Source organism: Chryseobacterium sp. C39-AII1 (assembly GCF_039672645.1).
Lineage (GTDB): Bacteria > Bacteroidota > Bacteroidia > Flavobacteriales > Weeksellaceae > Chryseobacterium.
In genome coordinates, this window is sequence record NZ_JBDFPQ010000002.1 from 293,910 (window position 1) to 626,107 (window position 332,198).

The 332,198-nt window shown below is 34.7% G+C and carries 314 protein-coding genes, 5 tRNA genes and 2 pseudogenes (1 of these 321 only partly in view); 195 read left to right on the top strand and 126 right to left on the bottom strand.

Annotated elements, in window-relative coordinates:
• Positions 1-25 carry the beginning of a DUF87 domain-containing protein gene (locus tag ABEG63_RS04140; RefSeq protein ID WP_346583185.1) on the bottom strand. Its footprint begins 1,973 nt before the window's first position, so only the first 25 of its 1,998 coding nucleotides appear in the window; its start codon is at positions 23-25; its stop codon lies beyond the left edge, outside the window.
• 14 nt (positions 26-39) lie between these two features.
• Entirely contained in the window at positions 40-1,029 is a 990-nt protein-coding gene (locus ABEG63_RS04145) for a site-specific DNA-methyltransferase (protein WP_346583188.1), read from the bottom strand.
• 871 nt (positions 1,030-1,900) lie between these two features.
• On the opposite strand from ABEG63_RS04145, the gene ABEG63_RS04150 reads away from it, so the two are divergent.
• From ABEG63_RS04150 to ABEG63_RS04230, 17 genes are all read left to right on the top strand, one after another.
• Positions 1,901-3,376 carry a transglutaminase domain-containing protein gene (locus ABEG63_RS04150; RefSeq protein WP_267406697.1) on the top strand — a complete coding sequence of 492 codons (1,476 nt, stop codon included), beginning with the start codon at positions 1,901-1,903 and terminating at the stop codon, positions 3,374-3,376.
• Between the two features lie 114 nt (positions 3,377-3,490).
• Positions 3,491-3,787 (top strand): hypothetical protein, encoded by a 297-nt coding sequence (locus ABEG63_RS04155; protein WP_346583190.1) that lies wholly within the window; start codon positions 3,491-3,493, stop codon positions 3,785-3,787.
• A 22-nt stretch (positions 3,788-3,809) separates the two neighbouring features.
• A complete protein-coding gene (locus tag ABEG63_RS04160; protein ID WP_267406692.1) occupies positions 3,810-4,118 on the top strand; it encodes a hypothetical protein in 309 nt (102 codons plus the stop codon).
• Between the two features lie 21 nt (positions 4,119-4,139).
• Positions 4,140-4,418, top strand: coding sequence for a hypothetical protein (locus ABEG63_RS04165; protein WP_346583192.1), 279 nt, complete (start codon positions 4,140-4,142; stop codon positions 4,416-4,418).
• 10 nt (positions 4,419-4,428) lie between these two features.
• Positions 4,429-4,734 (top strand): hypothetical protein, encoded by a 306-nt coding sequence (locus tag ABEG63_RS04170; protein WP_267406690.1) that lies wholly within the window; start codon positions 4,429-4,431, stop codon positions 4,732-4,734.
• Positions 4,735-4,754: 20 nt separating this feature from the next.
• Positions 4,755-5,054 carry a hypothetical protein gene (locus ABEG63_RS04175; protein WP_312392149.1) on the top strand — a complete coding sequence of 100 codons (300 nt, stop codon included), beginning with the start codon at positions 4,755-4,757 and terminating at the stop codon, positions 5,052-5,054.
• Positions 5,055-5,076: 22 nt separating this feature from the next.
• Positions 5,077-5,370 carry a hypothetical protein gene (locus tag ABEG63_RS04180; protein ID WP_267406687.1) on the top strand — a complete coding sequence of 98 codons (294 nt, stop codon included), beginning with the start codon at positions 5,077-5,079 and terminating at the stop codon, positions 5,368-5,370.
• 20 nt (positions 5,371-5,390) lie between these two features.
• Positions 5,391-5,681: a hypothetical protein gene (locus tag ABEG63_RS04185; protein ID WP_346583196.1), complete on the top strand. Its 291-nt coding sequence runs from the start codon at positions 5,391-5,393 to the stop codon at positions 5,679-5,681.
• Positions 5,682-5,751: 70 nt separating this feature from the next.
• Positions 5,752-6,054 (top strand): hypothetical protein, encoded by a 303-nt coding sequence (locus tag ABEG63_RS04190; protein WP_267406683.1) that lies wholly within the window; start codon positions 5,752-5,754, stop codon positions 6,052-6,054.
• Positions 6,055-6,061: 7 nt separating this feature from the next.
• Entirely contained in the window at positions 6,062-6,445 is a 384-nt protein-coding gene (locus ABEG63_RS04195) for a hypothetical protein (protein WP_267406680.1), read from the top strand.
• Between the two features lie 3 nt (positions 6,446-6,448).
• Positions 6,449-6,811, top strand: coding sequence for a DCC1-like thiol-disulfide oxidoreductase family protein (locus ABEG63_RS04200; RefSeq protein WP_312392140.1), 363 nt, complete (start codon positions 6,449-6,451; stop codon positions 6,809-6,811).
• A gap of 26 nt (positions 6,812-6,837) precedes the next feature.
• Positions 6,838-7,479, top strand: a complete 642-nt coding sequence (locus tag ABEG63_RS04205) for a hypothetical protein (RefSeq protein ID WP_346583199.1) — start codon at positions 6,838-6,840, stop codon at positions 7,477-7,479.
• Positions 7,454-8,389, top strand: a complete 936-nt coding sequence (locus ABEG63_RS04210) for a hypothetical protein (protein ID WP_346583201.1) — start codon at positions 7,454-7,456, stop codon at positions 8,387-8,389. The genes ABEG63_RS04205 and ABEG63_RS04210 overlap by 26 nt, the downstream gene beginning before the upstream one ends.
• 6 nt (positions 8,390-8,395) lie before the next feature.
• A complete protein-coding gene (locus tag ABEG63_RS04215; RefSeq protein ID WP_346583203.1) occupies positions 8,396-10,534 on the top strand; it encodes an outer membrane beta-barrel protein in 2,139 nt (712 codons plus the stop codon).
• A gap of 105 nt (positions 10,535-10,639) precedes the next feature.
• On the top strand, positions 10,640-13,618 hold the full coding sequence (locus ABEG63_RS04220; protein ID WP_346583205.1) for a lantibiotic dehydratase: 2,979 nt from the start codon (positions 10,640-10,642) through the stop codon (positions 13,616-13,618).
• Between the two features lie 4 nt (positions 13,619-13,622).
• Positions 13,623-14,786 (top strand): sensor histidine kinase, encoded by a 1,164-nt coding sequence (locus ABEG63_RS04225; RefSeq protein WP_346583207.1) that lies wholly within the window; start codon positions 13,623-13,625, stop codon positions 14,784-14,786.
• Between the two features lies 1 nt (position 14,787).
• Complete coding sequence (locus ABEG63_RS04230; protein ID WP_267406670.1) at positions 14,788-15,510, top strand: LytTR family DNA-binding domain-containing protein; 723 nt, start codon at positions 14,788-14,790, stop codon at positions 15,508-15,510.
• Here the strand turns inward: ABEG63_RS04230 and ABEG63_RS04235 are convergent.
• The gene (locus tag ABEG63_RS04235) at positions 15,487-15,861 is read right to left on the bottom strand and encodes a hypothetical protein (protein WP_346583209.1); all 375 of its coding nucleotides are present in this window, start codon (positions 15,859-15,861) and stop codon (positions 15,487-15,489) included. The two genes, ABEG63_RS04230 and ABEG63_RS04235, sit on opposite strands and share 24 nt — an antisense overlap.
• 440 nt (positions 15,862-16,301) lie before the next feature.
• Between ABEG63_RS04235 and ABEG63_RS04240 the strand changes: the two genes are divergently transcribed.
• From ABEG63_RS04240 to ABEG63_RS04315, 16 genes are all read left to right on the top strand, one after another.
• Positions 16,302-16,685, top strand: coding sequence for a hypothetical protein (locus ABEG63_RS04240; RefSeq protein ID WP_346583211.1), 384 nt, complete (start codon positions 16,302-16,304; stop codon positions 16,683-16,685).
• 60 nt (positions 16,686-16,745) lie between these two features.
• Entirely contained in the window at positions 16,746-17,264 is a 519-nt protein-coding gene (locus ABEG63_RS04245) for a hypothetical protein (protein ID WP_267406663.1), read from the top strand.
• Between the two features lie 122 nt (positions 17,265-17,386).
• Entirely contained in the window at positions 17,387-17,887 is a 501-nt protein-coding gene (locus ABEG63_RS04250) for a M15 family metallopeptidase (protein ID WP_346583213.1), read from the top strand.
• Positions 17,888-18,076: 189 nt separating this feature from the next.
• Positions 18,077-19,114, top strand: coding sequence for a patatin-like phospholipase family protein (locus tag ABEG63_RS04255; protein WP_346583215.1), 1,038 nt, complete (start codon positions 18,077-18,079; stop codon positions 19,112-19,114).
• A gap of 365 nt (positions 19,115-19,479) precedes the next feature.
• Positions 19,480-20,043: a DUF2589 domain-containing protein gene (locus tag ABEG63_RS04260; RefSeq protein ID WP_267406658.1), complete on the top strand. Its 564-nt coding sequence runs from the start codon at positions 19,480-19,482 to the stop codon at positions 20,041-20,043.
• Between the two features lie 70 nt (positions 20,044-20,113).
• Positions 20,114-20,803, top strand: coding sequence for a hypothetical protein (locus ABEG63_RS04265; protein WP_346583217.1), 690 nt, complete (start codon positions 20,114-20,116; stop codon positions 20,801-20,803).
• 2 nt (positions 20,804-20,805) lie between these two features.
• Entirely contained in the window at positions 20,806-21,360 is a 555-nt protein-coding gene (locus ABEG63_RS04270) for a hypothetical protein (protein WP_346583219.1), read from the top strand.
• Between the two features lie 334 nt (positions 21,361-21,694).
• Entirely contained in the window at positions 21,695-21,865 is a 171-nt protein-coding gene (locus ABEG63_RS04275) for a hypothetical protein (RefSeq protein ID WP_267406654.1), read from the top strand.
• Positions 21,866-22,158: 293 nt separating this feature from the next.
• Positions 22,159-25,824 (top strand): hypothetical protein, encoded by a 3,666-nt coding sequence (locus tag ABEG63_RS04280; RefSeq protein ID WP_346583220.1) that lies wholly within the window; start codon positions 22,159-22,161, stop codon positions 25,822-25,824.
• A gap of 35 nt (positions 25,825-25,859) precedes the next feature.
• The gene (locus tag ABEG63_RS04285) at positions 25,860-28,277 is read left to right on the top strand and encodes a hypothetical protein (RefSeq protein WP_346583222.1); all 2,418 of its coding nucleotides are present in this window, start codon (positions 25,860-25,862) and stop codon (positions 28,275-28,277) included.
• Between the two features lie 231 nt (positions 28,278-28,508).
• Positions 28,509-30,863, top strand: coding sequence for a hypothetical protein (locus tag ABEG63_RS04290; protein WP_346583224.1), 2,355 nt, complete (start codon positions 28,509-28,511; stop codon positions 30,861-30,863).
• A gap of 11 nt (positions 30,864-30,874) precedes the next feature.
• Positions 30,875-31,252 carry a hypothetical protein gene (locus tag ABEG63_RS04295; protein ID WP_346583226.1) on the top strand — a complete coding sequence of 126 codons (378 nt, stop codon included), beginning with the start codon at positions 30,875-30,877 and terminating at the stop codon, positions 31,250-31,252.
• Between the two features lie 12 nt (positions 31,253-31,264).
• Positions 31,265-31,798 (top strand): hypothetical protein, encoded by a 534-nt coding sequence (locus ABEG63_RS04300; RefSeq protein ID WP_346583227.1) that lies wholly within the window; start codon positions 31,265-31,267, stop codon positions 31,796-31,798.
• Between the two features lie 75 nt (positions 31,799-31,873).
• Entirely contained in the window at positions 31,874-32,794 is a 921-nt protein-coding gene (locus ABEG63_RS04305) for a WYL domain-containing protein (RefSeq protein ID WP_267406644.1), read from the top strand.
• A gap of 128 nt (positions 32,795-32,922) precedes the next feature.
• A complete protein-coding gene (locus tag ABEG63_RS04310) occupies positions 32,923-33,480 on the top strand; it encodes a hypothetical protein (RefSeq protein WP_267406642.1) in 558 nt (185 codons plus the stop codon).
• Positions 33,481-33,912 carry a nucleoside deaminase gene (locus tag ABEG63_RS04315; RefSeq protein WP_346583230.1) on the top strand — a complete coding sequence of 144 codons (432 nt, stop codon included), beginning with the start codon at positions 33,481-33,483 and terminating at the stop codon, positions 33,910-33,912.
• Between the two features lie 139 nt (positions 33,913-34,051).
• Here the strand turns inward: ABEG63_RS04315 and ABEG63_RS04320 are convergent, their stop codons facing one another.
• From ABEG63_RS04320 to ABEG63_RS04335, 4 genes are all read right to left on the bottom strand, one after another.
• The gene (locus ABEG63_RS04320) at positions 34,052-34,585 is read right to left on the bottom strand and encodes a GNAT family N-acetyltransferase (RefSeq protein ID WP_346583232.1); all 534 of its coding nucleotides are present in this window, start codon (positions 34,583-34,585) and stop codon (positions 34,052-34,054) included.
• A gap of 82 nt (positions 34,586-34,667) precedes the next feature.
• Entirely contained in the window at positions 34,668-35,426 is a 759-nt protein-coding gene (locus tag ABEG63_RS04325) for a type III pantothenate kinase (protein WP_312392034.1), read from the bottom strand.
• A 545-nt stretch (positions 35,427-35,971) separates the two neighbouring features.
• Positions 35,972-37,810 (bottom strand): M1 family metallopeptidase, encoded by a 1,839-nt coding sequence (locus ABEG63_RS04330; RefSeq protein ID WP_346583234.1) that lies wholly within the window; start codon positions 37,808-37,810, stop codon positions 35,972-35,974.
• A 330-nt stretch (positions 37,811-38,140) separates the two neighbouring features.
• Positions 38,141-39,832 (bottom strand): hypothetical protein, encoded by a 1,692-nt coding sequence (locus ABEG63_RS04335; protein ID WP_312391976.1) that lies wholly within the window; start codon positions 39,830-39,832, stop codon positions 38,141-38,143.
• A gap of 314 nt (positions 39,833-40,146) precedes the next feature.
• Between ABEG63_RS04335 and ABEG63_RS04340 the strand changes: the two genes are divergently transcribed.
• Complete coding sequence (locus tag ABEG63_RS04340; protein WP_267403271.1) at positions 40,147-42,342, top strand: glutamine synthetase III; 2,196 nt, start codon at positions 40,147-40,149, stop codon at positions 42,340-42,342.
• 340 nt (positions 42,343-42,682) lie between these two features.
• Entirely contained in the window at positions 42,683-43,396 is a 714-nt protein-coding gene (locus tag ABEG63_RS04345) for a C40 family peptidase (protein ID WP_346583238.1), read from the top strand.
• 464 nt (positions 43,397-43,860) lie between these two features.
• Here the strand turns inward: ABEG63_RS04345 and ABEG63_RS04350 are convergent, their stop codons facing one another.
• From ABEG63_RS04350 to ABEG63_RS04375, 6 genes are all read right to left on the bottom strand, one after another.
• Positions 43,861-44,442 carry a pentapeptide repeat-containing protein gene (locus tag ABEG63_RS04350; protein WP_346583240.1) on the bottom strand — a complete coding sequence of 194 codons (582 nt, stop codon included), beginning with the start codon at positions 44,440-44,442 and terminating at the stop codon, positions 43,861-43,863.
• Between the two features lie 123 nt (positions 44,443-44,565).
• The gene (gene rodA, locus ABEG63_RS04355; RefSeq protein ID WP_346583241.1) at positions 44,566-45,795 is read right to left on the bottom strand and encodes a rod shape-determining protein RodA; all 1,230 of its coding nucleotides are present in this window, start codon (positions 45,793-45,795) and stop codon (positions 44,566-44,568) included.
• A complete protein-coding gene (locus tag ABEG63_RS04360) occupies positions 45,792-47,837 on the bottom strand; it encodes a penicillin-binding transpeptidase domain-containing protein (protein ID WP_346583244.1) in 2,046 nt (681 codons plus the stop codon). The genes rodA and ABEG63_RS04360 overlap by 4 nt, the downstream gene beginning before the upstream one ends.
• A gap of 10 nt (positions 47,838-47,847) precedes the next feature.
• Positions 47,848-48,354: a rod shape-determining protein MreD gene (locus tag ABEG63_RS04365; RefSeq protein ID WP_267403281.1), complete on the bottom strand. Its 507-nt coding sequence runs from the start codon at positions 48,352-48,354 to the stop codon at positions 47,848-47,850.
• A complete protein-coding gene (gene mreC, locus ABEG63_RS04370; protein ID WP_346583245.1) occupies positions 48,347-49,201 on the bottom strand; it encodes a rod shape-determining protein MreC in 855 nt (284 codons plus the stop codon). The genes ABEG63_RS04365 and mreC overlap by 8 nt, the downstream gene beginning before the upstream one ends.
• 27 nt (positions 49,202-49,228) lie before the next feature.
• Positions 49,229-50,254: a rod shape-determining protein gene (locus ABEG63_RS04375; protein WP_027381028.1), complete on the bottom strand. Its 1,026-nt coding sequence runs from the start codon at positions 50,252-50,254 to the stop codon at positions 49,229-49,231.
• Positions 50,255-50,648: 394 nt separating this feature from the next.
• Here ABEG63_RS04375 and hemA point away from each other — a divergent pair, with 394 nt between their 5' ends.
• Genes hemA through hemE form a run of 6 tightly spaced genes read left to right on the top strand, consistent with a single transcriptional unit; the run spans position 50,649 to position 55,859 of the window.
• Positions 50,649-51,923 (top strand): glutamyl-tRNA reductase, encoded by a 1,275-nt coding sequence (gene hemA / locus ABEG63_RS04380; protein ID WP_346583247.1) that lies wholly within the window; start codon positions 50,649-50,651, stop codon positions 51,921-51,923.
• On the top strand, positions 51,910-52,818 hold the full coding sequence (gene hemC, locus ABEG63_RS04385; protein ID WP_312391923.1) for a hydroxymethylbilane synthase: 909 nt from the start codon (positions 51,910-51,912) through the stop codon (positions 52,816-52,818). The genes hemA and hemC overlap by 14 nt, the downstream gene beginning before the upstream one ends.
• Before the next feature lie 27 nt (positions 52,819-52,845).
• A complete protein-coding gene (locus ABEG63_RS04390) occupies positions 52,846-53,427 on the top strand; it encodes a DUF1287 domain-containing protein (RefSeq protein ID WP_346583249.1) in 582 nt (193 codons plus the stop codon).
• Between the two features lie 12 nt (positions 53,428-53,439).
• The gene (locus ABEG63_RS04395; protein WP_346583251.1) at positions 53,440-54,096 is read left to right on the top strand and encodes a peptidoglycan recognition family protein; all 657 of its coding nucleotides are present in this window, start codon (positions 53,440-53,442) and stop codon (positions 54,094-54,096) included.
• Positions 54,096-54,767, top strand: coding sequence for a uroporphyrinogen-III synthase (locus ABEG63_RS04400; RefSeq protein ID WP_346583252.1), 672 nt, complete (start codon positions 54,096-54,098; stop codon positions 54,765-54,767). The genes ABEG63_RS04395 and ABEG63_RS04400 overlap by 1 nt, the downstream gene beginning before the upstream one ends.
• 54 nt (positions 54,768-54,821) lie before the next feature.
• Positions 54,822-55,859, top strand: a complete 1,038-nt coding sequence (hemE, locus tag ABEG63_RS04405; RefSeq protein ID WP_346583253.1) for a uroporphyrinogen decarboxylase — start codon at positions 54,822-54,824, stop codon at positions 55,857-55,859.
• A 105-nt stretch (positions 55,860-55,964) separates the two neighbouring features.
• Here the strand turns inward: hemE and ABEG63_RS04410 are convergent, their stop codons facing one another.
• The 6 genes from ABEG63_RS04410 to ABEG63_RS04435 all read right to left on the bottom strand — a co-directional run bounded on the left by ABEG63_RS04410 (position 55,965) and on the right by ABEG63_RS04435 (position 62,907).
• Positions 55,965-56,597 carry a nitroreductase family protein gene (locus ABEG63_RS04410; protein WP_346583255.1) on the bottom strand — a complete coding sequence of 211 codons (633 nt, stop codon included), beginning with the start codon at positions 56,595-56,597 and terminating at the stop codon, positions 55,965-55,967.
• Positions 56,598-56,762: 165 nt separating this feature from the next.
• Entirely contained in the window at positions 56,763-57,983 is a 1,221-nt protein-coding gene (locus ABEG63_RS04415) for a cysteine desulfurase (protein WP_346583257.1), read from the bottom strand.
• A 411-nt stretch (positions 57,984-58,394) separates the two neighbouring features.
• The gene (locus ABEG63_RS04420; protein WP_346583259.1) at positions 58,395-59,036 is read right to left on the bottom strand and encodes a 50S ribosomal protein L25/general stress protein Ctc; all 642 of its coding nucleotides are present in this window, start codon (positions 59,034-59,036) and stop codon (positions 58,395-58,397) included.
• Between the two features lie 56 nt (positions 59,037-59,092).
• Positions 59,093-60,031, bottom strand: coding sequence for a ribose-phosphate pyrophosphokinase (locus ABEG63_RS04425; RefSeq protein ID WP_267403319.1), 939 nt, complete (start codon positions 60,029-60,031; stop codon positions 59,093-59,095).
• A gap of 85 nt (positions 60,032-60,116) precedes the next feature.
• On the bottom strand, positions 60,117-61,661 hold the full coding sequence (locus tag ABEG63_RS04430; RefSeq protein ID WP_346583260.1) for a G-D-S-L family lipolytic protein: 1,545 nt from the start codon (positions 61,659-61,661) through the stop codon (positions 60,117-60,119).
• Between the two features lie 10 nt (positions 61,662-61,671).
• Positions 61,672-62,907 (bottom strand): outer membrane protein transport protein, encoded by a 1,236-nt coding sequence (locus tag ABEG63_RS04435; protein WP_267403321.1) that lies wholly within the window; start codon positions 62,905-62,907, stop codon positions 61,672-61,674.
• A gap of 274 nt (positions 62,908-63,181) precedes the next feature.
• Here ABEG63_RS04435 and ricT point away from each other — a divergent pair, with 274 nt between their 5' ends.
• The 6 genes from ricT (at position 63,182) to ABEG63_RS04465 (ending at position 71,412) form a co-directional block, all read left to right on the top strand.
• Positions 63,182-64,663 (top strand): regulatory iron-sulfur-containing complex subunit RicT, encoded by a 1,482-nt coding sequence (gene ricT / locus ABEG63_RS04440; protein ID WP_346583262.1) that lies wholly within the window; start codon positions 63,182-63,184, stop codon positions 64,661-64,663.
• Entirely contained in the window at positions 64,656-65,120 is a 465-nt protein-coding gene (locus ABEG63_RS04445) for a gliding motility lipoprotein GldH (RefSeq protein WP_312391848.1), read from the top strand. Before ricT ends, ABEG63_RS04445 begins: the two co-directional genes overlap by 8 nt.
• Before the next feature lie 6 nt (positions 65,121-65,126).
• The gene (locus tag ABEG63_RS04450; protein ID WP_346583264.1) at positions 65,127-67,505 is read left to right on the top strand and encodes a transglycosylase domain-containing protein; all 2,379 of its coding nucleotides are present in this window, start codon (positions 65,127-65,129) and stop codon (positions 67,503-67,505) included.
• 75 nt (positions 67,506-67,580) lie between these two features.
• A complete protein-coding gene (locus ABEG63_RS04455; protein ID WP_346583266.1) occupies positions 67,581-69,122 on the top strand; it encodes a protein adenylyltransferase SelO family protein in 1,542 nt (513 codons plus the stop codon).
• A gap of 84 nt (positions 69,123-69,206) precedes the next feature.
• Entirely contained in the window at positions 69,207-70,052 is an 846-nt protein-coding gene (locus tag ABEG63_RS04460; RefSeq protein ID WP_346583268.1) for a T9SS type A sorting domain-containing protein, read from the top strand.
• 76 nt (positions 70,053-70,128) lie between these two features.
• Entirely contained in the window at positions 70,129-71,412 is a 1,284-nt protein-coding gene (locus ABEG63_RS04465; protein WP_346583270.1) for a DUF6080 domain-containing protein, read from the top strand.
• A 57-nt stretch (positions 71,413-71,469) separates the two neighbouring features.
• Here the strand turns inward: ABEG63_RS04465 and ABEG63_RS04470 are convergent, their stop codons facing one another.
• Positions 71,470-72,009 carry an SPOR domain-containing protein gene (locus ABEG63_RS04470; protein WP_267403334.1) on the bottom strand — a complete coding sequence of 180 codons (540 nt, stop codon included), beginning with the start codon at positions 72,007-72,009 and terminating at the stop codon, positions 71,470-71,472.
• A gap of 185 nt (positions 72,010-72,194) precedes the next feature.
• On the opposite strand from ABEG63_RS04470, the gene ABEG63_RS04475 reads away from it, so the two are divergent.
• The 13 genes from ABEG63_RS04475 (at position 72,195) to ABEG63_RS04535 (ending at position 88,141) form a co-directional block, all read left to right on the top strand.
• The gene (locus tag ABEG63_RS04475) at positions 72,195-73,559 is read left to right on the top strand and encodes a c-type cytochrome (protein WP_346583272.1); all 1,365 of its coding nucleotides are present in this window, start codon (positions 72,195-72,197) and stop codon (positions 73,557-73,559) included.
• Between the two features lie 23 nt (positions 73,560-73,582).
• Positions 73,583-76,651: a TAT-variant-translocated molybdopterin oxidoreductase gene (locus tag ABEG63_RS04480; protein ID WP_346583275.1), complete on the top strand. Its 3,069-nt coding sequence runs from the start codon at positions 73,583-73,585 to the stop codon at positions 76,649-76,651.
• A 25-nt stretch (positions 76,652-76,676) separates the two neighbouring features.
• Complete coding sequence (gene nrfD, locus ABEG63_RS04485; protein ID WP_267403339.1) at positions 76,677-78,074, top strand: NrfD/PsrC family molybdoenzyme membrane anchor subunit; 1,398 nt, start codon at positions 76,677-76,679, stop codon at positions 78,072-78,074.
• On the top strand, positions 78,061-78,582 hold the full coding sequence (locus ABEG63_RS04490; RefSeq protein ID WP_267403341.1) for a DUF3341 domain-containing protein: 522 nt from the start codon (positions 78,061-78,063) through the stop codon (positions 78,580-78,582). Before nrfD ends, ABEG63_RS04490 begins: the two co-directional genes overlap by 14 nt.
• A complete protein-coding gene (locus ABEG63_RS04495; protein ID WP_267403343.1) occupies positions 78,575-79,264 on the top strand; it encodes a cytochrome c in 690 nt (229 codons plus the stop codon). Before ABEG63_RS04490 ends, ABEG63_RS04495 begins: the two co-directional genes overlap by 8 nt.
• 8 nt (positions 79,265-79,272) lie before the next feature.
• Positions 79,273-80,604 carry a quinol:cytochrome C oxidoreductase gene (locus tag ABEG63_RS04500; RefSeq protein ID WP_267403345.1) on the top strand — a complete coding sequence of 444 codons (1,332 nt, stop codon included), beginning with the start codon at positions 79,273-79,275 and terminating at the stop codon, positions 80,602-80,604.
• Between the two features lie 102 nt (positions 80,605-80,706).
• Positions 80,707-81,726, top strand: a complete 1,020-nt coding sequence (locus ABEG63_RS04505; protein WP_346583276.1) for a hypothetical protein — start codon at positions 80,707-80,709, stop codon at positions 81,724-81,726.
• A gap of 51 nt (positions 81,727-81,777) precedes the next feature.
• Positions 81,778-82,974 (top strand): hypothetical protein, encoded by a 1,197-nt coding sequence (locus ABEG63_RS04510; RefSeq protein ID WP_346583278.1) that lies wholly within the window; start codon positions 81,778-81,780, stop codon positions 82,972-82,974.
• Positions 82,974-83,510, top strand: a complete 537-nt coding sequence (locus ABEG63_RS04515; protein WP_346583279.1) for an adenine phosphoribosyltransferase — start codon at positions 82,974-82,976, stop codon at positions 83,508-83,510. The genes ABEG63_RS04510 and ABEG63_RS04515 overlap by 1 nt, the downstream gene beginning before the upstream one ends.
• Positions 83,511-83,751: 241 nt before the next feature.
• Positions 83,752-84,447: a tetratricopeptide repeat protein gene (locus ABEG63_RS04520; protein WP_267403352.1), complete on the top strand. Its 696-nt coding sequence runs from the start codon at positions 83,752-83,754 to the stop codon at positions 84,445-84,447.
• A gap of 3 nt (positions 84,448-84,450) precedes the next feature.
• Positions 84,451-84,966, top strand: coding sequence for a 6,7-dimethyl-8-ribityllumazine synthase (gene ribH, locus ABEG63_RS04525; RefSeq protein WP_346583280.1), 516 nt, complete (start codon positions 84,451-84,453; stop codon positions 84,964-84,966).
• A gap of 122 nt (positions 84,967-85,088) precedes the next feature.
• Positions 85,089-87,167, top strand: coding sequence for a sulfatase-like hydrolase/transferase (locus tag ABEG63_RS04530; protein WP_346583282.1), 2,079 nt, complete (start codon positions 85,089-85,091; stop codon positions 87,165-87,167).
• Between the two features lie 116 nt (positions 87,168-87,283).
• Complete coding sequence (locus tag ABEG63_RS04535; protein WP_267403356.1) at positions 87,284-88,141, top strand: neutral zinc metallopeptidase; 858 nt, start codon at positions 87,284-87,286, stop codon at positions 88,139-88,141.
• A gap of 58 nt (positions 88,142-88,199) precedes the next feature.
• Here ABEG63_RS04535 and ABEG63_RS04540 read toward each other — a convergent pair whose 3' ends face one another.
• Both ABEG63_RS04540 and ABEG63_RS04545 read right to left on the bottom strand, forming a co-directional pair.
• Positions 88,200-89,072, bottom strand: coding sequence for a GLPGLI family protein (locus tag ABEG63_RS04540; RefSeq protein WP_346583284.1), 873 nt, complete (start codon positions 89,070-89,072; stop codon positions 88,200-88,202).
• Between the two features lie 17 nt (positions 89,073-89,089).
• A complete protein-coding gene (locus tag ABEG63_RS04545) occupies positions 89,090-90,007 on the bottom strand; it encodes a GLPGLI family protein (protein WP_346583285.1) in 918 nt (305 codons plus the stop codon).
• 197 nt (positions 90,008-90,204) lie between these two features.
• On the opposite strand from ABEG63_RS04545, the gene ABEG63_RS04550 reads away from it, so the two are divergent.
• From ABEG63_RS04550 to sufD, 6 genes are all read left to right on the top strand, one after another.
• Entirely contained in the window at positions 90,205-90,534 is a 330-nt protein-coding gene (locus ABEG63_RS04550; protein WP_346583286.1) for an iron-sulfur cluster assembly accessory protein, read from the top strand.
• Positions 90,535-90,606: 72 nt separating this feature from the next.
• The gene (gene sufB / locus ABEG63_RS04555) at positions 90,607-92,055 is read left to right on the top strand and encodes a Fe-S cluster assembly protein SufB (protein WP_346583288.1); all 1,449 of its coding nucleotides are present in this window, start codon (positions 90,607-90,609) and stop codon (positions 92,053-92,055) included.
• Positions 92,056-92,075: 20 nt separating this feature from the next.
• Positions 92,076-92,489 carry a hydroxyisourate hydrolase gene (gene uraH / locus ABEG63_RS04560; protein WP_267403361.1) on the top strand — a complete coding sequence of 138 codons (414 nt, stop codon included), beginning with the start codon at positions 92,076-92,078 and terminating at the stop codon, positions 92,487-92,489.
• Between the two features lie 24 nt (positions 92,490-92,513).
• Positions 92,514-93,485 (top strand): S8 family serine peptidase, encoded by a 972-nt coding sequence (locus tag ABEG63_RS04565; protein WP_346583291.1) that lies wholly within the window; start codon positions 92,514-92,516, stop codon positions 93,483-93,485.
• A 66-nt stretch (positions 93,486-93,551) separates the two neighbouring features.
• A complete protein-coding gene (gene sufC / locus ABEG63_RS04570; RefSeq protein WP_267403363.1) occupies positions 93,552-94,295 on the top strand; it encodes a Fe-S cluster assembly ATPase SufC in 744 nt (247 codons plus the stop codon).
• Positions 94,296-94,424: 129 nt separating this feature from the next.
• The gene (sufD, locus tag ABEG63_RS04575; protein WP_346583660.1) at positions 94,425-95,732 is read left to right on the top strand and encodes a Fe-S cluster assembly protein SufD; all 1,308 of its coding nucleotides are present in this window, start codon (positions 94,425-94,427) and stop codon (positions 95,730-95,732) included.
• Positions 95,733-96,173: 441 nt separating this feature from the next.
• On the opposite strand, the gene ABEG63_RS04580 is transcribed toward sufD, so the two are convergent.
• Positions 96,174-97,103, bottom strand: a complete 930-nt coding sequence (locus tag ABEG63_RS04580; RefSeq protein WP_267403365.1) for a DUF3078 domain-containing protein — start codon at positions 97,101-97,103, stop codon at positions 96,174-96,176.
• A gap of 283 nt (positions 97,104-97,386) precedes the next feature.
• Here ABEG63_RS04580 and ABEG63_RS04585 point away from each other — a divergent pair, with 283 nt between their 5' ends.
• From ABEG63_RS04585 to ABEG63_RS04610, 6 genes are all read left to right on the top strand, one after another.
• Positions 97,387-98,154, top strand: coding sequence for a rhomboid family intramembrane serine protease (locus tag ABEG63_RS04585; protein WP_346583293.1), 768 nt, complete (start codon positions 97,387-97,389; stop codon positions 98,152-98,154).
• A 36-nt stretch (positions 98,155-98,190) separates the two neighbouring features.
• Positions 98,191-99,300 carry a DNA-processing protein DprA gene (dprA, locus tag ABEG63_RS04590; protein WP_346583295.1) on the top strand — a complete coding sequence of 370 codons (1,110 nt, stop codon included), beginning with the start codon at positions 98,191-98,193 and terminating at the stop codon, positions 99,298-99,300.
• 190 nt (positions 99,301-99,490) lie between these two features.
• Complete coding sequence (gene gdhA / locus ABEG63_RS04595; RefSeq protein ID WP_346583297.1) at positions 99,491-100,849, top strand: NADP-specific glutamate dehydrogenase; 1,359 nt, start codon at positions 99,491-99,493, stop codon at positions 100,847-100,849.
• A 320-nt stretch (positions 100,850-101,169) separates the two neighbouring features.
• Positions 101,170-102,705, top strand: a complete 1,536-nt coding sequence (locus ABEG63_RS04600; protein ID WP_346583299.1) for a YifB family Mg chelatase-like AAA ATPase — start codon at positions 101,170-101,172, stop codon at positions 102,703-102,705.
• Positions 102,706-103,126: 421 nt separating this feature from the next.
• Positions 103,127-106,219, top strand: coding sequence for an amino acid adenylation domain-containing protein (locus ABEG63_RS04605; protein WP_346583301.1), 3,093 nt, complete (start codon positions 103,127-103,129; stop codon positions 106,217-106,219).
• Between the two features lie 125 nt (positions 106,220-106,344).
• Entirely contained in the window at positions 106,345-106,650 is a 306-nt protein-coding gene (locus tag ABEG63_RS04610) for a hypothetical protein (protein WP_346583303.1), read from the top strand.
• A gap of 17 nt (positions 106,651-106,667) precedes the next feature.
• On the opposite strand, the gene ABEG63_RS04615 is transcribed toward ABEG63_RS04610, so the two are convergent.
• From ABEG63_RS04615 to ABEG63_RS04660, 10 genes are all read right to left on the bottom strand, one after another.
• A complete protein-coding gene (locus ABEG63_RS04615; protein WP_346583305.1) occupies positions 106,668-107,171 on the bottom strand; it encodes a YdeI/OmpD-associated family protein in 504 nt (167 codons plus the stop codon).
• A gap of 178 nt (positions 107,172-107,349) precedes the next feature.
• Positions 107,350-107,616, bottom strand: a complete 267-nt coding sequence (locus ABEG63_RS04620) for a hypothetical protein (protein ID WP_346583308.1) — start codon at positions 107,614-107,616, stop codon at positions 107,350-107,352.
• Positions 107,603-108,214 (bottom strand): hypothetical protein, encoded by a 612-nt coding sequence (locus ABEG63_RS04625; protein WP_346583312.1) that lies wholly within the window; start codon positions 108,212-108,214, stop codon positions 107,603-107,605. Before ABEG63_RS04625 ends, ABEG63_RS04620 begins: the two co-directional genes overlap by 14 nt.
• Position 108,215: 1 nt before the next feature.
• Positions 108,216-108,812, bottom strand: coding sequence for a hypothetical protein (locus tag ABEG63_RS04630; protein ID WP_346583314.1), 597 nt, complete (start codon positions 108,810-108,812; stop codon positions 108,216-108,218).
• Positions 108,813-108,958: 146 nt separating this feature from the next.
• Positions 108,959-110,218 carry a hypothetical protein gene (locus tag ABEG63_RS04635; RefSeq protein WP_346583316.1) on the bottom strand — a complete coding sequence of 420 codons (1,260 nt, stop codon included), beginning with the start codon at positions 110,216-110,218 and terminating at the stop codon, positions 108,959-108,961.
• A gap of 2 nt (positions 110,219-110,220) precedes the next feature.
• On the bottom strand, positions 110,221-110,589 hold the full coding sequence (locus ABEG63_RS04640) for a hypothetical protein (RefSeq protein ID WP_346583318.1): 369 nt from the start codon (positions 110,587-110,589) through the stop codon (positions 110,221-110,223).
• Between the two features lie 191 nt (positions 110,590-110,780).
• Positions 110,781-111,341 (bottom strand): hypothetical protein, encoded by a 561-nt coding sequence (locus ABEG63_RS04645; RefSeq protein WP_346583320.1) that lies wholly within the window; start codon positions 111,339-111,341, stop codon positions 110,781-110,783.
• 14 nt (positions 111,342-111,355) lie between these two features.
• Positions 111,356-112,123 (bottom strand): leucine-rich repeat domain-containing protein, encoded by a 768-nt coding sequence (locus tag ABEG63_RS04650; protein WP_346583322.1) that lies wholly within the window; start codon positions 112,121-112,123, stop codon positions 111,356-111,358.
• Positions 112,124-112,125: 2 nt separating this feature from the next.
• Positions 112,126-113,694, bottom strand: a complete 1,569-nt coding sequence (locus ABEG63_RS04655) for a hypothetical protein (protein ID WP_346583324.1) — start codon at positions 113,692-113,694, stop codon at positions 112,126-112,128.
• Positions 113,695-113,697: 3 nt separating this feature from the next.
• Positions 113,698-114,096 (bottom strand): hypothetical protein, encoded by a 399-nt coding sequence (locus ABEG63_RS04660; protein WP_346583326.1) that lies wholly within the window; start codon positions 114,094-114,096, stop codon positions 113,698-113,700.
• A 461-nt stretch (positions 114,097-114,557) separates the two neighbouring features.
• Between ABEG63_RS04660 and ABEG63_RS04665 the strand changes: the two genes are divergently transcribed.
• Positions 114,558-114,800 carry a hypothetical protein gene (locus tag ABEG63_RS04665; protein ID WP_346583328.1) on the top strand — a complete coding sequence of 81 codons (243 nt, stop codon included), beginning with the start codon at positions 114,558-114,560 and terminating at the stop codon, positions 114,798-114,800.
• A gap of 62 nt (positions 114,801-114,862) precedes the next feature.
• Here the strand turns inward: ABEG63_RS04665 and ABEG63_RS04670 are convergent, their stop codons facing one another.
• The 4 genes from ABEG63_RS04670 to ABEG63_RS04685 form a co-directional block, all read right to left on the bottom strand.
• Positions 114,863-115,966: a hypothetical protein gene (locus ABEG63_RS04670; protein ID WP_346583330.1), complete on the bottom strand. Its 1,104-nt coding sequence runs from the start codon at positions 115,964-115,966 to the stop codon at positions 114,863-114,865.
• 9 nt (positions 115,967-115,975) lie between these two features.
• Positions 115,976-117,925: a type VI secretion system tip protein VgrG gene (vgrG, locus tag ABEG63_RS04675; RefSeq protein WP_346583332.1), complete on the bottom strand. Its 1,950-nt coding sequence runs from the start codon at positions 117,923-117,925 to the stop codon at positions 115,976-115,978.
• Positions 117,926-117,956: 31 nt separating this feature from the next.
• Entirely contained in the window at positions 117,957-118,358 is a 402-nt protein-coding gene (locus ABEG63_RS04680; RefSeq protein WP_346583334.1) for a hypothetical protein, read from the bottom strand.
• Between the two features lie 343 nt (positions 118,359-118,701).
• Entirely contained in the window at positions 118,702-120,894 is a 2,193-nt protein-coding gene (locus ABEG63_RS04685) for a S46 family peptidase (protein ID WP_346583336.1), read from the bottom strand.
• A gap of 85 nt (positions 120,895-120,979) precedes the next feature.
• Here ABEG63_RS04685 and ABEG63_RS04690 point away from each other — a divergent pair, with 85 nt between their 5' ends.
• On the top strand, positions 120,980-121,435 hold the full coding sequence (locus ABEG63_RS04690; RefSeq protein WP_346583338.1) for an META domain-containing protein: 456 nt from the start codon (positions 120,980-120,982) through the stop codon (positions 121,433-121,435).
• Between the two features lie 103 nt (positions 121,436-121,538).
• On the opposite strand, the gene ABEG63_RS04695 is transcribed toward ABEG63_RS04690, so the two are convergent.
• From ABEG63_RS04695 to ABEG63_RS04710, 4 genes are all read right to left on the bottom strand, one after another.
• The gene (locus tag ABEG63_RS04695; protein WP_346583340.1) at positions 121,539-121,967 is read right to left on the bottom strand and encodes a hypothetical protein; all 429 of its coding nucleotides are present in this window, start codon (positions 121,965-121,967) and stop codon (positions 121,539-121,541) included.
• Between the two features lie 9 nt (positions 121,968-121,976).
• The gene (locus tag ABEG63_RS04700; protein WP_346583342.1) at positions 121,977-124,523 is read right to left on the bottom strand and encodes a collagen-like protein; all 2,547 of its coding nucleotides are present in this window, start codon (positions 124,521-124,523) and stop codon (positions 121,977-121,979) included.
• A gap of 5 nt (positions 124,524-124,528) precedes the next feature.
• Positions 124,529-125,011, bottom strand: coding sequence for a T9SS type A sorting domain-containing protein (locus ABEG63_RS04705; RefSeq protein WP_346583344.1), 483 nt, complete (start codon positions 125,009-125,011; stop codon positions 124,529-124,531).
• A gap of 189 nt (positions 125,012-125,200) precedes the next feature.
• Complete coding sequence (locus ABEG63_RS04710; protein WP_346583346.1) at positions 125,201-125,920, bottom strand: LytTR family DNA-binding domain-containing protein; 720 nt, start codon at positions 125,918-125,920, stop codon at positions 125,201-125,203.
• 196 nt (positions 125,921-126,116) lie between these two features.
• Between ABEG63_RS04710 and hflX the strand changes: the two genes are divergently transcribed.
• The 7 genes from hflX to ABEG63_RS04745 all read left to right on the top strand — a co-directional run bounded on the left by hflX (position 126,117) and on the right by ABEG63_RS04745 (position 132,137).
• Complete coding sequence (gene hflX / locus ABEG63_RS04715; RefSeq protein ID WP_267403408.1) at positions 126,117-127,343, top strand: GTPase HflX; 1,227 nt, start codon at positions 126,117-126,119, stop codon at positions 127,341-127,343.
• Positions 127,343-127,972, top strand: a complete 630-nt coding sequence (locus ABEG63_RS04720) for a DUF4919 domain-containing protein (protein WP_346583349.1) — start codon at positions 127,343-127,345, stop codon at positions 127,970-127,972. The genes hflX and ABEG63_RS04720 overlap by 1 nt, the downstream gene beginning before the upstream one ends.
• 22 nt (positions 127,973-127,994) lie before the next feature.
• Positions 127,995-129,275: a sodium:proton antiporter gene (locus ABEG63_RS04725; RefSeq protein WP_346583351.1), complete on the top strand. Its 1,281-nt coding sequence runs from the start codon at positions 127,995-127,997 to the stop codon at positions 129,273-129,275.
• A gap of 29 nt (positions 129,276-129,304) precedes the next feature.
• On the top strand, positions 129,305-129,952 hold the full coding sequence (locus ABEG63_RS04730) for a DUF4919 domain-containing protein (RefSeq protein ID WP_346583353.1): 648 nt from the start codon (positions 129,305-129,307) through the stop codon (positions 129,950-129,952).
• Positions 129,953-129,954: 2 nt separating this feature from the next.
• Positions 129,955-130,671, top strand: coding sequence for a DNA alkylation repair protein (locus ABEG63_RS04735; RefSeq protein ID WP_346583355.1), 717 nt, complete (start codon positions 129,955-129,957; stop codon positions 130,669-130,671).
• Positions 130,671-131,000 carry a DUF6122 family protein gene (locus ABEG63_RS04740; protein ID WP_267403414.1) on the top strand — a complete coding sequence of 110 codons (330 nt, stop codon included), beginning with the start codon at positions 130,671-130,673 and terminating at the stop codon, positions 130,998-131,000. Before ABEG63_RS04735 ends, ABEG63_RS04740 begins: the two co-directional genes overlap by 1 nt.
• A 66-nt stretch (positions 131,001-131,066) precedes the next feature.
• A complete protein-coding gene (locus tag ABEG63_RS04745; RefSeq protein ID WP_267403416.1) occupies positions 131,067-132,137 on the top strand; it encodes an ionic transporter y4hA in 1,071 nt (356 codons plus the stop codon).
• A gap of 37 nt (positions 132,138-132,174) precedes the next feature.
• Here the strand turns inward: ABEG63_RS04745 and ABEG63_RS04750 are convergent, their stop codons facing one another.
• Positions 132,175-132,555: a group III truncated hemoglobin gene (locus ABEG63_RS04750; protein ID WP_267403418.1), complete on the bottom strand. Its 381-nt coding sequence runs from the start codon at positions 132,553-132,555 to the stop codon at positions 132,175-132,177.
• A 166-nt stretch (positions 132,556-132,721) separates the two neighbouring features.
• Between ABEG63_RS04750 and ABEG63_RS04755 the strand changes: the two genes are divergently transcribed.
• The 4 genes from ABEG63_RS04755 (at position 132,722) to ABEG63_RS04770 (ending at position 136,895) form a co-directional block, all read left to right on the top strand.
• Positions 132,722-133,690, top strand: coding sequence for an ion channel (locus tag ABEG63_RS04755; protein ID WP_346583358.1), 969 nt, complete (start codon positions 132,722-132,724; stop codon positions 133,688-133,690).
• The gene (locus tag ABEG63_RS04760) at positions 133,690-134,178 is read left to right on the top strand and encodes a YkgJ family cysteine cluster protein (protein ID WP_267403420.1); all 489 of its coding nucleotides are present in this window, start codon (positions 133,690-133,692) and stop codon (positions 134,176-134,178) included. Before ABEG63_RS04755 ends, ABEG63_RS04760 begins: the two co-directional genes overlap by 1 nt.
• 114 nt (positions 134,179-134,292) lie before the next feature.
• Positions 134,293-134,592, top strand: coding sequence for a hypothetical protein (locus ABEG63_RS04765; protein ID WP_267403421.1), 300 nt, complete (start codon positions 134,293-134,295; stop codon positions 134,590-134,592).
• Positions 134,593-134,903: 311 nt separating this feature from the next.
• A complete protein-coding gene (locus ABEG63_RS04770; protein ID WP_346583364.1) occupies positions 134,904-136,895 on the top strand; it encodes a M4 family metallopeptidase in 1,992 nt (663 codons plus the stop codon).
• Positions 136,896-137,020: 125 nt separating this feature from the next.
• Here ABEG63_RS04770 and ABEG63_RS04775 read toward each other — a convergent pair whose 3' ends face one another.
• The 4 genes from ABEG63_RS04775 to ABEG63_RS04790 form a co-directional block, all read right to left on the bottom strand.
• Positions 137,021-137,989: a T9SS type A sorting domain-containing protein gene (locus ABEG63_RS04775; RefSeq protein WP_346583366.1), complete on the bottom strand. Its 969-nt coding sequence runs from the start codon at positions 137,987-137,989 to the stop codon at positions 137,021-137,023.
• A 118-nt stretch (positions 137,990-138,107) separates the two neighbouring features.
• Positions 138,108-139,490 (bottom strand): outer membrane beta-barrel protein, encoded by a 1,383-nt coding sequence (locus ABEG63_RS04780; RefSeq protein WP_346583368.1) that lies wholly within the window; start codon positions 139,488-139,490, stop codon positions 138,108-138,110.
• Positions 139,483-140,049 (bottom strand): sigma-70 family RNA polymerase sigma factor, encoded by a 567-nt coding sequence (locus ABEG63_RS04785; protein ID WP_346583370.1) that lies wholly within the window; start codon positions 140,047-140,049, stop codon positions 139,483-139,485. The genes ABEG63_RS04780 and ABEG63_RS04785 overlap by 8 nt, the downstream gene beginning before the upstream one ends.
• Before the next feature lie 106 nt (positions 140,050-140,155).
• Positions 140,156-140,731, bottom strand: coding sequence for a DUF4840 domain-containing protein (locus ABEG63_RS04790; protein ID WP_346583372.1), 576 nt, complete (start codon positions 140,729-140,731; stop codon positions 140,156-140,158).
• Between the two features lie 332 nt (positions 140,732-141,063).
• Here ABEG63_RS04790 and ABEG63_RS04795 point away from each other — a divergent pair, with 332 nt between their 5' ends.
• From ABEG63_RS04795 to ABEG63_RS04805, 3 genes are read left to right on the top strand one after another with little or no spacing between them, the layout of a single operon-like run.
• The gene (locus tag ABEG63_RS04795; RefSeq protein WP_267403433.1) at positions 141,064-141,411 is read left to right on the top strand and encodes a tRNA-binding protein; all 348 of its coding nucleotides are present in this window, start codon (positions 141,064-141,066) and stop codon (positions 141,409-141,411) included.
• Positions 141,412-141,427: 16 nt separating this feature from the next.
• Entirely contained in the window at positions 141,428-142,132 is a 705-nt protein-coding gene (locus tag ABEG63_RS04800; RefSeq protein ID WP_346583375.1) for a 3'-5' exonuclease, read from the top strand.
• A 3-nt stretch (positions 142,133-142,135) separates the two neighbouring features.
• Positions 142,136-142,462 carry an SUF system Fe-S cluster assembly protein gene (locus ABEG63_RS04805; RefSeq protein WP_267403437.1) on the top strand — a complete coding sequence of 109 codons (327 nt, stop codon included), beginning with the start codon at positions 142,136-142,138 and terminating at the stop codon, positions 142,460-142,462.
• Between the two features lie 217 nt (positions 142,463-142,679).
• Here ABEG63_RS04805 and ABEG63_RS04810 read toward each other — a convergent pair whose 3' ends face one another.
• From ABEG63_RS04810 to ABEG63_RS04820, 3 genes are all read right to left on the bottom strand, one after another.
• On the bottom strand, positions 142,680-143,516 hold the full coding sequence (locus tag ABEG63_RS04810; protein WP_346583377.1) for a sulfurtransferase: 837 nt from the start codon (positions 143,514-143,516) through the stop codon (positions 142,680-142,682).
• 75 nt (positions 143,517-143,591) lie between these two features.
• Positions 143,592-143,993, bottom strand: a complete 402-nt coding sequence (locus ABEG63_RS04815) for an OsmC family protein (protein ID WP_346583379.1) — start codon at positions 143,991-143,993, stop codon at positions 143,592-143,594.
• A 28-nt stretch (positions 143,994-144,021) separates the two neighbouring features.
• Positions 144,022-144,870, bottom strand: a complete 849-nt coding sequence (locus tag ABEG63_RS04820; RefSeq protein ID WP_346583381.1) for a hydroxymethylglutaryl-CoA lyase — start codon at positions 144,868-144,870, stop codon at positions 144,022-144,024.
• A gap of 320 nt (positions 144,871-145,190) precedes the next feature.
• On the opposite strand from ABEG63_RS04820, the gene ABEG63_RS04825 reads away from it, so the two are divergent.
• From ABEG63_RS04825 to ABEG63_RS04840, 4 genes are all read left to right on the top strand, one after another.
• Positions 145,191-145,412, top strand: coding sequence for a hypothetical protein (locus ABEG63_RS04825; protein ID WP_267403445.1), 222 nt, complete (start codon positions 145,191-145,193; stop codon positions 145,410-145,412).
• Positions 145,413-145,523: 111 nt separating this feature from the next.
• The gene (pepT, locus tag ABEG63_RS04830; protein ID WP_346583383.1) at positions 145,524-146,771 is read left to right on the top strand and encodes a peptidase T; all 1,248 of its coding nucleotides are present in this window, start codon (positions 145,524-145,526) and stop codon (positions 146,769-146,771) included.
• A gap of 180 nt (positions 146,772-146,951) precedes the next feature.
• Positions 146,952-147,239: a hypothetical protein gene (locus ABEG63_RS04835; RefSeq protein WP_346583386.1), complete on the top strand. Its 288-nt coding sequence runs from the start codon at positions 146,952-146,954 to the stop codon at positions 147,237-147,239.
• Positions 147,240-147,444: 205 nt separating this feature from the next.
• Entirely contained in the window at positions 147,445-148,995 is a 1,551-nt protein-coding gene (locus ABEG63_RS04840; protein WP_346583388.1) for a DUF3472 domain-containing protein, read from the top strand.
• Between the two features lie 67 nt (positions 148,996-149,062).
• Here the strand turns inward: ABEG63_RS04840 and thiL are convergent, their stop codons facing one another.
• Positions 149,063-150,124: a thiamine-phosphate kinase gene (gene thiL / locus ABEG63_RS04845; RefSeq protein ID WP_346583391.1), complete on the bottom strand. Its 1,062-nt coding sequence runs from the start codon at positions 150,122-150,124 to the stop codon at positions 149,063-149,065.
• A gap of 81 nt (positions 150,125-150,205) precedes the next feature.
• Positions 150,206-150,697 (bottom strand): acyl-CoA thioesterase, encoded by a 492-nt coding sequence (locus tag ABEG63_RS04850; protein WP_346583392.1) that lies wholly within the window; start codon positions 150,695-150,697, stop codon positions 150,206-150,208.
• Between the two features lie 137 nt (positions 150,698-150,834).
• On the opposite strand from ABEG63_RS04850, the gene ABEG63_RS04855 reads away from it, so the two are divergent.
• Genes ABEG63_RS04855 through ABEG63_RS04870 form a run of 4 tightly spaced genes read left to right on the top strand, consistent with a single transcriptional unit; the run spans position 150,835 to position 154,963 of the window.
• Positions 150,835-152,037 carry an NAD(P)/FAD-dependent oxidoreductase gene (locus ABEG63_RS04855; RefSeq protein WP_346583393.1) on the top strand — a complete coding sequence of 401 codons (1,203 nt, stop codon included), beginning with the start codon at positions 150,835-150,837 and terminating at the stop codon, positions 152,035-152,037.
• Positions 152,038-152,048: 11 nt separating this feature from the next.
• Positions 152,049-153,350 (top strand): alpha/beta hydrolase, encoded by a 1,302-nt coding sequence (locus ABEG63_RS04860; RefSeq protein WP_346583395.1) that lies wholly within the window; start codon positions 152,049-152,051, stop codon positions 153,348-153,350.
• 7 nt (positions 153,351-153,357) lie between these two features.
• Positions 153,358-153,996, top strand: a complete 639-nt coding sequence (locus ABEG63_RS04865; RefSeq protein ID WP_312392869.1) for a DUF2306 domain-containing protein — start codon at positions 153,358-153,360, stop codon at positions 153,994-153,996.
• Between the two features lie 49 nt (positions 153,997-154,045).
• Positions 154,046-154,963: a YARHG domain-containing protein gene (locus ABEG63_RS04870; protein WP_346583396.1), complete on the top strand. Its 918-nt coding sequence runs from the start codon at positions 154,046-154,048 to the stop codon at positions 154,961-154,963.
• Between the two features lie 3 nt (positions 154,964-154,966).
• Here ABEG63_RS04870 and ABEG63_RS04875 read toward each other — a convergent pair whose 3' ends face one another.
• The 3 genes from ABEG63_RS04875 to ABEG63_RS04885 form a co-directional block, all read right to left on the bottom strand.
• Positions 154,967-155,356, bottom strand: a complete 390-nt coding sequence (locus tag ABEG63_RS04875; RefSeq protein WP_346583397.1) for a DUF2809 domain-containing protein — start codon at positions 155,354-155,356, stop codon at positions 154,967-154,969.
• A gap of 75 nt (positions 155,357-155,431) precedes the next feature.
• Positions 155,432-156,088 carry a thioredoxin family protein gene (locus ABEG63_RS04880; protein WP_346583399.1) on the bottom strand — a complete coding sequence of 219 codons (657 nt, stop codon included), beginning with the start codon at positions 156,086-156,088 and terminating at the stop codon, positions 155,432-155,434.
• A gap of 10 nt (positions 156,089-156,098) precedes the next feature.
• Positions 156,099-156,584 (bottom strand): TlpA disulfide reductase family protein, encoded by a 486-nt coding sequence (locus ABEG63_RS04885; RefSeq protein WP_346583400.1) that lies wholly within the window; start codon positions 156,582-156,584, stop codon positions 156,099-156,101.
• Positions 156,585-156,700: 116 nt separating this feature from the next.
• On the opposite strand from ABEG63_RS04885, the gene ABEG63_RS04890 reads away from it, so the two are divergent.
• The gene (locus ABEG63_RS04890) at positions 156,701-157,150 is read left to right on the top strand and encodes a hypothetical protein (protein ID WP_346583401.1); all 450 of its coding nucleotides are present in this window, start codon (positions 156,701-156,703) and stop codon (positions 157,148-157,150) included.
• 7 nt (positions 157,151-157,157) lie between these two features.
• On the opposite strand, the gene mutS is transcribed toward ABEG63_RS04890, so the two are convergent.
• Together mutS and ABEG63_RS04900 are read right to left on the bottom strand one after the other, a co-directional pair.
• The gene (gene mutS / locus ABEG63_RS04895) at positions 157,158-159,749 is read right to left on the bottom strand and encodes a DNA mismatch repair protein MutS (protein ID WP_346583403.1); all 2,592 of its coding nucleotides are present in this window, start codon (positions 159,747-159,749) and stop codon (positions 157,158-157,160) included.
• Between the two features lie 164 nt (positions 159,750-159,913).
• Entirely contained in the window at positions 159,914-160,780 is an 867-nt protein-coding gene (locus ABEG63_RS04900) for a cupin-like domain-containing protein (RefSeq protein ID WP_346583405.1), read from the bottom strand.
• A gap of 305 nt (positions 160,781-161,085) precedes the next feature.
• Between ABEG63_RS04900 and ABEG63_RS04905 the strand changes: the two genes are divergently transcribed.
• Positions 161,086-161,985: a bestrophin family ion channel gene (locus ABEG63_RS04905; protein WP_346583407.1), complete on the top strand. Its 900-nt coding sequence runs from the start codon at positions 161,086-161,088 to the stop codon at positions 161,983-161,985.
• A gap of 11 nt (positions 161,986-161,996) precedes the next feature.
• On the opposite strand, the gene ABEG63_RS04910 is transcribed toward ABEG63_RS04905, so the two are convergent.
• On the bottom strand, positions 161,997-162,596 hold the full coding sequence (locus ABEG63_RS04910; RefSeq protein ID WP_346583409.1) for a hypothetical protein: 600 nt from the start codon (positions 162,594-162,596) through the stop codon (positions 161,997-161,999).
• Positions 162,597-162,743: 147 nt separating this feature from the next.
• Here ABEG63_RS04910 and ABEG63_RS04915 point away from each other — a divergent pair, with 147 nt between their 5' ends.
• From ABEG63_RS04915 to ABEG63_RS04955, 9 genes are all read left to right on the top strand, one after another.
• The gene (locus ABEG63_RS04915; protein WP_267403480.1) at positions 162,744-163,364 is read left to right on the top strand and encodes a toxin-antitoxin system YwqK family antitoxin; all 621 of its coding nucleotides are present in this window, start codon (positions 162,744-162,746) and stop codon (positions 163,362-163,364) included.
• Positions 163,365-163,368: 4 nt separating this feature from the next.
• Positions 163,369-163,899: an RNA methyltransferase gene (locus ABEG63_RS04920; RefSeq protein ID WP_346583411.1), complete on the top strand. Its 531-nt coding sequence runs from the start codon at positions 163,369-163,371 to the stop codon at positions 163,897-163,899.
• Between the two features lie 260 nt (positions 163,900-164,159).
• A complete protein-coding gene (locus tag ABEG63_RS04925) occupies positions 164,160-164,735 on the top strand; it encodes a CBS domain-containing protein (protein ID WP_267403484.1) in 576 nt (191 codons plus the stop codon).
• A 4-nt stretch (positions 164,736-164,739) separates the two neighbouring features.
• Entirely contained in the window at positions 164,740-165,606 is an 867-nt protein-coding gene (locus ABEG63_RS04930; RefSeq protein ID WP_312392894.1) for an NAD kinase, read from the top strand.
• 71 nt (positions 165,607-165,677) lie between these two features.
• Positions 165,678-166,748, top strand: coding sequence for a class II fructose-bisphosphate aldolase (gene fbaA / locus ABEG63_RS04935; protein ID WP_346583414.1), 1,071 nt, complete (start codon positions 165,678-165,680; stop codon positions 166,746-166,748).
• An 88-nt stretch (positions 166,749-166,836) separates the two neighbouring features.
• Entirely contained in the window at positions 166,837-167,691 is an 855-nt protein-coding gene (gene accD / locus ABEG63_RS04940) for an acetyl-CoA carboxylase, carboxyltransferase subunit beta (protein ID WP_267403490.1), read from the top strand.
• 54 nt (positions 167,692-167,745) lie between these two features.
• Positions 167,746-168,258: a hypothetical protein gene (locus ABEG63_RS04945; protein WP_346583415.1), complete on the top strand. Its 513-nt coding sequence runs from the start codon at positions 167,746-167,748 to the stop codon at positions 168,256-168,258.
• 299 nt (positions 168,259-168,557) lie between these two features.
• Positions 168,558-169,961: a nucleoside recognition domain-containing protein gene (locus ABEG63_RS04950; RefSeq protein ID WP_346583417.1), complete on the top strand. Its 1,404-nt coding sequence runs from the start codon at positions 168,558-168,560 to the stop codon at positions 169,959-169,961.
• A gap of 51 nt (positions 169,962-170,012) precedes the next feature.
• Positions 170,013-170,405: a hypothetical protein gene (locus tag ABEG63_RS04955; protein ID WP_346583419.1), complete on the top strand. Its 393-nt coding sequence runs from the start codon at positions 170,013-170,015 to the stop codon at positions 170,403-170,405.
• A 15-nt stretch (positions 170,406-170,420) separates the two neighbouring features.
• On the opposite strand, the gene ABEG63_RS04960 is transcribed toward ABEG63_RS04955, so the two are convergent.
• The 4 genes from ABEG63_RS04960 to ABEG63_RS04975 form a co-directional block, all read right to left on the bottom strand.
• On the bottom strand, positions 170,421-171,308 hold the full coding sequence (locus ABEG63_RS04960) for a ferric siderophore ABC transporter substrate-binding protein (protein WP_267403870.1): 888 nt from the start codon (positions 171,306-171,308) through the stop codon (positions 170,421-170,423).
• Positions 171,309-171,342: 34 nt separating this feature from the next.
• Complete coding sequence (locus ABEG63_RS04965; protein ID WP_267403500.1) at positions 171,343-171,741, bottom strand: biopolymer transporter ExbD; 399 nt, start codon at positions 171,739-171,741, stop codon at positions 171,343-171,345.
• An 8-nt stretch (positions 171,742-171,749) separates the two neighbouring features.
• Entirely contained in the window at positions 171,750-172,454 is a 705-nt protein-coding gene (locus tag ABEG63_RS04970) for a MotA/TolQ/ExbB proton channel family protein (RefSeq protein ID WP_267403502.1), read from the bottom strand.
• A 182-nt stretch (positions 172,455-172,636) separates the two neighbouring features.
• Positions 172,637-173,098 carry a hypothetical protein gene (locus ABEG63_RS04975; protein WP_267403504.1) on the bottom strand — a complete coding sequence of 154 codons (462 nt, stop codon included), beginning with the start codon at positions 173,096-173,098 and terminating at the stop codon, positions 172,637-172,639.
• Between the two features lie 171 nt (positions 173,099-173,269).
• Here ABEG63_RS04975 and ABEG63_RS04980 point away from each other — a divergent pair, with 171 nt between their 5' ends.
• A complete protein-coding gene (locus ABEG63_RS04980; RefSeq protein ID WP_346583422.1) occupies positions 173,270-175,066 on the top strand; it encodes a DUF885 domain-containing protein in 1,797 nt (598 codons plus the stop codon).
• An 83-nt stretch (positions 175,067-175,149) separates the two neighbouring features.
• Positions 175,150-175,599, top strand: a complete 450-nt coding sequence (locus ABEG63_RS04985; RefSeq protein ID WP_346583424.1) for a DinB family protein — start codon at positions 175,150-175,152, stop codon at positions 175,597-175,599.
• A 92-nt stretch (positions 175,600-175,691) separates the two neighbouring features.
• On the opposite strand, the gene nth is transcribed toward ABEG63_RS04985, so the two are convergent.
• Positions 175,692-176,312, bottom strand: coding sequence for an endonuclease III (gene nth, locus ABEG63_RS04990; protein WP_346583425.1), 621 nt, complete (start codon positions 176,310-176,312; stop codon positions 175,692-175,694).
• Between the two features lie 33 nt (positions 176,313-176,345).
• On the opposite strand from nth, the gene bcp reads away from it, so the two are divergent.
• Complete coding sequence (bcp, locus tag ABEG63_RS04995) at positions 176,346-176,795, top strand: thioredoxin-dependent thiol peroxidase (protein WP_267403513.1); 450 nt, start codon at positions 176,346-176,348, stop codon at positions 176,793-176,795.
• A gap of 95 nt (positions 176,796-176,890) precedes the next feature.
• Here bcp and ABEG63_RS05000 read toward each other — a convergent pair whose 3' ends face one another.
• The 5 genes from ABEG63_RS05000 to ABEG63_RS05020 are packed head-to-tail and all read right to left on the bottom strand — an operon-like array spanning position 176,891 to position 181,117.
• Positions 176,891-177,433: a GNAT family N-acetyltransferase gene (locus ABEG63_RS05000; RefSeq protein WP_346583428.1), complete on the bottom strand. Its 543-nt coding sequence runs from the start codon at positions 177,431-177,433 to the stop codon at positions 176,891-176,893.
• Positions 177,396-178,064, bottom strand: a complete 669-nt coding sequence (locus ABEG63_RS05005; protein ID WP_346583430.1) for a hypothetical protein — start codon at positions 178,062-178,064, stop codon at positions 177,396-177,398. Before ABEG63_RS05005 ends, ABEG63_RS05000 begins: the two co-directional genes overlap by 38 nt.
• 35 nt (positions 178,065-178,099) lie before the next feature.
• Positions 178,100-179,182: a mannose-1-phosphate guanylyltransferase gene (locus tag ABEG63_RS05010; protein WP_267403519.1), complete on the bottom strand. Its 1,083-nt coding sequence runs from the start codon at positions 179,180-179,182 to the stop codon at positions 178,100-178,102.
• Positions 179,183-179,184: 2 nt separating this feature from the next.
• Positions 179,185-179,775 (bottom strand): SprT-like domain-containing protein, encoded by a 591-nt coding sequence (locus ABEG63_RS05015; RefSeq protein WP_346583431.1) that lies wholly within the window; start codon positions 179,773-179,775, stop codon positions 179,185-179,187.
• Between the two features lies 1 nt (position 179,776).
• Complete coding sequence (locus tag ABEG63_RS05020; RefSeq protein ID WP_312392920.1) at positions 179,777-181,117, bottom strand: TolC family protein; 1,341 nt, start codon at positions 181,115-181,117, stop codon at positions 179,777-179,779.
• Between the two features lie 97 nt (positions 181,118-181,214).
• Here ABEG63_RS05020 and ABEG63_RS05025 point away from each other — a divergent pair, with 97 nt between their 5' ends.
• The 8 genes from ABEG63_RS05025 to ABEG63_RS05060 all read left to right on the top strand — a co-directional run bounded on the left by ABEG63_RS05025 (position 181,215) and on the right by ABEG63_RS05060 (position 188,838).
• The gene (locus ABEG63_RS05025; RefSeq protein ID WP_346583433.1) at positions 181,215-182,459 is read left to right on the top strand and encodes a folylpolyglutamate synthase/dihydrofolate synthase family protein; all 1,245 of its coding nucleotides are present in this window, start codon (positions 181,215-181,217) and stop codon (positions 182,457-182,459) included.
• Between the two features lie 48 nt (positions 182,460-182,507).
• Positions 182,508-182,582: transfer RNA gene (locus ABEG63_RS05030), tRNA-Val, on the top strand.
• Positions 182,583-182,615: 33 nt separating this feature from the next.
• A tRNA-Val gene (locus ABEG63_RS05035) sits at positions 182,616-182,690 on the top strand.
• 134 nt (positions 182,691-182,824) lie between these two features.
• On the top strand, positions 182,825-183,805 hold the full coding sequence (locus tag ABEG63_RS05040) for a hypothetical protein (protein WP_346583435.1): 981 nt from the start codon (positions 182,825-182,827) through the stop codon (positions 183,803-183,805).
• A gap of 55 nt (positions 183,806-183,860) precedes the next feature.
• Positions 183,861-184,337, top strand: coding sequence for a DUF4280 domain-containing protein (locus tag ABEG63_RS05045; protein ID WP_312392925.1), 477 nt, complete (start codon positions 183,861-183,863; stop codon positions 184,335-184,337).
• Between the two features lies 1 nt (position 184,338).
• Positions 184,339-187,368, top strand: coding sequence for a hypothetical protein (locus tag ABEG63_RS05050; protein WP_346583437.1), 3,030 nt, complete (start codon positions 184,339-184,341; stop codon positions 187,366-187,368).
• A complete protein-coding gene (locus tag ABEG63_RS05055; RefSeq protein ID WP_346583440.1) occupies positions 187,365-188,309 on the top strand; it encodes a hypothetical protein in 945 nt (314 codons plus the stop codon). Before ABEG63_RS05050 ends, ABEG63_RS05055 begins: the two co-directional genes overlap by 4 nt.
• Before the next feature lie 28 nt (positions 188,310-188,337).
• Complete coding sequence (locus ABEG63_RS05060) at positions 188,338-188,838, top strand: hypothetical protein (protein WP_346583441.1); 501 nt, start codon at positions 188,338-188,340, stop codon at positions 188,836-188,838.
• A 28-nt stretch (positions 188,839-188,866) separates the two neighbouring features.
• On the opposite strand, the gene ABEG63_RS05065 is transcribed toward ABEG63_RS05060, so the two are convergent.
• The 4 genes from ABEG63_RS05065 to ABEG63_RS05080 form a co-directional block, all read right to left on the bottom strand.
• Positions 188,867-189,832: a glycosyltransferase family 9 protein gene (locus tag ABEG63_RS05065; RefSeq protein WP_346583444.1), complete on the bottom strand. Its 966-nt coding sequence runs from the start codon at positions 189,830-189,832 to the stop codon at positions 188,867-188,869.
• A gap of 2 nt (positions 189,833-189,834) precedes the next feature.
• Positions 189,835-190,254, bottom strand: a complete 420-nt coding sequence (locus tag ABEG63_RS05070) for a SufE family protein (protein WP_225687539.1) — start codon at positions 190,252-190,254, stop codon at positions 189,835-189,837.
• A gap of 228 nt (positions 190,255-190,482) precedes the next feature.
• Positions 190,483-191,580: a glycosyltransferase gene (locus ABEG63_RS05075; RefSeq protein WP_346583446.1), complete on the bottom strand. Its 1,098-nt coding sequence runs from the start codon at positions 191,578-191,580 to the stop codon at positions 190,483-190,485.
• Positions 191,580-191,804, bottom strand: coding sequence for a uroporphyrinogen decarboxylase (locus ABEG63_RS05080; RefSeq protein ID WP_267403573.1), 225 nt, complete (start codon positions 191,802-191,804; stop codon positions 191,580-191,582). Before ABEG63_RS05080 ends, ABEG63_RS05075 begins: the two co-directional genes overlap by 1 nt.
• A gap of 152 nt (positions 191,805-191,956) precedes the next feature.
• On the opposite strand from ABEG63_RS05080, the gene ABEG63_RS05085 reads away from it, so the two are divergent.
• From ABEG63_RS05085 to ABEG63_RS05120, 8 genes are all read left to right on the top strand, one after another.
• Complete coding sequence (locus ABEG63_RS05085; protein ID WP_312392944.1) at positions 191,957-194,494, top strand: ATP-dependent Clp protease ATP-binding subunit; 2,538 nt, start codon at positions 191,957-191,959, stop codon at positions 194,492-194,494.
• A 154-nt stretch (positions 194,495-194,648) separates the two neighbouring features.
• The gene (locus tag ABEG63_RS05090; protein WP_346583449.1) at positions 194,649-195,026 is read left to right on the top strand and encodes a hypothetical protein; all 378 of its coding nucleotides are present in this window, start codon (positions 194,649-194,651) and stop codon (positions 195,024-195,026) included.
• 7 nt (positions 195,027-195,033) lie between these two features.
• On the top strand, positions 195,034-195,612 hold the full coding sequence (locus tag ABEG63_RS05095; RefSeq protein ID WP_346583451.1) for a hypothetical protein: 579 nt from the start codon (positions 195,034-195,036) through the stop codon (positions 195,610-195,612).
• A 79-nt stretch (positions 195,613-195,691) separates the two neighbouring features.
• Entirely contained in the window at positions 195,692-196,069 is a 378-nt protein-coding gene (locus ABEG63_RS05100; RefSeq protein ID WP_346583453.1) for a hypothetical protein, read from the top strand.
• A 7-nt stretch (positions 196,070-196,076) separates the two neighbouring features.
• Positions 196,077-196,637: a hypothetical protein gene (locus tag ABEG63_RS05105; RefSeq protein WP_346583454.1), complete on the top strand. Its 561-nt coding sequence runs from the start codon at positions 196,077-196,079 to the stop codon at positions 196,635-196,637.
• A gap of 80 nt (positions 196,638-196,717) precedes the next feature.
• Entirely contained in the window at positions 196,718-197,095 is a 378-nt protein-coding gene (locus ABEG63_RS05110; RefSeq protein WP_346583456.1) for a hypothetical protein, read from the top strand.
• A gap of 6 nt (positions 197,096-197,101) precedes the next feature.
• Positions 197,102-197,662 carry a hypothetical protein gene (locus ABEG63_RS05115; RefSeq protein WP_346583459.1) on the top strand — a complete coding sequence of 187 codons (561 nt, stop codon included), beginning with the start codon at positions 197,102-197,104 and terminating at the stop codon, positions 197,660-197,662.
• A 42-nt stretch (positions 197,663-197,704) separates the two neighbouring features.
• Positions 197,705-198,271 (top strand): hypothetical protein, encoded by a 567-nt coding sequence (locus tag ABEG63_RS05120; protein WP_346583461.1) that lies wholly within the window; start codon positions 197,705-197,707, stop codon positions 198,269-198,271.
• A 98-nt stretch (positions 198,272-198,369) separates the two neighbouring features.
• Here ABEG63_RS05120 and ABEG63_RS05125 read toward each other — a convergent pair whose 3' ends face one another.
• Positions 198,370-198,897, bottom strand: a complete 528-nt coding sequence (locus ABEG63_RS05125) for a hypothetical protein (protein WP_346583463.1) — start codon at positions 198,895-198,897, stop codon at positions 198,370-198,372.
• 116 nt (positions 198,898-199,013) lie between these two features.
• On the opposite strand from ABEG63_RS05125, the gene mnmA reads away from it, so the two are divergent.
• A complete protein-coding gene (mnmA, locus tag ABEG63_RS05130) occupies positions 199,014-200,201 on the top strand; it encodes a tRNA 2-thiouridine(34) synthase MnmA (RefSeq protein WP_346583465.1) in 1,188 nt (395 codons plus the stop codon).
• 117 nt (positions 200,202-200,318) lie between these two features.
• Here mnmA and surE read toward each other — a convergent pair whose 3' ends face one another.
• Together surE and ABEG63_RS05140 are read right to left on the bottom strand one after the other, a co-directional pair.
• Positions 200,319-201,089, bottom strand: coding sequence for a 5'/3'-nucleotidase SurE (surE, locus tag ABEG63_RS05135; protein WP_346583466.1), 771 nt, complete (start codon positions 201,087-201,089; stop codon positions 200,319-200,321).
• 106 nt (positions 201,090-201,195) lie between these two features.
• Entirely contained in the window at positions 201,196-201,423 is a 228-nt protein-coding gene (locus ABEG63_RS05140) for a hypothetical protein (protein WP_346583468.1), read from the bottom strand.
• 240 nt (positions 201,424-201,663) lie between these two features.
• Between ABEG63_RS05140 and ABEG63_RS05145 the strand changes: the two genes are divergently transcribed.
• Positions 201,664-203,793, top strand: coding sequence for a carboxy terminal-processing peptidase (locus tag ABEG63_RS05145; RefSeq protein ID WP_346583470.1), 2,130 nt, complete (start codon positions 201,664-201,666; stop codon positions 203,791-203,793).
• A gap of 65 nt (positions 203,794-203,858) precedes the next feature.
• Here ABEG63_RS05145 and ABEG63_RS05150 read toward each other — a convergent pair whose 3' ends face one another.
• Complete coding sequence (locus ABEG63_RS05150; protein WP_267403597.1) at positions 203,859-204,362, bottom strand: superoxide dismutase family protein; 504 nt, start codon at positions 204,360-204,362, stop codon at positions 203,859-203,861.
• 188 nt (positions 204,363-204,550) lie between these two features.
• On the opposite strand from ABEG63_RS05150, the gene ABEG63_RS05155 reads away from it, so the two are divergent.
• The 8 genes from ABEG63_RS05155 to ABEG63_RS05190 all read left to right on the top strand — a co-directional run bounded on the left by ABEG63_RS05155 (position 204,551) and on the right by ABEG63_RS05190 (position 211,327).
• A complete protein-coding gene (locus ABEG63_RS05155; protein WP_346583471.1) occupies positions 204,551-206,794 on the top strand; it encodes a TonB-dependent receptor in 2,244 nt (747 codons plus the stop codon).
• A gap of 70 nt (positions 206,795-206,864) precedes the next feature.
• Entirely contained in the window at positions 206,865-207,518 is a 654-nt protein-coding gene (locus ABEG63_RS05160) for a hypothetical protein (protein WP_346583473.1), read from the top strand.
• 133 nt (positions 207,519-207,651) lie between these two features.
• Positions 207,652-208,968 (top strand): 2TM domain-containing protein, encoded by a 1,317-nt coding sequence (locus tag ABEG63_RS05165; protein ID WP_346583474.1) that lies wholly within the window; start codon positions 207,652-207,654, stop codon positions 208,966-208,968.
• Positions 208,969-208,980: 12 nt separating this feature from the next.
• Positions 208,981-209,280 (top strand): 2TM domain-containing protein, encoded by a 300-nt coding sequence (locus tag ABEG63_RS05170; protein WP_346583475.1) that lies wholly within the window; start codon positions 208,981-208,983, stop codon positions 209,278-209,280.
• A gap of 302 nt (positions 209,281-209,582) precedes the next feature.
• Positions 209,583-209,876 carry a 2TM domain-containing protein gene (locus tag ABEG63_RS05175; protein WP_346583477.1) on the top strand — a complete coding sequence of 98 codons (294 nt, stop codon included), beginning with the start codon at positions 209,583-209,585 and terminating at the stop codon, positions 209,874-209,876.
• Positions 209,877-209,899: 23 nt separating this feature from the next.
• Positions 209,900-210,217: a 2TM domain-containing protein gene (locus ABEG63_RS05180; RefSeq protein WP_346583478.1), complete on the top strand. Its 318-nt coding sequence runs from the start codon at positions 209,900-209,902 to the stop codon at positions 210,215-210,217.
• A gap of 33 nt (positions 210,218-210,250) precedes the next feature.
• The gene (locus tag ABEG63_RS05185) at positions 210,251-210,526 is read left to right on the top strand and encodes a 2TM domain-containing protein (RefSeq protein ID WP_267403611.1); all 276 of its coding nucleotides are present in this window, start codon (positions 210,251-210,253) and stop codon (positions 210,524-210,526) included.
• 57 nt (positions 210,527-210,583) lie between these two features.
• Entirely contained in the window at positions 210,584-211,327 is a 744-nt protein-coding gene (locus tag ABEG63_RS05190; protein ID WP_267403613.1) for a LytTR family DNA-binding domain-containing protein, read from the top strand.
• Positions 211,328-211,405: 78 nt separating this feature from the next.
• Here the strand turns inward: ABEG63_RS05190 and ABEG63_RS05195 are convergent, their stop codons facing one another.
• A complete protein-coding gene (locus tag ABEG63_RS05195) occupies positions 211,406-212,302 on the bottom strand; it encodes a hypothetical protein (RefSeq protein ID WP_346583481.1) in 897 nt (298 codons plus the stop codon).
• A gap of 113 nt (positions 212,303-212,415) precedes the next feature.
• On the opposite strand from ABEG63_RS05195, the gene ABEG63_RS05200 reads away from it, so the two are divergent.
• The 3 genes from ABEG63_RS05200 to ABEG63_RS05210 all read left to right on the top strand — a co-directional run bounded on the left by ABEG63_RS05200 (position 212,416) and on the right by ABEG63_RS05210 (position 216,891).
• Entirely contained in the window at positions 212,416-213,153 is a 738-nt protein-coding gene (locus ABEG63_RS05200) for a hypothetical protein (RefSeq protein ID WP_346583483.1), read from the top strand.
• A gap of 637 nt (positions 213,154-213,790) precedes the next feature.
• Positions 213,791-216,085: a TonB-dependent receptor gene (locus ABEG63_RS05205; protein WP_346583485.1), complete on the top strand. Its 2,295-nt coding sequence runs from the start codon at positions 213,791-213,793 to the stop codon at positions 216,083-216,085.
• A gap of 11 nt (positions 216,086-216,096) precedes the next feature.
• Entirely contained in the window at positions 216,097-216,891 is a 795-nt protein-coding gene (locus tag ABEG63_RS05210; protein ID WP_346583487.1) for a DUF4249 domain-containing protein, read from the top strand.
• Between the two features lie 129 nt (positions 216,892-217,020).
• Here ABEG63_RS05210 and ABEG63_RS05215 read toward each other — a convergent pair whose 3' ends face one another.
• Both ABEG63_RS05215 and ABEG63_RS05220 read right to left on the bottom strand, forming a co-directional pair.
• Positions 217,021-217,218, bottom strand: coding sequence for a hypothetical protein (locus ABEG63_RS05215; RefSeq protein ID WP_346583489.1), 198 nt, complete (start codon positions 217,216-217,218; stop codon positions 217,021-217,023).
• Positions 217,219-217,334: 116 nt separating this feature from the next.
• Complete coding sequence (locus ABEG63_RS05220; protein ID WP_346583492.1) at positions 217,335-217,643, bottom strand: hypothetical protein; 309 nt, start codon at positions 217,641-217,643, stop codon at positions 217,335-217,337.
• A 279-nt stretch (positions 217,644-217,922) separates the two neighbouring features.
• Between ABEG63_RS05220 and ABEG63_RS05225 the strand changes: the two genes are divergently transcribed.
• Positions 217,923-218,960, top strand: a complete 1,038-nt coding sequence (locus ABEG63_RS05225) for a GMP reductase (protein WP_346583494.1) — start codon at positions 217,923-217,925, stop codon at positions 218,958-218,960.
• A gap of 150 nt (positions 218,961-219,110) precedes the next feature.
• Here ABEG63_RS05225 and fabG read toward each other — a convergent pair whose 3' ends face one another.
• The 4 genes from fabG to ABEG63_RS05245 all read right to left on the bottom strand — a co-directional run bounded on the left by fabG (position 219,111) and on the right by ABEG63_RS05245 (position 223,691).
• Complete coding sequence (fabG, locus tag ABEG63_RS05230; protein ID WP_267403625.1) at positions 219,111-219,857, bottom strand: 3-oxoacyl-[acyl-carrier-protein] reductase; 747 nt, start codon at positions 219,855-219,857, stop codon at positions 219,111-219,113.
• Positions 219,858-220,032: 175 nt separating this feature from the next.
• The gene (locus ABEG63_RS05235) at positions 220,033-221,529 is read right to left on the bottom strand and encodes a WG repeat-containing protein (RefSeq protein ID WP_346583497.1); all 1,497 of its coding nucleotides are present in this window, start codon (positions 221,527-221,529) and stop codon (positions 220,033-220,035) included.
• Positions 221,530-222,204 (bottom strand): 16S rRNA (cytidine(1402)-2'-O)-methyltransferase, encoded by a 675-nt coding sequence (gene rsmI / locus ABEG63_RS05240; RefSeq protein WP_267403629.1) that lies wholly within the window; start codon positions 222,202-222,204, stop codon positions 221,530-221,532.
• An 8-nt stretch (positions 222,205-222,212) separates the two neighbouring features.
• Positions 222,213-223,691 carry a hypothetical protein gene (locus ABEG63_RS05245; protein ID WP_346583499.1) on the bottom strand — a complete coding sequence of 493 codons (1,479 nt, stop codon included), beginning with the start codon at positions 223,689-223,691 and terminating at the stop codon, positions 222,213-222,215.
• Positions 223,692-223,751: 60 nt separating this feature from the next.
• Here ABEG63_RS05245 and ABEG63_RS05250 point away from each other — a divergent pair, with 60 nt between their 5' ends.
• The 8 genes from ABEG63_RS05250 to ABEG63_RS05285 all read left to right on the top strand — a co-directional run bounded on the left by ABEG63_RS05250 (position 223,752) and on the right by ABEG63_RS05285 (position 233,087).
• A complete protein-coding gene (locus ABEG63_RS05250) occupies positions 223,752-224,342 on the top strand; it encodes a thymidine kinase (protein ID WP_267403633.1) in 591 nt (196 codons plus the stop codon).
• Positions 224,343-224,396: 54 nt separating this feature from the next.
• Positions 224,397-224,717 carry a hypothetical protein gene (locus ABEG63_RS05255; protein WP_346583502.1) on the top strand — a complete coding sequence of 107 codons (321 nt, stop codon included), beginning with the start codon at positions 224,397-224,399 and terminating at the stop codon, positions 224,715-224,717.
• On the top strand, positions 224,698-225,000 hold the full coding sequence (locus tag ABEG63_RS05260; RefSeq protein ID WP_267403637.1) for a hypothetical protein: 303 nt from the start codon (positions 224,698-224,700) through the stop codon (positions 224,998-225,000). Before ABEG63_RS05255 ends, ABEG63_RS05260 begins: the two co-directional genes overlap by 20 nt.
• A complete protein-coding gene (locus ABEG63_RS05265; protein WP_346583506.1) occupies positions 225,001-227,448 on the top strand; it encodes a bifunctional UDP-N-acetylmuramoyl-tripeptide:D-alanyl-D-alanine ligase/alanine racemase in 2,448 nt (815 codons plus the stop codon).
• Between the two features lie 5 nt (positions 227,449-227,453).
• A complete protein-coding gene (locus ABEG63_RS05270) occupies positions 227,454-229,613 on the top strand; it encodes a patatin-like phospholipase family protein (protein ID WP_346583510.1) in 2,160 nt (719 codons plus the stop codon).
• 8 nt (positions 229,614-229,621) lie between these two features.
• Positions 229,622-230,029, top strand: coding sequence for an rRNA maturation RNase YbeY (ybeY, locus tag ABEG63_RS05275; protein ID WP_267403643.1), 408 nt, complete (start codon positions 229,622-229,624; stop codon positions 230,027-230,029).
• A 258-nt stretch (positions 230,030-230,287) separates the two neighbouring features.
• Positions 230,288-232,150, top strand: a complete 1,863-nt coding sequence (gene mnmG / locus ABEG63_RS05280) for a tRNA uridine-5-carboxymethylaminomethyl(34) synthesis enzyme MnmG (protein WP_346583513.1) — start codon at positions 230,288-230,290, stop codon at positions 232,148-232,150.
• Between the two features lie 115 nt (positions 232,151-232,265).
• Positions 232,266-233,087: a class I SAM-dependent methyltransferase gene (locus ABEG63_RS05285; RefSeq protein ID WP_312389640.1), complete on the top strand. Its 822-nt coding sequence runs from the start codon at positions 232,266-232,268 to the stop codon at positions 233,085-233,087.
• A 638-nt stretch (positions 233,088-233,725) separates the two neighbouring features.
• Here the strand turns inward: ABEG63_RS05285 and ABEG63_RS05290 are convergent.
• Complete coding sequence (locus ABEG63_RS05290) at positions 233,726-234,916, bottom strand: phosphoglycerate kinase (protein ID WP_346583516.1); 1,191 nt, start codon at positions 234,914-234,916, stop codon at positions 233,726-233,728.
• Between the two features lie 556 nt (positions 234,917-235,472).
• On the opposite strand from ABEG63_RS05290, the gene rpiB reads away from it, so the two are divergent.
• The 7 genes from rpiB to tsaB all read left to right on the top strand — a co-directional run bounded on the left by rpiB (position 235,473) and on the right by tsaB (position 242,144).
• Positions 235,473-235,907 (top strand): ribose 5-phosphate isomerase B, encoded by a 435-nt coding sequence (gene rpiB, locus ABEG63_RS05295; protein ID WP_267403651.1) that lies wholly within the window; start codon positions 235,473-235,475, stop codon positions 235,905-235,907.
• Positions 235,908-236,222: 315 nt separating this feature from the next.
• Positions 236,223-238,376, top strand: a complete 2,154-nt coding sequence (rnr, locus tag ABEG63_RS05300; protein WP_346583518.1) for a ribonuclease R — start codon at positions 236,223-236,225, stop codon at positions 238,374-238,376.
• 67 nt (positions 238,377-238,443) lie between these two features.
• The gene (locus ABEG63_RS05305) at positions 238,444-239,130 is read left to right on the top strand and encodes a LysE family transporter (protein ID WP_267403653.1); all 687 of its coding nucleotides are present in this window, start codon (positions 238,444-238,446) and stop codon (positions 239,128-239,130) included.
• Positions 239,127-240,074 (top strand): LD-carboxypeptidase, encoded by a 948-nt coding sequence (locus tag ABEG63_RS05310; RefSeq protein ID WP_346583521.1) that lies wholly within the window; start codon positions 239,127-239,129, stop codon positions 240,072-240,074. The genes ABEG63_RS05305 and ABEG63_RS05310 overlap by 4 nt, the downstream gene beginning before the upstream one ends.
• A 32-nt stretch (positions 240,075-240,106) precedes the next feature.
• Positions 240,107-240,478 (top strand): YraN family protein, encoded by a 372-nt coding sequence (locus tag ABEG63_RS05315; protein ID WP_346583523.1) that lies wholly within the window; start codon positions 240,107-240,109, stop codon positions 240,476-240,478.
• Between the two features lie 147 nt (positions 240,479-240,625).
• Positions 240,626-241,375: an SDR family NAD(P)-dependent oxidoreductase gene (locus ABEG63_RS05320; RefSeq protein WP_346583525.1), complete on the top strand. Its 750-nt coding sequence runs from the start codon at positions 240,626-240,628 to the stop codon at positions 241,373-241,375.
• A gap of 88 nt (positions 241,376-241,463) precedes the next feature.
• Positions 241,464-242,144 carry a tRNA (adenosine(37)-N6)-threonylcarbamoyltransferase complex dimerization subunit type 1 TsaB gene (tsaB, locus tag ABEG63_RS05325; RefSeq protein WP_346583527.1) on the top strand — a complete coding sequence of 227 codons (681 nt, stop codon included), beginning with the start codon at positions 241,464-241,466 and terminating at the stop codon, positions 242,142-242,144.
• A gap of 28 nt (positions 242,145-242,172) precedes the next feature.
• On the opposite strand, the gene ABEG63_RS05330 is transcribed toward tsaB, so the two are convergent.
• The 4 genes from ABEG63_RS05330 to ABEG63_RS05345 all read right to left on the bottom strand — a co-directional run bounded on the left by ABEG63_RS05330 (position 242,173) and on the right by ABEG63_RS05345 (position 246,685).
• Positions 242,173-244,776: a tetratricopeptide repeat protein gene (locus ABEG63_RS05330; RefSeq protein WP_346583529.1), complete on the bottom strand. Its 2,604-nt coding sequence runs from the start codon at positions 244,774-244,776 to the stop codon at positions 242,173-242,175.
• Between the two features lie 86 nt (positions 244,777-244,862).
• Positions 244,863-245,417: a Maf family nucleotide pyrophosphatase gene (locus ABEG63_RS05335; RefSeq protein ID WP_346583531.1), complete on the bottom strand. Its 555-nt coding sequence runs from the start codon at positions 245,415-245,417 to the stop codon at positions 244,863-244,865.
• Between the two features lie 10 nt (positions 245,418-245,427).
• Positions 245,428-245,946 carry an HAD family hydrolase gene (locus ABEG63_RS05340; protein ID WP_346583533.1) on the bottom strand — a complete coding sequence of 173 codons (519 nt, stop codon included), beginning with the start codon at positions 245,944-245,946 and terminating at the stop codon, positions 245,428-245,430.
• Positions 245,936-246,685: a DUF2520 domain-containing protein gene (locus ABEG63_RS05345; protein ID WP_346583535.1), complete on the bottom strand. Its 750-nt coding sequence runs from the start codon at positions 246,683-246,685 to the stop codon at positions 245,936-245,938. The genes ABEG63_RS05340 and ABEG63_RS05345 overlap by 11 nt, the downstream gene beginning before the upstream one ends.
• Before the next feature lie 487 nt (positions 246,686-247,172).
• Here ABEG63_RS05345 and ABEG63_RS05350 point away from each other — a divergent pair, with 487 nt between their 5' ends.
• The 4 genes from ABEG63_RS05350 (at position 247,173) to ABEG63_RS05365 (ending at position 250,020) form a co-directional block, all read left to right on the top strand.
• Positions 247,173-247,724 carry a sigma-70 family RNA polymerase sigma factor gene (locus ABEG63_RS05350; RefSeq protein ID WP_312389665.1) on the top strand — a complete coding sequence of 184 codons (552 nt, stop codon included), beginning with the start codon at positions 247,173-247,175 and terminating at the stop codon, positions 247,722-247,724.
• Between the two features lie 18 nt (positions 247,725-247,742).
• On the top strand, positions 247,743-248,375 hold the full coding sequence (locus ABEG63_RS05355; protein ID WP_346583537.1) for a hypothetical protein: 633 nt from the start codon (positions 247,743-247,745) through the stop codon (positions 248,373-248,375).
• Positions 248,376-248,384: 9 nt separating this feature from the next.
• A complete protein-coding gene (locus ABEG63_RS05360) occupies positions 248,385-248,885 on the top strand; it encodes a hypothetical protein (RefSeq protein WP_267403670.1) in 501 nt (166 codons plus the stop codon).
• A 109-nt stretch (positions 248,886-248,994) separates the two neighbouring features.
• On the top strand, positions 248,995-250,020 hold the full coding sequence (locus ABEG63_RS05365) for a hypothetical protein (protein ID WP_346583540.1): 1,026 nt from the start codon (positions 248,995-248,997) through the stop codon (positions 250,018-250,020).
• A 35-nt stretch (positions 250,021-250,055) separates the two neighbouring features.
• Here the strand turns inward: ABEG63_RS05365 and ABEG63_RS05370 are convergent, their stop codons facing one another.
• Positions 250,056-252,344: a GH92 family glycosyl hydrolase gene (locus tag ABEG63_RS05370; protein WP_346583543.1), complete on the bottom strand. Its 2,289-nt coding sequence runs from the start codon at positions 252,342-252,344 to the stop codon at positions 250,056-250,058.
• Positions 252,345-252,667: 323 nt separating this feature from the next.
• Here ABEG63_RS05370 and lepA point away from each other — a divergent pair, with 323 nt between their 5' ends.
• The 13 genes and pseudogenes from lepA to ABEG63_RS05435 all read left to right on the top strand — a co-directional run bounded on the left by lepA (position 252,668) and on the right by ABEG63_RS05435 (position 265,266).
• Entirely contained in the window at positions 252,668-254,464 is a 1,797-nt protein-coding gene (gene lepA / locus ABEG63_RS05375; protein WP_267403674.1) for a translation elongation factor 4, read from the top strand.
• Between the two features lie 139 nt (positions 254,465-254,603).
• On the top strand, positions 254,604-255,299 hold the full coding sequence (locus tag ABEG63_RS05380) for an NUDIX domain-containing protein (protein ID WP_267403676.1): 696 nt from the start codon (positions 254,604-254,606) through the stop codon (positions 255,297-255,299).
• A gap of 219 nt (positions 255,300-255,518) precedes the next feature.
• Entirely contained in the window at positions 255,519-256,061 is a 543-nt protein-coding gene (locus ABEG63_RS05385; protein ID WP_346583546.1) for an NADAR family protein, read from the top strand.
• Positions 256,062-256,184: 123 nt separating this feature from the next.
• Entirely contained in the window at positions 256,185-256,520 is a 336-nt protein-coding gene (locus ABEG63_RS05390) for a hypothetical protein (RefSeq protein WP_346583548.1), read from the top strand.
• A gap of 3 nt (positions 256,521-256,523) precedes the next feature.
• On the top strand, positions 256,524-257,375 hold the full coding sequence (locus ABEG63_RS05395; protein WP_346583550.1) for a hypothetical protein: 852 nt from the start codon (positions 256,524-256,526) through the stop codon (positions 257,373-257,375).
• Positions 257,376-257,377: 2 nt separating this feature from the next.
• The gene (locus ABEG63_RS05400) at positions 257,378-258,445 is read left to right on the top strand and encodes an adenylosuccinate synthetase (RefSeq protein WP_346583552.1); all 1,068 of its coding nucleotides are present in this window, start codon (positions 257,378-257,380) and stop codon (positions 258,443-258,445) included.
• A gap of 123 nt (positions 258,446-258,568) precedes the next feature.
• On the top strand, positions 258,569-258,922 hold the full coding sequence (locus ABEG63_RS05405) for an ADP-ribosylation/crystallin J1 (protein ID WP_346583554.1): 354 nt from the start codon (positions 258,569-258,571) through the stop codon (positions 258,920-258,922).
• 32 nt (positions 258,923-258,954) lie between these two features.
• Positions 258,955-259,767 carry a TIGR02452 family protein gene (locus ABEG63_RS05410; protein ID WP_346583556.1) on the top strand — a complete coding sequence of 271 codons (813 nt, stop codon included), beginning with the start codon at positions 258,955-258,957 and terminating at the stop codon, positions 259,765-259,767.
• 41 nt (positions 259,768-259,808) lie between these two features.
• Positions 259,809-262,316, top strand: a complete 2,508-nt coding sequence (locus ABEG63_RS05415; RefSeq protein ID WP_346583558.1) for a hypothetical protein — start codon at positions 259,809-259,811, stop codon at positions 262,314-262,316.
• 7 nt (positions 262,317-262,323) lie between these two features.
• The gene (locus ABEG63_RS05420; RefSeq protein ID WP_346583560.1) at positions 262,324-263,010 is read left to right on the top strand and encodes an NAD-dependent deacylase; all 687 of its coding nucleotides are present in this window, start codon (positions 262,324-262,326) and stop codon (positions 263,008-263,010) included.
• Positions 263,010-263,951: pseudogene (locus tag ABEG63_RS05425) on the top strand (ADP-ribosylglycohydrolase family protein). Before ABEG63_RS05420 ends, ABEG63_RS05425 begins: the two are co-directional and overlap by 1 nt.
• A gap of 13 nt (positions 263,952-263,964) precedes the next feature.
• Complete coding sequence (locus ABEG63_RS05430) at positions 263,965-264,510, top strand: RNA 2'-phosphotransferase (RefSeq protein ID WP_346583562.1); 546 nt, start codon at positions 263,965-263,967, stop codon at positions 264,508-264,510.
• Positions 264,511-265,266: a metallophosphoesterase family protein gene (locus tag ABEG63_RS05435; protein ID WP_346583565.1), complete on the top strand. Its 756-nt coding sequence runs from the start codon at positions 264,511-264,513 to the stop codon at positions 265,264-265,266.
• A 286-nt stretch (positions 265,267-265,552) separates the two neighbouring features.
• On the opposite strand, the gene ABEG63_RS05440 is transcribed toward ABEG63_RS05435, so the two are convergent.
• The 3 genes from ABEG63_RS05440 to ABEG63_RS05450 form a co-directional block, all read right to left on the bottom strand.
• Positions 265,553-265,634, bottom strand: a tRNA-Leu gene (locus ABEG63_RS05440).
• 6 nt (positions 265,635-265,640) lie between these two features.
• A tRNA-Gly gene (locus tag ABEG63_RS05445) sits at positions 265,641-265,716 on the bottom strand.
• Between the two features lie 6 nt (positions 265,717-265,722).
• Positions 265,723-265,804 (bottom strand) — tRNA-Leu (locus ABEG63_RS05450).
• 190 nt (positions 265,805-265,994) lie between these two features.
• Here ABEG63_RS05450 and ABEG63_RS05455 point away from each other — a divergent pair.
• From ABEG63_RS05455 to ABEG63_RS05470, 4 genes are read left to right on the top strand one after another with little or no spacing between them, the layout of a single operon-like run.
• Positions 265,995-266,372 carry a DUF3127 domain-containing protein gene (locus ABEG63_RS05455; RefSeq protein WP_267403698.1) on the top strand — a complete coding sequence of 126 codons (378 nt, stop codon included), beginning with the start codon at positions 265,995-265,997 and terminating at the stop codon, positions 266,370-266,372.
• Between the two features lie 60 nt (positions 266,373-266,432).
• Positions 266,433-267,086 (top strand): leucyl/phenylalanyl-tRNA--protein transferase, encoded by a 654-nt coding sequence (aat, locus tag ABEG63_RS05460; protein WP_346583567.1) that lies wholly within the window; start codon positions 266,433-266,435, stop codon positions 267,084-267,086.
• A complete protein-coding gene (locus tag ABEG63_RS05465) occupies positions 267,073-267,957 on the top strand; it encodes a DMT family transporter (RefSeq protein WP_267403702.1) in 885 nt (294 codons plus the stop codon). Before aat ends, ABEG63_RS05465 begins: the two co-directional genes overlap by 14 nt.
• A 49-nt stretch (positions 267,958-268,006) precedes the next feature.
• The gene (locus ABEG63_RS05470; protein WP_346583570.1) at positions 268,007-268,870 is read left to right on the top strand and encodes a hypothetical protein; all 864 of its coding nucleotides are present in this window, start codon (positions 268,007-268,009) and stop codon (positions 268,868-268,870) included.
• A gap of 45 nt (positions 268,871-268,915) precedes the next feature.
• Here ABEG63_RS05470 and ABEG63_RS05475 read toward each other — a convergent pair whose 3' ends face one another.
• From ABEG63_RS05475 to ABEG63_RS05500, 6 genes are all read right to left on the bottom strand, one after another.
• Positions 268,916-270,295, bottom strand: coding sequence for a tetratricopeptide repeat protein (locus ABEG63_RS05475; RefSeq protein ID WP_312389755.1), 1,380 nt, complete (start codon positions 270,293-270,295; stop codon positions 268,916-268,918).
• Positions 270,296-270,420: 125 nt separating this feature from the next.
• Positions 270,421-271,803 (bottom strand): phosphoglucosamine mutase, encoded by a 1,383-nt coding sequence (glmM, locus tag ABEG63_RS05480; RefSeq protein ID WP_346583574.1) that lies wholly within the window; start codon positions 271,801-271,803, stop codon positions 270,421-270,423.
• Between the two features lie 240 nt (positions 271,804-272,043).
• Positions 272,044-274,077, bottom strand: a complete 2,034-nt coding sequence (gene feoB / locus ABEG63_RS05485) for a ferrous iron transport protein B (protein ID WP_346583576.1) — start codon at positions 274,075-274,077, stop codon at positions 272,044-272,046.
• On the bottom strand, positions 274,077-274,331 hold the full coding sequence (locus ABEG63_RS05490) for a FeoA family protein (protein WP_267403712.1): 255 nt from the start codon (positions 274,329-274,331) through the stop codon (positions 274,077-274,079). The genes feoB and ABEG63_RS05490 overlap by 1 nt, the downstream gene beginning before the upstream one ends.
• A gap of 140 nt (positions 274,332-274,471) precedes the next feature.
• Positions 274,472-275,398 (bottom strand): GLPGLI family protein, encoded by a 927-nt coding sequence (locus tag ABEG63_RS05495; RefSeq protein WP_346583578.1) that lies wholly within the window; start codon positions 275,396-275,398, stop codon positions 274,472-274,474.
• Between the two features lie 206 nt (positions 275,399-275,604).
• Positions 275,605-278,382, bottom strand: coding sequence for a hypothetical protein (locus ABEG63_RS05500; protein WP_346583580.1), 2,778 nt, complete (start codon positions 278,380-278,382; stop codon positions 275,605-275,607).
• 156 nt (positions 278,383-278,538) lie between these two features.
• Between ABEG63_RS05500 and ABEG63_RS05505 the strand changes: the two genes are divergently transcribed.
• Positions 278,539-278,784, top strand: coding sequence for a hypothetical protein (locus ABEG63_RS05505; RefSeq protein ID WP_346583582.1), 246 nt, complete (start codon positions 278,539-278,541; stop codon positions 278,782-278,784).
• A gap of 181 nt (positions 278,785-278,965) precedes the next feature.
• The gene (locus tag ABEG63_RS05510) at positions 278,966-279,850 is read left to right on the top strand and encodes a cupin-like domain-containing protein (RefSeq protein WP_346583584.1); all 885 of its coding nucleotides are present in this window, start codon (positions 278,966-278,968) and stop codon (positions 279,848-279,850) included.
• Positions 279,851-279,890: 40 nt separating this feature from the next.
• On the opposite strand, the gene ABEG63_RS05515 is transcribed toward ABEG63_RS05510, so the two are convergent.
• Complete coding sequence (locus ABEG63_RS05515) at positions 279,891-281,615, bottom strand: hypothetical protein (RefSeq protein ID WP_346583586.1); 1,725 nt, start codon at positions 281,613-281,615, stop codon at positions 279,891-279,893.
• A gap of 185 nt (positions 281,616-281,800) precedes the next feature.
• Here ABEG63_RS05515 and ABEG63_RS05520 point away from each other — a divergent pair, with 185 nt between their 5' ends.
• The 10 genes from ABEG63_RS05520 to ABEG63_RS05565 all read left to right on the top strand — a co-directional run bounded on the left by ABEG63_RS05520 (position 281,801) and on the right by ABEG63_RS05565 (position 291,149).
• Complete coding sequence (locus ABEG63_RS05520; protein ID WP_267403723.1) at positions 281,801-282,511, top strand: response regulator transcription factor; 711 nt, start codon at positions 281,801-281,803, stop codon at positions 282,509-282,511.
• Positions 282,512-282,514: 3 nt separating this feature from the next.
• Positions 282,515-283,924, top strand: coding sequence for a HAMP domain-containing sensor histidine kinase (locus tag ABEG63_RS05525; RefSeq protein WP_312389771.1), 1,410 nt, complete (start codon positions 282,515-282,517; stop codon positions 283,922-283,924).
• A gap of 185 nt (positions 283,925-284,109) precedes the next feature.
• On the top strand, positions 284,110-284,604 hold the full coding sequence (locus ABEG63_RS05530; RefSeq protein WP_312389773.1) for a hypothetical protein: 495 nt from the start codon (positions 284,110-284,112) through the stop codon (positions 284,602-284,604).
• 30 nt (positions 284,605-284,634) lie between these two features.
• A complete protein-coding gene (locus ABEG63_RS05535) occupies positions 284,635-285,474 on the top strand; it encodes a YoaK family protein (RefSeq protein WP_346583589.1) in 840 nt (279 codons plus the stop codon).
• A gap of 280 nt (positions 285,475-285,754) precedes the next feature.
• Entirely contained in the window at positions 285,755-287,542 is a 1,788-nt protein-coding gene (mutL, locus tag ABEG63_RS05540; protein WP_346583591.1) for a DNA mismatch repair endonuclease MutL, read from the top strand.
• 4 nt (positions 287,543-287,546) lie between these two features.
• Positions 287,547-288,278, top strand: coding sequence for a rhomboid family intramembrane serine protease (locus ABEG63_RS05545; RefSeq protein WP_346583593.1), 732 nt, complete (start codon positions 287,547-287,549; stop codon positions 288,276-288,278).
• An 8-nt stretch (positions 288,279-288,286) separates the two neighbouring features.
• Positions 288,287-289,285, top strand: a complete 999-nt coding sequence (locus tag ABEG63_RS05550) for an endonuclease/exonuclease/phosphatase family protein (protein WP_346583595.1) — start codon at positions 288,287-288,289, stop codon at positions 289,283-289,285.
• Positions 289,286-289,510: 225 nt separating this feature from the next.
• Entirely contained in the window at positions 289,511-290,344 is an 834-nt protein-coding gene (locus ABEG63_RS05555) for an endonuclease/exonuclease/phosphatase family protein (protein ID WP_312389778.1), read from the top strand.
• Between the two features lie 4 nt (positions 290,345-290,348).
• On the top strand, positions 290,349-290,711 hold the full coding sequence (locus tag ABEG63_RS05560; protein WP_346583597.1) for a hypothetical protein: 363 nt from the start codon (positions 290,349-290,351) through the stop codon (positions 290,709-290,711).
• Between the two features lie 27 nt (positions 290,712-290,738).
• Complete coding sequence (locus ABEG63_RS05565) at positions 290,739-291,149, top strand: hypothetical protein (RefSeq protein ID WP_267403738.1); 411 nt, start codon at positions 290,739-290,741, stop codon at positions 291,147-291,149.
• A gap of 33 nt (positions 291,150-291,182) precedes the next feature.
• On the opposite strand, the gene ABEG63_RS05570 is transcribed toward ABEG63_RS05565, so the two are convergent.
• The 17 genes from ABEG63_RS05570 to mraZ form a co-directional block, all read right to left on the bottom strand.
• The gene (locus ABEG63_RS05570; protein ID WP_267403740.1) at positions 291,183-292,700 is read right to left on the bottom strand and encodes a GH3 auxin-responsive promoter family protein; all 1,518 of its coding nucleotides are present in this window, start codon (positions 292,698-292,700) and stop codon (positions 291,183-291,185) included.
• A gap of 104 nt (positions 292,701-292,804) precedes the next feature.
• The gene (locus ABEG63_RS05575; protein ID WP_267403742.1) at positions 292,805-293,215 is read right to left on the bottom strand and encodes a BrxA/BrxB family bacilliredoxin; all 411 of its coding nucleotides are present in this window, start codon (positions 293,213-293,215) and stop codon (positions 292,805-292,807) included.
• Between the two features lie 491 nt (positions 293,216-293,706).
• Positions 293,707-294,153, bottom strand: coding sequence for a GatB/YqeY domain-containing protein (locus ABEG63_RS05580; RefSeq protein WP_267403745.1), 447 nt, complete (start codon positions 294,151-294,153; stop codon positions 293,707-293,709).
• A 116-nt stretch (positions 294,154-294,269) separates the two neighbouring features.
• The gene (gene ftsZ, locus ABEG63_RS05585; protein WP_346583603.1) at positions 294,270-296,159 is read right to left on the bottom strand and encodes a cell division protein FtsZ; all 1,890 of its coding nucleotides are present in this window, start codon (positions 296,157-296,159) and stop codon (positions 294,270-294,272) included.
• Between the two features lie 85 nt (positions 296,160-296,244).
• A complete protein-coding gene (ftsA, locus tag ABEG63_RS05590) occupies positions 296,245-297,633 on the bottom strand; it encodes a cell division protein FtsA (RefSeq protein ID WP_346583605.1) in 1,389 nt (462 codons plus the stop codon).
• 97 nt (positions 297,634-297,730) lie between these two features.
• Positions 297,731-298,696: a cell division protein FtsQ gene (locus ABEG63_RS05595; RefSeq protein WP_346583607.1), complete on the bottom strand. Its 966-nt coding sequence runs from the start codon at positions 298,694-298,696 to the stop codon at positions 297,731-297,733.
• Positions 298,697-298,832: 136 nt separating this feature from the next.
• Positions 298,833-299,210 carry a GxxExxY protein gene (locus ABEG63_RS05600; RefSeq protein WP_312389794.1) on the bottom strand — a complete coding sequence of 126 codons (378 nt, stop codon included), beginning with the start codon at positions 299,208-299,210 and terminating at the stop codon, positions 298,833-298,835.
• A gap of 126 nt (positions 299,211-299,336) precedes the next feature.
• Positions 299,337-300,698, bottom strand: coding sequence for a UDP-N-acetylmuramate--L-alanine ligase (murC, locus tag ABEG63_RS05605; protein WP_346583609.1), 1,362 nt, complete (start codon positions 300,696-300,698; stop codon positions 299,337-299,339).
• 132 nt (positions 300,699-300,830) lie between these two features.
• Positions 300,831-301,958 carry an undecaprenyldiphospho-muramoylpentapeptide beta-N-acetylglucosaminyltransferase gene (gene murG, locus ABEG63_RS05610; protein ID WP_346583611.1) on the bottom strand — a complete coding sequence of 376 codons (1,128 nt, stop codon included), beginning with the start codon at positions 301,956-301,958 and terminating at the stop codon, positions 300,831-300,833.
• A 96-nt stretch (positions 301,959-302,054) separates the two neighbouring features.
• Positions 302,055-303,293, bottom strand: coding sequence for an FtsW/RodA/SpoVE family cell cycle protein (locus ABEG63_RS05615; RefSeq protein ID WP_346583615.1), 1,239 nt, complete (start codon positions 303,291-303,293; stop codon positions 302,055-302,057).
• Positions 303,294-303,315: 22 nt separating this feature from the next.
• The gene (gene murD / locus ABEG63_RS05620) at positions 303,316-304,653 is read right to left on the bottom strand and encodes a UDP-N-acetylmuramoyl-L-alanine--D-glutamate ligase (protein WP_346583618.1); all 1,338 of its coding nucleotides are present in this window, start codon (positions 304,651-304,653) and stop codon (positions 303,316-303,318) included.
• A 73-nt stretch (positions 304,654-304,726) separates the two neighbouring features.
• Positions 304,727-305,968, bottom strand: a complete 1,242-nt coding sequence (gene mraY / locus ABEG63_RS05625; protein ID WP_267403763.1) for a phospho-N-acetylmuramoyl-pentapeptide-transferase — start codon at positions 305,966-305,968, stop codon at positions 304,727-304,729.
• 83 nt (positions 305,969-306,051) lie between these two features.
• Positions 306,052-307,512 carry a UDP-N-acetylmuramoyl-L-alanyl-D-glutamate--2,6-diaminopimelate ligase gene (locus ABEG63_RS05630; protein ID WP_346583620.1) on the bottom strand — a complete coding sequence of 487 codons (1,461 nt, stop codon included), beginning with the start codon at positions 307,510-307,512 and terminating at the stop codon, positions 306,052-306,054.
• Positions 307,513-307,671: 159 nt separating this feature from the next.
• A complete protein-coding gene (locus ABEG63_RS05635; protein WP_267403768.1) occupies positions 307,672-309,663 on the bottom strand; it encodes a penicillin-binding transpeptidase domain-containing protein in 1,992 nt (663 codons plus the stop codon).
• The gene (locus ABEG63_RS05640) at positions 309,647-310,015 is read right to left on the bottom strand and encodes an FtsL-like putative cell division protein (protein ID WP_267403770.1); all 369 of its coding nucleotides are present in this window, start codon (positions 310,013-310,015) and stop codon (positions 309,647-309,649) included. Before ABEG63_RS05640 ends, ABEG63_RS05635 begins: the two co-directional genes overlap by 17 nt.
• 111 nt (positions 310,016-310,126) lie before the next feature.
• Complete coding sequence (gene rsmH / locus ABEG63_RS05645) at positions 310,127-311,023, bottom strand: 16S rRNA (cytosine(1402)-N(4))-methyltransferase RsmH (RefSeq protein ID WP_346583622.1); 897 nt, start codon at positions 311,021-311,023, stop codon at positions 310,127-310,129.
• A gap of 37 nt (positions 311,024-311,060) precedes the next feature.
• The gene (gene mraZ, locus ABEG63_RS05650) at positions 311,061-311,519 is read right to left on the bottom strand and encodes a division/cell wall cluster transcriptional repressor MraZ (protein ID WP_267403774.1); all 459 of its coding nucleotides are present in this window, start codon (positions 311,517-311,519) and stop codon (positions 311,061-311,063) included.
• A 273-nt stretch (positions 311,520-311,792) separates the two neighbouring features.
• Here mraZ and ABEG63_RS05655 point away from each other — a divergent pair, with 273 nt between their 5' ends.
• From ABEG63_RS05655 to ABEG63_RS05665, 3 genes are all read left to right on the top strand, one after another.
• A complete protein-coding gene (locus ABEG63_RS05655; protein ID WP_267403776.1) occupies positions 311,793-312,554 on the top strand; it encodes an alpha/beta hydrolase in 762 nt (253 codons plus the stop codon).
• 64 nt (positions 312,555-312,618) lie between these two features.
• Complete coding sequence (gene yihA / locus ABEG63_RS05660; RefSeq protein WP_312389813.1) at positions 312,619-313,245, top strand: ribosome biogenesis GTP-binding protein YihA/YsxC; 627 nt, start codon at positions 312,619-312,621, stop codon at positions 313,243-313,245.
• Positions 313,238-313,687, top strand: a complete 450-nt coding sequence (locus ABEG63_RS05665) for a GNAT family N-acetyltransferase (protein WP_312389837.1) — start codon at positions 313,238-313,240, stop codon at positions 313,685-313,687. The genes yihA and ABEG63_RS05665 overlap by 8 nt, the downstream gene beginning before the upstream one ends.
• Before the next feature lie 79 nt (positions 313,688-313,766).
• Here ABEG63_RS05665 and ABEG63_RS05670 read toward each other — a convergent pair whose 3' ends face one another.
• The 6 genes from ABEG63_RS05670 to ABEG63_RS05695 all read right to left on the bottom strand — a co-directional run bounded on the left by ABEG63_RS05670 (position 313,767) and on the right by ABEG63_RS05695 (position 318,499).
• Complete coding sequence (locus ABEG63_RS05670) at positions 313,767-314,060, bottom strand: hypothetical protein (RefSeq protein WP_346583626.1); 294 nt, start codon at positions 314,058-314,060, stop codon at positions 313,767-313,769.
• 13 nt (positions 314,061-314,073) lie between these two features.
• A complete protein-coding gene (locus tag ABEG63_RS05675; protein WP_346583628.1) occupies positions 314,074-315,144 on the bottom strand; it encodes a type I restriction endonuclease in 1,071 nt (356 codons plus the stop codon).
• A gap of 19 nt (positions 315,145-315,163) precedes the next feature.
• Positions 315,164-315,814: a hypothetical protein gene (locus ABEG63_RS05680; RefSeq protein ID WP_346583630.1), complete on the bottom strand. Its 651-nt coding sequence runs from the start codon at positions 315,812-315,814 to the stop codon at positions 315,164-315,166.
• Between the two features lie 121 nt (positions 315,815-315,935).
• The gene (locus ABEG63_RS05685) at positions 315,936-316,601 is read right to left on the bottom strand and encodes a response regulator (protein ID WP_346583634.1); all 666 of its coding nucleotides are present in this window, start codon (positions 316,599-316,601) and stop codon (positions 315,936-315,938) included.
• A gap of 13 nt (positions 316,602-316,614) precedes the next feature.
• Positions 316,615-318,267 carry an ATP-binding protein gene (locus ABEG63_RS05690; protein ID WP_346583637.1) on the bottom strand — a complete coding sequence of 551 codons (1,653 nt, stop codon included), beginning with the start codon at positions 318,265-318,267 and terminating at the stop codon, positions 316,615-316,617.
• A 64-nt stretch (positions 318,268-318,331) separates the two neighbouring features.
• The gene (locus ABEG63_RS05695) at positions 318,332-318,499 is read right to left on the bottom strand and encodes a hypothetical protein (protein ID WP_346583639.1); all 168 of its coding nucleotides are present in this window, start codon (positions 318,497-318,499) and stop codon (positions 318,332-318,334) included.
• A gap of 402 nt (positions 318,500-318,901) precedes the next feature.
• Between ABEG63_RS05695 and ABEG63_RS05700 the strand changes: the two genes are divergently transcribed.
• The gene (locus ABEG63_RS05700; protein ID WP_346583641.1) at positions 318,902-319,732 is read left to right on the top strand and encodes a hypothetical protein; all 831 of its coding nucleotides are present in this window, start codon (positions 318,902-318,904) and stop codon (positions 319,730-319,732) included.
• Positions 319,733-319,803: 71 nt separating this feature from the next.
• Entirely contained in the window at positions 319,804-321,591 is a 1,788-nt protein-coding gene (locus ABEG63_RS05705; protein ID WP_346583643.1) for a metallophosphoesterase, read from the top strand.
• 234 nt (positions 321,592-321,825) lie between these two features.
• On the opposite strand, the gene ABEG63_RS05710 is transcribed toward ABEG63_RS05705, so the two are convergent.
• On the bottom strand, positions 321,826-322,899 hold the full coding sequence (locus tag ABEG63_RS05710) for a phosphatidylinositol-specific phospholipase C1-like protein (protein ID WP_346583645.1): 1,074 nt from the start codon (positions 322,897-322,899) through the stop codon (positions 321,826-321,828).
• A 333-nt stretch (positions 322,900-323,232) separates the two neighbouring features.
• Here ABEG63_RS05710 and ABEG63_RS05715 point away from each other — a divergent pair, with 333 nt between their 5' ends.
• Together ABEG63_RS05715 and ABEG63_RS05720 are read left to right on the top strand one after the other, a co-directional pair.
• Positions 323,233-326,277, top strand: a complete 3,045-nt coding sequence (locus ABEG63_RS05715) for a SusC/RagA family TonB-linked outer membrane protein (RefSeq protein WP_346583647.1) — start codon at positions 323,233-323,235, stop codon at positions 326,275-326,277.
• Between the two features lie 19 nt (positions 326,278-326,296).
• Positions 326,297-328,060: a RagB/SusD family nutrient uptake outer membrane protein gene (locus ABEG63_RS05720; protein WP_346583649.1), complete on the top strand. Its 1,764-nt coding sequence runs from the start codon at positions 326,297-326,299 to the stop codon at positions 328,058-328,060.
• 331 nt (positions 328,061-328,391) lie between these two features.
• Here the strand turns inward: ABEG63_RS05720 and msrA are convergent, their stop codons facing one another.
• The 4 genes and pseudogenes from msrA to ABEG63_RS05740 all read right to left on the bottom strand — a co-directional run.
• Entirely contained in the window at positions 328,392-328,943 is a 552-nt protein-coding gene (gene msrA, locus ABEG63_RS05725) for a peptide-methionine (S)-S-oxide reductase MsrA (RefSeq protein WP_346583651.1), read from the bottom strand.
• Between the two features lie 572 nt (positions 328,944-329,515).
• Positions 329,516-330,484, bottom strand: a complete 969-nt coding sequence (locus ABEG63_RS05730) for an ROK family protein (RefSeq protein WP_267403802.1) — start codon at positions 330,482-330,484, stop codon at positions 329,516-329,518.
• Between the two features lie 85 nt (positions 330,485-330,569).
• Positions 330,570-331,781, bottom strand: coding sequence for a PepSY-associated TM helix domain-containing protein (locus ABEG63_RS05735; protein WP_346583654.1), 1,212 nt, complete (start codon positions 331,779-331,781; stop codon positions 330,570-330,572).
• A 166-nt stretch (positions 331,782-331,947) separates the two neighbouring features.
• A pseudogene (locus ABEG63_RS05740) lies at positions 331,948-332,198 on the bottom strand (hypothetical protein); the annotation flags it as partial.

Genomic DNA, 332,198 nt, shown 5'->3' on the forward strand with positions numbered 1-332,198 from the left:
CAAACTCATCTCTTAAGTTTTCCATGTTTATAGTAGTTTTTATTTTAATGGTGATTTTAAATCAGGATCACTAAACCTAATTATGGCTTGTTCAATATAATCTTCTTTAATTTCAAATGATATCCACTTACGGTTTAATTTTTCTGCACAATAACCTGTAGTGTTACTTCCAGAAAATGGATCAAGAACCAAATCTTCTTCATCTGTCAAAAATTGAATAAAGAAATTTACCAGTCCACCAGACATACGAGCGGGGTGTGGTGTAATTCCTTTCTCTCTACAAGTTTTTAGAAAATAGCCATTAGAATTGGTATTTGAAAAACTCAATACACTGTGAGGTAATCTAACTTCTCTATTTTCATCCAAAGCTTCCATTTCAAAGAAGTTATGGGAAATACTTCCCCCATTATCTTTTAGAAATCCTTTTTCACTTATTTGATGTTCTGATGGACGTTTACCTGCATTATAGGATTGTTTTTTTAGCAATTGTTCCATACTCTTACTGTAGGGACGTAATACTTTGCTATTATCTGCTTTTGGGAAATCATTTTTGGCAATCCACCAAACGTGTGTATAACTGTCAACTGTTCGTAATCTATTAACAGTTACCCATTGAGCTGGCGAAGGCAATTTCGACGGGTTATAGCAAATGAATTCCTGAATTAACCTAAGATCAGCTTCAGGATGCTTAACCATTCCTAAAAGACATTCTAGATGTAATAATGATTGAACAGGTCTCTCTGGTTCCCAAGCATTTCCAATTTCTATGACCAATGAACCATTATCAGCTAAAAGATCAGAAAATATTGGTGCTAATTTTATAAACCAATCTTTATATTCTTCCCCTTTTTCGTTTCCATATTGCTTTTTATTATTCAGAGGAAATGGGGGTGAAGTAACTATAAGATTCACTTTACCTTTCAATTTGGCTAATTTTTTATCATTTTTCAATAACTCAAGCGAATTACCTACTACAAGTTTACCAAGCTTGGATTTATATTTTTTATTTTTCTCTATTTCATCTAACATAAAAACCTATTTACAGTATATATTCTTAACTCTCTAAGGTATACTACTTCCTTAAAAAATTATTGATAATTAATTAAAATATTTAAACCTTCAAAATTAAGTATTATAACTTCCACATAATCTATATATTGATAATTGTGCTTAACTATCAAAAATACCTAAATCTTAAAAAAATTAAATACGGTTTTCCGTAAAATACAAATTATAGAAAAAGTTAGGAAAAATCACCTAAAAAAATATCCGTATAAATACGGATAATGTAAAATTTATGGATATTGAAAATTCATTTTAATTATTATAATCAAAACATTCTTATCACAATCAAGCTTATTAATCAGTTGATTAAACAAGAAATTTTAATCATCTATTGATAATAATTAACTTCCGATAACACGAAACAAAGAAATTATTGCAATCTACCAAAGCATACATGATGAGAAAATGAACATTTCAATACACAAAATTATATCTTTTGAATCAGAACAATGCAGTGAAATAAAATTTTAACATCATTAATAATTATTTGATTATCAAATTATTAATTATTTTAAATACGTCATGTTTTGTCGCATTTATAGGCTTTATTGCAAGGTTTATTTTTCTGCGATTTTCTTTTATTCTTTCAAAGAAAATGATCCTAATTAATTATAAGTTTATCCGAATAATTGAGTTTTTTATCAGACAAAATCCACATCTCGTCGATATTATTATTATTCTAAATAGCAACTTTATACTTTTGAGGAACATTAAAGCAAAGAATCACAAAATAAGAATTGGTTTGATTATAATTTTTCAACAATATTCTTTAAAAAGTGAATATAGAATGATAAAAACTAATGCTTATAAAAGATAAGTAAAAAAATAAAAACTAATGAAAACCTCAAAGCAAAAAATATTTAATAAGAAAAGCGTCTTGTATGTACTCATTGCTTCGGCGTTGGCATCATGTACGAATAAAAGTGACAGCTACGGTATTTTGAACAGTGATAGAAGCATTAATTATAAAACAGCTTTCGATTTTGTAAAGAAAAATGCGATTTTAAATTTCCATGTAAGTAATTCGGGAAACCAAGAGCAGGATTCGAAATTTATTAATGATAATGACATTACTGAAAATGTAGAGTTATCTTATGACAAGTCTAAAGAGCTCATTAATTCAAATGCAATATCAGATTATAGCTTTGTTAATTTTGTTCTTCCTTATAAAGTTAATTTCACCAATGATTTCAACTGGCGAAAAAACGTTTTGAAAAGCTATGAACTTCCTAAAACGTATGTTTTAAACTCTGAAAAATCTGTTATTGAAGCATCAAGCTATTTAAACAATAGAATAAAAAGTTTAAATATTCCTTATTCGGCTCCCTTTCCTCAGGAAGATTACTGGTCTTTCAGTCATTTATTAAAAGAAAAGAAAGGTTCTGATATTGCGTTGGTAAATCTTGCAAGTTTTATCAATAGAGCCAACGGAATTCCTGTAACCATAGATTATGCTCCGGTTTGGGGAAATGCCGATGGAGGAAAAGCATGGAATGCGTTGGTATTTGATCAAAAAAAATCGTTTGCATTTGCCGGCGGTACAGATAATATAGGAAATTTTGATCCTAAAAAAATTATTAACAGTATAAAAGACACTCTAAATAATTCTTATACCATTACAAAGGTATACCGAAGAGGTTTTGTTCCTGATACCGCTTCCGTTTATCTGAAATATTATAAGACATTGAGCAAAATGGGCTTTACTTCTACTTACTCAGATATCGATGTAACAGATCAGTATGCGAAAACTATAAAATACAATGTAAACGGGTTTTATAATGATAAAACAGAGATTGCCTTACTTTCTGTATTCAGTTTTAATAAATGGCTTCCGATTGCTGCCATAAGCCCTAAGCACAAACAGATGGTGTTTGATAAAATAGGAGTCGGCGCCTTATATCTTGTTCATTCACCAGATAATTATTCTAAAAAAGCATTATTTTATGTAGATAAAAGCGGAAAGCTGCTATTCTTTGATAAGTCTAAAACTTCTACAATCACGATTTCTCAAACAGAGTCTATCGCTACCCGACTAAAAAATATGGCTGCGGAAAATAGAAATGCAAATAATATAGCATCTCTTGCTCAAAATACAATTAATTCTAAACTGGAAAACGGAAAAGTGTATACATTGTACAAATTGAGCGACAGTAACTGGGAAAAACAAGAAACTAAGTCTGTGGCCAACAACAAATTATCATTTTCCGGGCAATATCAAGATGGAATTTATATGACTGCTCCTGAAAAAGAAGAAAAAATAAATTCAAAAAGACCTTTCATTGTTGCAGGCGGAAAGGTAGTCTTCATCTAAAACACCAAAAACTTCTCAATATATACTTCGTATTTCTCTTATTTAAATGAAGAGAAACAGGGAAAACTTTACCCAAAAATCCCTGAAAAAAATCCAAATCTCAAAATATTAATCATGAAAAATTACAGAAAATTACTTTTTGCGGCATTCGGGATTATTCCTTTAGCCCTTTCTTCCTGGACATCGGAAGATCCAATTAAGCAATATCAGGTTATCGACAACCAGAGCAAAGTTTCATCTGTTGGCACAATCGGAACGTCTGATTATCAAAGTGAAATCATTGTGCAAAGTAAAAAAGATGTTTTAGTCTTGGTAGACAGATATGACTATGTAGACAAGGTTGTAATCACTACAAAAATATTAGAACCTACAACCTCATCTGTGGAAGATATTATAAAAACGTATCAATAAAATTTTTAAATAAATAATAATCATGAAAAACAATAAGAAATTACTTCTTGCAGGAGTTGCTGTTGTTCCACTAGCGATTTCATCGTGGACGTCTGAAAACACCACTTCAAAAATTCAAAACATTGACGATCATTCTAAACTATCTTCTGTTGAATTAATCGGAACAACCGATGTAATGATAGATGTTTCTGAAAAAGATAAAAGAAGTGTCGTTGCCTTTATAGATAAAACCGACGCCCCAAGTAAAGTAGCTGTTTCGTCAAAAACATCAAAACCTTACGATCCGGATTTATCCATGTCCTTTGAAACGATCGTAGAAACCTATAAATAAATTTCCAAACAACTAATAAATATGAAAAACTACAAAAGGTTACTCATTGCAGGATTGGCAATAGTACCGCTAGCCCTTTCTTCGTGGGCATCGGGAGAACCTCCGGATAAAGACTATAAGAAAACCACCGATTATAGTACCGAAATCACAAAAGATAATATCGGAACAAGCTCTGTACAAGACGAATTATTTTATCCTCAAAGACAACAGATCTCTGTACAGCTTAGAAGTTCCGATAAAGTAACAAAAGCTCTCGAGCCTGTTCTTACGATGAACGAAATTTTAGAAAATTATAAATAAATATTTTATTATGCGAAACTACAAAAAGCTATTATTAGCGGGGCTTGCAATAGTTCCTTTGGCATTATCTTCCTGGACTTCGGAAGACCCTACAAAAAACATCAGAAACCTTCAGGATTATCCTACCTCTCAATTAAAAGAGATGGATCAGCAAGTTGGGGCAGGCTTCTTACAAAGCATTTTTACTGTAAAATCAAAGAAAACAGTAATTAATGTATCCAATATGGAAACTGTGGAAGTTGCCGAATCTAAGGTAACTACAACTATTGAAAACCCGGGATTTTCTTTAGACAAATTAGTAAAAGATTATCAATAAAATTTTAATATAAAATTACTATGAAAAACTACAAAAAGTTATTATTCGCCGGATTGGCAATCGTTCCAATGGCGCTTTCTTCTTGGACTTCTAATGATCAAAATGTAAACTTCCAAAACGGAGACGGAAGCAAGCTGGCCAACGAAGAACTTGTGGGAACCGTAGCAGCTACAAGCTCGGTAACTGTAAAAACTCAGAAAAAAGTAATCAGCGTATCTACTATACAGGAAGTAAGTGTTGCTGAAAAAACAGTAGCAACAGGTTCAGGATCTCTTGAACCGGTACTTTCTCTAGATAAAATCGTAAACGATTATAAATAATTATTAAAAACAATATTATATCATGAACAACTACAGAAAATTATTATTCGCAGGATTGGCAATCGTTCCAATGGCGCTTTCTTCTTGGACTTCTAATGGTCAAAATGCTAACTATGAAAACGGAGACGGAGCTAAATACTCTTCTATCGAGATCATTGGGGATACTGCAGCAAGCAGCGTAGTAACTACAAAAACAAAGAAAAACATCTTTTCTAAAGAAACAGTGGAAACAGTAGACAAAGTAGAGAGCAAGGTAGCAATCTCAGCTTTCGACAAAACTCTTTCTTTTGACAAAATCGTAAACGATTACAAATAATTATAAAACAATATTATATCATGAACAACTACAGAAAATTATTATTTGCAGGATTAGCAATCGTTCCAATGGCACTTTCTTCTTGGACTTCTAATGATCAAAATGTAAACTTCCAAAACGGAGACGGAAGCAAGGTGGCAACCGTAGAACTTATTGGTGATACTGCGGCAAGCAGTGTAGTAACTTCTAAAACTAAAAAAACAGTTTTTGAAAAATCAAGCATTCAGGAAACGAATGTCGTAGAAACAAAAGTGGCTACAAGTTTAGATCCAATATTAACGTTTGACCGCGTTTTAGAATCTTACAAATAATTTATTAATCCATAGCACATTCAGTTGAATGTATTCAACTGAATGTGCTTCTAAAAAACTTTTAAACCTTATGAAAAAATCTATTCTAATCTTACCAGCAGCTTTATTACTAACAGTTTCTCTATTATCATTCAACAAATCTGATAACGGAATTGAAACGGTAAAATACGACACTATTGGAAAAGTAGCATCTATGGATGATGAGCTTGGAGCTTTTATTAAAAGTACAGTTATTACAAACAAAAGCTTTAAGAAAGAATGCTCTGTAGACGTTTGCGTAAAAAGAGATGCGGTAAGCGTTTTTGAAACAAAAATTGTATCTGCTATGGATCCAAGTATGGATTTAGGTAGAATTGTTGCAACTTATAAATAATTATATTATGAAAAGCCTTTATTCTTACTCATTATCAATCATCTGTGCAGTTATTTTTCTTTGTTCATTCAATATCGAAAGAGGTAGGCATATCTACCGAAACGGATGGGCAATCCCTGCACAACAGAATCTGAAAATTAAAAATTCTTCCAAAGAAAATTTAGATGTTGTTTTATATAACCCTTCTACAACAGAAGATTTACAATACATCAACAGCAGTAACGAGTTGAAAACTTTACCTAAAAATGACTCTGTAACTACAAAAATAAATTTCAAAAATGAATTTTACGTTGTAAACAATTCTAACAACGAGAGCCTTTTCAAACTAAAGATATTGAATAATAGTGGCAGAATAAAGGCTTTCATACAAAAAAAGCTTCCAAAAAATTAGATCATGAAAAAACTAATAGTGTATTATGACGGTTGGTGCCCACGTTGTACCAAGTTCATGAAAACAGTAAAAAAGATAGATTGGTTGCAGCTTACAGATTTTCGCTCACTCAGAGAAAGAGATCCATCTATGAAAGGAATTGACTATGCACTGGCAGAAAAACAAATGGCCACTTATGACAATGCCTGGGTTTACGGATACGAATCCATTTTCAAAATCCTGATCAGATTGCCCCTGCTCTGGCTTTTCGTACCGGTTCTTTGGCTAATGCACATCACAAAAATCGGTCAGGCAATTTACATACAGCTGGCTGTTAACAGGAAAATAATCCCTCTTCACTGTGACAATGATGTTTGTAATATTTAATTATTAATTTTTTTATACTAATTACAATGAAATACCCAAAACTTTTTTTCATCTTCAGTATGGTGCACATTGCCCTGATACTGATCGTGTGTACCGCAAGTACCATCGATTCTTACGAGAAATCTACATCGTATGTGAAAAACGATTTCACAGATGCATTAAAAAACACAAAAGATCAAATTAAAGAATTCAACAGTGTAGCAGGAATTCAACAATATCAGGCATTCGCAGGTATTAACGCAGGATACGGATTCTTCGCTCCAAACGTTGCAAGCTCTTATATATTGAAAGTATCAGTATACGATAAAAATAAAAACCTGGTGAAGGAATCTTACTTCCCACCATTCAAATCTAAAGAAGGTCTAAACAGATATCATACACTATTAGGATATTTCCAAGATAGACTGACGATTCTAGAAAATAAAATGCAAAAGAAAAAATCTACAGAATTCAATGAATCTGATAAATACGGAGAATTCTTAGACATCTTCATAAAAAGTATAGGAAGATATTATTACAAAGATTACAATTCTGATAAATATAATATTTCATGTACCCTTTATCTACATCATCACCCGATGCTAAATGAAATAAAAACAGCCGACAAAACTAAACCAGTATTAATTAAACTCCTTGACATCGATGCAAAACCTCTTAAGAAAAACTAGTACCCTTCCTTACGAATTTTATAGATTCTTTAATGAATTTAAACTGGAAGACCGATTGTTCTTTGCATTTTTCAGAATCTCCATGGGATTATTCTTTTTGGTGCACTTTGTATCTACCCTTACAGATTTTGATCTTCTTTTCACCAATAAAGGGTTGATTCCTTTAGATGTGATAGAGTTTCTGGGCGCAGATAGAATGGTATCCTTCAATTTCATTATGAAATACCTTGGAACCATGAATATTTCAGAAGCATCTGTAATCATGGGCTATATTGTCGCTTATATCTTAGCATGTATTTCCTTAACAGTGGGATTCATGAGCAGGCTTTCCGCGTTGATTATCTTAATTCTTCATCTTATTATCTTTCAGTCTTCAAGTACTTTTATGTACGGAATTGATTTCTTCAAATCTATCGCCATGTTTTATTGCGTGATGTTTCCCTTAGGAAGTTTTTATTCTGTAGATTCAAAAATATTTAAACTAAAAGAGATCAATCCTACCCCATTCAGAAACCTTTTGAGAATTCACCTGTGTATCGTTTATTTCACTTCAGGTTTAGATAAAGCATTCGGAATCAACTGGTGGAACGGAGAATCTATCTGGAAAGCATTACACTTACCGGGATTCCAGTCTTATATTCTTGATAACACCAGCTATGATGTATTTGTAAGCTTTCCGATCATTCCAATTTTCATAGGAGTTTCTACCATTGCAGTAGAATTATTTTATCCTTACTTCATGTGGAAAAAAAGTACAAGAAAGTACTTTATCTGGATGGTAGTAGCATTACACGCAGGTATCATCATCGCAATGAATCTTTATTTCTTCGGAGCCTTAATGATCTTATTAAACCTAAGTGCCTACTTAAATCTTGAAGAATCTAAAAAACCAGTAGCACTAACAGCATAAAATACCATGAATTATTTCCAGAATAAAACCAGCAGAGCATTCATATTACTGTCTTCATCGATAGTAATATTAACCTCAGCTCAACAAAAAGATACGGTAAAAAATGAAAAGAAAATTGAAGAGGTGAAAATCACACGTTCGGCTGTAAAGTTTAAAAATGGAAAAATAATCATATCAGCAGAAAATACCCCGGTAAATGATTCTAAAAATACCTGGGAGTTTATAAAAAACTCGGGATACGCAGATGCTTCAGAAGATGGCATCATAAAAATCAAGCAAAAATATACCACCGTATACATCAACGACAGAAAACTTCGTCTTTCGGGTTTAGAGCTTAAAAATTATTTAGAATCTATCCCAAGTAAATTGATTAAAAACATTGAAGTTATCGGTACTCCGGATTCTTCCTACTCTGCAGAAGAACAATCGATTATCAGAATAAATTTAATCAACAGCAGCATTGAAGGATTAAAACTAGGAATAGGCTCCAGCCTTGGTTTTACCAAGAAGATGAATATGTCTCAAAATTTAAATGTAAACTATAAATCTAAAAAGTTTGAGTTTAATACGCTTGTAAGCAGCGTGCACAGCAATCTTCTTACAGATGTAAATTCACAGAGAGAATACAAAAACAATATTTGGGATATTACTCAGGAGCAAGATATTAAAAGATCTACCAATATTTATTCTTTCTTGGTAAACTATTTCGCCAATAAAAAAAATAAATTCAGTTTATATGCTGAATATAATCCATCTAATACAGCAAGTAAGCTAAATGCAGATAACGGCTTGCCAACAGCTGATAGAGTATCTAGAAAAGATTCTATATTTAAATACAATTCCAACTTTAAAGATAATGGGAGAAGTACCAACTTTCAGGCAAATTATAAGTTTGAGAATGATTCGGCAACCCAAAAGCTTAATATTCAGTTTGAATATTTGAATGCTAACAGAAAAACAAATAACAGTTTTAAGAATTATTATTTTCAGAATCCTGAATATTTGGATGGCAATCAAATAGACGATACATCATCAAGAAATATCAATATGTATATCGGAAATGCCAACTACACTTATCAAACGAAAAAGTTGGGAATCTGGTCAGCAGGAGGAAGGTTTTCTTATAGCGATATTAATAATCCTATCAATATTTCTGTAAACAATATGCCTTCTCAGGAAAGTTCTCAAAACTACAGCGAAGAGCAATATGCTTTGTTTTTAGAAGGCCAGAAAGAATTTGGAAAAACGTATGTAAGATTGGGAATGCGATATGAAAACAATGTCACCAATTTTTTTGATAACAATCTGAAATCGAATTCATTCAAAATTGATGGTTTTTATCCTAATGTTTTAGTTCAGCACAATTTTTCAGACAATTTTCAGATGGAGACGAGTTATAAAAAAACGTTGATAAGACCAGATTATTTTCTTCTGAATCAATTAAGACGAAAAAACAGTGACGACAGCATGTTGTATACATCAGGAAACATCAATATAAGGCCTCAAATAGAGCATGAAGTTGATCTTTCTTTTTATTACAAAAATCAAATGCTATCCGTAGGCATGAATTATTCTCCCAATTACATCAGTACGCTGATTATAAAAAGAGGAGACTATCTTGTTCAGGAATACAATAATTTCAAAATGATGACTTTATATGCGAGCTTAGCATTGAATAAAGTTTTCAAAGAGAAGTATGTGATCAAAAACTATATGAATGTGAACTATTTGCCAATTATGGAGTTTGAAGGGTTTGATAAAGGAAAAACCAATCTTGCCTTCAACAACAGAACAGTTGCCGGGATCATGTTTAAAAACGGATATGCAGCAGAAGCTTCTTATTCTTTTTCTACAAAATTTTATGATGGCTTTTTTAAACACGGGGCAACAAATAATCTTAGCTTAACCATTCAGAAAAAAATACCTCATCTTAATTTAACAACCTATGTTATTTTCAGTGATATATTAAAAGGGCAAAAAAATTATGACGAAGCCATGTATGATGTTACCTATAAAAATATGTCTTACAACGATTCCCGCAGTATCAGATTAGGATTGTACTGGACTTTTGGAAACCAAAAACTAAAAGAAATAAGAAAAGAAGGATCTCTAACCGATGATTTGAAATCCAGAAACAGAAAATAACTTAAAATTAATCATTAAAACTCATCAGAAGTTTCGTATTCAAACGATTATATGATATTTTTGCTGAAATTCTAATTTTATACCAAAACAGAATTTCTAAAAACCATGCAAAAATATGAGACCTACAACAAATATGTCATAAGAAAGCCTTTATTTTCTTATGACATATTGTTTAATAACAACGAGACAAAAAACATAGAAGAAGTTGTAAACGAAATGGTTAACAATGATGATTTCGTCACCTCTATCTATTGGAGTTCACCTGATCTTTATGAAACAATCTCAGCTTATAAACAAAAATTACTCAGCCAAGATAAAATCAACAGATTATTCCATACTTTAAAAAAATATGTCATCAGGATCAGCACCAGACCTACGCCTTACGGAACCATGGCAGGTGTTGTGTTAAAAGATCTACAATCAGAAGAAAAACCTGTTCTGAAAGCTCGTAAAGCTAGAATAGATATGGATTTTTTATCTGAATTAAAATCTCACATAGAAAATAACGAATTCATTAGACCTCATTTAAAGTATAAAGCTAATAATACATTAATTAAACTTCATGGCCAGTATAGATATCAAGAACCCACGCAAAAGGAAGGAGAAGAAAAATATCAGCTGACATCTCTAGAATCTAACGAATTTCTCGATCAGCTTTATGAGTTATCAGAATACGAAGAATATAATGAAATTAAAAATATATTTCCATCTAATTTTGAAAATGAAGAAATTTCAAGTTTTTTAGAGGAATTAATTGATATTAAATTTTTAGTTAGCGAACTTCAATCAACCCTTACCTCAGACACGGCGCAAAATATTAAAAACACTCTCCAAAAGCTATTCAATAAAGGTATTTCTGAAACTAAAATTTACTTGGATATTTTAAATAAGATAGAAAACTGTACTTGTATTTTAGAAAATACGCCTATTAATTATTTGCCGGAAGCCGAAATTAATGACATTAAAAATTTAGCAAAGGCTTTAGAAATTGAGAAAACACATATCTTTCATGTAGATTTGCAGCATAATCTGGAAAGCAATTTTGAACTGACCAATCAAAAGCTAAAAAATATCGCTCATGCCGTATCTATTCTACATCAATTTGGATCTTATAACTCGGCATATGGAGAGCTCGAAACGTTTAAACAAATCTTCAACAGTAAATATGAATCAAAAGAGGTTCCTCTTCTAGAAGTTTTAGATACAGAATTCGGAATAGGTTTTCCTGCCAATTCTCAAATCGGAAACATTCAAGGAAATAGTCTTATCGAAGGATTAGGAAAAACGAAAGACACCTCAGCAAAAAATCGAGAATCATCAAAGCTTGATCTTTTGTTAGATTTAATTGAGGAAAATAATTTCTCTAGAATTTCTCTAGAAGATCATGATTGGGGAACTTTAGAAACCGCCCCTATAAAATCACGTAATTTTCACATTGCCGGATTTCCTTATAAAGAAGGCTTCTTTTTACAAAATATTGGAACTTCAGGAGCGAATAATATTTTAGGAAGATTCGGTTTATTTGATGAAAAAATAAAAGAATTTTGTGATGAGATTCTACAACAGGAGCAAGAAAATAAAGACATTATTTTTGCCGAAGTAGTATTTGCTCCCGAAAAAAGAATCGCTAATATCGCAAGAAGACCCAAGCTTTCGGAATATGAAATCCCTATTTTTGCAGAAAACAATGATGAGACAAAAACCATTCTGCTTCAAGACATTATGGTTTCTGTTTATAGAGACAAAATTATCTTACGTTCTAAAAAACTTAATAAAAGAATAATTCCCAGGCTTTCAAACGCTCATAATTTTTATACTAGCGAAAATGCTATTTACCGCTTTCTTTCAACTTTACAATCTTCTGAGCATTATAATATTCATTTAAATTTTAATTATTCTACGCTCAAGAAAAGATTTATCCCAAGAATTGTTTTTAAAGATATTATTCTGCATCGCGCCAGCTGGATATTGCATGAAAATGATATAAAAAAAATAAAAACATCTGAAAACCCTTTACAAGCGTTGAAATTTTTTCTTCAAAAATGGAACGTTGAAAAATATATTGCTTTGATACAAAGTGATAACGAACTTTTTTTAGATACTTCGAATGATTCATATCTTCTTTTGCTACTCGAAGAATTAAAAAATAATAAACTCATTCAGTTATCCGAATGGCTTGGCGCAGTAAATGGTGAAACAAACTTTATTGAACAGATTTTATTGCCTTTAAAAAATGTAAACTTTTCATCAGAAACATCGGTACAAATTCAAAATAAAACTCTTATACAAAGAAGTTTTGCACCGGGAAGTGAATGGCTATATTTAAAAATATATTGCAATTCTAATATTTCAGATCATATATTATCTGATCTTATTTTCCCCGTTTTGAATGAATTGGTTGGAAGTAATCTCATGAAATCATCTTTTTTCATTCGTTATACAGATCCTCATTATCATATTAGATTAAGAATCGAGCTCTCCGATACAAAATATTATTCTGAAGTTCTTCAAAAATTATATACCGTATTAAATCCTTATTTTCAGGAACAAATGATCTGGAATCTGCAACTAGATTCTTATCAACGAGAGCTTGAAAGATATTTACCGGAACATATTGAAGCTACAGAAAGGGCCTTTTACTATGACAGCATCCTCATATTTCAATTGCTAAACCACGAAAGTTTCAGAGAAACTGAAGAAATGAGACTTTTTGCCGCTGTTAAAAATATTGATAAATGGCTTTCGGTTTTCAGATTTTCGTCAAAAGAGAAATTAGAGTTTTGTCAAGAAATAGAAGACTCTTTTTCAAAGGAATTCGGGTCAGAATTAAAACGACATATTGCTTTAAAATACAGAATTTTAAACGAAGAGCTTAATAATTTTCTTAAAGAATATATATTTGAAGAAAAATTTAATACAAGAGATAAAAATATAAGTCAATTAATACTTTGCAAGGAAAACTTGTCTAGCTATATTCATATGAGTATCAACAGGTGGTTTTCTTCAGAACAAAGAGCTTTAGAATTTATGTCTTATTCTTTTGCTGTAAAATATTATAAAAGAATCTTAAGCCAAGCAAAATAATACAATGGATACACACGGTAAAATTTCTCCCTTTTTAGAAAGAGTATCAAAATTAGATTTTGATGTTTTTTATACTCCGATCACTAGATTACTTTGCCATGTATTTATGTGGTTATTTTTCTTTTCGTTATTGTTTTTAAATTATTGGTTAGAACTGAATTTATCTTTTCAGTCTAGCTTTTTGCTTTGCGGAAGAAGTACAATAAACAACATTATTGTTTTTTACATATTTTTCTACATTATTGTTCCTATTGTTTTTAGAAGCAAGAAATGGGGAATATTTTTCATTATTCTCAGTATTCCGATTTCTATTTTTATTTGGTTATCTGCTAATTATGTTCAGTTTAATATTTTACATTATTTAGGAGTTGAGATTAATGACGGTCCTTTAAAAGATATTGTAAGCAAAAATGCACAACAACATTATTTACAAGCTGTATCTTTCCAAAATATTTTCGGAAATGCGATGATCGTTATTTACGCTTTTTCGCCGCCTTTTTTCGTTAAAATACTTTTTGATATTACCCGCCTTTTTAATCGAACTATTTTCTTTCAAAAACAAACTTCAAACTTAGAATTACAAAATCTTAATATCGAAAAAGATTTTTTAAAGGCTCAGCTTAATCCTCACTTTTTATTTAATACACTGAATAACCTTTACGGTTTGGTTATAAAAAAAGACCCCTCAGCTCCGGAAGTCATCATCAATATTTCAGACATGATGGCTTATACATTGTACGAATCTAATACTGAAAAAGTTCCGTTGCAAAAAGAGTTAGATTTTATTGCTAATTTCTTTGCATTAGAAAAGATGAGATATTCTCCAGATTATGATATTTTGTTAGAAACTTCGATTGATCAAAATATAGAAAATACTACAATTGCGCCATTATTAAGTTTTACATTCATAGAAAACGCATTTAAGTATGGATTAAAATCTACAAAAGACAATTTTTTAAAAATAAAAATCAAAATTTCAAATAATATTTTCTACCTTTCGATTGCTAATAACAAAGAGAAACAATCTTTGAAAAAAACTGTCTTAGGAGGAATTGGTGTAAAAAATGTAGAAAAAAGACTCAACCTTATTTATCCCAATCATCACGAATTAATTATTGAAGACCGAGAGACCAGTTTTTTTGTTTCCCTATCTATAAAACTAGACTGAGATGAATGAGAAATTAAGATGTATCGTTATTGATGATGAACCTATTGGTAAAGAATTAATTGTAGATTTTGTAAATACTATTCCTTTTTTAGATTTAAAAGCTTCTTTTGAAGATCCGGTAATGGCACTTACCTATTTACAATCAAATGATGTTGATATTATTTTCAGCGATATTCAGATGCCGAAAATTAATGGGATAGATCTTATTCGATCACTCACCAAACAACCTTCCATTATATTTATTACTGCACACAGAGACTTTGCTCTCGAAGGTTATGAAGACGGCGTTGTAGATTATCTACTGAAGCCTGTAGCCTACAACAGATTTTTAAAGGCGGTTAATAGAGCAAAAGAAAGATTTAGTGAATCTAATACTAAAGCATCTGCCATCACAAACCCTCCAAACAATATAATCGACAGGATTTTTATCAAAGTAAATGGTAAACTTGTAAAAGTTACATTAGAGGATATTCTTTATGTGGAGGCATTGGGAGATTATCTAAAAATTGTTACCAATACAGAATCTCACACTACTCTGGCCACATTAAAATCAATGGAAGATATCTTATCTGCTCCAGATTTTTTAAGAGTTCAGCGGTCTTTTATTGTAAAAATAACAGCGATAAAATCTGTTTCAGGAAACGTTGTAGAACTTACAAACGGAAAATCTATTACAATTGCCGCGGCAAAAAAGGATGAACTATTCAACCTTTTGGGAATCTAAGTCACATTTTCGATCAACTATTTTACTAATTTCTTCTACAAACTGCTGATATAAGATATTTGAATGTATTGCACCAATAGATTGTAAGAAATTCTCATCAAACCAATTGATAATAATTTCTTTGGAGAAAAGAGAATGTATAATAATGACAATTTTGCCATTATTAATACATTCTGCTATATAAAATTTGTCTAAATCTATAGAATCAATATCCCAAATGATGATTTGTATATCTTCATACGCGTCATTAGCTTCTTCGCATACAATGAAAAACGGCGTTTTTGTGATAAATTCTTTGAATTTATTATAAATAAGAAGATTGTCAGATATGATTTTACAATTTATCCACATTATAATGTCTTTTAAAAAAATGATGAACTTATAGAAGATATAGACGTTGGATTAGTTGAAAGAAAAGTATCGTCTCCTCCTTTTGATTTTGAGAAACTCTTAATTACTTTTTTTTTAACGACTAACTTGGATTCTTGTGTGTTTACTTGTTTTTTCATGATTGGTTAAATTTTCTGTAACAAATATGCTATAAAACAAAAAATAAATAAACTTTCATCGATAGAAAATTGCATAAAACCGTTGAAATATATGGTTTTCCCGATGAAAGACTTAGCCCATTCCACTTAAAATACTTCAATTGATAATTATCTTGTCTATTAATTATACATACAGCAGCCAAAACATTAATATAGAAGTTTTGTAAAGCAACAATTAAAATTCACTAAATATTGAAAAATATTTTATAATTTTATAAAATTCAAACAAAATCAAAAATAATTATGAAAAAACAAATTTTATCTTTATTACTATGTGGATTTTGCATTATCTCTTGTTCAACGGAAAATATGGCAGTGAACAGTATAGAAAATATGAAATCTGACGAAATGGTAAATTTCGACAAAGCCTTAAAGAGTCTTCTGGAACCCGAAAATCAATCGACACCAGAAGAAAAAGCAAAAAGCAAAAGCCCTGCAGCTCTTAATGACAGAAGTAAAGAAATTCTTTACATTGCTTCTAAAAAACTGATCCTTTCTAATGGAATTACAGAGCAGGAACTTAAATCCAAGACTTCCGAAAGCAAAGAAAAAACAATTTCCCTAGCTACAAAAATCTACTTCGAAAAGTATAATGACATTCAAAAAAGAATAAAATCTGAAAATTAATTATACTCCAAAATTTTCAATTTATACCAGAAAAAATTCAACCTCATTAAATTTATTTATATGAAAAAACTATTATACCTTATCGCCATATGTTTAGGTTTTACAAGCTTTGCACAAGGCTATTTACATATCTACAATTACTCAAGCTACGACCTTACGGGAAGGTTATATGCCAACGGAACAAACCCATCCTCTTGTCTTCCGGAAGTCTTTACTTCCTACAACGTTCCCGCTGGAGCTATGGTAGATATAAAATCTTTTAATACAAGTAATCTTGCAACTCCTCCAATTAACGGATGGGCGGTAAGAACAGCCCCTACTAGCGGCAGTGCAGTTAATGTTGCCGTTCCTTCAGGATTATTGATAACTATGGGAAATCTTACACGCTGGCATTTCTACTGGTTTCAAACAAGATATGCAGGAACTTCTACTCAAACGCCAGATCCCGATTTTCCTATGGGCGAGAATTTATGCGGCTGGAGCACCAATAGCACAGATGTATATGGTGTAGTGACACAGGCAAAATGGTACTACGATCCTGTAACCAACGAAACAACCCTTATCGTTAAAGATATTTAATTTTATTCGCATTCTTCTAAAGAATCTGCCTCTACATTGAGGCAGATTTTTTTATTAAAATACGTCAACTTTTGGCGTACTCCATCAATAGCTTTGTATATAAGAAATCATAAAATAATAGTATGGACAAAGTGACTTTACAAAGAATTGAAAAACTTCACCCTTACGTAAGAGAAGAGGTAAAACAGATTATCAAAGAATGTGACAAAGCGCTCACTGGAAGGGCAAAAATCAGAATTACACAAGGGTGGAGAAGCTTTGAAGAACAGGAAAAACTTTACGCGATCGGAAGAATTACTTCTGGTAAAAAAGTAACCAATGCCAAAGCTGGGCAAAGCATTCATAACTACGGATTTGCAGTAGATATGTGCTTGATTATTGATGGCAAAACAGCAAGCTGGGACACAGCAAAAGATTGGGATAACGACGGAATTGCCGATTGGTACGAATGCGTGAAAATTTTCGCAAAACATGGCTGGGATTGGGGCGGAAATTGGAAAACGTTTAAAGACCTTCCACACTTCGAGAAAAAGGAAATTAAAACAAAAAAAGGAGCGGTAAAAGCAACGTGGAGAAACTTAGCCAAAATGGCTAAAAACAACGATGGTTACGTGATTTTTTAATTCTCATTTATTTGAAAATATTTTTTAATACGACACGTTCTGTCGCCACCTCACACTATCTTTGTTTTATAAGAAAAGTACCAGAAATATCGACATAAAAAGCTAAAACCAATAGTCACTTCCGAGGAAAACTATTGGTTTTACTTGTCTAAAATTGTAACAAATTTCTTAAAAAATTAAATATAAAACATGAAAAAAACAACCATTCTTTCTTTGGACGGCGGCGGAATCAGAGGTATTATTACTTGCATCATTCTGCGCTACATAGAAGAGCAATTACAGATTCACGATAAGCCGAGCGCCAAGCTGGGAGATTATTTTGATCTGGTTGCGGGAAGCAGCACCGGCGGGCTGATTGCTTCCATTATTCTATGTCCCGATGAACACCGGAAAGCAAAATATTCGATCCAGAAAGGGCTTGAATTGTATGCTGAAAAAGGTGGTGATATCTTTCAGGTTTCTTTTTGGGAAAGACTCGTAAATCCTTTTGGATTATTAAATGAAAAGATCTCTCAGGAAGCTCTTGAAAAAAATTTGAATGATTTTTTCGGAAATTTAGAATTAAAAGAACTAATAAAACCATGTTTAATAACAAGTTATGACATCGAAAACAGAAGAGCAAAATTATTCAATTCTTGGAAAGCCAACCTCAGTACAGATAATTTTTATGTAAAAGACGTTTGTAGAGCAACTTCGGCGGCTCCCACGTATTTCAGTCCGGTTCAGATAAAATCGATGTACGGGCAGATTTTTAGTTTGATTGATGGCGGAATGTTTGCCAATAATCCTGCGCTTTGTGCGTATGCAGAAGCAAGAAAAATTCCTTTTGCTGAAGTCTTGAAAAATCATCAGAAAACTAATCATCCTGTGGTAAATGATATGATTTTTGTTTCTATTGGAACAGGAATTGAATCAAAATCATATTTTTTCAAAAAATTGGAAAAAGCCGGAAAAATTGGCTGGATTAATCCGATTATTGATATTTTGATGTCGGCAAATGCAGAAACCGTTGACTATCAACTTTGTCAAATGTTTCAAACATTAGGTCTAAGAAATCAGAAAAATTATTATCGACTAAATCCTTCGTTGAAGAACGCATCTCCAGCGATGGATAACGTAAAAAGATCGAATATAGAAAATTTAATCCAAGCCGGATTAAGCTATATCGACGACAACAGAGATATTCTGAACCAAATTGTTCAGAAATTAATTAAAAATAAAATCTAAGATTCAGGATTTTTACTATTCAACTAAACTTTTAAAATCAATTTAAAAAATTTAAAAACACGTCGAGTTTTGTCGCTTTCAGTAAATATCTTTGAATCAGAAAATTAAAAACAATAACCGTGAAAACTCACAATGATGAAAATGTTAATACAACAATAAATTTCTTTATTTCAATGCTTTTATAAATCGTAAAAAGCATTCGTTAATACAATTTATTTTCCTTAATCGATCTTGATTCAGTATCTCAATAAGGTCTTACAAAGATGCTGAACAAGAGAGATTATGCCCAATTAAGATTAGTTTGCTAGCACTAACTATATTTTTTTCAACTTAATAATTAACATTTTAAAAACCATTCACAAATTATGGCAAATTTAGTACAAGAATTAAACAGTTTAGATTTTAGCGTTTATATTGGTGGCCCGTTACAGGCTGCAGTAAAAGCTCAAAATGATGCCTCGATGGCGCAGGTAGAATTTATCAAAGAAGTGGGTTTCAACGGAAACAATCTGAGATATGTAGATTTCTCGTTCAAAAAAACTATTCCGGATGCAGTAACAGGAGTTCCGGCAGAGTCTCAGGTTACTCTACAGGTTCCGTTTTTAACGATGCTTACGCTCCCTGCAATAAGAATCGATGAAATGACCATTGATTTCAATGCAAGATTGAATTCTATCGAAACACAAAGTAAAGACGCTACATTCTCTGGTTCAGCATCATTAAGTGCAAAGTTCTGGAAAGTAAAACTGAACGCAAGTGCTTCTTATAAGAAAACTACTTCAAGCACATCAACAACCGAAAAAACATACACCTTGGGCGTACATGTAAGAGCGGTAAATGATGAATTGCCGGCGGGTCTTACCAGAGTTCTTGATATGTTGGAAGATTCTATCGCTGCAATCAACGGATTGCCTGTAGCTGCGAATTAATAACATTTTCGGATGGTTGCTCCCGCAGCCATCCTTTTCCTCTGATTTTTAACTTAAAAACAAATTTACCATGCCAACATTAAATGAATATCTCGGCGGAATTGTATCAGAAATTACCGCAGCCAGAAAAATGGCCGATATGCAAACTGTAGAAATTGCAAAAGAATATGCAAAAGATGATCTTTTAAAACATTTTTCTATACCGAGAATGAAGGTGGGAACGGTGGATCTTACGGTTCCTTTTGCCAAAGCGGCGCCCTCTCCCATCCTATCTTTTACAGAATTTGCTTATGCTGAAATTATCAAAGTTGCCCAAACAGATTATAATCCTTCCGACGCGAAAAGCGATAAAAGTCTTAAAGATTTTTTAGTAGATCTTCAGGTTTATTATAAAAATGGTTTGGAAAAGGCTAGAATCGACAAAGTAACCGTATTTACAGAAGCCCACATGGCTTATTTTGATGTTATTCCGGGCTATACGGCAGAATTTTGCGAAACCCTTCCTAATTTTTCATGGAAGCTGATAAAGCCTGAAACATTGAAAGAAAAAATGTATCAGCGTATTTTTAAAGAAGCTAAGAAAACCATCGAAAATAAACCCGATAACGACTACGAAGTAATTGTAGAAGCCAGTAAACTGATGGAGCTTGATCCTAAATGTTTAATTGTAGCTAAAATGAGCGTAACCGAATCTGGAATGGAATGGTCTAAATATGAAGACATCGACGGCAATATCATCGAAACTTTAATTCCTGAATAAATATGAAAAAATCACAATTTGTTCTCATTACACAGCTTAAAGAAAAATTGATGCTATTTCCCACCATAGTTTCTAAACTGGAAAAAAAAGACCCGTTTTTTGTAGAAACTATTGTAGAATGGCTGAAGTCTTCGGAAGATATATTTTCCACATATAATATTAGCGCTGTATCTGAATTGGCGGGATTTAGAAGCAAAATCATCGCTACCAGAACGAACGATACACGAAGAACCAATATCCGAAAAAACCAAACCAAAGTCGCCGCCAATATCTTGTATGATATTCAAAGTACTGTTTTGACTGTTTTAATGCCTTTTGAAAAGAAAATGGATGAATGCAGAGAGCTTGTAAAGCAGTTACTCGCCCTTCTTATTCAAAAAGGAACAGAAACTTATCACCCGGAAATTTCATTTGAAGCCTTTGTAAAAACAATCTGGTACACAATGCTTTCAGATCATGAACTAAAAATGGGAGCAATTAAACTCAAATCAATTCTTTCTGAAACAGATATTGTGATGCTTATTGGTGACGAAATTGAAATTGAGGAATTTTCTTAGTTCAAATTTCAATAAAATTAAAAAAATAACTCAGCGACATGAGTTATTTTTTTGTTTTTAGCCATTTAAACAATTAATAAGCTTTTTGGCTTATAATTAACCAATATAAGTTTAAAAGCTTATAAAAAAGAGACTGATATTTTTTTGAAAAATTTTTAATAAAGATTTTATACACGTCAAGTTTTGTCGCTATCGCCGAGTATCTTTGAAGTATAAATAAAGCACAAAATTAATCATCAAAAAAACTTTAAAAAGCCATTTGAATTCACTATCTAAAAATGTTGAACAGCCAAACCTATGTTCAAATTTTCACCAAGATCATCAAAACCAAAACATGGAAACACCAAATCACAATCCTGATAAAAATTTTGATGAAGACCTCTACACCATTGAGTGGAGCGACATTGAAAACGCAGAGATAGATTATGAAAACTACCTCAGCGACATCGAAAACTTTTTTAAAGAAGATTTTGAAAAAGATACGATTGAAGATGATATTTATTAATTAATTTCTCAAAAAGCGTCAAGTTCTGTCGCTGTCCGTTCTTACTTTTGGAGTATAAAATAAAAGCACAAAAACAATCATTTTAAACTTTAACCTCAACCTTTGAATTCACCATTCACAACATGTTGGACAGCCAGAACTGTGCTTAAAAACTAACCTTTAAAAACATACAAATGAAAAAGAAAATGTAACACAAAAAGTGGAAAAAAAAATTCACCAAATCACAAAAAACAAATGATCACAGTCTTTAATGAGACTTTAAATTAACACAAAACCAAACAAAAAATTACAAAATGGCAGAAAATGAAAATGGAGCTGCAAAACCAGCAGAAAACACACCAAGTCAAACTCTTTTTAGATTTGTAAGTCTTAGAAGTCCGCAATTGTCTGACGATAAAAACCAGGATAAGAAATTTGTATTAATGCCTCAAGAGGTAAAAGAAACGGGATATTTTTACTCTCCTGTCACCAACGGAACAGGCTCAAAAAAGAAACTTTTACTTACTGAAGCCACTAATTATGCGACATCATCAGACTGTATTGCAAAAGAAAAACCGTCTAACAATTTAGATACATTTAAAAGAACTTATAAGGTTATTTATGACTTTGCAGTTTGGCTGGCGAGAAATAAGAGCACATGTACTTTTGAAGAGTTTTCCCTTAAGAGAGACTCTATATTTGCTGCTACTTATTTTTTACCTGAGAAAAATACATTATGGGATAATTTTATTTTTCAGGTAGTTACTCAAAAAGACTTCTATATTAAAGAAGTGATGATGCAGATGATTTTGGCTTTGCATACCATTCAAAACCCGAATCAAAATGAAGATCAGGTAAAAACTTTACTAGCCGCTAGAATTGTACTTCCAAAAGAAATGATGATGGATGAAGATTCGTCTTCCACCTCACAAACTGTTTCAAGATTGGCTCCGCCAGAGATTAAAGAATCTTTCCCAACGGAAGAAATGCAGAAGCAGCAGAAGGTTGCTTCGGCTAAAACACAGCTTAGTAAATTTGAAGCATTAAAAAAGAACTTATTAACCACCGAGAAGCAATATAATAAAGCTTATCAATCTTCTTATGATACCGCCAAAGAAATTTATGAAAGAGAAATTGCTCCAACTATTACAAGATATAAAGAAGAAGTAGCTGCAGAAAAAGATAAATATTGTGGAGTAAGACCTCCGGGAACAATTTATGACCCCAAAGATCCTTGTATGCAGCCTAGGGAAATTCCTTACCCTGATTTACCTAAATTTGAATTTAGCTATAAAGATCAGGTAAGTGGAGACTCTATGGTGAGTTCTTTAAAATCTGAAAATTTAGATACTCTTCTTTCTCTTTTAGGTTATGAATTTAATGAAAAATCTGTTGCAGCAAAATCCAGCGGAGAGGATATCCGTACTATTGATTCATTATTAGAAGGCAGAAACACTTTTGCAGAAATTCATGATTTAATTAATGAATCCACTGAAAGAAACAATAATATCATTGTAGAAAATACTTCTGGAAATGAAGAAACATACGTGAGTATCGGTGGAGTTATTATGCCAATGGCAAGAACGGTGAGCGAAGCATTTACGTTTCAGTTATGCCCACGAGTGGCTTATAGATTACCGGTTTTTGATTTAGCATTAAATGTTCCAGATTCTTCGTGGGATGTTTCTTATGCAGACTATGTAATTACTTCAAGTAGCGGAAGCTTGGGAATGAATTATTATACAAAATCCCGAAGCGGAAATACCATTTTCTTAAAAGATCTTTTCAAAGATGGAATCGACTACAGCCTTGCTGAATATGCTACCATAAATTTTAAAATTTCTTTTACCAATGGTAACGTAGTCACATTTTCTGCCAGTACCTTAAATTACAAAACTTGTACTTCCGGAGCTTTTGAATTTGAGGTTGAAGAAGGAGAACCACCAGTAGCGATTAGTGATGAAGATACATTTATCCCTTCAGGTTTTGGCTTTAAACAAATTGGTATTGCTGATTATTTAAAAGTTGAGCAAACAACACATGCTTACGTAGAAGGAGAAGTTGCCCATATCGAAAACGTAATGGCACGAGAATATCGTGAAAAGTCTACAAGGAGATTAAGAAGAAGCGAAAATACAACTACTTCATCTTCAGATACGGAAAGAGAACAACTTTCTGATACTACAACGGCGAACCGTTTTGAAATGCAAAGCGAAATCTCAAAAATGCAACAGGAAGCTTCTGACAAGAGTACTCAATTTGGAATTAGTGCAGGATACAGCGGCGGCGGGTTTAATATTAATACAAGCCTCGGATTAAGTAATGCCCATCACAATTCGAAAGAGGAAAGCTCACGACAAGCAACCACCCAAGCTCAAGATATTACTTCTAGAGCTATGGATAGAATTGTAGCCAAGGTACACGAAGAAAGAATTGAAAAAATTATTGAAGAGTTTGAAGAAACAAATTCTCATGGTCTAGACAACAGGAAAGGTGACAAGCATGTAGTAGGCGTTTACAGATGGGTAGATAAATTGATGAAAAATCAAATCTATAACTATGGTAAACGTATGATGTTTGAATTTATGATTCCGGAACCTGCGAAACTTCATTTACTGGGAATGACTAACCAAAAAGTTGCTAATCAAACGAATCTAGTCAAGCCCGTTGATCCAAGAACTTCAAATACCTTACAAATGAAGGACTATTCTTCTTTATTTGATGAAAGCATTTTGAAATATTGGTCAAGTAAGTATAATGTAGAGTTGGATGAAAAACCAAGCGAAGTATTTTATATAAGTAAATCATTTAGCGAAAGAGACCCTGCATTTGGAGGAACCGATGATGGTAAAGTTCAAATTGTATCTGGATCTGGAGAATTAGAAATCCCCCAAGGTTATGAGGTGCAAGAAGTTGACTATAAATTCAACACTTACCCTCACGGTTTTAATGGAAGACATCAAGGTTTTATGACCATTGCAGGTAAAAGTACTTCTTGGATTGATGCAACTAACAATACTCAAGTAGGAGGAACATTAGACAATTTTAAAATTAAAGAAAAACTTGCTTATTCTTTTACAACCGGTGAAAGTCCTATTATTAATGGAAGTATAAGTGCTAAATGTTTCTTAACAGCAGAAACTAGAATTGCTTGGCAACAAAAAACCTTTAAAGCAATCATTGATGCTTACGAAGAAGCTCTAATCGAATACAATAATGCCATTTCAGAAGAGGAAAACAAAGCTGTAGTCATTAAAGATTCAAATCCTAATTTCTACAGACAAATTGAAAATACTGTTTTACGTAAAAATTGTATTTCATATATGGCAGACAGAGCCGCTGGCTCTACTCACGGATATGGCTTAGACGGATTAACAAGCGGAAGTAATTTTGAAGACTATGAAACCGTTCTTACTTCTAAATTAGATAAATACTCTGCCTTTGTTAAATTTATGGAACAGGCATTTGAATGGGAAAATATTTCTTACTTCCTGTATCCTTATTATTGGGGCAAAAAAACGAACTGGACTAGTCTTTATCAATCGGAAAACACAGATCCACTATTCAGAAACTTCCTGCAAAGTGGTATGGCAAGAGTGGTAGCAACTGTTCGCCCAGGCTTTGAAGATGCAGTACAATTCTATCTGGCCACCGGAAAAATCTGGAATGGCGGCGAAGTTCCTGTAATTGGAGACGAGCTTTACCTATCTATCGTTGATGAAATGAAAGAACCAAAAGGTTTAAAACAAGGAAAAGCCTGGTTAACAAGACTTCCGACTACCTTGAATATTCTTCAGGCAGAAAGCATTGGATTAAAAGTAGCTCACGCATTGCCTTTTACTACAGAAAATCCAGATGATTTTGAAGTTCCGTCTGAAGTGATTACGGAGGATAAATTTAATTTTGAGAAGAATGATCATCTTTTGGGAAATCAAACAAACTCCTCTACTGATACTATTATTTCAGGTGATTGGGTTTAACTACATATTTTTATTAACTTAAATACAAAATACAAATGTCCAATATTGGAAAAATTATAAGAGTAAATACATTGCCTCCTGAAGGAGAAAGAGAAAACAATGTTATTTATCAAGTAGCTGCACTAGGTGCAGCTACTTATACAGACTATGCTATTGATGCTAATGGCGATTTGAAAATACATACAAGTCCCCTTCCTTCCAACATTGCCACTGTTGATGCCTACCCATTGATTGGTAATGTTTACGATAAAGAACAAAGTGACGATTTATTTATTAACAAGGAGCTTTTTTTAACAAGTGAAGGTAAAATTAGAGCTGATAAATTAGATTCTTTGGGAATTACAGATCTTATTGTAGCAGAAGGCATTCATACAATCTATCATTTTGCGGCACAATATCAAAATTATGATGAGTTTCAGGATCGCGATTTCATTGCTATTCCAAATACAAGCGGAATTTATAGACTTTACCTTTACAAAGGAGGTTCAAAAGATTCTGTTGAAAACTATATTCCAACTGCATTGACTAATCTAACAATTGCCCAAGTTGATGGTTTATCTGTTGAGCTGGAGAAGAAAATTGATAAACCTACTGAAGATGGTGATTATTTCATTAAACGTTCAGGAGGGTTCACCAAACCAGAAATTTTGATAAGAGATACTCTACAGAATGTAATTGATCGTGGGAATACCTCTACAAAACCAATTATTTTTCAACCGCAAGCAGACGAAAGAGCCGGAGAACTGTATTTTAATCCAGTTACTTATTCCTATTCTTTCGGAAATATTAATCCAACACATACTGGTGTTTATAATTTAGGAATAGGGTTCAATACTTTAGCAGAATTAACCACGGGAACAAATAATACTGTTTTAGGCTCTAATTCTGGTGCAAAAATTACCACAGGAAAGTGGAATACACTAATTGGACAAGGAACTGCGAGAGTTCTTTCTACAGGTCAGTACAATACAAATATTGGAACGAATGCAGGAAGATTGTCTACAACAGGTAATGGAAACACAAATATAGGAAGCGAAGCAGGAAATTCAGCTACTTCTGCTTTTAAAAATACAAATGTTGGAACCTTAGCAGGATACGCAAATACAACAGGCAATTTCAATACTGTTCTGGGATATGGTGCAGGATCAAGTACGAATTTAGGAGATCTAAATGTTATCATTGGAGCTTATGCTGGGTATGGTTTGTCTGGAAGAAATAATGTTGTAATTGGTAATGGCGCAGGATTAAATGAAAGCAACTCTTTTAATAATAAACTGATTATCCATGGAAATCAAACATTAACTGGGTATACAAATGATTCAAATGGTGCATGGGGAAGCCCACAATTAGGACAGCTTAACAGAGCTTTAATTACCGCTGATTTCTTAGATCGATGGATACGTTTTAATGCAAGTAGCTTCATTGTTGGTACCCCAGCAAGTAGCACTAATGATATAAATATAAATCCCGATACAGGAATTGGAGCATCCAAGCTTTATCCGGCAAAAAGCGATTTCGATTACATTCAGCGAGGACATCTGTCTGATAAATATTATAGCAAGAACCAAATTGACTCAATGCTTAGCTCTGTATTTAGACCATTAGGATCTAAAGCAAATTTTGCTTCTCTCCCTTCTTCTGGTAATAGAGAAGGTGATGTTTGGAATCTTTTAGATAATGGTAAAAATTACGTCTATGTAAATAATCTGAACAATACCGGCTCACCAGGGTGGGATGATCTAAGTGGGACAATTGATTTAAGCAGCTACGCTACAAAAGAGTATGTGAGCAATAACTTTTTGAATTTAGGTGGTAATAATATTTTTCCGATTGGAGGAATGTTAAATTTTGACAATCTTCAAGGAATTAGAAATAGTAATGGATTTAGTCAAATTGACAGCTCACTTACCTTTCAGTCAGGTGGAATATCCATTGATTGTTATGATTCTTCAACATTAAATAATAATACTTCTTTATCTATTGAACCTGAAAAAATTACCATAAATTCATCTAACTCAAGTTCACCAGGTATTACTGGTCATACTGATTTTAGTGGCAATACTCAAGATCTCGATTTTACTCAAGCATCTTATGTTAAAAAAAGAATTAGAGAGGCTATTCCTTATAAGATCTATAGAGCAATATTACAATCATCAAGCTTCAATACACTTACGCCAATAGTTTTGGAAAATACATTAGGCTCCGATATTAACTGGGCAAAAAACAATACTGGTGAATTTCTCTGCAGCGCGCCAGGAAAATTTACAGCTAATAAAACCATTATCAATATAAAAGTGAATCAAGTATTTCCCGGATCTCATGTGGTGAATTGTGTTGCCAATAGAATTAATACAGACCAAGCAATGATTAACTTTTTCAATTGTGATGAAAATAGCTCCCCAAGAGATCTATCTGGAGATATTGGTTTAATTGAAATATTTGTTTATAACTAAACATACTATTGTGTATTATACAATAGTACAATTGTTACGTTGTTGATAACACATGGGCAATCTTAAAAAGATTTTGCTCTGGTATATAATGATTTACATTACATATATTTCAACTAACAGCTATATAAATAATGCACAATATTTAAAAATAATTTTTCCGGTGAATGAACTTGAAAAATAAAATCTAAGCAGAGCTTACCACTCTGATTTTTTAACCTTAAAAATCACAAAATGAGTTTAGAAATATTAAATAATCCTCTTATTGGAAATACATTCAATAAGATTTTAGAAGGAAATACTACAAGTTCAAAATTGTCGGGTAATAACAGCTCTTTTGATAGTTCTTCAAAAAAATCTACTCTTGAAAATAATACTACAGCAATATCAAATATTTCAGATTGGGAAACAGATGAATATATAAATTTAGAATTATTAATTATAAAAATAAAATCGTCCAATAGCGGTCTACATGACTACCAATTTTCCTATAATCAAAAAGATTTAAAAACCAATTTTTCTCAAAAATCTATTAAATATGATAAAGATGGCTTCATTCGTTTAAAGGTATATAGAAATCCTAAAATTGGTAATGTAAGTATAAAGTGGAATGATGTAAGAGTCACACAAGAAATAGATCTTAGTCAAAAGAAAATATTTTATAGATTACATTTTTATTATGCAAATACAACTGAGACAGCATTTGTTTTAGAAACAATTTATTATCAGGAATTTAGAAACTTAAATATTCTTTTAAACTACGGAGATATAGACAAATATGAAGCTGATTATAATTATTTTTTAAGCAATTTTGCTCATCTTTTACAAAATGAAAGCACGCCTCATCGTCTAAAATTTTTATATGAAAATATTCCGGATACCATAATTGTAAATCTCTCAAATTTTCTTGATAGCAATACAATTTTTGGACATATACAAAATTTAACAGACTTTGATGATGATAGTGGAATCTTTAGTGGATGGCGAGATGGAAGTTCAGCTTTAGTAAATGCATTGAAATGTTTAGATCATATTTATCTAATAAACCAATTTAAAAAAGATCCAAACCTTTGTAATCGTATTTACTTTAATCTAGATGGTGCAAGTGAAATGGATGGGAAAATGGAATCCAATAAAATCATTTTTGCCACAATTCTTATGCAATATTGCAATTTTTCTCATAATCGTCCAGATGAAAAGTCTGCAACGTTCAGAATAGGTAAGAATTATAATGTTAACACAAAGCTTACAGAATTGGGAGGTGATTTTCTCACTTTTGGAAAATCTGATGAAAATACTTTTTTTCTACAGCAACAACAAGAATATATTTTAGAAGAAGAAAATTATGAGACTGATGATTTGGGAATCTCCACTGGAGCAAAACAAAAAACAACGAAAAAAATAACGAAAAATCTTGATGAAGGAAATCAGTATTTTCCTTTAGACATGGTTTTCTTTATTGATGAGAACAATCCAACTATTGATAAAGAAACAGGACAAGAGCATGAAGCGCAACCTTTTGCAGTTCCTGCTATTTATATAAAAGCTCTTGCAGATGCGGAAAATTTGCAAAATCTCAGTAATACTATCCGCATAGTGGCAGATATGGTAGGAGTAATTTTAGGAGTAGGTACTTTATTATTTACAGGAAATCCATATATTGCATTAGCAGCAGCGGCTGATCTTTTTTTATCAGGAATGGACCTTACGATACAAACATTTCGTAGTGAAATTGCTAAGCTACCGGGAGGGGAACAGTTTTTAAAGGACTGGGATCTTATCTATGACAAAGGAGGATTAATTTTAGCAGCTCCGCAAATAATTGTAAGTTTTTATAAAGGTCTTTTATCTTTATTTACAAAAGCTTCTACAAAGGTGAAACAAGGATTACAAGCTCTTGCAATTAGTACTTTTATAGAATTTCATCCGGGAGCTTTTCAAAGAAAAGATCTACGTTTGTTTCAACCAACTGAATGGGTAATACCCAGCGCAGGGTTCTTTAAATCAACTAAGGAATGTGATGCCTTAATCCAAAATGGGGCATTTTTTATAGAAATGAAAGTAGCTACTATTACTGAAAATATTAATAAAGGTAAAAGTGTAAATCCATATATAATAGATGCTGTAAATCCAAACAAAACCTTTGCATTGATTTATAACGGGGAATTAGTGATTCAAGGAAAACAGTCTGATAAATTATATCGGAAAGCTTTAATGGAGTTAAAAAAAGCTAGTTTCGATATTGCAAAAGTAAAGGACGTTTTAGATCAATTGCTTAATAGTAAGATTTTTGATACAGCTAAAATTATTGCTAAAAATGACTTATTAGACTGTTCAGAAATAGCAGAAGAAATTCTGAGTGATTTTAAATATGGTAAAATATTAGAGCTTACACCCAAACAAGGAAGATGGATGAAAGGGTTCGAAAATGGAATTATAGACGAATGGGTTTATCATCAAATATTTGTTAATAACGATTTTGTTTTTGATCCATGGTTTTCGAACGCTCCGGTATCATTAAAAAAATATTTAGAAGAAATGGATAAAATAAACCCTAATGGATTAAATATTAAAGATGTCACACCATAAAATTATAGAAAATGAATACACTACTTTTTGAAACTTTAGAAAAAATAAAACCAATAGAATCTGCATTTGTTACAACCCACAATATAGATGAAAAATATGCTAAAATATTTAATCTAATTTTTAGATTTAAAAATACAGCAAAAGATGACATTGTGTATAAAAAATTAGTTGGAGTTGTAAATAGTTTCACTAAAAACATTAACTGGGTAATGGCAACTTCCGAAAATAGTAAAAATTATATTATCATTCCAGAATATTTCTATAAAAACAATATTTTCAAGAAATCTGAAAATGACATAAATAATATTGATAAAGAAATCATTGATAAAGCAATAGAAGATTTACCATTTTTAATTGAGCAAATTAAAATGAAATTTGCGCTTGATTAAATATCAATAAATATGAGGGTTACCATAGAAAAATTATCTATAAGTATTAAAGAGAAAGGCTGGGACTCTTACAAGTCTTTAAAAAAAGAATTATTAACATACAATACAAAAGATTTAATCGTAGAAATTCTGAACGCTAATAATTTCAGGAACTCAGATACCAGAAGCTTGCTTTTAATTATTCCTGAATTGTGGAAAGATTTCTCTTTGGAAGACTGGAAATACATAATAAGAAAAGTAAATCGTCCCTCTATTTATAGACTATATATTGATAATAGTTCTCAGTTTGAGGATATTCGTTTTCTTTATAATTGGATTGGAATTGATAGTGTTAGCCTTTACAAAAATGATTCATTAATAAGTAAAGAAAACAAACAAGCATTAGATAAAGTGTTTCCTGCATATTTAATTGACCCCATGAGAGACGGGGGTCTTTACAAAGAAGATTTTCAGGATGGGACCTTTGGAAACATTGATTATTTTAGAAAAATGAAACATAGATTAATAAGTCAAGGGGCAAAGCCGAACCCAATGGGAAATTTATAAATCTTCTCACAAAAAAATAAAACACGACACCTTTTGTCGCATTAAGCGCATATATTTGTGGTATAAAATTAGATCATGAAAAAAGATTTTTACCTTACAAGATATGCCTTAATAATAAAAAGATTAGAAAGTTCTCCGGCTACCTATTCGCAGCTGGAGGACTATCTACTCAACTCTTTCGAATTTCAGGACGCGGATATTAAAAGCTATTCTATTCGTACCTTGCAGAGGGATATTCGTGAGATTTCTGACCTTTTTAACCTTTCCATTCACAACAAAAAAAAAGGAGACAACCGTTATTATATCGAAAGTCGCCCCATCATGGAAGTGGATGAATACAACCAAAAACTACTGGAATCTTTCCAAGTAAGTAACGCGCTGAACAATCATCCTGACTTTGCCAATTATATCTTTTTTGAAAGCCGAAAACCTACAGGTGTTGAAAATTTTTATGATCTTTTCTTTGCCATCCGCAACAAAAGGGTTGCTACTTTCGAACATTATAATTATAAAAACAAGCTGATGACTTCACGAAAAGTTCATCCATTGGCGTTGAAAGAATCAAAAGACAGATGGTATCTTATCGCGATTGACACAAAAGATAAAGTATTGAAATCTTTCGGTTTAGACAGAATTAATTATCTGGATGTAAGCGACAAAAAATTCAAGGAAAAGTATAATTATAATTTCAAGGAACATTTTAAAAATGCTTTCGGCGTGATGAATCTGGCAGAACAAAAACCACAGAAAATTGTTCTGAAATGCAGTAAACATCAAGGCGAATACATCAAAAGTTTTCCGCTTCATCAGTCTCAGAAAGAAACAAAAGAAACTCAGACAGAGACTTTTTTCGAGTTTTTTCTGCATCCAACTTACGACTTTATGCAGGAAATTTTATCGTACGGAAAAGAAGTTCAGGTTCTGGAACCTAAAGTTTTAGTTGACGATATTCGCACGCATCTACAGGAATCACTGAACAATTATCTTGAGCAATAAAACCGTGTTTTTATAGATTTTTTTGATTATATTTACATAAATATATCAATTTGAGATCTCTATTTCTTTATTTGTTTTGCCTTATTTCTTCTTTTTGTTTTTCACAACAGACAGAAGAATTCAAGCATGTGAGAGGTTTTTACAATCAGCACCGAAACATGCTCACCAACGAGTTTAAAAAGAAATTTGATGCTGAAGCCAATACTTTCAGCAAAACATTGATTCGACAGGATTTTGTGCTTTTCATGAAGAAAATGGATAGTATTGAAAATGTAGCCTTGATTGGTGCTTTGCTAAAAGTGAGAAACTTAGAAGACCTCAAAAAAATCGGTCAGAAAAACGATAAAAAAGACACTGCTAATCATTTGGTTAAAACCCCTGCAAATATTGAGAAAAATGCAGATTATCCGGGAGGAATTAATGCTTTAAGAAAAGAAGTTTCCGATCTTTTTTATTCGCCGGGAGTATATTCTGAAAACAAAACCATTAAGACCAATGTTGCGTTTATTGTTGAAAAAGACGGCAGCATCACCAACGTTCATGCGCAGGGAGAAAATTTCACTTTCAACAGACAGGCAGAAATTGCGATGTATTCTGTCTCGGAGAAATTCAGTCCGGCAGTCGTCAATGGCGAATCGGTGAGATACCGTTTTAGTCTTCCTTTAACTATGAATATCGACAGATAAATGTTTACCGACGAATATTTTATGAAAATGGCTTTGCAGGAAGCCGAAATTGCCTTGGAAAAAGATGAGGTTCCCATCGGATGTGTGATTGTTTCCAACGACCGAGTGATTGCAAGATCGCACAATCTTACCGAAGCTTTAAATGATGTAACCGCTCATGCCGAAATGCAGGCGATTACTTCTGCTGCGAACTTTCTGGGCGGAAAATATCTTATCAACTGTACAATGTATGTAACGATGGAACCCTGTGTCATGTGTTCGGGAGCACTTTCCTGGTCGCAAATTACAAAGGTTGTGATTGGCGCGAGAGACGAACAGCGAGGATTTATCAATAAAAATTTATCACTTCATCCCAAAACAGAGATTGTTACAGGAATTATGGAAAGGGAATGCTCTTCTATTGTGAGAGAGTTTTTTAGATCGAAAAGATAATATTTTAATTTCGGATAAAGTATGATGAAAAATATCTCCCGAAATTTCATCAGACTCAGCTTCTCGATACAAAATTCTTTCAGAATTTCACTCGAAGTGACGGCGTTTATCAATGGAATACTTTTCCCTTTAAGATAAGTTAATCCTTATTTTTAAAAATAGAATACATTGGGATATCGTAATATTTCCCGTCTTTCTTCAGATGTTGTTTTAAAATTGCCTCCTGTTGCATTCCTATTTTCTGCATGATCTTTCCTGACGCCGGATTGTGAGGAAAATGAATCGCAAAGATCTTGTTAAAGTTCAATTCGTTAAATCCAAAATCTACAATGGCTTTGGCAGCTTCGGTTACATACCCTTTATTCCAGAAAGATTTTGCCATCCAGTAGCCCATTTCTGCTTTATCATGACCTTCATCGTGCAGACCAATCGCTCCGATAATTTTTCCGGATGTATCGCGGATCGCGAAGGTATATCCCTTCTTAGAAGCGAATGCCTCTCTCACCAGTTTCAGCCAGAAATCACCATCTTCTTTTCGGTAGGGATAAGGGATTGTAGATGTATAATCAGAATATTCTTTATCCTGCATATATTCTACAACCAAAGGAAGATCTTCTTCTTTTAATTCAGAAAGAATCAACCTTTCAGTTTTTATTGTGGGGAAATTTTTCATTGCTTTTTTTTTGAAATTCAAGCTAAGATTCAGGTAAATATGTTTTTACATTACTAAACCTCAGCCTAAACCTCAATCTTATTTATAAATCTTTTCCTAAAAAATACAATCCTTTTAAGGTATGAAGTCTGTCCATCACATGAATTTTATCCGTGAGCGGTTTGTAAACATGAGAAACTCCTCCCGTGGCAATTACGAAACAGTCATCATTTACCTCATCATTTATTCTATCGATAAAACCTTCTACCATTCCTAAAAATCCGTAAACCATACCACTTTGCATACAACTTACAGTATCCAGACCGAGAACTGTTTTAGGTTTTTTTAATTCAATTTCCGGAAGTTGTGCTGTATGGCTGATTAATGAATTTAAAGCGGTAATAATTCCCGGAGCAATAATCACTCCCAAAGATTCTCCCGTTTCCGAAATACAACTTGCCGTAAGCGCCGTTCCGAAATCTAAAACGATTTTCTTTTTCCCCGGATACAGCATGTGTGCAGCGACAAGATTAGCGAAAATATCAGTTCCTCGCGACTTCGATTTTGCCTGAACCACAGACGGTGTTGTACTGTCGACAATCACAGGAGCCACTTCATGAATCTTTCTGATAGCAGCACTGATAACCTTGGTAAGCTGAGGTACCACAGAGCCGATAATAACTTTATCGATCTCTTGGGGTTCAATTTTATAAGTTTGATACAGCATCAGCATCTGTACATACAGTTCGTCTGCCGTGCGGTAAGGTTTTGTATTGATGACCCACGAAATATCACAATTATCATCATCAAAAAGACCAAATCTGATATTACTGTTTCCTACGTTGATTACGATTGAATTCATTGACATATTTTTCAGAAGAATTTCATTACATAATATTGAAACTCTTGCTTTTATTTTGAGGGAATAAATTTAATGATTTTCATAAAAACTATCCCTTAATCTCTTATAAAATGCTCTTCTGTTTAAAAATATCATGGATTAGATGAAGTGAAAATTTATTCGTGCAATAAAAACCGGATTAAGACCAAATTATTTTTACGGAGGTTACAAACAAGGTTGTTTTAAACAAAATACTTGTTACATTTATTTAAAACAACCTTGTTTGTAATAAAATACAAAATGCGGGGAGTTAAAACAGGGGTGTTTGTAACAAAATACAAACTACTTTTGTTTCCCACATATTGTTTGAAATCAAATGATGATAATTATTTAATTAAGTAATGTTAATTCTTATTTAATAAATAATTTTTGAACATATAAAGTGTAGAATCTGCAAATAATATTTTTTTTAATCTGTCTTTTGCCGTAATTAAGTCAAAGAGAATTTAAAGAAACAAAAAAATCCCACAGCTCGCTGCAGGATTCTATATATTTCAAAAGATCAATTACTTCACTTCTACAAAATTATCTTCCATATTCACATCTGCCAATCGTTGGCTGAAATCAATGCCTAAAACAGATAATTGAGATTTTGTATAAGGAACCGTTACCGTATATTCCTTCTGAGTCCAAGGCCAATACGGCATCGTTTTAAACTCGCCATACATATCTTTTTCTTTCCAAGTATGCGTCATGTTTAAAGGAATCTGATACGTTACAATTTTCTTATCGGTAGTCATAATACTGAAATCAATCGGCATCGGAACCTGACCTTTATTAATTAAAGTAATCGTCGTAGATTTTGCATCATATTTCACATCTTTAATACCATAATCGATGGTTTTTGTGGTGTTGATCCAATAATTTTGGAACCACTTCAAATCCATCCCTGAAACTTTCTGAGCGATATGTAAAAAGTCTCTGTCAGACGGATGTTTCATTGCCCACTGATCGTAATATTGCTTTAAAGTTTCAGCTAAATTATGCTCACCCATAATGTAACCCAACTGCACCAAATACAATTCTCCTTTCACATAAGAAGCATACGTATAAGACGTTCCGTTGTCGTGGTGATCGCCTAACCAAACAGCCGGTTCTTCAATTCCTTTTTTGATGAAACTTCTGTAAGCATTCAATCTTTCCATAAAAGGATTCGGAAGCTCTTCTGGAAACAACTGGTACATCACATATCCTTCCGCATAACTTGTAAAGCCTTCATCCATCCACGGGCGCATCGATTCATTGGTGGCCAACATTTGTTGATACCAAGAGTGAGAACCTTCATGAGCCATCAATCCCATTAAATCTTTAATATTTTTAGATTCACCAAGGATCATGGTACACATTCCATACTCCATTCCGCCGTCTCCACCTTGGATAAACGCGTACGTTGGATAGACATATTTACCAAAATGAGAATTCATGATTTGGAAATATTTCGTCACATACGGTTGAGCTTCCTCCCAAACTTTTGTTTTATCATTGGGTTGATATACAAAGAAAACTTTCGGACCTTGTGGAACATCAAAACTTTTTACGATGTAATCTCTGTCGGCGCTCCAAGCGAAATCAAGAATGTTTTTCGCATTCCATTTCCATGTTGCTTTTTTATTTTTTTCGGCTTTGATCTTTGCATTCGCGTCATATCCTTTAACTTCTGTAGGATTTTCAAGAATTCCTCCAGCTCCCACAACATAATCTTTATTGATTTTAATCGTTACATCAAAATCTGAAAACGGTGCATGAAACTCTCTTCCCATATAATCGAAAGTCGCCCAACCATCATAATCATATTCCGCGATTTTCGGATACCATTGCGTCATCGTCATATCAACGCCTTCTCTGTTATTTCTTCCGCTTCTACGAATTTGCTGAGGAATCACTGCATCCCAATCCATCGTGAAAGTAGTGGTTGAATTTGGCTTGATAGGTTCCGCTAAATATACCTTCATAATGGTTTCCTGAACTTCAAATTTCAGGTCTTTGCCGTTTTGTTTGATCCAGTGAATATTTTGTGCTCCTTCCTGATCTTTCGGAATAGAAGATAATCTTGAAATTCCATCTTTTTGCAATCTCGAATCCCCATTTTTTCCCTGACTAGCAACTCTTTGATCCATCATCGAGTTTGGTTTAAATGCATTCCAATACAAATGGAAATAAACAACGTTAAGCTCGTCCGGAGAATTATTAGTATATTCTAAAGTCTGATTTCCTTGATAAGTAAATTTTTCAGCGTTCACATCAATATCCATCTTGTACTTCGCACTCTGCTGATAATAAGGGCCCTGCTGAGCCTGAAACTGAGAAATTATAAACGCAAACAGGATTGCAACCGATTTTTTCATTTAAAATTTTTTATTTTTCTAAAGGTAGTTAATTTAAACAAGAACCTCAAATGTGGAGTTATTGTTGAGGTTTGAATCTTTTTTAGATGAAATTTATCTTTGATTGTTAAATTTTTATCTCACTGATTTTGCAGATTTCGTTGATTTTTTTAACTCAAACATCTGTTAGATTTGCTTGATCTGCGAGAGATGAAATATAACAACAATATTTAGCACAAATAAAATTAGTGTAATCTTTTCAAAACATTTGAGCCATTAGTGTTTAAACAAAAAAATCCCTCAAAGCTTTAAAAACTTTGAAGGATTGTATTTTCTAATAAGAATTAAAAATTATTTCTTAGCAGCAACTTCTTTTTTTCCGCTTTGTAAGATCTTTTCTAAGATTCTTAGCGTGATCAGATAGGTTGGCTTTACACCTGTTAATCCCAAACCACCTGAAGAAAGTGTACTTCCCGTTTCCAAAGGATTATCCGAAGCATAATAAGCATACATCACAAAAAGATCCGGTGAGATATGATGTCTGATTTTAGACGCCACCTGAATTGCTTTTTGGTAGTGTGCCCCTTCCATTTCAAGTCCGATCGCTTTCCAAGAAGTATTCATGAAATAAGAAAGAATATCTCTGTTTTGAAGCGAAGTTCCCAAAACAGTAATCATCGGACCTTCAAAAGCTTTCAATTCATCATCATGGAAATCTTCTTTTTTCAAAGCGTTTTCAAAAGGATAATTATCGGCCGTTCCTTCAAAAATGTGTGAAGTCGGGATCATAATATCACCTTTTCCACCTTCCAGAATTCCTGCTTTACCCATGATGGAAACAGATTTTACTTTCATCATATAAACTTCTCCTTTATGCTCGTAAGGTCTTAATAATTCATCCATTACCTCATAAGCCTGTTCGCCAAAAGCGTAATCAAAAACCATAATTACATCGTCTCCACCAAATTTAATATCGTGAAAAGGCGTGTTTTTAAGGTTTGTTTTGTTTAAATCAATGATCTGAACATCAATATTACTTCCGCTTTTATCATTAATATAAATTAAACCTTCTTCCAAAGCGAATTTTGAAACTTTGTCGCGAAGTTCTTTTTTATCAGAAATTTCTCCGTAAAGCTTATAATCAACCTCTTTGTTATCTTTTTTCTTTAATGCATCGTTGGCGTACAGCATATTTTTCACCGAGTGCATGTTGGCAGAAATAATGTGCAACGGACGCATGTGAAGATTGTTTTCAAATAAAACTTCTTTCACTTTGTCTGCCCATTTTTCACCAAAATAATGGTGCCCTACTCTTTCCTTTAAAATAGCACTGAAATGAATCTCTCTTTCTCTCGTCTGTTTTGCATCTTCCAGACTTACTTTTCCTAAGTTGTAGATGATTTTAAATAAACGGTCAGGATTTGTATCATCACCGAAAGTATTATAAGCGGTTAATGTTTCATCAAAAGTTCTTCCGATTAAAGAAGACAAATGAATTAAAGCAACTTCTTTTTCTTTTCTGCTGAATTTCTTTTCGCCTTTTACTACTTCTTCAATAATTTTAAAAGCACGTGTCGGTTTCCAATTTTCATCTTGGATGAAAGCCAGATTTCTGATTTTATCGGCTTCTATAAATAAAAATGTAAGGTGAGTAAGAATATCATAAATTTCAGAACGTCCCAAAAGAACTTCAATATTCATTTGGTGTTCGTCGATTCTGTAACAGTTTCTTCTTCTCTTTTTGGGAACGATCGGCTCAAAGCTTCCTTTATCAAAACCTTCGTCTGAAGTTAAATGAATGAAAGCACATTCTTCAATACCTTCTGGAAGTCTGTCTAAAACATACATCAAACCATCCAATTCCAACTTGCTTGGAATGCTCATGGTACCGTAAATTTCCGGATTGATCGTCTTCAACAAACTTCTAATGCTTTCTCCTGAAACTCCGCTCGGCTTGAAAAAACCTCTATAAAACAAATGTCTCATAGATATGTATAGTCTTTCAATTGCTTCGGTAGTTTCTCTTGCTCTAGAATTTGTCATATATTAAAATTTTTATAAAAAGTCTGCTAAGTTACGAAAAATATATTTAATATTTTAAATCGTTAAAAATCAATTACATAATTCTTGACCATTAAATAATGATAGGTTTCTAAAAGTACTATATATTAAGGTATCGAGAAAGAAATTTAGAATAATTTTTCTTCACATTAGAAACAATAATTTCGTTTACCCCTATCAAAAATCAAATCATTGTTTAAAATTTAGTTAAAATTCAAAATACCCCTTAAATTTTGGGGGTAAAAATATTTTCAATTCATTTTTTTTGTAAATTTGCCCCGTAAAAATTAACCTATATGTCAACTTTAAGATTCAAAGCGTTAGAAACTTTACCATTTAAGGACTTTAGAAGAGATAACTCTGTGGAAGTTCCTGTAAAATTATCAGAATTATTCTGCCAAAATGTTTTCTCAGAAGAAACAATGAGAGAATATTTAACGAAAGAAGCATTCCAGTCTATTATGGATGCGGTAAAAAAAGGAACTAAAATCCAAAGACACATTGCAGATCAGGTAGCAGTAGCTATGAAAGACTGGGCAATGAGCAAAGGAGTAACTCACTACACACACTGGTTTCAACCTTTGACAGGGACAACTGCGGAAAAGCACGATTCTTTCTTCACGCCAATCGAAGGAGGAAGAGCGATTGAAAGATTCAGCGGAAACTTATTGATTCAGCAAGAACCAGATGCTTCTTCTTTCCCGAACGGAGGAATCAGAAACACTTTCGAAGCAAGAGGTTATACAGCTTGGGACCCTACTTCTCCGGCTTTCATTATGGGAACTACACTTTGTATTCCTTCAATTTTCATCTCTTATACAGGAGAAACTTTAGATTATAAAGCACCTCTTTTAAGAGCTTTGAACGCTGTAGACGAAGCTGCAACCAACGTAATGCAGTATTTCGACAAAAATGTAACAAAAGTAACTCCTACTTTAGGTTGGGAGCAAGAATATTTCCTGGTTGATTCAGCATTGTATCAATCTCGTCCGGACCTTGTATTAACAGGGAAAACTTTGTTAGGGCATTCTCCGGCAAAAGGACAGCAGTTAGATGACCACTATTTCGGTTCAATTCCTACAAGAGTAATGAACTTCATGAAAGAGTTGGAAATCGAATGTATGAAATTGGGTATTCCAGTTACTACGAGACACAACGAAGTGGCTCCAAACCAATTTGAGCTTGCTCCAATGTTTGAAGAAGTAAACGTTGCCGTAGACCACAACTCTTTGTTGATGGACGTTATGGCAAGAATTGCTCACAGACACCATTTCCACATTTTATTCCACGAAAAACCATTCGCAGGGGTAAACGGAAGCGGAAAACACAACAACTGGTCTTTAGCAACTGATACAGGTGAAAACCTTTTAAGCCCGGGAAAAAATCCTAAGAAAAACTTACAGTTCTTAACATTCTTCGTTAACACAATTAAAGCGGTTTACGAATATGCCGATCTTTTAAGAGCAAGCATCGCTTCTGCAAGCAACGACCACAGATTAGGTGCAAACGAAGCTCCACCAGCAATTATTTCTGTATTTATCGGAAGTCAATTGTTTAGAGTTTTGGAAGAGCTTGAAAAAGTAACAGAAGGAAAACTTTCACCAGACGAAAAAACAGATCTTAAATTAAATGTTGTTGGAAAAATTCCTGAAATTTTGTTGGATAATACTGACAGAAACAGAACTTCTCCATTTGCATTTACAGGAAATAAATTCGAGATCAGAGCGGTAGGTTCCGCAGCCAACTGTGCTGAATCTATGACGGTAATGAACACGATTGCTGCAAAACAATTAAGCGATTTCAAAAAAGAAGTGGATGCTTTAATTGAAACAGGTCTTAAGAAAGATGAAGCGATCTTCAATATTTTAAGAGAATACATCAAACAGTGTAAAAACATTATGTTTGAAGGGGACGGATACTCTGATGACTGGGCAAAAGAAGCTGAAAAAAGAGGTTTGAACAACTGGAAAACAACTCCTGAAGCACTTAAGCAGGAAATGAACCAAAAATTCCTTGATTTATATGAAGAAATCGGAGTTTTTAACCACAGAGAAGTTGAAGCCAGAAACGAGATTAAATTAGAAAAATATTCAACAGTTATCGATATTGAAGCAAGAGTTTTAAGTGATATCGCAAGAAACCACATCATTCCTTCTGCTTTAAACTATCAGAACAGATTAATTGAGAACGTAAAAGGTCTTAAAGAGATCTTCGGAGATAAAGAATTCAAATCATTGGCGAAAGAGCAAATGAGCTTAATTACAAGCATTTCTGAAAACGTTGCTACGATTAAACTGGGCGTTGAAGATTTAATTAAAGCAAGAGAAGCAGCAAAGGCTGTATCAGAAAGTCAGAAGCAGGCAGAAGAATATTGCAACAAAGTAAAACCTTTATTTGATGTGATCAGAGAAGCGTCTGATGCACTAGAAATGATGGTGGATGATGAACTTTGGCCAATGACGAAATATAGAGAAATGTTATTTACAAAGTAACATCTGTAAAGTTCCATATTAGTTAAGCTCCCCGGTATTTCCGGGGAGTTTTTTTATCTATTTTTAACAGTAGTGAAAATTAGAGTTTTATATCTTAAACCTCGATTTGTAGAAGAATATCTACAGGTTTTGTTAAAGAATCTTAATAAAAAAAACCGTACACTCACCTAAAATAGGCGGTTACGGTTTATTTTTCTTTAACATACTTAAATAATATGTTAAAATGTGTTAAAAACCAAACCTGACAATAATCATATCAAGGCTCTTTTGGCTGGAATACATACTTTTGTAATGCTTTTGAAAATAAATATTCCTTTTTAACACGGATAATCAAATATATATGAAGAAAAGAGTTTTGTTTTATTTAGTTGCTTTAGTTACTACAGTGTCTATGCAATCGTGTGCTACTAATTATGTAGTTTCAAAACCAGCAACTTACACAAAAGAATACAAAACAGATGCCAAACTTGCTTCTCTTGATACAAAGAAAGCTGAGCTTGATAAGCAAAGATTAATTGATTCTTTCCTTGCTGAAAAAGCAGCATCTATCGCCAACGCTAAAAACGCAGTTAAAAATTCTGAGATTGCAAAGGCAATCAAACATAATAAAACAATCGACAACATCCTTACGGAAGCAGCAACTTACCTTGGAACACCTTACAGATACGGAGGAATGACAAGAAACGGTATAGATTGTTCAGCTTTCGTTCTTTCTGTTTTCGGTGCAGCAGCAGGGCTTAGCTTACCAAGAGTAGCAGCTTCTCAGGCTCAGGAAGGTGAAAAGATTGAAAAATCTGAACTTCAGAAAGGAGATTTGATCTTCTTTTCTCACGGTAGAAGAATTTCTCACGTAGGAATTGTAGAAAGCGTAGAAGAAGATGGAGAAGTGAAGTTTATTCACGCAGCCACGTCGAAAGGAGTAATGGTTTCTTCACTGAATGATTCTTATTGGGGTCCAAAATACAGATTCGGAAAAAGAGTGATTAATGAAAACGGAGAATCTTTAAACAATCTGGCTGCAACAACTCCAGCATCAAACGGAACAAGTTTTTAATTTTAAATAATTGATTTAAATAATGAAACCATCAAAATTTTTGATGGTTTTTTTATTGTACATAATTTTTAACGCTACAGATCAATAAGATTTAGAATATTTTGGATTAAGCCCAAAACTTGGGGACTACCAAAAAGTTTATATCCGTTAAGTTTGTCATCCTGTAGGATCTAAGCATCATATTAGAAAAACAAGACTGAAACGATTGTTTATTTTTTTAACGCTATCGATCGCTAAAGCTTTGCATCTCATTTTAAATATTTTCGGTCGCAATGGCGTTCTACTCAGTAAATGATAGCAATACTTAGCTCGCTTAACTATAAAATTCAAAGTCATCGATTTTGAACACCAAGCTCACTAAGTTTTTTTGAATACTATTTGCTTTTAGTTTCACAAAGCCGTTTCAATTATAAAAGTTGAAAATAAATTGTATTTGAATTTTCGCCAACAACTAACAACCAAAATCACCCGTTCGTATCAATTTCAATATCGAATTTATATAACAGACCATAGATTTGAGAAAGTGAAAATTTGGCCTTTTTAAGCCTGTTTTGAGAAGGATCTATAGAATAGTTGACCGATGTTCTTAAATCTGCTTTTTCGAGGTTTGTTCTATCGAAAACAGCTCCGGAAAAATCACAGTTATTAAATACGGAATTTGATACATCACATTCAGCGAAATCAACTTCTATTAATTTTGAATCTTTAAATAAAGTTTTCTTGATTGAGGTTTGATAAAATATAGAATTGTTTAGCGAACATCCATCAAATCTGAAAGACATTCCAAACTCATTACAGTTATTGAACTGAAGTCCGAACATTTTGGATCCCTTAAAACTCACATCGCGAAAACCTGTAGAAACAAGTTTTACCATGCTTAGATTACAGCCGATAAATTCGCAGTCGTTAAAATTAAAACCGGAAAGGTCTTCATATTCAAAATTACAATTCAGAAAATTACAGTTTTCGTACTCCCCTTTTTCTAACGGATTTTGAGTAAAGTCTACATTTTCGAAAGTTTGATCCAGAACGTATGCTTCCTTCATAAGATTTTATGATTTAATTACAATTTTTCTCGCTGATTTTGCAGATTGCGCTGATTTTTGTCTAAAAACTTTAAAACAGAATGATTGTAAACATCCATCATCCCGTTTCCAACTTCAAGCCTTTTAAACCAAACTATTTTTATCCGAATAATTCAGTTTAAAGAAAATAAAAGTCATCATCGAGAAGGCAAGCAAAGAACTTCCACCATAACTAAAATACGGCAACGGAATACCAACGGTCGGGAAAAGCCCCATTACCATTCCTAAATTGATGGAAAAGTGCATGAGAAGGATCGAAGCAAAGCAATACCCAAAAACACGATTAAAAGCGGATTTCTGTTTTTCTGCGAGGTAATAAATTCTGCCAATGAAGACCATATAGCAAAGAATCAGAACAGCGCTTCCTACAAAACCCCATTCTTCACCCACGGTACAGAAAATATAATCGGTTTCCTGCTCAGGAACGAATTTCCCTTGTGTAACGGAACCTTCACGATATCCTTTACCTAGAAGTCCACCAGAACCGATCGCAGTTTTAGAATATAGTAAGTTATAACCAGAGGTGTCTCTAAAAGCCTTTTCCCCTTTATAAAGAACCTCAATTCTTTCTCTTTGGTGTTTAGGCAGTTTTTCCAAAATAAACGGTGAGCCGAAAGCCAAGCCACAAAGAATTAAAATAGAACCTGCAATACTTGAAATAGAAATAACATTCCAGGACATTTTATAATAATTCATCGCGATCCAACCGCCTGCAATCACTAAAATCGTAAGCACAACATAAATTGGAGGAACCGCCAAAGAAACAAGGAAAACGCCTGCAAAAAGGAATCCGATTCCAAATAGCAAACCATTTAATCCCTCTCGATATAAGGCGATAAAAAATGCAATGAAAACCAACATAGAACCCACATCGGGAATTGCCAATACAACCGCCGCCGGAATTCCTACAATAGCTAATGTTGTTAAAAGAGATTTGTTATTTTTCAGATTAAATTCCGGGCCTGAAACATAATTCGCCAACATTAAAGCCGTCCCGATTTTAGCAAACTCAACAGGCTGCATGGTAAAACTTCCGAATTTGTACCAGTTTTTCTGTCCGAGAATTTCTTTACCAAAAGGGAAAAGCCCAATCAGAAGCAGAACACCTCCGATATAAATAATTCCCGACATATTTTCGAAAAACTTACTTCTCCCGACAAAAATAATCAGTCCGACAAAAACAGAAATGCAAAAGAAAATCAATTGTTTTTCCCCTAATTTCTGGTCTACACTATAAATATTTGCAATCGCAAAAATGCAAAGCACGAAATAAAGACCGAGACCTAATTTATCTATTCCTTCCGTCCATTTCATTTCTTAGCAGGTTTTGTAGTGTTTTTTGTATTCTTAGTTTCCTCGTCTATTTTTTTCTGCAGTTTAGCTTTTTGTTCTTTGATGAATTTTAAGCTATCCTGTATTCTTTTCAGTTTAATAGAATCCGGTTTCGGATCTACATAAAGACCTTTACGTTTCAAATCGAAGATCCACTGCCTTTTGTATTCAGGCATGAAACTCGAAGTAATCATTTTCTTGTAAAGATTCTCACGTTTCAGATCTCCGGTAATATATTTTTCAGCAATTACTGTACACGCCGGACCTGCCCAAGTGGCTCCAAATCCCGCATGTTCCATCACGGCAACTACCACAATTTTCGGTTTTTCAGCAGGAGCAATCAATACAAAAATAGAGTTATCTTTTCCTTGCGGAACCTGTGCAGTACCCGTTTTTGCCAATTGAGTAAAGTCATTAGACTTCAATCCTCTTGCTGTTCCTCTTAACACTACAGCTTCCATACCTTTTAAAACAGGTTCAAAATATTTTGGATCTACCAGTGTTTGATGTTTAACTTTAAATCTCGGATCAGGATTTGGTTTTCCATCAATTGATTTTACGATGTGAGGGGTATAATACCAACCTCGGTTAGCAATTGCTCCAACATAATTGGCTAACTGAATAGGCGTTACCAAAACATCACCCTGCCCCATTCCGTTGTAAATAGCTCCGGTTGACATTTCGTCCCAGTCTTTAAAATCTTTTCTTTGCGATCCGCTCGCTTTCATGATGGCTTTAAACCTTTTCTCATAAAAATCACCCGAAGGAATTCTTCCTTTTGCTCCTACCGCGAAGTCGTTATTTAAAAACTCACCAACGCCAAAGCTGCTCATGATCTTTTTCCATTCATCTACCCCTTTGGAAGGATTTCCGGGATATTTTTTAATGATCGCGATAAATGCATAAGTGAAGAAACAATTACTGGAAACCTGAATCGAAGGAATCAGAGGATCTGCCCCCCCGTGACCTTTAATTCTTTTTCCTTTATAGAAAAATCCGCCGCCGCAAGGAAAAATAGTTTTATCGGTCATTACTCCCATTTGCATCGCCGCCAAAGCCGTCAGCAATTTGAAGGTAGATCCCGGAGGATAACCCGCCTGCAAAGAACGGTCGAAAGTAGGCTTATTCTCGTAAATGGTATCTTTTGATAAAGCGTATAGATTTTTTGATTTGTTAGGACCTGTGAAAAGATTAGGATCGATATCCGGACCGGTTGCTGCAACCAGAACTTCACCGTTATTAGGATCTAAAGCGACAATAGCGCCATGCTTATTCACCAACATTTCTTCAGCGGTTCTCTGAAGATCGTAATCAATGGTTAACGTAATATCTTTTCCGGTAATAACATCTTTATCTAATGTTCCGTTTTTATAAGGACCAACATTTCTAAGCTTGATATCTTTCTGAATATACTTTACTCCTTTTACCCCACGAAGGTCTTTTTCGTAAGCCTTTTCAATTCCCGTTTTACCGATGAGGTCACCCGGAAGATAATAGGTTGAATCTTTTTTAATTTCTCTTTCATTCACTTCACTCGTATATCCCAAAAGGTTACCAGAAGTTGAAACTTCATATTCCCTTTGCGGACGCTGAACGATGCTAAATGCCGGATATTTAAATATAATCTCTTGAACTCTGGCAATATCTTCTCTGCTTAAATCTTTTAGAAAAGTCATCGGAGTCAGTTTAGAATAATATTTTTCTTTTTTAATAAGATCGATTTTCTTAATAAAATCAGGTTTTGAGATTTTCATTAAACTACAGAAAGCCAATGTATCAAAATCAGGTTTCATCAAGGCCTGAGTGAAAGAAATTTCGTAAGCAGGCTGATTTCCAACCATAATTTTACCATTTCTGTCGAAAATAACTCCACGTTGCGGAATTACATATTCGGTTTTAATGGATGTATTGGCCGCGTTTAAGGCATATCGGTCTGTAAATAATTGTAAATACGCAAGCCTCGCCACAAAAATAAGGGCGATGACAACGAGAACGGAGAAAACTTTTAAATAACGTGTGTTCAAACTCTTCTTTTCAAACTTTTTGTTTGATCTTAAATATTAATGCGTAAATAATGATAAATATAAAGGAAATTATACTAGTCACCAACACATTAAGTAATATTTCAAAAAATCGGCTAAACTTGAAGAATTCGATGTACTGCACCAACAGCTGATGCAGGAAGATACTCGAAAAGAGGAACAGCAAAAACTGCGACCACTGTAAAGACTGAAATGAAAAGAAATCTGTAGAAGTATCTGTAGATGTTCTGAAGATCAATGTTCTGAAATAAGCAATAAGAGTTGTCGCAAATGCATTGATTCCCCATGAATAAAGGAATGAATCCACCGCTAAACCAATCAAAAAGCTTAATGCCAAAAATTGAAATTTGTTCCTGAAAAAAGGATAAAACATTACAAACACAGGATACAGCACCGGAGTATATTTTCCAAAAAGGGTAATCTTGTACAATACAAAAACTTGTAATGCCACCAAGAAAATCATGATCAATATGTCGGTAAATAATGTTCTACTAATCATTTTCCTTTTTTATTACAGCCTGCATTGTATCTTGAATCTTTTGAACCTCAGCTTTTTTAAGATTTTTAACAACGAAAACCTTGTTCAAAGCGCCCATTTTTTCACTCAATTCCACTGAAATATCCCAGAAACCTGTTTTATTATCAACGGAATATCCAGCAATTGTTCCAATCATTACACCTTTCGGGAAAATAGCAGATTTGCCGTCTGTTTCTACGGTATCTCCTACTTTCAAAGCCACATATTTAGGAATATCAGCCAAGTGCATTACTCTGGAATTATCTCCATTCCAGGTTAACGTTCCAAAATATCCGGAGTTTTTAAGCGCCGCATTAATTCTGATTTTATTTACACTTAAAACCGACTGAACCAAGGCGTAGCTATCGGTAGAATTAATAACGATACCCGCAATTCCTCGTGGTGCCATAACACCCATCTGAGGAAATACACCATCTCTCCTACCTCTGTTTATTGTAAAATAATTGTTTCTTCTATTGATACTGTTGAAAACAATCTCTCCATCTACAAATGTAAAAATTTGCCCTCCTCCTAATGTATCATGAACTTTTCTGAATTGAGGATCTGCAGCACCTTGCTTTCCGTAAAGCTTCACCATAAGATCTTTGTTTTGAGCAACAAGATCTTCGTTTATCTGCTTTAGCTTAAGGTACGAAACCCCCTCATCAATATATCCCGAAACCCATGAATTCACCGCAGCCGATTGGCCCGCAATCCATGATTTCTGCATAGAGTTTTTAGAGAATATCAGAACAAGAGCAATAATTTGCAGGAATATAAAGAAGACAAATAACGCATTCTTTGAAAATAATCTCAGCAAAAATCCCATTCAGATGTGTATTCGTAAAAGTTAGTATTATTTAATTAAGAAATTGAATTTATCCATATTCTTAAGTGCGATACCTGTTCCGCGAACTACAGCTCTCAACGGATCTTCTGCAACAAATACAGGAAGACCAGTTTTTTTGTGTAATCTATCCGCAAGACCTCTCAATAAAGCACCACCACCAGCAAGATAAATACCTGTTTTGTAAATATCGGCTGCCAATTCCGGAGGCGTAAGAGAAAGAGTTTCCATTACCGCATCTTCAATTCTGATGATCGATTTGTCTAATGCTCTTGCAATCTCTTTGTACCCGACCATGATTTCTTTTGGCTTCCCAGTGATAAGGTCTCTACCTTGTACCGGAATATCTTCGATATCTACATCAAGATCTTCAACAGCAGAACCTACTTCGATTTTAATTCTCTCAGCCGTTCTTTCTCCAATGTATAAGTTGTGATGAGTTCTCAAGTAATAAGCGATGTCATTTGTAAACACGTCACCTGCAATTTTCACAGATTTGTCACACACGATACCTCCCAAAGCTACCACAGCAATTTCTGTAGTACCACCACCTATGTCGATAATCATGTTCCCTTCAGGTTTCTGAACGTCGATACCAACTCCTATTGCCGCAGCCATTGGTTCGTAGATCAAACGCACTTCTTTAGCGTTTACTTTCTGAGCAGAATCTCTTACCGCTCTCTTTTCAACCTCAGTGATACCAGAAGGAATACAGATAACAATTCTCAACGCAGGTTGAATAAATTTACCTTTAATTCCAGGAATTTTTTTGATAAATTCTTTAATCATGTGCTCAGAAGCGTGGAAATCTGCAATTACCCCATCTTTCAACGGGCGAATCGTTTTAATATCCTCGTGAGTTTTACCCTGCATATGCTTCGCCTGCTCCCCGACGGCAATCGGCCTACCCGTAGAACGCTCAATTGCAACAATTGACGGCTGATCTATAACAATTTTATTATTATGGATAATTAGGGTGTTGGCAGTACCAAGGTCTATCGCAATTTCTTGCGTAAACATATCGAATAAACTCATATTTTCCTTCTGATTTTTTAAAGATTTACAAAGATATAAATTTAAGGCTACTAAAGAAATTCCACAAGCATATAATTTGGTTAAAATTTTATTAAAATTTCTAATATTCTATTAACTTTTACTTTAGATATTTACGAACTTTGATTTAAACTAAATTTAACATTCGCCCTGTAGAGAATTAAATCTGCTAAAAAGCAGGTAAATTTAATGATAAGATAACGCCTTTATCCTTAAATTTTTTAACAAAAACTAATAAAAATTGCGATGCTTAAATATCAAAAATGAAATTGCGCTTTCCGCTATTTAGAACCATCCCAAAATAGTTTTTTACGATAATTATCATATACAGTATCAGAAAATAATTTATTAAAAAAGATGTAAATTTGCCCCGCTTATGTTACAGTATTCCAACATACATCAAACGTCGAATTTTGCCGTACTTTCTATTAGCTACGAAAAAGCTGATGTAGAAACGAGAGGTAAATTTGCTTTCTTTGATGAAAACATCAAAAACTTTGTTACCCGAATTCATAATGAAGATTTAGGGGATGCATTCGTGGTTTCCACATGTAACAGAACCGAAATCTACACCACTTCTCCCAATTATCTTTTAGTTGCCGAAGAATATTGCAAAACCATTGGCGTAAATCTGATGGATTTTCTTCAGTTTGCCAATATTTTAACAAAAGAAGAAGCGCTCACCCATCTATTCAGAGTGGCGGCAGGTCTGGAAAGCCAGATTATTGGAGATTTCGAAATTATCGGACAGATAAAAAAAGCATACGCACGTTTCAAAAAAGAAAGAAAAAATTCTAATCCTTATTTGGAGCGATCTATCAATTCTGCGATTCAGATTTCAAAAAGAATAAAAAACGAAACGGGAATCTCCAACGGAGCAGCTTCTGTTTCTTACGCAGCTGTTCATTATATTTTAAATAGCCAGAAAAGAATTGCCGAGAAAAACATTCTTTTATTAGGCGTTGGGGAAATCGGACAAAATACGGTTGAAAATTTGGTAAAACATGTTTATCAGCCAAAAATTAAAATTGCCAACAGAACTCAGGAGACGGCGGCCAAGATTTCTGAAAAGTACAATATTCCGAATATTAATTATGCAGATTTTGATCAGGAATTAAAAAGCACCGATATTCTTATTGTAGCTACCGGAGCTAAACACCCGATTGTTAACAAATCTCACTTCCCGAACGGAAAAGAAACTTTGGTAATTGATCTTTCAATTCCGAATAACGTTGAAAAAAATGTGACGGAAAATGAAAATGTAACCTTGATTGATGTTGATGAACTTTCAAAACAAATTCAGGAAACCATTCAGCAAAGAGAAAAAGAAATTCCGAAAGCAGAGAAGATCATCAAGGAAATGACGAAAGACTTTCTGGAATGGGAGAAAAAAAGAAAGCTGGCACCAAATATTCATCATTTCAAAGCGGTTTTAAAGAATATGGAACGCAACGAAATGCACAATTTTTACAGAAAAAATAAATACATAAACATCACGGACATGGAACTTTCCGACAAAATGATTCAGAAAATCACCAACCGTTTTGCAAAATATATAATAGATAATCCGTTAAAAGCCGAAGAAATTAGTAAATTAATGCACGAAATATTAGTTGAACAACCAAACAACGAATTCAATGAAAAGCATTAGAATCGGAACCAGAAATTCCGCACTTGCCCTTTGGCAGGCGAGAGAAGTTGCGAGGCATCTTCAAAATAATAATTATTTAACGGAAATTGTTCCTATTGTATCTTCGGGTGATAAAAATCTTACTCAGCCGCTTTACTCTTTAGGAATCACGGGAGTTTTCACCAGAGATCTTGATATCGCATTACTGAATGACGAGATCGACATTGCTGTGCATTCTCTAAAAGACGTACCTACCGTACTTCCCGAAAAAATAGAACTGATTGCTTATCTGGAAAGAGATTTCCCTCAGGATGTTCTCATCAGAAAAGAATCTGCAAAAAATAAAGAATTCCACGAGCTTAAACTGGCAACAAGCAGCTTGAGAAGAAGGGCGTTTTGGCTAAAGAATTTTCCGAATGCTGAATTTTCTGATATCCGTGGAAATATACAGACGCGTCTTCAGAAGCTTGAAGATGGCGATTTTGATGCAACCATCTTATCTTTGGCGGGTATCAAAAGAATGAAAATGGACATTGATCATGAAATGCTTCCGTTTTTAATTCCGGCGCCTTCACAAGGAGTAATCGCAGTTGCAGGACATTCAGACAAACCTGAAATTAACGAAATCCTTAGCTCAATCAACCATAAGCCAACCCAAATTTGCGTAGAAATGGAAAGAAATTTCCTGAATACGCTGGAAGGCGGTTGTACAGCACCAATTGGGGCTTTTGCTGAGATCTTTGAAGATCAGATTCGCTTCAAGGCGGCACTTTGCTCATTAGACGGTAAAAACTGCATCGCGACTGATGAAAGTTTCGTTTATAATGAAGAAGAAAATTTCGGGAAAAAGTTTGCAAAAATTGTTCTTGAAAATGGCGGGAAAGAATTAATGGCTGAGATTAAAAGCCAGATTTAAAATCATTGACCTTAAATTTCGTGCATAATGAGAAAGTATTTCACTATTCTTATCATTATATATTGTGCTTTTACTGCTAAAGCGCAAAATCAGTTTGCTCAGAAATTATCTGCCGCAGCGTTAAGCTTAACAAAAGACAAGGTTTCATACGATCCTGCTTATTTCGTCATTAATTATCCGAACGGAGATGTTCCGAAAGATAAAGGCGTTTGCACCGATGTTGTGATTCGGGCATATCGAAAATTAGGAATTGATCTTCAGAAGGAAGTGCATGAAGATATGGCGAAAAATTTTTCAGCCTATCCGAAAACCTGGGGACTGAAAAAGCCGGATACGAACATCGATCATCGCCGAGTTCCGAATTTGAGAATTTTCTTTGCTAAATTTGGAAAATCAAAGTCAATAGAAACCAACCCTGAACTTTATGTTCCGGGAGACATTGTAACCTGGCTTTTACCCGGAAATTTAACCCACATCGGAATTGTGGTGAATAAAAAATCGGCAGACGGGAAAAGATATTTAATTGTACATAATATCGGCGCCGGACAGGTGATTGAAGATTGCCTTTTTAAATTCACTATTACCGGGCATTATCAATATCCTAAATAAGTTAATAAGTTTATGAAGAATATTATTTGCTTTTTATTTTTATCGATCGTAGGTTTTACATACGCTCAAAAAGGTGATCCCGAAATTATTAAAAAGCCAATAAATTATTCTTCCGAAAGGGTAAATTTAAGCATCGATTATCTTAAATCTCATTATAATATTACCCAAAATACAGCAACCATTTCGCCAAAAATGATCGTTCTTCATTATACAGCGGGCGGAACGGTGGAAACCAATTTTAAATATTTTAATAAAACCCATCTAGAAAGCGCCAGAAATACTTTGAAAAAACAAAGTACGCTGAATGTTTCCTCACAATATATTATCGACAGAGACGGAACGATTTATCAGCTGATGGAACCCAACATGTTTGCGAGACATACCATTGGTTTAAATTATTGCGCTATCGGGATTGAAAACATCGGAAGTAAAAAACAACCACTCACCGAACAGCAAATTACCGCCAATGCGCAATTGGTAAGATATTTAACCAAGAAATATAATATAGAATATCTCATCGGGCATTCGGAATACGGAGCTTTCAGAAATTCCAAGCTTTGGAAAGAGACAGATCCTAATTATTTCACCATAAAAGAAGATCCGGGAAAAGATTTTATGAATAAAGTAAGACTTTTAGTCTCCGATTTACATTTAAAAGACAAACCATAATGAAGATTTTATTTACCAAAAATATAGACCCAGCTGTTATCTCTAAATCTTTGGGAGAAGAAGTTTCGGTTGATTGTGTTGAGGTAATTAAAACCACTCCTATGCAAGTGGATTCATTTGATCTTAAGAACCATTCTCTAATCTTTACCAGTGTAAACGGCATTATTTCTTTTTTTAAAAACGGATTTCATCCCAATGAAGATTTTACGGCAAAAAATTACAATAAAATCTATTGCGTTGGCGAAAAAACAAAACGTGAACTCAGAAAACACGGTTTCGGAACTTTTAAAGTATTAAAAAACGCGGAAACACTTTCTAGATTTATCATCGGAAACTGCCAGCACGAAAGCTTTATTCATTTTTGCGGAAACTTAGCGATTAACGTGCTGGATAATGACCTTCCACTGCAAAACATTCAATATAAAAAAGTTACCGTTTACAATACCGAAGAAACCAATCCTATAATAACTGAAAAATATCATGCTGCTGTATTTTTTAGTCCGAGCGGAGTTCGTAGTTTTGCAAAACAAAATTCTCTACAGGATATGATGCTTTTTTCGATTGGCGAAACCACTTCCCAAGAGTTGAGAAAGCATACTTCAAAACCTGTTTTTACTTCAGAAGGAAACAATTTGACTTCCGTTCTGGATCTGATAAAAGGGAAATTGTAAACAAAAATTGATATATTTTAATTGTCATTCTTGGCAATATTAGTCTAATAAGTTATGATTAAAAACGACCTGTATTTAAAAGCACTTCGCGGAGAAACCGTAGAAAGACCACCCGTTTGGATGATGAGACAAGCCGGAAGATATTTGCCGGAATTCATTGCGCTGCGCGATAAATATGATTTCTTCACAAGATGTCAGACTCCGGAATTGGCTTCCGAAATCACGGTACAACCCATCAGAAGATACCCTTTGGATGCTGCGATTTTGTTCTCTGATATTTTGGTAGTTCCGCAAGCGATGGGGATTGATTTCAAGATGAAGGAAAACGTGGGTCCTTGGTTGGATAATCCGATCAGAACAATGGAAGATGTGCAAAATGTTGCAGTTCCGAATGTGAATGATACTTTAGGCTACGTTTTTGATGCGATTGAACTGACTTTACAGAAATTAGACAACGAAATTCCACTGATCGGTTTTGCAGGTTCACCTTGGACGATTCTTTGCTATTGCGTAGAAGGAAAAGGAAGTAAAGCTTTTGATATTGCTAAATCTTTTTGTTTCCAACAACCGGAAGCGGCACATTTGTTATTACAGAAAATTACAGATACTACAATTGCTTATTTGAAGAGAAAAGTTGAAAAAGGTGTTTCTGCCGTTCAGGTTTTCGATTCTTGGGGCGGAATGCTTTCTCCGGCTGATTATCAGGAATTCTCTTGGAAATATATCAACCAGATTGTTGAAGCTTTAAGCCCGTTGACACACGTTGTAGTTTTCGGAAAAGGATGTTGGTTTGCTTTGGAAGATATGGTACAATCTCCGGTTTCAGCTTTAGGTGTTGACTGGACGATTAAGCCGGAATTTGCAAGAACACTGACGAATCATACGATGACGCTTCAGGGAAATTTTGATCCTGCAAGATTGCATTCGACTCCTGAAACCATTAAAAAAATGGTGACGGAAATGATTAACCGTTTTGGAAAAGACCGATATATTGCAAATTTAGGACATGGAATTTTACCAAATATTCCTTTGGAAAATGCAGAAGCATTTATCCGAGCGGTGGTGGATTGGAAACCAACTACGCAGTTTTAATTCTCGCAGATTTTGCAGATGACGCAGATTTTTTTTTCTTACATAAAATACAACCACCCTTTCAGTAATTGAAAGGGTGGTTTCTATATGTAAATTAATTAATAATTAGTTGATTTCAGTAATGAAATCTTCTTTCGGTTTTCTCACTTTCGTAAGGTTTACCAGCCAGTCATTCGAAGCGTCTCTGTAACCAATTGGCAACAACAGAACACTTTTCAGACCTTTTTCTTTTAAGTTTAAAATAGCATCCACTTCTTCAGGGACGAATCCTTCCATTGGCGTTGTATCTACCTCTTCGAAAGCTGCTGCGATAATTGCTGCTCCAAAACCAATATAAGCTTGTTTTGCTGCGTGTGTGAAGTTTTCTTCAGCCGATCTTTGAGGATACATTCCCAATAACATTTGTCTGTAATTTTCCCAGCCTTCGTTTTTGAAACCTCTGATATCATTGGTTAAATCAAACATTTTATTGATTCTTTCTTCCGTATAATTATCCCAGGCGGCAAAAACCAAAAGATGCGAGCAATCCGTTATTTGTGGCTGATTCCAAGCGTGAGGTCTGATCTGCTCTTTAATCTCCTGATTCGTCACCACGATGATCTCGAAAGGTTGAAGACCGCTTGAAGTAGGCGCTAATCTAGCCGCTTCCAATATTTTATCCACTTTTTCCTGTGGTACTTTTTGACCGTTCATTGCTTTAGTGGCAAATCTCCAGTTTAGCTTTTCAATTAAATCCATATTTGATATTTAGACTGAACAAAATTAAATCAAGTCTTACAACTACAGAGAATAAATTTTCAAATTTTATTAATTGTTAATATCTATTATTTAAAATCAATCTAAACAACATATTAAAACAAAAAGCTCCTAAATATCAGGAGGTCAATTTATATAATCATTGTTTTATGATAACATTTTCTGAGCTTTTTTCACACCTTCCACCAGCAAATCAATTTCATTGAAAGTATTATAAACCGCAAAACTTGCTCTTACCGTTCCTGCAATATTAAAGAAATCCATAATTGGCTGTGTACAGTGATGTCCAGTTCTTACAGCGATACCTAGTTTATCTAAAATCATTCCGACGTCAGAAGCAATTCCGATGCCTTCAAGATTGAAAGAAACAACACCTGTTCTATTGGCTTTTTCACCGTAGATTTTAATTCCTTCAATTTCTAAAAGTTGTCTTTGGGCATATTCCAATAAAGCATTTTCATGATTTTGAATATTTTCCTGCCCTACTTTCTGAATGAAATCAATTGCAACTCCTAAAGCAATATTTCCACCTACATTTGGTGTTCCTGCTTCGAATTTGAAAGGAAGTCCTGCATACGTTGTTCCATCAAAAGAACACGTTGCAATCATCTCTCCTCCTCCATGGAAAGGCGGTAAATCTTCAAGAACCTCCTCTTTTCCGTATAATACACCAGTTCCCATCGGAGCGTACATTTTATGCCCTGAAAACACGAAGAAATCGCAATCCATTTTTTGAACATCAATCGTAAAGTGAGGGGCAGATTGTGCACCATCGATAACGATATATGCGCTTGTATTTTTTCTTGTTTTTGCAATGATTTCTTCGATCGGGTTTACAATTCCCAATGCATTTGAAACCTGATTAACAGAAACAATTTTAGTTTTTTCACTTAAAAATTCATCAAATTTATCTAATTGAAGAATTCCGTTTTTGTCGATTGGAATTACTCTTAGTTTCGCTCCGGTTCTTTCACAAAGCATTTGCCACGGAACGATATTCGAGTGATGTTCAAGATAAGAAATGATAATTTCATCGTCTTTTTTTAATTTTTGCGTTAAAATATAAGCGATGAGGTTTAATCCTTCTGTTGTTCCTTTCGTAAAAATGACTTCGAAATCATGTTTAGCATTAATGAATTTCTGAATCTTTCTTCTTGAAAGTTCCATTTCTTCGGTTGCCAATTGACTCAAAGTATGAATTCCTCTATGTACGTTGGCGTTAAGCTCTGTATAATATTGATTCCAAACTTCTAAAACGGAGTTCGGTTTTTGAGATGTTGCTGCATTGTCTAGGTAAACCAACGGCTTACCGTTCACCTTCTGATCTAATATAGAAAACTGACTTCTGATTTCCTGAATGTCAAACATTTATTACAATTTTAAATTAAAACGCTCTTATTTAGAACACTTCAAATTTACGGCTTTTTTTCGGATTGTAGTTGAGAGTTGCTTGTTGTAAGTTGATAGAAAGATTCGATGTGAAATATACTTTATATATTTAACGCTAAAGGTTGCTAGAAATGGATAATTTTATTGTGAATATTTACGTTCGCAAGGGCGTTTTACTTAGCGAATGATAGCTATGAATTTTTTTTAACTGAAATTGTTATTTTGAACACTAAGAGCACAAAGATTTTGATTACTTTATGTTTTTTGGTTCACAAAGGCGTTTCACTTATAAAAGGGTTCGTATTATTTTGAAGTGAAATATTTAATTTTTAATCATAAAAAAAACCTGCCAAAAAATTGACAGGTTTCATATTTTCAAATAAGTAATTCTTATTCTGCTGCAGTTTCTTCTGCTGCCGGAGCTTCTCCTTCAGCTGCAACTTCATCTTCATCCTCATCATCCTGAGCTGCTGCCCCACCTTTCATTGCATTTCTAGACATCTTAACAGCTACAACAACTGCATTGTCTGGGTGCATGAAAGAATATCCTTCAGTTTTGATACCTCCGATGTAAAGTTTGTTACCAATTCTTAATGGAGTAACATCTACAACTACCTCATCTGGCAAGTTTGCAGGAATAGCTTTTACTTTCAATTTTCTGAAAGACTGACGTAAAACACCACCAGCTACAACACCTTTAGAACGACCAGTGATTCTTACAGGAACTTCCATAACAACTGGCTTATCGTCAGCTAATTGATAGAAATCAACGTGAAGAATTTTGTCTGTAATTGGGTGGAACTGAATATCTTGAAGAACAGCAGGAATTACCTGTCCGTCGATTTCAATAGATACCGTGTGTGCTTCTGGAGTATATACCAAACCTTTGAAAGCTCTCTCTTCAGCAGAGAAGTTCAATGGTTCTGCACCTCCGTAAACAACACAAGGAACTAATTCAGCATCACGTAAAGCTTTTGTAGACTTTTTGCCCACGCTTTCTCTTTTTGTACCTTGAATTGTAATAGATTTCATTTATAAAAAATTTAAAAAATTGTTTCAATTTAAATTTGCAAACTTCTAAATATCAATTAAATAACAAATTTACTGCTAATTGATTGATGCTCATGAACCATCTTCATAACGTCCGCAAATAATGGGGCGCAAGATAGCACTTTTATTTTAGATGACAAATTATTTTTCACAGGAATTGAGTCAGTTACAATAACTTCCAATAATTTTGAGTTCTCAATATTATCGTAAGCCTTCCCTGAAAGCACTCCGTGAGTAGCCATTGCTCTTACCGATTTTGCCCCTTTTTCCATTAAGATATCTGCAGCTTTGCACAATGTACCCGCCGTATCAATCATATCATCAATAAGGATCACGTTCTTTCCAACTACATCACCAATAAGGAACATTTCTTCTACAACGTTTGCCTTTTTTCTTTCTTTGTAAGCAATTACTACATCTGCACCAAGGTGTCCCGCATAGTTTTTCGCTCTTTTTGCACCTCCCATATCCGGAGAAGCGATGGTAAGATTTTCAAGATTTAAATCTCTGATGTAGTCTACGAAAATTGTAGATGCATACAAATGATCTACCGGAATTTCGAAGAACCCTTGGATTTGGTCTGCGTGAAGATCCATCGTCATTACTCTTGTTGCACCTGCAGCAGTCAGAAGATTTGCCACCAATTTCGCTCCGATTGGGGCTCTTGGTTTGTCTTTTCTGTCTTGTCTTGCAAGTCCGAAGTAAGGAAGTACTACTGTGATGCTCTTAGCAGAAGCCCTTTTCGCAGCATCAATCATTAAAAGAAGTTCTAACAAATTGTCTGCTGGAGGGAATGTAGATCCGATTAGGAATACTCTTCCACCTCTTACAGATTCGTCTAAAACGGGTTCAAATTCACCGTCGCTGAACGTCTGAAAGTTGATTTTTCCTAATTCTTTCCCATAGTGATGGGCAATTTTTTCTGCCAAGTCCTTACTCGTTCTTGTGCAAAATAGATAACTTAACTGATCGGCCATTTTTACTTTTTAAAAGATTTTGCAAATTTAAAAAAAAACCACAAGAATCTATCCTGTGGTTTCTAAGTTTTTATTTTATCAATTATTACGGGAATTTTATACCTGAATAATTGTTCGCATTTACCTGTGGTAATGTAGATTTATAAGTCGCGTTGATTGATTTTATAAATTCATTGGCAATAATAGCATACCCTCTACCGGTAAGGTGAACTCCATCTAAAGAGAATGCACCACCAGTTACGAAACTAGCCGTATATTTCACACCATCCCAATAAACTCCAGATTTAGAACCAAGCTCGTTCATTTTCTTATTAGCATCCACAAAAGCATATCCTTTTGAAGCCGCTGCAGCCTTAATAGTCACATTATAAGCATCAATAGCTGTATTGATATCTGCAATTTCAGAAGGAATCAAAATGTATTTATCGGCAAACGGATAAGCAACTCCTTTTGCAGAAAGCGCAGCTAAAGCAGTAGGTTCAGCTTTTCCAATTTCTGCTTTTGTTGTTAAAGGAACCAAATCTCCAGCTTTTGCCTGTCTTGCCTGCCCGTAAGTATTCCCAAGATAAGTAGCCAAAGCCACCAACTGAGCATTTCCTGAAGCAGCCGCAGCAGCCGTAATCTGAACTTTAAGATCTGGCAACGTTTCATCTTTAATCAACAGAGGATTTGCCGCTGTTTTAGAAAGAGGTTTAATTCTGTCTCCAGCTCCAAATGCTGTTAAAATTTGATTTAAAGGCCCGTATAAACTTGCATTTAAATTATCAATATTCGCTTCTCCGGCCGCAACATTTCCGTTACCTAAAACTGCAGCAGTTAAAGGATTTGTAGGAATTGTAGTTAATGAAGGAATAGACGTCACACTAGGAATATTAGCAACAACTCCTTTCGCATTAGTAGTCGCAATTTCAGCAATCAAAGCATTATAATATTGAGCAAACATCGCCGGAGGAGTTAATGTTTCAACAGAAGGATCTGCTCCTGCTAAAGCATATAATAAAGCATCGTTATTCCCAATCCATAAAGAAAAGAATGTAGGACTTTGCTTCTTAAAATCAGCAATAACCGAAGTTGTTGGAGTGGAAGCAAATCTTACAAAATAAGGATTCGCAGTTTTCGCAATTACCCCCGTTACATTTCCGTATCCCGGAGCTAACAAATGCGCCACTTTCGCTCCCGGAACTCCCATATTATTGAAAGGCCCTGTAAGAACCGTATTCGTTAACGTAGTTGCAACATTATTATTAGCATTTTTTAAATCGGGCGAACCGTTAATAAAACTGTCAATATAAAGTTTAGTATTTGCAATCTGAAGATTGGTGCTTCCACCAACATTTAAAAGCAAACCTCCGTTATTATCCGGCATCATAGGCTGCTTGAAATCTCCACCGCCTACTAGTTTCATCTGCTGGGCAATCATGGAAGGGTAAGATTCATTCTGCCCGTCTGCATAGAGCGCTCCGTCTCTGTAACCTGACGTCAAAGAGTTTCCTAATGCTACATAGGTTTTAAAATCTGCTTCACCCTTACTTACAACAACATCTTTTACGTCTGTATCAAAATCATGCTCGCAACTCGTTGTGAATAGTAACGCAGAAACAGCGATTGTAGAAATTATAATTTTTTTCATAGTCTTTCAATTAAAAAGGGTTATAAGATAAACCTAAACCTACATAAAATGCAGTCGCTGTGGATTGTCCGTAAAATCCTAAGTTCGCATTTTTTACATCTCTTGCCTGAGGCATTGCATATCCTCCTGCTAAATCTACTCCGAATTGTTTCAATTTAAATCCAACACCACCAGTAATTACATAAGTATTATAAGAAGGTGTTTCAGGAATGAAATTCTCTTCGGTGTACGGAGCTTCATCATAATAAGCACCTAAACGACCATAGATCATATCTGTGAATGCATACTGCGTTCCTAATCTGAATGTTTTAGAATTCTTAAAGTTTTTAGGAGAAATAGACTTCGTAGGATCTGATGGTGAATTTCCAACAGGAGCCTGACCAAAATCTAACGTCAACTGACTGTATCTTTCCCAACCGTGGTAATTAAAATCTGCCGAAACCAACCATTTTGGTGTAATTTTATAGGTTAAACCTACCGTATATTCTTCTACCAAAGGCAAAGTTGCGGTAAAACTATCTTTCCCTGATGCATCTAAACCTAATAATGGATAAATTGTAGATGTCGGGAAGCTGAAGGTAGCCTTTCCGTCTTTAGCCTTCATATCAACTGGTGAACGGTAAGCAATACTTACATCCAATTTAGGATCTGGTCTGAAGTAGAAACCGAATCCATAACCGTGTCCGCTGGCTTTGCTGTCAAGATTTAGCTGTCCTCCGAATTGAGTAATAGCCTTATCCCATTTCACATCTCCTCTTGCATAGATATAGCTTGCCCCAAACGCAAACCATTCATTGAATCTATAAGAGATCATTGGCTGGAAGAAGAAACTTTTAAGCTCTAGCTTCTGCACCATTTCTTTTCCTTCCCAATCTGATGGATATTGTATTGTACTACCAAAAGGTGTAGAAAAACTAAAACCAACAGATAATTTGTCTACTGGTCTGTAGGCAATTGCAGCGTAAAGCGGAGTTCCGATAGGATTATCCGTTTCTGTACTTTGTAGCGTATTCGTATTTTGGAAAGTCACTTTGTTACCTGCCGCAAAACCTCCTACCGCTATACTAAACTTGGAAGGAATGAAAGACATACCCGCCGGGTTGAAGAATGCTACACTCGCATCCTCAGCATGCGCACTCGTGTGTGCCATTGCCAATTGCTTTACCCCTTGCAAAGATACCCTGAAGCCTCCCGCGTAAGATAAAACACCCGCCAATAATGCAGTTGATACTAAGATTTTTTTCATAGACTATTATTATATAACCCAAATATAAAATTATTTTAGTTACACCTGTTAATAAATCTTAAATTTTTAAACATTATAGCCAAAGAAAATTATGTTTAAAATAATATCTATGCTTGAATTACACCTAAAACAATCATTATTAAATATTTAATAAAAATTAAGTTAATACCCTTATCAATTGTTTAATATTAAACAATTGAGTTTCTTAATATTTGATTATTTTAGACCTCATAAAGATAAAAATCATAAATTTGCAAGATTAAATATATAATATATGAGTTGTGGATGTAAAACATCCGGCGATTCTGCACATTCTTGCGGTCCCAAGAAAACCGCGAATGGCTGTGAAAATGTAAATACCTGTGGTAATAGTTATAAATTAAGTGTTTTTGACTGGCTTTCTAACATCAACAATCCCGCATCGAACAGGTGTGATTTTGTGGAAGTTAGATTTAAAAATGACAGAAAATCGTTTTATAAAAATGTAAATAATATCCCATTACATATAGGTAGTGTAATAACAGTAGAATCTAGCCCCGGACATGATGTAGGTGTGGTAAGTCTCACCGGCGAATTGGTAAAGATTCAGATGAAAAAGAAGAAATTTTCTGAAGAATCTGCCCTTAAAATATACAGACAGGCCAACCAAAAAGATCTTGAGGTATGGCAGGAAGCAAGAAAAAAAGAAGACAACGTAAAGATCGACGCAAGAAAGATAGCTCACAGGCTGGGTCTTGAAATGAAGATCACAGATGTTGAATATCAAGGTGATGCCTCTAAAGTTACGTTTTATTATACCGCTGATAATCGTGTAGATTTCAGAATGTTGATTAAAGAATATGCGGGTGCCTTCCGTACGAAGATCGATATGAAACAGATCGGTTTCAGACAGGAAGCAGCGAAAGTAGGCGGAATCGGATCTTGCGGAAGAGAACTTTGCTGTTCTACATGGTTAACAGATTTCAGATCGGTAAATACCAATGTGGCAAGATATCAGCAATTGAGCATCAATCCTCAAAAATTGGCTGGGCAATGTGGTAAATTGAAATGTTGTCTAAACTACGAATTAGACAGCTATTTGGATGCTTTAAGCAACTTCCCGTCTTCATCCACTATGTTGGATACTGAGAAAGGAAGAGCTTTTTGTATTAAAATCGACGTTTTCAAAAAGAAAATGTGGTTTGCCTATGTAGATAGCTCTATGGCTTGGTATGACTTTGATATTGATTTGGTTAAAAAACTGATTGCTAAAAATAAAAGAGGCGAGAAAACGCTTCCTCTTGAAGATTTAAAGCAACCGGATATTCCTTTGGCAACCATCGATTTGATTCAGGAAAACAGTGTTGACCGATTCGAAAAGAAAAACAGAGGAAATAACAAAAATAGAAATCAAAACAGACCGAACAATAATCAGAATAATCAAGGTCAGCAGCAAGGTCAAAATAGAAATACAAGACCAAATAACCGACCTGAAAGACAAGAGCGTTCAGAAAGAACCGATCGTCCTGAGAGAGCTGAAAGACCAGAAAGATCTGACAGACCGGCGAAACAACCTCGTCCGGAAAGACAGGAGAAACAGGACAGACCGGACGCGAATGCTCAATCCAACAATCAGCCAAGACAGCAAAAGCCTCAACAGCCGAAAGCTCAAGTGGAAAAGGTAGAAACAGCGTCTTCTGATTCTGAGAAAAAACCAAATCCAAACAAGAAAAAATTCAAAAAGAAGTTTCCTCCAAAAAAAGATAATAATGCGTAAAATTTTAGGATTATTTACCCTTATCCTTTTCTTTAGCTGTAATTCTTCCTCAGAAGGAGAAGTAACGATGAATTCCGTTGATAATAAATGGGATAAGAAGAGTGAACAAAAATTTAATCTTGAAATTTCAGATCCGCAGAATCCTAAAAATATTATATTTGTTGTAAGAAATAACAATGAATATCCTTACAGCAATATAAGATTCATTGTCAATTTCACGAATCTTCAAACGAAGAAAAAAGAGACCGATACAATGAACTATGTTTTGGCTAAACCCAACGGAGAATGGCTTGGTACAGGATTTGGTGACACGAAGGAAACTCTTTTTCAGTATAAACTGAATTATAAATTTCCGGCAAAAGGAAAGTACGAGATTGGCTTGGTACAGGCCATGAGAAACGATAACCTTCCCGGAATTGAAGATATTGGAGTAAAAATAGAAACGGCTAAACCGTAACCCTACATGGAAGTAAACAAACAAAATGCCGGAAGCAAAGGAAAAAAATTTCCGCTTCCTCCTAAAAAAAAGAAAGACAGCTCCTGGAAAAAGTGGGTAAGGCTTGTATGGCTTGGGCTCATTGTTGTAGTTTTAGGAATTTCAGGACTTTTCTTTGCGGTTTCCCAAGGTTTTCTTGGAGAAATGCCCGATGTAAAGGAACTTGAAAATCCGGACATCTACGTTGCCTCGGAGATCTACTCTTCAGATGGTAAGCTTTTAGGTAAATTTGAGAAAGAAAAAACTCAGCCGATTACTTATAAAGAGCTTCCACCGTTTTTGGTTTATGCATTACAGGCAAAGGAAGATGAGCGTTTTAAGGAACATTCAGGAGTAGATTTACAATCTGTTGCCAGAGCCGTTGTTTATGGAGGTAAACGAGGTGGTGGTTCTACTATCACTCAGCAGTTGGCGAAATTGCTTTTCACTGGAGGAGCTTCTCAAAACAAATTCCAAAGAGCTTTCCAAAAGCTTAAAGAATGGGTTGTGGCTGTAAGCCTTGAGAAAAGATATACCAAAGAAGAAATCGTAACTTTGTATTTCAACAAGTTTGACTTTTTATACAATGCAAACGGGGTTGAAATGGCTTCAAAAATATACTTTAATAAAAAGACATCTGAACTTACTTTACCTGAAGCAGCCATGTTTGTGGCCATGCTTGAAAACCCGGTAAAGAACAACCCGATGAGAAACCCGGAAAGGGCAAAAACCAGAAGGGATGTTGTATTAGATCAAATGTTGAAAACAGGATATATCGATCAGGCTACTTTTGATAAAGCATCGGCTACGCCTATCGCATTAGATTATCACCCGATCAAAAATATCAGTGATGATTATTCTGCTTATTATAAGTTTTATCTAAGAAAAGAGATTGATAATTATCTTAAAGATTACGAAAAACAAACCGGTAAAAAATTAAACCTTTACAAAGACGGTTTAAAAATATATGTGACGCTTGATTCTAAAATGCAGAAGTATGCAGAAGAAGCAATCCGTGAACATTTAACAGATCTTCAAAAAAGATTTGATGCCGAACAAAGAGGCAGAAAAAACAGACCTTTCTATTACCTAACCAATAAACAGGTAAACGATGTAATGACTCAGGCGATGAAAAGAACCGGGCGTTACAAGCAGTTGAAAGCGGCAGGAGTTTCTGAAGATTCAATCTTATTGGAATTCCATAAGCCAATCAAAACATCTCGTTTCACTTGGGGTGGAGAAGAAGAGGTTGAAATGTCTCCTTGGGACTCTATCAGATATCACAAACAAATTGCTCAGGCAGGTTTGATGTCTATGGTTCCGGGAACTGGTGAAATTAAAGCTTGGGTTGGAGGTATCGACTGGCAACATTTTCAATACGATCACATCAAACAAGGAAAAAGACAGGTTGGTTCCACATTCAAACCTTTCGTATATGCTACAGCTATTATGAAACTAGGAATGACACCTTGTTCAGCAGTTTCCAACGCAACTTACGATCATAAAGGATGGCACGTTCCGGGAAGAGGGGGAATGTTAACTTTAAAAGATGGTTTAGCACACTCTCAAAACCCGATCGCAGCAAGGCTTATCGAAATGACAGGTGTTGATGCAGTAATTCAAACGGCAAGAGATTTAGGAGTAACGGAAGACATCCCTAGAAACAATACAATTGCATTAGGTTCGTCAGATATTACAATTTTTGAAATGCTTGGTGCTTACAGTACGTTTGCCAACTATGGTAACCACAATAAACCGGAAATGATCTGGAGAATTGAAGATGCCAATGGTAGAGTGATTAAAGAAGTAAATGTAGAACCGAAAGAAGTAATGAATCCGCTGTATGCTTACACGATGATCGAATTGATGAAGGGTGTGGCACAATACGGAACAGCTTCCGGAGAATTGGGAAGAAGAGGAATCTCAAAAGCAGTGGAAATTGCAGCAAAAACAGGTACTACACAGAACAACTCCGATGGTTGGTTTATGGGGATTACTCCAAAACTAGCAACAGGAGCTTGGGTAGGCTGGGAAGACAGAGCAACCCACTTCTTTGGAACCGGTGAAGGTCAGGGTGCGAAAATGGCATTACCAATCTGGGCGATCTATATGAAAAAAGTCTGGGCAGATAAAACACTAGGCGTTTCACCAGACGATAAATTCATCAAACCATCTGAATGGAAAGACGGCTGTTCAGGATTAAAAGGAATTGGCGGAGGTTATGGAGACGATGGAGGTCTTCAGACAATCGACGAGATCAAAAATCCGAGACCCGTAGATCCTATTCCGAAAAATAATTCAGGTAAAAAAGAAGACAACGTAAACGAGAATTTAAACACTTCTGAAGAAATAGATTTTAATAAATAAATTCTCTTTTAGAAATACATCAGACCTTTCAAACAAATTGAAAGGTCTTTTTTTATTATCACTATCTTTGAGATTATGAAAATTGAAAACATTCAACAACCCTTTATAAAAATATTTCCGGGAGATTTTTCGGGAAATACCCTGCAGAGAAACACGCCAAAAGTTTTATTTTCCACCGTTTCACCTGTTGGCTTTAATCATCCTAAACTGATTGCTTTTAACGAAAAACTTTCAGAAGAAATCGGATTGGGTCAATTTGAAGAAAAAGATCTTGATTTTTTAGTTGGAAACAATTTGCCTGAAAATATAAAAACCTATGCAACAGCCTATGCCGGACATCAGTTTGGAAACTGGGCAGGACAATTGGGCGACGGAAGAGCAATCTTAGCCGGAGAAATTACCAATAACCATGGCCAGAAAAACGAAATCCAATGGAAAGGCGCCGGAGCAACCCCTTACTCGCGACATGCTGACGGAAGAGCCGTGTTGAGGTCTTCTGTTCGCGAATACCTGATGAGTGAAGCCATGTTTCATTTAGGAATTCCGACCACGAGAGCATTAAGTTTATCATTCACGGGAGAAGATGTGGTAAGAGACATCATGTACAGCGGAGATCCAAAAGCGGAAAAAGGAGCCGTTGTTGTAAGAACCGCAGAAAGTTTTCTTCGTTTCGGACATTTTGAATTGATGTCTGCGCAAAGAGAGCTCAATACTTTGATCGATTTAGTTGATTTTACCATTGAAAATTACTTTAAAGAAATAACTTCCGAGGGAACTCAAAAATACAAAGACTTCTTTTCAGACATTTGTAAAAGAACCGCCGATCTTATGGTGGAATGGTATCGCGTAGGATTTGTACATGGCGTAATGAATACCGATAATATGTCAATTTTGGGATTATCGATCGATTACGGCCCATATTCAATGATGGATGAATATGATCTGAATTTTACTCCAAATACAACCGATCTGCCTGGCAGAAGATATGCTTTTGGAAAACAAGGCCAGATTGCACAGTGGAATCTTTGGCAGCTTGCCAATGCACTTCATCCAATTATTAAGGATGAACAGTTTTTAGAAAAAACATTAAACGATTTCGGAGATTATTTCTGGAATGCCCACGACCAGATGCTTTGTAAAAAATTTGGTTTTGATGAACTTTTAAAAGAGGATGAAGATTTCTTCACCAATTGGCAAGGCTTGATGCAGGAATTGCAGTTGGATTACACTTTATTTTTCACTCAACTGGAAAGATTTGATCATACAGCTGATTTAAAATCTCAGTTTGAAAATGTTTCTTATCTATTATTGGATGAGGAAAAACTTTCCAAGCTAGATCATTTTTTAACAGCCTATCAAAAACGTCTTGAAAAAAATTCAATCTCAAAGGAAGAGTCTCTTGAACTGATGAAAAAGACAAATCCGAAATTCATTCTGCGGAATTATTTACTTTTTGAATGTATTGAAGAAATTACTATCGGAAAAACAGAACTTTTAGAAAAGTTAACAAAAGCTTTAGAAAATCCATACGAAGAAATCTACCCTGAGTTTTCTAAAAAACGTCCTTCAAAATATGATGATGTTTCGGGATGCTCTATGCTTTCTTGTAGTTCATAGATCAAAAAATCAATTTTAACACTCTTTTTTCACCAAATCACAATATTAAATCAATATTTTTTATTAATTTTATAAAAAAATATTATGAAAAGAATTCTACTATCTTTAACATTACTATCTTCTTTCTTTGGTAGCGCACAAACATTGCTAAATGAAAATTTTGAAGGAACAACTTTTCCACCTACAGGATGGACTAGATCTTCAACAGTATCAACAAGACCATGGGACTTCACAACAGTTAACTTCAATGCAGCTGGTCAAGCAGAATATACAATTGCCGGAACCAAATCAGCATCTGTCAACTGGACAGCAGCATCTAATACTGCAGATTTAGTAAGCCCAGCATTTAGCTTAGTAGGAACAGCCAGCCCTGTTTTAAGATTTAAAGCAGTTGTGGGTTACTCTTATATGATTGCACAGGATGCCGGAGACCTATTAGCTCAGATTTCAACTGATGGAGGAACAACTTGGACTACCGTTTGGAATGAAGATGATGAAACAGGGTTTATAGATGATGGAGATGGAGATGAAGACACCGATCTTTACAACCTAAACATTGTACAAGTACAGGTAAGTCTTTCAGCATACAGTACACAGTCAAATGTAAGAGTTAGATTCCGTTATGTTGCTGCGGACGCTGATATTGTTTCTATTGATGATGTACAAGTTTTAGGTTCAGTTCTTGCTACCAACGAAATTTCAAAATCAAAATCAGAAGTTTCTGTTTATCCTAATCCAACAAGAGGAGAAGTAAATATTAAAACAGATAAAAAAGTTAAATCTTCTACAGTTGCTGATATGACAGGAAGATCTGTATTAAAATCAGATACTGCAAAAGCTGACTTATCTGCGCTTCCAAAAGGAACCTATTTATTACAGGTAGAATTTGCAGATGGAACGAAAACTTCCGAAAAAGTAATCAAGCAATAATTTCAATTATTATAATCTTACAAACTCACCAAAAATTGGTGAGTTTTTTATTTTACTTTTGTAAAAATTTTCGAAGGTGTTTATTCCGACTATAAAATCAAAATTCAACGGCTTTTTTAAGCTAATTCTTCCCGCTTCTTATTCGGAGCTCGGGGTATTCACGTTTTTTCTTATTACGTACGGAATTTTAGGCTGGTATATTGCGTTAGATTATCGAATTATTTATGACGAAAGAATTCCTTGGGACGCTTATTTCAGCTTTGATAATAAAGCGATTGTGATGACCGGCGGAAGCTTTGAAAGACACCCACTCTCCTATTATTTTTTTAATTGGATCCGAGAAATTGCTTTATATCTTTCTGACGGTAAAACAAACGCTGTTTTTAGACTCGCATTAGCCTGGATGAGCAATTTAATGGTTAGCTTAAGCATTTTACAGATTTTTAAATATTTAAAAAACATTATTAAACTCCCAAATGGCATCAGTCTCTTATTGATTATATTTTTCGGAGTTTTCTCGACGAATATTTTACTTTCATTTACTCCGGAAAACTTTACCTACACGTTTTTTTTATTAACATTGTTTAATCACTATGCTGCCTCGAAAATTAAAGCAGATAAAAAAATCCCTGCAATACCTTTAGTTTTCGCAGGCGTTACCATTGGCGGCTTGACTGTTACTAACATTGTAAAAGTTTTCATTCCTATACTATTCGAAAAAAAACTTTTTAAAAACTGGAAAAAACTTTTGAATGCAGCCGTAAGAGTGCTCATCACCTGCATTTGCTTTATTTTATTGTATCTGAATAGAATTGATTTTAAGTACAAAACAATTTTCAGCAAAACAAGTCAGCAGTACGAAAAATTTTCAAATGTAAAAAGCACTCCGACTTGGGATATGATTTCTTCTTACTTTTTTGGCGGAAATATTTTGTTTTCAGATTTCATTATCCGAAATAAGCACAACATGAAAGGTTTTCATTTTAAAGCCATACTTATGGATGTGTATTCATCATGGATTCCTTATATTTTCATTACCATTTTATTAGCATTAATAAGTTGGAGTTATTATAAAAACTTTAAGAATAAATTGGTGCAGATGTTAATGATTTCTTTTTTTGTAGACATCATTATACATTGCTTTATGAAATTCGGGCTTCACACCGCATTTATCTATGGCGGGCACTTTGTTTTTGTATATCCTTTATTGATTGGCTGGCTGTTCTACACCTATCGGTCATCCGCTAAAACCACTTCTATTTTAGTGACAATAACAGGAATATTATTTACCTATTTAGCCTTCAACAATTACTTTAGAATGACCGAATTTTTCTGGTTTTTAAATCAATATTATCAATAAAATAAAAAAGCTGAGAACATCGATTCCCAGCTTTATTTTTTTTATGTTTTGTTGAAACTATTTTGCCTCTGCGCAGAAAATTCTGTACTGAACAGCCACTGCAGATTTAAAATATTCTCGGATTCTTGATAAGTCTGAAGATGCACTTTGTTTCGTGAAATAACTTCCGGCCAAAATTTTATAATTCGGTCTCAAAGAAGCATCCGTCTCTACTTTCAGATTCGGAAATCTTTTTCTGAAATACGCCTTTACTTCATTGGCTTCATCATTACTTTTTACCGTCGTGATCTGAATTTTATATCCTAAAATTCTAGGATTTTTTCTACAAATTTCCGCATTCGTAAGTTCTCTGCTCGGAACGTAGATTTTAGTAGGTTTCGTATAGTCATTATCACTATCTGTATCTCTTGAAGGGGTACTCACGGCCACTCTGGAGCACTTATCTTCAATGCTTCCCAAGGCAGCATCTACCTTTGGATCCATCGAAATAATAAGCTCTGTTCCGCTTAAAGTATCTCTCTTTACAACCTGTTGTGCATCAATATGATAAAAACCTAATAATGATACTACTGAAAATATTTTGATTAAATTTTTCATTTAAACTTGTTTCCGCAAATTTATACAAATTAAAAAATTATACCAAACACAGTTATTTAGAATAATTACAAATTAAACAGAAATGACATATTCACCTTTCCATAAGCCGTTAAATTCCTGTTAAAAATATTATTTTTGCGGGATTGATTGAATGTTCAATATTTTACTAACATAAGATAATTTAAATGATTAGTTGGAGAAAGCATTATAGACAAACGTTGATCGCAATAGGCTTATTGCTATCAACCAGTGCTTCAATTTACGGGCAAGACGGCGATCCTAAGAATGGAGAGAAACTTTTCAAGGCAAATTGTACGGCATGTCACGCTTTAGACAAACAAGTTGTAGGACCACCTTTGAAAGGGGTTGTAGAGCGAGTGAAAACTGAAGGTGGCGTAGATACAGATTGGTTGCATAAGTGGATCAAAGACAACAAAGCTCTTAGAGCTTCTGGGGACAAATACGCCAATGAGATTTTTGAAAAGTATAACAAAACTGAGATGCAGGTGTTTCCTAACCTTACGGATAAGGACATCGATGATATCTTAGCTTTTACAACTAATCCGCCGGCTCCTGAAGAGCCTAAGAAGGATGCAACAACAGCAACTGCTACAGACGGAGCACAAGCTGCACCAGCAGACAAAACTACTACAAACGTAGTAATCATTTCACTTTTAGCAATCGCAGGTTTATTAGTTTGGATCTTGTTAAAACTAAGACAATTAGTAAAACTAGGACAATCTGAAGACTTAGCGGGATTAAACGAAACAAGAGTAAAATCTTTCAGCGAAATCTATGCTAAATACCACTATGTAGGTAAAGGATTAATCGCAATCTTAGCGCTTTTGGCAACGTACGGAATTTGGAACTGGATCATGTGGATCGGGGTTTACAAAGGATACAAGCCAGAGCAACCTATTTACTTCTCACACAAAATTCACGCTGGAGAACAGAAGATTGACTGTCAACTTTGTCACTCTAGTGCTAAATACGGTAAAGTATCTGAAATCCCATCAATGAACGTATGTATGAACTGTCACAGAACTATTTCTGAATACAACGCAGATCACTACATGGAGCCTGGAAAAGACAAGGCATTCTACGATGGAGAGATCCAGAAAATTTACGCAGCTACAGGTTGGGATCCTGCTAAACAACAGTACACAGGAAAAACACAACCGGTAGAATGGACAAGAATCCACAACATGCCAGACTTCGTGTACTTCAACCACTCTCAGCACGTTGTAGCAGGTGAGCAAGCGATCATCAGTTCTTTCAACAAAAAGAATCCAGATAACAAAATTGATGTTGTATGTAAAGCTTGTCACGGAAAAATTGACACAATGAATGTTGTTCAAATGGCTAATGACTTCACTATGGGATGGTGTATTGAGTGCCACAGAACTACTGAAGTTGATATGAACAACGGTTATAATAAAGAATACTTCAAGAATCTACATGACAAGCTTAAGAAGCAATACCCTAAAGATGGTGGTAAGATTACTGTAGACGCAATTGGAGGTCTTGAGTGTGGTAAATGTCATTATTAATAACTAAAAAATTAGAAGTATAAATGGCTTCAAACAAAATACAATTTAGAAGTATTCATGAACTTAAAGACCCAGCTTTAAACAATAAGCTGGCTCAGAAAGAGTTTCAGGAAGAAATTCCGGTAGAAGATTTCCTTGGAGATGCTGAACAGAACGGATCTAGTACTTCAAGAAGAGATTTCTTAAAATTATTAGGATTTTCTACAGCAGCGGTTACACTTGCTGCTTGTGAGGCTCCGGTAATTAAAACGATTCCTTACGTAGTAAAACCTCATGATATTATTCCTGGAGTTCCTAATTACTACGCTTCAACATATTTTGATGGATTCGACTTTGCTAGTGTTTTAGTAAAAACTAGAGAAGGTAGACCAATCAAAATTGATCCGAACCCAGCAGCTGGTGATTTAGGTAAAACTAACGCAAGAGCTCAGGCAGCAGTACTTTCTCTTTATGATAATGATAAAGTAAAGCAGCCTAAATTTGAAGGGAAAGACGAAACTTTCGATAAAGTAGATAGTTTTGTTATTAAAGGATTAGAAGAAGCTAAGGCAGGAAACAAAAGAATCGTTTTATTATCGCAATCTTTTGCTTCACCTACATTCAAAAAATTATTTGCTGATTTTAAAGCGAAATATCCTACAGCAGAATTAGTAACTTATGATGCTTATCCTCATGCAGCAGCATTGGATGCAGCTCAGGAAGTATTCGGAACAAGAGCATTACCTGTTTATGACCTGAAAGGGACAGAATTGGTAGTTTCTTTCCAGGCTGATTTCTTAGGAGATTACAACGCAGCAAGTTTAGAAACATCTTATGCTGAGGCTAGAAAACCGGGAGCAAACATGTTGAGACACATTCAAGTGGAATCTAACATGTCTTTAACGGGTGCTAACTCAGATTCAAGATACAGACTAAAACCAAGTGACGTAAACAAAGCTTTAGTAGATGTTTACAACGCAATCGTTACAGGAGCTGCTCCTACAAACAAAGCTGCTGCTGAAATCGTAAAAGAGTTACAAGCTAAAGGAAGCAAAGCGGTTGTATTCGCTGATGGTTCTAAAGGTGCTCAGGTTTTAGCTCACTTAATCAACCAAAAATTAGGTTCAGTTGCTTTCACTGGTAAAGCAAACTTCCTAAAAGAATTTGATAAAGCAAGATATCAGGAATTCTTAGGATGGGTAAATGCAGGACAAGTTGGCGTATTGATTACAAACAACGTAGACCCTATTTACTCTCACTACAAAGGAGCTGAGTTTGAAAAAGCTATTAAAAATGTTCCTTATGTAATTGCAGTTGCTGATAAGAAAAATGCAATGTATAAAGCAGCGAAAGCTGTAATTCCTGTAGCTAACTGGCTAGAATCTTGGGGAGATATGCAACCTCAGAGTGGAGTTTATGCATTAATGCAGCCTACAATCCAAAAGATCTATAAATCTAGACAGATTGAAGAGTCTTTATTGGTTTGGAAAAACGGTAAAAACAATTCTGCTAACAACTACTACGATTATTTAAAGGCAAATGCAGCTTCTCTTTTAGGAGGAACTTCATTCAACAAAGCTTTATATAATGGTATCGTAACTACTGAAGGTGGTTCTACTCTAGCTTACGCTGGTGGAAACGCTGCTCAGGCTGTTGCAGAATTAGGAAGTTTCAAAGCTTCTGATTTAGAATTGGTATTATACACTAAGACTTCTATTGGTGACGGAACACAGGCAAACAACCCTTGGTTACAAGAATTGCCGGATCCTATCACCAGAATGGCTTGGGATAATTATTTAACGATTTCTCCTAAAGATGCAGAAAGATTAGGTATTGAAAACGATCTTAACGCAAGAATGCAGTTAGACGGTTCTATCGTAAATCTTACTGTAAACGGAGTAACAATAAAAGATGTTCCTGTATTCATCCAGCCAGGTCAGGCAGACGGTTCTGTAGGTCTTGCACTTGGATATGGTAAAAAAGATTCTGGAGCTACTGCAGATACTGGTGTTAATGCTTATCCTTTATTTGACGGATCTAACCTTGTTGTTTCAGGGGCTAAGATCGAGAAAACAGGAGAAGATCACGAGTTTGCAGGTATTCAGCTTCAAAATACTTTGATGGGACGTTATGAGATCGCTAAAGAAGTTCCTTTGGCAGATTACTTAAACGTAGCATTCGATGATGAGCACAAAGGATGGAACAAGCCTTTGGAATATCACACGATCAGTGGAGCTCTTCCTGCAAGAAAAATTGACCTTTGGGATGCTTTCGATGATACGGATGGGCCTCACTTCAACTTATCAATCGACTTGAACTCTTGTACTGGTTGTGGAGCATGTATTATTGCTTGTCAGGCAGAAAACAACGTTCCTGTTGTAGGTAAAGAAGAGATCAGAATGTCAAGAGATATGTATTGGTTAAGAATTGACCGTTACTACTCTTCGACTCAAAAAGTAGAGGTTTACGAAGGATTAAAAGAAGGAATGGCAGTTCCTGAATTATACGGAACAGCATTTGGTGGTGAAGGAGCATTAAACAATCCTGCTGAAAACCCAGATGTGATCTTCCAACCGGTAATGTGTCAGCACTGTAACCATGCTCCTTGTGAAACTGTATGTCCGGTAGCGGCTACTTCACACGGTAAGCAAGGTCAAAACCACATGGCTTACAACAGATGTATCGGTACTAGATATTGTGCAAACAACTGTCCTTACAAAGTAAGACGTTTCAACTGGTTTACTTATAACCTAAACGACAAGTTCGATTTCAACATGAATAACGACCTTGGAAGAATGGTTCTAAACCCAGATGTAGTTGTAAGAACGAGAGGGGTAATGGAGAAATGCTCTATGTGTATCCAAGAAACTCAGGCTACAATCTTAGCTGCTAAGAGAGAAAACAGAAAAGTAACTGACAATGAATTCAAAAATTCTTGTGCTTGTGCTGCTGCTTGTTCTACCGGAGCAATGACGTTTGGAGACATGAATGACAAAGAATCTGAAGTAAGAGAATTATACTCTAGCAACAGAAGATATTATTTACTTGAAGAGATCGGAACAAAACCAAATGTGTTCTATCATGCTAAAGTAAGAAACAGAGTAGAAAAATAAAGTTTAAATAATAAATAGGTAAAAAATGTCAGGACATTACGAAGCTCCGATAAGGGAACCTCTAATTATTGGTCACAAAACTTATCACGATATTACGGAAGATATCGCACGACCTATCGAAGAAAGAGCAGGAAAATTATGGTGGGTATCACTATATGCAGCCTTAGTTCTATTCATCTATGGATTCGGGTGTATTGCCTATACTGTCGGAACAGGTATTGGAGCATGGGGGCTTAACAGAACTATTAACTGGGGTTGGGATATTACCAACTTCGTATGGTGGGTAGGTATCGGTCACGCCGGAACCTTAATCTCAGCGGTATTATTATTATTTAGACAGAGATGGAGAATGTCTGTAAACAGATCTGCAGAGGCGATGACGATCTTTGCGGTTGTACAGGCTGCAATCTTCCCTGTAATCCACATGGGTAGAGTTTGGGTAGGATATTGGGTATTCCCTCTTCCTAACCAGTTTGGTTCTCTTTGGGGGAACTTCAACTCTCCTCTACTTTGGGATGTATTTGCAATCTCTACGTATTTCTCAGTATCTACAGTATTCTGGTTCATGGGTCTTATCCCTGACTTTGCAATGATCAGAGATAGAGCAAAAACTCCTTGGACTAAGAAAATTTATACATTCCTTGCATTCGGTTGGGGTGGTAAAGCAAAACACTGGCAAAGATTCGAAGAACTTTCTTTGGTTCTTGCAGGTTTAGCAACTCCACTTGTATTCTCGGTACACACCACCGTATCTTTTGACTTCGCAACTTCGGTTATTAAAGGATGGCACTCTACAATCTACCCCCCTTACTTCGTTGCCGGTGCGATCTTCTCAGGATTTGCAATGGTACAGACTCTATTGTTAATCGCAAGAAAAGTTTGTCACCTAGAAGACTATATTACAATGTATCATATCGAAATTATGAACATCGTAATCATCTTAACAGGTGGTATGGTAACTGTAGCTTACGCAACTGAATATTTCATCGGATGGTATTCTGGATCTAGATTCGAAGACTTTACGTATCTTTCTCCGGGTGCTGCTGTTGGACCTTACTGGTGGGCTTTCTGGTCACTAATTATTTGTAACTTGGTAATCCCTGCATTATTCTGGTTCAAAAGAATTAGAACAAACATCATCGCAACATTTATCATTGCTTTGATCATCAACATCGGTATGTGGTTTGAGCGTTTTGATATCATCGTTATCAACCTTTCTAGAGACTACTTACCAGGATCTTGGACTATGTTTAAGCCAACGATCATTGATGTGGGTGTATACTTAGGAACAATCGGGTTCTTCTCTGTATTATTCTTATTATACGCAAGAACATTCCCTGTAATTGCACAGGCAGAATTAAAATCGATTTTGAAAATCTCAGGTGAAACTTATAAAGCAAAAGAAGGAGATGAGCACCACTAAAATTGTATACGGACTTTATGCTGATGACGACGATTTAATGAACGGCGTTAAAGCATTCAACGATAAAGGAATCGCTATAAACGAGGTTTATACTCCGTTTCCGGTTCACGGACTTGATAAAGCTTTAGGTTTAAAGAAAACTAGAATTTCTGATGCTGCTTTCATCTACGCTCTTTACGGTGTTACGATAGGTGCAACGGTAACTTGGTATGTGATGAATCACGACTGGCCTCAGAACATCGGTGGTAAACCAGCTTTCGACTGGGCACACAACATGCCGGCGTTCGTGGTACCAATGTTTGAGCTTATGGTATTCTGTGCTGCTCACATGATGTCATTAACTTTCTTAGTAAGAAACAAAATGTATCCTGGAGCTCCTGCACAAAATCCTGATCCTAGAACAACGGATGATAAGTTCCTAATGGAATTCGTAACTGAAGATGTAGAATCTGTAAAACAGTTGCTAATTGAAACTGGAGTTGAAGAAATAACTGTTAAAGATGCTTAAAATGAAAAAGAATGTATTAAGAATTACAGCAGTTTTAGGTTTAACTACAGTGTTACTTAATTCTTGCGGACCGAAAGAAAATGCACCATTGGTATATTTCCCAGATATGTATTTTCCGGTAGCTTATGATCCTTTGATGAAAGCTCAAGATGCTTATTCAGATCATGAGAACGAAATTCCTGCTTTTGTTAAAAATAGTTTTGCAACAGGTCTTTCTCCTGTAGAAGGATCAGTAGCTCAAAATAAAGACGGTATTTTTGAAGAAGGTTTACTTCCTAAAACTCCGGATGAGTACAATGCAGGTTATGATGCTTCTAAGAAGTTAACTGTTTCTCCTTTGAACCCTGCTAATGCTGAAAAAGATATTGAAAGAGGTAAAATGCTTTTCGATAAAACTTGTGCAGCATGCCACGGAACTGGAGGTGATGGACAAGGACCAATTGTACAAACCGGTGCTTTCTCTGGTGTACCAAACTATGCTGATAGAGAAATTACTGTAGGATCTGTTCATTATGTATTAACAAACGGTAGAAACGCGATGGGGTCTTATGCAGGACAACTGAACGCAGGAGATAGATGGAGAGTGGCAATGTATGTGATGAATGCCTTCAAAAAAGGAGCAGCAGCACCTGCAGCCGCAGCAGCGACAGCAACAACTGAGACTACCGAAACTAAAAAATAAGAAAAGAAATGTATAGTTTTTCACCAAAATTAAAATCAACTTCTATAATACTTCTTGTTGTAGGTTTAGTTCTATTTGCTATTGGTTTCTTTATGAACAAGGGAATTTCTAGCGAGAGAATAGAGCACATGATGGAAGCAGTACATTCTGCTGGTCATAATGCTCCTACACACTCAAGTGAAATGGTAGGACCTCAGGATCACGCTGCACATTTAGAACACGCTACTATGCAGGTTCATAATTCGCCGTTAGCATCAATACATTTTGTAGCTGTATTTTTCTTCGGAATCAGTTGTGCAGTATTGTTTTTCTACTGTATTCAGCATGCTGCTCACGCAGGATGGCCAATTATCATTACTAGAGTTATGGAAGCGATTGCTTCTTACATCCCTTACGGAGGGGTAATTTTAGTAATCATCATGTTATTAAATATCCTTCACCAAGGTCACCTTTTCCATTGGATGGATCCGGATCTTACAGATCCTAACTCTGCTCATTTTGATGTGATCTTGTTTGAAAAGAAAAGATTCTTAAATATTCCTTTCTATGCAATCAGAACTTTCATTTATGTAATTGGAGCTTCTTTCTTTGCTTGGAAACTGAAAGCACAATCTAAAAAAGTAGATGATACAAAATCTTTGGTAGAGTATCAATTCCTTTACAGATGGGCTGTTGGATATATCGCATTCTTCGGGTTTGCTTCTGCAGCTTGGGCTTGGGATTGGTTGATGTCTATTGACCCTCACTGGTATTCTACAATGTATATCTGGTATTCAATGGTTAGCTGCCTTTCAAGTGGTATAGCAGTAATCATCCTTTTAAGTGTTTACTTAAAGAAAAACGGATTCTTACCTCAGTTCAATGACAATCACTTGCATGATTTAGGAGTATTCCTTTTCGCTACAAGTATGCTTTGGACATATACATGGTTTGCTCAGTTTATGCTTTATTGGTATGCAAACGTACCTGAAGAGGTAAACTACTTCTTTGGAAGATTCCAACACTACGGTGTTACTTTCTTACCAATGTTAATCGTGAACTTCTTATTACCACTATTGGTATTAGTAAGTAGCAGCATCAAGAGAAACTATAAAGTGGTTACAACAATGGCTGTAGTAGTTATCTTAGGTCACCTTTTAGATTACTTCAACATGGTAATGCCGGGAACAGTAGGACCATTCTGGAACACTCCAGAAGTATTCATCTTAGTGCTTGGAGCTGTGTTATTCGTAGTGGGATTATTTATGTTTACAGTGCTTTCAGCATTATCTAAACTGAAATTGATTCCTACAGGTAACCCATTCTTACACGAATCTGAAATTTATGAGTATCCTTTCTAAGGACTTGTAACAAAATAATATTGAAAAAGACTGATTGTAATGATCAGTCTTTTTTGTTTTTAATGCAGATCAAAATATTTAAAACACATAAAAAAATTTACAATGAAAAAGAAACTTCTCATTTTAATCGTATTCTTATTAGGATTAAATTTTGCTTATTCCCAAGCCATCACGTTCGTTTCAGAAAAAACGAATAAACCTTTACCTAAAGTTTCTGTATTTGGCAAAGACGGAAACATTGTTGCTTTTTCAGACATTAATGGTAAAATTGATAGAAAAACTATAAAACCCGAACAGGAAAAATTCCAGTTGGTGTATGATAACTTTCCGGTGGCCACACTCTCCTATTCTGATTTTGATAAAGAAATCATTACAATCAATGATCGCGTAAAAGACATCGAAACAGTTGTCATTAAAAGTAAAAAACCAGCAAAATATGTTTTTATAAAAGGGAACTTCAACACGTATGTTACCGTGAACAACAAATTGAACTGTTATGCCGACGGAATTATTACTTATGTATTCGACAACAAATCAAAAAAATTAAAGAGAACTAAAGTGGAACAATACCGAATCTTCCGTTTAGAAAACCCTGAAATGGATCGAAAGAAAATGTCTTCCTGGGATTATGATCAGTTTTTAGAAATTCCAAAAATAAAAGATGTCGGAAATGTAGATGAATATAAAAAAAATAAAAACACTGTTTTCAAAGAATTAAAAGGAGATCGAAAAGATGAAGTGGAAGTAACCGGAGAATTTTTACAAAAACAGGAATTCGCTTTGTTCGGCTATCGATTTTTCGATTTTAGAACCATCTTAAATATTGCTTATGAACAGAACTCAAAAAAAACATTGCAAGATCTTTTAGAATACAATGAAATTGAATTTTTAAAAATGAAGCATAAAAGCGAAGCAGAGTTTAATTCCATCGCAACTTACAGTAATTTTTATCCTACAGAATTAGATTTAGGAAACGATGATTCGGTTGAAAAAGTACGATTCAATACCGATAACAGCAACTATACTTCAAAATATTGGGAAAGCAAGGACTTCCCGAATATGCAGCAGATTTTCAGTTCATTTTTTAAGGATGATCTAAAAGAACAACAAAATAAAAAATAAAAAACGGCTATTAATAAAGGTTTTATTAAATTTGTACCAAACAGAATAAAAATGAGAAAGTTATCTTTTCTTCTAGTTTTCAGCTTGTTGCTTTTCACCGCTTGTAAAAAAGACTCGGTGGATGCTACCAGTACCAAAACTTTACAGTCAAGTATCAACGATATGACGTCTAGTTTGCCAACCATTAAGCAGATCAAGTTTAATGAAGCGCTTTACATTCTAAAAACTTTTGGAGTGGAAGCCGATGGCGACGTTGCAGAATTAAAAGCACTCGGACAGCTTGTAAACGGGAAAAAAGTTCCTGAAATTATGGCAATGGCTGACGAAGTTGCACAAAAAAACGGAATTGAATGGGCAAGTACCGCTCCGCCTTCATTAGGTGAAATGAATATCTTCGGCGACGAAAAAGCCAAAGAAAGTGACCCGAATGATGTAAAAGCAAACTCGCTTTCTATTATCACAAGACCATCTGCAGACGACGGAAACGGCGCAACGGCAATTCAGATTATTCCAAGGCTTGTGGATAACGCTGGAAACCCTGTTTCGTTTACAGGTGCTGGTTTAGAAACAACATTAGAAGTTTTCAGTAATGGAGTGAAGCTTTCAACCGCTAAAAACTTAATGACGGATAACAATTTTAAAGGATTCAATTTAAAATTCTCTTCTATTCTTGCTGAAAAAGTGGTTGATAATAAAATTGACATCACTGTTTCGGTAAAAACTACAGCTAAAACTTTCAAAATGTCTAAAATCGGGTTGGATGTAAATCCTTCTGCATTGAAAGTTCCTGCTCCGCCAAAAGTAGATTCTACAGCGGTTATCCAGGATCCAAGTGCAGTAGATCCGAATAGTCCGGTAAATACAACAAATCCTTCTACATCTACAGATCCAAATGCTACAACAGCTCCTGCAACGCCAAAACAACCGGCTGCAGATCCAAAAGCTACGGTAAGCAAGTTTTTAAATAACGTAAGTTCTCAGAATTTAAAAGCGGCATTTGATGCATCCAACAATCCAAGCTGGGGAAGTTATGAATCTTTCTCTAACCCGACTTCAGGTTTTGGTTCTGTGAAAAATGTAAGTGTGAAAAACATCAACAGTAATGCAACAAATGCTAACAGCGCAAGTGTAAATGCAACATACGATGTAACAGATAAATCTGGAAAAACAACTTCTTTGAAGGTAACTTTCGGACTTAAAAATGTAAACGGAGACTGGAAAATTTCCAGCTATAAAATAAACCCTTAATGGCTTCACAAAAACTTATCAAAAAACTGCAGGAGACGATTGAAAATATCCCTGATTTTCCGATTCCGGGAATTCAGTTCAAAGACATCTCGCCTATTTTTCTTAATCCAAAATTATACGAAGAAGTAATCGAGGATCTGGTAGCTTTCAGCAAAGGAAAAGTAGATGCAGTTTGCGGAATCGAAAGCCGTGGCTATCTCTTCGGGATTGCCATTGCGGTTGCTTTGGAAGTTCCTTTTATCTTAATCAGAAAAGCAGGTAAACTTCCGCCACCGGTTATATCAGAAGAATACGATTTGGAATACGGAAGTGCCATCATCGAAACCCGTGAAGGACAGATAAAACCCGGACAAAGAATTCTTATTCATGATGATTTGTTAGCAACCGGAGGAACTACAGAAGCCGCTGCAAAATTGGTGAAAAAACAAGGTGCAACCGTTGTTCAGTTTAGTTTCTTAACCGCTTTAAAAGGATTGAATGGCGATGAAAAACTGAAGAAATTCAATGCGGAAATCTATCACATTTTAGAATATTAAACTAAAAATATAGATGCTTCGACAGGCTCAGCATGACACGTTTAACACAGTCTGTTTTATTTCATTGTAAAATGAAACAAATAGTATTAGAAATGTCATGTTGAGCGGAGTCGAAGCATGTTTTTTTAAGAAATTCATCATTCACGATTAATAATTCTCAATATTTCGTCAATAATACTCACAAAGTATTTTGTAAATCATTCAGAAACAATTAAATTTGCATTTCAATTTTTAAGAATTTATGGCAAAACTTACAAACGATCAAGAAGGTAAAGAAACAGTTGAGTTTTTTAAAGATCTTGACAGAGAGGCTTTAAACACAGAAAGATTCCTTGAAAAATATTCTAAGCAATTAGGGATAGTTTTCGGTGCTTTGGTATTGGGAGTTTTAGGCTTTTTCGCATATAAGCAATTCGTAGTGGCTCCTAAAAACGCCGAAGCGGTAAAAAGTTTCCTTGCAGCACAGAAAAATCTTACCGCTGGTAAAGATAAAGAAGCCCTTGGTGGAAATTCTGCTGCAAACCCAGGTTTTATCGGGACAGCTAACGAATATTCTTCTACTTCTATCGGTAAATTGTCTGCTTATAACGCAGGTTTATTGAAGTTTAAGGAAGGAAAATTCCAGGAGGCATTTGATCTTTTAGACAAGTTTTCATCTGACAACAAAACAATGATGGCAATGAAATACGGAGCTATGGCTGATGCTAAATCTGGTCTTAACAAAAACGATGAGGCTTTACAATTATTAGACAAAGCTTCTACCGCTTCTGATGATCCGTATACTACTTATTATTTTACAAGAAAAGCAGGTATTTTAGCTTTAGGTTTAAAGAAAAATGCAGATGCTAAGAAATATTTTGCTGCAATCAGCGAAAAATATCAGGACTACGATAACGGAATGTCTGATTCTTATATTGAAATGACTAAATATTATTAAAAAATGGCAACAGTTAATCTTTCAGATTACAAGCCACTGAATATAACGAATGCCGAAGATTTTTCTATCGGCATTGTTTTTTCTGAGTGGAATGATTTTGTAACCTACAATCTTCGCGACGCAGCTCTGGAAATCCTTGAAAAAGAAGGCGTAAAAAAGGAAAACATTAAACTTTTCCCGGTTCCCGGAGCATTTGAACTGAACTATGCAAGCATGCAACTTTGTAAAGAAAGAAAGTATGATGCAGTGATCTCAATCGGATGTGTGATTCGGGGAGAAACTCCTCACTTCGACTATGTTTGCTCTGCAGTAGCACAGGGAATCAAAGATTGCAATATCCTTACAGATACTCCGACGATCTTCTGTGTTTTAACAGACGATACAAAAGAGCAGTCAATTGCAAGAAGTGGCGGAGACCTTGGAAACAAAGGCGTGGAAGCTGCCGTAACGGCTCTAAGAATGATAGATTTTAAAAAGAATTTATCTGGAAAGAAAGGAAACATTGGTTTCGGACATTAAGAGCTGAACCCCAATAATACACAAAGAACGGTCTCAGGATTGTTCTTTTTTTGTTATTAAACATTTTTAAGCTGAAAGTAAATAAAAACTATCTTTGCAGAAATTAATATACAGTTAATAAAATGTTTACGCAAAAAATTAAACCTTTTCTATACTTAGGAATTTTCTATCTTATCATTTCGTTGTTGGTAAGAATTGTATTTTTCTTTCATCCGATCACCAATGTGAGCTTTGGATTCTTTGAAGTAATAAAAGTTTTATCTATCGGGCTTGTAAATGATATTTTCGTTTTCATTCTGGCAAGTTCTATTTTAGCACTTTACTTTTTATTTCTGTCAAACTCAAAATACAATAAACCTTACGGATACATCATTTTCGGGGTTCTTTTGCTATTTTTCCTGTATATTTTAGTGATTCCGAATAATATTTTCAAACAATACGGAGGCTCGGTTACCAAAATTGCCTTAATTTTTGTAGGATTAAAAACCCTTCTTTTTGGATTGATGCTTTTCCTTCCTTCAAAAAGAATAAAGATTCGTAACACCTTATATTTTATTACCATTTTTCTCTATGTTTTATCCATTGTTTTCAATGCAGTAAGTGAATATTTCTTCTATAATGAATTCGGATTGAGATACAATTTCATTGCGGTAGATTATCTTATTTACACCAATGAGGTTATTGGGAATATCATGGAAAGTTATCCTGTTGTTCCGTTATTCTTAGCCATTTTTGCCGTTACTTTTGGGATTACATGGTTTATCTTTAAAAAGACAAAAGAAGAGCTTTTAACGCTTCCAAATTTCAAACAGAAATTAATTTTATTAGGAACGTTTGCCGTTTTGGTTGGAGCAAGTTTATTGATGATTCCTGCGATGATGCAGATAAAATCATCCAATATTTTTGCCGAAGAAATTGAAGCCAATGGGGTTCCTAAATTCTATTGGGCATTTACTCATAATGAGCTTGATTTTTTCCAGTTCTATTCTCAAATCGCTCAAAATCAGGCAGAAAAAAACTTTTTAAGCCAGTATCCTCAGCAGACTTTGACCAGAAATATCGTTGCTGAGCAGCCCGAGCAAAAGAAAAATGTAGTTTTAATCTCTATTGAAAGTTTATCTGCAGATTTCCTTGAACATTACGGAAATACCCAGAAAATAACGCCGTTTTTGGATAGCTTAGCCGATAAATCAATGATGTTTACCAATCTTTATGCAACCGGAAACAGAACGGTTCGCGGACTGGAAGCTTTAACGCTTTGTATTCCGCCAACTGCCGGAGAAAGCATCATCAAAAGAGAGAATAATAAAAATAAATTCACTACAGGAAGCGTATTTAAATCAAAAGGTTACGATGTGAAATTCTTGTATGGGGGTTACAGTTATTTCGATAATATGCAGGATTTCTTTGCCGGAAACGGATATGGAATTGTAGACCGAAATAATTTTAAGCCCGAAGAAATTTCTTTCGCGAATGTTTGGGGTGTTGCCGATGAAGATATGGCTAAAAAAGCCATTCAAACCATGAATGCAGAAGCAAAATCTGGAAAACCATTCTTCAATCACTGGATGACGGTTTCCAACCACAGACCTTTCACGTATCCTGACGGAAGAATCGACATTCCTGGAGATGCAAAATCAAGAGAAGGTGGCGTAAAGTATACCGACTATTCCATCAAAAAGTTCTTCGAAATGGCTAAAAAACAGGACTGGTATAAAAATACAGTCTTTGTAATTGTTGCCGATCACTGTGCTTCAAGTGCCGGAGGAACAGAATTACCGATGGATAAATACAGAATTCCTGCGATGATTTTTTCTGAAGGTTTTGTAGAGCCACAGAAATTTGATAAGCTGATGTCGCAGATCGATTTAATGCCTACCCTTTTCGGATTGTTGAATTTTAGTTATCAGTCTAAATTTTTAGGTCAGGATGTTTTTAAAGAATATTTCCAGCCGAAAGCCTATATCGCCACTTATCAGGATTTAGGTTTTGTAAAAGACGATCATTTAACTATAATTTCACCCGTAAGAAAGGTTAAGCAATACACACTGAAGCAGCAGAAAAGCAAACTGGCTCCAGAATTTAATATTTACTTTGACGAAAATGCGGTAAAAACGCCACAACAAAATTTGGTAGATCAAACGATCTCAGCGTATCAATCGACTTCTTATTGGTTGAAAACGAATAAGCTTAATCGTTGATTAATAAATCATTTTTACAATAAGTTTTAAATTTTTATCAATTCACATTAAATTTTCAACCAAAAAATCAATTAGCTTTAATATTAATTTTAAATTTACTTACAAAATTTATTATTATGAAATGGACAGACGACAGAGGTGGTAATGTGGAAGACCGAAGAGGTTCTGGCGGTGGCGGAGGTGCCCTCGTTGGGGGTGGTTTGGGTACCCTTATTATTGCTGCGATTATATTTTTCTTAGGCGGAGATCCTTCTTCTATTCTTTCTTCAGGAGCTGGAAATAACGCTCCCAGAACGGAACAGAGACAACTGACTGCCAATGAGCAGAAAATTGGAGAAATGGTAGATATGATGGGAAAATGGAATATTGAAACCTGGGATAAAATCTTCCAACAAAACGGAATGACCTATAGAGCTCCTAAGATTATTCTTTTTGAAAATACCACCCAATCTGGCTGCGGTATTGCACAATCTGCCATGGGACCGTTTTACTGTCCGGCCGACCAAAGTGTATATATGGATATGAGCTTTTTTAATGAACTACAATCCAGATTTGGTGCAAAAGTTACGGAATTTACCATTGCTTATGTATTGGCGCATGAAGTTGGGCATCACGTTCAAACGCTGTTGGGAACTACGCAGGAAGTTGATAATATGAGAAGAAGCGGAAGGTTTTCTGAAGCAAAAATGAATCAGGTTTCTGTTGCGACAGAGCTTCAGGCAGATTTTTTTGCAGGAGTTTGGGCAAAACAAACCGATAGCCGAGAACATATTTTAGAGCCCGGAGACATTCAGTCGGCGATTGAAGCTGCAGAAGCTGTGGGTGATGATAATATTCAAAAAAGATCACAAGGCTATGTAAATCAGGAAAGCTTTACGCACGGATCTTCTGCCCAGCGTAAGGAATGGTTTATGAAAGGCTACAACACAGGAGACATCAAGCAAGGTGATACTTTTAATCAGCTTTTGAGATAATTTAAGTTATTTAAAAATCATATAGAAAAATCCCTGAAGAGCTGCTTCAGGGATTTTTTTAGTTTAATTCAATCGGATTGCTGTTATTTTTGGCTTCCTCTTTCACTCGGTCTTCCATTCTTTTTCTAAAATCACCACCATTACCGCCACGGTTTCCTCCGCCACCGCCGGATCTTGGAGGAGCAATTCCACCACCGCCACCGCCCATTCGGGTTTGGCTAAATCCACCTCCTTGATTACTCATAAATGAAACCGGATCTGATTTAAATTTTTCCTGCTGCTTTACAAAATCTGTTCTTTTTACTTTAATGGTATTTCCAAACTGATTCATTGAAGGAAAATCTGAAATTTTATAGTTTTTCATTAAATCAAAAGAATATTCTCCCTGAGCGTCTTCTACTTTTACGATCAGTCCCGGAAGTCCACCGAATTTATACGGACCGTCCTGATAAGGTAAATCTGTGGTAAACCAAGCCGTCCATTTTCTGCCACCGAAATCAGTTTCTGCTTTTTGTACTTTATAATCACCAATTTTCATCGTTTCAGATAAAATTTTCCAGCTGATCGGGCGATCTTCTTCATATTGATATACATCTCGACCCAATCTATCTTTAAAGAAGGTTTTCTGGTTTGCTTTATCTTTTTCAACCGTATAATTGATATTCGATCTTAGACTTTCCATTTGATCTCTGTTGAAACCTCTCGCTCCCCCACTTTGGAAATTCTGCTGCATGATAGAATCTCTTTTAATTCTGTTTTCAGAGTAAAAAAGTGATTTCTCTGCCGAAATATCTAAATATGCATTCTCCGTTTTCACGTCGTTTTTATCTGCTGCATTAGGTTTCATAGTTACCTGATACACAAATCTGTTCGTTTGTGCAAAAATGGTCTGCATGAACAGCCCCAAAACAATAATTCCTATTTTTTTCATTTTATGTATAAATCTTGTTATTTTAATTCAATGGGATTTTGGCTGATTTCATTATTGAAAGCCGCCTGAGCTCCTAAATTGGCATTTGGCATTTGGATCATTCCATCACCGTCATTTCCTGGGGGCATTCCCATTCCGCTAGGAGGCCCATTTCCTCTCATACCGCCACCTGGCATTCCGCCACCGCGTTTTCCTCCCCGATCACTTGAAGAGAAAGCTTTTCTGTTACTTTTTGCTTCCAACTCTAAAGCGGCTATATCTCCTTTAAAATCAATCCTTGTGCTTACTTTTGCATCAGAATTCACAGGCTCTTCAAAGGCGTTTTTAATCATGATTTTTTTAATTAAATCAAATTTATAATCTCCTTTATCATCTTCCAGTTTCACAATCAATCCCGGTAAACCAGAAAATTTATACGGGCCGTCAGAAATAGGAATATCTTTTGTAAACCAAGCCGTCCAGATTCTTCCTCCGAAATTTGCGGTTGCTTTTTGAGACTGATATCCGTTTTGCTTTTGAATATCATTCGTTACTTCCCATTTTATCGGTCTATCTTCCTGATAATAAATTTGTTTATTAAACACTTTCTCATGATAATACACTTTTTGATCTGATATATTTTTGGTAATATAATAATCAAAAAATGTGTGCTCCAAGTCTTTTTTAGCTCCTTGCTTTGAAAGTTCTTTCTTATCTTTTTTATTTTCTTTTTCTTCAGGTTTGAAAGAAGCAAAGAGAGAATCTTTAATTAATTTATTTTCACTAATAAATAATGATCGATTTTCTTTAACATCCAAAAATGTTTTTTCACTCTTCAAACTCACCAGATTAATCGAATCCGGATTAACCGAAGTCTCATAGACGAATCTTGTGGTTTGCCCATAAACCGCCGTCACCAAAAGCAATGCAAAAAAGAAATGTAGCTTTTTTTTCATTTATATTTTATAGATAAAAATTGTAATTCAAAGTTAAATCAAAAACAGAATCACAATATTTACAAAAAAGAATTTATAGAATTTTTAACACTCATAAACTTATCTGAACGTAAAATCGTTAAAATAGACATCATCGATTTGAGATTGCGGAAATTAGTTTGTATTTTTGCATCATTAAATCATTCTAAATAAATACAATGATAAAAGTATCAGATCAAGCAAAAGTAAAAGCAATCCAGCTGATGACAGAGGATGGCTTCAACGCTGCTGAAGATTATATAAGAGTTGGAGTAAAAAGCGGAGGATGTTCTGGTTTAGAATATGTTTTGGGATTTGACAATAAAAAGTCTGATGCAGATCAGATTTTTGAAGATAACGATATCAAAATTGTTGTAGATAAAAAATCCATCCTTTATTTAGCAGGAACAACTCTTGAATATTCAGGAGGTTTGAACGGAAAAGGGTTTGTTTTTAAAAATCCTAACGCATCCAGAACATGTGGGTGTGGAGAAAGTTTTTCTTTGTAAGAAAAAGACATTAGAAGCTAAATATCAGATGATAAACTTGGTATTTAGCTTCTGAAATCTTAAAAAAAAATAATGAGCAAATATACAGAGGACGATTTACGCGTCGACTTAGAAAATAAAAAATATGAATTCGGTTGGGAAACCAAAATCGATTACGAAGATTTCCCGACGGGTTTAAATGAAGATATCGTCCGTGCGATTTCTGCTAAAAAAGAAGAGCCGGAATGGATGACAGAATGGCGTTTGGAATCTTTCAGAATCTGGCTGAAAATGGTGGAGCCGGAATGGGCAAACATTAAATACGAAAAGCCAGATTTTCAAGCGATTAAATATTACGCTGCGCCAAAAGCAAAACCGGAACTGGAAAGTTTAGACGAGGTTGATCCTGAATTATTGAAAACCTTTGAGAAATTAGGAATCAATATAGAGGAACAGAAAAGACTTTCAGGAGTTGCGGTAGATATCGTAATAGATTCAGTTTCTGTAAAAACTACTTTTCAAGAAACCTTGATGGAAAAAGGAATTATTTTCTGTTCTATCTCTGAAGCGATTAAAAATCATCCTGATTTGGTAAGAAAATATCTTGGAAAAGTAGTTCCAAGAGGAGATAATTTTTATTCAGCATTGAATTCCGCAGTATTTTCTGACGGAAGTTTCTGTTATATTCCAAAAGGGGTAAAATGTCCAATGGAATTATCTACTTATTTCCGTATCAATCAAGCAGGAACAGGTCAGTTTGAAAGAACGCTTGTAATTGCAGATGAAGGAAGCTATGTTTCTTATTTGGAAGGTTGTACAGCACCATCAAGAGATGAAAACCAGCTTCACGCAGCAGTTGTTGAGTTGATCGCAATGGATAATGCTGAAATTAAATATTCAACCGTTCAGAACTGGTATCCTGGAAATGAAGAAGGAAAAGGTGGAGTTTTCAATTTCGTAACAAAAAGAGGACTTTGCGAAAGAAATGCAAAAATCTCGTGGACTCAGGTTGAAACAGGTTCTGCTGTAACTTGGAAATATCCGTCTTGTATCTTAAAAGGAGATAACTCAATCGGTGAGTTCTACTCTATTGCAGTGACGAACAATCACCAATATGCAGATACAGGAACAAAAATGATCCACATCGGAAAGAATACGAAATCTACGATTATTTCTAAAGGTATTTCTGCAGGAAAATCTCAGAATTCATACAGAGGTCTGGTAAAAGTAATGCCAACAGCAAAAGGAGCAAGAAACTTTTCTCAGTGCGACTCTTTGTTGATGGGTAACGAGTGTGGAGCACATACTTTCCCTTACATCGAGATCAAAGATCCGACTGCTCAATTGGAGCACGAAGCAACGACTTCAAAAATCGGAGAAGATCAGATTTTCTACTGTAATCAAAGAGGTATCGATACGGAAAGAGCAATTGCTTTGATCGTAAATGGTTTCAGTAAAGAAGTTTTAAATAAATTACCAATGGAATTTGCTATTGAAGCTCAAAAGTTATTGGAGATTTCTTTGGAAGGTTCTGTAGGATAAAATGAACAATGCATAACTCGATGAGAAAGTTTTTATTCATATTTTTTTGTGTTTTATGTTTGAGTCTTTCGGCTCAGGAGAAAAATGGTTTTCAGGTTTCCAGTCATATTTTAGATATTTCGCAGGGGCATCCCGCAGGAAATGTAGATGTTGCATTGGAAAAATTTAATGAAAATACCAAACAATGGATTCCTGTAAGTAAAAAACAAACGGACAGCAATGGCAGAATCAGCGATTTTTTACCTTATGCCAAAGGAACTGAAAACAACGGAAAATACAAATTGATTTTCTCAACAGGAGATTATTATAAAAGTAAAAAAATAGAGACCTTCTATCCGTATATTGAAATTATATTCCAGATTAAAGATAACGAGCATTATCATGTTCCGATTACTTTATCACCGTTTGGATATTCAACATACAGAGGAAGTTAGTATAAAAATTGGAAGTTTTTTTAAATGAATTACAAAAGCTTTTTCTTATTATTTGCTGTAAAGGGCAGCCTACTTTTATCACAAAAGGTAAAAGTGGGAATATGGGAAAGGTTTGATGTTAATTCACTTCGGAAAAATAGTGTTTATACAAACACAAAAGAAAGCATTAATGCTAAAGATGATGATGGAAACGGTTATGTAGACGATATTCACGGAATTGGCTTTAATGAGTTTGAAAAATTGGTTCCGGAAACATTTGTGGCCCACGAAGGAAATCAGGATGATTACGATCATGGAACGGCAATCGCCTCGGTAATTCTTCAACAAAACCCAAATGTAGAATTATACGGAGCAGGATTTGTTTACACAACGGAAAGACTTGAGAAATCGGGTTTATTAAAACTTTCCGCAGAAGAAAGAATAAAACAGTTGCCACATGAACTGGAAAGAATGGATCAGTTTATTCAACAGTCCATTGACTATTTTAGTAAAAATAAAGTACAGCTTGTGAACATCAGTTTTGGTCAGACCCTTGAAGGAATTATAGAAAAGAATCCTAATTTTGGAAAAAATTTGGAAGAGCGAACTCAAAATTCCCAAAAGTGGATCAACAGTTTCAAAAACTCTTTAGAAAAGAATTTTAAGAAACATCCCGAAATAACGTTTGTTGTAGCTTGCGGAAATGACGGAAAAAATATAGAAACATCTCAGGATGTGCCTGCCAATATTGTTCTGCCTAATGTAATTGTGGTCGGAGGTCTTGATAGAGATCTGAAACAAAGAGCAGACTTTTCCAACGAAGGAAAAAACATAGACGTCTATGCACCTTCTGAAGATATTGCCGTAACAATGGCGCTTAATAAAAAAGAAACGGTTTCCGGAGTGTCTGTAGCGGCACCTTATATTACCGGGAAACTTTCAAAACTTATTGTAAAAAATAAGGTAAATAAAGTGAATGTGAAGAAGATCCTTGAACAGGAAAATTCTGAGCATTAAAAATAATTGAAGTGAAACATAGACGCATTGAAGGTTTAGCTTTGCGATAATTTTATATAAATTAAAATGTTAGAGATAAAAAACTTGCACGCCAAAATTGAAGATGGCGCAGAAATTTTAAAAGGAATCAATCTTGAAATAAAACCGGGTGAAGTTCATGCGATCATGGGGCCGAACGGAGCCGGAAAATCTACTCTTTCTTCTGTAATCGCGGGGAAAGAAGATTATGAAGTAACAGACGGAGAAATCATTTTCAGAGGTGAAGATATCATCGAAGATGCTCCTGAAGACAGAGCGCACAAAGGTATTTTCTTATCTTTCCAGTATCCGGTAGAAATTCCGGGGGTTTCTGTAACTAACTTCATCAAAGCAGCGATGAACGAAAACAGAAAAGCAAACGGTTTGGAAGATATGCCTGCAAAAGAAATGTTGGCTTTAATCCGCGAAAAATCTGAGCAATTGGGTATTAAAAAAGATTTCCTTTCAAGATCATTGAACGAAGGGTTTTCGGGAGGTGAAAAGAAAAGAAACGAGATCTTCCAGATGATGATGCTTGATCCGAAATTGGCTATTCTTGATGAAACTGATTCTGGATTAGATATTGATGCATTGAGAATTGTTGCAGATGGTGTAAATGCTTTCAAAAATGAAGGAAATGCAGTTCTTTTGATTACTCACTATCAGAGATTGCTCAATTATATTCAACCTGACTTCGTTCACGTTTTAGCAAACGGAAAAATCATCAAAACTGGTGACAAATCTCTTGCTTTAGAGCTTGAAGAAAAAGGGTACGACTGGCTTCTTAATTAATCATAAAATTAAGATATTCAGAGATTTAGATATTATTTAAATTTCAACCTTGAAAATTTCGTTCTTCGGAATGATAGATTTCAGCCAAACAAAAAAGAAAAAATGGTGCAAACCACAGATATACCAGTAATGGCATTACAACAACAGATTATTGAAAATCACGGTGAATTTTTGGAGAGTCTTCGTCACAGATTTCTGGATGATGATAGAAAAGCTGCTCTTCAAAGGTTTGAAAACGTTGGTTTTCCTACCAAAAAAGACGAAGAATATAAATATACCAACTTAAAGGAGATTACTGAAAAAGGATATAATTTTTTCCCGAAAGAAAGTCATAACATCACCAAAGAGCAGTTGGATCAGTTGCACTTAGGCGAAGAAAATTTTGACTGGATTACTTTCGTGAACGGTAAACTTCATAAAGAATTATCAAAAGTTTCGATTGAAAATGTTGAATTTCTTTCATTTAATTATGCTTTAAATGACGAGAAGCACAGAGATGTTTTCGAAAAATATTTCAATACAATTGCTGCAGACAAATCGGCTTTCACGAATTTGAATCAGGCTTATTGCAAGTATGGTTTCTTTTTGAAAGTTCCTAAAAATGTTGTGATTGAAAAGCCAATCCACATCTTCTATATTTCTCAAAATCAGGAAGAAAACACGTTCTATAACACGAGAAATTTATTAATCGTAGAAGATGGAGCAAAAGTGGAAATCATTGAAAGTCACCACAATTTTGACAATACGTATGTGTTGACAAATTCTGTGACGGAAATTTTCACTTATCCAAACGCAAAAGCAGATTGGCATAAATTGCAGAACGATAACGATACTTCTTATTTAATTGATAATACTTTTGCGAAGCAGGAAAAAGACAGTTTAACGACTGTAAACACATTCTCTTTCGGAGGTAAATTGGTAAGAAACAACCTTGATTTTATTCAAAACGGATCGAATATCAATTCATTCATGAACGGAATCACGATCATCGGGAAAGATCAGTTGGTAGATCACCACACGGCGGTTCACCACAATCAGCCGAATTGTGAAAGTTATCAGAACTACAAAGGTATTTTCAGCGGAAAATCTCACGGGGTTTTCAACGGGAAAGTATTTGTAGATAAAATTGCTCAGAAAACGAATGCTTATCAGCAAAATAACAACGTTTTATTAAGCGAAGGCGCAACGATTGACACAAAACCTCAATTGGAGATTTTTGCTGACGATGTGAAGTGTTCTCACGGTTGTACGGTTGGGCAATTGAACGAAGATGCATTATTCTATTTAAGAGCAAGAGGTATTTCTAAAAAAGAAGCTCAGGCGTTACTTTTATATGCTTTCGCTAATGATGCGATGCAAAATATCGATATTGAGCCTTTAAAAGAGAAAATTTCAAAGCTTTTGGCGGAGAAACTTGAAGTAGATATAGAGTTCTAACAATATATAATTGATAATAAAAAAGCACTTCTTTTGAGGTGCTTTTTGTTTTTCGTGGTGTTTTCCATTTTTTGACGCTAAAGATTGCTAGGATTTTTTTGAAATGATTGAGAATATTTTTTGTTCGCAAGGGCGTTTTACTCAGCGAATGATAGCTGAAAATAGGATAATAAACTTAAGTTTTTGAACACAGAGGTCACTGAGTTTTTTTTACTGCTAAAATATTTTTGGTTTCACAAAGCCGTTTCACTTATGAAAGCGTGATAAAAATCAATCGTGTTATTAATTTAAATATTTGTGCTATTTGTGTTTAGAAAATATTTAAGTTTTGGCTAAAGCCGAGATTATTAATCATAAAAAAAGCGGACTAATGTCCGCTGCTATTGATATATTGATATTTCAATTTACTATTTAAAATTATTGAGCTTATAACTTAAATAATTACTTTTTCAACCACCACTGGCTGTCTTTTCTATCAGAACGTTTTACACCGTTATTCAAAGTATAGGCTAAACCAACGCCAAGCGTTTGTTTAAGCTGCGTTTTCTGGATCTGATTATGATCGTACAAAACATCCACCGTAATATTGGAAGAAATGAATCTGTTTACCTTTAAATTCAGAACCATTCCGTATGCCAGAACTAATCTATCAGGATGATCCAAATAATTAGAGAAAACAGAAGCCGTATTGGTCATGTTTACATTTTCCATGATCTTCAATTTATAAGAAGCCGTTCCCAAGAAACCGAACTGTAATAGAGAAGTATCTCCGTCAGCCTTTAAACCATAGCTTCCTGCTGTTTGAAGGTCTTTATCCAATACAAACGTCCATCTGGCGTTGGTAGGTCGTAAAGAGACGTTAATATTATCATTTGGTCTGTACGTAATACCGAGACCGAGATTCAAATATCCCGGAGCCATAAAATTAGATAGCTTTTTAGCAGCCGGATTGTTACCATCTTCATATCCTACCGCAAACTGGGACTGAAAACCAGCTCCTGCAGAAAGATACCAGCTTTTTGCAATTTTTCTACCGTAGTTGGTAGAAACGTTGATAACATCCTGAGTTTTTCTTACCCCAATTCCTTTCGTATCATTTTGACCATAATTTAAAAGGATAATATTTTCCCAAAGATCTTTGTCGTTTTCATAGGTGATATTATAATCAATCGCAGCAAGCCAACCCACGTTGTTTGCTCCACCCCCTACCCAATTCGAGAAGGCAGCCTGATTAATCATTACTGATTGTTTTCCTAAAACCGACCAATGTTTTATTGTATCAATTTTTACAGATCCGGTATCAATGATTACCACCTGAGCACTGGCAAAAATTCCCAACGCAAGGGAAAGAATAAATAAAAACTTCTTCATAAGACTAAAAGATTATCAATTACAAAAGTATAAATATAATTTTTGTTTGAAAGAAACAACAACTACTGTAAATATTAAATTATTAGTAAACTTTTCTTTAACCAGCTAAAAACAAGCCACTTTAGTCAATCTGAATGCCAAAATATTGATTAAAAATGTAAAACTAATGAAAATCATTACCTTTTGTCTGAAAATAAAATTTTGTAAAGGAAATTCATCGCCAAATTTTCCGAAATTTATCATTGGCTTTTGATTTGTGATCTTCTAAGCCAATATATAAACTATGTTTAAAAATATAATATCCAAAAAAGCGATCCTCAACCCGGTGCTTATGTTAGCAGCGATGTGGTTCGGGTATTTTCTGCAGACGCAGGGCTTTTTTGATAGTTGTTTCGGAGCCATCATTCCTTTAGTTCCTGAAGGCTTGCTGGGCATCGTCACTTCTCCCCTTTTACACGGAAATTTAGATCATATCATCGGAAATTCTATCCCGATTGCAGCGTTAATGTTTCTACTTTATCAGTTTTACCCTTTAGTGGCCAATAAGGTATTTATTCTCGGCTGGCTGGCAACAGGTTTATTGGTTTGGATGCTTCCGCCTATTGATATTCATACCGGAGAATATATGTACACGTGTACCATCGGAGCCAGTGGCGTGGTCTACGTTTTAGCCTTTTTCCTTTTTTTTAGTGGTGTTTTTAAATGGAATATGAAACTTCTTACCATTTCGTTACTTGTCGTTTTATATTACGGAAGTTTGGTTTGGGGAATGCTTCCTGAAGAACTTTTCTATAATTTACAGGAACCAAGTAAAATTTCATGGCAGGCTCACCTTTCGGGTGCAGTCGTGGGAAGTATTCTTGCTTTTATGTTTAAAAATGTAGGTGATAAAAAGAAAAAATACATCTGGGAATTTCCTAATTATTATAGCGAAAGAGACGATAAACTTTGGCAGGAATACAAGGAAAATCATCCGGAAGATTTTATGGAATTACCTTACAAAAAACGAGACGATATTTGGGATCATTTGGAAGAATTGAGAAGAAAATAAAACTAAATTGCTACATTTGTTAAAAACAGAACACAAATGTATTCCGAAGAACATCTTTATTCCATCGCCTTGCGAGAATGCAATCTTATTGGTGATATTAATTTCTATAAACTTCTAAACACCTTCAAAAGTGCAAAAGAAGTCTGGGATCATGCTAAAAAAGAATACAGCAAAGTAGACGGCATCGGCAGAAAAACCGTTTCCGATATCGGAAATCCTAAACATCTGAAATTTGCAGAAAAGGAATTAGAATTTTGCGAAAAGAATAATATCCAAATCAATCTTCGACACCTTGGAAATCTTCCGAATTTGCTTAAAGAATGCGATGATGCACCCGCAATTCTCTATCAAAAAGGAAATTTTGATGATACCGTAACCGCGGTAAGCATTGTAGGTACAAGAAATATTACGCCTTACGGAAAACAATTCATAGATGATTTTTTTGAAGAAACACAACATTCAAACTTCATATCTATAAGCGGTTTGGCATTGGGAGCCGACAAAGAGGTTCACGAACAATCTCTTCATTATCAAATTCCTACAACCGGAGTTTTAGCGCATGGCTTCCATACTTTTTATCCTTCAAAAAATAAAAAACTGGCAGAAAAAATGCTCGAAAACGGAGGTGCTTTATTCACCGAATTCAATTCATCTCAAAAACCGGATCGTGAAAATTTCATTCAACGAAATAGAATTGTGGCAGGCATTTCTCCGGCAACCATTGTTGTAGAAACTGCATTTGGAGGGGGTTCCATCAGCACAGCAACGTTTGCAAACAATTATAACAGAGAAGTTTTTGCCCTTCCCGGAAAAATAACGGATAAATATAGTCAAGGCTGCAATCAATTGATCTATCAAAATAAAGCGACTGCCATTTCAACGATCAAAGATTTAGTCGATTCTTTGGGATTTAATAAACCTAAAGATAAAATAGAAGAATTATTTCCTCGAAGCGAAATAACCATTCAATTCACTGAAAATCAAAAGTTAATATATACCACTATTGCATCTAATCCTCAGATCAGTTTAGACGATTTGGCGGAGAAAATTTCAATGCCTTCTCACAAAATTTTACCGATAATTTTGGAGTTGGAACTTTTGGGGAAAGTAAAATCATTTTCCGGGAGACAATTTGCGGCAATTTGACAATTAACGATTTCTTAATATTGCATTATTTGAGAGATAACTTTTAATTTTTAATAAAATTTGTATAAAAATTATCAATTTAACAATATTTCGAAACATTATTATTAAATTTTTAATAAAGTTTAAATAAGGTATTGTGAATTTTGAAAAAAAAATTAAATTTGTTGACAATAATATTCAACCCTAATATATGGAACAATATAATATTGACCAGAAAATACAAGAGTTTATTGCAAAAATTGAGGCAAAAAACCCGAACGAACCGGAATTTTTACAGGCCGTAAAAGAAGTTGCCGTTACCGTAATTCCGTTCGTCATGACAAGAAAGGAATATACCGGCATGAAGCTTCTTGAGAGAATGGCTGAAGCTGAAAGAATTATTATTTTCAGAGTTCCATGGGTTGACGATAAAGGAGAGATCCAGGTAAACAGAGGTTTCAGAATTCAGATGAACTCTGCCATTGGACCTTACAAAGGAGGAATTCGTTTCCATCCTACGGTAAACCTTTCAGTTCTTAAATTCTTAGCTTTCGAGCAGGTGTTTAAAAACTCGTTGACTACGCTACCGATGGGTGGTGGTAAAGGAGGTTCAGACTTCGATCCGCAAGGTAAATCTGATATGGAAGTAATGCGTTTTTGCCAGGCTTTTATGACGGAACTATGCAAGCACGTAGGTCCTGAAACAGACGTTCCTGCAGGAGATATCGGTGTTGGAGCAAGAGAAATCGGATATTTATTCGGGCAATACAAAAAAATCAGAAATGAATTTACGGGAGTTCTTACAGGAAAAGGATTGGCGTACGGAGGTTCATTAATTCGTCCTGAAGCTACTGGCTACGGAGTTGTTTACTTCGCTGAGCAGATGCTTAAAACAATCGGACAAACATTCAAAGATAAAACAGTAACTGTTTCAGGTTTCGGAAACGTAGCTTGGGGAGTTATTAAGAAAGTATCTGAGCTTGGCGGTAAAGTGGTAACACTTTCTGGACCAGACGGATATGTTTACGATAAAGATGGTATCGATGGTGAAAAAATCGATTATTTATTAGAGCTTAGAGCTTCTGGAAACAACAGAGCAGAAGATTATGCTAAAAAATATCCATCTGCAGAATTCCATGCTGGAAAACGCCCTTGGGAAGTGAAGTGTGATGTTGCCATCCCTTCTGCAACTCAAAATGAGCTTGATCTTGAAGATGCTAAAATCTTGGTAGAAAACGGATGTGTTTGTGTAACTGAAGCTGCAAATATGCCTTCAACTTTAGATGCCATCAACTATTTCCTAGACAACAAAGTATTGTTCTCTCCAGGAAAAGCGTCTAACGCAGGTGGTGTAGCTACTTCAGGTCTTGAAATGACACAAAACTCTATCCGTCTGAACTGGACTTCTGAGGAAGTTGATGCAAGATTGAAAGAGATCATGATCGGAATTCACAAAGCATGCAGAGACTACGGAAAAGAGGAAGATGGCTATGTAAACTACGTAAAAGGCGCCAATATCGCCGGATTCGTGAAAGTTGCAGAAGCAATGTTAGCTCAAGGAGTCGTATAAAAATACAAAGGTTGGGAAATCCCCGACCTTTTTTGATACAGCCTGTTCCCGGGATTTACAAATGGGATAAAAGTAAAAAGTGAAAGGAGAAAGCGTTGATTATTCAACGCTTTTTTATTTTTTAGCCTTTCGGAAAAGTTTAATCTAATCTGGAAAAACAAATTTTTTACGCCAATTATTTATTTCTAAATTATGTTTAAATGTTTCAAGCTTAAAATTGAAAATATTTTAAATTAAATTTTACCAATTTAAGATTATCAAACACTTATAAATTTAATTCAAATAAAAAAAATAAATTACATTTACATTAAAACACAATCATGTTAATAAAAATTTACGGAAGTGCCATCTTCGGAGTTTCAGCGCAAACGATCACGATTGAAGTAAATGTAGATACCGGCGGCGTAGGCTATCATCTCGTAGGCCTACCCGATAATGCCATTAAAGAAAGTAGCTACAGAATTTCTGCTGCACTAAAAAACGTAGGTTACAAAATCCCCGGAAAGAAAATTACCATTAATATGGCCCCCGCAGATTTGCGAAAAGAAGGAGCAGCTTATGACCTGAGCATTGCTATGGGAATTTTGGTAGCTTCTGACCAGATTATCGCGGAAAATATTAATGAATATATCATCATGGGCGAACTATCTCTTGATGGAAGTTTGCAGCCGATAAAAGGTGTTTTGCCGATTGCCATTCAGGCACGGGAAGAAGGATTCAAAGGTATTATTTTGCCCAAACAGAATACACGGGAAGCCGCTATTGTAAATAATCTTGACGTTTACGGAGTTGAAAACATTAAAGAAGTGATCGACTTTTTTAATGAAGGAAAACCATTACAAAAAACGATTTTAGACACAAGAAAAGAATTTCAGGAAAGAATTAATGATTTTCCGTTTGATTTTTCCGAAGTTAAAGGTCAGGAAACAGCAAAACGAGCGATGGAAGTAGCCGCAGCCGGAGGTCACAATATCATTTTGATTGGCCCGCCAGGCAGTGGAAAAACTATGCTTGCCAAAAGAGTTCCGAGTATTTTGCCTCCGTTGACATTGAAAGAGGCACTGGAAACCACCAAAATTCATTCGGTAGCGGGAAAAATGGGAACCAATACGTCACTCATGACCATAAGGCCTTTCAGAAATCCGCATCATACGATATCTGACGTAGCCTTAGTCGGCGGTGGGGGCTATCCACAACCTGGTGAAATTTCGCTTGCTCATAATGGGGTTTTATTTTTAGATGAAATGCCGGAATTTAAAAGAACCGTTCTCGAAGTGATGCGTCAACCGTTGGAAGATCGTGAAGTTACGATTTCAAGAGCGCGGTTTACGGTAAATTATCCTGCAAGTTTTATGCTCGTTGCCTCGATGAATCCTAGTCCGAGTGGTTATTTTCCAGACGATCCGAATAATACTTCATCAACTTTTGAAATGCAAAGGTATATGAATAAACTTTCTGGGCCACTACTCGACCGAATTGACATTCATATTGAAGTTCAGAAAGTTGAGTTTGAACAACTGGCAGAAAGAAGAAAAGGCGAAAAAAGTGAGGATATCAGAAATCGTGTTTTAAAGGCTCGCGACATTCAACAGGAACGATATAAAGATTTAAAAATCAGCTACAATGCTCAAATCGGGCCTAAAGAAATTGAGAAATATTGTAATTTAAATCAAGCTTCTTTTGATTTGATAAAAATGGCAATGGAAAAATTAAACCTCTCTGCAAGAGCCTACGACCGAATTTTAAAAGTTGCCAGAACTATTGCTGATTTGGAAGATTCTGAAAATATCCAGTCCGAGCATATTTCTGAGGCAATACAGTATCGAAGTCTGGATCGTGAGTTCTGGAATGTGTAAGAAGTATCTATGGGAATTAATAGTATAAGATTCTGAATTATATTGAAAATTTAAAAAATCTTTAATATAAATTCTTGTTTGTGTTATTTTATTATGTTAAATTTGAGATGCTGAATTGATTAATATTTAAAAATAAAATCATTATACTATTGACAGTTGTTTGTTTTCAGCTTTAATTTAATTAAAAACTAATAAAAATGCTTATTTATTAAATGTCATTTACTTGTGATAATTTAATAAAGTGCTTTACACAAAACTAAAACTAATATGAAAACACACATAGAAATCTCCCACACCTACCCTTGATTTAGATCTTTTTCTTTATAAAGAAAATCAAACTTTTTAGATCTTTTACTTTCGCTATTATTTGGTGAAAGACTATCTCTTATGACCATTTTTAACAATCAAAATATTAATTAAAATGCCAAACACAACTTCCTCAGAACTGTCATTTGGTTCTGCCATTTCGCTATCTCAGCAAGACAGAGAAAAACTATTACAAGAGTTTAATAATACTTCATGGAACTATCCTCATGAGAGTACATTGATTTCGCTTTTTTACGCACAGGTAGGTTTATATAAAACTAATGAAGCTGCCGTTTTTAAAGATCAGAAAATAACCTATCAGGAATTGGATGAAATTAGCAATCAGATTGCCAATGCTCTTATTTCCAAAGGTGTTCAGGAAGGTTCCTTTGTTCCGGTATGGCTGGATCGCTCGTTGGAGTGGATTGTTGCCATCGTTGGAATTTTGAAAACCGGAGCCGCCTATGTTCCGATAGATCCGGCTTATCCTGTAAAACGTGTGGAATTTATTCTTTCGGATACCCAGGCAGAACTTATTATTACGAATGAAAACTTAGGCCGACAATTATCGCCAGCTACTCCAAAGTTTTTTTTCAATACATTCGATGATGTAAAAGATTATTCAACGTTACGTCCGGAGCCGATTATTCATCATGATGCGTTGGCGTATATCATTTACACCTCAGGTTCTACGGGAAATCCGAAAGGGGTGATGGTCACCCATCATAGCGTTCAGCATTTGGTGACTTGGCATAATGATTATTTTAAGGTAAATCATCAATCAAAATTAACCTTAATCGCAGGTTTAGCATTCGATATTTCCGTTTGGGAAGTTTGGTCTGCCCTTACTTCGGGAGCAACACTTTTCATTGCAGACAGTGAAGAGCGCATTGAAGTAGCTGCTTTAATTAATTTTTATCGTAAAAACGAAATTACTCATGGTTTTGTGCCCACAGTTTTGGCGCCAGCTTTTGTGGAGGCAACCAGAAAATATGACGATCTTCCCTTGCAATATCTTTTCACTGCTGGAGAAAAATTAAAACCCGTTCTTACAGACGGATTAAGCTATGAATTAATCGATTATTACGGTCCTACCGAATGCACGGTTTATTCCACTTTCAAAAAAATAAAAGATGTAAACGGTGAATATGTTTCTACCATAGGAAAACCTATTGCGAATGCGCAAGCTTATATTTTAGGTGAAAAAATGGAACTTTTGCCTATTGGTGCTACGGGAGAATTGTTTATTGGAGGTACGTTGCTGGCTAAAGGCTATCTGAATAATGAAGAACTGACCTCTGCGAAATTTGTTGTCAATCCTTTTAACGAGAATGAAAAAATTTACCGCACAGGAGATTTGGTACGATGGTCTGCCAACGGAGATATTGAATTCTTGGGAAGAATCGACAATCAGGTGAAAATTAGAGGTTTCAGAGTTGAATTGGGTGAAGTGGAACGTACGATTTCTCAATTAAATGAAGTGAAAGACGCTGCGGTAATCACCAAAGATCATTCAGGAAATAAATACTTGGTGGCTTTTGTGGTGTTAAAAGAAAGGGTAGAAAAAGACATTACCATCATAAGAAATCAATTAAAAGAAGAACTGCCAGGATATATGATTCCTACACAAATTGTTTTCATTGAAAAAATTCCACTTACAGCGAACGGAAAAACAGACGTTCAGATGCTGAAAAATTTGGCAGATCAGCAAGCTAAAGAACTTGTTTCCCACGAACCTCCGACTAATGAAACCGAACGAATTATCGCTGATATTTGGGCTGAAGAACTGGAACGGCCTGTTATTAATATTTCAGATAATTTTTTTGATATTGACGGAAATTCATTGTATGTAGCCATTGTTGCCACTGCAATGCAGGAAAAGCTGGATGTAAAAGTTTATATGAGAGATATTTATCAATATCCTGTGCTTCAGCATTTATCTGATTTATTAATTGCCCGAGCAAAAGAAGAAAGAGAAGCGCTTCCTGTAGAAGATATGGAACCGTATGTAGAACTTCAAAATGATGTTTATCTGAATCCGGGAACGGTTTTCGCCGGAGGTTTTGATCCTGAACAGCTCGAAAATCCCAAAGTGATATTCTTAACGGGTGTTACAGGTTTTGTGGGAATTCATTTGGTTCAGGAGCTTTTAGATACTACCAGTGCAGATATTTACTGTTTGGTAAGAGCTCAGGATGAATTTCACGCATTAGAAAAAATTGAAAAATGCTACGTTCAATATAATATTGCTCAAAATCCTTCGCAAAAATCGAGAATCATTCCGGTGTTGGGAGATTTGTCATTGCCTTCTCTTGGATTTTCGAATGAACAGTTTAAAAATTTAGCCCAAACCATTGATCTCATTTATCATTCAGGAAGTTCTGTGAATTTTATTGAACCTTATTCTTATATGAAAGCTCCCAATGTGGAAGGATTACGTGAAATTATCCGTTTGGCAGGCGCTGAAAGAACAAAATGTTTAGCTCTGCTTTCCACGATTTCTGTTTATAGTTGGGGACATATTTTTACCGGTAAAAAGGTAATGCTGGAATCTGATGATATTGAACAAAATATTATCTCTGTGAGTAAAGATATTGGATATGTACGAAGTAAATATGTGATGGAAGCGATCGCCGATCTGGCAGCGAAAGAAGGATTACCGCTTATCACGTACCGCTTGGGCTATGCTATGTGCCACAGTAAAACGGGAGCCAGCGCGCCTTACCAATGGTGGTCTGGTTTGGTGAAAAACTGTATTGAGTTTAAATCTTATCCTGCTTTAACGGAGTTGAGAGAAGGTTTGATCACCGTAGATTATATGACAAAATCGATGGCACATATCACCAAAAATAAAGATGCTATTGGAAAGAAATTTAATTTAATTGCGAGTCCGGAAACGAATTTAACATTGGAAGAATTTTTTGCGTTGCTTAAGGAATATTATCCACATGAACTGCAGCCACTTTCGTACAAAGACTGGAGAAAACAATGGGAACACGACAGTAAAAACCGTTTGTATCCGCTTACGAGTTTGTTTAAAGATAATATGCATGAAGGATTGTCTACCGTTGAGCTTTATCAGCATACGTATGTCTGGGATTGCTCCAATGTTATTGAATTTTTGAAGGGTTCGGGAATTGAAGAACCTGTATTTGATAAAAACTTGCTGGATTCTTATTTGAAATATTTGGGTATTCCTATTTCTTAGCAGATTTTTTATTGAGGGGTTTCGGGGCAGCTTCGCTGCCCCGAAACTTTTTATTTTTAAATATTCCATTTTAATACGACGAGTTTTGTCGCATTAAAAAAAGATTTTTGTGAAAAACCACAGTCTTGAATACAATCAATACCAATCAGCCCATTCAGATTCTTAGAAAAACATTTGCTGCCCATGAAAGCTTTATCGTTAATATCGAGGAGTTTGACTTTAACAATACCCTAAAATCTCTAACGATCGAAAGCAGCACAGGATTAATCGCAGAATTTCTATGGCAAAGAAATGAGAGTTACGAATCTAAAGGATATTTTAAAGAGTCCCGAAATGATTTAGGCGCTACGATTGCTCATCACGACGGCATAATTGCCATTACAAATGGCGGCGTTCAGCAGGATCTTGAAGTAGATTTACGACTTTTATAAACAGCTATTTATTGTTTTTAAATTCCTTTTTTTCCATCCAAAATCATTTGGATCATTTTTGTTTTCCTATTTTCTCTGGTTTCAGGTTTTTTAGCTTCTTCAATCCAGCGGATATATTCTTTTCTGTGCGTGTAGCTCATTTTGTCGAATAGCGCTTTTGCTTCAGGATTTTCATTAAAAATAAATTGAATATCATCCGAAATTTCAACAATTCTTTCTTCTGTATCCTCAATAAGGCTTACCGAAACCTCATCACCAAATGTTTTTCCCAATTGCTTTCTGACATCCTGCGTTAAGCCTAAAATATGACATTCTGATTTCATTTTGGCTAAACTTCCACGATATTCAACCGTATTATCAAATAACGCTTTAATTCTTACCTGCCCTTTCTTCCCAAATAGTTCTTCCGTAGAAAAAGGAAATTCTACAAACGCAGCATTGATTTCTCTGTTTTGTTGGATGATGGCTTTGAAATTAGCTGGTTGAGGTTGCATATTTTTAATAGTGTTCAAATTCAACATTTTTTTACATTTTACTAATATACAATGATTTATGTGGTTTTTAGCACAAAATAAATTATTAAATATTATTGTAAGCCAACCCTCTAATCTTTCACCTGGTTGTATTTAAATTGTAGGATTTATTTTTTTAATATTTAAAAATTTCTCCACATGCTCATTAATACCTTATTAGTAAAACTTAAAAACTAAATACTCTAGCTGGAATAACTTTATCATACATTAATTGCTCTTCTTTTTGTTCTCTAGACATATTTTCTAATTTTAGGTCTGACATTCCTCTTGGAGAATAAAAATACCACTTCCAAGTAGGATAGCTTTTAATGAAAAAATATTTTTCGTTAAATTCATCATCTTCGTAGATTCCAGTCAATAATCTTACAAGAATAAAAGATGTTATTATTACACTAGAATATTTTAATAACTTTTTTATATTAATAGCTATCATAAGGAAACTCTTCTCTTTTGATCACCTTTCCTGTTTGTCCATCCAAGATAAGTTCTACTTCTTTTTCCTGTTTATTGAAAGAAATGAGATAAGAGATTTTCCAGACTTTTTTGCCATTGAGCTCGCTTTTATATACGCTCGTTTGATAGCCTTCGCTTTCATGATATCCTTTAGAAAGTTCAATATTATTCTTTTTACAATATTTTACAATATCTTCGGGAGTAAAAATGTAACCTTCGTCTGTATTTTCTTCTTTTATGAGCTTTCCTGATTCATCAAAGTAATACCAAATTCCGACTTGGGATCCCACATTAAATAGAACTCCTTTTTTTTCAATATTTCCATTATTAAAAAAAAACTTATTTGTTTTAAAAAAGGAATCTGAATTATAGTTTCGTTCTCTATAGCCTGGTGATTGAAAGTCCTGAAGAGATTTTTCACCGTTATTTTGTAATTCTAACATTCCTCTTACGGCATTCTTATTAAAGTTTTCAATGTTGAACTTTTCAAAAAATTTATCTGTTTGAGGAATTATTACTTTTTGTGTTTGGCACTGAATATTTATGCTTAGCCAAAGAAATATCAATATTTTGTTCATATTAATAACTATCGTAAGGAAACTCTTCTCTCTTAATTACCTTTCCCGTCTGCCCATCCAAAGTAAGCTTTACTTCTTTGTCCTGTTTATTGAAAGAAATGAGATAAGAGATTAGCCAAACTTTTTTGCCATCTAACTCATTCTTATAGACACTGGTTTGATAGCCGTCTCTTTCGTGATACCCTTTAGAAAGGTTAATTCCATTTTGTTCACAATATTTTATAATATTTTCGGGGGTAAAAGCATAACCTTCATCCGTATTTTCTTCTTTTATCAATTTTCCATCCTCATCAAAGTAATACCAAAGTCCTATAGGAGCTCCTTGATTAAAAGCCCATCCTTTATTTTCTATACCTTTTGAAGCATAAAAATTTTTCACATACATAAAATAACGATTTGTATCATAACCGACTTCACTATAACCAGTTTTGCCTCCCGTATAAATAATATGAATTAAGCCGTCAATTTTATCAACCCGACTTTTATCTAAATTTCTATCAAACACTTCAAATCTACTATCAATTATAGTATTCTTTATATTTTGTGTTTGACATTGTATAAATATACTTAACCAAATAAATATCACTATTTTTTTCATATTACTTTAGTATTGAATTATTAATTATTTTCCATTGCCAATAATAAAGTGAACGTCGTTTATTTTTAGATTCATATTCCGCATAGTCCATTAAATTATCTGTCATTTGATACATATAAGTAAATAATGCTTTAGGATCTGTATATTTATTGGTAAAAGTATGTGCTAATCCCATAGAATGCAAGCTCATGAGTGGCAGTCTGTTGGTCGGCTCCATTAAATACCACTACAAAATCAGCATCATCCGCAGAATAACCGCCTAGATTTTGAGCTCTTCCCCCATAGCCTCTTTCTCCAAAATAAAATAGTTTAAAATGATGATTATACTTATCACTATACTGTGTTTTTAATTTCGTCTTTAAATAAATTTCCAAATCTAGCCCATTTGATATTTTATCTCTGTCAATTTCACCATTTGTAGAAAAATCTTTTAAACTTTTATAATCATTAGCCAAATCGAGTTCTATAATATCTGAAACATCTGATAATTTGATATAGGCTTGTTCTAAATAATAATTTATCCTTTCTTTTTCGTCATTGATATTTGGTGTTACTCTAGGAGAATTTGCAGATAATCTTGTTGTAATTTTTACAAAAACCACATCTTTTTGCTTCTGTTTAGAAATATCATTAGCCCAAACACTTATATTTCCAGCTATGGCTTCCATGGTTTCTCCTTTAGCATTCTTTTTAAAAGCCTTTAACTCGATCGTCTGGTCATTTTCAAATTCTTTAATACACTTTATGATAATGTTTTCTTCATCTAAAGCTACACTTTTTTTGCCCTTAATATCTATTCTGTTGGGAGTAAAGGTAAAATAATCTGATGGAGAAAACTCTAAATAATCAGCCTCTTCCTTGATCTCCGCGATAAAAGTAATTTTCACCTCTTTATCTTTTAAAATGCTTAACCACGGAATGAAATATTCTTCGGCTTTTGCCTTTCCTGTCTTAGGATTTTTCGTGGTTTTCCATGGGATGGTATAGGGTTTATACAGTGCTTTCAGTTCATTCAGCATTTTTTCATCGGGCTTGAACTGTCCGCTATGCATATTCAGATTATCCGGTTTTGAATGATCTACAATTTTAGTGAATTCGTAATCACTATACTGATAAGCGACAATTCTTTCGAAAGCAACATCATGAAAAAGCATGGTATCTCCCAATCTAAACCAGTCAAAACCAAACTCTCCTTTCCAGTCTTTATGCGGTCTGAACTGTACGATAATCTTAATGGGCTGTTCAGACATGGGCGGAAACTCCGGCTCCCCATAGGTAATTCCTTCTTTCGCATTAAAAATAATCTCTTTCCCTGACGTTATTTCATAGCCCTCTTTGGCGAAAATCTTGTAAGACCCGCCTATTTCTTCAATCAGATCACCTCCGATGTATGTAATTTTACTCATGATTAATGGTTTTTAGATTGTTCGGCAGAATTATGCTGAATTTCTTTCTGAGAATGAAACTCATGGTTTTGCGATGATTGAGTACTCCCTTTACCATTGATTGTCGTCTGCTTGTCTTTCTCAACCTTACTTTCTTTATTTCCAGTGATATATTCAACCATTTTGCCCATTACGTTGGTGATAAAATCTGTTCCTATGGTCATCATACTCAACATCCCAACTCCCACCGATTTGTTCATTCCCACCGTTTCTGTAGAGTTCATTCCTACATTCGTATTCATATTCTGTCCCACATTAATGTTCATATTTTTTCCTGCGGTAAAAGTAATATTATTCGGTGCATTCACCTCAATATTTCCCTGTCCGTCCATCAGATAGGTATTGCCACTAGGGTCTTCAATAAAAACACTTCCTTCACCATCATTCAGGATAATTTTCGTTCCTGATCTTGTGTGAATTACCTTTTTATCATTCCCACTTGTATGATAAGAACTTACCTCCTTTCCATTATAATGCGTGCCTACTACAAAAGGTTTTTCTGCATTTTGAGATGAAGAATCAGCTATAAGTATCCATCGATAAACCTTAGATCAATAATAGATTGCTGTGGATTTTCTTCATTATAAAATAGAATTGTAGTTTTTTGAAATTTTAATAGAGAAATCGTACTCTGTTTCGAAAATGGAAACATTACCTTTTTGATATAAGTTTTTCCTAGTACTTTATATTTTAATTCGACTAAAGTAAATATTTCTTCACTCCTATTTCCAAACAGATATTCAATTGGCCAGAAATATTCTCGAAATATTCCAATATTTTCATTTTCTTGAAAATGTTTTTCTTCAATACTTTTTATTCCTTTTTCAAAATTAATAGTAACAGGAATACCTATTTCTAAAAGTTTTTCTGTCAAAATTTCATCATGAGCATTTTTCCTTTTTGTGATGCTTTTATCTTTAAAATATTCATAAATGACAACTAAAATATAAGGAAATAATAAGGGGATTGATATGTACAAAATTCTTATATTTTCTTCAATAAGGCTAAATAAAGACAGCCCCAATAGGAATAATATCAGGAAAAATAATTTTAAATAGATGTGTTTTTTAGAAAAATCTTTCATAATCGATGAAAATTTTACTCGTCGTAATAAAAAGTAATATTTTTCTTCTCACAAACATCTTTTACTTCTCTATAATTATTCAATTTTATTCCCATTGCATGAACTGTTTTTAGCTTTGGAGCCGATAAAATTTCAATAGGAAAATTTTTCACATGTGTTTTTGAAATATTAATCCTTTCAAGATTTTGCATATTTTTCAAACATTTTGGAAGCTCTGATATACTTGTATTATTAATTGGAAAACTAACTAAATCTGAAAGGTTGCATATCTCTTCAGGAATATTAAGTAAATTTTGATTATCTGAAAGTAAAATAATTTTTATTTTGTTTAAATTTCCTATTTCTGGATCAATATTTTTTAGATTATTATCACTTAGATTTAACCTTTCCAAATTTTTTAAATTATATAAAGATGGTGGTATTCTAGTGATATTATTATGTGGGAGTTCTATATGAGTTAGATTAATATTTTTTCCTATTTCATTCGGAATATTAATTATTTTTTTTCGTTCTGAAAATGATGTGATACTTTTTAATTGTTTGAAATTTGAGATCCAGATTGGAATAGAATCTGTATCTGCAAGATATATATTACGAGTGTTTTTAAGTCTTAAATAGGTGAGCGAATCTCTTTTTACCCACAAGCTGTCAAAAATAATTTCACTTGCAGAAAGAGGAAAAGCTCTTAACGTTTCTTCATTTTTATCATAGGACTGCTTATCATATTGCTGACACGATATTAATAGTGGAAATATAAAAAATAAGTATTGCAAAACCTTCATTGTTAAATTTTTAAATCTTTTACAAATATTGCATGAATATAATGAAAAGTTGTGATTCTATTAAACTTATCCAAACCTTCCATCGATTGAATTAACAATCCTGAGTCTCGGTTACCTTCTCCTATATTAGATAATGATTCTAACATTTTTGGGGAGTTAGAATTTGTTAGATCTTTAATAGCATCAATTTCTTTATTCAAAACTTTTGTCATGCCATCTTCTGACATATCAATAACTTTGAAACCTAGATTCTTGCTTCTATTAATATCATTATTTTCTAAAAAATCCTTAGTGAAATCTTTGCCCTCGATAATTGCTTTTTGCAGGTCTATATTCCAATGTTCAATTATAAACTCATCGTTTTCTTTCATCATTCGATTAACTTCCATTGCTATAAAAGGAGGAACAATAGAAGGCATTGGAATTTCATGATCTGCTACCCCACGAAGTAAGGCAGACAGATCTGAGAGTACTCCAAAAATACCAGCAATTTCACCTATTGTCTTTATAGTATTAGGTAAGCCGCGCTGAACTTGTGCTTCTATCTGGTTGATACCTTTAGAGGTCTCACCACGTACTCCGGTTCCTCTATTCACGCCCATCAATATTTTATCTTTATACTGCCCGTCAATATAAGTGACATTATACTCATAAAGACGTGAGGTCGTTCCTTTTTTTCCTGTATTAAAGATAAGATTTCCTTTTTCTAATTTTCTAATAGCAATCTTATAAGCATTTTTTTCAAAGAAAGTAAGTTCCTTTTTTAAATTGGGATTATCATATGGCTTAGTAAGTGTTTTGAACTTATTACCATACATAGCATTTGGTATTGGAGCTATATACCAAGGGTTTCCCTCTTTAGCAGAGTAAATAGCAGGTAATAAATGTTCATTTGAAGCATGAACGAAAATAATTGGTTCAACTACTGGTTTAGGTTTCACTTTAAGATAATTCCAAGTTTCCCAAGGTAGTTCTGCAATTTCGGGTAAATTGGTTTCATCATCTATATATCTACACCTAAAATAGAATTCCAAATCTCGTGCTTCATCATTAATAATCATTTTCAATAAAGACTCTTCATCCAAAAGTATATCTATCGTAATTTCTGAATTTTCGTTCAATGCCCAATCCGTTAATACTTTTCCATCAGCATTAGCACTTACAATATTGATCTTTTGATATTCATCCAAGCTTTTATGTCCTATTAATTCTTTATTAGCAAAACTTAAGAGATAAAGAAGTAAATTAAATTCATTCCATTCTCGGAGTTCTAGGTTAACCTTTTTTCCTTTGGGAGACTGAATATTTTTCATTTTTAAATGAAACTGAACTTTATCTCCAAGCCTTGCTTCTTTTATTTCTTTTCCATCTTTATCAGTCCACCAAGCTTTCTCAAAATAGGTATATGAACTGGGAGAATCTTTAGGTTCTCCCAGCATAATGCCTTTACTTGCGGTAAAATGACTAAATTCTCCTGCATAAGCTTTAAATTCATCAGTATATACTGTCCAACTTTCACACTCAATACTGTTTGTACCTCCAACTATTCTTGTAATTTTTCCTCCTGCCATAACTTAATGCATTTTAGAATTTTCACCACTATTATTATCAAAAGTACCTTTAGTATGAATTTCATTTTTCTTTTCAGAAATAACTTTCTTTTCCTGAGATTGATCTGTAACTTCTTTCGCTCTAGATTTTCGTTCACCCTGAGCAACTTCCATAATATTAGCCGCCATCAAAGAATAATCCGCCACCGCATTCTGAATCATCATACCACCCGCAAAACTACTATGGCTTGCCCCTGCAGTTTCAGAAATATTCATGCCTGCATTGGAAGTAATATTCATTCCGGCAGTTATACTCACATTCTCTACCGTCGAAATATTAATATTCTTCGGCGCCGTAATGTCAATATTTCCATCACCATAGAAAACTGCAATAGTCTGCCCTTTCTGACTTTCCAGGGTCACATCTCCCGTTTCATCATAATCAGACGGTTTCCGATGCGGGAATGAAACACTTTATAACGATTATCTGCCGTAGCATAACCGCTGACTTTCTTTCCATTATAATTTATTCCAATACAAAAGATTTTTCTGTATTTCGAGATTCGAAATTACTCCTCACTTCTTCACTAATTTCAGGAATAAAATATCTCCTTTCAATAGTAATAGTAAAAGGACTTTCCTAAAGTTTAATACTTTTATTATATTTTGTAATAGAAAATATAATATTAAATGCAAACATTAATGATATTAAAATATAAAATACATTTTCAATTGATGAATAATTTTGATTGTAGTAAAAAAGTTCTGAAATATTTGAAAGCTCAAATAAATAAATACATAATAAGAGTGTTATATTAAGTATAAGTAATGATTTAAACCTTTCATTACCCAAAATTTGAAAAGGTATTAATAAAAGAAAAAAATTGGAAACAAATAAAAATGGAACAGATGAACCAGAACCTAATTTAATAATGTTAAAAATTAATCCTACAAATAAAATATTTGCATTAAGATATCTGTTCTTAGCTATGAAGTTGAAAACTAAAATTAGAAATAGAGCAAATGACCAATTGAAAAAAATAATTGTCTTTGTAAGAGAGAAGCACTCTGTACTAGAATCACAAAATAAGCCTAAATCAAATTTTGAATTATATACAATTATATAGCTCAAGTAAATAACTAAACCTAAGAAGAAATAACCTAATAGTATTTTTTTTTGTTTCATATATTAACCTTTTGGTAAAGCCATTGTTTTGCATGGAATAATGACATCTTTGTTTTTTTGAAAAAGACACATACAATTTGGTGGACCTAAAGGAAAGTCACCAGCTTTAACATCATTATAAGCACCTTGTGGTTGCCAAGGGTATTTTCCATCTATTTGAATTTCAGACTTTTTATATTCTCTGAATTTATCTTCTTTAGTTGTATGGATATTTATTTTCTCCAAATTATCAGCAATTTTTAAATCTATTCTATCTGACTGGCTTCCCCAAGTATTCTCATAATTACTTCTTTTAAGAAAAGCATGAGTCTTACAATTTAGTCTATCTGATAACTTTTGTGCTAAACTTTCGTTCTCGCCCCATGTAAATCTTTCTATTTCTGTATCATTATCTATGCTTAATCCTGTTCTACACGCAAAAGACCATATTTCAGCGTCTTTTGAAAAACTACTTGGATTTAGCTTTGTGTAATTGCTTAAATTTAATTCGTTACCATTTGCATCCTCCGAAGATTTTATATTATTATTTTTTTTGTATAAATCCCAGTCAAGCATAAAAGTAATCCTACTTGGCATTCCATGGGAATATATATACAGATTATTAACTTTATACATGCTACCATTTTCATTAGGTATAGTTCTATAATCACCTTGAATATTGTTTGTATACCCTAAATTGATATAATTAATTAGTTCTGAGATATTTTTGATAGCAATAATTTTAATATTTTTCTTATAATTCCTAAGAGATTTTTCAAACTCAAATATCATATTGGACGAATATCCATGTGTAAAATATAAAACCGTTTGTACACTTGATATTCTAATTCGTCTAATTGCTTGAGCCATAAACATTAATTTATTTACAGATTTTTTATCATGCACTTCAGAAGCTACAATAACTATGTTTTCATAATATAATCTTATTATTGCACTATTATTTGGTAATATCATTTTTTCATAGTTACCAATCTCACTTCCTTGTTCCCCTTTCCATTGGTTTTTTTCTCCTGCAGTAAATTGTAAATTTCCATTAAAGGCATGAAATAATGTATTTTTTTTACTCGTAAGAATAATTTTTCCGTTGCAATATGTTTCTTTACTCATAATTGGAAATTAGGTATCATTAGACTTTTCACCACTATAACGAAGCATCCTTTCAGAAGCATTGGCTTGTATATCAGTTTCAGAAATTACTCCCATGCTTTTTGAATGTATTTTCCTTTCTTCTTCTGTGTGAGACTCTATACTTCCTTTCACATATTCAATCATTCTTCCTACAACATTCGTAATAAAATCTGTTCCTATCGTAATCATACTCATCATCCCAACTCCCACAGATTTATTCATTCCCACCGTTTCTGTAGAATTCATCCCGACATTGGTATTCATATTTTTTCCGGCGGTGATATTCACATCTTCTCCTGCCATTAAATTAATATTCTTCGGCGCCGTAATATCAATATTTCCATCACCATAGAAGACAGCAATCGTCTGTCCTTTCTGACTTTCCAAGGTCACATCTCCCGTTTCATCATCCATAATCAGACGGTTTCCGATACGGGAATGAAGCACTTTATAACGATTGTCCGCCGTCGCATAACCGCTGACTTCCTTTCCATTATACATCGCTCCCGAAACGTAAGGCTTTTCAGCATTGTTACTTTCAAAATTTACCAACACTTCATCGCCAATTTCCGGAATTTTATAATCACCTCGCGATGCCCCAGCATAAGATGTTTTTGTCCTTATCCAGGGCGATTTCTCACCCTTTCTTTCCTGCCACTGAAACTGCACCCTCACCCTTCCCATACCCGAAGGATCGTTATTATCAACCACTCTTGCCGACTGCTCCTCACCAAAAGGAACCGCGTCCGAATCCTGATACGGCGCATTTTCCAGATCCGGAATGCCCACAAATTCATTATAATATTCATTGCCGTCATGATAATGCTTAAGCTCAATGATGCGGTAGGTTTCCATCGGATTATCATTGATATCGATCAGCTTCGCCAAACCTCCAATTTTCAATAACGGATCCCGACTTTTCCCTTTAATCATAATTAAATTTTCACGATTTTCACGCTCCCTTCTCACCGAATCTTTCAGCTCTCTTGAGGTATTATTCGAAATTCCGGTATGATTGTAAAACATTTCGGATCTCTTTTTGTAAACGTTTTCCGAAGCATTAATTGCCACCGCTTGAAACGGATTTTCTTTATATTGATGTTGAACAGAATTCGACTGATAATCAATATTTTCACCCGCCTGAACATCATACGTCGAATAGCTGAAATTCTGTGGCTTGATATTCATTTGAAATTCAACTTCAATTAAATTTTTATTTTCTTCCAAATCCAACATATCCTGCACTTTATTGCCAAATAAAAGCTGCTGACCATTGTAATAAAAATATTCACCAAACCTCGTGGCAAGCCTTTTAATAAACTGATAATCTGACTCTTTGTACTGAACCGTGTATGGAAGCGAATACTCCGTATTGGGATGATGCACCAAAATATGGGCTTCATCGGGATATTCCGAAACGATTTCCTTGATGATCTGCTCCAGCGATTTTCCTTCAAAGCTGCGGCATTTTTTTCCGCTTTCCATCAGCACTGTCGGAGAATATCCGGTGATATAAAGCTCTCCATAACCATTTTCTTTTCTGTTTCGAATATTGGCGATAATACCAACAAAAACCTGACGGATATTGCCATACCGATGAATATTAATGGTGATGGTTTTGCCTAAAATATTCTTAGAATTTTCCATCACATAACCTTTGAAGCTGTCCAAAGCATCGTCGGGAACGGTGATCGTGAACGTGTCATGCTCGTTGGTAAACTGGTTCAGCTCAACGGAAAAGGATGATCTTTCCAAAAAAGGCTTTCCGTCCATGCTTAAGGTTGTATAGACAATCGGGTTGGTCGGGTCATTCAGAAAATCCTGAAAACTCCGCATCGAAAAGTATTTTTTTAGATCATCCGGATGATTCAGTCTCCCAAAATCGGAGTTGTAATATTTTTCGCTGTCTTCTTCGTGATTGTTGTTGTTTTCTTCCATGTGTGTTGTTTTTTATGGGTTAGTTAAATAGTTACCATTTTAGTAAAAGTAATTCGTCTTTGATGAAATCATAAAACCGAGGTTGATGAGGAAGAAAGAAGCACGCTTCGAGTAATTCTCTAAGGTCTTTTTCTTCCAACATCATGGCAATACTCCCATCATCATAATTAATTGAATCTCCTACATACCGTAAGGGATAGCGCTTCCCGGTCAGTTGACAGGTAGAATTCTGCCCTTTATTGGTGATTATATTAGAACCATCACAAAAAATGAGGTGCCTACTCTGCATATAATAGGAAAAGTGCTTGTTGGCGAAATGATTATTAATGAAAATTTGCGCACCATTATACGCCTGAATATTAATTTCAGGACCTTCATATAATTTGTTCTTTCTATTGGGATTGTGCCATTGAAATTCTTTATCGTCAGTCATCGTAAGTGTTTTTATAGGTAGTAAATAAGAAAGCTAAAGTCTGTGTGGTCTAAGAACTGACAACTGAAATCAGACTAATTAATTGATTGAATGTCATTTGGTTTTATCATTTGGTTAATATCCCAAATATAGGAAATACATTAATTGAAAATTTGCTTTACGTAAAACTTTTCGACATACATTCGCTTTTAAGTGCTTATTAATGAAATAAATATTAATAAACTGAATTTTGAATTATTATTTTATTGTAAACGATAAAACTTATTGAAATTATTTTACAACAACATGCAAAAAAACCGCGAAAGTAAACTTTCGCGGCTTTTGAAATATCAATAAAGATTTTTTATTTCTTTTTAGGCTCAGCTTTTGGAGCTTTAGATTTTGTATCAGCAGGAGTATTTTCATCTCTTACTAATTTCAGCTCATCAACGATTCTTCTTGCACCTGCATATTTATCGATTGTCCAAAGAACAAAACGAATATCTACGTTGATCGTTTTTTGCCATTCCGGTTCGAAAACGATATCACCGCTCAATGCTTCGCTGTTACCGTCGAATGCAATACCGATAAGGTTTCCGTCTCCATCGATTACCGGAGAACCAGAGTTACCTCCTGTAATATCGTTGTTTGAAAGGAAATTAACCGGCATATATCCTTTAGCATCAGCATACTGACCGAAATCTTTCATATTGTAAAGATCAATTACTCTTTGAGGAAGATCAAACTCTTCATCACCTTTCTTGTATTTTCCAACAAGACCAGTCATGTCTGTATAATAATTATCAGTAACTCCGAAGTAGTTTCTATCATTTCTGATTGGCAATTTATCTACCGTTCCGTACGTTAACCTCATCGTAGAGTTAGCATCCGGATAGAATTTTTTCTCAGGCATTGCTTTCATTAAACCAGCTAAGAAAAGACGGCTGTTTTTAGCAAAATTATCATCTATTTTTACAAATCTTTCGTTAGATCCTTTTTGATCGGCAACAATTCCGTTAGCGATTTTTAAAAGTGGATCAGCATCTAATTTTAAACGGTCTGGGTTTAAAATAAAGTTAGTAACCGAAGTTTTATTAGCGAAAATAGATGAGTAAGCTACGTTTGAAAGATTTTTAGCATCTAATCCCATAATTGTAGCAGAACCTACATCTTTAGCAACTTTAGACTGATAAAGACCAACCATAGAATTCATCATTTCACCTTCAAGGTTGGTATTGATGCTTTCATAAGCCGCTTTTACAGCTGCATCTACTTTTGGTTTCATAGCCAGTCTTCCAGCCATATCCTGCTCTGCATAAGATTTAAGAACCGAACCAACCTGTAATGCTAAAGAGAAATACTTAGAATTTCTCATCAATTGAGAATAATAGTTTCTTTCTACATTTCTGTCAGATGATTGCTTGTAATACGTTGCAATATCATCTAAAACCATCTCATACTGAGCAATATTTTCCGGTTGTACTGCCCAAGTTCTGAATTTGTCTTCAAGTTGCTGCTTATCCGTAATTGTTCCGTTTTTGATAACAGCATCAATCGTTCCCTGTCTGTTTTTCCAGTAGTTAGCTACTGAAGCGTATTGAGAAGCATAGTTCAATTGAGTTCCTTTGTCTTTATCCATATACTTCTTCATCACATCCATTGCTAATTTAGAAGCCTGAACCCAAGCTGGATAATCTTTACCTACCATTTGCTGAATTCCGTAAGAAGTCAAATAACGGTTTGTTCTTCCAGGATACCCCATGATCATAGAAAAATCACCAGGCTTGATTCCTTTTAAAGAAACAGGTAAGAAATGCTTAGGCTTTAATGGTTTGTTTGCAGGAGAATATTCTGCAGGATTTCCCGCTGCATCAGCATATACTCTGAAAACCGTGAAGTCTGCCGTATGTCTTGGCCACTCCCAGTTATCTGTATCACCACCGAATTTTCCTAATGATGAAGGCGGTGCACCTACCAATCTGATATCTTTATAATCTTGGTAAACGAAATAATAGAATTCGTTTCCGTTGAAGAAATCTCTTACTACTACTGTATATTTTCCGTTTTCAGAATTTTCTGTCTGGATAGCTTTCGATTCAGCCTCAATTACAGCTTTTCTCTCGTCAGCAGACATATTGTTGTTTAGTTTAGAATTGATTCTCTGCGTAGCATCATCCATTCTTACTAAAAATCTTACATAAAGATCTTTTGCGTTGAATTCGTCTTTTTGCTTCATTGCCCAGAAACCATTCTTCAAATAGTCTTTTTCAGGTGTAGAAGCCGCCGCCACAGCACCGTAACCACAGTGGTGATTGGTAAAGATTAATCCTTGGTCAGAAACGATCTCTCCCGTACAGAAACCACCGAAACTTACGATAGCATCTTTCATACTGGAGTTGTTTACGGAATAAATTTCCTCAGGCGTCAGGTGCAAACCTTCTTTTTGCATGTCGACACCGTTAAGTCTTTTGATGAGCATTAACAGCCACATCCCCTCATCCGCCCTCATCTGAGCGAAGCCCAATAGAAAAGTGAATAGTAGAAATAGTCTTTTCATTTTATAAAAAATTTTTGTGTCGCTAATTTACTAATTTTTACGATATTCTGTTTTCAAGTGGTACAAAAATGGAATACTGTGACTTATGAAAAAACTGCTTTTATCAATTTTTACGATTTTAGTTTTACAACTGTTGCTAAACTGCTCTTCGTTGATGAATGAAAACTCTGCAAGCACGGCAAAAAATCCTCATATTCAACGGGAATGGATGATGATTGCTTTCGAAAATTTTGCTAAGGCTGATTTAATTAAAATGAATGCTAAAATAAATTTAACCGAACCCGCGAAAGATGGAAAAATTAATGGAAAAGCATTGATGGGGTGTAATGAAATCTTTTTTAGTTCTGAATTTAAAAATAACGGAAAAGTGAAAATTTCAGAAATTAGCTCAACAGAAAAAGCTTGCCCGGATATGAAACTGGAAGATGATTTTTCAAAAACATTTAAAAACATCACAAATTTTAAAGTGGAAGGTCACTTTTTAACATTAACCGACAATCAGGGAAATTCAATGAAATTTATTGCTGCAGATTGGGATTAATTTAAGCTAAAAAATGTTTAGTCTTGGCTCAAATAATAAAACAAAAAAAGTCCGCGCTCTTGCAGACTTTCTTTTAATTGAAAAATCTAGTTTGTTTCGGTTATTAGTTTTTAGGAATTGTTCTTTTTATGTCTTGTATTGTTAATTCAGGAGTGGATACCAACCCCTGTGTTGTGCTTTGTGTGTTTTTAGAAATCGTGGCTTTACGTGATTTTCTTCCGGGAACTGTTGCTAAAATTTCATCAAGACTTGCGGTATTGGGAAGTAATTTTCCCAAATTAGTTGAGGCTTCCTGTTTGGGAGCTTGCTTTTGTTTTACCTCAAGACCTTGTTCTGAAGCCAACGTTACGGTAGAAGGCTTTTGCGTCGTTCTTTCCTGAGCTTCCTTCATCATTTTGGCTTCAAATTCTTTTGATTCTTTATAATTGATGGCTTCCTGTACGTTTTCTTTTGTTTCAGAAACTTTCTTGTCCTGCTGAGCATACACATTGATGCTTACTACTAAAAAAGCGATGATATATAATGATTTCATGGTTGTTTATTATTTAATGTTAACTAATACTTTAATCTTTCCGATTTCGTTTTGGTCATAATCCTGAAGCGCTTTTCCGATAACCTGACCAATTTTCACCTTTTTGATATTGGCTTTCATCGCAACTCCTGATTTTGATGAAGTCACCAAAAGATCACCTCTTTTAATTTTCCCTCCTTCTAGGCAAACTTTAGTAGGAATTACCCCGATTACTCCCATTGGCACTTTCCCGATTAATTCTGAATCTATATTTTCTTCCGTTAAAAGAACTCCTGGTTTTGTCGCGTAAACTCCAGCAACCAAATTAGAGTATGGTTTTGAAGATTTTTCTACTGTTCTGTCGGAATCAGTTGAAATAATTAAAATATCTCCAGGTTCGTATTCAGAAGTATTTCCTTCCACATCAAAAGCTTCCGCAACATCGGCTCCACTATTTTGAGTTCCACCATTGAAAAATCCTGTTCCAGATTTGTTAATTCTTGCCACATTAGTACTCGCACTTTGATAAACTGCAATGTTTCCTGATGGCCCTTGATGATTAACAAGCAAAGTAGACCCTGTTCCCGTAGTCGTTATATGAACCACAGGCTGACCATTAGAATTATTAAAGTTTCTGAAATACCCTGCTCTACCTGTTGCAAAATTCGGAATCCAACCGTAAATAGCAGATCCAGATCCGTCTACTGTTGCTTCTACCCCATCTCCTGACCCTCCGGCATTGGCTGTTATGGCATTTCCGTTTCCATCTGTAAGAGCAAGTAAAGCAGGCCCGTTTCCGCTGGCGTTACTGGAATAAAATAAACCTGCATATCCTCCCGTTCCAACAGATTCGCCATAGATACCCGCCGTTCCGAAATTGGCAAAAATAGAATTTACTTTACCATGTACTGCAGCAGATGTTCCGTTGGTATTATCGACAAAGAAATCTCCTGCCATACCGTTTCCGACTGTTTTTGCAGTGACGACCGTATTGGTATTTGATGTATTAAAATTTTGAAATTCAGCCGCTTTCCCTAAACTGAATGAAGGCGTCCAGCCATAAATCGCACGACCTGCTCCATCCACATTGGCTTCTACGGCATCTCCGTCTTTTCCGGCATTGGCAGTTATTGCATCACCATTACCGTCTGTTAAAGCTACCAAAGCGCGTCCGTTTCCTGAAGTATTTGATGAATAAAACAACCCTCCAAAACCACCTGTTCCGGAAGAAACTCCAAAAACGCCCGCCGCTCCAAAGTTTCCAAAAATGGTTTTTACTTCACCTCTTACGGCTGCACTTACGCTGCTTGTATTATTTGAAAGGAAAGATGAAACATTTCCTAACGTATTATCTGGAATATTTCCGTTTCCATTAGATTCTACTTCGAAAGTATTTCTATCATTTGATGCATTGAAGTTTTCAAAGCGTCCGGCTCTACCTTTACTATTGTTAATACCAACTTGCCCTAAAACACCCACAGAAGTTCCCGTTGTATTTGTTGCAACAAAACCTCTTACTCCGTAACCGCCGCCATCATTTCTACCAACAACAGCTCCGGCAATGTCACTTGTATTTCTTCCGACTATTGCTTCACCAGCTCCGTTATTGTCGCCAACTATTCCGGCAGAAGATTGTGAGCTTGTTACGCCTTGTACCCCAAATCCTCCTGCTGTAGAACTGAAAACACCAGCTCCGTTTCCTGTAGTGGAAACATTTATTACTGTTCCGTTTCCTACGGTGTTGGCATTGAGAACATTATTATTGTTAGAATTATTAAATATGGCAATATTTGCCGCAATACCATTGGTGCTGGTTGCGTTTAGCCCCGTTCCGGTATTACTGTTAGCATACACTCCATATCCGGCAGCTGATGCATTTCCGTAGACTCCAAGACCTGCAGGGGTAACTCCATAAACGCCCCAACCGCTTCCGTTTTGGCTTCCCCAGACACCGATACCTAATCCTCCGGTTCCATTGTTGACCCCTCTTACACCCGAAGAAAATCCTCCCGGAGCTGTGCTGTTTACAATACCTCTTACTGAAGCGATGCTTGATGTAGTTGTATTATTTATCCCTTCAATTGAAGTTCCGTCGCCGTCGTTTGTTAAAGAAAATAAATTTCCAGCATTATTTACGGTATTAGTATAAGGAATAGTAAAGTTTCCTCCTGTTCCGCCCGCTGATTTGGCATACATGGCAAAGGGAACGCTTAAAAGCTGGCTTGTTCCTGTAATCGTATAATTCGTTCCTCCCGAAGGATCTGTTTCTGTTTTTAAATAATAGTTTCCTGAGGCCCAGTTGATGGTATTGAATGTTCCTGAAAGTACGGTTCCGGCTCCTAGTTCTAAAGTAATCAACCCGTTGACATTTGTACTTCCTGTTAATCTTTCAGAATAAACAGACACTCCAGCCGGAGATCCCTGAAGAATACTTGCCCGTACTCCTACACTTTGATTAGCCAAAACTTGTCCGCCTGCATTTCGAACAATAGCCTGATAGCTCATTTTTTCAGGAACTTGTGCAAAGGCTGAAAATGTTCCCAGCAGAATTCCCATCGATAGTAATATTTTTTTCATGGTGATTATTTTTTAATGATTTTGAATGTTTTGATGTTTTCTCCTTTCTGATTAATTCGGATGATATACATCGCTGAAGGTAGATCTGAGAAGTTGAATTCCGATTTAGATTCTGTGATCTTGCCCGATTTTACTAATTTACCTTGCGAATCAAAGAGCTGATATTCAGAATTTCGATAGTCGTTGCTGGTAAAATCCAGATATAAAAAATCTTTGAACGGATTAGGATACAGTAAAATATCCTTTTGATTGTCAGCAGTTTCTTCAGTTGCAAGAACAACGGTAATTTCATAAGGTTGTTGTATTCCTTCCAGAATCTGGTTGCTTCCCTTCACAAGATAGGCGACTTGGCCTACGCTGTAAGAAACCGAGCCATTGCTTCCCGTGGCATTACCTCCGGAGGTCATTACAGCACTTTGGGCGTGCAGCAAACCGGGGACAAAACCGATCACAATAAGGAAGAAACATGGAATAGATCTTCTTTTCATGTCAAGTAATTTTGGGGTTATTAATTGGTGAATTCCCAACTGAATTTTCTTCTTTTTGGGAAGACTAAATTACCACAAATGCCAATCTGAAATTTTTAAAATAGATAAACGACAAAAAAAATCGACCAACGACAAAAAGTAGAGTTATTATGAAAATATGAATTGAAAATCCTTTGTTTTAAGATTAAATTATAGGTTAGGATTAGGATTAAAAAAATCTAAATTTTCTTTAAACGTTCGCCCAATGGGAAGCTTTATTTGATGAACAAGTTCCACTTCATGTGTATTTTTACTTCGGATAAGATGTCTCGGAACCGCATAGCTTTTATGAATTCTCACAAAAGATCTAAAGGAAGTTTTATGCAAAAGATTTCCAATAGAATCTAAAATACAGTGCCTTTTTTCGGAAGTGATGATTCGGGTGTAATCTTTCAAAGCTTCAAGATAAAGAATATTGGAGATTTTAATCTGATGAATATTGCCACCTTCTTTTATTTTGATGCTGTTTTCACCAAAAAGAGCATCAAACGACTCACATTTTTCTTTCATTTCAAAAAAATCTGAGAGTTTTTGCATCGAATAATGAAAACGTTCAGGCTTAAATGGTTTTTTAATGAAATCTAATGTATCTAATTCAAAAGCCTGAATCGCAAATTCGGGATGAGAACTCACAAAAATACAAGCCGGAATTTTATGGGCTAACTTCCTGTATTCCACACCGCTCATCTGAGGAAGATTGGCTTCGATGAATAAAAGATCAACAGGAAAATCAAGAAAAGGAATTGCTTTTTCCGCAGAATCAAAAGACGCCACGACCTCAATATTTTTATATTGTTTGATGTGATGATGAAGCACAAGCCTGTCGAGCTCATTATCATCGATAATCATACATTTTATATTAGCAATCATGGTGTATATTTTAAGCAAATTTTAAAATTTAAGACTTAAAACTTTGAAATTCACTGTATAAAGTTATTAATTTTCTATAAATAGAAACTATGATGAACTTAAATTAACATTAAAATATTTTGTTTCATAAAATTTGATTTTGATTTTTCTTTCTAAAATGTTAACTTGTAAAAATCACAAACATAGATAGAATTTAATGCTAGAAAAGAAAGAACATAATTACGAGAAAGCAGTCTTGGTAGGTGTTGTTACCCAGCATCAGGACGAAGACAAGCTTACCGAATATATGGATGAACTGGAGTTTTTGGCCTTCACGGCAGGAGCTACGGTAGACAGACGTTTTACTCAAAAATTAACTCAGCCAGATTCCAAGACGTTTATCGGGAGCGGAAAAGCTCAGGAAATAAAAGAATATGTAAAGGAGCATGCAATCGGAACGGTAATCTTCGATGATGAATTATCTCCTTCCCAGCTTAAAAATCTGGAGCGAGAAATGGAAGTGAAGATTCTCGACAGAACCAACCTTATCCTTGATATTTTTGCCCAAAGAGCAACGACTTCTTATGCAAGAACACAGGTAGAATTGGCTCAATATCAATACCTTTTACCTCGACTGACGAGAATGTGGACTCACTTGGAGCGTCAGAAAGGGGGAATCGGGATGAGAGGTCCCGGAGAAACGGAAATTGAAACGGATAGACGTATCATTCGTGACCGAATTACTTTATTGAAAGAAAAACTGAAAACCATCGATAAGCAAATGGCAACCCAGCGAAATAATCGCGGAAAAGTGGTACGTGCAGCTTTGGTGGGATATACCAACGTGGGAAAATCTACGTTGATGAATTCTCTTTCGAAATCGGAAGTTTTTGCTGAAAATAAATTGTTCGCTACACTTGATACAACCGTAAGAAAAGTGGTGATCGGAAATCTTCCGTTTTTGCTGACGGATACGGTAGGGTTTATCAGAAAATTGCCGACGCAATTGGTAGAATCATTTAAATCTACTTTAGATGAGGTTCGTGAGGCGGATTTGTTGATTCACGTGGTAGATATTTCTCATGAGAGTTTTGAAGATCATATAGATTCTGTGAATCAGATTTTAATGGAAATCAACGCGCATCAAAAACCGATGATCATGGTTTTCAACAAAATTGATGATTTTAGTTATGAGAAAAAGGATGAAGACGATCTTACGCCTTCTACCAAGAAAAATATTTCTCTTGAAGAATGGAAAAATACATGGATGGCAAAATCTAAGTACCCAACTGTATTTATTTCTGCTCTTACGAAAGAAAACTTCCCAGAAATGAAGAAAATGATCTACGATGAGGTAATGAAAATACATATTTCAAGATTTCCTTACAACGATTTCCTTTTCGAATATTTCGACAACGATGAGGAAGATAACAACAAAGAGTAATGAAAAAATACCTTTTCTTTTTGCTGCTTTTTATTTCGGTTTTGAGTTTTGCTCAGAAACTGAAGCCGGATTTTAAAAGTATAGAGAAAAATCTTACCAACAAGCAGTCTCCTTATAACTATGATAAGCTGATTTTCAAATACAAAGCGTATCCGAAATCTTTGGATAGTCTTGAAGCCCAATATCTGTATTACGGAAGAAACTTTCAGGAAAATAAAGTTTCAACCTTGGATGATGATTTCAAAAAACTGGCCGAAGCTTTCAAAGAAAAAAATGCTGATGAATGTGTGAAACTGGGAACTGCTTTGTATCAAAAAGATCCTACCAATCTCGATGTTTTACTCATTTTGCTTCGTGCCTATGATTCGAAGCAGGATGCAGGTAATTTTGCCCATCACGTGAGTCAGTTTCGATTGCTGACCGATGCTATTAAAAAATCTGGCGACGGAAAAAGTGATAAAACGCCTTATCAGGTAAATTCTGTAGGCGATGAGTATATTTTACTCAATATCTTACAAATTGGAGAAGATTTTACAAGAGTTTCAAAACCGCAGAAAGATGGGATGATGGACGTCTGGGAAAAAGACGGTAACAAAGTATATATCAAAGTCCTTTATTTGGATTTTTAACCATAAATTAAAAAACACTTTAGTGGAATTATATTATTCATTTTCAGCCTTAATCGTTTTAGCATCCATATTCGCCTATCTCAATTACAGATTTCTTAAGCTTCCGAGCACCATTGGGATTATGGTGATTGCCATTGTAGTTTCTATCATTTTGGTTTCTTTCGGAGAAACTTTTTTGCCAAGAACCTTCGGGCATCTTCATAATTTGATGAGCAGCATCGATTTTACAGAAGTTCTGATGGGCGCCATGCTTAATTTTCTTCTCTTTGCGGGAGGAATCCATATCAACATTGATGATCTCAAAGAACAGCTCAGACCTGTGGTTATTTTTTCCACGTTAGGAGTTGTTATTTCCACTTTTGTGGTCGGCTTCGGAATGTTTTATCTGTTGCCATTATTTGGGATTAAATTACCCTTTATTTACTGTCTTCTTTTCGGAGCTTTAATCTCACCAACCGATCCTGTTGCGGTTTTAAGTATTCTAAAACAGGCCAATGTTTCAAAATCATTAGAAACGAAAGTTGCTGGAGAATCTTTATTTAACGACGGTATGGCGGTTGTGGTTTTCTCGGTTGTTTTACAATTAGCCATCGGAAAAGAGATCGACCTTGGAATAGAAAATATCGGACTGTTATTATTGAAAGAAGCCGGTGGAGGATTATTTCTTGGAGTCATTTTGGGTTGGGTTACATCGAGATTGATGCGTGAAGTAGATGATTATATTATTTCAGTTTTAGTAACACTTTCTGTGGTAATGGGCGGTTACTTGATTGCCAGACAAATGCATATTTCAGGACCATTAACGATGGTGGCAGCGGGATTATTCATGGGAAATTTTAATGTTAAATTTAAAATGAAATCCATCACTCAGGATTATTTAATTAAATTCTGGGAATTGATCGATGAAATATTGAATGCAGTTTTATTCTTATTCATTGGTTTTGAACTATTAATGATTAAAGATCTAAAGCATTTTGTAGTTCCGGGATTGGCAGCGATCGTTATCGTTTTATTGGCGAGAGTAATTTCCATTTGGGGACCAACGAAATTTATGAGAACTACTTTCAGTCCGCAAACTGTAAAAGTTTTGGTTTGGGGGGGTATTCGTGGCGGTGTTTCCATTGCCTTGGCGATGTCGATTCCTAAAAGTGAATACAGCGAAATTATTTTAAGTATCACTTATTGTGTGGTTGTATTCTCAATTATTGTTCAAGGACTTACGATTGCGAAAGTAGCGAATCCTAATAAGATTGCAAAAGAAGAACAGGAGCTGGAAACGATTGCTTTAAATGAAGAGAAATAGTTGTTTTTAAATCAATAAAAAACATTTCAATGAAGAAAATATTTGTTTTACTACTTTTGGTGAACTCACTTTTAGTTTTTTCCCAGATTAATGTGGAAGAAATTAAAAAGAATGCTACGGAAAATCCTCAGACCTATTTTTATGATTATCTGAAAATTTTTAAAGAAGATCCTTCAAAGTTAACTCAGCAAGAAATGAATCAGCTGTATTATGGAAGTCGTTTTGTAAAAGAGGACTACAGTATGGCAGACTATAATAAAGACTATGATGAAATCTGGAAAATTGCTTCGAGAAAAGGACTTTCAAAGGGAAAGGCTCAAAAAATACTTTCGGCAGCTGAAGCGGCATACAATAAAAATCCTCTTGATAAAGGAATATTAGTTTCAATGGTAAATATCTATCATGCGACCGGAGAAAATGTGAAAAAAGAACTTTGCATATTGCAAAATAACGCAATCATCAAAATTATTGATGAAAGCGGAACAGGTCAAAACGAAAATTCGCCAATCTGTGTAGTTACAGCGGGTGATATGCTGAGCGTTGCAAAACCTATAATCATGATGGGGAGAGATTTCAAACAAAAAGATTTAAAAACAGACAAAGACTGTATGCTTACCCAATATTCCAATGGAGGAGTCAGCCTATTTGTTAAATGCGTCGGTTGTTTTAATTTTTAAACATGGAAATCCGAAACCAAATTTGTGAAGCACTCAATGATCTTTCAATTCCCGAAAAAGCCGCATTTTTCCCGAAATTTTTTAAAACTGGAAAAGGAGAATATGGTGAAGGCGATCTGTTTCTTGGCGTAAAAGTTCCGGATCAGAGATCTGTGGCTAAAGAATATTATGCTAAAATTTCATTAGAAGAATTGAGCAAACTGCTTTCTTCAAAATATCACGAACATCGTTTAACGGCTTTGTTTATTTTAATTTATAAGTTTGAAAAAACGAAAGACAAAGATGTAAAAGATGAAATTGTAGAATTTTATTTAAACCATTTGCATTATATAAATAATTGGGATTTAGTAGACTCCAGCTGTTACAAAATCTTGGGAAGATATGCTTTTGAAAATCAACGAGAAGATTTGCTTAAAAACTTATCAGATTCCGAAGAAATGTGGCATAAAAGAATTGCCGTGGTCGGAACGATGCATTACGTAAAGAAAAATTCATTCGATTTAACTAAAGAATTTGTGACGAAAAATTTAAAACATTCTCACGATTTGATGCACAAGGCAAACGGCTGGCTGTTGAGAGAAATGGGACAGAAAAACGAGGAAGAACTCATCAATTATTTAAATCAATATTACAAAGAAATGCCAAGAACATGTTTGCGATATGCGATTGAAAAGCTGGATGAAGAAGTGCGTCAGGATTATTTAAAAGGTAGAATATAATGGATTGTTTCTTCTGGAAAACCGTAACGCACTATTTTCTACATTTAGGGTTTCCTCTATTTATCGCATTGATTTTTTACCGTGAAAATTGGAAAAAAACGTATTTTATTCTTTTGGCAACGATGTTGGTAGATCTCGATCATTTATTTGCTAATCCTATTTTTGATCCGAATCGAGGAAGCATAGGTTTTCATTTTTTACATTCTTATTATGCCATTGCGGTGTATTTTTTGCTGCTCTTTTTTAAAGGAAATATCAGAATTATTGGCATCGGACTTTTGTTTCATATGTTGACGGATTTTCAGGATTTTCATCTTTGGTGTCATTAAAATATTATTAATATTTTCTTTTAAAAGTGTAAATCTCATAGATTTTTTGTATTTTAGAGACGCTTTATGAAATTAAAAGAATTCCTACATTACACGTACATTTTCCCCGTTCTGGCGGTAATTTATTACTTCTCCGGATTTATGGGAAATGGCGTAGTGTCTGATGTAATCGCAGGGCTTTTACTTACAGGAAGCGTACTTTCAGCAGTTCATCACGCGGAAGTAGTTGCCCATAAAGTAGGCGAACCGTTCGGAACAATCATTTTAGCATTATGTATCACGATCATTGAGGTCGCTTTAATTATCTCGCTGATGGTCGCCGGCGGTGATCAGGCAATCACGCTGGCCAGAGATACTGTTTTTGCAGCAGTAATGCTTATTCTCAACGGAATTTTAGGAATCTGTATTTTGGTAGGCGGAGTGAAATATTATGAGCAGTTTTTTGCACGAACTTCGGCTACAACTTATTTGGTGAGTATTGTTTCTATCCTGATACTAACGTTGGTTCTTCCCAATTTTACTTCAAGTGTAAATGGGCCTTTTTACAATCAGGCGCAGTTGATCTTTGTTTCGATTGCCTGTTTGGTGATTTACGGTGTATTTTTAATGGTTCAAACCATTCGACATAGAAATTATTTCATCGTTCCCGATGAGCATCCAGAGGAAAGTTATATTCCGAATATGACGAAAACATTCGTAAGCTTTGGTTTTCTGATCGTTTGTTTGGCAATCGTGGTGATGATGGCGAAAGGACTTTCAACAACCATCGAAAATATGGTTCAGAGTTTTGGAGCACCCAAATCTTTGGTTGGCGTCATTATTGCGGCGGTGGTACTTCTTCCTGAAGGGGTTGCAGCAATTCGCGCGGCGAGAAGCAATCAGATTCAATCGAGTTTAAATTTAGCCTTAGGTTCAGCCTTGGCAAGTATCGGATTGACGATTCCAGCTGTTTCCGTGGTGTGTATCATGTACGATATTCCGTTGGTGCTAGGTTTGGATAAGAAAGATATTATTCTGCTTTCGCTTTCGGTGTTTATCGTGATGCTTTCTTTAAGCCGTGGAAAAACAAATGTACTTTACGGAACTGTTTTATTGGTGAATCTTGCCGCTTATATTTTCACAGTTATCGTTCCGTAGTTAAAACTTTAAACATTAATTTCAGAACTTTAAACCATTAAAGTCTTCTTGCCAAATCCATTTTAAAAGCCATCAGTTTAGCAATGTTTTCGGCTTTATAAATGGCTAAATCTGCGTTTTCGCCCACGAAATTTTCTTCAACAGTTGAAGTCCACATTTCAAGCCATTTGTCAAAATGTTTCTGCTCCATTGCCTGTATTTCATTGATCGGGAAATGAACGCCCATCGGATTTCCTTTATACGTCATCTGTCCGAAAAGAATAGATTCCCAAAAAGAATACATTTTAGGCAAATGTTGGCTCCAGTCAACTTTGGCAATATCATTAAAGAAAAACCCAATCGTCTCATCTTTAATTACTTTGTCATAAAAGGCGTTGACAAGGGTTTCAATATCTTCTCGTGTTTCCAGCTTTTTCATATTTCAAATTTAGCTTAAAATCAATTTAAAAATTCAATAGCGAAGTTGATAAATTTCATGAAAACAATATTTTATCTTTGTATGTTTTTTTGAACATAAAAAAGAATATTCATACGTTTTGAATATTCTCAACATTTCATACGAAAACAAACAAATGAGATAAAAAATGGCAAGAGGTTTAAGAAAAAGAATTCGACAGAAAAATTCTGAAAACAGTGGCTTTGGAACGAATGCTTCCGGAAGATTCATTAAAAAAGATGGTCTTCCGAACGTTGAAAGAAAAGGGGTGAATATTTTTAATAGATTCAGTTGGTATCATACAATGCTGAATCTTTCTACTTTTCAGTTTCTTTCTTATTTAGTTACGGCTTATATTTTGGTGAATTTATTTTTTGCTTTAATTTATTATGTAATTGGTGTAGAACATCTTACAGGAATTGATAAAAGTGATCCTCTGAACGAATTTATTGATGTATTTTTCTTTAGTTCGCAGACTTTTACCACAGTTGGATACGGAAGAATCGCTCCGGTAGGCTTTATGGCAAGTTTGGTAGCGACTTTTGAAGCTTTTTTAGGATTGCTTACCTTTGCCATTGCAACAGGTTTGTTTTATGGGAGATTTTCCCGACCGCGAGCGTATCTTAAATTTTCAGACATCGCTGTAATTGCTCCTTTTCAGGATGTTACAGGATTGATGTTTAGGCTGGCTCCTTTTAAAAACAATGCATTAACCAATGCCGATGTTGTAGTTTCAACAGCGATTGAAGTAAGTGAAAATGGTGAGACGAAGACGAATTTTTATACTCTAAAAACTCACTTGAGCCATATTAATACATTAGCTTTAAACTGGACAGTTGTTCATAAGATTGATGAAAATTCGCCGTTTTTTGGTTTTACAAAAGATGATTTTTACAATACACCCATCGAAATTATTGTGCATGTGCGCGCTTTTGATGAAGTATTTTCAAATACCGTAGTGCAGAGAGCATCTTATGTTTCAAAGGAAATTGTTTACGGGGTGAAATTTGTTCCGATGTATTATCCTGCAAAGAATAAGGAGTTTACGCTGCTGGATTTAGATAAAATAAATGATTATATGGCTGTTGATATGCCAAATATAGTGGAGGAAGTATAATGAACTTAGAATCATACAAAAAACAGGCTTTACAAAAGCAAAAAGAGCATAAAAAATTTCTGGACGGATTGAAGAAAAAACCGCCCAAAAATCTCGATTATATTGTTCAGGAAACACATGATGAAGTTTTTGAGGAAATTGATTGCCTTCAATGCGCGAATTGCTGTAAAACGACAGGACCTTTATACACCGAAAAGGATATTGAGCGTATTTCTAAACATCTTCGCATGAAAGCCTCTGATTTTGAAGCGAAATTTCTTCGTGTAGATGAAGATAACGACAAAGTGTTGCAAAATCTTCCCTGCTACTTTTTGAATACAGATAATACATGTTCGATTTACGAGGTTCGCCCGAAAGCATGTAGAGAATATCCTCATACAGATCGAAAAAAAATCTATCAGATTAATAATTTGATGGTAAAAAATACCGTGATTTGTCCAGCAGCTTATGAATTTGTAGAGAAAATTATGAAGAATTTGGCAAAATAATTTACAATTCCAAAATCGTCTTAAAAGATTATAAAGTACGTTAAATTAGACATTTACATATACTATTCGATAAAGTGGCGGCGTTTTACTTAAACAACCATTTAAAATATTATCATGAAAAAGTTAATTTTCACAGCAGCGTTCTCATTAGTCGGAGTAATCGCGGTATCGGCGCAGACAACAACACAAAGTCCTGCAGAAACTACTAACCAGACCACTCAAAATCAAACTCAGAATCAACAGTTGCAGACAACAGACCCTAACGTTGTTTCAACACAGCAAAATACGCAGACTCTGGATCCTTCGGTGCAAAATCAAACCACTGTAACCACCACAGATCCTAATCAGGATGCCACAAAACCACAAGAAGTAACAAAAGAAGAGCGAAAATCTAAAAAGAAAAAATCGAATTAGAGAAAACTAATCTAAATGTTTAAAGTAGAAATGAGATCCTGAAAACGTTATGTTTCAGGATTTTTTTAAATAATTTAAATTATATTTCTTTTCAACAGAAACTCGTTTGCTTGTTATTTTTTTTCATTTAATAAGAAGTTTTAATTAATAAAACCAGATTTAATAAATATTAAAATAAAAAAATATCATCTTAAGAAAGTGGAAAACAACTATTTAACATAATAATTCGGCATCGTTTTTGATAATAATCTGAAAATTATTTAGCATGATAATCATGCGGATAATTGATTAAGATTAATTCAACACAAATTATGACAAAAAAAATTACTCTAAGCATTCTGCTTACAGCTGCTGTTAGTTTTTACTTTCAGCCGGCTCTTATTAAAGCACAAGAAAGAACTCCTAACGAACAGACATCTTCAACCAAAAATCTACCAAAATTCTCAACAGATTCTTCTCTGGGAACGTTCCACTTCGATTTTAACGGTAGAAATGTTACTCCTAACTATCTTGTTACTCATTTTAACGAATGGTTTGGGGCAGACAATGATCATTCTTTAAAATTAGTCAATGAAAATACTGATGAACTGGGAATAAAGCATTCTGTTTATCAACATTTTTATAAAAATACCAAAGTACAGGACGAACTTGTACTTCTGCATGAGAAAAATGGCTATCTCACTTCTGTAAATGGTGAATTTACAAATACCATTAATCTTACGCCTACACAATTGTCAGAAAGAGAAGCACAAAACGCGATTTCAAAAGATTTTCCAAAAAATACTCAGATTAAATTTTCAACTTTGGAAACTGTAGTGGCTAAAGTAAGAAAGGGAGATGAAGTAAAAACATACTATACTTCGAAAATTGGAGTAACCGCTATGAGCCCGATGAAAGCTGCAACTTATTATGTTGATAATTCTTCAAGAAAAATAGTTAAAAAACTTTCTAAAATTTATAAATCAGATACGCCTTCTACCAGTGCTACTCTTAATAGAGGAAACCAGCAAATAACCGTAGACTCTTATAATGGAGGCTATCGTTTAAGAGATAATACAAGAAAAATACAGACTTTCAACGGTACCAATATCAGCAGTGCTAATACGAATGCAGACGGAACCTTAGAAGGATACACAGAATATACAAATAGCAGCGCAAATTATACCTCTGATGCCACTAAGCCATCAGTAGAAGCACATTGGGGGATATCAAAAACGTATGATTACTATTTATCAAGACACAATCGTAACAGCTACGATAATAATGGCTCTGTTATCCGAAATTATTATAATGTAAATATGAATGCTCTAAGCGGAGATTCTGGCTATGACGGAACCAATGCCATGGCAATAGATGAAGATGGTCTTGTGGCAATGGTTTATGGAAACGGGAAATATAATAACACACAGATACTTAACCCTATCGTAATGCTTGATGTCGCAGGTCATGAATTTTCTCATTTAGTTATTGGCAGAAACTCCCATGGAGGTTTAAATTACGAAGGAGAATCTGGCGCATTAAACGAATCCATCGCTGATATGATGGGTACTTCAATAGAATTTTATACAGGATTAAACCCAAATTGGACATTGGGTGAAGGAGTATTTGTAACTCCCCCATCCAACGCTCCAAACTATTTTAGAAATATGGCAAATCCAAATTCGGCTTTCCAACCTCAACCAGACACTTATATGGGAACTTATTGGGCATCTACCAGTAATCCATCAGAATCAAACGATCAAGGAGGTGTACACACCAATAGTGGTGTAGGAAATTATTGGTTTTACTTACTATCACAAGGAGGATCTGGAACTAACGATATTGGAAATGCATATTCGGTAAGCGGAATCGGAATACAAAAAGCAGAGAAGATTATTTACAGAGCATTAATGAACTATTTCACACCCAACATGACGTATATGGATGCTTATAATGCTACTAAAACGGCTATTAATGATCTTTACGGAGCCAATAGTAATGAAGCTATTCAAAATGCAAAAGCATGGTATGCGGTAGGTTTCGGAAACGGAAATCTGGCAACCAGCGAAACTGTGAAAGCCTCAGAAAATGATTTCAGAGTATATCCAAACCCTGTTTCTCAAGGGTATTTCACGATAGAAACAAAAGCTAAAGGAGATTCTAAATATGAATTGTATGATCTTTCCGGAAAACTTTTAATTCCTTCTCAAAAATTGAATTCAGGAGTGAATAAAGTTCAGGTAAATGGCGTGCAAAGCGGAGTTTATTTACTGAAAATCAATTCAAACGGAGAGACACTTTCCAAAAAAATCATCATTAAATAATCAACTTTTCAATAAATTTTCTTGCAGTCCGTAATTCACTTTACGGGCTGTTTTTTATTAAAAAAAACCGGTACAGAAAAACATTCTGCACCGGCACTCCATATCAAATAACATTTATAATGCTATTATTTTTTAATCAATTTATTTTTATAAACTTTCCCGTCAACACTTTTAGAAACAATAAGATACGTTCCGGTTGTTAATCCACTCACATCAATGGCTTCTTTATATTGATGATCTTTCTTCTGAAGAACCAACTTTCCTGTCATATCAATAATAGAAACTTCTGCATATTTTTTATCAGCTTCTTTTCCGATATATAAAAACTGTGTGGTCGGATTTGGATAAATACTTAAACTATTATCCTTCGGTTTCGTTTCGCCTGTTCCCAATGTACAACTACTCCACTGTCCGAAATTCAGGGTTAAAAATGCATTAATACTTAACATTTCGCACATATCAGGGCAATATTCTGTGCAGGCATAGAAGCCATACGTTCCCGACTCACTCGCAATAAAAGTATCATCTGCCGCTCCCGGAATAATACAAGGATCGGTTGATGAAGGCGGATTGCTGCTCGGAAGACATTTAAACCAAGTATGCTCACCATAAACCAAAGGGAAACCATCGTCAAGCTTTACCGTTGCTCCTTCACAAACATTGTATTCGCCAGGACCGATCTCCTCAAAAGTTCCGGGTGTAAAATCAGCCATCATAAAAGGTAAACCATACGCGTAACCATCTGCCAAAATCGGAGTACTTTCAGCAGAACAATCTGCTTGCGTAACGGCAACTTTAAAATAATACAGCATATCATCTGTACCGTTGATCGTTAAAGTCGGTGACGTAGCATTTGGAATAGCAACCCAAAGATTTGTATTGGGAGTTTGCCAGTCCCACTCCTGTTTATACCACTGATAACTGTCATAAGTTTGTGTAGTAGAAAGCGTTTCAGTTTCTGAAGTACAAAAAACGATCTTGTCTTGAAACATCGTTCCCAATCTGGGACTCGTAATGGTGGGATTGCATTGTGCAGCAATTTTTAAAAGGTTTAAAAATAAATAGCACACTAAAAAAATTAGTTTTGTTTTCATATAAAATAATTATTTATTGGTTGTTTTGTAAGTTTTTATTTAAAAATTAGGACGTATTTATCCTGAAGACTGTTCTATAACCATCTCAAATGTTGATCTCTAATTAATATTTTAAGCTTTAATCAATCTGTACCCTGATCCCGAATTTTACGTTAAAATTGAATGGTTTTTCTTTATAAATCGTATTCAGCTGACTGTCATTTTTGAAATGATATGCAACTCCCGGTTCCGCATAAACTCCAATATTATTAATGATCTTAAATTGAACGCCAACCGCACTGTTCACCGAAAACTGCAATGGTTTTACATCAACATTTTCTGTAAACTCTTCTTTCACCTCGTTATTTACCACATATTGCGTTTTTTGCTTTCCTGAAACTGCTTTTTCCGCCAAAGCACCCGCGGTCACATATCCTGTAAGACGACCTTTCTTCACCACATTATAATTCACCTGAACCGGCACCCCGATATAATGAACCGACTGATCTGTTTTAATGAAATTATCATCACTTCCCGAATGAATTTCAGAAGATAATTTCGTGTAATTAACCCCCGTTCCGATGCCCCATCTTTTGCCTATATTGTAATACATAGACAAACCGAAACTCACCGGAGTTTTATGTCTCACTCTTGCTTCAACTTCTTTATTTTGATTCGCTAAAAGCACTTCCACAAAAGGATTCCCTTCCGAACTCTGATAAACTTCACTCACGCTCATCGGTTTTCCCATAGCCGTTGCATATCCCGGAAACTGTTCTGCGGCACCCGAAGAGGCATTCCCGGTTAACATACTCAGCATCCATTTTTTAGAAGGCTGTTTTTTAAGTTTCTTTTCAGCAATCGTTGAAGTACTTGAAAGTATTTGATTATCCGTAATAAGTTCCTGAATTTCCTCTTTTTCTTCAGAAGATTTTTTGTTTTCAGAAGTCATCTCTTCATTTTTCTGAGCAATAATTTGATTTTGATTGAATAAATTTGTCGTTTTAAACTCGTTTTGACCTTTAAAAAATATCTTGTCGTTGTTTTCTTCTCTTACTTTTTGACCTAAACTATTTTTTATTTCATTTTGAGTTAAAACACTATTAATCAATTGATTATTCACATCAAATAAACTTTCAGAATTTGCATTTTCATTAATTTCTGAAGGCGATTGATTTTCAGAAACTTGATCTCCAGATTTTACTTTATGATTAGAATATGTATTTTGATGGGAAGGTTTATTTTGTTCTGAATGATTGGTATTTAATAATTCTTTAGCCACAAAAAAGAATACAGCAATCGCTGCCGCAACTCCCACAGTACGGTAAATTTTCGTCTTAAAATTGATTGGGATTACTTTTTCCTGCGCCTTCGTTTCATTTCCCGAAACCAATCCCGAACTTTTATTTTCATCATCTCTACGGAATAATTCATCGCTGATGTCATCCCACAATCCGTCCGGAACATCCTCTGAGTGATCTTCCATCTTACTGCGCAGATTATTTAACCATTGATCATCCATATTGCGCTTTTTTTGACATTTTATATTCTTTTACTTTCTGAACGAGCATTGCCTTTGCTCTGTGAAATTGTGAGGCTGAAGAATTTTCAGCAATTCCTAAAGTCTCTGCAATTTCTTTATGACTTTTTCTTTCAAACACAAAAAGATTAAAAACCGTTCGATAGCCGTCCGGAAGCCCCCGAATCATATCCATAATTACAGATTTTGGGATTTCTTCAAGATTAGGTTCTTCTTCATTCACCAAATCCGGAATTTCCTCTACATCTGCAAAATTTCGGCTGTCTGTATTTTGTTTGATGTGTTTCAAAGATTCATTCACCACAATTCTTGTACTCCAAGCTTTCAAAGATCCTTCGCCACGATATTCAAAAGAGTCGATTGATTTGAACATTTTGATAAAGCTATTCTGAAGCACATCGTGCACATCTTCCCGATCGATAATATACCGCGAACAAACATAGGTAAGGTTACCCGAATAGGCTCCAAAAAGCTCTTTCCAAGCAGTTTCGTCCTTTTTCAAAAGACGGTTTACCAAAATTTGTTCTTTACTGATCTCCATGTATAACTTTCAGGAAACTATTTACTTAACGATTTTTATTTAATTAAAATACAAAAATAGGTTGCCTTTTTGCAAAGCACAACCTATTTGGGGCTATAAACATTAATTAATACTTTAAACTGTATGGAAAATCATATTTTATTTTTTCATAAGGAGTCAAATCCGTACCGTCTACCGTAATTTTATCTGCTACAAAACCAAATCTTAAAGACCAGTCTTGTCCTACAAAGTATCCTTTGTCTGCTGCTGCGAAAGTTACCACAGCATTTTTTGTTTGTCCGTCTACCGGGATCTGCAGCGCTAGTGTCTTTGGGGCAAATGTAAATTCAATCACATTTTGCTCAGGCATTAATTTGGGGGTAAAATTCAGTTTATATTCAATTTTTCCCATGGCTGTCATCGCGGCATCCGTTTTTGCGGCATCTTTCACCACCGATTTTACAATTTCTTTAATTGGAAACTCTTTGTAAGTAATCACAGAATCTTTCACGGTAAAATCCATTATTTTTTCTGTTCTACTATTGCCTTGTGTTGTAATCAGTTTTGTTCTGTAAGTTCCGTTTTCATCTCCTTTTTTTACAGGAATTGGTTCGTAGGTATCATTATTACAAGAATTTAACGACAATCCTAAAACGGTGATAAAAGCAACTACAAAAGCTTTAAGTACTGTTAATTTTTTCATTAGTTCAAATTCAATTCATTATACATTTAGTTATTGTGAGTACTCATTGATATAAATCCACTTTTTGCAGAATCTTGCATCAATTTTTAAAAATTTTTAACTAATTTTTTATAACTAATTGATTTTAAATGAGAAAAATTTCCAGCTCATAAAAGCATTTTGAAGTTTTTATTATTTTAATACATTTGTTACAACCTATTTTTAAATGAATTTTGAAGAAATCAATTGATACATCAAAAGCTTTTCAAATATTATCTTAAAACAGATAAATTTGAGTTTCAACAAAATATGTAAAGAAAAAAAGAATTAAAACAACTAATCATCACATTATCATGAATATAAAACCCGATATTTCCTGGGCAGATTTTGAAAAAATAGACATCCGATGCGGAACCATCATTTCAGTAAACGATTTTGAAAAGGCCAGAAACCCGTCTTATCAACTGGAAATCGATTTTGGAGATTTAGGAATCAGAAAATCTTCTGCACAAATTACTTCACTATACGAAAAAGAAGAATTAATCGGCAAGCAGATTATGGCAATCGTGAATTTTCCTAAAAAACAAATCGCCAACTTCTTCAGCGAATGTCTTGTTTTGGGAGTTTATGGCGAAGATAAAAAAGATGTAACGCTCTTAACGCCTTCATTACCAACAAAAAACGGAATGCAGGTTGGCTAACTTTTAATAAAAACACATGATACAAAATATTCCTTTAGAAAAAATTTTATTCATTGATATTGAGACGGTTCCGGGGTCAGAAAACTGGGACGATCTTACAGAAACAGAGCAAATGCTTTGGGATAAAAAAACAAGGTTTCAGCGAAAAGATGATTATTCTGCAGAAGAATTTTATCCCGAAAGAGCAGGAATTATGGCTGAATTCGGAAAAATTGTCTGCATCACCATAGGTATGCTCGAAAAAAATGAAACCCTGAAAATTAAAAGTTTTGCCCATCACGATGAAAAAAAATTATTGATGGAATTTGGCGAAATTTTCAATAGTCCGCGGCTTCGTGATGTTATCCTTTGTGCCCATAACGGAAAGGAGTTTGATTTTCCATGGATCGCCAGAAGATTTTTAATTAACGGAATTCAACCTCCCGTTCCTTTTCAGATGTTCGGAAAAAAACCCTGGGAAATTCCGCATATCGACACGATGGAACTTTGGAAATTCGGCGATTATAAAAGCTTTGTTTCACTCGAATTATTAGCTCATCTTTTCGGAATTCCGACTCCCAAAGACGATATCGATGGCTCAATGGTTTCATCAATCTACTACATAGAGAAAGACTTGCAAAGAATAGTTGACTATTGTGAAAAAGATGTCTTAACTTTGGCAAATGTTTTCCGACGTATGCGCCAGGAAAATTTGTTGAAAAGGTACATCAATTTAGATTAAAAAATGAAATTTACAGACGATCAGATCGCTGACATTGGTGAGGAAATCATCGGTGTCTTAAAAACCGTTTATGACCCTGAAATTCCGGTAGATATCTACGAATTGGGCTTGGTTTACGACGTACAGATTTCCGATGATGCGGATGTTAAAATCATCATGACACTTACCACACCCAACTGTCCCGTTGCCGAAACGCTTCCACAAGAAGTAAAAGACAAAGTTGCAGAGGTAGAAAATGTGAAAAGTGTAGATTTAGAGCTTACTTTCGAGCCAAGCTGGCACAAAGATATGATGAGTGAAGAAGCGAAATTTGAGCTGGGAATGCTTTAATATTCGGATTAAAAATAAATTAGGCTGTCAATTTTGGCAGCCTTTTATTTTGTTTTCAAGTACTATATTTATGAAAATTTTGAAATTTGCTTTAATTTAACCATTAAGGTCAATTAAGTTGTTAAGAATAGTAAGATTGTGTCATCTAAAGAATCAAATATTTACTTAAGTAAACTTAACTTCTTAAATCTTCCTTAATGGTTCAAAAATATTTCTATTAAATTTCTCTCGCCACCTCTTTTCCTTCTCTTCTACTCCATTCGCTCCATGAACCAACGTATAAAGTAGGAATTGGAAATCCAGCATAATGTAACGCTAAAATAGTATGGCAAGCCGTCACGCCAGAACCGCAATGAATAATTAAATTCTGAGGTTTATCTGCTAACAATTTTGAATATTTTTCTTTTAAAATTTCAGGTTTCAGGAAATTTCCATTTTCATCTAAATTTTCAGAGAAAGGAATATTAATCGCTCCCGGAATATGCCCTGCAACCAAATCGATGGGCTCAGACTCTCCGTTATATCGATAAGCATCTCTTACATCAATTAGCGTTGAAGAATAGTTTGTTAATTCATTTTCAACAGTTTCCAAAAGCGAAATTGGAAGAAGCCAGTTTTCTGTTTTAATTAATTCTGCTTTTTCAAAATTTTCTTGACCTGAAGAAAATTCTAAACCTTCATTTTCAGCATTTTGAAATCCGCCATCCAAAACCTGAACAGTTTTTAAACCAAAAGATTTCAGCATCCACCAAGCTCTTGCAGCAGCATTTGATCCGTTTTTATCATCATAAACAACGATGTGAGAATCTTCTGAAATTCCAAGATTAGAAAGGGTCTCAGCAAATTTTTCAATACTCGGAAGCGGATGTCTTCCTCCAAAAGCTGCATTTTCACCAACCTCCGCCAGATCTTTATCCAAATCGATAAATTTTGCACCTTTGATGTGCTTATTCAAATAATTTTGATAAACATCTTTTCCTACTCTTGCATCTAAGATGATTAAATTTTCTGTGGAAAGATTTTTTAATTCGGAAGGTGAGATTATTGGGGACATATTTAATTCAGTTAAATAATTTAGAAAAACTTAAACAAAATAAAACCTCAGAAAATTCTAAGGCTTTAAAATATTTTACTGATAAATGAAAATCATGGTCTGTACCAAATCCGGATGAAGACTTTTCGCTACCGGACAGTTATGCGCTGTTTCCTCAATAAAAGATTTTTCTTTGTCAGAATAAGAATCTGAAAACACAAAATTGCATACAATTTCACCAATTCTTCTTGGCTCACCTTTCATAATTTTTTGAAGATTACAGTAAGCTCCGTCAATATTAATATTTTTTTCTTTGCCTAAAATGGCAATCGTGGTAAGCGCACATTCGGCTAAAGAAGTTGCACAAAGATCTGTGGGAGAAAATTTCTCACCTTTCCCGTGATTATCTGTCGGAGCATCACTTTCAATAATAGTTCCTGATTGTAAATGTTCCGCTGAACATCTTAAATCGCCTATATAAGTTATTTTTGAAGTCATAATTATAAAAAATAAAAGAGACAAGGTCTTAAAAATGAAAAATATCCTTCGCTTTGTTATAAGAACTTTCGAAGTTTAATAAATTCAGTTTGTGGTCTACTTTTTCTACACTCATGAAGTTGATGACCTGTTCTGTCGGCATATTTCCAACAAGATCATCTTTTGCCATCGGACAACCTCCAATTCCTTTGATCGCACTGTCAAATCTTGTACAACCTTGGTCGTAAGCAGCCTTTAACTTTGAATAAGAATCTTCATAACGGTTATGAAAATGTGCTCCGAAATTAATTTCAGCATATTTTGAAGGTATCTTTTCAAATAAAAGAGAGATCGATTGTGGCGTTGCAACTCCCGTTGTATCAGACAGTAAAACATCTTTAACTCCGATTTCTGAAAAACGTTGCGCCCAAAAATCTACATCTTCCCATTTCCACATTTCGCCGTAAGGATTTCCAAAAGCCATTGAAAAGTAGATATTTAATTGTCGGCTTTCACTTTTTACCAATTCCAACATTCGAATAATTTCCTCAAAAGCCTCCTCTTGATTTTTATTGGTATTTCTATGCTGAAAAGTTTCAGAAATAGAAAACGGAAATCCGATAATATCCACCGATTGATGCTTCAATGCTTTTTCGGCACCTCTGTAATTGGCAACAATCGCAGAAACCTTGGTATTGGAGCGGGATTTATCTATATTTTTGGCAACCTCATCAGAGTCTGCCATTTGGGGAATTGCTTTTGGAGACACAAAACTCAGACAATCTAATACATCAAAACCAACATCCATCAAAGAGTTGATATAATCTATTTTTTTATCAGTGGGAATAAATTCTCCCCAACCCTGCATTGCATCACGCGGACATTCAGTAAGAAACATTTTACTTTTAGATTTTCTCAAATATAATAAAACTAAACAATTTGGAATATGGTATATACAAATCTAACATTATTTTGATTTTCAAAGGATTATATTCAATTTAAAATTTCAATAATAAATATTAAATAACAAATACTTGAAGTACTTTCCATCGATTTCTTTTTCATTAAAAATTAAATCATAACCTGATTCAAAAATTTAATATTAAATTTCATCACCTTTAACACCTTTTAATAAGGGAAAAATAAAAATGTGGTATATTTTTTATTCAAATTGGTAAACAAATTGTATATGCTTCATTACCAATAAAATTAATTACTATGAATATTTCTTACTACGACTTCAAAAATTTGCCGGATCAACAATCTCAATGCAATATGGTAATGACAAACGGACGGGTGATGAACGAAAGAACCGTAAACACGCTGAAATATGTTCTTTATGAAATTTCATGTTTTACTGTGGAGATCGTTTACAATACGTTTACCAACAAAATGGAAGGAATGACTGTTTTTCAGAATAAAGCGGCTTATGCAGTTTAATATTTACTTTATTTTGATTTTCAGTGAATTATGATTAATGATTTAATTCAAAGATAAATCAATTATTCTCCGCATCAAATTTGCTAACTTTGTTGGAAATTTAATCTAATAATGAGCGCAATAGAATTCAACCAATTGTGGAAAGAAAAGTTACTGAACCGTTTTCTTAGTTATGTAAAAATCTATTCAACCAGTGATGCCGAAAGCGAGGCAACCCCTTCCACAGAGAGACAGTGGGATATCGCCAATTATATCACGGAAGAATTGAAAACGATCGGTCTTGAGAATGTATCGATTGACGAAAATGGTTATATCATGGGTTATGTGCCATCAAACCTTGAAAATGATGATAAGCCGACCATTGGATTTATTTCACATTATGATACTTCACCAGATTTTAGTGGTGAAAATGTAAAGCCGCAGGTTTGGGAAAATTATGACGGAAATGATTTACTTTTAAATCAGTCGACAGGTTTTACCCTATCTCCTTCAAAATTTGAAAGTTTAAAGAAATATATTGGTCAAACGTTGATTACAACAGACGGAACTACGCTTCTTGGAGCTGATGACAAAGCAGGTTGTGCGGAAATCGTGACGGCTGCGGAATATCTGATTACTCATCCCGAAATTAAACATGGAAGAATTGCTGTAGGATTCACACCTGACGAAGAAATCGGAAGAGGTGCACATAAGTTTGATGTGGCAAAATTCGGAGCAGAATTCGCTTATACAATGGATGGCGGTGAAGTTGGAGAACTGGAATATGAAAACTTTAACGCGGCGGGAGCTGTGGTAAAAATCCATGGATTGAGCGTTCACCCAGGTTATGCTTACGGAAAAATGGTAAATGCTGTTCTTTTGGCTTCTGAATTCGCACAATCTCTCCCTGCTAACGAAACTCCGGCTACGACGAAAGGTTTTGACGGATTCTATCACTTAATGGATCTTAATGCTGATATCTCTGAGGCTAAATTGCAATACATCATCCGTGATCATGATGCTGAAAAATTTGAAGCTAGAAAGAAATTCATGGAAGAAAAAATTGCAGAGTTTAATCAAAAACACGGTGAAGGAACCGCTGAAATTGAGATTAAAAAGCAATACAGAAACATGAAACAGCAGTTTGAAGGGAAAATGCACATCGTAGATTTAGCTGCTGCTGCTATGAAAGAAGCAGGAATTGAGCCGAAAATCAAAGCCATCAGAGGAGGGACAGATGGTGCTCAGTTGTCTTATATGGGACTTCCTTGTCCGAATATTTTTGCGGGAGGAATTAATTTCCACGGACCTTACGAATATGTAGCGTTAGAAAGTATGCAAAAAGCAATGGAAGTAATTTTGAATATTGCTAAAGCGTAATTGCTATTTTTATATATACTAAAGACTGTCTTTGAGGCAGTCTTTTTCTATTCACTTTAGTTTTGCCTACATTTAATAATTATAAAACAATCAAAATCAACGCCTTATTGTTTTAGTTTTACTTTTGAAAATTAATGGTCTGATTTTTGAAAAATACCTTAAAAACAAAAAAATTTAAAAATGAAAAAGAGATTATTTTCAGCAGCCGTGATTCTTTTATTGGGAATCGGAGTATCTGCACAACAAAAAGAGACTGTAAAGCAAGAAGTTAAAAAAGATGCTAAAAAAGTAGGAACAGCTGTTAAAGATGGCGCAGAATGGACCGGAAAAACTGCTGAAAAAGGCTACAATGCCACCAAAAACGGTGTAAAAGACGCCGCAAAATGGACGAAGAAAACGGCACAAAAAGGAGCGAAAGCAGTAGATAAAACCTACCAAGAGGCAAAAGCCGATATTAAGAAAGATTAGAATTATAAATAAGTAAAGCCACTGTAAACGCAGTGGTTTTTTCTGTATGTGAATTATTAACATTTTAAATAATTACTTCTCAAATCAAGAATACAATTCACAAAAAAACATTCTTCAAAATAAATTTCAGCTAAAATTTTAAAAATTAAAAATATATCAGATTATTTGCATTAACAGAATCTATATTTGATTCAAAATTCAAATAATGAAAACAAAACTACTTTTTATTACGGTAATTTCATTTTTCTGCTGTAAGAATTTTAATGCAGCAAAAAAACCGAATTACAAATTAGATCAAGAAGTTCCATTGGCAGGAAATGCATTTGTAACATCTGCTCCACCTGGGGCTCCGGAAGTGATTACCAATAACGGATTGGGTAATTGGATCAATCCCAACACTGTCGTAAGCACCTACTTTAAAGTAGGTAATTCGGGAACTTTAAATTTAAGTTTAAAAGCAAAAGTACCTTCTGGAACCAGCACTATAAAAATAACGGTGAATGGAGTTTCTCAAAATATTTCTATTACAGGTTCTACTTATGCTATTCATCCTGTTGGTAATTTTTCGGTAACTGCGGGTTATGTAAAAGTAGATTTGCAAGGCATCACCAAAACTGGTGGATATTTTGCAGATGTTTCTCATTTTATTTATTCGGGAGACGCTTCTAATGGTAACAATCTTTTCTGCAACGACCCGAATTATTATTACTGGGCAAGAAGAGGTCCGTCGTGCCACTTGTCTTATGTTTTACCTTCTAACACAGACACTTCATACTATTATAATGAAGTTACGATTCCGACGGGTGAAGATAAAATAGGCTCATATTTTATGGCCAATGGTTTTGCGGAAGGTTACTTTGGGATTCAGGTAAATTCAGCTACAGAAAGAAGAATTTTGTTCTCGGTTTGGAGCCCTTTCCCGACAGACGATCCCAATAATATCCCTGAAGATCATAAAATAAAGCTTAATTGTAAAGGAGAAAATGTAACTACCGGAGAATTTGGAAATGAAGGTTCTGGCGGTCAAAGTTATCTGCAATACAATTGGCAGGCCGGCGTTACCTACAAATTTCTTTTGAAAGGCGAACCCGACGGAACAGGAAAAACAGATTACACGGCTTGGTTTTTCGCTCCCGAAGTGGGAACATGGAAATTGATTGCCAGCTGGAAAAGACCTTACACTACTACCTATTTGAAGAGTTTTTATAGCTTTGTTGAAAACTTCCTTCCGGATTATGGCTATTTAGGCAGAAAAGCAGAGTTCGGAAATCAATGGATCAGAACGAAACAAGGGGTATGGATGCCGCTTTCTCAGGCAAAATTCACGGCAGATGCTACCTATACCGCTAATCAAAGGATTGACGCTTTTGGTGGGACTAATAACAATAAGTTTTATCTAAAAAATGGAGGCTTCTTTAATGAATCATTACCATTGCATTCAACACTAACAGTTTCAGCACCTACAACGAGTCCTGCTATTAATTTGAATGACTTACCTGGTTGTAGCAGTTCTTTATCAACTTTTGATATTAAAAAATCAAATGCTGTGAAAATATTTCCAAATCCGGCGCATAATTCCATCAATATTAAAGGTTTAAATGAAAAAAATTCATCTTATAAAATATTTAATTCTGAAGGACGAATAATGATTGAAGGAAAAACAAAGGGGGAAAATATCTCAGTTTCACATTTATCAAAAGGAATTTATCTTTTAAGTATCAATAATAAAGAAAATTATAAATTCATTAAAAATTAAAATCATCATCAAACAAAAAACCACTGCTAAAAACAGTGGTTTTTATATTGATAAGAATTTGTATAATTTATTCCTGATTATTTCCTAAAAAAGCATCCCAACCCTGCGCTGTTAAAGCAATCAACTGATTAGAACCTCTCGCGACCATAAAGTTTCCTTCTTCTTTTTCAACGGCATGACCAATAATTGTGAAATCCGGATGGTTTTTGATTTTATCAAAATCGTTTGGAGAAATCGTGAACAACAATTCATAATCTTCACCGCCACTTAAAGCGGTTACAACTGGATTTAAGTTAAATTCATCTGCTGTTTCAATGGTTAGGGTATCCATCGGAACTTTCTCTTCATACAATCTGAAACCAACGTTAGACTGATCAGAAAGGTGAAGAATTTCAGAAGCTAAACCATCAGAAATATCGATCATAGAAGTCGGTTTGATATCCAATTGCTCTAAAATTCCTTTCACATCGGTTCTTGCTTCCGGCTTCAATTGTCTTTCCAAAATATAGTCGTAACCCTCCATTTCAGGTTGCATATTCGGATCAGCAAGGAAAACAGCATGCTCTCTTTCCAAAATTTGAAGTCCCATGTAAGCACCTCCCAAATCACCGGTTACAACAAGCAAATCGTTTGGTTTTGCAGTACTTCTTTTCACAATATTTTCTTCATTTTCAATTCCGACAGCGGTGATGCTCATCACCAAACCAGCATTAGAACTCGTTGTATCTCCGCCGATTAAATCAACTTTATATCTTCCACAAGCCGCCTGAATTCCAGAATAAATTTCTTCCAATGCTTCCACCGGAAAACGATTAGAAACTGCCAAAGAAACCAAAATCTGAGTCGGAGTTGCATTCATTGCCGCAATATCACTAAGATTCACAACAACAGCTTTATAACCCAAATGTTTCAACGGAACATATCCTAAGTTAAAATGAACGCCTTCTGCCAAAACATCCGTCGTTAAAACAACTTTTCTATTTTCAGGATTAATAACTGCAGCATCATCTCCCACTCCAAGCTCCGAAGAGGCATTCGCCAAAGGAAAATGCTCCGTTAAATGTTTAATTAATCCAAATTCTCCTAATTTCGAAATAGGCGTTAATTCCTGTTCTTTATCTTCAAACATATCTTTTAATTATAAGTAATGAGTAATTGGTAATGAGTAATGTTCGAACTTTAAACTCAAAACATTAAACTTAAAACCATTTTAATTAAATACTGCCGGATCTATATTTTCTGGACGGAAAGGTAATTTTTTGAAATCCTCTCTTGTCAAAACCGCAGTATTCGGGGTTTTATATTTATTGATTGCCTCAACCACATCATCCGGCGGAGTTGTCATTTTTCTCAACATTGTATCGATCCAAACACCTGTTGCTTCAGAAGTTGCACAATGCTCTCCTTCCGGCGTATAGAATTTGTGAACGAAACGGTAAATCGAACAATCATCTGCACAAGCATCAACCTCAAGACTTACAATCACCGTTTGATCTGCAAAAATTTCCTTGAAAAAAGAAAATCTTTCGTGCATAATCACAGGACCAATTCCCCAACGGCTCATTTGCGTAACGCCCATCTTTTCAAGCTTCATGAAGGCCATTCTCGTCTGAGCGCAATATTGAACATAAGATGAATTTGCTAAATGTTTGTTGGCATCCAAATCGCTCCAACGAACTTCGAATTTATGGTAGAATATCATTTAAATTTTGTTTTAAAATAGTTGATAATTTTCACTTTAACGATGAAAAATTATATTCTTCAAAATTACTCAAATAAGATGGTTTATAAAAATTGTAGTTTTGCAAAAATAATCTTGAGCATAAGATTAATAACATTATGAAACAAATTATCATTATCGGAGGCGGTGCAGCAGGCTTTTTCTGTGCATCCAATCTAGACGAAACCAAATATAAAATTACCATTCTCGAACAAAATTCGGACGTACTTCAGAAAGTGAAAATTTCAGGAGGCGGTCGTTGCAACGTGACTCATGCTTGCTTTGATCCAAGAGAATTGGTTCAGTTTTATCCTCGCGGAAATAAGGAATTATTGAGTGTTTTCACCAAATTTCAGCCGGGTGATACGATGGATTGGTTCGATCAGCGAAAAGTTTCATTAAAAATAGAAAACGATAACCGGGTTTTTCCGGAAAGCAATTCTTCACAGACGATTATCAATACTTTTTTGAATGAAATTCAAAAGAAAAATGTTGAAGTCAAAACAAAATGTTCGGTAAAAGAAATTGAAAAACTTGATGAAAAATATCTTGTGAAAACAAGTTTAGGAGATTTTGAAGCAGATTTTGTGATTTATACCACCGGAAGCTCTCCGAAATCGTTGAAGATGATTGAAAATTTAGGTCATAAAATTATTGATCTGGTTCCTTCTCTATTTACTTTTAATATAAAAGATGATTTGCTGAAAGATATTGCCGGAACAAGTTTTGAAATGGCAGAAACCTCAATTCCAAAACTAAAAACCGAAGAAAGCGGACCTATGATGATTACGCATTGGGGACTTTCCGGACCAGCGATTTTGAAGATTTCGGCTTGGGAAGCGATTAATTTGGCAAAAGTGAAATATAATTTTGAAATTGTGGTTAATTTTATTTCAAAAGACATGGATGATGCTGAAGAATTATTCCAGAATTTCAAACAATCGAATCCAAAGAAAACGATTGGGCAATCGAAAATTTTTGAGATCACGAATCGTTTTTGGCAGAGAATTTTAGACGTTTCAAAAGTAGATTTAAATAAACAAGTGGCGCAAATTTCCGGAAAAGAAATGCAAACAATTTTAGAAAATTTATGCAAAAAGAAATTCAACGTGACCGGAAAATCGACTTTCAAGGATGAATTTGTAACCGCAGGAGGTGTTGATTTAAAGGAAATTAACTTTAAAAACATGACTTCGAAAATTTTGCCTAACTTTTACGTTGCTGGAGAAGTTTTAAATATTGATGCGGTGACAGGTGGTTTTAATTTTCAGGCCTGCTGGAGTGAGGCTTGGTTAATAGCACAGGATTTAAATAATTTATAAAAACATATCAAATGAAAAAATTTATTTCACTTTCTCTTTTATTATTCTCTTTTCTTGTTTTTGCTCAAAATAAAGCTATAGTAGCCGAATGGACATCTTTTGTTCAATCTTTAAATGTAGAAAATATACAGAATCAAAAATTTAAAGTATCTGCAAAAATCAGAAAAGAAAATGATAATAATGCCAAATGTGCTATTTGGGCAAGAATAGACAATATAGATGATAGCACAGGATTTTTTGAAAATCAATCATATTCGAAGATAAAAGTAACCTCAGAGTGGAAAACCTTCACTATAGAAGGAACCATAGATTCGAAAGCGAAAACTTTAAACATTGGTGCATTTGCAGAAGACAATGGAGATTTTTATTTTGATGATTTTAAACTTGAGGTAAATGATGGCAAAACAAAAAAATGGAAAGAAATCCCATTAAAAAATAGCGGATTTGAAGAAGATTTGACTTTAGAACAAGACTGGACAGAAGGTATTGGTAGAAATAAGGTTACCCATGTGAAAAATTTTACAATTTCAGCTTCTGAAAATAAGCCCTTCAGTGGAAAAAAATCTTTACATATTAAAGGAGAAAACATTATCGGAAATATGTCTCATGGTAAATATGCTGATGTAAATGGCATTAAAATGTACTATGAAACTTATGGAGAAGGAGAACCTTTATTAATGCTTCATGGAAACGGGCAATCAATAAGCGCATTCATGAATCAGGTTGAAGATTTCTCTAAAAAATACAAAGTAATTATTGTGGATTGCAGAGAAAGAGGAAAATCTACCTATGATAAAACGAAAGAATTAACTTTTGATATTCAGGTTGAAGATTTAAAGCAGTTTTTGGATCAGCAAAATATCAAAAAAGTAAAAATTCTGGGATGGAGTGACGGAGGTATCTTAGCTATATTAATGGCAATAAAATACCCGGAATTAGTTGACAAAATAGCATCAACAGGAGCTAATATTTTTCCTGAAGGGCTAAAAGATGACGAACTTATAGAGTTGAAAAAAACATTGGCGAAACTGATCAAGGAAAATAAAAATGGAGTAAATGACGTTTATATAGATTTATATAATCTTGATTTAAAATATCCTAATCTGAAGTATGAAGATTTAAAAGCTATTCAGTGCCCTTCTTTAATCATGGCTGGCGATAAAGATGTTATAAAAACAGAGCATACAGTAAAGATTGCAGAATCAATTCCAAAAGGTCAGTTGACAATTATTCCCAATTCCTCACATTCTGTTATTGTCGAGAAACCTGAACTTTTCAATTCTTTAGTTATTGATTTTTTTGAAGGTAAATAACTATTGAATGCTTTCAGTCAAAAAAAATATTTTGAATATTCTTAAAATCCTTTTAATCATAGGATTCGGATATTTCTTTTGGCTGATGCTGAAAATTACTTTAGAGTATATTCCTTTAGATACAAACGTCAGTTTTTTAATGATCAAACAAACTGAAGTTATTGAAAGACCGGAATATCTCTACTTTTTTTACACTCACGTTTACACCAGTATTTTTGTTTTATTAAGTGGATTTTTAGCCATTCTCCGAAAAGATTTTAGATTAAAAAATTTCCATAAAAATATCGGAAAGATTTATATTTTTCTGATTCTACTTTTAGCAGCACCGTCGGGAATTTACATGGGAATTTTTGCGAATGGTGGAATTTTCGCTAAAATTTCTTTCGTGACATTAGGCTTTTTGTGGTGGTTTTCAACCTTTAAAGCGTATCAATTAGCTCGACAGAAAAATTTTGAAGAACACAAACAATGGATGTGGCGAAGCTTCGCTTTAACATTATCTGCCGTCACTTTGAGAATGTGGAAAGTAATTATTGTATATTTATTTCACCCAAACCCGATGGATGTTTATCAAATCATTGCATGGCTGGGCTGGATTCCAAATCTTTTATTAATTGAATGTTTAATTGCCAAAAAATATTTGTGAAATTATTATTTTGCCGTTAAATATCACCATAAAATCAAAAACAATAGATATGAAAATTTTAAAATTAACCTTGATCTCTTTATTTACAGTCACTTTAATCGGTTGTAAAAAAGATGGAAAGTCTAACAGCAATTCAAAAGACAGCCTTACTGCTAAAAAAGATTCAACGGTTGCGCCAGAAATCTATAAAGAGTATTACGGAATTTACACCGGAGATTTTGCAGGAAAAGGAATGATTATCTCTGAAGATGGCGAACAATACGAAGGTGAAATTTACAAAAAATTGTCTCTGAAGATCAACAGAATTACTAAAGACAGCGTTTACGGACAAAGTATTGTCGAAGGAAATCAGCGACCTTTTCGTGGAATTTTTAATGAAACTTCAAAGTCTTTTGTGCTTGATGAGCCGGGAAATGATAAAACAGATGGTCGATTTGAGGTAAAATTGAACAGCGACAGTTTAACCGGAAATTGGTCGGCTTTTAATAAATCTGCGGTAAAAGCGCCTGTAAAAACATTAAAACTGACTAAAAAAGAATTCGTTTATAATCCTAATTTCATGTTGAATAAAGACAACGACCTCATCGATTGGGAAAATCCGAAAAATTTTGTCGAAAAATATACGGATGAAGAAACCGGAAAAACGGAAACTTATACGGCTTCTAAAAACAGAATTGCTTCGGATGCGGTTTTCAGTTTAAATGCTTCAAAGCAGAAATTATCTGAAAAAGATTTAAAAAATCTAAGAAAACTGGATATGGAGATCATTAAAAATTCAGTTTTCGCAAGACACGGATATGCCTTTAAAAAAGCGACTTACAGAAACTTTTTTGAACAAACAGATTGGTATATTCCGGTTTCGAATAATGTAGATAAAGATCTTTCACCGATGGAAAAAGATAATGTGGCATTATTGAATCGTTTTATAAAATATGCCGAAGATAAATATGATAGTTTCGGAAGATAACTATTAAACAATTTTCTTCTTTTCTGTGATTTTAACGAAAATAGAAAGTAGCAAACATCCAGCTGCGTAGCACAAAATATCGATCCAGGAAAACGAATTTCCGATTACAATATACATTAGGCTTCCGGGTTGGAAGCCTAGTTTTTCTGCAATATTAAAATATTGCGCAAACTCAACCAAACATGAGAAGATAAAAATTCCAAAAATCAATTTTTGATCGCTCTTTATTTCAATAAAACTTTTAATAAAAGTGTAGATTAACATCACCACAATAACATCTCCTAAATAAGCTCTTACGAAGAAAATATCTTTGAGCTTGGTGGCAATTAATACTTCAATTAAGAAGATTAATATTGTTGAAACGAAATATTTTAAGCTAAACTTGAATTTCATATTTATTTTTGGCTAGATTTTTTCATTAAAAAAACGGACTAAAGCCCGTTTTTAATTGATATTTCTACAAATATATTATTTTTTCACCTTCACAGTACAACCGATTGCGACAGTTTTCGTCATTTTTATCGGCTCATTTTTAATCAAAGCATTCACTGCATCCTGAACATAATATTCGGAAACATCGTTCGGATTTTCGTAATTATTATCAATCGCACCAATGTATTTCACGATATTTTTACCATTTTCTTTTTGCAGAAGAAACACATGAGGCGTTTTTGTGGCTCCGTATTGAGGGAAAATTTTCTGCCCTTCATCTACTAAATACGGAAAAGTAAAACCTTTCTGCTTTGCCCTTTCGATCATCTGCTTATAACCATCTTCAGGCTGTACATTTGGATCATTGGGGTTGATGGCAATTACCGGATAACCCTGAGATTTATACTTTTTGTCTAACTCTACAATTCTGTCTTCATATTTTTTAGCATAAGGACAGTGATTACACGTAAAAACAACGATAAACCCTTTTGCTGATTTAAAATCTGCTAGAGAAACAATTTTTCCATCAACATTTTTCAGCTTAAAATCCGTAGCTTCATCACCAACTTCATAGCCTTTTATAGCAGATTTATTTTCATTATCATTTCCGTTTTTACCATGAGCTATTGTTGTAAAACTCAGTAAGCCAAGCATAACAATAAAAGCAGTTATTAATAATTTAAAATTTTTCATAAATATCTGTTTATAAGTTTTTTACAATTATATTTTCTAATTCATCTTTGCTCATTTCACCATCATTAAAATGCACTTTTTCGCCATTTTTATAGAAGATCGTCACCGGAATATTTCCATCCCAATCTTTTTCAAAACGGGGAATCCAGGTGTTCATTCTTTTGATATCATCCAATAAGATAACTTCTGCGGTAAGATTTTTATTTTTGATGAATTTCAACACCCTTTCTTTATCAACCAATCGATCCAAAGAAACCAAGATCATTTTAAATTTTGGGTTATCTGAATATTTTTTGTTGATTTCCATAAAATGCGGAAGTTCTTTCACACAAGGAGCACAGGTGGTCGACCAAAAATTGACTACCAAAAGTTGATCTTTTTCTTGCTGAATTCTACTTTCAAGCTCTTCATATTTTATAGATGGAACATCTTTTTGTTGAGCATTGAAAACTGAAATAGAAAAAAGAAATAAAAATAGATGGATTATTTTTTTCATATTCAAATTTAAAGAAAGGTTTCTTTTTCAACAATATTCATACGTTAAAATTATATAATAAGTCTGATTTAGGCTCTTTTTTTGCATTCACAACACATCCATCAAATCCGTTTAGTATGAAAAAAGCACTTCTTTCTTTAATGCTTTTCTTTGGTATTATTGCATTTTCTCAAGCCAAAGAAGATTATATTCCTGAATTTAGTAATGTGAAAAATATTCCGGATTATGGGATTTTACGAACTCGAATGAAGCTAAATGATGTCGTCACCACAGCCAATACTCTTCCTGAATTTCCCGGTGGTACCGAAACTTTTAAAAGACAATTTGCAGAAAAAATGGATGTCATTGATGTGAAATCAGACCAAATAAATACGCGAGTCTATTTCATTGTTGAAAAAAACGGGTATGTGAGATTCGTCACTGCTACCGGAGATGATAAAAAGCATTCGCAAGCCGCTGAAATAGCCGTAAGAAGACTATTTATAAGATGGAAACCCGCCACAAATAATGGTGAGCCTGTTCGTTTTTTATATACTTTCCCTTTGACGTTAAAGAAATATGATTAGTTAAAAATTATTTACCAATCATCTTTTTAATGGCATTCAGCTTCATGAGAGCCTCAATCGGTGTCAACGTATTAATATCAATTTTCGTCAATTCTTCACGAATATTTTCCAAAACAGGATCGTCTAACTGGAAGAAAGACAATTGCATATTTTCTTCTGTCACTCTTTTAATATTTTCAGAAGAACCACCACTTTGAGAACGGCTTGCTTCCAAAGTTTTCAGAATTTCATTAGCTCTGTTGACTACTTTTGCAGGCATTCCCGCTAATTTCGCTACGTGGATACCAAAACTGTGTTCGCTTCCTCCAGGAATTAGTTTTCTTAAAAAGATAATATTCCCTTTATTCTCCTGAATTGAAACGTGGAAATTTTTCACACGCTCAAAGTTCACCGTCATTTCATTTAATTCATGATAATGCGTTGCAAACAAAGTCTTTGCCTGAGTCGGATGCTGATGAAGATATTCCGCGATTGCCCAAGCAATGGAAACTCCATCGTAAGTAGAAGTTCCACGACCAATTTCATCTAAAAGAATTAAACTTCTTTCGGAAATATTATTTAAAATATTCGCCGCTTCGTTCATTTCAACCATAAAAGTTGATTCACCTGCAGAAATATTATCTGTTGCACCAACTCTCGTGAAAATCTTATCTAAAACTCCGATTTCAGCATGTTTCGCAGGCACAAAACTTCCGATTTGAGCTAAAAGACAAACAATCGCAGTCTGACGAAGAATCGCCGATTTACCCGCCATGTTTGGTCCGGTAACCATAATAATCTGCTGAGAATCTTTATCTAAAAAAATATCATTCGGGATATATTTTTCACCTAAAGGAAGTGCATTTTCGATAATTGGATGTCTTGCTTCTTTTAAATCGATGGCGAAACCGTCATTCAAAACGGGCTTCGTATAACTCTCAGAAACAGCAAGTTCGGACAAACCAACTGCAACATCCAATTGCGCAATGATTTTAGAATTTTCCTGAATCTGATCGATATAAATCATCGTTTCAGCGCAAACATCTCTGTATAATTTGTTTTCTAAAACTCCGATTTTCTCTTCCGCGCCAAGAATCTGACTTTCATATTCTTTCAGTTCTTCCGTGATGTAACGCTCAGCATTTACGAGCGTTTGTTTTCTCAACCAATCACTCGGAACTTTATCTTTATGTGTATTTCGGACTTCAATATAATATCCGAAAACATTGTTAAAATCAATTTTAAGACTTGTAATTCCGGTTCTTTCGATTTCTCTTTGGCACATTTCGTCTAAGAAACCGCGACCTTTCGACTGAAGTCCTCTCAATCGGTCAAGCTCTTCAGAAACTCCTTCTTTAATGACATTTCCTTTCGCTAAATTAACCGGAAGTTCTTCATTTAAATGATTTTGAAGACATTTGATCAATTCATCTTGATCGTACAAAGGTTCCAGCCAAGCCAAAATATCAGCATGAGGATGAAGCAACCCTTTAATTGTATGAATATTAATTAAACTCTGACGAAGATATCCCAATTCTTTTGGTGAAATTTTTTCTGCCGCCAGTTTTCCCATCAATCTGTCTAAATCGGAAATCGATTTTAATAATTGGGAAATATCATATTTAAGCTGATCGTTTTCGTTTAAAAAATCAATTAAAGAAAGCCTTCTGTTGATTTCTTCGACGGATTTTAAAGGTAAAATAATTCTTCGTCTCAACAATCTCCCTCCCATCGGAGTTGATGTTTTATCGATAATATCTAACAAAGATTTTCCTTGTGCATTACTTGGGTAAACAATTTCAAGATTTCTCAATGTGAAATTATCCATCATTAGAAAATCCTCCTGTGGAATCACCTGAATTTTTGTGATGTGAGACAGTAAATTGTGATGCGTATCTTCCACCAAATAAGCGAAAATCGCTCCTGCCGCCGTAATGGCCAATGGTTGATTTTCAACGCCAAAACCTTTTAATGAATTGGTTTTAAAATGACTCGTCAGTTTTTCGTAAGCGAAATTATATTGATACGCCCAATCTTCGAGCTTAAAAGCATTTTTATTTTTAATCTGTTCCGGAATCTGAACGCTGCGCTGATAAATAATTTCACTCGGATCAAATGTATTAACGATGTGAAGTAACTTTTCTAAATTTCCTTCACTCACCAAAAATTCACCTGTCGAAATATCAACCAACGCAATTCCGAATTTCTCTTTTTCTTTATGTAAAGAAAGTAGAAAATTATTCTTTTTTGAATTTAAAACCTGATCGTTGAACGTAACTCCGGGTGTTACCAATTCCGTCACTCCCCTTTTTACAATTCCTTTCACCATTTTTGGGTCTTCCAACTGATCGCAAATGGCAACTCTCATTCCTGCTCTCACCAATTTTGGTAGGTAAGAATCTACAGAATGATGCGGAAATCCGGCCAACTCGATATGACCTTCCCCGTTTGCTCTTTTCGTCAGAACAATTCCTAAAATCTGAGAAGTTCTAACCGCATCTTGCCCGAAAGTTTCATAAAAGTCACCCACCCTGAACAACAAAAGCGCATCAGGATATTTCGCCTTGATGGTATTGTACTGCGTCATTAACGGGGTTTCTTTCTTCGCTGCCTTTGCCATTACAATCGTTCTTAAAAATTAGGTCGGTAAAAGTATGAAATAAATAGGAATTAGGTTGCAGGAATCAGATCTCAGCTTAAAGTTTTCACCATACTTAATTTATTCCATCCTTGTCAATATCTAAAATCTTGACAAAGATTATTAAAAAACTATCAGCAGACAGTTTATTTGATCTTAGCCAATGCTTTCGAACTCTTTTTATACGCCCACTTCTGCTTGTAATCCACCCATTTAGCTTTAAAAAGTTTTCGCATTAATTTATCTGTATATCTCATAATGAAAACATGATACAACATATTGGCAAAAACATTCGGTTTATTCGGAAGCGCACGAAGCGACATCGAAAAACCAGGCTCCAAATATCGGTTAAAATGCCAAAAAGCCCCTGGAATAAAAAGCGCATCGCCATGTTCCATAAAAATTTCAAAACCTTTAGCATGTTTCAGCGCAGGAAACTTTTCATAATCTGGATTTTCATAATCCACATCATAAATGGTATGAACCGACAACGGAACTTTATATAAAAAGGCAGACTGCTTTTGATCAAACAGTAAAATTCTCTTTTTCCCTTCAAAATGAATATGTAAGAAATCACCCAAATCAACATCATAGTGCATCAAAACATGAGCTTCACTTCCACCGAAAAATAAGGTAGGTAGTCGCTTAAAAAATTTCATCCCTAAATCCGGATAAGTGAAATTTTTCAATAATTCAGGAAGACGATCTGTGATGATGTAAAAGAAAATTCGAAGATCAGAAGGATTACTTTTTATCGTATCAATATATTCCTTCATTTTCATTTTTGTAACAGGCGCATCGGTACTTTTATTCGCATCCGCAGGTTTGTTATCATATAAAGGAACTTCCTGTTCACCAGCTTTTTCACGGATAAAGTCGAAATTCCATTTGTCGAAAGCATCCCAGCGACTTGCGAAATTTTTTATCAAAAGAGGTTTATGCTTTTTGAAGTAATTTTTCTGGAAATCTTCTTTACTAATATCTGTGACAACATCTACGTTTTGGAGGATCATTTTGATTTGGTATTTAAAATGAGATCTAAAAATAGTGTTTTTTTGAATTTTGAAGAAATTTTGAGTGTAGATTTATCTTCTTCAGATTTCACAAATATTTTACACAATACAGCTCCGAACGGGATGAAAGTCCAATGAAGAATCTTTTTTTAACACAAAAGTCGCAAGGTTTTTATTTGAAAATTTTATGCATATTTTTCCGTTCGCAAAGGCATTTCATTCAGCAAATGATAGCATGAGCTTTAGTTTTAAACAAAATTTTAAGCTTTTTAATAAAGTTCGGATAAAGCGAAAATTTTATCTTTGTGAAACCAAGAGAATTTATGAGAGTTTACAACACCAAACATTTCCTGAAAATCCTTTTCAGTTTACATAAGAGCGATACATTGAAGATTTTATTTCCGAGCATGATCCTTGTGGGATTATATTCGTGGGGAATTGAATATCTGGAACTGGAATATTTTCATTTAACCTCAAAATCGGGGATTAGCAATGTGGGAATGATTCATTCTTTGTTGGGATTTGTGCTTTCTTTATTGTTGGTTTTCAGGACAAATACTGCTTATGACAGATGGTGGGAAGGGAGAAAACTTTGGGGAAAATTAGTCAATGACACGCGAAATTTTGCCATAAAAATCAATACCATTCTTGGAGATGACAGACAAACTGCTGAACAAATTGCAAGATATTTAAAATTCTTTCCTCATTTTTTAGCCAAACATTTATCGAAAGAATCTACAAGATTGGCGTTGGATGAAGATTATTCTGAAATTGAAAAAGAACTGAAAAACCACGGTCCGAGCGAGATTGTAATTTTAATGAGTCATAAATTAAATCAATTAAAAAAAGAAGGAAAAATTTCGGATATTGAAATGTTGTATTTAGACAGTCAATTATCCGGTTTTCTTGAAGTTTGCGGCGGTTGTGAGAGAATTAAAAACACTCCGATTCCGTATTCTTATTCTTCGTTTATCAAGAAATTTATTATTCTGTATGTTTTCGCCTTGCCGATTGCTTACGTGATCAATATCGGAAATTTTATAATTCCGTTAACGGTTTTTATTTATTACGTTTTGATGAGTCTTGAATTAATTGCTGAAGAAATTGAAGATCCTTTTAACAACGACGAAAACGATATTCCGATGGAAACTATTGCCCAAAATATTGAGAAAAATGTTCATCAGATCATGGGTTCAAGAAAATAAAAAATCAAGCCTTATAGCTTGATCTCTTTTATTTCGCCATCCTGTTTTATCTCTACAAACTTGCTTTCTCGGTTTCCTGCATTGTAGCCATAGAAAAACGTTTGATAGATTGGGGTAGAATACAAATATCCTCCGTAAGCGTTATAAGCATCCGATTGCCCGGTTTGTTTCTGATAACTTGCGGTTGCCGTAAAATTAATAATGGTTTCCAGATAATATTTTCCGGGTTTCAGTTTTTCAAATTTAAACCTTCCGCGGTCGTCTGTTAAAGCTTCAATTCTATATTTAAAGGCTTCTTCAGACATATAAACGGTTGTTTTTTTATTTTCATACTTCTTTCTCATGTCGTAAAATTCCTCAAAATAAGGAGTTACAGGAAAAAGCATGACCACGGTTCCTTTTTTGGCATAATGCTTTTCTGCCAGCAAAGGTTTGATTCCCCAGTTGTTTTTCTGCTTGGTGGAAGCCACGCCTTCAATGGTTGAGTTCCCGAAACCGATCATGTTTTGTGCTAATTTTTTATCGAAAAAAGCCTGCGGATAGTATGTATTTTGTGCTTTGGTAAAAGTAAAAGCTGATACCATGGTCATTAAAACGAGTACATTTTTCATAGCTGATATTTTAGCCAAATATAGGTATTTCACAAAAGAGAATAAATACCCAAATTTGGGGAGAGAAATGTTAAAATTTTTCATGTATTCATGAACATGAATTCACATTATTTCAACAAACATTAATTTTAAACAAAAAGAAAAATTATGAAATATCCATTATTAATTGCCATCTGTACATTCGGAATCATGTCTGCCCAAAAACCTTGCGGCTTCAAAGACGGATTACAGGAAGGAAGCTGCAAACAGTTTTACGAAAACGGACAGGTAAAAGAAATTGCAGAATGGAAAAAAGGAAAACTGGAAGGTGATGCTATTTTTTATTATGACAACGGAAAAGTGCAGGCCAAAGGAGAATATAAGAAAGATTATAAGGTGAAAGAATGGTCGTACTTCAATAAGGAAGGTATTTTAACCTCAAAAGAAGTTTTTAGAAACGGCGAAAAAAACATTTACGACAACAGTTTGGTAGCCACTTTTTATAATCCTTCCGGAATTATTACTGAAATTTCAAATTTTAAATTTGGTAAATTGCAGGGCGAAAGTAAACTTTTTTATGAAAACGGGAAATCTGTAAAGCAAATCGGATATTACGATAACGGAATTGCCACAGGAAAATGGAAAATGCTTTACCCGTCTGGAAAAATCCAAAGGGAAACAGAATTCGTAAATGATAAATGGAACGGAACCAGAGTTCATTACCGCGAAAACGGAAGCATAGAAAAAACAGAAGTTTACAAGGACGGAAAATTAATCTCAACAAAATAAGACATTGGTACACAAATTAAAACTGGAAGAACTCAACAGAATAGATGTAGAAACCTTTAAATCGGTTGAAAAAATTCCTTTGGTCGTGGTTTTAGACAACATCAGAAGTATGCATAATGTAGGTGCAACCTTCAGAACGGCAGATGCATTTTTGGTTCAGAAAATTATTCTTTGCGGAATTACGCCTCAACCGCCACACCGTGAAATTCACAAAGCCGCTTTGGGAGCAACGGAAAGTGTAGACTGGAGCCACGAGAGTGATATTAATACAACCATTGCTGATTTAAAATCGCAGGGTTTTGAAGTTGTGGGTATTGAGCAAACAACGAGCAGCCAGATGATTACTGATTTTACGATTGATAAATCGAAGAAATATGCAGTTATTTTAGGAAATGAAGTTGAAGGAATCAGCGATGAAGCGTTGCCGAATATCGATTCTTTTATTGAAATTCCTCAATTGGGAACCAAGCATTCTTTAAATGTAAGCGTTTGCGGTGGAATTGTAATGTGGGAATTTGCGAAAGCTTTAAAATAAAAAAACTGCATATGCCTAAGAGACAGTGCAGTTTGAAATAAATCTAATAAAAAGTAAAAATGAAAGGCGACAAAGGTACCTTTTTTTTCGACACGAACAAATTTTAATTTCAATTTTTTAAAATTTCAAGAAAAAAAGTTTCATTTTCAGAAACGGTTTTATTTAATTTTTTATAAATTAGCACAATGTTTATCAAGGACTATATCTCAAAAGACTTCCCATGCTTTAGCCTTACTGACTCGATAGAATCAGCAAGGAACATGTTAGAAGACTTTGGATATTCTCATATTTTCATTAAAAAATCTCACCACTTTTACGGAGCCCTTGCGCAGGATTTTCTTTACGAAGAAGAAGGAACACTCAAAGATTTGGAGCATCAAATCGAGCGTTTTGCTATTCCGGAAGACAATAATATTATGGACAGCATCCGGCTGTTTCATACCTTTAATGCCAACGTGGTTCCTGTGATTAATAAAGCGGAGAAGTATCTGGGCTACATCAGTTGTGAAGATATTTTCCAGGATTTATCGAAATATGCATTATTTTCAGAATCGGGAGCTATTCTTACAGTAGAAACCCCATCCAGAAAATATTCGATGACGGAGATCGCCAATATTGTGGAGAGCAACAACTCGAAATTTTATGGTGCGTTTATCAGTTTCATGTCCGACGAGGTGATTCATGTAACGATAAAGATCAGCAATGAAAATCTAAGCTCCATTGATGAAACATTCGACCGATATGATTACAGAATTGTAGAAAAATATTATTCTGATGAAAAATCGGATTTGTTGAATGACAGATTCGGATTTTTCCAGAAATTTATAGAAATATAAACTAATGAAGGCAGCCATATATTCTCAGAAAAAAGATCTTGATACTTTTTTATATTTAAGCAAATTTATTTCCGAATTGGAAAGCAGAGGCGTAAAATCTGTTTTGTACGATGAGATGGCTGAAGCCCTTCAGTTTTCAAAGATTTTCGAAACCTTTAACAACAAACAGGATCTTATCGATAAAGAGGTCGATCTTTTTTTCACTTTTGGTGGCGACGGAACGATTGTAAATTCTTTAACCTTTATTGAAGATCTTGAAATCCCGATTGTTGGTGTAAATACCGGAAGATTAGGATTTCTAGCGAGTTTCACCAAAGAAGAAGCCTTTAAAGAGCTTGATTCTATTTTGAAAGGTGATGTAAAAACCAGTCGCCGATCTGTTATTCAAGTGGTTTCGCCTGTTTTAGAAGATTTTTTCCCGTACGCTTTAAATGATGTTACCGTTTCCAGAAAAGAAACGACATCGATGGTAACGGTGGATTCTTATATTAATGATGAATTTTTAAATGTATTCTGGGGAGACGGTGTTATTGTTTCAACGCCTACCGGTTCTACGGCTTATTCGCTAAGTTGTGGCGGCCCGATTATTTCTCCAAATAACGAAAACTTCGTCATCACGCCTATCGCTCCGCACAATTTAAATGTAAGACCTTTGGTGGTGAACGATAGCGTAGAAATTAAATTCAGAGTTGAAAGCAGGGTTTCACAATATTCCCTATCGCTGGATTCACGACTGATACATATAGAAACCGATAAAGAAATTGTAATTAAAAAGGCAGATTTCCAGATTTTATTGGTGCAGCCGAACGATTTGAGTTTCTACGAAACCATCCGCCAGAAGCTACTTTGGGGAAGGGATAAAAGAAATTAAGAATATTTTTAAAAATTATTACCTTTACAGGAATTTTACAAACCCTAATAATTTATATTAAAACGTAAAACATGAGCAGAATTTTCCCGGCAGGAGTTGCCACAGGTCAGTTAGTTACTGATATTTTTCAGCACGCTAAAGAAAACAAATATGCATTGCCTGCAGTAAACGTAATTGGTTCTAGCAACACAAATGCAGTTTTGGAAACGGCAGCAAAATTAAACTCACCTGTTATTATTCAGTTCTCTAATGGTGGAGCTGCTTACAACGCAGGAAAAGGATTAAGCAATGATGGGCAAAAGTCTGCAATTTTAGGAGCTATTGCTGGTGCTAAACACATCCACACGCTTGCAGAAGCTTACGGAGCAACTGTAATTCTTCACACAGACCACGCGGCAAAAAAATTATTGCCTTGGATCGACGGATTGATGGATGCTAATGAAGAGTTCTTCCAACAAACAGGAAAATCTCTTTATTCTTCTCACATGTTGGATCTTTCTGAAGAATCTTTAGAAGAAAACTTAGAAATTTCTGCTAAATATTTCGAAAGAATGGCTAAAATCGGAATGACTCTTGAGGTAGAAATCGGAGTAACCGGAGGTGAAGAAGATGGTGTTGACAATTCTGATGTTGACAATTCAAAATTATATACTCAACCGGAAGATATCGCTTACACATACGAAAAGTTAAAAGCTATTTCTGATAACTTTACCATTGCTGCTGCTTTCGGAAACGTACACGGAGTTTACAAGCCAGGAAACGTGGTTCTTACACCAAAAATCCTTGATAATTCTCAGAAATATGTTCAGGAGAAATTCGGAACTGTTGAGAAGCCAATCAACTTCGTATTCCACGGAGGTTCTGGATCTACTTTAGAAGAAATCAGAGAAGCAATTGACTACGGTGTAATTAAAATGAACATTGATACTGACCTTCAGTTTGCTTACACAGAAGGTATCAGAGATTACATGGTAAACAATGTAGATTATTTAAGAACTCAGATCGGAAACCCTGAAGGTGAAGAAAAACCGAACAAAAAATTCTATGACCCAAGAGTTTGGGTAAGAAAAGGTGAGGAAACTTTCGCTGCAAGATTAGTTCAGGCATTTGAAGATTTAAATAACGTAAATACGCTTAAATAAATTATAATTGATAAGAGATGAATGATAGCTGATTTGTAAATCGCTTCTTTTATCTCTTATCATTTATCACACATCAATTATATACAATATGGCATTCGAGTGGTTTAAAAGAAAAGCACAAAATATTACGACATCTACTGATGAGAAAAAAGATGTTCCCAAAGGTCTTTGGCATCAGACTCCTTCAGGAAAAATTGTTGAGCATGACGAACTAAAGAGAAATAACTATGTTTCTCCGGAAGACGGATTTCATGTAAGAATAGGAAGTGCAGAGTTTTTTGATATCCTTTTTGATGAAGGTAAATTCACTGAATTGGATGCTAATGTTGAAAGTATTGACATCCTGAATTTCAAGGATACAAAACCTTACGCAGACCGTCTGAAAGAGGTAAAAGCAAAAACAAAACTGACAGATTCTATCAGAAATGCTGTTGGAACTGTAAAAGGAACTGAAATGGTAGTTTCTTGTATGGATTTCGCTTTTATCGGAGGTTCTTTAGGATCTGTAATGGGTGAAAAAATCAGAAGAGCGGTAGATTACTGTATCAAAAATAAACTTCCTTACATGATCATTTGCCAGTCTGGTGGAGCGAGAATGCAGGAAGCAACATATTCTTTGATGCAGTTGGCAAAAGTTCAGGCTAAATTGGCTCAGCTTTCAGAAGCAGGACTTTTATACATCGCTTACCTTTGTGACCCAACTTTTGGTGGAATTACCGCTTCTTTCGCAATGACAGCCGATATTATTATGGCTGAACCAAAAGCATTGATCGGTTTTGCAGGACCAAGAGTTATTCGTGAAACGATCGGTAGAGACTTACCGGAAGGTTTCCAGACTTCGGAATTCCTTCAGGAAAAAGGTTTTGTAGATTTCATCGTGAAAAGAACTGAAATACAGGAAACCGTTGCTAAAACAGTAAAATTATTAGCAGTAAATGCTTAATAATTTGTAACAAAATACTACAATCTCTCTCTAATTAGGGAGAGATTTTTATTGATGAGAACTTTTAAAATATTTTTTAATACGATCCGAAGCATGAGCTTTAAAAAGATTTGTCGTCTTTTAGGGCTTGTTCTCCCCCATCCTATTTTCGCCGTATTAAGTTTTCATGCTACCGTGCAGGCTTTTACCATTGCTCAGAAAAAGTTCCCGAAAACCGCTTCTAATAACGGAATAGGTAATGCTTTCAGACACGCACTCTGGTGCTGTTTTATTACGATGTACTGCTCAAAAGTTTCTTCTCCTGAGAAAGCTCTTGATTTCTGCAAAAAAATCACCGATATGCATGAAGAATTATTCCCCAACAAACCATTAGAAACCAAAATGGATCTTCATAACAATACATTCGGAATGAATTTTTACAGAGAATTACTACCCGGAATTCACCGTCAGTTTTTTGAAAAAAGTTTTTTCATTGATGGATTGGAAAAGAAAATGAAAGAAGCCAAAGTTTTGAAAAACCTGGATGATAATTTTGAAGGATTTTTGGTTTATCTTGATGAAAAATAATCGTTTTATTTACAAATTTCAATTTCTTTCTACATTTTCATTTTCACTCTAAACGAAGCGAAAGCGAAGTGAAGAATCTATTATTTTAAATTCATCTTCTTGAAGTTTGTCATCCTGAAAGGATCTAAACATCGTTAAAATAACCGCTGAGATGCTTCCAGCATGACAAAAATTCCGTTCAATTTAATTTTATATTGAAATTGCTTCGTCACCTCATTCCTCACAATGACTTAAAAATTCATCGTCTCTTTGTAATCTGAAGTTTTTTTGATAAGTTTAAACAATCTTAATTCAAACAAATGGTTCTCAGCAGAATTTGGTCGGCATTCATTATTATTGCCATTGCCATTGCCAGTATAAAATACGTCTCATCAAGTAACTACAAAACTATTTTCAATGATATGGTGGTAGGAAAAGGCGGCGATACAGTAAAAATTGCAACACAAAAAATGAATGTTGTTGCACCGATTGTGCGAGACAGTTTGATGAAAAAAAACAGTTTTGAGGACAACCGAATTCATTATAAAACCGATTCTTTAAAACAGGAAGTAAATGTGTACCGCGTTCAGGAAACCGACGGCGTGATCGGAACTTCCGAAACTGCAGTAAAAATCTGTCTGGGATTGATAGGAATTATGGCTTTGTTCATGGGTTTCATGAGCATTGCAGAAAAAGCAGGCGGAATCAATCTTTTAAGCCGATTAATTCAACCATTTTTTTCAAAATTATTCCCTGAAATTCCGAAAGATCATCCCGCTTTCGGGCATATGTTAATGAATTTCAGTGCTAATCTTTTGGGTTTGGATAATGCCGCAACTCCTTTTGGATTAAAAGCCATGGAAAGCCTTCAAAGTTTAAACCCGAATAAAGATACAGCGAGTAATTCGCAGATTATGTTTCTCTGTCTTCACGCCGGAGGAATGACGTTAATTCCGGTTTCGATTATCGCGTTGAGATCTTCTGCAGGTTCTAAAAACCCCACGGATATTTTCCTGTACTGCATGATCGCAACTTTTGCGGCAACTTTAGCTGCAATGATTATTGTTTCAATTTATCAAAAAATAAATCTTTTAAAACCTGTTCTTTTAGCCTATATCGGAGGAATTTCTGCATTGATTGGCCTTCTCGTTTGGTATTTAACCGGTTTGAGTAAGGAAGCGTTGGATATATTCAGTCAGGTTTTAAGTAACGGACTTATACTTTTTATTTTCGTAGCGATTGTATTGGGTGCAGTTTATAAAAAGATCAATGTTTTTGAGGCGTTTGCGGACGGTGCGAAAGAAGGTTTTACAACTAGCGTAAAGATTATTCCGTATTTAGTAGGAATGTTGATTGCGATTTCTCTTTTAAGAACTTCAGGCGTTTTTGAAGTCATTATTGACGGAATGAAATGGGTTGCCAATGCTTCCAATTTGGATGCAAGATTTGTGGATGGACTACCAACCGCTTTAATCAAACCATTATCCGGTTCTGGAGCACGTGGAATGATGATGGATACGATGGCGACTTTCGGTCCGGATAGTTTCCAAGGCAAGTTGGCAGCGGTTCTTCAGGGAAGCTCAGACACGACGTTTTACGTGATTGCCGTTTATTTTGGAGCCGTAGCCGTGAAGAATACGAGATATACGGTAATTGCTATGCTTTTGGCGGATTTAGTAGGTGTTATTACTGCTATTGTACTTGCACATCTTTTCTTTGCTTAAAAGTTGAGAATCAATTAATTTTAAACATACAACCTTAAACTTTAAACCAATATGATAACAGATAAAGAATTCACATTACGACTAATACGTCAGTTAACCCAAGCGTTAGAAAAACTGATTTTAGATAAACCTGAAGAAAGTTTAATGCAGAAAGAATTGGATTTCGAAACATTAATGAAAGATATCTTCAAATTTGATTTTACCACGCTTGCATCGAAATCAAAAAAAGAAATTATTGAAATAGTGAACGAAAGACAGGAAAGAGATCACAAAGATTATTATGAAATGTTGGGAAATCTTTTCTATTTTAATGGTAAAGCAAGCCAGAATAATGACTTTTTAGACAAAGCAAAAACGTTTTACGAACTATATCTTCAAACCAGCGGAATATTTGCACTTCCCGTTATCAACAGAATCAACGAAATAAAAAAAGCACTTGAATAAAGTGCTTTTGTATTTTTAGAAAGTAATTTTATAAGATCCGGTGGAAGAAACATTGGCTTTTTCAGCTTTTACATACTTCTTAACCCATGCCACCGCGTTTGATGAAATACAAGGGTCTGACGTTCCGCTTAACCTTCTTGCAGAAACTACATTTCCCGCTTTATCTACCGTGTAAGCAACGGTAATTGTTCCGCTTGCCGTACAGCTATTCGAAGGCTGTGCTCCACCTCTTCCCATTGTTCCGGGAATAAAACCGATCAATTTCCTGTCGATTCCCACTTTACTGTCTCCGTTTCCGTCGCCTCCTAAAGGATCTCCTGCATTTCCGACTCCCGTCCCGTCTCCTTGACTTCCCGCTTTTGTTCCTCTTCCTTTAATTAAATTTCCTATAGCCGCATTTCCTTTTCCGTCACCGCTTCCGGTTTTAGAATTGGCGGTTGTGGCGCCCGCTTTTTTAGTATTTTTAGATGCTGATGTGCTTGTTGATGCTTTATCAGCTTTTTTAGATTCCTCTTTTTTAGGTACGGAAACTTTAGAATTATTTCCTGTAAGGACTTTATCTTTCGGTTCAGATTTTTTGGCAACAGGTTCCGGTTTAGGTTCCGGCTTAATGACTGTTTTCGTTTCAGGAACAGGCGTTTCAATAGGTTCCGGAGTTACTTCTTCCGTTGCCGCGGCTAAACTTCCTTCCTGTTCGGCAGGCTCTTCAATTCCGTTACCATTTCTGTTGTCTCCGAAATTGACAAGCATCGTCGTTATAACCTCAGGATCTTTCTCGATTTCAGGCTTTAATTTATATAAAAAAACAAACAACAGGATGGCAGACCAAACCAGGATAGAAAGCAATGCACTTTTTATCCGATCTCTATTTTCCTCGTCTTTGTTTACAATATGGCTTCTCATCTTGAAATGATCCTTACCGGAAATTCCGGTTGTATTATTTATCTTTAACCGTTGCAATGGCGATATTAAATTTATTTTTTTCAGCAATTTCCATTACAAATACCACGTCTTTGTGCATCGTATTTTCATCAGCACGAATGGTAAAAGATTTGTTGGTCTGGTTGGCCAATTTACTTACCACCGTGGGTTCCAGCTGATCTCTTGACACCGGATTATCATCCACAAAATAAGATCCGTCTGGCTTCACGCTTACCACCAAAGGATTCGGAACATTATCTGCTGCCGTATCTGCTTTGGGTAATTTCACATCTATGGCACTCTGATTGGCCGCCGTAGAGGTAATCATAAAGAATATCAGCATCAGCAAGATAACGTCTGTCATCGCTGCTAAACTAAATTCGGGATTCGCTTTATTTCTTCTCTGAATCTTCATAAGAAAAATTATAAAGGTTTATTGATAAGATCTAAAAATTCGCCAGACATATTCTGTGCTTTCAGTACAAATTTATCAATTCTCGTTAATAAAATATTGTAGAAAAAGTTAGCCGGAATTGCTACTGCAAGACCTACCGCCGTTTGTCCTAACGCCGTATAAATACCCTCAGACAAAGTTTTTGGAGAGAAAGATCCCGTGGCATGAGATAAATTAAAGAACGCAATAATCATCCCGATTACCGTTCCCAATAGTCCCAACATTGGAGCGATACTCGGTACCACTGCCAAAAGATTCAGGTTTTTCTCCATATTGGCAACTTCCACCTGAGCTTGCGACTCCATTGCGCTTACAATATCTGAAACGGGGCGCCCTAGTCTTGAAATACCTTTCTCTAAAATCCTTCCTTCCGGAGAATTCTGTCTTTTGCAATAATCTGCTGCCGATTCTATTTTGCCTTCTTTAATGAAGTCTTCAATATTATCCATAAAATTGGAATCTGTTTTCGAAGTTAATCTTTTGATAAAGAAAAAACGTTCAAAAAACAGATATACGGAAAATATACCCAATGCGATCACGGTAACCATCACTATTTTAGCGAAAGCCCCACCGTGGAACATGATCTTCCAAAATGAAAATTCTAAATCTTCTGCAGCCACTGCAGGTGTCGCAACTTGTGCAAACAACATCGTAGTAAGTTCCGTTAACAGCATTAATGTGTATTTTTATAAAAGTTTTAACGACAAAAATAATGGAATATTATTAATTCATGTCTTAAAAATAGCTTAAAAACAACTTAAAAAATTGTTATTTCTCAAAAATAGCAAATTTCTCTCCAAAACAGGTTTGAAAAGAAATCTGATCTATAAAAAAATAGGGAGGATGAAAATTAGAATTAATCTTCGTCTACCTCAATATCATCTTGCTTAAATTCGCATTTTAATCTGAAAGGAATCGGCGTATCAGATCCCGTATAGAAATCGTCAATGGTTCCTTTCCAGATCACCTGCAGCTCTCCGTCTTCACTTTTTTCGAACAAAAGCTCATTATCATAGATAAAAGCCTCTTCGTCGTCAAAAAGATCTACTTCGGTGTAGGTATCTTCATCAGAATCGTTGATTGTGATTGTTTTTCCTTCTATTTCCGCGGAGTCGATAGGAAAATCGAAAACTTCCAGCGAAAGCTGAGGAAAATTGTACTGTAAAGAATCATCTTCTACGTGATCCAAACCGTCATCCGTAGTAATTTCAACCTCTAAAAAATGTTGCTGGTTGCTGTAAACTGCCTTACAATAAGTATTTCTAATATTGTACTTTAGCGTTTCGTCCGGATGGTAAATTTTTAAAATCCCTTTCATTATTTCTTAAAAAAGAACTGTAATAGTATGATTGTTAAACGTTAGCAACAAAGATAAAAAATAGATTGAACGTGAAAAATATTTTGAAAAGTATTTTTTAAAAATACGCTATAATTATTAATTCGGCATATTCCAATAATACTTAATTTTGTTTCACAAAGATTCTGAAAAATGAAAAACATTATATCGAAAAGTATTTTAGGTGTAGGACTTATTATTGGTCTTGCTTCCTGCAAAAAATCGGATTCACCTTTAACGAAAGTTACGCCCTCCAATCTAGATTCTATTGCTTCCAATTATTATGAGCAATATCTTAAATTATATCCCCTGGAAGCCACTTCTCAAGGTGATTTGAGGTATAATGACCAATTGCCCATCAATATCGATAAAGATTTTATTTCCGGAGAAGTAGCCTTTTACAATTCGGTTCAGAAACAGCTGGATAATGTGGATTACAAAAGTCTTTCGGATGAAGATAAAGTTGTCTATGATGTTCTGGATTTTACGTTGAAAGATAAAATTGAAGCTTACGCTTATCATCCTGAATATATTCCTTTCACGCAGTTTGGAGGTCTTCCTCTAAATTTTCCTTTGTACGGAAGCGGTGAAGGTAGTCAGCCTTTTAAAACAGAAAAAGATTACAGTGACTGGCTTCAGAGAATGGAAAAGTTTCCGGACTGGATGAATGCGGCTCAGGATAATTTTAAAGAAGGAATTACCAATAAAATGGTTTTACCTAAAAAATTGGTTATCAAAATGATTCCTCAGATGAGAGCGGAAGAAATTATTTCTACCGATCCTGATAAAAATATTTTCTACGGGCCAATTAAAAAGTTTCCGAAGAATTTTACTCAAGCTCAAAAAGATAAATTCTCAGCGCTTTACAAAGACGCCATCACTAAAAAAATCATTCCCGCTTACACTAAAATGGGTGATTTCTTAGAAAAAGAATACTTACCAAAAGGTCGTGATACCGATGGATACAACAGCCTTCCCAACGGAAAGGAAATCTATCAGTTTTATGCAAAAAGCTGGACGACCACTAATATTTCCACGGATGAGATCAATAAAATCGGACTTCAACAAGTGGCAATGCTACGTGCTGAAATGGAAAAAGTAAAACAACAGGTTGGCTTTACAGGAACGTTGGAAGAATTCATCAACTTCGTAAAAACGGATGAAAAAGCAATGCCTTATAAGACTTCAAAAGAAGTTTTAGCCGCATTTAATGGCGTTTTAACGAAGATTACTCCAAAACTGAAAACCATGTTTAGTGTAACTCCGAAAACAAAATTTGAGATCAGACAAACGGAAAAATTCAGAGAAGCAAGCGCGAGTGCCGAATATATTCAGGGAACTCCGGATGGCAAAAGACCCGGGATTTTCTATGTTCCGCTTCCTGATCCTTCGAAATTTAATGTCACTTCAGGAATGGAGTCTCTTTTCCTTCACGAGGCAATTCCGGGGCATCATTATCAGGTTTCTTTGCAGCAGGAAAATACAAAACTTCCTAAGTTTATGAGATTCGGTTGGTTTGGAGCGTATGGCGAAGGTTGGGCGCATTATTGTGAAACTTTAGGTCCGGAATTTGGCTTATACACAGACCCTTATCAGAAAATGGGGTATTTGAGCGATCAGATGTTGAGAGCCGTAAGATTGGTTGTAGACACCGGAATTCATTCAGGAAAAATGTCTAGAGAAGAGGCCATTAAATATTTTTTAAGCAATATTTCTTACGATGAAGCGGGCGCAACTGCCGAAGTGGAAAGGTATATGGCGATGCCGGGACAGGCTTTAGGCTACAAAATCGGTTCGTTGAGAATTCGTGAGCTGAGAGAGAAATACCAAAAACAGTTGGGTACAAAATTCAATTTGGCGAGTTTTCATGATGAAGTGTTGAGCCAGGGATGTCTTCCTTTGGATGTTTTGAACAGAAAAATGGAACTTTGGGCGAAAAAGCAGAAGTAATTTTAAATAAAATGAAGGTCACAAATTAATTTTTGTAACTTTTTACTTTAGATTTATAATTAAATTTTAATTAAACAAGAAAAATGATCACAGAAAGCCTACAATCTCTTTTCACGAGAGATTTAAATAAATTAAAAGAAGAAATTCAAGCCTATACAAACGAAGACGCTATCTGGAAAATAGATAAAAATATCTTGAATTCCGGAGGAAATTTATGTCTTCATCTGGTAGGAAATATTAATCATTTTATTGGTGCATATCTTGGTGATACGGGCTATATCCGAAACCGTGAACTTGAATTCTCATTAAAAGACGTTCCGCGTGAAGAATTGATCTCGCAAGTAGAAAAAACAATTGAAGCCGTAAATTCTTCCTTGGAAAAATTATCTTCTGAAGATCTTGAAAAAGAATATCCGCTGGAAGCTTTAGGTTACAAAATGACAACGGGATACTTTTTGATCCACCTTTTTGGGCATTTGGGCTATCATTTAGGGCAAATCAATTATCATAGAAGACTGTTGGATTTGGGATAATCTTTAAATTGTGATAACTAACCACCCCGTCAAAAATTCTGTCGAATTTTCGCCACCCCTCCATTGGAGGGGAATTTTATGCGTGCACATTTTTATTTCTCAAACAGCATTTTTGTAATAAAATCTTTCTCACCGTTCCCTCTTGCCGGAGAATATTCTCTTCCGTAAAAGATAATCTGAAGATGAAGTTTATTCCAAACCTCTTCTTTCCATATTTTTTTGGCATCTTTTTCTGTTTCTACCACGTTTTTTCCGGAGGTAAGCTTCCATTGTGTCATCAATCTATGAATATGTGTATCAACAGGAAAAGCAGGAAATCCGAAGCCCTGGCTCATCACCACAGAGGCCGTTTTGTGCCCCACTCCTGCCAATTCCTCAAGCTCTTCATAGGTTTGAGGTACAATTCCGTTATGTTTTTCCAAAAGTTGCTCTGCCATTTTTTTCAGATTCTTCGCTTTTGTATTTGAAAGCCCGATTTCTTTGATCAGTTCTTTGATCTGAAATTCTTCCAGTTTTGCCATTCTTTGAGGTGTTCCGGCAACGGCAAAAAGATCGGGCGTCACCTGATTTACCTTTTTATCCGTTGTTTGAGCAGACAACGCAACGGCTACCATCAGCGTATAAGCATCGGTATGATCTAACGGAATAGGAACTTCCGGATATAGTTTTTCTAATTCAAGCTGAACCAATTCTGCTCTTTGCTTTTTTGTCATGTAACCACTAAATTTGAACAAAATTAAATTATTATGTTGAAAGTTGGAGATAAATTACCTGAATTTGAAGGAATCAATCAGGATGGAAACACCATAGAATCATCAAAATTATTAGGTAAGAAACTGGTTGTTTTCTTTTATCCTCAGGCAAGTACACCGACTTGTACGGTGGAAGCCTGTAATTTAAGTGATAATTATTCAAAATTAGAAAAAGAAGGTTTTCAGTTGTTGGGAATAAGCGGTGATTCTGTAAAAAAGCAGAAAAATTTCCACAGTAAGCATGCTTTTCCTTATGACTTAATTGCGGATGAAAATCGTGATATTATTGAGAAATTCGGAGTATGGCAAGAGAAAAAAACGTTCGGAAAAACGTATATGGGTATCGTAAGAACCACTTTTATTTTTGATGAAAAAGGAGTTTGTACAAGAGTTATTGAGAAAGTGACCTCGAAAACTGCCGCCGAACAAATTTTGGAAGGATAGTTTTTCTTACACACTAGTTTCACAAATATTTTCACGAAAAACACGAATCATTATTGTGGTATTTGTGAAAATATTCGTGTGATTTGTGGTTTATTTTAGTCTAATGTTTCGTAATACATTAATTCTTCAGAATCTTCCGGAATCATAACCATTTTTTGAAACTTCAATCCTAATTTTTCGATTAATTTTTGAGAAGAATAGTTATTTTTTGAAGTAATCGCGGAAATTTTCTTTAATCCAAAATCATCCATTCCGATAGATTTAACCTTTAAAGCAGCTTCATAGGCATAACCTTTTCCTTCAAACTCATCCAATAAAGAAAACCCTATATCTACAATCTCCAAGCCTTCTCTTTCGAAGATGCCTACTCCACCAATTTTGTGATTTCCTTCTTTCGTTAAGATCAAATAATTTCCAAATCCCAGCTTTTCAAACTGAGGCATAAACCTATTTTTAATGTAATTTTCTGCATCAGCAACCGTTTTTATATTTCGATCACCAATATGCTGGATGAATTTCGGTCTGTTATACAAATCGAAAATAAACTCTCCATCTTCCAAAGACATCGGACGAAGGATTAATCGTTCGGTTTCGTAGAAATTACCGGCGGGTAGATCGGGTTGATTTTTTAGGCTCATTTTTTGGTTCTTCCTTTTTTTCGATTTTTAAAAGTCTAGGGTTATTCGGGCATTTTTTATTGTAAAGCTCAATATAAGTACCATTATCTTTTATATCTTTTATGGTTCCAGAGGCTTTATTAACGGTTAAAGTAAAATGTTTTTTCTGGTAAGGACATTCTTTGGAAGTCAATTTGCCGATTTCCAGATAATAATTCATTTTATCTTCCGAATAGCTGGCAGCGATATCTTTAAACTCATCATCGATAAGATAGCCGTCGATTGTTGCGATAATAGCTGCTTCTTCGGCATTATCTGTTTTCCCGACGAACTTTCTTAACCCATCAAAATCAGTCACATAATTGATATTCCCACCCGAAGAATATACGATGTAATAAAAGCTGTCTTCACTAGGAAATAAGTTAAATCCCGAAGATTGCGGAGTATAATCTTTCTTTTTTCCGGAAATTTTCACTTCATTATTTTTCCCGTATTCATTATGAACCAATACCCAAAAATCTATGCGCTCGTTGGGAATAATTCCGTTAAGAACGCTTGAAATATTAGCAAACTTTTTCTTTTCTTGAGCAAAAGATAAAACACTTACGATCAAGAATATAAACAGTGTAAATTTGGATATTATTTTTCTCATAGTGAAAAGACTTGGCAGAAATTATGCCAATTATTTTACATGAATTTATCTCCTTTTTTAAAGTTTTTCAGATCAAGAACATAATCTTTAATTATTTGATCGTGATCTCTTGGGCAAATCAAAAGTGCTTTATCCGTATCGACAATGATATAATCATTTAACCCATCGATGATTACCGCTTTATTATTGTTTTTTAAACGGATAATATTTCCTTTTGAATTATAGGTTAAAAGATGCTTTAAATTGGCTGCGTTTTCATTCTCATCTTTTTCACCATTTTCATACACCGAGGTCCATGTTCCCAAATCGCTCCAGCCCAAATCAGCAGGAATTACGTATACATTTTTAGCCTTTTCTAAAATTCCGTTATCGATAGAAATTTTCTGAACTTTAGGATAAATAAGTTCGATGCAGCTTTGCTCATTTCCCGCATTGTATTCACAAGCCGTAAAATGCTGTGTCATTTCAGGAAGATACGTTTCAAAAGCGTGATGAATACTTTTAACATTCCAGATAAAAATCCCTGCATTCCACAGAAAATCACCACTTTCTAGAAAGCTTTTGGCAATTTCAAGAATTGGTTTTTCGGTAAAAGTTTTTACTTTATAATAATCAGAATCGTGTTTATCAACAAACTGAATATATCCGTATCCTGTATCAGGACGCGTAGGAGTAATGCCCAACGTCACCAGATATTCATGTTCTGACGCTATTTTAAAGGCAATCTCAATTTTTTCTAAAAAAGTTTCCTCTTTTAAAATCAAGTGATCTGCAGGCAATACAACCATTGTTGCATTAGGATCAATTTCGGCAATTTTATTTGCCATATACAAATTGCAGGCAGCCGTATTTTTCATCAAAGGCTCTCCTACGATATTTTCCTGCGGAATTTCCGGTAACTGCTGATGAGAAAGCTCTACGTATTCCTTATTCGTAATCACGAATATATTTTCTTTAGGAATTAGCTTGCTGATTCTGTCATAAGTCTGCTGAATCATCGTACGCCCAACGCCTAAAATATCCTGAAATTGTTTTGGAAATTTCTGAGTACTCATTGGCCAGAATCTACTCCCGATTCCTCCCGCCATTATCACACAGTATTTATCTGATTTTGACATTCTTAAGTGCATTTTTCTACCCTAGCCAAAGGCTTGAAAGAATACTTCCTTCCGGTAGCCAGGTTCTGACAAAGATAGTTTTTTTTAATCAGACCTTCTAATAAATACTTTTCGTTGTGATAGATAAAATAATCTCCTTTCTTTAATGTCTCAATAAAAACTAAGTTATCGTCCTGTTTTTCAATATGAAAATACTTAACCAAGTCTGGGCTCGACATAAAGTTGGCTTTTGGAGATTTAGAAAACTTTATGATGATTGGTCTTAATTTTTCCTCATAAACATCAATACTTTGCAGTAACATTTGCCTGAAAGTATCTTTCCATTCATTACCGTGAGGAGAAATTCTTCTTCCATAATTTTCGAATGCGATAAGATGAGCCAATTCGTGGGTTAAAACAAAGAAAAAAAGCTGAGGCGCTAAGGTAGAATTTACAGTAATTTCATGGGAATTATCTGGGAGCTTTCGGTAATCTCCCAGTTTTGAATTCCTATTTCGTGTAACTTTTATATGAATATAATAGTCTGCAAACCAGATTTTTAAATATTGCAGTGTATTTTGTGGTAAATATTTTTCTAAAGACTGAATAGACATTTTACAAACTTAATGGAATTCCAGCATAGAAATTCAACAATTTAAGACTGAAAAGATAATTAAATTTAGCCTGAGCCACAGAACCTTGAGCATTCGCGTAGTTATTTCTCGCAACATTTACATCATAAATTGTAGAACGACCCGCGGCATAGCTTTTATCCGCAAATTCTAATGCCAGTTTTGTACTTTTTTCCGCTTCTACCGATGAAACATAAATTTCATAATTTGCATCAACATCAAATTGTGCCTTCTGAACATTCTGTCTCACCGTTTGTTTTTGTTGCTCTAAAGTAATTTTCGCAGCACTTTCATTAATTCTCGATTGCTCCACCTGAAGTTTTGTAATTCCTTTATTAAAAATCGGAATACTTAACGAAACAGCAGCCTGCTGACCAAAGTTATCTTTATACTGCGAGAAAAATCCTTTTTCAGGAATATACAATAATGCCGAACCTATATTATTCGTATTCAAAAGGTTATTATAAAAACTTCCGACCCCCGCACTTGCTGTAAGTGATGGATAAAAAGCGGTTTTATCAACTTCAATTTGAGCTTCTGCAGATCTGATTCTACTTTCTGCTGCTTTTATCTGTGGCTGTGTTTCATAAGCCGTGGTCAGAACCTCATCAACAGATTTCAATTCAGGAGTTAATTGATCCGGAACACTAACATCTTCCACATCAAACTCTTTATATTCTTTTAATTGTAACAACTGAGCCAATTCGAATAAGCTTCTTCCCACATTGATCTCTGCAGATTTTAAATTTTGCTTTTCTCTTGCCAAAGCCGCCTCTGCTTCCGCCAAAACCGTTTGAGCAGTTGTACCTACCTGAGTCGTAATTTTTGCTCTGTCGTATTGTTTTTTGGCATTTTCTACCGCCGCTTCAGAGATTTTTACAATTTCTTTATTCAATAATGTTGTTAAATACTGCTGAGCAATCTGAAGAGAGATATCATTTTTTATGGTCTGAATATCCCACTGGCTTGCCTCAACATCAAATTCAACTTTTCTGATGTTTTTTTCAAGCCTTCTGTTATTATAAATCAGGATATCGGCTCCGATATTGGAACTGTTGCTGAATCTGTCGTTTCTCAAACTTCCTGTTCCGAATGAGGTCTGCCCGAAACTCACGGTATTTCCTACACTTGCAGAAACAGAGGGAAGATAGTTTTTCTTTGCGATTTTTAGGTTATTATCCTGGATTTGTTTTGAATATTCATTCTGAATGACCTGTAGATTATGCTCTGCCGCATAGTCTACGCATTCTCTTAGAGACCACTTTTTCTGAGCACTTAGCCCCAGACAAGTTAATCCAAAAACAATAATCCAAACTTTTTTCATATTAAGCTTTTTCCGAATTAGACGAACCAAATATAAAAAAGTTACAGTTTCAAAAAATTAATATTTTATTTTCAAAAACTTTTGACAAATTTGCATCATGACAAACGAACAGTATAACGAAGCCGTAGAGTGGCTATTCGTGCAGGCTCCCAACTATCAGATCGACGGACAAAAGGCATATAAACCGGGGTTAGAAAATATCACCAAGCTGTGTGATTTTTTTGGTAATCCGCAGGAAAAAATCAAATGTATCCATATCGGAGGGACGAATGGAAAGGGCTCTTCGAGCAATATGTTAGCATCCGTTCTTCAGGAAGCGGGCTATAAAGTCGGTCTATACAACTCGCCCCACCTAATTGATTTTACTGAGCGTATTAAAGTTAACGGGAAAATGTGTGAGAAAGAATTTGTCTTTAATTTCATTCAAAAGCTTAAAAATTTACCTGAAGATATTCGCCCGTCATTTTTTGAATTTACTACGATTATGGCATTCGAATATTTTGCTCAGCAAAAGGTAGACTTTGCCATCATTGAAGTGGGATTAGGCGGCAGATTAGACGCGACCAATATCATCACCCCTCTGGTTTCAGCGATTACCAACGTTCAGCTGGATCATCAGAACATTTTGGGAGATACGATTGAAGAAATTGCAGGCGAAAAAGCAGGTATCATAAAACCTTATATTTCTATTATTTCAGGAGATGATAATGAAGTGGTGAAAAATATCATCCAACAAAAAGCAGAGAAAGAAAATGCTCCTCTTATTGATGCTACTTTATTAAAAACAGATTTAAAATCTGACTTAAAAGGAAATTATCAGTTAAAAAATATTCGAGTTGTCTTAGCTTTAATTGAAGAATTAAAAAAATTAAATCTAAACATCTCTGAAGAAAATATTGAAAACGGTTTGTCAAATGTTCATAAAAACACGGGATTTATCGGTCGTTGGTTTGAATTTTCACAAAATCCGCTTACCATTTGTGATACTGGGCACAATCAAGCAGGTTTGGAATATGTTTTTGACCAGCTAAAGGCAATTGATAAGCACAAACATATCATTTTGGGCTTCGTGAATGACAAAAAAATTGATGATGTCATGAAATTATTACCCGGAAATTCTGAGTTTTATTTTGCGAAACCAGCCATTAACAGAGGAAGACACCCAAAAGATTATGAGAATTTGCTAATTGATGCAAAAATTTCTTATAAAATTTTCGATTCTGTACAGGAAGCGTATCTTTCTGCAAAACAATCTTCTACAAATGAAGAAATGATTTTTATTGGCGGAAGTAACTTTGTTGTGGGAGAATTTTTAGAAAAAAATTTGGAGGTAATAAAATAAGTTGTATATTTGCACCACTCTAAACGAGGAAACAACAACAAGTCTAGAGGGTTCTTAGCTCAGTTGGTTCAGAGCATCTGGTTTACACCCAGAGGGTCGGGGGTTCGAATCCCTCAGGACCCACAGAAAAGGAAACGAAACCTTTCAAAAAAATTCGGGTTCTTAGCTCAGTTGGTTCAGAGCATCTGGTTTACACCCAGAGGGTCGGGGGTTCGAATCCCTCAGGACCCACAGAAATCTCTCTTTTTTAAGGGAGATTTTTTTTATATTATTTTTTTTATTTCAATTAAAATCAATAATCATTTCTCTACATTTTATTAAATTTGACGTACCAAATTATGTCGAAAGATTAAAATGATTGTACTATGGACATTCTAATGTCGAAAAAGGAAATACTAAGACGCCTGAATACTTTGCGAATAAAACCTGAAGAAATTCAGCAGAGGAAATATGGCGTTTCTGTGAAATATTTCACAAATGATGAGCAAATTCCTTCTAAAAGAGTCGATTATGACATCGTTGTTGATTTACAGATCGAAGGTCATAAAGGTTTTTTAATTCTCAATAAAGAAAATATTTTATACGATCAGCATCCGTCAGATAGCATGAGCGAAATTTTATCTGATGCCATTTCTCGATCGTTCTACCCTATTAAAACTCACATCAACGAAAAAGGAATTTCCAGCAACGAAATTATTAATCATGATGAAATAAAAGAAAGATGGATCAAAGAAAGATCTAAAATTCTGGAAAAATATTCCGGAGCATCTTTAACCGACTTCTTTCTTACTGTTGATAAAAAACTAGACAACAAAGCCAATCTGGAAAAAAATCTTCAACACGATTGGTTTTGGAATTTATTTTTTCATCCCAAATTCATTGATTATGGAGAAACTCGCAAAGCTGAAATACCACTTTATCTGTCTGTAATTCCTTACAAACCACCTTTAAAGTTTAACGGAACTCAAACCATTCATAAAATTCCTACCAATTATCATTCTTTTCAGATTGATTTTCAAAGCGACGAACAAACTGCTGCTGAATATTTCATTCCTAAAAATGGTTTAGCTCAACATTATTTTATGAGTTTGAAAGTGATATTTGATGTGGATCTTTATCATCATTTCCCAATGCATATTCAGGCTTATTTTGAAGTTTACGCTAAAGACTGGAACGGGAATAAAATTTTCGTAAAAAGAATAAATTACACCCAATTTCAAGAAAACACTGAACAATTTAAAGATAAAGAATTAGACAAAAACAGCCCTTTTATCACTGGCGGACTTGTTGTTTCCGAACCTAACAAATGGGGATTTTACAAAAATGAATATGAAAACGACTGGTAAATTTCAATTTGAATAAAAAACACTAATTTTACAACACCACACAAATTATATTAATATGTCTTTGAAAGAGAAAGTAGTACAGGGAGCCTTGTGCCAATGTCAGTTTGGGACTACTCCGGACAAATTAAAGGTACTCACACAGCAGAAATATTTCATCAACGACCTTAATGGAAGTCAAAAACTGGCAGCCACACACAAAGATATCGGAACCACTTTCGAGAAAAATACTTTCGGCTCCTGCAAGAAAAAAAATAACACGCCATGCACCGTTACAGTAACGGAATGGAGCGGTTTTTATGAAAAAGAAAAATATTCTCCACCAGACGGTTATATTTTACTACAAGACAGCAAAGCGACCTGCCCTGTCGGTGGAAAAGATTGTATTAGTATTATGAAAACCGGACAGATTGGAGAACCATCACAAAGTGTTATTCAAAATGCTGATGATGAGCTTCAGTCTCATGTAAACCCGATTATCGATATCAAAAATTATCCTCTCACTTATCCATACGATCATTTAAATGCAAGATAATATGGAAGAAATCAGAAAAGGGATAAGAGCCTGTTATCATGAAATTGACGGGACAAAAGCGTTTACCATCGTTCCGGATTCCGTTATTTATATTTTAAGTGGAAGAAAGCACCGTTTTATTTTAGAAAATGACGCCACAGTTTTAGGCGAAAAAACGACCAACCCAAAAACCACGGTTGCCGAGGCAAAATGGGCTTTTATCTTATCCTATTTATGGGCAGAAGCAAAGAAAACACCTCAAAAAGAAATGCTTCCTTTGTGGGCAGACCTCGGTGGCGGAAAAGACAGTGTAGAATTTTTAGGAATTGATAAACAGTACAAGCAAGGCTCAATATTAGAATTAAATCCGAGCTCTGATGATGTATGGTTGGGAAATTATCATCGAATGGAAGTTTTCAGTCACATCCCTGGAAAAGGTTTATTTTTTCATTTTCTGACGATTGATAAACCACACATTTATCTTGCGTATTTCGACAAACAGAAAGTAGATCCTGAAATCAAAGAATTTAGCCTGAAAGATGGTTATTATTCTTATGGTGAAGTGATTAAATTTCATGTGGCTACGCATATGCTTCCTCTGAAAATCAGCGATCAATATAAAAAACAATACGGAAAAATTGAAGAAGAACCTTCTTTTAAAGATCTTGAAGTAGAAATTCATATTACGGATGAAAATCATAAGGTTTTAAAAGAAGATCCGATTATAAAAGGCAAATTAATTGACTATTCTCCTGCTGTGAAAGATGCTGCCGGAGTTAATATAAGTTCGGGAACCGCCAATATCAGTTATGAATTTCCTATTTTTATAGACCCAAAATGGAAGGATGATATTCATACCAAAGATCAGAAAACCAAAGCTTATTCCGTCAATATTAAAATTACCAATACCAAAACAAAAAAAGAATATACAATAGATCTTAATCAAAACAAGATCAGAAAAGTAGCCCAATCAAAAAGAGATTTTGATGATGTAGACGTTTCCCCGGTTTTTTGGGTAAAATACGAGTCGATGGAAACCGTAATGACCAGAATGGAACAGAAAAAAGCCAATATGATACAATATATCGGTGACATTGATTACAGTATCAGAGAGAAAAATCCCTGCGCCTATTCTAAAATCACGATTAATGATGGTAAAAATGAGTACGAAATTTTTAATGAATATGCCAATCAAAACGGTTCGGTAAAAGATAAATCTCAAAACTGGATCACCGTTATTGCGGGCGATAAAGATGCCAAGGAAATAAAAATTACGGCAAAATATCTCAAAGATAAAGATGCCACACCGGAAAACGTGAGAACCGCGAAAAATGGTTATATGTGCCAAATGATTCTCAACGATGATAAACCTCACAATGGCATAAGAGACGTTTTTAAGATGGATTGGATCGTAGGGCAATACAAACCCTCACAAGATCCCAAATTATTCATGGAAAGGATTTTAAGTTTTGCGAAAGCTCCCGCTCCATCTTCTCCCATGGTTTTTCATCCGTCAAATTCAGACAAAGCTCCGAAACTGGCAGGAAATAAAGCTCCTACCGATCAGGAAATGAAAGGAACTCCGCAGCCTAAAGAAGTTCAGGAAGCCTTTAAAGGAGTTTCCGTTTCAGGAATTCAGGGTTTGCAGGAAGGAACCGATTTTACGATTAATGAAAGCGATGATTCCATTACCTTAAAACTTAAATATCAATACAATAAATCGTACGATGATAAGATTGCCAATTATCTTTACGGGGAACAGGATTATTTATCGAAAGGGCTTTTTAATGATAATTATAAGAATCTTTGGGTTATAAGATATTTAATTAAATTTTTCGGCAACGAGCAGCTTCATCAAACTTACTTTGTTCCCGTTACCACATGCAGATATCCTAATCAGATTGCGGGAATTCGCGTTTTTCCGGATATGAAGTGGGTTTTTAATTTTAATTATAATATTGAAACTCCGCTTTATTACAGCGCAACTACTCCACTTGAGGAATACTACAGTGGGTTCAGCGAAGGAAAAATAAATACCCAAAACAATACTACCCGAAAAGAAATAATGAACAAAACGGTAGATAATCGCCTTCAGCATTATGTGGGACGAAAAACTACCTTTGGAATTTATGTGGAATGTGAAGTAAGCGGCGAAGACGACGTTATAAAACTCGGAAAAGATTTCAACGAAAAATTTCGGAAAATGCTTCAGCCACTGTTTTGGATGGTCAATAAAATTGATGGCGATTTGGGCGTTACCGATGCCCGAAATGAAAACAACAGGCTGCAAAACGCTCCGGGAACTCAAAAAGGATTAATGGCAAGGCTTAAAGCTTTACCGATGAGTTTTGAGCTTAATCCACCAAACATCGGGCTTGGTTTAGCTATCGGACTTGCCGGTTCGGAAAGCGGAAGGCAAACCTACGAGCTTGAAGGAAGATTAATTGCAGACCCAATCATTGGTGCTAAAGTAAAATTGGATATTTTAGCATTGGGAAGTAAATTTAAACCTTGGGGCGCGATTATTGATGCGCTAGACTTGGTTTCATGGCTTGCTAACCTTTTCAGCGGAGGACGTGTGGAAGTGAATTACGAACTGTATTTCGAGCTCTCAGCCTCTATTAAACTGATTGGAGAAGGCTCTGGCGATGGTGAATCTAAACCCGCTAACATCAGATATAATTTTGAAGATCAATCGCTACAGGGCTCATTGGGATTACAGGGAGAATTGAAAGGTATTCTTCACGCAAGTTTTTCACTGAAAATTTATGTGAAAAATGAAAAAAACAAGTCGTTTGAAGCCGAAGAAAATAAAAAGAAATCTCTCGGATTGGGAATAGGAGCCGAAGCAAGCACAAGCGTTACCCTTACTTTGAGTAAAAATTTCGGTAAAAAAGATGATTGGGATGCCGATTTTTATTTTGCAGGAGTTACCTTAAAAGTTTGGGCTGAAGCCGGATATTCCGATAAAACCGATGCAAAATCTGTGAAAATTATACCGGATGCAAAAAGCACCATAAATATTTTTAAAAATAAAGGCGAAGTAAAATGATAAAGAATTTTTTATTAACGGTCGGCTCCTGCACCCTATTTTTTGTGTATTGTAGCAACGAGCAGAAAAACACCGCTGAAAATAATAAGAAAACTGAACAAACGACACCAAAAACAGGAGTAATGAAATCATATTTTTTAAACCACGAAATAAGAAATGTAGATTACGAAATATATATCAACGATTTATTAGTGGGTCAATCTCATGATAATAACGGAGTTCCGGGGCCGTATAAAATCAATCAATATCTTTTTTCAAACGGAAAACAGGAAGTCACTATAAAACTAACTGCCAATAAGCAATATCAAAAAGAAATAACTGCAGATCTTTTAAATGAAATCAGCAGAAATACAGGAATTTACCTTTTACAGAATAAAGATTACGGAAATATTCAGGAGGTAAAAAAACTGGAATTTCCTAAGCTTGAAAAAGGCGTTCCCACGTATGAATTTAAATGGAATTTTGACGCTGATGCAACCCACGGAATTACCAACCTCAACAATTCTGAAGATTTAGCTAAAATAGATAAAGATGAGCTTCTAAAGCAGGTTTCTAATAAATATGACCAATTGAGAAATATGCTTCATACGGGAAATACAGATCAATTCATGAAAGAAATTTCGAAGGCTAAAAATGATTTATTCATTGCCGACGGACTTCCCGAAAGTGAGCAACAGAAATACAATGAAAATCTTAAAAATTATTTCGCCTCACACAAAGACCTTCTCCCCGACTTTAGCAGCTTTACAATGAAAGTTTTAGGGCACGGACGAGCGGTGGTTTTAGAAAACATTGATCATAATAAAGGAATGGGTGTTTTAACGGCTGAAGACAAGCAACAAGGCCTATTAAATTCAAATTACATAATTTTGCATAAGCCAAAAGGTTCCACATCTTTTGAAGTTTTCAGATACAGCAGTTCGTTTTCTGAATTAAAATAAAACTTTAATTAATTATCATTAAATAAAAGTGAAACAACTATTTGCCTATTTAATTTTATGTTTGAGTTTCTCAACCATTCAAGCTCAAAAAGTAAAAAAAACAACCATACCGGAAGTCGTAAAACCTGTAAAAACAACAGACATTTATTTTGCAAATAATGCAACGTACAGCTATTATATTGATACCAAAAGCATCAATATTATTAAGCCCAAGCAAGTTTATTTAAAGATTTTGATTTTCGAAAGCAATGAAAAAGCTTTTCTCGAACTTTGCTCTCCGAATAAGCAGATAAAGTTGATTGATCAGGATATTAAAAAGTCTCATGTACAATATGATACAAAAGAAATAGAACTGGATTCTGAAATTAAAAACGGAGTAATTACCTTAACTAATCCGCTCGATAAAAAGAAAATAACATTAAAAATCAACAGATCCGGCGAATATATTAAACTCACAGACCTCAAAACAAAAGAAGTTTATATTGCTGAAGAAAAACAGAAAAATCTTCCGGCAAAAGCAATAAAGTAAAACCTTTCACAATTGAAAGGTTTTTTATTTAAATTTTATCGATAATCTTTTGAATATTAAGCTCTTCAAGACAGGCCCAATCATCACGATAGCATTCTTTATCTCCAAAAACAGAACATGGTCTGCATGTAAGATCTTTAACCTGAACGACGTCATTATCACTTTGTCCAAATCCTAAAAACCCGGCAAAAGGATGTGTTGCACCCCAAACAGAAACACATCGGGTTCCCACAAGACTCGCTAAGTGCATATTCGCAGAATCCATAGAAATCATCACTTCCAGTTCAGAAATGGTCTGAAGCTCTTCTTTAAGGCTTAATTTACCTGCTAAACTTTTCGTATTTGGGATCATATTTTCCCATTGTTCAAGCGTTTCTTTTTCAGCTTTACCACCACCAAAGAAATAAATAGATTGTTTTTGAGCCAGAATTTTTACCAGCTCGAAAGATTTATCCAAAGGCAACATTTTTCCTTTATGTTGGGCAAAAGGAGCAAAGCCAATTCCTGATTTTTCAACAGATTTTGGTCTTAATTGATGAGAAAGCTCAACTTTATAGCCCATTTCGCGAAAAACATCGGCATAACGTTCAACTGTTTTTTTTAACTGAACTTTATCCAGATTCCAAACATCAGTAAGTTTTTCTTTTTCTTCCTTTCCTTTATTGATTTTAAAAACCTTTAATCCTTTTCTTCTGTAAATTTTATCTAAAATTTTGGTTCGAATCACATCATGCAGATTAGCGATAAGATCGGGATTAAATTCTTTAATTAATTCATTAGACAATCTTCTTAATCCAAAGAAACCTTTATAATCATCAAGGTTGATTCCTTTGAATATAACATTCGGAATATCAGCGAATAAATCCTCAAAATTACTTCGGGAAACCATAATAATTTCCACGTCCGGATTTTGTTCTAAAAATTCACGAAATACAGGCGCCGTCATGGCAACATCGCCAAAAGCGGAAAATCGATATGCTAAAATTCTGGTCACGACTAAGACTTCAGCTGATAAGCAACTGCATAAAATTTAATTTGCTTGGTCATCGCCATCAAACCGTTGGCTCTGGAAGGAGAAAGAAACTCCTGCAATCCGATTTCGGCAATAAATTCGAAATCAGAATCTAAAATTTCCTGAGTAGAATGCCCGCTGTAAATACTTACCAGAAGAGAAACAATTCCCTTTGGCAATATACCGTCAGAATCTGCATCAAAAAATAATTTTCCATCTTTAAATTCAGCATCAATCCAAACTTTACTTTGGCATCCCTTGATCAGGTTTTCGTCTGTTTTCTTATCTTCCGAAAGGCCTTTCAGCTCTTTTCCAAGGTCGATAATATATTCATATTTCTGCTCCCAATCGTCAAGAAACGCAAATTCGTCGATAATTTCCTGCTGTTTTTCTTTAATGGTCATTTCTATACTTTCTTTGTGCAAAGATAACCAATTTAAAAAAGATAATTTAATTTAGATTTACTACGAAATATGGATTATCTTTCTTCTACTTTTTACCCTGTTAAATATATCCGCAGCAAGTGTCTTCCCGTAGGGATCTAAGCATAGTATTAGAAAAAAGAACGGAAAGATTCAAGCCTAGATGCTTTCAGCATGACAAACTTGATCAAATAATTTAAAAAAATTAAATTAAACAGAAGCTCGTTCAAAAACCTCAAGCAGCTTCACTTCTTCATTTTCCCAACAAAGTTGATTAGCCGCTTTTTCAAGTTCAGGCAGATAGTTTCTTCGTCCTTTATTTAAAACTTTCTTTATTGCTTCTGCTATATTTTCAGGTTGATGATCTTTTATCATTTCGCCAACATCAAACTGGTTTTTAATATTCTGCAATTCAGTAAGATTTGACAAAATCAACGGCACTCTGGACTGAATACAATCTAAAACTTTATTTGGCAAAGAATAAAAATAGCTTTCTCCCCCATTCTCTTCAATGCTCATACCGCAATCGGCTGAAGAGGTGATTTCGCGTAAATTTTCAGGTTTAAATTTTCCTATGAACTGAACTTTATCCTGAAGGTTTTCCTGAATAACTAATTCCTGATATTCTTCTTTTTTAGGCCCAAATCCAGCAATTTTAAATATTACATTATCTAAATGATGCATCGCCAAAATCGCCTTATCAATCCCCCGAAAAGGGTTGATTGCTCCCTGATATAAAAGAATTTTCGGATTGTTATCGCGAATTTCATCTTTGAATTCAAATCTGCGAGGCGCATTCTGAACCACAATTGGATCTACATGATACTTTTTTTTGAACCATTTTGCATAGCTTCCACTGGCCGTAATCATGAATTTCATGTCAGGAATGAGCTTTTTTTCCAGGTAACGCCACAATTTTTGTGACATTTTGCCCTGAATCGCAGGCATTTCCGAAAAAATTTCATGACTGTCGAAAACTAACGGAATATTCAGCTTTTTAGCAATCAAATAATTGGGAAGTAAAGCATCAATATCATTGGCATGAAGAATCGTGTTTTTATTTGCTTTTTTCTTTAATTCGTGGTATAATTTCCAGTTGAATTCGAAATAAGCAGTTTTTAAACTTTTGGAAATTAATTTAATTCTGGAAAAAGAATAGGGTCGCGACATTTCTTCGGCGCCATTCCAGTCATTTCCGATGAGATCAATCTCGTAGCCGTTTTCATGTAACGTTCTGCAAACCTTCTCTATACGCTGGTCTGTGTATAAATTGCTGAAAGCAGAGGTTATAATTTTTTTTCTTTGCATTATTTCTTTTTAGCCAACAAAAGGTGGTAAATCTGAATAAAGCAAATTAATCCGTTCGGAATAATGATCGGCCAAAGCATTCCGCTGAAAATACCATATATGACAAAACAGATACAACCCACCATATTCACAATCCTGATTTTTCTGATATCTTTCAATATGAAACTCAGTACAATGAAAAGTGAAGCGGAATATCCGACATAGGTAGCAATTTCGGGATTCATGAGAAATTTTTAAAAGACAACAAACTTAATCATTTTCAATAAGATAATAAAATTTTTTCTGCCATAAAGTCATTTATTGATTTTTGGTAAAATATTTGTAATTTAGATAATGAATAAATGGCAATGTTGCTTTTATTCTAATGAGATATATTATGGATTATAAGTTTTCACAAGGTTTGAGCCAAGTGTTCAAACAAAGCAAGAGCGAAGCGAAAAGGCTCAAAAGTGAATTTCTTAATACAGAACATCTACTTTTAGGTATTATAAAAACAGAAAACTCTGCAAAAGAAATCCTTCAAAACCTTAATGCGGATTTAACACAAATCAGAAGAAAAATTGAAACTTTAAATACAGCAAGTCTTAGTCCTATTTCTGAGGAGGTTACCAATATTTCTTTCACAAAAATGGCAGATCATGCTATTAAACGTGCAGAGTTAGAATGCAGACAATATAAAAGTAATGAAATTAATACCGTTCATTTGCTTTTAGGCATTCTTTATAAATATGAGGACCCTACTTCAAATATCTTAGGAGCTTACGACATCGATTATGAAGGAGTTTCAAGAGAATATCAAACAATGCTTAAAAACTCAGGAGAGTCGCCACAAATGAGCGCGTATGACGATGATGATGAAAGAGAGGAATTTGAGCAAATGAGAAAGCCTACAGGAAATTTAGGTTCTGCTAAAAGTAAAACGCCAACTTTGGATAACTTTGGTAGAGACTTAACTTCTTTGGCAAGAGATGGGAAATTAGACCCTGTAATTGGTCGTGAAAAAGAAATTGAAAGAGTTTCACAAATCTTATCACGTAGAAAGAAAAACAACCCTCTTCTTATTGGGGAGCCGGGAGTTGGTAAATCTGCGATCGCGGAAGGTTTGGCATTAAGAATTCAACAGAAAAAAGTGTCGAGAGTTCTTTACGGAAAACGTGTGATCACTTTGGATTTAGCAAGTTTAGTTGCCGGAACAAAGTACCGTGGTCAGTTTGAGGAAAGAATGAAGGCAATTATGACCGAGTTGGAGAAAAACAGAGATGTCATCTTGTTCATTGATGAGCTTCACACGATTGTTGGTGCAGGTAGTTCAACAGGAAGTTTAGATGCTTCGAATATGTTTAAACCTGCTTTGGCAAGAGGTGAAATTCAATGCATCGGAGCTACAACTTTGGACGAATACCGCCAATACATCGAGAAAGATGGTGCTTTGGAAAGAAGATTCCAGAAAGTAATGGTGGAACCGACTTCTATCGACGAAACGATTCAGATTTTAAATCAAATCAAAGATAAGTATGAAGAGCACCACAATGTAATTTACACTCCAGAGGCGATTGCAGCGTGTGTCAATTTGACATCAAGATATATTACAGACCGTTTCTTACCAGACAAAGCGATCGACGCGATGGATGAAGCCGGATCTCGTGTTTATATTAAAAACATGAAAGTTCCTACCGAAATCATTGATTTTGAAAAGAAAATCGAGGATATCAAGGAGTTGAAGCAGAAAGCAGTAAAAGCTCAGGATTATCTTGAAGCAAGAAAACTGAAAGATGAAGAGGAAAGACTTCAAATGGAATTGAATTCTGCTCAGGATAAATGGGACAAAGATGTGAAGGAGAAAAAAGAAACCGTTTCTGAAGAAAATGTAGCGGAAGTAGTTTCTATGATGAGTGGTGTTCCTGTAACGAAAGTTGGTAAAAATGAGCTTGATAAACTTGCCGGAATGGATAATAACCTGAACGGAAAAGTAATCGGTCAGGAAGATGCTGTGAAAAAAGTTGTTAAGGCAATTCAAAGGAACAGAGCGGGTCTTAAAGATCCGAACCGCCCGATTGGTACGTTTATCTTCTTGGGAACAACCGGAGTTGGTAAAACGGAGCTGGCTAAAGTAATGGCAAGAGAACTTTTCGAATCTGATGAATCTTTGATCAGAATCGATATGAGTGAATATATGGAGAAATTCGCAGTTTCTAGATTGGTTGGAGCGCCTCCGGGATACGTTGGATATGAGGAAGGCGGACAATTAACGGAGGCCGTAAGAAGAAAACCATATTCAGTTGTTCTTTTGGATGAAATTGAAAAAGCTCACCCAGATGTATTCAATATCTTATTGCAGATCTTGGATGAAGGGCACGTTACAGATAGTTTAGGAAGAAAAATTGATTTTAGAAATACAATCATTATCCTTACTTCAAACATCGGTACAAGAGATCTTAAAGATTTCGGAGACGGTGTAGGATTCGGAACGAACGCGAAAAAGACCAACACAGACTCTAGAGCAAGAAGCACCATCGAGAATGCCCTTAAAAAAGCATTTTCACCAGAATTCTTAAACAGAATTGATGATATTGTGATCTTCAACTCTCTTGAAAAAGAAGATATCAAGAAAATTATTGATCTTGAATTAAATAAGCTTTACAGCAGACTTGAAAAATTAGGATATAAAGTAGAATTGACTGACGAGGCGAAAGATTTTATTTCTGAAAAAGGCTGGGATAAAGATTTCGGAGCGAGACCATTGAAAAGAGCGATTCAGAAATATATTGAAGATTTATTGGCAGAAATGTTGGTAAACAAGCAATTAAATGAAGGAGAAACTGTAGTTCTTGATCTGAATGAAGCGAAAGATGCTTTGGCAGGAAAAACTTCAAAGCCGAAGAAATCAGCGGCTGAAAAGTCTTCTCAATCATAAAATAAATAATTTAAATCATAATAAGAAAGCATCGGGATTTTTTCTCGGTGCTTTTTCATTTTTAGCAGATATTTAATTTATTTTTTCACGAAATAATGATTAATTAAGAAAAATAATTAACTTTATTGAACATTAAATTAACAATATCATGAAAATGAAAAAAACAGTTTTACTTTTTAGTATTTCGGTACTAAGCATTATCTCTTGTGCAAATGAGTCTACTTTAGCCACCACGGCTACTCCACAGCTTACAAAGCCGGAAGCGGTTTCAAAATTCAACGCAGCTATTAAAAAGGTGGCAATGATAAAAGATCCTGCTCCTTCAATGCCAAAAACCTCAGCAGAATTAAGCGATGAGAAAAAAGATATGCTGATTCCTGCCGCAAAAGAATTAATTGCTTCTACAGGAGTTTCTTCCGCTGAAATTGAAAGACAAACGAACAACGACAGAGAAAAGATCTTAAAATGGGCTGTTCAGGTGTATGGTGAGTACAACAAAAAAATAAATCAAAACTATCAATCTGCAAATTAAGTATACCATGAAAAAATTATTTTTATCTCTTGCCGTAATTTTATCCTACAGTATTTCGGCACAAACCACTCTTCCTCCATCAGGATCACTTTATATTCAGAATTATACACCACATTATGTAGGATATGTAATCTGGAAATCTAATTTAGGAAGCCCTGCTACAGGGTGCACTCCAAATCTGGAAGCTAGAAATATATCCAACGATCTGATGATGTTGAAACCAACCATAAACGCAAGCACTCCGAGAGAAGCGAACTATGAGTCTAATATGAATACTGGCTTTACAACAAATCCTACTTTTCCGGATACTCCTTTAATTGAAAGAGTAAATATCAATGCTAATTTCAATCCTCCTTATAATACTGGGCCCACAACTATTATTGAGCTATTCAGCGGGGTAACTACTTGGGCGGGTATGAAAATTGGCATTACAAACACTTCCGGAGTTAATATCGGAGGATATTATTTTTTAGGTGCTAGCTGTGGAACTTCTACCATAGTGACCGATTTTTCTGCTTATACCAATCCTGCAGTAAATGCTTCTTATTTTGCATTTGGAGGAGCTGATTGGGCAGTATTTTTCTAAAAGTTTTTATTCAACAATAATTTAGGTAATGGTCGCAAACTATTACCTAAATATTTTAATCACAAAACAAATTAGTATCATGAAAAAAACAATTTTTCTTGTAGGTATTTCTTTACTTACTATTTTATCGTGTGCAAATGAGTCTACTTTAGCCACCACGGCTACTCCGCAGCTTACAAAGCCGGAAGCGGTTTCAAAATTTAACGCAGCTATCAAAAAGGTGGCAATGATAAAAGATCCTGCTCCTTCAATGCCAAAAACCTCAGCAGAATTAAGCGATGAGAAAAAAGATATGCTGATTCCTGCCGCAAAAGAATTAATTGCTTCTACAGGAGTTTCTTCCGCTGAAATTGAAAGACAAACGAACAACGACAGAGAAAAGATCTTAAAATGGGCTGTTCAGGTGTATGGTGAGTACAACAAAAAAATAAATCAAAACTATCAATCTGCAAACTAAGTATACCATGAAAAAATTATTTTTATCTCTTGCCGTAATTTTATCATACAGTATTTCGGCACAATCTAATATTTACTTTCAAAATTATACTCCGTACATCATGGAAATGAATATTTTTAAGACCAATCAAGCTAATGTTGCAGGAGGATGTACGCCAAATTGGGATGGCAGAAACAGCATTACCGGGTTATTACCTCTCAAAGAATCTCCGACAGGTGGCGCTACCTCAACGGATGCATTTTATGATTCGGATTTAAATTTATCAAATACTTTTAATCCTATGTATCCGCAAACGCCACTGATTGATAGATGGATTCTTAATGCAGATTATGCAAATCCTTACATTTTACCCGGTTCTACAATCCCTGCAAGCAGTTTAGCAGCAAAAGATTTGGGAATGAAATTTGGAGTAAAAGATCCGGTGACGGGAACAAATGTAGCAGGATATTTTCCTTTAGGATATGTTAACTGTGGAGCATTACCCCTCCTTAATACAGCAGCCTATACAACTCTTTTTAATAGCTCTTATTTCACTTTTGGAGGTGACGAATGGGTTATCTTTTTTTAAAAAATTTTTATTCAACAATAATTTAGGTAATGGTCGCAAACTATTACCTAAATATTTTAATCACAAAACAAATTAGTATCATGAAAAAAACAATTTTTCTTGTAGGTATTTCTTTACTTACTATTTTATCGTGTGCAAACGAATCTAATTTAGCAACAACCGCTACTCCACAACTCACAAAACCTGAGGCAGTTTCAAAATTTAATGCCGCGATTAAAAAGGTCGCGATGATAAAAGATCCGGCTCCTTCGATGCCAAAAACCTCAGCAGAATTAAGCGATGAGAAAAAAGATATGCTTATTCCTGCTGCAAAAGAATTGATTGCTTCAACGGGAGTTTCTTCTGCAGAAATCGAAAGACAAACCAATAATGACAGAGAAAAGATCTTAAAATGGGCTGTTCAGGTGTATGGTGATTATAATAAAAAAGTAAGTCAAAATTATAAATCTGAAAACTAATATATCATGAAAAAATTACTTTTATTAGCAGTTCTATTCATTTCTTATGGCTTATCTGCACAAACAAACCCTGGAGACTTATATATTCAAAACTACACCCCACATTATATTGAATATTTTATCTGGCGTTCAAATTTATCAAATACCGCAGGTGGCTGTGCTCCTAGATTAGAGCCAAGAGCCGCCACAGGAGGGCTAATGAGATTATCCTATTCTACAAACCCTGGATACACTTCAACCGACGCTCTGCATGAATTTAATGTAAATACTACATTTTTTCCAAGTACTGCGTTTCCGACAACACCCGTCATTGGAGCCTGGATTTTAAATAGTACAACTACTTATACTGCACCAACTCCTATCCTTAATACATTTAGTAATGTAACGTCTTATCACGGGGTAAAATTCGGAGTACAAGATGTAAACGGGGTGAATATTGGTGGATATTATTCTTTAGGACAAGAATGTGGAACGCCTATTATTCCCGATTTATCGTATAATCCGAGTGCAGTTATCTCAGGAACCTTTTTTGCTTTCGGAGGCGCCAATTGGATGATATTATATTAAAGTTTCATTGAGTTTTTAAAAATCCATTAAAAAATATTCAAAATGAAAAAAATATCTTTAATAGTAGCCTGCATATCGTCTTTATTTACATTGGCACAATCTACAGGAGATTTTTATATTCAGAATTATACTCCTCACTATATTGAGTTTTATCTTACTAAATCTAATTTAACGGATCCGGCAACCAATTGTTCACCTACGTTAGAAGCCAGAAGCCCTACAAATGGGTTGCTGCAGTTATCTTACTCCCCAAGCCCAAGTATAATATCTACTGATGCATTGTATACAGCAAATGTAAACAACACTTTCGCTACAAGTACAGCTTTTCCTACTACTCCGGTAGTTGGCAGCTGGATTGTTAATTCTAATTACGCAAGCCCTTATTACTCACCAAACCCAATTCTTAATACTTTTAGTAATGTAACAACTTATCACGGGATAAAGTTCGGAGTAAAAGATGTCTACGGAGTGAATATTGGTGGATATTATTTTATGGGAGAAGGCTGCAACCTGCCTACCATAACAACAGATCTGACCTATGACCCAGCAGCCGTAATTGAAGGATCTTATTTTAGCTTTGGAGGAGCAAAATGGGTTGTACTTTATTAATATTTAAATTTTGCTGGATCATTTTCTTCTAAGAAGAAAATCTTTAAACAACCCCGAAAAAAATATATTTCGGGGTCTTTATTTATCTATTTAAATAATTAAAGCCCAACTACAAACCCAATATTTGGAATCAATCCGCTAGATAAAAAACTTGAATTTTCTTTATACAATACATTATACATTACTCCTATCTGCATAAAAGAGTTATTGCCAATTCTTTGCATATAACCACCTCCGAGATATAAAGCCGTTTCTTGTTCATTAATCTTATAATCGTAATATTTATCTTTATAATTGATGAAATACTGCTGAAGATTCGCCCCTACATAAAAAGATCTTGCAAAGTAATAATTAACAAACGGCCCTACTCCAAACAAAGTAGAACGGTAATAATCAGAAGTTTGCCAAGAAACACTTCCCAAAACTCCGGCTTCCAGATCATTAGTCAACCTGTAACCTACTCTCGGTGACGCAGATAAATTAAAAGCACTGTTGCTTCCAAAACCTACCCCGATACCACCTCCGAAAGTCCAGCGATTGTTATTTTCAGGAGAAGCGCCAATAGCAACCTGAGAAAACACGGCTCCAGAAATCATTAAGAATAAAAGAATAATAAACTTTTTCATATTAAATTGTTTTTATCGATGTTTAAAATTATGGTTTTTTTACGAATTTAATTAATTGTATTTTTGCGGCGTCAAACTAAGAACTCCCGTTAAGAGTTTCGTAAAATTGAAATACAATGAAAGTAGTAGTAGGCCTCTCAGGAGGTGTAGACTCGAGTGTAACAGCCTATTTGTTACAGCAACAAGGTCATGAAGTTGTGGCTTTGTTTATGAGAAACTGGAATGATGCTTCGGTAACGTTAGAAGACGAATGCCCTTGGATTGAAGACAGTAATGATGCCTTAATGGTCGCTCAAAAGCTTGGAATCCCTTTTCAGGTGATCGATATGAGTGATCTTTACAAAGAAAAAATCGTAGATTATATGTTTGATGAATATCAGAAAGGAAGAACTCCGAATCCTGATGTTTTGTGCAACAGAGAAGTAAAATTCGATGTTTTTATGAAAACAGCAATGTCTTTGGGTGCAGATAAAGTGGCAACCGGGCATTATGCAAGAGTAGATTCAACGATTGATGAAAATGGTAAAGAAATTTTCCATCTGTTGGCAGGAAAGGATAATAATAAAGACCAGTCGTATTTTTTATGTCAATTAAGCCAAGATCAATTATCTAAAGCATTATTTCCGATTGGAGAATTAACAAAACCTCAGGTAAGAGAAATTGCAAAGGAAATCGGATTAGTAACGGCTGATAAAAAAGATTCTCAAGGGTTGTGTTTTATCGGAAAAGTAAGTCTTCCGCAATTTTTGCAACAACAATTAGTTCCTAAAGAAGGTGAAATTGTAGAAATTTTTAAAGATTCTCCCCTTTTTGCACAAGAAAAACCTGAATTTTCTTCAAAACAGGAAGAATTAGAATTTTTAAGTCAGAAAATCAATTATAAAAAGACGGACGGAAAAGTGATCGGAAAGCATCAAGGTGCTCAATTTTTTACGATCGGACAAAGTAAAGGATTAGGAATCGGCGGCCATAAAGAAAGCTGTTTTATCATCTCCAGAGATATGGAAAACAATATTCTTTTCGTAGGAGAAGGACATCAGTTTCCGGGATTATTAAAAAGAGCCTTGAAAATCGATAATTCTGAATTGCACTGGGTTCGCGAAGATTTAAGATTGAAAAATGGCGAATCGATGGAAGTAATGGCAAGATTCAGATACAGACAGCCTCTGCAGAAAGCGACTTTATATCAGTTTGAAGATGCTTTTTATGTAGAATTTGAAGATCCACAATCTGCCATCGCGGAAGGTCAGTTTGCTTCGTGGTACGATGGTGAAGAATTGTTGGGAAGTGGTGTTATCGCTTAGTTTTAGCATTATTTGTCATTTTTGATGACAAACTTTATAATTTAAACGTCATAGGTTTTTGAAACTTATGACGTTTTTTTTATATACTGTTGAAAATTTTCAGAATTAATATTCAAATTAATCAAAATTCATTACCTCTTCCAACGTCTTCATGTATTCGTAAGCTGTAAGGTCGAATTTCACAGGAACAATTGAGATATATCCATCTGCCAAAGCCGTTTCATCAGCATCCGGAGATTCATCCATATTGTTGAAATACCCTGTTAGCCAATAATATTTTTTACCGTGAGGGCTTAATCTTTCTTCAAAACTTTCTTCCCATTTGGCATGAGCCTGTTTGCAAACCTTAATGCCTTTAATCTCCTCTTTCGGAAGTTTAGGAATATTTACATTCAATACAATACCTTTAGGCATCGGTTTTTCCAAAGTTCTTCTAACGATCTTCTGAATATAGTCTTTTGCCTGAGTAAAGTCTGCTTCCCAGCTGAAATCCAATAAAGAAAACCCAATCGCCGGAAGGCTTTCAACACCAGCTTCTACCGCAGCAGACATCGTTCCTGAATAAATCACATTAATCGAAGAATTCGCTCCGTGATTAATTCCTGAAACTACAATATCCGGTCTTCTCGGTAAAATTTTATCCAAAGCCATTTTCACACAATCAACCGGGGTACCGCTGCATGAAAAATCGGTTTGGGGACCTTCTAACTGTACTTCTTCGTAACTTAAAGTAGAATTTATGGTAATGGCATGACCTTTTCCGCTTTGTGGAGAGTTGGGTGCTACCACTACTACGTCTCCGATTTCGTTCATAAAACTGATAAGATTTCTGATACCCGGTGCTGTAATTCCGTCGTCATTAGTAACCAGAATAAGTGGTCTTTCCATAGAAATAATTTAATTTTAACAAATATACAATTTTCGAATATATGCTTTAATATTTAAGTTTTAAAGTAACTTTTTTGAAAAAATGGAACATAATACAACAATATTATCATTCTTTTTCTTTTTGAAAGCTTACCACTTCATACTCATCATTTGAACTATATTTTTTACAACTTTCATCATTGAATAATTCTGGTTCTTTCAAAAAATCTTCGATATATTTTGCACTTTCTTCCGTCTTTATCGGAACAATGATCACATGGAAATTTTTTAAAACATATTCATCTGCGTTTTTCACGGCATCTTTTTTATACTTTTTTGCTTCTGTAAAGTTCATGATCTAAGTGTTTATAATTATTTTCGGTAATGAATAAATTATACCATTCACCTTGTTTTTACAAAAATTATAACAATTTTTCAGTTGAAAAAAGATATAAAAACTTCTATAATAAAAAATCTTAAAAGTACCTGATATTTATAAATAAGGTATTAAATTTGATAGTTTGTAACAGTAAATTAAAAATTACTACTAATTAAAATACTTTTAAGAAAAATAATAAAAATACATTACAGATTTATGTGGAAAAATTTTAAGCTAAATAAATTTTTACTCCTAATTCCATTAACAAGTCTAATGTTTTGTTTCAACTCGCCAAAGAATGATGACGAAAAGATGCAGACGATAATGGTGAGCGTAAAAAATACACTTTCTTATTTACATTATAGTCCGAAACCGATAAATGATGCCTATTCGAAAGACGTTTATAAGCATTATTTTGAGATGGTGGATCCCGCAAAAAGATACTTCCTTCAGTCTGATATGGACGAATTTGGTAAGCACGAAACCAAATTGGATGATTATCTGAATTTGGGAGATCTTACATTCTACAAACTGACAATCGACAGATTGTATCAGCGTGTGGATGAGATTGATAAGATCACTCAGGACATTTTCAGCAAGCCAATTAATTTGGAAGAAGATGAAACATTAACTCTTGAGCCAAAGCTGAAAAAAGTACCTGCCAACAAACAGGAGCAGTATAACGAGTGGAAAAAATTCATCAAATACAATATTCTTCAGGAAGTTGAATCGATGAACAGCAAGGAAGAAGCTCAGAAAATTAAGAAAGATTCGGTTCAGAAATTCAAATTAAAAGATACAATTAAATATCAGCCACTTTCTCCAGATCAGAAGATTAAAAAAGCAACTGACGAGGTGAAAGATCTTGTAAAAGAAACATTTACGAGATTCAAAAAGAGAAAGAAAATGGATTGGTTCACGGTGTATATGAACTCTTACACTGAAGTTTTTGATCCGCACACCAACTATTATTCTCCAAAAGACAAGGAAGATTTTGACACTCAATTCGTTGGGAAGGTAATTGGGATTGGTGCTATTATCCAGGAGAAAAAAGGAAATCTTTTCTTAGGTGCATTAACAATCGGAGCACCGGCTTGGAAATCGAAGCAGCTTTCGGAAGGTGATAAAATTTTAAAAGTAAAATCTAAACCAAAAGAAGACGCTGTAAATGTGGTAGGAATGCTTTCTGATGAAGCGGTACGTTTGATCAGAGGTGAAAAAGGAACACCTGTTACTTTAACAGTTCAGAAAAAAGACGGAACCATAAAAGACGTTACCATGATTCGTGAAGAAGTTGCTATCGAAGATACTTTCGCAAGAAGTATTGTAGTGAATTCTCCAAACGGTAAAAAATATGGTTTCATTAATTTACCAAGTTTCAACGCAGATTTTGAAAACCCTAACGGAAGAAATGCTTCCGATGATATTAAAAATGAGATCATTAAGCTTAAATCTCAAAATATTGAAGGGATTGTTTTAGACCTTAGAAATAATGGTGGGGGTTCACTAACGGAAGTTGGGGACATCATGGGATTATTCATGAATGCTGGACCGTATGTTCAGGTAAAAGACGGAAACGGAAAAATTCAAACCTTAAAGAATAAGCAGGAAACACCAATCTGGACTGGGCCTTTGGTAATTATGCAAAACGAACTTTCGGCTTCGGCTTCTGAAATCTTGGCTGGTGCAATGCAAGATTATGGTAGAGCAATGATTATCGGTTCGCCGCAGTCTTTCGGAAAAGGTACCGTTCAGACGTTTGTTGACTTAAACAGATTCTTAAATACAGAAGATGATTTCGGATCTTTAAAACTAACGATTCAGAAGTTCTATAGAGTGACGGGAGAATCTAATCAGAGAAAAGGTATCGTTTCTGACATTCAGATGAAAGACTTCTTTACGTATGCTGAAATCGGTGAAAGATATGATGATTTTGCATTGGCTTGGGATAAAATTCCTTCTTCAAAATTTGATAAATTAAATATTTTCAACGCAGTAGCTCTAGAAAAAGCAAGTGCTGCGAGAATGGCGAATAATAAAAATTATCAGTTATTGCTGGAGTCTGCCCAATGGAGAGAAAAACTGGACAAAGAAGAAAGCATTACTTTGAATATCAACAAATTCAATCAGGTAATGAAAGACAGAAAAGCGCAAATTGAAAAATTCAAACCGTTGACTAAATTTGAAAACGGACTTCAGTTTACGATGTATCCTGCCGAAGTTGAAAGAGAGAAAAAAGATGAAGCCTTCAAGAAAAAATCTGAAATCTGGGTAAAAGGTCTTAAGAAAGATCCTTACCTTCAGGAAGCGATGAATATCGTTGCAGACATGGGCGCAAAGTCTTAAAAACATAGAAAAACAAAAAAACCGCTGACATTATGTTAGCGGTTTTTTTATGAAAAATCGTCAGATTATTTAATCTCAACACATCCCACTCTTCCTCCTGCATTACCCGTAGGCTGCGTATGAAAATCGTCTGCTGCTGCGTGTACAATAAGACCTTTTCCGATGATGTTTTTAGATTCATCTGTACATCCAAGACACCATTTATTGGTTTTAAATGTCAAAGTAGCTACCCCATTTTGATCTGCCACAAGGTTTCCGATATCTCCCATGTGGAAATGTTCAGCACCCCATTTTCCGTGATCGTTTTTCGACGGATTCCAGTGTCCTCCGGTAGAAGTTCCGTCAGCTGCAGAGCAGTCTCCTTTTTCGTGAATGTGTACTGCATGAATTCCCGGTGTCAAATTCGTTACATCCAGTTTCATGATAACTTCATCTCCTTTTTGAGTAAACTTTGCCGTTCCTCCGGTCTGTGTGTCGCTTTTAGATAGCACCTGATATGTGTTTGTCGTTCCGCAAGAAACAGCAAAAAGCGCACATCCCGCCAATAATGCTAATGTTTTACCTTTCATTTTTAAATGATTTTAAAGTGATTTTAGGTTAAATTTAAAAAAGATTTTCCAAAGCGCTTTATGATTCGTGTCGTTTTTTTAGGAATAGTTCTAAATGGCAACCACTCAGAATGAAAAATCTACGGTTCAGCAAGAAATATTTAGCAGATGAAAACTTTAGGTATAATTTTGAATCGAAAATTAAACCCATGAAAACTCAAAGACAACAACTTCTGCTTCTTATCGCTTTCTTTATTTTTAGTTTGAATTTTGCGCAGACCAAAATTTCGGGGAAAGTCAGTTTTAGAAATAAAGGGATCAGTGAAGTCAATGTCACGTTGAAAGACACCTACGATGGCGCCACAACCGATGTTAACGGTAATTTCTCTTTTGAAACCTCAGAAAAAGGAAATCATCAGCTTATTTTTACGCATCCGAAATACATAGAAACAGAAAAATCAATTATCATTGAAAATCAGGAAGTTTCTGTAAATGCCGACCTGAAAGAACAAATAAATGAAATTGATGCGGTCGTGGTTTCAGCGGGTTCTATTGAAGCTAGCGATAAAAAGCGAGCAACGGCACTTTTAACGCCTATCGATATTTACACCACGGCTGGTGCAGACGGACAGATTTCTTCGGCTTTAAACTATCTTCCCGGCGTTCAGAAAGTCGGTGAAACGGAAGGTTTGTTCATTCGCGGAGGAACAGGTACCGAATCTAAAATTTTTATGGATGGCAGCTTAATCAATAATTATTTTTCTAATTCTATTCCCGGAATTGCGGGGCGAGACAGATTCAATACTTCACTTTTCAAAGGCAATATTTTTTCAAGTGGCGGCTATTCTGCCTTGTACGGTCAGGCACTTTCAGGTGCTTTGATGTTGGAAAGTCTAGATTTACCGGATCAAAGTTCTTACGATTTCGGGATTTCGCCTATCTTTTTAAGTGCCGGTTTTCAAAAACTGAGTGAAAATAAAAATCATTCTTACGGAGCGACTTTAGGATATTCTTTGTTGAGTTTGATGCAAAAGGTTATTCCTTTTAATACCGATTTTGTGGATGCTCCACAAGGTTTGAATGGTGATTTTAATTTCAGGATCAAAACAAAATCTGGTGGATTTTTCAAATATTACGGAATGTACAATTCCAACAAAATGGGTGTGAAAACGCCAAGTCTTGAAGAGGATAATGCATTTAATCTGATCAGGTTAAAAGGTAAAAATACCTATCATAATTTGTCTTTTAAGCAAAAATTCGGGAAATATTTATTCAATGCAGGAGCATCTTATTCTTACAATCAATCTGATTTGAATTTTTCCACAGAAAAAAATGAAACAGAAGGTGAAAAATCAAAACTGTTAAATGATGGTAATTATCTGAATTTCAAAGCGGTTTTAGAAAGAAAGATGAACAAGATTAGTGCGATTCGTGGTGGTTTTGAATTAAATAATTCAGATGAAAATCTTGATTTTCAGCAGGTCAATAAACATTATCAGGATTTGATTTCTGCCGTTTTCGTGGAAACAGATCTTGGGTTTAGCAATCGTTTTTCAGCAAAATTAGGCTTGAGAGCTGAACATTCTTCTTATCTCGATAAAAGCAATATTGCCCCTCGTTTTGCCTTGGCTTATCGCTTGGCGAAAGACTGGACGACTTCTTTTGCGTATGGATTATTTTATCAAAATCCTGAAAGTAAATATATTAACGAACCTTCCAATTTAGATTTTCAGCAATCTCAACATTATATTTTTCAGGTTCAGAGAAGTTCGGAAGGTAGAAGTTTGAGGCTGGAAGCATTTTATAAAAAATACGATCAGCTGATTAAAACATTCACCATCAATCCTCAGGAAAACCAACATCAGCAGGTTCAATCTGCGTTAAATAATGCCGGATTTGGTTATGCAAAAGGGCTTGAACTGTTCTGGAGAGACAAAAAAACATTTAAAAATATAGATTACTGGCTCAGCTATTCTTATTTGGATTCTAAGCGCGATTTTATGAATTATCCGATGAGTCTGCAGCCTAATTTTGCTTCTAATCATACGTTGTCTGCTGTTGCGAAACGTTTCATTCCTGAATGGAAATTAGGAGTAAATCTTTCTTATACCTATGCAAAAGGCCGACCTTATTATGATATAGCAACAAAAATGGAAGGAGATAAAATGATTAATTTCACTCGAAATGAAGGTTATTTAAAAGATTATAATGCCTTGAATTTCAGTCTGAATTATTTACCCAATTTAGGAAAAAAAGATGCTAAAGCGTTTACCATTTTTGTCTTGAGTATTTCCAATATTTTAGGTTCGAAAAATGTTTATGGCTACAATTTTTCTCAAAACGGAAGGAGAAGCGCTTCCGTAGTTCCGCCTGTGAATACTTTTGTCTTTATCGGCGCATTCATCAGCTTTGGAGTAGATAAAACCGAAGATGCCATCAATAATAATTTATAAAAAACGGATTCTATTCAACTAAAAATTTATCTTTATTTAACCCAATATCAACTTTAAAAAATTAGAAAAAATGAAAAAATACTTCTTAACTTTTGCTTTAGGTTTGATGAGTTTAACAGCTTTTGCTCAGTCTAATTACGAAAAAGTAATGGCTGAAAAAATGGCTAAACTGGAAGCGTGTAAAACCACCGATGAATTTCAGGCATTAGCCAACGATTTCGACCGAGTTGCTAAGAAAGAAACCACGCAATGGCTGCCTTCTTATTATGTCGCGTTTTCTTATATTCAGAAAGGCCGGCTTTTGATGAGGGAAGGCAAAATGACCGAACTTTCGGTTCAGGCAAATACTGCTTTCAATTATTTAGATCAGGCGGAGAAAATTGCCGGAAATAACAATTCTGAGATCCATTTGCTTAAAAAAATGGCATATTCTCTAAAAATGATGGAAAATCCTGCCGAAAGATACATGACGGATGGCGCGAAGGCAATTGAGGAATTAAAAACTGCCGAAAAGCTGGATCCGACCAATCCGAGAGTGTTTTTGATTAAAGCAGAAGACACCTATTTCACTCCTGAGCAATACGGGGGAAGCAAGACAAAAGGTCTGGAACAGTTTAAAACAGCGTTGGATAAATTCAATGCTTTTAAACCTAAAACATCGCTGGATCCCAATTGGGGAAAAGCGGAAGCAGAATATTTCCTGAGCCAGAATTCAACAAAATAATCATCAAATAATAACTAAACCTTCCAAAAGTGAAGGTTTTTTTGTACCATTCAGGCTTGAAAATTGACTGTTCGGTAAACATTTATTTTTAATACTTTTATTTTAAACTAATTTTGAATCAAGAAAATCAATCATGAAACGTAAGCCTATCATCGTATTACTTTGGGTATCACTGGGAACAAGTTTGTTCTTCTTCCTGTTTTTCAATAAAGAGAAAACGATCATAAATTTTCTCATAACATTTGCCCTTTCAGCAATGTATTCTTTTGTTTTGGGCTTAGGAAATTATTTTATCAATGATTTTTTAAACAGAAAATTTCCTTGGTCTGAAGAAACCAGAAAACGATCTATTTTAACGATTCTTTTCCTGGTGGTCGGAAATTTTATTATGGTCTATTTCTGTAATTATATGAATTATGTGGTGATTCAGAAAGTGGCAACGGCAAGCGAGTTTTTCTCCAGCAAATACAATACTACCAATTGGTTTATGCTGAATGTTACGTTACTTATTTCTGCTTTTCTTCACGCGAAAGGCTTTATGGAAGAACTGAAAAAGACCTCCAAAAAAGAAGTGGTAGAGCAGAAATTGATTGCAAAGTCTGCCAATGCACAATTTGAAAGCCTTAAAAATCAGCTAGATCCACATTTTCTTTTTAATTCGTTGAATGTTTTAAGTTCGTTAATTGATGAAAATCCGAAACAGGCGCAGAAGTTTACTGCCTCAATGTCAAAGATTTACCGATACGTTTTAGAACAGAAAGATAAAGAATTGGTAACGGTTGAAGATGAACTTGAATTTGCTAAAACCTATTGCGATTTGCTTAAAACAAGGTTTGAAGACAGTGTAGATTTTATTTTTGATGTCAGAAAAGAAGATTTTCGCGAGTTTGTAGTTCCGTTGTCATTACAATTGTTGCTGGAAAATTGTATCAAACATAATTTTGCGACTTCTTCAAAACCATTAATGATTAAAATTTATTCTGAAAATAATACACTTTGCATAGAGAATAATCTACAAGTTCGGGAGCAAATAAAAGAAAGCTCAGGAATCGGTTTGGCGAATATTGTTCAGCGCTACGCTCTGCTTACGAAAAGGAATGTTTTCATTGAAAAATCTGAAGATTATTTTAAAGTGAAACTTCCGATATTAGAAAGTAAACCCAATACTGTCAGCATAAAAGCTGAAGATCAAGATAAAGCTTATGAAAGAGCTCAGAAAAGAGTAAAAGAAATCAAAAGTTTCTACGGAAACCTTATATCGTACTGTATTGTTATTCCTTCTTTGATTATTATTAATCTTATTACAAGCCCCGGAAATATCTGGTTTGTCTTTCCGATGTTGGGTTGGGGAATTGGTCTTGCAGCGCATGGAATGAGTGTTTTTGCCATTGGAAAAAATTGGGAAGAAAAGAAAATCAGAGAAATATTAGAAAAACAAAACAGACAATAAAAATACATTAAAATGGAAAATACTAATGAAAATGAAATCCGCTACAAAGCAGCTGCTCGGAGAGTAAAAAAAATCAAGAACTTTTATGTTTTTACATTCGTTTATTTCGCTGTAAATCTTTTTATCCTTTATCTGAATTATTCTGGATTAAAAGAAGGAGAAAGCATATGGCAATTAAAATATTTCTCATTGCCATTCTTTTGGGGGATCGGTTTAATCGGCTACGGAATGAATGTTTTCTTTTCAGGGTTTATTCTGGGAAATAACTGGGAAGAAAAAAAGATAAAAGAACTGATGGAAAAAGATAAATAATATTCAAAATACTAAGAAAGTCAGGAAGAAGAAATTTTTCCTGACTTTTTTATTTTTAAAATATATAAACATTTGATATTGAGTGATCTGATGAATGAATATAAACCTCACAGGTTTCAAAAACCTGTGAGGTTTGAATATGTTTACGGATAAACAAAACATTCATCTTTTCATTGAAATAGGATTTTTACCATTCGGTAATCATATTCTACCGTTCGGTCATATAAAATTGATTTGAGGGTGTTTCTTGTCCTACATTTGTCTCAACAAAAACAAACAACTTAATCTTAAAAATAAAAATTATGGAAACGTATACAAACAAAGAATCAATGGCTTACGAAAAAGCAGCGAAAAGAGTAAAAGAAATCAAAGGATTTTATGGAAATCTTACTTCATATTGCCTTGTAATTCCTTTTTTGATTGTTTTAAATGTGATAACATCTCCGGGACATTTATGGTTCTTTTGGCCAATGTTAGGTTGGGGAATCGGATTGGCTGCACACGGAATCAATACTTTCGGAATCGGAAAAGATTGGGAAGAGAAGAAAATCAAGCAGCTGATGGAAGAAGAAAGAAAAAACGCTAAGTCAATTTAATTAAAAACTAAAAAATTACAATCATGGAAATTCTTCACAACAATAAAATGAACTATCGAGAAGCTCAAAAGCAGATGAAGCAAATCAAAGGATTTTACATTCATTTAACAGTGTATGTTTGCGTTAATCTTTTCATTATCGGTTTGCAGGCAATTGATTTAGATCAAAATGAACAATTCTGGAGCTGGGATCTGTTAGAACTTCCTGCCATTTGGGGAATCGGGCTTGGTATTCATTGGATGAGCGTTTTCTTACCCACTTTTGTTTTCGGAAGAAACTGGGAAAATAGAAAAATTCAGGAACTGATGAGTCAGGATATTAAAAATTCAAAATCACTTTAATCAATTATTATTAAACCATTAAAAATTAATACAATGAACTATTATCAAGCACAAGAAAGAGTACAGCAAATAAAGAAGTTTTACAAACATCTTCTTTGGTTCGGAATCGTTGCCGCGATCATCTACGGAAGAGATATTTTCAGACACGGAGAAATTAATCTTTCTTTATTTCATGGATCTTTCATTCTAACCATTTGGGCTATTATTTTAATTGTAAAAGCGGTAAAATTATTTGTTTTGAACTCAGCATGGGAATCGAAAATGATTCAGGATGAAATGAAAAAATCAAAAGATCCGATTCAATTTTAAAAATTGATCTATTTTACCTAATTTTATTCGAAATTTAAACTAAAAATCAGGAGCTCAATGATAAAAACGGTCATTATTGAAGACGAAAAACCGGCTTCAAGGAAATTAGAAAGAATGCTTAATGAATTTCCTGAAATAGAAGTGGTTGCGAAAATAGAATCTGTGGAAGAAGGCGTACAATGGTTTTCTGAAAATGAACATCCACAACTTATTTTTTCAGACATAGTTTTAGGCGATGGTTTGTCATTCGATATCTTTGAGAAAGTTCCTACCAAAGGTTTCATTATTTACACCACAGCTTTTGACCAATATACTTTAAAAGCATTTAAGCTAAACAGTATAGACTATCTTTTAAAACCAATTTTAGATGAAGATTTGGCGGGAGCTATTGAGAAATTCAAGTCTTTTTTGCCTTCAGATAATTCGGTGAGCTCGCAGGAAATTAAGCAGTTGATTAAGAAAGACAAATCTACACTTTCAAGAATTTTAGTTAAAATTGGATATAATCTTAAAATTGTTCAGACGCAAGAAGTAAGCTGTTTTTTTAGCGAAAACAAGATTGTTTATCTTCAAACTTCGGAAAGAACGTATCCTTCAGATTTCACATTGGATGAGTTGGAAGATGTTTTAGACGAGAAAAAGTTCTTTCGTGTGAACAGGCAATTCATCATTAATTCAGATTATATTAAAAATATTCATACTTCGCCTAATTATAAAGTCGATCTTAATTTTCAGCCGCAGGAAGAAATTACCGTCAGCCGAGATCGTGTGAAAGATTTTAAAGATTGGTTGGTAAGTTAATGTGAATAAAGATGATAGAGAAAAGATGAAAGACTTTAAAACCTTTCATCAAGTGTAAACTAAAAACCATCAACCAAATCACTTATAATCAATACGGTTAGCCTCTGTATCTTCAAGTTGTTTTAGAATAGATTTTGGAATTTCTTCGCTATCAATCGGAAAACTTAAAGAATCAGAAATAAACGTTTTTCGGTCTGCTTTCTGGAAGATTTCGAAAAGGGCAATCGGCTCTTGATTAAAACTAATACATGTACTTATAAAATGCAATTCATGGAGCTTATATTCTGGATTTTTCAGCTTTTCCTTGATGTCTTTTATCCTTGAAATAAAATGACGCTGGCGAATGAACGTGTTGCTGTTCATGATGATAAAAACATAGTCGGCATAAGAAGTTACTTTGCCAAAATACTTATGACGGTCGCCGCCACTTCTTTCGATGAAATATTCGCCTGAAGTTTCGGATTTGTAGATTTCCGTGGCAGAACGCCAGATACGGTCTTCTTTTGCCTGTAAAGGGTTTTCAGGAAGATTTCTGTTATAAGAATACCAACAGCCAACCAATTTATCCAGCAATTCTGTATTCTGTTTTACATTATTCATCTCAATTCTTAGATCATTAAAGTTGAATGATTCGGTATTTGAATTGATGAAATCGATGTAATTAGAATATCCTAAAACTTTGACGATCAGGCTTAATTTTGCCAAATTGGGTTTACTTAAAATAGCATTTTCGTTTTGATCATACTTTTTTAATTTATTGATAATCAAATGTTCATATAAATAGTTTGAACCTAATACGTCGGGTTCTTTTTTTATGTTCTTTTCTGAATTGTCGTTGATAATTAATTCGTTCAATTCTGCAACAATGTAAGACCACTCTGTTTTTGAAACATCTTCCCAATGGTGTTTTTTTAAGAAATGCTGACACAGAAAATTCATTAATTTTTCCAGATGCTGAATGTCTTCTTTTTTCATACTAAAATTTCATAAGACTAATTTAAGATTATTTTGAAACTAAAAAAGACTGTTGTAAGACTTTTATATTCTAAATTCAAAAGATATTTGAGTAGAAACTAAAAGTTAAAACAATGGAAACAAAAATCGTATTACAAAATGATCTGCTTTGGAAGAGACTTCAGGGGTTTTCTTTAGACAAAGCCAATATCAATTTTCCTTTCTCAAAAAAATTAGCAAAAGAAGAAAACTGGACTGAAGATTTTACCGCAAAAGCGATAGAAGAGTATAAAAAATTCGTTTATCTCTGCTGTATTTTACCAAATGGTGCTTCACCCAGCGAAATTGTAGATAAAGTTTGGCACATGCATCTCATCTATACTCAGAATTACTGGGAAGAATTTTGCCCCAATATTTTACAGCAAAAACTCCATCATCATCCTTCAAATGGTGGACAAAATGAAAATGAAAAACACAAAAACTGGTTTTCAGAAACGCTGACAAATTATGAACAGATCTTTCAGGAAATACCGCCTCACGAAGTTTGGCTCACTAAAAAAGAACAGCCAAAACGTAAAAAATTCTGGCTCAATAGCTTTAAAATCCTGTCAATTTTATCGGTCTTCTTTATTTTAAGTTCCTGTTCAGATGGAATAGATAATTTATTGACTGTGATTTCAATAGCCGGACCTTTTATTTTCGTGATTATATTTTTGATGTCTAAAATTTTTGGAGAGGATAATAATAAAGATCGTCATAAAAATGACAATGGTTCTTCCGGAAGTTGTGGCGGGAGCTCATCAAGTTGCAACAGTTCATCTTGCGGAAGCAGTTGCGGCGGAGGTTGTGGAGGATGCGGTGGCGGAGATTAATTCAAAAATAGAAATTATGAAAAAGATAATCATTCACAGTATTCCCGTTTTGATAAGTTTTCTGTGGCTTATTACAAACCATCATTCATTAAATCCGATTTCTTTAAAAGGTCCTTATTTTCTCAAGTTTTATTTACTCCTTATTCTCGGGTTTTATATTTCAATTTTAAGTTTAAAATTCTTTAAAGGGAAACCTTCAAAAACAACCTTTTATTTTATGATCTCGATTTTCATTTTGGGAATCATAAAGTTGATAAAAGGAATCTTTTTAGCAAAACCCGTAGGTTTTTTATCTATAATTATGATTTTTGAACTGTTTGTTCTAGTTATTTTTTTTATAATTAAGCCTAAAAACAGATAATTTAATCTGATAAATGAAAACTTTACAGATCGAGAATGTTAAATATTTATTAAAAAGAAAATATGTTTGTGAAAAATTAAAACTATAAATTAATTGAAAATTATTATTCAGTTTAATGTAACAGATTATTTCCTTATTTATTTTGAATATTAATCCTAAATTTAATATAAAATTTTCTATTTTGAATTAGTTTTTATTTGAACTAGTTCATATTTATTAGCTTATCAATGTTTCTATATTTGCAACGAAAACATAAGGTAATAAAAACAAACGCAAATGATACGTTTAACAACGATGGCAATTTTTTTGTCAGCTTTTTCCTACGCTCAGAGTACGTATTCTATCAACGGAATCGTAAAAGACAAAGATTCCGGAGAGCTTATTTCAGGAGCTGTGATTCGAATAAAGGAACGTCCTGAGATCAATGTTACAACCAACGAATATGGCTTTTATTCTATTTCTTTGCCTGAGAATGATTATACTTTAATCATTAATTATACAAAGCATCGTGAAGCTTCTAAAGAAGTTCATCTGAGTGAGGCAAAAAGAATGGATTGGGATCTTTACAGAGATGATAATGAGACGACCATTCAGGAAGTTGTTATTAATAATCAAAAAAAATCTAAAATGATTTCTTCCCGCAATAAAATGGGCGGTGAGGTGATGGATGTTCAGGCGATTTCTAAACTTCCGGTACTTTTTGGGGAGCGCGATATTATAAAAACATTGCAACTGATGCCGGGAATTACTTCAAGAGAAGGAAATTCTGGATTAAGCGTGAGAGGCGCCAACACCGATCAAAATCTTATTTTACTGGATGAAGCTCCGGTTCTTAATAATTCGCATTTAGCAGGTTTCATTAGTACTTTTAACAGCGATGTTTTGAAAGATGTAAGCATTTATAAAGGGAATATGCCGGCTCAATACGGAGGAAGACTTTCATCCATCATTGATGTGAAAATGAAAGACGGAAACAATCAAAAATTTGGTGTAAACGGAGGAATAAGCACAATTGGTGCGAGATTAAGCGTTGAAGGACCGATTCAAAAAGGGAAATCTTCTTTTTTAATTTCTGCAAGACGTTCTTTTTTTGAATTGCTGATGGGTGGTAAAGACGATAAAGATAAAGAAAATAGTTCTGATACTTCTTCAAATTCAGGTAATGAAAAATTGTACTTCTATGACCTGAATGCAAAGCTTAATTTTCAGATTAATAAGAATAACAGTATTCACTTATCAGGATACATGGGAAGAGATGTGATGAAATTTGATGATATGGAGACTAATTGGGGAAATAAAGTAGGATCTCTAAGCTGGAACAGCATTGTTTCGGATAAATTATTCTCTAAAACGTCTCTTATTTTCAGTAATTACGACTACAGATTTTTACTTAATGATAATGATGTAAAGTTTGATTTAAATCCCAACATCAGAAACTTAATGATGAAGCAGGATTTTACCCATTTTGTTAGCCCGAAACATTCATTAAAATATGGTTTTCAGATTTCTAATTATTATTTCAATACCCCTAAAATTTCAAAAGAACTTGAATCTGCTTTCCTGAAAACACCAAGATCGATGTGGGAAAATGCGGTTTATATTAATGATGATTTCAAGGTTTCAGATCAATTATCATTTAATTATGGTATAAGAGCATCTGCTTATAATTCTAAAAGTAAAGGTGAAGAAAAGTTTCAGGAAAGTGGTAAAACGAACATTTTTATAGAGCCTAGATTTATGGCTACTTATGATTTTAACAATTCAAACAGTGTAAATTTCAGCTATGCCAGAAATACTCAGGGTATACAAACTCTTACCTCTAGTAGCGGCCTTCAGCTGAATGATATCTGGATTAATTTAGCCAAACCTCAGGTTTCGGATCAGCTTAGTCTCGGTTATGCAAAGAAATTAAAGAAAGGATACGAAATCAATGCTGACATTTATTACCGAAAAATGAAAAACATTGTGGATTACAGAGACGGTTTGGATGTAAATGAAGCTTTGTTTGAAGGAGATTTTGAGAAAAACTTATTGTTTAACGGAATAGGAAGAGCGTATGGACTTGAGTTAATGGCTAAAAAAACGACAGGTAAATTCACAGGCTGGGTGTCGTACAGTTTGTCCAAATCTGAAAGAAAAATTGAGGGAATAAACAACGGAGACTGGTACAATGCCACGTATGATAAAACACATAATTTATCATTAGTAGGTAATTATGAATTAACTCCTCGATGGACGTTTTCGGGTGCCTTCGTGTACGCTACCGGAAATGCCACAACGTTCCCAATCTCAAAATATGCTTTAGGAGATCAGCTAATGCTGGAATATGGGGCGAGAAACAGTAACAGAATGCCAGCATATCATAGATTAGATATAAGCGCAACGTATGACTTTAAGAAAAAGGGAAGATTTGAAAAATCGTTGACTTTCAGTTTATATAATGTCTATGGAAGAAGAAACCCATATTATCTTTCTTACGAAGCAGATAATAAAAACCAAGGAGGTATTATTTCAAAACAAGTGGTACTTTTCAGATTGGTACCAAGCGTAGGTTTTAACTTTAAATTTTAAAAATAAATACGATGATTAATAAAAAAATATTGTTTTGCTGTTCGCTATTTATGCTGCTTTTTAGTTGTGATGTAGATGATAAAGTAGTAGATATTCCTATGAAAGATGGCAGCGGGAAAATTGTGATAGAAGGAGAAATTACCAACGAAGAAGGTCCTTACGAGATCAGAGTTTCAAGATCGGTGAAAGTCACGAGCAATGAGGAAATCCCTGTAGTAACGAATGCCAAAGTGATTCTTAGTGACAATCATGGCCAAACAGAAGAGTTGGTATATGATCCGAATGACGAGTCTTATAAAACAAAAAACTTTACCACAGCAGAAGGTGATACTTATACACTTTCTGTGACGGTAGACGGAAAGGTCTATCAATCTACAAGTACGATGAATAAATTGGTAGAAATTGAAAAACTGGAGCAGGAAAAAGATAAATTGGATAACAGTACTTTTGTTTCAGTATTTTTTACAGATCCGGCGGAGAAAGGAAATAAATATGTATTGAAAGGCCAGAAAGGAGAGCTAGGTGCAACACAATACAATGTTTATTCTGACGACCAACTTAATGGAGGTACCATTGGATATCCGTTATATGGAAAATTTAATCTAAATAAAAATGATACTGTTTTTGTAGAATTACAATCTGTAGATACTCCTGTTTATAATTATTTCAGAGTACTTTCGAATTTAGGATTAGGAGATTCCGGCGATATTGCAACACCAGCCAATCCTCCAAGTAATATCAGTAACGGTGCTTTAGGTTATTTTTCAGCACACTCTGTTTCGGGAGATTATATTATTATTCAATAATAAAGATACAAATGGTGGAAATAATTCAACCATATTTTATGTAGTTAGATTTTTTAAGTAGCCTGATATTACAGCAATATCAGGCTTTTTTTATTTAAAGTAATGCTTAAATTAAATGTAACTATCATTTTAGTTATCTTTACTTTTTCTAGTACCATATTTTTCAGTAACAATATAAGTCATTGCTACTAAAATAATACTCAAGATGAGATGTGAATTTTCTGGATGCACGATCGCCTGATACAAATTATATCCGAAAACAGCAGATACAACAGCGATTAAAATCTGGTTTGTAAAAGCATACTGGTTTTTTAAAGTAGTTTTCATAATGATGTTTTTTAAATTGTTATTTATCAGGTAAGTATCATCATTCAAAAAATGTTACAGATTTTTTTATTTTATCTAAAAAAAAATCCGAAAATATCATTCCGGATTTTATCATTCTATCTTCTGAAAGGTTTGCCCATCGCTACTTTTCTATCCTTCTCAAAACCATGTCTTTGATATTGCGCATATTGTTCTTTAGATAGAATTCTTCTTAATCTTGCGTCATATTCTCTTTCAGATAGTCGTTCTCTAGAGAGTTCAGCGATTTTTCTTTCCTGCTTATCTGTTAATTTCAATCCTGAAAAACCTCTGTAATTTTGTTGGTGAAATTCTTGTTTTTCATTTCTGAAACCTTCTTTTCTCCCTTGTTGTGCATTGGCAGTGAATGCGAAAAATATACTTAAAGCCAAAACTAATTTTTTCATAATAATTAAATTTTAAATTGATATTGAATTCGTCGTTCTTGCTTTAGATTAAACAATAGATATGCCTGAAAAGGCTTCAAATAATGGCTTATAGAAGTATGAGTTATTTTTATAGATGAATGATAAAATTTAATCGACTAATGGAAATTAAGTTTTATTTAAAACGATTTTACTTCATCATATTTTAGAATTGATTTGAATATATAAACGTGACGAGAAAATAAAAGTTTAATTATAAAATCATTTTTCCTAATTTTAAGTAAAATAATTTTCCAAATTATGCGAATAGAATATGATATAAAACTGGGATTTAAGGACGTAATGTTCCGTCCGAAACGTTCAACATTAAAATCTCGTTCAGAAGTGGATTTAGAAAGGGAATTTACTTTTAAGCACACCAAAAAAAAATGGAAAGGAACTCCGATAATTGCAGCCAATATGGATACGGTGGGAACTTTCGAAATGGCGATAGAATTAGCAAAAGATAAAATTATTACGGCCGTTCACAAACATTATACTCCTGAAGAATGGTCTTATTTTTTAAACAGTCAGCCAGAAGAAATCCATCAATATATTGCTTTAAGCACCGGAACCGGAAAAGCAGATGAGGAAAAGATTAAAACCATCCTCAAAAAACACCCAAAAATCGAGTTTCTCTGTATTGATGTTGCCAATGGTTATTCCGAGCATTTTGTAGAGTTTGTGAAGAACGCAAGAGCTAATTTTCCTGATAAAATTATCATCGCTGGCAATGTGGTAACAGGAGAAATGGTAGAAGAGCTTCTTTTGGTAGGTGCAGACATTATTAAGGTTGGTATTGGACCCGGTTCGGTTTGTACCACAAGGGTGAAAACAGGTGTTGGTTATCCTCAACTTTCCGCGATTATTGAATGTGCCGATGCAGCGCATGGTTTGGGTGGTCATATTATTGCCGATGGTGGCTGTAAAGTTCCCGGAGATGTTGCAAAAGCCTTTGGTGGTGGTGCCGATTTTGTAATGCTTGGCGGAATGTTTGCCGGACATGATGAAAGTGGCGGTGAAATGGTGGAAGAAAATGGTAAAAAGTTTAAACTTTTCTATGGAATGAGTTCTAAAACAGCAATGGATAAACATTCCGGTGGTGTGGCAGAATACAGGGCTTCTGAAGGTAAAACGGTGAAAGTTGCTTATAAAGGTTCGGTTTCAGAAACCGTGAAAGATATTTTGGGTGGCGTTCGTTCTACTTGTACCTATGTTGGGGCTGCAAAGTTGAAAGAACTATCTAAAAGAACTACTTTTATACGGGTTCAGGAACAGGAAAATCAGGTTTTTAACTAAAAGATGGAAGCTGGGAGATGGAGGTTGGAAGTTATGAAGAAAGCTCGTAAACACTTAATAATCAAATACTTCAACTCAATTTTATCAAGTATAAAAGCCGAATCATTGCGATTCGGCTTTCTTTTTTATCTTTAAATTTTAATTCAAAAATTAAGGCATTAACATTCCTCCGTCAACATTTATTGTCTGACCTGTGATATAAGTTGATAAATCGCTTCCTAAGAAAACACAGGCGTTAGCTACATCTTCAGGAGTACCTCCTCTCTTCATAGGGATTCCGTCTCTCCAATATTGTACAGTTTTTTCATCAAGAACTGCAGTCATTTCAGTTTCAATAAATCCAGGAGCAATCGCATTACAACGGATATTTCTTGAACCTAATTCTAATGCCACAGATTTAGTAAATCCTAAAACTCCGGCTTTAGTTGCTGCATAGTTTGCCTGTCCTGCATTTCCTTTCAATCCTACAACAGAGCTCATATTGATGATAGATCCCGATTTTGCCTTCATCATTGGCTTAATAACCGCTTTTGTAAGGTTGAATACAGAATCTAAATTTACTTTAATAATTGTATCCCAATCGTCTTTAGACATTCTCAACAACAGGTTGTCTTTAGTAATCCCTGCATTGTTTACCAAAATATCTATTTGACCAAACTCCGCCATTACATCGTCTACTAATTTTTGAGCCGCATCAAAGTCTGATGCATCAGATTGGTAACCTTTAATTTGAGTTACAGAACTTAAAGCCGCTTCTAATTCTTTCGCTTTGTCTACAGAACCAGCGTAAGTAAACGCCACTTTTGCCCCTTGCTGAGCAAAAATTTCAGCGATTCCTCTACCGATTCCTCTTGTAGCTCCCGTTATTAGCGCTACTTTTCCTTCTAATAGTTTCATATTTCTTGACAATTATTTTCTTTACAACTAACTAGCCTTTTGAAAGTTGGCTAATTTACACTATTTAATTTCTTCTAAAATTAAACGGTGCGCAAAGATATTATAAATTGTTATTCAATACATTTTAAACCATTATTTTAGCAAAACTTTATGACTGTTTTTTGTCATGTGAGGATTATTGAGGTACTTTTTCGCCCACAAGATCTGTAAAGAACAGATAATCTGTGGTTTGCCCAGCGGTAAGCTTTATACCTTGTTTATCAACAGAATATTTATCATAAATCACCTCTTTCAAAGGTTCATTTTCATAATTGGTAACGCCAAACTTGTCTCCTTTCTTCACAACAATTTCATTTTCAGAAACAAAAGTAAAAATATCATCATATTGAAAAGGAATAATTTCTTTTCCTTTTTCATCTAAAATACCAAAAAGACCGTTAGAATTTTGAGCAACAATTGCCGGATAGATGGTTTCCGTATAATAAAAAACACCGTTTTCTTTTAAAGAGACAATATTTTTCAGCTCTTCATATTTCTTATCTTTTACAGAATAGGTATAAAAAACGCCTTCTCTCATTAAAATTAAAGTATTGGGTAAAATTCTTTCGATCTGAAAACCAGGTTCTAGAACATCTTTTAAGTCTTTATCCAAAAACCTCTGCTCGCCACCTTTCGTTAAATACACAAAATTTTCTCCCGAAATTTTTATGCCTTCAATGCTATCATATTCTTTAGGAATTACAATTTCTCCGTTAATATTAATGACAGCAACTTTCGGACTTTTCAAGGTCTTCTGCGTCGTAAACATATTGTTGAACAACGACTTTACATAGCTGAATTCCGTGGGATAAAGCTGTTTGGTTTCTTTCGAAAAAATACTTAGTTTATCTTTTTTTATCAGATAAATATATTTGGTACCTAAGAAACTTTCATCATAAATTTCTTCGGTAATCGGGTTTTCTTCGGCATCAATAATTCCGTATTTATTGCCCTTACTTTTAGTGATTAAAAAAGGATAAGAACCTATATTATCTACTTCACTATGCGAAATCGTGTTTAAAACTTGTCCGTTATTATCTACAATTTCACCCTGTTTGGGCCCTGTACTGATGTAAACTCTATTTTTATAGAAATATAAATTTTTCTCAAATTTTTTATCAGAAACCTTCTTGCCATCGGCATCGTAAATATACCAACCATCTTCATTTTTCACAAAAAAACGGTTTTGTCCGGCAAATTTTATTTTTTCAGAGTAAGGAATAACCTGTTTTCCATTATAATCAAAGACACTCTCCTTCCCTTCTTTAGAAGCAATAATTCTTTCATTAATACTCCAGGAAACATCCAGTTTTTGATTATCTAAAGGAATTAATTCTTTTCCTTTTCCATCAATAAGCGCAATTTTATCCTTTCTTTCTCCGTCTTTTATTTTTAAAATAAATCTATTTTTGAATAAATGTGAAATTTCATTTTTCTCAGGCGAATCAAAGGTAATCACTCCTAAAGAGTCTACGATGCTGGTTTTCTCTGCCACAACATCAATAATAAGCCCGTAACCTTTGGAATAAGAACGTACTTCCTTACCCAGTTTTTTAGACAGCAGAATTTGTTTGTATTGATCTGTCTGTCCTAAACAAACCGACGAAATCAATACGAAAATTAACTTTTTCAATTAAATAGAATTATTTACAATGAGAACAATCTCGCCTTTTAAAGTTTTACTTTTTGAAAATTCAATTAACTCGTTGATTGTTCCGCGTTTAGTTTCTTCGAATTTTTTCGAAATTTCACGACTTAGGCTTACCTTTGTTTCTTCACCAAAGAATTCTTTGATCTGCTCCAACGTCGTATTGATCTTATGTGGACTTTCGTATAATACGATGGTCTTTTTCTCTTCTGCAAGCTGCTTCAGCTTCGTTTGTCTGCCTTTTTTCTGAGGTAAAAATCCTGCAAATAAAAATTCGTTATTCGGTAATCCTGAAACTACCAAAGCCGGAACAAAAGCTGTTGCTCCCGGCAGGCAAATCATTTCAATATTGTTAGCAGAACCCGCTTTTGAAAGCAAATAACCCGGATCTGAAATTCCGGGAGTTCCTGCATCGGTAATGATGGCGATATTCTGACCGTTTTTAAGGTCTGTGATCACCTTTTCCGTTGCCTGATGCTCATTGTGCAAATGATAAGATTTTAAAGGCTTAGAGATCTCGAAATGCTTCAAAAGAATTCCGGAAGTTCTCGTGTCTTCGCATAAAATATAGTCCACCTCTTTCAGTACATTCACCGCCCTGAAAGTCATATCTTCCAAGTTCCCGACCGGTGTGGGAACAAAATAAAGAATTCCGCTCAAAATTTAGTTTATAAAAATTTATTTTCTACCAATATCCAAAGTCTCTGCGCATATTCATCCACTTTATTCCACTTTCTTTCGTAGTAAAGATCGCTCAGATATTCTTTTGCTTCTTCAAGATTTTTAAACCTGTTCAAAACAGAAACAACATCGTTCAGATCAGACTGGCTGCCTCCGAACAACATTTTCGAAAACGCAATTCTGTCGTTAAGATCCAACTTAAATTCAGGTTTCGGTTTTGCCGCTTCCATAAATTGAGTCGGAATATTGGTCTTCAAAATACTTCCCGTTTCCTCTTTTATCACAGGTTCCTGCTTCTTCTCAACGGGAATTTCTCTTTCCAAAGGATCATCATCAAAAAGAGTCTGAACACCTTTCAATCCTTTGATATTGGCTAATTTTATTTTTCTCTCCTGATGATATTCGTCTGTATTTTCAAAACTTTCATCAGAAGGATGTTTTTCTTTCAATTCAGGCTCAGGTTTATCGATTTCTACTATTTTTCGTCTATCGATAACCTCAGAAATATGAGTTTCCTCCTGTTTTTCTTCTAACTGAGCTTCGTTTTTAATTTCACTCAAAATATTTTCAACATTCGATGTTTCAGAAGCCATTTCGCCCTGACTCATATTGATGTTGGAGGCTATAAATTGATCTTCCGTTTCTTCAATTAAAATTTCCTCTTCATCATCCAGAATTTCCGCATCAAAAATACTCGGAATTGTTTCCGTAATTACTGAAGAAGCTTCATTTGAAATCTTTTCCTCCGCTTTTATTTCTGGTTCAAAGCTAAGTTGAACCTGTTCTTCATCATCAATTTCATTCAGTTGATTATTAAAAATTGCTTCCTCTTCCGTTGTTTTTTGATTAAACATTTCTTCATGAATGTTTTCATCATTATCTGGTTCAGAATCAGCAAGAATTCTTTCTTCATCAACGAAATTTAAAGTTGTTTCAACATTTTCAGAAGGTTGATTTTCTTCAATTTCATTCAACTGATCATTAAAACTTTTTTCAGAGTTAGTATTTTGATTATCAACATCATTTCGAACAGTTTCAGTTGCCTGAAGCTCATTATTTTCTTCAACCAAACTTACAAAATTCTCATGAAATTCATTCTCAACAATTTCATTCAGCTGATTGTTAAAAATCGCTTCTTCTTCCTCATTTTCATCAATTTCGTTCAATTCATTATTGAAAATGGCTTCCTCCTCCGTTACTTCATTACTTTTTGAATCATGAGAATCAAAATCATGAGCAGCGAAAGAAACATTTTCCTGATTTTCAAAAACATGAGAAACGTTTTCCGGAATAAAATATTCGATATTTTTCTCTAGCAATCTCAAAAAAGAAATCCTGTTAGCAAGCTCATCTACAAGATCTTGCTTGGAAAGTAATTCGTCGACATTGCTTATTTTGTCCAGATTATCAATGATATTCTTGGATTCAAAAAAAATTTTTTCCTTTAAATCTTGGATATTCTGCATATAAGAATCTTGTTAAAATTGCTTACTTTTGATGATAGAAATATACGGCTAATTTAACAAATGTTTTTAGAAAATACAATTAATCATTCCAAACAAAGCGGTTGGATGGAAGTTATTTGTGGCTCAATGTTTTCCGGAAAAACGGAAGAGCTTATCAGAAGGCTCAGAAGAGCAGAAATGGCGGGACAAAATGTAGAGATTTTTAAACCCAAACTGGATATTCGATATTCGGAAGATGATGTGGTGTCTCATAATCAAAATAAGATCCGAAGTACGGCAGTAGAAAACCCGAACGAGATTCTTTTGCTGGCTTCCAACTGCGATGTGGTGGCGATTGATGAAGCTCAGTTTTTCGATGAAAGTATTGTAGATGTAGCCAATCAACTAGCAAATAGCGGAATTCGCGTGGTAATCGCAGGCTTAGATATGGACTTTCTGGGAAGACCTTTCGGACCGATGCCCAATCTGATGGCTACTGCAGAATATGTAACGAAAGTACATGCAATCTGCAGAAGAACCGGAAATCTTGCCAATTATTCGATGAGAACTTCGCAAAGCCAGGATCTTGTAGAGCTCGGAGAAACAGAATCTTACGATGCTGTAAGCCGAAGAGTTTTTGTAGATGAAGTTTTGAATAAAAAAGAACTTTAGTATCAGATTTATTTTTAAATTTGTTTAGAATTTAATAGTAAAAACTATCAAAAAATGATATTAGAAATCAAAAATTATATAAAGATCAGCAATTCTATTGATGAGATTTTGAAAAATTCGCCCTTCAAAATGAAATATATCATTGAGAAAAGCGGGATTTCTGAACCTACATTTTTTAGAAAGATGAAAGAGAAAAAATTTCTTCCTGAAGAATTGTTGAAGATTGCGGAGATTATTGAGCCGGAAAAATCTCTTTTAAATTCATTAGAAGAAGCTGAAAGCGATTTTGAGAATGACATTTATTATTCTCATAATGATGTTATGAAAATTTCTGAAGAACGTTTCTTAAAGAAATATGGAAATAAGGTGGTCTAAATTTGCACTCCAGGATTTGGAGCAAATAGAGGATTATATCGGGAATAGATTTACCTTTAGAGAATATCAAAACTTTATGAATATACTCAATCATAAAATAGGATTGATTCTCGACAAAAAAGTGGTATTTCAAAAGCTGGAAAAATTTCCTGATTATCACAAGCTTTTGATTACCGAACAAACCACTCTAATCTACCGATTAGAATCAAAATATCTGAAAATATTCCGTTTATATAATAATTATCAAGACGAAGACAAAAAATTTATAATAGACGATTTATAAATGAACTATACAGTAGAAGACATTGCCAGAATCACCAATGCGAAAATTATTGGTGACAAAGAATTAGTTATCAAAAATATCGCTTTTGACAGCCGGATTATTTATTCTACAAAAAATGCGGCTTTTATTGCCATTAATACCCATAAAAATTCGGGTGAAAAATTTATTGAAGCGGCAATTGACCGAGGTATAAATGTCATTATTTCAGAACATCATTTTCCTCAGTTTGAAAATACAACGTGGATTATTGTTGAGAATTCTGTAAAGTTTCTTCAAAAATTAGCTAAATATCATTTTGAAAATTCTCATTTAAAATCAATCGGAATTACAGGAAGTAACGGAAAAACGATTTTAAAAGAATGGTTGTACCAATGTCTTTGGAATGAATTTCCGACCGTGAAAAGTCCGAAAAGTTTCAATTCACAGATTGGTCTTCCCCTTTCTTTGCTTCAAATTAACGATTCTCATCAACTGGGAATTTTCGAAGTCGGAATTTCCGAGCCTAATGAAATGGAAAAACTGGAACATATTTTTCATCCTCAAATTGGTTTGCTGACTCACATCGGAACTGCTCACCTTGCCAACTTTAAATCGGAAGAAGAATTGATCGATGAAAAAATCAAACTGTTCAAAAATTCCGAAGTTGTTATTTATAATAGTGACAATTCTGTCGTTGACAAAAAAATAAAAAAACTGTACTCTGACAAGAAATTAATTTCTTACGGATTTGAAAATCACAATAACGTTTTCTTTAAAAATAATATTTCGAAAAACGAAGATGTTATTGTGCAATATTTTGATGAAGAAATCACTTTTCCGGTTCATCAGAGAGACGAAGCGACATTAACCAATGCTCTGGCGCTTGTAACCGTCTTAAAGGAATTGGGAGTCGAAAATAAAAAGATCGTCGAAAAAATCAACGCTCTGAAGGCCGTTGAAATGAGGCTTGAAGCCATCGAAGCAATTAAGAGCAATATTGTCATCAATGATTCTTTTAATCTTGATCTTGATTCTTTGAAAACTGCCCTTCAATTTTTGAACGAATATAACAAGCCGAAGAAATCTTTGGTCTTAACAGATATTGTCGGCGTTAATTCCAATTCAAAAGAATTGTATGAAGAAGTTTCTGATTTGGTAAACGAACAAAAATTTGATTCCGTTTTCTTAATCGGGGATGAAATATCAAAGTTTAATGAATTATTTAAAGCTAAAACTTTCACTTTTATTGATACGAAAGAATTAATTGAAAGTAAACATCTTAACGAACTCGAAAATCAGATCATTTTGCTGAAAGGAGCAAGAAAATTCGAGATTGAAAGATTAAAAGATATTCTTGAACTTAGAAAGCATGATACGGTTTTAGAAATCAATCTCAACGCGATTCTTCATAATATTAATTATCATAAATCTTTGCTTAAACCAACCACAAAAATGATGGCAATGGTAAAAGCAAATGCTTATGGTTTAGGAAGTTATGAAATTTCGGAATTTCTGCAACATCATCATATTGATTATTTGGGGGTTGCTTTTGTTGATGAAGGCGTTGAACTTCGAAAAAAAGGAATTACCGTTCCTATTGTTGTCATGAATCCCGAACAACATAGTTACGAAACTGTTATTGAATATAATTTAGAACCGGAAATTTACAGTTTCAGGGTTTTAGAATTATTTTATCAGGCTGTTCAAAAATCCGGTTATGATAAAAAATATCCTGTTCATATAAAATTGGAGACAGGAATGCACAGGCTTGGTTTCAAAGGTTTTGAATTAGACCAATTAAGCGAAACTTTAAGTATAATGAATGTAAAAGTTCAAAGTATTTTCAGTCATCTTTCGTCTTCAGATATACCGGAAGAAAAAGAATTTACTTTAAATCAACTGAAAACATTTGAAAAAAATTCAAGCTATTTGATTGAAAAATTGGGCTACACTCCTATCCGACATATTTTAAATTCATCGGGAATTACAAGCTACACCCACCATCAGTATGATATGGTGAGAATCGGCATCGGAATGCTAGGAGAGTCACCAAATAGTGAAATACAAAAACAATTACGATCTGTTGTAAGCTTTAAAACCGTAATTTCACAAATCTCTTTAGTAGAAAACGGAGAATCTGTTGGTTACAGTAGAAGATTTAAAGCAGATCATAATACAAAAATTGCCACTATTCCCGTTGGATATGCAGACGGAATTCCAAGATTGATTGGAAATCAGGTTGGAAATGTTGGCGTAAATAAAACCTTAGCTCCTATTGTCGGAAGTATTTGCATGGATATGATGATGATTAACGTCGATCATATCCCGAATGTAAAAGAAGGCGATACCGTAACTGTTTTTAATGCAAAACCAAGTTTAAAAGAATTCGCAGAATACTGCAAAACGATAACCTATGAAGTATTAACCTCCATTTCGCCACGAGTGAAACGGATCTATATAAAAGATTAACACCTATGAGAAAACTCCTGACTCTATTATTTGTATTTCAATTGCTTTTGATCCATGCTCAGGTAAAGAAGGATTTAGTGATTCCAAAAAATCCTAAAATCGGGCTTTCACTGGCCGGTGGCGGTGCTAAAGGATTTTCTCATGTCGGAGTACTTAAAGTGTTGGATTCTTTGGGAGTAAAAGTAGATTATATTGCCGGAACAAGTATGGGTGCCATTGTCGGCGGTCTTTATGCTTCGGGATATTCAGGAAAGGAGATTGAAAAAATTGTGATGGATACCGATTTCTATTCCTTAATTATGGATCCGAAATCAAAAAGACAGGAAACCACTTTTTTCAATAAATCTGTAGATAAATATCTTTTATCGATTCCGCTTCAGAACGGAAAAATAACACTACCCTCTTCCATCAGTTCGGGACAGAAAAATGTTTATCTTTTAAAAGAATTATTTAAGAATGTTTCGAACATAAATGATTTTTCAAAACTTCCAATTCCTTTCATGTGTGTAGCTACCAATCTTGAAAGCGGAAACATGGAAATTTTTGAAAAAGGAGATTTGGTACAATCCATCATGGCGAGTTCTGCATTTCCTTCTTTAATGGATCCCGTGAAAATTGGTGACAGCATTTATATCGATGGCGCGATGACGGTAAATTATCCATCAAAACCATTAAAAGATAAAGGTATTGATATTGTAATTGGCGTAGATCTTAATCAGGATCTTTCGAAAAGAGAAGATTTGGGAAATATTATTTCCATTTTAAATCAGGTTATTGATTTCGGAATTAAAAAAGATACCCGCCGACAATATAAATATACGGATATTAATATCAAGCCAAATCTAAAAGGCATGACCGCCACCAGCTACGACGATAAGAAGAAAATTCTTGACAGTGGCTATGCAGAGGGTCTGAAATATATACGCATATTGGATGAATTACCGAAGCGACCATTTGACCGCATTAGACAGCGCATAAATCCTATATATTCTAATGTTTATAAGATAGACAGCGTTTCTATAGAAGGAGGCAAAATTTACGGTAAAAACTACGTTCTTGGTAAAATGGGACTTCGTCTTCCTTCTCTTCAAACTTACGGAAGCATCAATAAGAGAATAGATAAACTTGTGGCGACAAACAATTATCAATTCATCAATTATGATATAGTTTCTGAAAACGATGTCAATTATCTCAAATTATATGTCACGGAAGATGAAGCCAGGCATTTCCTGAAATTCGGTTTACATTACGACGAAATTTTCAAAACCGGTTTACTTCTTAATTATTCAGCGAAAAGACTTTTATTTAAAAACACCAATCTTTCCCTCGATGTTGTTGTGGGGGATAAACCGAGATATTATTTAAATTATTTTATCGATAACGGATATATTCCGGGGTTTGGAATCTACTCTTCCGGGATGGGATTTGATCTGAGAAATGAAAATAATCAAACCTATGAATCGTGGAAATGGTTCAGAAATGAAGCCTACATTCAGTCTATCTGGAAAGATAAATTTGCAATCGGAGGAGGAATTAGTCACGACTATTTTGAATCAAATATCAATGGCGAAAGCAAAAGATACAGTCGATTTTTAAATCCTTATGTTTTCCTGAAAAGCGATACTCAAAACGACAAAGATTTTCCGACAAAAGGAATCTATTTTTCGGCTGAAGGTAAAGTAGTCGATCTGCTAAGTTCAGAGGTGGAAAAAAGGCCGGTTCAGATCAAAGCAGATATCAGAATTAACATTCCCCTATCGAGACAATTTACTTATCGTTTAAACTTGTACGGCGGAGTTACTATTGGTGAAGAACTCCCGAATTATTATAAATATAAACTGGGGGGAATCTTCGAACAGAATTTAGTTAACTTCAGAACTTTTGGAGGGTTCTATTTTGCTCAGCTTAATACAAACAATGTGGTTTTAGTTTCCAACGATGTTCAATTTAAATTCAACAAAAACTATTTTGTAAGCGGAAATTTCTCTTTTGCGAATCTTTCCGACGATATAACATTTGAAGATGCTGTAAAACTAAATTACAGTTCTCTTGGGATTACCGCAGGATACAAATCTCCCTTCGGACAAATCAAAGTAAACTTCAGTCACTCACTAAAAAATAATCAAAAAGGCATATTCAGTGTAATTTTAGGGCACTGGTTTTAATTAAAACAATGATACAATTCTTTTACGAAAACTTACCAGAGACGGTAAATACAGAATACAAAAAATGGCTGGAAGACATCATTCTTTCAGAAGGAAAAAAGCTGGGCGAGATCAATTATATTTTCTGCGACGACGAATATTTATTGAAGGTAAATCAGGATTATTTACAACACGATTACTATACTGACATTATTACATTTGACTATGTAAAAGGCAGAACAATAAGCGGAGAGATTTTTGTATCTTTGCAGCGGATTTCCGATAACGCTTCTACTCTATCCCGAGAATATGAAGAAGAACTAAGACGGGTTTTAGCCCACGGCGTTCTTCACCTCTCAGGATACAAAGATAAAACAGAGGAAGAAGAAAAGTTGATGCGAAGTAAAGAAGATCATTATTTAGCAAAATACGAATAAAGAAATTGGAGATTCAGAGACAGAGAAATTAGTTAATTTCAAAACATCTAAATCTCTATTTTTTTAGGAGCTATTTCCCGCTCTCCGCACTCGCTGTTTTCTTTTTATTCAAAAAGAAAACGAGCTCAGACACATGCTGCGATCGGGGCTAGATAAAGCACAATAAAAGAGATTTTAGATCATAAGATTTACAAATGTTTCACGTGAAACATTTGTAAATTAAATTAAAAAATTAAGGCTTAAAACAAGCAATAAAAAATGATTTCAGAAATATATGATGTAATCGTAGTAGGTGCCGGTCACGCAGGATGTGAGGCTGCTGCTGCAGCCGCAAACCTAGGTTCGAGAACGCTGCTCGTTACGATGAATATGCAAACCATCGGACAGATGAGCTGCAACCCCGCGATGGGCGGAATCGCAAAAGGACAGATCGTAAGAGAGATCGACGCGATGGGTGGTTATTCAGGAATTGTGGCAGATAAATCTGCGATACAGTTCAAGATGCTTAACCTTTCAAAAGGTCCTGCGATGTGGTCTCCAAGAACACAAAATGACAGAATGCTTTTCGCAGAAGAATGGCGTTTAGCATTAGAAAATACTCCAAATCTTGATTTCTTTCAGGACATGGTAAAGCAGCTTATTATCGAAAATGGTAAAGCTGTTGGTGTTGTAACTTCATTAGGAATCGAGATCAGATCCAATTCAGTTGTTCTTACAAACGGAACATTTTTGAATGGTTTGATTCACGTTGGAGATAAACAATTAGGAGGCGGAAGAATGGGTGAACCCCGCGCTTTCGGAATTACAGAACAATTAGTTTCTTTAGGTTTTGAAGCAGGAAGAATGAAGACTGGTACCCCACCGAGAGTAGACGGAAGAAGTCTTGATTATTCTAAAATGGAAGAACAAAAAGGCGATGAAAATCCACAAAAGTTTAGCTATTTAGACACACCTAAATTAACCAAACAATTAAGCTGTCATATCGTTTATACGAACGAAACAGTACACGATATTTTACGTGAAGGGTTTGATAGAAGTCCAATGTTCAATGGTACAATTCAAAGTTTAGGACCAAGATATTGTCCATCAATTGAAGATAAAATTAACCGTTTTGCAGAAAGAAACAGACATCAGTTATTCGTAGAACCGGAAGGTTGGAAGACCGTAGAGATCTATGTAAACGGATTCAGTTCTTCTCTTCCGGAAGATGTTCAGATCAAAGCAATGAAACATATTCCAGGATTTGAGAATGTAAAAGTATTTCGTCCCGGCTATGCAATTGAATATGACTACTTCCCTCCTACCCAATTGAAGCATACCTTAGAGACAAAATTGATCGATAATTTATACTTTGCCGGACAGATTAACGGAACAACAGGATACGAAGAAGCAGCAGGACAAGGTTTAATTGCTGGAATCAATGCTCATAATAAAGTACACGAAAAAGACGAATTTATCTTAAACAGAGATGAAGCCTATATTGGTGTTTTAGTAGACGATTTGATTACGAAAGGTACAGAAGAACCTTACAGAATGTTTACTTCAAGAGCGGAATACAGACTCCTTTTGAGACAAGATAATGCAGATATCAGACTTACAAAAAGAGCTTTTGATCTAGGTTTAGCAAAAGAAGAAAGATTAAAGAGAGTTGAAGAGAAAGTAACTAAAAGTCAAGAACTTGAAACCTTTTTACGAGAAACGTCTTTAAAGCCACGAGTGATCAACCCAATTTTGGAAACAATTGAAAGCAGTCCAGTAGATCAGGCTTACAGAGCAGCGCAGATTCTTACAAGACCTAATATGACGTTGGAAAAACTTGATGAGATAGATTTTATTAAGGAGGTTTCTTCTGCATATGACGACGAAATAAGAGAACAGGCTGAAGTAAATATTAAATACAAAGGCTATATTGAAAAAGAAAAAGAGAATGTAGCTAAGTTAAATCGTTTGGAAAATATTAAAATTCCTGAAGATTTTGATTATAAAGCTATATCCAGTCTTTCTGCAGAAGCTAAACAAAAGATGTCTAACGTAAGACCAAAAACGATAGCGCAAGCCGGAAGAATCAGTGGGGTTTCTCCTGCAGATATTAATGTTTTATTGGTATATTTAGGAAGATAAATTTAAAATGTTTCACGTGAAACATTACTAAAAATAATAATTAAAATTAAGATATTTATGAGTTTGATTAGAATTCTGAATATCTTAATTTTTTATATATAAATAAACAAATTCAATGAAAATAAAAGATCATTTTCTTTCACAGGAAATTTTTGAAATTAAAGAAACAGATACAAAAGGGGTTTTCAAGACCTCCCCTATTCCATCGAATATTTCAAAATATTACGAAAGTGAAGATTATATTTCCCATCATCAGGATTCCGGAAGTTTAAAAGAAAAGCTTTATAAATTTTTGCAATCATTCAATTTACAGTATAAAAAAACAATACTTTTAGATAGAATTAAAAAAGGTTCAAAAGTATTGGATTACGGCTGTGGTGCGGGAGAATTTGTAAAATACATAGAAAATGATTTCGAAACTTTTGGATTTGAACCAGATGCTGATGCCAGAAAAGCAGCACAAAATAAAATTTCAAAAGCTACTATTTTAGATAATATTAATCTTATTGAAGATCAAAGTTTAGATGCTATTACACTTTGGCATGTTTTCGAGCACGTGGAAAATCAGGACGAAATGCTTGAGATCTTTAACAAGAAATTAAAAGAAAAGGGATTACTAATTATTGCTGTTCCCAATCCTACTTCTTACGATGCAAAACATTATAAAGAATATTGGGCAGCTTACGATGTACCAAGACACGTTTATCATTTTTCTAAAAATGGAATGGAAAATCTAATTTCTAAGAAGCCCAACTGGAAAATGAGAAAAATCAAACCATTGGTCTTGGATTCGTATTACATCTCTATGTTGAGCGAAAAATATAAGAAATCACCTCTTTTTTGGCTAAAAGCAACGATCTACGGAACGATTTCTAACGTAAAAGCCCTTTTTTCTAACGAATTTTCAAGTTTGATATACATTATCGAAAAAAAGTAGAAAATCGATTTTTGACCTGTTTTTGAAGGTCAATTTTCAGCATTTTTGGATTAAAAAGCAAAAACCTGGGAAAATTTTCTCAGGTTTTATTTTTTCCGGTTTCCCCCTACTCCATAACTTTTCTCAGAATTTTTTTTTTGAAAAGGTAATTTTTTGAAAAATCACTTCAATCCTATCAAATTTTGTTAGTAAAAAGTTAGTAAACCTGAAAACCGAAAATATTTTTCAGGATTTGATCAAATTCTAAATTTTCCATCAAAAATTGAAATTTAAATTAAAACCGAAATAATTGGATAGTAATCGATTTGTATAATTTTAGAAAAAAGTAAAATTTGAAAATTTAGATTCTACGGAATGATAAACTTTGGAAATAATCAATCCTAAAAATTAACCAAAGACAAAATTCAAAAAAAGGAAAATTAAATTTTGAAAAATTTACTGAACATTTAAAATTAAATTCAGATTTAATGATAAAGAAATTTACCTCTTCAGATTTATACAAAATTTTGAAAATAGATTTTTTATAAATTTTTATAAAAATGAATTTACAAGGTTCTCAAAATTTAAAAGTTAATAGAAAATAAAAAAGTCCACTGAAAAATTCAGCGGACTTAAAATTTTATACTTTTAAAAATTTTTTAGTTGTTTATCGCAGCAACACCCGGAAGTTCCAATCCTTCCAAACTTTCAAGCATCGCTCCACCTCCGGTAGAAACATAGCTTACTTTTTCTGCGTAACCGAATTGTTTTACGAAAGCAACACTATCCCCTCCTCCAACTAAAGAGAAAGCACCTTGTCTTGTTGCTTCAGCAATACTCTCACCAAGAGCAACCGTTCCGGCTGAGAAGTTAGACATTTCAAATACACCAATCGGACCGTTCCAAAGAATTGTTCTTGAATTTAACAATACATCATTGAACTGATCTCTCGATTTTGGCCCCGCGTCCAATCCCATCCATCCTTCAGGAATGGCGTAAATATCTTCTTCTCTTCTTTCAGAATCATTGCTGAATGTTTCTGTGATGATTGTATCAGACGGAAGATATACTTTTACATTATGTTCTTTCGCTTTTCCTAAAATTTCAAGAGCCAAAGGCAGTTTATCTTCTTCTACCAATGAAGTTCCGATCTTACCGCCCAGCGCTTTAATAAATGTGAAAGCCATTCCTCCACCGATAATTAAATTATCAACAGCTGGAAGAATATTTTCTATAATGGTAATTTTAGTTGAAACTTTTGATCCTCCTAATATAGCTGTTACAGGGCGTTCACCACTTTTCAATACTTTATCGATGGCCTGAAGTTCTTTAGCCATTAGCAAACCGAAAAATTTAGTTGATGGAAAAAATTTAGCAATAACAGCTGTAGAAGCATGAGCTCTATGTGCTGTACCAAAAGCATCGTTCACATAAGCATCAGCCAATTGAGAAAGTTTCCCAGCAAAAGCTTCATCACCTTTTTCTTCTTCACTATGAAAACGAAGATTCTCTAATAAAAGAATTTCACCCGCTTTAAGCTCTGCAGCAGCCTGTTCAGCCTTCTCTCCTACACATTCATTCACAAACTTCACTTCCTGTCCTAATACCGCAGAAACTTCCGCCACAATATGCTTCAGTGAGAATTCATCCTTCACCTCACCTTTTGGTCTTCCCAGGTGAGCCATTAAGATCACAGAACCACCGTCCTGAAGAATCTTGTCAACCGTAGGCTTTACGGCAACGATTCTCGTGTTATCTGTAACTTTCAGCTGATCATCCTGCGGAACATTGAAATCCACTCTTACAAGAGCCTTCTTATCATTAAAATTGAAATCATTGATTGTTTTCATAAATATCGTAGAATTTTCGTTTCACAAATGTAAGATTTTAAAATTCCCGAAAAGCCGCAACCCTTTAAAAGTTTTCAAAAAGTTTCCCCCACACTCCACATTTATTAATCAACATAATTTCTTTCTCTTTAAAAAAAGAAAAATGATACTGTTGTTAAGTATTGTTAGTTTCGGGGATAAGTTTTTAGGCTTAATTTTGATAACAAAAGATTGTGACTCATTTCACAACTTATATACATTGTAAATATCTGTAAAATAGAGCTATTATACCACTTATTAACAAATGTTGATAATTTTATGAAATTCTCTTTATTAATAAATATTCTATGGAAAAACTAACAATTACTCTGAGAAAACTTTTTTAAAATTGTGAGCAAAAAATTTGGACTCAAATTCCATTACAAATTTTTCTAATGTTACGAAACATTTACTTTCAAACATTTTTCCACATTTACTAACATTACATTTCACAATTAATTCGCAAAAATTTAAGACTTATCCACATTATACTTACATTTGTGTTGAAATAAATCTATAAAGGCTTAATACAAGAATTATGAAAAGAAAAATTGCCGTTGCCGCTGACCATGCTGGTTACGAGTATAAGGAGATTGTTAAGAACTATCTTTCGGAAAGGTTTGAAGTTCAGGATTTTGGAACGTTTTCCACAGACAGTGTGGATTATCCGGACTTTGTACACCCTGCTGCGACATCTGTTGAGAATGGTGAGAACGAATTGGGAATTTTATTTTGCGGAAGCGGAAACGGTGTTCAGATCACGGCGAATAAACATCAGAAGATTCGTTGTGCCCTTTGCTGGATGCCGGAGATTGCAGCATTGGCAAGACAGCATAATGATGCGAATATGATTTCTATTCCCGCAAGATTCATATCCAAAGAATTAGCGATGGAAATTGCAGATAAATTTCTTTCTACAGATTTCGAAGGAGGCAGACATCAAAACAGAGTGGATAAAATTCCATTTTGCTAAAATATATAAAGGCTTGTAAATCAATTTGCAAGCCTTATTTATTTTTTAATTTGTATCTTTGCACAGTCCGATAGAAATTACCATTCTATTATTTCCATTTAAACCTGTATAAATAGTAAAACATATTTAATAAAAGGTTTTTCTCCATTCTTCTCCATATTTGTATTAAATTTATACAAAACTAAAACTTCCGTTGTAGAATAATTGGAAGAAAAATTGATAGTGTTTAAATGAAATTAATGTAGCAATACGAACAGCTTTTGTATTTCTTCATATTAATTTTTGTATTTGGACTATAACTAATAATAATTTAAAATGCCAAAAAAAAGAAAATATATAAGTCAGAAAAATGACCATAAATTGAGAGAAATAGGGCGACTTATTTTACGATTTATGAATGAAAATTCCACAAAGGTCTATAATTATAAACAGATCTCGGATGGAATAGATTATAAAAATCCAAGACAGAGAGAGCTTGTGATCCAAGCTTTGCATAAGCTGAAGGCTGATGAAAGAATTAAAGAAGCCGAAAAAGGAAAATACGTTATTAACCTTAATATTAAAGGAACATTAAGCGGAATTATAGATTTTAATCAATCCGGAAATGCCTACGTTAATGTCGAAGGTTTGGAAGATGATATTTTTATTCACTCCAAAAATGTGAAAGATGCATTGCAAGGCGATAAAGTTTTAATTGTTACGTATACTTATAAAGGAAAGAAGCTGGAAGGTTCAGTTTTGGAAGTGTTGGAAAGAACAAGAACAGAATTTGTGGGAACTCTTCAGGTTGTTACCCATAAGGATTTCGGATTTGTTGTTTGCGATAAAAAGACGATCAACACTGATATTTTTATTCCAAAAGGTAAATTTGGAGGTGCTGAAGACGGCGATAAAGTAATCGTAAAAATGACAGAATGGAAACCTGGAGATAAAAATCCGGAAGGTGAAATTATTCAGGTTTTGGGTGCTCCCGGAGAACACGAAACGGAAATTCACTCTATTCTTGCTGAATACGGTCTCCCTTACGAATTCCCTGAAGAAGTGGAAAGAGACGCCGATAAAATTGATAGAAGTATCAACGATGAAGAAGTGGCAAAACGTTGGGATATGCGTGGAATAACAACCTTCACCATTGACCCGAAAGATGCTAAAGATTTTGATGATGCCTTATCGATCAGACAATTAGAAAACGGAAACTGGGAAATCGGAGTTCATATTGCGGACGTTTCACATTATGTGGTTCCGGGAACTATTTTGGATGATGAAGCTTACCAAAGAGCTACTTCGGTGTACTTAGTAGACCGCGTTGTACCTATGCTTCCGGAAGTTTTGAGTAATGATGTTTGTTCGCTTCGTCCACACGAAGATAAGTTCACTTTTTCAGCTGTTTTTGAATTGAATGATAACGCAGAAATTCAGAAACAATGGTTTGGCAGAACAGTGATTCATTCAGACAGAAGGTTTACTTACGAGGAAGCTCAGGAAAGAATTGAAGGACAAGACGGAGATTTCAAAGAAGAAATTTTAGTTTTGGATAAACTGGCGAAAATTATGCGTCAGAAAAGAATCAAAGACGGTGCGATTACTTTTGACAGAAGCGAAGTTCGATTCAATTTAGATGAAAACAATCAGCCGATCGGAGTTTACTTTAAAATTAGTAAAGATTCCAACCATTTGATTGAAGAATTCATGTTGCTGGCGAATAAAAAAGTGTCTGAATTTGTTTCATTAAATAAAAAAGGAGGAATTAGCGATAATACCTTTATTTATAGAGTTCACGACGATCCGGATCCTGCGAAATTAGAATCTTTGAGAGATTTTGTTTCAACTTTCGGATATAAAATGGATCTTGCCAATACCAAAAAAGTAGCGGAATCTCTAAACCGATTATTACATGATGTAAAAGGTAAAGGCGAAGAAAATATGATTGAAACCTTGGCGATGCGAAGCATGAGTAAAGCGGTGTATTCTACAGAACCAATCGGTCACTACGGTCTAGGTTTTGATTATTACAGCCACTTCACCTCTCCTATCCGTCGTTATCCGGATTTAATTGCGCACAGATTGTTGCAGCATTATCTGGATGGTGGAAAATCTCCGAGCAGACCTGAATTGGAAGAAAAAGCAAAACATTGCAGTTCAATGGAAAGGTTGGCAGCTGATGCAGAAAGAGATTCCATTAAATACATGCAGGTGAAATTCATGGAGAAACACCTAGGAGAAACTTTCAATGGGGTAATTTCCGGAGTTGCAGAATTCGGTTTCTGGGTTGAAATTCCTGAAAATGGTGCAGAAGGTTTGATTAAATTGAGAGATTTGGTTGATGATTCTTATACTTATGATGCCAAAACTCACGCAGTATACGGATCTAGACACGGAAAAAGATATCAGTTGGGAGATCAGGTTCAGATAAAAGTGGTAAAAGCAAACTTGATTCAAAAACAGTTGGATTTCAAGATAGTTGATTAATTAAAACATAAAGTTTACTTTTGTATTAAATGAAGTGAATTTAATATTCATTTTAAAAAAATACTGAATGTTTGAACTTATATTATCTGCTGTTATATTAGGATTCATGTTGAGTCTGGTTTTTATAGGACCTATTTTTTTCCTTTTAATAGAAACCAGCTTTTCCAGAGGTCCAAAACATGCATTGGCATTGGATATTGGCGTGATTTCGGCAGATTTACTGTGTATTTTGGCAGCTTATTATGCCAGCGCAGATATTGTAACTTTAATTGATAAACATCCTGGTTTTTACAGAATTACCTCTATCCTTATTTTTGTATATGGGATTGTAATGATGGTAACAAAAACCAAAATGCATATAGCGGGAGAAGAAAAGATCATTAATCAGAATTATTTTAAAACTTTTATTAATGGTTTTTTCTTCAACCTTTTAAACGTAGGAGTTATCCTATTTTGGCTGGTAACGGTGATTTCCGTGCGAAATCAATATCCGGATACCGGCAATTTTATTTTATATATCGGAGTTGTAATCGGTACTTACCTATTGATTGATCTAATGAAGATCTTTCTTGCAAAGCAATTCCATGATAAATTAACCCAAAAATTGGCCAATAAGATCAGAAGAATTGTTGGCGGAATTCTTATCGTATTCAGTTTCTTTATTTTCCTTCAAAGCTTTAAAAAATTCAATCAGTTTGATAAAAGGCTTGAAGAAGCAGAGAAAACTGAAGTTAAATATCAAAAGACCAAATGACAAAAATAATCTTTCCAAAATCCCTTAAAAAAGGTGATAAAATAGCTGTAATTTCCCCTGCAGGAGCCGTAGAAGCTTCTCAGCTCGAAAAGGGAATTAAGATGATTAAGAGTAAAGGATATGAACCTGTTTTGGGTGAACATCTTTACACTAAATTCTCCAACGGATACAATTATGCTGGAACAGAAAAAGAAAGATTAAAAGACCTCAATTGGGCTTTGAATGACAATGAAATTTCAGCGGTTTGGGCTTCAAGAGGCGGTTATGGCTGTCAGCAGCTTATTCAGGAATTAAGCCTGAAAAACTTTGCTAAAAACCCGAAATGGTATATCGGGTATTCTGATAATACAGTGATCCAAAGTTATTTATTGAAAAAAGGTTTTGCTTCTATTCACGGCCAAACCATTAAAACTTCAAGCTTTGGCGTAACGACAGAAAGCTATGAATTGATTTTTGATATTCTAAAGGGTAAGACGCCAAAATATACAATTGCTTCCCATCAATTAAATAAAAAAGGAAGTATTAAAGGAGAATTAATTGGCGGAAATCTAGCGTTAATTTATGCTCTTTTAGGAACAAAATATTCTTTCGATTTTAAAGATAAAATTCTTTTCATTGAAGATATTGGTGAAAATTTTTATGCATTGGATCGGATGATTATGAGTCTTGAACTTGCTGGAGTTTTTACAAAAATTTCAGGACTAATCGTTGGCGGAATGACTAACATGGGCGACGAAAAAGACAATAAAAAATACGAAGAAAGTTTTGATGAATTTGCTTATAAATTAATTTTGGATAGAATTTCTAAGTATCAGTTTCCTGTTGTTTTTGGTTTCCCGAATGGGCATATTAAAGACAATCGTCCTTTGATTATCGGAAGTCAAATAAAGGTTAAGATTGAAAATAAGGTTAAGATTGAAAATAAGGTTAAGATTGAGTTTTAATCTCTCCTACTCTCCTACCCTAAAACACAAGAATGGCAGATCACAACGATTTCGGAAAAAAAGCAGAGGATCTGGCGGTTGATTATTTAAAGAAAAACGGCTACAAAATTCTGGTGAGAAACTTTCGTTTTCAAAAAGCGGAGATTGATATTATTGCTGAAAAGGATAATTTGATTATTGTTATTGAAGTAAAAGCTCGCTCGACAGATGTATTTATGTTGCCTCAGGAAGCGGTTACAAAAACGAAAATCAGATTAATTGTTTCTGCAGTGAATCATTATCTTGAAGAATTTAATAGAAATGAAGAAGTAAGATTTGATATTATTTCTATTCTTCCGGATGAAAAAGGAAATTTAGTTATTGAACATATTCCCGATGCCTTCGAAGCATTTGATGCTAATTAGTAAAAAGCACAATACCGAAATAAAATATTTAAAAAATTATTGAAACGATTAATATCAACTGTTTGTTTAGTTTTACAATTAAACTAAATATTTAGTTTTTGAATCATATTCATTAATATAAATTTTACAGTTAATACGTACAAAATTATGAAAACAGTATTGATAACCGGTGCTACTTCCGGAATTGGAAAATCTACAGCAGAACTTTTAGCTAAACAAGGAAACAGATTAATTATCTGCGGAAGAAGAACTGAAGTCTTAGATTCTGTAAAAACCGAACTTTCTCAATTTACCGAAGTGTTTAGTTTAAAATTTGACGTTAGAAATTTAGTTGAAGTAGAAACTGCGATCAATTCTTTGCCGGAAGAGTGGAAAAATATTGATGTTTTAATCAATAATGCAGGAAATGCTCATGGTCTAGATCCGCTATCAGCAGGTAAAACGGATGATTGGGATTCTATGATTGATGGAAATGTGAAAGGACTTTTGTATGTTTCCAAAATGATTATTCCGGGAATGAAAGAAAGAAATTCTGGTCATATTGTAAACATCAGTTCTGTGGCTGCAAGGCAAACTTACGCCAACGGAGTTGTGTATTGCGCTACCAAAAAAGCAGTTGATGTAATTTCTGAAGGAATGAGAATAGAATTAACAGAATTTGGAATTAAAGTGACTAATATTCAACCAGGTGCTGTGGAAACTGATTTTTCTATGGTAAGATTCAAAGGTGATAGCGAAAAAGCATCAACCGTTTACGCAGGATATGAGCCTTTAAAAGCTGAAGACATTGCAGATTCCATCGCTTATTGCGTTAATGCTCCGAAACATGTTTGTATTTCAGATATGACGATCTATCCGTCGGCTCAAGCAGAACCGAGAACGATTTACAGAAAATAGTCTCGAAATAATGGTTTAAATTTGCAGAAATATTAGCATTTTATCCAGGATAAATTTGCTAAACTGTTGAATTATTACATTTAAAAAAATGAAAATCTTATATCTTGAAACTTCTTCAAAAAACTGCTCGGTGGCTATTTCCGACAATGAAAAACTATTGTGCTTAACCGAAGAAGTTTCTGAAAATTATAAACAATCTGAAAGCCTGCACACATTTGTAGAATGGGCGTTGGAAGGTGCCGGAATTTCAATAAAAGATATTGAAGCCGTTTCTTTAGGTAAAGGTCCGGGATCTTACACGGGTTTGAGAATTGGCGCTTCGTCTGCTAAAGGTTTCTGTTATGGATTAAAAATTCCATTAGTAGCAGTAAATTCTTTAGAAAGCATGATAGAGCCTTTTTTAAGCCAAAACTACGACTTTGTAATACCTTTAGTCGATGCAAGACGAATGGAGGTTTATACGGCCGTTTATGACGGTGTGACAGGTAAAGAAATTTCTGAGACGGAAGCCAAAGTTTTAGATGAAACTTCTTTTGAAGAATTTAAAGATAAAAAAGTGATATTTGTAGGAGACGGAGCGAAGAAAGCACAGGAAATTTTGCAACTTCCAAACGCCGAGTATAATGCAACTATCTACCCTTCTGCACAATATTTAATCAATAAATCCCTTGAAAAGATCAACAATAAAGATTTTGAAGATATTGCGTACTTCGAGCCTTTTTATCTGAAAGATTTTTATGGGGTGAAGAAAAAGAAAAGCGAAGATTAATTTCTTCGCTTTTTTATTGTAATTCAATTTACTGTGCTTTTTTAGCCGGCTTCTTTGGTAGCGTTGTTGGCGGCGCAGAATTCAAATCATCAATCAACAGATTGTTATTGTTAGGAACCACTTGTTGTGGCTGTTTGTTATTTTGATTCTGCTGCACATTATTCATCATCGTAGTGCCCTGAGGATTTTTGTTAAGTCCTTGGTTTGAACCCGGCTGATTCGGAACGAAATTTCCGCCATCTTCTCCCGGTTTTTGGGCTAAATTATTTCCTTTATTATCCGTAGCCTGGAAAGATAAATCGCTCTTCAGATAATTCAGCATTTCTTTGGCTTTCAGACCTTCAGGGGTTTTAGCATAATTTAAAACAATTTGTTCCAACTGAAGAATCATGACCTCTTTCCCACTCGATTTTCCTGCGTTGAAAGCATTTAACAATGATAATTTTGGAACCAAAGCATCTTTAGGATTTTTTTGAATGGCTTGATCTAAAACATCTTTACTTTCGGTAAATTTCTCAGATTCATATAAAGCATAAGCCCTTTTGTATTCATTTTCAACGGCTTCAGAAGATTTTACAAATGTATTACTCTTCGGATTTCGTGCAAATTCTGCAAAAGATGAATATGGATAATCTTTCAACAAAATACTTTTTGCTCTTTCGGCAGCCATAGGATTTTTCTCATGATTCATGGCAAAAATCTCATATAATGCCTGCAACATTACTTTTTCTTCTGGCTGAACGTCTACCAAATCGTACAATGTTTTCGTGGCTAAAGAAGTATTGGTAAAATAATTCTGATACATGATTCCCAGACCTAATGAAGCAGTATCTCTATCCTTTTTCAGTTGAGATAATTTACCTGCATCCGTCGGAATTTGTTCAATATAAAAAGCTGGCTCAAAACGTCTCGGATTAGGCGCTGTGGTTTGTCCTAAAGCCTCGTTTTTCATATCATCAAGCGATGCGCCCATTTTCTTAGAATAACGCCAGTTATCTACCAATGCTCTGTCTCCCCAAACTTGTTTAAATGAAGAAGTTCCTTTCGCTACTGTTCCTGTATTGCTGAAATAGAAGCCTTTGGAAGCAACCCCGAAATCTTCAAAAGAGTTGGAGCCGTTGGCAAATAAAGAAGTTGAACTATAATCGCCTGTATCAAAGCCTTTTGCTCTTTCAGCACGTCTTCTTTCAAGCTCTTCTTTTTCTTCTTTAATTTTTAATTTAGCAATATATTTACTGAAAAAATCTGTCTTCTGTTCCGGAGACATTTTTACCAGATTTAGAATACTGTCATTTTTTTTGATTAAATAATAGTTTCTGGATATTTTTTTAATATTTGTAGCCTGATCTTGCAATAAAACTTTTGACGGCTCGTAGGTCATCACAGCCAAAGCGGAATCGTAATAGCTTCCCGCGCCGATATAATCATTTTTAGAAAGGTAACCCTGCCCTATTTCATAATATGCCAAACCACGAATTTGAGGGTCTGAAACCTTCTCCAGCAAAGATTTTCTGAATAGTTGCTGAGCTTCATCTTTTTTACCAGCTTTATCGGCCATTAGCCCTAAAGCATATAAAAATTCGTTCTTTCGGGAACCGTAAGTTCCTTTCTTACTGATGCCTTCAAGATACTTTTTACCGCCTTCATAGTCTCCTTTTCCGTTGAAAGTTTTGGCAACTTCAATTTGAGATTTCACTTCAAATTCGAAATCGTTGGCATATTTATAAGCCGCCATAAAACTTTCTCTTGCCTTATCACTTTGTCCGGAATTTTGTAAAACCTGCCCTCTTAGATAGGCAATTCTGCTTTTTAATTTTCGGTCGGAGTTCAGTTCAAAAGCACGATCTAATTCTTTGATGGCTTCGTCTTTTTTATTCGCATCTAAAAGAGATTCAGCATAATAAATACTTAATAATTTCTGATAGCTTTTATTAATTTTATCATTCTGAAGCTTTGCAAAAGTCTCGTGAGCCTTGTGATAATCTTTAATCTGAGCATACGCTAAACCCTGATAAATTCTTGCTAAAGGAATTCTTTTGTCTTCCTTCATGTGAGTGAAAACGTAGTTCAAAGCATCAAGTGCTTCCAAAGATTTTCCTCTGTAAATTCTCGATTGAGCAAGAATCATGTAAGCTTCGAAAATCTGCTTATTTTTTTCTTCTCCGTTTCGGATTACAGAATATTTGTTGATTGCCTTTAAAGCCTTTGCTTCAGCAATTTCAAGCGTGGTAGCACCTTTTGTAGCAGGTTCTTCATTGGGTTCTTGTGGTCTTCCTAAAGCATTTTTAGCAGCGCCTAACGCTCTTTGAGGAACTCCCTCATTAGAAGGACCTCTGTTGATTTCCGCCATTTTCATAGAGTTTTCGGCGAAAGCTGAAGATTGTCCCAAATCACTTCCTAACGGCTGATCTTCGTAGGTTAAAATAGGAATATAAGGCGCATAAAAATTATCTTTATGTGCCTTATCTCTGGTTTCAAACTCGTTGTTCAACGCATCTTTTGCATTAAACAAGGTGTTGTAATATGTGGTAAAACCCTTCATGAACTTGGATCGCTGTTCCGGCCTTTTTACTTTCGTTCCGCACGAAATAACGATACACGCCACTAAAAGGAATAAAATATTCTTTTTCATTATTCAATATAACTCGCTAATCTGCTTTTTATTATCAGAAGCTTTGATGATTTTGTAAAAATAATAAAATTTTATATTGAAACTCTTTATATTTCTTTCAAAATTTTGTAAACCAAATGGGTAGGAAGTCCCATAATGGTATAAAAGCTGCCATTCATCTTTTTAATCTTTGCCATTCCGAGCCATTCTTGGATTCCGTAGCTTCCCGCTTTGTCGAAAGGTTTGTAATTTTGAATGTAAAAATTGATTTCTTCATCAGAAATCATATCAAATTCTACGTCGGCAACATCGGTCTCAGTTATGATTCTATCTAAAGTTTTGATGGTAATTCCTGTATAAACCTGATGTGTTTTCCCTGAAAGAAGTCTCAACATATTTCGTGCGTCTTCTTCATCTTTTGGTTTTCCAAGAAACTGATTATCAATAGCAACAACCGTATCGGCGGTTAACAAAATCTCACCTTCCTCTAAATTTCGAAATGCATCTGCTTTTAATTCAGATAAATAAGCTGCGGACTCTCCTACTGTGATGTTTTCAGGAACAATTTCTTCACAATCGATTTTTACCACTTCAAATTCAAACCCTAAACTCGCTAAAAGTTCTTTTCTTCTGGGAGATTGTGATGCTAATAATAATTTCATTTTCAGTTAATTAAATAGATTGTGTGCTGTCCTCATGCCAATTTCCCTGAACTTTCATTACCTGCTCAATAACATCGCGTACTGCTCCACTTCCACCTTTGATGGGCGAAATATAAGAGGCTACTCCTTTCACTTCAGGAACCGCATTTTCAGGACATGTTGCAATGGCTGAGTTTTTCATCATAGGGATGTCCGGAAGATCGTCTCCCATGGTTAGTATCTCCTCATTTTTAAGATTATATTTCTTCTTGAAATCCTCATAGTCAACCATTTTATTGTGAGATTTTGGATAATAATCTTCGATTCCAAGATAATTGATTCTGTGTTTTACCATTTCATCATTTCCACCTGTGATAACTCCGATCAAATAATCATTTTTTAATGCTTTTACAACGGCATATCCGTCTAAAACATTCATCACTCTCGACATATTTCCGCCGGGCATCAAATAGACGCTTCCGTCTGTGAAAACTCCGTCTACATCGAAAACAAACGCTTTTATATCTTTTAATTTCTCTTTATAACTCATACATTTTTTGAATTGAGTGATTCATTGTTTTATAAATCTCCAGACTTTCATCTTGTAATAATTGCTCATGTAATTCCAGAATTCTTTTATCATTTCTTACCGCAGGGCCGGTTTGTGCCGCTTTAGGTTCAATTTTATAGATTTTCTGAACTGTTTCATCAATTAAAGGCAAAAAATAATCAAACGGAACTTCCTGAGAATCCGAAATTTCTTTGGCTCTCGAAAAAAGATGATTCACAAAATTACAGGCAAAAACAGCCGTTAAGTGAATATATTTTCTCTTCTCATGTGTGCTTTCCATCACATTTTTAGAAATCTTAGAAGCAAGTTCAAATAATGTTTTTTTATCTTCTTCATTTTCGGTTTCAATGAAAAAAGGAATGTTTGAATAGTCTAATTCTTTTGATTTTGAAAACGTCTGCAAAGGATAAAAACTTGCTTTTCGGTACTCACCTTTTAAAGCTTCCATCGGAAGAGATCCTGAAGTATGTACCACAAGAGCATCCTTCTTTTGAATGAGTTTTGAAACATCTTCCACAGAATGGTCACTGACACAAATAATATATAAATCCGAATCGACTAAACTTTTCGTTGAATAAGAAATATTTAATTCTTCTGAAATTTTTTGAAGTTCAGTTTCATTCCTGCCAAAAATCTGGGCTAAAGGAATATTATTTTGAACAAAAGCTTTTGCCATATGATAGGCTACATTTCCGGAACCGATAATTACAATTTGCATAAAACAAAGATAATATTTTTAGACAGGAAGATAGGAGAGGGGAGTTGGAAGTTTTATTATTTAGATTTTAATTGGGTTTTAAAAGCTAATTTTAACATTCATTTCATAAAATATTATCAAAGAAATATTTCTTTTTTCGCTAAATAGACCTTATTTATATATCTGTAAAGTCTTTATTAAGCTTAAAAACCTTTGAACATTTCCTCATTTAAACAGAAATTTAAAGATTAAATATTTTTTAATCAATTAATTATCAATTTTTCAATCTAAATTTTAGCAGAAAATAAAAGTAAAACTGTAGCTTGGTAATTTATCATATTACTGAACAGTAAAGAGATTGGTATGGTTTTTACTAAAATTATTCTAATAAAAAGCAATAAAAAGTTGAAAATCATTCTTATATTTAATTCCAGATATTTGAACTGAAAATTGAAAAAGTAATTTAACTTTCTGTTATTTTTGTAATCCAAAACAATGAAAGCATCTTATGAAGATTAAGGACGCGGAAATTATTTCGTTGATGCAAGATCCACGAACTCAGGAAAAAGGGGTTCGTGCTTTGATGGACGCTTATCAGAGCAGATTGTATTGGCACATAAGAAGAATTATTGTGGACGGAGATCTTGCACAGGATACTTTGCAGGAAACTTTTATAAAAGCTTATCAGAATTTTCATCAGTTTAAAAATGACAGTCAGTTGTACACCTGGCTGTACAGAATTGCCACCAATGAAGCGTTGCAACAGGTAAATAAGCTGAAGAAAATGCAAAAATCTGATGAAGATCCGGAGTACCACATGCAGAATCTTGTGGCAGATAATACAGAAGGAGATGCGGAAGAAATACAGATATTGCTGCAGAACGCCATACAAAGCCTGCCCGAAAAGCAGAAACTGGTATTTATGATGCGGTATTATGATGATTTGCCTTACGAAGAGATATCTAAAATTGTAGATATGTCGGTAGGGACTTTAAAAACAAATTATCATTATGCCAAACAAAAAATAGAAGAATATATCAAAGAGAATTACGAAAGATAATTTTTGAGAAACAACAACATGAAAGATTTTGATCTAGAAAAATTAGAACGCAAGAACATTTACAAAGTTCCTGAAAACTTGTTTGAAAGTATTCAGGGGAAGGTGATGAGCGAGCTTAATGATTTTGATCTGGAAAAATTAGAACGTAAAAATATTTACACCGTTCCTGAAAATTTGTTTGAAAATATTCAGGAAAGAGTATTGAATGAAATAAAGGTTGAGAAAAAGGCACCAATCTTTAAATTAAATTGGGCATATGCAGCAGCTGCATCTTTAGCCTTAATTTTTGGAGCTACTTTTGTTTTGAATAATGACGATTCAAACAATGCGGATACGCCCACTCATTTTGCTACCAGTGATCAAGGTCCTAAGAAAGAAAGCGAAGTGGCGTATGAAACCTTACAATCTGATTTAACTTCTGTTGAAAATAATAATCAAACAGTTGGAAATCAGGAAAATAAAAAGTCTTTTTATGCAAATGATAATGCAAACATAAAGACTACAAGTGAAACGAAAACTCAAACAGTAAAACCTGTAAAAAAACAGACTGAAACTCAAATGAACGAATATTTGGATGCTTTTTCAAATTCTGAAATTTCAGAGTTGGCGAGCAATTCTACTCAGGATGTTTATTTGGATATATACAACTAATATAGGAAGATGAAAAAGATATTATTTACACTTTTTATTATTTATGGTTTTGGCTTGAATGCCCAAAGGACGGATTATGATTGGAAAAAGATGGACCCTAAGCAAAGAAAAGAGGTAATAAACAATCTTTCTCCCGAAGAAAGAAAAGCACTTCTTACTAAGTTCAGGAATAATATGGTGATGGATAATCTGGAAATAGATCCTAATGATAAGGCTGAATTTACCCAGATTTATAACGAATATCTGGAAAGCCAGAAGCAGATTAAAAACCAGTTTAATTCTAACTTCAACCCAGAAACATTGTCTGATGATGAAGCAAAAGCCAAATTACAGCAAAGTTTCGAAGTAGGGCAGAAGCTTTTAGATAATCGAAAGAAATATGCAGATAAAATGCAGGAAGTGATTCCTTGCCAAAAAGTTTTGAAGCTTTTCCAATCTGAGAAAATGATGAAGGATAAAATGGATGAAAGAAAACCTCACGGAAATCAAAACGCTCCAAGACAAAAATAAAACCCATAATAGTTTATTTTTTTAATGTTGGACGACTCTTACAATTATTTTGTGAGAGTCGTTTGATTTTTGGGGTAATCTTATACTTTTGTAGAAAATATAAAGCATTATGAAAAAAATTATTTTATTCCTGTTATTTTCTGTTGTTGTTTCTGCGCAGAAGACACAATATATAGAACTAAGAAATAGTATAAAAGACAAGAACCATATTGCCAAATCTCTTACATTACTGGACAAAAGAGAAGACAAGAATATAGGAATTGTTTCTCATCGAAAAGATCCTTATGAAGTAAAGTTTGAAAAAGATGATCTTGAAAAATTATTTTCCGATTGGTTTTCAGAAGATAATAAAATAAAAGGAAGCACTCCATATTTTCTTATGTTGGAGGATTTAAAAGTCAATGACATCGTTAATGGGAGCTCTGCTTCCGGACATTTGGAAATGAAAGTATCTACTTTTTTAAAGAAAGGCGATAATTATTATTTTCTTAAGAGATCAACTGTTTCAAAAACATACAGACAAAGAGATCATGCATATATCACTAGAATCATTGCGGCTAAAATAGGCTCAGAATTAGCAACAATCATAAAAGATTCTTATGCAGAACCAGTAGTAGATATTCCTTTGGCAGAAACTGATCTGAGTAATTATCAAAAATTAATTATTGAACGGTTACCTGTTTTTAAGGCAGAATCTTTCATAGATGGTGTTTACAAAGATTATAAATCATTTGCAGAACAAAAACCAGACAAAGAGCTTGAAGTAAGGAAAAATAAAGATGGGATTATTAAAGGAGTGAAAAGAGTAGATGGTTATGATAATCTAGGCAAAGATGTTTTTGCAATTATTGATAATGGGATTGCTTATAAAAAAACACCTACTGGTATCATAGAAATTGAAAAAGATAATGATGGAATTTTTATAACAGCATCCGAAGAAGAACTTTTTCCAGAAGGTAATACGTATACTATAACAGGAGCTGCTATGGGAGGTGTGATAGGAGGTTTGGTAGGTGGTATTATTGATGTTACAACTTCAGCAGCGCGTAAGAAAAATGCAAAATATTTTAGAATAGGAATTGATCCTCTTACAGGTGAGTATATTTTACCTGAGAGTTTTGATAAATATAAATAGAACAAAAAAGAGAGACAACATGTCTCTCTTTTGCTTTATTTTTTATCTGTTGAATAAGAATAAGGAAAATCTTTTTCGTTGGTTCCTCGGTTCTTATTAGGCTTATTTTCCATGTTAAATTGCAGCGTTGCACCTTTCATTAATTCGGCATGACTGAGCCAATTTTTAGAATAGGTTTGCCCATTCATATTTAATGATTTTACGTAACGGTTTTCATCGTTGTTATTGTCGGCTTTAATCTCGATTGTTTTTCCGTTTTCTAAATGAACTTTAGCATTTTTAAACAAAGGCGCGCCCAAAACATATTGATCTGTTGCCGGAGTTACAGGGTAAAAACCAAGTGCCGAGAAAATATACCAGGCTGAAGTTTGTCCGTTATCTTCATCACCACAATATCCATCCGGAGTTGGCTGATACATACGGTTCATGGTTTCGCGAACCCAATATTGCGTTTTCCAGGGCTCTCCGGAATAATTGTATAAATAAATAATATGTTGAGCCGGTTGGTTTCCGTGAGCATATTGCCCCATATTGGCATTCACCATTTCCTGAATTTCATGGATGGTTGAACCATAATAAGAATCATCATAAATCGGTGGCAATTCAAAAATCTGATCCAGTTTTTTTGAAAACTCTTTTCTTCCACCCATTAGTTTTGCCAGTCCGTCAATATCCTGAAAAACAGACCATGTGTAATGCCAAGAATTCCCTTCTGTAAAAGCATCCCCCCATTTAAACGGATTAAAAGGAACCTGAAAACTTCCGTCCTGATTTCTTCCACGAGCCAATTTTGTCTCAGGATCGATCACTTTCTGGAAATTTTGGGAACGTTTGTAATATTCACCCCATTCAGATTCGGGTTTTCCTAAAGCTTTTCCAAGTTGTGCAATTGCGAAATCATCATAAGCATATTCTAAAGTTCTCGCAGCATTTTCATTGATTTTTACATCATATGGAACGTAGCCTAATTTTTTATAATATTCAATTCCCAGTCTTCCCGTTGCTTGTGACCCTTCATTATTTGCTCCGTGAAGTAAAGCCTGATACAAAGTTTCGATATCATAACCTCGCAAACCTTTCATATAAGCATCTGCAACCACAGAAGCAGAATTATTTCCGATCATAATATCAGAATACGACGGACTCGACCATTCCGGAAGCCAACCGCCTTCTTTGTAATCGCTAATTAATCCTTTCTGCATTTCAACATTAATGCTAGGATAAACTAAGTTTAAGAAAGGGTAGAGGGCTCGGAAAGTGTCCCAGAAACCTGTTCCTGCAAAACGATATCCAGGCTCAGTTTTCCCTGAATAAGGACTGTAATGAACAACTTCTCCTGCTTTATTGATTTCATACATTTTATGCGGAAAACAAAGCATTCTGTATAAAGAAGAATAGAACGTTCTCATTTGATCGATCGTTCCTCCTGCAACTTCAACTCTTTTTAATTTTTCATTCCAGGCCAATTTTGCTTTTTTGAAAGTATCATCGAATGAATCTTTGCTGAGTTCTCTTTGCAAATTTAATTCTGCCTGTTCTAAACTAATGAATGAAGAAGCTACTCTTAAGTTGACTTTTTCGCCTTTTTTCGTAGCAAAACCAATTACAGCTCCGCAATGATCTCCTGTAATTTCTAAAGCATCTTTTACAAAATCTTGGTCTTTCCAAGTTGAATATTTCGTGAAAGGTTTATCTGCATAAATCACAAAATAGTTTTTGAAATTAGTCAGTTTTCCTCTCGAATATCGTGTTGAATAACCAATAATTTTATTTTGAGAAGGAATAATCGTAATGCTCGAACCTTTATCAAAAGCATCGATCACAAACCACGAATTTTCGGAATCAGGATAGGTTAAACGCATTTGAGCAGCTCTTTCTGTTGGAGTAAGTTCTGCCGTAACATTATGATCAGCCAAATAAACACTGTAATAATAAGGTTTTGAAACCTCTGATTTATGAGAAAACCAGCTTGCTCTTTCCTCTTCATTAAAGCGCATTTTCCCTGTCATCGGCATGATGGAAAACATTCCGTAATCATTCATCCACGGTGAAGGTTGATGGGTCTGTTTAATTCCTCTGATTTTATCGGCATCGTAAGTATATTGCCACCCGTTTCCGTTTTTTCCGGTTTGTGGTGTCCACAGATTCATTCCATGAGGAACTGAAACGGCGGGATAGGTATTTCCGTTAGAAAGGGAAGGTTTTGAAAGTGTTCCGATTAAAGGATTTACAAATTCTTCAGGATTTTCGGGTGCTTTTTCAATCCACTGCGATTGGAATGGAGCAAAAGAAATGATGAAAAGGAGTAAAAGAACTTTTTTCATGAGCTAAAATAAGTTTGGGCTAATTTAAAAACAAATATGACTAATAATTTTACAAATTACACAGATTTTGAAAATAAAGTTTTTGAACCATTAAGATCATTTAAGTTATTAAGATTAATTAAGTGCCGCTTCTAAAAACGAAGTCATCTTAAATATTCTAAACTTCTTAACCCAAATCTTAATGGTTTAAATTAAATGCAAGGCTTTTTTATTCGTGTTTTTAGTGTGAGAAATTTGCGCTATTTGTGTTTAAATCAGATTTAAAATTAAGAATGAGGAATTATCCCGCATTTTGCTATCTTTGCAAATTACAAGGTTCTTAAATGAAAAACATACGAAATTTTTGCATAATCGCTCATATTGACCACGGTAAAAGTACTTTGGCGGATCGTCTTTTGGAGTATACCAATACGGTGACTCAAAGAGAATTACAGTCTCAGACGCTGGATGATATGGATTTGGAGAAAGAACGTGGGATTACGATTAAGTCTCACGCGATCCAGATGGATTATGAATATAAAGGCGAAAAATTTATATTAAACTTAATTGATACACCAGGACACGTTGATTTCTCTTACGAAGTTTCCCGTTCAATTGCTGCTTGTGAAGGGGCACTTCTTATTGTTGATGCTGCGCAAAGTATTCAGGCACAAACAATTAGTAATTTGTATTTGGCGTTGGAAAATGATTTAACGATCATTCCGATTTTAAATAAAATTGACCTTCCTTCTGCAAATCCTGAAGAAGTAACTGACGAAATCATGAATTTGATTGGTTGTGAATATGAGGATGTCTTGAGAGTTTCAGGAAAAACAGGTGAAGGTGTTCACCATTTGTTAGAGCAAATTGTGGAAAGAATTCCTGCTCCGGTTGGAGATCCGGATGCACCGCTTCAGGCTTTGATTTTTGACTCAGTTTACAATCCTTTCAGAGGAATTGAGGCTTATTTCAAAGTGGTAAACGGAAGCATTACGAAAAACGAAAAAATTAAATTCTTCGCTACAGGTAAAGAATATGGAGCTGATGAGGTAGGTACTTTGAAGTTGAAGCAGGTTCCTAAGAAAACTGTAGGTTGTGGAGATGTAGGATATTTGGTTTCAGGGATTAAAGATGCCCGTGAGGTAAAAGTAGGTGATACCATCACTTCTTTTGATAAACCGGCAGCAGGACCAATCGAAGGTTTTGAGGAAGTAAAGCCAATGGTATTCGCAGGTATTTATCCAATTGATTCTGAGGATTTTGAAGAGTTAAGATTCTCTCTTGAAAAATTAAGATTAAATGATGCTTCTCTGGTTTTCGAACCGGAAAGTTCTGCAGCTCTTGGTTTTGGTTTCCGTTGCGGATTCTTAGGAATGCTTCACATGGAAATCGTTCAGGAAAGACTGGATAGAGAGTTTAATATGAACGTTATAACAACGGTTCCGAACGTTTCTTATTTTGGATATACTAAAAAAGAACCGGATGTTCCGATTTTGATCAACAACCCATCTGAAATGATGGATCCATCAACAATGGATAGAGTAGAAGAACCTTATATTAAAGCTTCTATCATTACAAAATCTGATTTCGTTGGATCTGTAATGACGCTTTGTATCGAAAAAAGAGGAGAGATAGTTAACCAGAGTTACTTAACTTCAGAAAGAGTAGAGTTAATTTTTAATATGCCTTTGGCTGAGGTTGTTTTCGACTTCTATGATAGATTGAAATCGATTTCTAAAGGCTACGCTTCTTTCGATTATCATCCAATCGGATTTAGAGCTTCTAAATTGGTAAAAATGGATATCCTGATCAACGGAGATATGGTTGATGCATTGTCTTCATTAATTCACGATTCTAACGCATATTACATCGGTAAAAGAATGTGTGAAAAACTTCGTGAACTGATCCCGAGACAACAATTTGACATTGCAGTTCAGGCAGCATTAGGAACGAAAGTTATTGCAAGAGAGACAATTAAAGCTTTAAGAAAAGACGTTACCGCAAAATGTTACGGAGGAGATATTTCCAGAAAGCGTAAACTTTTGGAAAAGCAGAAAGAAGGTAAGAAGAAAATGAAGCAGATTGGTAGAGTAGAAGTACCGCAGTCGGCATTTATGGCTGTTTTGAAGCTGAATGATTAATTATCTTTGATGATTTTAAAATATAAATCCGCAGATTTTTTCTGCGGATTTTTTTAATTTCTCTAAAATGAAATTCAATAAACTTTCAGAATAAAAAATATTGTTATAGTTTTGTGTATTCACAACGCAAATTAATACAATGGAGTCTCCAAAAAAATTACAAGACATAAAAGTCGCTGTAGACGCAGTTATTTTCGGATATTTTGATAAAAAAGATCTTCAGCTTCTGTTGATTAAAAGAAATATTGAGCCTTTCAAAGGAGGATGGGCGCTTCCGGGTGGTTTGGTTTTGGATGATGAAAATTTGGATGATGCGGTAAAAAGAGAACTTCATGAAGAAGCAGGCATAAAACCTGATTTTTTAGAGCAATTATACAGTTTTGGAAATGTGGGTCGCGATCCGCGAAATAGGGTTGTTTCGATCGCTTATTTGGGCTTGGTGAATCCTTCTTATCACGAATTATTTGCCGATTCTGATGCCGAAGATGCGCAATGGTTTAGCATTAATAAGCTTCCAAAATTGGCTTTTGACCATCAAACGATTATTGATATGGCACTAAAAAGGCTGCGTACAAAACTTCAATTTCAGCCCATTGGTTTTAATCTTCTCAATGAAGAATTTCTTTTTTCAGATCTTGAAAATTTGTATAAAACAATCATCGGAAAAGAAATCGACCGCCGAAACTTCCGCAAAAAAATCATGAGCTACGGCTTGTTGAATGATACCAATACGTTAAAAAAAGAAGGCAGCGGCAGACCCGGAAAATTGTTTACTTTCAATCAGGAAAAATATAAAGAATTGGAAGAACAAGGATTTTATTTCGAAATCAAATAATTTTTTTTTGCTCCTGATTCACGTTTTTTAGTCTAAAAAAAAGCCAAACAATAGAAAATTTATTCATGCATTCGTGGCTATTCTTTAGCATAACTAATTATCTTTAAAATATTTTGTTATTGAAAATCAATTAATTAAATTTATTAGTGTAAAATTAACGCAAATAAATTTGGTTAATAAAATTATATTTCTTTACATTTGTGTAACAATAACGCAATCATGAAATACACAGTAGAAAATATCATCGAAAGATTTCAAAAAAAAGAGAAACAAGAATTTCTATTCTTCTGGGGACATACAGTGAAAGATGAAATTACAAAGGCATGTTTTAGTCAATGGTTTCCTTTTGAGTTTAAAGAAGATGGAATGAGCTATAAAACTGCCGAACATTATATGATGGCCGGAAAAGCGAAATTATTTAATGATGATGAAATTTTAGAAAGAATTTTAAAAGCAGAAACTCCAAATCAGGCAAAAAGTTTAGGAAGAAAAGTCAGAAACTTTGATCCGAAAATTTGGGATGAACATAAATATGAAATCGTAAAACAGGGAAATTTTTTGAAGTTTTCACAGCATGAGAAGTTTAAAGAATTTTTACTTTCAACAAACGATAAAATTTTGGTTGAAGCGAGTCCATACGATACAATTTGGGGAATCGGAATGTTGGAAACCGATCCAAGAGCAGAAAACCCATTACAATGGGATGGTGAAAATTTATTGGGATTTGCTTTAATGGAAGTTAGGGATGAATTAAGAGGGTAAAAAACACAATAACCAAACACAAAATATTAATATAAAAAGCTGATTAAAATAATAATTCGAAAAGAATTAAGACAAAACCATGCAGTTTTTAATTAGCGTAAAAACAACACAAAAAAATGAATTATGGAAGAAGACTTAAAACCCAGATTCATCGAGTCATTACAAAGAAATAATGACCAGATCAGAGAAGACCGTGCCCGAATTATCGGAGAAGATGCAGAGCTGATTTACAGACGAAGAGTAGAAGATATCGAACTGAAAATCAAAAGACTGGAAAGAGAACAAGAAGGTTTAATCGACATCAGCCCATTAGACAAAAACAGTTTGACATTCGCTGATTTTCAGCCGGAAGCATTCGTTCAGAAAGACATAGAATTATCATTAACAATCAGAAATTTAAATATTCAATTGGAATTAACAAGAACAAGATTCGAGTATTTATTTGGCAAAAAATTTTAAGTTATGGGAGGTACAAGATACGACATGGACGCTCGTTTTGACAGAGCAAAGAAAGCAGGGTATGCATCGAAATCTGCAAGTGAGATTTTCACGCAGAATGCAAAGAGAATGGCACATGAATCTATGAATCCACATGGTATTTCTTTCAGAGAATCAAGAGATTCTGCGGTTCATCCGAATTCAGTTCCGATTATTTTAGGACTAGACGTAACGGGAAGTATGGGACACATTCCTTATGATTTAATTAAAGAAGGGCTGCCAAAATTAATGGGCGGAATTATCCAAGATGGTGTTCCGGATCCGGCACTTTTATTCTTGGGAATCGGAGATCATGAATGTGACGGTTATCCTTTACAAGTTGGTCAGTTTGAATCGGGAGATGAAGAGCTTGATATGTGGTTAACAAGAACTTATATCGAATCTGGAGGTGGAGGAAATGCAGGAGAAAGTTATTTATTAGCTTGGTATTTTGCCGCTTTTCACACAAGAACAGATGCTTTTGAAAAAAGAAATCAAAAAGGATTATTGTTCACTGTTGGTGACGAACCTTGCCTGAAAACGCTTCCTGCTTCAGCGATCAGAGAGATTATGGGAACGGGACAGCAGACTTTCAAACACACGGAATTGCTGGCAGAAGCTCAGAAAAAATATGAGGTTTTTCACATCAGCGTTCTGCATTCCGGACAAGCGGTTAATGCTGATAAAGGTTGGAAAGATTTGCTGGGACAAAACTGTTTGTCTATCGAAGATTACAGAGATGTTCCGAAAGTGATTAAAGATGTGGTTTGCAGTAAATTTAAAGATAGTTTTACTACAACGGATTTAAAAGGATTAGATAATATTCAAATGTATTAAAAATGAAAACAGCACAAATAATTATAGGCTTAGGATTTGGGGACGAAGGCAAAGGCATTACAACCGATTTTCTGGCTCAGCAACATCCTGAGTCTGTAGTTATTCGGTTTTCAGGAGGTCAACAGGCGGCGCATACGGTGATGATTGATGATAAAAAACATGTTCATTCCAGCTTTGCGAGTGGTGCGTTGCGTGGTTTGCCTTCGTATTTTACGGAACATTGCACGATTCACCCAACGTTTTTATTCAATGAAAGGGAAGAATTAATGCAAAAAAATGGAAAAATAGAATTGACAACCCATCCTTTAGCAAAAGTAACGACACCTTTTGATGTTTTATACAACAGAAAGAATGTTAAAAATTTAGAGCATGGAACTTGCGGAAAAGGAGTGGGAGCAACGATGAAAAGAAATGAGACTCCTTTTAAATTATTTGCCGTTGATTTAATTGCTCCAAGAGCGATGCTGATTGAAAAATTAAAAGGAATTGCCAATTACTATGGTTTTGAAGAAGGAGAAGAAATTGAAAATGCTTTGCAGGATTTTTTAGAAGCCATTGATAAAATGGATTGGAAAATAGAAGGTTATGAGTACTTGAAATCATTTAATCATCTTATTTTTGAAGGAAGCCAGGGAATTTTGCTGGACATGGATCATGGTGTTTTTCCGAATGTAACTTTTGCAAATACGACTTCTAAAAATGCTTACGAAATTTGCAAACTATTAAAAATTGAAGATATCGAAATGTTTTACGTGACCAGAAATTATTCAACCCGTCATGGAAATGGATGGATGAGCAATGAAAAATCATTAAATCTGAAAAATAATGAAGAAGAAACCTGTACTTTTAATGAATTTCAAAAAGATCTGCGTTTCGGAGAATTAGATTATGATTTGTTGAATTATGCCTTGAAAGTGGATGAAGCCTATGTTGTTGCTCAAAAGAAAAATCTGGTGGTAACATGCTTAGATCAGTTGGATGAAATATTTAAAATAGAAAATCTTAAGATGAAATTTGATGCGGTTTTTAGATCTTATTCTCCGTTTTCGAAGGATTTTAAAAAGAATTGACAACATTGTGATCTTTGCTAAGTGAAACGCCTTTGCCAACTTAAAAATATACACCAAGTTTAAAAAAAATCTTTGCGCCCTTTGCGTTAAAAACTAAAATTAAAAACATAAAAAAGCACAACTATGAAAACAAAAACACTATACAGACCCGTCGGAGAAAAAGAAATGATTTTAATTATCGAAAATAATTTCAAAATATTTCCTCCAAGATTAGAATGGCAACCCATTTTCTATCCTGTTTTAGATGAAGAGTACGCTTCCGAAATCGCAGAAAAATGGAACACAAGAGACGAGGCTGGAAATTATTTAGGTTTTGTAACGAAGTTTGAAGTGTTGGAAGAAGTTGTCAATCAATATCCTTCACAAAATGTCGGAGCAAAAAATCACAACGAATTATGGATTCCTTCGGAAGAATTGGATACTTTTAATCAGGCAATTGTAGGAAAAATTTTAAAGAACCAACAAATGCTGATGTAGAAAATTTACTATTAAACATAAAAAAACTAACAATGACAAATAAAGGAATGGCAAAAGATACTTTGGATATCCTTGCCAAGAAATATTATATAAACGAACACAACGAAAAAATAAATATAGAAAACGAATTGGAAGTTTCCACGAAAGGGACACTTTTGTTCTATCCCGATGAACTTTCAGAATTGGCAAATAACGAACTTCCCGAAACTCATTTTGAAACGCAGTTTGAAGTCTGGAGATGCAGTTCTTTAAAAGCAATTTTACAATTAGCCGAAGAAGAAAATCAGGAAAAAATCATGTGTCTGAATTTCGCATCAGCAAAAAATCCGGGCGGCGGTTTCATCAACGGAGCCGAAGCTCAGGAAGAAAGTCTGGCGAGAACTTCAGGATTGCATGAAAGCCTGCTTCAAGGTTGGGATTATTACAAAATTCATCGTGCAATGGAATCTTGTTTTTACACCGATATGATGATTTACAGTCCGAAAGTTCCGGTTTTCAGAAAGGATAAAGGCGAATTATTGCCGAAACCTGTTTTGTGTAATTTCATCACGTCTCCGGCGGTGAATGCAGGAGTTGTAAAACGTCAGGAACCGGAAAGAGCTCACGAAATTTTCGGAGCAATGGATGTAAGAACAGATAAAATGCTCGCTTTGGCTTTACATCAGGGAAATGAAACCTTGATTTTAGGAGCTTGGGGCTGCGGTGTTTTTAAAAATGATCCGAAAGAAATCGCGGAATTATTTAAAAAACACCTTCACGGAAAGTATAAAAATAAATTTAAAAGAGTGGTTTTTGCGATTCTCTCGAAGAAGGAAGAGATGATAAAGCCGTTTGAAGAAATATAAAATCATTTTGAAGTAATTTATAATCAATAAATAGTTTACTAATGGAAGCCCAAAGGACAATCGAGGATATTGCGTATCTAATAAAAAATGCCAAAAATAAGCCTATTATATTATTAGGAGCCGGAGCTTCTGCTTCTGCAGGAATTCCATTAGCAAACAAAATTATTGAAGATATACTTGAAATCCATAAGGAAAAACCATCCATTAAAAGATTAAAAGATGAGCATAAAAAGGATTACTACAAGTTTATGGAGGCTTTATCTGCGCAAGAAAGAAGAGGTCTTTTCTACGAGTATATAAATAATGAAAAAGTAAGGCTAAATGTGACTCATATTTATTTAGCTCAAATGTTGAAAAAAGGACTAATTGATTATGTTCTTACAGTAAATTTTGATGACTTAATGTTAAAGGCTTGTGCAATGTTTAATTTTATTCCTCCGGTTTACGATGTGTCTATATTAAATGACTTTACAACAACATTTTTAGAAAAATCAATTACTTATCTACATGGTCAACATCATGGTCAATGGTTATTGAATGCAGAAGGTGAATTGACAAAAGTAAAACAATCCATACCAAAAATCTTTGAAAGAATTTGTCATGATAGAACATGGATTGTCATAGGTTACAGTGGAGAAGATGAGATTTTAGATGAGATAGCTAATGTCGGGAGTTTTGAGAATGAGCTATATTGGATTGGATATAATGATAGTCCTGTTTCAGATAAGGTACAGAACAAATTATTTACTATCCCTCGAACAAATGCCTATCATATTAAAGGATATGATTCAGATTCTTTTTTCTTAAAACTTCATTCAGAATTAGGAATAGAAACACCGGAAATCTTTAATAAACCATTTTCTTTTTTGAAAACCATGTTGGAAACAGTAAGAGATATCCAAATAGATAAGAATAGTGATCATAAAAGTCTTTTTGAAGGAATTCAAGAAAGAATGGAAATTAGTAAAAAACAAGTTTCAGAAGCAATAGATATTATTGAAAATAAAGAAAGTGAAGAACAATTAATACAACGAATTATCGAGAAAGCAATTAAACATGATTTTTCACTTAAAGATGCAGTCATGTTTGAAGATCAAATAGAAAGAAATAACTATAATAAAGCTAAACAAACATTAGGAAATTATTATGGAGAATGGGGAATTAAACAAGGGAAAAAGTTTAGATTATTAAAAAATCAAGCAGATATAGACAGCGGAATTTCAAATTTTGAAAAAGCGATAGAATTAAATCCTAATAATGGCTCTATTCATTCTGGATTTGCTATTATTTTGTTTGATTCCATCTTATTTAAAGGTGAGCCGTATTCATTTAATAAAGTTTTAGATTTATTTGAAAAAGCAATGAAGTTAGATTCTAATTACAATTTATACTTCAATTGGGGAACTGTATTATCAGATATTGGAACAATTACCAAATCTGAAAAATACTTTAAAATGTGCTTTGAAAAATTTCAAAAAGCTAAGGAATTAAGTCCCCAGATTGTTGCTACTTACTTTAATTGGGGAAGTGCTTTAAATGAACTATCTAGAATTAATAATGATAAGAAAGTATTATTAGAAAGTATTGCAATGTATAGAATTGCATTAGAATTGGATGAAAAAAATATTGATATTTTAAATAATTTAGGAGTTGCTTTAAAGGATCTGGCGATTCTAGATGACGATGATAATTACTTTGAAGAAAGTATTCTATTATTTAGAAATGCTATTAGAATATCTTCAGAGAATGATAGGATTCTTTATAATTTAGGGATGACTCTTTTCAGTTATAATAAAAAAAATACAAACGCTAAATTATTATCAGAAAGTTTTCATTGCTTTACTAATGTATTGAAAATAAATCCACACGATTACGATAGTTATAATAACTGTGGAATAATTCAGTCAATAATTGCAAAAAATGAAAACGATATAAACTTATTTGAAAAAAGCTTCGATTATTTTAAAAATGCAATTAAGATTGAACCACAAAATAGCAATGCTTTTTTTAACTGGGGCAATGCTATTTCTTTATTAGCAGAAATTAAAACTGATACAATTTTATTTTATGAAAGTATTGAAATGTATAAGCAAGCTTTGAGAACTAGTAAGAATGATGATGAAATTTATTCACAATTGGCACTATCAGAGTTAAATGTTGGAATAATTAATAAGAGTGAATTTAATTATTGGGATAGTTTTTCAAATTTTGAAAAGGCATTAGAAATAAATCCTAATAATGTTAGCGCTTTAAATCATTGGAGCTTTGGATTATTAAGGTATTCATATCTGCTAGAAACAGAAGAAGAACGTAAAATTACTCTATTAGAGGGATTGGAAAAAGGCAAAAAGGCATATTCATTAGGCGAAAATTCATATAATTTATCATGTATTTATGCTGTTTTAAACGATAAAGAAAATGCTCTAAAATATTTAAAAGAAACGTTAGAAAGAAAATTAATACAAACAGAGTATGTTTATAATGATAATGATTGGGACAATTTTAAAAATGATCAAGATTTCATTAAATTATTAAACATATATAAGTAAAAAACAAATGAAAAAACTAACCATATTAACTGGCGCCGGAATCAGTGCCGAAAGCGGAATAAAAACCTTCAGAGACGGAGATGGTCTTTGGGAAAATCATACTATAACGGATGTTGCAAGTCCGGAAGGGTGGAGAAAAGACAGAGCTTTGGTTTTGGAATTTTACAATCAAAGACGTCGCCAACTTCATGAAGTTGAACCAAACGATGCACACAAATTAATTGCTGATTTGGAGAAACATTTCGATGTTCAGATTATCACACAAAACATCGATGATTTGCACGAAAGAGCGGGTTCTACAAATATTATACATGTTCACGGAGAACTGTTCAAGTCATGTTCTTGCAATAATAAAGGTCTGATTTACGAACAAAAAGATGATATCAACATCGGTGATAAAGCAGAAGATGGAGCTCAATTGAGACCTTTTATCGTTTGGTTTGGAGAAGATGTTACATTGATGTATGAAGCCTCAAAGAAAGCAAAAGAAGCAGATATTTTCTTGGTAATCGGAACATCTCTGCAGGTATACCCGGCTGCGGGATTACTTCATGATATCAAGGATGATTGTCTTTTAATTGTAATCAACCCTAACGAAACAGGCTTCGGATACGGACAAAGAGCTGTTGTGATGAAAGAAACCGCAACCAAAGGAATGAAATTATTGTACGATAAATTGCTAAATCTTGCCTAATGGAAAATATTGTAAAAGCAGGCATTTTTGGAGTTTGCGTTGGCGATGCTTTGGGTGTTCCTGTGGAATTCAAAAGTAGAGAAACGTTAAAAATGTTTCCTGTTGAAAATATGCAGGAGTTTGGATCTTGGAATCAGCCGAAAGGAACTTGGAGCGACGATAGTTCATTAACGCTTTGTATTGCAGAGGAATTAACAAAAGGTTATGATTTAGAAAAAATCGGACAAAGTTTTGTAAAATGAAATAAATACGGACATTGGACTGCCCACGGAAGACTTTTCGACATTGGCGGAACAACAAGACATTCTATTGCAAGGTTAATTAAAGGAGAAAGTGCCAGATTTTCAGGAAATATTTTTGAAGAAGATAATGGGAACGGTTCTTTGATGAGAACTCTTCCGGTAGCTTTTTATCTTAAAAATGAGGAAAATATTGAAAAATTATATCAAACTGTAAAAGAAGTTTCTTCAATTACTCACGGACATTTCCGTTCTGTTTTTGCATGTTTTGTCTATGTGATTTTTGCGATTGAATTGATTAAAGGAAAAGATAAAAGAGAGGCTTTTCATCATATACAAAAGTTAGCTTTGGAATTTGCAGAAAATCAAAACTTTAACCCAAAGGAGATTCAGCTTTTTGATAAAGTTTTAAGGAATGATATTTCAACATATTCAGAAGATGAGATTAGAGGAAGCGGCTACGTTCTTCACAGTTTAGAAGCCTCATTATGGTGTTTTCTAAATTCTGAAAGTTATTTAGAAGCTGTTTTGAAAGCTGTCAATTTAGGAGAAGATACGGACACAACGGGAGCAATCACGGGTGGAATTGCAGGAATTTATTATGGTTTTGAAAATATTCCTGAGGAATGGGTTTCCGTGCTTGCTAGAAAAGAAGATATAGAAGAACTCTGTATTAAATTAGATAAAAAATTAATGAAATAAAAAAACATAAACCATGAACGAACAACAAAAGAAAAAAATAAGCAAATTTATCAGCTTAGTTCTAAGACATAAACCCGAAATCATCAATTTAAATTTAGATGAAAACGGTTGGACAAGTGTTGATGAATTAATAACAAAATCAAAAAGAGAGTCTCATCAAGGTTTTACCTTTGAACAACTCGAAGAAATTGTGGAAACCAATGATAAAAAACGTTTTATTTTTAATGAAGATAAAACTAAAATTAGAGCAAACCAAGGGCATTCGATTGATATTGATTTGGCTTTGAAACCCCAGCAACCACCTGAGTTTCTGTATCACGGAACAGCTGAAAGTAATATCGACTCTATTTTTGAAAATGGAATTGAAAAAAGAAGTAGACAGCACGTTCATCTAAGTCAGGACAAAGAAACCGCAACCAAAGTTGGAATGCGCCACGGAAAGCCGATTATTTTAATTATCAAAACAAAAGAAATGTTTGATAACGGAATAGACTTCTATCTTTCCGAAAATAATGTTTGGCTGACGGATTTTGTGGATGCAAAATATATTTCAAATTAAATGACAAGAACATTAGCAATAGGCGATATTCACGGAGGATTCAAAGCATTGAAACAGGTTTTGGAAAGAGCCAACGTAACTGAAAATGATAAATTGATTTTCCTCGGAGATTATGTCGATGGCTGGAGTGAATCTTCTGAAATCATTCAGTTTTTAATAGAACTTTCGGAAAAGCAGGAATGTATTTTCATCAAAGGAAATCACGATGCATGGACGGAAGAATGGCTTTCGTTGGGAACAGCTCCCGATATCTGGCTTTTCAACGGCGGACAAAGCACAGTTGAGAGTTATTCCGAGTATTCTTTGGAAGGGTTGAAAACCCATCTTGAATTTTTTCAGCGAATGAAAAACTATTATGTTGACGAAGAAAACCGCTTGTTTATTCATGCCGGTTATTCGTCTATGCATGGTCCTGAAAAAGAAGTTTATTCCAGCAATTATCGTTGGGATAGAACCCTTTGGGAAACTGCTGTTGCGATGGATAAAAAGCTGTCTAAAAACTCCGAATTATATCCTAAAAGATTGCTTCTGTATAGTGAAATTTTCATTGGTCATACGCCAACTTTACATTTGGGAATTAAAGAGCCCATCAACAAAGCCAATGTCTGGAATTTGGATACCGGAGCAGCCTTCACGGGAGCATTGACTATAATGAATGTTGATACCAAAGAATTCTGGCAAAGCGATCCGCTTCCGACTTTATATCCTGATGAAAAAGGGAGAAATAACGATAATGTTAGAACTAAAAACCGATAAAGCCTTAAGCATAAACATCTGCGCAATCTGTACAATCCGCGAGAATAGAATAAAAATAGACATCAAGTTTGTCATGCTGATGAATGAAGAATCTTTCGTGAAAATAGCATAGATTCTTCATCCCGCTTATTTTCTTTCAGAATAGCAAATCTAAATATTTAAAACGGAAAATATGTGATTATAATGTTCAGAAGAGGGTAAAAATAGATTCCGAGGCTAAGAATATTAAGCAAAACTTTTGAGATAAAAACAAAAAACCCTCCGTAATAAATTACAGAGGGTCTTGTACCCCAGACGGGACTTGAACCCGTACATCCGAAGATACAGGATTTTAAGTCCTGCGTGTCTACCAATTCCACCACCAGGGCATGGAGTGGAGCGAAAAACGGGATTCGAACCCGCGACCCCAACCTTGGCAAGGTTGTGCTCTACCAGCTGAGCTATTTTCGCATACTGTGCGGATGAAGGGACTCGAACCCCCACGCCTCTCGGCACCAGATCCTAAGTCTGGCGTGGCTACCAATTACACCACATCCGCGTTGTTTATACTAAAAACTTATTTTTTAAAGAACTTGTTTCGTTTTCTCGTTTTCAGTGGTGCAAAGATAGGATAAATTCTTTTATCTCCAAACTTTTCAGTAAAAAAAATTAAATTTTTTACATTTTTTTTTTCTCGTACCCTTTATTACGATTGATTTTCTTACTTTTACCACGTTAATAATTACGATATGGAATTACAAGGAACGGTAAAGAAAATATTTGACCCTCAAACATTTGCGAGTGGTTTCCAAAAGAGAGAAATGGTTATTTTAACTCAGGAACAGTATCCACAACCGATAAACATAGAATTTTTGTCTGATAAGATCAGTTTATTAGATAATTTGAAAGAAGGAGAAAATGTAAAGGTGGGAATCAACATCAGAGGAAGAGAGTGGGTTTCTCCTCAAGGTGAAACGAAATACTTCAACTCTATTACAGGATGGAGAGTAGAAAAAGTATTTGATAACGCTTCTGAGCCTACTCAGGCGGCACCTTCTCAATCTGCATCTTCTGTTTCCAACGAAAATCCTTTCGCGGGAGACGACGATGACGATTTGCCTTTCTAATTAAAAGAATACAATCAATACAAATCCTACTTTTTATGAAGTGGGATTTTTTTTCTAGCAATGGTTCGATTAGACGAAAACGAAATTTCATTTCCCGATCCGGAACTGTACGACGGGCACGAAGGGGTAATTGCCTTTGGTGGAGATTTGTCCATCGAAAGGCTTTGGTTTGCCTATCAGTTGGGGATTTTTCCGTGGTATAATCCTGACGAGGAAATTCTTTGGTGGTGCCCCGATCCAAGATTTATTCTGGTTCCGAGTGAATTGAAAATCTCAAAATCAATGAAGAAGATTTTGGATCGAAATGTTTTCAATTTTACAGAAAATCAGAACTTTCGGGAAGTTATTCGAAATTGTCAGGAAATCAACCGAAGAGGGCAAACGGGAACCTGGCTTTCTGATGAATTGATGGAATCTTTTATTCAGCTTCATGAATATGGTTTAGCAAAAAGCATAGAAGTCTGGCAAAACGGAGAACTGGTTGGTGGATTTCACGGTTTGCAGGTGGGCGATGTTTTTTGTGGTGAAAGTATGTTTGCCAAGGTAAGCAATGCTTCCAAGGCAGGTTTTATTCATTTTGTTGAAAGTAATAAAAATAACCTTTCACTAATTGATTGTCAGTCTCATACAGAACATCTAGAAAGCCTCGGTGCGAAAATGATTCCCAAAAGAGAATTTTTAAAAATTTTACACAAAAACAATGAACGCAGATAAAGAAAAATGGATTCTTCTGGTTGTACTAAGCATTATCTGGGGATCTTCTTTCATTTTAATTAAAAAATCTTTAGAACATTTCAATCCTTATCAGGTAGGTGCTTTACGTGTTTTAATCGCGGGAATTATCCTGATGCCTGTGGCGATTTCAAAATATAAATTATTTCCTAAGAAACATTTAAAATGGTTAATATTAGCTGCTTTTACGGGAAACTTTATCCCAATGTTTTTATTTCCAATTGCTGAAACGCAGGTGAGCAGCAGTATTGCAGGAATTATCAACTCGATGATGCCTATTTTCGTCATTATTGTCGGTTCTTTGATCTGGAAGTTTGAAACCACAAAACAACAGATTATAGGCACTTTAATAAGTTTTACAGGCGTTTGTTTATTGGCTTTTGGAGGTGGTGATGGAGAAGGAGGCTCGTTTAAATTACTTCCGATCTTATTATTACTTCTAGCAACTTTTTGTTACGCATTAAGCACAACAACGGTAAAATCTAAATTAATGGAAGTTTCTTCAACGGTTTTATCGGCTTTTGTCTTTTCTTTCGTTTTATTTTTACCATCAGTGATTGCGTTGGCATTTTCAGGATTTTTTTCAACCTTTAGTTTGGATGAAAATAATTTAACGGGATTACTATTCGTGAGTTTACTCTCCATTTTCGGAACCGGATTGGCGATGATGATGAATTATCGATTATTAAAAGTATCAACACCCCTTTTTGCTTCAACCGTAACTTTGGTAATGCCGATTGTGGCTATTATTTGGGGCTTTTTGGATGGTGACAGATTAACAACAATGCAGTTTTTTGGTGCAGGAATTATCATCGCTGGATTAATATTTTTAAGAAGTAAGCAAAAAAAATAACAGTATGTTGTAAATTAATTTATATTTGTGCTCTTAAAATTAATAAGACATGAAAAAAATTATTTTATTAGGCTCAATGGCCTTTCTTACGCTTTCTTGCGGTTCAGACGATGACGACAACACCGTTACAAACAACACAGATCCTACTCAACAAACGGCTATTCTTCCGGTAAAAATGACCGTAGACGGCGAATCTATGAAGATTAACTACGATGGTACGAAAATTACCAATATCACCAGTACGAGTAATTCGGGAAACAAAATTGTTTTTGAATACAACGGAGATGTTATTACTGCCATTAAGTCTTATGAAGGAAATATACTTCAGTCGGCCATGGAGTACACATATGCCAACAATCTTTTAACAATCGCTGCTAACAAAGAATATGCAAGCAATGGTATTTCAATACAAGCTTCTGTTACTAATGAATATACCCATGTAAATGCTAACCAAATTAAAGTAAAAAGAACCATATTTGGAGGTTCCCCGCAACCTGTAATGAATACAACCTATAATTACAGCAACGGAAATATGACCAGCTCTTCAGGAAGCGGAACTTTAACTTCCAATGGAGTAACGACCAATTATAGTGAATCATCAAATTATACTTACACGGATAAAAATTATGCTTTTAAAAATGTAAAAGGTTTTGATAAATTAGTTCATACTGGAGATAGTACAGATGGAATGTCTTATTTATTTTCTAATATAAAAAATAATATCAGTTCTTACTCTCAAACTACTACATGGACGAGCACTTCCAGTACAGGTAATAGTTTTAATGGATATAAGTACACAACAACATTCAATACAGGTGGTTATCCAATTGCTGAAACCAGAAAATCTGTAAATGCGAATGGAGTACCAGACAGCAGCCAACCTGAAGTTTACAGCTACGAATATAATCACTAAAAATAAAAAATCCTGCATCGCTGCAGGATTTCTTTTTATATAAGATTAATTCTTCTTTTTTACTTTAGCTTTTACCTTTTTCACTTCATCTTTAATGAACGGATACTTTTTCTGCATATCCGACACCAATGAAGGATCTAATTCTAAAGCTTTCTGAAGCGATTCTACACCTTTTTCCTGATCTTTAAGGTTCAGATAACAATTACTTAGCTGATAAAACAATTCTGCTCTATGATGTGCTTTTACGGCTTTATTTAAAATTGTAATCGCTTCTTCATATTCACCCAAAAGCATTAAAACTTCCGAATAAGCATACCAATTGTAAAATCTTGTAGGTTCTGCTTCTACCAAAATTTTCAGGCAAGAAAGACTTTCTTCAAACTTTCCTGAATCGATGAACAAAAACGCCAGTCTTTTTTGATAATCTAAATTACTGCCATTCAGCGAAGTAGCTTCTTTTGCAAAATGTAAAGCTTCTGTCATGCCGCCCATTTCCTCGTAAAGATAAGATTGCTCCATCATCGCAAGATAAAACTGAGGATCTTCTCTCAGCGATTTCTGGAAGTAATTTAACGCTACAATAGGCTGTTTTAAAGCCTTATAACAAAGTCCTACTTTATAAAATGTAAATGCTTTGGTATATTCTAATTCCAGCATTTCTTCATAGACTTCGATGGCTTTTTTATACTGGCCTAAAGCTTCATAACAAGCTGCTTTATTAGCATATACTCCAACAGAACTAGAATTGATCGCCAATAAATAATCGTAACCCTTTATCGCTTCTTCGTAATTTTTTCTGTTGAAATAAAACTGTCCGTATTCAAACCAAGCGACTTCTGAATAGGCAAATTCATCTAAATATTCATTAAGAAAGGCAATCGCCTCCTCGCTCTTATTCAGTTCCGAAAAACAGATCATAGCATTTTCCAAGGAATATTCATCCGTTGGGTCTTCTTTCAATGCTTTTCTGTAATGTTTAAGCGCGTTAAAAGGATCTCCAAGATTCACATATTCATCCGCGATAAAATTGTGAAGGAAGTTTTCTTCTTCTTTCAATTCCAGCGCTTTTTTACAAATTTCAATAGATTTTCTCGGATTTCCTAAATTCGAATAATACTTCGCGTAGCACACCAAAAAGTCGGTGCTTTCCATAGAAGAACCTTTCAGCTCATCAATAAGGTCTTTCGCTGTATTATACTCTTCCCATTCCAGAAGAATTTCAAGTTTTTTGATCTTGATATCTAAAGAATTGGGATGAAGCTTTAAACCGTAAGTTACCGCTGTATCGGCATAATTAAAGTCTCCAAGCTCCAGATAATAAACAATAATGTCTTCTAACTCTTCTGTATCAAAGTAGAATTCATCATTATTTTCCATCATTTCTTCGAACTTTTTTACAAGTTCATTTCCAAAATATTCTTCCAATATAAACCAGTTTTAAGATTTAAGACTTGAGAGATGAGATATACAAATACTCTGTTCTGAAAATCTTAGTACTATAAATTTAATAATTATTCTTTTTCGAATGATGAATTAGCTGTTAAATTTTTCTAAATCAAACTATTGATTTTAGCTATCATATCATCACCCAATTTATCGGCCTCTTCCTGAGATTTAGCCTCTGTATAGATTCTGATAATTGGTTCTGTATTAGACTTTCTAAGGTGAACCCAATTATTTTCAAAATCTATTTTTACACCATCTACCGTAGAAACCTCTTCATTTTGATATTCTTTTTCCATTTTGGTTAAAATATCATCCACATTAATTTCCGGAGTCAGCTCAATTTTCTTTTTACCCATAAAATAGCTCGGATATTCAGCTCTTAATTCAGAAACTGTTTTATTTTCCTTTGCTAAATGCGTTAAAAATAAAGCAACACCTACCAAAGAATCTCTTCCGTAATGTAGCTCAGGGTAAATAATTCCTCCGTTTCCTTCACCACCAATTACCGCATTTTTCTCCTTCATCAAAGTAACTACGTTTACTTCTCCCACAGCACTTGCAAAATATTCTGAGTTGTGAGTTTTAGCAACATCTCTCAAAGCACGGCTTGAAGAAAGATTTGAAATTGCCATACCATTTTTATGTTTCAATAAATAATCTGCAACGGCAACCAATGTATATTCTTCCCCGAACATTTCACCTTTTTCATCAATTAAAGCTAATCTGTCGACATCCGGATCTACAACAATTCCGAAGTCTGCTCCTTCTTTTTTCACCAATTCACAGATGTCTCCCAAATGTTCCTTTAACGGTTCAGGATTGTGTGGGAAATGACCTGTCGGCTCGCAATACAATTTTACTGTTTCACAACCAAGTTTATCTAACAGCATTGGGATTGCGATACCTCCCGTAGAGTTTACAGCATCTAAAACCACTTTAAAGTTTTGAGATTTAATAGCTTCAACATCTACCATCGGCAAGTCTAGAATTTGCTGAATATGAATATCAAAAGCATCGTCTCTGGTTTCATATTTTCCTAAATTATCCACTTCTGCATAGTTGAAGTCTTCACTTTCAGCCAAAGCCAATACTTCTGCCCCATTATCACCACTGATGAATTCTCCTTTATCATTCAATAATTTCAGAGCGTTCCACTGTTTAGGATTATGAGAAGCGGTAAGGATAATTCCACCGTCTGCTTTTAGTTCCGGAACCATAATTTCAACTGTCGGAGTCGTAGAAAGTCCTAAATCAACCACGTTAATCCCAAGACCCTGTAACGTTGCTGTCACCAAAGAAGAAACCATTTGCCCAGAAATTCTGGCGTCTCTCCCGATAATCAACGTTAAATCTTTTTTATTTTTATTATTCTGAAGCCAAGTTCCGAATGCCGAGGCAAACTTTACCACGTCCAGCGGCGTTAAGTTATCATTTACTTTACCGCCAATGGTTCCTCGGATTCCTGAAATACTTTTTATTAATGACATTCTGAGTGTTTTATAAGTTTAATCTAATTTATTTGGTGTTTTAAAACTAGGCAAAATTAGATATTATTTCTTATACCTCATCAGAAAGTTATGAACAACCGCAATCCTTATCGCAGTTTGATCTTTTTGAACTAAACTTTTTCGGTGCAAAATTCTTTCTGAGTACTTTAAATAAAGAGTAACAGGCAAATGCAACGATTAGTAGAACAATTACGTATTGTAAAATTAATGAAGAGTCCATTATTTTAATATCTGATATGCTATCATCGACACAAAGTATGCCAAACCTGTCATCATCGCTACCTGTAAGCCAGTCCATTTCCAGCTTTTGGTTTCTCTGTAGACTACTGCAAGTGTAGAAATACACTGCATTGCAAATGCGTAAAACAAGAGTACCGAAACACCGGTTGCAAAACTGAAGACTTTCTCGCCATTCGGTTTTACGTCTCTTCTCATTTTATCGATCACTTTCACTTCAGGAGCATCATCATCTAAGCTGTAAAGCGTTGACATTGTTCCTACAAACACTTCTCTTGCCACGAAACTCGTCAGGATTCCAACGCCCATTTTCCAGTCATAACCCAATGGTTCAATAATTGGCTCAATTCCTTTTCCCATTTTAGCCAAATAAGAATGATCTAGCTCAACATTGGTTGCCACCAACTGGTCTGGTTGTTGTTTTGGTCCGAAATAACTCAGGAACCAAATGATAATGCTTACAACGAAAATAATCTTTCCAGCTCCGGTAATAAAGTCCCAAACTTTCCCCAAAACCATTTTAAAATCGTATAAGAACAATGGTTTTTTATAAGTAGGTAAATCCATCACAAGATAGGTTTTTCCTTTATTTTTAATAAATCCTTTAAGAATAGCTGCAGAAAGTAAAGCTACGGCAAAACCAAGCAAATACATTCCCATTAAAACAATGGCTTTATACTGAATTCCGAAGAATGTTTTATCTGAAATAATTAATCCAATAATAATACTGTAAACAGGAAGCCTTGCCGAACACGTCATAAAAGGTGTCACTAAGATGGTCAGCAACCTTTCCTTTAAATTTTCAATATTTCTCGTTGAAATGACCGCCGGAATTGCGCAGGCTGTCCCTGAAACCAACGGAACAATACTTTTTCCGTTTAATCCGAATGGTCTAAGAAGCCTATCCATCAAGAAAACTACTCTTGCCATATATCCCGAATCTTCCAATAAATAAAGGAAATATAAAAGAATCCCGATTTGAGGAGCAAAAATTACGATTCCTCCGATACCTGGAATAATTCCGTTGGAAATCAAAGAATTGATTGGCCCTTCCGGCAAATGTTCTGAGGTGAAAGCAGCCAGTTCTCCAAAAAGCCAGTCGATTCCATCCATCGGATATGCTGCGAGGAAGAAAACGCTTTGGAAAATAATCAACAAAATCAAAAGGAAAACGATATATCCCCAGAATTTGTGAACCAAAACCTTATCAAGCTTTTCAGTTAATAATTCCTTGAACTGCGGTTTTTTAGTGATTACGTTGGATAAGATTTTATCAACATTCTGATATCTTCTTACAGTTTCCTGAACTTGTAATCGTTTCGGAACTAAACTTTTATAATCCGGTTCGTTCATCGCCCCAGTAATAGATTCTATTCTGCCTAAATCTGTTCCTAAAGAAAGGCTCATCCAGGCTTTATATTCATTATCAAACCCTTTGTGAGAAGCTAATTTCTGAATGAAATCTTTATGCTCTGCTGGTGTTTCAAATGAAACTTTATTTGTTTTCAAGAATTCGTTGTTTAAAACGGCTTCTTTTATTTCATCAATTCCAATTTGCTCTTTCGCATTGGTCTGAATAATTTTTATGCCTAATGCCTCTGAGAATTGCTGAATATCAATAGTAATTCCTCTTCTTTCCGCCTGATCGATCTGGTTCACCACCAAAATCATCGGAACTCCCAAATCCTGAATCTGTTGGAACAAAAGAAGACCTCTTTTTAAGCTTAGTGCTTCAAGAATATAAATAACTCCGGCGTAATCTTTTTGATTATCAATTAAATATTTAGAAAAGATAGCTTCGTCTTCTGAACTTGGATACAAGCTGTAAGAACCCGGCAAATCGATAATCTCAACTTCCTCGTTCTTATACGTATAATTCCCGGAATGGCTTGCTACGGTAACTCCGGCGTAGTTTCCGGTTTTCTGTTTTTTGTTGCTGAGTGCATTAAAAACCGTTGATTTTCCTACGTTTGGATTTCCTACTAAAAGTATCTGTTTTTTTTGAGTGTCCTGCATTAATTCAATTCTTCAACAATGATATAATCTCCTTCTTCCTCACGAAGAGCAATACGGCTTTTTTCATCTCCAAACTCTACATACATGGGTCCGCTGAACGGGGCCTGATACAAAATCCTGAACAAAGTTTCGGGAAGAAGCCCCATTTCAATGATCTTGTTGGGCATTTTCAGACTGTCATTATCATACCCTACAATTTTTCCCATTTTGTTTTTGGGAAATCCGCTCAACTTATGTAAATCCTTCTCTTTCAAAGCCAAATTATTTGTGCCTGCAAATATACGTTATTTAAATTTAATCTAAATAACGGATTTCTATGAAAGAAATCAACCCAAACACATCGCTGTATCTGGGTTGATTTTACAAAATATAATTTAGTTGATATGAAGCTTTTTTATTTCGCCTGTCCTACTTTTTCTACATTCCCTACTTTTATTTTCTCGTAAGGAGGTTCGATAGGGTTGTCATTGGCGTTGAAGAAATCTTTGTATGCTTTTTCCTGTTTTTTCATCATGTCTCCGATGGTTCCATCCATTCCCGGAATAGATTTGGAAAGCATATCCTGAGTCATCATCGGTCTTATCGTTGCAAATGGATCTTTCTTGAAATCGCTGTAAGTTTTTTCAAACTTCTCTCTAGATAATTCATTCACTTTACCTCCTTTTAAGTTCATGAAATTTTCAACGTAAGAGAATTCAGTGTAATCATTAATTTTCTTGTTTCCCTGTAAAACCCAAGAATAGTCTTTTTTATCGTCTTCAATTTTCACGATCAAGCCCGGAAGTCCGGAAAATTTATAAGGCCCATCCTGAAACGGAATATCTGAAGAGAACCAAGCCGTCCATTTTCTTCCTCCAACTTCAGTTGTTGCTTTTTGAGCGTTGTATTCGCCTATTTTTTGCTTATCGCTAAGGATATTCCATTTTAATTTTAAATCTTCATTGTAACCGATGTTGCTTGGCGTAAATCCGCTTGTGATTTTATCTACATACTGAATCTTCATTGTTGGATAAAACTTGTAGATTCTAGCTGAAATCTTCGGTGACTTCATCGACTTTGAAAGATCTTTCATCATTCCAGATTTTTTCATCGCCTCAAATTCAATTTTCATGATTGAATCTTGAGCAATTATCGTATAATCTTGATAGATAGATCTATTTTTATCGGTAATATCTAAAATCGTGATTACTTTATCAAGTTTTGCCGAATCTTTCTTTGGTTTAAATGTCAATTCATAAAAGAAACGGTTCGCGGTTTCCTTTTCCTGTGCGTTTGCAAAAATTACAATAGCTAATAAGAATACTGAAAAAAGTTTTTTCATTTTGAAAGGTTTACTAATTAGTTCACTATCCTCAACTTTTGTTACAGATTTTGTGCCTTTTTATTTTTAATGAATTTTAAAGAAATTAAAAACTATTGATTTTCAATTAAATAAAAATAAAACAATGATAAACATCAGTTTGTAACATCATTCTCTTAATTAATATGAAACAAAAAACCAACCTCAGCGAGATTGGTTTTTGTTATTTATTTAAAGTTGAATTTTACCGTGAACATGACTTGGCTTGGTCGAAGTTGAATCTTCGTGTAAGAAGAACTGTTCGTTGACTGGTTGATATTATAAGTTTCAAAGAACTTTCTATTAGCGATATTTAACCATTTCAATTCAAAATCAATTTTCTTTTTAGACCATGAAAACTGATAAGAAACATCATAAAATGCATTTTTATACTTATTAATTCCGTCACTTGTATTCACCTGATCCCAGTTGAAACCAATGGTATGATTTTCTATTGGATAAAAATACAGCGCCAAATTATGATTAAACCCAGAGTTTACTCCTAATCTGCTTTGAGTCGTACTTAAACCAACATTATCCTGTTTATTTCTTGATAAATTAAGCGTATAATCTAAACTTGCCCAGCTAAAATATGTATTGTTGAACTTAAACCCGTAAGTCTGAGTATTATTTTTACTTAAATATTGAGTATCATCTAAGAATGCATCAGATTTTGACAATGTATTTCCGTAGCTCACAGAAGCATTGGTCTTGAATTTTGGAAAATATTTACCTACTTCTACATTAAATCTGTTACTTTTTGCGTGGTTTTCTCTTTCAATATATTTAATTAAAGTAGATCCCGTATTCACATCCAAAATTGGAGAAGAAAGTAAATTTCTTTTATTATCACTCAATGAATAATTTACATTAAAAAACAAATTATTTAGCGGGTTTCTATATTCAATTCTTGATCCTACACTTTTAGAAGTTGTCTGCGGAATCGGATTATTAGGATCCATCACATTAAATCCTCTTGGGCTTAACAGCATATATCCTGCATACGCTGTCTGAACATCTCCAAAATTATTGCTAATATTTCCGTTTACGCTTGCTTTCCAGAAAGAGGCAAATGTATACTGCACAAATGCGTTGGGAGTAAATGTAGTTTTATTTAATGATTTTGAAACTCCTCTCAGATCGTCTTCAGCCTTAATACTGTTGAAATTAGCCGGAAAATTAGCAAAAACACTCCATGATTCAGATTTATAATTTACCCCAACTGAAGCTGAAGGTACAATTTCAGTAAATTTCAGATTGTTTTCATAAATACCATCATTAAAATTAGGCGGAACGTCCCCAGGAATGGCAGGATTTGTAATAGCTGCTCCATCAAAATTTGTATTGAGTTTATCTGTTGAAAAATCAAATCCTACTTGTGGTGTGAATGTCCATCCTTTTGTAGAAAAGCTAACATTCGCTGAATGTGATGTGTCTAATGTTTTCAATCTAAATTGTTGCATTGCCGACGTTCCCGGTGCAAAATTTACAATCCCGTATTTATCTTTTTCATTCGGATCTGTGGGGTCTGTTTTTGGAAGTTTGTAAGGTAACTGTAAATAGTTTGCCGGGCTAACAACCAATGTCTGCTGATCATCCTGATAATTGATATATGATTTGAAGTTTACCATCTTTTCTCCCCAAGGGATAATCGTACTCAATGAATTTTGAAATGACGATGTAGGAGACTCTACCGATTGATTTCCTGATCTTCCTGCTCTGTCTGCAAAAGCTCTGTCCGCATTCCAAAACTGGCTGAAACTTGTGGTATTTTTAAAGAAACCTTTCTTCGCATTTTTAGTAAAGATCAATTCACCTTTTAATTTATCTGTATAAAAGTTATTTCTTGTGCTCATTACCACTGTAGATTGCTGTGGTCTTTCGCTCGTTGGGAAGTAAGTTGTTTCGTTATAATCTTCTCTTTCTACCGCATTATTGGTGTAATTAGCACTTGCCTTTAGTTCCCATTCTTTCTTTTTATCAATATTTGTAAGATAGTTGGCAGATAAATAATGAACATTATTCATTAAGTATCTTTTAACGGGCAAATTGGGTGTACTTGCTGTTTCTACATTCAGCCAGTCATTTTGAGAAGCATTGATTCTTTTTCCTTCCCAGCTGCTTCCAAACGCCAGAATATTTCCTTCATTTTCCACCTGCTCGCCCATGTTGTTGGTTTTATAATTAACCACCCATTGACTTTTCTGTCCGAAAAACATAGGTGTTAACTTCACATTCCAAAGCCAGGGATCACCGAAGCCTGTTCCTACTTCACCACGTCCGGTCATGGTTACTGAATTTTTAAGCTTAATATTAATAGCCGCCTGATCAGAAGGAACCTTTCCTGAAAGAATCTTTACCGGCTGGTGGTTTTCAAGAACTTCAACTTTCTGTACAGCATCTTTCGGAAGCGAGTTATTGATTGTTCCATAACCGCCTTCCATTAAGTCTTTTCCGTTAACGTAAAATTTATTGATGGCATTTCCCTGATAGAGAATACTTCCGTCGGTATTTACTTCAATTCCGGGGATTTTCTTCATTACATCAGCTAATGTTCTGTCGTTTTTGCTGTCGAATGCTTTCAAATCGTAGGCAATGGTGTCACCTCGTGAGGTAATCATCTTTGTTTTCAGCTGAACTTCTTTAATTTCGGTAGCTTCAGATTGAAGTTTAAAACTCAAACTCTGATCGCTATTGCTGATTTGCTTTGTTAATGGTTTTTGGTTGAATGCTTTTACCTTCAAATCTACATTGGGTTCTGCCGTGGTAAAAGTAACTTTGTATTCCCCTTTTGAGTTGGTAATTCCGTAGGCAAGAATGGCGTCTTTTCCTGGTTCTTCTATGGTAACGCTCGCGCTGGGAATTGCTACTCCGTCTTCATCTGTAATTTTCCCCGAAACTGTTTTTTGTGCAAAAGACAATACGGAGAAAAATATCATCAAAAACAAAGAAATCTTCTTTTTCATAATTATTATTTGCGTAATTAGTTAGCTGTTTTGAATTTTTGTTACACTTTTAGTAAAGATGTAAGATTATTTAAAAAGTTAAATTGAAAATTATCACTACAAACATAGTGATAAAATCATTTAATACATCGCTTTATTTAGAAATTTTTAGATTTTATGGGAGATAAAATTTTGAATATTGTTTACAAATCGAATGAAAAGACAAATTTCCTAGCCGTGATTGCAGCGGCATCCTTTTGTGAAGCAACGCGGAACAAAAGATATAGCGGAAAGCGCGAAAAAGCTCCTGATGAAAAATATTTCATAGGAAAAGGCTATTTTGAAAATAATTTAATGAATAAAAGAAAACAGATATATTGTCTAAATCTATCTAAAATAAATTGCATTTATCTGATAATTTAAAAAATTGCACTTTCTTTATGAAAATAAATGGTATTGCAGAAAAATTCTATTTAATAAGATTCTTTATTGTTTTTATTTAGTCTAAATATTTAAAATAGTGATTTGAATCATAGATTAAAAAAAACTTAAACGCTACAACGTAACTATTTATTTAATAATTTTGTAACATAAAATTTATAAGATGGGAATTAATTTAAAGCCTATAGATATTGTAGATGATATTACTCAAGAAGAATTCATAGAAAAATATCTAAAGCCCAGGAAGCCCGTTGTCATCAAAAACATGGCAAAAAAGTGGCCTGCTTACCAGAAATGGACAATGGAGTATATGAAAGAAGTAGTTGGAGATGTGGAAGTTCCGTTATACGACAGTTCCAAGGCTGATCCCGCTGCTCCCATCAATGCTTCCGCTGCTAAAATGATGTTTAAAGATTATATCGATCTTATCCAGAGAGAGCCTACCGATCTTAGAATTTTCTTGTTTGATCCTATAAAACATGCTAAAAAATTATTAGACGATTATATCTCTCCAAAAGATCTAATGGGCGGATTTTTAGATAAATATCCTTCCATGTTTTTTGGTGGAAAAGGTTCGGTCACCTTCCTTCACTACGATATCGATATGGCGCATATTTTCCATACCCACTTCAACGGAAGAAAGCATGTGCTTCTTTTTGATTACAAATGGAGAGAAAGATTATACCAGATTCCTTATGCAACCTATGCTTTGGAGGATTATGATATCGAAAATCCGGATTTCACAAAATTCCCTGCCTTAGATGGTGTAGAGGGTATTGAATGTTATCTTGAACATGGTGATACGCTGTTTATGCCGACAGGTTGGTGGCACTGGATGAAGTATCTGGACGGAAGTTTCTCTATTTCTTTGAGAGCCTGGGATAAATCTTGGGCAGTAAAAGCGCATTCTTTGTGGAATCTTACCTTCCAACGTAAGTTTGATGATATCATGAAGAAGAATTTCAAGAAGAAATATATGGACTGGAAAGAGAAAAAAGCAGTCGAAAGAGCAGAACTCGCTTTAAAAAAAGGGTTGCCGAAAAGATAAAATGAAAAGACGTTTCAATTAGAAACGTCTTTTTTTTGTTTTATAAAACTCTATAAATAGGATATTGTCTGAAAGTTTTTTCCTCGAAATAAGGAGAGTTTTTATAAACCCAATCCAGCTGAGCCGTTCCATCGTCGGCGAATTTTTTGTCGGATGCTTTTTTGGCTTCGAATCTTTGTTTTAAATCTTTATCTTTTTTCAGTAATTCTGCCGCCGTATCTTCAAAAATATAAGCTGAATAATATTCTTTTTGAGCTAAAATTCCATCAAAGAAATTCCAGTTAAAGAAAGAATCCAACGCTTCCGGTTCTAGAGTTTCAATAATATATTTTACTCCATCCTGATTTGTGGGAACGAGGTAATCTCCGGCAGAAAATAATATATTTTTATTGGATTTATCAACTGTTGTTTCAAAATGCAGATAATGACCTTCGTATGGATTTTTTACGGTTTTAAAATCATTAATTTTATAAGATTCAACAGCAATTGTACTGTCTTTCTGGATCGATTTCATTTGGATCTGATTTCTTTTAAACTCTTCAATTACCCGATATTGCGATTGCGGGATCACATAATATTTCGGAATCGTGATGTAACCCGTCGGAACAGCTGTCGTGAATAGTTTTATATTTTTCGTGAAAGGCTTATTTCGGTCGTAATATAATCTTGGTTTTCCTGAAATTTCGCTTGGCTTGTATTTCCCTTCATACCCTTTAAAATCCATCGTAGAGTATTTCGTAGAATCGATTTTCCAGCGAATTCCATACTGTTTTCCGGCTTGATATTGTTTTAAATTTTCAATTCGAAGCTGTTTGATCTTTTTGTAATCTTTGTCTAAATTCTGAAGATTGACGAGCATATATTTGTACGTTGCATCGACTCTTTTGTCATAAGGTTTCAACATATGTGTTTCAGGAACCGTTCCCAAAGAATTGAACAAAGTCGTGTAACCCGTAGAATATCTCGGAGAATCCTCAAACGAAGCAAAACCAACTTCCGGAACATCCCCGTGAATATTGACATAAGGCGTACTTTCGTAACCTAGTTTCTTTAGATCTTCAAGATTTTTAGCCTGATAATTGTTGTAGAAATATTCACCCAAAACATTTCCCAACCTTTCTTTAAAAGTTGAAATATAAGTGAAAGTATACTGATAATCTGCTCCGTTACTTACATGATTATCAATAAAAACATCAGGTTTCAGCCATTGGTAAATCTCCTGAAAGCTCTTCGCATTTTTTGTATCTGCTTTAATGAAATCTCGATTCAAGTCATAATTTCTGGCATTTCCCCTGAAACCATATTCTTCAGGACCATTTTGATTCGCTCTGGAAAACGAACCACGATTCAACATGCCGCTTACATTATACGCTGAAATTGCTGCAATAATGAAATTTTGTGGAGTCTTAATTTTTTTTATTGCTAAATCTCGCATCAACATCATCGTTGCATCGATTCCGTCCGGTTCACCGGGATGAATGCCGTTGTTAACGAAGAGAATTGCCTTTTCTTTTCTTAATTGATTTAAATCTTTCTCAGGAAACGGATTGTAAATAACTACATAAATCGATTTTCCGTTGTCGTCTTCTCCTTTTTTCAGATATTGAATCGTATTAAAATTTTTAGCTAAATCTTGATAATACGCATTCATCTCGTCATAAGTAACGGTCTGATTTCCATTTCCTTTTTCGAAAGGTGTCTGAAATTGAGTTTGAGCGAAAGCTAAGGTTGAAGCAAAAGAAAATAAGAGATATTTCAGTTTCATTGAAGTGATATTTCAGGATTTAAAATTACTGTGTTTTTGTAGAACGACGAAATGATTTTTTACTGTAAAAGAAGAGTAAAATGAATACGTAAAAGATATCTTTAAAACGACGATAGCAAATAAGAAATGAAATAGGGGTTTCAGCCAAAATAAAATTTTCTATTTTTGTCTAATTCCTTATTTCAATGAAAAAAATTATCCTTATCGAAGACGAAACGAGTGTGGTGTCCTTTATTAAAAAGGGACTTCAGGAAAACGGATACGAAATTTCTGTGGCTTTTGATGGGCGCACGGGCGTTCAGCTGGTGCAGTCGAATGATTTCGATTTGGTGATTTTGGATATTATGTTGCCTGAAATGAATGGTTTGGATGCCTGCAAGGAAATCAGAAAAACAAATAAGCATGTTCCGATTCTCTTTTTGACGGCTTTGGGAACTTCCGAAAATATTGTTCTCGGACTGGAGAGTGGTGGCGATGACTATTTAGTTAAACCCTTTAAATTCATTGAGTTAGTGGCTCGTGTAAAGTCTTTGTTGAGACGAAGTAATAATAATGGAAGCATTCCCGAAATTATTGAACCAGAGGTTGATAACGAGCATGTTTTTCAGTTTTCAGATTTAATTTTAAATGATTATACTAAAAAAGTGACGCGCTCTGGGGAAGAAATTTCATTAACTTCAACAGAGTACAAATTACTTTTATATTTCTTAAACAATCCTGAAAAGGTAATTTCCAGAGCTGAAATTCTGGATGCCGTTTGGGGAGTTAATTATGAATTAGGAACCAATGTGGTGGATGTTTATGTAAATTATTTACGAAAAAAATTAGACAATCAGGATGATAATAAACTGATACATACCGTGATAGGAATGGGATATGTCTTGAAAAAACCTTAAGAAATGTTTAATAAAGTCGTTACAAATCAAACCAAAACGATGGTGCTTTTAATGTTGGTATTTACCGCCATCATATTGCTGTTCAGTGGATTGGTTTATTTTTCGATTGTCAACTTTTCGCATCAAAGGTTTTATGAATTATTAAAAATTCGTACCACGACAATTGTTCAGATTGAAAAAAGTAAGGATGATCTTGATATTCCTGAAAATTACATTCTCAATAGCTTAAATGATGAAGAGTTGCCAATGGAACGCGATTATGTTTTTGCGGTTCCGACAGATTCTAATTATAAAAAAATTTCCCACGAAGTTCATATTCCGGATTATTTTTTCAAGAGTATTGTGAAAAAAGGAGAAGCCAATTATAATGATAAAGAGTTTTACTACATCGGGCAAACCTTCAAACATGATAACAAAGATTATATTGCGATAGCTTCCGCCAAAAACCATTATGTGGTTTATTATTTAGGCTTTTTGAAGCGAACTTTGATCACCTGTATCGTGCTTTCGCTTTTCTTTAGTATGATTTTCTCTTTTTACTTGTCTAAAACTTTATTTAAACCCATCTTAAAAATTACCGGAAAAGTAAAGGAAATTAGTTCTGAAAATCTGCATTTACGCCTTGAGCCACAACCTGATAATAAAGAATTAAACGAATTGGTAGATACCTTCAATGGGATGCTGAATCGTATTGAAACGTCTTTTGAAACCCAGAATCATTTGATTGGAAATGTTTCCCACGAATTGAGAACGCCTTTAACTTCCATTATGGGCGAAGCAGATGTCGCGCTTTCCATCAGCAGAACCAATGAAGAATATAAGGAAACACTAGGAATTATTTTAGATGAAGCCGAAAAGCTGGATAAAAAGATCAAAGCTTTATTGATGATCGCCCAAACCGGGTTCGACGGCAAGATTCAGAAAATGGATAAGGTGAGAATGGATCAGCTTCTTTGGGATGTGATTGAAACATTGCGAAGAATTGATTCCCGAAATAATATCTATTTAGACATCAGTATGTTGCCGGATAACCCTAAAAAATTAAAAGTTCAGGGGAATGAACAACTATTGCATCTTGCAGCGGCAAATATCATCAGTAACGGTTGTAAGTATTCTAATTTTCAACAGGTTAAAGTTTCCTTGGGTGCGACTGATGATGATGTTTATCTTATCGTAAAAGACAACGGAATCGGGATTCCGAGAGAGGAAATGAATAAAATTTATGATCCTTTTTTCCGTGCTTCCAATACCAAAAACTACGAAGGTTACGGGATAGGGCTTCCTCTGGCTCGAAACATCGTAAGAATGCACCGTGGAGAATTAATTGTAAGTTCTCATGAAAACGAAGGAACAACCGTACAGCTTCGTTTTCCGAATTTTTACAGTGTGCAAACCGAAGAGAAATTAGATTAATTTACAGGCTAATTTACTTCTGTTTTTTCCAACCTTTACTTCTTTCATATTAATTAATATTAACAATTTTCTAATCTCATTTTAATCTCTTTAATGACATTTTAATTCCGTTCCAAAGGTCTTCTAATTTGGTCGTTCTAGTTTTGTATTATCAAAATAAGATAACGAAACTAAATCTTAATAATATGACCAAAACGATTTTAATTGCCACAGATTACTCTCTTGAGTCTTTGAATATTTTGAAGAAGGTGCTTAAAGAGAAAGATGCTTCGGAAGACCAAAATCAATATAATATTCTTTTGGTTTCGGGATACGACATGGGAGATTCTATCAGAGATCTTCTGTTCAAGACAAAAAGTACGATTTTCAGTAAGATAAAATCTAGAGAATTCAGTGATGCTTACGGAATTATAAAGAACAAATATCCACATTTGATCAATAGGATTGTGTGCGATATTTTCACGGGAAGCTTTCAGAGAACATTCAACAATTTTGTGAAAGCAGAAAATATTGAGGAGGCATATTACTCTCCATCAATTAAAAGTAAAGGAAATGGGAAGTTTGATATAGTTCCTTATATCAAAAAGTGCAAAGAATTAGAATCTCACGAAATTACTGTTGAGATGCCACAAAGACTTCCTGAAAAAGGAAGATTGGCAGAGATCTTTGTAGAGGCTTAAAATATTATCAATTATTTTAAAATTTAAAAAATGTTAAGGAATTATAGTAACAGCAGGACTTTGGGAGACAACATCAGGTTGGGAACGCTGACTGCCTTCACGGCGGGTACTATAAATATAGCATCTCTATTGATATTTCTCTCTTTTACCTCAAACGTAACGGGGCATTACGCCATTTTAGCAGCGGAAATCAGCAAAGGCAACTGGGCGCAGGTTGGGGTTGTAGGATTATGGATCTTTCTTTTCTTCTTCGGAGGTTTTGTATCGAATTTTATTGTTATTAATTTCAATAAAAGAAGTAAATATTTCGCTCATGCAATGCCGTTGATCTTAGAGATCATCTGTCTATTGTTTGTCGGAATTTACGGACAGTTTTATTATCAGAAAACACTGGAAGAAACAGAATATTTGGTGTCGTTAATGTTATTCGCAACTGGCTTGCAGAATGGTTTAACGGCGAGTATATCCAATTTTTCGGTAAAAACAACCCACCTTACGGGTACAACGACCGATTTGGGGATTTTGGTTTCCATGTTTACCCAGAAAAAATTCAGAAAGAATGGCGAATTGGTGGCCAGAGCAAAATTACTTTCAAGTATCATGTTTGCCTATGTTTTGGGAGCGGTTTTCTCAGGATTAACATATTATTATCTTGAGTTCCGAGTATTTTATGTAATCAGTTTGTGTTTATTGGTGGTTATCGGATATGATGCTTATAAAATTCATATCAGACACTTTAATACAAAGTACAGATATAGTAAAATTTATAAAAAACCAAACCTCTTGGCTTATCTGTATGATAAGATCCACGGAATTCCTGAAATTAAGGAAAAACGTGAGAAAAAGAGAAAGCTTGTATTTGAAGAGTAATGGAATAATACCCATGAATGAATTCAACGAAATACATTTTTAGAACAGACAATGTTAAATAAGAGATATAAATATCAGTATTAATTTTGTGTAAACTAGCTGTGAAACACCCCTGATCTGTAACGGAAAAGGGGTGTTATTTTTAATTGATGATATAAAGCAAATCCAATAGCAATGTGGAAAAAGCGGTGAAAATGTTAATAATTAAATTTTAATTCACGGTTTTATTATTTTTATTCTTATTTCGAATGACTATTTTTGTAAGTTGATTAACCAATTTATGTCAGATATTATTCAGCTTTTACCGGATCATGTAGCCAACCAAATAGCGGCAGGAGAGGTGGTGCAGAGGCCTGCATCCATTGTGAAAGAACTTTTGGAAAATTCGATAGATGCAGAGGCTACCAAAATAGAACTGATTATCCGCGATGCAGGAAAAAATCTGATTCAGGTAGTAGACGACGGAAAAGGAATGTCTGAAACCGATGCGAGAATGGCATTCGAAAGACATGCGACATCTAAGATTCGTGGTACTGAAGATATTTTTAAGATCGCTACAAAAGGTTTCCGTGGCGAAGCACTGGCTTCTATAGCGGCAGTTTCTCAGGTTGAATTGAAGACCAAGCAGAAAAATGCAGAAGTAGGAACCAATATTTATATTGAAGGAGGGATTTTCCAGTTTCAGGATCCTGTGCAAACGGCAGACGGTTGTAATTTTTTGGTTAAAAACCTGTTTTACAACGTTCCGGCAAGAAGAAAATTCCTTAAAAATAATAATGTTGAATTCAGACATGTGATTGATGAATTTCAGCGTGTTGCTTTAGCGCATGAAAATCTTGAATTTTCACTTTTTCATGATGATGAAGCGGTTTTCAGACTAAGAAAAGGAAGCCAGATGCAGCGTATCGTAGATATTTTCGGAAGAAAACTACAACCGTTGTTGATTCCTATTAAAGAAGATATTATCTGGTGCAAACTTCACGGCTTTGTCGCCAAACCGGAAGGAGCAAAGAAAACACGAGGCGAACAGTTTCTTTTCGTCAACGGAAGATATTTTAAAAGTCCGTACTTCAATAAAGCGGTTCAGGAAGCATTTGAAGGACTTCTTTTACCAGGATATGTACCTTCTTTTTTCTTGTTTTTAAACCTTGATCCTGAAAAAATTGATGTTAATATTCATCCGCAAAAAACAGAGGTTAAGTTTGAAGATGAGCATCTTATTTTCGCTTTGCTTCGGTCAACCATAAAAAGATCATTGGGAATTTATAATGTAGCGCCAAGTCTTGATTTTGAAAGAGATCCTGAGTTGGACAGCATGATGAACTCTTCGCCGAGCAAAAGTAATGGCGGTGGCGGAATGCTTAAAATGCCTGAAATTATTGTAGATAAAGATTACAATCCGTTTTTGGAAGAAAGAGAAGTGGCACAGGCTGAAATTCAGAATCTTACAGAAATGTATCATCAAAATATCAATATCACGGCAGAACCGTCTAAGATCAATTTGTTTGAAGAGGAGGATTTTGATGAAGATCTAATGAGACTCCCGAATGGTTACTGGCTTTTTAACCAAGAAGATCGTACGTTGATGCTCGACTTGGGAAGAATGCACAGGCTGGTGGTTGCTGAAAATAGCAAAAGCACAAAAAAAACGAACAATCATAGTCATTCATTGTTATTTTCTCTGGAGTATCACATGAATGAAATTGAACATGTAAAGTATAAATCTTTCAAAAAATATCTTCCTGGCCTGGGATTTGAAACCACAACGGCTCATGGAAATGTATTGAGAATAGATGCAGTTCCGGAAGGAATGAAAGAAACACAGGTGATTAAATTCTTGGAAAATTTGTTTGAAATTTTAGAATATAAAACGGAGGAGGAATTTATGCAACACTATCAAAACCAGTGGGGTAAGATGAATTCTAAATCCAGATTTGATTTCATTTATAAAGCTGATGCCGAGCAGTTAATTAAAGACTTCACCGCATTAGGCTTCCCGGAATTTTTACCAACAGGAAAAAGATGTTTCTATGAAGTTCCTTTCAATGATTTTAAAAATAAATTTTAAGTAAATGTTTAACAATATACCGCCGATTACAAGAAATATTATCATCATCAATGCTGTCGTATTTGTTGTAGCTAATTTTATCTTTAAAGATCAACTTATAGAATCTTTGGCAGGGTTTTATCCGTTTTCGCCTTATTTTAAATCATGGCAGGTGATTACGCATATGTTTATGCATGGAAGTATTATGCATATTTTATTTAATATGCTGACTTTATTTAGTTTTGGACCTATTCTAGAAAATGCACTTGGTGAAAAAAGGTATCTTATTTTGTATTTTTTAAGTGGTTTAGGTGCTTTTGCATTATTTAATCTTTGGAATTTTGTTGAGGTTCAGCAAATTACCTCTAGTTTAAATGAATTAGGATTTAATACAAATGCTTATTTAGCTGGAGCTCAGGTCAACTTTTCCGGATCATCGGAAGCTATTTTAAAGCAGCAGGAATTGGTGGAAAATTTGAAAAATATTGTTGCAACCCCAATGGTTGGAGCTTCAGGAGCAATTTTCGGTGTTGTAGCAGCTTTTGCGACATTGTATCCAGATGCTAAAATTGCGATGATGTTTATCCCTGTTCCGATGAAGGTAAAGTATTTAATGCCTATACTTATTGTTATTTCTGTTTATTTAGGGGTTTCAGGAAATGTGGGAGGTATTGCCCATCTGGCTCACGTAGGAGGGGCTTTGGTCGGTTTTATCTTAGCATGGAGTTGGAGAAAACATTTATATCGATTTAATTAAAAAACACAGTGAAAATTGTTCGATTAATATTTTTGGTGCTGCACTTAGGAATACTATTTCTATTGCTTTGTACATTGCTGAATGCCTATGTTCCACCCAAAGTATTTCCCTGGTTCAATTTACTTTCATTAGGTTTTCCGGTTTTAATTATCACATATTTTCTCTTAATTTTTTTCTGGATCTTTTCCTGGAAAAAAAGAGCATTTATTTTTCTGTTTTGCAGTTTAGCCTTCATTAATCCCATAAAAAGATGGATCAATTATTCCGCTGAGGGTAAAGATGCAGCGGATTTAAAGATTATTTCTTTTAATACTAAAGGAGCAGAATTCGGGCAAAAAAATATTGAATATTATATTAATTCAAAAAATGCTGATGTTGTATTATTACAAGAAGATGGTGATAAAGATTTTAAGTTTGGAGAATTAAAAAAATCCAACTTAGAGAGAATGTATATTGTTTCTCTGTTTACAAAGCATAAAATTGTTGCTCATAAGATTTTAATAATGGGAAATTATAATGATTTCAATGCCTATGCCGATCAAAATGACATTGAAATTAAAGGAAAAACCTATCGTTTTATCAATCTTTATTTGCAACCATTTAAGTTTGAAAAGAAAATGGTAAAGCTTGATGGTAATAGCGATGAAGACAAACAGAAAATCAAGAATGTTGTTAAAAGATTGATTCCCACCTTTAAATTGCATCAGGAGCAGATAGAAATCATCAGAAAAGCGATTGATGAATCGCCATATCCTGTTTTTGTAGCGGGAGATTTCAACTCGGTTCCTAATTCTTATGAATATTATCATTTATCGGAAGGATTAAAAGATGCTTTTGTGGAAGTCGGGCGTGGTAGCGCTACCAGTTTTCATGATTATAAGTTCCCTTTAAGAATCGATTACATTTTTACATCGCCATCTATAAAACCAATTAATTATCAGGTAGATCGCTCAGTGCGCCTGTCAGACCACTTTCCGGTTATCTCCACTTTTTCGTTGGAAAAATAAAAATCATAAAATTAGTTAAATCGACCTTATTGGTAGGGTTTTTGCTAAAAATTGTTCGGAGTTAGTAAAGTTTGTTTTATGAAGCTGAGCCGGATTGTACTTTTTTTTCACTTTGCCGTTATCTTTTTACTGTTTTGCAATTTTGCAAACGCCTGGATACCACCCAACTACTTTGGAAATCTTAATCTTCTTTCTCTTAGTTTTCCGTATCTTATATTAATACATGTGTTTTTAACTTTAGTTTGGATTATACGACGGAAAAAATTTGCTTTATTTTTTGTCTTAACAACTTTTATATTTTACAACCCAATTCGACGATGGATCAATTTTTCTCCTCAAACCACAGATACGAGTAAAACCAAGAATGATATTAAAGTTTTAACATTCAATGTAAAATATGGTAGTGTAGGAGGATGGCAAACGGTAAAGAAATATATAACAGACCAAAACGCGGATATTATTTTAGTTCAGGAAAAAGATACAAATACAGCTATTAAAGAAAATCTGGTAAAATATCCTACGGTAATTCTCAAAACAAAACATAAAATTCTAAGGCAGGCAGAGCTCATTAACGACAGATCCAGAGGAAATTCTTTTTATGCTGATATTGATATCAACGGAAAGATCATTCGGGTGGTAAATGTTTATTTAGAGCCTTTCAGATTAAACAAATCGATGCTTGAATTCAACGGAGTTTCGAATGAAACCAACAAATTAGGTTTAATCTTTTCTCACTTAATTCCCACATTTAAAGCCCACGAAGATCAAATCAAAAAAATAAGAAGAGCAGTCGATAGTTCGCCATATCCGGTAATTTTAGCGGGAGATTTCAACTCGGTTCCCAATTCTTATGAATATTATAATTTAGGTAAAAACCTCGAAGATGCTTTTGTAAAAGCAGGTAACGGGATCTCAACAAGTTTTCATGAATACAAATTTCCTTTGCGTATAGATTATATTTTTACTTCAAGTTCTATTGTCCCTGTAAGCTATAAAGTAGATCATTCTGTGAAATTATCAGATCACTATCCGGTAATTGCAGAATTTCTATTAAATTAGTTCCATGAAAAATTTCCTATTCGGAGTATTGGCTTTATCTTTATTTTTGGCGGCATGTTCAAAGAAAGAACCTGCTGATCTTTACCCTTTAGACAGTGCAAAGGCTTCGTATGATACGATTGCGAAAGATTCTTTTTCTAATGGTGCGACTTCTGTAGATATTGTGAGACAGATCAGGATGTCTTCACAAAAGTATCAGGATTCTATTAAATTAGCTTTAAAAACTCAGGCTGAGGAAAAGCGAATTCAGGCTGAATTGGAAAAAGAAAATAAGAAAAAGGCAGACGAAGAGAAAAAGAAGGCAGACGAGGAAAAGAAAAAACAAAAAGCTGCTGAAACTTCGCCGAATATGGAAACTGCTAATTAAAAAGAACATTTTAAAAATATAAAAAGTATGAAAAAACAAATTTTGGCAGCGGTTATTATTTCGCTTGCAGTAGTATCTTGTAAAAAGTCTGTGACTAAAACGGAAAGTGTAGAAAATCCCGACGGATCTGTAACCACTACCACGACTACCGAAACCAGCAATACAGATTTGGTGGATACAGCTAAGATTGATGCCGCTAAAGAAAATGTAAAAAACAAAGTAGACGAAGCCGGAAACAAGATCGATGATGCCGCTCAGAAAGCGAAAGATAAGATCGATGCTACGGCAGACAAGACCAAACAAGATCTTCACAAAGCCGGACAGGATATTAAATCTGAAGCCGATAAAGTAGGAAAAGATGCTAAAGAAGCAGCTAAAAAAGGGGCTTCCAAAGTTGAAGATGCTGCTAAAAAATTAAAAGAAGATTTAAGCAAATAGAAAAATGAAACCGCAGCGAAAACTGCGGTTTTGTTATTTATAATTAAGATCCAATAAAGGTTCTATATATTCTCTGTCGTTGCTTAGTCTGGGAACCTTATTTTGCCCTCCAAGCTTGCCTTTTGATTCTAACCATGAATAAAACAAATTAGGCTTTGCAATGTGCACAATTGGACGTTTTAAAGTCATGTTATTATAACGCTTCGCTTCGTAATCAGAATTGATTGATTTTAAATGCTGATCAAAAATATCAATAAAGCTTTCAATATCATTTGGTTTTTTGCAGAATTCAAAAATCCATTCGTGGGCGCCGCCTTCATTTTCTTTCATAAACACAGGGGCTCCGGTGAAATCGGTAACTGAGGCTTCTGTTTCATTACACGCTTTAGAAAGGGCAGATTCTACATTGGTAATCATGAGTTCTTCCCCAAATGCATTGATGTAATGTTTCGTTCGTCCCGTAATTTTTATTCTGAACGGATTTACCGAAGTAAAAATAACCGTGTCACCAATCAAGTATCTCCACAATCCACCATTGGTAGTAATGACCATCGCATAATTTTTACCCACTTCCACGTCTTCTAAGCTCACTACTTTCGGATTGGAATAGTGGAACTGATCCATCGGAATAAATTCGTAAAAAATACCGTAATCAAGCATTAGAAGCATTTCATCACTATTCGGTCTGTCCTGAATTCCGAAAAAGCCTTCAGAAGCATTATAAATTTCGTAGTAATTAATGTTTTTCCCGATGATTTGCTTGAATTGCTCTTTGTAAGGTTTAAAACTTATCCCACCATGAAAGAAAACTTCAAGGTTTGGCCACAATTCTGAAACACTTTCAACATCAGTCTCTTTTAAAACCCTCTGAAGCAAAACCATCATCCAGCTCGGAACGCCTAAAATACTTCCCACATCTTCATTTTTCACTTCAGAAGTAATGGCATTTAATTTACTTTCCCATTCGCCCATCAAAGAAACCTTTTTACTTGGCGTGGTAGTAATTTCTACCCAAAAAGGAAGATTATCAATCAAAATAGCCGAAAGATCTCCAAATTTGGTGTTAAAATCTGCATACAGTTCAGAACTTCCGCCTAAACGTAAATTTTTATAATTGAATAATTGATTTTCCGGATGATTATTGGCGTAAATGGAAACCATGTCTTTTCCTGCCTTCATGTGGCAATATTCCAAACTTTCAGCAGAAATTGGGATGAATTTGCTCTTCGCATTGGTTGTTCCGGAAGACTTTGCAAAATGTTTGATGTATCCCGGCCAAGTGACATCCTTTTGCCCCTGTCTTGCCTTTTCAATATAAGGTTCAAAATCTTCGTACGTCACAACAGGAACTTTATTTTTAAAATCCTGATAGCTGGAAATGGTGTTGAAACCATACTTTCTGCCATACTCAGTATCCTCAGCATGAAACAGTTGTGAAAATAAAATACCTTTCTGTGTCTCAATAGGATGATCCATAAAATTCTGTATCTGATCTATCCTTTGTCGGATAAACCAGTTGACCACAGTATTGAAAAGTGCCTTCGTTGCCATTCCCAAATATAATAATATTTGCCTTTTTGGAGAATATTTTATTCGTTAAATAAAAAAACCGCTACAATAATTGTAACGGTTCTGTATCTGAAATTATTTTATTCTTAGCAATACTCGTCGTAAGCAGCCTGAAGGTTTGCAGCAATTGCTCCTGCAGGGTTACCTTCGATGTGATGTCTTTCAAGCATGTGAACCAATTCTCCGTCTTTGAAAAGAGCCACACATGGTGAGCTTGGAGGGAATGGTGCTAAATGTTTTCTTGCCTCTACAACAGCTTCAGTATCGAAGCCAGCAAAAACAGTCGTTAAATGATCAGGTTTTTTATCACCTGTTAAAGAATATACAACTCCCGGTCTTGCAGCTCCTGCAGCACATCCGCATACAGAGTTGATCACTAGAAGAGTAGTTCCCGATTGTTTTAATGCTTCTTCTACCTGAGTTGGTGTTGTCAAGTCTTCGAAACCTTTATCTGTAAGTTCAGCCTTCATAGGCAGTACTAAATCTTGTGGATACATATTTTTGTTTTTTTGATCTATGCAAATTTAAGCAATTAATTACGTTTCTTCAATACATAAAAACTATCAAAGCTTTTTGTAAAGAAAATGAACTGATTATTAATTATATATAAATATTCTAAAAATTGTGAATTAAAATTATGAATAAAAAGTTTTTTTTACTAAATTTGAAATGATTCTGAAAACGAAGAACCATGAAAAAAAATGAATCAATGTAATTTCCCTCACTTTTAATGGAAGAATTGTGCTTCCGGTTTTATTCAAACTTGTCTTTACCCGTCGTTTTACTCCATAAAATGGTTAAGATGAGCAATAAGAAACGATTTTGAATTCGCACAATACAAGAAGCCCTAAACATAATGTTCAGGGCTTCTTTAATCAAATCGATATGCAAAGGTTGAATATCCTTTTTTAAGGGTTGATGGTTTTTGATTGTTAGTTGATAGAATAGAAGGTCTATCAACTATGAACTGCCAACCATCAACAAAAAATTAAGAAAGCAGCTTTTTCGCCATCTCAGAAATACTTTTTCCGTCAGATTTTCCGGCTAATGCTTTTGATGCTGCTCCCATTACTTTTCCTAAATCTTTAGCAGATTCAGCGCCAGTTTCAGCGATAATATTTTTAATTTCTGCTTCCAGCTCTTCCGCAGAAAGCTGTTTTGGCAAATATTGCTCAATAACTTTCATCTGAGCTTCTTCTACTTCTGCAAGGTCATTTCTTCCTTGCGCGGTAAACTGATCGTAAGAATCTTTACGTTGTTTTACCATTCTCTGAAGAATAGCAATTTCCTGTTCTGCTGTTACTTCTGCACCTCTGGCTTCAGTTTGCAGCAATAATATTTGAGATTTTACAGCACGAAGAGAGTCTAAAGCCACTCTGTCTTTGGCTCTCATTGCTGTTTTTATAGCTTCGTTTATTGTATTTTCTAAACTCATGGTTTTTAAATTTAACAATGTATCAATGTAACAGTTTATCAATCGAGATGCTTCGACAAGCTCAGCATGACACAGATATTGTTACATTGGTACATTTTTACATTGTTATATTGATATTAATCAACGTCTTTATTTAAAAATCTATTCTCTCTGATCTGCATATTTCCGTTGTTATCAGACAGGTACGTGTTGATATTCTGGTCAGATGCATTGTTGCCATCAATAGAAATATTTTTTCTCTTGAAGGCCGGAACAGATTCGAATTCACTTGTGCTATCAAAATTCTGATAACGAGAGTTGAATTCTTTTAATTTATTTCTTCTTTCGATCACTCTTTCCTGATCTACTGTTTTATTCACAAAGGTGAATTCTTCTTCCGTTTTCTGAGTTTCTGTTTCAGGTTTTGTTTCTGCTACAGGCTCTTCTTTCAGATGCTGAAAGAAATGTTCAACTTTCTGAAGTGGTTCTTCTGTTAACTGATTTACTTCGCCAGCTGTTGCAAATTCCGCTTTTGGCTGACCGAAGTCAGATTTAGGCTCATTTCTTGTAGGTTCATTTACAAAAAAGCTGAATTCCACTGGTTTTTCTTCAGAATAAGAATTGTTGAATGAATTCGATTGTGGCTCTTCTTTTTTATTATCAAAATCAAACTTAAAAGATTCAATTTCAAGATCATTGGGATCATCCATATCATCTTCCGAAGTGAAAAGGCTGTATGATCTATCTTCGGCCTCTTCATTTCTCCATTCCTGAGAAGGTGCATCTGCAGTATTTGCCTCTGAGTCGAAAAATTTAATTTCTTTTTTCACTTCTTCTTGCTCAATGGTCATCTTTTTTTCCGAAGATGATGTGTTGAAATAAGCATCCTCTTCGTCATCTAATCTGAAAAGATTTTTTCCTCCGAAATCATGCACAGGATCTGCTGCTCTTTCTTCTCTTGTTTTGAAAGGCGAAGTTTTTGGAGTATCAAAACTGTCATTTAAACTGATCTTTATTTTCTCAGTCGGCCCTGAAAATTTTTTATTATCATTAGAAAAACCTGTTGCAATGACAAGAACGCTTACAGAATCTCCTAATTCTTCGTCAGCACCCACCCCGAAAATAATATCGGCTGTGTTTCCAGCTTCCTTTTGGATATGATCCATAATGATACCGATTTCATCCATGGTTACTTCTTCAGCACCACTTCTGATCAACAATAGAACATTTTTCGCGCCCGTAATTTTGTTGTCATTCAATAGAGGTGAATCTAATGCCTTTCTTACCGCTTCTTCCGCTTTATTTTCGCCGGAAGCAATACCTGTAGACATCAATGCTGTACCGGAATTCTGAAGCACAGATTTAGCATCTCTAAAGTCAATATTGACATCAAAGTAACCTGTAATAACTTCTGCCATTCCTTTAGCAGCGTTCGTTAGTACTTCATCGGCTTTTGAGAATCCCTGTTTGAATCCTAAATTTCCGAATTGTTGTCTAAGTTTATCATTATTGATTACAATAAGTGAATCAACATTGTTTCTTAATTTATCAAGACCGTTTTCCGCCTGTTCCAATCTTCTTTTACCTTCAAAACTAAAAGGAACGGTAACAATACCCACGGTAAGGATTCCCATGTCTTTTGCCACCTTAGCGATTACAGGAGCAGCACCGGTACCTGTACCACCACCCATTCCGGCAGTGATGAATACCATTTTGGTATTCTGTCCCATTGCAGCTTTGATATCTTCGATGCTTTCGATAGCAGATTTTTCACCTACTTCCGGATCAGCACCTGCACCAAGACCTTCTGTGATGGTAGTTCCCAACTGTACTTTGTTGGCAACCGGGTTATTATCTAGAGTTTGAGCGTCTGTATTACAAATCACGAAATCTACCCCGTGAATCCCTTTTTCGTACATGTGTTTCAGTGCGTTGTTTCCACCGCCCCCAACACCGATAACTTTGATGATCGATGAATTTCCCTTTGGCAAATCAAATGAAAATCCTTGTGTACCTATATTTTCCATAACTGTTTTTTTAATAATTGATAATCGATTTCATGATAATTGATAACAAGACATTTTATCGATTACCATTCATCATTTATATTTTTTACTCTACTTCTTCAAAGAATTTTTTAACTTTCTCCATAAGCGACTGACCAAATGTCAACTTTGCCGCCCTCTTGCTTTCCTGTGGTTGAGGAACAACTTCCTGTTCCTGAATAGGTGCAATTTGCTGAACTACAGGCTGTGCTGTTTCAACAGGTGCTTTTGCAGCCTCCTGCTTTGGTTTTTCGGAAACAGTTTCTTCTTCCGCCAAAGCGTTCTGCTTTTTGTCACGAATTTTCAAACTTTCCATTAATAATCCAATGGAAGTAGCAAATTCCGGACCTTTAAGATACTGATTTTTATCGTTCGCAATGTATTCATTTGCAAAACCAATTCTGCTGTCGAAACCTGTTGTATAATTGGCCAGCTGACGAAGATGCTTCAGATTAGAACCACCACCCGTCAAAACAATTCCTGCAATCAGTTTTTTCTTTTGCTCAAACGCACCGTAAGCTTTTAATTCTGTATTTACCATTTCAAGAATTTCTTCCACCCTAGCATTGATGATCTGTGCTAAAGTTTTTAACGAAATCTCTTTATCAGGTCTTCCATGAAGCCCCGGAATGGTAACGTACGTACTGTCTTTTTCAAGCTCAGGAACTGCAGAACCGAATTTTACCTTCAGTTGTTCCGCATGTTTTTCGATGATCGAACAGCCTTCTTTAATGTCTTCCGTGATAATTCCGCCTCCGTAAGGGATCACACACGTATGACGAATAATATTATCTTTGAATATAGCAATATCCGTAGTACCACCACCAATGTCTACGATGGCCACTCCGGCTTCTTTTTCTTCTTTTGTAAGTACAGCTTCAGATGATGCTAAAGGTTCCAAGGTAAGAGCTTCCATTTCCAGACCTGCTTCACGAACGCATCTAGCGATGTTTCGGATGCTTCCCATTTGCCCTACAACAACGTGGAAATTAGCTTCCAAACGTTTCCCGTGCATTCCTACAGGCTCCTGAATTTCACCTTCCGAATCTACCTTATACTCCTGAGGAAGTACGTGGATGATTTCTTCACCAGGAAGCATAACCAGCTTTTTCACCTGATCTTTTAACGCTTCAATGTCGTCATCGGTAATGAACTTATCCGGATGTTCACGCATAATATAATCAGAGTGCTGTAGAGAACGGATATGTTTTCCTGCGATTCCCACCGTAACTTTGCGGATAGGAATACCAGCACTTGACTGTGCTTCAGACACAGCTGCTTTGATTGAATTAATGGTTTGCGAAATATTATTCACAATTCCTTTATGAACCCCAAGACTTTTGGCCTTACCAACACCGAGAACTTCTATTTTCCCGTGTGCATTCCTCCTTCCGACAATGGCGACAATCTTCGTTGTCCCAATGTCCAGACCTACTGAATACTCTTGATTTTCCATTTTTATATCGATTTGATTTTTTTATTCATTTTTATATCGACTAAAATAGGATTGCATCCTATTCTGCCTTAAATCGTCCCTTCGGGACTCTTTCGGATTATTCGATCTTTACTTTTGCTTTAGTCTTCGGCTTTGTGGCCGTGGGTTTTTTCTCGGTTTTCTGGGTTTCCTTGGGTTTGGGCTTAGTTTTTGGTTTTATACTTTCCTTCGGTTTTGCCGAAGTAGAGCTTGGTTTTTTAGTTTCTTTTTTGGTCTCGGTTGTTTTCTTTACAGCGGTTGGAGTAGGAACTTTTGCCAGTTCTTTATTTCCAGCCTTTAAAATACTGTCATTTTCTTTAAAATAAGGATTTAGAGTGGTTACAATCTGATTTTGATATTTCACCGAAACCATATTGTATTTTTGAGGATCCTGATACACCAGGTATTTCTCTACAAATGTTTTGAAACCTCTTACTTTAAAATCAATATTATCTAAATCACCGATTTCTACTTTATAATTTCCTTCGCTCGTCAGAAGGTTATAATCATCTTTATCTTTTGAAATTCCGATGAAATATTTTTTGCTGAAATCGTCTTTATCAATTTTTTCAACCAATTCGGCCAATTTCGGGTATTCATCTTTTTTCACATTTCCTGTCACAAGCATGCAAGGATGAGAATATGTTTTCGAGATCGGAAATTCAATTCCTTTTTCATCTACATAGAAATCTTTCCCATGATAATTTAATCTGAAAACAGGAACTCTCTGCTTAATATCTAAATTCAATTTTCCATTTAAATTTAAATAAACATTGGCACTGTCAACAGCCGGAAGTGCATTTATTTTCTTTTCCAGCGCTGGAATATCAATATCTCCAACTTTACCCGACGGATTTTCTTTTTTTACAATCTCGCGAATGTCTTTTTCATCCACAAAATAAACGGGTGTCTTTTCATTCATTTTTACAGATATTTTATTGTCCGTAATCGTCTGACCATTGAATTTCTTCAAAGAGAAACTCAACAGAAACCCAAGGATGATTACTGTGATGGCAATTTTTAATATTCTGTATTTATTTTTCATTTTGTTTCCTGATTTTGCTTAATTTTTAACGCTATGCTCGCACAGATTCATTGTAATTTTATTACTTTTTATTTTTTGTTCGTAAGGGCGTTTCACTCAGCAAATGATAACTGAAAATATTTTTACAATTTTCGTTTTATAATTTGTTTACTGCTCTTTTTACTCCGTCTTTAAATAAGGTGGAATGAAAATTTAAAATCATTCCTAATTTCATTTCTGTGACTCTTAAATAGTTAAGAAGCTGAAAGAAATGATATTTATTAATTTCCGGAACTGCTTTTATTTCTATAATCACTTTATTTTCAATTAATAAATCAACTCTAAATGCTTTATCAACAATCAAACCCTCATAATTAATGCTGATGTCTTTTTGATTCTCAATGCTAAGCCCACTGTTTTTCAATTCGTGAATTAAGCATTGTTCATAAACATTTTCATAGAGCCCGATTCCAAGTTTACGATGCACCTTCATTCCTGCATCAAAAACTATTTTTGATATTTCATTTTCTGTCATTTGTGTGTTTTTAATTACTCTTAAAATGATATTTTCCGCTATCATTTGCTGAGTGAAACGCCCTTGCGAACGAAATTTAATAGGTTTTTGAAAAAATTTCTTTGCGCTTGTCGCGTTAAATTTATTTTAATTAATTTTTCCAATCCACTCACAAATAGGATCATACAGCGTATCTATATTTCCCGCACCTACTGTAAGAATGATATCAAAATCTTTTTCTTTTATTTTATGGAAAGCTTCACTTAATGTTGAAACTTCCTTTTTATCTAAATTAATCTTTTCCAACAACCAATTCGAAGTAATTCCTTCAAAATTTTCCTGAAGTTCTCTTGCGGGATAAATATCAAGCAAAATCAATTCATCAGCCGGGCTCAAACTTTCTGCAAATCCGTCTGCAAAATCTCTTGTTCTGCTAAAAAGATGAGGTTGGAAAATCACCAATAATTTCTTTTCAGGGTAAAATGTTCGGATTGAACTCATTACCGCATTGATTTCCGTTGGATGATGCGCGTAATCGTCAATATAAATTTTACCGTTTTCGTATCTGTGTTTTGTATATCTTCTTTTAATTCCTTTAAAATTGGCAATTGCTTTTTTTAAGGTATCGAAATCAACGCCTAAATTGTTTAAAATGGCCAGGGCAACCGTGGCATTTTCAACATTATGGATTCCCGGAACATCCCAAACAAAATCTTTAATCGTTTCTGTCGGAGTATGGAAATCAAAATAATTTTGATCGCCTTCCATTCTTAGGTTATCTGCGTAATAATCAGCGATTTCATTTACTGCATACGTGATATGAGGTCTTCCGATTTCGATTCCTTTTCTTACAAAAAGCTGTTTGTCATTTGGAACTAAAGCTGCAAATTGTCTGAAACCTTCTTCAATATGGCTTTTATCTCCATAAATATCCAAATGATCTGCATCTGTGGAAGTTACCACTGCCCAATCCGGAGAAAGATTCAGGAAGCTTCTGTCATATTCATCTGCTTCTACCACAGAATATTGAGAACCGTTATAAAGAAAATTCGATTTAAAATTCTCAGAAATTCCACCTAAAAAACATGAAAAAGGTAAATCTGCTTCTTTACACAAATGAGCAACCAAAGTAGAAGTCGTTGTTTTTCCGTGAGTTCCCGCAACAGCAATACAATCTGTGTTTTCGGTGATTAAACCTAAAACTTTTGCACGTTTTAATACTTCAAATTCATTAACGATAAAATAATCTAAGATCCCTAGCTTTTTAATCGCCGGAGTATAAATTACCAATGTATTTTCTTTCTCAAGAGAAGCGATTCTTTCGTCAATGACATCTTCAAAAACAATATCAATTCCTTCGTTCATTAAAGCCGTCGTCAATTTGGTATTGGTTTTATCGTAGCCCAACACTTTTTTGCCCGAAGCATTGAAATAGCGCGCCAAAGCACTCATCCCGATACCTCCGATTCCAACGAAGTAAAAATTTTGATATGTTTCTAAATTGTTCATTATTTAATTTAAAATTTTCATTTTGTCATTCTTAGGAACGAAGAATCTGAACCTTGCAGATAGATTCTTCACTTCACTTTTGAACTTCGTTCGTAAACTTTCAGTTTATGTTCTGAATGACAACTTTTATATTTATTTTATTACTTTAAAAATCTCGTCCACAATCTCTTTTGCGGCATTTGGCTTGGCAAAATATTTCAGATTTACGGACATTTCTTTTCTTACATTTTCATTTTCGCAGATTTCTGAAAGGGTATTCCAGAATTTTTCCTGCATTTCAGAGTCTTTTACCATTCTGGCCGCATTTTTTTCAACCAGATTCATGGCATTTTTTGTTTGATGATCTTCCGCCGCAAACGGGAAAGGAACCAATAAAACCGGCTTCTGTGCTACCGCCAACTCTGAAATGGCAATCGCACCCGCTCTCGAAACAATCACATCCGCTGCAGAATAAGCTGTTTCCATGTCTTTGATGAATTCCTTTATTTGTATCTGGTTGCTGGTTGCTGGTTGTTGGTTACTTCCATCAACTGTCAACTGAAAACTATCAACAATTTCTTTATAGTCTAACTTTCCGGTTTGCCAGATCAATTGATAACCTTTTTCTTTTAGGTTTTCTAAATTGTCTTTCCAACCGTTGTTTAATGTTCTTGAGCCTAAAGATCCTCCGACAGATAAAATGGTTAATTTATCTTTATCTAGGCCTATTTTTTCTTTTGCCTGGGAAGTTTCCTGCATTCCTGAAACAATGTTATCACGAATCGGATTACCCAAAAACTTTATTTTTTCAGCCGGAAAACCTTCCACTTTTGGATAGGCTGTAAATACGGCTTTTGCTTTTTTACTTAAAATTTTATTCGTTACGCCTGCATGTGCATTCTGCTCTTGAATAAAAATCGGAATTCCCAGCTTACTTGCCTCATATAAAGCAGGTCCGCTCGCAAAACCACCCGTTCCCACCGCAAAATCCGGAGCGAAATTTTTAATGATCTTTTTAGATTTAGATAAACTTTTTAAAATCTTAAAAGGCAAACCTAAATTCGAGAGCATATTTCCTCTGTCGATTCCGGCGATATCAATTCCTTCGATTTTGTAGCCAGCCTGCGGAACCTTTTCCATTTCCATTTTGCCATTGGCTCCGATGAACAAAAACTCTGCATCAGGAAATCTTTTCTTGATTTCGTCTGCAATAGCGATGGCAGGGAAGATATGACCTCCTGTTCCTCCGCCAGATAATAATACTTTTAGTTTTTTGTCCATTTTTATATCAATTTATAATTGATTCTATTCTATTTGATAGGATTTTCATCCTATCCTGATTTAAGTCGTCCCTTCGGGACTCCATATTTTTTTATTTTAAGCAATGTCGTTTATTTCGGCAATGCTTTGTTTTTTGCCCATTCCTTCTTCATCATAAATCTGAATCCTAGAGCTGATATTTAAGATAATTCCTAACTGCAAATATGTTACCAGCATTGAGGTACCTCCGTAACTTATCAATGGCAGCGGTTGCCCTGTAACAGGAATTAAATTGACTGCAACTGCAATATTTACAGAGAGTTGTATGAAAATCATCACACCGAGACTGAGAACGAGCAACGAGCCGAAAAAAGCGGGCATCTTGCTGGCTATCATTACGATACGAATCATCATGATTAAATATAAACTGATCAGAAAAACAGCACCGATTACGCCATATTCTTCTACAATTACCGCGAAAATAAAGTCGGAGGCAGACTGTGGAAGCATTTGTTTTAAAGCACTTTTCCCTGGTCCCATCCCCGTAATTCCCCCGTGAACAATGGCTGCTTTCGCCTGCATTACCTGATAGTTTTTAGCCTTTACACTTTCATCATCTACATCGGCTGTTTTTGCTTTGCTTGATGTAAAAGTTTCGATACGGCTCATCCATGTGTGAACACGGTTTCCGCCGATCATATTGGTATTTAAAGCAATCAGTAAAAAGAAAACAATCGCCACGAATGATGCAGAAATGAATCCTGCAATATATTTCCAGTGCAATTGGCCTATAACCAAAACAACTACGGAAACCATTAAGATCATTAATGCCGTAGAACCGTTATCTTTTGCAACCAAAACGAAAACCAATAAAATAGGTCCGAAAATGTACATAATGTTCTCAATCGGAAGCCGTTCTCTGGTTATCTTTTTAGTTAAATATCTACAGAGATAAATAATCAACATTAAAAAAGCGAACGACGACGGCTGGAAAGAAATTGGCGTTCCCGGAATTTTTAACCATCGGGAAGCACTCGCTCCATCAATGGTTTGCCCTGTAAACATGGTGACTACCAATAAGACGATCATTAAGCCGAGCAAAATACTGCTGAGCTTTCCGATGTATTCGTATTTCACCATTCCTACTACTCTCATGATTCCCAAACCTAAGACTACGAAGAACATATGCTTGATCACGTGACCTGTTGTGGTTCCGTTATTTACAATATATTCCAGATTCGAACTTGCAGAATAAACAGGGAAAATAGAGAAAATGGAGATCACAAGAATGACCATCCAAAGTACTTTATCGCCCTTCAGGAATTCAAATCTGTTTTCTGTATCTTGTTCGTTCATATGTTCTGCTATTGGCTTTTGGCTAATTGCTATTGGCTTTTAAAACCTGCTCTTTAAACTGTCGACCTCTGTCTTCATAGCTTTTGAAAAGATCAAAACTTGCGCAACAAGGAGAAAGTAAAACCGTATCTCCTTTTTTGGACAAAGATTTTGCAATTTCAACCGCTTTTTCCATGCTTGAGGTGTCGTAAATAAACTCTTTTTTGTCTTTAAAGAAATTGATAATTTTCTCATTATCAATTCCTAAACAAACAATTGCTTTTACTTTTTTCTTAACTAAATCCTCAATCTCGGAATAGTCATTTCCTTTATCTAAACCTCCAACAATCCAAACGGTTGGGGTTTTCATGCTTTCTAACGCGTAATAAGTTGCATTCACGTTGGTTGCTTTACTATCGTTGATGTATTTTACGCCATCAACTTCAGAAACAAATTCCAGTCTGTGTTCAACCGCCTGAAAAGTCATTAATGAATTTCTGATGCTTTCATTATTGATTTTCAGAATCTTACCGGCAATTGAAGCCGCTAAGCTGTTCGCAACATTATGATTTCCAATTAATGATAAGTCCTCAATTTTCATGGAGAAATCATCCTGAAGTTTAACTTCTATTTTATCTTCATTTATAAAACCTCCTTCCGCTAAATGTTCTTTTGTTGAAAAAGGAATCATTTTCGCCTTAACTTCTAGCTTTTCAAGGATATTTTTACTCATTTCATCATCTTTATTGTAGATGAAGAAATTATCATTCTCTTGATTTTCAGTGATTCTGAATTTCGCTAAAGCATATTCTTCATAATTGTAATTGTACTGATCGAGATGATCCTGAGACAAATTCAACAATAAAGAAATATAGGGTCTAAAATTCTGAATATCATCTAATTGGAAAGAACTTACTTCCAAAACATAATATTCATGGTTTTCATCGGCCACTTGTTTTGCAAAGCTGTATCCGATGTTTCCGCCTAAACCTACATTCAATCCGTCATTTTTCAGGATATAGTAGATTAAAGACGTGGTGGTTGTTTTTCCGTTGCTTCCTGTGATCGCGATGATTTTCGCATCCGTAAATTCTGAAGCAAACTCAATCTCAGAAGAAAGTCTGATGCCTTTCTCATGAATTTTTTTAATCATTTCCGCTTTTTTCGGAATTCCCGGGCTTTTTACAATCCAGTCTGCATTCAAAATTCTTTCTTCATCGTGGTTCTCTTCCTCAAACTCAATTCCGTTTTCAAGAAGAAACTGCTTATAATTATCCTTAATAGCTCCTTTGTCTGAAAGAAAAACTTCCATACCTTTCTTTTTAGCCAAATAAGCAGCACCACAACCGCTTTCTCCTCCTCCTAGAACAACTATTTTCATACTTTTTTGCTTTATGCCATAAGCTCTAAGCTTTAAGCCAAATGCTTACAGCTTATTGCTTACTGCAGTTTTTTTATCTCATCTTCAGTGTTATCAGACAAACAATTGCCAGAATTACTCCGATAATTATCATTCTGTTTACGATTTTACTTTCGTGGAAACCGTCTTTCTGATAATGATGGTGTAATGGAGACATTTTGAATAGTCTATTATTTTGGGCATATTCCAGCCCGTGTTTTCTTTTTCTATATTTAAAAACAACTACCTGAAGCATTACAGATAGATTTTCAATTAAAAAGATTCCGCATAACACGGGAATCAAGAGTTCTTTTCTCAAAATAACCGCTAAAACAGCAATAACACCACCTAGCATTAAACTTCCTGTATCTCCCATAAAAACCTGTGCAGGATAGGTGTTGTACCAGAAAAATCCGATCACGGCACCTACCATTGCAACGGCGAAAATGGTGGTTTCTCCCATATTTGGCAGGAACATAATATTCAGATAATCTGCAAAAATGATGTTTCCGGACACATAGGCGAATAAGGCCAAAACAAGAAGGATAACAACACTTGTTCCTGCGGCGAGACCATCAATCCCATCTGTAATATTGGCTCCGTTTGATACGGCTGTTACAATGAAAATTACAATCGGAATGAAAACGATCCAAGCCCATTCGTGAGCATCTTTGTCGTTCATCCAGAATAAAATTCCGCTATAATCGAATTCGTTATTTTTTGTAAATGGAACGGTAGAAACAGTGATTTTTTCTGTTGGCATAAAATTCTGTTCAACATTATTTCTGTTCACTACTTTGGCATCTGCATATTTTCTTTTAACCGTAATGTCAGGATGGAAATACATTGTAACTCCGATAATTAACCCTAATCCGACTTGCCCGATGATTTTAAATTTACCACTTAAACCATCTTTATTTTTCTTGATTTTCTTTAAATAATCATCCAGAAAACCAATAGCACCCATCCAAAGCATGGAAACCAATAAAAGAACGATGTAAACATTTGTAATTCTGGTAAATAGCAATACCGGAATGATTGTAGCCAAAATAATGATAAGACCTCCCATTGTAGGAGTTCCTTCTTTTTGTTTTTGACCGTCTAGACCAAGATCACGAACCAATTCGCCCATCTGTTTTGTTCTCAGATAGTTGATGATTCTCTTACCATAAACAAGAGCAATGATCAAAGAAAATAAAACAGCCATCCCTGCTCGGAAAGAAATGTATTTCAACATTCCCAATCCGGGAACGTGGATTCCGTGGGCGGTTAAATATTCGTATAGATAGTATAACATTCTTTTATTTTTTATAAATGATAAATAATTATTGATAAATGATAAAAATCAATTAAGATTGATCAATTATCGATTATAAATTTTTACTTACTCATTAATTTCCAAAGCTCATTAATTGTCTCCTTGTCGTCAAAATGATGTTTTACACCATTAATCTCCTGATATGTTTCGTGCCCTTTTCCGGCTACTAGAACGATATCTTTTGGTTCTGCAAACTTTATCGCCATTTTAATGGCTTCTTTTCTGTCTGGGATTGAAGTGTATTTGCTGAAGTTTTGAGGTTCAACACCCGCTTCAATTTCCTTTATAATAACTGCCGGATCTTCCGTTCTCGGATTGTCTGAAGTGATGATTGCCAACGTCGATTTTTTCGTAGCAATATTCCCCATTTCAGGTCTTTTTGAGTGATCTCTGTCCCCTCCGCATCCGAAAACCGTGATTAACCTTTCGTTTTTTGTTCTGATATCATTAATGCTGTCCAAGATGTTTTCTAAAGCATCTGGAGTATGAGCATAATCTACAATGAAGAAAATTCCGCCATCTGATTTGAAAGTTTCAAATCTTCCGGAAACTCTTTTTAACTGACTGATCGCCTGCAAAATTTCATCCTGTTCAAAACCAAGTTCAGAAGCAATTCCAAAAACCAATAGTAAATTGTACACATTGAATTTTCCAGTCAATGTCGTCCAGAATTCTTTTCCGTTGAAATTCAGCAACATTCCGTTGAAATCAACTTCCAGAGATTTTCCGTGGTAATCTGCCATTGTTTTCAAAGCATAAGAACTTTTTGTAGCCTTTGTGTTTTGAAGCATGACGTTTCCATTTTTATCATCAACGTTGGTGATGGCTATGGCTGTATCTTCCAACTGATCAAAAAACCTTTTTTTCGTTTTTAGATATTCATCAAAAGTTTTATGATAATCTAAATGATCGTGCGTTAAATTCGTGAAACCAGCTACTTTAAAATGAAGTCCTTCAATTCTGTTTTGGGCAATCCCGTGAGAACTCACTTCCATGAAAGCAAATTCGCAACCTTCCTCAACCGCCTGAGCTAAGATTTTATTAATGGTAATTACATCCGGAGTCGTATGCGTAGCTGGAATTACCTGATCTCCAATTCTGATTTCAACCGTAGAAAGTAAAGCAGAATCGTAACCTAAGTTTTTAAACACATCAAAAAGCAGGGTAGAAACAGAAGTTTTTCCATTGGTTCCTGTAACTCCGATTAATTTTAATTTTTCAGAAGGATTTCCGAAAAAATTAGAAGCTAAATGTCCTAAAGTTTTAGATGAATCTTTTACTTTAACGTAAGTCACATTTTCATCCAGATTTTCAGGAAATTCTTCGCAAACAATTGTTGTTGCTCCTTTTTCAACCGAAGATGCAATAAATGAATGTCCATCCACAACCGTTCCTCTCATTGCGATGTACAAAGAGTTTTCCGTAACCTTTCTACTGTCGAAAACCAATTCGGAAACCTCACGAGTGTCGTCACCGTGAATTTCCAACACTGGAATTCTTTTTAATAATTCATTTAACTGCATTTCTTTGATGCTTTATATTTTTAATTCTTTCCTTCTTATTTTATAAGTGCATAAGTTTCACTTACGGCTATTGATATTGAACCCTTCGGGTTCGTTATTTCTTCTTTATTAATAGGATTTTCATCCTATTCTTATTTAAATCGTCCTTTCAGGACTCTTTTAATTCTGCAGAGACAAATAAATTCTCTGGTTTTTACTGATCGTTGTGCCTTCCAACGGGAACTGTTCTGTAATTCTTCCCACTCCTTTGAAGTCTACACGATATCCTAAATTTTCCAGTTGTGGGATCACGTTTTTACCGATTAATCCGACTACACTTGGCATTTGTTTATTGTTAACTGCTATTTTTACATTAGGTTCCACCATTTTGCTAAGGTTTACCTTTTTGTCGACAAGCATTTCTTTTTCAATGTTTTGTGGCGTTTTTAAGAACGTTTTTCCTGCAATTTCTTTAAACACTGGCGCGGAAACGGTTCCTCCGTAAAATCCTTTAGAAGTATTCGGCTCGCTGATCATGACATAGCACGTATATTTCGGATTATCAGCCGGATAGAAGCCTGCAAATGATGCACGATACTTCATCGGACCAGGCAACCAATATTCAAATCTTGCCGTTCCTGTTTTCCCTGCCATCTTTAAATTTGGTGTGAAAATGCTTCGTCCTGTTCCTTTTTCCACGGCTTTTGTTAAAGCATTGGTCATCATTTTAATTGCTTTTTCAGATGCCATTCTGTTAACCATCACTTCCGGTTTAGCCTGATACATTACTTTGCCATCTTTCATGATTTTATCGATGAATAAAGGCTTCAGCATTTTACCATTATTAGCAACTCCGTTATAGAAAGTTGCTAGTTGTAATAAATTGATGTTTGATGAATATCCGTAAGCAATTGACGCTAATGTGGCAGCATTCCATCTTTTATTTTGTGGAGTTACGATCTTCGGTTTGGTAATTCCTGGAAGCTCGATCTCCATTTTATCAAATAATTTCCAGCGTTTCAGATGATCTAGAAAAATCTGAGGTTTTTCGGCGTAATATTTTGTAATCAGTTTGGCTGTTCCTACGTTGCTGGATTTTGCCAAAACATCACTGATGTCATATGTTCCTCCGCCGTGGCCGTCTGAAATTCTTTGTTTTGCATAGACCCAAACGCCGTTTCCTACATTTACGGTTGTATTTTCATCAATAAAACCATCATCCATCGCTGCTAACAGCGAAATTGTTTTAAAAGTGGAACCCGGTTCAATATTATCTTTTAAAGCGTAATTATAAGAATCGACATAATTTCCGTCTTCATCTCTTCTTAAATTAACCAAAGCGCGAACTTTCCCGGTTTCAACTTCCATCACCACCACGGTGCCGTGTTTTGCTTCGAAATTAATCAGCTGCTTCTGCAAAGCGGAATGTGCAATGTCTTGAATTCTAAGATCTAAAGTGGTGTAAACATCTTCGCCATCCACAGGTTCCTGAACTTTCCAGAAATCAATCGGCTTCCATTGAGAAGAGTTGATTCTTTGTTCTAATCTTTTCCCATCAGTTCCTCTTAAATATTTAGAAAAAGCACCTTCAAGACCTGCGGTATGTTCGCCATCATCCATTCCGATGGTTCCGGCTCCTATTTCGGAAGTTGCCAGTTCTCGCTTGTAGTTTCTGTCAACTATAAAACCACCTTTATTTTTACCTTTATTAAAAATCGGGAAATTTCTGATTCTGTCGTACTGATCAAAATCCAGCCCTTTCACCAAGGTATAATATTGATTTTTCTTTTTTCTTTGCTCGTCGAATTTTTTTCTGAATTCAATTTTAGACTTTCCGAACATTTTGCTTAAAGAATCCGTTAAAGCGCCAACATTATTCGTATAAATCGTGTCTTTCATTGTTTTGAAATCCAGATAAATATCATAACGCATCACCGTTGTTGCCAGAATAGATCCGTCTGAAGCAAATAAATTCCCACGTGCTGCTTTTAAAGTTGCTTCACGGTAATTTTTATTAATGTAATCGTCTTTAATTTCCTGAACATTGGTGTTTTGCAAGATGACGATTCTCGCAAGGAACATGACAAATACGCACAAAGCTACCACTGCGAAGAGGTAGCCCCACCTTAAGGTATTTTTACGCTTGTTATCGTATTCACTTGGCTTTTGCATCTGTACTGTCCAGTTTTATGAGCAATTTATGAGGATGGTTTTCCAAGGTCATCAAAGAATCCTTTGCAACCTCTTTCCCCAGCTCCGATTCCATTTTTACTTTTATCAGCTTACTTTGTGCGTAAGCGTTTCTCGATTTATATTCTTCTGTTTCTTCTTTTAATGTATTTACGATCTTGATCTTTTTATTCACCAAATGGTTGGTGTAGATCATCGCCATCATCAGCACAAACAACAATAAAAAATACTTGTAATGTACTTTTATCTCATCACGATTCAGGAAATTACCTTTTATAATGTCTATAAAAGTTAATTTCTTCTGAGGACGATTTGTTGTTGCTCTTTTTGCCACAGACTTTGTCTGATTTATTATTATTTAATTGTAGTTTTTATAACCACCCCGTCAAAAATTCTTTGAATTTTTGCCACCCCTCCAAAGGAGGGGAATTTGTGGAGGGAAAATTTATCCTACCTTAATTCCTGTTCTCATTTTTGCACTTCTGGCTCTGGAGTTTTCTTCGATTTCCTTATCATCAGGGATAATCGCTTTGCTCTTTACCAGCTCGAATGCTTTTTTATAATTTCCGTAAATGTCTCTTTCGGGCTCGCCTTCAAACATTCCGTTTTTCAAAAATCTTTTTACCAATCTGTCTTCCAACGAGTGGTAAGAAATGACAACCAGTCTTCCTTCCGGTTTTAAAACATTGTAAGCCTGAACCAGCATTTCTTTTAAAACTTCCAATTCTTGGTTCACTTCAATTCTAATTGCCTGAAACAATTGAGCATAAAATTTATTCACTTTATGCGGCGGAAGGTAGCTGAATAGTTTTTTCAGATCTTCCGTTGTTTCGATACTTTTCGTTTTTCTATGATGAACGATGTCTCGCGCCAACTTTCTTGCTTCTCTCAATTCACCGTAATAGTAAAAAATATCGGCAAGCTGCTCTTCATCGTAATCGTTGATTACTCTTTTAGCATCCAATCCCTGCATTACATTCATTCTCATATCCAGCGGAGCATTGCTTCTTGTGGAGAAACCTCTGTCGGCCTCATCAAACTGGTGAGAAGATACACCAAGATCTGCCAAAACTCCGTCTACCTGAGGAACTCCGTACATAAGTAAAGAGTTTTCCAGAAATCTGAAATTCTGATTGATTAATGTAAATCTCGGATCATCAATTGTATTTTTAAGAGCGTCTAAATCCTGGTCAAAGCTGAACAATCTTCCTTTATCAGAAAGTCTGCTCAGGATCTCTCTTGAATGGCCACCACCACCAAAAGTACAGTCCACGTATGTTCCGTCTGGATTCGTCACCAAATCATCAACACTTTGCTTCAACAAAACGGGGTTATGATACATGTCTAATTGTGTTTTTTAACGCTTTTCAATCGCGTGGTTATTCTTCCTCGAATGAGCCCATTACATCTTCGGCGAGGCTTGCAAAATCTATCTCATCGGTAGAAATTACTTTCTCGTACGCTTCTTTATCCCAAATTTCAAATAATTCTCCTGCGCTGGTAATCACAATATCTTTCTGAAGATGTGCGAAAGCCATAAGGTCTTTTGAAATCTGTAATCTTCCCGCATTATCCAACTCTACAGTTTTTACGCCTGCCGTAAACATTCTAATGAAATCAGCATTCTTTTTAATGAATCTGTTCAGTTTATTAATTTTGCCCATCATTTTATCCCAGGCATTCATGGGATAAACCTCCAGGCAAGGTTGGAACACAGATCTCTTGACTACAAACGCCTTGTCGTCGAAGTTTTCCATCTGATTAATTAGAGATGAAGGAACTTTTAGGCGGCCTTTGTCGTCAATTTTACACTCATATGTCCCAATGAAACTTTTCATTTGGAGCAAATTTATATAATAATTTCCAAAATTTCCCACTTTTTCCCACTTTTTCCCTTAATGTTAATAAGTTTTATTAAAGATTTAAGGTAAACGCTGTAATCTATTGATATTTTGAGGGTTGTTGAAAGTATTATTCAAGCCATATGAAAGAGATTTTCAAAAAAAAAGTTAAAAAGCAGATTATTATATTATTTTTATTTTAAATTAGGGTAATCAAAATATTTTTGAGGTTTAATTTGTATTTTTGCAAGGCTTTATTACAGGCATTATATGATATTTAGTACAAAAAAAGAAAAGAAATATACTTTTGTTGAGGCGGGAGAAGGACATCCATTGGTGCTGCTGCACGGGTTAATGGGTGGTTTGAGTAATTTCGATAAGATGGTAGATTTTTTTTCAGACCGAGGTTTCAAAGTATATGTTCCTCAGTTGCCGATCTACGATTTGCCGGTACTCAATACGAATCTTACGACGATAGCGAAATATATTATCAAGTTTATAGAGAGCCACATCAACGGGCCGGTTACCATTGTAGGAAATTCTATGGGAGGTCATGTTGGGCTAATTTTAACATTGGCAAGACCGGATTTGGTTAAAAATTTGGTGCTTACAGGGAGTTCTGGTTTATACGAAAGAACTTTCGGAGATAGTTTTCCGAGAAAGAATGACCGTTCGTATATCAGAAAAAAGACGGAAGAAGTTTTTTATGATCCTGCGGTAGCGACTGAAGATTTGGTAGATGAAGTTTTCGGCGTGGTAAACGACAGAATGAAGGGAATTAAAACCGTCATGTTAGCCAGAAGCGCCATCAAACACAATATGCTGAATGATTTGCCTAAAATTACGACGCCGACGTGTCTGATTTGGGGAAAACAGGATAATGTAACACCTCCTGAGGTTGCGGAAGACATGCACAAATTTATTCCGAATTCGGATCTGTTCTGGATTGATAAATGCGGGCATGCGGCGATGATGGAAAAACCAGATGAATTCAACGAAATTCTCTACAACTGGGTAAAAGATAAAGTTTAAAATTAAAATATAAATGACCATTAAGAGCTTTTCTTAATGGTTTATTTTTCTAAAAAATAGTCAAATGGTTATTAAAACAGCAACGTTTGTAAAGAGCAGCGGAAAATGGCAGGATTGCCCGGACCCGAATCTTCCGGAATACGCATTTATCGGAAGGTCTAATGTGGGAAAATCATCGCTGATCAATGCAATGATGAATCATAAAGATCTGGCCAAAACTTCCGGAACGCCTGGAAAAACTCAGCTTATTAATCATTTTTTAGTGAATGAGACCTGGTATCTTACTGATTTACCAGGATACGGATATGCAAAGGTTTCAAAATCTATCAGAAAAGATTTCGAAAAACTGATTACCAATTATATTCTGAACAGAAGAAATCTGGTGAATCTTTTTGTACTGGTAGATTCGAGACATAAGCCACAAACCATCGATCTGGAGTTTATCCAATGGTGTGGAGAAAGTGGAGTACCGTTTTCTATCGTGTTTACAAAAGCAGACAAGCTGAAACCGAATGTGGTTATTAAGAATGTTGAGGATTATAAAGCTGAACTTCATAAAACCTGGGAAGATCTTCCGGAATTGTATGTGACTTCTGCTGAGAAAAAAGAAGGCGGCGATAAAATTCTTGATTTTATTCAGAAAACGAATGAGTTTTTAATCAATAATAATGTAAGCTTTGATGATGAGTAATATTGTCTGGAAGATCAAAACTTTTGACGAATTTACGGTTCCTGAATTATACAATGTTTTAAAAGCCAGAATTGATGTTTTTGTGATCGAGCAAAATTGTCCTTATCCAGATTTGGATAATTATGATCAGAAAGCCATTCATATTTGGGCGGAGGAAGATGGTGAAATTTTAGCGAATTGCAGAATTTTCGATAAAGGGATAAAATATCCTGAGGCTTCAATCGGAAGAGTTTTAACAACCGAAAAAGCAAGAGGAAAAAAACTTGGAAAGCTTTTGATACAATATGCTGTTGAAACGATTGAAAACCGTTTTCATACTTCGGAAATCAGGATTTCTGCACAGGATTATCTGTTGAGATTTTACGGAGACTTCGGTTTTGAAGATACCGGAAAAAAATATTTAGAAGATAACATTCCTCACACGGAAATGTTGAGAAAATAAAAAAACGCGAGGAGAAATCTTCGCGTTTTTTGGTAATGTATATGGAGTGTTTTTTTATGGTTTTTAGTTTTAATAATAATTAATTGCAGCTTGAGCAATACGCTCTTTCAACATATTCTTTACTATTTCCTGCGTAATAATAACAGCCGCCTCTTGGTCCGACATATAATTGATGTCCGTTATAAGTGCATCCTTTGCTACTGCTTTTAGAATATGATTTTGATGATCTGCTTTTCTTCGATTTCTTCGTTTTTTTCTTTGGCTTTTTTGTGTAATATTCTGTTGCTGAAGTTGTACTTTTTTCAGCCGCCGAAAAAGTAGTTGGTAATAATAATCCTAAACCTAAAAGGCTTGTAAATAGTAATTTTTTCATGGTTATTAGTTTTTTAAATATAATTTTCTAGTGTTTTATGGAGTTGCTCTCTGTAGTTATAGATTTCATCAAGACCATTCAATAAAAACTTTTCTCCGGCATCTTTACCATTGTGAAAGGTCTCAAGATATTTATTCGCAGTATTAAAATGAAGCCTGCAAATTGGTTTTCTGTTATTGTCATCCAACAGAATTCCGAAATAAGAAAGAGTGTCTCTATAAGCAATTCTTGATGCCGGAATTTTCTCTCTTACAATAGCTTTTACAATTTGAAATCCTTCCAATTCTTCTTCGGTTGTTACAATTTTCGAATCATTATTTTCATCAATAGGTGCGGCTGTTTTTATCTCATCTTCTTGCTTTTCAATTTGTTCATTAATGCTCAACGCAGATTTTAATCTGAAACTTATTGACTCATTGATGGAAGTAGCTAAAGCTTTCTTTGCATATTCCTTAAAAGAAACCATTCTATAGGCAGTTAAAGGTTTTTCAAAGAATCGATTAACCAACAATTTTACCAATTCATCAGAAGGGTTTTCTATTTCCTTTTCAAATTCTTTTCGGATGGCTTTTATGTATTTCAGTGCTTCGGCAGAATCCAGAATGCTGTTGAGATTATAATCTTTTTTAGTAAAGCTTTCCAGAATTTTAATAGAACTATCCTTTAAATCTTCAATATTAATGGTGAAAAATGGTTTTTCATCCATAATATTCGGTTTTTCAAGATCTGTGTAAAAATTATAAATAATCCCGTTGGTTAAAACTCCAAATCTTGTTTTTGAAACATGATAATATCTGTGAAGCTGTGAATTATGAGCATCTGCGCTTTCTTTCCAATGTTTACATTCGATAATAAAAATAGGCTCGTCATTATTTTTGATGACATAATCTACTTTCTCACCTTTTTTTGTTCCGATGTCGCAAACGTGCTCGGGAACAACTTCTGTCGGATTGAAAATGTCATAACCCAAAATTTGAATGAAAGGCATTACAAAAGCATTTTTTGTAGCTTCTTCTGTACTGATCTGGTCTTTCAAGCCAACCACTTTTTGGTGTAATTGCTCAAGTTTTATTTTAAGATCCATGGTTATTAGTTTTTTAATTTTAGTCTATAATTTCGGAATCTTTCGGAGAATCTAAGTTATAATAAGTAAACTCATCATCTCCTGAGTACCATTTATATTGTATTTGTTTAAATCTTAGTAAGGAAAGTGCTTCGTGAAGCATTGATTGAGTATCCTGAATATTTTTGTTGGAAGCAAATATTCCTCCGGTAAGTTGAAGTGTTTTGTTAGAAGAATTTAAAATCTTAACATCTATATCATTTTCCCAAAGTTTATCTTTTATAAGTTTATAATAAATCATTCTTAATTTTGGAAGTACTTTTATTTGAGAGTTAATTACTTTTTTTTCAAGTTTTTTAGCCAGCTCTTGTTCTTCTGGTTTATCACTTTCTTTACCTTCTTTAATAATAGATGAATAAAATTTATAAAGAGCAAGAACTATTGTAATTCCATCCATGGAAGAAACATTTTTGGATAAATCTAAATCCTTTTCTAAACTTTCAATTTCTTTGTTTAATCTAACGTTCAAGTCAAGTTTCTTTTCTTCATTTTTAATAGAATCTTTTAAAAATGAATCCTTTTCATTGGTGACATTTGGTTTTGTACATCTTATGAGAGATAAAAAAGAGAAACTCACAAGAATTAAAATTTTAAAAAAAATTAGATTGCTCTTAATGGTTATCTTATTCATTGGTTTGTTTTTAACAGGTCAAAAATAGAACGATAAAAAAAGTATTCCTTACGTGAAACCGTAAAAACAAAAAACCTTTCAAAAATATTGAAAGGCTGTATGCAGGTTTTTAATTAAGAATTTAAATAATCCCCAAATCTTTACAAAAAGCAATCAATTGCTCATTGCTGGTGACTTCCAGGTCCTCTTTTAAGCTGTTTAATCTTTTTTCAACACTGCTTAAACTGTTAGGCCTAATGTTATTCGCTTTAAGGTAAACAGGAATATTTTTAAGCAAAACACCCTGCGAAAGGAGAGAAACCAAAGTAATATCATACTCTGTAAACTCGTAGCTGTTGACTTTTTTCACATCCTGTTTAAGATCAAGAGAAAGGTAAGTTTCATTTACATACACGGAAGCGATTGCCTTTTTCAAATCCTTAGAATCATTTCGGGCTTTTCTTACATAGCCATTGATTTTAGTTTCATTGAACAAAGAATCGATAACACCAGATTTATGTTCCGCAGAAAAAACGATTACTTTCAATTCTGGTTGAAGCTTTCGAACCTCTTCCACCAATTCTTTTCCGTCTTTGATATTTTGCGGATAATGATCTTCCTCATAATATAGATCGGTGATCAGCAGATCGTAAGGCTCATTTTCACGAATTGATTTTTGAACCTTTGCTAATGCATCATCACAATAATATACATGATCTACGGTCGGAATATTCAGCACCTCTAATGTTTTTTGTACTGAAATACTGATGCTTTCGTGGTCTTCGGCTATTAAAATTTTTTTGAACATTTTTGGTCTTTTTTTAAGATGTAGGGAAAGAAATATAAATCTTCAACCCTTTTTCGATATTGGTTTCAAAAATAATTTTTCCCTGAATAGCTTCAATACGGGTTCCCGTATTTGTCAGTCCGTTTTTGCGGATAAGATCTCCGGAAATACCAATCCCGTTATCAGTGTAGTGAATAGTAACGGAATTATTCAGCTTTTCAAATTTAAAAGCAACGGTGCTTGCCTGGCTGTGTTTTTTCATATTCACCAGCAATTCCCGAATGATTTGATATACCTCATCTTTCGAAGAAGCAGGAAAATTTTCCCAAATATTTTTTCCGTTTCCGGCAACATAAGTGTTTACTGTATCATTTTTGAAAGAAGCAATAAGCGCGGAAATTTTTTCATCAAAAGGCTGTGTATCTTTAATTTCATTCTTTTCATAAGAAATATCTCTTGATTTTTCATAAACATATTCCAACTCATCCAGTGCTTCATCTTTATCAAAATGTTCCTGATTTTCAATTTTTGTCATTACCTGATAAATGCCGTTGGCAACTACGTCGTGAACTTTTTTAGACATTTTCAGTTGGGTGTTTTTGACTTCGAGCTCTTTTTCCTGCTGAAGTCTCTTTTTTCTTTTTCTATACCAGAATATGCCGCCGATTAATGATAATGATAAAGCTGTAAGAATAATATTTCTCAATAAAATATCGAATTCATTTTCTGCGTTTTTTGCTTTTATTTTTTCAACATCATATCTAATTATCGCGAACTGATTTTTAGCTTTGCTTCTTGAAATAGATATGCTGTCATAAAGTTTTTGATAGATTTGAAAGTATTTTTTTGATTGATCATTGTTTTCAGATACGATTAGCTTTTGTAAAGCTTCAATTTGATCGTCAGGACTTTTCAATTCCTTGGCAACACGATACATTTTATTTGCATATAATAATGCCGAATCTAATTTGTTATTTTTAATGTAATAGTCGGAAAGATGAGCATAGCTAGAATTTTGTCCCCAGATATCTTCTTCTTTTAATCTCAGGTTGAGAGCTTTTCTAAATTCAGGAATTGGATTGTATGAAGGATTTTGAAGCCATTTTGCTTTAGATAAATTAGTAATTGCTCGGGCATATTCAATATTATTTTTACTTCTTTTATTTAAAATATCGTTATATATAATTAAAGCCTCATTATATTTTTTATTATCCTGTAAAGCTTTTGCTTTATTATTTAAACATATTTGGATATCTACATCACTACCAGAATAGTTGATTGCAAAATCATAAAATTTAATAGCATTTTCATAGTCTTTTAAATTGTATGATGCTATGCCCAAATTATTGTAATTTGATCTTATGTTATCATAGTTTTCTGGATTTTTATTATTGAAATATTTAGTGGCATCTAGAGACGTTTCCTGAGCCCCAAAATAATCGCCCTTTTCTGTTAGAATAATCCCAATGTTGATTAAACACTTTCCAGCTCCAACGCTATCATTCTTTTTAAGAAATAAATCTTTTGCTTTATAAAAGTTGATTACGGCGCTATCAGTGACTTTTTTATCCTTAAAATCCCATGCTTTATCGTAATAGATATTTGTGTTCGATTGGTTATCCTTTTGCTTTTTATTTTGTGTACAAGAGAATAATAGTAGAAAAAGTATAAAATAATAAAACCTCACTGTTACTAGTTTTAACGAAATTAAAAAAAAACAACGAAAGAATCCTCTTTCGTTGTTTTTATAATTATTTTTTTGGTGGAATTTGTCCTGTATCTCCTCCCGTATCACTTCCCCCAGGATCTACTCCTTCCCCCGGATTACTAGAACTTTGTACGGTTATTTGTCCGTTATTATTATGATTACATGCTGCTGTATTTGCGTTATTATTTGAAAATGCTAAACCGAATAGCATTAATATAAATTGAATCATTTCCTTTAAAATTTGAAGTTGAAATTGTTTTTCTTCCTCTCACGATCTATTGATCGTAAGCTGTACACGTTTAAAATTTCGAAGCGCTTCTAAAATTTTTTGGGAAGTGAACCTTCAAAAACGGAGGAGAAACATCTGCTTCCCAACCCGGAGTTTTACCTCCGTTTTTTCGGGTGTTTTTAAAATCAGTTTTGTAAATTTGTTTTTATAATGTTTTGTTTATCACTGATTTTGTTATGGCAAAGATGGAGCATACAGACAGGCAAGGGTTAGACAAAACATGGACATCGATGGACATCAAATGGACAGGAATTGTGTTACGGAAAACCGTAATGCGACACGGTCAAGAATTTATTATTTTGTAATGCCCTTTAAAAACTAATTATGTCCAAAAGAAAACTACTAATTCGTGAAGTATTTAAAAAAGCAAAAGAAGAGACAGAAAAAACGACTAAAAATGCTTTAGCGGGCTATTTGTGGACTTATTTTGATGAACGCTTTCCAAATATTATTTCGGAAAAGACTTTAACAAGATATTATGATGCTTTTGTTTTGGAAACAAAGAATGAAATTGAAATAGATGTTTTTATACTTGACAAGCTAAGCCAATATCTTGGTTATGAGAATTTCACCGATTTCTCCCGAACATTTATTAAAAATGATGAAGAAGCCAATAAAACGACGGTGAAAATAAGCGTTGACCAAGACGAAGAATCTCTTGTTGAAAAACTTTCGAATATTATCATCAATATTACGAATGAGCAGCATTTCAAAATGCCAGATTTCATGAAGAAAAACGGAATGGGCATTGTAGAAATTGCTTTTTTGCTATGTTTGGCCAGTGGAAGCGTGATGTTTTCCAAGAAACCCAAAGGGGCTGGTTTTGCAGGAATTTTAGATTCCAGACCGCATTGTATGTATTGGGATAAAAGTGAATATAAGCCTGTGGATTGCGATGATAAAAACCCAATTTACGGACAAATAATTCCTTTCGATTATGAGACGATGGAATATTTTAAGAGGATCGAACGAAAAGATACTTTAACAGTAGAAAATGCGGCGGGAAAAGTATGGTATTCAAAATATAACGGAGAAGTTGAGTTTTTTACAGCAGATGGAATTGATCCTAATAATGGAAGAGAACTAAGAAAAGCAACTCCTTTTATGATTGATAAATACGCAGGATTACCAATAGATTCTACTGAAGAAGAATAATTTTTCATAATTAATTAAAATTGGCGTAAAACATTTCGTTTCAGAAACGCCTAATTTCGCTTTATTTTACAATGAATAAAGGGATATTCTCATTACTGTTTTTCGTGACAACATTATTTTCAGCACAAAAACCTGTGCAAATTGCTTTTCTTTCTGATGTGCATTTTCAGGATTTGTACGGAAGTTTTTCGGATAATGATTTTAAAGGAATCACGAATCCTAAAACCGGAAAGCAAACTATTTTACGAACAATGGATTCTCAGTTGCATTCTACACGAATTTTCAATGAAAATTATTTTGCTTTTCTGAAAGCTTTGGATGATATTGCCGCCAAAGGGATCAAAATTGTGGCGATGCCCGGCGATTTTTCGGATGACGGACAGGCGTATAATCTTCGCGGACTTCATCATATTTTAAATCAATATCATCAGAAATACGGGATAAATTTCTATTTAACCCCAGGAAATCACGATCCGGTTGGTCCATATCGAAACGAAGGTGGGAAAGATGATTTTCTGGGAAAAGACGGCAATCCTTTAGGTATTTACAGCAAAGAAAACATCGGAAAAGCAGATAATAAAATCATTACCAAAGATATTGCGGAGTCAGGATATTTAGAAATTTTAAATGAATTGAAAGACTTTGGTTTCTATCCAAAGAAAGAAGATTTATTCTGGAGTACGCCCTTTAATTCAGATGTATTTAAAAACTACTCTTATAAAAAAGCATTGCAGTCGGCAAATTATTCCACAAGAATGTATGAAGTGACGAAAGGTTTTTCTGTTCCTGATTTAAGTTATGTGGTAGAGCCTGTAAAAGGAGTTTGGATGATTGCCATAGACGGAAATACATATATTCCGAAAAATATTTATGAAAATCCTCAAAATGCTTCCAATTATAAAGGTGCGAGTATTGGCTATAATAACGTGCTCACCAATAAAAAACACCTCATCCAATGGGTAAAAAAGATTGCCGATGATGCGAATAAAAATAACAAAGTTCTAATCGCATTTACCCATTATCCAATGATCGATTTTAATGATGGTGCAACGAATGACATAAAAAATCTTCTTGGCGAGAAAAAGTGGCAATTAGAGCGCGTTCCTCAGGAAGAGGTTGCTAAAGTTTTTGCAGATGCGGGATTGCAGATTCATTTTGCGGGGCATATGCATATTAATGACACGGGAATTCGTAAAATAGGAGACAAGATGTTGCTGAATGTTCAGGTTCCGTCGCTGGCAGCTTATTTACCGGGATACAAAATTCTAACAATCCAATCAGCGGATAAAGTAGAAGTGGAAACGAAAATTTTAGATGAGGTTCCGAATTTTGATGAATTATTTCCTTTGTATGAAAAAGAGTACGAAGCTTTGCAGAAAAATCAGTCTAAAACTCTGTGGAATAAAGATATTCTGAAATCAAAATCCTATCATGATTTTATGCTTTTCCATTTGAAAGAGCTGGTTCGTTTGCGAATGATTCCGAGCGACTGGCCAAAAGATTTTATTCAGAAAGGAAGCACATTAACTGGTGAAGATTTGCTGCTGTTAATTCAAAATAAAAATCAATTAAAGGAAAAAAACATTGCTTCAGAATCTTTTAAGAAATGGAATTTTGATGATCTATTATTAGATGTGTACAAATTTCAATCGGCAGACGAATTGGCAAAGAAAGATATTCCTGCAGAGCGATTAGAGCAATATCAGGTATTGGAAAAATTATTTATTGAAAATCAGTCTCAGGATCCTTTTATGGTTCAGTCGAAATCTTTGTTTAAAATTTTGTCCTTATTATCAAACGGAGATCCGGCTGATCATTTTGAAATAGATTTGAAGAAAAAGGTTTTAAATAGGCTGTAAAAATGTTTAATCGAATTTTAAATTTTACCGCAAAAGATCCAAAAGTAATTGAATAACTTTACGATTAAGGATTACAAAAGTGAACAAAACGTTTGTTTTTAGTTCTATTTTAAAATCTGCATTATCTGCAAAATCAGCGAGAGAATAAAAGGAGACATTTGTGGTTAAGTAAAAGCAGAAAGACCATCGCAAATGCAATAGTCCTTCCTTTCAAAATCTAATCGTAAAAATGTTTTATTTTCCTGTTACGGGGTTCTTTCTTTCGTTAGTATTATTATCAAAACTTACCTTGTAATGCGATTTGAATAATTTACTAGGATAATAGTAATCTGTAGTAATTATTTGCGCGCCGCTTTCTTTTGCTTTTTCAAACCTCGAATAATCTTCACTTCGTGCTTCCATAGTATCGGCATCGGCTCTGGTTCGGATGATGTAACCTTGTTTTGCCAGCTCTATAATTTTAGAGTTATCTTTCGGTTCATTCATAAATAAAACTGCGGATTCTGGAGTTCCCGGTGTAGAATTGGTAAAGATCATTCTCCCTTTTAACGAAGGATGTCCTTTTGCATACAAATCTCTGTTTTCACTGTTATTATCCAGTACAAAAAGAAATTTACCTTTCGCATCTTTTACCTTTGGCCAGTTTTTATTCAAGACAGCTTCGTTTAATGTTTTATAAGATCCACGAATATCATCGGGTGTGATGATTTTATCTTGTCCTAAGAATTTTTTCAACTCATTATCCAAATCGTCAAAAAGTTTTGAAGTATAATGTTCGGGCTCCGTTCCATATGGGTTGGTTTTTCCGTCCTTTGGTTCTAGTGTGATAAAAACGGGATCGTGATCAGGATGTGCATCAGACCATTTTTTTAAATCTTTTAAACAATCTTCCAGCGTATAATACCATGTTTGATAGTCAATATCCGTAATATGAATCATTTTATAGCCAGGTTTTTTCATTTTTCCGGTCGGGTCAAAAGGCTCCGTAGTTTTTACCAGATCCAAAATTTTCGGATGGGCATATTTTCCGCCTTTGCTATCGGCATATACATCAATTTCAAGATTTCTCAGCCCCAGATCCAATTGTTGGGGAATAGGGATGTGTTCATACTGAATTCTTGGTAAAAGATGTAACGTATCTTTCTTTTCCAAATAACTGTAAACTTCTGGAAGAATTGCCTTTTTATAAGAATTGTGGGAGCCAATTACCTGAATTTCGTTGATTTTTAAATCATTAAGGTTTTGAGATTGTGACCAAAATAGATGGAATGTAGATAAATATAAGCCCAAGAAAACTGCCTTTTTCATGTTGTCGAATTTTGTACATGCGAAATTAGCGACTCTTCGCTGGCTGCTGTTTATATATTATGTTAAGTGTTTTTTAAGCTTTTGTAAATGATGAAAATTGTCCGTTTATAAATGGTTGATAATTAATATTATTCTATTTTCTCATTTATAGCTATTGATGTTTTATTGATTTTAAGATAATATTATGTTAAAATGAATTCGTGGTAGATGCTTTTACTTTGTATGCCGAAAAATAAAAACTAGCGATTGCCTGAAAGCAAAACCACTGTTGCGGGAACAACAGCGGCTTTTGAATAAGCAATGTAACGTCGTGCAATTACTTTACTTATTGATATGTACCACAAAATTAATTTTTTTAAATTTAAAAAGCTAATTCCAATTGCATTACTTTTTTTGGTAGCCAACCAAGCTAATGCTGAAGGACTTACTTCAAACTATCCTGTCTTTTCACAGGTGAACGAAACCCTTTCCGGGAATGTAACAGATCAGGACGGTTCAACCATTGAAGGTGCCAAAATCACCGTTGTGGAAACCGGAGACACAGCAACTACCGATGCATCCGGAAACTTTACCATTTCTGCAACTATCGGGCAAACTCTATCCATTTCTTATGACGGATATGCCGTACAGATGGTAAAAATTACCGGAACTTCAGTTTCCGTGAAATTACAATCTAAAAAGGAAGCCACTTCTATTGAAGAGGTGACTTTGGTAGGTTACGGATCTCAGAAAAAATCTGACTTAACGGGTGCCGTAAGCCAATTGAAAGCTGAAAATTTCAAAGAGGGAATGAATATTTCTGTTGATAATCTGATGCAGGGTAAAATTGCGGGGGTTCGTATTGTTCAGACCAGTGGAGAGCCCGGAGCGGGAGTGAATGTTTCGATCAGAGGGATTGGTTCCATCAGAAGTGGAAGTACTCCTTTGTTCGTTGTAGACGGGGTTCCGTTGAGTAATGATGCGGTAAGTGCTTCGGGGCCGAATGTCGGTTTAGGAAATGCTCAGGCAAAAAACCCGTTAAACTTTTTGAATACAAGTGATATTGAATCGATCACGGTATTAAAAGATGCTTCTGCTGCTGCCATTTATGGAGCAAGAGGTTCCAACGGGGTAGTTTTGGTAACCACGAAAAGAGGAAAAAAGGGAGATCCTTTGTTTACGTATGATACGTATTTAGGTTTTTCTTCGGTGATTAAAAAATTAGACCTGATGACCGCTGGCGAATACAGAGTTGCAGGAATTGATAAATTATACGACCACGGAGGAAGTACAGACTGGCAGGATGAGATTTACAGAAATGCGGTTTCTCAAAATCATTCGGTTTCCTTCTCAAAATCCACGGAATCGGGAAATTATTTTGCATCCCTTTCTCACATGGATCAGGATGGTATCGTGTTAAACAGTGGCTTTAAAAGAACAACAGCCCGTTTAAATGCTGAAGAATCTTTCTTCGATAATAAAAGATTAAAAATTAAATTAAACCTTACCGCAAGTGATATCAAGGAAACTGGAATTCCAAACGGTGCCAATGCTGGGTCAGACGGACAGGTGATTATCCATGCTTTAATGGCGAATCCTACACGTTCAGTGTACGATCAAAACGGAAATTATACCAATTTTAACATGAATGCTCACTACAATCCTTTGTATCTGTTGAGTAAGTATGAAGACAAAACCAATACCACAAGGATATTGGGGAATACAGAGGCAACGTTGAGAATCTTACCGGGGTTAAATTATAAATTCAATTTAGGGATTGATAAAACGGTATCGGAAAGAAATACGACCATGTATCCTAACCTTACCGACAGAACACCGAAAGGAGTATATGTTCAGGCTAATCTGGATTCTTACAATGTACTTTTGGAGCATTATTTAACGTATGATCTTAGTTTAGATAAACATAATTTCAGTTTACTGGGAGGTTTCTCTTATCAGAAATTCAAAGCGACAGGAACTTATTTTGGCGTAAAGGATATTGCAGATAAAGGAGCAGGAATTTCACCAGATATTAATCCTGGATATTCAGGAACAGCATTTGTTCCGGGAGCGGGATATGCACAGGAAAACGAGCTGCAATCGTATTTCGGAAGGGTAAATTATAACTTTGATAAGAAATATTTGTTAACCGCTTCATTAAGAGCCGATGGTTCTACACGTTTCGGGTTGAATAATAAATACGGATATTTCCCTTCAGTAGCGGTAGGCTGGACAATGTCTAACGAAAATTTCCTGAAAGATTCCAGAATTATTAATGAATTAAAATTAAGAGGAAGCTGGGGACAGACGGGTAACCAAGAGGTTCCGAATAAAATTACACAAGCAAGTTCTTCACTGGCGCAGTCGGCAGGATATTATTTGTATGATAATTTAGATCTTGTTAATGGTGTTGTGATCAACAGAACGGTAAATCCTGATCTGAAGTGGGAAGTGGTGGAACAAACCAATATTGGTGCAGATTTCAGCTTATGGAGAAACAGATTGTACGGATCATTAGAATATTATAATAAGGTAACAAGAGATCCGATACTTAATATTCCTTCAAGTCCGTTGAGTCCTACAAGTAACGTTTGGAGAAATGTAGATGCACAAATTGTAAATAAAGGTTTCGAATTCTCTATAGGTTCAGAAATTATTAAAAACGAAAATTTCACTTGGAATTTTGATGTGAATGGAGCGACAGTTAGTAATGTGATTAAAGGGCTTCCAGTTTCTGCAATTTATTCTGGTGAGGTTTCCGGTCCGGGGCTTTCTGGGGTTACGGCGAATATCTATAAAAACGGATATGAAGCGGGATCTTTCTATATGCTGAATTATCAGGGAATCGATGCCAACGGAAAGTATATTTATGAAGATGTAAACGGTGACGGAAGAATAGATCAGAATGACAGAAAAATCTTCGAAGGTGCCATTCCTAATTTCACTTTCGGGATCAATTCTTATATGAAATACAAGAAGTTTGACTTCTCATTCTCATTCATCGGACAAACAGGTGGATATTTGGTAAACAATACCGCGCTGGATTTAAATATCAACAACCTGGCTTCAGACAGAAACGTATTGAAAAACTTTTACGATTCTGGGGCAAGTTTTACCAATCAGCCGCAATTGTCTTCTTTATATCTTGAAAAATCAGACTTTATCCGTTTGAATAATGTGAGATTAGGTTATACTTTCGATATGAATCAGTTAAAATTCCTGAGAAGCATCAATCTATATGTAAGTGCTCAGAATGTATTCACGATTACCAATTATACAGGATATGATCCTTTGGTAGACACCAACAAACAAGTGGGAGGAAACCAGTCATTGGGTATTGATTACACTACATATCCTTCGGCAAAGACTTTCATTTTAGGAGCAACTGTTAAGTTTTAATTTAAGTTAAAAAGAAATCATGAGATCTAAATTTTTAAATATTAATAAAATCGTTTTATCCGTTGCTGCATTGGCTTTAGTAGGATGTACCAATCTGGATGAAAAAGTAATTGATGAGGTTTTGTGTTCTGAAAATGCAGATCCTCAAGCGGCTTTGGCTGCAGCATATAGTCAGCTGGGTGAAGGAACTTTCGTAGACCACGGAAACGTTTTTGCACTACAGGAATATTCTACAGATGAGGCTTTGTTACCAACGAGAGGAAGTGACTGGGGCGATGGCGGAAAATGGAGAGCCATGCATGAATTTAGCTGGGATGCCAACAATGATGTGGTAAAAACAACATGGAATAACCTTAATTTCGGAATTACAAAGTCTTTAACGGCCATTTCAAGTATTGAAAAGAGCAATGATATGAATAAAGCTCTGTTTTTGGCAGAAGCAAAAGGATTATTGGCATACTATACTTATACGACGCTCGATCTTTTCGGGCAGGCGCCTTACAGAGATCCAGGAAATCTAAGTGCTCCGATTGAAATTAAAAAAGCTGCTACTTCCATCGATGCTTTAATTACTGAGGTTGAAGGTCTTATTCCGGCATTAGCGGATATTAAAACACAGAATACCCACGCAGGAAGATTTACCAAACAGGCGGCGTATGCTTTATTGGCGGATATGTATCTGAACAGAGCGGTATTGAAGGATAAAACATCAAGTAATTTCAACTTTTTGGAGCAAGCGGTAAATGGAAGCGGAACGGATATGGATAAGGTGATTGAATATTCTAATTTATTGATTAATAATGCGAATTTCAGTTTAGAATCTAATTATTTCCACAATTTTGATATCAATAATGATACAAGCAAAGAAATGATCTTTACAGTGGTTCAGAAGAAACTAAATAACACAGATAAAGGTTCAGATAATGACCTGGCATATATGTCGATGGAAAGAATTCAAAAACCTTCTCCTGATAACAGAGGAACCAATGCCAGCTGCGTGACCCCTGAATTTTATTATTCATGGAACGGAAATTTCAACGATCCGCGTTTCCACAGAACGTATCAGTATGAAGACGGAACATGGTTCAAAAATGACGGATCGGATGTAAGCGTACCAGCAACCAGTAAAGTGGAAGGAACAGGAAAACCTTGGTTCCATTTCAACAGAGGATTGCAGGTGGGGCAACAATACGGACCAAAGATCGTTGATGGTAATTTTGAAATGACATCAGACGGAAGAATTAAGGTATTTAAATTATTTACAGAAAAAAATACCACGCTTGCGGCAGATTTTACTCCGGAACTGAATTTTGATAATCCTTCGGAAGCCGTTTTCACGCAGTCTCAGATTAACCGAGGGGTGAGAAACTTCAAATTTGAGTTCGATCCGGGATATGGAAATAACGGAACAAGCGGTTACGACGTACCATTATACCGTCTGGGAACCATTTATATGATGAGAGCAGAAGCGTATTTCAGAAACGGAAATGTAGCGGCAGCTTTGGCGGACGTCAATAAACTGAGAACAAGCAGAACTCGTGAAGCATTATACGGAAATGCTCCAGGAACTTCGATTTCCTCTTTGGATGCAAACACTTTGTTTAAAGAATCAGGATACGAGTTGTATTGGGAAATGTACAGAAGAAAGGCGATGATCAGATTCGGAAAGTTTGATCTTGCTGGGACGGCAAAACCTGCTTCGCAGCCTTACAGAAGAATCTTCCCGATTCCTCAGGCGACGTTGGATGCTTCAAAAGATTTCACACAAAATCCGGGATACTAGTTATCTTCATATCAAATAATTTTTTGTCTAAAAAAAGCGAAGGGAAATTAATCTCTTCGCTTTTATATTAAACTTGTTTAAACTTTTTTTTACCACAAAAGAAACAAAAGATTTTAACACTTTAGTTATTTTAAGTTTAATACTTAAATAAAAAAAGATCACATAAGTTTAAAAAAAATCTTTGATTTTTTCTCTTTGCAGACTTTTGAACTCCTTTAAATAAATCCAATAAGATCTTTTGCTTCTTTTGCGGTTAAATTTAAAATTAGTTTAAACAAACTTATTGTTATAGAATCATAGAAATAGGCTTTTGCCTAAATCTAAATGACTTTTAATCATTCAACATTCCCAATTCTCCGAAATACTTTTTGAATTTCTGGATTTTAGGTCCTACCACCGCGCTGCAATACGGCTGAGTCGGGTTTTCATTATAATATCCCTGGTGATACTGTTCAGCAGGCCAGAATTTCTCAAATTTAGTTAATTCTGTCACATACGTTCCTGCCCATCTTCCGGATTCTTGAGATGTTTTAATGGCTTGCTCTGCTTTTGCTTTTTCAGCATCATCTTTATAATAAATTACAGAACGGTATTGTGTTCCGATATCATTTCCTTGTCTGTTTAATTGAGTAGGGTCATGAAGAAAGAAGAAAACATCCATCAGCTGCTCGTAAGAGATGATTGCGGGATCATACATGATCTGAACCACTTCTGCATGTCCTGTTTCTCCTGTGCAAACTTCCTGATAGGTCGGGTTGTCTTTATGCCCTCCGGAATATCCCGAGATTGCAGATTCTACCCCTTTCAGCATATTAAAGCAGCTTTCCACACACCAGAAACATCCGCCACCGAAAGTAATTTGCTCTAAATTATTTTTATTCATTGTAAGGTTGATTATTTTTTGTCAATATTTTCTTTTTTTCCGGTTTCCGAATTGAGCCTTCGTCACTTCGAGTAGATTTTTGAAGAAAATTGTATCGAGAAGTTTATGATGTAGAACCTGCCATTTATTAACTTGTTCTCGATACATTTCTCTCCACTTTGCTTCGAGAAACACTCGAACTGACGATAACCGAAAAAAGACGATCAAAAGTATGAAAAAACTTTTTCAATTAAAGCTTCATAAAACCTCAAAACAAAAATTGTAATGATAGATGAGATAAATTTATTTTAAACACAAAAAGGATCTTAGAAATCTGCTTTATTTGCCAAATCAGCGAGAGGCTTTATGAGATCCTTCGACTGCTTCGTGCTCAGGATGACAACGCTAAAAATTAACCGTTAGAATAAAACCGTTAGTATTAGCTCTCTTGCCGAAGCATCGGATACAATTACATCAGTGTAATCTGCCAAATCAGCGAGAGGATACCAATAAAGTATAAAGATCAACAAGAAATCAGAAATAAAAAAAGCATCCTAAAAAGGATGCTTGATATTATTTAAACTAGCTTTCGGTTATTTTTCCCAAACCAAAGCACTTGCTCCTAAGATGGCAGCATCTGCTTCGTCTAGCTCACTGAAAACCAATTTTACTTTATTTCTGAAAATCGGAAGAAGGTTTCTTTCCATGTGAAGTTTGGCAGGTTTTAAAATAAAGTCTCCCGCTTTAATAACTCCTCCAAATAAAAGAATTGCTTCCGGTGAAGAGAACATAACGAAATTCGCCAATGCTTCACCTAATTTCTGACCCGTATATCTGAATACTTCAATGGCAATAGGATCTCCTTTTAAAGCACATTCGTGAACTGTTTTAGAGTTAATGGCTTCTTCAGGATACTGACTCAGCATAGATTCCGGAAATTCGGCTCTCATTTTCTTTGCAGTGATGGCAATTCCTGTGGCTGATGCATAGGCTTCAAGACTTCCTTCAGAACCTGTGCTCCAGTGTTTTCTTCCGCCAGGTTTTACGATGGTATGACCTAATTCTCCGGCAAAACCGTCGTGTCCGTAGATTAATTTTCCTCCCGATACAATTCCGCTTCCTACGCCTGTTCCCAAAGTAATCATGATGAAATCTTTCATACCTCTTGCTGCTCCGAAAAGCATTTCTCCAATCGCTGCTGCATTCGCATCATTGGTGATGGTACAAGGCAAATTGAATTTATTTTTCATCAATTCCCCAAAAGGAATAATTCCCTTCCAAGGTAAATTAGGAGCCTGCTCAATAGTTCCTGTGTAATAGTTTCCGTTGGGAGCCCCTACGCCTATTCCGTCAAAATTATCTTCAGTACCAAATTTTTCAATCAGGGGATGTACAGCTTCATATAGGGCATCGATAAAATCTTCTACCTTATCATAAGCATCTGTACGCAGATTGCCTTTTTCAAGAACTTCACCTCTATGGTTTACTACCCCAAATTTTGTATTCGTCCCGCCGATATCAATTCCAAGGGCTACATGTTTTGATAAATCTATTAATGACATTGTCTATTGTTAAATTCTAAGGGGATAAAATTATAAAAAAGATTGTATTAATAGCTTACTCTTAAACATTTATTTAAAAAATATTTTACGCCTTTTGTGGAGTTTTCTTTTTTCTTCTTCCCCACCAGATCAGGAATCCCGTTACTGGTAATGAGGCACATATAAGGCTTACGATAAAAGCGATGATTTTGGTAGGAAGTCCTAAAATAGAACCAACATGGATATCATAATTTGCCCCCACAGTTTTTTCACCGAAATTTTTGTCTTTCATGTCGTGCGTATGAAGCAATTCTCCTGAGTTTTCATCAAAAATTAAGCTGCTGCTTTTATGATAAGAATAGGATAAATGTTTCACATATACTTCAAAATTCGGATGCTCATGATCGTCCATGTGCTCGTGGCCAAGGTCTATTGAAAATCCGTAAGAATCCGGATATTTTGCTTTTACGGTATTGCTGATTTTGTCTAAAGTGCCTTCGGTTCTTAATTCGATAGGCGCTTTTGTTTTGATGGCTGAAAAATCAGGATACGCTGTTTCTCCGCCCGAAAAAACAAAGTAAATGGCTGCCTGAACTACGAAGAACGCATAAAACAGACCTGTAATTGCAAAAATTAAAGCGAAAATGGAAGAGTAGAAGCCTAAGACATTATGAAGGTCATAGTTTTTTCTTTTCCAGCTTTTTACGTTTTTCCATTTGAAAGAGAAACGCTGTTTTCTTGCCGCCTTATTTTTGGGCCACCAAAGGATAATCCCTGAGATAAGCATAATTACGAAGATCAGCACCGGAATTCCGGTAAGATAGGTTCCCCAAGATTGTTTTAGCAAATAGCTCCAGTGGATCATCTTTACAATCTGGAAGAAGCCATTCTTCTCATCATAGGTTCTCAGTACTTTTCCGTTGTAAGGGTTTACATAGGCTGCTTTATAAATAGGAAACTCTGTAAAGTAATTCCAGCCGCTGGGATCGTGTTCGTACCAATAAAATAGATAAGACATCTTTTTATCAATCGGAATATTTACCCAATGGATAGGATATTTTTCTTTTACCTGCTCATCTACCGCCTTTTCCAATACACGAATCGGAAGAACCTGCTTCTGATCGATATTGGCTTCGTTATGGTAAATGACATCTTTTCGGGTAACATTTTCTATCTCATCTTTAAAAACGTACAGTGCTCCGGTAATGGAGATGATGAAAATTAAAAATCCGACGCCTAAACCTAACCACAAATGCAGTTTTCCCGTCCATTTTTTGAAAACGCTGGGCTTTTTCTTATGATGATGCTGTTTCTTCATTGTTTCCTTAAGTTGCGCAAAGATAAGTTTTTAATTTTATTTAGAATATTTATAAATTGTTAAGGGGTACTTTTCATTTTTCAACCATTTTTTGTGTTATTGGGAATGTTTTAAATGAAAAGACAACTTCCCTAGCCGCGATGTTCTATGTTAAAAAGCAAATTATTTAGGTTAAAATTTTAAAATCTTTTTGATAATTTGGTTGATAATTCGTTTTGTTCTTTACAACCCCAAAACAGATTCTCAAAAGCTTATTACAAACGGCTATCAATGCCAGCTTTTTAGGCTTACCATCTGCCAAAAGTCTTTCATAAAATACCTTACAATGGGCATTGTGCTTAATTGCCGTCCATGAACAGACATATAATAAGCCTCGGATATGGGTCTTGGAAGTTCTGCATTTTCCAGGTGAATACG

Excerpts from the sequence above, each read along its gene's own strand:
- ABEG63_RS05225 (WP_346583494.1), top strand. The coding sequence starts at position 217,923 with ATGCGAATAGAATATGATATAAAACTGGGATTTAAGGACGTAATGTTC.
- ABEG63_RS04350 (WP_346583240.1), bottom strand. The coding sequence starts at position 44,442 with ATGAAGGAAGCATACGTTCTGGATCAAACTTTCGAAAATGTAGACTTT.
- ABEG63_RS04965 (WP_267403500.1), bottom strand. The coding sequence starts at position 171,741 with ATGAAGATTCAGAGAAGAAATAAAGCGAATCCCGAATTTAGTTTAGCA.
- ABEG63_RS04295 (WP_346583226.1), top strand. The coding sequence starts at position 30,875 with ATGAATACACTACTTTTTGAAACTTTAGAAAAAATAAAACCAATAGAA.
- ABEG63_RS04205 (WP_346583199.1), top strand. The coding sequence starts at position 6,838 with ATGAAATACCCAAAACTTTTTTTCATCTTCAGTATGGTGCACATTGCC.
- ABEG63_RS04840 (WP_346583388.1), top strand. The coding sequence starts at position 147,445 with ATGAAAACAAAACTACTTTTTATTACGGTAATTTCATTTTTCTGCTGT.
- ABEG63_RS04155 (WP_346583190.1), top strand. The coding sequence starts at position 3,491 with ATGAAAAATTACAGAAAATTACTTTTTGCGGCATTCGGGATTATTCCT.
- ABEG63_RS04245 (WP_267406663.1), top strand. The coding sequence starts at position 16,746 with ATGAAAAAACTATTATACCTTATCGCCATATGTTTAGGTTTTACAAGC.
- ftsA (WP_346583605.1), bottom strand. The coding sequence starts at position 297,633 with ATGGAAAATCAAGAGTATTCAGTAGGTCTGGACATTGGGACAACGAAG.
- ABEG63_RS04770 (WP_346583364.1), top strand. The coding sequence starts at position 134,904 with ATGACAAAAAAAATTACTCTAAGCATTCTGCTTACAGCTGCTGTTAGT.
- ABEG63_RS05360 (WP_267403670.1), top strand. The coding sequence starts at position 248,385 with ATGAAAAAGATATTATTTACACTTTTTATTATTTATGGTTTTGGCTTG.
- ABEG63_RS05120 (WP_346583461.1), top strand. The coding sequence starts at position 197,705 with ATGAAAAAAATATCTTTAATAGTAGCCTGCATATCGTCTTTATTTACA.
- ABEG63_RS04265 (WP_346583217.1), top strand. The coding sequence starts at position 20,114 with ATGCCAACATTAAATGAATATCTCGGCGGAATTGTATCAGAAATTACC.
- ABEG63_RS05100 (WP_346583453.1), top strand. The coding sequence starts at position 195,692 with ATGAAAAAAACAATTTTTCTTGTAGGTATTTCTTTACTTACTATTTTA.
- ABEG63_RS04225 (WP_346583207.1), top strand. The coding sequence starts at position 13,623 with ATGGATACACACGGTAAAATTTCTCCCTTTTTAGAAAGAGTATCAAAA.
- ABEG63_RS04280 (WP_346583220.1), top strand. The coding sequence starts at position 22,159 with ATGGCAGAAAATGAAAATGGAGCTGCAAAACCAGCAGAAAACACACCA.
- ABEG63_RS05105 (WP_346583454.1), top strand. The coding sequence starts at position 196,077 with ATGAAAAAATTATTTTTATCTCTTGCCGTAATTTTATCATACAGTATT.
- ABEG63_RS05165 (WP_346583474.1), top strand. The coding sequence starts at position 207,652 with ATGAAACGTAAGCCTATCATCGTATTACTTTGGGTATCACTGGGAACA.
- ABEG63_RS05570 (WP_267403740.1), bottom strand. The coding sequence starts at position 292,700 with ATGGCAACGAAGGCACTTTTCAATACTGTGGTCAACTGGTTTATCCGA.
- sufB (WP_346583288.1), top strand. The coding sequence starts at position 90,607 with ATGAGCAAATATACAGAGGACGATTTACGCGTCGACTTAGAAAATAAA.
- ABEG63_RS04750 (WP_267403418.1), bottom strand. The coding sequence starts at position 132,555 with ATGAAAAAGCTGGAAACACGAGAAGATATTGAAACCCTTGTCAACGCC.
- ABEG63_RS04580 (WP_267403365.1), bottom strand. The coding sequence starts at position 97,103 with ATGAAGAAGTTTTTATTTATTCTTTCCCTTGCGTTGGGAATTTTTGCC.
- ABEG63_RS04755 (WP_346583358.1), top strand. The coding sequence starts at position 132,722 with ATGGCAAGAGGTTTAAGAAAAAGAATTCGACAGAAAAATTCTGAAAAC.
- ABEG63_RS05045 (WP_312392925.1), top strand. The coding sequence starts at position 183,861 with ATGTCTTTGAAAGAGAAAGTAGTACAGGGAGCCTTGTGCCAATGTCAG.
- mnmG (WP_346583513.1), top strand. The coding sequence starts at position 230,288 with ATGATTTCAGAAATATATGATGTAATCGTAGTAGGTGCCGGTCACGCA.
- lepA (WP_267403674.1), top strand. The coding sequence starts at position 252,668 with ATGAAAAACATACGAAATTTTTGCATAATCGCTCATATTGACCACGGT.
- ABEG63_RS04515 (WP_346583279.1), top strand. The coding sequence starts at position 82,974 with ATGGCTTCACAAAAACTTATCAAAAAACTGCAGGAGACGATTGAAAAT.
- fbaA (WP_346583414.1), top strand. The coding sequence starts at position 165,678 with ATGAGCAGAATTTTCCCGGCAGGAGTTGCCACAGGTCAGTTAGTTACT.
- ABEG63_RS04815 (WP_346583379.1), bottom strand. The coding sequence starts at position 143,993 with ATGACTTCAAAAATAACTTATATAGGCGATTTAAGATGTTCAGCGGAA.
- ABEG63_RS05145 (WP_346583470.1), top strand. The coding sequence starts at position 201,664 with ATGTGGAAAAATTTTAAGCTAAATAAATTTTTACTCCTAATTCCATTA.
- ABEG63_RS05255 (WP_346583502.1), top strand. The coding sequence starts at position 224,397 with ATGATATTAGAAATCAAAAATTATATAAAGATCAGCAATTCTATTGAT.
- ABEG63_RS04430 (WP_346583260.1), bottom strand. The coding sequence starts at position 61,661 with ATGAAAAAAATTATAATTTCTACAATCGCTGTTTCTGCGTTACTATTC.
- gdhA (WP_346583297.1), top strand. The coding sequence starts at position 99,491 with ATGGAACAATATAATATTGACCAGAAAATACAAGAGTTTATTGCAAAA.
- ABEG63_RS04375 (WP_027381028.1), bottom strand. The coding sequence starts at position 50,254 with ATGAGTTTATTCGATATGTTTACGCAAGAAATTGCGATAGACCTTGGT.
- ABEG63_RS04745 (WP_267403416.1), top strand. The coding sequence starts at position 131,067 with ATGAAATTAAAAGAATTCCTACATTACACGTACATTTTCCCCGTTCTG.
- ABEG63_RS04820 (WP_346583381.1), bottom strand. The coding sequence starts at position 144,870 with ATGTTTCTTACTGAATGTCCGCGTGATGCAATGCAGGGTTGGGGAGAA.
- ABEG63_RS05040 (WP_346583435.1), top strand. The coding sequence starts at position 182,825 with ATGGACATTCTAATGTCGAAAAAGGAAATACTAAGACGCCTGAATACT.
- ABEG63_RS04540 (WP_346583284.1), bottom strand. The coding sequence starts at position 89,072 with ATGAAAAAAATAGGAATTATTGTTTTGGGGCTGTTCATGCAGACCATT.
- ABEG63_RS04545 (WP_346583285.1), bottom strand. The coding sequence starts at position 90,007 with ATGAAAAAAAAGCTACATTTCTTTTTTGCATTGCTTTTGGTGACGGCG.
- ABEG63_RS05290 (WP_346583516.1), bottom strand. The coding sequence starts at position 234,916 with ATGAAAACAATCAATGATTTCAATTTTAATGATAAGAAGGCTCTTGTA.
- mutL (WP_346583591.1), top strand. The coding sequence starts at position 285,755 with ATGTCAGATATTATTCAGCTTTTACCGGATCATGTAGCCAACCAAATA.
- ABEG63_RS04925 (WP_267403484.1), top strand. The coding sequence starts at position 164,160 with ATGTTAGAAGACTTTGGATATTCTCATATTTTCATTAAAAAATCTCAC.
- ABEG63_RS04620 (WP_346583308.1), bottom strand. The coding sequence starts at position 107,616 with ATGATAGCTATTAATATAAAAAAGTTATTAAAATATTCTAGTGTAATA.
- ABEG63_RS04615 (WP_346583305.1), bottom strand. The coding sequence starts at position 107,171 with ATGTTGAATTTGAACACTATTAAAAATATGCAACCTCAACCAGCTAAT.
- ABEG63_RS04390 (WP_346583249.1), top strand. The coding sequence starts at position 52,846 with ATGAGAAAGTATTTCACTATTCTTATCATTATATATTGTGCTTTTACT.
- ABEG63_RS04470 (WP_267403334.1), bottom strand. The coding sequence starts at position 72,009 with ATGAAAAATTTAATCAAAATATTTTCAGTAGTATCATTATTAGGTTTT.
- ABEG63_RS05355 (WP_346583537.1), top strand. The coding sequence starts at position 247,743 with ATGAAAGATTTTGATCTAGAAAAATTAGAACGCAAGAACATTTACAAA.
- ABEG63_RS05335 (WP_346583531.1), bottom strand. The coding sequence starts at position 245,417 with ATGAAATTATTATTAGCATCACAATCTCCCAGAAGAAAAGAACTTTTA.
- ABEG63_RS04795 (WP_267403433.1), top strand. The coding sequence starts at position 141,064 with ATGAATATAAAACCCGATATTTCCTGGGCAGATTTTGAAAAAATAGAC.
- ABEG63_RS05115 (WP_346583459.1), top strand. The coding sequence starts at position 197,102 with ATGAAAAAATTACTTTTATTAGCAGTTCTATTCATTTCTTATGGCTTA.
- ABEG63_RS05095 (WP_346583451.1), top strand. The coding sequence starts at position 195,034 with ATGAAAAAATTATTTTTATCTCTTGCCGTAATTTTATCCTACAGTATT.
- ABEG63_RS04145 (WP_346583188.1), bottom strand. The coding sequence starts at position 1,029 with ATGTTAGATGAAATAGAGAAAAATAAAAAATATAAATCCAAGCTTGGT.
- msrA (WP_346583651.1), bottom strand. The coding sequence starts at position 328,943 with ATGAATAAAAATAATTTAGAGCAAATTACTTTCGGTGGCGGATGTTTC.
- ABEG63_RS05055 (WP_346583440.1), top strand. The coding sequence starts at position 187,365 with ATGATAAAGAATTTTTTATTAACGGTCGGCTCCTGCACCCTATTTTTT.
- ABEG63_RS04785 (WP_346583370.1), bottom strand. The coding sequence starts at position 140,049 with ATGGAGATCAGTAAAGAACAAATTTTGGTAAACCGTCTTTTGAAAAAG.
- ABEG63_RS04150 (WP_267406697.1), top strand. The coding sequence starts at position 1,901 with ATGAAAACCTCAAAGCAAAAAATATTTAATAAGAAAAGCGTCTTGTAT.
- murG (WP_346583611.1), bottom strand. The coding sequence starts at position 301,958 with ATGGACAAAAAACTAAAAGTATTATTATCTGGCGGAGGAACAGGAGGT.
- ABEG63_RS04420 (WP_346583259.1), bottom strand. The coding sequence starts at position 59,036 with ATGAAATCTATTACAATTCAAGGTACAAAAAGAGAAAGCGTGGGCAAA.
- ABEG63_RS05400 (WP_346583552.1), top strand. The coding sequence starts at position 257,378 with ATGAAAACAGCACAAATAATTATAGGCTTAGGATTTGGGGACGAAGGC.
- ABEG63_RS05410 (WP_346583556.1), top strand. The coding sequence starts at position 258,955 with ATGACAAATAAAGGAATGGCAAAAGATACTTTGGATATCCTTGCCAAG.
- ABEG63_RS05685 (WP_346583634.1), bottom strand. The coding sequence starts at position 316,601 with ATGTTCAAAAAAATTTTAATAGCCGAAGACCACGAAAGCATCAGTATT.
- ABEG63_RS04900 (WP_346583405.1), bottom strand. The coding sequence starts at position 160,780 with ATGATCCTCCAAAACGTAGATGTTGTCACAGATATTAGTAAAGAAGAT.
- vgrG (WP_346583332.1), bottom strand. The coding sequence starts at position 117,925 with ATGGAAGAAAACAACAACAATCACGAAGAAGACAGCGAAAAATATTAC.
- ABEG63_RS04950 (WP_346583417.1), top strand. The coding sequence starts at position 168,558 with ATGGTTCTCAGCAGAATTTGGTCGGCATTCATTATTATTGCCATTGCC.
- ABEG63_RS04975 (WP_267403504.1), bottom strand. The coding sequence starts at position 173,098 with ATGAAAGGGATTTTAAAAATTTACCATCCGGACGAAACGCTAAAGTAC.
- ABEG63_RS05520 (WP_267403723.1), top strand. The coding sequence starts at position 281,801 with ATGAAAAAAATTATCCTTATCGAAGACGAAACGAGTGTGGTGTCCTTT.
- ABEG63_RS04810 (WP_346583377.1), bottom strand. The coding sequence starts at position 143,516 with ATGTCCCCAATAATCTCACCTTCCGAATTAAAAAATCTTTCCACAGAA.
- ricT (WP_346583262.1), top strand. The coding sequence starts at position 63,182 with ATGAGTTGTGGATGTAAAACATCCGGCGATTCTGCACATTCTTGCGGT.
- ABEG63_RS04850 (WP_346583392.1), bottom strand. The coding sequence starts at position 150,697 with ATGATATTCTACCATAAATTCGAAGTTCGTTGGAGCGATTTGGATGCC.
- ABEG63_RS04255 (WP_346583215.1), top strand. The coding sequence starts at position 18,077 with ATGAAAAAAACAACCATTCTTTCTTTGGACGGCGGCGGAATCAGAGGT.
- ABEG63_RS05655 (WP_267403776.1), top strand. The coding sequence starts at position 311,793 with ATGATATTTAGTACAAAAAAAGAAAAGAAATATACTTTTGTTGAGGCG.
- ABEG63_RS05730 (WP_267403802.1), bottom strand. The coding sequence starts at position 330,484 with ATGTCATTAATAGATTTATCAAAACATGTAGCCCTTGGAATTGATATC.
- ABEG63_RS05600 (WP_312389794.1), bottom strand. The coding sequence starts at position 299,210 with ATGACAGAAAATGAAATATCAAAAATAGTTTTTGATGCAGGAATGAAG.
- ABEG63_RS05210 (WP_346583487.1), top strand. The coding sequence starts at position 216,097 with ATGATTAATAAAAAAATATTGTTTTGCTGTTCGCTATTTATGCTGCTT.
- ABEG63_RS04325 (WP_312392034.1), bottom strand. The coding sequence starts at position 35,426 with ATGAATTCAATCGTAATCAACGTAGGAAACAGTAATATCAGATTTGGT.
- ABEG63_RS05085 (WP_312392944.1), top strand. The coding sequence starts at position 191,957 with ATGGATTATAAGTTTTCACAAGGTTTGAGCCAAGTGTTCAAACAAAGC.
- ABEG63_RS05575 (WP_267403742.1), bottom strand. The coding sequence starts at position 293,215 with ATGTATCCACAAGATTTAGTACTGCCTATGAAGGCTGAACTTACAGAT.
- ribH (WP_346583280.1), top strand. The coding sequence starts at position 84,451 with ATGGCAACAGTTAATCTTTCAGATTACAAGCCACTGAATATAACGAAT.
- ABEG63_RS04955 (WP_346583419.1), top strand. The coding sequence starts at position 170,013 with ATGATAACAGATAAAGAATTCACATTACGACTAATACGTCAGTTAACC.
- ABEG63_RS05185 (WP_267403611.1), top strand. The coding sequence starts at position 210,251 with ATGAACTATTATCAAGCACAAGAAAGAGTACAGCAAATAAAGAAGTTT.
- ABEG63_RS04335 (WP_312391976.1), bottom strand. The coding sequence starts at position 39,832 with ATGACAAATTCTAGAGCAAGAGAAACTACCGAAGCAATTGAAAGACTA.
- ABEG63_RS05340 (WP_346583533.1), bottom strand. The coding sequence starts at position 245,946 with ATGAGTTATAAAGAGAAATTAAAAGATATAAAAGCGTTTGTTTTCGAT.
- ABEG63_RS05025 (WP_346583433.1), top strand. The coding sequence starts at position 181,215 with ATGACAAACGAACAGTATAACGAAGCCGTAGAGTGGCTATTCGTGCAG.
- ABEG63_RS04505 (WP_346583276.1), top strand. The coding sequence starts at position 80,707 with ATGAAAAAGAAACTTCTCATTTTAATCGTATTCTTATTAGGATTAAAT.
- ABEG63_RS05140 (WP_346583468.1), bottom strand. The coding sequence starts at position 201,423 with ATGAACTTTACAGAAGCAAAAAAGTATAAAAAAGATGCCGTGAAAAAC.
- mraY (WP_267403763.1), bottom strand. The coding sequence starts at position 305,968 with ATGTTATACTATCTATACGAATATTTAACCGCCCACGGAATCCACGTT.
- ABEG63_RS05385 (WP_346583546.1), top strand. The coding sequence starts at position 255,519 with ATGAAATACACAGTAGAAAATATCATCGAAAGATTTCAAAAAAAAGAG.
- ABEG63_RS04345 (WP_346583238.1), top strand. The coding sequence starts at position 42,683 with ATGAAGAAAAGAGTTTTGTTTTATTTAGTTGCTTTAGTTACTACAGTG.
- ABEG63_RS04275 (WP_267406654.1), top strand. The coding sequence starts at position 21,695 with ATGGAAACACCAAATCACAATCCTGATAAAAATTTTGATGAAGACCTC.
- ABEG63_RS04700 (WP_346583342.1), bottom strand. The coding sequence starts at position 124,523 with ATGAAAAAAATATTACTATCGATGGGAATTCTGCTGGGAACATTTTCA.
- ABEG63_RS04330 (WP_346583234.1), bottom strand. The coding sequence starts at position 37,810 with ATGAAAAAATCGGTTGCAATCCTGTTTGCGTTTATAATTTCTCAGTTT.
- hemA (WP_346583247.1), top strand. The coding sequence starts at position 50,649 with ATGTTACAGTATTCCAACATACATCAAACGTCGAATTTTGCCGTACTT.
- ABEG63_RS04915 (WP_267403480.1), top strand. The coding sequence starts at position 162,744 with ATGAAATATCCATTATTAATTGCCATCTGTACATTCGGAATCATGTCT.
- ABEG63_RS05215 (WP_346583489.1), bottom strand. The coding sequence starts at position 217,218 with ATGAAAACTACTTTAAAAAACCAGTATGCTTTTACAAACCAGATTTTA.
- ABEG63_RS05595 (WP_346583607.1), bottom strand. The coding sequence starts at position 298,696 with ATGAAAAATAAATACAGAATATTAAAAATTGCCATCACAGTAATCATC.
- ABEG63_RS04875 (WP_346583397.1), bottom strand. The coding sequence starts at position 155,356 with ATGAAATTCAAGTTTAGCTTAAAATATTTCGTTTCAACAATATTAATC.
- hflX (WP_267403408.1), top strand. The coding sequence starts at position 126,117 with ATGCTAGAAAAGAAAGAACATAATTACGAGAAAGCAGTCTTGGTAGGT.
- ABEG63_RS05370 (WP_346583543.1), bottom strand. The coding sequence starts at position 252,344 with ATGAAAAAAGTTCTTTTACTCCTTTTCATCATTTCTTTTGCTCCATTC.
- ABEG63_RS04550 (WP_346583286.1), top strand. The coding sequence starts at position 90,205 with ATGATAAAAGTATCAGATCAAGCAAAAGTAAAAGCAATCCAGCTGATG.
- ABEG63_RS04490 (WP_267403341.1), top strand. The coding sequence starts at position 78,061 with ATGAGCACCACTAAAATTGTATACGGACTTTATGCTGATGACGACGAT.
- ABEG63_RS05170 (WP_346583475.1), top strand. The coding sequence starts at position 208,981 with ATGGAAAATACTAATGAAAATGAAATCCGCTACAAAGCAGCTGCTCGG.
- ABEG63_RS04495 (WP_267403343.1), top strand. The coding sequence starts at position 78,575 with ATGCTTAAAATGAAAAAGAATGTATTAAGAATTACAGCAGTTTTAGGT.
- ABEG63_RS04435 (WP_267403321.1), bottom strand. The coding sequence starts at position 62,907 with ATGAAAAAAATCTTAGTATCAACTGCATTATTGGCGGGTGTTTTATCT.
- ABEG63_RS04765 (WP_267403421.1), top strand. The coding sequence starts at position 134,293 with ATGAAAAAGTTAATTTTCACAGCAGCGTTCTCATTAGTCGGAGTAATC.
- ABEG63_RS04645 (WP_346583320.1), bottom strand. The coding sequence starts at position 111,341 with ATGAAAGATTTTTCTAAAAAACACATCTATTTAAAATTATTTTTCCTG.
- tsaB (WP_346583527.1), top strand. The coding sequence starts at position 241,464 with ATGAAAATCTTATATCTTGAAACTTCTTCAAAAAACTGCTCGGTGGCT.
- mnmA (WP_346583465.1), top strand. The coding sequence starts at position 199,014 with ATGAAAGTAGTAGTAGGCCTCTCAGGAGGTGTAGACTCGAGTGTAACA.
- ABEG63_RS04180 (WP_267406687.1), top strand. The coding sequence starts at position 5,077 with ATGAACAACTACAGAAAATTATTATTCGCAGGATTGGCAATCGTTCCA.
- mreC (WP_346583245.1), bottom strand. The coding sequence starts at position 49,201 with ATGGGATTTTTGCTGAGATTATTTTCAAAGAATGCGTTATTTGTCTTC.
- ABEG63_RS04315 (WP_346583230.1), top strand. The coding sequence starts at position 33,481 with ATGTTTACCGACGAATATTTTATGAAAATGGCTTTGCAGGAAGCCGAA.
- ABEG63_RS04510 (WP_346583278.1), top strand. The coding sequence starts at position 81,778 with ATGAGAAAGTTATCTTTTCTTCTAGTTTTCAGCTTGTTGCTTTTCACC.
- ABEG63_RS05415 (WP_346583558.1), top strand. The coding sequence starts at position 259,809 with ATGGAAGCCCAAAGGACAATCGAGGATATTGCGTATCTAATAAAAAAT.
- ABEG63_RS04790 (WP_346583372.1), bottom strand. The coding sequence starts at position 140,731 with ATGAAAAAATTAACAGTACTTAAAGCTTTTGTAGTTGCTTTTATCACC.
- ABEG63_RS04910 (WP_346583409.1), bottom strand. The coding sequence starts at position 162,596 with ATGAAAAATGTACTCGTTTTAATGACCATGGTATCAGCTTTTACTTTT.
- ABEG63_RS05715 (WP_346583647.1), top strand. The coding sequence starts at position 323,233 with ATGTACCACAAAATTAATTTTTTTAAATTTAAAAAGCTAATTCCAATT.
- ABEG63_RS05250 (WP_267403633.1), top strand. The coding sequence starts at position 223,752 with ATGTTTTTAGAAAATACAATTAATCATTCCAAACAAAGCGGTTGGATG.
- ABEG63_RS04670 (WP_346583330.1), bottom strand. The coding sequence starts at position 115,966 with ATGAGTAAAGAAACATATTGCAACGGAAAAATTATTCTTACGAGTAAA.
- rodA (WP_346583241.1), bottom strand. The coding sequence starts at position 45,795 with ATGAAATGGACGGAAGGAATAGATAAATTAGGTCTCGGTCTTTATTTC.
- ABEG63_RS04565 (WP_346583291.1), top strand. The coding sequence starts at position 92,514 with ATGAATTACAAAAGCTTTTTCTTATTATTTGCTGTAAAGGGCAGCCTA.
- ABEG63_RS04290 (WP_346583224.1), top strand. The coding sequence starts at position 28,509 with ATGAGTTTAGAAATATTAAATAATCCTCTTATTGGAAATACATTCAAT.
- ABEG63_RS05000 (WP_346583428.1), bottom strand. The coding sequence starts at position 177,433 with ATGAGCCTAAAAAATCAACCCGATCTACCCGCCGGTAATTTCTACGAA.
- ABEG63_RS04760 (WP_267403420.1), top strand. The coding sequence starts at position 133,690 with ATGAACTTAGAATCATACAAAAAACAGGCTTTACAAAAGCAAAAAGAG.
- ABEG63_RS04695 (WP_346583340.1), bottom strand. The coding sequence starts at position 121,967 with ATGAAATCATTATATATCATCGCTTTTTTAGTAGTAAGCATCAATGTG.
- ABEG63_RS04970 (WP_267403502.1), bottom strand. The coding sequence starts at position 172,454 with ATGCTGTTAACGGAACTTACTACGATGTTGTTTGCACAAGTTGCGACA.
- ABEG63_RS05380 (WP_267403676.1), top strand. The coding sequence starts at position 254,604 with ATGGAGTCTCCAAAAAAATTACAAGACATAAAAGTCGCTGTAGACGCA.
- ABEG63_RS04230 (WP_267406670.1), top strand. The coding sequence starts at position 14,788 with ATGAATGAGAAATTAAGATGTATCGTTATTGATGATGAACCTATTGGT.
- rnr (WP_346583518.1), top strand. The coding sequence starts at position 236,223 with ATGCCAAAAAAAAGAAAATATATAAGTCAGAAAAATGACCATAAATTG.
- ABEG63_RS04320 (WP_346583232.1), bottom strand. The coding sequence starts at position 34,585 with ATGAAAAATTTCCCCACAATAAAAACTGAAAGGTTGATTCTTTCTGAA.
- ABEG63_RS05455 (WP_267403698.1), top strand. The coding sequence starts at position 265,995 with ATGGAATTACAAGGAACGGTAAAGAAAATATTTGACCCTCAAACATTT.
- ABEG63_RS04865 (WP_312392869.1), top strand. The coding sequence starts at position 153,358 with ATGCTTTCAGTCAAAAAAAATATTTTGAATATTCTTAAAATCCTTTTA.
- ABEG63_RS05710 (WP_346583645.1), bottom strand. The coding sequence starts at position 322,899 with ATGAAAAAGGCAGTTTTCTTGGGCTTATATTTATCTACATTCCATCTA.
- ABEG63_RS04600 (WP_346583299.1), top strand. The coding sequence starts at position 101,170 with ATGTTAATAAAAATTTACGGAAGTGCCATCTTCGGAGTTTCAGCGCAA.
- ABEG63_RS05075 (WP_346583446.1), bottom strand. The coding sequence starts at position 191,580 with ATGCAAAGAAAAAAAATTATAACCTCTGCTTTCAGCAATTTATACACA.
- ABEG63_RS05435 (WP_346583565.1), top strand. The coding sequence starts at position 264,511 with ATGACAAGAACATTAGCAATAGGCGATATTCACGGAGGATTCAAAGCA.
- ABEG63_RS04260 (WP_267406658.1), top strand. The coding sequence starts at position 19,480 with ATGGCAAATTTAGTACAAGAATTAAACAGTTTAGATTTTAGCGTTTAT.
- ABEG63_RS04720 (WP_346583349.1), top strand. The coding sequence starts at position 127,343 with ATGAAAAAATACCTTTTCTTTTTGCTGCTTTTTATTTCGGTTTTGAGT.
- ABEG63_RS04500 (WP_267403345.1), top strand. The coding sequence starts at position 79,273 with ATGTATAGTTTTTCACCAAAATTAAAATCAACTTCTATAATACTTCTT.
- ABEG63_RS05515 (WP_346583586.1), bottom strand. The coding sequence starts at position 281,615 with ATGAAACTGAAATATCTCTTATTTTCTTTTGCTTCAACCTTAGCTTTC.
- ABEG63_RS04605 (WP_346583301.1), top strand. The coding sequence starts at position 103,127 with ATGCCAAACACAACTTCCTCAGAACTGTCATTTGGTTCTGCCATTTCG.
- ABEG63_RS04630 (WP_346583314.1), bottom strand. The coding sequence starts at position 108,812 with ATGAAAAAAATAGTGATATTTATTTGGTTAAGTATATTTATACAATGT.
- ABEG63_RS04445 (WP_312391848.1), top strand. The coding sequence starts at position 64,656 with ATGCGTAAAATTTTAGGATTATTTACCCTTATCCTTTTCTTTAGCTGT.
- ABEG63_RS05315 (WP_346583523.1), top strand. The coding sequence starts at position 240,107 with ATGGCAGATCACAACGATTTCGGAAAAAAAGCAGAGGATCTGGCGGTT.
- ABEG63_RS05525 (WP_312389771.1), top strand. The coding sequence starts at position 282,515 with ATGTTTAATAAAGTCGTTACAAATCAAACCAAAACGATGGTGCTTTTA.
- ABEG63_RS04710 (WP_346583346.1), bottom strand. The coding sequence starts at position 125,920 with ATGATTGCTAATATAAAATGTATGATTATCGATGATAATGAGCTCGAC.
- ABEG63_RS04980 (WP_346583422.1), top strand. The coding sequence starts at position 173,270 with ATGAAAAACATTATATCGAAAAGTATTTTAGGTGTAGGACTTATTATT.
- ABEG63_RS04855 (WP_346583393.1), top strand. The coding sequence starts at position 150,835 with ATGAAACAAATTATCATTATCGGAGGCGGTGCAGCAGGCTTTTTCTGT.
- ABEG63_RS04200 (WP_312392140.1), top strand. The coding sequence starts at position 6,449 with ATGAAAAAACTAATAGTGTATTATGACGGTTGGTGCCCACGTTGTACC.
- ABEG63_RS04415 (WP_346583257.1), bottom strand. The coding sequence starts at position 57,983 with ATGTTTGACATTCAGGAAATCAGAAGTCAGTTTTCTATATTAGATCAG.
- ABEG63_RS05205 (WP_346583485.1), top strand. The coding sequence starts at position 213,791 with ATGATACGTTTAACAACGATGGCAATTTTTTTGTCAGCTTTTTCCTAC.
- ABEG63_RS05470 (WP_346583570.1), top strand. The coding sequence starts at position 268,007 with ATGAAAAAAATTATTTTATTAGGCTCAATGGCCTTTCTTACGCTTTCT.
- ABEG63_RS05285 (WP_312389640.1), top strand. The coding sequence starts at position 232,266 with ATGAAAATAAAAGATCATTTTCTTTCACAGGAAATTTTTGAAATTAAA.
- ABEG63_RS04425 (WP_267403319.1), bottom strand. The coding sequence starts at position 60,031 with ATGGCCGATCAGTTAAGTTATCTATTTTGCACAAGAACGAGTAAGGAC.
- ABEG63_RS04735 (WP_346583355.1), top strand. The coding sequence starts at position 129,955 with ATGGAAATCCGAAACCAAATTTGTGAAGCACTCAATGATCTTTCAATT.
- ABEG63_RS04240 (WP_346583211.1), top strand. The coding sequence starts at position 16,302 with ATGAAAAAACAAATTTTATCTTTATTACTATGTGGATTTTGCATTATC.
- ABEG63_RS04210 (WP_346583201.1), top strand. The coding sequence starts at position 7,454 with ATGCAAAACCTCTTAAGAAAAACTAGTACCCTTCCTTACGAATTTTAT.
- rpiB (WP_267403651.1), top strand. The coding sequence starts at position 235,473 with ATGAAAAGAAAAATTGCCGTTGCCGCTGACCATGCTGGTTACGAGTAT.
- ABEG63_RS04530 (WP_346583282.1), top strand. The coding sequence starts at position 85,089 with ATGTTTACGCAAAAAATTAAACCTTTTCTATACTTAGGAATTTTCTAT.
- ABEG63_RS05175 (WP_346583477.1), top strand. The coding sequence starts at position 209,583 with ATGGAAACGTATACAAACAAAGAATCAATGGCTTACGAAAAAGCAGCG.
- ABEG63_RS04860 (WP_346583395.1), top strand. The coding sequence starts at position 152,049 with ATGAAAAAATTTATTTCACTTTCTCTTTTATTATTCTCTTTTCTTGTT.
- ABEG63_RS04175 (WP_312392149.1), top strand. The coding sequence starts at position 4,755 with ATGAAAAACTACAAAAAGTTATTATTCGCCGGATTGGCAATCGTTCCA.
- ABEG63_RS04340 (WP_267403271.1), top strand. The coding sequence starts at position 40,147 with ATGTCAACTTTAAGATTCAAAGCGTTAGAAACTTTACCATTTAAGGAC.
- ABEG63_RS04730 (WP_346583353.1), top strand. The coding sequence starts at position 129,305 with ATGAAGAAAATATTTGTTTTACTACTTTTGGTGAACTCACTTTTAGTT.
- ABEG63_RS05305 (WP_267403653.1), top strand. The coding sequence starts at position 238,444 with ATGTTTGAACTTATATTATCTGCTGTTATATTAGGATTCATGTTGAGT.
- ABEG63_RS05330 (WP_346583529.1), bottom strand. The coding sequence starts at position 244,776 with ATGAAAAAGAATATTTTATTCCTTTTAGTGGCGTGTATCGTTATTTCG.
- ABEG63_RS04235 (WP_346583209.1), bottom strand. The coding sequence starts at position 15,861 with ATGTGGATAAATTGTAAAATCATATCTGACAATCTTCTTATTTATAAT.
- ABEG63_RS05155 (WP_346583471.1), top strand. The coding sequence starts at position 204,551 with ATGAAAACTCAAAGACAACAACTTCTGCTTCTTATCGCTTTCTTTATT.
- ABEG63_RS04160 (WP_267406692.1), top strand. The coding sequence starts at position 3,810 with ATGAAAAACAATAAGAAATTACTTCTTGCAGGAGTTGCTGTTGTTCCA.
- ABEG63_RS05670 (WP_346583626.1), bottom strand. The coding sequence starts at position 314,060 with ATGAAAAAATTACTATTTACAAGCCTTTTAGGTTTAGGATTATTATTA.
- ABEG63_RS04960 (WP_267403870.1), bottom strand. The coding sequence starts at position 171,308 with ATGAGAAGCCATATTGTAAACAAAGACGAGGAAAATAGAGATCGGATA.
- ABEG63_RS05070 (WP_225687539.1), bottom strand. The coding sequence starts at position 190,254 with ATGACCATTAAAGAAAAACAGCAGGAAATTATCGACGAATTTGCGTTT.
- ABEG63_RS05270 (WP_346583510.1), top strand. The coding sequence starts at position 227,454 with ATGAGAAAACTCCTGACTCTATTATTTGTATTTCAATTGCTTTTGATC.
- ABEG63_RS04165 (WP_346583192.1), top strand. The coding sequence starts at position 4,140 with ATGAAAAACTACAAAAGGTTACTCATTGCAGGATTGGCAATAGTACCG.
- aat (WP_346583567.1), top strand. The coding sequence starts at position 266,433 with ATGGTTCGATTAGACGAAAACGAAATTTCATTTCCCGATCCGGAACTG.
- ABEG63_RS04650 (WP_346583322.1), bottom strand. The coding sequence starts at position 112,123 with ATGAAGGTTTTGCAATACTTATTTTTTATATTTCCACTATTAATATCG.
- glmM (WP_346583574.1), bottom strand. The coding sequence starts at position 271,803 with ATGTCATTAATAAAAAGTATTTCAGGAATCCGAGGAACCATTGGCGGT.
- ABEG63_RS05080 (WP_267403573.1), bottom strand. The coding sequence starts at position 191,804 with ATGAATCCCGAAATTGCTACCTATGTCGGATATTCCGCTTCACTTTTC.
- ABEG63_RS05350 (WP_312389665.1), top strand. The coding sequence starts at position 247,173 with ATGAAGATTAAGGACGCGGAAATTATTTCGTTGATGCAAGATCCACGA.
- ABEG63_RS04655 (WP_346583324.1), bottom strand. The coding sequence starts at position 113,694 with ATGGCAGGAGGAAAAATTACAAGAATAGTTGGAGGTACAAACAGTATT.
- ABEG63_RS04410 (WP_346583255.1), bottom strand. The coding sequence starts at position 56,597 with ATGGATTTAATTGAAAAGCTAAACTGGAGATTTGCCACTAAAGCAATG.
- mutS (WP_346583403.1), bottom strand. The coding sequence starts at position 159,749 with ATGGCAAAGGCAGCGAAGAAAGAAACCCCGTTAATGACGCAGTACAAT.
- ABEG63_RS05565 (WP_267403738.1), top strand. The coding sequence starts at position 290,739 with ATGAAAAAACAAATTTTGGCAGCGGTTATTATTTCGCTTGCAGTAGTA.
- ABEG63_RS04400 (WP_346583252.1), top strand. The coding sequence starts at position 54,096 with ATGAAGATTTTATTTACCAAAAATATAGACCCAGCTGTTATCTCTAAA.
- ABEG63_RS04185 (WP_346583196.1), top strand. The coding sequence starts at position 5,391 with ATGAACAACTACAGAAAATTATTATTTGCAGGATTAGCAATCGTTCCA.
- ABEG63_RS04535 (WP_267403356.1), top strand. The coding sequence starts at position 87,284 with ATGAAATGGACAGACGACAGAGGTGGTAATGTGGAAGACCGAAGAGGT.
- ABEG63_RS04890 (WP_346583401.1), top strand. The coding sequence starts at position 156,701 with ATGAAAAAAGCACTTCTTTCTTTAATGCTTTTCTTTGGTATTATTGCA.
- ABEG63_RS04945 (WP_346583415.1), top strand. The coding sequence starts at position 167,746 with ATGAGAACTTTTAAAATATTTTTTAATACGATCCGAAGCATGAGCTTT.
- ABEG63_RS04460 (WP_346583268.1), top strand. The coding sequence starts at position 69,207 with ATGAAAAGAATTCTACTATCTTTAACATTACTATCTTCTTTCTTTGGT.
- ABEG63_RS04625 (WP_346583312.1), bottom strand. The coding sequence starts at position 108,214 with ATGAACAAAATATTGATATTTCTTTGGCTAAGCATAAATATTCAGTGC.
- hemE (WP_346583253.1), top strand. The coding sequence starts at position 54,822 with ATGATTAAAAACGACCTGTATTTAAAAGCACTTCGCGGAGAAACCGTA.
- ABEG63_RS04195 (WP_267406680.1), top strand. The coding sequence starts at position 6,062 with ATGAAAAGCCTTTATTCTTACTCATTATCAATCATCTGTGCAGTTATT.
- ABEG63_RS05020 (WP_312392920.1), bottom strand. The coding sequence starts at position 181,117 with ATGAAAAAAGTTTGGATTATTGTTTTTGGATTAACTTGTCTGGGGCTA.
- ABEG63_RS04640 (WP_346583318.1), bottom strand. The coding sequence starts at position 110,589 with ATGGACGGACAGGGAAATATTGAGGTGAATGCACCGAATAATATTACT.
- ABEG63_RS04220 (WP_346583205.1), top strand. The coding sequence starts at position 10,640 with ATGCAAAAATATGAGACCTACAACAAATATGTCATAAGAAAGCCTTTA.
- ABEG63_RS05125 (WP_346583463.1), bottom strand. The coding sequence starts at position 198,897 with ATGAAAAAGTTTATTATTCTTTTATTCTTAATGATTTCTGGAGCCGTG.
- nrfD (WP_267403339.1), top strand. The coding sequence starts at position 76,677 with ATGTCAGGACATTACGAAGCTCCGATAAGGGAACCTCTAATTATTGGT.
- ABEG63_RS05720 (WP_346583649.1), top strand. The coding sequence starts at position 326,297 with ATGAGATCTAAATTTTTAAATATTAATAAAATCGTTTTATCCGTTGCT.
- ABEG63_RS05395 (WP_346583550.1), top strand. The coding sequence starts at position 256,524 with ATGGGAGGTACAAGATACGACATGGACGCTCGTTTTGACAGAGCAAAG.
- ABEG63_RS04880 (WP_346583399.1), bottom strand. The coding sequence starts at position 156,088 with ATGAAAAATTTTAAATTATTAATAACTGCTTTTATTGTTATGCTTGGC.
- ABEG63_RS05180 (WP_346583478.1), top strand. The coding sequence starts at position 209,900 with ATGGAAATTCTTCACAACAATAAAATGAACTATCGAGAAGCTCAAAAG.
- ABEG63_RS04885 (WP_346583400.1), bottom strand. The coding sequence starts at position 156,584 with ATGAAAAAAATAATCCATCTATTTTTATTTCTTTTTTCTATTTCAGTT.
- ABEG63_RS05265 (WP_346583506.1), top strand. The coding sequence starts at position 225,001 with ATGAACTATACAGTAGAAGACATTGCCAGAATCACCAATGCGAAAATT.
- ABEG63_RS05705 (WP_346583643.1), top strand. The coding sequence starts at position 319,804 with ATGAATAAAGGGATATTCTCATTACTGTTTTTCGTGACAACATTATTT.
- feoB (WP_346583576.1), bottom strand. The coding sequence starts at position 274,077 with ATGCAGGACACTCAAAAAAAACAGATACTTTTAGTAGGAAATCCAAAC.
- ABEG63_RS04190 (WP_267406683.1), top strand. The coding sequence starts at position 5,752 with ATGAAAAAATCTATTCTAATCTTACCAGCAGCTTTATTACTAACAGTT.
- ABEG63_RS05150 (WP_267403597.1), bottom strand. The coding sequence starts at position 204,362 with ATGAAAGGTAAAACATTAGCATTATTGGCGGGATGTGCGCTTTTTGCT.
- ABEG63_RS05310 (WP_346583521.1), top strand. The coding sequence starts at position 239,127 with ATGACAAAAATAATCTTTCCAAAATCCCTTAAAAAAGGTGATAAAATA.
- ABEG63_RS05015 (WP_346583431.1), bottom strand. The coding sequence starts at position 179,775 with ATGTCTATTCAGTCTTTAGAAAAATATTTACCACAAAATACACTGCAA.
- sufC (WP_267403363.1), top strand. The coding sequence starts at position 93,552 with ATGTTAGAGATAAAAAACTTGCACGCCAAAATTGAAGATGGCGCAGAA.
- ABEG63_RS05665 (WP_312389837.1), top strand. The coding sequence starts at position 313,238 with ATGAGTAATATTGTCTGGAAGATCAAAACTTTTGACGAATTTACGGTT.
- ABEG63_RS04520 (WP_267403352.1), top strand. The coding sequence starts at position 83,752 with ATGGCAAAACTTACAAACGATCAAGAAGGTAAAGAAACAGTTGAGTTT.
- ABEG63_RS05260 (WP_267403637.1), top strand. The coding sequence starts at position 224,698 with ATGGAAATAAGGTGGTCTAAATTTGCACTCCAGGATTTGGAGCAAATA.
- ABEG63_RS05200 (WP_346583483.1), top strand. The coding sequence starts at position 212,416 with ATGGAAACAAAAATCGTATTACAAAATGATCTGCTTTGGAAGAGACTT.
- ABEG63_RS05465 (WP_267403702.1), top strand. The coding sequence starts at position 267,073 with ATGAACGCAGATAAAGAAAAATGGATTCTTCTGGTTGTACTAAGCATT.
- ABEG63_RS04985 (WP_346583424.1), top strand. The coding sequence starts at position 175,150 with ATGATCACAGAAAGCCTACAATCTCTTTTCACGAGAGATTTAAATAAA.
- uraH (WP_267403361.1), top strand. The coding sequence starts at position 92,076 with ATGAGAAAGTTTTTATTCATATTTTTTTGTGTTTTATGTTTGAGTCTT.
- ABEG63_RS04285 (WP_346583222.1), top strand. The coding sequence starts at position 25,860 with ATGTCCAATATTGGAAAAATTATAAGAGTAAATACATTGCCTCCTGAA.
- ABEG63_RS05530 (WP_312389773.1), top strand. The coding sequence starts at position 284,110 with ATGACCAAAACGATTTTAATTGCCACAGATTACTCTCTTGAGTCTTTG.
- ABEG63_RS04740 (WP_267403414.1), top strand. The coding sequence starts at position 130,671 with ATGGATTGTTTCTTCTGGAAAACCGTAACGCACTATTTTCTACATTTA.
- rsmH (WP_346583622.1), bottom strand. The coding sequence starts at position 311,023 with ATGTATCATAACCCCGTTTTGTTGAAGCAAAGTGTTGATGATTTGGTG.
- ABEG63_RS04300 (WP_346583227.1), top strand. The coding sequence starts at position 31,265 with ATGAGGGTTACCATAGAAAAATTATCTATAAGTATTAAAGAGAAAGGC.
- bcp (WP_267403513.1), top strand. The coding sequence starts at position 176,346 with ATGTTGAAAGTTGGAGATAAATTACCTGAATTTGAAGGAATCAATCAG.
- ABEG63_RS05430 (WP_346583562.1), top strand. The coding sequence starts at position 263,965 with ATGAACGAACAACAAAAGAAAAAAATAAGCAAATTTATCAGCTTAGTT.
- ABEG63_RS04680 (WP_346583334.1), bottom strand. The coding sequence starts at position 118,358 with ATGACTGACGATAAAGAATTTCAATGGCACAATCCCAATAGAAAGAAC.
- surE (WP_346583466.1), bottom strand. The coding sequence starts at position 201,089 with ATGGAAAGACCACTTATTCTGGTTACTAATGACGACGGAATTACAGCA.
- ABEG63_RS05160 (WP_346583473.1), top strand. The coding sequence starts at position 206,865 with ATGAAAAAATACTTCTTAACTTTTGCTTTAGGTTTGATGAGTTTAACA.
- ABEG63_RS05580 (WP_267403745.1), bottom strand. The coding sequence starts at position 294,153 with ATGAGTTTAGAAAATACAATAAACGAAGCTATAAAAACAGCAATGAGA.
- ftsZ (WP_346583603.1), bottom strand. The coding sequence starts at position 296,159 with ATGGAAAATATAGGTACACAAGGATTTTCATTTGATTTGCCAAAGGGA.
- ABEG63_RS05365 (WP_346583540.1), top strand. The coding sequence starts at position 248,995 with ATGAAAAAAATTATTTTATTCCTGTTATTTTCTGTTGTTGTTTCTGCG.
- ABEG63_RS05090 (WP_346583449.1), top strand. The coding sequence starts at position 194,649 with ATGAAAAAAACAGTTTTACTTTTTAGTATTTCGGTACTAAGCATTATC.
- ABEG63_RS04775 (WP_346583366.1), bottom strand. The coding sequence starts at position 137,989 with ATGAAAACAAAACTAATTTTTTTAGTGTGCTATTTATTTTTAAACCTT.
- ABEG63_RS05345 (WP_346583535.1), bottom strand. The coding sequence starts at position 246,685 with ATGCAAATTGTAATTATCGGTTCCGGAAATGTAGCCTATCATATGGCA.
- murC (WP_346583609.1), bottom strand. The coding sequence starts at position 300,698 with ATGAACAATTTAGAAACATATCAAAATTTTTACTTCGTTGGAATCGGA.
- ABEG63_RS05245 (WP_346583499.1), bottom strand. The coding sequence starts at position 223,691 with ATGCAGAATATCCAAGATTTAAAGGAAAAAATTTTTTTTGAATCCAAG.
- ABEG63_RS04930 (WP_312392894.1), top strand. The coding sequence starts at position 164,740 with ATGAAGGCAGCCATATATTCTCAGAAAAAAGATCTTGATACTTTTTTA.
- pepT (WP_346583383.1), top strand. The coding sequence starts at position 145,524 with ATGAGCGCAATAGAATTCAACCAATTGTGGAAAGAAAAGTTACTGAAC.
- ABEG63_RS04250 (WP_346583213.1), top strand. The coding sequence starts at position 17,387 with ATGGACAAAGTGACTTTACAAAGAATTGAAAAACTTCACCCTTACGTA.
- ABEG63_RS05495 (WP_346583578.1), bottom strand. The coding sequence starts at position 275,398 with ATGAAAAAACTTTTTTCAGTATTCTTATTAGCTATTGTAATTTTTGCA.
- ABEG63_RS04805 (WP_267403437.1), top strand. The coding sequence starts at position 142,136 with ATGAAATTTACAGACGATCAGATCGCTGACATTGGTGAGGAAATCATC.
- ABEG63_RS04685 (WP_346583336.1), bottom strand. The coding sequence starts at position 120,894 with ATGAAAAGACTATTTCTACTATTCACTTTTCTATTGGGCTTCGCTCAG.
- ABEG63_RS04690 (WP_346583338.1), top strand. The coding sequence starts at position 120,980 with ATGAAAAAACTGCTTTTATCAATTTTTACGATTTTAGTTTTACAACTG.
- ABEG63_RS04780 (WP_346583368.1), bottom strand. The coding sequence starts at position 139,490 with ATGGATGATCAATGGTTAAATAATCTGCGCAGTAAGATGGAAGATCAC.
- mraZ (WP_267403774.1), bottom strand. The coding sequence starts at position 311,519 with ATGAAAAGTTTCATTGGGACATATGAGTGTAAAATTGACGACAAAGGC.
- ABEG63_RS05700 (WP_346583641.1), top strand. The coding sequence starts at position 318,902 with ATGTCCAAAAGAAAACTACTAATTCGTGAAGTATTTAAAAAAGCAAAA.
- ABEG63_RS05675 (WP_346583628.1), bottom strand. The coding sequence starts at position 315,144 with ATGGATCTTAAAATAAAACTTGAGCAATTACACCAAAAAGTGGTTGGC.
- ABEG63_RS04635 (WP_346583316.1), bottom strand. The coding sequence starts at position 110,218 with ATGAGTAAAATTACATACATCGGAGGTGATCTGATTGAAGAAATAGGC.
- ABEG63_RS04305 (WP_267406644.1), top strand. The coding sequence starts at position 31,874 with ATGAAAAAAGATTTTTACCTTACAAGATATGCCTTAATAATAAAAAGA.
- ABEG63_RS05390 (WP_346583548.1), top strand. The coding sequence starts at position 256,185 with ATGGAAGAAGACTTAAAACCCAGATTCATCGAGTCATTACAAAGAAAT.
- ABEG63_RS04585 (WP_346583293.1), top strand. The coding sequence starts at position 97,387 with ATGTTTAAAAATATAATATCCAAAAAAGCGATCCTCAACCCGGTGCTT.
- ABEG63_RS04170 (WP_267406690.1), top strand. The coding sequence starts at position 4,429 with ATGCGAAACTACAAAAAGCTATTATTAGCGGGGCTTGCAATAGTTCCT.
- ABEG63_RS04835 (WP_346583386.1), top strand. The coding sequence starts at position 146,952 with ATGAAAAAGAGATTATTTTCAGCAGCCGTGATTCTTTTATTGGGAATC.
- thiL (WP_346583391.1), bottom strand. The coding sequence starts at position 150,124 with ATGTTTGAAGATAAAGAACAGGAATTAACGCCTATTTCGAAATTAGGA.
- ABEG63_RS05545 (WP_346583593.1), top strand. The coding sequence starts at position 287,547 with ATGTTTAACAATATACCGCCGATTACAAGAAATATTATCATCATCAAT.
- ABEG63_RS05420 (WP_346583560.1), top strand. The coding sequence starts at position 262,324 with ATGAAAAAACTAACCATATTAACTGGCGCCGGAATCAGTGCCGAAAGC.
- ABEG63_RS04455 (WP_346583266.1), top strand. The coding sequence starts at position 67,581 with ATGAAAATTGAAAACATTCAACAACCCTTTATAAAAATATTTCCGGGA.
- ABEG63_RS05630 (WP_346583620.1), bottom strand. The coding sequence starts at position 307,512 with ATGCAGTTAAATGAATTATTAAAAAGAATTCCAGTGTTGGAAATTCAC.
- ABEG63_RS04365 (WP_267403281.1), bottom strand. The coding sequence starts at position 48,354 with ATGATTAGTAGAACATTATTTACCGACATATTGATCATGATTTTCTTG.
- ybeY (WP_267403643.1), top strand. The coding sequence starts at position 229,622 with ATGATACAATTCTTTTACGAAAACTTACCAGAGACGGTAAATACAGAA.
- ABEG63_RS05110 (WP_346583456.1), top strand. The coding sequence starts at position 196,718 with ATGAAAAAAACAATTTTTCTTGTAGGTATTTCTTTACTTACTATTTTA.
- ABEG63_RS05005 (WP_346583430.1), bottom strand. The coding sequence starts at position 178,064 with ATGAGAAAAATAATATCCAAATTTACACTGTTTATATTCTTGATCGTA.
- ABEG63_RS04480 (WP_346583275.1), top strand. The coding sequence starts at position 73,583 with ATGGCTTCAAACAAAATACAATTTAGAAGTATTCATGAACTTAAAGAC.
- ABEG63_RS04705 (WP_346583344.1), bottom strand. The coding sequence starts at position 125,011 with ATGAAAAGAAGATCTATTCCATGTTTCTTCCTTATTGTGATCGGTTTT.
- ABEG63_RS05500 (WP_346583580.1), bottom strand. The coding sequence starts at position 278,382 with ATGAAAAAGAAGATTTCTTTGTTTTTGATGATATTTTTCTCCGTATTG.
- yihA (WP_312389813.1), top strand. The coding sequence starts at position 312,619 with ATGGTTATTAAAACAGCAACGTTTGTAAAGAGCAGCGGAAAATGGCAG.
- ABEG63_RS05190 (WP_267403613.1), top strand. The coding sequence starts at position 210,584 with ATGATAAAAACGGTCATTATTGAAGACGAAAAACCGGCTTCAAGGAAA.
- ABEG63_RS04825 (WP_267403445.1), top strand. The coding sequence starts at position 145,191 with ATGAATATTTCTTACTACGACTTCAAAAATTTGCCGGATCAACAATCT.
- ABEG63_RS04475 (WP_346583272.1), top strand. The coding sequence starts at position 72,195 with ATGATTAGTTGGAGAAAGCATTATAGACAAACGTTGATCGCAATAGGC.
- ABEG63_RS05320 (WP_346583525.1), top strand. The coding sequence starts at position 240,626 with ATGAAAACAGTATTGATAACCGGTGCTACTTCCGGAATTGGAAAATCT.
- ABEG63_RS05615 (WP_346583615.1), bottom strand. The coding sequence starts at position 303,293 with ATGAACGAACAAGATACAGAAAACAGATTTGAATTCCTGAAGGGCGAT.
- ABEG63_RS05220 (WP_346583492.1), bottom strand. The coding sequence starts at position 217,643 with ATGAAAAAATTAGTTTTGGCTTTAAGTATATTTTTCGCATTCACTGCC.
- ABEG63_RS05695 (WP_346583639.1), bottom strand. The coding sequence starts at position 318,499 with ATGCTATTCGGTTTAGCATTTTCAAATAATAACGCAAATACAGCAGCA.
- ABEG63_RS04215 (WP_346583203.1), top strand. The coding sequence starts at position 8,396 with ATGAATTATTTCCAGAATAAAACCAGCAGAGCATTCATATTACTGTCT.
- ABEG63_RS04450 (WP_346583264.1), top strand. The coding sequence starts at position 65,127 with ATGGAAGTAAACAAACAAAATGCCGGAAGCAAAGGAAAAAAATTTCCG.
- ABEG63_RS04270 (WP_346583219.1), top strand. The coding sequence starts at position 20,806 with ATGAAAAAATCACAATTTGTTCTCATTACACAGCTTAAAGAAAAATTG.
- nth (WP_346583425.1), bottom strand. The coding sequence starts at position 176,312 with ATGACAAAAAAGCAAAGAGCAGAATTGGTTCAGCTTGAATTAGAAAAA.
- sufD (WP_346583660.1), top strand. The coding sequence starts at position 94,425 with ATGGCATTACAACAACAGATTATTGAAAATCACGGTGAATTTTTGGAG.
- ABEG63_RS05050 (WP_346583437.1), top strand. The coding sequence starts at position 184,339 with ATGGAAGAAATCAGAAAAGGGATAAGAGCCTGTTATCATGAAATTGAC.
- hemC (WP_312391923.1), top strand. The coding sequence starts at position 51,910 with ATGAAAAGCATTAGAATCGGAACCAGAAATTCCGCACTTGCCCTTTGG.
- ABEG63_RS05535 (WP_346583589.1), top strand. The coding sequence starts at position 284,635 with ATGTTAAGGAATTATAGTAACAGCAGGACTTTGGGAGACAACATCAGG.
- ABEG63_RS05560 (WP_346583597.1), top strand. The coding sequence starts at position 290,349 with ATGAAAAATTTCCTATTCGGAGTATTGGCTTTATCTTTATTTTTGGCG.
- murD (WP_346583618.1), bottom strand. The coding sequence starts at position 304,653 with ATGAAAATAGTTGTTCTAGGAGGAGGAGAAAGCGGTTGTGGTGCTGCT.
- accD (WP_267403490.1), top strand. The coding sequence starts at position 166,837 with ATGGCATTCGAGTGGTTTAAAAGAAAAGCACAAAATATTACGACATCT.
- ABEG63_RS05405 (WP_346583554.1), top strand. The coding sequence starts at position 258,569 with ATGAAAACAAAAACACTATACAGACCCGTCGGAGAAAAAGAAATGATT.
- ABEG63_RS05505 (WP_346583582.1), top strand. The coding sequence starts at position 278,539 with ATGGGAGATAAAATTTTGAATATTGTTTACAAATCGAATGAAAAGACA.
- ABEG63_RS04870 (WP_346583396.1), top strand. The coding sequence starts at position 154,046 with ATGAAAATTTTAAAATTAACCTTGATCTCTTTATTTACAGTCACTTTA.
- ABEG63_RS05510 (WP_346583584.1), top strand. The coding sequence starts at position 278,966 with ATGGGAATTAATTTAAAGCCTATAGATATTGTAGATGATATTACTCAA.
- dprA (WP_346583295.1), top strand. The coding sequence starts at position 98,191 with ATGTATTCCGAAGAACATCTTTATTCCATCGCCTTGCGAGAATGCAAT.
- ABEG63_RS04395 (WP_346583251.1), top strand. The coding sequence starts at position 53,440 with ATGAAGAATATTATTTGCTTTTTATTTTTATCGATCGTAGGTTTTACA.
- ABEG63_RS05195 (WP_346583481.1), bottom strand. The coding sequence starts at position 212,302 with ATGAAAAAAGAAGACATTCAGCATCTGGAAAAATTAATGAATTTTCTG.
- ABEG63_RS05010 (WP_267403519.1), bottom strand. The coding sequence starts at position 179,182 with ATGTCAAAATCAGATAAATACTGTGTGATAATGGCGGGAGGAATCGGG.
- ABEG63_RS05680 (WP_346583630.1), bottom strand. The coding sequence starts at position 315,814 with ATGAATAAGATAACCATTAAGAGCAATCTAATTTTTTTTAAAATTTTA.
- ABEG63_RS05635 (WP_267403768.1), bottom strand. The coding sequence starts at position 309,663 with ATGCAAAAGCCAAGTGAATACGATAACAAGCGTAAAAATACCTTAAGG.
- ABEG63_RS04800 (WP_346583375.1), top strand. The coding sequence starts at position 141,428 with ATGATACAAAATATTCCTTTAGAAAAAATTTTATTCATTGATATTGAG.
- ABEG63_RS05735 (WP_346583654.1), bottom strand. The coding sequence starts at position 331,781 with ATGAAGAAACAGCATCATCATAAGAAAAAGCCCAGCGTTTTCAAAAAA.
- fabG (WP_267403625.1), bottom strand. The coding sequence starts at position 219,857 with ATGAAACTATTAGAAGGAAAAGTAGCGCTAATAACGGGAGCTACAAGA.